Raw genomic sequence first — 450,499 nt, forward strand, 5'->3', positions numbered from 1 at the left:
GCGCGCCGCGGCCGTCGCGCTGATCGCCGCCCGCGCCGGACTGGTGTGAACCTCAATCCGACGGCAGCACCGCGTCGATGAGCGCCAGTTCCGACCGGCTCACCCACGACGGGTTCGCCTGCTGCGGTGCGCGGAAGACCTCCATCGACCGCAGGCCCGGCAGACGGGCCAGCTCGGCGGCCGTCACCGGTCGACGCAGCAGCGGGATGTCGACCGGCACGTGCCACCGACCGTGCTCCTCGACCGGGTCGCCGAGCAGCCGCCCGCAGCCCCAGATCCCGCGGTCGCGGTGCGTGGTCACCCACAGCAGCACCCGCTGATCGGCGTGCATCAGCCGCGACCGGTAGTTGGCGGCCACGCACCACTGCGAACGGGCGTGACCGGACTCCCGCATGGCATCGACCGGCGTCCGGCGCGGATTGCATTTGATGACCCACGCGCCCAGCGTCTCCGGGGTGACCACGGCTCAGACGTCGGAGCTCTCGCGCCACAGATCGATGCCGGAATCCACGGCGTAGCGGTCGATCTCATCGAGCTCGTCGGACGTGAAGTCCAGGTTCGTCAACGCGCCGAGGTTCTCGTCGAGCTGGGCCACGCTGGAGGCGCCGATCAGCGTGGAGGCGACCGTCGGGTCGCGCAGGACCCAGGCCAGGGCCAACTGGGCCAGAGACTGTCCGCGGCGCTCGGCGACGCCCGCGAGGCCGCGCAGACGCTCCACGACGTCGCCGGTCACCTGGTCGTCGTCGAACGTCGGCCGGGCCGTCGCGCGCTCGACGCCGCCGGCCGGCTGCTTCAGATAGCGATCGGTGAGCAGCCCCTGCGCCAGCGCGGTGAACGCGATCGCTCCCATCCCCGCGTCGGTGAGCTTTCCGGTCAACTCTTCCTCGATCCACCGGTTGAGCAACGAGTACGACGGCTGATGGATCACCAGCGGAGCGCCCAGCACCCGGGCGATCGCCGCGGCTTCGGCGGTCTTGGCTGCGGAGTAGGACGAGATCCCGACATAGCGGGCCTTACCCGTCCGCACCGCGGTGTCGAGCGCGCCGATCGTCTCCTCGAGCGGAGTGTTCGGGTCGATGCGGTGCGAGTAGAAGATGTCGACGTAGTCGAGCCCGAGCCGGTCGAGGGACTCGTCGAGGCTGGCCAGCACGTAGGCGCGACCGCCGAGTTGGCCGTACGGGCCGGGCCACATGTCCCAGCCGGCCTTGGTCGAGATGATGAGCTCGTTGCGGTACGGCTTGAAGTCGCGGCGCAGCATCCGGCCGAAGTTCTCCTCGGCCGAGCCGTACGGCGGACCGTAGTTGTTGGCGAGGTCGAAGTGGGTGATGCCACGGTCGAAGGCGTGCCGGAGCACCTCCCGCTGGGTGTCGAACGGGCGGTTGTCGCCGAAGTTGTACCAGAGGCCCAGCGAGATGGCCGGCAGCAGAAGCCCCGAGGAGCCGACTCTGCGGTACGGCATCTCCCCGTAGCGCTGCTGCGACGCGACCCAGGGGTCGTGGGTGAAAGGGACATCGGCGACTGCGAATTGCTCGGCCATCACCTCATCGTAGGCGTGCCTGGAACGGCGAGACCCCGGGCGTCATACGGGCTCGGTGGGGGCGAGAACCTCGATCACGCCGTTGTTCTCACGCACCTCGATGCGGGGCAGCGGTGGGGGAGCGACGGGCAATTGATGCGTCAGGGTCTGCCCGGTCAGCGAGAAAGACGTCGAGTGGCAGGGACAGCGAAGCCGGCCGTCCGGTGCGTCGAGCCAGAGCTTGCAACCCTGATGGGTGCACACCCCCGAGACCGCCTGCAGCCCGCCGTCGCGGCGATGCACGAATCCGGTCACCGAACCGAGGTCGAAGGCCAGCGCGCCGCCCGCGGGCAGATCGGCAGTCGAACCGACCGACCGCCAGGTGCCGCCGTTGGGTTTCAGGGTCGCCTGTGTGGCCGGCTCAGCCTGTGGCACGGGGGTTTTCGGGGCCAACAGGTTGCGGCCGACCACGATGCCGGCGACGGCCGAGGCGGCGGCGACACCGGTGCCGACGACCACCTGCCGACGGGTACCCGAAACCCGTCCGGCGGGCGGCTGTCCGTCGGCCATCTCCTCGGCCAGACGGCGATGCAGGCCGGCGACGAACTCCTCACTCGGGGCGTCGCTGCCGGTGCGGGCGGCCCGCAGTTCGATCGCGGCGGCCATCTGTGCGGCCTCGAACTCGTCGGGACGTGCCGGCCGGGTGCGCCGGCCCCGCAGCAGGTCCTCGACGAACTCCCGCACCGTCCGGTCACTCATGACACGTCCTCCGCGTCGTTCTGGGCGGCCAGGCGTAAAGCTCTGTGCTGCAACACCTTCGCGTTCGCCACGCTGATCCCCATCTGCCCCGCGGCGTCCCGGATGCTCATCGCCTGCAGGAACCGTAGCTCCAGGATGCGCCGGTAGTTGTCTGGCAGGGCGTCGAGCAGTCCGCGCACCCGACCGGGTGTGGCGGCGTCGGCCACCTCGTGTTCGGGCGCCTCGGGAACGTCGGCCACATCGTTGCTGATCGTCGTCACCTGCCGGCCCATCCGGTGCCGCCAGTACGACGCCAGCACCGTGCGAGCCGTCCGGCGCAGGTAGGTACGCACCTCGGGCACCGTGGCCGACACCCGCATCGGACGCAGCGCCGTCATGAACACCTCCGCGGTGAGGTCCTCGGCGTCGGGCCTGTTGCCCACCTTGGCGTACATCAGGCGATACACCCAGGTGACGTTGTCGCGGTACACCGCGTCCCAGTTCGGGTACGACGTTTCGGTCACCGGCCGGAGCCTCCCGCGCCAGGGTGGCGTCTGCGCGTCGCGAGACCTGGGCATCTCATTGTGGCCCGCGGTCATCGCCGCCGCCGCCGAATCATCCTGCTGAATCGCTGGGGGTGGGGCGCAGGCGCTGATCGAGGGAGGCGCCACCGGCGCCGACGACCAGCAGGAAGATGCTGCCGCACAGCATCGCGATCTCGAGACGTCCCTCGTGGAAGAAGTCCCAGAAGCCGCCTTCAGTCGGATACAGCGGCGCGCCGTGCCACAGCAGCGGCACCTTCGTGATGGTCAGGGCGCCGATCATGTCCACGATCATCGGAAGCACCGCGAGCCGGACCAGTAGGCCCGCGAGAATCATTGCTCCGCAGATTATCTCGGCGGTTCCGTCGGCATAGGCGAGCAACGTCGCCGACGGGATACCGGACTTCTCGAAGCGGCCGGGCCCCAGCGTGTCGGGACGGAGGAACTTCAACACCCCCTCACCGGCGAAGATCAGGCCGACGTACAGGCGGATCAGCACCACCGCCCCCGATGCCCGGGTGGCGGTCAACTGGTCGATCGGTAGGGCGCGGGCGGACAGGACGGACATGGGCGGGCTGCCTTTCTCGGCGAGTGGTCTCGTCAAGAAGTAGGCGGGCGGGTTACATCAGCGGCGCAGAGGCGCCGCCGCCTCGAACTCGGCCGCCTTCCCCGCCGACTGCCACCGCAGCCAGCGCTCCCAGCGTTCGAGGTTCGTCCGTTGCCAGCGCCGGTCGAGCCGCGGCGACACCCGGCGGGCGATCTCCAACCCGGCGACCACCGGAAAGCGCAACGCCAGCAACGAGATTCCTGGCAGCGCCGACGGCAACAGGTAGCGGCGGCGGTTCCATGGCAGCATGTACAGCCCGAGGTAGCCCGCCTGCACCCGATAGTGATACTCGGCCCGCAACCGGCCGAGCCCGCGGTGTGCCGGGGTTGGCGCGAAGGCGGGGACGAAGGACTCGACGAGTTCGGCTCCGTCGGACCCGCTGTCGTGGCTGCGGGCAGAGTCGGCCATCAGCAGGATGCGCCACGCGTCGGCGACCGTCTCGGGGAAGTAGCCGTCGCAGCGCACCCCGACGAGATGACCGCAGTAACGGTTGAAGTGCAGCACCGCGCGCGTCTCCGCCGGCGAGGTCAGGTGACCGAGCAGGAACAGGCCGAGGGCGGGCGCGACGCTGCCGCCGAGCAGGGTCAGCAGCATCGCCGACTGACTGATCGGCAGCCCCCAGCGCTGCGCATCCCATTCCGGGTGCAGCCTGACCCGCTCGCGGACGCTGACATGCATGATCCGCACGTGCAGGGAGATGCTGCGCCCCAGCGAGCCCGGGGTCAGGATGGCCCCGGGACGGCACACCTCGATCCACCAGCGCGACGTCTCGAGATAGCGGTGCATGGCACGCCTGCCGGCGTACCCGCCGGACAGCGACAGCGGGACCGCGAGCCAGCCCTCGGTGTAGGTGTCGGTGGTGCCGGCGTTTCCGAGTGCCCCCAGCGCGTAGGCCCAGCGCCGCCACACCGCCGCGCCCTGCTCCACCAGGTCGGGTTGCACCCAGCCGGGCAGCTGCTCGAACTCCTCGAACAGCGCCCGCATCGAGTCCGGCGCGTCGGGGACGCTGTCGATGCCCTCGCGCTGCGCCCGCTCGACGAGGTCGCGGGCCCGGCGGGCGCCCATCTCGCCGTGGTAGGTCTGCGCGACGAACCGCTCGGCCACCGGATCGCCCTCGGTCAGGCCGTCGATGAAGGCACGGGCGACGGCATCGGACGGGAACGGGTCGACCCCGGTCAGCCGCCGGATCGTCGCGCGGAGCCGGGCCCGCCGCGGGCCGACATCGGGATAGCGGAACGCGGTCGGGGCCCCGGGCGGGCGGAGGGCGTCGGGCATACCGCTGTCTTAGCGCATTCCTACGTGCCGGTCGTCTCGTCGGGCTCGGGAAAGTCGATGCTGTACGGGGCGCGTGGCGGCGCGATCTCGTCGAGTCGCTCGTTGATGGCGTGCGCCACGATGTCGTGCTGCAACGGCGGCAACGCCAGCGCGCCGTTGAGATAGGCCTCGAGTTCGAAGCGGCTCGCCACGCCGCCGAGAGCGAAGTACCGCAGCCACAAGTCCTCCACGGTCAGCGCAGCCGATTCGAACGCTTGGTGGAAACGCTGGTGAACCTCTCCAGGGGTGGCCATGGGACCGCTCACGCTTCCGTCGCCGACGCGACGATCCGGTCGGCGACGTCGGTCAGGACGCGACGACTTGTGTGGGACTCGACGACCAGACGGCGGAACGCCTCCTCAGGGCCGATGTGATTGCGCGCCATCACGATCCCGCGCGCCATCGCCAACACGTCGCGACGGCGCAAGGTTTCCTTCAGCGTGTCGCTCATCTGCCCGGCTGCCTGCATGGTCTGCACGTTGCTGACGAAGATCGCGGCCTGAATTGCGAAGCGGCGCAACAGGTCGGCGTCCCTGTCGGAGTAGGCGTCCGTTGCCGTCGAGTACACCTTGATCGCCCCGAGGGTCCGCTCGCCGGTGATGAGCGCGGCGCTGAGGAACGACCGCAGGCCCAGTGCCTGGGCGGCGCGCGTCCAGGACGGCCACCTGCGCTCGTCTTCTTCGGGATCGGACCGGACGACGGTCGACTCCTGCCATGCCGTCAGACAGGGCCCCTCGTCGTATCGGTACTGCAGATCGTCGAGCCGCTTGACCAGAGGGTCGGTGGCCCCGGAGCTGATCCGTGTGCCGGCCGGATCGAGCAGACTCACGCCGGCGCCGGTGCTGTCACCGATCGTGTCGGCCGCAAGCGACGTCACCGTACCCAGTGCCTCGGCGACGGTGTCCTCGGTCAGCAGCACGCCGGACAGGCCCGCGAAGATGCCGGCCAGTTCCTCGTCCGGCCGATACGCCGGCTCGTTTGATGACATGCGAAACGACGTACCCGCCGTTGCGAAGTCCATGCGAACAGACACCGATCGATCAGGAACCGCCGCGGGTCTCGATCACGCGCCGGGCGATGTCCACCAGCCGCGTGTTGCTCTCCTGCGACAGCCGTCGCATCATGTCGAACGCCTGCACGTCGTCGACGTCGAATCGCTCCATGATGATGCCTTTGGCCTGGCCGATCCGGTCGCGGGACAGCAGAGCCGATGTCAGCTGCCCGGCATGACGGTGCGCGCTGATCGCCGCGGCGGCGTGGGCGGCGAGCACCGTGCCGGTCAGTTGCCCGTCGTTGTCCCACACCGTCGGCGCGAACCCGAACAGGTTGAGTGCTCCCGTGGTGCGCTCGTGTGTGTAGAGGCGGAAGGACAGGCCGCTCAGCACGCCGAGCTCGACCACCTCCGCCGAGTAGGCGGGCCACCGCGATTCCACCCGGAAGTCGTCAGTCCGAACGACCGGGTCGTCCAGTGCGGCGTCCATGCACGGGCCCTCTTGCAGCGTGTGCTGCAGCTCGTCGAGTTCGTGCGGTAAGTCCGTGGTGCCGGCGTGCGACTCGAATCTGCCGCCCTTGGTGATCAGCAGGATGCCGGCAGTGTCCACGCCCGGGATCAGCTCCACCGCCGCGGACGTCACCTCGCTGAAGACCTCCTCGGCGTCACGCGGCATCGCGGCGGCGCGCGCCAACTCGGCCATCCTGGCCGCAAGATCTTCTGACATTGCGGGTGGCTGCCCGTTCCGTGCGCCGCCAAACGTCGTCGCCCTCGGTCCTTCGTCTGCGCGGCGACAGCAGCGGAGAGAGGATGGCCCGGTGGCCACCCTGGTATCCGTCAACGTCGGCATGCCCAGAGACATCGCGTGGAACGACCGCACCGTCTACACCGGGGCGTGGAAAGAGCCGGTCACCGGGCCGCGCATGGTGCGCCGCCTCAACGTCGACGGCGACGGCCAGGGAGACCTCGGCGGGCACGGCGGGGAGAACCGCGCGGTGCTGGTCTATCAGCTCGACTCCTACTGGCACTGGGCCCGCGAATTCGGCCGCGACGACCTCGAGCTGGGGTGTCTGGGCGAGAACCTCACCGTCGAGGGGCTGCCCGACGACGAGGTGTGCATCGGTGACCGCTACCGCGTGGGCGACGTGGTCCTCGAGGTGACCCAGCCGCGTGTCACGTGCTACCGCGCGGGGATGCGGATCGGGGAACCGCGGATGGCCGCCCTGCTCGTCGCGCACCGCAGACCCGGGTTCTACTGCCGTGTCATCACCGAGGGTGAGCTCGAAGCCGGCCAGGACATCGTCAAGGTCGCCGACGGCCCCGAACACATGACCGTCGCCGAGATCGATGCCCTGCTCTACCTTCCGGGTCATCCCCGCGACGCCCTCGACCGCGCGCTGCGCATCCCCGCTCTGAGCCCGGGCTGGCAGACGTCGCTGCGCGCGCTGGCCGAGGAGAACGAGACCACAGGCAACCCGGGGCTGGCCGTCACGGGTCCGCCGCCGGCGTGGGCCGGCTTCCGCGCGCTGTCGGTGCGCGAGGTGCACGACGAGAGCCGCTCGGTGCGGTCGGTGGTGCTCGGCGACCCGACCGGCGCACCGCTGCCCGATTGGATTGCCGGACAGGCGATCACGCTACGCATGCCGGCATCTAACGGGTCGGCGGGCGTGGTCCGCAGCTACTCCCTGTCCAACGCCCCCGGCGGGGGCGAATACCGCATCAGCGTCAAGCGCGAGTCCCACGGCGCGGCCAGCGGATACATTCATTCGCGGCTGCACCCGGGCGACCTTCTCGACGTCGCCGCGCCGCGGGGCACGTTCCGGCTCGTCGACGACGGGTCGCCCGTCGTCCTCGTCTCCGCCGGCGTCGGGGTGACGCCGGTTCTGTCGATGCTGCACGTGCTCGCCGCCGCGGGCTCCACCCGGCAGGTGTGGTGGCTGCACGGAGCTCGTGACGGCACGGAGCACCCGTTTGCCGCCGAAGCGCGGGAATTTTTGAAACGGTTGCCTCACAGCAGATTTCACGTCTTCTATAGCCGCCCCGCGCCAACCGATCGGTCCGGTGTGGACTACAGCGAGCGTGGCCGGATCGCGGGTTCGGCGCTGGACGCGCTCGACGTGCCGCGCGACGCCAGCGCCTACGTGTGCGGCCCGCACGCGTTCATGACCGAGATGGAGGCGGCGCTGATCGCGCACGGTCTGAACGCCGCCCGGGTGTACACCGAGATCTTCGGCGCCGGGCCGGCACTCACGCCCGGCATCGCCGCCCACGCGGTCGCCCCGCACCAGCCCGCCGGAGAACCGGGACCCGGACCGGACGTGCAGTTCTCTCGTAGCGGCCTCTCGGCGTCGTGGGGGCCGGCGCACATGAGCCTGCTCGAGTTCGCCGAGGCCTGCGACGTCCCCGTCCGCTGGTCGTGCCGCACCGGGGTGTGCCACAACTGTGAGACCGCGTTGCTGGCCGGGTCGGTCCGCTACGCGCCCGAGCCGCTGGAACCGCCCGCCGAGGGCAACGTGCTGATCTGCTGCGCGCAGCCCACCGAGGCCGTCGTGCTCGACCTGTGAATCCCTAAGCGGCGTGCAGGTATTCGCGCGGGCTGCGGTCGGTGAGCGCCCGCACCGGCTGCCATCGGAACATGCCCGCGCCCTGCGCATAGGACAGGTGCCCGCCCAGCGCACCGCCCACTCCCATCGCGGCCAGCCCGAGCAGGCAGTACCGGCGCGCGGCCGTCGAGCGCTCACGGCGGTAGGCGCGGTAGGACAGCGCGAACAGCAGCAGCGCCGTGCCGTTCGAGGCGGCGTGCACCAGGCCCACCCGCTGCTGCGGCCGGTTCAGGAGGGCATAGTCGGCCCAGCCGGCCAGCACCGTCGGCGGGGTCGCCGCCAGCCCGATGCCCACCAGTCGGCGCGCGGTGGCCGGATCCTTGAACACCACGTCGAACACCGCCGACGAGGTCCACGCCCCGATCGGCACCGTCACCAGCAGCGGGTGCACAGGGTGACCCAGCCACGAGCCGCGCAGAAGCCGACCGAGCCGGGCGCGGTCGACCACCGTGTCGGCGACGCCCGCCGCGGTCGCCGCGGCACCGTCGAGGAAGCGGAAGCGCTCGACAGCCGCGAGCGCGCGATGCAGGTTCATGCCAGGGGCTCTACCCGCTTCCGCCGTCGTCAATCCCCATGTCCAACGCCGCCCCGATCAGCGCGGTGATGTATAGAGGCACCGGCGCTGGGTAACCGCGCCGGCATGGCGAAGATCGGATACTTCCTGTCGTGCGAGCAGTGGACCCCACAAAGCCTGGTCGACCAGGCCAAACGCGCGGAGGACGCTGGCTTCGAGGCCCTGTGGATCTCCGATCACTTCCACCCGTGGAACGACGCGCAGGGCCAGAGCCCGTTCGTGTGGGGCGTGATCGGTGCGCTCTCCCAAGTGACGTCGCTCCCGGTGAGTACGGCCGTGACGTGTCCGACGATGCGGATCCACCCGGCGATCATCGCGCAGGCCGCGGCCACGGCCGCCGTCCAACTCGACGGCCGGTTCGTGCTCGGGGTCGGCAGCGGCGAACTGCTCAACGAGCACATCCTGGGCGATCAGTGGCCGTCGGTCGGCGTGCGGCTGGAGATGCTCGAGGAGGCGATCGACGTGATCCGACTGCTGCACAAAGGCGAGGAGATCAGCCACCACGGCGAGCACTACGAGGTGCAGGAGGCACGGATCTACACCTGCCCGCAGGAGCCCGTTCCGATCTACGTGTCCGGATTCGGCACGCAGGCAGCCGAATTGGCCGGCCGGATCGGCGACGGGTTCTGCACCACGATGCCCGACGCGGACCTGGTGAAGGCCTTCCGCGAGGGCGGGGGCGGCGACAAGCCGGTGCAGGCGGGCACGAAGGTGAGTTGGGACCGCGACGCCGCCGCCGGACTGGACGCCGCACACCGGCTGTGGGCCAACGAGTCCCTGCCCGGCCAACTCGCGCAGACGCTACCGCGGCCGCGCGACTTCGAGGCGGCCGCGACCCTGGTGACCCGGGACATGGTGGCGGAGTCGGTCACCTGTGGGCCTGATGTGGACGCCCATGTCGCCCAGATCCGGGAGTTCGTCGACGCCGATGTCGACGAGATCTACGTGCAGCAGATCGGCCCGGATCTGGACGGCTTCTTCGCCACCTTCGGCCGCGACGTGTTGCCGCAGCTGCGCTGACTAATCGGTGGTGCGGAACGCCGCGGTGATCGCCGCGACGCGTGGATCGGCACGCAGCTGCTCGAGCGTCTCGGGGAGCGGGAGCCGCCAGTTCGGATACTCGTCAACGGTGCCGGGCAGATTGGGCTGGCGCGTCTCGCCGATGACGTCGTAAGGCGAGATGAGCTTGAGCCGGGTCGGCGTCGCGGCCAGCATGCGGTGCATCGCGAGGATGACCGCCGACTCGTCGGACTGCTCGTCCGCGGCCAGTAGACCCTCGGAGGTCAACAGCGCCGACCATTCCGCGCGTTCCTTGTCGGCGTTGGCCTGTTCGGCCGGAACATCGTCGAGCAGGCCGAGGTCGGCCCGCGCCCGTACATGCTCACCGCCGAGGAAGCCGGCCGCGGTGGGCAGATCGTGGGTGGAGATACTCGCGGCGGCCCGTTCCGGCCACCGGGCCGGCGGCAACAACGGCTCGGCCGGGTCGTCCAGGTCGCGGGTGAACCACGACACCGCGCATCCCAGCATCCCGTTGTCCGCCAACGCCTGCGTGACCTCCGGCTCGACGGTGCCCAGATCCTCTCCGACCACCGTGGCGTGCGCCCGATGCGCCTCGAGGGCCAGCACCGCCAGCATCGCCTCCGCGTCGTAGTGCACGTAGGTGCCGCGATCCGGACCGTCGCCGGGCGGAATCCACCACAGCCGCCACAGCCCCGCGACATGGTCGATGCGCAGGCCGTCGGCATGCGACAGCACCGCGCGCAGCATGTCCCGCAGGGGACCGTAGCCGTTGGCGGCCAACCGGTCCGGGCGCCACGGCGGAAGCCCCCAGTCCTGCCCGCGCGGAGTGAAGTTGTCCGGCGGTGCACCGATGCTGACACCGGTGGCCAGCACATCGGCCAGCGCCCACGCGTCGGCACCGTCGGCGTCCACGCCGACCGCCAGGTCGTGCAGCACCCCCAGCGCCATCCCGGACCTGTTGCCGGCATCCCGCACCGCTGCCAACTGCTCGGCACACCGTTGCTGCACCCACGCGTGAAACGCCAACCGAGGAGCCAATTCCCGGCGGGCCGACGCCACGGCAGCCCCGGACACGTCACGCAGCGGCTCGGGCCAGCGGCTCCACCGGCCGCCGTGCCGTTCGGCGAGCGCGCAGTAGGTGGCCCAGTCGCGCAGACCGTCCGAGGCCGTGGCGTCACCCAGCGGATCCGGCCGGCCCGCCGAACGCCAGAGCAGTTCCAGCGCCGACCGTTTCGCCGCCCACACCAGGTCGTGGTCGATGCGCGGGGTGCTCGCCGACACCCGCAGGGCATCGATCTCCGCGCGGGTCGCGGGCTCGGCCTGCCGGTAGGCTTCGAGGTCCTCGATGCGCAGCGCGAGCGGATTGGCGAACCGCCGACTCGAGGGAGTGTAGGGCGACGGCTGCACCGGATGCGTGGGCCCCGGAGCATGCAGTGGATTGAGAAGCACTGCGCCGCAACCATGTTCGGTGACCGTCCAGTCCATGAACTCGCGCAGGTCGCCCAGGTCGCCGATGCCCCAGGACCGCGCGGAGCGCAGCGCGTAGAGCTGCAGCATCCAGCCCCAGGTGTCGGGCGCGGTGGGCACCTGAGGGGGCGCGGCCACCACGGTGACCTCCTGCCCGTCGCGGGTGTGCAGTCGGTACCAGCCGGGTGCCAGGTCGGCGGGGATCTCGTCGCGCACCTCGATCCGGGAGCCGTCCTCGGCGACCAGCATCGCCGCCTGCGGCACCGGCCGGGGTTGCCCGGTCAACCGGACCGCCAGCGTGGGCGGCAGCACCCCGGCGCGGCTGCGCTCCTCGAGCCGGATCAGCTCGGCGCGACGCTGCTCTTCGGTGCGGGCCTCGACCTCCAGCAGTCCGAGCACCCGGATGACGACGTCGGCGTCGACGTTCACCGGCTCCCGGCGCTCGTTGCGGTAAGACGTCGCGACCCCGTGGGCCGCCGCCAGCCGCCGGAGATCCTCGGGTACGGGCGTAGGGGAGTCGGTCACCGCGCTGCTATACCCCGGACGGGATTCCTTACACCGGGGGCCTAGGCGATGGCAGCGCCGACCAGGTAACCGATGCCGTAGGTGATCGCCAAGGCGAGACCGCCGCCGATCACGTTGCGCATCACCGCGCGTTGCTTGGGCGCCCCTCCGAGCCCGGCGGAGACCGCGCCGGTGAGGACCAGCGCGGCCAGTACGGCGACGACAGTGACCGGGATGCGCCATGCGGTGGGCGGCAGGATGATCGCGATGATCGGCAACAGGGCGCCGATGGTGAACGCCAGCGCCGAGGACAGCGCCGCGTGCCACGGGTTGGTCAGTTCGCCTGGCGTGATGCCCAATTCGATCTCGGCGTGCGCGGCGAACGCGTCGTGGTCGGTGAGCTCCTCGGCGACCGTGCGCGCGGTGGCCGTCGTCAGGCCTTTCTCCTCGTAGAGCGCGGCGAGTTCGTCGAGCTCGGCGGCCGGGTCGTCGCGCAGCTCTCGGCGTTCCTTGCTGAGCAGCGCCTTCTCGGTGTCGCGCTGCGTGCTGACCGACACATACTCGCCCAGGGCCATCGACACCGCGCCGGCGGCCAGGCCGGCGATACCGGCGGTGAGGATCGGGCCGCGCTCGGCCGCGGCCGCGGCGACACCGACGACGATGCCGGCGGTGGACACGATGCCGTCGTTCGCCCCCAGGACCCCGGCGCGTAACCAATTCAGCTTGGCGGCAACGGAACCGACATGGGGCTCGGCAGGATGGGAAGGAATGGCCACCGCGTCACCGTAACCACGTTCGCAGCACTCTGCCAGCAAACCAAGGCTTGCCATAGCGGCTCCGGCAACGGGGGTCTTAGGGCCCTGTCCGCCGTGGCCACCCGGTCCCACACTGAGGTGGTGGCACTGAGCCGGCGGCGCTTCCTGTCCGCCGCGTTGGCAGGAGCGGCGCTGACCGCGTGTGCGCGGCACGACGCTGCGCCCGCTGCCGTGCGTCCCGAAGCGGGCCTGGCCGAGGCGATCGCCCGGACCGAGGCGGCCCGCCCCCACACCGGCAGGACCGTCACCGCACACCTGCGTGCCGGGTCGAGCGACCTGGACCTGGGCGGCCCGGTGGTCCGCAGCCTCGCCTACGACGGCCGGGTGGCGGGCCCGCTGGTGCGGGCGAACGTCGGGGACGAGCTGGCGATCGGCGTCACCAACGGACTCGACCACCCGACGTCGGTCCACTGGCACGGCATCGCGCTGCGCAACGACATGGACGGTGCCGCCCCGGCCACCCCCGAGATCGCCCCCGGCGAGGAGTTCACCTACCGGTTCACCTCACCGGTACCCGGTAGCTACTGGGCGCACCCCCACGCCGGGCTGGACACCGACTACGGGCTGTATCTGCCGGTCATCATCGACGACCCGGCCGACCCCGGCGACTACGACGCGGAGTGGATCGTGGTGCTCGACGACTGGACCGCGGGCGTGGGCCCCGACCCGCACGACATTCTCGACGGACTGCGCTCCCGGCGGATGTCGATGCACGGCATGCCGGGCATGGGTGGCGCGGGGAACTCGCTGCTCGGCGGTGACGGCGGCGACGTGAGCTACCCCTACTACCTCGTCAATGGCCGGATACCTTCGGCGCCAACTGCTTTCACCACACAGCCCGGGCAGCGGGTGCGCATCCGGATCATCAACGCCGCCGCCGACACCGCGTTCCGGGTAGCGCTGGCGGGACACCGGATGACGGTCACGCACACCGACGGCTATCCGGTCGATCCCGTCGACGTGGATGCGGTGCTGCTGGGCATGGGGGAACGCTACGACGTGCTCGTCACCGCGGCCGACGGCGTCTTCCCGCTGCTGGCGTTTGCGGAAGGCAAGAACGGTGCGGCGCGCGCGCTGTTGCGTACCGGGGCCGGCAGCGATCCGGGCCCGGACTTCCGGCCCGCCGAGCTGGCGGGCCAGGTTGCCACGGCGGCCGCTCTGAGTGCCGCGTCGCCCGTCCGGCTCGCACCCAGGGCGCCCGACGCCGAACTGCAGGCCGTGCTCTCCGGCGGCATGATGGGCTACGACTGGCGGATCAACGGCCGGCCCTTCACCGACGCCGTCCCGCTGACCGTCGGTGAGAACCAGCGCGCCGTGCTGCGGTTCGTCAACCGGTCGATGATGTGGCATCCGATGCACCTGCACGGGCACACGTTCGAGGTGCTGCGATCCGACGGCGCCCCCGGGCCGCGTAAGGACACCGTGATCGTCGCGCCGATGCAGGCGGTTGCCGTCGCGTTCGACGCCGACAACCCAGGGGTGTGGATGCTGCACTGCCACAACGGCTATCACATGGACGCCGGAATGATGACCACCCTGGAGTACGTCTGAGGTCTGGGCAGGCATAGCCTCGTACAGATGAAGTTCGGCATCTCCACCTTCGTCAACGACGACACCATCGACACCGTGTCCCTGGCACGGGCGATCGAGGAGCGCGGCTTCACGTCCCTGGCCGTCGCCGAGCACACCCACATCCCGGCCAGCCGGCAGTCGCCCTATCCGCTCGGCGGTGATCTGCCGTCCATCTACTACCGCACGCTGGACCCGTTCGTCACGCTGGCGGCGGCGGCCGCGGTCACCTCGAAGATCGAATTGATCACCGGCATCGCGCTTCTGATCCAGCGCGACCCGATCATCACGGCCAAGGAGGCCGCCAGCATCGACCTGATCTCCGGCGGGCGGTTCGTCCTCGGTGTCGGCGCGGGCTGGAACATCGAGGAACTGCGCGACCACGGCACCGATCCGAAGACGCGCGGCGCGCTGCTCGACGAACGGATCGAGGCCATCAAGGCGCTGTGGACCACCGAACCCGCCGAGTACCACGGACGCTTCGTCGATTTCGACGCGTCCTACTGCCGGCCCAAGCCGGTGCGCACACCGCACCCGCCGGTGTTCATCGGCGGTGATTCCGACGCCACGGTCAAACGGGTGATCCGGCACAAGGCCGGCTGGATCTCCAATCCGCTGCCGGTCGAGCGGCTGCGCCTGCGGATCGACCAGATCACCGAGGGCGCCGGGCACGACGTCCCGCTGACGATGTTTGCCGCGCCGAACGACCCGCAGTACTGGAGTGCCGCAGCCGAACTGGGCTTCGGGGAACTGGGCCTGCTGCTGCCGACCAAACCGCTCGACAAGTCACTGCGCATCCTCGATCAGCTCGCGGAGGGAGTCGCGCAGTTCCGCTGAGCTAACGGGTCGCGGCGGCGCGAATGCGCGCGGCGACCGGCACGGGAACCGGCGCGGGCACCTGCGCGGTGCGCCGCGCGCGCTGCCCATCCCGGGTGATCCGCCGGGTCAGGATCCGCTCGTCGCGGGCACTCACGGACCGGTGGCGGGCCGCCAGGAGGTCGAGCTGCTGCCAGCTCAAGCCGTCGAGGTCACCGTCGGCGTCGTGGGTGGCGACGACCACCGCTCCGCGCAGCAGCGGGACCGTCTTCGCGGTGAAGTTCGTTGTGGCAAGCAGTAATTCGGTGGCGCGGCGGTTGACGCGGCGCTGACAGCCCGGCGTGGAGGAGCTGAACCAGAAGTCGAACTGCCGGTCGGCACTGCTCAGCGATTGCAGTCCGCGGTCGTGGATGAGTCGGTCGACGTCGGCCTTGGTGTAGGCGCGTGTCTCATAGACGGCGCCCTGGGCGCTGAAGTACAGGATGGTGTTCATGATGATGATCCATTCGTCACTTTCTTCGGGTGGGTGGCGCGTCGGATCGCGTCGTCCGCGTCGTTACTGGAGTTACCCATGTGACAAATGAGACAAACCTTGATAACGAATCGAAACCCTTCCTTGCCGAGCGGGGGCAACATACGGTCAGGCCATGGACTTCGAGGACTACCGGACCTATGACGCCACCGGCCTGGCCGAGCTGGTGGCCACCGACAAGGTGTCGGCGACCGAGTTGCTGACACTGGCCCGGGACCGCGCCGCGGCGGTGAACCCGCGGATCAACGCCATCGTGCGCGACATCCCGGCACCCGAGCCGGGCGACGGCCCCTTCGCTGGCGTGCCGTTCCTGATCAAGGACCTCGGCCAGGATTACGCCGGGACGCCCACCGGAGCCGGTTCGCGTGCGCTGGCGTCGCGGCCGGCCCCCGAGCACTCCACCGTCGTGCAGCGCTGGCTCGACGCAGGCCTGGTGATCTTCGGCAAGACCAACACCCCCGAGTTCGGCGCCAAGGGGGTCACCGAACCGGCGGCCCACGGGCCGGCCCGCAACCCGTGGAACCTCGCCCACAGCCCGGGCGGCTCGTCGGGCGGAGCGGCCGCCGCGGTCGCCGCGGGCATCGTGCCGTGCGCGGGAGCGAGCGACGGCGGAGGGTCGATCCGCATCCCTGCGGCGTGCTGCGGGCTCGTCGGTCTCAAACCCGGCCGCGGACTGGTGCCGTCGGGGCCGCGCGCAGCGGAGCCGATGCACGGCGCCGCCGTGCAGGGCGTCGTCTCACGCACCGTGCGCGACACCGCGGCCATGCTCGACGTGCTGCGCGGAGGCGAGCCCGGCGGACCGTACGTGCCCGGCATACCCGACGCGTCGTTCGCATCCTGCCTGGACACCGAACCTGGCCCGCTGCGCATCGGGGTGCGGGTGCCGTCGGCGATCACTCCTCACCCCCATCCGGAGGCCTACGCCGCGGTCGAGAACACCGTGCGGATCCTGACCGACCTCGGGCACCACGTCGACGAACTCCCGCAGGCCCCGTTCGACGATGCCGCACTGGCCCGGGACTTCCTGCTGACCTGGTTCGTCTCCATCGCCTTCGAAGTCGGGGAAGCCAAGAGACTGACCGGGGCGGGCGACGCCTCCTTCGAACGGGACACGCTGATCATGGCCGCGCTGGGCCGCGCGACCAGCGGTGTCGATTACGTCGACGCCGTGGCGCGCCGCCACGAACACACCCGCCGGCTCACCACGTTCTTCGAGTCCCACGACCTGCTGCTCACCCCGACACTGGCGACCCCGCCGCCCAGGATCGGGGCGTTCGACCTGCCCGCCGCCCTGGCCCGATCGGCCGACGTCCTGCTCAAGACCCGGACCGCAGGCATGCTGCGGTACACGAAGATCGTCGACGACATGGTCGACGACAACCTCGGCTGGGTGCCCTACACCCAGTTGGCGAATCTCACCGGGCGGCCGGCGATCTCGCTGCCGCTGCACTGGACCGCCGACGGGCTGCCGCTCGGGGTCCAGTTCGTCGCGCCGCTGGCCGGGGAGTCGCGACTGATCCAGCTGGCCGCGCAGCTGGAACGGGCGGTGCCCTGGTTCGACCGGGTGGCGGCGATCTAGCGGGGACGCCCCGTCGGTGAATCGGCTTCGCGCCGTTCCTGTTTGAGCCTGTCCTTGCTGCGGATCAGGCGCAGCAGCGTGACCAGGGCCAGACCGCCGACGATGTTGCACACCACCGTGTAGCCGAACCAGGAGAGCCAGTCGAGGTAACCGAACGAGGTGTTCCCGGCGATCAGTGCGCCGAAGATCAGCAGCGAGTCCAGGATCGAGTGGAACATCTGCAGACCGGCCAGCAGGAACGCCCCGGCGACGGCCGCCGCGATCTTCGCCGGCATCGAATCGGTGCCGTGCTGCATGCGCGTCATGAGCGTGATCGCCATCCCGCCCAGCAGCGCGAGCGTGATCGACTCGGCGTTCAGCGGCGCGTCGACGTAGTGCTGCGCGGACTCGACGGTCTGGCCGTGCAGCTTCGGAAACGCCGTCATCACCAGCCACATGATCAGCCAGCCGCCGACGAGGTTGGCCGCCAGCGTGCCGCTCCACAGCTTCACCAGCTGCGCCACGCTGGCGCGCTTGGCGGCCACCGTGGTGACGGGCACCAGGAATCCCTCGGTGAACAACTCGCTGCGGCCCAGCAGCAGCGCCAGGAAGCCGATCGAGAAGGCCAACCCCGCCAGGAGCGGGTTATCGGTCGCCACCAGCACCGACAGGTAGGCCAGGACCCCCATCGCCACCTCGGTGCCGCCGAAGAACCCGGTCACCAGCACCTCACGCCAGCTGCGGTGCAGCCGCTGCGTGCCCTCGTCGACCATGCGGTTGAAGGCCTGCTCGAGGGCATCCTCGATCGGGCTGTCGGAATCGCCGAGGTCACGCTGGTCTGTAGTGCTCATCGCGCGGGGGTACCCGTTCGGCGCGGTCTTGCGCACGGCCCGGCTGTGACCGTGCTTCCATGTCACGGATGACGATCGCCCAGTTCCGCGACTACCAGCGGTCCTGGCTACGCGGCGACGTCCTGGCCGGTCTCACGGTCGCGGCCTACCTCATCCCGCAGGTGATGGCGTACGCCACGGTGGCCGGACTCCCGCCGGTGGCCGGGCTGTGGGCAGCGCTGGTGCCGATGGCCGTGTACGCGGTGCTGGGCTCGTCGCGGCAACTCTCGGTCGGCCCCGAGTCCACCACCGCGCTGATCACCGGCACGGCGCTGGCACCGCTGGCCCACGGCGACCCGGTGCGCTATGCCGCGCTGGCGGCCGTGCTCGCGATACTCGTCGGCGCGGTGTGCCTGCTGGCCAGCCTCGTCCGGCTGGGCTTCCTCGCCGAGTTGCTCAGCCAGCCCGTGCTGGTCGGCTACCTGACCGGCGTCGCGATGCTGATGATCGCGGGCCAGCTCGGCAAGCTGACCGGCACCACGGTCGACGGTCAGGAGTTCACCGCCCAGGTGCGGTCGTTCCTGTCGGGCCTGGACGGTGCGCACTGGCCGACCGTGGTGCTGTCACTGTCGGCGCTGGCGCTGCTGCTGGTGCTGTGGTGGCTGATCCCGCGCTGGCCAGGACCGCTGATCACCATCGCGGTCACGACGCTGGTGGTCGCGGTGTTCGCCCTGGAAGGCGACGGCATCCGGCTGGTCGGGCCGATCCCCAGCGGCCTGCCACCGCTGGGCTTTCCCGGGGTCGGCCTCGCGGACGTCGCCGGGCTGGTGATTCCCGCCGTCGGCATCGCCCTGGTCGCGTTCTCCGACAACGTGCTCACCGCGCGGTCGTTCTCGTCGCGCCGGTCGGAGCGCATCGACGCCAACGCCGAACTGCGCGCGCTGGGGGCCTGCAACGTCGGCGCCGGGCTCACGCACGGCTTCCCGGTCAGCTCGAGCGCGAGCCGGACCGCGCTTGGCGAATCGGTGGGCAGCCGCACCCAGGCGTACTCGCTGGTGGCGCTCGCCGTCGTGCTCCTGGTGATGGTGGCCGGGCGGGGACTGCTCGCCCTGTTCCCGACCGCAGTGCTTGGCGCGCTGGTGGTCTACGCCGCCATCCGACTGGTCGACGTCGCACAGTTCCGGAGACTGCGGCGGTTCCGGCTCAGCGAGTGGTTGCTCGCGGTGGTGACGACGGTGGCGGTGCTGGGGCTCGGTGCGCTGTACGGCGTCCTGGCCGCGATCGCCGTGTCGGTCCTCGAGCTGCTGCGCCGCGTCGCCCGGCCCCACGACGCGATCCTGGGATTCGTGCCGGGGCTTGCCGGGATGCACGACATCGACGACTATCCGACGGCGAGCCCCCTGGCCGGGCTGCTGGTCTACCGCTACGACGCGCCGCTGTTCTTCGCCAACGCCGAGAACTTCCGGCAGCGCGCCCTGGCCGCGGTCGAGAACAGCGCCGATCCGGTGCGGTGGTTCCTGCTCAACGCGGAGGCCAACGTCGAGGTCGACCTGACGGCCCTCGACGCGCTGAGTCAGTTACGCACCGAATTGCAAAGTCAGGGAATCGAATTCGCGATGGCACGGGTCAAGCGGGAGCTCCACGACGATCTGGTGGCCGCCGGGCTGATCGACGCGATCGGCGAGGACAGGATCTTCCCGACGCTGCCCACCGCGGTCGACGCGTTCCGCCGCGCGCACCCGACCGGCTAGCCGCGCGGTGGCGGGAAGTACATCTCCTGGCGCACCGTGCACACCAGCCGCCCGTCGCGGTTGAACATCGTCCCGCTCGCCAGTGCCAGCGTGTCGGTGCTGCTCGGGGAGGACTGGTCGTAGAGGAGCCAGTCCGACAGATCCGCCGGTCCGTGGAACCACACCGAGTGGTCCCGCTGTGCCGACGCGCCGACCTTCCCGCGCGCCGCGTACGCCGGTTCGGTCAGCGTCACCGCCGACAGATAGGCGACCAGCGCCGCCGTCAACGTCGCGTCGCAGCGCACCGGCCCGTCCGGCCGCCACCAGATCCGCGACCGCGCCGGCGGCGACCGGTCGGCGTCGACGATGCGCCGTTCGAACCACCGCAGACTCGACCACTGCCCCGGCGTCACGTCGTCGGATTCGGCGAAGTGCGGCGCGACGACGGGCAGCGCCTCCGGTTGCGGCACCTCCGGAGCCGGCGGCTGGTACCCGCCGGCGGCGGAGCCCGCGGTCAGCGTGAACGACGACATCGCCTCGAGCAGGATCTGCTCGTCCTGGCGCGCGGTCACGCGGCGAACCGAGAAGGTGCGGCCCTCCTGCAGATCCACGACGTCGAACCGCACCGGACGGCGGGCATCGCCCGGCCGCAGGAAGTAGGTGTGCACGCTGTGCGGCGCGCGCCCCGGCGCAGTCAGACCCGCCGCCAGCAGCGCCTGCGCCGAGATGTGCCCGCCGAGGATGTGATGAGCCGGCGCAGGCAGCTGCTCGCCGAGGAAGGCACGCGCGTCGACACGGGTCAGGGCCATCGAGGCGAGCACGTCGCCGAGCGAGGAGGGCACGCCACGAGATTGTGCCGCAGCCGGGTTTGCTCTGATCGCCGGTGGTCAATATCACCTCAATGCCGGGTTTCAGCGACGTACTCGAATGGGTCAAGCACGAACTGTCGGCCCGGGTGCCCAAGGCCGATCTCGACCAGCGCGACGCCGACTACATCCGGGAGCAACTGCCAGGCCTGTGGTTGCTGGCATCGCTGTACTTCCGCGCGGACGTCCGCGGGCTCGACCGGATTCCGAAGGACGGGCCGGTGCTGCTGGTCGGCAACCACAGCGGCGGAAACCTGCCGCCCGACACCTTCGTGTTCACGTTGGCGTTCTGCTCGTATTTCGGCGTGGAGCGGCCGTTCTACCAGCTGGCGCACAACCTGGTGGTGTCCATGCCGGGCCTCGGCTCACTGCGCAAGTTCGGCACCGTCGCGGCCAACCACGACAACGCGGCGCTGGCCCTGAAATCCGGTGCGGCGCTGCTGGTCTACCCCGGCGGCGACTACGAGGTGTTCCGGCCGTCCTGGAAGCGCCACGACGTCGACTTCGGTGGACGGAAGGGCTACGTGACACTGGCCCGCGAGGCGGGAGTGCCGATCGTTCCCGTCGCCAGTGTCGGCGGGCAGGAGGCCGCGCTGTTCCTGGACCGCGGGCAGTGGCTGGCCCGGCTGCTGGCCGTGGACAAGATCGCCCGGCTCAAGAGCGTCCCGATCCTGCTCGCACCGCCGTGGGGACTGGCGATCAGCGACATGGTTCCCAGGTTGCCCCTGCCCACGAAGATCGTCATCGAGGTGCAGGACCCGATCGACGCCGAGGACATCGCCGCAGGCGACGACGACGTCATCAACGACAAGGTGCTGGCCAGCCTGCAGGGCGCGGTCGACCGGCTCGGCGCCGAGCGCCGTTTCCCGGTGCTCGGTTAGGAGAGACGATGCGGCTGTCGCGAAGCAGGATCTTCGGCGTCGATCCACACATCGTGTGGAAGCACGTCAGCGACCCGACCTGCTACCCCGAGTTCATGGCACACCTCGAGCGCTGGGAGACGGTCACCGACGGTCCGGTCGGCATCGGATCGCGGTTCACCGTGCACTGGCGCGTCGGCTCGGTGCCGATCGGGGGAGTGATCGAGGTGGTGGAGTTCGACGACGCCCGCGACCTGGCGTGGATCGGCATCACCGGGGTGACCCTGCGGGGACGCTTCCGCCTGCGCGAGTGCGGCGACGGGAAGACGAAGGTGACCTTCCGGCTGGCCTACGAGGCACCCGGCGGGGTGCTGGGGCTGATCGCGGACCGGGTGGCCGCGCGGCAGGTGGGCCGCATCATGAACCAGACCCTGGTGCGCCTGCAGGACCTCACCGAATCCTGAGACTGGCTTCCGAGGCAACCGTATTGCCTATACGGTCTAACTATGACGCGTGTGTCGGTGATCACCGGAGGAGCGGGCGGCATGGGGTGGGCCACCGCGGCCATCGTCGGCCGTGACCACACCGTCGTGCTGTTCGACATCCGGGAGGACCGGCTCGCCGCCGCGCACGCGGCGCTCGACGGGCAGGGCATCGCGGCGACGGCCGTCGCCGGCGACGTCACGGATCCTGCCGCCGTCGCAGCCCTGCTGCGGACCGCCACCGATCTCGGCACGCTGGCCTCGGTGATCCACACCGCGGGGGTCAGCCCCAGCATGGGCGACGCCGACTACATCCTCACGACCAACGCGATCGGCACACTCACCGTCGGCGAGCAGTTCTACCGCGTCGCACCCGAGGGTGCCGCCCTGGTCAACGTCGCGTCCATGTCGGCGTACATGCTCCCCGAGTCGATCGTGCCCACCGCCGCGTTTCCCTGTGCCCTGGAGGATCCGGACAGCTTCCTCGAGCAGATGCGCTCGGCCTGCGACATCGCGCCGGACGAGGCTCGCCCGGGCCTGGCCTACGCGCTGAGCAAGAGCTTCGTGCGGTGGTATTCGACGGCGCAGGCGGAGCGGTTCACCGGTCGCGGGCTGCGCATCCTGTCCGTCTCGCCGGGCTCGACGGACACCGAGATGGGCCGGCTCGAGGAGAAGGCCGGAGCCGGCGCGATGGTGGCCGACGCCGCGGTGCCCCGGTGGGGCACGGCGGAGGAGATGGCCGAACTGTTGGCCTTCTGCGCCGGTGGGCGAGCGGGTTACCTGACCGGGACCGACATCCTGAACGACGGCGGCGTGATCGCCTCGATGACCGAACGTGCCCGTAGGGCCGCCGCCGGTTAGCGGACCCCGGGCGGTTCGGATCCCGGGCTGGTCGGTACCGCTGTTCTTCGTCGTCGGCGCGGTATCCCAGTACGCCGGCGCCGCGGTCGGTGTGACGCTGTTCGAGACGACGGAGCCGTCGACGGTGGCGTGGCTGCGCGCGGCGGGCGCCGCGGCGGTGCTGCTCGTGTGGCGACGGCCGTGGCGGCGACGCTGGACCCGGCCCGCGCTGCGCGCGGCGGCGATGTTCGGGATCGTCACGCTGGCGATGAACGTGGCGTTCTACGAGGCGATCGCCCGGATTCCGCTGGGCACGGCCGTCGCCATCGAGTTCACCGGCCCGGTGGCCGTCGCGGTGCTCGGTTCCCGCCGGCCGCGCGACTACGCCGCCGCCGTGCTGGTCGGCGCCGGGGTCTACCTGCTCGCGGGCGCACAGACCGGGGTCGACGGTGCCGGTGTGGCGTTCGCCCTGCTCGCCGCCGCCCTGTGGGCGGGCTACATCCTGCTCGGCAAGCGCGTCGCCGACGCCGGGGCCGGCATCGACTCCCTGGCCGTCGGCATGGCCGTCGCGGCCCTGCTGTCGGCGCCGGTGCTGCTCGGCGCGCAGGGCGTGATCGACGCGTCGGTGTTGACGGAGCCCCGCACCTGGCTCTTGGGCGCCGGGGTGGGGGTGCTCTCCAGTGCGATCCCGTACGCGCTGGACCAACCGGTGCTGGCCCGCGTCGGGCGCGCCCGCTTCGCGCTGCTGCTCGCGATGCTTCCCGCCACCGCCGCGGTGGTCGGCGCGGTGGCCCTGGCCCAGCGGCCCGACGGGGCGGAGATCGCCGGCATCGCGCTGGTGATGGCCGCGCTCGCGCTCAGCGCCCGGGCGGCGCGCCGCGGCGGCGGCCTCGACGGCAGAATCGACCCATGAGCTGCTGCCACTGGAAGTTCGATACCGCGTTCACCGTCGACGCTTCCCGCATCACGTTCGGCCGGGGCTGTGTGCGCGAAGTCGGCGACCGCGCCACGGCGCTGGGCATGGGTCGGGTGGCGCTGTTCTCCGACGCCTCGGTCGCCCGGCTCGAGTTCTTCGACACGGCGCTGCGGTCGCTGCGCGACGCCGGACTCGACGTCGTCACCTACACCGAGGCAAGCGTCGAGCCGACCGACGAATCCTTCCGCGCCGCAGCGGCTTTCGTATCCGAGACCCGACCCGACGGGTACGTCTCGGTGGGCGGGGGATCGGTGATCGACACTGCCAAGGCCGCCAACCTGTACGCCACGTATCCGGCGGACTTCGCCGACTACGTCAACGCGCCCATCGGCGCCGCGCGGCCGGTACCGGGCCCGCTGGCGCCGCACATCGCGTGCCCGACGACGTCGGGCACCGGCAGCGAGGTCACCGGCATCGCGATCTTCGACCTGCTCTCCCTGCACGCCAAGACCGGCATCGCGAGCCCGGAGCTGCGGCCCAGTGAAGCGCTGGTCGACCCCGACAGCACCGACACGCTGCCCGGCGAGGTCGTCGCGTGCAGCGGTCTCGACGTGCTCTCCCACGCGTTGGAGTCCTACACGGCCCGGCCGTTCACCCGGCGTGCCGCGCCCGCGCAGCCCGGCCGGCGGCCGATGAGCCAGGGCGCCAACCCGTGGAGCGACCTGGGCAGCCGCGAGGCGCTCGGACTGCTGGGCCGCTACCTCGAACGCGCCGTCACCGACGCCGCCGACCGGGAGGCGCGCGAACAGACCATGTGGGCGGCGACGCTGGCAGGTATCGCGTTCGGCAATGCGGGCGTGCACATTCCGCACGCGATGGCCTACGCCGTGGCCGGTCAGGTGCGGGACTTCCACCCGTCGGGATATCCCGGCGACGGGCCCATCGTGCCGCACGGCATGTCGGTGATCCTCAACGCCCCGGCCGCCTTCCGCCTCACCGCCCCCGCGGATCCGGCCCGGCACCTGGCCGCCGCCGGCCATCTCGGCGCCGACGTGGCGGGTGCCGCCGACGCCGACGCGGGCCCGGTGCTGGCCGATCACCTGGTGCGCATCATGCGCGCGGTCGGCATGCCCGACGGACTCGCCGGCGTCGGCTACGCCGAATCGGATGCCACCGCGCTGGCGGCCGGCGCCTGGCCGCAGCAGCGGCTGCTCGGCAACGCGCCCATCGACGTCGATGAAGCATTGCTGGCCAACACCTTTCGGCACGCTCTGCGGTACTGGTGAGGACGGCCATGACCACCGAACGTGCCGACGACTACCGGTACTTCCTGCCGATCACCACGCGCTGGATGGACAACGACGTGTACGGCCACGTCAACAACGTCACCTACTACAGCTACTTCGACACCGTCGCCAACCACTTCCTGATCGCCGAGGGTGGCCTCGACATCCACACCTCACCGGTCATCGCGCTGGTGGTGGAGTCGACGTGTGCCTACCGCGCCCCGGCCGCCTACCCCGACGCGCTGCGCGCCGGGCTGCGCGTGGACGCGCTGTCGCGCCGATCGGTGACGTGGGGCGTGGCGATCTTCGGAGCCGACGGCGACGAGCCGCTGGCGCACGGCCGCTTCGTGCACGTCTTCGTCGACCGCGAGCACCGCAAGGCGGTACCGATCCCGGACGGGATCCGCACCGCGCTGGAATCTATTGTCGCGCAACCGCAATGAGGTCGGCCACCTCGGCTGCGGCCCGCGCTGCGGCGGGCTCCTCCGACGGGGCGTAGCGGTCCGCCGCCGCGTCGTAGCGCGCCCCGGCGATCGCGCCGTGATCGGTGTCGAGTTCGACGACGCGCACCGGCCAGCCGACCGCCTCCAACTCACCGGCGAAGGACCGGCTGACCTCGAGCGGCACCACGTCGTCGGCGCGGCCGTGCAGCAGGGTGAACGGCGCCCCCGGCCGCGCCCCCGGCAGCGCGGCGGTCGATGGTCGGCCGCTGATCGGGTCCGCCACCATGAAGGCCCCGGCCAGACAGACGGTGTGGCCGAGCACGATGCCGAGACGCTCCGCCGCGAGCGTCAGCCCCGCGGCGGCCGCGCCGCCCAAGGACCACCCGACGAGCGTCAGCCGGTCCGGCTCGGTGGACCAACCGCGGACATGCTCGACCGAGGCCAGCAGATCCGCGCGACCGCCGTCGGGCGCATGCGAATCCCAGTCGGGCGCCACCACTCCGAACCCGCGCTGCTCGAGTGCCTCGGCGAGCCGGCGCACGGTGGCGCGGGCGTCGGTCTGGGTGCCGTGCCACAGCAGCAGCGACGGGTCCGACGGTGCGCCGTACACGTCGGCGTGCCGGTGCGGGGCGTACTCCACGGTGTCCATCGGGCCGGGCTCAGACGATGCCGGATTCGCTCGGCTCTTCGCGGGCGGGCCTGCTGGTGAGGTGTTCGAGGACGCCGGTGACCTCGAGGATCCTCTGCAGCTGGGCGGGCCGGTGGTCCAGATGCAGGTGCACGCCGGCGGTGGAGGTGCTGCGGTGGATCAGCAGCAGGCCCGACAGCCCGGCCGAATCACAGAACGTCAGGTCGGCGAAGTCGAGGTGCAGGTCGGTCACCGCCGGTCCGGCGAGCGCCTCGGACACGGCCGCGATCAGCTCGCCGGTGCTCTGGTAGTCGAGGTCGCCGCCGACGCCCAGCGTCAGGGCCGTGCCGTCGGTGCTCAGCGTCAGGTTCATGCGCTCGCCGCCTCGTCGATCGGGGCCGGGCGCAGCGCGCTACGGGCTGCGGCCAGCAGGCGTTGGGCCCGCGGAAACTCCGACAGCTGCGTCGCCAGAGAATGCAGCGCCGGATGCAACGAGGCCGACGGGACACCGCGGGCGGTGAGGATGTCGGCCGTCCAGGTGACGAAGTCGACGAACAGCGCGTCGTCGTCGGTGTACAGGGCGGTGGCGAGGAAGTCGACGGTGTGCGCGATGTCTTCGGTCGTGTGCTGCCGCTGCGCGTCGGTGTAGTCGCGCATCGCGGGGAACTGCTGCTCCAGGTCGGCGATCGTCGCCTTGACCAGCTGGCCGGCCGTCGCGCTGACCATCGTGTACTCCTGGTCGGCCAGATGGGGGAGGTCGTCGATGGGCTGATGCGGCCGGCCCGCCGCGTGCCGCGGCATCCCCTGCTGCAGGTGAGCGGCGGCGGCACGGGCGTCGGGGGCCCAGCCGTCCGCGCCGAGCAGCCGCGCGAACCGCCCGTCGCGGCCGAACGCGGCGCCGCCCGCAAGCACCGGGACCCCGGCGGCCTGACATGCGGTGATCGCGGCGTGCGCGGTGGGCAGCCGGGTCGGGATCATGCAGGACAGCGCGACCGCGTCGGGACCCGACTGGTGCAGATGGGCGATCAGGTGCGGCGTCGGCACCTGCGCGCCGAGGAAGTCGACCAGCCAGCCCCGCAGCCGCAGCACCTCGGCCAGCAACCGGGCCGGCAGCGCGTGCCACTCGCCGTCCACGCACGCCACGGTGACCCGGCCCACCGGCGCCGACGGCCGGTAGGCGGGGTGCTGGGCCAACGCGGCGATCACCCGGTCGTTGATCGCGGTCGCCACGTGCTCCTGCGCGACGGTGATCCGGTTGGCGGCCCACTCCGCTCCGACCCGATGCTGCACCGGGGCGATGACGTCGAGGAGGATCTCCTCGCACGGGGTGCCGGCGTCCGCGGCGGCGAACACGGCGGCCACCGCGGCGTACTCGTCGCCGTCGATGATCGCGGCCCACAGTTGTTCGGTCGTGCTCATGCTGTTGCTGTGTACCTCCCGGCGGTGCGCCCGTCGACGGCGCTGAGGTGTGCGCGGCGCGGAGCGGTGATCGCCACCACCGCGATGTCGTCGTGCGCCTTGCCGTGTACCCACTGCGAGGCGAGCATCATGATCCGCTCGACCACCGCTTCGGCGGGCATGCCGACACACTGCCGCAGCGCCGCCTTGAGCCGCTCTTCGCCGAACATGTCGGCGCCCAGCGGGCCGCCGTGCGCCTCGGTCACCCCGTCGGTGTAGAGCAGGCACGTCTCGCCCGGGGCGAGTGCCGTGTCGAAGGTGCGCGACCGGATGTGCGGCAGCGCGCCGACCAGGGTGCCGCGGGTGTCGGCCTCCTCGACGCGCCCGTCGGCGCGCACGATCAGCGGCGGCAGATGGCCCGCGCTGGTCAGGCGCAGGTGGACCTGGCCCTCGCGACGCGACACCGAGGCCAGGACCAGCGTGGCGAATCGTGCGTGGTCGCCGGACAGCAGCGCACTGTTGAGTAGCCGAAGCACCCCCGCGTGGTCCTCGGCCAGCGGCGCGAGCGCCTGCAGGGTGTTGCGGATCTTGCCGGTCACCACGGCGGCTTCCAGGCCCTTGTCGCAGACGTCGCCGAGCACGACCAGCGTCTCGTCCTCCGGCGTCTCGGCCGGATGGACATCGTAGAAGTCCCCGCTGACCATGTGGTGGTCCTCCGAGGCGCGGTAACCGCCGGCCAGCTCGACGCCGTCGAAGCGGTGCAGCCGCGGCGGCAGAAGGTCGCGCATCAGCGTGTTGGTGATCGCGGCCTGCTCGCCGTAGAGACGGGCCGCGGACAGCGCGGCGCCTGCGCGTGCGGCGAAGAGCCGGGCGAACACCTCCTCGCCGTCGCTGAACGCCATGTGGGAGCTCTGCCGCAGCAGGACCAGCGCCCCCGCGGGCACCCCGTGTCCGGGAAGCGGGGTGATGACGATCGAGCCGACGGGACCGCGGAAACCGGACGGGATGATCCAGTCGGGGACCGTGGCGGGATCGATCCACCGCGACGGGACCGGCGGAAAGCCGCGCAGCGCCTCGCTGAGTCCGCCGACGACATCCGGTTCGCCGTCGACGACCCGGTGCTCGATGGTTCCGTCCGGCCCGCAGCACACCAGCGGGATCCGGCGGCGGTAGGCGGGGGCCACCACCACCGCTGCGTCCGCGAGGTGCCGGGCCGCCAGACGCGCGGTGGCCTCCATGCAGCGGTCGACGTTCAGCGACGCCATCAGCTCGGTCGACGCCTCGTCGAGGAACGCCGCCCGGTCGCGTTCCCGGGTGACCGCCTCCTGGGCCTGCAGCAGCGCCCGGGCGGTGTCGGTGAACAGCCACCACGCCACCTCGCCGTCCGGCAGCCGTGTCGGGCGCGCCTCGACGTCGAGGCCCTCGGCGGAACCGGTCACGCTGCGGGGTGCGCCGTCGGCTGCGAGATCCAGATGAGCCGTCGCGAGCCAGGACGGCAGCCCGTCGTGCAGTGCGGCGCCGGGCACGGCACCCGGGAACAATGCCCGGGCGGCAGCGCTCAACGCGCGCACCGTGCCGGTCGGACCCACGACCACGACCGGGTGAGGGACGGTGTCCCAGGCCGGGTCCACCGCACGATCGACGCCGACGGCGGTGCCGGACGGAGCCTGCTCGCGCATATCAGCCTTCCGATTGATCTCTTTGCCACTGTACGCAGAACCGGTGTGGCGGTGAACAATTGATTTGCCCCGACGGCGCCCGCCGGACCACCCTGGGGTAAGTGAGCCCCGCCCCCAGCACCGCGCCTCCATCGACGCTAACCCATCACCGGCCGCGTCCGGCCATCGTGACGGTCCTCACCGCCGTCGCGATCATGCTGGTCGCGGCCAATCTGCGTCCCGCCGTGGTGGCGGTGGCACCGCTGGTCGGCGACATCAAGGCGGCGACGGGGTGGAGCAGCGCCGCCACCGGTCTGCTGACCACGCTGCCGGTGTTCGTCTTCGGTCTGGTGGCCCCTCTGGCGCCGCGATGCGCCGCGCGCTTCGGGATCGAACGGACCGTGTTCGCGGCGCTGGCCGTGCTGATCGTGGCGACCGCGGTGCGTCTGATGCCGGCACCCAGTGCGCTGTTCGCCGGCTCGGCGCTGGCCGGCGCCGGGATCGGGATCTGCAACGTCGTGCTGCCGTCGCTGATCAAGCGCGACTTCCCGCACCGGTCCGGCCTGATGACCGGTCTGTACTCGATGACGCTGTCCGGCGGCGCCGCCGCGGCGGCGGCGTTGACGATCCCGATCAACGACGCGCTGGGCGGCGACTGGCGGATGGCGCTGGCGAGCTGGGGCCTGTTCGCGGTGCTCGCCCTCGTCATCTGGATGCCGCAACTGCGGCGCATGCACCGCGTCGAGGTCGGCCACGCCCCGGCATCGCTGTGGCGTAACCCGATCGCATGGGCCGTCACGGTGTTCATGGCGGCGCAGTCGCTGATCTTCTACACCTTCACGGCGTGGCTGCCCGAGCTGCTGATCGACCGCGGCATGTCGCCCGGTGGTGCCGGGGCGGTGCTGGCGCTGGGCCAGGTGGCCGGGTTGTCGATGTCGCTGCTCGCGCCGATCGTCGCGGGCCGGTTCGCCGACCAGCGGGCGATCACGCTGCTGGCGCTGGCGGTGACCGCGGCGGGGTTCGTCGGACTGCTGACCACCCGGTCGGCGCCCACGCTGTGGGCGATGCTGGTGATGGCCGGACCCGGAGCGTCGATCAGCCTCGCGCTGCTGTTCATGGTGTTGCGGAGCACGTCGACCGCCCAGACCAGCCAGGTGTCCGGGATGGCGCAGAGCGTCGGGTACGGGCTCGCCGCGATCGGTCCGGTCGCGATCGGCCTGCTGCACGATCTGACCGGGTCGTGGACGGTCGCGATGGCCGTGCTGGCGCTCGCGTTGATCCCGCAGGCGCTCTCGACGCTGCTCGCGGCGAAGAACGTGACGATGGACGCCCATCAAAAAAGCCGGTGACCTTCGAGGGTCACCGGCTTCGACGGGATGCTCGCGTCAGCCTTGAGCGGTCTCGTAGCGTTCGGCGACGGCCAGCAGCTCGTCACGGATCGACGAGTCGGGCAGCGACCGGATGCGCGCGTGGAGGCGCCGCCGGTCTCGGGCGAGCTTGAGGTTGGCGCGGAACTGCGCGACAGACATGGTGCGTGTACTCCTCGATCGTGTCCCCGGGTTTCGGGAACTGGTGTGTGGTGGCCTGCTGGGCGGGGATCGCCCTCCAGCAGGCACAACGGACCATGCTCCCTTGTTAATTCCAGGTAAATCAACTTCGCTGAGTGTGAGTTCGCCGACTGTGAGCGCGCTCACGCAGTTTGCTGAGCGATTCAGAGGGCGGTCTCGATCAACGCCGCCTCGGCCTCCTCGAGCAGGACCTCCTCGGCCCGCTGATAGATGCGGCGCGCATCGTCGGGACTGTCGCCCACCGCGGTCATGCCCAGCCGGCCCTGCTCGGTGAGACAGCTGATCATGTGGAAAACCACTCCCGTTCGACGGGCCTGATCGAAGTGCAGACCGTGCGTGACGACGATGTCGAAGAGGTCCTCACTGGTGAGCGCCTTGAGTCGCTCGTCTTCGAGATGGTCGGTGGCGACGAGATACTTGGGGCTTCCGTGCGGGGTGACGAACACCCCCCGCTCTCCGTCGTAGGTGCCGTCGGTCAGGAACTGCAGGGTCAGGAACGGATGGGTGGTGCCGCCCTTACGGAGGTTCAACTCGATCGCGTACGGCGTCCACGCGCCGTCCTCGTCTTGCACGACGACGAAGTCGACGGCGAACCTGCCGAGCACACCGAGGCTCGCGAGGTGACGCCCGATCGTCATCGCGGGTTCGGCGATGGCCGCGGCGTAGCGGGAGTCCGCCGGGAAGATGCAGCCCAGATAGCGCTGACCGCTGGCGCCGCCGAGCATCTGGTCGTGGGTCGACAAGAGCTCCACCGAGGCGTCGGGCAGCGCCCGCATCTGGACGCTCGGACTCGTCAGGGTGACGCCGCTGATCCGCTCCTCTACTATTCCGCCGAGCATGCGGAATCTCGTCAGGTAATCGTCGACGGACAGGCTCTCGGACTCGGGCTGCAGTGCGAGGATCCGATCGGCGATCGCGGCCGCCTCGTCGGGTGTGCCCGGAGAGGGCAGACCCCGGAGGTCGACCATCGCGTTGCCGGCTCCAGAGACGCCCTCGTTGAGTTTCACGATCGCCTCCGTCAACGTCGGCCGCCGCGTCCGCATGTGCTGGACACCGGCGACGATGTCGTCGACGCTGTGCAGGTCCTCGGCACCGACCGGGCATCGGACGCCCAGTTCCTCGAAGAGCCTCCGGCACCCTGTCTTGCTTCCGAGATCGGCGAGGCGCGGGTCCGCCCCGTACATCGGGATGCCCAGGGACAGCGCGATATCGCGCTCGAGCTCTGTCGTGTTGTACGGGATCAAGTGGCTACGCGCCCGATTGGGAAGCAGGGATCTGATCTGCCGCAACAGCCTGGGCCGTTTCAGCAGCTTCGCACTCAACGGCACCGGTGTCGCGTCGTTCACCGAGATCAACGTCAGCCGTCGGCGGGCATGGCTGGGGATGACGCCAGGCAGCAACCCCAGGTAGTACTCGACGATCGGTTCGGCGATCGGCTGCGAGGTCACGTAGATCATCCGCAGCCTGGACTGGCGCAGCAACAGGAGGAGGAACAGCGACCGCTCCTCCAGAGCTTGCATCACCGTGCCACTGCCCGACGTCGATGCGAGGCTGATCGACGGCACGACGACAACCGACTCGTCGGGCATGTCGAGCCGGATGGACTCCCACACCGATGGCATTGCCAACTGCAGTTCGTCGAAGCGCCGGTAGCGTTCGACCTCGTCGAGCTCAGACAGCGTGTGCTCGACGATGTTCGTTGCGGTCATGATTGTTCTCCCTGAGGTTGATCTCCGACTTGAAGGATGTTGTGCACCCGCACTATTCGGCTGAAGCCTTTGAGCCGCAGGTCCCCGACGGGTTCGTAGTCGCAGGAAAGATGCTCGACCCCCGCAAGCACCCGGTCGGTAACCAGCACCTGCCATGGGCCGGCCTCGCCGCACAGCCGGGCGGACAGGTTCGTGACACTGCCGATCGCCGAGTAGTCGAACCGGCCCTCGAAGCCGATCCGGCCGAGGGTGGCGTAGCCCTGCGCGATACCCAGACCGACGGCGAGATCGTGGCCGATCCGCTGCCATCGGGCCGCCAATTCACGTACGGAGTCCCGGATGTCGAGCGACATGCGGACCGCGCGTTCGGCGGCGTCGTCGCACGGAACGGGATCGTTGAAGAACACCATGATGCCGTCGCCGGTGAATCGCTCCAGTGTGCCTTCATAGCTGTGCACCAGTGCGCCCATCGCCCGGTGATACTCGCCGAGTACCTCCATGACCTCCTCGGGAGCGCTGGTCTCGGCGAACGGAGTGAAGTTTCGGAGGTCGGCGAAGACCACGACGATCTCCCGGCGGTGGCTCTGGAGCAGGCTCTCCTCGCCCAGCACGACATCGGCCAGCTGCGGAGACAGGAAGTACCGCAATCGATTCGCGCGCTCCAGCTCGGCGACTTGACCGGCGACCCTGGCCTCGAGCTCGGCGTTCCAGGCGGCCAGCTCCTGCGCCTGTCGCCTGATGGTGTCGTGGTAGCGCTTGATGCGCGCCAGCGAGCTCACTCGGGCGAGCAGTTCACTCTGGTCGAACGGCTTGGTGACGAAATCGTCGGCGCCCGATTCCAGGGCGGCCAGCCGTTGTTCCCTCCCACTCGCGGTGATCATGACGACAGGCAGGAACTCGGTGGCCGGGTTGGCGCGGATGCGCCGGCACACGGTGTGCCCGTCCATATCCGGCATCACGATGTCGAGTAGCACGATGTCGATGTCGACGTCGTCGCGGTCCAACAACGCAAGAGCTTCCGGACCCGACGATACGGTCAGCACCCGGTGACCGCGCGGGGTCAGGACAGCGTCGAGAAGCCGCAGATTCACGGGCTCGTCATCGACCGCGAGCACCGTCACCGGATTGTCCGTCACCGTTCTCTCCGTTCTCCGACGATCCGGTGCAGCGCTGCGAGGAGCTCATCTCTGCTAACCGGTTTGAGCAGATAGGCATCGGCCCCCAGGGCGAGCGCCCGTGGCCGGTCGTCGATCACCGAAGCGATGACGACGGGGATGCCGGCAGTCGCCGGGTCCGACTTCAGCTCAGCGAGAACATGCCAGCCGTCAAGCCTCGGCAGTTTGATGTCGAGAACCACCCCGGCCGGCCGGACCCGCCGGATCAACTCGAGCGCGTCGATTCCGTCGTGCGCCTTGAGAACCCGGACTCGGGACCCGCCGAGATAAGCCTCGATCAGGTCCAGCGATGCTCGGTCGTCGTCGACGAGCACGAGCACCGGTCCCCTCGACGGTATGGCGAAGGTGGTCTCATCGGGGATCATCGATGGAGTGGGCAGCACCGGAATGGCGAATCCGAACGTGCTCCCCACGCCGACGGTGCTGGTGAGCCACATGCGGCCGCCGAACAGCTCCACGATGCGGCGGGAGAGCGTGAGTCCGAGCCCGGTGCCCTCGCCTTTCGACGGGCCGCGCCGGCCCTGCTGGAACGATTCGAAGATCCGGTGCTGATCCTCAGGCGGGACACCGATTCCGGTGTCGGTGACCGTGATGATCAAGTCGGCGCCGTCGCCGCGCACGAAGACCGACACGCTGCCGCCGTCAGGGGTGAACTTCACGGCGTTGGTCACCAGATTCAGCAGCACCTGTTTGAAACGCAGCTCATCGGCTTCGACGACATCTACGCCGTCGGCGAGCTCGACCGACATGTCGATCCCGTGAGCAGCCGCCCTGTCGCGGACCATTGCGAGGGTCTCCTTCACCGCATCCGCGACCGGGAACGTGCTCGGCTCGAGGACCATGTGGCCGGCCTCCACCTTGGAGAGGTCCAAAATCTCGTTGAGCAGCTCGAGCAGGTGGCGGCCGGAGTTCCAGATGTCGCGCAGGTACTCTTCCTGCCGGGCGTTGATCTCCCCGAACATGCCGTCCAACAACACTTCTGAGAATCCGATGACCGCGTTGAGCGGAGTCCGGAGTTCGTGCGACATGCTGGCCAGGAACTCGGACTTGTGATCGCTGGCGATCTCGAGTTCGCGGCTCCTGGTCTCCAGTTCGCGGTACAGCCGGGCGTTGACGATGGCCAGTGCCGACTGGTTGGCGAACGTCTCGAGCAGCTCGATCACGTCGGACGGAAACTCCCCGGTACCCCGGCGTCGGATCACCAGCACACCGACGAGCGTGTCGCCGCGCAGCATCGGCACCGCCAGCACCGAGTGCCATCCGTCGCGGAAGACGACCTCGAGGAACTCGTCTCGCTCTGCGGCCGCGAGGTCCGGGATCGCGCACGGCCGTAGTGTTCTCGCGGTCGGGCCGATCAGCAGCGACGTGCGGTCGATCGAGAGGGCGCGCAGCTGTTCGAGCAAGCGCCGGCTCGTCCCGGTCGTGTCGCGCACCGTGAAAGTGCCCGTCGCGTCGTCGTAGTCGAGGATCGAGCCGCCGTCGGTGCGCAGCGTGATGTCACCGAAGCCGAGATTGGTCAGTCGCACCGCGTTGCTGACGATGCGCTCGAGCACTTCGTCCAGATCGAGGCTCGATCCGACGGCGTCGTCGACCTGCTGCAGCGCCTCGAGCTGGGCCACCTTGTCGGCGAGTTCGGAGCGCCGGGCTTCCAGTGCCCGCATGAGGTGAACCTGCCGCAGCGCGATCGCGCCCTGCACGGCGAACTCCTCGAGGCGTTCGCGTTCGCGGTCGTCGAACGGTGCGACATCGATGCGCCACATCGAGAGCACACCGACGACGTCGTCCTGGGACAGCAGCGGCGTGGACAGCAGCGTGCGGAACCCGGTGAGGCGCTGCAGGTCCAGCCGACCGTAGTCGGCGTCGCTGAGCACGTCGGCGACCTGGTGCGTACGCCGGTCCTCCGCGGCGCGCCCCACGGTGGAGGACCTGTTCCGGGCGATCGGATGATTGGCCAGGTACTCGCGATACTCCTCCGGGGTCTCGCCGGACACCCGCGACAGCCGGAAGCCGTCGCCGTCGACCACGAACAGCTGCGCCGCGGTGGCACCGCAGAGCCGGGCGGCATACTCGACGATGGTGTCGAGGACCGCGTCCGGATCGGCGACGTCCCGGCTGAGTGCGGCCAGGATCTCGCGGCTGGCCGCCGATTGCTCACGAGCAGAACGTAATTCGTCGTCGTATTCGGTCATGGCTCGTCCACCCGCCGCACAGTGATGGTGGTGCCGACGCCGACATGCATGCGGCAGCCGGCCGCGCCGCCGATCACAACCGTGTCCTCGGCCGGCTGGCATTCGCCTGTTCCACCAGACCGATGCGGAGCCAGAGGTCCTGGGTGTCACGGGCGAGCGTGCGGTAGCACTGTTCGATTCCGCGGCGCAGGTCGTGTTCGGTGAAATCGGTGCCCAGCAGCCGCGCGGCAGGGGCCGAGTTGCCTGCCTCTAGCCAGTTCAGTGCCGATTCCATCACCCGTAGACGCAGCGCCGCCCGGGCCGACCCCGACTCGATCGGCAGAACAGACGCGCGGTCACCGGCGTCGATCAAGATCTGCTCACCGACATCGGTGGAGGAATCGCCGTCGAGCAGGATCTCGACGGCCGCTGTGCCGGCCTGCACGTGATACGCCGATGCGGAGGGGACCCGGTCGAGTGCCGCGACGGCGCCCGTGCGGTCGCGCGCCCGTGCGCGCTGGCGGGCGAGGCCGAACGCCGCACTGATGTAGGTGTCGTCGGTTTGCCAGATCGTCTCGTAGTAGCGGGTCGCCGCGTCGACATCACCGCGAAGCTCGGCGGTGGCGGCCAGCGCCATCTTCGGTGCGAGCTCGCCCGGTAGCGCTGCGAGCACGGCATCGAAATCCGAATACGCTGCTGCATAGTCGCTTTCGAGAAGGTAGCACTGACCGCGATACCAAGGGACACGCCAGTCGGCGCTGAGGTCCGGCGTGAGCGCCTCCAGCTGAGACCGGGCGTCTGACGGACGACCCAACTCCAGTGCCGCCCGGATCAGGCGCAGCGCCACCTCGACGGAGAACAGGCTCGCCTGCCGCGCGCCCCCGCGCGCCAAGTCCAGCGCGTACTCCAGTTGGGCAGGCGGGGTTCCACTGGTCGTGGCCAGAACCGCGGCACCGGGATCGCTGGGGTCGACGACGGGCACCGGCAGCGCCGCGATCACCTCGGCGGGCACCACAGGCGCACGGTATCCGCCGCCGTACAGTCCGCGCTGCGGACTGAAATGCAGCGACCGCCGCGGCGGCACAGGGACGCCGTCGGCGGCCACCACCTCGTGCAGCACGCCGGTCAGCTGATCGGCCATCTCGGCCATCGAGCTGAATCTGCGCGCGGGATCTGTGTCGGTGGCCCGCAGGATGCATCGGTACAACGACTCGTGCGCTGCAAGGACGGGCACGGTGTCCGGTGGGGGGAGGCGATCGACGAACCGGCCGTTGTGCTGGGGCAGGTCCATGACCAGAACCGCCAGTGTGCGGCCGACGGTGTAGACGTCGGTCGCCACAGTCGGCCCGGTCCAGGCGATCTCGGGGGCCTGATAGCCGGCTGTTCCGTAGATCGGAGAGTCGGTGTCGTCCATCGCGATCACGGCGCCGAGGTCGATGAGCTTGAGCTGTTCGTCGCACTGCATGACGTTGTCCGGCTTGAAATCGCAGTACACCATCCCCATCGCGTGCAGATACTCGAGTGCCGGGGCGATTTCGACGATGTAGGCGACCGCTTGGTCCGGCGGCAGGGGTCCGTTGTGCGTCCGTCTGATCTGCTTGAGCGACGTCCCGCCGACGTACTCCATGACGATGTAGCCCACCGGCGCGCCGGTGTCGTGGCGGTGCTCGACGAAGTTGTGGATGCGGACGATGTTCGGGTGTTCCACCTCGGCCAGTGCGAACGCTTCGGCGGCGGCCGCTGCCATTGCATCGGCGTTTCCGGAGTTGACCAGACCCTTCAGTACCACCCACCGGTCGTGCACATTGCGGTCGATCGCGAGGTAGATCCAGCCCAGTCCGCCGTGTGCGATGCAGCCCTGCACTTCGTACTGACCACCCACCAGGTCGCCGCGAATGAGCCTGGGGACGAAGGAGTACCGGGTTCCGCACTGTCCGCAGCAGCCCTCGGTGCGTGCGGATTCGGCATGACGGCTCCGCCCGACGGGCGCACCGCACTCCGCGTTGCCGCAGAAGCGCTGCCTTTCGGGGACCTGGGGATCAGGAAGAATCGCTGCTGCCGGGTCGCCCCGGGGTATCCGGGGCATCGCGACAATGCCGGCTCCGAGCCGACCGCGTGACAGTGCCGGCCGGTTGGGGCCGGTGCCGGTCGTCTTGGCCTCCCCGTCCGTGGCGTCTCCTGCGGGCGCCGTGGCGGGGCCGCTGTCCGGCTCCGCGGCGGTGGCGGCGATTCCACAGACGGTGCAGTAACCGTCGCTGATCGTTCCGGCGCAACCCGGTTCCGGACACCTCATGTGCGCGTCGCCACCATCACGAGCCTCCGTACGTGGCGGCAGGCGGGCCCGGCGATGGCCCCAGTCGGGTCAGCCACCGGTCATAGAGCCGGTCCCAGGTGCCGTCGAGTCGCATGCGTTCGAGCACCCCGTTGACGAAGCGGACGAGATCTTCGTGGTACTTGCCCACACCCACGCCGTAGGGCTCGACTTCCAGACTGGGGCCGACGATCTCGACGGTGGGGTCCTGTTCGGCGAGTCCGGCGAGCACCGCGTCGTCGGTGCTGATCGCATCGACCTGGTTCTGCTGCAGCATGACCAGACAGTCGGTCCACGCGGTGACACCGATGACGAAGGGACGAGGGTTGATCGCGACCAGGTTCGACAGCGACGTGGTCCCGGTGACGGCGCAGACCCGCCTGCCCGAGAGATCGTCGGCAGTATCGATCCGGGTGCCGCGCGGCGCGAGAATTCTCTGGTTGGCCACGAAGTACACGGTCGAGAAGTCGACGCTGCGTCTGCGTTCGCAGGTGATCGAGTATGTCCTGACCACCACGTCGACCTGTCCGGACATGAGCGCCGTTTCGCGGTCGCGCGCATCGACCACCCGCAGGTCGATACGGTCCGGGTCACCGAAGACGGCACGCGCGATCTCGCGGGCGACGTCGATGTCGAAACCCTCGATGCGCCCGGTCGTGGGATCGCGGAAGCCGAAGCCGTAGGTGTTCTGGTCCACGCCGACGACGAGCCGGCCGCGCCGGGCGATGACGGCCATCGTCGACCCCGGCGGCATCTCACCGGCCGCGGGCAGCGGGCCCGGCGGCAGGCTCGCTTCGCGGTCGCACGGCTCGGCTGCGGCCGGTGGCGCGGCGGTGACATCGTGCGCCTCTTGCGGCCGGACCGTGACCGGGCCGACCGATACCGTCGGCGGCGGTGGCGATACCGAGGTGCACCCCGCTGCCAGGATGGCGATGATCACCGCGGCCCCGACGCGGGAGTTCACAGGAACTCCTTGAGCCGCGGCCACATTCCCCCGATCACGGCGGCCGCGGCCAGCGCCGCCGTCACCACGATCGCGGCCGGGGTCCACGCGAGTGCAGCACCCGCCGACGACACCGTCGCGCGCATGGCGGTCCGGGTCTCCTCGATCTCGGCGCGCAACGCTGTTTCCACGACCGTGAACTGAGCGGGCGAGGCGTCGGGGTCGGTGCCGATCGCCTGAGCCATCGCGGTCGCGAAGTCGCCGCCGCGGTAGGCGCGTACCTGCTTGTCGTGGCTTGCGGTCCACTTGTGAACGGCGTCGACCGCGGACTGCGGACCCGTCTCCAGTTCGGTCAGGAGCCCGCTCATGTGGCCCGCGTACGACTTCTCCAAGGCGGTGATGTCGCTGCGCGCGATCAACTCCAGGATCTCGTCGGTGCGTGCCTGTTGGGCGAGGATGCGGCCCGTCGCGAGGTGCTCGAAGCGCTCGGTTCCGACGGCGCGGCCGCGGTCGATCTCGTCGGCTGCCACACGCGTGCCGGCGACCAGGGCGATGATCGCCAGCACAACGAATCCCGCTGCGACGACGAGACCGATGTTGAACTGGCGATTCGTCCGGCGCAGCAGAAACCAGGACGCAACCGCGATCTCCGCGAGCACGAGGACGAGCAGCAGGAGCCCGATCACCGGGAGCGCACCGACCGACGCCTGCTCGACGTTCAGCGCGGCGAGGCCGCGATCCAGGATCTGTTTGGCGCCCGGGAGCAGTTCTGTCTGCATCAGCGAGGACGCCTCGCGCAGATACGCCGAGCCGACGGGATAGGTGCTCATGTTGTTGACCCGGGCGGCTTCGATCAGACCGGTGTACGTCGTCAGTTGAACCGCGATCTCGGCGACCTCAGTCCGCACCCCGATGTCGGTGGCACCAGCGGTCACGTCACCCATCGCCGAGGCAGCCGCGGCGAGCGACTGGTTGTAGCGTTCACGCATCGCCGGTGTCTGGATGCCCCCGGACAGGAACGCCGACGCGGCGGTGGCGTCGGCTTCCGACAGCGCCGCGTAGAGGTTCTGCGCCGCGAAAGCGAACGGCTCGGAATGTCCGAGGATCTTGTCCTGCAACGCGATTCGGTGATGGATTCCAGCCGCGCACACCGCTGCGGCGACGGCGCAGGACGCCACGAGCAGGAGCGTTACGGCGATGACCAGCCCCGGGGTCGTGCGCGCGAAGCGCCGTAGTGTCGGGATTCCGGTGGGCGGGAGACCGCGCGTGCGAACCGACGTGGTGCTCATCTCACCGGCCCCACACCAGAAGGACTGCCCGGCCGAATCTTTGCCCCCGCAAACAGCTTCGGCACCGGGATGGCGCAACGACGTCCTGGGTCGGTCATCGCAACCCCCCTTCGCCTGCGTCGGCAGCGGCGGACGGCTCAATCGTCTCGCCGTGCGGCAGGGTGCACACAAGTAGTGCACTACTGTTCTTGCCCCTAGACGGGCGTTTTCGAGTACTTGCATCAGCGAAACGCGTCCGCCGTCGGCATGGGCCGGCCGGGCCGGCTGTCCTACTCTGGGTCCATGCGGTTGACGTGGCCGTTGACGGGCCGCGCGGCCGAGATGAGGCTCGTCGAATCCGCACTGTCCGAACCGGACCTGGCCGGCATCGTGGTCAGCGCGCCGGCGGGTGTGGGCAAGAGCCGCCTCACGCGTGAGGCGCTCGATGCCGCGGTCACCCGTGGGTGCGAGGTGCGCAGGGTGATCGGGACCTCGTCGGGGCGGCGCATCCCCTTGGGCGCGCTCGCTCCGTGGGCCGGTGCCCACGACGCTGGGGGTGTGCAGCTGGTCTGCACAGTGATCGAATCGCTCGTCGCCGCCCCCGACGAGCGCGTCGTCATCGTGGGCGTCGACGACGTACATCTGCTCGACGACGTGTCGATCTTCGTCCTGCACCAGATCCTGCAGAGACGGGCGGCCCGACTGGTGCTGACGGTCCGGGCAGGTGAGCCCGTTCCCGAACCGGTGCAGGAGCTGTGGGACGTCGGCGACTTCGACTGGTTGAACCTCCATTCGCTGAGCGCCGATGACACCGCATCCCTGCTCGAGGCGGTGTTGGGTGCGACGCTCGACGCCGACGCCGTCGGTCGTCTCCACCGACTCACCCTGGGAAACCCGCTGTACCTGCGCCACATCGTGGAGCAGGAGGTCGGCCACGGAAGGCTCGTCGAGCACCATGGGTGCTGGCGGTGGACCGGCGAACCCGTTGTGCCGCAGAGCCTTGTCGAGCTGATCGACGCGCGCGTTGGCGCTCTGCCGGCTGAGGTCGGCACGGTCGTCGACGCGCTGGCGGTCGGCGAACCCATCGCCCTGTCGGCTTTGCGGCGGATCGCCGATCCGGGTGCCGTCGAGGAGGCGGACGAGCGTGGACTGATATCCGTCGAACGCCGCGGCAAGGCCATCGAGGTCCGCGTGGCACATCCGCTCTACGGCGAAGTACGTCGCAGCCGCGCCGCGCCCACCCGGCTCAGGCGCCTCCGGGGGCTGGTCGCCGGCGAGTTGGCTGCCGGTGACGATCGCGACGACGTCCAGGTGCTGGTGCGACGCGCGGCGTTGAGCCTCGACTCCGATCTGGAACCCGACGGTGCACTGTTGGCCTCAGCCGCGCATGCCGCGGTCCGCTTGGCGGACCTCTCGCTTGCGGATCGGATGGCCGCGGCGGCTATCGAGGCGGGCGCAGTGCCGGAAGCGCAATTCATCCGGGCCCATGCGCTGTCGTGGCTCGGTGACGGTAGCGGCGCCGAAGAGGTGCTCAACGCGGTCGACGTCACCGACCTGAGCGATGATGAATTCGCCCGGTTCACCTACTACCGCGCCAGCAACATGCTCTGGGCCCTTGCCGAACCGGAACGGGCCGAGGCGATCGTCGACCGTGCGGCGCAACTGACGACGGAGTCCGCTCGCCGCTGCGTCGCAGCCTTCCGGACCGTGTACTCCTTCGCCACCGACCGTCCGGAGGAGGCGCTCGCCGCCGCCCGGGACGTCGTTCCCGAGGAGCTGCCCGCGGTCATCGGCGCCGAAACGGCTTGGGTGCTGGCGAACATCTACGGTGACGCCGGCCGCACCGAGGATGCACTCGCCGCGGGCGAGGCGGGGCTGGCGATCGTGCGGAGCTCCGACGCTCCGCATCTGGGCTTCAACATCATCGATGGCCAGGTCGGTGCGCTGCTGATGGCGGGAAGGGTAGGTGACGCCGTCGATCTGGCCGAACGTGGACGCGTTCAGGCCGACGAGCTGCCCGGCGCGGCCCATCTGCTCGGCACCGCGATCGCGGGCCGCGCCGCCCTGGGTGCCGGACGCCTCGATGTCGCCCGCGACTCATTGGGACGTTCGTCGGCCGCGTTGTCGGCCACCGGCTATGCGCTCGGCTGGGGGTACCGCTACTGCCTGCCACACGCGGCCGCGCTTGCCATGAGCGGGGAGCACGCCGAGGCGGCCGATGTGCTCGCATCCCTGGACCGGCGCCGGCGGCCCTTCCGCTCGCTGGACGACGAGACCAGCCTGGTGCGGGCGTGGGTGGCGGCCGGTCAGGGCGCAGTGGGGGAAGCCGTCACCATCCTCCGAGATGCCGCTCGCGCTGCCTCGGCCAGCGGCCGTTTCGCCGTCGAGGTGGCCTGCCTCCAGACGGCAGCGCAGTTCGGCGATCACACGTGTGCGGCGCGGCTGGCCGAGCTGCCCGGCCTCGTCGAGGGCCCGAGGGCAGACGTTGCGGCGAGGTTCGCGGCGGCGCTGCGCGACGGAGACGGAGAAGCGCTCGGCGCGGTGTCCGAGGCGTTCGAGGAACTCGGTGATCAACTGGCTGCGCTGGACGCGGCGGCACACGCGGCAGCGGTGTTCTGGCGCGAGGATCGGCGCGGGTCGTCGATGACCTGGACAGCACGCGCGCAGGATCTTGCTGCGCGATGCGGTCACATCCGGACGCCCGCGCTGGCGCGCATGAGTTCCCCGTTGCCGTTGACCGACCGCGAGCGGGAGATCGTGGCACTGCTCGGCCTCGATCTGTCGAATCGCGACATCGCCGAACGGCTCGTGCTGTCCGTGCGCACCGTCGAGGGCCACATCTACAAGGCGATGATGAAGACGGGTACCGCGAGCCGAGAGGAGCTCGGGGATTTGCTGCGGCCCAGGAAGCCGCGCCCGCTTGACGACGAATGAGCAGGCGTAGCCACACGCCGAGCGGGGTACCACGCAGTCATGTCACCCGACGATGCTGATCTCGACGACGTGTTGGTCCCCACCGAGGAGGCCCACCCCGATCACCGCGAGCACGCCAAGGCGTCCAGTCACCCCGACGACGACGAGTTGGCGCGGCGGACCGAGCACGAGCGCGACGTGGTCGGTGCGGACCGGGAGACCGACCGGTGACCGCGCCCGACGAGATGCCCGACCAGACGTCCCCCGAACCGGACACCACCGACGTTCCGCCGGCCAACCCCGGCTACGCGACACCGCCTCCGGAGGGGATTCCCGACGCCGAGGGCTGATCCGGAAGCGCATTCCTGGTCGTGATCTGGCCTCGATCACAGCCCTCTCTTCTCACCTGCGGCCCTCAGCTGATCCGCTCGCGGTCGGCGGCCCGCGGGCGCACCGCGACAAGTGCCGTGCCTGCCAGAAACAGCGCGGCGGCGAGCATGGGTAGGCGGCCGCCAGGCGCGAAGCCGTTGGCGGAGAGCACGGCCAGCGCCAACGCGCAGGCCGCGGTGCCTGCGTAGAGCAAGCCCTCGGCGATCGCGCCCGGTATCGGCACCGCGACCGTCGGCATCGGCGCGGCGACGAACCGGCGCTGCCAGTAGAGCAGTGTCAGCAGGCCCGCCGCGACCACCGCCAGCACCAGCTCCCATTCGAGGCGCGCGAGCCACCACGCCCCCGAGCCCATGGGCGGCTGCGGCAGCAGCCCGGTGGGATAGCCGACGAGCGTCACGACGATCACCGGCAGCATGTGCCACAGGTACAGTGCCATCACGTTCTCGTTGGCGATCGCGAGAACGCGTGGCCAGACGCCGCGCGCGAGGAGCCGGTTGAGCACCGGCACGATCGCGAACAGCACGCCGATCTGGACCAGTGCCAACGCCAGCAGCGCCGCCGACGGCGGCGCGCTGTTCTCCACCCGGTCGCCCGGCACCCCGATCATCGCGATCGGATACGGCCCCCAGGTGACCAGCGCGGGCAGGGCCAGCGCGGCCACCACCGCCGTCGACACGAGGGTTCGGCGGCGCAGGTGTCCGTCGTGCCAGGCGATGCCGAGCTGGTAGATCGCCGCCCAGCAGAAGAAGTAGTTGGCCATCCGGATCTCGGGATGGTCGGTCGCGATGCCGACCGCGTCGACCAGGACCAGGCACGCCCCGAGCGTGACCGGCACCGCGAGACCCCAGCGCCGGTGCGCGGCGACCGCGAGCGGAGTCAGGGCCACCACCATCAGGTAGACGGCCAGGAACCACAGGTGCATGGCGACCGCCCAGCCGCCCATCTCCAGCACGGTCCCGCTGATTCCCAGCGCCTTCAGCACCGCGATCACGACGAGCATCAAGAACGCGTAGACGCCGCTCGGGCCCAGCACGCGGGCGACCCGGCGGCGGATCCACTCCTGCCGTGCCGCGGTGCCCGCGTCGGCGGGCAGCCGCCCCCACGACACCGCGCTCGCGTAGCCGGCGACCGCGAAGAACACCGGGACCACCTGGAAGAACCAGGTGATCCACTGCGTCCACGGCATCAGCACCAGCGGGTTGTCCCGGCCGAACGTCCCGTCGCGGTACGTCATCACCGACAGCAGCCAGTGCCCGATCACGACGAGCATCACCGCCGCCGACCGGTACAGGTCGAGGGCGTGCTCGCGCGGGGGTGACGCTGAGGTGGGCTCGGTCATCGGTCCCCTCCGAATGTGGTGTGCTCCCTTCGGCACGGTAGCCGAACATTCTCAGGCAACGATCAGCGCAAAGCCGAGACGAGCGCTGACAGCATCGTCAGAATCACTCGTGTGAAACGAGTGCTGAGCCACCCGGCGTTCCGTCGCGTCGGCGTGTTGACCGGCCTGTGCGCCACGTTGCTGAGCAGTGTGGTCGTCGCGCCCGCCGCCTCGGCGGACGTGTGCGGCAGCGTGGGCGGCCGGTTCGTCTCGGTCAGCGGCTGCGGCAACATCGCCGACGCCGTCGCGCCGTGGGTGCCACCTCCCGCGGCGTACGCGCCGCTGCCCGAGGACTACGCGGCCCCGCCCCCGCCCCCGCCGCCCCCACCGCTGCCGAACGTCGATGTCTGCGCCAGCGTCGGCCGCCGGATCAGCGTGAGCGGCTGTGTCTAGGCGGTGCGCGGCTGCGGTGCTGCTTGCGCCATCAGCCCTCATCGCCGGTGCGTTGGCCGTCTCACCGCCGGCAGGTGCAGAGTGCGTCAGCTCCAACGGCACCACGGTCTGCTCGCAGGGCAGCGTGCGTGGCACCGACAATGGCCAGGGGCCCGGCTCGCTCGACACAGGACCCGCGTGGCCGTATCCCTGCGAAAACGACTGGTATTGCAACGACGGCGGGCTCTCGATCATCTTCACGCCCGGCCGAAACTGACCCGACAGGAGCACCATGAGCACCTTCCTCACCCGTGCCGCGCTGGCCGCGATCGCACCGGCCGCGACGCTGCTGGCCGTCGCCGCCCCGGCGGCCGCCCAGCCGGCTCCACCGCCTCCGCCCGCCCAGCCGAACTGCACGGCCGCCGACCTGGCCGGCGTGATGGCCGGAGTCACCGCGTCCACCTCGGCCTATCTGTTCACCCACCCGGACGTGAACGACTTCTTCACCACCCTCAAGGGCAAGAGCCGCGACGACCAGAAAGCCGCGGTCGAGGACTACATCGCCGCCCGCCCGGATGTGGGCGACGCGCTGCGCGCGATCCGCCAGCCCTCGGTCGACTTCCGCAACCGCTGCGGCTAGCGATCAGTCGCGGGCCGGCTGTCGCGACGGCCGGCACAGCACCACCACGATGCCGCACAGCACGGCGGCGACGCCGAAGGCCGCGTAGACGCTGACCGCGTCGGCGGTGCCACCGAGCACCGCGGCGGCCAGCGGTCGCGACCCGAGGAAACCGACCAGCCACAGGGCCATGATCCGGCCGCGCAACTCCTCGGGCGCCTGCTCCTGCACGACCGTGCCGAGCCCGGTCATCGCCCAGCCGAAGCCGAGCCCGGCCAGCGCGAAACCGCCGATCGCGACGGGCGCGGCCGTGCCGACCGCCAGCACCGCGCAGCCCGCCGCCAGCCCCCACAGCCCCAGCCACGACACGAGATCGGCCCCGATGCGGCCGCGCAGCAGCGCCAGCACGGCCATCGCGATCGCGGCGCCCACGCCGAACACCGCCGAGAGCATGCCGACCAGCCCGGCGCCGCCTCCGAGCGCGTCGGCCACCGACGGGGTCAGGGTGATCGACGAGTCCGACGCGACGCCGACCACCGTGACCGCGATCAGCGCCAGCAGCAGCCGGCGGTCGCCCAGCACGTACCGGACCGCGACCCGCACCCGGTAGTCGGCGCCGGAGCGGCGCGGCGGCGGCGCGGGAAAGCGCACCAGGATCAGGAAGACGGCGAAGACCAGGTGCAGTCCGGCGCTCGCGGCGAACGCGGCGGCCGGCCCCAGGTGAGCGGCCAGATACGCGCCGGCCGCGGGACCGACGATGCGGCCGATCGTCATCGGGATGCTGTTGAGCGCCATTGCCGTGGACAGTTCGCCGTCCCGGATCAGGCTCGGCACGATGGACTGCATCGCCGGGCCTCCGACCGCGAACCCGAAGCCCACCAGCAGCGAGCCGAGCAGCACGGCGACCGCCGCCGCGGTGCCGTGCACCGACGGCGCGGCGAACAGCCACCCCGCCACCAGCCCTGAGCCCGCCACGCAGAACACGCGGCCGAGCAGGATCTGACGGACCGGGTTCCCGGTGTCGGCCCACTTGCCGCTCGTCGGGGTGAGCAGGAGCTGCGGCCCGAACTGGACGACTCCCACCATGCCGACCATCAGCGCCGAGCGAGTGGCGTCGTAGATGACGATCGCCGCGACGATGCCGTGCGTCCAGACCGCGACGACGGAGAACATCTTTCCCCAGAACAGCGCGCCGAACACGCGGTCGAACATCAGCCCGACCGCGCCGCGGGTCCGCGGCAGGTGGTCGAGTGCGTCGTCGCGCGCGGACCTCATCCGATCTGCATAGCACAGGGGTGCCGCAGTCCCCGACCGCCGGGCTGTCCGCTGAGCGAAATCGCCAGTGTGCCTTTTATTTTCGCGTAACGTGGCGGTTCCGCCCGTCGATACACTCAAACGGCGCCGCCCGGAGTGTGGCGTGCCCACCCGTGATCCTCATCGCATCACCGCCCCAGTCGAAGGATGCTCGCCGTTGATTCGCCCGACCGCTCAGGTCACCGCCATGCAGTCCGGTCGTGGCGTGGGCCGCCGCGCCGCGCTGAAGGTTCCGCTGCTGGCCGCGGCGGCCGTGTCGCTGTCCCCGGTGCCGCGCGCGGGCGCCGACGCCGCGCGCTGGTCGCCCGAGCGCGCGAACCGGTGGTACGAGGCGCAGGACTGGCTGGTCGGGGCGAACTACATCCCGTCGAACGCGGTGAACCAACTCGAGATGTTCCAGCCGGGCACCTTCGACCCGCTGCGCATCGACGCCGAACTGCGGCTGGCGCGCCTGGCCGGCCTGAACACCGTGCGGGTGTTCCTGCACGACCTGTTGTGGATCCAGGACCCGACCGGCTTCGCGCGCAGGCTCGGCCACTTCGTCGACATCGCGGCGCGGCACGGGATCAAACCCCTGTTCGTGCTCTTCGATTCGTGCTGGGATCCGCAGCCCAGGCTCGGTCGCCAACCCGCGCCGCGCCCCGGTGTGCACAACTCCCGCTGGGTGCAGAGCCCCGGCGCCGAGAACCTCGATGACCGGCGTTACCGGCGCGTGCTGCACGACTACGTCGTCGCGGTCCTCACCCAGTTCCGCCACGACAGCAGGGTGCTGGGCTGGGACCTGTGGAACGAGCCGGACAACCCCGCCCGGCAGTACCGCGACACCGAGCGCCGCGACAAGGTCGACGTCGTCGCCGACCTGCTGCCCCAGGTGTTCCGGTGGGCCCGGTCGGTCGATCCCGACCAGCCGCTGACCAGCGGGGTGTGGGACGGGCCGTGGGGCGATCCGCGCACCCGCAGTGTGGTCGCCGGGATCCAGTTGGACAACTCCGACGTGGTGTCGTTCCACAGCTACGCCAACCCGGCGGAGTTCGACGCCCGGATCACCGAACTGGCGCCGATGCGGCGGCCGCTGCTGTGCACCGAGTACATGGCCCGATCGCTGGACTGCACGATCGAGGGAACTCTGCCGATCACCAAGCGACGCAACGTCGGCGCCTACGCGTGGGGCCTGGTGGCCGGCAAGACGCAGACCTACTTTCCGTGGGACTCCTGGGACCGACCCTACGACGCGAAGCCCCAACCCTGGTTCCACGACCTGCTCGACTCCGACGGCCGGGCCTACCGGGCCGGCGAGATCGCCACGATCAGGAACCTCACCGGGCGTCCGCGGCCCAGCTGAGGGCCGGCGCTCAGCGAGTCAGCGTGCTTTCCACTGCGGTCGGCGCTTCTCCCGCCATGCCGCGATGCCCTCGGCCACGTCTTCCGTCGCCCCGGCGACCTTGCGCATCACCTCGCCGAAGCGAACCGACTCGATCCAGCCCATGTCGGCGGTACGCCACGCGACCTCCTTGGTGGCCCGCTGGGCCAGGGGTGCGGCGCGGGTCAGCGTCTGCGCCCACTCCCGGGCCGCGCCCGCCAGGTCGGCGGGTTCGACCAGCTTCCACACCAGGCCCACCTCCTTGGCGCGCTCGGCCGTCATCGGCCGGCCGGTCAGCAGCAGTTCCATCGCGTCGGCCCACCGGATCCGCTGCGGCAACCGGATCGCGCCGACGATCGTGGGCACACCGATCGAGACCTCCGGGAAGGCGAACGACGCCTCGGTGCTCGCAATCACGAAGTCGCAGAACAGGATTCCGGTAAGGCCGTAGCCGATACACGGACCCTGCACAGCCGCGATCGTCGGTTTGAACAGCTCCATCCCGCTCTCGAAGGAGTTGATGGTCGGCTTCTCCCAGAACGTTCCGCCGAAGGTTCCGACCGCGCCGTCGCCGTCCTTGAGGTCCGCGCCGGCGCAGAAGACGCGGCCGGTGGCGGCGAGGATGCCGACCCACGCGTCCTCGTCGTCACGGAACCGGTCCCACGCCGCGTTGAGCTCACGGCGCAGCGCACCGTTGATGGCGTTGCCGGCCTCGGGGCGATTCAGGGTGATGGTGGCGACATGATCGTCCAGTTCATAGGTGACCAGGCTCATGGCGCCACCTTAGGGTCATCCGCCGCGCTTCTCGGCCGACAGGAACGCCGCGGTGTCGTAGTAGGTGCGGAACGCGGTGATGGCCTCGTCGTCGCCCTGCAGGACGCTCACCCCGTCGTAGCGGAACGCCGTGCCGTCGCGCAGGGTGCCCTCGGAGCTCCACTCCAGGAACGCGATGCCGTCGTCGGTGACGGTGTGGGAGAACGACGATTCCAGGTCGTCGAACACGTCGCGGTACTGCTGCCAGAAGGTGCGCGCGCCGTCCTTGCCGTGCTGACCGTGCGGGATACCGGCCTTGTCGAGCGTCGCGTCATCGGCGAACAGCTCGACCAGTGGCTCGACATCGCGACTGTCGTGCAGTTCACCCAGGGCGGCCACGAAGCGTTTCGTCAGTTCATGCATGCTTGCCCGCCTACGCGCGCACGACCTCACTACGCGTGACGTCAGACCCCGGTCACAACTCGTCGCGCTTGGGCACCGGAATCCGCATCAGGTCCTCGGCGATGACGAGATCACCGGAGTACGCCTCGGCCGCCTCCGCGCGGTGGCGCTCGGTGTCGGGGTAACGCTGCGAGAAGTGGGTCAACACCAGCCGGCGGACCCCGCACTGGGCGGCGACGGTGGCGGCCTGCCGTGCCGTCAGATGCCCGTAGTCGGCGGCCAGCTGCGCGTCCTCGTCGAGGAAGGTCGCCTCGATCACCAAGAGGTCGGCGCCGTCGGCGAGCGCGTAGACGGCGTCGCAGAGCCCGGTGTCCATGACGAACGCGAACCGTTGCCCGGGCCGCGGCACCGTGACGTCGTCGAGCCGGACGGTCCGCCCCGCCACGTCGAGGACGCCGTCGCGCTGCAGATCGCCGACGGCGGGGCCGCCGATTCCGAAGCGCTTCAACGCCGCCGGATCGAAGCGGCGGCCGTCCGGTTCCACCAGTCGGTAGCCGAACGCCTCCACCGAGTGCTCGAGGCGGCGGGCGTGCAACTCGACGAACGGCCCGGCCGCGATCCGGCCGTCACCGCTGACCGGGTTCTCGCGGACGTCGGTGATGTCGCGGAACACGCTGGCGTGCCGTAACCGCCCGAAGAACTCCCGGCCCGACGCCGGGAAGTACGCCTCGACCGGCTGGTGGACGCCGTCGAGGGACAGCCGCGCGATGACGCCGGGCACGCCGAGGCAGTGGTCGCCGTGAAAGTGGCTGAGACACAGGCGGGTCAGGCCGCTCACGGATACCCCGGCGTAGAGCATCTGGCGCTGGGTGCCCTCACCCGGGTCGAACAGGATGCCCTCGTCGTCCCACCACAACAGGTACCCGTTGTGATTGCGCCGCCGGGTCGGCACCTGACTGGCGGTGCCGAGGACCACGAGCTCGCGAAGCACGCCTGCGAGATTACGCATGACTGGCCTGTGGTGGAGGCCCGGACCGTCCGGTGGCCCTGCCGGTCGCAGGAGATCAGAGCACGTCGGCGCGGGTTCCCCGGCGGGCCAGCAGCGGCAGTGCGAGCCACAGCAGGACCCAGGTGGTGAGAATCCCGGCACCGGCGGTGACGCCGGCCGCGAGCCCGGCGAGCACCTCGAAGATCATCGTGGCGACCCCGGAGACGGCCGCGCCGAGCAGCAGCAGCCCCAGCACGGTGAGCCGGTGTGAGGCCGTCACCAGCCACGACAGCATGTGCCGGCGAAACACCAAGCGGTGCAGGGCAACCGGCGCGGTCAGCAGCGCCGTGGCCGCGATCGAGCACGCCACCGTGGCGAGGTAGAGCCCACGCATGTTCCCGTCCAGCGAAGAGAAGCGCTGCTGGAAGGGCAGGGTGAGCAGGAAGCCGGTCAGCAGTTGCACGCCGGTGAGCACCACGCGCAGTTCCTGCAGCAGGCACAACCAGTTGCGGTCGAGCCGCTGGGTCGGGCTCTCCGCACGCTGCTCGCGATTCCAGCTCTCGCTGCAGGGGACGGTGACGGCGGTCATTGAGGCCGGTTAACCGCAGGAGATCGGCCCAAACCTGATCAGGCCTCTTCCAGTGCCTCGCCGATCTCCCGGGCGACGCGGCTGTGTTCGTCGTGAATCAGGACATGTCCGGCGGCCAGTACCAGCGCGACGGGCCATTCGATGATCTCGACCGCGGCGAGCACGCCGAGCGCGCCGTAGAACGCCAGCTGTTCCGGCCGCGGCAACCGCACCCGCCCCAGCACCGGAAGGTCGACGGCGAACGACTCGGCGTCGCGCACCCGGCGCACGGCTTCGCGATGGGTGGCCGTGCGCCGCGAGGATTCGGACATTCGTTGCCTTTCGGTCATGGCGAGTTCGCCGTCCCGACGCCGGACATCCGGACCGTGGAAGGCGTGTCCACCTCCGGTGCCTCCTCGGACCCCGTCTCCGTCGTGTCCCACGTCATCGCGATCCCGCTGCGGGAAATGTACGCCGCGCTCTGGCGGCTCGGCGTCCTCGTCATCGACGACTGAGCCCAGGCCAGCGCGCGCGGGGCGACGGCCGCCGCCGTCGTCGCCACGCCCGCTGTGCCCAGCGCCTGCGCCCAGCCGAGCGGCCCGAGCGGCGTGCAGCCCAGCATCTGGCTCACCCCTGGGGTGCTGATCAACGCACCGAGCGTCACCAGCGACCCGGCGGCCGTGGCGACCACGAGCGGGCTGTGCGAGTCGATCAGGGTCTGCCCCAGCTGGGTGGACACCAGCGAGACCAGCGCGACCGTGGAGGCGCGCCGCGGTTGCAGCGTGAACCCCGCCATCAGCCAGGCCGTCGTCGCGGCGGCGGCGGTGGTGGTGCCGCGAATGGCGACGGTGCGCCACAGTGCGGCCTGGTCGGGGCCGCGTCCGGTGCTGCCCGCTCCGCCGGTGGCCGGGCTCACGGCCAGCGCCGCGGCGGGCAGGGCGTCGGTCATCATGTTGACCAGCAGCAATTGGCGGGTGTTCAGCGGCGAGCGTCCCGTCAACGCGGATCCGACGATCGCGAAGGCCACCTCACCGGCGTTGCCGCCCAACAGCACCGCGACCGCGGCCTGCACGCGCCGCCACAGCTGCCGGCCCTCGTCGATGGCGTCGAGCAGGGCGCCGATCTGCCCGTCGAGCAGCATCATGTCGGCCGCGGTTCGCGCGGGATCGCTCCCCGCGGCGGCCACCCCGATGCCGACCGTGGCCGATCGGATCGCTGCGGCGTCGTTCGCGCCGTCGCCGACCATCGCGCACACCAGGCCCGTGCGTTCCAGGGTCTGCACCACCTGGACCTTGTGCTCCGGCGTCATCCGCGCGAACACCACCTTGTCGCGGACCGCGCGGTCCTGGGCCCGGCGGGACAGCGTCTCCCAGTCGGCGCCGCTGATCACCTGCTCGCCGGTGATCGGCACACCGAGTTCCGCGGCGATCGCCGCCGCGGTGACCGGATGGTCGCCGGTGACCAGCCGGACCCCGATGCCCTGCGCGCGCAGCGCCGCCAGCACGCCCGCCGAGGCCTCGCGCGGGGTGTCGGAGATGCCGAGCAGCCCTGCGACGTCGAGCTTCTCGGTGCAGAGCCCGGCCAGCGCGTCGTCGCCGTCGTGCGCCGCCGCGACCTGACCGGCCGTCAGCCTGCGCCGCGCCACCGCGATCACCCGCAGACCCGACTCGGCCATCCGGCCGACCGCCGCGTGCGTCGCGGTGTCGCGTGGTCCCGCGGCGGCGAGGAGCACCTCGGGCGCGCCCTTGACGACGAGGTCGGCGCCGTACAGGGACGCGGAGAACGGCCGCCCCGACCGGAACGGCAGGTGCGCGTCGGCCTCGGCGACGGCGCCGGGGGAGGCGGCGACGACGGCCGCGTCGGTCGCGTGTTCGTGGCGGGTGCCGTTCTTGGGCGGGGTCGCCCGCGCGGCGATGCCGACGACCTCGTCGTCGGTGAACCCGTCGGCGCTGTGCACCGCCGACACCCGCAGCCGGTTCTCGCTGAGCGTGCCGGTCTTGTCGAAGCACACCACGTCGACCCGGCCGAGCGCCTCGATCGACTTCGGCAGACGGACGAGGGCGCCCGCGCTGGACAGCCGGCGGGCCGAGGCCTGCTGGGCCAACGTCGCCACCAGCGGCAGGCCTTCGGGGACGGCGGCGACGGCGACGGCCACGCCGCTGGCGACGGCCTGGCGCAACGGCACCAGCCGCAGCAGGCTCAGACCGCTCACCAGCGCACCCCCGGCCAGGCTGACGGGCAGGGTCCGGTTGGTCAGTTCGCGGAGCTGGGTCTGCAGACCGACAGCCGGGCCGGTGGCCGGCGCCACCTCGGCGGCGCGCCGGGCCTGCGTCTGCGCGCCGACGGTCGTCACCACGGCGACACCGGTGCCCGCGACGACGGTCGTCGTCGCGTAGAGCATGCAGCGCCGCTCGGCGACGGTGGCGCCCGGCGTCATCGCCACCTGCTTCGCGGTGGGCAGGGATTCGCCGGTCAGCGCGGATTCGTCCACCTCGAGATCGGCGCAGGAGATCAGCCGGCAGTCGGCGGGGATGACCTCGCCGGAACGCACCTCGATCAGGTCGCCGGGCAGCAGCGCGGCGGCGTCGACGCTGTCGTAGCCGTCTCCGGCGACCCGCCGTGCGGGCGGCACCTCGCGGGCGAGCAACCGCCGCAGCAGCCGTTCCGCGCGCACCTGCTGGGACGCGGCGAGTACCGCGTTGCCCGTCAGGACGGAGCCCACCAGGATCGCGTCGATGGGGGAGCCCAGCAGCGCGCTGGCCGCCGAGCCGACCGCGAGCACCGGGGTCAGCGGGTCGGACAGTTCGTCGCGCACCGCGGTGGCGAATTCGGCCAGCAGCCGGATCGGCGGGGCGGCCACCCCGCCGACGACTGCCGCCGACGTGCCCGCGGTGGCGGCCAGCAGCGAGCGGCGTTGCACGGCAGCGCGTTCGGGCCGGGGGAGCAGTTCGCGGACCTGATCGGCCGTCATCGCATGCCACTCACGGACGGGCGCGGCGGTGGGCACCGGATCGCGCAGCGCGGCGCGTGCCAGCCACAGCCCGGTGAGCAGACCGGCGGCCGCCCCGGCGGTCACCGGGCCGGGTCCGAGCCCGCGCCCCCCCGGGATCATCAGCAGGGCGCCGAGAAGCGTTGCACTGGTGGCTAATTCGACGCCACGACGGCTGGCGTGCCGCGCGGCCGGTAGCGCGTGCACGATGCGCCAGGCCGCGGCGAGATCGCCGACGATCATGTCGGCATGCCAAGGCGGTGCACCGGCGTGAGGTGTCAGACCGATCGCCAGATCAGCGGCGAGCAGCGCCTCTTCGGCAGTGCTGGAGAGCACCGCCACCGTGCGGCCGTCGGTCTGCAGCTTCACCACCGCGTCGCGTAGCGCGGAATCGACCGCGCCGTCTGCGGGCAGCAGCTCGTCGAAAGACGGCCGCAGATCGCCTAATTCGTCGCCGGCCAGGGAGACCACCTCGATGTCGCCGCGGCGGATCTCCCCGATGACGGCGGCGGCCAACGGGTGGTGGGCATGGCCGACGTACACCTCGGTGTCGGAGTGCCCGTTGCCGTTCCCGTTGCCCAGTGGGGGAACCCGGTGCCAGCCGGCGCCGATCGCGCCCGCGAGCAGCTGTGCCTGCGCCCACTGCCACATCTCGTCGTGGTGGCGGACGGAGTCGGTGCGCAACCGGCTGACCTTGAGTTCGTCGGTGAGCAGCACCCGCGGGTCGATGACGACCGCGTCGATGCGGTCGAGCCGGCGCAGCGCCCTGGGGCGGAGGGCGAGCGCGTCGTGCCGGTGGGCCAGGCCGCGGCCCAGCGTGGCGGCGAAGGCCTCGCGGGCGTTACGGGCCGCCTTGGGTGCCATCACGAGCGCGGAGGTGGCGGCGGTGTTGAGGTTGCCGGTCAGCAGACCGACCGCCGGCGCGGCGATGCCCTGGGCGGTGCCGCTGCGCTGCGCGTGCCGCTCGACGGGCCCGGGAGGCATCGGGCACGGCCGCGTGGGGGCAGTGGCGACGACGCGTTGTTCGGCACGTTCGGCCAGCGTGGGCTCGTGCCGCTGCCAAGCCTGCGCCGCCGCGGTGAGCTCGCCGACCTGGGCCAGGTGGCGGGCAACCTCGACGGCCAGCGAGGCCGGCGCCTGGGTCAGGGTGTACACCGCGGCGGACGCGAGCGCGACGGCGGTGTCGGTGGCGTTCTCCCCGAGCCGGCGCGCGACGGCGTCGCGCAGCAGCGGCTGGTAGTCCACCGCGGTCACCACCGCGGTCACGCCAGTGGGAAGCTTGGGCCACAATAGGATTCGGCCGACACCGGCCACGCACATGCCGGCACCTGTGGCGGCGGTGGCGAGCAGCCGCCCGCCCAACTCCACCCCGTCGCCGGGCAGTTCGATCACCTGGTGCCCGGCGGCTCCCACGCGGTCTTCCACGTCGGTGACGACCGCACACAGCGCAGACAGCGACGGCCCGTTCGGGTCGACGGCCACCACCACGCGGGAGAGCGGGTAGTTGAGTTGCACCGATCGGACTCCCGGTTCGGCGCGCACCGCCGCGATCAGCGCCGTCCCCAGCGTCTGGTCGGTGTCGGCGGTGAGCCCGCGGACCTCGATCCACGACCGGTTGTCTCGGCGCCAACAGCGGCGGCTCGGCCGGCCACCCAGCATCTCCCTGGCTGCAGTGAGCATCCCGGCCGGTGCCGACGCGGCCCCGGCGGCCAGGCGACCGAGACGCGAGATCACCGAGAGCTGGTGCGCCGCGGTGCGGGCTTCTTGCGGGCGGCCTTGGCAGCCTTGCGCGGTGCGGAGCGAGTCGCCGGAGCGGTGGCGGGCGCGGGCAGCGCCTGATCGCCGTCGGCGGCGCGCCGGCCGAGCTGATGCACGACCAGCGCAGCACCGCCCACGGTGAGCAGCACGGGCCATTCGACCAGGCCCGCGGCGCCGATCGCACCGAGCGTGAGGGCGGCTGCGGTCGTGGACTGGCTGCCGCTGCCGAGCCCGCTGCGCACGCCGGATGCGGCGCCCTTGACCGCACCGGCGACTCCGTTGATCGCGGCGCCGCCGACGGCGCCCGCCGCGGCGGTGGTGGTGTCGGCCGCCTTCAGCACTGTCCGCCTGGCCAGAGACACGGTGTCGGTCAGAGCACTCATGGCCATCCTCCTCGATGGTGGCTACCCGGCGTTCATGTGCCGGACGATCCCCGATAACGCCTCGTTATACACAGCGAAAGTGAACGAACGTCGCGGCTTCGCCTGCGCTCAGGTGTGCGCGGGCGTCGCAGCGAACTGGTCGGTGATCGCCTGACAGAACGCGGGGAGGTCGTCGGGGGAGCGGCTGGTGATGAGGTTGCCGTCGATGCAGACCTCCTGGTCGACGACGGTCGCGCCCGCGTTGCGCAGGTCGGTGCGCAGACTCGGGTACGACGTCAGCGTCCGGTCCTTGACGACGCCCGCCTCGAGCAGCGCCCACGGCCCGTGGCAGATCGCGGCGACCGGCTTGCCGGAGCGGACGAAGTCACCGACGAAGGCCACGGCCGCCTCGTCGAGACGCAGCTTGTCGCCGTTGACGGTGCCACCCGGCACCACGAGCGCATCGAATTCGTCGACGCTGGCGTCGCCCACCACCCGGTCGACGGCGAACGTGCCCGCCGGTTCCAGATCGTGGTTGCGCGCGTCGATCTCCCCCGGTTTCAGCGAGAGCAACTCGACCCGGCCGCCGGCATCGGTGACCGCGGCGCGCGGCTGCTCGAGTTCGACCTTCTCGACGCCGTCGGCGGCCAGGAAGGCGATTCTGCGGCCCTGAAGTTGATTCGGCATGGCGTATCAGATCCTTTCGTCGCTGCGCGGGCGGTTACCCGCTGGCCGGCGATCAAACCGCGTGCCGGGTCAGGGTGAGGAGGTGCCGTCCGAGTGCGGCGTGGGGCTCTGGGCGGACTCCCATTTGGACTCCAGCGACCGGGTGACGCGGGTGCCCGCCGCCAGGTCGAGCTGGAACGTCTCGGCGTCGTCGTTCTCGAACGTCACCAGGAATCCGCTGTCGCTGGACGCCTTGTGCACCACCTTGTACGGCCGCTCACCGTCGCCGCGGTCGACCACGATGACGTCCCCGGGCGCGACGTCGTCGATGGGATCGGCAGAAGGGGGACTCGATGGTGCGTCAGACATTCCTCGACCGTATCCGACGTCTCGCCGACGGTGTTTCGACGTCCGGCTCGCGGGTAGGGGCCGCCGACATCCGACGATCGAGGAGGCATCATGCCCGCAGGACAGACCGGTTTCGACGACGTCAGCTTCGACCTGGTGTCCGTGCAGTACCACTCACTGAAGGCGGGGCACGACTACGGCCAGTACGTCCGTGACGCCGAGAACGCCGGCCGCGACGACATCGCGGCATTCTTCTCCGACGTGATGAAGCAGGACGCCGAGCGCGCACAAAGGTGCCACCAGTTCCTCAAGGAGCTCGGGCAGTCGCAGTGAGCCCGTCGGCCCCGCGGTGACGCTTCGTTTGGCCAGCAAACCGCGGGGTACTGCTCGACTGGCGTCGCGGACCGCACGCCCGGTCGAGAGAGGAAGTCAACATGACACGTGGGCAGTGGACGCGCGCCGCCGCAGCGTTGATCGCAGGAGCCGGAGCCGCCGTGGTCGGCGGTGCCGTCGCTCCGACGGCGAACGCCCAGGGATGTCCGGACGTCGAGGTGGTGTTCGCCCGCGGCACCAGCGAGCAGGCAGGTGTGGGCGGTGTCGGGCAGGCGTTCGTCGACGCGGTGCGTGCGCAGGCCGCACCCCGCTCCGTCGGCGTCTACGCGGTGAACTACGCCGCCGCCAACAACTTCGAGCAACGTGAAGACATCGCCCGCACGGTCATCGACGGTGTCCGCGACGAGGCCGATCATGTCCAGGCCATGGCCGCCAACTGCCCGAACACCCGCATGGTGCTCGGCGGCTACTCGCAGGGCGCCGTGGTGTCGGGCTTCACCACCTCCGACGTGGTGCCCAGCGCGGTGCCGGCCGCCATCGCGCCGCGGCCGATGCCCCCCGAGGTGGCCGACCACGTCGCCGCGGTCGTGCTGTTCGGCACGCCGTCGGGCGAATTCCTCGGCCGGTACGGCGCACCGGCGATCACCATCGGGCCGGCCTACGCGGACAAGACGCTGCAGCTGTGCGCGCAGGGCGACACGATCTGTTCCGGTGCCTCCGACGGCGGCCCGACCGTGGCGCACGCCCTGTACCCGGTGAACGGAATGGTCACCGAGGGAGCGACGTACGCCGTCGGCCGGCTGTAGTTCACGCCCCGGCGGGCACCGGGTAGCGGTCGTTGACGTCGGCGTTGGTGTCCTTGCGGGCGCAGTGCGCACAGCAGAACATGCCCTCGTCGGTCTCGATGCCGTGGCCGAGGATGCGGCACCCGCAGTGCCCGCACTCCGGCGCGAGTTGCATCGTGGCGCACTCGACGCTGTCGAACGTCGCCGACCGGCCGTCCGGCCAGGTCACCGTGAAGGCCTTGTCGTAGTCGTTTCCACAGGTGGCGCAGATGGTCATCGCGGTCCTCTCGAGTCGGTGTCGTGCGGGTCGGGCACCGGATTCCCGCAGCGTGTGGTCACAAACCCAGGGGTTTGGCCGGCGACGGAGAGGGCATGAAGGAGAAGCAGCGCCGACCCGGCGCCGCGATGTCTGCCGAGGAGCACATGTGACCACCGCATACACCGATTTCGACGCCACCGCCGCAGCGGAGGTCTATCCCCCGCAGGAGGATTCGCACCTGCTGATCGAGGTGCTGGTGGCCGCCGGACTGGCCCCCGGAGCACGGGTGGCCGACCTGTGTACCGGCAGCGGAGTGGTCGCGGTAGCGGCTGCCCAGGCGGGCGCGGCAGAGGTCGCCGCATTCGACATCTGCCCCACCGCGGTGGCACATGCCCGCCGCACCGCGTCGGCCGCGGGTGTCAACGTCGCGGTGCACCGGGGATCTTGGGCGCGGGCAATCGAATTCGCACCGTTCGACGTGGTGGTGGCGAATCCCCCCTACGTGCCGCAGGCGCCCGTCGACGACACCGACTCCATTCCGGTCGACGCGGGCCCGTCCCAGGCCTGGAACGCAGGCGCCGACGGCCGCCTGGTCCTGGACCCGATGTGCGCGGCCGCACCGCTTCTGCTGGACGACGGTGGCACGATGCTGATCGTGCACTCGGAATGCTCGGACGTCCAACGCACGCTCACCGCACTGCGCAGTCAGGGCATGCGCGCCGAAGTCGTTGCCCAGCAGTTGATTCCCTTCGGACCCGTGATGACCGCTCGCGCCGCGTGGCTGACCCGCGCCGGTCTGCTGGCGCCGGGCTGCCGGACGGAGCGCATCGTCGTGGTCCGCGCGGACGCCCCGTGACCGATCAGCCGCCGCGTGTCGTCCGCGTCGTTCCCGGCGGCCCGGTCATGGTGGAAGGCCCTGTGCGCGTGGAACTCCCGGACGGCAGCGTGGTGGAGTCAGACCGGTTCATGGTCGCCATCTGCGCCTGCCGGCGGTCGAAGACCTACCCGCTGTGCGACACCAGCCACCGGCGCCGCGAGCGGCCGGGTTCCGGGTCAGACCAGGGATCAGTCCAGAGCTCGGCGCAGTGAGCTGCGGCCGGAGCGCCAGCTGGTCATGAGGTGATCGGCCAGCCGTTCCTCGACCACGTCGAACGCGCGAATGCCGAACACGACGTCGACGTCCAGATCCGGTTCCCGGGCGACGAGGTCACCCACGACATCAGTGCGCACGACCTGCTCGTGCACGGCATCCGCCTCGACGTGTTCGCGGTAGAACGCCGCGCACTCCTCGGGGGCACCGAGCCGCTCCAACGCCTGCACCATCCGCTTGGATCCCGGCGGGGACGTCACCTCGGTCGCGGCGAAGTGACCGACGGCGGCACCGCGCAGGCGCCGGTGCAGACCGAACATCGACATCAGGTTGACCACGGCCAACGACTCGGCCGGCACGATCGACAGGTAGCCGAGGTACGTGGGGTCCAGCCCCGCCGCGGCCATCAGATCGGCGAACAGCTGCTGATGGAGCCGCGCGCCCTTGCCCGCGCCGAACTCGTCGAACTCGACCGCGACGAACGAGGCCTTGGCCTGCCCGGTCAGCCGGGGAATGGCCCAGGCGTGCGGGTCACCTTCTTTGAGGTGGTACAGCGACCGGTGCGCGAAGTACTCACGCATCTGGTCCCAGGTTCCCTCGTCCCGCAGGTGGTAGGACGGACCGTTGCCGCTCACCGGTTCGACGCACAGCGCGTCGAGCTCGGCCAGCGCGGTGGTGCCCGGATCGATCTCGCCCACCGCGCGGCGGATGTCCTCGAGGAACAGGTCCTCGAGGCGTCCCCGGAGATAGAGCAGGCCGGGGTTCCATTCCCACCCGGCATCCACACCGGCGAACCCGCGGTAGTGCAGCTCGTAGCAGAGGTAGAGGGCCAGCTGCAGATCGAGCCCGGCGGGATCGGCGTCGGCAAGCGACGTCTCCACCCGGGTCAGGTAGCGCAGCGGTGCCCGCTCGGCCAGCAGCTCCACCACCGACAAAGAGATCGGTCCTCGGGGTTCGGGCAGCACGGGTTGAACCATCGTGGGCATCACAGCTGCGACATACCCGCCGGACATCGTGCCAAACCGGCGTGGCGGCGTCGGCCCCGTACCCACAGAGGGGTCTTGATCACACCTGATGCAGTCTTTTTCACATTTCGCGTGGATGGCTATCGGTCACCGCACCGGTGGGTAGCCCAGGACCAGGCGCACTCACGTGCCACACGAAAGACCACAGACCATCGACTCCCGAAGGAGTGAGGAACCCTATGGCCACCACGGCTACCACCGAAAGCACCACCGCCACGCTGATCGCTCAGCTGCGGACCGTCCTCGACCTGACCAACACCGAGATCCAGGTCGCCGAGACGCGCATCACGCAGGCCCGCACCGACGCGGTCCGTCGCGAGCTCACCCAGAACGCCGAGAACGGGCGTGCCCGCGCGGAGGCCATCGAGACGGCGATCCGCGACCTCGGCGGGTTCCCGGACGTGATCGGCCCGTTCCTGGGCCGCGCCGCCGCCGCGGTCAAGGCCCTCACCGAGCAGGCCGCGCCGTTCGACGAGGCGCTGCTGGGCGACCTCGCGCTGGAGGACCAGCTGCTGGACCGGTCGCGTTACATCAAGGCACTGGCCGTCGCGGCCAAGCACAAGGACGTCGAGGTCCTCGCCGATCGCCTGATCACCGCGCATTCGGCGACGGTGAACTGGCTGACCACCGTGCTGGCCGAGGATGCCCTCGGTGGACCGGCGGCGCTGCGCCGCACGCCGGTGCAGGCCGCGGCCGGGTTGACCGTCAAGCTGTTGAACCTCCCGTTCACGTGGTCGGTGCGGCGCGCCGAGCGTGCCGCCGAGGCGGTGCGGTCCGTCCGCCCGGCCTTCGACGATCTCGTCGACCGCGGCGCACGCAGCAGCGAGATCGCGGCGAAGGCCCTGGCCGGGGCCCGCAACTCGGCGTTGGAGGCCGCAGAGCGCATCACCCGTGAGCAGGGCGCCGAAGACGCCGCCGACGCGATCCACGCGGCGCGCGGGGCCGCGGGCGTCCTCGACAGCCAGGAGCTGCCGATCGCCGACTACGACGAGCTGAACCAGACCGACGCCGTCGCCGCGGTGAAGGACCTCACCGACGCCTCGGACATCCGCGTGATCGTCGCCTACGAGGAGGCGCACAAGAATCGGCCGCGCGTGGTGTCCGCCGCGCAGACCCGGCTGGCCGCCATCGCTCAGGAGGTCGTCGGCATCAGCTGACCCACCTCGATTCCGCCGGCGTGGACCCTCTCCAGGGTCTGCGCCGGTGGTGTTTCACGGTGAGCCGACGGGGTCACCTTGACGGCACCTCATCGGCTCGTTAGAGAATTCTCATGAGGTGTCGACGGGCAAGGGGGATCGGACGCAATGACCAGGGGTGAGCGGCCCGGTGGCCGACCCGAAGTCGTGGTGACCGCGGTCGCCGCGACGACGGCACTGGCGGCTGATGCCGAGCAGACGTGGGAGGCGCTGCTCGACGGCACAAGCGGGATCACGTCGATCAAGGACCAGCTCGGTGAGGCCTTCGAGTTGCCCGTCACGATCGGCGGGCGTATTCGCGAGGATTTCGACACGCAGCTGAACCGGGTGGAGATCCGCCGGCTGTCGTACATGCAGAAAATGGCGTTGCTGCTCAACCGGCGGCTCTGGGCGGCCGCGGGCACCCCCGAGGTGGACACCCGCCGACTGCTGGTGTCGGTCAGCCACGCCTACGGCAGCACGCTGGACCTGTGGACCGGTTACGAGGAGTTCAAGTCGCGCGGCTTGCGTGCGATCTCTCCGTTGGCGGTGCAGATGCACATGCCCAACGCGCCGGCCGCTGCTGTGGGCCTCGATCGGCAGGCCAAGGCCGGGGTCATCGCGCCGACCAGTGGCGACGCCTCCGGCGCGTCGGCGATCGCCGAAGCCTGGCGCCTGATCACCCTCGGTGAAGCGGACATCGCGATCTGCGGTGGGGTGGAATCGAGGATCGAGCCCCTGCCCATCGTGGCGTTCGACAACCAGGGCCTGATGTCCCACCACAACGACGACCCGTCCAGGGCCTGCCGGCCGTTCGACCGCGAGCGCGACGGCATGGTGTTCGGGGAGGCGGGCGCGTTGTTGCTGCTGGAGACCGAGGAGCATGCCACTGCGCGCGGCGCGACGATCCTGGGTCGGCTGCTGGGGGTCGGCACCACCGCCGACACCTTCGACCTGATCGAGCCCGACCCCACCGGCGAGGAGGCCGCTGCCGCGGTGTCCCGTGCCCTGCAGCTGGCGGGGTTGGGGGCGAGCGACGTCGACGTGGTGACCGCACACGCCGCGGGCACCCGGGGCGGTGACCTCGCCGAAGCGCGCGCCCTCCACATCGCGCTGGGCGGCCATCGCCCCGCCGTGACGGCGCCCAAGGGTGCGCTCGGGCATTCGATGGGCGCCTCGGGCGCGGTCGGCGCCGTGCTCACGGTGCAGACGTTGCGCGACGGCGTGGTGGCGCCGACGCTGAACTACGAGAACGCGGACCCCGATATCGACCTCGACGTCGTGGCAGGCGCCGGCCGCTCCGGCGACTACCGGCACGCGGTGTCGAACACGCTGGGCTTCGGGGGCCACAATGTGTCCCTGGTGTTCGGAAAGGCTTGACGCTCAGCGGATCAGGTACTGCTGCCCGGGCATGAACGGGCCCAGCAACTCGCTGCGCGCTCCGCAGGACAGCACGGTCGGGGCGAACGGGTCGCCGGTGTGCATGGCGAGCAGGAGCCGGCGGGCACCGAACCAGTTCCGCGCCACGACATCGCGCTGCGCGGCCGGGGTGCTCTCGTTCAGCGCCCAGTTCGAGATGAACAGATCCGCGGACACGTGAAGATGCCCGGCCAGTCCGATCGGGACGATGTTGACCGCTCCCTCGATCGGCCGGACCGGGCCTTGCGCGTGCAGCACCACCCGGTCCGCGTCGAGCGTCGCACTCAGGTAGAGCCATTGCAGCGCCGAGAACACCGGCGTGTCGATCAGCACGACGGTCGCGTCCCCGGCGTGCAAGCGGACCAGCAGACGGGTCAGACTGCCGAATCCGCCGCCCCACTCGACCACCGTGCCGACGTCGCGCAGCGATTCTCCGGTCGCCTCCTGATAGCGGAGCAGGTGATACATCTGATGCACGGTGTTCGACGACGTCTGTATCGAGTGTCCGGGTACCGGCACCGTCGGCGGAGCCCCCACCGGGTCTTCGGCGAGCAGGCCGACGTCGTCGAGGTGGGCCAGGACGTAGGGCATCTCGTCGCCGAGTAAATGCTCGTCGACGAACATCTGGTAGCGAATGGCCGGGTGGCGCAGGAAATCCCACGGCGGGACGGGCAACAGATCCCGCTCCAGGTCGGCATTGCGCTGGGCCCAGTCGGCGCGGACGTACCGAGAGGCCGTGCAGCCCCGGACCAGGTCCAGCTTGGCCGCGAATGCCGTTGCGAGAGCGTGGAACCGACGCTCGAGGGCCACGGTCATCGGGTGGTCCGGGTGCTCGGGTGCTTGGCGAGGGACGTCATGGCGGGGCGACATACCCGCTGCGCACCAGCTCAACCCCCTCGGCGGCCGGCGATAGTCTCGCACGGTGACCCTTCCCTACGACGAGGCGCTGCGCGACCGGATTCGGACCCATCTGGGCGGCCATGTCCGGCGCACCGTCGAGGATCCGGAGAAACGCCGCGCGGCGGTCGCGGTGGTGCTGGTCGACTCGCTGGTCGGTGAGGATCGGGTGGACCCTGCACCCGTGGAGGAATGGATCGCCGGTCGTCCGATGCCCGAGGATCTGGACGGGCGCATGGTCGACGTCTCCGGTGGTGCGGCATTTCTGTTGTGCCGCAGGGCTTCCCGACTCTCGTCCCATGCCGCCCAGTGGGCGCTGCCGGGCGGGCGGCTCGACCCGGGGGAGACGGCCGTCGAGGCGGCGCTGCGTGAACTCGACGAGGAGGTGGGAGTGGCCCTGCACGACTCGGCGGTGCTGGGGCTGCTCGACGACTATCCGACGCGGTCGGGTTACGTCATCACACCGGTGGTGGTCTGGGGCGGTGGCCGGCTGGATCCGCGTCCGGCCCCCGACGAGGTGGTCGCGGTGTACCGGGTCGGTCTGCACCAACTCCAGCGGGCCGATTCGCCGCGGTTCATCACGATCTCCGAGAGCCCCCGCCCCGTCGTGCAGATTCCGCTGGGCAACGACCTGATCCACGCCCCGACCGGGGCGGTGCTGCTGCAGTTGCGGTGGCTGGGGCTGGAGGGGCGGCCGGATCCGGTCGACGGGCTGGAGCAGCCGGTCTTCGCCTGGAGATGACGATTCGGGTGCGTCGGTGAGTTTCCTGCGCCACCCGGCCGGGTAGCCGGTGCTTCGATGACCACGACCCAGCTCGCCGGCAGACACCGGCTCGCGCGCAGGCCGGACCATGCCGGCCCGCGGTGGGGCATGGCGTCCATGATCGCAGGGGCCGCCACCGCCGGATGGTTGCTGGCCGTGGTGGACGACGACGGCCTCCGCACGGCGACCGTGCAGACACCGCCGGCGGCCGCGAGCCTGCCCGCCCAGGACATCCAGCGTGCCGGCCAGGTGACGGCCGTGTCGGCGAACTCGTTGACCACCACCGCCGCCGACGGCCAGGTCACCACGTTCCGGATCACGCCGGACACCGCGGCGATCACGCAGCCCGGCACGTCGACCCCGTTTGCGGTGACGTCCTTCGCGCCGGCTCAGCACATCGTGGTCGTGGGCGTCATCCACGACGGCGTCCCGGTGGCCACTGCGATCGCGGACCCGGCCGCAGCCGGGCCCGCCGGCCCACCCATGGATTACCAGCTCCCGACCTGAGCTTCTCTCGGCCTGTTGCCAACATCACAGAAAAACTGTTACGTTTGTTATGTTCGTTGTGATGTTGGCAGCTCGAGTGAGGAGACCGGTTGTGACCACGCCGCCGCATCGCGCCTCGAGCAACGCATCTCGGCGCACCCAGATCGCCGAGTTCGTGAAGGCGAAGGGCGCCGCCCGCATCGACGAGCTCGCCGAACAGTTCGGCGTCAGCACCATGACCATCCACCGCGATCTCGACCATCTGCACGACAGGGGCATGCTGCGCAAGGTTCGGTCGGGCGCCGAGGCCCCGCCCAGTGAGGCGTTCGAACGCAACATCGATCTGCGCAGGGCGCTCAACCTCGCCGAGAAACAGGCGGTGGCCCGCGCCGGTTTCGCGTGGGCAGCCGGCCGGGTCGACATGGCCGCCGTGGCCCTCGACGACAGCACCACCGCGCTGCATGTGGTGCCGATGCTGCTGGCCGCGCTGCCGTTGACCGTTGTCACCAACTTCCTGCCCGCGATCAACGAGCTGTCGACCGATCCGCGGGTGCGGCTCAACGCCATCGGCGGCGACTTCGTGCCCGAGTACTCCTCGTTCCTCGGCCCACAGGCCACCCGCGCGCTGCGCGACATGCACTACGACGTGCTCTTCATGTCGGTGCCCGCGGTGTCGCGGGGCATGTGCTTCCATCCCTCCAGCGCTGCGGCCGAGCTCAAGCGGGCGTTCATGGAGAGCGCCGAGTTGTGCGTGCTGCTCATCGACCACACCAAGGTCGCGCGCCGCGCCATGCACCGGATCTGCGACCTGGTGGTCTTCGACGCCGTCGTCGTCGACGCAGGCATCGACCCGGAGGAGCGACAGCGCCTCGAGGACGGCGGCGCCAACGTCGTCATCGCCGAATTACCTTCGCAGACAGCAGAACTGGCGGCGGTGAGTCGATCGTGACGGCGCCCGCATCTCCGCTCGTGATCGCGGTCGACTGCTCGACCACCGCGGCCAAGGCGATCATCGTCGACGCCGCCGGCCGGGTCGTCGGCACCGGATCTCAGGCCCTGACCACCCACAGCCCCGCCCCGCACTGGTTCGAGCAGGACGGCAACCAGTGGTGGACGGCCACCAGTGACGCGATCACGGCCGCGCTCAAGGCAATTCCCGATCCCAGTGCCGTCGCCGCGGTCTGTGTCACCCACCAGCGGGAGAGCTTCGTCTGCCTCGACCGCAATGGCACGCCGATCCGGCCGGCGATCCTGTGGATGGACGGCCGCGCCGCGGCCGAGGCCCGCTCCTACGGCACCGAACGCGTGGAACTGCTGTCGGGCAAGCCTGCCGACATCACCCCGGGGCTCTACAAGCTGCTGTGGCTGCGCGACCACGAGCCCGAGACCATGGCGCGCTGTCACCGCGTCGCCGACGTGCACTCCCACCTCGTGAACACGATGACCGGTCGGTGGGTGTCGAGCACCGCGTCGGTCGATCCCTTGGCCGTGATCGACCAGGCCACCGGCGACTACAGCGACGAGTTGCTCGAACTCGCCGGGTTGCGCCGCGACCAGCTGCCGGACCTCGTCCCCAGCGGAACGTCGCTCGGACCGTTGCGCGCCGACATCGCCGACGCGTGGGGGCTGGGCCGCGACGTCGTCGTGATCGCGGGCACCGGCGACGGGCAGGCGGGCGGAATCGGATTGGCGGTGACCGACCCCGGCGCCGCGTATCTGGTGCTCGGCACCGCCGTGGTGATCGGCAGCGAGACCATGTCCTACGTTCCGGCACGCGCGTACCGGTCGATGATCTCGGCGATGCCGGGCCAGTCGACCGTGGAGACGTTCAGTTCGTCGGGCACCTATCTGTCGACGTGGTTCCGCCAGCAATTCGGCGACCCCGGTCTGGCCGGCGCGCCCGATCCGGAGCTCGAGCGCGAGGCGGCGGCGTTGCCGGTGGGCAGCGAGCGGCTCGTGACGCTGCCCTACTGGAACGGTGCCCAGACCCCGCACTGGGACGGGCGGGCTTCCGGAGTGACGTTGGGCTGGCAGGGATGTCACACCCGTGCCCACTTCTACCGGTCCCTGCTCGAGGGCATCGCGCTGGAACTGCGGCTGCAACTCGACGGCCTCGAAGCCGCGCGCGGGGAACGCGTCGAAGTGCTGCGCGCGACGGGCGGCGGCGCCCGCAGCCGGCTGTGGACACAGATCCTCGCCGACGTGTTCGACCGGCCGATCCAGGTGTGCGCAACGGCCGAGGTGAGTGCGCTCGGCGCGGCCGCCATCGCGCTGACCGCGCTCGGCGCCTACGACACGCTGCCCGACGCGGCCGCGGCGGTGAGCACCACCGACGCCGTCGTCGCGCCCCGCCCCGACGCCGCGGCCGCCTACCGGCAGCTGCGCGCGGTCTATGAACGGGTCTACTCCCAGACCCGCGATCTGCTGCACACCCTGCACGAGCTACCCGTCGCGTGACCGTCACGCGACGACGACCCTGCACGACGACCCGAGGAGAACCACAGTGAGAGCCGCCATGTTCTACGGCCCAGGTGAACTACGGCTGGAGGACATCGCCTCGACCGAGCCGGCGCCGGGTGAGCTGCTGGTCGAGGTCCGGGCGGCCGCGACGTGCGGAACGGATCTGAAGTCCTACCGCCGCGGCCACCCCAAGCTCTTCCCGACCCTGCCGTCGCGGTTCGGTCACGAGTTCGCCGGCGTGGTCACCGCCGTCGGTGACGGTGTGGACGGATTCGCCGTCGGCGACCGCGTCACGGCCGCCAACACCGTGCCGTGCGGCCACTGCTGGGCGTGCATCCGGCACCGCGAAAGCCTCTGCGAGAACCTGGAATTCCTCAACGGCGCCTTCGCCGAGGAGGTGGTGATCCCGGCGGCGATCGTCGCGCGCAACACCTACACGCTGCCCGACGACCTCGACTTCGCCGACGCCGCACCGCTCGAGCCGCTGGCCACGGTGGTGCACGGGATGGCCGAGACGGGCATCGAGCTCGGCGACACCGTCGTGGTGCACGGCGCAGGCCCCATCGGTCTGATGTTCGTCCGGCTCGCCACGCTGCGCGGCGCCAACGTCATCTCGGTCGACCAGTCGCCGTGGCGGCTGCAGCAGGCGGTCCGGGCCGGCGCGGTGGACACCGTCGACCTGTCCGAGGTCAGCGATTTCGAGGATCGGGTGGTCCTGATCAAGCAGCACACCCCGCACGGCCGCGGCGCCGACGTCGGCATCGAGGCGGTGGGCCTGCCGCAGGTGTGGGAGCAGACCGTGCGCACGCTGCGCCCCGGTGCGACGGCGGTGCTGTTCGGCGGAACGCCGAAAGGCGCCCCGTTCTCCGTCGACTCCAGCGCGATGCACTATGAGGAGTACACACTCAAGGGTGTCTTCCACCACACGCCCAACTACGTCCGCACCGCGGTCGAGTTGCTGGCCAGCAGGAAGGTCGACGGTTCGATGCTGGTGACCGAGCGCAGGCCACTCGAGGAGCTCGTGCCGAGCCTGGAGGACATGGCCGCCGGCCGCGGGTCGAAATACATCCTCGAGCCATGAGACTGGAAGCACAACGCCGCCAGGTCGTCGAGGCCTGCCAATTACTCAGTCGCTCAGGGCTTGTCGTCGGCACAGCGGGCAACGTGTCGATCCGGGTGGACGATCTGGTGGTCATCTCGCCCAGCGGTGTCGACTACGAGGCGATGTCGCCGCGCGACGTCGGGATCCACGATTTGGAGGGCAACGCCGTCGACGCGGTGCTGGCGCCGTCCAGCGAGCTGGCTCTGCACCTGGCGGTCTACCGGTCGTCGCAGCATTCCGCCGTGGTGCACACGCACGCACCGGCGTCCACCGCGCTGTCCACCGTCGTCGACGAAGTGCCTGCGTCGCACTACTATTCGGCACTGTTCGGCGGTGCGATCCGCGTCGCGCCGTACGCCACGTTCGGAACCCGGCAGCTGGCCGACAACGTGACCGCGGCCCTACGCGGCCGCGCCGCGGCGCTGATGGGCAACCACGGCGCTGTGCTCGCCGGCGCGGCGCTGCCGAAGGTGATGAACCTGGTGCCGTATCTCGAGTACGTGTGCGACGTGGCGCTGCGGGCGATGGCGACCGGCGCACGGGTGCGTGTCCTCGACGACGGCGAGATCGCCGAGGTGGCCCGACGGCTGTCGAGCTACGGGCAGCAGCCGACCGGAGACCGCTAGTTGGTCGAGGGTGGCCGCTGGGGGTCGAACGGCTCGTACCACCACCATTGGGCGCGTTCGCCGGTCGGGCCGGGACACGGGGCGACGTCGGGCGGGACTTGGGTGGGGGGCCGGGCCAGCGATGCCGACGTCAGCGGCCGCCCGGCCTGGTCGGTCACGACGAGCTGGTCGGCGGGCCCATTGATTGTGATGAGACCGCGGTGATGGGCCCTGTGGTGGTACGGACAGACCAGCGCGAGATTGATCAGCTCGGTGAGCCCGCCGTCCTCCCAATGCTTCAGGTGGTGGGCGTGCAGACCGCGGGTGGCTCCACAGCCCGGCACCACGCAAGTACGGTCACGGAATTCCAACGCGCGGCGCAGCCGCCGGTTCACCGTCCGAGTGCTCCGGCCCGCCCCGATCGTGTGGCCATCGCGCTCGAACCACACCTCGCAGGTGGCGTCACACGTCAGGTACTGCCGGTCGGCGTCGGACAGCAGCGGTCCCAGATGTAGCGTGCCGACGCGGTCTTTCACGTCGATGTGCACGACGACGGTGGTGCGTTGCCCGTGCGGGCGCGCCGCCGCGTCAGCGTCCCAGCCGGCCTGGATCAGCCGCAGGAACGCGTCGCCGGTGGTGGGCATCGGTGGGTGCTGCTCGCCGGAGGCGGTGGTGTCGCGGTCGTGGTTCCACTGCGCGATCAGGGCGTCTTTGTGGGATTGCAGCGCTGCGTCGAACATCGCCGATTCGACGTGTGGGAGCCGGATCTGCCAGTAGGCGTACTGCTCGTCGGAGATGTGGGTGATCGTGCACACCGGCTCGAGCTTGGGCGCCGCCTCGGCCTCGGGTTCCGGCTGGGCCTCGGGTTCGGGTTCTGGTGTGGGTTTGGGTTCGAGTTTGAGGGCGGTGCGCAGCTGGTTGACCGTGGCGGTGCGGGCCAGCTCGGCGTAGTGCTCGTCGGAGCCCTTCCCGGCGCGCGCGGCGATGGCGCCGACCTGATCGAGTGAGAGCCGGCCCTCCTGCAGACCTGCGACGCAGCGGGGGAACTCCTCGATCCGGTGGGCCACGGCCGCGACCGTTTTGGCGCGCGCCGTAGATACCCCGGTCTTCCAGGCCACCAGGTTCTGCACCGAGCGGGCGCCCGCGGCGGCCCACAGCCCGTCGCGGTCGATCTCGGCGACGATCGACACGATGCGCCCGTCGATCGCGTTACGCTGACCGGTCAGCTCGGCCAGCTCGTCGAACAATACGTCCAACCGCTCGTCGATGCGCCGCGAAGCGACCAAAGACGTTGCCGGCGAGGACATGCCACCATCATGGCAGAGGGGTCTGACATTGATCATGGAAAAGCGTTACCGCGCAGGTCGTAACCCTGGGTCTGCGCAAACTCGAAAGGGCCATCACCCGGGAGATCTTCACCGCAGCGGCTAGCCGCTTCGGCGTTTGGCCCAGCGTGATCTCCGAATCGAACGCGGACTGCAGCGCGACGACACCTTCGCCGAGAACTGCAGAAACTGGCTCCAAGCAGCTTGACATCAATAGGAGCATCACGAAGGCCGGCCGCGGGATGCGACCGGCCTTCGCGAATGTCGTTGTGTCAGGGCTGCTTCTGGCCCGGAATCCCCTCGTAGGCGATGTCGCCGGTCTTGAGGTTCTGGGTGGTCAGATCGGACAGCCCGTCGAGGAACTTCTGCCGGTCGGTCACCACGTGCTGCATCGCGACGTCGACGTTCTCCTTCGTGATGGCCGGCATCACGTACACCGGCTTGGTGTTCACCTGTTCCTTCTTGGCCAGTGCGTTCGCGACGGCCAGGCCGGCGGAGAGCTCCACGGTGCCGTTCTGCAGCGAGGTGCCGATGAACTCACCGCTCTTGACCGCGTTGAGGCCGTCCTCGATGCCGTCGATGCCCACGATCGGCACGTCGTTGCGGCCGGTTTCCTTGAGCGCCTGCAGCGCCCCGAGGCCCATGTCGTCGTTCTCGGCGACGACGGCGTTGATCTGCGGGCCGAAGCCGGAGATCCAGTTCTTCATCTTGTTGACGGCCTCGTCGCGCTTCCAGTTGGCCGTGTCCTTGGCCAGCACCTTGATGTCCGGGTACTTCGCCAGCACGTTGTTGATGCCCTTCGTGCGGTCCAGCTCACCGGACTGCCCCAGTGGCCCCTGAAGGATCACGATGTTGCCCTTGCCGCCGAGGCGGTCGGCCATCATCTGCATCTCCTGCTCACCGGCGGCCACGTCGTCGGGCTGCACGCTGGCCGCGACATCCGGGTTGTTCAGCGCCGCGTTGACCGCGACCAGCGGGATGCCCTTGGACTTCGCGGTGGCGACCTGCGGTCCGAGCGAATCCGCCTGGATGGGAACGACGATGATCGCGTCGACACCCTGGTTGACCATCGAGTCGACCTGGTCGGCCTGGGTGGACACATCGAGATTGGCGGAGTTCCACACCAGTTCGATGTTGTTGTCCTTCGCGTAGGCCTCCATGCCCTCCTTGCCTGCGGTGATGAACGAGCTCATGTCGTACACCGAGACACCGATGCGCTTGGTGTCGCTGTTGGTCGTCGTGTCGCCGGCGCCACAGGCAGTCAGCGCGGCACCGACCACACCCGCCGAGGCCATCGCCGCGATCTTGGTGAGCAATCTCATGGGTTCTCTCTTCTCTCGTTTTCGACAGTGAAAAGTGGTGCGAAGACTGTTGACTCGGCTTTCCTCAGGTGCGCCTCCTGGAGGACCACACGTCGACGGCGACCGCGGCGACGATCAGCACGCCCTTGATGACGTCCTGCCAGTACGCCGGCACGACGAGGATGTCCAGGCCGTTGTTCAGCGTCATGATCATGAACAGGCCCAGCGCCGTGCCCCAGATGCTGCCGCGTCCACCCATCAGGCTCGCGCCGCCGATCACGACGGCGGCGATGGCGTCCAGTTCGTAGCCCTGTCCGAGGTTCGGCGGACCCGAGATCACGCGGGAGGCCAGCATGACGCCCGAGAGCCCGGCGAGCAGACCGGAGATGGCGTAGACGCTGAACAACACGTTCTTGGCGTTGATCCCGGCGATCTCGGCGGCGTTGCGGTTGCCGCCCACCGCGTACACGCGCATGCCGTAGGTGGTGCGCTTCATGATGATGGCCAGCGCGATGATGCCGAAGATCATCAACAGCACCGGGATCTGCAGACCGAAGATCTTGGTGTTGGCGATCGAGCCGAACTCCGCGGGCAACCCGTTGATGGGTGCGCCGCCGCCGATCACGTAGGCCATGCCCGACCCCGCCGTGAGCGTGCCCAGTGTCGCGATGAACGGTGGAACGTTGATGCGCGACACCAGGAATCCGTTCAGGCAGCCCACCGCGAGCCCGACCAGCATCGCCACCAGCACGGTCAGCCAGACCTGACCGGGATTGGCCTTCGCGGTCGCCGCTGCCGACATCGCCGACACCGCGATCACGCTGCCCACCGACAGATCGATGCCCCCGGTCAGGATCACCAGCGTCTGGCCGAGCGCGATGAGCGCGAACGGAGCCGCGGCGACCAGGATGGTGACCAGGTTGTCGGGCGTGGAGAAGCGCGCGCTGCGGTAGCTGAAGTACGCGATCACCAGCAGCACCACGATGACCATCGAGTAACGCAGCAGGACACCCGAGAACCACTGTCGGGAGAACAGTTTCACGGGCTCGCCGGTGATCGGCGAGGCCACGGTCGGAGCCGCCGACGGACCGGGCGGCTGGGCGCTGCTGTCGACGTCGGTGCTCATGATGCCTCCTGCTGCGTGGTGGTCGTGGGTGTCGATGGCTTGGTGTCGAGTGCGGTGGCGAGGCGGAACACCGATTCCTGGACCTCGGGGTGGTCGAGGGCGTCGCGGTCGAGTTCGCCGACGAAGGTGCCGCCGCGCATGACGAAGGCGCGGTGCGAGAGCCCGACGATCTCGGGCATGTCCGACGACGCCATCAGCACCGCCATGCCGTTCGCCGCGAATTCGGTGACGATGCGGTAGATCTCGCTGCGCGCGCCGACGTCGACGCCGCGGGTCGGTTCGTCGAGCAGCAGCACGTTGACGTCGCCGGTGAGCCAGCGCGCCAGCACCACCTTCTGCTGGTTGCCGCCGGAGAGCGTGCCGACCTCCTGGCTCAGCCCGCGGGTCTTGAGCCGCACCGAGGACATCACGTCGGACACCGCCTTGTTGCGGGCTTTCGCGCGCAGCCAGCCGGCCAACGAGAACGACGACAGCCGCGGCAGCGTGCCGTTGTCGAGCACACTCATCGACAGCACGACTCCGGAGAGCTTGCGGTCCTCGGGCACCATCGCCATGCCCGCGGTGATCGCCGCGGCGGGGTGATTGCGTTTGACGGCCTTGCCGCGCACCGTGATCTGGCCGGCGGTGCTGCTGCGCGCGCCGAAGACGGCCTCGAGCAGCTCGGTGCGCCCGGCGCCGACGAGTCCGGCCAGCCCGACGATCTCGCCGGCGTTCACGGTGAACGACACCGGACCCGCGGCGCCGTCGACCTGCAGGTCGCGTACCTCGAGCACCGGTTCGGTGCCCGGGCTCGGGCGCTCGGGGAACAGTGCGTCGAGTTCCCGGCCGATCATCGCGGTGACGATGTCGTCGTCGGTGACGTCGGCGATCGGTTCGTCGAGGATCAGTCCGCCGTCGCGCAGCACCACCACCCGGTCGGCGATGGCGCGGATCTCGGCCATCTTGTGTGTCGTGTAGACCATCGCGACGCCGTGCTCGCGCAGCCGGCGCACCACCTTGTAGAGCCCCTCGACCTCACGCTCGGAGATCGCGGAGGTGGGTTCGTCGAGCATCACCACCTGCGCGCCGGTGCTTGCCGCCTTGACGATCTCGACGATCTGGCGCAGCCCCACGGGCAGGCTGCCCATCTTCGCCGACGGGTCGATCTGGACCCCGAACACCGCGAGCGCCTCGCGGGCCTGATCGACCATCGCGCGCCGGTTCAGGAACGGCCCGACCGTGACTTCCCGTCCCACGAACAGGTTCTCGTAGACGGTCATGTTCTCGATCGACGCCAGCTCCTGCGGCACGATAGCGACGCCGTGGCGCACCGCATCCCTGGTGTTGCCATGCGCCAGCGCGGTGTCGCCGACCGTGACGGTGCCGTGGTCGGCGCTGTACTGCCCGCTGATGATCTTCATCAACGTGGACTTGCCCGCGCCGTTCTCGCCGGCCAGCGCGGTCACGGTGCCCGGTTCCAGATCCAGCGTGATGCCCTCGAGCACCGGCACCCCGCCGAAGCTCTTGTGGATGTCGCTGCAGCGCAACAAAGGCGGGGTCATCGTGGCTCCACGATCGACTTGAGGCTGCCCGGGTCCGAATCGCTGTCGAGCGCCTCACCGACGTGCTCGAGGTCGTAGCGTCCGGTCACCATGCCGTCGAGATCGACGGCGCCGCTGGACACCAGATGGATCGCTGCGGGCCAGGTGTCCGTGTAGCGGAACACACCGGTCACGGTGATCTCCTGGTTGGCGATGTGGCTGACCGGCAGCGCGTACTCGTCGGCGCCCATGCCGACCAGCACGACGTGCCCGGCGGGGCCGACGGCCTTGATGCCGCTGACCACGGCCGCGGGCACCCCGGTGGCGTCGACGAACGCGTCGACCGGGTCGATCGCCGCGACGTCTACAGCAGTCGGGTCGAGTACCTCGGTGGCGCCGAACTGCAGGGCCTTCTCGCGCCTTGACGCGACGAGGTCGGTGACGACGATGCGGGCGGCCCCGAATGCGCGGGCGGTCTGCGCGCAGATCACGCCGATCGGGCCCGCGCCCGCGATGAGGATCGATGTCCCGGGCGCCACGTGCGCCTTGCGCATCGTGGCGATCGCCACCGACAGCGGCTCCAGCAGCGCGGCCGCGTCGTCGGACATCGAGTCGGGCACCGGGTGCGCCATGTCGTCGTCGGTGAGCACGTACCGGCAGAAGGCGCCGTCGATCGGCGGGGTGGCGTAGAACTCGATGTGCGGGCACAGGTTGTAGCGGCCCGCCCGGCACTGCGCGCAGCGCCGGCACGGGTGCTGCGGTTCCACCGCGACCCGCTGACCCACGCGCTCCGGGTCGACGCCCGCGCCGACGGCAGCGATGCGCCCGGACAGTTCGTGGCCGAGGATCATCGGCTGCTCGACGACGAAGTCCCCGATGCGCCCGTGCCGGTAGTAGTGCACGTCGGAGCCACAGACGCCGACGGCGGCGACCTCGACGAGGACCTGGTGCGCACCGGGGGCGGGCACCGGTCTGTCCTCGATCTGCAGGGCGCCGACGCCCGTCATGACGCTGGCCCGCATGGTGGCCGGGGTCGGTTCGACGGTTGCGGTCACTTCGCACTCCTTTCGACGGGGGCGAGCGGTGCGCGCCCGATGACTGTGGTGGGAGCGCACGCCAGGAGGCGCATCAGCGCAGGAAGTGCGGCAACCCGGGGCGCGAGGACGCTCGACTCGGCGGGGTCGGTGCCGAGCACACGTGCCGCGATGTCGCCGACCCGCGCGGCGTCGAGCGTGCTGACGCAACGGTGATACCCGCCCGTCAGATCGCCAACCTGCATCGGTCGCCTTCCGCTTCCGGTCCACACCGCGCTCATCTGTTACGCGGATTGCTCATCTGATCGCCTGTGATGTGGATCATTCTCTGAGCTATGCTCACATGTCAAGCGGCTCTGCTCATACGAGCAGAGCCAGGTAACGGCCGGCGCAGGGAGGTGACATGGGACCGGACGAGCTGTTCCAGCGCGCCGTGATCGCGCGCCGCTACTACCTCGAAGGACGCACTCGAGTCGAGATCGCCGAGGAGTTCGGCCTGTCCCGCTTCAAGGTGGCGAGGATGCTCGAGGAAGCGCTCGAGTCCGGAATGGTCGAGATCGTGATCCACGACCCCGGGTCGATCAACGTTGACCTGTCCAGCGCCCTGCAGAAGCGCTACTCCCTGCAGCACGCCTACGCCGTCGTCGCGGAATCGAAGAACACCGCCGACCGGGTGGAAGCGGTCGCCAAGGCGATGGCCGACCTGCTGCAGTCGATCCTTCGCGAGGGCGACGTCATCGGCATCGACTGCGGCCGCACCATGACCCGCATCGCGCCGTACCTGCAGGCCCTGCCTAGATGCGACGTCGTCCAACTGACCGGCCTGGCCGGCGGCCTCACCTCCAACGGCGCCGACCTGACCCGGCGGATCTCCGAGGTTACCGGCGGCAAGTCCTGGCCGCTGTACGCGCCCTACGTCGTCGGCGACGCCCGCACCGCAGAAAGCCTGGCCAGCACGCCCCCGATCAAGGACGCCTTCGCCAACCAGTCCCGCGTCACCTGCGCGCTGGTCTCCGTCGGCGGGTGGACAGCCGAGGCGTCGCAGGTCTACACGTCGATCTCCGAGGAGGAGGCGTCGGCGCTGTACGAGGCCGGGGTGCGCGCGGAGACCTGTGGGCTGCTGCTCGACGAGAACGGCACCCGGGTGGCCGGACTCGACGAGCGCCGCATGGGTATCACCGAGGAAGGGCTGCGCGCCATCCCCACGGTCATCGCGATCTGTGCGGGTGCCGAGAAGATCACCGCGACCCGGGCCGTCCTGCGCTCGGGTCTGGTGTCCGCACTGGTCACCGACACCGAGATCGCGGCCGCCGTCCTCGACTGACGCGGCCGCCGAACCGAGCGAAAGGACTACACCCATGACCGAGCCCGTCGTCGATCTCGACTTCCCCCTGACCGGGAAGACGGCCGTGGTCACCGGAGGCGGATCGGGGATCGGCGCAGCCATCGCGTCGGCGTTCGCCGCCAAGGGCGCGCGCATCGCCGTCGTCGACCTGAACGCCGACGCGGCGCAGGATCACGCGGCCACACTCGGCGGAGACAGCCGCGGATTCCGTTGCGACGTCTCCGATCCCGCGTCGGTCACCGCGACCGTCGAGGAGGTGGTCACGGCGTTCGGCCGCGTCGACGTGCTGGTCAACAGCGCGGGCGTCGTGCTGCTCGGCCCCGCCGAGGAGCTTGCCCTCGACGCCTGGGACAAGACCATCGACATCAACCTCAAGGGCACCTTCCTCATGTGCCAGATGGTCGGCCGGCACATGCTCGACGCCGGGGGCGGCGTCGTCATCAACATGGCATCCCAGGCCGCCACCGTGGCGCTGGATCAACACGTCGCATACTGCGCGTCGAAGTTCGGGGTCGTCGGGGTGACCAAGGTGCTGGCGATGGAGTGGGGTGGCCGAGGTGTGCGGGTCAACAGCATCTCCCCGACCGTGGTGCTGACCGAACTGGGCCACAAGGCCTGGGACGGGCCGCGCGGTGACGCGCTGAAGAAGCAGATCCCTGTCGGCCGGTTCGCGTATCCGAACGAGATCGCGGCTGCCGCAGTGTTTCTCGCCTCCGACGCGGCGGGCATGATCACCGGTGCCGATCTGCTGATCGACGGTGGCTACACGATCCGGTAGGCGGCCGCGGTGGTCTCCGCCGCGCCCAGTGAGAAGCGATGGCTGTGACCGGGCGCGTGGAGCAGCCAGGAATGGCGATCTGGGAGGCGTTATCCCCTGCAGTCTCTGGGCCGCAACCGTGTTCAACTGGTTGTGCACGGCGCGACCGTGATGATCCGGTTGTTCTGGGCGTCGGATGACGAGTCGATGGGATCCTCGAGCGAACCTCCGCAGCGTGCCGTGATCCTGTTCGAGTTCCCGCTGATGCTCAGGGTGCTACCGCCATCGGCGGTGACGTGATTGCCGTTGCCGATTGCCGCGGCGGTACTGCCGTTGGTCGCCCGGACTCGGTTGAGGTTTCCGAGAGCATCAGCGGTGCTGTGGTTGTCGGCCTTCACCCTGTTGAAGTTGCCAAAGCTACCGGCGACGCTGTTATTCGTCGCGATGACGACGTTACCCACACCGGACAACGCGCCGGCCTGACTGTTGTTGACGGCGATGGCTACGTTGAGCCCCAGGGTCGTTGCCACGCTGCTGCCGGTGTGTATCAGTGGAATGCCGGCCACCGAAATTGCAATTCCACCAGTTGTCTTTTGGTCGGTTGTTCTCGTCGTTGCCCTCGTGTCATGCGGTGCCCGGCCCGTATCCGCCGAGCCGGTTGCGGTTCCAATAATCAGCGACAGTGCCGGTGCGCCGACGCACACGACCACGGCCGCCCAAAGTGGCTTCATCGGAGTCTCCTCTTCACGGCTACACCCTGCGCGGACTCCGCCTCAGCGAGACGGAGCTCGCAGAAGGAATTCTGGTAGCCGATCGACGGACCGCATCAGTAGTCGACTACTGCACTTTGGCGATCGACAGCCGCGGTTCTTGCAGTGTGCCCCGTGGATTGTGCAACGCGCCAAGGGCTTATCCGGTCTTCTCGAAGGCCCGTCCGCGCCGCTCGGCGTCCGCACTGCCGCTGAACAGACCCGAATCCGCCTGCGGCGCATTGCGGTATCCGGTGTCGCGGCCATCAGTCCGGTCGGTGTCGGTCTGGTGCTCGATCCGCTGACGGGGCAGGGCATCGGGATTGGTGCGCTGCAGCCACGCCACCATGCCCTCGCGGACATCGCAGCGCAGGTCGAACAGCTGGCCGGCGTCCGGCGCGCTGACGAGCATCCGGACCCGGACCCGACCGTCGACCGCGTCAGTGACCTGGAGAACCCCGACGCGCCTGTCCCACTTCGGATTGGCGCGCAGCAGCCGGTCCAGCTCCGCGCGCATCGCGTCGAACGGCACGGTGAAGTCGACGTCGAGTTCAGCCGTTCCCAGCAGCTCTGTCGCGTTGCGGGTCCAGTTCTGGAACGGCGTCGTCGTGAAGTACGTGCACGGCAGCACCAGACGGCGCTCGTCCCACAGGTGCACCACGACGTAGGTGAGCGTGATCTCCTCGATCCGGCCCCACTCCTCTTCGAGCACCACGACGTCTCCGACGCGGATCGCGTCGGAGAACGCGATCTGGATCCCGGCGAACACCGACCCGAGCGAGGTCTGCGCGGCCAGGCCTGCGACCACCGTCAACACCCCGGCCGAGGCGAACATCGTCCTGCCGACGTCGGAGAACGACGGGAACGTCATCAGCGCGGCCGCCGCTCCCAGTACGACGACGATCGCGACCGCGAGCCGGCGCAGCGTGGTGACCTGGGTGCGGATCTTGCGGCGGTGCCGGTCGGCATCGGTGAGGCCGGTGTCGCCGCCGGCGAAGCGGTCGATCACCTGACGTTCGGCCACCAGCACGAGGCTGGCCACCATCCACGTGACGGTGCCGATCAACGCGATCACCAGCGTGTGGTCCAGCCAGCCGCGCCAGCCGGCGTGCCCGTCCGACGCGCGCCGCACCGCGGCCGACGCCGCGATGACCACCAGGGTCGCCCGCAGCGGCCTGCGCGTCAGGTCGGCGACGTCGTGCAGCACGCGGCTGCGCCGGCCGAGCCGTTGCAGCAGCCAGGACAGCGCCAGGCCAAGGACGTAGGCCAGCCCGACGGCGCCGGCCACCCACGCTGCGGTGGTGGCCAGGTGTGTCGCGGGCGCGAAAGTCGGATCATCCACACGAAATACAGCTCCTCGGGATCGGGGGTGCGGGGCGCCGGCGAGTACGTCGTCGTCGACTGGCATGTCGGCGCACGGTGGCGTTCCCGGCTGCCGCGCGGTGCAAAACCGCATCAGCCGATCTGCCCCGCGATTGGGACTCAGCTCACACCGGTGCGCTTGGCCACCTGTCGTTTGATCTTGTCGGGCAGGGCGTCGGCCACCAGGAGACCGGGCAGCAGGTCCGGTTCGCTCATCAGGGCACGGAACACGACTCCGACCGTGACGGTGTGTTCGGGCCGGGAGATCACGTCGACGGCGTCGCCGGCGCGCACCAGGCCGGGTTGGACGACGCGGAAGTACGCGCCCGGCAGGGCGGCCGCGGTGAACGTCTTCATCCAGCCCCGGATGCCCAGCCAGGTGGTGAACGTCCGGCACGGGGTCCGCGGACTGGTCACCTCGAGCACCAGACCGTCGGATCCGACCGACCATCGCTCGCCGATCAGGCTGCCGGTCACGTCGACTTCCGCGGTGGTCAGGTTCTCCCCGAACATCCCGTTGGTCAGCTCGCGGTCCAGATCCCGCTCCCAGCGGTCCAGGTCCTCGCGGGCGTAGGCGTAGACGGCCTGGTCGTCACCGCCGTGGTAGCGCCGGTTGCAGATCGAGTCCCCGGCGACGCCGCTGCCCGGCCCGTCCTTGCGCGGCCCGGGCGCGCTGATCGCGAGCGGTTCCGCGCTGGGCCTCTTGTCGATCCCGGTGCGCAGCTCGCCCAGATCGATGGGCGCGGTCGCCGTGTTCACCGTCAACACCGAAGCCATGACCGACGCTAACCCGCGGGGGCGCTCACAGCCCTGCCGGGTCGTCGGGCACGTCGACCGCGTAGCCGGCCAACACCTCCAGCGGAATGAGGTCGAGGGTGCGTTCGTGCGTGCCGGCCAGCACCACCGGGCACGCCTGCCCGTCGTGGTGCGCGCGCAGCCAGTTTCGGGCCGTCACACACCACCGGTCACCGGGGACCAGGCCGGGAAACCGGTATGCGGGCATCGGTGTGCCGAGGTCGTTGCCGATCGACCTCTGGTGGGCGAGGAACTCCGCGGTGACGACGGCGCAGATGGTGTGCAGGCCGAGGTCCTGGTCGCCGGTGCTGCAGCAGCCGTCGCGGTAGAAGCCGGTCAGCGGTTCGGTGCCGCAGGGGTCCAGCGGGTTGCCGAGAACGTTGCGTTCTGCCCCGCTCTCGTCCATGGGTTCTGCCATCGGCCCAGGATAGGGGTCAGATGCTGAGCCGGCGATAGCGTTGCAGGCGCCGGATGCCCTGTGCCGCTGCGGCGTCGGCGATCGGGCCGAGGGCGGTGCGCAGGGCGTCGCGCACGGCGTCGACGTCAAGGTGCATGCCGATGGCCACCAGCGAGTTCGCCATCGGATTGACTCCAGCGCCTGCCGGTGCGGCCGCGACGTGCACCGACGCCCCGACGACGTTGACGACGTAGCGGCGCACCGAACCGCGGTAGCGCACCGCCACCGTGCCCTTCATCCGGTACACGCCCGGCGGCGGCTCCTCGAGCAGGTCGACGAGCTTGCCGGGATCGACGCAGCCCTCACTGAGGACGGTGACCGCGTCGGCGTGCACGTGGTGGTGCTCCTCGTCGTCCTCGGCCGCGTTGAGCAGTTCCCGGAACGTGAGTTGTCCGACCTGCTCGTCGTCGGCGGCGACGTCGTAGAGCAGTGCGGGGTCGATCCGGCCGGCGGTGGCCCCGCAGACCTGGGCGTGCGGGTTGCGCTCACGCACCCGCTCGGTGACCCGGCGCAGCGTCGCCTCCTGCGCGTCGCGCCGGACCTGGTCGAGTTTGTTGACCACCACCAGCGTCGCGGCGCCGTAGCGCGCCGGCGGGCTCGCATCCCGGTCCACGGTGTCGAAGTGCCGTGCGGCGTCCAGCACGTCGACCACCCCGCCCGGCCGGATTCCGTCCACGCCGCTGAAGCGGATGATCCGCGAGATCGCGACGGGGTCGGCCAGCCCGCTGGCCTCCACAATGATCGCGTCGAGACGCAGCTTCGGGTCGGCCAGGCGGGCGAGCGCCACATCCAGGCCGCCGTCGTCGGGCAGGCAGCAGATGCAGCCGCCCGCGATCGACGCGGGCTCGTCCACCTGGCCGGTGACCAGTCCGGCGTCGACGTTCAGTTCCCCGAAGTCGTTGATCACCACACCGATTCGCGCGTCAGGGGTGCGCAGCACGTGGTTGAGCAGCGTCGTCTTGCCAGCCCCGAGGTAACCGGTCAACGCGATGACGGGAATCGGGTGCACAGTCCGCGAGGCTACAGGGGTCATGTTGCGGTAGTGGGGCCCATGGTGTGCAGTTTGCCGGTACCATGATCGTCCGCGCCCGCGGCGCGGAAAATGGGGGCGCGACGAGCATGCATGGCGAGATGGACAGCGGCGCCGCCGCCGCCGAGCGGTTGCCGCTCGCCGAGGCCGCCGCCGATCTGCCGGTGCTCAGGGCCCTGCTGCGCATCTCCGAAGCCGTCGTTCGCGCGGACTCTTTCGACGAGGTGCTCGAGGTGGTCGCCGAGCAGGCGCTGATTGCGCTCCGGGCGTCGTCACTGTCGATCAGCCGGTGGGAGCAGGATCGGGAGGCGCTGCGCACCCTGATCAACGTGGGTGACATCGCGCCGCACGAAGTGCGATGGCCGACCGACGAGTACTATCCCGTGGCGTCGTTTCCGCTGGTCGAGGACCTGCTGCGCCGCGGCAGGTCCTACATGAACGCCATCGACGATCCCGATTGTCCGCCCGATAGCCTGGCACTGCTCAAGGATGTCGGCAAGGAGTGCGAGATCGCGGTGCCGGTGATGTGCGGCGACGCCATGTGGGGCGAGATCTGGGTGACCGGCGCCGACGGCCGCCGCTTCGACCGCGGGGACGCGCAGCTGCTGCAGGCCATCGCCGCGCACATCGCGGTGGCGATCGGCCGGTCGGAGTTGCTCAGCACGGTGTGGGGTTACGCGCTGCAGGATCCGCTCACCGGCATCGCCAACCGGCGCGCCATCGATCAGCGGTTCGCTGAAACCGACTGGGAGACAGCATCTTCGGTGGTATTACTGTGCGACCTCGACGGGTTCAAGAGGATCAACGACCGCGACGGCCACCCCGCGGGGGACCAGCTGCTGCGCGATGTCGCCGCGGTACTCGGCCGGCTCGCCGGCGCGATCGACGGTGCCATCGCGGCGCGCCTGGGTGGCGACGAGTTCTGCGTGCTGCTGCCCGACGCCACGCTCGCGGCGGCCCAGGTCTTCGCCACCGACGCGACCCGCGTGCTGCACGAGGCGGTCGACGACTCGGTCAGCGTGTGCTGGGGCGCTGCGGCGGCGACGCCCGAGGTCCGTACCGGAAGCGATCTGCTGGCCGCCGCGGACGCGGCGCTCCTGCACGCCAAACGGCAGGGGCCCGCGCGGTACAGCGCCGGCGGGCCGACGCCGGTCACACCCCCCGGTATCGAGGACCTGGACCGGCGGTCCGACGACCGGCGCGCCGCCGACCGACTCGCCGCCACCGTGGTTCGCGCCCTCGAGGAACGCCGCGACATGGCGCTGCCCGCGGCCCTGGAGTTCCTGGCCAACGCCGTAGCGCAGGCCGTCGACGCGGCCGCATGGGCGATCTCCGAATGCGCCGAGGGAGGTGACGCCCTACGGCTGGTGAGCAATGTGGCCAGCGTGCGCAAACGGGACGCCGGGCTGACGGTGCTCGTCGAGTTCGGTCCGCCCCTCTACGACATGGAGGACTACCCGGCCTCGGCCGCCGCCGTCGCCGACGGTTCGACATTTCTGGCCGCTGTCGACCTGGAGGGCTCCGATCCCGACGAGGTGGCCCTGCTGGTCCAGCTGGGCTATCAGGCGGTGCTGGGTGTCGGCGTTCCCGCCGACGAGTGCAGTTATCTGCTGGAGTTCTATTCCCACGACGGACACCAGGCGCTCGCCGACATCACACCGCTGGCTCAGGTGCTCGCGGCGTACTGCGTGTCCCGGCTCAGCGGAAGCCGGCCGTCCCGCCGTCGGCCATGATCGTCTGACCGGTGACGAACGCGGCGTCGTCGCCGAGCAGGAAACACACCACGGGGGCGATGTCGGTGGCGACGTCCCGTCGGCCGTTCCCCACGCAGTGCCAAGCGATGGAATTGAGGCCGAATTGCAGTGGTGCAGTACTGATGTCGTCGCGCGGTGCGGGAGCGACGATCCCGCTTGGAACCGCGTGCCGCCCGCCCGCGGTCACCGAGAGGAGGATTCTCATGATCAAGAAAGTGTTCATCACCGCGGCCGCCGCGGTGGTGATGTCCGTTCCGCTGGCTGGAGTGGCATGGGCGGATCCGGCGCCTGACGGGGGCAACAACAATCCGGTTGGTGGTCCCGGTGGTATGCCAGACAAGATCGGTACCGCGGCCGGCCTGAGCGAGCCGAAAACTCCTGGCTCGGCATTCAGTGACGCGAAAGCCTATTACGAGAGCCAGCACGGCGGAGCGCACACCAACACTCCTACGGCCTATACGGAGTACATCAATACGTTCGTCGCACCTACGTTGGGTGCCCAACCCTGGGAAACCACACCCGGAGGCATAGGGATAAAAACCTTCACATCCGGCTGCAATAACGGGCGTCACCTCACTGACGGATCACCGGACCGGAACGCGATCTGTACTCAGAGGCCGTAGAACAGCAGGACGCGGCGCTCGGTTTTCGTCGATATCACGCCGACTTCCGCCCTTGTGTCGGGCGTGCGGTCGCGTGAGTTATCGCGATGCCGGCGCCGCGAGCCGGCCACGGGGAGAACAACGATCGGCTGACAATCGGCCGGCCAACGGCGTCACGCCGTCGGGCCCTTGACGATCACGCCGTCCTTGACGATCACGGACAGGTTCTTCGCCGGCTCGCCCAGCAGGGCCAGGTCCGTCGTCGGATCCCCGTCGACCAGCAGCACGTCGGCCCACGCGCCGACCGTGATCTCCCCGAGGCGGGCCGACCGGTACGGATCGCGCTCCCCGGCCATCCGGAACAGAGCGGCGTTGCCGGAGGTGACCAGCTTCAGCGCGTCGACGGCACTCATGTACTCCCCGAGCCGGACCAGCATCGCGCTCTGCAGATCGTCGCGGTCGGGCTCGAAGAGCAGATCGGTGCCCCAGGCCAGCTTCACACCGTGCTTGGTGGCCCAGCCGAAGATTTGGTCGGTGCCGGCGCAGATCTCGCGGTTCTTCTCGGCGCTGTCCGGGTTCAGGAACGAGTGGTCGTGTTCGGCGAAGGGTTGCGTCGAGAGCCACACGCCGCGCTCGGCCAGCATCGCGATGGTGGGTTCGTCGGCCAGGTGGCCGTGCTCGATCGAGCGCACCCCGGCATCGACCGCCCGGCGGATGCCGGTGACGTTGTAGACGTGGGTGGCGACGTAGGTGCCGTAGTCCTCGGCGGCCTGCACCGCGGCGCGCAGTTCGGGTTCGGTGAACTGCACGGTGTAGAGCGGGTCGTACAGCGAGGCCGCGCCGCCGCCGACCATCAGCTTGATCTGACTGGCACCGAGTTTGAGTTGCTCGCGCACCGCGGCCAGCACCCGGTCGGGGCCGTCGGCGACCCGCATGAACCCGATCTGCTCGGCGCGCGACTCGTCGCCGCCCAGCGCGGTGGGCCGTTCGTAGACGAAGCCGAAGTCGCCGTGGCCGCCGGTCTGCGAGATCGCGGCCTGGCTGGGGTAGATGCGGGGGCCGAGCGCCGGTGCGGAGTCGATCACCTTCTTGATGCCCGCGGTGTCGCCGGCCATGTCGCGCACCGTGGTGAACCCGCGAAGCAGCGTGTCCTTCGCCTTGGCCAGCGTCGAGGCCGCCAGCAGGGACTGCGATCCCATCGCCAGGTCGAGCAGAGTGTTCGCCATGCCGACGAGGTGGACGTGGGCGTCGCTCATCCCGGGCATCAGCGTGCGGCCGCCGCCGTCGATCACCGTGGTGGTGTCCGTCTCGGCGATCGGGGAGCGCTCCACCGCCGCGATCGTCGCGCCCTCGATCAGCACGTGCCCGTCGGACACCCGGTCGGACAAGCCGTCGAAGATCCGCACGTTCTTGATCAGCAGGCGTTCACTGTTCCCGGCCATCGGGGCCACCTCCCTCGTCGGGACCTCACGGTAGCCGCAGGGCGACGCGGAAAGCCGGACCCGACGGGCAGTCGGATCCGGCTCGTCCGGCGATCAGGTGATGGTCGGGTCAGGGAGCGGGGATGGAGGCACAGCCGATGCCCGGGATGCAGCCCGAGACACCGTCGGGGCCGGCCGATCCGCCGACGCCGCCGGGGTTGGTGCTGCCGCTGGCGCCGCCGGGTCCGGCGACACCGGAGGGGCCACCGGGAATCGCGCCGCTGGCGCCCTCAGGGCCGGCCGCTCCGGCCACGCCGCCGGGGTTGGTGCTGCCGCTGACGCCACCGGGGCCGGCGGTACCACCCGGGCCGCCGGGGATGGCGCCGCTGGCACCACCCGGGCCGGCCGTACCCGCGGTCACGCAGGGCGTGCCGTCGGGGTTGAAGCACGGCGGCGGCGCGGGCTGCGCGAAAGTCAGAGGCGCGGTTGCGATTGCGGTCGCCGCAGCGCCAGCGAAGAACAGGGAACTCAGATTCAATGTCTTGTGTCGCATGGCTAAGTAGTTGCCGGTCGCCTCGCCGTTGAAACCATCGTCGTGGTGGCATTCTGGCTTGATGGGTCTGATCTTCCGGCTGCTCGAGCTCCTGGTGGTGCTCGTGCCGCTGATCGGCGTGGGCTACGCCACGTACCGCGGCATCATGGCCGCGCGCGGGCAGCGAGACCCCGAACTCGCGCCCGCGCCCGCGCCGAACCCGCGGCCGGCGACCTCGGCGCAACGACGCGCGATCATCCGCACCATCGAGCAGCACGACCGCACCGACACGCGCTGGCTGGAGTACGAACTGGACGCGGCCAAGGTGCTGGATTTCCCGCTGATGACCGACATGCGCGACCCGCTGACCGAACGGTTCCACCGCGCGAAACTGCGTGCGGACTTCCTGCGCCCCGCCGACGTCGGCGATCTGCTGGAGGACCGCGACGCGATGCGCGCCTACGTGGAGGCGGTGGGCGAGTACGTCACGGCGTTCGACATCGCCGAGGCGGAAGCGCACCGCCGCAGGCGTGCGGCGTTCACCGCGGACGAGCAGGAGCGCCTGGCGCGGGCCCAGCGGCTGCTGCGCGTTGCGGCCGACGCGGGGGCCACGCCGCAGGAACGCGACCGCGCCTACCGGCTGGCGCAGCGCGAACTCGACGGGCTGCTCGTCCTGCCCGAGCGTGCCCGGGTGGCGCTCGAGCGCGGCATCAGTGGCGAGTTGGGGGATTAGCCCAGCGCGGCGTCGGCCACGTCGAGGGCACGGTCCAGGATCGCCACACCCTCGCGGGCCTGCTCCTCGGTGACGATGCACGGCGGCACCACATGGATGCGGTTGTAGTTGGCGAAGGGCAGCATGCCGAGCTTCTTGCACTCGGCGATCACCGAATTCATTGCCGCACTGGAACTTCCGTACGGCGCCAGCGGCTCACGGGTGTCCTGATCGGCGACCAGTTCGACGGCCCAGAACACCCCGGCGCCGCGGACCTCGCCGACACTGCGGTGCCGTGCCGCGACCTCGCGCAGCGCCGGCCCGAGCACCTCGGCTCCGATGCGGGCCGCGTTCTCGACGATGCCCTCCTCGGCCATCGCGGTGATCGTCGCGACCGCGGCGGCCGTGGCGAGCGGATGTCCCGAGTACGTCAGCCCGCCGGGGTAGGCGCGGTGGTCGAACGTCTCGGCGATGTGCGGGCTGATCGCCACGCCGCCGAGGGGCACGTAACCGGAGTTCACGCCCTTGGCGAAGGTCAGCAGATCGGGGGTGACATCGAAATGGTCGACGGCGAACCACTTTCCGCTTCTGCCGAAGCCCGACATCACCTCGTCGGCGATGTAGACGATGCCGTACTCGTCGCACAGGTCCCGCACGCCGGCGAGGTAACCGGGCGGGGGCACCATGATGCCCGCGGTGCCGGGGATCGACTCGAGGATGATCGCCGCGATCGTCGAGGGGCCCTCCATCCGGATGAGGTCGCGCAGGTGCGCGAGCGCGCGCTCGCTCTCCTCCTCCTCGGTGGTGGCGTGGAACTGCGAGCGGTACAGGAACGGTCCGAAGAAGTGCACGACACCGGCGTTGCCGTGATCGTTGGGCCAGCGCCGGGGATCACCGGTGAGGTTGATCGCGGTCTCGGTGCCCCCGTGGTAGGAGCGGTAGCGAGCCAGCACCTTGTAGCGCCCCGTGTGCAGGCGCGCCATCCGCACGGCGTGCTCGACGGCGTCCGCGCCGCCGTTGGTGAAGAAGATCTTGTTCAGGTCACCGGGGGTGCGCTCGGCGACCAGGCGGGCCGCCTCTGAGCGGGCGGCGTTGGCGTGCTGCGGCGCCACCGTGCACAGCTTGGCGGCCTGCTCGGCGATCGCGGCGACGACCTTCGGGTGTTGATGGCCGATGTTGGTGTTCACCAACATCGACGAGAAATCGAGCAACCGGTTGCCGTCACCGTCCCAGACGTGGCAGCCGTCGGACGCGGTGATCGTCATCGGCGCGATCTCGGCCTGCGCCGACCACGAGTGGAACACATGCGCCCGGTCCAGTTCGTAGGCGCGGGCGGCCTCGGCCCTGGCCTCGTCGCGGGTCAGGCCGTTGGGCAGTGTGGTGGTGTCGTCCATCAGGGTCATGGCAGTTCTTTCGCTGGTCGGGCGGGGCGCGCGCCGAGCGTACGGTTTGTGCGCCGGTTACCCGGGTTCTGGTGCAACAACCGTACATTCGGCGCCTCTCAACTCTCGGAGGCCTTCTCGAGCGCGGCGAGTGCCTCGCCGCTGTAGACGGCCAGCCGCTGCAGGTGCGGCAGCGTGTCGCGGCAGCCGACGAACCCGATGTTGATGGTGTCGGCGTAGCTCTGCAGCGTGATGTTCAGTGCCATGCCGTGGATCGGGATGGACACCGGATAGGTGGCTTCCAGTCGGGAACCGTTGAACCACAACGGTTCCCGTGGACCGGGCACATTCGACACGCACAGGTTGAAGGTGTAGGGCCACGGCGTCTGCACGCCGGTCAGCGCGCCGGCGATCTGACCGCCCGCAGGCGCCAGCAGCGCGGCGCTGTAGGCGATGATGGCCGCCGGCGACATCGTCTGCAGCTGCGCCTTCGCCGCCCGCGTCGCCGCGGTGATCACCTCGAGCCTCTCCACCGGATCGGCGATGTCGGTGCCCATCGGCGCGAGGATCGCGCCCACCGCGTTGCCGCCGCCCTCGTCGCCCTTGGGCCGGACGTTGACGGGCAGGAACGCGATCAGCGAGCGGTCCGGCAGCTCGTCGATCTCGGAGAGGAACGCCCGCAGCCCGCCGCCCAGGATCGCCAGCGCGACGTCGTTGATGGTCGCCCCGTGCTGGGAGCTCAGCTTCTTGAGCCGGTCGAACTCGTACTGCTGGGTGGCGAAGCGCCGGTTGCGGCTGATGCGCGCGTTGAGGATGCTGTGCGGCGCCGACGCCGAACCCGCGATCTGGGCGTAGTCACCGTCGCGCCGGATCTGCGTGTTCACCACGGCCGTGGCCAGGTCGACCGCCGAGCTCACCCCGCCGGTGACCGTCGACCCGATCCCGCCGAGTGCCCGCAGCGTCGAGGCGATCGGGTTCACCGTCTCGGTGCTGGCCAGCGGTCGCTTGCGTTCGGGCAGCGGCACATTGAAGAACAGCCGGGTGTCGCGCGACTCAGGGTCGGTGGACATGCTGCGGCTGAGCATCCGCATCGCGCTGTAGCCGTCGACGAGCGCGTGGTGGATCTTCAGGTACAGCGCGAAGCGGCCGTCCTCGAGCCCCTCGATCACGTGCAGTTCCCACGGTGGCCGGGTCAGGTCCAGGTGGTTGCTGTGCAACCGCGACACCAGGATGCCCAACTCGCGTTCGTCGCCCGGACTGGCCAGCGCCGACCGGCGCACGTGGTAGTCGAAGTCGAAGTCCTTGTCGACCACCCAGCTGTGCAGCGGGCTGAACTGCAGCCGGGGGTGGGCGAGCTTGAGGTTCCACGGCCGGGTCACCTCCCGGCGGCGCGCGTCGGCGATCATCTCCCGCAGATACTCGACGCTCGCGTCAGCGGGCGGGGTGAACGGCAGCAGGCCGGCCACGTGCATCTTCGAACTCGACGTCTCGCCGTAGATGAAGATCAGATCCTGCAGACCGAGCCTGACACTGTTGGCGCTCACGTCGCCACGGTACGCGGTGTCTTCAGGTCCCACAGAAGGTTCGGAACCCGGCGGAGAACTCCTCGCGGCCCGGTTCGGCGTAGCGCTGGAGCCCGGCCCGTTCCTCGAACGGAGACCGCACCGCGTCCAGCAGTGAGCCGACCGGGCCGAGGTCGCCGTCCGTCGCCGCTGCCAGTGCCTCCTCCACGAGGTGGTTGCGCGGAATGTAGATCGGGTTCACCGCGTCCATCGCGGCCGGATCGGGTCCGAGTTCGCGCCAGCGCGCCAGCCAGGCGTCGAACGCGGCGAGGTCGACGAACTCGCCGCGCGCGGGCTCGGCGTCACCGCGCGCCGCCGAGGCCAGCCGGCGGTAGAACGACGTGTGGTCGACGCGGCTGCCCTGCATCTGGACGAGCAGCTCGGCAATCAACGCGTCGGCCTGCTCCGGCGCGGCCGAGCCGATCCCCAGCTTGGCGCGCATCCCTTCGGCCCACCGCTGTTCGTAGCGGGTTCGGAACGTGCCCAGCGACTCCTCGGCCATCGCGACCGCCGTGTCGAGATCCTCCGGGTCCTCGGTGAACAGCGGCAGCAGCGCCTCGGCGAAACGCGCCAGGTTCCACAGCGCGATCGCCGGCTGGTTGCCGTAGGCGTAGCGGCCCATGCTGTCGATAGAGCTGAACACCGTCTGCGGATCGAAGGCCTCCATGAACGCGCACGGGCCGTAGTCGATCGTCTCGCCCGAGATCGTCATGTTGTCGGTGTTCATCACCCCGTGCACGAAGCCGACCAGCATCCACTGCGCGATCAGGTCGGCCTGCACGCCGGTGACGGCCTCCAGCAGCGCGCGGTACGGCTGCCCGCTCCCGGCGGCGTCCGGGTGGTGCCGGGCGATCGCATGGTCGGCCAGTCGGCGCAGCACGCCGAGGTCGCCGGTGTGGCCCGCGACCAGCGACGCGTACTGGAAGCTGCCGACCCGCAGGTGGCTCGACGCGACCCTGGCCAGCACCGCGCCGGGCAGTTCCGTCTCGCGGTACACCGGCCTGCCGGTGGCGACCACGGCCAGCGAGCGGGTGGTCGGGATGCCCAGCGCGTGCATCGACTCGCTGATCACGTACTCGCGCACCATCGGGCCGACCGCGGCCAGCCCGTCCCCGCCCCGGGCGAACGGGGTGCGGCCGGAGCCCTTCAGATGCAGATCGCGCACGCGGCCGTCGGCGTCGGCGAGTTCGCCGAGCAGCAGCGCCCGCCCGTCGCCCAGCCGCGGGACGAAGCCGCCGAACTGATGACCGGCGTACGCCTGCGCCACCGGCGTCGCGCCGGCCGGGACCTCGGTGCCGGCCAGCAGGCCCAGACCCTGCGGGCTGCGCAGCCACGCCGGATCCAGTCCCAGTTCGGCGGCCAGCGGCTCGTTCAGCACCAGCAGCTGCGGATTCGGCGCCGCCTCGGCCTGCCAGCGCACCGCGAGCTCCGGAAGGTCACGGACGAACGTGTCCTGCAGCGCGATGCTCATCCGTCCAGCCTACGGAGACGGTTCGATGACGGCGATCGCGTCGACGTCGTCCTTGATCGGGATGCGCCGCGAGCTCTCCTCGAACACCAGCGCGCCCGCCGGATCGGTGTAGCCGTCGCTGTGCGGCAGGATCAGCGCCCGTTGCCCGGGCGCGACCTCGGCCGTCTGCAGCGCCGAGGTGGGCGGCGATACCTGCGCGATCTGCTGCCCGGCGAGCTGCCACACGACCGGCGGATCGGGCTGCGGCTGCCCGCACCGCCACGTCGTGAGGCTCAGCTTCGGCGCGCCCTCGTTCGGCCACCACAGCTTGGTGATCCGGGATCCCGCGGCGGGGTCGGCGCCGGCGACGTCGAAGGTCTGCTGGTTGCCGTCGGCGTCGGACTGCACGACGGCCGCCGTGCCGCACGCATCGCCGGTGGCCCGGTACAGCGCGTAGGCCAGGGCGGCGCCGTCGGGGCTCAGCCGGGCCACCGCCACCGAGCTGTTTGCGTCGGCCTGTCCCAGCGACGTCGGCGCGCCCGGGCCTCGCACGGCGTACAGCGTGTCCGGCCCGCCGAACGGTGTGGGGGCCCCCTCGACCCGCGCGAGCACCGCGGTTCCGCCGCGGGCCACGATCAGCCGGGCATCACCTGCCTGCGGGACGGGCGGCAGGTCGACGGTCTGCATCACCTGCGGCGCCGCCGCGGCGTCGGCCAGGTCGAGCCGCATCAGCCGGTTGGGCTGTTCCCACCACACGATCGCGCTGCCGCCTCCGGTGCCCAGTGCGGGGCCCACCGGGATCTGGCGGGTGCTGCCGCGCCGGTTGCGCACGTCGATGGTCGCCAACTGGTTGTCGACCGTCCGGGCGAACACGAAGCGGCCGTCCTCGGTGCTGAGCAGATCGTTGGACGGGGTGAACGCGCCGGACGCGGTGGCGATCACGGTCGTGCCCTCCACGACGCCGATCTCGTCGGCGGCGCGGTAGGCCAGCAACGGACCGGCCACCCCGGGCGGCGGTGCGGTGGTGGTGGGGTCGAACGGCGACGACGGCCTGGTTCCCGAGGGCCCCGACGTGGAGGTCGACCCGGGCGGCGACTGCAGCCCGGTGCAGGCCGCAGCGAGGAGGGTGACGAGCCCGAGCAGGACGGCGGTGACGGCGACGGTGACGATACGGCGGGACGAATTTCTCATAGGGATCTGGGTTCCATGTAAGCGGAAGACGCGGCCACGGGGGGCCGCGGGGTGGGTGCGCGGCGCGCCCGCGCGGGGGCCGCTCGGTATGGTGATTGCTCGCCGGTGGTGGGGGAATCGCGGGCTGACGAGCTGCGTCGGCCGGCCGCCGGGACCTGTGAACCGTAGATGTGGAGCAACGCTGTGAGCCTGAACACCATCGCTCTCGAGTTGGTGCCGCCGAACGTCGACCGGGGCCGCGAGCAGGCCCTCGAGGACGCCGAGAAGGTGCTGCGGTGTTCAGCCGAGGCAGGGGTCGGCGGCCGGGTCCGGCACGTCATGATCCCCGGCATGATCGAGGAGGACGACGACCGTCCGCTCGAGATGAAGCCCAAGCTCGACGTCCTGGAGTTCTGGTCGATGATCAGGCCGGAACTGCCCGGGGTCCGGGGGCTGTGCACCCAGGTGACCGCGTTCATGGACGAACCGACGCTGCGCGCCCGGCTGACCGAACTCGGCGGCAGCGGTTTCGACGGGATCGCGTTCGTCGGCGTGCCCCGCACGCTGAACGACGGCGAGGGCTCCGGGGTGGCGCCCACCGACGCGTTGACGATGTTCGACGAGGTCGTGGCCAACCGCGGCGTCATCCTCATCCCGACCCGCGAGGGCGAGCAGGGCCGGTTCACCTTCAAGTGCGACCGTGGCGCCACCTACGGCATGACGCAGCTGCTGTACTCCGACACGATCGTCGACTTCCTGACCGAGTTCGCCGCGACCACCGAGCACCGGCCCGAGATCCTGCTGTCGTTCGGTTTCGTGCCTGCGGTGGAGACGAAGGTCGGACTAATCAACTGGCTGATCCAGGATCCCGGCAACGCCGCCGTCGCCGCCGAGCAGGACTTCGTCAAGAGGCTGGCCGGCGCGGAACCGGTGGAACGCCGCAAGCTGATGGTCGACCTGTACAAGCGGGTGGTCGACGGTGTCGGTGAGCTCGGCTTCCCGCTCAGCGTGCACTTCGAGGCGACCTACGGCGTCAACACGCCCGCATTTCAGACGTTCGCGGAGATGCTGGCCTACTGGGCTCCCGACCGCGGGTGAATTCGCGCTGAGTTTTTCGCCCCGGTGGGGTCTACTGGGGTATGAGCAGGCCGATCGTCGCCTGGGCCGCCGCGGTGCTGGCCGTGGGTTCGGCTGTACTGCACGGCGGTTCCCTTTCCGGTGCGATGAGCCCGTGGCTCTTCGCGCTGACCGTCGCGATGATCGCCGGATGTCTGTTCTGCGCCTACGAGCTGCTGAGCCGCGACACCGTGCGGGCGTGGGTGCTGGTCGCGATGATGAACCTGGCGATGATCGGCGCGCACCTGCCGATGCCCGCCGGTCACCACCACGGCGGCCTCGGAGCGGCCGGCGCCGCCTCGCTGCATCCGGCCACGGTCGTCGCGGTGCTCGAGGTGATGCTCGCCGCGGCGGTGCTGTTCGTCCGCAGCCGAGCGCTCGCGCCGACCGCCGGCCCAGCGTGCCAGAGTGGAGCTCATGACCTCGGCGCATCTCCCGGTCGGCAGGTTGGGCGCGACCTCGATCGACTGCCCGAATCCGGCTGAGCTGGCGGACTTCTATGCCGCGCTGCTCGGCATGCGGCGCTTGGTCGAGACGCCGGACGGCGGCGTCGTCGCGATCACCGACGGCGCGGCGATCCTGGCGATGATGCGCGTCGACCCCTATGTCGCGCCGACGTGGCCCGCGGGGGACCAACCGCAGCAGATGCACCTCGACGTATCGGTCGACGACCTCGACCGGGCCATCGCGGCCGCCGAGGGGCTGGGCGCGCGCCAGGCCGCTGGGCAGCCGCAGCCCGCGCTGTGGCGGGTGATGCTCGACCCGGCCGGCCACCCGTTCTGCCTGACGACGGTGGGCGCCGCCTGACATGCCCGATCCGACCTCGGCCGAGGTGCGTGCGCTGCGCGCGCGGCTGGACGGCCTGACGATCCGCGACGCGGCGCGGCTGGGCCGAAAGCTGCGCACGATGCGCTCGCCCGACCCCGCGCAGCTCGAGCGGCTGACCCGCCAGATCGCGACCGCCGAGGCGCTGGTCGCCACCCGCGAGGCCGCCGTGCCGGCCATCAGCTATCCGGATCTGCCGGTCAGCGAGCGGCGCGGCGACATCGCGGCCGCGATCGCCGCGAACCAGGTGGTGATCGTGGCCGGGGAGACGGGCTCGGGCAAGACCACGCAGCTGCCGAAGATCTGCCTGGAACTGGGCCGTGGCATCCGCGGCACGATCGGTCACACCCAGCCGCGTCGCCTCGCCGCGCGCACGGTCGCCCAGCGCATCGCCGACGAACTGGGCACCCCGCTGGGCGACGCGGTGGGCTACACCGTGCGCTTCACCGATCAGGCGAGCGACCGCACCCTGGTCCGGCTGATGACCGACGGCATCCTGCTCGCCGACATCCAGCGCGACCGGCGACTGCTGCGCTACGACACGCTGATCATCGACGAGGCCCACGAGCGCAGCCTGAACATCGACTTCCTGCTGGGCTATCTGCGGCAGCTCCTGCCGCGCAGGCCCGACCTGAAGGTGATCGTCACGTCGGCGACCATCGAGCCGCAGCGCTTCGCCGACCATTTCGGTGGGGCACCGATCCTCGAGGTGAGCGGCCGCACCTACCCGGTCGAAATCCGTTACCGGCCTCTGGAAGTGCCCGTGGTGGCCGACGGCGACGACCCGGACGATCCCGACCACGAGGTGGTCCGGACCGAGCTGCGCGACCCGACCGAGGCGATCGTCGACGGGGTGCGCGAACTCGCCGCCGAACCGCCCGGCGACGTGCTGGTGTTCCTGTCGGGGGAGCGCGAGATCCGCGACACCGCCGAAGCTCTCCGCGCCGACCTGGGCGAGCAGACCGAGGTGCTGCCGCTGTACGCGCGGCTGCCCACCGCCGAGCAGCAGAAGGTGTTCTCTCCCAGCCGTTCCCGGCGGCGCGTCGTGCTGGCTACCAACGTCGCCGAGACGTCGCTGACGGTGCCGGGCATCCGCTACGTCGTCGACCCGGGGACCGCGCGGATCTCGCGCTACAGCCGCCGCACCAAGGTGCAGCGGCTGCCGATCGAGCCGATCTCCCAGGCCTCGGCCGCGCAGCGCGCCGGCCGGTCCGGGCGCACCGCGCCGGGCGTCTGCATCCGGCTCTACTCCGAGGAGGACTTCGCCGCGCGGCCCCGCTACACCGACCCGGAGATCCTGCGCACCAACCTCGCCGCGGTGATCCTGCAGATGGCCGCGCTCGGATTCGGCGACATCGAGGGGTTCGGGTTCCTCGACCCGCCCGACGCGCGCAGCATCCGCGACGGCATCGCGCTGCTGACCGAACTCGGCGCGTTCACCGACGGCGAGCTCACCCCGCTGGGCCGCCGGCTCGCCCAGATCCCGGTCGACCCGCGGCTGGGCCGGATGATCCTGCAGGCCGAGACCGAGGGCTGTGTGCGCGAGATGCTGTTGCTGGCCGCCGCACTGTCGATCCCCGACCCGCGTGAGCGGCCCGCCGACCGGGAGGAGGCCGCCCGCCAGAAGCACGCGCGGTTCGCCGACGAGCACTCCGACTTCGTGTCGTTCCTGAACCTGTGGCGGTATCTGGGCGAGCAACGAAAAGAGCGCAGCGGCAGCTCGTTCCGACGGATGTGCCGCGAGGAGTTCCTGCACTACCTGCGGATCCGCGAATGGCAGGACCTGGTCGGCCAGCTGCGGTCCATCTGCCGCGATCTGGGCATCACCGAGTCCGACGATCCGGCCGACGCGGCCCGGGTGCATGCGGCGCTGACGGCCGGGCTGCTGTCGCACGTCGGGATGCGCGACGAGTCGAAAGGACGCGACTCCCGGGAGTTTCAGGGCGCGCGCAACGCCCGTTTCGTGCTGGCGCCCGGTTCGGTGCTGACCCGCAGGCCGCCGCGCTGGGTGGTGGTGGCCGACCTGGTCGAGACCAGCCGGCTCTACGGCAGGACTGCCGCGCGCATCGACCCGGAGACCGTCGAGCGGGTGGCCGGGCACCTGGTGCAGCGCAGTCACAGTGAACCGCACTGGGACGCCGAGCGCGGCGCGGTGATGGCTTACGAGCGGGTGACCCTCTACGCCCTTCCGCTGGTGGCGCGCCGGCGGGTTGGGTACGCCGAGATCGACCCGCCGGTGGCGCGGGAGCTGTTCATCCGGCACGCCCTGGTCGAGCAGGACTGGCGCACGCGGCACCACTTCTTCGCCGACAACGCCCGGCTGCGCAGCGAGCTGACCGAACTCGAGGAGCGGGCCCGCCGCCGCGATCTGCTGGTCGACGACGACGAGATCTTCGCGTTCTACGACGCCCGCATCCCGGCCGAGGTGGTGTCGGCCCGCCACTTCGACGGGTGGTGGCGCAAGCAGCGCCACCGCACACCGGATCTGCTGACGATGACGCGGGATGATCTGCTGCGCAACGACTCCGGCGCCGAGCAGCCCGACGCCTGGGAGGCCGGCGACCTCGCGCTGCCGCTCACCTACCGCTACGATCCGGGCGCGGCCGACGACGGCGTCACGGTGCACGTCCCCGTCGACGTGCTGGCACGGCTCGGCGGCGACGACTTCGCCTGGCAGGTCCCCGCGCTGCGGGAGGAACTGCTCACCGCGCTGATCCGGTCGCTGCCCAAGGATCTGCGCCGCAACTTCGTGCCCGCCCCCGACACCGCGCGGGCGCTGCTGGCCTCGATCACGCCCGAGCGCGGACCGCTGCTCGACGCGGTGCAGCGCGAATTACGCAGGCGCACCGGCATTCTGGTGCCGATCGATGCCTTCGATCTGGAGAAGATCCCGCCACACCTGCGGGTGACGTTCGCGGTCGAGGGTGGGGACGGCGCGGTCGTCGCGCGCGGCAAGGATCTCGGCGTATTGCAGCGCACACTCGCCGCACCGGCGCGGGACGCCGTCGCGGCCGCTGCCGGTGACCTGGAACGCAGCGGGTTGCGCACGTGGCCCGACATCGACGAACTGCCTCGGGTGGTCGAGCGGCAGGGCGCCTCCGGGCACACGGTGCGCGGATACCCGGCGCTGGTCGACGACCGGACGTCGGTGTCGGTGAAGGTCTTTCCCACCGAAGCCGAGCAGGCGGTCGCCGCACCGGCGGGGACGCGACGGCTGCTGCGCCTGGCCGGCCCGTCGGTGGCCAAAGCCGTGGAGAAGGCCCTGGACACCCGGACGCGGCTGACGCTGGGCACCAACCCGGACGGTTCGCTGACCGCACTCGTCGATGATTGCGCCGACGCCGCGATGCAGGTGCTGGTGGCTGAACCGGTCTGGCGCCGTGCGGAATTCGAGCAGGCCCGGGCGCGGGTGGCCGAGGCGCTGGTGCCCACCACGCTCGACGTGGTGCGGCGTGCCGGAAAGGTGATCGCCGCGCTGCACGACGTGCAGCTCGCCCTGCCCGACACCCCCACCGCGGCACAGGCCGACGCGATCGCCGACATCCGCGACCAGCTCGCGCGCCTGGTGCCTGCCGGTTTCGTGGCCGCGGCCGGCGCGTCGCGGCTGGCCGACCTGACCCGCTACCTGATCGCGGTGAACCGGCGGCTGGAACGATTGCCGCACGGGCTGGGCGCCGACCGGGAGCGGATGGACCGGGTGGCCGCCGTCCGCGACGCCTACGACGACGTCGTCTCCGCGCTGTCACCCGCGCGTGCCGCCGCCGACGACGTGCGCGACATCGCATGGATGATCGAGGAATTGCGGGTGAGCCTGTGGGCCCAGCAGCTCGGCACCCCGCGTCCGGTCAGCGAGCAACGGATCCACCGCGCCATCGATGCGCTCTCCCGCTGACCGGCACTCAGGGCGTCAGCCCAAGGCGGCGATCCGGGCGACCGTCAGCGCGGACGTGAGCTGCAGCAGGTCGGCAGGCCGGGACAGCGCAAGACCGGTCAGCTCCTCGAGCCGGCGCATCCGCTGGGCCACGGTGTTGGGGTGCAGGTGCAACCGGGCCGCGGCGGCGCGCCGGTCCAGCCCTGTGTCGAGCACCACCCGCGCGGTGTCGAGCAACTCGGTCGAGCGGTTGCGGTCGTACTCGGCGGCCCGGCCGAGCACCGACATCGCGAACTGCCGGAGCCGTTGCGGATCACCGAGTTCGAGCAGCAGGTGGTCGATCGTGATGTCGGTCAGGTCGATCACCGTTGGCCCACCGCGGTCGCCGGCCAGACCCAGTGCGCCGCGCAGCGTCCGGTAGGTCGCGGGCAACTCCTGAGCGCTCACCTGCGCCGACACCGCGGCGTGGGCGTGCTCGACGACGCCTGTGCCGGTGAGGTGATCGACCAGCCGCCGGGTGATCTCGACGGCGGGACCGGCGAAGCCCGCCGCCCGGGCGGCGGCGGGCCAGATCAGGATCAGGTCTCCCCGGTGCGCCGCGGACAGCGGCCGCGGCACGGCGCGGGCGAAGAACCTGTCCGCGGCGCCCGGCAGACGCTCACTGTCGGCGGCGCGCAGCGCGATCAGCGTCTGCCCGCCCGCCAGATCCCAGCCGAGCCTGCGGGCCCGCTCCAGGAATGCGGGCATGGCGGCCGCGTCGGAGCCGAGCAGGTCGGCCACCAGCGAACCACGAAGCCGCTGTTCGACTTCGGCGGCCGTCCGGGCGCGCAGCAGCTCCAGCGCGGTGACCACCGCCGCGTGCTCCATGGCCCGCACGTCGAGGCCGGAGAGCTCGGCGTCGGCGGTGAGCACCTGGATCCGCGCAACGGCGGCGCCGTCGAGGATCACGTCGGTCACGGTGGTGTCGCGCGCGTCGGGGGCTGCGTCCCCGGGCCAGCGCGCGGCGGCGAGCTGCTCGGAGTAGACGTCCTCGATGCGGACCGGCCGGTCGAGCAGCTCGGCCAGCGCCGACGCGACGCCGGCCACGCCCTCCCCGCGCAGCGCGGTCGCGGTCAGCAGTGTGTGCACCTCTTCGGCGCGTTGCAGTTCCCGGATGGTGGCCTGCTCGGCGGCGCGCAGTTGGGCCGTGCCGAGCGCGATGGCGACCTGCGTCGCCAGTGTGCTCACCAGCCCGATCTCGGCACGGTCGAAGCGGTGCGGACGCGCGCGGTAGCCGTTGAGCGCCCCGACCACGGCACCGGACCGCCGCAGCGGCACCGAGATCAGTGCCCGGTACCCCTGCTCGTGGGCGACGCCGCTCCACGTGAAATGGGGCATGCGGTCGATGTCCTCGACGGTCACCACCTCGCCGGTGCGGAACGCGATGCTCGTCGGCGCCTCCCGCTCACCGCGCATGTCGAGCAGGATGGGCCGGTCGGCGTTGACCTGGTCCACATAGTCGCCCGACAGCCCGTGTGAGCCGACGATCGTCAGCGCCGTGCGGGAGGCGTCGGGCAGGAAGACCGCGCAGAAGTCGTAGTCGAGGAGCGTGCACGCGGTCCGCGCCACCCGGTCGAGTACCGCCGCCACCGGTTCGTCCCCGCCGACGGCCTCCCCGATGTCGGCCAGCGCGCCGAGCCATAACTCGAGTGGCCGCGCCGGGTCCTGTGTGGCCGATGACATAGGAGTGAGCCTAAGTGTGTCTGTCAAGACATTGCCCCGCGTCGGCCACCACCCGCAGAGTGAGTGCCGTGACCGCGGTCACAGACCAAGGAGGTAGCCGGTGAGGCCAACGAATCGAATCTGGCGGCGGGTGACGCTCGCCGTCGTCGCGAGCGCGACACTCGTGCTGAGCACCGGGTGCTCCGCCGGGCTGGGCGGCCCGGCATCGTCCCGCACGGCACAGGACGGCGTCATCCGCTTCACGTTCGCGCCCGACCCGATCTGGGACTACATGAACGAGACCGGCGTCGTCGACGCCTGGCAGCAGGAGACCGGCTACCGCATCGAGACCAGCGCCACCTGGGACGAGTTCGGGCTGTTCGCCGGCGGCCACGCCGACATCATCTCCACCGCCTCGTTCGAGGTGCCCGGCCTCGAGGAGCAGACCCGACGCGAGACCCTGATCATCGGCCGGTACAACGCCGAACGCAGCCGCATCCTGGTGCGCGCCGACGACCCCGCCCGGTCCTTGGCCGATCTGCGGGGCAAGCGGCTCGGCGTGTTCACCACCGTCTCGGGCACGCTGGTGTGGAGCGCGCTGGTCAAACAGATGCACGACATGGACCTCGCCGGGGGCGACTTCGACGTGATCGTCGCCGACATCCAGAACCTGTCGAACCTGTTGGCGCGCGGTGAGATCGACGCCTGCATCTGCTACCCCGACCTGTCCGCCCGCGAACTGCGGGACGGCTCGGTGCGCCCGCTCTACGACGGGAAGTCCTCGGCGGACCTGTTCGCCGAACTCGACGCGCCCGGCCACGACGGCCCGATGGGCAACGTGTTCGTCGCCCGCAAGGACTGGGTGGACGCGCACCCGGCCGAGGTGTCGGCCTTCCTCGACCTGTGGGACCGCGGGCTCGCCGAATGGCAGGCGCACCGCGACGAGATGATCGAACGCTATCCCCAGCACTTCGCGGTCTCCACGCCCGAGGACATCGCGTTCATGAAAGCCTATGTCGCCGACCATGACTGGGTGGTCGACGAGGTCCGCTTCGACCCGCAGTGGGCAGAAGACGAGAGTTCGATCTTCGACCTGATGCGTGCCACGGGCGTCATCGGCGACGGCGTCACCGATCCGAAGTTCCTGCCCACCCAAGGAGTCCAGCCGTGACCCAGACCGTCGCCCTCCCGGACGCGCCGCCCGCGCCGCCGCCCGCCGGCCGTCGCACCCGCCGCGGCTCCGGCGCCACGCTGCGGTGGCTCGCCTCGGGCGCCGCGTTGCTGCTGGCCCTCGCGGCCTGGGCGGCCGTGGCCGCCTGGATCGACGATCCGATCGTCCCGCGGCCCGCCGGCGTGGCCGAACAGGTGGTCGCGATCGTCGGCTCCGGTGAGGCGCTGACCAACTTCACGGCCAGCATCGCCAAGATCGCCGCCGGGTTCGCGATCGCGATGGCGGGCGGTCTGGTGATCGGATTCGCCATGGGGCGTTCGACATTCATGACGTCGTACTTCTCGCTGCCGCTGTTCGTGCTCGGCAACATGCCGGGCCTGACCTACGCGGTGTTCGGGCTGCTGATCTTCGGCGTCGGCGCCGGCGGGCCCATCGTGGTCTCGGCGCTGGTGGCGCTGCCGTTCATCGCGATCAACGTCGCCGAGGGGGTGCGCTCGGTGGACGGCAAGCTGCTGTCGATGTGCCATGCCTTCGGGCGCAGCCGCACCGACGTGCTGCGGCACCTGTATCTGCCTGCGGTGACGACGTTCGTCTTCGCGGGGGTCCGGTACGGGTTCGCGATGGCCTGGAAGGTGGAGGCGCTGACCGAGGTGTTCGGCGCCAGCAGCGGGGTCGGCTTCATGATCCGCAAGGCCTACCAGGAGTTCCGCGTCGACGACATGCTCGCGTGGACAACGCTCTTCATCATCGCGATGGTGCTGATCGAACGCGGCCTGGCCGCGTTGGAGAACCGCTTCTTCGCCTGGCGGAAGGAACTCGTATGACCACCGTGACCGCTGCGCAGGCGTGGCGACACCAACTGAAGGGCCAGACCCGTTCGGCCACAGCCGTTGTGGCGGCCGTCGCGACCATTCTGGCCGCCTGGCAGCTGGCAGTGATCCTCGGCAACCGGGTGCCGTCGCTGTCGGAGTCGGTGGCCCGGCTGGGCTCCGAGGCCGCGATCGGGGAACTGTGGGGCAACCTGGCGATCAGCATGAACCGGTTCGTGCTCGGCCTGGCCGCCGCGCTGGTGGTGGGCGCGGCGCTGGGCGTGCTGATGGGCCTGTCCCGGCTGGCCGATCTGGCGTTCTCCGACCTGACGGCCGCCGGCCTGGCCATCCCGGCGGTGATCTGGGCGCTGTTGACCACGATGTGGTTCGGCTTCGGCTGGCTCACCCCGGTGGTCACCGTGTTCCTGTCGGGGCTGCCGTTCGTGGTGGTCAACATCGCCAAGGCCACCCGAGCGGTGCCCGCCGACCTGGTACTGATGGCGCGGGCGTTCGGGGTGTCGCGGCCGCGGGTGCTGCGCGAGATCGTCGCCCCCGCCGTCGCCGGTTCCACGGTGGCCGCCGTGCGCTTCGCGATCATGAGCGCCTGGAACGGGCTGCTGCTCGCCGAGTGGTTCGGCTCCACCTCGGGGGTGGGCTGGCGCGCCCGCTACTGGTACGACGCCAACCAGCTCGACGGCTTCCTGGCCTGGGTGCTGGTGTTCATCCTGCTGCTGGTCGTCGCCGACCTGCTGATCCTCGGTCCCATCGAGCGCTATGCCACCCGCTGGCGCACCGTCTAGAAAGCGAGAACAACCATGGCTTCCATCGAAATCCAGAGTCTGGTAAAGGAATTCACCGACCGCCGAGGTGCCGTCACACGGGTGATCGACGGGGTCGACCTGACGATCTCCGGGGAGACGTTCGTCTCCGTGGTGGGCCCGTCGGGCAGCGGCAAGACCACGCTGCTCAACATCGTGTCCGGCATCGAATCCCACACCTCCGGTACCGTCGCGCTGCGGGCCGGCGCGCGGGACGCCCGCGTGGGCTACGTGTTCCAGGATCCGCGGCTGCTGCCCTGGCGCACCGTGATGGCCAACCTGGGCTTCGTCCAGCACGAGCGCGACGGCTGGCAGGACCGGGCCCGGCACTACCTCGACCTCGTCGGGCTCAGCCACTGCGCGGACCGGTTCCCGGCGCAGCTCTCCGGTGGTCAGCAGCAGCGCATCGGCATCGCCCGCGCGTTCGCCGTCGAGCCCGACGTGCTGCTGATGGACGAACCCTTCAGCCACCTCGACGCGATGACGTCCCGCACGCTGCGCGAGCACCTGGAGCGGATCTGGCTCGAGTCGCGCCGCACGGTCATGTTCGTCACCCACGACGTCACCGAGGCGGTGCAGCTGTCAGACCGGATCGTGGTGCTCGCCCCCGGCGGCCGGGTGCACGAGATCATCGACGTCGACCTGCCCCGTCCCCGCCGCGCCTCCGACCCGGCGGTGGCCATCCTGCAGGCCGAGGTGCTGGCGCGGTTCGAGGCGCTCGAGGCGATGGGGTCGGCGGCATGATCCTGCGCCGCGGACCGATCGACGTCCACGCACACTGGTTGCCGCAGCACCTGTTCGGACTGGCGCCCGGCTCGCCGCTGCCCCCGCTGCGCGACCACCAGGGCGAACTACACCTCGGCGACCTGCCGCTGTCCATCCGGACCGACGCGATGAGCGACGTGGCCCGCGTGCTCGCCGACACCGACGCCGCCGGTCTGGGCGCCCGCGTCCTGTCCGCGCCGCCGTTCGCGTTCCCGGTCGCCGAGGCCGACGGTGTCGACGAGTTCGTCGGCACCTTCAACGACGACCTGGACAAGGTCTGCCGCGACAGCGGCGGCCGGCTGATCGGGCTCGGCCTGGTGTCCCTGCACGACCCGGCGGCCGCCCGCAAACAGTTGGAGGCACTGGCAGGCACCGAGGCGATCCGCGGCATCGCGGTGCCGCCGCTGCTGGGCGCCACGTCGTTCGACGTCGCACCGATGCGCGAGATCCTCGGCTCCGCAGCCGATCTCGGCCTCGCGGTGCTGGTGCACCCGATGCAGCTGCCGCGGCCCGAATGGTCGTCGCACTACCTGGCCAACCTGATCGGCAACCCCGTGGAATCCGCCACGGCCGCAGCCGCTCTGACCCTCGGGGGCGTCCTCGAGGAGCACCCGGCGCTGCGGATCTGCCTCGTGCACGGAGGCGGCTGCGCGCCTGCGCTGGTCGGGCGCTGGGAACACGGCTGGCAGCAGCGGGCCGACGTGCGCGGCAACGGAACCCGCCCGCCGCGAGAGATGTTCGCGGCGCTGTGGTTCGACACCCTCACCCACGACGTGCCCACACTGAACCTGCTGCGCGCGCAGGCGGATGAGGGCCGGCTCATGTGCGGCAGTGACTACCCGTTCGACATGGGCACCCTCGACCCTCTGCAGCTCCCGCACGCGGCGGGTATCGACGACGCCGCACTGGAAGCCAACGCCCGGGCGTTCCTCGGGCTCGACACAGGAGAAGACCATGAGTGAGAGCACCCGGCAGACCGACAAACGGACGTGGAGCGGCCACCGGGCCCTCGTGATCGGCGGATCGATCGGCGGGCTGACGGCCGCGCTGCTGCTGCGCCGGCTCGGCTTCGACGTCGACGTCTACGAACGCACCCCGACCGATCTCGACGGGCGCGGCGGCGGCATCGTGCTGCAGCCCGACACGCTGCGGTGGTTCACCGAGTGCAGTGACCAGCATCCCGAGACAGTCAGCACGGCAACCCATTTCGTGCAGTATCTCGGCCAGGACAACGCGCTGTTGCACCGAGAGAACGCGCCGTGGAGCTACACGTCGTGGGGCACCTTCTACCGTGCGCTGCTTGCGGATTTCGATTTGCTGGCTGGTGCCGAGCACTACCACCTGGGCGAGTACGCCGCCGGGTTCGACCAGGACGCAGACTCGGTGCAAGTGCGTTTCGCGTCCGGTCGGCGGGAGACCGCCGAACTGGTGGTCTTCGCCGACGGCATCGGTTCGCCCAGCCGGCGGCGCATCGCACCGGGAACTGAGCTGGAGTACTCGGGGTACGTCGGCTGGCGCGGCACCGTGCCCGAGCGCGAGGTGTCACCCGAGACGTTCGAGTTGCTGCACGACTCGATCACCTACAGCGTCGCGCCGCACACGCACATCAACGTCTACCCGATCCCGGCTCACGGTGGCGGACTGCGCGTCGGCGAGCGACTGCTCAACTACGTCTGGTACCGCAACGTGCCCGAGGGGCACCGGCTCGACGAGCTGATGACCGACAAGCGCGGGTTCGTGGCCGGGGTGTCGCTGCACCCGGGGCAGGTGCAGGACCGATTCGTCGACGAGATGCGCTCGGCGGCAACCGAACAGCTCGCGCCGGCGGCGGCCGAGGTGGTGCTTCGCACCGAAGCGCCCTACCTGCAGGCGGTCTACGACGTCGGCGCGTCCCAGATGGCGACGGGGCGGGTGGCGCTCGTCGGCGACGCCGCCAGCGCGGCCCGCCCGCACGCGGCGGCGGGCACCGCCAAGGCCGCGGCAAACGCGTGGGCGTTGTACGACGCGCTGTCCGACAGCGCCGACATCGCCGAGGCGCTGGCCAAATGGGAGCCCGGCCAGCTCGAGCTGGCGCAGCGGCTGCTGCGCCGCGTCAAGGAGATGGGCACCCGCTCGCAGGTCGACTGCACGTGGGTGCCCGGCGACCCCGACAACCGGTTCGGCCTGTACGGCCCGGGCCGATAACCCGTTTGCGAGGAGAGACGATGACAAGTACCCGAGACTTCCTGACCGATGCGCCGCTGGCCGGCGCGCTGGTGGGCAGCGACTTCGACGGCTGGAGCGACGACCTGCGGGCCGAGTTCGCCGCGCACTCTCACGACGGACACGTCGGATCGCGGCTGCTCAGCGAGAACGACCGGGTCCGGGTGTGGGAGATCCGGCTGGTGCCCGGTGAGCGGTGGCACGCCCACCGGCATGTGCTCGACTACTTCTGGACCGCGGTCAACGCCGGGCGCAGCAGGCAGCACACCGCCGACGGCACCACCCGCGAGGTGTCCTACGGCGCCGGCGAGACCCGGCACTTCCGTTTCGCGGCGGGCGAATACCTGCTCCACGACATCGAGAACGTCGGCGACACCGAGCTGGTGTTCACCACGGTCGAGCACCTGGACTCGGCCAACGGCGCACTCCCGCTCTGAGCTCCCCGCCGAAACTGTATTCCATGCGCGTCAAGTGCCGGCGGATTCATACGGTCAACGCAACATTCTGTGATTTGAGGAGTTGCGATGCCCTCTGGGGTAGCTGTTGGTCGTTCGGTCAAGCGAGAATTTTTCGACCTGGTCTGTCGTGGGATGACCACGACGGAAGCCTCGGTGAACGTCGGCGTGGCGCGACGGACCGGTTGGCTGTGGTGGCGCCACGCTGGCGGGGTGAAACTACGTAAAGGTGGCTGTGGCCTGGGCGGTGTGGCCGCTGTTGGCAATCCTGTGGGTATCGGCGGACGAGGGCATCGCCTCGATGCCGCCGAGCGGGTGGAAATCATGCGGGGCCTCGACGCAGGCCTCAGTTGCGCCGCGATTGGACGCCGGCTGGGCCGGGATCGCTCGGTCATATGGCGCGAGGTGCAACGAAACCGGCTGCCCGACGGGGATTATCACGCCTTGATGGCCGATACCCGTGCTGCCGAGCGGGCCCGCCGACCCAAAGCGTTCAAGCTCGACAATCGCCGGTTGTGTCACTCGGTGACGTCCTGGATGGATGACGGATGGAGTCCGCAGCTGATCTCGACGGTGTTGGCCCGCGACTTCGCCGATGACAAGCTGATGCAGGTGAGCCATGAAACGCTCTACCAAAGCCTCTACGTCCAGACTCGTGGCCAGTTGCGCGCAGATCTGTCCAAACGCCTGTCCACACACCGGGCAGTGCGCAAACCCCGCACGCAGACCGAACGACGGGGCAAGTTCACCGACGTGATCACCATCAGTCAACGACCCGCCGAGGCCGCTGACCGGGCCGTGCCCGGGCATTGGGAGGGCGACCTGATCATCGGCGCGCGCGGCGCCAGCGCGATCGGGACACTGGTCGAACGCAGCACCCGCTTCACAATCCTGCTGCACCTGCCGCTCGATCACCACGCCGAAACGGTGGCCACAGCCATGATCGAAGCCATGAGCGAATTGCCCCATCATCTGCGCCGATCCGTGGCCTGGGACAGGGGCAGCGAAATGGCTGGCTGGCAGGACATTTCGCTACAACTACAAGCGCCGGTGTACTTCTGCGACCCGCACTCGCCCTGGCAGCGCGGGACCAACGAGAACACCAACCGGCTGCTCCGCCACTGGTTTGAGAAGGGCGCAGATCTGAGCACCTACACCCCCGACGACCTCAAAATCATCGCCGCCAAACTCAACAGCAGACCCAGACCCACTCTGGACCTCGACACACCCGCCCAACGCATGGCCGCACTGATTAGCCAAGCGGCCTAACCGTTGTCATGACCACTTGACTTTGAGGCCAAAAACCCAGCGTGGAATACAGTTTCGGCATCAGGGGGTGACGGCCGCGCTGGCCGGGTCGATGAGGATCTTGGCGTGCGTCTCGGGATCGCCGAGGGCGTCGAACGCCGCCGCAACCCCGTCGAGTCCGACGGTTCCCGTCACCAGCGCCGAGGCGTCGAGCTTGCCGTCGGCCAGCATGTACAGCGTGTCGCGGAACTCCAGCGGCGTCTGGCCGAACACGAAGCGGATGTCGATCTCCTTGCCGATCGCCACCGCGGGCTGGATCCGGTCCTCGCCCATGCACACGCCGACCACGACGATCCGCGACGCCAGCGGGGCCGCTCTGATGATCCCGTCGATCATCCCGGGCACCCCCACGCACTCGAAGATCACCGGTCGCTTCGGTGCGGTGCAGCCGAGCCGGTCGGCCACCCGGTACACGTGGGACCAACCGGGCACCTTGCGCAACTTCTCCATCGACCCCACGCCGAGTTCGTACAGCGCGGGCAGCGCCGTCAACCCGCGCTGCTTGACGGGCACCGCCTCGTACGGGGAGTCGATCGCGGGGTCGACGACGACGTCGGCGCCGCAGCGGCCGGCCAGTGCGCGCCGGCCCGGAGAGAAGTCGCTGGCGACGATCATGCGCACACCGCGGGCCTTGAGGTGACAGATCACGGCGAGCCCGACGGGACCGCAGCCCAGCACGATCGCGACGTCCTTGCCGGAGATCTCGCTGCGCCGCACCGCGTGATAGGCCACCGACATCGGCTCGGTCAGCGCGGCCGTCGCCGGATCAAGACCGTTGGGAACGGCGAACGTCAACGACGCCTCGGCCAGCACCTGCTCGGCGTAGGCGCCGGGTGTCTTCGGTGAGAGGCCGATCAGGTGCACTCCGCCGGCTGCCCGCCTCAGCGGGAAGGACACCACCGTCGTGCCCGGCGTGAACTCCTTGCCCACCTTCGGGCCGCGCTCGGCGACCACGCCGCAGAACTCGTGGCCCATCACCGTCGGGGTGTCGCTGCGCATGAAGTCGGTGTAGCCGCCCTCGGCCATCACCTCGGTGAGCTCGTCGGCGTGATTCCTGGCGTGCAGGTCGGACCCGCAGATGCCGCAGCGCAGCACGTCGAGCACCAGCTGGCCCTCCGCGGGCACCAGTTCGGGCAGGTCGACCACGTCGAGGGACCCGTGTACACAACTGACCGCTTTCATCGGGCCATCTTGGCACGGTAGAACGTCGGTATGACCAGACGGCAGACATGGGCCGGGATCGCACTGGCCGTCCTGGCAGTCGTGACCGTCGTGCCCGGCGCGCAGGCCCAGCCCGACCCGGACCACGACCCCGCGGCCCCGACCACCGCCGTTCCGGTCGTCGAGCCCGTCGTGCTCGGCGAGATGCCGCATGATCCGATGGCGTTCACCGAAGGTTTCGAGATCGACGGTGGCGTGCTCTACGAGGGCACCGGCGAAGTGGGCACCTCGCAACTGCGCGCGCTCGACCCGGACACCGGCGCCGTGCGGCGCGCGGTCGACATGCCCGGCCCGTTCTTCGGCGAGGGCGTCACCGTGGTCGGGGACCGCATCTGGCAGCTCACCTACACCGACGGCGTGGCCGTCGAGTGGGACCGGGCGACGCTGACCCCGATCCGGCAGGTGCCGCTGAACCCGCAGGGCTGGGGGCTGTGCCGCGACGGCGACCGGCTGATCCGCAGCGACGGCACCGCCCGGCTGCGCTTCCAGAGCCCCGCCGACCTGACCGAGACCGGCGGGGTGGACGTGACCCGTGATGGCCGGCCGGTGACGGGCCTCAACGAACTGGAGTGCGTCGGAGACCGGGTGTGGGCCAACGTGTGGCCCACCGACACCATCGTGCGGATCGACCCCGCGACCGGGGCGGTGGATCTGGTCGTCGACGCCGGGGGACTGCGTGCCCGGGGGATTCCGCCGACGGCGCAGGTGCTCAACGGCATCGCGCACGTGTCCGGTGACGAGTTCCTGCTGACCGGCAAGTACTGGCCGACGACGTTCCGGGTCCGGCTAGGGTGACCCCGGTGAGCAAGACGCGCTCGTTGACGATCGTCGGCGTGGCCTATGTGCTGGCCGTCGCCGTCGGAGCGGCCTGGCTGGTGTGGGGCCCCGACACGGGCCTGCTGTGGCTGGACACGCTGATCGCCGACGTGCTGGCCACCCTCGTGGTGTTCGCGTTCAGCCGGGCCTACGGCAATTCCAGCTTCTACGACGCGTATTGGAGCGTGATCCCGCCGCTGCTGCTCGTCTACTGGTGGAGCCAGGGCGACGGGGATCCGCTGCGGAGCGGCCTGGTCGCGGTGCTGGTGATGGTCTGGGCGGTGCGGTTGACCGGCAACTGGGTGTACGCGTTTCCCGGTCTGCACCATGAGGATTGGCGCTACCCGATGTTCCGCGAGCGCGCCGGCCGCTGGGAGTTCGTCGCCGATCTGGTGGCAATCCACCTGATCCCGACGCTGCAGGTGTTCCTCGGCATGGTCCCGGTCTACGTCGCGGTGACGACGCCCGGCCGCGGCCTGGTGTGGTTGAGCATCGTCGCGTTCGTGCTCGGAATGGCCGCGGTGGCACTGGAATTCGCTGCCGACGCGCAGATGCACCGGTTCGTGCGCCAGCGCAAACCCGGCGAGGTGATGGACCGCGGGCTGTGGGCGTGGTCGCGGCATCCGAATTACTTCGGGGAGTTCAACTTCTGGTTCGCGCTGGCATTGTTTGGTCTGGCGGCTGCGCCGACGGCGTGGTGGCTGTTCGCGGGCGCGGCGGCGATGCTGGCGATGTTCCTCGGCGCGAGCATCCCGATGATGGAGGCCCGCAGCCTGGAACGCCGGCCCGGCTATCAGGCCGTGCTCGACCGGGTGTCCCGCTTCGTGCCCCGCCCGCCGGCGAAGGTGCGTGCGTGAAACGGGTGGTGGTCGCCGGCCTCGGCGACACCGGCGTGCTCACCGCGATCAAACTGGCCCGCCACACGCAGGTGACCGGGATCTCGAGCAAGCCGGGTCTGGTGAGCGGGCAGGAGCTGGGCTGGCGGCTGGCGCGGCCGCAGGAGTGGGCCCGGCACAACTGGATCCCGTTCGGCCGGTTCCGCGGTCTGGACCGCGTCAGCACCGTGCACGGCACCCTGACCGGGCTGGATCTCGAATCACGCTGCGTGCTGGTCGAACTCGCCGACGGGACGGCGCAGCAGGTGCCCTACGACGCCCTCGTCATCGCCACCGGGGTGCACAACGGCTTCTGGCGCACACCCGCGCTGCAGGGCGTCGACGAGATCGACGCCGACCTTCGCGACCCGCACGACCGGCTCGCCGCCGCCCGGTCGGTGATCGTCGTCGGGGGTGGCGCCGCGGCGGTCAGCAGCGCCGCGCAGATCGCCACCGCCTGGCCCGGGACCCGGGTGGACCTCTACTTCCCAGGGGACCGGGCGCTGGTCGGGCATCATCCGCGGACGTGGAAGACGGTGCAGCGCAGGCTGATCGATGCCAGCGTGGGCCTGAATCCCGGACACCGGGCCGAGCTGTCGCCCGGGTTCACCCCCGCCGCGTTGACCACCGAGCCGGTGCACTGGAGCACCGGCCAGCCCCCGGCCACCGCGGATGTGGTGCTGTGGGCGATCGGCCGGGTGGCTCCGAACACCGGATGGCTGCCCGCCGAACTCCTCGACGAGCACGGCTTCGTCCGGGTCACCCCGACGCTGCAGGTGCCCGGGCACCCGGAGGTGTTCGCGATCGGCGACGTGGCGGCCACCGATCCGCTGCGCAGTTCGGCGCGCAACCGTGCCGACGGCCTGCTGGCCCGCAACGTCCGGGCATTCTTCGACGGCGGCACGCTCAAGGCCTACCGGGCGCCGACGCGGCGCTGGGGATCGGTGCTGGGCATCCAGCCCGACGGACTCGAGGTGTTCGCCCCCAACGGCCGGGCGTTCCGGTTCCCGGCGTGGTCCTTCGAGCGGGTGCTGATGCCTTGGATAGTGCGGTGGGGGATTTACCGGGGGATCAGATCCGAGCCATCTCGGCGTTGATCCGGTCCAGCAGCTGCGGATAGCGCTTGGCCTCGCGGTGCCCGCCGGGCTTGCCGCTGCTGACCACCGCGACCGACAGCGCGCGGGTGGGGTCGGCCCACATCGCGATGTGGGTCAGCCCGGTGTGCCCGAACGCGCCTGCCGCGTCACGCCCGAACGGCCCGAACCGCTTGGAGCCCAACATGTATCCAGTGCCCCACCGCATCGGCGCCATCCCGGTCGCGAGGTCGGGGCGCAGCCGCCGCGCCTCGGCGGTCGCGGCGCGCAACGTCTCGGCCGACATCACCCGGACGCCGTCCAGTTCTCCGCCGCGGCAGAGGATCTCAGCGAACCGGGACAGCTCGTGGGCGTTGGACACCGTGTTCGACGACGGGATGACACCGGTGAGGAAGGCCGGCGTGTTGGAGAACGGGATGATCTGCTGCGGGGTGCCGCCGACGGCGGTCTTGAACGCCTTGGCAATCGGGGCGGGCAGCGGCTTGCCGGTGACGTGGCTCAGCGCAACCAGCGGAACATCCTGTGGCGCAACGCCGTAATTGGTCCAGCGGAAGCCCAGCGGGCCCAGGATCTCGTCGTGCAGGATGTCGCGGATGTTGCGGTCGGTGGCGGCGTTGATGATCTCGCGCATCAGCGGCCCCCACGTGACGCCGTGGTAGATGTGGACCAGCCCGGGCGGATACACGGGCTTCATCCGGCCGAGCATCTCGCGGGTGTACTCGCTGTCGTCCATGCGCTTGAGGTCGGGGCGCGGGCCGGTGGCGAACGGCACGCCGGCGCTGTGCGTCATCACGTGCCGGATGGTGGTGCGGTCCTTGCCGTGGCTGGTGTAGCTGGGGAGGTAGTCGCACACCCTGTCATCGAGGGAGAAGACGCCGCGTTCGACGAGCATGTGCGCGACGGTTGTGGTGATGGCCTTGGCGGTCGAGTACACGCAGAACGGGGTGTCAGTGCCGACCACCACCTTCTCCGCGTCCGGGGCGTCGGCCGGACCGTTGCCGCGGGCGTGGCCGATGGCCCGGTCGAGGACGATGCGGCCCTCGCGGCGCACACACACCTGGATCGCCGGGTGCATGCCCGCGGCGTACCAGTGCCGGGCCGCCTGCCAGATCCGCTCCACCGCGGCCGGGTCGACGCCGGTGTGGTCCTCGGCGGCGACCGACGTGACCGCGTCGAGGTCGTCGGCGACGGGGATCCGGCCTGCTGCCGCTGAAGTCAGCGAGGTCCTCCGTTGAACATGCCGCTGCCGATGGCCTGGGTCAGCGCTCCCAGCAGATCGCCGGGCCCCGGCTGGGGAGGCATCGGTGCGTTGGTCAGCTGCCAGGCCTGGCAGTCGCTGGTGGTGAAGGACGTGTCGGTCGCCTGGATCTCGACGAACGCCGGCTTCTTGGTCAGTGCGTTGTCCACGAGCTTGTCGCCCGCGGCGCGCTTCCAGTAGCAGGCTCCGCCGTCGACCGGTCCCGCGGACTGGTACACCCCGGGGGCGATGTCCTTGCCGACTGTGTAGGAGCCGTCGGCGTCGATCGTGGTCTTGAGCGCCGCCGGAGCGGGCCCCGGCGCGGGGGCGGGCGTCGGCGACGCCGGCTGGGCCTGCGCCACGGCCGGCACGACACAGGCGCACGCCAGTGCCACGGCGATGGTGGCGGCGGTGGGGGTCGGCCTCATAGGAAGCGAGTCTAAGTGCAGCGGCGGCGGGAGTGAACCCGCCGCCGCGTCACATAGGGGATGTGCTCGCTCAGCCGGCCATGAAGGTGTTGTAGGCCGACTGCAGATCGCCGGGCAGCACGTTGACGTTGCAGGCGCGCTGGGTGTCACCGATCGGCGACAGGATGCCCCGCAGGTCGTAGTACTCGCCCGGGTTGGCGGTGAAGTAGCCACGCAGGTTGGCCTCGGCCTCCGGACGCGGCTGGTTCATCGCCGCGGTGACCGCCTGGTTGGCGCCGGGATGGCTGTCGAGGTACTGACGCGCGGCGGTGGCCACCGAACCGGCGGTGCCCGCCACCTGGCTGGCGCTGCACTGCTCACCGGGAGCGGCCGACGCGACGGGCACTGCCACGGTCGCCGCGGCCAGGCCGCCGAAGACGCATGCCGCCCCGACGCGGGCCAGGTTCTTGCGCACGCTGATAGCACTGGAATTCATGTTGGTTTGGTTCCTCACGGATCTCGAAACGGTTGATGCTGTCCCCCACCCGAAATCCACGGTAACCGTGCTCGGGCAGAGGCAAACCCGGCGAGCCGCGCGCGCACGAACACCGCTGCGGGCGTTACTGTTTGCGGGCGTGACATCGGCCTCAATCCGGTGCGGAAACGGCGTTTTGAGGCGCCCGGAATTGGGGATCGACTGAGGTTTCTCACAGTCGGCGGGTTTTCCTTAAATGATCGTGATATCGGTTGTGTCCGAATCGTTATGCGCCGACGCCCGCTAAGTTCACGCTGTGCACGCTGAGACGACCGATGTGTGGACGGTGATGTCCACCGCCCGGACCCTGCGGCGGTTCACCGACGAACCCGTCGGCGATGCGACGCTGCAGCGCTGCCTGCAGGCGGCGACGTGGGCGCCCTCGGGCGCCAACGCCCAGGCGTGGCGGTTCGTCGTGCTGCGCAGCCCCGAACAGCGCGCGGTGGTGGCCCGGGCTGCCGCGCCTGCGCTGTCGGTCATCGAGCCGGTCTACGGCATGAGACGGCCCGCCCCGGACGACCGCAGTCCGCGGGCCCGTAACGACCGGGCCACCTACGAGCTGCACGACCGTGCCGGCGAGTTCACCTCGGTGCTGTTCACCCAGAAGCGCTTCGCCACCGCGTCAGAGCTGCTGCTCGGCGGGTCGATCTTCCCGGCCATGCAGAACTTCCTGCTCGCCGCCCGTGCGCAGGGCCTCGGGGCCTGCCCGACCAGCTGGGCCTCCTACGACGGCGAGCATCTGCTCCGGAAGGCCGTCGGGGTGCCGGCGGACTGGATGCTGGCGGGTCACGTCGTGGTCGGCTGGCCGAAGGGCAGGCACGGTCCGCTCCGGCGCCGTCCGCTGCGGGAAGCCGTCAACCTCGACCGTTGGGACCAGAGCTGGGACCAGAACAAATGACGCTGCCGTCGCCGACGGCTAACTTGGTGGCGTGAAGCTGGATCTGCTCATGCCCGGCATCGAGGTGGGCCTGGTGACCACGAACCTCGACGCGATGACGGCGTTCTACGAAGGATTCCTCGAACTCGAGCCGCAGGGCGAGATCGCGTTCTCCGATGCCGGGGGTGGCGGTTCGCAGCGCCGCTACACGCTGGGGAACAGCGTGCTGAAGCTTGTCACCTACACGACCGCGCCCGCACCGGCCGTGCCTGGCGGCGGCCGCGCACAGGCCGGGTTGCGGTACTTCACGATCGGGGTCAACGGGCTGCGCGCCGTCGCCGAAGCGTTCGAGGCGTCGCCCTACGAGATCGTCGAGCCGGTGACGGAGTTCGCGCCGGTCCCGGGCATGGGTTTCATGTTCGTCGCCGACCCCGACGGCAACCACCTCGAGCTGTTCGGGACCCTGTGAGCTACCCGCCGAGTTATCCGACGCCGCCGCAGCAGGCCCCGGCCTGCTACCGGCACCCCGACCGGCCGACCTACGTCCGCTGCACGCGGTGCAATCGCTACATCTGCGGTGAGTGCATGCACGACGCCGCTGTCGGGCATCAGTGCGCCGACTGCGTCAACGAAGGCGCCCGCTCCGTGCGCCAGGCCACCACCCCGTTCGGGGCGGTGCAGCGCCGGTCGAGGACGCCCGTCGTCACGTACACGCTGATCGGCCTCAACGTCGCGATGTTCGCGCTGCAGATGGCGGTCCCCGGCACTCAGCGGGCGCTGGCGCTGTTGCCGCTCGCGGTCGCCGAGGGTGAGTGGTATCGGCTGGTGACCTCGGCGTTCCTGCACTTCGGCATCACCCACATCGCGTTCAACATGCTGGCGCTGTACTTCGTTGGCCCGCAGCTGGAGGCGGCGCTGGGCCGGTTGCGATTCAGCGCGCTGTATCTGCTCAGCGCGCTGGGCGGCTCCGCGCTGGCCTACCTGCTGACGCTCAACGCGCTGACCGCCGGGGCGTCGGGAGCCGTGTTCGGGTTGTTCGGCGCGACCTTCGTGGTGGGCAAACGCCTCAACATGGACATCCGCGGCGTGATGGCCGTCATCGCGCTGAACCTCGCCTTCACGTTCGTCTTTCCGCTGATCAGTTCGGTGAACATCAGCTGGCAGGGCCACATCGGCGGGCTGGTCACCGGCGCCGCTGTCGCCGCGGCGTACGCCTACGCCCCGCGCGCCAGCCGGGTGGCCGTGCAGGCAGGCGCCAGCGCGGTGGTCCTGGTGTTGCTGCTCGCGATGATCGTGTACCGGACCGCCGATCTGCGGGCGATGTTCGGGCTCAGCTAGCGGTCAGGCCTGCCGCGTCGGCCACCGCCTCGAGCGCCGCCAGATGCTGTTCGACGGTGCGCAGTCCGGCGCCCATCAGGTCCACCGACAGGTGCGTCGCGCCGGTGCGTGCCCATGCGTCCGTCCCGGCGGCGATGGCGTCCGGGTCGTGCCGCCACTGCACGCGGCCCTCCATGCCGATGCCCGCCGGGTCGCGCCCGGCGTCGCGCGCTGCGGCGTCGACGAGGGATCGGGCCTCCTCCAGCGCCGGACCGGGCGGCACGATCGGGAACCACCCGTCGGCGAACCGGCCGGCCCGCGCGTATGCGCGCGGGGACGCCGCCCCCATCCACAGCGGGATGGGCCGCTGCACCGGGTGCGGCGCCAGTCCGGCGCCGATGACGCGGTGGTGCCTGCCCTCGAAGGTGACCGACCGCTGCGTCCACAGCAGCCGCAGCAGTTCCAGTTGCTCCTCCGAGCGCTTGCCGCGGTTGCCGAACTGCTCGCCGAGGGCCTCGTACTCGACGGCGTTCCACCCCAGCCCGACCCCGAGCCGCAGCCGCCCGCCGCTGAGCAGGTCGACCTCGGCGGCCTGCTTGGCCACCAGCGCGGTCTGCCGCTGCGGCAGGATGATCACCCCGGTGACCAGCTCCAACGTCGACGTCAGCGCGGCGAGGTAGCCGAGCAGCACCAGCGGCTCGTGGAACGTGGTGTCGATGTCGTAGGGCCCGGCCCACCCCTGGTGCACCGCGGGGTCGGCCCCTAGCACGTGGTCGTAGGCCAGCAGGTGGGCGAAGCCGAGCTCCTCGGCGCGCGCGCCGAAGGCGCGCACCGCCCCGGGATCTCCGCCGAGCTCGGTTTGCGGGAACACCACTCCGACGCGCATACAGACAGCCAACCATCGCCGCGTGGAAAATCGTCCCTCCGGGTAAGAAGAGAGGGTGTTCGGCTTACCCGATCGGATCCGCGCCTGCCTGTTCGATCTCGACGGAGTGCTCACCGACACCGCCAGTGTGCACCGCCGGGCATGGAAGGCGATGTTCGACGAGTACCTGCGGCAGCGCGACGGAGACGGTTTCACGCCGTTCGATGAGCACGCCGACTACCAGGACTACGTCGACGGCAAGCCGCGGGACGACGGGGTGCGGTCATTCCTGCAGAGCCGGCACATCGGCGTCGATGACGCGACGGTGCGCGAGCTCGGCGACCGGAAGAACACGGCGTTCCAGCACACCCTCGACAAGGACGGTGTGGAGGTGTTCGACGGGTCGCGGCGCTTCCTCGAGGCCGTCGCCGAGGCGGGGCTGCGGCGCGCAGTCGTTTCCTCGAGCGCCAACACCAAGCAGGTCCTGGAGATCACCGGGCTCGACGTCTACATCGAGGTCCGCGTCGACGGGGTCACGCTGAACGAGGAACACCTGTCGGGCAAGCCGGCCCCGGACACGTTCCTGCGCGCGGCGCAGCTGCTCGACGTGGACCCGGCCGAGGCCGCGGTGTTCGAGGATGCGCAGTCCGGCGTCGCCGCCGGGCACGCCGGCCACTTCGGCGCCGTGGTCGGCGTCGACCGCGTCGGGCAGGCCGACGCGCTGCGCGCGCAGGGGGCCGACATCGTGGTCACCGACCTCGCGGAGCTGTTGCCGTCATGATGATCACCGACGACGCGTTCCCCGTCGAACCGTGGCAGGTCCGCGAGACCGAGCTGCGCATCGACCTGTTGCCCCAGAGCGAGTCGCTGTTCGCATTGTCCAACGGACACATCGGCTTTCGCGGCAACCTCGACGAAGGGGAGCCCTACGGCCTGCCCGGCACCTACCTCAACGGGTTCTACGAGGTCCGGCCGCTGCCCTACGCCGAGGCCGGGTTCGGCTACCCCGAGGACGGCCAGTCCATCGTCGACGTCACCAACGGCAAGCTGATCCGGCTGCTCGTCGAGGACGAGCCATTCGACGTCCGGTACGGCGAATTACTCTCGCACGAACGCGTTCTCGACATGCGGGCGGGTACGCTGAGCCGTTCCGCGGAGTGGTGCTCACCGGCCGGCAAACAGATCCGGATCAACTCCACGCGGCTGGTGTCGCTGGCGCACCGCGGGCTGGCCGCCATCGAGTACGAGGTAGAGGCGTGCCACGACGTCCGCATCACGCTGCAGTCGGAACTGGTGGCCAACGAGGATCAGCCGCCGCCGTCGGACGATCCGCGGGTGGCCGCGGCGCTCAACCAACCGCTGGAGGCGGTGCAGCACGAGGTCGCCGAGCGCGGCGCGCTGTTGATCCACCGCACCCGGGGCAGCGGACTGATGGTCGCCGCGGCGATGGACCACGTCGTGGAGGGGCCGGGCCGGGTCGACATCAGCGGCGACGCCGGGCCGGACTGGGCCCGCACCACCGTGGTGTGCGGGCTGAAAACCGGTGAGCGGCTGCGGATCGTCAAGTATCTGGCCTACGGATGGTCGAGCCTGCGGTCCCGCCCCGCCCTGCGCGATCAGGCGGCCGCCGCGATCGCCAGCGCCCGCTACAGCGGGTGGGACGGGCTCCTCGACGCGCAACGCGCCTACCTCGACGACTACTGGGACACCGCCGACGTCGAGGTGGACGGCGACCCCGACTGCCAGCAGGCGGTGCGGTTCGGGCTCTTCCACGTGCTGCAGGCCAGTGCCCGGGCCGAACAGCGTGCGATCGCCGGAAAGGGGCTCACGGGAACGGGTTACGACGGCCACGCCTTCTGGGACACCGAGGGGTTCGTGCTGCCGGTGCTGACCTACACCGCGCCGCGGGCGGCGGCGGACGCGCTGCGCTGGCGAGCGTCGACTCTGGATCTGGCCCGCGACCGGGCGCGTGAGCTCGACCTCGCCGGTGCAAGCTTCCCGTGGCGCACCATCCGGGGCGAGGAGTGCTCGGCGTACTGGCCGGCGGGTACGGCCGCATTCCACATCAACGCCGACATCGCGATGGCCTTCGAACGCTACCGTGTGGTCACCGGCGACGACAGCATCGAAAAGGAATGCGGCCTTGCCGTTCTCGTGGAGACCGCGCGCATGTGGCGCTCTCTGGGTCACCACGACCGGTACGGCGCATGGCGCATCGACGGGGTGACCGGGCCCGACGAGTACACCGCGGTGGTGCGCGACAACGTGTTCACCAACCTGATGGCCGCGGCGAATCTGCGCGTCGCCGCCGACGCGTGTGCCCGGCATCCCGACGCCGCAGCCGAACTGGACGTGGACACCGAGGAGATCGCGGCGTGGCGCGACGCCGCCGACGCCGTGCACATCCCCTACGACGAGGACCTCGGCGTGCACCCGCAGTGCGAGGGCTTCACCACGTTGCGGGAGTGGGACTTCCGCGACAACACCGAGTATCCGCTGCTGCTGCACGAGCCGTACGTGCGGCTCTATCCCGCCCAGGTGGTCAAGCAGGCCGACCTGGTGCTGGCGATGCAGTGGCAGAGCCATGCGTTCACCGCCGAACAGAAGGCCCGCAACGTCGACTACTACGAGCGGCGCACCACCCGGGACTCGTCGCTGTCGGCGTGCACACAGGCTGTGATGTGCGCCGAGGTGGGCCATCTGGAGTTGGCGCACGACTACGCGTACGAGGCGGCGCTGATCGACCTGCGCAACCTGCACCACAACACCGGCGACGGCCTGCACCTGGCCTCGCTGGCCGGAACCTGGACCGCGCTGGTTGCCGGGTTCGGCGGACTGCGGGACGACGAGCGGGTTCTCGCGCTGGATCCGCAGCTGCCCTGTGGCATCAACCGGTTGCGATTCCGGTTGTGCTGGCGCAACTTTCGCGTGACCATCGACGCCGACCACCAGCACGTCACCTACACCCTGCGCGACGGCCCGCACTCGAAGCTGAAGATCCGGCACGCCGGCCGAATACTGGAGATCAGCACCGACGCGCCGACGAAGGTGGAGGTGTGCGAGCGTGAGCCGCTGCTGCCCACCCCGAAGCAGCCGCCGGGCCGCGAACCGTTCCGCCGCTCACGGGTGCGGTCAGACTCGCAGGCATGAGCCGACCCGTCGGCACCGGACGGCACGCAAGGTCTCTGACGACTGTGCAGTCGCGGCCGTTGGCCTTCGCGTCGTAGAGGGCGCGGTCGGCTGAGTCGAGGAGGTCGGGCAGAAAGAACGGTGCCTTCGCTGTCGCTACCCCGAAGCTTGCCGTCAACGACGCAGTGGCCCCGGCATAGGAGATGGTCATCGACGCCAGATCGGCACGTATCGACTGGGCGAGTGTCACCGCCTCGGCTGCTCCGAGGTCTGGCGCGAGTACGGCGAACTCCTCGCCGCCGATGCGACCGGTCAGACTTCGGGCGCCGTTCGCAGCACCGCGACGAAGGCTTTGAGCGCCTCGTCTCCACCGGCATGACCGAGTGCGTCATTGACCGTCTTGAAGAAGTCGAGGTCGGCCAGTATCAGCGCGCACGAGGAGGCGTTACGCAGGGTGAGTCCCGCCCCTTCCGTGAAGCCCGGCCGATTGAGCAAGCCCGTCAGTTCGTCGCGGTCGCGCTCGAATCGGAGGTCGGCGACCAGATCAGCGGCGCTGGCCGCGAGTAAGCCCACCATTGCCGCCGGAAGGACCAGTGCGCTCGCAACGGTGATTCCGACCACGGCGAGAGATCCGGCGAATACGTCGATCGCCGCATCGGAGGTGATCTCGTGCGGCAGCCTCGAGAACAAGGCCAGCACAACGTTCAGCAGCAGAGCGCCCGACAACACCAGCGTGGCGGCCACCGCGATCCGATCGGTGAGGCGATGACGGGCCCGTGCAAGCAAGCGTGTTGTGGTGAACATCAACAGGAGGCCGAAGACCAGGGCCACGTTCGCCGCGAAGCAGAACGCGATCGTCCCTGCGAAGCACAGGGTGTGGAGGCGGCTCCGGTCTATCCCCCAGAGCACCACGAAGCTCAGCCCGACACCGATCAGCAGGAATGCTCCGAGGTCGATCACCGCCAACAGACCCCGGCTCACCGCGCTCCCCCCGCGCGGACCCTCTCGCCGCTACTCCCACACGTCAGACCGGGAGAAGCCTCACCGCGGCGGGGGACGTCGAACACGCAACCAAGCCTGACAGAGAACACGCGGTAGGGAGTTGCGTCGACCATCCGCCGGGATGCGGACTCGTTGGCGATAGTGGTGATCGTGGCTGACGAGGAGCGGTTCGCCGTCGATGACGCATTGGACAGGCTGTACGCGACACGCCCGGAGGACTTCACCGCGCAGCGCACCCGCCTCGCGGCGGAGGCCAAGCGCGCCGGCGACGGGGCCGCCGTGAAACAGATCAGCGGCAGCCGCAAACCGACCGCGGCGGCCTGGGTGGTCAACCTGCTCGCACTTCGCGGTACCGCACGGGCGTCGCTGGCCGAGCTCGGCGCCCGGCTGCGGGAGGCGCACGCCGCGATGGACGGCGAGGCGATCCGCACGCTCACCGGTGAGCAGCGCCGGCTCGTCGACGAGCTGAGCCGGGCCGGTTTCCTCGCCGCCGGTGTCGCCGAACCCTCGGCCGCGCTGCGCGACGACGTCACCGCGACACTGCAGGCCGCCGTGGCCGATCCGGACGTCGCGTCGCGACTGGGCCGGCTCACCAAGGCCGAACAGTGGTCCGGCTTCGGCGAATTCGGCATGGCGACAGCGGTTTCGACGAAGCGCGCCGCGCCCGCACGCGTGGCGCCAGCTAAGGCGCCTGCGAAGAAGGCGGACGACGAGCAGGCCCGGCAGGCCCGCGAGGCCCTCGCGGCGGCCGAACGTCGCAGGTCCGAAGCCGACTCCGCAATGACCGAGCTGCAGTCCGACCTGGCCAGGGCGCGGTTGCGTGTCGAGGATGCCCGTCGCCGCCTCACCGACGCCGAGCAGGCGCTCTCGGCGGCGGAGGACGCGTACGCGGCCGGCAAGCGGGAGAGCCGCGATGCCGCGGCCGCGGTGAAGGCGGCCAAGCCCGCGCGATAGCTCTGGCGCGGGTACAGCAACCCCGGGCTAGTCTGGGCGCAGGCACAGGCATCGGAGAAGGGGAGACGCGCAGATGAAGCTTCAGGTGTTGCCCTACGTCAGCGTCGAGGTCGACGAGCGCCTCCGCCGCAGGTTGCGCATCGCAGGGGAGCGACTGCGGGTGAACATGCGGGCCTATCTGCTCAGCGCGGCCGACGACGTCGACACCGCGGTCGACACGGCCGGCGACCGGGTGCGCGGGCTGTGCGACCGCGCCGTGAACCGGTTCGACTCCGTCGCGGCCACCGTCACCGACAAGATGGGTCCCGCGCCGGACGCCCGCCCGCGGCTGAGGGTCGTGCGCGACCGCGAAGCCAGCTAGATGAAATCCACGTTCTGCAGGGAGTCACTCGCACTTCTGCTGCAAAACGTGGATCTCAACCGCGAAACCAGCTAGGCGCGTACCCGGCCCGCGCGACCGCCCACGAAGAACGAGCCGGCGAGAACCACCAGCCCCACGACCGCGACCGGGATCGACCACGACCGCCGTGACGACAGCGCCGAGTTGCACTCGGCGACGAAGTCCTTGTGCGGGATGATCTCGTTGAGAACGGGCAGGTTGGCCAGGTTCTGGCTGTCGACGTCACGGGCCTGGGACAGATCCGCGGCGATCGCGTTGCCGCAGCCGATATCGCCCTGAGGCCCGGGCACCGACACGGGCATCAGCAGCCCGATGACCCCGACCAGCAAAACCACCGCACCGGCGATCATGATCAACCTACGCAGATTCATGGCCCGGGTTATGCCCAGTTCCGCGCTGCCGAAACAAGATCGATCGTTTGCCGGCGTGGAGCCGGGTGGGCAGCCGCCCCTCCGATGTGCTGTCCTTGTCGGGTGATCGGCCATGGTGTGACCGTCCTGCTGTCGTTGTTGGCGGCGGTGTTTCTGGCCATCGGCATCGTGGTGCGTCAGCGGGCCACCCTGGACGTGCCCGCCGAACACGGCGTCAGCAGCGTCATGTTCCTGACGCTGATCCGCAGGCCACTGTGGTGGGGCGGCACCGCCGCGGCGATCGCCGGCTACGTGTTCCAGGCGCTCGCCCTGGCCAACGGGTCCCTGCTGCTGGTGCAGCCGATCCTGGTCTCGGCCCTGCTGTTCGCGCTACCGCTGTCGGCCCGGCTGGCGCACCGCCGGGTCACCCGGGCGGAGTGGGCGTGGGCGCTGCTGCTCACGGCGGCGCTGGCGGTGTTCGTGGTGCTGGCCAAACCCAGCCCGGGCGACTACGAGGCGACGCTGAGCACGTCGGCGGTCGTCGCGGTGGTGTGCACGGTGGCGGTGCTGGCCTGCGTGGTGGTCGCGTTGCGCAGCGTCGGCTGGCGCCGCGCGGTGCTGCTGGCCGTCGCGGTGGGCGTGCTCTTCGGTGTCGTCGCGGTGCTCACCAAACTCGTCATGCACGTGCTCACCCACGAGGGGCCGCTCGCGGTGCTCCTCACCCCGGTGCCGTACCTGCTGGCGGTGCTGGGCGTCGTCGCGGTGCTGTTGCAGCAGTCGGCCTTCCACGCCGGCTCGCTGCAGACCTCCGTGCCGACGATGCTGACGCTCGAACCGGTGATCGCGGTGCTGCTCGGGGCGATCGTGCTCGGGGAGCACCTCGACGTCGGCCGGTGGGACTCGGTGGCGCTGGCCGTGTCGACGCTGGCGATGGCCGCAGGCACGATCGCGCTGGGCCGTGACGAGGGCGCCTACGAGGAGCAACTCATCGCGCCGCCGCCGGCCACGCCCCCGGGGCCGGTCGATCACGCCGCTTCGGGCAGCGAATAGCCGACGGCCCTGGCGGTGTCGCGCAGCGTGCGGCGCAGCTGGGTGCGGCCGCGGTGCAGCCGCGACATCACCGTGCCGAGGGGGACGTCCATCCGTGCTGCGATCTCCCGCAACGTCAGCCCCTCGACGTCGGCGTAGTACACCGCGGTGCGATACACCTCGGGCAGCGCGCGCATCGCTGCCGCGATGGCGGGGTCGCCGAGGCGCACCAGCACGTCGTCCTCGGGCGACCGGGCCGACGTGGCCCGCTGGTGATGGGCCATCATCTGGGTGTCGGAGATCGCGTCTGTGAACTGCAGAGCCGGACGGCGCTGCACTTTGCGGTACTCGCCGATGTGGGTGTTGACCATGATCCGGTACAGCCAGCCCGCCAGGTTGGTGCCCTCGCGGAAGCTCGCGAACGCGGCGAACGCCTTGGCGGCCGTCTCCTGGAGCAGATCGTCGGCGAGGTCGGGGTCGCGGGTCAGCCGCACCGCGTGCCCGCGCAGCTGGGTCAACAGCGGAACCGCGTCGCGGGAGAAGCGGACGGCGAGCTGGTCGGTGTCGGTCATCGGGACTCCTCGGCGCGGCGGATGGTGCCTTCGACCTTTCCGCCCGGCGCCCCGGCCGTCTGCCCGGCTGACCCCCATCTGTGTTCAGGACAACCGCCGCACCGACTACCGGCTAGCCCCCACCCCAGGACGCCCAGCGCCGGATCCGGATGCTGACGACGGGCCCGTTGAGCGCAACCCGTTCGTACTGCGGATACTTCGCCCGCAACTGCGCGTAGCCCAGGGCCACCTCGTCACCGGACCGGTGGATCGTCGCGGTCCCGTCCGCGCGCACCCACCACAGCCGCGCCCAGTCGTCATCGTAGTGGTCGACCAGCAGACTGACCTCGGAGTTGTGCTCGATGTTGGCCAGCCGGCGCAGGCGCTGAGTGGACTTCGGCTTCGCGTCGACCGCGGTGTACACCAGATCGTCGCGGCCCGCGGCCAGCGCGAAGACGACCGGCACCACGTGCGGTGTGGCGTCGGGGCGCACCGTGGCCAGAGCCGCCACCGGCGCACCGGCGAACGCGGCGACCGTCTGCTCAGGTGTCACCCGCTCAACCCTAGGCGCGGGCAGCGCTGCCGGGATATGGTTCACCGCGATGACACGGCCAGGCAACCGCTGCGCCACCGCGCCGACTCCCGCTCACCGGAAGGTCTCATCCATGCCTACTTCCGCTTCACTGTTCTCCCGCGTCGTCGCGTGTGCCGCGTCCGCGCTCGTCGTGGCCGGGATCGCGGCGTGCGCGCCGCCGGAGAACAAGGATTCCGGCGCGCAGACCCAGTCCGGCGGCAAGGCCGCCGAGGCCACCTCGGCGCAGGACTTCGGCGGCATGGACGGCCTCGTCGAGGCGGCCAAGGGCGAGGGCACGCTCAATGTCATTGCGCTGCCGCCGGATTGGGCCAACTACGGCGCGATCATCAAGGCCTTCTCCGACAAGTACGGCATCAAGGTCACCTCGGCGCAGCCCGATGCGTCCAGCCAGGACGAGATCAACGCGGCCAACCAGCAGAAGGGCCGCAGCAGCGCACCCGACGTGTTCGACCTCGGCCAGTCGGTGGCGCTGGCGAACACGGCGATGTTCGCGCCGTACAAGGTCGCCACCTTCGACGACATCCCGGCCGCCTTCAAGGATCCCAATGGTGCCTGGGTCAACGACTACGGCGGCTACATGTCGATCGGCTTCGACTCCGCCAAGGTGCCGCCGGTGACGAACGTCAACGACCTGCTCAAGCCCGAGTACCGGGGCAAGGTCGCCCTCAACGGCGACCCCACGCAGGCCGGCGCCGCGTTCTCCGGTGTCCTGATGGTGGCGCTGTCCCAGGGCGGGTCGGCCGATGACATCGCCCCGGGTGTCGAGTTCTTCCGGAAACTCAAGCAGGCGGGCAACTTCCTGCCCGTCGACCCGACGCCTGCGACCATCGAGTCCGGGCAGACGCCGGTGGTGATCGACTGGAACTACACGAATTCATCTGAGACGAAGAAGCTTCCGTCCTGGACGGTGTTCGTGCCGCCGAACAACGCGGTGGCCGGCTACTACTACCAGGCGATCAACAAGGACGCCCCGCACCCCGCCGCCGCCCGACTCTGGCAGGAGTTCCTCTACAGCGACGAGGGGCAGAACCTGTTCGCCCAGGGCGGGGTCCGGCCGGTGCGGGCCGACAACATGACTGCCGCCGGAACCCTGGACAAGGCGGTCGCCGCGGCGCTGCCGGTGGTCGACGGACCCGTGACGGTGCCGACCCCGCAGCAGACCGAGGCCGCGTCGAAGTACCTTTCGGAGAACTGGGCCGCCGCGGTTGGCTGACATGCGCCGCGTGCGTGACGGCCTGCCGCTGCTGCCGTTCCTGGCGGTGGTCGTCGTCTTCCTGATCATCCCGACGGTCACCGTCGTGGTGAGCGCGGTGTATGTCGACGGGGCCATCTCGGGCGCCCGCGTCGCCGCGCTGTTCACCGGGACGGCACTGTCGGCACTGTGGAACAGCGTGCTGCTGTCGGGGGCCACCGCGATCCTCGGCGCGCTGCTCGGCGCGGTGATGGCGTGGCTGATCGTCAGCAGCCCGCCGACGTCGATGGTGCGTCGCGCGGTGCTGTCGCTGTGCAGCGTGCTGGCCCAGTTCGGCGGTGTGGCATTGGCTTTCGCGTTCCTCGCGACGGTCGGGCTGAACGGGGTGCTGACCCTGTGGGTGCAGCAGGCGACCGGCTGGAACCTCGCCGGGTCGGGTTGGCTGTACGGCCTGGGCGGGCTGATCCTGGTCTACACCTACTTCCAGATCCCGCTGATGGTGATCGTGTTCGTCCCGGCGCTGGAAGGTCTGCGCGACCAGTGGCGCGAAGCCGCCGTCAGCCTGGGCGCCTCGACGTGGGACTACTGGCGCGAGGTGGCGGTCCCGCTGCTGACGCCGGCGTTCCTCGGCTCGGCGTTGCTGTTGTTCGCCAACGCTTTTGCCGCGTACGCGACCGCGGCCGCACTGGTCAGTCAGGGCAGCCCGATCCTGCCGCTGCTGATCCGCGCCTCGCTGGTCAGCGAGGTGGTGCTGGGCCAGGCCGGGTTCGCCTACGCGCTGGCGCTGGAGATGATCGTCGTCGTGGCCGTCGTCATGGCGGCCTACAACCTGTTGGTGCGCCGCAGTTCCCGGTGGTTGTCGTGAGAACCGCGGTGCGCGGGGCACTGTGGGTGCTGTTCGGCATCTTCTTCTGCTTCCCCCTCTACGCGATGGCGGACTTCTCGACCCGCAACCTGCTCTCCGGCGGGCGCACGTGGCAGGCGTGGGCCAACCTGGTGAGCGACGAGGCGCTGTACCGGGCGATCGTCGTGTCGCTGTCGCTGGCGGCGCTGACCGTGGCCGCGATGCTGATCCTGTTGGTGCCGACCATGATCTGGGTGCGGCTGCGGGCGCCGTGGGCCAAGGGGCTGGTGGAGTTCCTGTGCCTGCTGCCGTTGACCATCCCGGCGCTGGTAATCGTCGTCGGGTTGCGCAACGTCTACCTGTGGGTGACCTACCTGCTGGGGGAGTCGCCGCTGACGCTGACGTTCGTCTACGTCGTGGTGGTGTTGCCGTTCTCCTACCGCGCCATCGACGCGGCGCTCTCGGCGATCGATCTGCAGACGCTGTCGGAGGCGGCGCGGTCGCTGGGTGCGGGCTGGGCGACCACGATCGCCCGCGTGGTGGTGCCGAACATCTGGTCGGGCATCCTGTCGGCGGCGTTCATCTCGATCGCCGTCGTGCTCGGCGAGTTCACGATCGCATCGTTGTCGGGCTACGAGACGCTGCAGGTGCAGATCGTGCTGATCGGCAAGAGCGACGGGCCGACCTCGGTGGCGGCGTCGCTGGCCACGCTGCTGTTCGGGTTCGCGCTGCTGCTGATCCTGTCGCTGGTCACCCGGGGACGCCGCCATCAGACGGGAGTGACGCTGTGACATCGGACGACGGGGTGGCCGTCGAGCTGACCGAGCTGACCCGCCTCTACGGGACCACCCGCGCGCTCGACGGGCTCACGCTGCACATCGAACCGGGGGAGCTGGTGGCCCTGCTCGGCCCGTCGGGCTGCGGCAAGACGACCGCGCTGCGCATCCTCGCCGGACTCGACGAGGCGACGTCGGGCACGGTGTCGGTGGGCGGCGTCGACGTCAGCGGCGTGCCTGCCAACAAACGCGACATGGGCATGGTGTTCCAGGCCTACAGCCTCTTCCCCCACCTGACCGTGCTCGACAACGTCGCCTTCGGCCTGAAGATGCGCGGAAAGGCTAAGCAGCACAGACTCTCTCGGGCTTCGGACATGCTCGATCTGGTCGGGCTGGGCGAGCTGGGCGGCCGGTACGCCAAGGAGCTGTCCGGCGGTCAGCAGCAGCGCGTGGCGCTGGCCCGGGCGCTGGCGATCCAGCCGCGGGTGTTGCTGCTCGACGAACCGCTCTCGGCGCTCGACGCCAAGGTGCGCGCCCAGCTGCGTGACGAGATCCGGCGCGTGCAACTCGACGTGGGGACGACGACGTTGTTCGTCACCCACGACCAGGAGGAGGCGCTGGCCGTCGCCGACCGGGTCGGGGTCATGAGTCAGGGCCGCCTCGAGCAGCTGGCCGCCCCGGCCGAGCTGTACGCCAACCCGGCCACCCCGTTCGTCGCCGACTTCGTGGGGCTGAACAACAAGGTGCCGGCGCAGGTGTCCGGCGGGCGGGCCACGCTGCTGGGGGTGTCGGTGCCCGCGTCGCCGGGGTCGGTGGACGGGCCCGGCCTGGCGATGGTGCGCCCGGAGGCGGTGACCGTCACCGCCGATGCGGACGGGTCGGCCACGGTCTCCGCGGTGTCGTTCCTGGGCGCGATCTCACGGGTCAGCGTGGCGGTGCCGGACGGTCGGGTCGTGATGGCTCAGATTGCGAGCTCGGCGGCGCGCGCGCTGCGGCCCGGCGACCGGGTCAGACTCGGCGTCGACAGCGACGGCGTGCTCGTCACCCCGGCCTGAGCTCGCCGAACCCGACGAAATGGTGCTCTTCTCTCGCCTTTTCCCGCCCAAACGTCGGTTTGGGCGAGAAAGGGTCGTCACACGTCTTTGACGGGGTCGATGCCCAGATCGCGGTAGGTCACCAGCGCGTGAAACGGGATGTCGCGCTTGGCGAATCGTGCGGCGGCGACATCGCCGCGGTCGACCATCGGGATCACGCCGGTCACCACCACCCCGAGCGGCAGGATGCGCTCGAGCGCCAGTTCGGTCGACCCGCCGGTGCTGATCACGTCGTCGACCAGCAACACCCTGTCGCCGGCCTGCAACCGGGTGCCCTCGACCCACTGCTCACGGCCGCGCTGCTTCTGCTCCTTGCGCACGGAGAACCACGCCTTGCCCGTCACCATCGCCACGCCGTGGGCCAACGGGTCGGCACCCATCGTCAGCCCGCCGACGGCGTCGAACTCGATGCCCTGCGCGGCGGCCAGATCCGCGACCGCCCGGCTGACCACGGCGAGGCGCTCCCCGGTGTCGATCGCGTACTTGCCGTCGATGTAATCGTGGCTGAGCTGCCCGCTGGCGAGCTTGAACGGCTCCTCGCGGCGTTCGTGGCCGCGAGTGCGGATCAGGTCGAACGCGGCCTGCCAGGTCTCGGGACGCTGCGCGGTGGTCATAGCGAGATCGTAATGCCCGCCGTGACTCAATGCCCGCGCGCGCGACGCGTCAACTCGACCGCAGCCGAACGCAATTCATCGATCGAATCGATCGGAGCGGCGAAACCGACACGGGTGTAAGCCATTCCGCGCTCCGTCTCCAGCCGAAGATCCAGGCCGTAGCGGTCCGCGCCGGTGCACGACGCCGCGGTGGTGTCGGGGTAGCCGCCCAGTGCGCGCGCCATCGCCGCCAGCGCGTCAGCGTGGTCTTCGTTGAGATGCGCGACGGCGCCGGCCGCGTGCGGGCCGACCGGGTCGGGCTGCGCGGCGGTGTAGTCGGTGCCGCTGGTGGACTCCATCCGGCCGTAGCCGCCCACCCAGCGCACCCGTTGCACCCGCAGCACCCACAGCGAGAAATCGCTGTAGTCGATGTAGTACTTGGCGGCGGCCACCGCCGACAGGTGGGCCTCACGGGCGGCGACGTGCTCGTCGCCGCGGGGTCGCTCGACCCGGCCCGCCAGCGTCACGCGGGCGTTGGCCAGCGGATCGGACTCGATGGCCGGCGCGACGATCGCCAGGCTGGCCCGGGGATCGCTTGCGAGGTTGCGGCCGTGCTCGGCGAGATTCGACACGCACAGCACCGGCGCGCCGTCGAGCAGGCCGTAGGTGACGAACGACGCCCACGGATCACCGTCGGCGGTCAGGCTCGCCAGCGTCGCGGAGTTCGTCGACGCCGCGATGGTGCGGGCCTCCTCCGCCGCCGACGGCCGAGCGGGATTGGCGGGCGCCGTCAAGGGCGGCGGGACGGTCGGCGCATCGCCGGGGTCTCCGTGATCACGGGGCAGGCTTGCGGACGTCACGTCGGCACGATAACCCAACTGACGCGGGCGTCGATTTGTTGCGATCCGCAGCAAATGCCGATCCGGCCTGGCACTTGTGCCGATGTGAGAGAATTGCGACAGTAGTCAATTCGTCGGCACGGTCTGGATGGGGGCATCATGGCGGAGCCCGCGCTGCGCGCCTTCGCGGCCGCCGGCGTCGTCTCGCTGGGCCTGCTGATCGGCGGGTTCACCGCGGCGCCCGTGTTCGCCCAGCCGTCCGACTCCGACGGGTCGACGCAGAGCGGTTCCACGGACACCGGCACGTCGTCCGGCACCACGGATTCCGGCGCGGATTCGACAGCCTCCAGCAAACCTGATGGCGCCGCCGAGAGCGGTGATGCGGACGCCTCCGCGCAGAGTGCCGACACCCCCGACGCGACTCCGTCGGTGTCCGTCGACACGGGCACCGACCAGGAAATCCGCAGCGGCGGTTCGGGCGGCTACACCGAGCCCGACGTCGCCCCGCCGACGAAAGATCCGCGAAGGACGGGCTACAGCAACTCCATCACCATCCCGATGCTGCGGTTGCCTGCCCCCGGCGAGATCCCGTTCGGCAGGCTGCCGTCGCCGTCGACGTTCTACACCACCGTCGAGGTCCCGGTGCCGACGCTCACGGAGTTCCTCTCCGCCCTGCAGATCCTGCCGCCTCCTCCACCGCCGGGGCCGTCGTTCCGCACACAGGAAGAGGCACCTGTCGTCGACGCCACCACCGGCACCGCGGGCGGGGGCGGCGGCGGATACGCCGGAGCCGACCCCACCGTGTTCCGCGCCCCGCTGGTCGTCACGGTCCCGCGCGCGATCACCGTGGCCGGGGCCGGACCCAAGCCGGCTGCGCGCGCACCGGGCGGCGTGCCGGCCGAGCCCGGGTTCACCGCGCCCGGCGTCGCCGGGGCCAACACCCCGGTGATCCGCGGCTCGGTCGCACCGACACCCGGCACCACCGCCAGGCCGATGGCCCGGGAAGGCGTGCCGCGCGTCGAGGGCATGCCGCGCGCGGTGATGAACCCCACGCTGGCGCAGATCGCGGCCGTGGCGCTGCCCGGAGTGGCGGGCCTGGCCCTCCTGACCTTCAGCGGCGGCGTGATCGGATACCGGCAGGCCAACAGCGTCCGATTCGTGCGGACGGCAGGCACTGAGCGTTTCCTGCCCTGACGGCGCGTGATTCGTCTCCCTCCCTGCCGGGTAGGTGAGGACGTGTCCCATCCCGACGCAGGAGAACTGTCATGACGCTGCCCTTCGGCGACTGGATCGTCCGCCAGCGCTGGTATGCCGGCCGCACCCGCGAACTGGCCGACGCCGCCCCGGCGGTGGTCACGGCGCTGCGGCCCGACCTCGACCACGTGCTGCTCGACGTCTCCTACACCGACGGCGCCGCTGAGCGCTACCAGGTGCTGGTTCGCTGGGCCGACGCCCCGATCGACGAGTTCGGCGACCTCGCGCGGATCGGAGCCGACGGGGATCGGGTGGCCTACGACGCGATGTACGACCCGCAGGCCGTCCGCCACCTGCTGTCGCTGATCGACCAGTCCGCGACCGTCGGCCCGCTGACGTTCGTCAAGGAGCCCGGCGTCGATCTGCCGCTCGACTCCGCGCCTCGCGTCTCGGGCGCAGAGCAGAGCAACACCAGCGTGATCTTCGGCCGGGACGCCATCCTCAAGGTGTTCCGCCGCGTCACCCCCGGTGTCAATCCCGACATCGAACTCAACCGGGAGCTGGCCCGCGCGCAGAACCCACACGTGGCCACGCTGTTCGGGTCCTTCGACACACAGTGGGGCGGCGCCGGATCGGAGCCGTGCGCGCTGGGGATGGTGACGGCGTTCGCGGCCGACAGCTCCGAGGGCTGGGACATGGCCACGGCCAGCGCCCGCGACGACTTCACCGACTTCACCGAGGAGTCGCGCCGGCTCGGGGAGGCGGTCGCCTCCGTGCACGCGGCGCTGGCCGCGACTCTCGGCACGTCGACCGTCAGCTTTCCGGTCGACACCGCGGTCGGGCGGCTGCAGACCGCGGTGGCCGCGGCGCCCGCCCTCGCACCGCACGCGCCGCTGATCGAGGAGCGCTACCGCAAGCTGTCCGAGGAGACGCTGACCGTCCAGCGGGTGCACGGCGACCTGCACCTCGGCCAGGTGCTGCGCACCCCGGCGGGATGGGTGCTCATCGACTTCGAGGGCGAGCCCGGGCAGCCGCTCGACGAACGGCGCCGACCCGACTCGCCGTGGCGTGACGTCGCCGGTGTGCTGCGCTCGTACGAGTACGCCGCCTATCAGCGGCTGGTCGACCACAGCGACGACACGCAGCTCGCGGAACGGGCTCGCCAGTGGGTGGACCGCAACAGCACCGCGTTCTGCGACGGGTACGCCGCCGTCGCCGGGGAGGATCCGCGGGCGTCGAGCCAGGTGCTCGCAGCCTACGAACTGGACAAGGCGGTGTACGAAGCGGCTTACGAGGCACGCTTCCGGCCGTCCTGGTTGCCCATCCCGATGCGTTCGATCGAGCGCATCCTCAGCGCCTGACGGGCGCCGAGAGACGGCACAAAGGCTGGCAACCGTGGCCACCCGGTAGGTCACCGCCGCTCTACGGCTCCTACTCCGGCCCGCCCGACCGGTGGCACCTCGTCACGACGGTGCCAGCGTGGCGGCCACGGCTGCAACAGCCTCTTCAAGCTAACACAACGATCCGTGAAAAGCGCTGAACCGCGACACTAAGCGTGGTGGCGCGCAACGCCTTTCAGGAGCTGCCCGTCAGGTGTTCGCGCGCAGGACGATCGTGGCCCGTGCCGGCACCGTCAGCGAGGCCCCGGCGGGCTGCACGTCGGCCTCCTGCCCGTCGGGGAGGAGCTCGGCGGTATTGACCACCGGGGTCCACGACGCCGCGAACTCCTGGGGCGGCAACGTGAAATCGATCGGCTCGTAGTGAGCGTTGAAGCACAGCAGGAACGAGTCATCGGTCACGCGCTGGCCGCGGGCGTCCATGTCGGGGATGCCGTGGCCGTTGAGGAAGACGGTCAGCGACTTCGCGAAGCCCGCTCCCCAGTCCTCGCCGGTCATCTCGGTGCCGTCCGGCCCGAACCACGCGATGTCGGGCAGGCCCGCCACGCCGCGCCGGCCGACCGGCTTGCCCGAGAAGAACCGCCGCCGCCTGAACACCGGATGGTTGGCCCGCAGCTCGGACACCGTGCGGGTGAACTCCAGTAGCCCGGGATCGACCTTCGACCAGTCGATCCACGTGATCTCGTTGTCCTGGCAGTAGCCGTTGTTGTTGCCGCCCTGGGTGCGGCCCAACTCGTCGCCGTGACAGATCATCGGCACGCCCTGGGACAACAGCAGCGTCGTCAGGAAGTTGCGCTCCTGCTGGGCGCGCAGTGCGTTGATCTCCGGATCGTCGGTCGGCCCCTCCACGCCGCAGTTCCACGACCTGTTGTGGCTCTCGCCGTCGTTGTTGTCCTCGCCGTTGGCCTCGTTGTGCTTCTCGTTGTAGGACACAAGGTCACGCAGCGTGAACCCGTCGTGGGCGATGACGAAGTTGATGGACGCGACGGGCCGGCGGGCGGTGTGTTCGTAGAGGTCCGAAGAACCGGTCAGCCGGTAGGCGAACTCGTCGAGGCTGGCGTCCTCGCCGCGCCAGAAGTCGCGCACCGTGTCGCGGTACTTGCCGTTCCACTCGGTCCACTGCGGTGGAAAGTTGCCGACCTGGTAGCCGCCGGGACCGACGTCCCACGGTTCGGCGATCAGCTTGACCTGGCTGACGGTCGGATCCTGCTGCACGAGTTCGAAGAACGTGGCCAGCCGGTCCACCTCGTAGAACTCGCGCGCCAGCGTGGAGGCCAGGTCGAAACGGAAGCCGTCGACGTGCATCTCGGTGACCCAGTACCGCAGCGAGTCCATCAGCAGCTGGAGCGTGTGCGGATGGCTGACGTTGAGGCTGTTCCCGGTGCCGGTGTAGTCCATGTAGAACCGCTTGTCGTCGTCGACGAGGTGGTAGTACGCGGCGTTGTCGATGCCGCGCATGGACAGCGTCGGCCCCATGTGGTTGCCCTCGGCGGTGTGGTTGTAGACCACGTCGAGGATCACCTCGATGTTGGCCTCGTGCAGCGCCCGCACCATCGCCTTGAACTCCTGCACCTGCCCGCCCGCGTTCGGGTTCGAGCTGTACTTGAAGTCGGGGGCGAAGAACCCGATGGTGTTGTAACCCCAGTAGTTCGACAGGCCCTTGTCGACCAGCGTGGAGTCGTTGGCGAAGTGGTGCACCGGCATCAGCTCGATCGCGGTGATGCCGAGCGACTTGAGGTGCTCGATGATCGCCGGGTGCGCGACGGCGGCGTAGGTGCCGCGGATCTGCTCCGGGATGTCGGGGTGCGTCTGGGTGAGTCCCTTGACGTGGGCCTCGTAGATCACCGAGTCGGCGTATTCGTGGTTGGGCGGGCGGTCCACGCCCCAGTCGAAGTACGGGTTGATCACGACGCACTTGGGCATGTTGGCCGCAGAGTCGTCGTCGTTGCGGCTGTCCGGATCGCCGAAGTTGTAGCTGAACAGCGACTGATCCCACTCGAAGCTGCCGTCGATGGCCTTGGCGTACGGGTCGAGCAGCAGCTTGTTCGGGTTGCAGCGCATCCCGTTGGCCGGGTCGTAGGGCCCGTGCACGCGGTAGCCGTAGCGCTGGCCGGGCTCGATGTTCGGGATGAATCCGTGCCAGACGAAGCCGTCCACCTCGGGCAGCGTGATGCAGGCGGTCTGCTCACCGTCGGCGTCGAAGAGGCACAGCTCGACCTTCTCGGCCGCTTCGCTGAACAGCGTGAAGTTCGTGCCGTAGCCGTCGTAGGTGGCCCCGAGGGGGTAGGCCTTGCCGGGCCACAGCTCGAGAGTCGTGGAGCTGTCGGGTGTGGTGGCGATCTGACTCAAGTAACTCTCCTGGCGTAGCGATCGGCTCTGGCGATAGGGGATGCCCAGATGACGGGCAGTGCAACCGTTCGATCCATCACAGCGTTTCCGCAGCGAGCCGATCGCGCAGCGCGGCGACGTCGACGCTCATCTCGGCCAGCACCCTGGCGGTCAGGTCGACCTCGGCGCAGGTCACGGCCAGCATGATGTGTTCGGCCCCGATGTGCCGGTCGCCCCGCTTGTCGGCGATCGTCATCGCATCGCCGAGCGCGGCCCGGCCGGCGTCGCTGAACGGGACGTGCCCTTCCGGCGGTGGCACCTCGGCGCCGCGGAAGTGGCGCAGTGTCTCGATGGCGCGGGGGTGGGAAAGACCCGCCTGCGCGAGGACCGCGGCCACCGGGCCGTCGGTGCGCAGTGCTCCGAGCAGCAGATGCTCCGGACCGAGCATGTTGTGTCCGAGATGACGCGCCTCCAGCTGCGCGCAACCGATCAGCTCCTTGGCCTCCTCGGTGTACCGCTCGAACATGACGCCGATCCCGGGTCAGCCGACCGTCACGCCGGCGGCGCGCAGCTCATCGATCGCCTCGTCGGTGGTCGCGGGCGCGACGCCTGCGGTGAGGCCGACCAGGACCCGCGTCGTCAGACCGGCAGCCGCCGCATCGGCCGCCGTCGCCTTGACGCAGTAGTCGGTGGCGATGCCCACCACGTCGACGGCGTCCACACCCCGCTCACCCAGCCAGTCCCCGAGGGTCGTGCCGTCGTCGTCGGTGCCTTCGAAGCCGCTGTAGGCCGCCGAGTACTGGCCCTTGCGGAAGACGGCCTCGATCGGCGTGACGTCGAGGTGCGGGTGGAACTGCACGCCGTCGGTTCCCACCACGCAGTGCGGTGGCCAGGAGTCGACGTAGTCGGGGCGGTCGGAGAAATGGTCGCCGGGATCGATGTGGAAATCCTTGGTGGCCACCACGTGGTCGTATCCGTGCGCGCCGGCGAGCAGGTCGTTGATACCGCGGGCCACGGCGCCGCCGCCGGTGACCGCCAGCGAGCCGCCCTCGCAGAAGTCGTTCTGCACGTCGACGATGATGAGCGCTCTCATCCCGTCACGGTATCGCCGCTGCGGTCGACACGCTGGTGAGCTGTGAGAAGCAGGTGGTCGAACGTCTCCCGTGACGGCAGCGACTCCTCGTAGACCAGCGCCGCATAGTCGGCGAGCACCCGCTCGGCCAGCATGCGCAGCTTGACGTTGGACTCCTGGGACCGCCAACGCAGCAACTCGAACGCGGCCTCGGCGTCTAGCCGGTAGATGAGCATCAACATGCCCTTGGCCTGTTCGATGACCGCCCGGTTCTCGGTGATCTCGGTCAGCGCGGCGGTGACCATCGCCTTGGTCATCGCCGGGGTCGGGGTGACGTCGACGTAGAAGCCGTGGGTGCCGATCAGCCTTCCCTCGTCGTCGGTGAGGCGGTCACCGATCACCACGACCTCGTGGACCTCGCCGCGGGTGTCGATGATGCGGTGCCGGGTGGAGAAGGTGCGGTGGGTGCGCCGCATCTCCTCCAGCGTGGCGGCGACCTGCTGACGATCGTCCGGATGCTTGTGGGAAAGCACCAGTTCGGTGGTCGGGGTCACCGTGCCCGGTTGGTAGCCGTGCAGGATCTGCACCTGCTCGGACCATTCCCAGCGTTCGTCGGCGAAGAAGAACTTGAACCAGCCGACGCGTTGCGGCGCGCCTCCTGCGAGCGCCTGCTCGAGTGACTCCTCGTCCGGCACATCGAGCACGATATCGTCAGTCGCCCCACGCTCACCCACCGAACAGCAAATACAGCCCGGTGAACGTGTAGCCGACCATGACCAGCATCATGGCCAGCTGCCCGGTCACCTGATCGGCCCGCGGCAGCAGGGCCAGCGCGCGGTCGTGCGCGGCGATCACACCGGCGATGTGGCCGGCGACGACGAAGCCGACCTTGAGCGTAGCCACCACTGCCGGATGCATCGACAGCACATAGCTGACGTCGTTGTCGGCCAGGCCCAGCACGTTCCACCCGCGGCCCAGCGGATCGGCCAGCCGGACGATCGTCTGCTGTCCGCGCTCGACCAGATAGGTGAGGTAGTGCGCGAACACGTATCCGATGACGATCGGGATCAGCGAGTGCGCCAGCAGTCCGGGCAGTTCCCGACGTCGCCGGGCGTCGACACCGCCGGTGCAGCGCGCGGCCAGGGTGAAGGACACCCCGACGACGGCGGCGAACAGCAGCAGCCCCGCGGTGCGCAGCAGGCTCGCCGTCAGCGCCGAATCGGTGATCGTGTCGGAGAACGAGCGCCACTGCGGGGTGGCCGAGAAGCTGTCGAACGCCGTCGAGCCGAGCAGCACCGACAGCACGGCCACGATGCCCGGGCGTACCGGCAGCGACACGAGATGGTCGAACGGGTTGCCGATGGCGACGCGGCCGTCGGCGTTGCGGCGCATCGGTGACAGCCGAGACGCGACGACGCTGTACACCTCGAACGGATCGGCCCGTGCGCACCAGCGGGTGCCGCAGCAGAGCGCGCCGGCCAGCGTGACGGCGAGATACCCGAGCAGCCAGATCCGGATCGCCGGCACCGAGCCGGGATCGGGGCTGGCCAGCTCCAGCCACACGAACGCGAACAGACCCGCGGCGGCCGGCCAGTAACCCAGCGCCTCGGGATACGGAACGCGCAATGACGGCCGCCCGATGACCCGGTGCAGTGCGCGTACCGGGGAGAGCGCCCGCCAGACGGGCCCGAACAGCAGCGACAGCGCGACGAGGCCGACCCACAGCAGCACGTAGAACACGCCGGGAACGGGGTTGTCCGCGGTCTGCGGCCCGAAGAACGCCGCCAACGCCACCCACCCCGTCAGCAGTAACGACACGACGGCCAGCACCCAGCGCGTCGAGGCCGCGTCGACCACTGCGGTCACCCAGCCCGGCAGGGCCCGGCCCGGCCGGTCCTGGTCGAACCGCGGAGTGCGCCAGGCCAGCGCGACGACGGCGAAGGTGAACGTCAACGCCCATGCCGCACCGATCAGTGCGTAGGTCACCGGGATCGGCAGATCCGTCGAGCCGCCCAGACCGTGCGCGAGGAGCTGCGAGGTCACCGGCCCGTCACTGAACGGCGATGGTCGCGACGGTCTTGTTCAGCGCGTGCAGCTCGACATCGACGCGCCCCGGGGTGTCCACCGCGAACTGGAAGGACTGTCCCTGGCCGGCGGCGATCGGGAACGAGTGCTCGGGTGTCGAGTGCACGTGCAACTCGTCGGCGGCGTCGCTGTCGACGCGGATCACGATCGGCTGCTCGAGGGACGCCGTCAGCTGTTCGTTGGTGGGGGTGACGGTGCCGCCTTTGATCGTCACGTCGACCACGAGGCGCTGAGGCGCAGCCTGGGCGTCGGTCATCGGAGGCGGGGCGGCGCCGGAGCTCTTCTCCTCGGCGCTCTTGTCGCCGCCGCAGCCGGCGAGCAGGAGCGCGATCGCGGCGGCCAGGGCGAGGACTCTGCTCACTGTTCTCCTGTCTCGTCGGACTTCTGCCGGTTCTTCCTGGCGATGTAGAACACGACGCCGGCCACCACGAAGGCGGGGGCGAAGGCGGGCAGCGCCAGCCAGATCGAGTGATCGGCGAGGATCACCACGTCGGGGGACGGGGTCATGACTGCCCCGAGGGCTCGAATTCCGCTTCGCTGCCGCTGGACTCGCTCTGGTTGATGCGACCGCCGCCCCAGCTGATCCCGGCGATCATCGCGAGCGTGCAGACCAGCACGATCAGGCAGCCGATGAGCCACAGCGAGGCGGGGATGTCGGGGCTGCGCTCGCGCTGCAGGATCGTGATCTCGGAGACGAACGGGCGGGTGAACTGGGCCTCGGCCGGCACTTCCTTCGCACCGATGCCCGGGTCGCCGGCCAGGTATATCGGCACCGCGGTCAGCGTGGTGCCGTCGTGCACGCGCAGCAGCGTCTTCCACTGGCCGGACACCGGCATCGGCTTCGTCGAGACGTAGTGTCCCGGGCCGACCCTGTCGAGGTGGTCGATGAACTGGCCTCGCTCGTTGGCCAGACCGCCCTGCCACGCCAGCACCGACACCCAATTGGGGTCGTCGCTGATGGCGTTCGGCGGGGTGAACCGCACGTCGGCGGTGACGAAGCGGCCCGGGCCGGGGCCCGGCACGTCGGTCAGCGCGAACGTCGCGGTCTCGTCCGTCGGCACCGAGTAGCGCAGCCCGTTGGCGGTCGCCCCGCCGACCGCGAGCACGGTCAGGACCACGAGCCCGACGGAGATCGCACGGCGCGGCAGCCGTCGGCCGGTCAGCACCATGCCGATCATCGCGCCGCAGCCGCCGGCGAGGATGGCGACGGGCACGGCCATCGACAGCGCCTCCGGCCAGATGCTGGTCGGCCATGGGTAGAAATACACGGCGTCGATCCAGAGCGACTCGAGCCACAGGCCGACGGTTGCGATGCCCAGCCCGCTGACCATTCCGAACAGCACCGGCCGCTTGAACAGCGGTGTCAGCGCGACGAGTTCGACCACCAGCGCCGGGCCGAGGTAGAGCGCGAACCAGTTCACCGGCGCGTCGAGCAGCGGAGCCACCAGGAACGCGATGATGCCGCGCAGGCCGATGGCCACGATCGCGGAGATGATCGCGGCGCCGCGGCCCAGGTAGATCCGCGCCGCGACCAGCGCCACCGAGGCCGCGGCGGCGATCAGCATCGGCTGGAACACCTGCCGGAACTGCGGGACGCCGAAGTCGAACTCGATCTGATAGACCGACAGCCCGATCAGGACCCCGGCGAACGCGAGGTACTGGATGAACTTCAGGCCGATGCCGTCCCTGGGCGCGTCGGGTCCGACGGCGCGTTTGCCCTCGAATTCCAGATACGCCGCGGCGATCGTGGAGAACCCGGCGCCGCCGATCATCATCAGGTGCGTCGGGCCCCACAGCGTGACGTCCTGGCCGAAGATGCGGTGCCAGACGTCGTCGAGCGGGAAGCCGATCAGCGCGTACATGCCGCAGCCCGCCATCACGATGCCGCCGACCGGGGCGTACCAGTGGTCGGTGATGCGCACGGCCGCCGGTCCTGGCTTGTTGAACGGCAGCACGATCGCGGTGCAGCCGGCGATGAAGACGAAGAACAGGCCCACGATGATGAAGTAGTGCGCCGGATTGGCCAGCGGCCCCGGGTCCCGCCCCTTGCCGATGTGCAGGCTGACGTCCCAGATGAATCCGAAGAGCGCGCAGATGATCGCGCTGACGAAGATCGCGATCGGCAGCGCCACCCACGGTGGCCGCTTGAACCGGCGGCCCATCCATTCGGCCAGGTTCTCCAGCCACGAGATCTTGCGCTGGCGGTGCAGGTAACCGATCCACAGCAGTACGGCCGTCACCGCCATCGCCACCGCGGACAGCCCGAGCACCTGGCTGATCTCCGCGCCACCGCCTTCGCTGCCCTGAGCGAGCACCGCAACGTCCTGTCGAGAATGCGTCATCGTCATTCCTCCACCCCGTGCCGAACTCTCTATCTGACTCGCCGGTAATGTTGCCAGAAGCGATCCAGGTGAAACCAGGGGTACCGGGTTTTTTCGCCGAGGGGCCCATTTCGGTGTCCAGGGCGTCACGATGGGGGGATGACCGGGGGCAAGACCGTCGTCGAACTGCGGGTGCACGGGGTGTCCGGCACCCCGCCCGAGGTGATGCTGAACTGTCCCGCCGAGTTCCTCGACCGGGTCAGCGGGGACCCGGACGCCGCCTTCTTCCGCCGTGCGACCTGGATCGATGACGCGATCAGCCCCCCTTCCGCCGACGGCTGGCGCCGGCGGATGGAGGCCTATTCGTGGGGCGGGCTGACGTCACGCCGCGCGAGCCGGGCGCTGTGGCTGCTGTTCCTGCCCTTCTCCCTGATCAACCTCGCGCACTGGATGCTGCCGCCCGCGCGGCGCCGCGGGCCGGCCGTGGTGGTGGTGGCGCTGCTGCGTCTGCTCGCCCTGTCGTTCACACTGACGTTGTTGCTGGCAATGGCCGTCGCCGTGCTGGACATCGCGCTGTGGCAGTGCGCGAGCGTCGACTACTGCCGTTCCGGCTGGCTGCCGCTGGAGTGGCTGGGCGGCCTGTCGCCCGGAAGGCGGCTTGCGCTCGGCGCGCTGCCGCTGGCAGCGGTGATCGTGGCGCTGTGGCTGCTGGGCCGGCAGGAAGCGGGACGGGCGACGCCCTACGACGGCCCGGACTGCGACGACGCGTTCACCGGCGCGTGCCCGCCGCCGAGCGCGGTGGTGTCGGTCGGTGAGGGCTCGCCCCTGGTCGACACCACGTTCTGGAATCACGACGACTCCGTTGCGCGGATGCGCGCGTGCCATGTGACCGCATGGACGGCCGCGCTGGCGGCGCTGGTGCTGGCGGCTCCGGTCGCGGACGGGGATCCGGGTCGGACCCGCGACGTCAGCGCGGTGCTGCTGGGTGTCAACCTCGGGGTGCTGGGCATGGCCGTCGGCGCGACCGCGTGGAACCGGGCCACCGGTCGCGGCGGCGACGGCGTCGGCGGCCGGCTGCACGCCGTGCTGATGCGGCTGCGCTGGGTGGCACTGATCCTGCTCGGCCTGTCGCTGGCCTGGCTCGCTCTCGGCAGTGAGGTGCCGGTGCCGAGGCTGCCCGACTTCCTGCCCGGGCTGCGCGGTTCGATCTACGCGTTGCTCGCCGTCCAGGTGATCCTGCTGGCCGGGGTGTTCGTCGGGTCCGCGCTGTCGATGCGCGGGGGCGGAAGGTCCGTGCCCGCACCGGGTTACGGCATGACGCTGCGCGGATTCACCGCTGCGTTCGTGGCGCTGCTCGGCTGGCTGATCGGCGGCGGGATCAGCGTCGGCGTAGGGCTGTCGACGGCGCTGGTACTCGGCACGGTGCGGATCTCGACCGCGGACGCGGCGAAGGTGATGGTGGAACGCACGGCGACGCTGGCCAACGCCGCCGACGATTTCGCGAAGAAGGTGCACGCGGTGACGATGCGGACACCGCTGATCGTGCCGCCGCCCTATGTGTGGGCGTCGGTGGCCACGCTGTTGGTGCTGTTCGCGGCGGTTGCCACCGTGGTACGGGTGTGGCGCGCCGCGACGGGCACGCCACCGCAGACCGAAGTCGAGGCGGCCGCGCCGCGCGGGGTCCTCGAGGCCGTCAGACGGGCCCGGGCAGCGGCATCGCTGACCGATGCCGGGCCCGCGGTGATCGCCGGGCTGGCGACGCTGGCCTTCGGGATCCTCGTCGTGATGGCGGTCCTGTTCTTCCCCGATCTGCACCACTTCACCGGGACCAGGTTCCTCTCGGGCGGGGTCTCGGTGATCGCGATGTTCGTGCCGATCGCCTTGGTGGTCGGGCTGGTGGTGCTGGTGGCGCAGGCCTCGCGGAATCGGCAGATGCGCCGCGCGGTGTCCATCCTCTGGGACGTCATCACGTTCTGGCCGCGGGCGACGCATCCGCTGACGCCGCCGTCCTACGGCGGTCGCACGGTGTGGGATCTGCGCACCCGGATGGACGCGCTGGTGCACGATCCGCAGCCCACCCGGGTGGTGCTCGTCGCGCACAGTCAGGGCACCGTGATCGCCGCGGCGACGTTGATGCAGTGCACGCGCGACGACGAGCACTACCCGCTGCTGACGTTCGGCGCCCCGCTGCGCCGCCTCTACGCGCGCAACTTCCCGGCGTATTTCGGCGCCCCGTCGATGGATGACCTGCGGCGCCAGCTCGCCCGCCCGGAGCCGCGATGGATCAACCTGTGGGCGCTCACCGACCCGATCGGCAGCTGGGTGTTCGACCCCGGTCCGGTGTTCGTGCAGGGGCCGTCCTCGCGCGACCTGAGCGCGGCGTTGGCGACGGTCGACACCCGCATCCTCGACGTGAGGCAGCGCGACCCGGAGCACGGCGACTTCGCCGTCGACCCGGACGGCGCGGTGTGCGGGCATTCGGGGTTCTGGGACCGCGTCGAGTACCGGATGGCCGTGGAGGTGCTGCAGTCGCTCGTCGTCGACGAGGACGTGGACGGTGGCGCCGTCGCGCCGCCGGTGAACCAGGCGATGTGAGCGCTACTTCTTCGGCGGGCGGAGCACCTTCATCGCCATCTGCATCACCGGTGCGGGCACCCGGTCCTTCATCGACAGCGCGGAGTTGGCGACCTGGGTGCGTGCCGGGGTGCCGCGGCCGAACATCCGGTTCAGCGGTCCACCGGTCGGTTCGAGGTCGACGTGCAGCGGCGGCCTGCCGTCGGCGGCGCCCAGCGCGTTGGAGATCACGATCCGCTGGATCTCGCTGGTGCCCTCGAAGATGGTGTACAGCTTGGCATCCCGGTACCACTTCTCGACCGGGTGGTCTTTGACGTAGCCCCAGCCGCCCATGGTCTGGATGGCACGCTCGGTGGTGCGGACTGCGAGTTCGCTGGCGGCGAGTTTGCACATCGACCCTTCGCCGCGCTCGAACGGCACACCGGTCGCGGCCATCCACGACGCTCGCCACGTCAGCAGCCGGGCGGCGTCGAGCCCGGTGGCCAGGTCGGCCAGCGGGAACGCGATGCCCTGGTTGTCGATGATCGGCGCACCGAACGCTTCCCGCCGGTTGGCATACTCGGTGACGTATTCCAATGCGGCCCTTGCGATTCCGAGAGCCTGGGCGGCGACCATCGGCCGCGTCTGCTCGAAGGTGCCCAGCGTGGCCGAGCCGGAGTGCCGGGCGCCCTCGACGGCTTCTCGGGCGCGGGCCAGCTTGTGATCGAGCTTCTCCTGTCCGCCGAGCAGGTTCTCCGCCGGAACGCGGACGCCGGTCAGCTTCAGCTCGGCGGTGTGGGAGGCGCGGCAGCCCAGCTTGTCGAGCTTGCGCACCATGTCGAGCCCGGGAGTGCCGCCCGGCACGATGAACAGCGCCTGCCCCTTGTGGCCGAGTTCCTGGTCGACGACGGCGTTGACGACGTGCACATTGGCGATGCCGCCGTTGCCGATCCACATCTTGTGGCCGTCGATGATCCAGTCGGCATCCGGACCCGTGCCGTCCCGCCGCGCGGTGGTGCGCAGGTTGCGGACATCGCTGCCGCCTTCGGGTTCGGAGATCGCGAGGGCGGCGAGCTTGAGGTCGCCGGGCGTCCCGAAGCATTCCGGCGCCCACTGCAACATCTGTTCGGGGGAGGCGGCCTGCCCGATCGCCGAGAGCGCCAGCGCCGGCATCACCACCGCCAGCCCGATGCCTGCACATCCCCAGAACAGTTCTTCCATGAACATCGGCAGCGACAGCCCGGTGGGATCGCCGATCAGGTCGCGGTAGAACAGCGGGCTGTAGAAGCCGCGCTCGGCGGCCTCCTCGAGCACCGGCCAGGGAAACTCCTGGCGCTGGTCGTAGTCGGCGGCCACGGGGCGGACCACCTGCTCGGCGAACTCGTGTGTGCGCCTTGCCAGATCGTGCTGCGCAGCGGTCGGCGTGATGTCGAAGCTCATGTCGGGTCCTCCGCGGTGACGTTCGGCGCCTAGAGTGCCGGGTACCCACCGTCGCACCGAAATCCACCGAGGAGGCGGCGAGCCCGAATGAGGATCGCGGCGCTTGCGCTGACCCAACGGGACGGCACGACGTGCGGGCCGTCCGTCGCGGTGATGGCGGGTGCGCTGCTGGACCGCGAGTACGGGGCGTCGCTGGCGCGTCCGCAGGGGCGGGCCTGGTTCGCCGCCGAGCAGGCCCGGGTGCACGACGTGGCTAACCGCATCTGGCCGCGAGCGCTCGGCACCACCCCCGCCGGCATGGCCGCAGCGATCAGCGTGCACTCCGCGCCGCGGGGAAGGCGCTACCGCTGGCGGCCGTGGCGAGGCCGGCGCGACCGACTCGCCGATGTGCTGGCCGCGGTGCCGGCGGGGTGGCCGGTGGCCATGCTCGTCGGCGGCGTCATCCCGCGGCACTGGGTGCTGATCGTCGAGGCGACCGGCGACGCCTCGATGTTCGATTCCCTGGCATGCTACGAACCGTCCTCCGGCGAGGTGCGAACGGTAGGCGTCGACGCGGTGCGGCGGGCTCGGCTGACCGGACTGGGGTACCCGCGTCCGTTCGCGTTCGTGGTGCCGGGACCCCTGCTGTGAGGCCGCGACGACGGAGTCCGTCAGATCGTCATGCCGACTTGGCCTCCTCACAGCCGCCGGCCTCGGCGATGCGCCGCTGGGCTTCACCGACCGAGATGCGAAGCCTTCGGGCCAGCACCTGCGCCCACGGTGCACCGGCGAACTCGACCGGTGGCGGCCCGGCCACGACGCTGCCGAGCAGGCGGCGCTGCAGGGCGCCCAGTTGTTTGTCCATCGTGTCGAGCCGGACCAGCAGCGCTCGCTGGTCCACGGGCCGGAGGCGGTGGACGGGAAGGTCGGCGAGCGCACGGTAGGCCTCGTCGGCGGCGTCGAGCGCCGCGAACACATCATTCGAACTCATGTTCGATAGCGTACGCAGTGGCACCGACACGTCGATACGCTGGCGAGATGGCCCCGAATTACGCGACCGCAGAGGTGGTCGCCGCACCGGCACTGCTGAACTTCATCCGCCCGCGGCACCGCATGGTGCTGACCACGTTCCGGTCGGACGGATCGCTGCAGAGTTCACCGGTGACCGGCGGTCTGGACACCGAGGGCCGCATCGTGGTGGCCAGCTATCCGCAGCGCGCCAAGGCGGCCAACATCCGGCGGCGTCCCCGGGCCAGCGTCGTGGTGCTCAGCGATGAGTTCAACGGTCCCTATGTGCAGGTCGACGGCGCGGCCGAGGTCGTCGATCTGCCCGAGGCGGTCGAGCCGCTGGTGGAGTACTTCCGGGCAGTGGCCGGCGAGCACCCGAACTGGGACGAGTACCGGCAGGCGATGGTCGACCAGGGGAAGTGCCTGATCAGGGTCACTCCGCAGCGCTGGGGTCCGGTCGCCACCGGCGGTTTCCCGCCCCCGTGATCACGAGGTCGGACAGGACGGCCGACGCCGTTTGTGGTAGTCAGAGCTAGCGGACGCAGCGAGGTCCGATTGCATCAGCTAGCACGTCAAACTATAGTCTGGACACATGTCCAGGAGGGGTTCGGATTCCTTGCGTCACTCGATTCGACCAGCTCAGGACAGGTGAGTTGACCATGCGCATCGCCTTGCTGTCCTATCGGAGCAAGACCCACTGCGGAGGGCAGGGCGTATACGTCCGGCATCTGAGCCGCGGCCTGGTCGAATTGGGCCACGACGTCGAGGTCTTCTCCGGTCAGCCCTATCCCTGCGGCCTCGATCCCCGGGTGCGCCTGACGAAGGTGCCCAGCCTCGACCTGTACCGCGAGCCGGATCCCTTCCGGATTCCGCGGCCCAGCGAGATCAAGACCAGCATCGACCTCCAGGAATTGTTGACCACTTGGACGGCCGGCTTCCCCGAGCCCAAGACGTTCAGCCTGCGCGTCGCGCGCCTGCTGGCCGAGCGGCGCGACGACTTCGACGTCGTCCACGACAACCAGTGCCTGGGCACCGGTCTGCTGACGATCGCCGCGTCGGGTCTGCCGGTGGTCGCCACCGTGCACCATCCGATCACCCGCGACCGGGTGCTCGACGTGGCCGCCGCCGCGTGGTGGCGCAAGCCTCTGGTGCGCCGTTGGTACGCGTTCGCCGAGATGCAGAAGGCCGTGGCCCGGCAGATCCCCGAATTGGTGACGGTGTCGTCCACTTCCGCCGCCGACATCGCCGAGGACTTCGCCGTCGACCCGCGTCAGCTCCACGTCGTACCGCTCGGTGTCGACACCCAGCTGTTCGGGCCGTCCGAGCACCGGGTGCGCAATCGCATCATCGCGATCGCGAGCGCCGACGTGCCCCTCAAGGGAGTCAGTCACCTCCTCCACGCGGTGGCGCGCCTGCGCGTGGAGCGGGATCTCGAACTGCAACTCGTCGCCAAGCTCGAGCCCAACGGCCCCACCGAGAAACTCATCGCCGAACTCGGTATCTCCGACATCGTGCACAGCTCCAGCGGGCTGTCGGACACCGAGCTCGCCGAACTCCTCGCCTCCGCCGATGTCGCCTGCATTCCCTCGCTCTACGAGGGTTTCTCGCTGCCTGCGGTCGAGGCCATGGCCAGTGGCACGCCGATCGTGGCCAGCCGGGCGGGTGCGCTGCCCGAGGTCGTCGGCGCCGACGGCGAATGCGCGCGGCTGGTGACCCCGGCCGACGTCGAGGAGCTCACCGCGGTGCTGGGCGAGCTGCTCGACTCGCCGCGTGAGCTGCGCAGGCTGGGGGAGGCCGGGCGGCGACGCGCGCTCGAGGTCTTCAGCTGGGAATCTGTTGCCGCACAGACGGTTGCGGTGTACGAACGAGCTCGGGAGAGGGTCGCCACATGCTGACCGTGGACTTCGACCGCCTCGGTGTGGGAGCGGGCACGAAGGTCATCGACGTCGGTTGTGGGGCCGGCCGGCACACCTTCGAAGCGTTCCGCCGCGGCGCCGACGTTGTCGGATTCGACCAGAACGCAGCGGATCTCAACGATGTGGACGCGATCCTGCAGGCGATGGCAGAGCAGGGCGAGGCACCGCCCTCGGCGAAGGGCGAGGCCGTCAAGGGCGACGCGCTCGATCTGCCCTACCCCGACGCCACGTTCGACTGCGTGATCGCCTCGGAGATCCTCGAGCACGTGCCCGAGGACGATCGGGCGATCGCCGAGCTGGTCCGGGTGCTCAAACCAGGTGGTGCGCTGGCGATCACGGTGCCGCGCTGGCTGCCAGAACGCATCTGCTGGGCGCTGTCGGACTCCTACCACGCCAACGAGGGCGGCCACATCCGGATCTACCGGGCCGATGAGCTCCGGGACAAGGTGCTCGCGCAGGGTCTTTCGTTGACCGACACCCATCACGCCCATGCGCTGCATTCGCCGTACTGGTGGCTCAAGTGCGCGGTGGGGACCGAGAAGGACGGCCATCCCGCCGTGAGTGCGTACCACAAGCTGCTGGTGTGGGACATGATGAGCCGGCCCTGGCTGACCCGCGCCACCGAGTACGCGCTCAACCCGCTGATCGGCAAGAGCGTGGCGCTGTACTTCAGGAAGCCCACCGTAACTGATGCCTGAGGTACCCCACGTTCCCGGTGTCTTCACGCCGGAGCAATGCCTGCAGACCGCGGAATCGATCGCCGCGACGCAGGAATCCTCGGGTGCGATCCCGTGGTCGGTGGGCGGGCACACGGATCCGTGGGATCACGTCGAGAACGCGATGGCGTTGACGGCAGCCGGCCTGCTCGAGCCTGCGAGGGCGGCGTTCGAGTGGTCGCGCGCCACACAGCGCGCGGACGGCACCTGGCCGATTCAGCTGCGCGACGGCGTCGTCGAGGACGCCAACAGTGACAGCAACTTCTGCGCCTACATCGCCACCGGCGTCTGGCATCACGTGCTGGTCACCGGGGACCGGGCGTTCGCGGCCACGATGTGGCCCGTCGTCGCCCGCGCCATCGACTTCGTGCTGGGCCTACAGTCCAGCACCGGCGAGATCGCTTGGGGCGCAAGCCCACACGGCAGTACCGAGGAAGCGCTGCTGACCGGGTGCGCGAGCATCCATCACAGCATCCGGTGTGCGTTGGCGCTGGCCGATCACGTCGGGGACCCGCAGCCCGAATGGGAGGTCGCGGTCGGCCGGCTCGGCCATGCGATCACCGACCACCCCGAGGCCTTCGTGGCCAAGGACCGCTGGTCGATGGAGTGGTACTACCCGGTGCTGGGCGGCGCGCTGCGCGGGGTGCGCGCGCACGCCCGGATCAACGAGCGCTGGGACGATTTCGTGGTGCCCGGCCTGGGGATCCGGTGCGTCGACGACCGGCCCTGGGTGACCGGAGCCGAAACGTGCGAGCTGGTTCTGGCATTGGACGCGATCGGTGACCGGACCCGCGCCCGAGAGCAGTTCGCCGCGATGCATCACCTGCGTGAGAACGACGGCTCCTACTGGACGGGCCTGGTCTACGCCGACGACAAGCGCTGGCCGGTGGAACGCACCACATGGACGGGCGCGGCGGTGATCCTGGCTGCGGACGCGCTGTCGGCGACGACGGCGGCCAGCGGGATCTTCCGAGGCGCAGACCTGCCGCGGGGGCTGGAGGCCGAGTACGACTGCGAGTGTGCGACGAGCGAACGTTAGGCCGCGCGAAGCGTTCCCGGCTGCCCGCTCACCCGCTCGAGCACCCGCATCGAACCGGTCGACAGCACCTCGCGGAAGTCACCACAGTCGAGTGCGCGCCGGTAGATGTGGAACGGCGCCTGCCCGCCGTCGGCCGGGTCGGGGAACACGTCGTGGATCACCAGCGCGCCGCCGACCTCGACCCACGGTGCCCATCCGGCGAAGTCGCGCTGGGCCGCCTCCTCGGTGTGGCCGCCGTCGATGAACAACAACCGCAACGGGGTTCGCCAGCCGCGCGCCACGATCGGGGATCGCCCGACGATCGCGACGACGTGCTCGTCCAGGCCTGCGGCGTCCAGCGTATGGCGCAACGTGGGAAGCGTGTCGAAGAGTCCGGTGCTGGGATCGACCAGCGACGTGTCGTGGTACTCCCAGCCTGGTTGGTGTTCCTCCGAGCCGTGGTGGTGGTCGACGGTGAAGAGGAGTCCGCCGGTCTGCTGGGCGGCGGCGCCCAACATGACCGTGGATTTGCCGCAGTAGGTGCCGATTTCGACGGCGACTCCGTCGCCCAGGTAGCGCACCGCGGTGTCGTAGAGGGTGCGGCCCTCGTCCGCGGGCATGAAGCCGGTGACGCCATCCGCGAGCTCGAACAGGGCTGCGGCGGCTGACGGAAGGTTCATGGCCTCCAACTTACCGTTGCTGGTGGCATCGGGTTGTAGTAGCGTCCGGACATGTGTCCGATCCGGCCTTGGAGTCGACGCGGCGGAGGCTGACGGCCAAACAGGCCGACACCGTGGACCGCCTGGGACGCGCCGCCGTGGACGTGTTGTGCCGTGAGGGATTCGCGGGTTTGACCGTGCGCCGGGTGGCCGCGGAAGCCGGTGTGGGCGCGGCGACGGCGTACACGTACTTCTCATCCAAGGAGCACCTGGTCGCCGAGGTGTTCTGGCGTCGTCTTGCCGGATCACCCTGTGCGGCGCACCATTCCGAGGACGCGGCGGCGCGCGTGATCGAAGTGCTCGGGCACATCTCGCTGCTCGTCGCCGACGAACCCGAGTTCGCCGGTGCGGTCACCACGGCGCTGTTGGGCAAGGATCCCGACGTCGAGGTGCTGCGTCTGCGCATCGGCCGCGACATCCGGGAGCGCCTGTCGGCGGCCGTGGGTCTCGACCCCGATCCCGCCGTGGTCGACTCGCTGGAGATGCTGTATTCGGGGGCGCTGGTACGCGCCGGCATGGGGTACGCCACGTACGAGGAGATCGCCGAGAAGCTGGAGAAGGCCGCGCGCCTGATGCTCGGCTAGCGTTGATCGCTGCGCTGGACGAGCGCGGCACACATGTCCCGCAGGGTGGCCGCCTCGTTCTGCTTGACCCTGATCAGCCGCCGGATGTTGCGGCCCCGCTCCGACTTTCGTGCTGCCGGCGCGAGTCTGCGCAATTCGTTGCAGCGTTCGACGATCTCGGTCTCGAGTGCCTGCCAGCGCGACGCGAGCATCGTGAGGTAGTACTCGGCCTGGGCGTGGTCCGCGCCGTCGTGAGTGGTCAGCACTACTCGGCAGTCGGGACGTGCGACGCGATGCGATCGGCGATCTCGCTCGCCTGTCTGACATCGGCGGTGCGGGGCGCGCACGCCAGGACGTCGATGACGACGTTGGCGCGTATCGAGACCACATGCTCGCACGACGACGTCGCCGTCCCGTTCGCGCGGCTGATCGGCATTCTCAGGCGGTCAGTCGCAGCATCGAGTTGGCCGCTGCGCCAACGGGGCAGCCGCTGGTCGTTGAGCGTGATGTTGACCGTGTGGTCGGTGCACTTGGCCCACCGGTCCGCGGACTGGGCGAGGAAGTCGCGTGCGGCGCCCGGTGCGGGATAAGACGTCACGGACTGCACGACCGACGAGCGCCACTGATCGTTACCGGGGGCGCGGAGCAGTTGCCGACGCACCGAACTCCAGGCCCCCGGTGTGTCCGGTGCGCCGTAGATGGCCGTTTCGCCGGGATGCCATACGCCCAGACAGTTCAGGTTGGGCAGCAGAGTGCGGTTGTCGTCCATCGCCGAGTTCACCGGTTCGGCGATCAGCGGTGCGCCGTCCATCACCGACCTGATGTCGGGAGCAGCCAACAGAAGTCCGCTCAGTGCCGAGTCCGGGACCAGGTTCGACGCGATCGGCTGCGGGGTCGGAGTTCCGCCGCAGCCGGCGGCGAGGAGCGTCAGCGACATGGCCCCGGCGCACAGCGCGGCGATGTGCCGGCGACGGGTGTGCGTCACGCGTGGGTACCTGCGTCCGCGCAGGCTTGCTGCGTGGCGACCGCGTCGTTGTTGAGCTCGTCCGCTGTGGCGTTGAGAGTGTCCCGCCCGCCGCGCAGACCCATCTTGATCAGGAGTTTGGTGGCGTCGACCGACCACTGGCGCATCGGGTCGGCCACTGCAGGCGGAACGCCCGGGCCGCTGGCCGCGGCCATCGCGACTCCGGCTCCCTGCCGTAAGGCGGTGCGCCCCATGACGTTGCTGCTCTCGACAGCGGGGTCGGAGTAGTTCTCCGCGGCGAAGCCGTCGAGGGAGTCGGCGAAGTCCCCGTAGTACAGCGCGGTCGAATCGAGCACCTCGGCGAATTGGCTGCACGCCGCCACGGCCGCGGGGTCCGCGTTGTCGTTGCCGGGGGTGGCCACCTGCACGGGGGGCGCCGACGGGTCGGCGAGCGCATCGGCGGGTTGTGCCGCAGCGTGCGGAATCAGCAAAAGAGATGTGACGGTCGACACACACCCTGCCACGAGTGCTCGGCCCGCTCGATGTCCGGTGCTCATGTCCGTTCTCCTCTCGCTTCCGCGGCGTGATGGTCGCCAGCGAAACGTAATGATGGCACTGCATTTCACGCCATCGATCGGTGGACTCAATGCGTCGAAGATGAACGGCTCGCCACACGCGGGTGGACTGCGATGGTCTATTCCTAGGTTATCGGCCATCTCACAGCCGACCTCACAGCATGCTTTCAGCAAAGGTGCGTACCCGATAGGAAGCAGGTCGAACTGCGTCACCGTGCGTTCACCGTGCCGACACCCGGTCAGTGGACGCTCTGCGGGTCAAGGCGATAAGAACCTGTTCCACACACCACGAGAGGCGTCGTCAGACCAATGTTGAACCGCTATGTCACGCTCGCCGCTGCATGCCTGGCGGCGCCGGTATGGGCCGCGCCGATCGTTGCGGCGCAACCGGCACCCGCCAACCCAGGTGTGGCGCCCGTCGCGGATGCGGCGCCGGCACCGCCACCCCCGCCCGACGGTGCGGTGCCGTCCGGCCCTCCCGGAGTTCTCGACACACCCGACGGATGGCACCTGGAAGTGGTGGGCAGCAACGAGACGCAGTTGCCTGTCGCGCCGCTGACCACAGCGATCTCGTCACGCGAATACCTGGTGAGCGGCACCTTCACCGGCAAGATCTCAGGTGAGGGCAAGACGACGCTGGCCGGCGGATCGATGGAAGCGGGCGAGCAGATCGGTTGCGGCATCATCTCCGACGAGACGGAGATCAACCCGAGCGCGGGCATCACGCCCGGCATCGGCATCCCCTTCACGGGCAACCCGACGTTCGGCGCGGCCCTCGGCCTGGAGGGCAAGGTGTATCTCAAGCCCGGCACGGTGACCACAGTCGCGCTCGACAAGAAGTCCTTCAAGGGCACGTCGACCCGCATCACTCTGACCGGCGTCAGGGTCAAGACCGATCAGTGCGCGGGCCAGTCGTTCATCCGGTCGTACGCGATGCTGACCAGCTCGACCGACAACACCGACGACGTCATCACCTACCTCGGCGTGACCAAGGCGGTGTAGGCCGGTCACGACTGCCGTTCCTTCTCGACAGCCCAGACTTCGGACATCGAAAGACCCTGAGAGGCCCCTCCACTCATGAAGAACAAGCTCCTCGCGCTGGTTGCCGCCGGCCTCGCCGTGCCGGCCATCACTGCACCCACCGCAATCGCGCAGCCGGCTCCGCCTGCCCCTCCACTGCCGCCGCCCGCTGATGCCGGCCCGCCGCCGGACAACGGCATCGTGGCCTCCGGGCCTCCTGGAACCGTCCAATCGCCCGACGGCTGGGTTCTGACCGTCGCCGCCACCGGTGAGACGCAGTTGCCCATCGCTCCGCTGACCACGGCCGTGTCGTCGCGCGAGTACCTGGTGGGCGGCACCTTCGTAGGAACCGTGACGGGATCCGGCAAGACCAAGCTCAACGGTGGCGTGCTGGAAGCCGGCTACCAGATCGGCTGCGGCATCGAACTCGGCCAGGTCCGTCTGATCGGGTCGGTCGGTGTTGGTACGTCGGGTTCGTCGCTGACCGGCGGTCTGGTGCCGACGGGCGTGAACTTCCCGATCGCAGGCAAGCTCGAGATCCATCTCAAGCCCGGTACGGTGAATCAGGTTGCGGTGGACAAGAAGTCCTTCAAGGCCGCACCGGCCCGCGTGACCCTCAAGGACATCCACATCAAGGTTGATGGTTGTGCGGGACAGTCGTTCCTCCGGTCCTATGCGACGCTGACGAGCTCGACGACGGATACCGACGACATCGTCGCCTACTACGGCGTCACGAAGTCCGTATGACCCATGTGATCAGGCAGGCACCGGCGGCGCTTCTCGCCGCCGGTGCCGCCGTCGTCCTCGCGTCCACCGCGCAGGCTCAGCCGCCCCTTCCGCCGGAACCCCCGGCGCCACCACCGTCACCGGGTCCCACCATCCCGGTGATCGGTGCACCACTCGGTTCGAACGGCTGGAACGTGTTGGCGCAGAGCAACCCTCAGGGACCGACCGGTCCGCTCGGCGTGCCCGAGATCCCCGGTATCCAGCGGGACACGGTGCTCGGTCAGAATCCGGTGCCGTCTGCACCCGGTGCGGGGCCGGGTGTTGTGCCGAGTCTGCGAGCGTTCAACAACGCCTACGGCGTTCCGCAGAACGAGGTCCCGGCGGCGCCGGGGCAGGGTCAGCAGTTCGACGTGGCACCCGGCGACGAGAACGCCGACGTGAATGGCCGGACGTGGCTGGGCCGCTACATCGACCTGTACCGCGACGGACGGCTCCGCGGCTCCCTGCTGGGCCAGTCGCCCCAGCAGCAACTGGGAGAGCCGTTGCCGGGCACCGCTCCGCCGCGGGGGACGAACATCCCTCCGGGACTCGTACAGTTCCTGCCCGATCCTGCGGGCCCTGCACCGGAGGGTCCGCAGGCAATGCCGGTGGTACCGCCGGCCTGACGGTCTCCGCCTACGGCCTGACACCACGGAGATCGGCCCCTGCCCACGCGGCGGGGGCCGATTGACGTTGCAGCCCAAAATTTTCTCGGCTACGGGACCTGCGTGACAAAGAAATCGGTCCCCGCTGATGCAGCGGGGACCGATTCCGGTGGTGAGGTCAGGCGGCGTCGGCCTCAGGCTTGCGGTGCTTGCCGCCGGTCGACGCGCCGGACGTCTCAGCCGACGCGCCGGATGTGGCGGTGTCCGACGACGGCTTCTCGGTCGCGCTCGTCTCTGCCTTGGTCCCAGCCTTATCGTCAGCCTTGCTGTCCGACTTCGTATCAGACTTGTCGGACTCGGCGTCTGCCGGTGCGTCGGTCGTGCTGTCGGACTGGTCCTCATCTTCGGGCGCTCTGTGCTTGGGGCCCTCGCTCTTCGGCGCGTCCGTGGTGTCAGAGCCAGCAACGTCCTCCGTGGGGGACGCCTCCGGCTGCTGCTCCACAGCGCTGTGATCCCGGGTGGCCTCGGCGAGGAGCGGATGCACGCCGCTGTCGAACACGCCGGCCGCGGTGGCGTCACCGGCGAGCAGATTCGGTGCCTGGCGCGACTGCAGTGCCGTCGCCCCGGAGGTGCCGCCGAAGATCTGCGAGACGATGTTCTTGTCGTACGCGATCTCGGACTTGATCGAGTTGCTGATGCCGGGGAGGGCGCCCTGCAGATTGGTGCGGACGGTGTTGACGTAGGCGGGGATCTCCGCGGTGCGGTTGGTCAGCACGTACGTCGCGACCGAGAACGGCAGGCCGGCCAATTGCACCACCGCGTTGACGGCTTTACCCACCGCGATCGAGACACCGTAGATGTTGTGGTACGGAATGGTCAGCAGCTGCAAGAACAGCGTGCCCGGATCAGCCTGCGCCGTAACGGTGTCGGCCGCGGACTTGACGGTGGCGGTGTCCTGGTTTCCGCCGAACAGTTGCGCGAGGAGGTCGAGGTCGTAGCCGATCTCCGACTGCACCGAGTCGACCACACCGGGGATGGCGTTGCCCAGGTTGTTGCGGACGGTCTGAAGGTAGGCCGGGAGCTCGGCGGTGCGGTTGGTCAGCACGTACGTCGCGACCGAGAAGGGCAGAGAGACGAGCTGGACGACGGCGTTGACGGCCTTGCCCAGGGCGATCGAGACTGCGTAGACGTTGTGGTACGGCGCGGTCAGCAGCTGCAGCAGCAGCGTGCCGGTGTCGACTCCGGACAGCTCGGCCATCGTGTCGACCGCCTCGACGAGCTTGGCGTCCTCGATCGGGGCGACCGAGCCGCCGAGCGTCCGCGCCGACGGCGGGACGGGATCGAAAGAGGTGACGGCGGCCGACAATTCGACGGGGATCGTCGCGATGGCCAGGGGGGATTCGTGGATGGTCGGGGTCATCGCCGGGGCCGCCAGGCAGGCAGCCGAGACGAATGCCACGAGAGGTTTGCCAATGGACGAGTGCATACCGTCGCCTTCGTAAAGGGGTGTCAGGACGGACGGAAATGTACGGGCTGCACGCATGGGCTGCCGGAACGCACAGCGGCACAGAGGTTCTCACCGGTTGAACGGACGGTGACCTTCCTGGCAGGCGCGGTTGAGCGGCTCAGACGGGCCGCGGCGCGACCAGGGCCGTGGCCGCGGCGACCGCCGGTTCGGTGATGCCCACGACGTCGCGGTCTTCTTCGACGAAGAACGCCGTGAGTTCCCGTAGCCCGCCGAGCAGGATCAGCGCCATCGGCGGCGACACCGGTCTCAGGCCGGCGCGCTCGAAGCCGGGGTTGTTCGTCAACGTCACGAGCAACTCGGTGAGATCGCCCATCACCTGCCGGTTGAGTGGCCGTGCCACCACGCCCAGCGCCGGGGCCTCGCGGATCCAGCACAGCGTGATCGCCGGCCGGGCCCGGATGTGCGCGACATAGGCGTCGACGGCCGAGCGGATCTGCGCCCGCCAGTCGTCGGCGGGGACGACCGCGCTGCGGATTCCGGCGATGAGGTCGCTGTTGTTGCGGCGCAGCAGTTCGATCAGGCACTGCTCCTTGCCGGCGAACTGCTCGTAGAACGTGCGCTTCGAGGTGCGCGCATGCCGGACGATGTCGGCCACCGTGGTGTCGCGGTAGCCGCGCTCGACGATCGAGGTGGTCAACCCGTCGAGCAGGCGATCCACCATCGGCGCCAGCACCGGCGTCTCGCTCATGTTCTCACCCTTGCGTTCCCGTGGTACCAACCGGTACCGTACCGGACATGACTGTGGTACACCGCAGTACCACGCCGCTGACCGCGGCGCGGCTGCCACCGAGTCCTGCCATTCCCAGGGCCCTGCAGGGCCTCGCGTTCTCGGTCTCCCGGAAATGGACGGTGCGCCAGATCGCGCGCCGCTTCGGCGACGTGTTCACCATGACGATCCCCGTGTTCGGCCGCACCGTGATCGTCGCCGACCCTGTGCTGGCCAAACAGGTGTTCATGGCCAACCCCGACGAGGTCGGCAACATCCTGCCGAACCTGTCGCGCGTCCTCGGTCCCGGCTCGGTGTTCGCCCTCGACGGCACCGACCACCGGCTGCGCCGCAAACTGCTGACACCTCCGCTGCACGGCAAGAGCATCAAGAACTACGAACGCATCTTCGAAGAGGAGACGCTGCGCGAAGCCGAGAGTTGGCCGGAGGGCGAGTCTTTCGAGACGCTCGAGCCGATGATGAGGATCACGCTGAACGTGATCCTGCGCGCCGTCTTCGGTGCCGACGGCGCGCATCTGGACGAACTGCGCCGCAACATCCCGCCGTGGGTCACGCTCGGGTCGCGGCTGGCGGTGCTGCCGATGCCGTCGCGCACGTACGGCCGCTTCACCCCGTGGGGCCGGCTCGCGCAGTACCGCAAGCGCTACGACGAGGTCATCGGCCGGCTCATCGACGCCGTGCTGGCCGACCCGAACCTGGACACGCGCGACGACGTGCTCTCGCTGCTGTTGCGCAGCACCTACGAGGACGGTTCGACGATGTCTCGTCAGGACGTCGGCGACGAACTGCTCACGCTGCTGGCCGCCGGCCACGAGACCACCGCGGCCACGCTGGGATGGGCCTTCGAACGCATCACGCGGCACCCCGAGGTGCTGTCGCGGCTGGCCGCCGAGGCCGACACCGACGACAACGAATACCGGCAGGCGACCCTTCTCGAGATCCAGCGCACCCGCACGATCATCGACTTCGCCGGCCGGCACGTGCACGCGCCGGCCTTCGAGCTCGGCGAATGGGTGATCCCGCAAGGCTATTCGATCCTGGTGGCGATCGCGCAGATGCACCGGCGCGCCGACGACTTCCCGGACCCGCAGCGGTTCGACCCGCAGCGCTTCGTCGGGCAACGGCCGCCGACCTTCGCCCACATCCCGTTCGGCGGCGGCACCCGCCGGTGCGTCGGCGCCACCTTCGCCAATGTCGAGATGGATGTCGTGCTGCGGACGGTATTGCGGCACTTCGAGATCGAGCCGACCACCGCGCCCCCGGAGAAGTCGCACTTCCGCGGTGTCGCGCACACGCCGAAGGACGGCGGACGCATCGTGGTGCGCCGCCGCCCCTAGACGGTCGCGCGAATCAGACCTGCGTCCGCTTCGGCAGCTTCCAGCCCGCCCGCGGGAAGTGGCAGGTGTAGCCGTTCGGGTAGTGCAGCAGGTAGTCCTGGTGCTCCGGCTCGGCCTCCCAGAAGTCGGGGGCCGGGCTCACCTCGGTGACCACCTTGCCGGGCCACAGCCCCGAGGCGTCGACGTCGGCGATCGTGTCGAGCGCGACCTCGCGCTGCTCGTCGTCGACGTAGAAGATCTCGGACCGGTAGCTCGTCCCGACGTCGTTGCCCTGACGGTTCTTCGTCGTCGGATCGTGGATCTGGAAGAAGAACTCCAGCAGCGCGCGGTAGTCGGTCTGCGCCGGGTCGTAGACGATCTCGACGGCCTCGGCATGGCCCGGGTGGTTGCGGTAGGTGGGGTGGTCGTTCTGCCCGCCGGTGTAGCCGACCCGGGTGGACACCACGCCGGGCTGCCTGCGGATCAGATCCTGCATGCCCCAGAAGCAGCCACCGGCCAGCACGGCCCGCTTGTGTTCGCTCACGCTTGCTCCTCATCGGCGGTCGAGTTGTCTGTGTCGGTGAACAATCCACGGTACTGCCCGTATCCCTGCTCCTCGAGTTCGTCGAGGTGGACGAAGCGCAGCGCCGCGGAATTGATGCAGTAGCGCAGTCCGCCGTCGGCGCGGGGGCCGTCGGTGAACAGGTGCCCGAGATGGCTGTCGCCGTGTGCGGAGCGCACCTCGGTCCTGATCATCAGGTGCGAGAAGTCACGCTTCTCGTGGACGTTGGCGCTCTCGATCGGCCGGGTGAAACTCGGCCAGCCGGTGCCGCTGTCGAACTTGTCGACCGAGGCGAACAGCGGTTCGCCGGACACCACGTCGACGTAGATGCCGGGTTCGTGGTTGTCCCAGTACTCGCCGGTGAACGGTCGCTCGGTGCCATTGCGCTGGGTGACGTGGTACTGCTCGGGCGACAAGGCGTCGACCGCTTTCGGGTTCTTGTTGTAAACCTTCGACATAGTGTTTCCATAACGGCCTGTGCTGCGCATTTGTTCCGTGCGCCCCTCGACAACGCCGGGTAGAACGTGTTCTAGTTCTTGTCGTGACAGCCAGTGCTTTCTCGCGGGAGGAACTCGCGGACGCGTTCGCCGTGTTCGAGCGGACCGTCGACCGCGCGGCGGGGACGCGCGACTGGGATCCCTGGGTCGAGCAGTACACCGACGACGTGCTCTACATCGAGCACGCGGCGGGCACCATGCGCGGACGCGAGGAGGTGCGGCCCTGGATCTGGAACACCATGGAGAGCTTCCCCGGTAATCACATGACGGCGTTCCCGGCGCTGTGGAAGGTTTTCGACCCCGACACCGGCCGCGTCATCTGCGAACTCGACAACCCGATGCGCGACCCTGGCGACGGCACGATCATCAGCGCCACCAACATCTCGATCGTCACCTACGCCGGCGACGGCAAGTGGCGCCGCCAGGAGGACATCTACAACCCGCTGCGCTTCGTCAAGGCCACCCTGAAGTGGTGCGCGAAGGCCCAGGAACTCGGCACCCTGCCCGACGAGGCGGCCGAGTGGATGGCCCGGGTGAGTCGATGAGGGTGCTGGTGATCGGCGCCAACGGCTATCTGGGCAGCCACGTCACCCGTCAGCTCGTCGAGGCGGGGCAGGACGTGCGGGTGATGGTGCGCGAGGACGCCGTGACGTCCGGCAAGACCGTCGGCATCGATGACCTCATCGATGACCGGGCGGTCACCCGGTTCACCGGGGACATCTGGAACGACGCGGTGCTGCGCGAGGCGATGACCGGATGCGACGTCGTCTACTACTGCGTCGTCGACACCCGCGGCTGGCTGCGCGACCCGGCGCCGCTGTTCCGCACCAACGTCGACGGCACCCGCCACGTGCTCGACATCGCCACCGAGCCGGCCATCGCCGCAGGACTGAGGAAGTTCGTCTTCACCAGCAGCTATGTGACCGTGGGACGCCGGCGCGGCCGCACCGCCACCGAGAACGACGAGATCGCCGACGAGCGCGGGCTCACGCCGTATGTGCGGTCTCGTCTGCAGGCCGAGAGGCTGGTGCTGGACTACGCCAGGAGCCGTGGCCTGCCCGCCGTGGCGATGTGCGTGTCCACCACCTACGGCGCGGGGGACTGGGGCCGCACGCCGCATGGTGCGATCATCGCCGGCGCCGCGTTCGGCAAGCTGCCGTTCGTGATGGGCGGCATCGAGCTCGAGGCGGTGGGCATCGACGACGCCGCTCAGGCGCTGCTGCTGGCCGCCGAGAAGGGCCGCGTCGGTGAGCGGTATCTGATCTCGGAGAAGATGATCTCCAATGCCGAGGTGGTGCGGATCGCGGCCGAGGCGGCGGGCGTGCCCGCGCCGACGAGGACGATTCCGCTCGCGGTGTCCTACGCCATAGCCGCGATGGGCAGCCTCAAGGGCCGGCTGACCGGAACCGACCAGCGGCTGTCGCTGGGCTCGCTGCGCCTGATGCGCGCCGAAGCGCCCGTCGACTGCACCAAGGCGAAGCGGGAGTTGGGCTGGCAGCCGCGACCGGTCGAGGAGTCGATCCGCGAAGCGGCGACGTTCTGGGTGGACCTGCGCGCCGCCAGGCGTTAGCGCTCAGGCGGCCCGCAGTCCGAGCACCGGCTGTCGTTGTCGCCCGTCGCAGAACGTCGCCGACCACGGCCACCGTCCCCTGCCATCGGCCCAGACGGCCTGCAGCACCCGGATGGGACCCTCCGCATGGGTGACGGCCCAGCCGCAGTGCACATCCGGATGATCCACGTCGACGAACTCGACGGCAGGGCCGTCCGGAACCACGAACCGATCTCCGGACCCCCACCGCGCACCCCGCAGCGCCTCCCCTGCCAGCGCCCGCAGAAGGCGCAGCGCCCGCGGCGGAGACACGCTGGTCACCAGCACCTCGGGCAGGTTCCGATCGGAGAGTCCCACGGTATAGGCGAACGGCATGGTGTCCTCGACGTACTGGACCATCCACCCGTTCCTGAGCACCTTGCCCCGCACGACCTCCAGGTAGTCCTGCCGGGTCGCGGTGGGGTGATCGCAGAGCCAACACATGCGCACAGCGTGCACCCGCACACCGACATGGCGGTGCTGCCACAATCTGTCGGTGCGCAACGGTGACATCTCCCACTGGTTCGACCGACTGCCGACGCCCAGGGCGTTCCTGCCCGGTGGTCGCGACGCAGACGTCTGCATCGTCGGCGCCGGCTACACCGGACTGTGGACGGCGTACTACCTGAAGAAGGCGGACCCGAGCCTGCGCATCGTGGTGCTCGAGGCGCGCTTCGCCGGGTTCGGGGCGTCCGGGCGCAACGGCGGCTGGCTGTCGGGGCTGGTGCCCGGGGACCGTGAGCGCATGGCGCGTCAGTACGGCCGGGACGGAGTGGTGGGCTGGCAGCGCGCCCTCAACGAGTCCGTCGACGAGGTCATCGACGTGGCCGCCCGGGAAGGCATCGAGGCGGGCATCGTCAAGGGCGGGACACTGGAGGTGGCCCGCAACCGCGCCCAAGCCGGCCGGCTTGCCGCCGCGGCGGCAGCCGAGCGTCGCTGGCAGGTCGACGGCATCGAAGAGCTGTCGAAAGACGAAGCCTCGCAACGTATTCGGCTCAGCGATGTGGTGGCGGCCTATCACAACCCGCACTGCGCCAGGGTCCAGCCGGCTGCGCTGGTGCGCGGTCTGGCCGACACGGTCGTCGCGCTGGGAGTGGACATCTACGAAGGCTCACCGGTCACCGAGATCGCGGCGGGCCGGGCCGTCACCCCGCGCGGTACCGTCACCGCGCCGGTGGTGCTGCGGGCCACCGAGGGGTTCACCGCCGGGCTGCCCGGACTCAAACGCCGCTGGCTGCCGATGAACAGCTCGATGATCGCGACCGACCCGATCCCCGCCGAGGTGTGGGACGCGATCGGCTGGGAGGGCCGCGAAACCCTCGGCGACACCGCGCACGGCTTCTTCTACGCGCAACGCACGGTCGACGACCGCATCGCGATCGGCGGGCGCAGCGTCCCGTACCGCTTCGGTTCCCGCACCGACCGCGACGGCCGGGTGCCCGCGCGCACCATCGACGCGTTGACCGCCACGCTGCGCACAGTCCTCCCGCAGGTGGCAGGCGTCGGGATCGCCCACGGCTGGTGCGGGGTGCTGGCCGTGCCACGCGACTGGGAGGCGACGGTCGACTTCGACCGGGCCAGCGGCCTCGGCTGGGCGGGCGGCTACGTCGGCCACGGCGTGACCGCCACCAATCTCGCCGGCCGGACGCTCGCCGATCTGGTGCTCGGGCACGCAACGCCGCTGACGGAACTGCCGTGGGTGGGGCACCGGTCGAAGAACTGGGAACCCGAACCGCTGCGCTGGCTCGGTGTGCGCGGCATGTATCTGGCCTACAAGGCCGCCGATTGGCACGAGGGCAGGGGCCGCGCCCGGACCTCGCCCATCGCGGTGGTCGCCGACAAGATCGCCGGGCGCCCGCACTGAGCGTTCAATGGTGGGTATGACCGACCGACCTGTGCTCGAGCCGTCCAGCACCCATCCGATCACCGTCGAACCCACGGGCCGACACGTCGTCGTCCTGATCGAGGGCGACGTCGTCGCCGAGACCGACGCCGCGCTCACGCTGCAGGAGGCGAGCTACCCTGCGGTGCAGTACATCCCGATCGCCGACGTGGCGCAGGACCTGCTGGTCCGCAGTGACACCGCGACCTACTGCCCGTTCAAGGGCGACGCCGCCTACTACCATCTGCGCACCTCCGGCGGCGCCACGGTCACCGACGCGGTGTGGACCTACGAGCAGCCCTATCCCGCGGTGGCCGCCATCGCCGGGCACGTGGCGTTCTATCCGGACAAGGCCGATGTCCGGGTGCAGCCCTAGGCTGTGCGCGTGCACAGTACGGCCAGCGTGGTGTTCGCCGGCCCGGCGAGTCCGGGGCTGACGCTCGCGCCGCTGCGCCGGGGCCGGGCCGACCCGTGCCATCACGACGCCCCCGACGGCGCGATCTGGCGCACCAGCCTGCTCGCGAGCGGACCGGTGACCGCCAGACTCAGCCGGGACGCCGTCGACACCGTCGGCTGCGAAGCCTGGGGACCCGGCGCCGGCGAGTTCACCGACGCCCTGCCCGCCCTGCTCGGCGCCGACGACGACAAGACCGGGTTCGATCCGCGGGATCCGACGATCGCGCGTGCCCACCAGCGGGTGCCGCACCTGCGGCTGGGCCGCACCGGGCGCGTGCTCGAGGCGCTGGTGCCCGCCATCCTCGAACAGCGGGTGTACGGCAAGGACGCCCGGCGCGCCTGGCGCAGACTCGTCGGCAAGTACGGCACCCCCGCGCCCGGGCCGGCTCCGGCGCACATGCGGGTGCCCCCGACGGCCGAGGCGTGGCGACGCGTGCCCTCCTGGGAGTTCCACCTCGCCAACGTCGACCCCGGCCGCGCCCGGACCATCGTCGGCTGCGCCCAGCGGGCCGACGCGCTCGAACGCCTGGTGCACCGGTCCTCCGAGGCGGCGCGTGCCGCGCTGATGTCGCTGCCCGGGGTCGGGGTGTGGACGGCGGCCGAGACCGCGCAGCGTGCCTTCGGTGACGCCGACGCACTGTCGGTGGGGGATTACCACCTGTCCACCATGGTGGGCTGGAGCCTGCTCGGTCACCCCATCGACGACGACGCGATGGTGGCGCTGCTCGCGCCGCTGGCGCCGCACCGGCACCGCGCGGTCCGGTTGCTGGAAGCCAGTGGCCTCGCGGTGAATCCGCGCTTCGGGCCACGCGCTGCGATACCGAACCTTGCCGAAATGTGACGTCTGCCAGAGGGGATTATCGCGCCGACGGCCCGGGTACACCTCGCGGGAACAACGCGAAGGAGCCAACATGAGTGCATTCACCGTGCCCGGACTGTCCGACAAGCAGGGCGCCGAGGTGGCCGAACTTCTGCAGAAGGCGCTGAGCCGCTACAACGATCTGCACCTCACCCTCAAGCATGTGCATTGGAATGTGGTGGGGCCCAACTTCATCGGCGTCCACGAGATGATCGATCCGCAGGTCGAGCTGGTGCGTGGGTACGCCGACGAGGTCGCGGAACGCATCGCCGCACTCGGCGCGTCGCCGCAGGGCACGCCGGGCGCGATCCAGAACGACCGCACGTGGGACGACTACTCCGTCGGCCGCGACACGGTCCAGGCGCACCTGGCGGCGCTGGATCTCGTCTACACCGGGGTCATCGAGGACACCCGCAAGAGCATCGAGAGGGTCGGGGAGCTCGACCCGGTCACCGAAGACATGCTCATCGGGCACGCAGGCGAGCTGGAGAAGTTCCAGTGGTTCGTGCGCGCGCATCTGGAGAACTCGGGCGGTCAGCTCGCCAACGAGGGCGCCGACACCGAGAAGAGCGCCGCCGGCCAGGCCAAGAAGAACTCCTGACCGACTGTCAGTGCTCCGGGGTTCCGCCCGGGAGCGCTTCATCGCGGACCGGCCGGTCGGCGAGTTTGTCGGCGGTACCGAAAAGATACGGATAGGCGACACCGGCGACGGCGGCGCCCACCAGCGGAGCGACCCAGAACACCCACAGCTGCGCGGGGGCGCCGTCGCCGTTGAAGAACGCGACGCCGGTGGACCGCGCCGGGTTCACCGAGGTGTTGGAGATCGGTATCGAGATCAGGTGGATCAGCGTCAGCGTCAGGCCGATCGACAGCCCGGCGAAACCCTTCGGCGCGCGGTCGTCGGTCGACCCGAGGATGACCAGCAGGAACACGAATGTCAGCAGCACCTCGGCGATGAGCACCGCGACCAGCGAGTAGCCGCCGGGGGAGTGGCTGCCGTATCCGTTGGCAGCCATGTTGCCTGTGGCGGTGAAGCCGTCGCGGCCCCGGGCGATCGCATAGATCGCCGCTCCGGCGACCAGTCCGGCGACCACCTGCGTGACCCAGTATCCGGGCAGCGCCTTCCACTCGACCCGCTTGGCCAGCGCCGCACCCAGCGTGACCGCCGGGTTGAAGTGCCCGCCCGAAATGGTGCCGAACGCATAGACGCCGGTGAGCACGGTCAGCCCGAACGCCAGCGCGACGCCGGCGAAACCGATCCCCAGCGAGACGCCGTCGTCGGAGAGAAACTTCGCGGCGAAGACGGCGCTGCCGCAGCCGCCGAACACCAGCCAGAACGTTCCGATGAACTCCGCTGCGAGGCGGTGCAGCATCGTGGGTGGACGCATGGGGAGCCCTTCCGCTCGGTGGGGCTCAACTGTGACAGCTTGCGGCGGTGCGCGGTCCCGGTGTGTCCGAACTGATGCGTTAGCGCAACGACGGCTCCACCGCAGGTCAGCGGTAACCGGTGAGCCGGGCCAGCAGCGCGGTCCGGCCGTCGGCGCCCACCGCTGTCGCCTCGGCCACGCCGCTGCCGCGGCCGGCATGCAGTGCCCGGGCGGCGTAGTGAGCCTCCCCGCCGCCATGGAAGGGACGCAGGAAGTTCACGCGCAGCGACGCCGGGTGAAAGGCGGCCCCTGCGGCGCGGTGCAATGCGGCCGACCCGACGAGTTCGAGGCCCATCGACGACACCCCGCCGTGCACGGCGCCCACCAAGTTGTTCAGCACCGGATCGTCGTTCTGCATCAAAGCGCTTCCCGCACTCCCGGTTTCAGCGACCTCGACGGACATCAGGTCCGCCAGCCGATGCCCCGGCAGTGACGCGGACCCGGCCTCGGGCCATGCGACCAGATCCGCGGGGGAGGCGATGTAGAACGAGCGGACGGTCGCGGTTGCCACGATGACGTCCTGCACGCTCAGCTCGCAGAGCGCGAGAGCGGTGGCGCCCTTCGGTCCGAAGGGACGCGCGACGCCGACCACCGGGACGTCGGGTGCGGCCGCGATGGCCTCGGCGGCCCCAGGAGCGATCTCCACGGCCAGCTCGCTGGACACCGTCCACTCGCCGGTCCCGCGCCGCAGATGATTGACCACGCCGCCGATGTGGTCGACCAGCATGGCCAGCGGGGCAACGGTGGCCTCATCGGTACAGGGATTGGTCAGACCGGCCACCGGGATCGACGCCACAGAGCGATCCGCGCCTTCGCGGGTGGTGTCGATGCCGAAGCGGCCCAGCGGAGTGTTCAACGGGTGGGGCACTCCTGCAGCCTGACGGCTCCGTGCCACACCCGGTACCCCTTGGGGGTATTCCTGACAGTGTGTTCGATCGAGGCAGGCGAATCAGCGAATCGCGAAAAGGGCTGTGGGGCAACGGCATCCGGGATGGGAGCCGGGGGTGCTCTGCCGGCGTCACCGTCGCCCGGGTTTGCTCGCCGCCTCGAGGGGCGCTCTCAGCAGGTGGCAGGGGAATTCTAAGAATCCGACGAGGCTTTGTGCAAATGTTGGACGGTCCTTTCTCGCACTACACGGCCATTTCTTCCTCTACCAGCAAATCAAGGGCGGAGGTGAGGCGGGTGTGTGATGTGTCTCTCATCCGGCCATCCGAGTAGTTGCCGGGGCGAAACACCGCCCACGGCAACGTTATTCGACTGTGATCTGACGGCCCGGGTCGCCGACGGCCGAATTGGCGGGCGAACTGGCTTAGGGTCAACTAAGTTGGCATGTCAGGGGCCCTTTGTCATATCGTTTTGAGCACTTGTGGCGCGTGGAAAAAGGGCCGTCGTTCAGTGCTGCACGAAGGTCCCTCCGCCGCCGCCCCGGCTAACGCTCTCGTCAACGGTTGCCGTTCGCGAACGCTCCGCCGAGGTCTGTGAAGAAATAAGGTAGGTGGGAATGGCGCCCAGTCCACAGGGCCTGTACAACCCCGCGTTCGAGCACGACGCGTGCGGCGTGGCGATGGTGGCCGACATGCACGGACGCCGCAGCCGCGACATCGTCGAGAAGGCCATCACCGCGCTGCTGAATCTGGAGCACCGAGGGGCCCAGGGCGCCGAGCCGAACACCGGCGACGGCGCGGGCATCCTGCTCCAGGTGCCGGACGAGTACTTCCGTGCGGTCGTGGACTTCGACCTTCCCGAACCGGGCAGCTACGCCACCGGCATCGCCTTCCTGCCGCAGTCGTCGAAGGACGCCGCGACGGCGTGCGAGTCGGTCGGCAAGATCGCCGAAGCCGAAGGTCTGCGCGTGCTCGGGTGGCGTGAGGTGCCCACCGACGAATCCTCGCTCGGCGCCCTCGCCCGCGACGCGATGCCCACCTTCCGGCAGGTCTTCCTCGCCGGCGCCTCCGGAATGGACCTCGAGCGGCGCGCCTACGTGGTCCGCAAGCGTGCCGAACACGAACTCGGCACCAAGGGCCCCGGTCAGGACGGCCCCGGCCGAGAGACGGTGTACTTCCCCAGCCTGTCCGGTCAGACGTTCGTCTACAAGGGCATGCTGACCACCCCGCAGCTCAAGGCGTTCTACCTCGATCTGCAGGACGAACGGCTCACCAGTGCGCTCGGTATCGTGCACTCCCGGTTCTCCACCAACACCTTCCCGTCGTGGCCGCTGGCCCACCCCTTCCGCCGGGTGGCCCACAACGGTGAGATCAACACCGTCACCGGCAACGAGAACTGGATGCGCGCCCGCGAGGCTCTGATCAACACCGACGTATTCGGGTCGGGTCAGGATCTCGACAAGATCGTGCCGGTGTGCACCCCCGGGGCCTCCGACACCGCCCGCTTCGACGAGGTGCTCGAGCTGCTCCACCTCGGCGGCCGCAGCCTGCCGCACGCGGTGCTGATGATGATCCCGGAGGCCTGGGAGCGCCACGAGTCGATGGACCCGGCGCGCCGGGCGTTCTACCGGTACCACGCTTCCCTGATGGAGCCCTGGGACGGGCCGGCGTCGGTGTGCTTCACCGACGGCACCGTGATCGGCGCGGTCCTGGACCGCAACGGGCTGCGCCCGTCGCGCATCTGGGTGACCAGCGACGGACTGGTCGTGATGGCCTCGGAGGCCGGCGTCCTCGACGTCGATCCGGGCAAGGTCGTGCAGAAGATGCGGCTGCAGCCCGGCCGGATGTTCCTCGTGGACACCGCGCAGGGCCGCATCGTCGACGACGAGGAGATCAAGGCCGAACTCGCCGCCGAGCATCCCTACCAGGAATGGCTCGACGCCGGGCTGTTCCAGCTCGAGGAGCTGCCGCCGGGCGACTACGTGCGGATGCCCCACCACCGCGTCGTCCTGCGGCAGCAGATCTTCGGCTACACCTACGAGGAGCTCAACCTGCTGGTCGCGCCTATGGCGCGCACCGGCGCCGAGGCGCTGGGCTCGATGGGCACCGACACCCCGATCGCCGTGCTCTCGTCGCGGCCCCGCGTGCTCTACGACTACTTCCAGCAGCTGTTCGCGCAGGTCACGAACCCGCCGCTGGACGCAATCCGCGAAGAGGTGGTCACCAGCCTGGCCGGCACCGTCGGCCCGGAGGGCGACCTGCTCAACCCCGACGCCGAGTCCTGCCGGCAGATCGCGCTGTCGCAGCCGATCCTGCGCAACGCGGAGCTGTCGAAGCTGATCTGCGTCGACCCCGACCACGAGATCCGCGGCCACAAGCACGGCATGCGCGCCGCGGTGATCCGCTGCCTGTACCCGGTCAACCGCGGCGGTCAGGGCCTCAAGGAAGCCCTGGACAACGTGCGCGCCAAGGTCTCGGCCGCCATCCGCGACGGCGCCCGGATCATCGTTCTCTCCGACCGCGAATCCAACGAGCAGATGGCGCCGATCCCGTCGCTTCTGTCCGTCGCCGCGGTGCACCACCACCTGGTCCGGGACCGGACCCGCACCAAGGTCGGCCTCGTCGTGGAGGCCGGCGACGCCCGCGAGGTGCACCACATGGCGTGCCTGGTCGGCTTCGGCGCCGCCGCGATCAACCCGTACATGGCCTTCGAGTCGATCGAGGACATGGTCGATCGCGGCGTCATCACCGGCATCAGCAGTGATCAGGCCAAGGCCAACTACGTCAAGGCCGCAGGCAAGGGCGTGCTCAAGGTGATGTCGAAGATGGGCATCTCCACGCTGGCGTCCTACACCGGCGCGCAGCTGTTCCAGGCCATCGGCATCAGCCAGAAGCTGCTCGACGAGTACTTCACCGGGCTGTCCTGTCCGGTCGGCGGCATCGACCTCGACGACATCGCCGCCGACGTCTCGGCCCGCCACACGCTGGCGTACCTCGACCGTCCCGACGAGTGGGCGCACCGCGAGCTCGAGGTCGGCGGTGAATACCAGTGGCGCCGGGAGGGCGAATACCACCTGTTCAACCCCGACACGGTGTTCAAGCTGCAGCACTCCACCCGCACCGGGCAGTACGAGGTGTTCAAGGAGTACACCAAGCTTGTCGACGACCAGAGCGAGCGGATGGCCTCGCTGCGCGGGCTGCTGAAGTTCCGCGCGGGTGAACGCCCGCCGGTGCCGATCGAGGAGGTCGAGCCGGCCACCGAGATCGTCAAGCGGTTCTCCACGGGCGCGATGAGCTATGGCTCCATCTCCGCCGAGGCGCACGAGACGCTGGCGATCGCGATGAACCGCCTTGGTGGGCGGTCGAACTCCGGTGAGGGCGGTGAGGCCGTCGCCCGCTTCGACCGTGACGAGAACGGCGACTGGCGCCGCAGCGCGATCAAGCAGGTCGCCTCCGGCCGGTTCGGCGTGACCAGCCACTACCTGACCAACTGCACCGACATCCAGATCAAGATGGCCCAGGGTGCGAAACCCGGTGAGGGCGGCCAACTTCCGGGACACAAGGTGTACCCCTGGGTGGCCGAGGTGCGGCACTCCACGCCCGGCGTCGGCCTGATCTCGCCGCCGCCGCACCACGACATCTACTCGATCGAGGATCTCGCGCAGCTGATCCACGACCTGAAGAACGCGAACCCGTCGGCACGGGTGCACGTGAAGCTGGTGTCCGAGAACGGCGTGGGAACGGTGGCGGCCGGTGTGTCCAAGGCGCACGCCGATGTCGTGCTGATCTCCGGGCACGACGGCGGCACCGGCGCCACGCCGCTGACGTCGATGAAGCACGCGGGCGCGCCGTGGGAGCTCGGTCTGGCCGAGACGCAGCAGACGTTGCTGCTCAACGGACTTCGCGACCGCATCGTGGTCCAGGTCGACGGACAGCTCAAGACGGGCCGCGACGTCGTGGTCGCCGCGCTGCTCGGCGCCGAGGAGTTCGGCTTCGCGACCGCACCGCTGGTGGTGTCCGGCTGCATCATGATGCGCGTCTGCCACCTCGACACCTGCCCCGTCGGCGTGGCCACCCAGAACCCGGTGCTGCGGCAGCGCTTCAACGGCAAGCCGGAGTTCGTGGAGAACTTCTTCCTGTTCATCGCCGAGGAAGTCCGCGAACTGATGGCGCAGTTGGGCTTCCGCACCGTCAACGAGATGGTGGGCCAGGTGGGCGCGCTGGACACCGCGCAGGCCGCCGAGCACTGGAAGGCCCACAAGCTGGATCTCACGCCCGTCCTGCACGAGCCCGAGTCGGCGTTCATGAACCAGGACCTGTACTGCAGTTCCCGCCAGGACCACGGTCTGGACAAGGCGCTCGACCAGCAGTTGATCGTGCAGTGCCGCGAGGCGCTCGATTCCGGTTCGCCGGTGCGATTCTCGACGACGATCGCCAACGTCAACCGCACCGTGGGCACGATGCTCGGCCACGAGGTGACCAAAGCCTATGGCGGGCAGGGTCTGCCGGACGGAACGATCGACATCACGTTCGAGGGTTCGGCCGGTAACAGCTTCGGCGCCTTCGTGCCCAAGGGCGTCACGCTGCGCGTCTACGGCGACGCGAACGACTATGTCGGCAAGGGCCTGTCGGGTGGACGCATCGTGGTGCGCCCGCCGGACGGTGCGCCGGCCGACTACGTCGCCGAGGACAACATCATCGCCGGCAACGTCGTGCTCTTCGGCGCGACCAGCGGCGAGATGTTCCTGCGCGGTCAGGTCGGTGAGCGGTTCGCGGTGCGTAACTCCGGTGCCCACGCCGTCGTGGAGGGCGTCGGTGACCACGGGTGCGAGTACATGACCGGCGGCCGCGTCGTCATCCTCGGGCCCACCGGGCGCAACTTCGCCGCGGGCATGTCCGGCGGCATCGGCTACGTGTACGACCCCGACGGTGTGCTCGCCGACAACCTCAACGCCGAGATGGTGGCACTCGAGAGCCTCGACGACGAGGACGTCGACTACCTGCGCGGCATGATCACCGCGCACGTCGACGCCACCGAATCCGCGGTGGCACAACAGATCCTGGCCGACTGGGAGAACCAGCTCGGTCTCTTCACCAAGGTGATGCCGCGCGACTACAAGCGTGTGTTGCAGGCCATCGCCGATGCGCAACGCAACGGAGACGATGTGAACGAGGCGATCATGGCGGCCGCAAGTGGCTGATCCGCGCGGTTTCATGAAGTACACGCACCGCGAGACCCCGCCGCGGCGCCCCGTCGATCTTCGGCTGAGGGACTGGAAAGAGGTCTACGAAGAGTTCCCCGAGGACCACCTCCAGGTTCAGGCATCGCGATGCATGGACTGCGGAATCCCCTTCTGCCACAACGGCTGTCCGCTGGGGAACCTGATCCCGGAGTGGAACGACCTGGTGCGCACCGCGCGCTGGCGCGACGCCATCGAGCGGCTGCACGCGACCAACAACTTCCCGGAATTCACCGGGCGGCTGTGTCCGGCGCCGTGCGAGGGGTCGTGTGTGCTGGGCATCAACCAGGATCCCGTGACCATCAAGCAGGTCGAGGTCGAGATCATCGACAGGGCCTTCGCCGAAGGCTGGGTCGTGCCGTTGCCTCCGGACCGGTTGACGGGCAAGAAGGTGGCCGTCGTCGGGTCGGGGCCCGCGGGATTGGCTGCCGCGCAACAGCTCACCCGGGCCGGCCATGACGTGACGGTGTTCGAGCGCGACGACCGCATCGGCGGGCTGCTGCGCTACGGCATCCCCGAGTTCAAGATGGAGAAGCGCCACATCGACCGGCGCCTTGAGCAGATGCGGGCCGAGGGCACACAGTTCCGCACCGGCGTCAACGTCGGGGTCGACATCACCGCCGCGCAGCTGCGCTCCGAGTTCGATGCCGTCGTGCTGGCCGGGGGCGCCACCGCCCGTCGTGACCTGCCGATCCCCGGTCGCGACCTGACGGGCATCCACCAGGCCATGGAGTACCTGCCGTGGGCCAACCGCGTCCAGCTCGGCGACCCGGTCGTCGACGACGACGGCCAGCCGCCGATCACGGCGAAGGGCAAGAAGGTCATCATCATCGGCGGCGGCGACACCGGCGCCGACTGCCTGGGCACCGCGCACCGGCAGGGCGCCGAGCATGTGCACCAGTTCGAGATCATGCCCCGCCCGCCGGAGACCCGCGCCGATTCCACCCCGTGGCCGACGTACCCGCTGATGTACCGCGTCACCTCCGCGCACGAGGAGGGCGGCGACCGCGTCTACTCGGTCAACACCGAGGAGTTCTACGGCGAGGACGGCCGGGTGACCGGGCTGCGTGGCTATGAGGTCGAGATGAAGGCGGGCAAGTTCGAGAAGGTCGAGGGCACCGACTTCGAGATGGACGCCGACCTGGTGCTGCTCGCCATGGGTTTCACCGGCCCCGAACGGGAGGGCCTGCTGACCGACCTCGGCGTCGAGATCAACGAGCGCGGCAACGTCGGGCGTGACTCGGTGTTCGCCACCTCGGTGCCCGGCGTGTACGTCGCCGGCGACATGGGCCGCGGGCAGTCGCTGATCGTCTGGGCGATCGCCGAGGGCCGCGCCGCGGCGTCGGCGGTCGATCGGTGCCTGATGGGCCACACGGCGCTGCCGGCGCCGATCAAGCCGACGGCCGTCCCCCAGCGCTAGGCCATTCATCGCTCGGTCACCGAGCGTGCACGAACGGTTGTGATCGCATCGAATTCACAACCGTGGCGGCACGCTCGGTGCACGAGACGGTCGCAGCACGGTTTCGGCGCGTTAACACCCGTCACTTCAGTCACACCAGAAACAGCATATTTTTATTCGGCGTGCCTCCAACTGTTTGCCAGCAGTCGGGTATCTAATGACTCGTTAAGGGCGCTGCGGTAAGGTGGCTCCCCGGTTCAGCTATTGGCATACCGCAGGAGTTTCACCGTGTACATCACCCCGATTACCCGGACGCGGATGGGTCGAATTGCCTGGTCATTGTTCCGCCACCCCGTCAAGAGCCGCACTTTTCCCGCCAAAGCGGAACGGCTGATCACCGCCGACGAACTCGTTCGTTACGGCTACTAGCGAATTATGCCGCTCCCGTGGGTGCCGCTGAGACCTTGCTGGGGCCCGCTTTTGCCGAACGTTATCGTTTCGTGACCGTCAGCGGTCTTTGCTGAGCAGACCGGAGTCGCGGATCGTCTCGGCGAGCGGCTCGAGCACCGCGGGATCGTACGGCGGCGGCAGGTAGATGATCGCGAGGTCGAGCCCCTCGGCGCCCAGCGCGATGCAGTCTTCGATGACGCGGCGGTAGTCGCGGTCCTCGCCGAGCCGGACGTGCGCCGAGAGCAGGATCTCCTTCGGGTCGCGGCCCACGTCGGCGCAGTGCCGGGCCAGGACGTCGCGCTTGCGGGCGAATTCCTCGGGGGTTCCGCCGACGAAGTTCCAGTGATCGGCGTACTGGGCGGTGATCCGCAGCGTGCGCTTCTCGCCGTTCCCGCCGATGCAGATGGGCGGGTGCGGCTGCTGCGGGCCCTTCGGCTCGTTCCGGGCGTCCTTGAGTTGGTAGTAGGTGCCGTCGAAGGTGGTGGTCTCCTGCGAGAGCAGGCCTTTGAGTACCTGGCAGGCCTCCTCGAAGCGGTCGAAGCGCTCCTTGATGCTGCCGAGCTCGATGCCGTAGGCGCCGGACTCCTCTTCGTTCCAGCCGGCGCCGATGCCCAGTTCCAGGCGACCATCGGACACGATGTCCAGGGCCGAGGCCATGTTGGCCAGGACGGCGGGGTGCCGGTAGTGGATGCCGGTCACGAGCACCCCGACCCGCAGCCGGGTGGTCGCCTGCGCCAGCGCCGTGAGCGTCACCCACCCCTCCAGGCAGGGGCCGGTCGAGTCGGAGAAGATCGGATAGAAGTGGTCGAAGGTCCAGCCGGACTCGAAGACGTCGATGTCGTCGGCGGCCTTCCAGACCGCCAGCATGTCGGACCAGGTGGTGTTCTGCGGCGAAGTCTTGAATGCGAATCTCACTTCTTCGACTCTAGGTCCGTCGCGATGACTTCTCGACCGCCGGCAGGTCGGTACGGACATGATCGACATGACCTCGGCGTGTGCACGCACCGCCGACCTTCTGCACAACATCGGCGACGAGCACCTGGCGGGCCCCACACCCTGCGCGGATATGACGGTGGCGGCGTTGGTGTCCCACCTCGGCGGCCTGGCGGCGGCGTTCACCGCGGCGGCGGCCAAGCAGTTCGGCGAGCTCACCGACACCCCGCCGGAGGTCAGTGAGGAACTCGACGACGATTGGCACGCCGCGTATCCGAAGCGGCTCGCCGAGCTGGCCGCCGCCTGGCGCGAACCGTCGGCGTGGCAGGGAATGTCCCGGGCAGGCGGCGTCGACTTCCCCGCAGACGTCGGCGGGCTGATCGCACTGACCGAGGTCGTCGTGCACGGGTGGGATCTCGCGCGCGCGACGGGGCAGCCCTACGCGGTCGAGGACGCGGTTCTGGAGGCGGTGCTGCCGCATGTCACGGAAATCGCCGAACAGGGTCCGGTGGAGGGGCTGTTCGCTGCGCCGGTGCCCGTCGGCGAGAATGCTCCGCTGCCGGACCGGGTGATCGCGCTCACCGGCCGGGATCCGGGCTGGACTCCCTAGCCGCTCAGTGCGGCCGGCCGCTCACATGGGTGCGGGCGTGCTCGATCGCCTCGTCGAGGGTGCCCACGAGATGGCGTTCGTGGCGCAGTGATTCGAAGACGCCGACGTTCTCCAGCAATGCCGTGTGCTCCTCGCGCACCCCCTTGATGATGACCGTGATGCCGCGGGATTCCAGCTCGGCGCAGATCTGCGCGAGCGTGTTCGCACCGGTGGCGTCGAGCATGCCCAGTTGCGACATCCGGATGATGACCACAGAGGTGTGCGGATGGTCGGCGTCGACGATCGCCGTCCAGATGCGGTCGGCCACCCCGAAGAACATCGCTCCGTCCAGACGCAGCAGTGCGATCTCGTCGTCACCGGGCGCGGCCGGGCCTGGCAGGTTCTCCCGCACCACGGCGCTGCGCCGTGCCACGCTGCGGAGGGCGAAGAAGGCGGCGACGACGATGCCGATCTCGACCGCGTCGATGAGATCGAAGCAGACGGTGACGGCCGCGGTCAGAACGAATGTCAGGGCATCAGACCGGGTGGAGCACAGAATCTTTCGCATCGTCGATGCGGAGATCATCCGAAACGAGGTCACCATCAGCACACCGGCCAGCGCCGAGAGCGGAATCGCCGACACCGGCCCGGTGGCCAGGTAGACGACGCCCAGCAGGACCAGGGAGTGCACGATCGCCGACACTCGGGTCCGGGCGCCGGATCTGACGTTGACCGCGGTGCGGGCGATCGCTCCGGTCGCGGGCATCCCGCCGAAGACGCCCGAGGCCACCGACGCCAGACCCTGCCCGACCAGTTCGCGGTCGGGGTCGTACGGACCGGTCGGCGACATCGTGGCGGCGACGCGCGCGGACAGCAGTGATTCGATGGCCGCCAGCGCGGCGATGGCCAGCGCCGCGCCGACGAGGTCGCGCAAGGCGCCGACGTCGGCGTGGGGGAGCACCGGGGCGGGCAGCTGCGAAGGGAGTTCCCCGATCGTGGCCACCGGCAGTCCCAGGGCGATGACGAGGACCGTCGCGGCGACGACCGCCGCGAGCGACGCGGGAACACCGCGGTGCAGTCGCGGCAGGGCCGTCATGAGGACGGCGACGAACGCCACCACACCGAGGGTTCGTGCCGCCTGACCCCAGTCGGCGTGGGCGACGACGTGCCACGCCGTCGCCAGCGTGCGTTCGCCGGCCGCGCCGCTGGCGCCGAACGCCGCGGGCACCTGCTGCAGGAAGATGATGGCGGCGATGCCGAGGGTGAATCCCTCGATGACCGGCCACGGGATGAACGTCACCGCGCGTCCCAGTCCCGTGACTCCGGCGGCCACGACGAGCAAGCCGGCCAGCACGGTGACCAGAGCGACGCTGCCGAGGCCGTGCGCGACGACGATCGGCGCCAGCACCACGGCCATCGCGCCGGTCGGACCGGACACCTGGACGTTGGATCCGCCGAACACGGCGGCGACCAGTCCGGCGACGACGGCGGTGATGAGTCCGGCTGCCGCGCCGACCCCGGAGCTGATCCCGAACGCCAGCGCCAGCGGGAGGGCGACGACGCCCACGGTGACGCCGGCCAGGATGTCACGGCGCCACGACTGCGGCAGGTCCGCGTAGTCGCGGCGGCCCGGCAGCAGGCGGGCGATCATCGGGGTTCGCCGAGCGGCGGGAGCGAGTCGAGGGCGTCGAGCCGAGTCCTCTGTGCGCCGAGGGTGTCGGCGAGGAAGGTGCGGGCGATCACCAGCAGTTCGGCGATCTTGGGGTGGGCCAACTCGTAGATCACCGCGTTGCCGACACGTTGGCCTGTGACGACGTGGTGGCGTTTGAGCACCGCGAGGTGCTGGGAGAGCACCGTGGGCTCGATGTCGGCTTGGGCGAGGATCTCGCTCACCGGCGTGGGTCGACCGCTGGCCGAGAGGATCTCGAGCACACGGATGCGTGCGGGATGGGCCAGCGCCTTGAACAGATTGGCCTTGGTCTCGTAGAGCGGGCGCTGCTCGCCGGTGGGGAAGCGATCGGACACGGTGCACCTAGTGGATTGATGGTTTGAGTGAAGTCTCAAGTGAAAGGCTACAGGATGCGATGTCCGGGCACACTGGTGGCATGGATCCGGTCACCGCTCTGCGCCAGATCGCCTATTACAAGGACCGTGCGCGCGAGGATCCGCGGCGGGTGATGGCCTACCGCAACGCCGCTGACGTCGTCGAAGCACTCACCGATGCCCAGCGCGAGAAGCACGGCGCCGCCAACAGCTGGCAGTCGCTGCCCAGGATCGGGCCCAAGACCGCCAAGGTGATCGCGCAGGCCTGGGCCGGTCAGGAACCCGACGTGCTGGTCGAGTTGCGCGAGTCAGCGCAGGATCTCGGCGGCGGTGACATCCGTGCCGCCCTGCGCGGGGACCTGCATGTGCATTCGAATTGGTCGGATGGCTCGGCGCCCATCGAGGAGATGATGCTGGCCGCCCGCGACCTCGGCCACGAGTACTGCGCGCTGACCGATCACTCGCCGCGGCTGAAGATCGCCAACGGACTGTCGCCCGACCGGCTGCGCGAGCAGCTCGACGTCATCGACGAGATCCGCGAAATCGTCGCTCCCATGCGGATTCTCACCGGAATCGAAGTCGACATCCTCGAGGACGGCTCGCTCGACCAGGAGCCAGAGCTGCTCGACCGCCTCGACGTCGTGGTCGCCAGCGTGCACTCCAAGCTCGCGATGGATGCCCCGGCGATGACGCGGCGCATGATCAAGGCCGTCGAGAACCCGCACACCGACGTCCTCGGCCACTGCACCGGCCGCCTCGTCACCGGCGGGCGCGGCATGCGTCCCGAGTCGAAGTTCGACGCCGAAGCCGTCTTCACCGCATGCCGCGACGCCGGCACCGCCGTGGAGATCAACTCCCGGCCCGAACGCCGGGACCCGCCGACCCGTCTGCTCACGCTCGCGATGGACATCGGCTGTGTGTTCTCGATCGACACCGACTCGCACGCACCGGGGCAGCTGGACTTCCTGGGCTATGGCGCTCAGCGCGCGCTCGATGCCGGGCTCGCGCCCGAGCGCATCGTCAACACGTGGGATGCCGAGACGCTGCTCGAGTGGACCCGGTCCTGAATCAGTCAGGCAGCATCGGCATCTCCCATCCCGGGTCCCGGCCGACCAGCACGCCCCGCATGACCGCCGCGTTGCCGTAGCGGCCGCGCACCCGGTCGACTGCCGAGTCGATGCGCGTGTTGTCGGCCGTCAGCGCGGAATGGGTGAACGGCAGCTCCATCTGCTGGGCACCGTCGCGGTCGATGTTGCAGACCGCGAACCCGATCAGCGTCAGGCCGCGTTCGGCGATCAACGGCCCCGCCGCCGCGACCAGCGCCCGGGCCGCCCCGAGGATCACATCGGTCGACGCGGTGGCCCTCGGCAACGTGTGCGACCGGGTCACGCGGGCGAAGTCGTCGAATCGCAGGCGCAACACCACGGTGCGCCCGGTGCGCTCGGCCGACCGCATCCGCCGCGTGATGCGGTCGACCAGGTTGACCACGACCGCGTCGACCTCCGGCGCCGACATCGTGTTGCCGGCCCGGCCCAGTGCACGCTGGGCGCCGACCGAGCGGCGGCGCTGCCCGGTGACGACGCGCCGACGATCGATGTTGTGAGCCAACGCGAACAGCTGCCGACCCATCGCGCCGCCCACCATCGAGCTCAGAGTCGCCTCGTTGAGGTCGGCCACGTCGGCGACCGTCTCGATGCCGTGCTCGCGCAGCCTGCCCGCGGTCTTCGCGCCGACACCCCACAACCGCCGCACCGGCAGCGGGTGCAGAAACGCCAGTTCGCGGTCCGGCGGCACCAGCAGGAGTCCGTCGGGCTTGGCCTCCTGACTGGCCACCTTGGCCAGGAACTTTGTGCGGGCGATCCCCACGGTGATCGGCAACCCGACCTCGTCGCGGACCCGTTCGCGCAGCCGCGCGCCGATCTGCACGGGGGTGCCCGACACCCGGCGCAGCCCCGAGACGTCGAGGAACGCCTCGTCGACCGACAGCGGCTCCACGAGCGGCGTCGTGTCCCGGAACACTTCGAACACGGCGTCGCTGGCCTTCGAGTACGCCGACATGCGGGGAGGCACGACCACGGCCTGCGGGCACAGCGCACGTGCCTGCCGTCCACCCATCGCGGTGCGCACGCCGTAGGCCTTGGCCTCGTAGCTGGCCGCCAGCACCACTCCGGCGCCGACGATCACCGGTTGGCGGCGCAGCGCCGGGTTGTCCCGCTGTTCCACCGACGCGTAGAACGAATCGAGATCAGCGTGGAGGATGCTCGCTTCCCCGGACACGAACATATGTTCGCATCAGTGGCCGACATCTCCCGCCGGATCGCCGTAGATGGCCGATGTCCAGATGTGCACGAGGTTGTCCAGCACCCGATGGTCGGGGATCGAGGGCTGGTGCCCGACGAAGGCCGCCGCCATCACCGACTCGTTCATCAGGTTCAGGGCGGTCGACAACTCGAGGGCGGGCACCGTCACCGGCGCCGCACCGTCGGCGCGCTCGGCCTCGATGACCGCGGCGATGTGCTCGATCCAGCGCTGCATCGACTGGGCCCACAGTTCCCGGGCCTCGGAATGAGTGTCCCTGACCCCCACCGTCGCCGCGCACACCGCGCGGTGGGCGCCGAAAGTGCTGACGAAGACGTCGATGCCCCGGCGCCAGATCGCCCGCCGATCAGCGGGCCGGTTGGCGATCAGATCGTCGAGCGCGACGTCCGCCTCGGCGATGACGCGCTCCAGCAGCGTCAATAGCACGGCGTCCTTGGACGGGAAATAGAAGTAGAACGTGGGGCGGGAGATCCCGGCGCCCTTGGCCAGATCATCGACCGAGATCTCGGCGAGCGGACGGTCTTCCAGCAGCCGTTCGGCGGTCTCGAGGATCGCGATCTCCCGGTCGTCACCGGACGGGCGCGTCGCGCGCCTGCTCCGGGTCGATCGGGGGTGGCCGGTGGTCGTCACTTCCCCGACTTTACATCATGTCGACATTATCGACGCACTGTTGACTACGTCGACGCGCCGTTGATAGCGTGGCGCGATGAGCGAGTTCGTCGACGTCGTCATCGTGGGGGCCGGCATCTCCGGCATCAGCGCCGCCTGGCACCTGCAAGACCGCTGCCCGGGTAAGAGCTACGTCATCCTGGAACGCCGCGCCAACCTCGGCGGCACCTGGGACCTGTTCCAATACCCCGGTATCCGCTCGGACTCCGACATGTTCACGCTCGGGTTCCGCTTCAAGCCGTGGACATCGAATAAGGCCATCGCCGACGGGCCCGCGATCATGGCCTATCTCGAGGAGACCGTCGCCGAGTACGGCATCGACAAGCACATCCGATACGGGCAGAACGTCACTCATGCCGACTGGTCGGATGCGGACAACCGCTGGACGGTGACCGTCGAGCGCGGGGGCGAGCAGGTCGAGATCTCGGCGCGCTACCTGATGGCGTGCAGCGGCTACTACAACTACGACCAGGGCTACTCTCCCGAGTTCCCCGGCGAGCAGGACTTCGCCGGCCCGATCGTGCACCCCCAGCACTGGCCCGCGGACCTCGACTACGCCGGCAAGCGGATCGTCGTCATCGGCAGTGGCGCCACCGCCGTCACTCTCATTCCGGCCCTTGCCGATTCGGGAGCAGGGCACCTGACCATGCTGCAGCGCTCACCGACGTTCATCGCCGCGCTTCCCGACGTCGACCCGTTCAGCGTCGCGACCAACAAGCGCCTGCCCGCCAAGGCTGCCTACGTGCTCAACCGGTGGAAGAGCATCCTCGTCCAATCCGCCCAGTATCAGATCGCGCGCAGATTCCCGGACTTCTTCCGCAAGCAACTGCTGACCATGGCCAAGCACCGGCTGCCCGAAGGCTACGACGTCGAGAAGCACTTCAACCCGCGCTACAACCCGTGGGACGAGCGAGTCTGCCTGGCCCCCAACGGCGACCTGTTCAAGACAATCCGCGCGGGCAAGGCCGACGTCGTCACCGACACGATCGAGCGGTTCACCGCAACCGGCATCGCGCTGGCCTCCGGTAACCACCTGGACGCCGACATCATCGTCACCGCAACGGGTTTGAATCTGCAGCTGTTCGGCGGTGCGTCGATCTCCCGCAACGGCGAGCCGCTGGTGCTCAACGACTCGATGGCCTACAAGGGCATGATGCTGACCAACATGCCGAACATGGCGTTCACGATCGGCTACACCAACGCCAGCTGGACGCTGAAGGCCGATCTGGTCTCCGAGTTCTTCTGCCGCGTCATCAATCACATGGACGCCGGCGGCTTCGACGCCGTCGAGCCGCAGCACCCCGGTAGCAGCGTGGACGAACGGCCGGTGATGGACTTCACCCCGGGCTACGTGCTGCGCGCACTGGACTACCTGCCCAAGGCGGGCTCGCGGGCACCCTGGCGGCTCAAGCAGAACTACCTGCTCGACCTCCAGCTGATCCGGCGGGGCAAGGTCGACGACGCGGCACTGCGGTTCACCAGACACGCAGCGCCGGTGCGGACTTCCGCCTAGATGGCCTGGTCGACGACCACGATCCCGTCGTCGTCGCTGTAGGCGATGTGGCCGGGGGTGAACACCACACCCCCGAACTCGACGGCGGCGTCGCGCAGCCCCTCACCGGTCTTCGTGCTCTTGCGCGGATTGGTGCCCAGCGCCTTGATGCCGATGTCGAGGGTCCGCAACGTCGAGGCGTCCCGCACCGCCCCGTTGACGATCAGACCCGACCAGCCGTTGGACCGGCCCAGCTCGGCGATGACGTCACCCACCAGGGCGGTGTGCACCGAACCGTCGCCGTCGATCACCAGCACGCCGCCATCACCCGGCTCGGACAGCACCGACTTCAGCAGCGCGTTGTCTTCGAAGCAGCGCACCGTGGTGATCGGGCCGGCGAACTCGGCGCGTCCGCCGAACTGGCGCATCTGCAGATCGCAACTGCGGACGTCGGGTCCGATCTCGTCGACCAGGTCAGCGGTGGGGCGAGGGGTGATGGTCACCGCGCCATTATGCCGTGATGATGCCGTGCATCAGTTCCTCCAGGAGGGCGACGGTCAGTCGTCGTGGTTGCGCCGCGCAGCCAACAGCACCACGATGAGCGCCAGCACACCGGTGATCACCGCGGCGGCGACGGGCAGCCGTGACGACGCAGGGGCTTCACGCGGTACCGGCGGCGGGCCGGTGACAGCGGTGCTCGCGGTGGCGACGGTCGACTTCGCCTGTGCCGCAGCCTCTTTGGCGGCGGTCGCCAGTGCATCGGCGTCCTGCGGCGGTGCCACCTGCGCGACCGGGCCCTTCTTCGGCGGCGCCTTCTTGACCGGGGCCTTCTTCGCCGGAGCGGCAGCCTTTTTCGCGGGCGCGTTCTTGGCGGGGACCTTCTTGGCCGGAGCCTTCTTCGCCGGGGCCTTCTTGGCGGGTGCTTTCTTCGCGGCGGGCGCCTTCTTCACCGGATCGGGCTCCGGGCGTGCGGGATCGTGCCCGTCCTCGGGCCGGTCCGACTGCTCCGCCATGTCGCTGCTCCTTTGACGTCTCTGCACCGGCAGGGTGCCTCAATCATGCCAGGTCACTCGTGACGGCCGTCCCGGTGTCAGCCCGTCACCGCGAGCGTCGCGGCGGCGGCCAGGGTCGCGGCCATCAGCGCCAGTTCGGTGTAGGCCCGCGCGCGGGACACCTCGGCGCTGGAGCGGTGCGCCCTGGCCGCGGGCAGCCAGTGCGCGCGGTTGCGCCAGGCGAGCACCGTCAGCGCGATCGTGAGCGCGATCTTGGCACTCAGTACCCGGCCCCAACCGGTCCCGATCAGCTGCCCTGGCGTGTCCAGCAGGGCCAGTCCGGCCACCACGCCGCCGACGAGCAGCACCGCGACGCACCCGAGGGACAGCTGGGAGAACCGCGGCAACACCCGCGCCCACTGGCCGCGGTGGTCGACGGTCAGGACGAGCGCCGCCAGGACACCGCACCACACGGCGGCCGCCAGCGCATGCAGCGCGACGGCCACCCCGGCCATCGGCTGATCGGCCAGATGCCCGGTGAGCGGGTGGCCCGCGACGCCGATGGCCGCGGCACCCGCTGTCGCGGCCGCCGTGGCCGTGGTCCGCGGGGCGAAGCAGGCCGCCGCGCACACCACGGCCGCCGCCGCGATGGTCACCAGGCCGGCCCTGCCGGGCGCGGTGTGCAGGGTGAAGTCCCACACCGTGCGCGCCCCGACGCGGACGGCGCTGCTGCCCGCGGCCTCGGCGGCAGCGAGCACCAGACGCACCAGCTCGGCCGCAAGCCACACTGCCGACGCGGCCGCCAGCGGCGCGGCGGCCCGTCGCAGCAACTCGCCGCGATATCGGGGACCGTCGAGCGCGGACACGGCGGCCAGCCCCACGGCGACCACGGCGGCACAGTCGGCCAACCCCCTGATCAGCGCCACCGCCAGCGGCGCCCCGGGAAAGGCCAGCGCCCAGGCCAGCACGCCCGCCGCCGCGGCGACGAACCCCCCGCCCGCCACCGCCCGGCGGTGCGTCACGACCTGCGCCGGACCGCCCACACCGCGCCCGCCGCCACCACGGCGACCGCCGCCACTGCGAACGGCCATGCCGGCAGTCCGCCGGACGACGGTTGCGCTGCCGCCGGCCCCGGGGTGGCGGCAGCGGGCGACGCCGGTGTCGCGGTGGCAGCCGTCGTCACGCGGTACGACCAGGAACCGGTGACCACGTGACCGTCGGCCGACGTCGCGCGGTAGTTGACGGTGTAAGTCCCGGCAGGTGCGCCGCTGCGCACGCCGACGCTGATGACCGCTCCATCCACGGTGGGGGTGCCGTCGCCCCACTGCGCGCCGTCGGGACCGACCACCGTCATCGCGGCGAACTCGGACTGCATGTCCTCGTTGAACGTCGCGCTGACCTTCGGCGGGGACTGGGTCAGTTCGGCGTTGTCGGCGGGGTCGCCGGCAATGCGCGCGGCGTGGGCCCACGCGGGCCCGGCGGAGGTCAGTGCCCCCAGGAACAGACCGCTCGCCAGGGCGGCGGCGGCGAGAACGTGGGCGAGCATGGCCGACCCACGATGAAGTGCCTTCATCGGTGTTGTCTTTCTGTGTGGTGTCCGTCTGTGGTCGCGGGGTCAGCCCGCGACAGGCGGACCCCGGTGCGACAACGACGAGGCGAGCATCAGCGACGAGAACAGCGGTTGGTCGGCGCCGCCCACGGCGGCAGCCGGCCCGATGGACACCGGTGGCGGGATGCGCACCAGGGTGCGCCGCACGACACGGCTGAGCGCCCGGCACAATCGGTCGCCTGCGCTGATCAGGGCGGCGCCCGCGAGCACCGCGGCCAGGTGCGCGGCGGCCATCGCCCACGGCGGCGCGGGAGCGGCATGCGCGTGATGGGCGGCGGCGCTGAGGATTCCGTGGCCGGCGAGCTGACCCGCCGTCAGCAGGAGCGCCATCAGCCGGACGTCGCCGGTCCGCGGTAGCGCCGTTGCGGTGGCGCCGACCGTCGCGGCGACCAGCAGCAGCTGCACCGCGGCGGGGCCCGACGGGAGACCGCCGCCGCCGAGAGCGTGCGCGGCCAGCGTGAGCGCCGCCGTCAGCAGGGCCGCGGCGCCACCGCGCAGCAGCGCCCCCTGCCGGACCGACGGGCTGGACAACGGGTCAGGCCACGCCCAGGCGCGCCAGCAGGTCGGCGTCGATGCCGTCGAGCTGCTGCGCGATGGCCGCGTGGGCGGGCCGCCGGCGGGCCGGTGGCATGTTCTCCGCGGCGGTGACCGCGGCTGCCAGGTCGGTGAGGCGTTCGCTGATCGCGGCGGCGAACTGCTTGGTCTCGGCGTCCTTGGGCTTCTTCTCGGTCAGCTGCCGCAGGGACTGCTCGGCGCCCGCGATGCGCGCCGACAGCTCGCCTCCATGCCCGGAGAACTGGCCCAGCTGACTGACCGGGACACCCAGCCTGTCGGCCCGGCGCTCGTCGATCAGGCCCCGTGCAGAGATCGAGGCACGGTAGACCAGCGGCACGACCACCGGTGCCAGCAAACGAGATACGGTCAGCGCCCTGCGAACCCGGGTGGGGGAGAACAACTTGCCTTCGCGCGCGGCCTTCAATTGCGTTTCAGCAACTTTGAGCGCGGCCCGGTCGCTGTCGCGCTGAGCGCGTAGCTGCGCGCGCAGGGCACGCTCGGTGGCCTTCTGTTCGGCCTTGAAGCGACGCACCTCGTTCTTGGCCGAGAGCTTGGCTTCCAGCTTGGCTTTGGCTTTGATCGCCCGCGCCTCGGCCCTGCGGGTTGCACGGGACTTCCGTCGTTTGAACAGACTCATCCCTGCGGCCTCTCCACTCTTCTCACCGGCATGTCCCGCCGGAGATGCGGCGGTGACGCTGACCCACACTATCGTTCGGGGTACGGGGTGGCTCGGGTGTGCCCCGGTCAGCGGCGGAGTTACCTCGGTCAGCAAACTCGCTCCTGTGCGAGAATCGACGCAACCTCTGAGCGTTCTCGACGCCAGACCCCTGGAGAGGTGGTGACGACGTGGGTTCGCGCGCGCGCACCGCTGCAGCAGCCTGCCTCGTCGCCGGTGGGGTGTGGGCCGGGTGCGCCGGGACGCCGACGGCGTACGCCGACCCGGCAGATGTCGCCGGCGCCACGGATGCCGGCGTCGACGATGGCGTCGACGACAAGGCCGATGCGTCTGAGCGCGACGCCGGCGGGGAGTCACGATCCGAGGCCGAACCCGCGCCTCCCGCCGACGAGGCCTCCGACGACGAAGCCTCCGTCGGCGAGAACGTCGACGGTGACACGAAGGTCGCCGCCGCCGAGGATCCGTCGCGGCCGTGCTGCAAGGACGGCTCGAAGGACTGCGGGCACGGCTGGCCGTGGCCGTGGCCGGACGACGACCCGGATCCGCCCGGCGCGCCGAACCCGTCCGGAGCGGGCGGCGGCAGCGACCGCCCTGTGGGCGTCCCCCGCCCGGCCGGCCCACCCCGCATCGGCACGGGGCCCGCCGGCACCCGACCACCGACCGATGTTCCGTTCGATCCCGACGTGATCGACACGATCCCCGGCGCCGGGCTGCCGGCTGCCGGCACAGCGGCTCCGATCAGCGTGCCGATACTCGCCGTTCCCGTTCCCGTTCCCGTTCCCGTTCCGGCAGGCACCGGTGGCGCCGCGACGCCGGCAGGCACCGGTGGCGGGATGCCGGCCGGACCGCGCGGGGCCGTCGCCGAACCACCGCCGGCGCGGCAGCCACCCCCGGCACCCGAGGCGCCCGCCGGATCGCCGGCGACACCGCCGGGCCGGGTCGGGTACGGCGAGGCATTGCGCAGCGCGGGCACGTCGCGACTCGCGGCGCTCGCGCTGCCCGGCGTCGCCGGAATTCTGGTGCTCACCGCACTGGGCGGGTTATTAGGCTATCGCCAGGCAAAGGCCGGCCAGGCGGTGCGAGCCCGCGGCACAGCACGATTCATGAACTGAGGGGTTTCGTTCACTCCGCCGGGGTGAGCAGCGCATAGTGGAGATATCGGACCGGGTCCGATTGGGTGGAACGGGATGGAAGGGGAGCCATGCCTGCGAGCCGGCGCGTCACCCGCGCGGTCAGTGAGGTGCTCGATCTGGCCCCGCGCCGGGGCGAAGTCTCGGTGCCCCGGCTGGTCGAGGCGGTCAGCGTCCACCGCCACCGGCCCATCGAGCTCACCTCCGGCGACCTGCCGCCCGGCGTGTGCGGGCAGTGGCGCCAGTACGCCGACCGCGACGTGTTCCTCATCCAGCAGGGCCTGCCCGCGTGGGACCGCACGCTGGCTCACGAACTGGGCCACCTCGTGCTCGGGCACGAGGGCATCCCCGTCACGCAGGCGGCCCGGGACAGCACCGAGGTGGCCAGCTCGGAACTGATCGGTTACATGCTCAACCAGCGCACCGGGTGCATGGGACCCAACGGGGAGGACGCCGAGCAGGAGGCCGAGGACTTCGCCGCCCTGCTCATCTACCGGCTGGGCCGGCTGCCGTCCGACCGGTCCTCGATCGTGCAGGTACGTCTCGGAGAGGCGTTTGGTTGATCGTCTGGGTGATCGCCGGTCTTCTGGGCCTGGCGACCGGACTTCGTATCGGATGGGCGCTGGTCAACAAGCAGTCCCTGGTCAGCACCGCGATGATCCTGGCCCTGGGCAGCCTCGGCGTGGTGGCGGCGCTGAACTGGCAGCCGCTGACCCTGCTGATCGACACACTGCTGCACTGGCCGAACATCTCGATGGGGCTCAGCCAGGTGGCGTTGATCGCCTGCGCGGCGGGCAGCTGCGTGATGATCACGACGGTGTCGTCGCTGCGTTCCCCGGCGGCCGCCCGGAAACTCGCGATGGTGCAGTACGGCGTCGCGGCGCTGATCGCAGCGGTGAGCCTGGCAGTGTTCTTCGCCGCAGGCCGGGAGCCGGAGATGGCGCCCCAGGAGTACCTGCGGCGCAGCCTCGGCTCCGACGGCACCTCGATCCCGTGGCTGCTGCCGCTGCTGTACGTCATGCTCGCGCTGAGCCTGGTGGCCTGGGCCGGCCTGCGGCACAGTAACCGGACGCGACGGGGACGGGCGCTGTTCGTGTTCACCGTCGGCATCGTGCTGATCGTCGCGGCGCTGGCTTTCTTCCTGCTGCGCGCGGTTGGCACGAGCGGGCTGGTGGGCGTGGGCGCCGCGGCGACGCTGCTGGGCTGCGCGATGCTGATCGTGGCCGCGGGCTCGCTGCTGCCCAGCCTCGAAGACTGGTTCGGCGCGCGCCGCGAGCTGCGCACGATCCAGCCGCTGCTGACCGAACTGGGCCGTCGGCACCCGGACGTCGGCATCGGGGTGCGCCCGCGCGGGCCGCTGGTCTTTCGGGTGGCCGAGCGCATGTCGCTGATCTCCGATGCGCTGTTCCTGGAGGCCACGGCGGCGGCGGGGGCGTGGCAGCGGGTCGACGGGAGAGGTGGCGGGGCAGACGTGTCCGAGGCCGAGACCGACGACGAGGACCACGTCACCGAGGACGCGGCACCCGATGTGTCACCGGTGGAGCAGGCCCGCGCCATCGCCGCGTGGATCGCCAACGGAGAGGAATTCCCGGGCCTGCCCTGGTTGCGGCAGCCGGCGACCTACTCCGACCGGGAGTGGATCCTCGAAATCGCCGAACAGTATCGCGCCGTGGACTCCGGCAGGTCGAGGGGCGGCCTTCGCCGTTCTGACCCGCCGGAGTGACGGAGGCTAATCCTGCAGGTTCTCCTTGCGGCGCAGCTCGTCGACCTTCTGCACGATGTCCTGCTTCGCCTCGGCGGACAAGCCCACCGTGCGTGCCGCGATGCGGCGAACGCCCTCGTCACGCATCCCGGCGAGCAGCGTCAGCTCCTTGTCGAGCTTCTCGTAGTACTCGTCGTCGGTGAAGTAGGCGGGCTTGATTCGGAAGAAGTTGGCAAGCGCGGCCATGGTCGCCACGGACGGGTTGGTGCGGTTGCCGGAACGCAACTGGGACAGATAGGGCGCCGACATGGTCACCCCCTCGGCCTTGAGTGCCGCGATCACCTCGGCCGAAGTGTGTGGGCCACGTCCTGGCGGGTAAACGGTGTCGAACAAGCGGTTCAGTCGAGCGGCAAACGTGTTGCTCATGGGATTGACCTCCACATACAGGCGAGCGGGGTTTTGGGGCGGCGTATTTGCTGATCATCGTAGCGACAGATGTGTCCACAACCAAGTGCAAACCACGGAAAAGTCTATCCGGGCTCGCGTCGCGTTGCGCCGCTGCTTGTGTGAACGGCGCCGACGTGGACACCTCCCACCCCCATGGCAAGGTGCAGCTAGGCAAATAATAACGCCCCCGTAGTTAGCATACGCGCGGCTTTTCCAGGAGTGGTGGCTTTGGGGAAGCGCGATCCGTCGCCGGCAACCGCCCGCGAAAGCGGGGACCCCCGACGCGAGGTTTGCTGGACGTGAGGCGCATCACCGCGGACCCGCCCCGGTCCGATGGGCTCCGGTCCTCGTCGCGCGCAAACCCCCGCCGCCGCGGGACTCGGCTCAGCCGCGAATGGTGTCAGTAGCCAGTGGCAGACGACGGAATGGGTGGCTCAGGCGGCCAGAAGCATCGCGAGAATGGCCGTGTCGGGATGGCTGATCGGGTCGACACCGACGCGGCTGACCATCGACGTCACGGTGCCGTCCGATTCCGCCTCGACCCACGCAGCGCGATGCTCGAGCCCCAGATGAGGCAGCCCCGGCAGCAGCACGCACCCTGAGGCGGCGCCGCTGCACTCCGGCAGTGACGGTGTGGTCTCCGACGGGGGATGCAGCATCAGCAGAGCAGGGGGCTGGCGCTCGGCGAAGTGCCCGGGAGCGACCGCGGATTCGCCGACCACGGTCCCCTCGGCCAGGACGAGGCCGACCGTGCCCGGTTCGGGTTCGTCGGGCAACTCCTCACGCGCACCGAAGATCGTGGTGGTGGACAGCAGTCCGGGCAGCGAGGCCACCCGCACCGCCACCATCAGCAGCTGCGCCCACTCCTTGGTCGAATCCGGCCACCGGCCGGACACCACGAAACCCTTCAGCGAACCGTGCGAATGAAACGGTGCGATCTCGATCGCCCGACCGGACCCGAAATCCATCTCGCCTCCCGGCATCGGTGAGCAAAAGCAGACACGTCTGTGGGTCGATTTGCTCAGGATGCGGCAGGTTCCCGGTGACGCGCAAGTGGACACGAGGAGTCCGCCGGGAAGCTCAGACGAAAACCGGCCCGGTCGACGGGCGACCGGGCCGGGTGACGTGGATGTGCGGAGCGTGTCAGGCGGGCGGGTAGACGCCCATCTGCTTGCCCTTGTCGGTCTGCCAGAAGATGTCGGCGATCTCGTCGATCGTCTTGAGCAGCTTCTCGGCCACCGCCGCGTCCAGCGACTTCTTCACGTCGCCGGCGCCGTGCACGCCGTCCCAGAACAGCTGGTGCAGGTTCGGGAACTGCTCGAAGTGGTCCTTGGTGAAGAAGTCGGCCCACAGCACCATCAGGTGGTGCTTGACCTCTTCGGCCTGCCGCTCCTTGATGATGATCGCGCGGGTCTTGAAGTGCTCATCGTCCGAATCGTGGTACTTCTGAATCGTTTTCAGGCAGGACAGCGCCTCGATCTTGGCCTGCGCGGGATCGTAGACGCCGCAGTACAGATCGCAGTGGGCATGGGCAGGGGTTGCGTTGGCGAAAAGTCGATGCAGCATGGTCCTAACTTACCCTCAAGGTCATGAGGCGTAACCCGGGGCGGCGGCTCTTTCCGCATGGCCCGCCGCTGCGGCGCTTCGTGGTTGTGGAGGACTCCATGCGTCCGACTCTGCAGCCCGGCGACGGACTGCTCGCGGTGCGGTGCGGCGCCCCGAAGACGGGGCAGTTGCGGGTTTTCCCCGACCCGCTGAAGTCGTCTCGCTATCTCATCAAGCGCGTCGGGAACGTACGTCCCTTGCAGGACGGCACGATCTTCGAAGCCGTGTCCGACAACGCGGGCGCGCCCGGGGTGACCGATTCGCGACAGTTCGGCTGGGTGCCGGCGGCGCGGTCCTACCGGGTGTTGTGGACGGTGCGGACCGGCCCTCGAGGCGAGGGTTAGGTCGGGTCAGAACAGGACGAGCACGGCGAGCACGGCGAGCAGGACCAAGGCGATCAGCCCCGCCCTCAGGAACGCCATCAGCTGGCTGCGGGTGTAGACGCGCGAGGACGGCTGCCACTCCGACGGCGGGTAGGCGGATCCCGAACCCATCGACGATTGCGCCATCAGACGCTCCTCACCTGCACGCTTGATACCTCCCCCAAGTCTTCACCCCAGTGAGATCGGTCACATGTCCAACCCTGTGATCGCGATCATAACCTCATTTGTTCGCCGCGGAAAAATCGGCGCTGCCGGTCACGCCGTGCACACCGAATCGTTAGCACTACGAGCCATTTCGCTCGGTTCGTTTCCTGTCCTGCCAAGGGGCTGTGAATCGCTGCGGCGTTTCGCGGCGCGGTTATCCACAAGCGGGGGCGGTTCTCGCGGCGATCAGGCGGCTCACCGCCGCGTCACCGGTGTTCCAGCCTGTGGATGAACCTGTGGAATCTGTGGATAGCGTGCGTGTGCGAGTCGATATTGCTGCCGGACCGGCACGCTGGTGCCATCCGTCCGGCACGTGTCAGCATGGCCACATGGACGACACCGGTGTGCCACAGGCGGCGATCGAACAGGTGCCGTCGGCGTTCGACGACGCCGACGACGCCCGGGTGCTTCTCGACGTGCGAGAGGACGACGAGTGGCGTGCCGGGCACGCGCCCGGCGCACGCCACATCCCGATGAGCGACGTCCCCGCCCGGATGGCGGAGATCCCGGCGGACGCCGAGCTGTTCGTCGTCTGTCACGCCGGGGGCCGCTCGCAGCGGGTCGCCCAGTATCTGGCCCGCAACGGCTACCGCCCTGTCAACGTCAGCGGCGGCATGCTCGCCTGGGCCGGTGCCGGCCGGCCGGTGGTGACCGACGACGGCGGGACGGGTGCGGTCTGAGCCGGCTCCGAGGCGACGACATTAAGCTGGCCGGATGATCCAGGTGTGCTCCCAGTGCGGGACGCGGTGGAACGTGCGCGACCGGCAGCGGGTGTGGTGTCCGCGATGCCGGGGCACGCTGCTCGCGCCCGGGAGCCCAGCCTCGTCACCCGAGTGGAGCCGTCGCCGGACCGGACCTGCACAGCGCGCGCCGGGACCGGCACTGCCGTCGGGCTTCCGCTGGGTCGCGGTCCGGCCGGGCACCCCGCCCCCGCCGCGGCGTCCCCGTCGCGCGCTCGGCCCGACACCGCGCTACGCCACGATTCCGCGCTGGGGTCTGGTCGAACACTTCGAGACGCCCACCGAGGAGCGGCCGGTCCGCACCGGCCCGTCGCTGAACGCGGTCCGGATGACGCTCGTGACGACGGCCGCGGTGCTCGCGGCGGCCGCTTTCGTCCACCTCATCCGGTACGTGCTGCTCATCATCAACCGCACCGTGCTGCTCAATCCGTGGGTGGCCGGCCTCGCCACGTGGGGAGGAGTCGCGGCCAGCGTCGTGGCGATCTTCATGGTCGTGGCCAGTGCGCTGCTGTTGACGAACTGGCTGGTCGCCCGGCGGGCCGCTGCGTACGCACATCATCGCCACGAGGACCCGAGGCCGTCGTGGGCGCTGCGCGCCGGCTGCCTGGTGCCGCTGGTCAACCTGGCGTGGGCGCCGGTGTTCGTTCTCGAGCTCGCCCATGTCGAGGACCGGCAGCGGTGGATGGGCCGGCCGATCGTGGTGTGGTGGGTGGTGTGGATCGCCAGCACCGCGGTGTCGCTGTTCTCCATCGCCACCAGCTTCACCACGGATCCGCAGGGCATCGCCGACAACACGGTGACCACGATCGTGGCCTATCTGTTCGCCGCGGCCGCAGTGCTGCTGGTCCTGCAGGTGTTCCTGGGCTTCGAGCGCCAGCCCGTGGAGCGGCCGTCCAAGCGCTGGGTCATGGTCGCCGCAACCGGTCCCGGGGAGACGAAAGCCGACGATCCTGCGCGTGCGGTTGAGCCCGAAGGGCAGAACCCGGCAGCATAACGGTATGAGTTCCGGCGGGACGTCCGACGGCCACCCCTTCGTGGTGGCCCACCGCGGCGCCTCCGCCGACCGGCCGGAGCACACCCGGGCGGCCTACGAGCGGGCCCTCGACGAGGGCGCCGACGCGGTGGAATGTGATGTCCGGCTGACCCGCGACGGCCATCTGGTGTGCGTGCACGACCGTCGACTGGACCGGACGTCGACCGGTTCGGGCCTGGTCAGCGAGATGACGCTGGGGCAGCTTCGCGAGCTCGACTACGGCGCGTGGCATCCCAGCTGGCGTCCGGACGGCAGCCACGGCGACACGGGTCTGCTGACCCTCGACGACCTGGTGTCGCTGGTCATGGACTGGAACCGGCCGGTGAAGATGTTCATCGAGACCAAGCACCCGGTGCGCTACGGCGCCCTCGTGGAGAGCAAGGTGCTGGCGCTGCTGCACCGGTACGGGATCGCGTCGCCGGCATCGGCGGATCTGTCCCGCGCCGTGGTGATGTCGTTCTCCGCGGCCGCGGTATGGCGGATCCGACGCGCCGCCCCGCTGCTGCCGACGGTGTTGCTCGGGGAGACCTCCCGCTACCTCGGCGGCGGCGCGGCCACCACGGTGGGCGCGACGGCGGTCGGCCCGTCGATCGCCACGCTGCGCGCGCATCCGGAGCTGGTGGACCGGGCGGCGGCCCAGGGCCGCGCCTTGTACTGCTGGACCGTCGACCACTACGAGGACGTGCAGTACTGCCGCGACCTCGGCGTGGCATGGATCGCGACGAATCATCCTGGGCGCACCAAGGATTGGCTGCAGAACGGACTGACGGGGGCGGGTCGCGACTAGCGGCCGCTACGGGTTGGCCGCGTCGAGCACGTCCTGGGGAATCGGGGCGTCGGAGGCCAGGGCCGAGAACAGCTGCTGGGCGGCGTCGCTGTCCCACACGACGATCGAGCCCGAACCGTTCTCGCCGAACTCCCCGATCGGCACGGTGATGTTCTGCATGTCACCGCGCAGCGCCCAGCCCAGCCGCGCCAGATCCCAGATATGGTCGCCGTCGTCGACGGTGACCGTGTCCGCCGCGGCGCTCGCCATCGGGTACCACCGCAACGGGTTCAGCAGCACCGACGGGCTGACGGCCCGTTGCACGAGCGTCGACATGAACGCGCGCTGGTTGGCCATCCGGTCGAGGTCCGCGCGTGGGGTGGCCCGGCTGCGGACGAAGCCGAGGGCCTGCCGGCCGTCGACGTGCTGACAGCCCGCGGGCAGGTCGATGCCAGCCAGCGGGTCGCTGATCGGCTCGGTGGGGCAGACGGTGACGCCGCCGACCGCGTCGACGAGGCCCGCGAAGCCGCCGAAGCCGATCTCGGCGTAGTGGTCGATCCGCAGGCCGGTGGCCTCCTCGACCGTCTGGGTGAGTAGCGGGGGACCGCCGAGGGAGAACGCGGCGTTGATCTTGTCGCTGTCGTAGCCGGGGATCGGGACGTAGGAGTCGCGCGGGATCGAGACCATCGTGGCCGGGGTGCCCGACCCCAGACCAGGCAGGTGCACCAGCAGGATCGTGTCGGTGCGGCTGTTGCCGAGGTCTCCGCCGGTGGCCAGGTCGGCCTGTTGTTCGGGGGTCAGGTCCGAGCGGCTGTCGGAGCCGACCAGCAGCCACGTCGTCCCGGCACCCTGCGCAGGCCGCTCGGCGTAGTCGGCGAGTGCGGGGATGCGCCGCAGCGACGTGTCGATCCAGGCGCCGACGCCCACCGCGGCCAGGCACATCACCAGCAGGATCACCGGCACCAGACGCAGCCACCGCCGCACGCGGCGTGCGCGGCGCGGCGCGGGTGGGGGAGGTGGCGGCGCAGGCCGACGGGCGCGCGGGGGCGGTGGGGGCGGCGGCGTGGACGGCCGGGGCGGTCGGGCCGGCGGAGGAGGTTGCACCCCGCGGCGCGGCGGTGTCGGCGGATTCGGCGGCCACACCGGTCCTGGGGGCCGGTAGTGCGGATCGCGCCGGAGCGACTGCGGCGGCTCGCGTCGGGGCGGATGTCCCCGCGGCGGCGGTGGTGGAACCGGCCCCGGGACAGGCGGCCGCTTGTCGGTCACAGCAAGAACCTACTGCAACCAGCCCAGTCGGCCCGCGAGCAACGAGTATCCGACGAAAGCGACCGCGTCGATCAGTGTGTGCGCGATGATCAGCGGCCACAGCCGGCCGGTGCGTTGCCACGCGTAGCCGAACACCAGTCCCATCGCGACATTGCCCAGTCCCGCGCCGAAACCCTGGTACAGGTGGTAGGTCCCGCGCAGCAGGCTCGAGATCACCAGCGCCAGCCAGGGATTGACCCGCAGCTGGCGCAACCGGGTCAGCAGGAAACCCACCACGACCACCTCCTCGGCCCACCCGTTGCCGAACGACAGCAGCAGCAGCACCGGGATGCGCCACCAGGTGTCGTTGAGCTCGGCAGGTTCGACGGAGGCGTTCATCCCCAGCAGGCGAGCGATCTGATAGAGGGCCAGACCGGGTACGCCGATCAGCAGCGCCAGCCCCACACCGCCGAGAACATCGGAGCGCCAACGGATTCGGCCCAGGCCGATGCGTGCGGGGCCGTCGCCACCGCGCCACAGCAGGTAGAGCGCGAGCCCGCCCCAGGCCAGCAGCTGGAACAGCCCGGCCAGGTTGAGGCCCAGGTCGATGAGGCTGAACGGCGAGCGGCGGGGGTTGAGCGCCACCGTCCGCCCGGACAGTCCGAGCAGCACGGCCTCGATCAGTCGCAGCAGTGCGGTGTATGCGCTGAGCGCGAAGGTCACCGCCAGCACGACGGCGATCTCGATGCGCAGGGCGCGCCGCTGCGCATCGGTCAGCCGGTCGGCGGGCGAGCTCACCGCAGCTACGGTAGCGGTGCGCCCGCTCAGACGCGTCGGGCGCGCAGACCGTTGAGGAACGGGCAGCCCATCAGCACCCGGATCGCCCGGCTGAGCCCGGTCACGTCGTTCACCGGCGCGGCGAACGGCAATCGCACGTCGTGGTCGCCGGCGTCGGATTCCACCCGCAGCGCGACCCCGTACCGGTCGAGGCCGAGCGGACGCACCCGGCCGCGCCGCAGGCTACCGGGCAGCCGGCTGGCGAGCCGGTCGACGACGTCGCGATGTTCGGACTCCAGATGCCGCAGCCAGCAGGACTCCATCGCGCAGAACGGGTCCGGGCGCGCGGCCAGCAGGTCGCCGACCGCGACGGACTCTGCGCCGGTGGAGTCGGCGGCGACCACCGACTCGATCTCCAGCCGCAGCAACGCATACCGGCTCTCCTCGGAATGGACCTGCAGCAGAGCGGGATTCGGGTCCGAGGCGGCGATGAGGTCGAGCAGCCCGCTGATGTCGCGGTCGGCGACGTCGCGCAACCGCCCCCGGACCCACACCAGCGAGCGCACCGGTTCGCGCAGCGCGATCGGCGCGTAGTCGGTCATCTCCAGCACCGCCTGCACGCCGGCCGCGCCGGCGGAGACGACCCGCCCGGCGAGCATGCCCGCGGACGGCACGGTGACGGCGAACGACCCGTCGCAGAGCAGGTGGTGCACGGGGGTGGTCGCGGGGTCGATGCCGTCGACGGCGATCATGGCGCCGCCGGCCCGTGCGCACGCGCTGCGGATCCGCTCGGCCGTCGAGGGGGCCGTCGGTGCAAGTGCAGTCATCGCGTCGCCCTTCTGTTGGTAAGGTAACCCTAACTTAGGGGTGATGACGGGCAGGCGCAAGGCCTTCCCACAGCGGAACGGGATTACCACGCTGACCCGATAGGCTGTCGCCGTGTCCGGCATCGCCTATCTCGGTCCCGAAGGGACGTTCACCGAGGCGGCCCTGCGCGCGATCGAGTCGAACGGTCTGATCCCCGGCCTCGCAGGGCCGGTCATCCCGATCGCCACCGACAGCACGGCCGCGGCGCTGGCCGCGGTCCGATCCGGTGACGCGGAGTTCGCGTGCGTGCCGATCGAGAACTCGATCGAGGGGTCGGTGCTGCCGACTCTGGACAGCCTCGCCGCAGGGTCGCCACTGCAGATCTACGCCGAACTCACCCTCGACGTGGCCTTCACCATCGCGGTGCGCCCGGGCACCACCGCCGACGAGATCCGCACCGTCGCCGCGTTCCCGGTGGCGGCGGCGCAGGTCAGACACTGGCTGGCCGAGAACCTACCGAAAGCCGTTCTGGTGCCGGCACATTCGAATGCCGCGGCCGCCACCGAGGTGGCCGACGGCAGGGCAGACGCCGGAGTCAGCACCGCGCTGGCCACCCAGCGCTACGGACTGGAGGCGCTGGCGGCCGACGTCGTCGACGAGGCCAACGCCCGGACACGATTCGTCCTCGTCGGCACCCCGGCGGCACCGCCGAAGCGCACCGGCGCCGACCGCACGTCGGTCGTGCTGCGCCTGGAGAACGTGCCGGGCGCGCTCGTCGCGGCGATGACGGAGTTCTCGATCCGCGACATCGACCTGACCCGCATCGAGTCCCGGCCCACCCGCGTCGAACTGGGCACGTACATGTTCTTCCTCGACGTCGTCGGCCACATCGACGACGAACCGGTCGCCGAGGCGTTGCGCGCGCTGCACCGCCGCTGCGCCGACGTGCGCTACCTGGGGTCGTGGCCCACCGGCGAGGCCGCGGGCACGCCGCCGCCCGCCCTCGACGAGGCGTCGGCGTGGCTCGAGCGGCTGCGGGAGGGCACGCCGTGAGCGGGCGGCTCGTGCTCGTCCGGCACGGACAGTCGCACGGCAACGTCGCGCGCCGGCTGGACACCCGGCCACCCGGTGCCGAACTGACCGACCTCGGCCGCGAACAGGCCCGCGGGTTCGCAGGCACGCTCGCCGAGCCGCCAGGGCTGATCGCCCACTCGGTCGCCACCCGAGCGGTGCAGACCGCCACCGAGATTCATGGGGCGATCCGTGGGGCGATCCCCACCGCCCCGGATGGTCCGCACGCATTCGAGGGCCTGCACGAGGTGCAGGTCGGCGAGCTCGAGGACCGCGCCGACGAGGCCGCCCACGACGAGTTCAACGCGATCTACCGGCGCTGGCACGACGGCGAGCTGAGCGTGGCGCTGCCCGGCGGGGAGACCGGGCACCAGGTGCTGGAGCGCTACGTGCCGGTCCTCGACCAGCTTCGGATGCGCTATCTCGACGACGACGCGTGGAGCCGCGACATCGTGGTGGTCAGCCACGGCGCGGCGATCCGGCTGGTCTCGGCCGTGCTGGCCGGCGTCGAGCCCGGCTTCGCGATCGACCACCACCTCACGAACGCCGAGGCGGTCATCCTCGCGCCGGTCACCGACGGGCGGTGGAGCTGTGTGCAGTGGGGCCGGCTGACCCCGCCGTTCGGATCCGGGGCCTCGGTGACGACGGCAGGCGACTCGGCGTCAGCCGACCCGATGGGCTGACACCGCACCGACTTCGTCGCAGACGCAGCCGACCGCGCTGCAGTCCAGGTGCATGTCGTGCGCAGCGGGCGGGGTGATGCACCCGTCCTCCGTGCACTCGTCCCGACGGTGGGCGTGGTGGATCAGCGCACCGTGGCAGTGCTCGAGACCCGCCGCGCAGGCACGGCACTGATGACTCATGCCCCGTTCATAGCACCCATGGCCGACGAGATCGTGGTGCCGCGCGAGGACGGCGGGGGCTCAACCCCAGCCGAGTTCGTGCAGCCGGTCGTCATCGATGCCGAAGTGGTGGGCGATCTCGTGGATCACCGTGATCGCCACCTCGTTGACCACCTCGTCGTCGCTGTGACAGATGTCCAGCAGGGCGTCGCGATAGATCGTGATCGTGTCCGGGAGAGCGCCGGCGTACCAGGAGTCGCGTTCGGTCAGCGCGACGCCCTCGTAGAGGCCGAGGAGCTCCGGTTCGTCGGCGTTGCGGTCGGCCACCAGGATCACCACGTTGTCGATGGCCGCCGCCAGATCGGCGGGAATGAGATCCAGCGCATCGCCGACCAACTCGTCGAACCGTTGCGGACTCATCCGCACGGCCATGGGGTCAGGTCCCTGGCGGCGGTGGCAGCAGCGGCGCGGGCGGCAGCGGTTCGGCCGGCGCGGGCGCGGGTGGCGGAGGTACGTCCGCCGGGGGAGGCGGCCCGTCCAAGGGTGCGCCCGGCGGGGGCGGCGGAGGCCCGTTGAGGAACGTGTTGCCCTGCCCGGGCGCCTGGTCGGTGGGCGGGGCCTGTTCGGTGGGCGCCGGCGCGGCCGTCGTCGCCAGCTGCGGCATGTGCTGGGTCTGCTGCCCGCTGCCGGTGCTCTGGTCCGAGGTCGACGACGACGAACCGCTGCCGGAGCTGCTGGAGGACGATGACGAGTCGGGCACCTGCGGCACGTCGATGGCAGGCAGGTTGAGGCGTTCCTCCGGGATGTCGGGCGGCGGCACCGGCGGCTGACCGTTGATCATCAGTGGGCCCTTGGCGCTGTTGAGCAGCGTCGACCAGCCGCCGTTGCCGAGTGTGGCGCCGATGCTGCACGACACCTGGCGGCTGCCCGCCGACCAGCTGGGCAGCGAGATCGTGCTGTAGATCAGTGTCAGCGTGGTGTTGCGCAGCTGGATCGGCGCCAGGTAGGCGTCGGTCATCTTGGTGCAGGTGTCCTTGATGAAGGAGTCCTGCTCGGCTTCGGCAGGCAGGCCGCCGGGGAACCGCTCGGCGAGGTTCACCGCGCCGGTGACCTCCATCGCGTGCGGCGCCGCGCAGTCGACGGGGATGTCGGTCGGCTGATTGGTCGAGGGGTCGATGCCCAGACAGGTGCCCGCCGTCCACACCTTGGACTGGTCGATGTCGGCGACCTTGCCGGTGAAGGCCAGCTGCTGGTTGTTGGGGCCCGGCAGCTGCAGCCCGCACAGCATGCGGCGCTCGCCGGACTGCTTCCAGGCCTTGTCGCCCGACCACAGCATGCTGATCGTGAACCGGCTGTTCGGATCGAACTTCGCGCCCAGGTAGCGCCGGACCGCCGCGGAGCACTGCTCCTGGCTGATCTGCTGGATGCGGGCCGCCGACGGCGGCGCGGCGTCGGGCCCGTACTCGCTGCCCGGGAACGTGCGCATGTCCACGGACTCGGCGACCTCGAACCGGTGCTCGGCGGTGCAGTCGACGATCTCGGCGGCGTCGGGGGTGCGTTCCGGCCAGTTCAGGCAGTCCCCGCTCTTGGCATGGTCGAACGTGTCGTTGCCGCGGGGGCCGAGCGAGATCGAGTTCGCCGTCAGGCCGCCGGCCGGATCGGCCTGCGGCAGTGCGGTGATGATGCCGGCGATCAGCAGCCCGCCCAGTGCCGTCAGCAGCAGCGCCCGGCGGGTCGACTCAGCCTGCAGGCTGTGCCACCAACGCGTCGGGCGGGCGGGCGCGGTCTCGGGTGCTTCGGACATCGGGATCCATTGTGACAGGCGTGTCAGGCGCTGTGACAAGTGATGCAGCTGTAACGTTATGCGGCTGACGCCGCGGCCCGTAGGGTGGCGCGATGTGATCGACCTGAAGGTGCTTCGAGAGGACCCCGACGCGGTGCGCGCGTCGCAGCGAGCCCGGGGCGAGGATCCCGCGCTCGTCGACACGTTGCTGCAGGCCGACGCGGCGCGCCGGGCCGCGATTTCCGAGGGCGACACCCTGCGCGGCGAGCAGAAAGCGGCCAGCAAGGCCGTCGGCAAGGCCTCGCCCGAGGAGCGCCCCGCGCTGCTGGACGCGGCCAAGGGACTCGCCGAACGGGTCCGGGCCGCCGAGGTGGCCCAGGCCGACGCCGAGCGGGCCTTCACGGCGGCGCACATGGCGATCTCGAACGTGATCATCCACGGCGTTCCCGCCGGCGGCGAGGACGCGTTCGTCGTGCTCGACACCGTCGGCGAACCACCGGTCATCGAGAACCCGAAGGACCACCTCGAGCTCGGCGAGTCGCTCGGGCTGATCGACATGAACCGGGGCGCCAAGGTCTCGGGGTCGCGGTTCTACTTCCTGACCGGGTACGGCGCGCTGCTGCAGCTGGCGCTGTTCCAGCTCGCCGTCCGCACCGCCACCGAGAACGGCTTCACGCTGGTGATTCCGCCGGTGCTGGTGCGGCCGGAGATCATGGCGGGCACCGGTTTCCTGGGCGCCCATGCCGACGAGGTCTATCACCTGGAAGAGGACGACCTGTATCTGGTCGGCACGTCGGAGGTGCCGCTGGCCGGTTTCCACGCCGACGAGATCCTCGACCTGTCCGGCGGCCCGCGCCGCTACGCCGGGTGGTCGTCGTGTTTCCGCCGGGAAGCCGGCAGCTACGGCAAGGACACCCGGGGCATCATCCGGGTGCACCAGTTCGACAAGGTCGAGGGCTTCGTCTACTGCCGGCCCGAGGAGGCCGAGGCCGAGCACCAGCGGCTGCTGGGGTGGCAGCGCCAGATGCTCGCCCACATCGAGGTGCCCTACCGGGTGATCGACATCGCCGCCGGCGACCTGGGCTCCTCGGCGGCGCGCAAATTCGACTGCGAGGCGTGGGTGCCGACCCAGCGGACCTACCGCGAGCTGACCTCGACGTCGAACTGCACCACGTTCCAGGCCCGCCGGCTTGCGGTCCGCTACCGCGACGACAACGGCAAGCCGCAGACCGCCGCGACGCTCAACGGGACGCTGGCCACCACGCGCTGGCTGGTCGCGATCCTGGAGAACCATCAGCAGCCCGACGGCAGCGTGCGGGTGCCGCAGGCGCTGGTGCCCTACGTCGGGGCCGAGGTGCTGACGCCGAATTAGCGGCGGTCCAGCAGCTTCTCGAGGACGTCGACGAACTCGCGGGGATGCACCGGGGTGCAGGCCGGATCGGGGAAGGCGCCGCGGACGTCGAGGGTGACCAGGGTGGACTTGAGCGGCCGGTTCACGTCCAGGGGTAACCAGCGCCGGAAATCGGTGCCCCACAACCGGAATCGCGACATGAACAAGCCCAGCGGGGCGACCTGGTAGCCGCGGATGTCCCGCAGCGGGATGATCTTCGACGTGCCCGAGGGGAAGTGGTAGCGGCGCAGCGTCAGCGCTTCCCGGTCGAGCTGGATGAGCCCGTCGTCGTAGTACAGGTTGGAGACACCCGCCGTCGGTTCCGTTTCGGCCATCACAGCTTCGCCGACCGCAGCTCGTGGCCCCTGGTGGTCAGGCACCGGCCGTTGGTCAGGTTCCACTGCCAGCCGTGCAGGTTGCACGTCAGCGTCGAGCCCTCGATCACCCCGAACTTGGACAGGTCGGCCTTGAGGTGCGGGCAGCGACGCTGAATCTCCCAGCCGTCCAGCGTGATCGAGGCGGTGTCGTCGTGCGCCTCGGCGAACCAGCCGTCGGCGTAGGCGATGCGCTCGTCGGTCAGGCACTTGAAGAAGGTGTAGAGGTACTCGTTGTAGCCGCCGACCCGCCAGGCCCGGAACCGGGTGGACAGGAAGATCGTGTTGACCCAGTCCGGTTCCCGGTCGCGCACAACCGTGCGGACGAGCTCGGGCGCGATCGCGAAGCCGTAGCGGAATTTCTCTTCCGAGATCGGTTCGCGCACAGCACGCTTCGGGAAGTCCAACACGACCGTCTCGGGGCCCAGGCGTAACTCCACCGGATACCCGATGCCGTCGCAGATCTGGTCGGAAGCCAGCATGACCGGCTCGAACAACTCGCGCAGCGGCTCGAGCAGCGGCTCCCCGATCGCCGGCGCCCATGACGCCTTCTCGGCGGCCAGCACCGGCGCCATCCGCTCGGCGTAGGCGGCGATGTAGTCGGCCTTGCCGGTGGTGAAGATCGCCCGCACCTCGTCGTCGGGCACCGGGTGGGTCAGCGAATCCAGTTGCGCCCCGGTGAAATCGGCGGTCGACCCCGGGATCATCAGCAGTCCGCCGTCGTGGCCGTGCGCGGCCATCTGGTCGAGGAACACCACCTGGTCGGGGAAGATGTTCGCCGGGTCGCCGTGGTCGTCGTTGAGGTCGCGCAGCTCCGGGTCCAGGAAGCAGGGTGGACCCGCGGACGGGATCACCCAGGTGGCGCCGACCTGTGCGATGTACTGCCGGCACCGGTCCATCTGGCGTTGACGCTTCTGGACGCCGAAGGCCTCCTTGGCGCGGGCGGGCATGTCGTAGACCATCGGGTACCAGATCGCGCCGGAGTACTGCAGCATGTGCACGTCGATCTGGCCGAAGTCGGCGGCGAGCATGTCGAGGTCGACCGGCCGCGCGTCGTTCATATTGAAAAGGGTGGTCAGGCGATCCGATACCACCAGGCCCGAGTCCCCGATGGGACCGTCGGCCGGCGCCCGCAACGCGATGATCATCACGTCGAGATCGCCCTTGGGGCCGCTGACGCGGTGCTTGACCGAATCGGTGGTCTCGAAGAAGCGGTGGAAGCCCAGCTTCTCCAGTTCCCGGCGCAGGTCGGGCACCGGGAAGTCGGGCAGCAGCACCACGGCGTCCTTGTTGACGTGGGCGCGCAGGTTCTCCGGGTCGAAGTGGTCCTTGTGCAGGTGCGAAACGTAGAGATAGTCGACGTCGCCGAGCGCCGCCCAGTCCAGCCCGCTGTTGTCCGGGAACGGGAACCACGACGCGAAATAGGCCGGGTTGACCCATGGATCGCACAGGATGCTCCCGGCGGCGGTGTCGATGCGAAAGCCGGCGTGCCCGACACTGGTGACCTGCACGTATACCCCTCCACTGACTGCTTGCTCGCCTGTCAGCTTAGCCCGCAGAACGGGGCGCACTACGCTTGCGGCTGTGGAACCGGTATACGGCACAGTCATCCAGCTCGCCCGGGCGGTCTGGCGGGCGCAGGGCCTGAAATTCACCGTCACCGGCGTCGAGAACCTGCCGCGCACCGGCGGCGCCGTGATCGCGATCAACCACACCAGCTACTTCGACTTCACGTTCGCCGGGCTGCCCGCCTACCGACAGCACCTGGGCCGCAAGGTGCGCTTCATGGCCAAGAAAGAGGTCTTCGACCACAAGGTCACCGGCCCGATCATGCGCAGCCTGCGGCACATCGAGGTGGACCGCGACAGCGGCGCCGCGTCGTTCGCCGAGGCCGTCCGCATGCTCGCCGAAGGCGAGTTCGTCGGCGTCTATCCCGAGGCCACGATCAGCCGCAGCTTCGAGATCAAGGACTTCAAGTCCGGCGCGGCGCGGATGGCGATCGCCGCCGACGTGCCGATCGTCCCGCACATCGTGTGGGGCGCTCAGCGGATCTGGACCAAGGGCCACCCGAAGAAGATGTGGCGACCCAAGGTGCCGATCACGGTCGCCGTCGGAGCGCCGATCCAGCCCACCCTGCCCGCCGCCGAGCTGACCGCGCTGCTGCACTCGCGCATGCAGCACCTGCTCGCCGAGGTCCAGGACGCCTACGGGCCGTATCCGCTGGGGGAGTTCTGGGTACCGCATCGTCTCGGCGGTGGCGCGCCGACGCTGGGCGAGGCCAACCGGATGGATGCCGAGGAGGCGGCCGCCAAAGCCGCCCGTCGCGCCGGACCGACCACCGAGGCGCCGGGGTAAGCCGTGGAACCGGTCTTCCGCTCGCTCGAGATCGTGGCGATGCTGGCGGTACGGGCCACCGGAACGACGATCACCTTTCACGGGCTCGAGCACCTGCCCATCTCCGGAGGCGCTGTCATCGCGATCAACCACACCGGCTACGTCGACTGGCTGCCGGCGGCGCTGGCCGCCATGCACCGCAAGCGGCGGATGCGCTTCATGATCAAGGCCGAGATGAACGAGGTGAAGCCCGTCGCCTTCTTGATCGAGCACACCAAGACCATTCCGGTGGACCGCACGGCCGGCGCAGGCGCCTACGCCCGCGCCGTCGAGGCGCTGCGCACCGGCGAGATCGTGGGCGTCTACCCGGAGGCCACCATCAGTCGCAGCTTCGAGCTCAAGGAGTTCAAGTCCGGTGCGGCGCGGATGGCGCTGGAAGCCGACGTGCCCATCGTGCCGCTGATCGTCTGGGGCGCTCAGCGGATCTGGACCAAGGATCAGCCGAAGGCGCTGGGCCGCAGAAAGATTCCGGTCACCGTCTCGGTCGGGGCGCCGATCCCGCCGCGCGGCACCGTCGACGAGCTGAACACCGCGATGCGGGAGGCGATGACCAGCGTGCTGTACGAGGCCCAGCAGGATTACCCTCAACCGCCGGGAGCACCGTGGCTGCCGCGGCGGCTGGGTGGCACCGCGCCCACGCCGGCGGAGGCCAGGCTGCTCGACGAGGCCGAGCTCGCCGAGCGGGCGCGCAGAAGGGGCGAGGCATGACACCGGAACTCGTCGCCACCGACGTCGACGGAACGCTGCTCGACGACGACGAGACCGTCAGCCCGCGCACGCGCGCGGCGGTCCGGGCCGTCGTCGACTCGGGCGCCCACTTCATCCTCGCCACCGGCCGGCCGCCGCGCTGGGTGACCCCGATCGTCGACCAGCTGGGCTTCGCCCCGATGGCGGTCTGCGCCAACGGCGCGGTCATCTACGACCCGGCGGTCGACCGCATCGTCAGCGCCCGCACGTTGTCGACCGACGCGCTCGGCGAACTCGCCGAGATCGCCGCGCGGGTCATCCCGGGCGCCGGTCTCGCGGTGGAGCGGGTCGGTTCCAGCGCTCACGACGCGGCCACCCCGCAGTTCGTCAGTTCGCCGGGTTATGAGCACGCCTGGCTGAATCCGGACAACACGGAGGTGTCGGTCGAGGACCTGCTCAGCGCGCCCGCGGTCAAGCTGCTGATCCGCAAGGCCGGCGCGCGCAGCGCCGATATGGCCGCGGCCCTTGCCGCCCACGTCGGCCTCGAGGGGGACATCACCTACTCGACGAACAACGGCCTGATCGAGATCGTGCCGCTGGGGGTGAGCAAGGCGACCGGCATCGAGGAGCTGAGCCGGCCGCTGGAGATCGACGTGGCCCAGGTGGTGACGTTCGGTGACATGCCCAACGACGTGCCGATGCTCGCGTGGGCGGGGTTGGGCGTGGCGATGGGCAACGCGCATCCCGAAGCGGTGGCCGCCGCCGACGAGGTGACGGCGACGAACGCCGAGGACGGGGTGGCCCGGGTGCTGGAGCGGTGGTGGCGCTAGCCGGACGACGATCAAGCGGCGAGGCACGAGCCGCGTTGAGGAATCCGGCGATTGGCGCTAGCCCGGCTGGTCCCGGCTCAGGCCGGGTTGATCGGCGGAGTGAACCGTTCGAGCTGAACAGGTGCCGGGCCGTCGGTCTGGCGCGGCAGGTCCACCGGGACGCCGTCGACCACCCGGGTGACGGTGCCCTTCTCGCGATCGAAGTTCAGTGTGCCGTGCTGGAAGTTCTGCACGATCCACAGCGGCTCGGCGATTTCGGCGCTGGTCGGCAGGCCCAGCGCACCGCGCTCGAATCCCAGTGCGCCCCAGGCCTTGTAGAGCTCACCGGTGACCGGCTCGGCGCCGCTTTCCGGAGACCAGTAGACCGCGCCGCGTTCGAAGGTGACGTACCGCGCCGAGCCCGCGCCCGATGCCTCGGGCGAGGTGGGCTTGCCCAGGTAGCTGTTCATCCCGCCCAGCGAGTCCCATTTCGCGAAGATCGCTCCGCCCCGCAACTGTTCGGCCAGTTGTTCGGGTCCGGGCGGATCGTTGAATCTCGCTGCGATGTCGCGGATCTGGTTCATCACCGCGTAGGCGGCGTTGCCGGGGCACTCGGTGTTGCCGACGTCGCGGTGGGTGAAGATCGTCGGCAGCGTCGGCGACGAACCGAACGGGAACTTCGTGAACGAACCGCCTTCGGACGGCAGCACCACCGTGCCGCGGGGGTCGACACCGGCCTGGCCCAGTACCCAGCCGAGAAGCCTTGCCGTGGTGCGTAATTGGATCGGTGTGGGGGGCACGTCGGTGAAGTTGCCGAGCATCGCCACCCCCCACGTGTTGTGGTTGAAGCCGCCGGTGTGTGAGCCCTCGACCGGCCGGGTCATCCCGCCTGCGCGGCCCTCGAAGACCTGACCGTACTTGTCCACCAGGGCGTTGTAGGCGATGTCGCACCAGCCCAGCGTGCGGGTGTGGTACTCGTAGATCGACCGGACGATCCCTGCCGAATCCTGCGGGGTGTAGTCGTTGCTGCCCGCGGAGTGGTGCACGACAGCGGCCTGGATCCTGGTGTCATAGCGGGGTTCGCCGCACCGCATCCCCTCGTCGGCGCCCCACTCGGCACGGTTGACGATGTGGGGTGGCTGGCCGGGGGGCGTGGCCGCGTTGGGTAGCGGCACGAGGTCGGCCGGCGTCTCCGGCGGACTGATCAGCACGGCGTTGATGTTCTCGCCGAAGGGCTGTTCGACGGTGGCGGGCATGTATCCCAGCGCGGGGCGCGTCCCGGGGTCGGCGGGCGCGGTGGTCGGGGCGTCGGGAGGGCGGGTGACGGCGATCTGCACGGTGGTGGTGCGTCCCACGAACAGTGGTTCGGTGCCGCGCGGGCCGCTGTGGCCGGTGGGGCCGACACCCTCGAGAGTCTCGGCGTCGTACCACGGCCCCCAGGAGCCGTCGGGCTTCTTCGCCCGCACCCGCGCGGTCGTGCCGGTCAGATCTCCTGAGGTCAGCGCGACCATCGAGAACGGGGTGTCCTGGTGGATCTCCCGGATGGTCTCGCCGCCGCTGAGCGCGGCGAGTGGCTGTTGGGCGACCTGCGGCGCCGCGATGGCAGGCGCGGGATCGGGGCCGGAAGCGACGGTGATACCGCGCACGAGCAGCGCCATCAGCAACACCGTCCCCGCGAGCGCGGCGATCAGCGTCGACCTCCGGCGACGACTCAGCACGGCCTGATGTTACGTATGCGTCAGGTGTTACTGGTGTTCCGACACGCGCGGAACGCGCGCCGACGGCACCGCACAGCGCGAGGCGTCTGCGGTGCCGTCGTCGTGGGTGGAACCAGGGTCAGGCGCCGGATCCCACCGCCGCCTCGGCTGCGCCCAGGCCGGCTTGGACCGGGGCTGCAGCGGCGCCCGCGGCATCGGCCGCCGCGGCGGGTGCGGCGGCGGCTGCCGCGGCGGGCGGCTTGACCGCCGACATGATCGCGGGCATCAGCACGCCCTTGAGCAGGTCGATCGCCTCGCCGGCGCCGAGTGAGTTGGCCGCGCTGCTCAGATCGCCGAGCAGTCCGCCGCTGCTGGTCGCCACCGGCTGGGTGGCGGCGAGCGACGGGTCGCCGAGAATCGGATAGGCGCCCAGGGCGGGATCCAGCCCGACCGGTGCCGAGATCGGCACCTCGCCGGCGGCTGGCAACCCGGCCGTCGAGATCGGGGCGGCACCCAGCACCGGGTCGGTCAGCGCGGGCGGCGTGCTCAAGCCCGGCGTGGTCAGGCCCGGTGTGGTCAGGCTGGGTGTCGTCAGGCCCGGCGTGGTCAGGCTCGGTGTCGTGAGGCCGGGGGTGGTGAGGCTCGGCGTGGTCAGACCGGGGGTGGTCAGGCTCGGCGTGGTCAGGCCGGGGGCCGTCAGCGCCGGGTCGGTGAGCGACGGCGTCGCGCCGACGGGGCTGGTCAGGGCGGGATTGGCGAGACCGGGGTCGGTCAGCGACGGCGCACCCAGGCCGGCGGTGCCAAGGCCGGGGGCGCCCAGGCCGGGGGACAGGGTCGTCGGCGATGACGCCCCGGTCCCGGTGAGCAGACCGGTGGGCAACGGCGGCAGATTGATCCCGAACTGCGAAAGGCCCTGCGACAGAGCATTGATCAATTCGCCGGGGAGGTCGGTGATGGTGGCGGCCTGGCGGAACTCGCGGTGCTGCGGCTCCTGGGTCGGGCCGGTCAGCTGGGAGGCGGCGACAACTGCAACGGGACCCGCGACGGCCAGAGCGGCGACTGTGCTCAGGGCTGTCGAGAGCCGGCGGCGACGTCGGTTCGGCACGGAAGTCTCCTCAATACATGGACTACAGGCGGTAGAGCGCGGAAATTCGTTGTACGCGTTTGATGGTACTGATGTGACTGGTGAGACCAGAGTGACGATATGGAATCGTGAGCTAATCGCGACCTGCGCCGCTGCGCCAACTCGGGCTCGGCACCTGACGTCGGATACCCTTGCTGCCGATGTTCTCCTCTGATTCCCGCCCGTCGACGGGTCCTTACGACCTGTACGTCGTCGGCTCCGGGTTCTTCGGTCTGACGATCGCCGAACGAGTGGCCACCCAGCTGAACAAGCGGGTGCTGGTCCTCGAGCGGCGATCACACCTGGGCGGCAACGCCTACTCCGAACCCGAACCGCAGACCGGCATCGAGGTGCACCGCTACGGCGCGCACCTGTTCCACACCAGTAATCAGCGGGTGTGGGACTACGTGCGGCAGTTCACCGAATTCACCGGCTACCAGCACCGCGTCTTCGCGCTGCACAACGGTCAGGCCTACCAGTTCCCGATGGGGCTGGGCCTGGTCAGCCAGTTCTTCGGGCGCTACTTCACCCCCGATGAAGCGCGCGCGCTGATCGCCGGCCAGGCGGCCGAGATCGACACCGCCGAGGCGCAGAACCTCGAGGAGAAGGCGATCTCGCTGATCGGCCGCCCCCTCTACGAGGCGTTCGTCAAGGACTACACGGCCAAGCAGTGGCAGACCGATCCCAAGGAGCTGCCCGCCTCGACCATCAGCCGGCTGCCCGTCCGCTACACCTTCGACAACCGCTACTTCAACGACACCTACGAGGGCCTGCCCGTCGACGGGTACACCGCGTGGCTGCAGAACATGGCCGCCGACGAGCGCATCGAGGTGCGTCTGGACACCGACTGGTTCGACGTCGGCGACCAATTGCGGGCAGCCAACCCCGATGCGCCGGTGGTCTACACGGGTCCGCTGGACCGCTACTTCGACTACGCCGAGGGCCGGCTGGGCTGGCGCACGCTGGACTTCGAGCTCGAGGTGCTGGCATGCGGCGATTTTCAAGGCACGCCCGTGATGAACTACAACGACGCCGACGTGCCGTTCACCCGTATCCACGAGTTCCGGCACTTCCATCCGGAGCGGCCGTACCCGGAGGACAAGACGGTGATCATGCGGGAGTACTCCCGCTTCGCCGCCGATGACGACGAGCCCTACTACCCGATCAACACCGAGTCCGACCGCGCCCTGCTGTCGGCCTACCGGACGCGCGCCAAGGCCGAGACGGCCGCGGCGAAGGTGCTCTTCGGTGGCCGGCTGGGCACCTATCAGTACCTCGACATGCACATGGCGATCGCCAGCGCGCTGAACATGTACGACAACACGCTGGCTCCGCACCTGCGCGACGGTGCGCCGCTGGTCGACCCCGACACAGAAAGCAACTGACTATGAGTGACATCCCGTCCGGCGCGCTCGAGGCCGGACAGTCACAGGCGGTGAGCCCCCTGGCCCGCGTGATCCTGCCGCGGCCGGGTGAGCCGCTCGACGTCCGCAAGCTCTACATCTCCGAATCCGAGACCAACGCCCGGCGCGCGCACGCCCCCACCCGCACCACGCTGGAGATCGGCGCGGAGTCGGAGGTGTCGTTCGCGACCTATTTCAACGCTTTCCCGGCCAGCTACTGGCGGCGCTGGTCTGTCCTGGACGCCGTGGTGCTGCGGGTCGAGCTGACCGGCAGCGCGCGCGTCGACGTCTACCGCTCGAAGGCCACCGGTGCCCGGATCACGGTCGGCGGGGCGCCGGTGGTCAGCGACTCCGAAGACGAGCCGGCCGTGCTCGAGTTCGAAGTCGACCTGACCCCGTTCGAGGACGGCGGCTGGATCTGGTTCGACATCACCACCGACGCGCGCTCGACGCTGCACCACGCCGGCTGGTACGCACCGATCCCCGCTCCGGGACGCGCCAACGTCGCCGTGGGCATCCCGACGTTCAACCGGCCGTCGGACTGCGTCAACGCGCTGGCGGCACTGACCTCCGACCCGTTGGTCGACGAGGTGATCAGCGCGGTGATCGTCTCCGACCAGGGCACCAAGAAGGCGAAGGACCATCCGGGCTTCGAGGCTGCGGCCGCCGCGCTCGGCAACCGGCTCTCGGTGCACGATCAGCCCAACCTCGGCGGCTCCGGCGGCTACAGCCGGGTGATGTACGAGGCGCTGAAGAACACCGACTGCGAACAGATCCTGTTCATGGACGACGACATCCGCATCGAGCCGGACTCGATTCTGCGGGCGCTGGCGATGAACCGTTTCGCGAAGGTGCCCACGCTCGTCGGCGGCCAGATGCTCAACCTGCAGGAGCCCAGCCATCTGCACGTGATGGGCGAGATGGTCGACTCCGAGAACTTCATGTGGACCGGTGCGGTCAACACCGAGTACGACCACAACTTCGCCAAGTACCCGCTCAACGACGAGGACGAGTACCGCAGCCAGCTGCTGCACCGGCGCATCGACGTCGACTACAACGGCTGGTGGATGTGCATGATCCCGCGGCAGGTGGCCGAGGAGCTCGGTCAGCCGCTGCCGCTGTTCATCAAGTGGGACGACGCCGACTACGGCCTGCGGGCCGGGGAGCACGGCTACCCGACGGTGACGCTGCCGGGCGCGGCGATCTGGCACATGGCCTGGAGCGACAAGGATGACGCGATCGACTGGCAGGCGTACTTCCACCTGCGCAACCGGCTGATCGTGGCGGCGCTGCACTGGGACGGCAACGTGCGCGGGCTGCTCCGCAGCCACCTCAAGGCCACCCTGAAACACCTTCTCTGCCTTGAGTATTCGACGGTAGCGATCCAGAACAAGGCGATGGACGACTTCCTCGCCGGGCCGGAGAACCTGTTCTCGATCCTCGAGTCGGCGCTGCCCGACGTGCGCGCGATGCGCGCGCAGTACCCCGACGCCGTGGTACTGCCCAGCGCGACCGCGCTGCCGACGCCGTCGGACAAGCGCTGGCGCAAGAAGGTGGAGATCCCCACCAACCCGGTGTCGATCTCGCTTCGCCTGGGCCGCGGCGTCGTGCACCAGCTCAAGGCGCACGATCCCGAGCACCACCGCCGCCCGCAGGTCAACGTGGCCACCCAGGACGCCCGCTGGTTCTCGCTGTGCAACGTCGACGGTGTCACGGTGACCACCGCCGACGGCCGCGGTGTGGTCTACCGCCAGCGTGACCGCGAGCAGATGTTCCAGCTGCTGCGCGAATCGCTGAAGCGTCAGGCACTGCTGGCGCGCAAGTTCAACCGGATGCGCAAGGTGTACCGCGCCGCGCTGCCGATGCTGACCAGCACGCAGAAGTGGGAGACCGTCCTGCTCGAGAGTTCCCATGCCTGACAGCCCGCGCGGCGAGGACGCCGTGCTGGTGGCCGTCCAGTCGGCGGTGGCCGACCGGCCGGGCGTGCTGCCGCTGGCGCGCGCGATGTCGCACTTCGGCGAGCACAGCATCGGCTGGCTCGCCGTCGCCGCGCTGGGAGCGCTGCTGGCGCCCGCCCGGCGCCGCGAGTACCTGACCGCCGGCGTTGGCGCTTTCGCCGCCCACGCCGCCGCGGTGATCATCAAACGGGTGGTGCGCCGCGAGCGCCCGCACCATCCGGCCATCGCGGTCAACGTCGGCACCCCGAGCCGGCTGAGCTTCCCCTCGGCGCACGCGACGTCCACCACCGCCGCGGCCGTGCTGCTGGCCCGGCCCACCGGGCTGCCGCTGCCCGCGCTGCTGGTGCCCCCGATGGCGTTGTCGCGCATGGTGCTCGGCGTGCACTATCCGAGCGACGTGCTCACCGGGGTGGCTGTCGGGGCGATCGTTGCCAACGTGGTCGGCAGGGTGGCCGACGGGGTCGAAGGAGCGACACGATGAGCGCATCCCAGGTGGGCCAGCAGACGGGCTCGTCGTCGGCCGGGCCGCCCAAGAGTCTTCCCGCCGGCATCGTCAAGGCGTTGCGTCCGCGGCAGTGGGTCAAGAACGTCCTGGTGTTCGCCGCGCCGCTGGCCGCCCTCGGTGACGACCGCTACGCCTACGACTACCGCGACGTCCTCATCCGGGTGTCGATCGCGTTCGTGGTCTTCAGCCTGGCGGCGTCGTCGGTGTACCTGGTCAACGACGCCCGCGACGTCGAGGCCGACCGGGCACATCCCACCAAGCGCTACCGGCCGATCGCCGCGGGTGTGGTCCCCGAGTGGCTGGCCTACACCCTGGCCGTGGTGCTCGGCGTTGCGTCCCTGGCGATCTCGTGGCTCGTCACTCCCAACCTGGCGCTGGTGATGGCGGTGTACATCGGGATCCAGCTGGCCTACTGCTTCGGTCTCAAACACCAGGCCGTCATCGACATCTGCATCGTGTCGTCGGGGTTCCTGATCCGCGCGATCGCCGGTGGTGTGGCCGCCGACGTGCCGCTGTCGCAATGGTTCCTGCTGATGATGGCGTTCGGCTCGCTGTTCATGGCGGCCGGCAAACGCTACGCCGAACTGCAGCTGGCCGAACGGACCGGCGCCAAGATCCGCAAGTCCCTGGAGAGCTACACCAGCTCGTACCTGCGCTTCGTGTGGACGCTGTCGGCGACCGCGCTGGTGCTCTGCTACGGGCTCTGGGCCTTCGAGCGCGACGCGATGGGCGACACCTCCTGGTTCGTGGTGTCGATGGTGCCGTTCGTGATCGCGATCCTGCGCTACGCGGTCGACGTCGACGGCGGGCTGGCCGGCGAGCCCGAGGAGATCGCGTTGAAGGACCGGGTGCTGCAACTGCTCGCGGTGGCGTGGATCGGAACCGTCGGTGCCGCAATCTTCCTCAGCTGACCGGCTGAGCCGCCCGTTCACGGAGGCGGCGGCCACCCGGCTGAACCGGTGGCCCGCCTTCCCTTACCACGTGTGGGTGCGGGTCAGCCTGTGGGTGAGCGTGGTGTCGGTGGCCGTGCTGTTCGGCTGGGGCGCCTGGCAGCGCCGGTGGATCGCCGACGACGGCCTGATCGTGCTCCGTACGGTGCGAAACCTGTTGGCGGGCAACGGTCCGGTGTTCAACGCCGGCGAGCGGGTGGAGGCGAACACCTCGACCGTGTGGTCCTATCTGGTCACCCTCGGCGGGTTCGTCTCTGGCTCGGCCCGGCTCGAGTACGTCGCGCTGGTGCTCGCCCTGGTGCTCAGCGTGCTCGGCGTGGTGCTGGTGATGTTCGGCACCGCCCGGCTGTACGCCCCCGGCCTGACCGGCAGGCGCGCGGTCTTCCTGCCTGCGGGTGCACTGGTCTACATCGCGATCCCGCCGGCACGCGACTTCGCCACCTCCGGACTCGAAAACGGTTTGGTGCTGGCCTATCTGGGCTTGCTGTGGTGGATGATGGTGTGCTGGTCGCAAGGTTTGCGCCGGCCCGACGGTGAACGCACGTCGCGCGGATTCGACGCGACGCTGGCGGTGGTCGCGGGCCTGTCGGTGCTGGTGCGTCCCGAGCTCGCGCTGATCGGCGGCCTCGCGCTGGTGATGATGCTCGTCGCGGCACCCACCTGGCGCCGGCGGCTGACGCTCGTCGTCGCGGGCGGCCTCATCCCGGTGGCGTACCAGATCTTCCGGATGGGCTACTACGGCTTGCTGGTACCCGGCACCGCGCTGGCCAAGGACGCGTCGGGCGCCAAGTGGAATCAGGGGCTGGTCTATCTCGCCAACTTCAATCAGCCGTACCTGCTGTGGGCGCCCGCGGTCCTGCTGATCGGGCTCGGTCTGATGGTGCTGTTGCTGCGTGGGCGCCCGTCCTGGGGCGACCGCCGCGCCCGCAAGCAGTCCGGCCGGCTCGCACGCACAGTGCAGAGCCCGCCGGCGGCCGTGGCGTTCATCCTGATCTCGGGGCTGCTGCAGGCGGTGTACTGGATCCGGCAGGGCGGCGACTTCATGCACGGCCGGGTGTTGCTGACCCCGCTGTTCTGCCTTCTGGCGCCGGTCGCGGTGATCCCGCTGATGCTGCCGGACCGGTCCCGGATGGCGCGCGGCGCCGGTTACCTCTATGCCGGGGCCACCGCGGTGCTGTGGCTGGCCGTGGCGGGCTGGGCGCTGTGGGCGGCCAACTCGCCCGGGATGGGCGCCGACGCCACCCGCGTCACCTACACCGGCATCGTCGACGAGCGCCGGTTCTACTCTCAGGCGACGGGGCACGCGCACCCGCTGACCGCGGCCGACTACCTCGACTATCCGCGGATGCGGGCCGTGCTCACCGCGATCGAGAACACGCCTGACGGGGCGCTGCTGCTGCCGGCGGGCGACTACGACCGGTGGGACGTGATTCCGGCGCTCCCGCCGCCGCCGGACGTGCGCGCCGCCATGAAGAGGGAAGCCGGCGGGTACGTCGGCCCGCACACCGTGTTCTTCACCAACCTCGGCATGCTCGGCATGAACGTCGGGCTGGATGTGCGGGTGATCGACCAGATCGGTCTGGCCAACCCGCTGGCCGCTCACACCGCGCGGCTCACCGACGGCCGCATCGGCCACGACAAGAACCTGTTCCCGGACTGGGCGGTGGCCGAGGGGCCGTTCCTCAAGGAGCGCCCGTGGATTCCGCAGTATCTGGACGAGGAATGGATCCGGCAGGCCGAGGCCGCGCTGAAGTGCCCGGAGACCGACGAGGTGCTCGAGGCGATCCGCGCGCCGATGGGATTCCGGCGCTTCCTGTCCAATGTGGTGCACGCCGCGGAGTACACCCGCTACCGCATCGACCGGGTGCCGCTGTATGAGCTTGCGCGGTGCGGTCTTCCGGTCCCCGAGCCGGTCGATCCGCCGTACACGGGACTGCCCCCGACCGGGCCGTGAGTAATTCGAATTCGCACCGGATTTGTTCAGGATTTGTTCCCCAGGAGGGTTTTCTGCTTTCGTAACGTAGTGGACACGTCCGTCGGATAAGGCATGTGACGGGGACCGCGGGCGAGGCTCGCGGCGAGAAGAGATGACCACAAAGGTGTGGTTGACTACACGGGCACGATGCCGGGTCGGGGATCGGCGGCTCGTTGCTGCTGTACGAACAGATGGGACAGAAATAAGCATGAAGCTTGTCGGAAGGCTGCGCGCCAACGCGCGTCGGCTCACGATCGCGGCCCTGGTGGCCGCCGTGTTGCCAGCCGTGATCGGGGCCGTCGGCGGCTCCGCGACCGCGGGAGCGTTCTCCCGTCCGGGTCTGCCGGTGGAATACCTGATGGTGCCGTCGGCCGGAATGGGCCGCGACATCAAGGTGCAGTTCCAGAGCGGCGGGCCCAACGCCCCCGGTGTCTACCTGCTCGACGGCCTGCGCGCCCAGGAGGACTTCAACGGCTGGGACATCAACACCCCGGCGTTCGAGTGGTACGTCGACTCCGGCCTGGCAGTCGTCATGCCGGTCGGTGGCCAGTCCAGCTTCTACAGCGACTGGTACAAGCCGGCGTGCGGCAAGGCCGGCTGCAGCACCTACAAGTGGGAGACGTTCATCTCCCAGGAGCTGCCTGCCTACCTGGCCGCCAACAAGGGTGTGAACCCGAACCGCAACGCGGCGGTGGGCCTGTCCATGGCCGGCTCGGCCGCGATGACCATGGCGATCTACCACCCGAATCAGTTCCAGTACGCCGGTTCGCTGTCGGGATTCCTGAACCTCTCCGAGGGCTGGTGGCCGATGCTGGTCAACATCTCCATGGGTGACGCCGGCGGCTACAAGGCCGACGACATGTGGGGCAAGACCGAAGACGCCAACAGCGCCTGGAAGCGCAACGACCCGATGGTCAACATCGACAAGCTGGTCGCCAACAACACCCGCATCTGGGTGTTCTGCGGCAACGGCAAGCCCGCCGAGCTCGACGCGGGCATGACCTCGGGCAACCTGTTCAACGCGAAGTTCCTCGAGGGCTTCACGCTGCGCACCAACAAGACCTTCCAGGAGAAGTACCTGGCCGCCGGTGGCACCAACGGGGTGTTCAACTTCCCGTCCAATGGAACCCACCAGTGGAACTACTGGGGCCAGCAGCTTCAGCAGATGAAGCCCGACATCCAGCGGGCACTCGGCGCGGTGCCGCAGCCGTCGGCTCCGGCTGTGCCGGTCGACGCCGCGGCGCCGGCCCAGGGCGGCTAGCAGCAAACGACGCCAGACGGCGCGTTATTGACGGCGGTGATCCCCTACCCCGGGGGTCACCGCCGTCAGTCGCTTCACGCCCGGGCGGTCGTGGTGATGTGATTCACTACCTTGCGGTAGGGGCTGAACTGGAGAAGAGGTGGGGTCGATGCGTGCGGTGAATCGAACGGTGATGCGGACGGTCGCGGCGGCGGTGCTCGCGGTCGCGGCGATGTTCGCGGGGGTGGCTCCCCAGGCGCCCTGGTCGCCGTCGGCGCACGCGCAGGGCGTCGAGATGCTGATGGTGCCCTCGGCGGCGATGGGCCGCGCGATCCCGGTGGCCTTCCAGGGCGGCGGCCCGCACGCGGTCGTGCTCCTCGACGCGTTCAACGGCGCGCCCGACGTCAGCAACTGGGTGACGGCCGGCAACGCGATGAACACCCTTGCCGGTAAGGGCATCTCGGTGGCCGCGCCGGCGGGTGGCGCGTGGAGCATGTACACCAACTGGGAGCAGGACGGCTCCAAGCAGTGGGAGACGTTCCTCGCCGACGAGCTGCCGAACTGGCTGGCCGCCAACAAGGGGCTGGCGCCCGGCGGGCACGGCATCGTCGGCGCCGCGATGGGCGGCACCGGCGCACTGACGATGGCGACGTTCCATCCCGACCGCTACCGGTTCGCCGGCTCGCTGTCGGGCTTCCTGACCCCGTCCAACACCTACATGAACGGCGCGATCACCGCCGGGCTGGCGCAGTTCGGTGGCGTCGACACCAGGAACATGTGGGGTCTGCCACAGTTGGGCCGCTGGAAGTGGCACGATCCGGACGTGCACGCACAGTTGTTGGTGGACAACAACACCCGGCTGTGGGTCTTCAGCCCGTCGACCACGACCTGCACCGACGTACCGGCGATGATCGGCTACTGCGACCAGGCGCAGGGCAGCAACCGCACGTTCTACCAGCACTACCGCTCGATCGGCGGAGGTAACGGCCACTTCGACTTCCCGACCTCGGGCAATCACGACTGGGGCTCGTGGAGCGGGCAGTTGGCCGCCATGTCCGGGGAGCTGGTCACGACCATCCGGTAGTCCGGTACCCGGCGAAGCCACCGGTACCTTGGAGGACGTGCAACACGGGTCACGTTCCGCGCGGGCGGGAGCAGCAGGGCTGTGCCTGCTCGTCGCCTCGTCGGCGTGGCTCACCGGGTGCACGGCCGGCGACGATGTGATCTCGGGCCTGAGCTCCGAGATCGAGCCGGCGCCGACGCACGGTCAGGCAGGGGCGCAGCCGCCCGGGCCTGCTCAGCTGGGCGGGCAGTCCAACGCGCTGATGGTGACGCCCCGGCAGCGTGCCTACCTCGACGCGCTGCGCTCGGAGGGGGTGCGGCCCGCCAGCGACCTGTCGGCGCTGAGCATCGGCTCCTACGTCTGCCAGGCGCGTGCGGCCAAACAGCCCGATCAGGCGGTCTGGGATTTCGTCGCGCCGCTGGTGCGCAACGACGCCAGCGATCCGCGCTCCGACGGCGGTGCGGCTGAGCCATCGGCCTCGGAACTCCACGACGAGACCGCCGACTACATTCGCATCGCGACAGACCGACTCTGCTAGGAGCCTCCACATCCATGGCCAAGACCAATCGGCGGAAACGCCACCGCTTGCTGGCGCTGTTCGCCGCCGGGGCGGTGGGCCTCGTCGTCGTGCTGATCGTGGCGGTCGTCATCGTCGTGCTGCGCAGGCCCGAGAGCCCGCCGACGGCCGTTCCCCCCACGGCCGTGCCGCCGACGGGGGTGCCGTCGACCCCGAGTAAGCCGCGCCCGGAGTTCCAGGACGCCAGCTGCCCGGACGTGCAGTTGATCTCGATACCCGGTACCTGGGAGTCCTCGGTTGCGCTGGATCCGTTCAACCCGGTGCAGTTCCCGGCGGCGCTGCTGCTCAATGTCACCAACCCGATCCGGGCCCAGTTCGGCACCGACCGGGTGGAGGTGTTCACGGTTCCCTACACCGCGCAGTTCCACAATCCGCTGTCGGCCGACACACAGATGTCCTACAACGACAGCCGCGCCGAGGGCACCCGGGCCGCGGTGCAGGCGATGACGGACATGAACAACCGCTGCCCGCTGACCAGTTATGTGCTGATCGGCTTCTCCCAGGGCGCGGTGATCGCGGGCGACCTCGCCAGCGACATCGGCAACGGGCGCGGTCCCGTCGATCAGGACCTGGTGCTCGGGGTGACCCTGGTGGCCGACGGTCGCCGGCAGGACGGCGTCGGCCAGGACGTCGGACCGAACCCGGACGGCCAGGGTGCGGAGATCACGCTGCACGAGGTGCCGACGCTGTCGGCGCTGGGCCTGACGATGAGTGGGCCGCGGCCGGGCGGGTTCGGGGCGCTCAACGACCGCACCAACGAGATCTGCGCGCGCGGTGACCTGATCTGCGCGGCGCCGTCGTCGGCGTTCAACATCACCCAGCTGCCCAAGACGATCGAGGTGCTGAGCGGGGGCGCGGGACAGCCGGTGCACGCGTTGTATGCCACCCCGCAGTTCTGGAACATCGACGGCCAGCCGGCCACCGCGTGGACGCTGAATTGGGCGCAGGGTCTGATCGATAACGCACCGCGTCCGAAACATGGCTGACACGTGACCCGAAGGATTTGGCCCGCGTGTGGCCGTCCCCTAACATTAAGGGAAATCTAAGAGCGTTCGACGCGGCTGAAGGGCGGGGAGCCGTGGCCCCGGTACGATCTTCGGGGCTTGGGATCTATCCCATGTGATTGGAGTTGAGATGGCCTTCCATAACCCGTTCATCAAGGACGGACTGATCAAGTTCCCCGACAACGGGAACCTGGTCAAGCACGTCGAACGATGGGCGAAGGTTCGTGGGGACAAACTCGCCTACCGATTCATCGACTTCTCGACCGAGCGCGACGGTGTCGAGCGCGACCTGCACTGGGCCGACTTCGGTGCCCGCAACAAGGCCGTCGGCGCCCGCCTGCAGCAGGTCACCCAGCCCGGTGACCGGGTCGCGATCCTGTGCCCGCAGAACCTCGACTATCTCGTCGCCTTCTTCGGAACGCTCTACGCGGGCCGCATCGCGGTGCCCCTGTTCGATCCGAACGAGCCCGGTCACGTCGGCCGTCTGCACGCCGTTCTCGACGACTGCCACCCCTCGGCGATCCTGACCACGACGGCGGCCGCCGAGGGCGTCCGCAAGTTCTTCCGCACCCGGCCCGCCAACCAGCGTCCGCGCGTGATCGCCGTCGACGCCGTGCCCAACGAGGTCGGCGCGACGTGGGAGCCGGTCGAGGTCACGCACGACACGATCGCCTACCTGCAGTACACCTCGGGTTCGACCCGGATCCCGACCGGCGTGCAGATCACCCACCTCAACCTCGCCACCAATGTCGTGCAGGTGATCGAGGCGCTCGACGGCCAGGAGGGCGACCGCGGCGTCTCGTGGCTGCCGTTCTTCCACGACATGGGTTTGATCACGGTGCTGTTGTCCCCGATGCTCGGGCACTACATCACCTTCATGACGCCCGCCGCGTTCGTCCGCCGTCCCGGCCGGTGGATCCGCGAGATGGCGCGCAAAGAGGGGGACACCGGCGGCACCATCTCGGTGGCGCCGAACTTCGCGTTCGACCACGCGGCGGCGCGCGGCGTCCCCAAAGAAGGTGAGCCGGCGATCGATCTGTCGAACATCAAGTGCATCCTCAACGGCAGCGAGCCGATCTCGGCGGCCACCGTGAATCGGTTCAACGAGGCGTTCGGCCCGTTCGGGTTCAAGCCGCAGGCGATCAAGCCGTCCTACGGTCTCGCGGAGGCCACGCTGTTCGTGTCGACCACCCCGATGAACGCCGAGCCGCGGATCATCCACGTCGATCGCGACGAGCTCAACAACCACCGCTTCGTCGAGGTGCCTGCGGACTCACCCAAGGCGGTCGCGCAGGCCGGCGCCGGCAAGATCGGTGTCGCGGAGTGGGCGGTCATCGTCGACGCCGACAGTGCGACCGAGCTGCCCGACGGCCAGATCGGTGAGGTGTGGATCAGTGGCCAGAACATGGGCACCGGCTACTGGGGCAAGCCCGACGAGACATTCGCCACCTTCCACAACATCCTCAAGTCGCGCACCGAACCGTCGCACGCCGACGGCGCCGCCGACGACGCGACCTGGGTCCGGACCGGCGACCTCGGCGCCTACCACGACGGCGAGCTGTACATCACCGGCCGCACCAAGGACCTGGTGATCATCGACGGCCGCAACCACTACCCGCAGGACCTGGAGTACTCCGCGCAGGAGGCCACCAAGGCGCTGCGCACCGGCTTCGTGGCGGCGTTCTCCGTGCCGGCCAACCAGCTGGCCGACGAGGTGTTCGCCGATACCCACTCCGGGCTCAAGCGTGACCCCAGCGATTCATCCGAACAGCTGGTGATCGTCGGCGAGCGGGCGCCCGGCGCACACAAGCTCGAGATGGGACCGATCGTCGACGACATCCGCGCGGCGATCGCGGTGCGGCACGGGGTGACCGTGCGGGACGTGTTGCTCACTCCCGCCGGGGCCATCCCGCGGACGTCGAGCGGCAAGATCGGCCGCCGGGCCTGTCGGTCGGCATATCTCGACGGCAGCCTGCGCAGCGGCAAGGTCGCAAACGCCTTCCCGGACGAGACGGACTGACGCTCAACTACAGCAACGGCAACGGCGGCCCGTGCGGGCCGCCTGTCGATCGTGAGGTTATGGAACATGACTGAGTCGCAAGACAATCCGCGCGGTCAGGACATGACCGTCAACGAGATGCGGGAATGGCTGCGCAACTGGATCGGCAACGCGACCGGCCAGTCGCCCGACTCGATCAGCGAGTCCACGCCGATGGTGGAGCTGGGGTTGTCCTCCCGCGACGCGGTCGCGATGGCCAGCGACATCGAGGATCTGACCGGTGTGACGCTGACCGCGACGGTCGCGTTCCGGCACCCCACGATCGAATCCCTGGCCACGGTGATCGTCGAGGGCGAGCCCGAAGACGATCTGTCCGACATCGACGCCGAGGACTGGTCGCGCGACGGCGACGAAGGCCGGCTGAACATCGCGATCGTCGGGGTGGGCACCCGCTTCCCCGGCGACATGAACACTCCGGACGAGATGTGGACGGCGCTGCTCGACGGCCGCGACGCGATCACCGACCTGCCCGAGGGGCGGTGGTCGGAGTTCCTGTCCGAGCCGCGCATCGCTGAGCGCGTCGCCAAGGCCCGGACCCGGGGCGGCTACCTCTCCGACATCAAGGGATTCGACGCCGAGTTCTTCGCGCTGTCGAAGATGGAAGCCGACAACATCGACCCGCAGCAGCGCATGGCGCTGGAGCTGACGTGGGAAGCGTTGGAGCACGCCAGGATCCCGGCGTCGAGCCTGCGCGGTGAGAACGTCGGCGTCTTCATCGGCAGCTCGGTCAACGACTACATGTTCATGTCGGTCGCCGACCCCACCGTCGCGCACCCGTACGCGATCACCGGTAACTCGAGTGCGGTCATCGCCAACCGGGTGTCCTACTTCTATGACTTCCGCGGCCCGTCGATGGCCATCGACACCGCGTGCTCGTCGGCTCTGGTCGCCGTGCACGAGGGCCTGAAGGCGCTGCGTGCCGGCGATGCCGACGTGGTGATCGCCGGTGGCGTCAACGCGTTGATCACCCCGCTGGTCACGCTGGGCTTCGACGAGGTCGGGGGCGTGCTGGCGCCCGACGGCCGGATCAAGTCCTTCTCCCAGGACGCCGACGGCTACGCCCGCTCCGAGGGCGGCGGCATGGTGGTGCTCAAGCGGCTGGCCGACGCGCGTCGCGACGGCGACGACATCCTTGCCGTGATCGCCGGCGGCGCGGTCAACCACGACGGCCGCTCCAACGGCATGCTGGCGCCGAACCCGGACGCTCAGGAAGCGGTGCTGCGCAGGGCGTACAAGGACGCCGGGATCGATCCGCGCTCCGTCGATTACGTCGAGGCGCACGGCACCGGCACGATCCTCGGCGACCCGATCGAGGCCGACGCGCTGGGCCGGGTGATCGGCCGCGGTCGTGCCGCCGACAAGCCCGCCCTGCTGGGCGCGGTCAAATCCAATGTGGGACATCTGGAGTCGGCCGCCGGGGCGGCCAGCCTGGCGAAGGTCGCGCTGTCGCTGCGCAACGACAAGATCCCGCCGTCGATCAACTACACGGGCCCCAACCCCTACATCGACTTCGACAAGGAACACCTCAAGGTCGCCGATACGGTGACCGACTGGCCCCGCTACAGCGGCCGGGCCATCGCCGGGGTGTCCGGGTTCGGCTTCGGCGGCGCCAATGCGCACCTGGTGGTGCGCGAGGTGCTGGCCAGCGATCTGGTCGAGCCGGCCACCGAGCCCGACGTCGCGGTGGTGACGCCCGCCAACGACGACGCGAAGGCCGTGTACGTCGGTGGCGTGCGGATGGACGAGTACGGCGAGTTTCTCGACGACGAGCCGCTTGCGCGAAGAGAATCAGGCTTCGGTGATGACGATGACGGTGACGACGACGCGCTCGACACGCCGGCCGCAGCAGCGGGCGACGACTACGAGCTGCCGGGCCTGACGGACGAGGCTCTGCGCCTGCTCGAGGTCGCCCGCGAGGAGCTGGCGGCGGCCGAGGCCGAGAATCCGACAGTTCCCGTTGTGCCGCTGGCTGTTTCAGGATTCCTCACCTCACGCAAGAAGGCTGCCGCCGCCGAACTCGCGGACTGGATCGACAGTACGGAGGGGCGCGCGTCGTCGCTGGAGTCGATCGGCCGCTCGCTGTCGCGGCGCAACCACGGCCGTTCCCGCGCGGTGGTTCTGGCCCACGACCACGACGAGGCGATCAAGGGCCTGCGCGCGCTGGCCGAGGGCAAGCCCAACCCGATCGTCCTGAGCGCCGACGGACCCGTCACCAACGGGCCGGTGTGGGTGCTCGCCGGTTTCGGTGCCCAGCACCGCAAGATGGCCAAGAGCCTGTACCTGCGCGACGAGATCTTCGCCGAGTGGATCAACACGGTCGACAGCCTGATCCAGGACGAGCGCGGACACTCGATCCTCGAGCTCATCCTCGACGACGCGATCGACTACACCGACGAGACCACCGAGCTCCCGATCGAGAAGGTGCAGCTGGTGATCTTCGCGATCCAGGTCGCACTCGGCGAGCTGCTCAAGGCGCACGGTGCGAAACCCGGTGCGCTGATCGGACAGTCACTGGGCGAGGCCGCCGCGGCCTACTTCGCCGGCGGCCTGTCGCTCGAGGACGCCACCCGCGCCATCTGCTCGCGCAGCCACCTGATGGGTGAGGGCGAGGCGATGCTGTTCGGCGAGTACATCCGGCTGATGGCGCTCGTGGAGTACTCCGCCGAGGAGATCGAGACCGTGTTTGCGGACTTCAAGGATCTCGAGGTGTGCGTCTACGCCGCCCCGACGCAGACGGTCATCGGTGGCCCGCCCGATCAGGTGGACGCGATCATCGCCCGCGCGGAGTCGGAGGGCAAGTTCGCGCGCAAGTTCCAGACCAAGGGCGCCAGCCACACCTCGCAGATGGATCCGCTGCTCGGTGAGCTGGCCGCGGAACTGCAAGGTATCGAGGCACATCCGGTGCAGGTCGCGTACTACTCGACCGTGCACGAGGGCAGTCTGATCCGGGCCGGCGCGGAGCCCATCCACGACGTGGACTACTGGAAGAAGGGGTTGCGGCACAGCGTGTACTTCACGCACGGTATCCGCAACGCCGTCGACAACGGCCACACCACCTTCCTCGAATTGGCGCCGAACCCGGTGGCCCTGATGCAGGTCGGGTTGACCACCGCGGACGCGGGTCTGCATGACGCGCAGCTGATTCCGACGCTGGCCCGCAAGCAGGACGAGGTCGACTCGATGACCACGGCCATGGCGCACCTGTTCGTGCACGGCCACGACCTCGACTTCCGCACGCTGTTCCCGCGCAAGTCGCGGGGCCTGGGCGGGGCGCTGGACTTCGCGGACATCCCGCCGACCCGGTTCAAGCGCAAGCCGCACTGGCTGGACGCGCACTTCACCGGCGACAGCTCGGGGGTGATGCCCGGTAGCCACGTGGCCACCCCGGACGGCCGCCATGTGTGGGAGTACAGCCCGCGCGGTGAGACCGATCTGGCTGCGCTGGTGAAATCGGCTGCGGCAGCGGTGCTTCCGGATGCCAAGCTGGTCGCGTCGGAGCAGCGTGCGGTGCCCGGCGAGGGTTCGCGACTGGTCACCACGCTGACCCGTCATCCCGGCGGGGCGGCGGTGCAGGTGCATGCCCGCATCGACCAATCCTTCACGCTCGTCTACGACGCGATCGTGAGTCGCGGGGGTGCGCAGACCGTGCTGCCAACGGCCGTCGGCGCCGGCACCGTCGCCGACGGATCACTGGTCACCCAGGCACCTGCGGAAGACGATGCAGGGCCTGATGTCGCCGCTGACGCGGCTCCGGCGATCCTGCAGGACAACCTCGCCGCGGGCGCGGGTCTGGCTGCCGGCTTCGCGAAGTGGTCGCCTGAATCGGGCGAGACCATCGGCGACCGGCTGGGCACGATCGTCGGCGCCGCGATGGGCTACGAGCCAGAGGACCTGCCGTGGGAGGTGCCGCTGATCGAGCTCGGTCTCGACTCGCTGATGGCGGTGCGCATCAAGAACCGCGTCGAGTACGACTTCGATCTGCCGCCGATCCAGCTGACCGCGGTGCGGGACGCGAACCTCTACGCCGTGGAGAAGCTCATCGCCTACGCGATCGAGCACCGCGACGAGGTGGACCAGCTCGCCGAGTCGCAGAAGGGGCAGACCCCCGAGGAGATCGCGGCCGCGCAGGCCGAGCTGATGGGTGGCGCCAGCACAGTGGCCGAGCTCGAGGCCAAGCTCGCCGAGGCCGGCCACCCGATCGCGGCCGAGCAGATCGCCACCGACGCCGTGGAGGCCCAGACGGACCTGACGGTCCCCGCTCCGCCCACCGATCCGTCGGGACCGTCCGATGTCGCGGTCCCCGCTCCGCCGTCCGATGTCGCGGTCCCCGCTCCGCCGACCAACCCGGCAGGCCCTGGAGCCGACAAGCCCAGTGCCGCAAGCCTGGCCGCGAAGGTGCTGACCCAGGAAGCGGTCACCGAGGCGCTCGGCGCCGACGTGCCGCCCCGCGACGCCGCCGAACGTGTCACGTTCGCCACCTGGGCGATCGTCACCGGGAAGTCGCCGGGCGGCATCTTCAACGAGCTGCCCTCGATCGACGATGCCACGGCGCACAAGATGGCCGAGCGGCTCTCCGAGCGCGCCGACGGCGTCGTCACCGCCGAGCAGGTCAAGGCGGCGGGCACCATCCAGGATCTGTCCAGTGTGGTGCGCGACCTGATGGACGCCGGTGAGGTGGACGGCTTCGTGCGCACCATCCGGGCCCGCCCCGCTGGGTCGACACGGATCCCGGTGTTCGTCTTCCACCCGGCCGGCGGCTCCACCGTCGTCTACGAGCCGCTGCTGAAGCGACTGCCGCCGGACACCCCGATGTACGGGTTCGAGCGGGTCGAGGGCTCGGTCGAGGAGCGCGCCGCCGAGTATCTGCCGAAGCTGCGGGAGATCCAGGGCGACGGCCCCTACATCCTGGTCGGCTGGTCGCTGGGCGGGGCGCTGGCCTACGCGTGCGCGATCGGATTGAAGCGGGAAGGCGCCGACGTGCGCTTCGTCGGGCTCATCGACATGGTGCGCCCCGGCGAGGAGATCCCGCAGACCAAGGAGGAGACGCGGGCCCGGTGGGATCGCTACGCCCTGTTCGCGCAGCGCACCTTCAATGTCGAGATCCCCGAGATCCCGTATGAGGAACTCGAGGCGCTCGACGACGAGGGTCAGGTCCGCTACGTCCTCGACGCCGTGCAGCAGGCCGGGGTGGCGATCCCGGGCGGCATCATCGAGCATCAGCGCACGTCGTATCTGGACAACCGGCTGCTCGAGACCGCGGAGATCCAGCCCTACGACGGCCACGTCACGCTGTACATGGCCGACCGCTACCACGACGACGCGATCTTCTTCGAACCGCGCTACGCCGTCCGTCAGCCCGACGGCGGCTGGGGCGAGTTCGTCGAGGATCTCGAGGTGGTGCCGGTCGGGGGCGAGCACATCCAGGTCATCGACGAGCCGTACATTGCGAAGGTCGGTGCGCACCTGAGCGAGGCGATCAACGTCATCGAAGCGAACGCAGTGAGCAATGCAGCAGAGGCTGAGAGCGAGGGCAAGTGACCACGGAGGCGACTCCCACCCACCACCCGAAGACGAGCGCGGAACTGCTGGCCGAACTCCGCGAGAAGCTGGAGCTCGCCAAGGAGCCCGGCGGTGAGAAGGCCGTCGCCAAGCGCGCGAAGAAGGGCATCCCGAGCGCGCGAGCCAGGATCCACGCGCTGCTCGACCCGGGCAGCTTCCTGGAGATCGGCGCGCTGGCCAAGACTCCCGGGGATCCCGACGCGCTCTACGGCGACGGCGTGGTCACCGGGCACGGCACCATCAACGGCCGGCCGGTCGGCGTGTTCAGCCACGACCAGACGGTGTTCCAGGGCTCGGTCGGCGAGATGTTCGGCCGCAAGGTCGCCCGGCTGATGGAGTGGGTGGCGATGGTCGGCTGCCCGATCATCGGCATCAACGACTCGGCGGGCGCCCGCATCCAGGACACCGCCACGTCGCTGGCCTGGTACGCCGAACTGGGGCGTCGGCACGAGCTGCTGCGCGGCCTGGTGCCCGAGATCTCGCTGATCTTCGGCAAGTGCGCGGGCGGCGCGGTGTACTCCCCGATCCAGACCGACCTCGTCGTCGCCGTGCGCGACCAGGGCTACATGTTCGTCACCGGCCCCGACGTGATCAAGGACGTCACCGGCGAGGACGTCACGCTCGACGAACTGGGCGGCGCCGACGCGCAGGCCCGCTACGGCAACATCCACCAGGTCGTGGAGTCCGAGGCGGCCGCGTTCCAGTACGTGCGCGACTATCTGAGCTTCCTGCCCGGCAACACCTTCGACGACCCGCCGACCGTCAACCCGGGTCTCGAGCCGGAGGTCACGCCGCACGATCTGGAGCTGGACGCGATCGTGCCGGACGCCGACAACCAGGCCTACGACATGATGGAGATCCTGCTGCGGATCTTCGACGACGGCGACGTGTTCCAGGTCGGCGAGCAGTCCGGCCCCGCGATCATCACCGCGTTCGCCCGCGTCGACGGCCGGCCCGTCGGCATCATCGCCAACCAGCCGATGTACATGTCCGGCGCGATCGACAACGAGGCCTCCGACAAGGCTGCCCGGTTCGTCCGGTTCTGCGACTCGTTCAACACCCCGCTGGTGTTCGTCGTCGACACCCCGGGCTTCATGCCGGGCGTGGAGCAGGAGAAGGGCGGCATCATCAAGCGCGGTGGGCGCTTCCTCAACGCCGTCGTCGAGGCCGACGTCCCGAAGGTCACGATCACGATCCGCAAGTCCTATGGCGGTGCCTACGCGGTGATGGGCAGCAAGCAGCTGACGTCGGACTTCAACTTCGCGTGGCCGACCGCCCGCATCGCCGTGATCGGCGCCGAGGGCGCGGCCCAGCTGCTGGTCAAGCGCTTCCCTGACCCGACCGCCCCCGAGGTGCAGAAGATCAGGGCCGATTTCATCGAGGGCTACAACACGAGCCTGGCCACGCCGTGGATCGCGGCCGAACGCGGCTTCATCGACGGTGTCATCGAGCCGCACCAGACCAGGCTGTTGCTGCGCAACTGCATGCGTCTGTTGAGGGACAAGCAGATCAACCGGGTCCAGCGCAAGCATGGCCTGACGCCCATCTAGATCGCCGGTGGGGTTGGATGGTGGTTGTGTCGACTGACTTCACCGGGCTGCGACGCGGCGCGCCGCTGGGCGATCCGCGCCTCGACCTGTGCGATCTGTACGTGTTCCCGTCCCCTAGGGACCCCGCGCGCACCGCGCTGATCCTCACGGCGAACCCGAACGCGGACGCCATGCACCCCGATGCGGTGTACCGCATCGCGATCGACAACGACGGCGATCTGCGTAACGACATCGCGTTCAACTTCGTGTTCACCGAGTCGTACAACGGGCGGCAGAAGGTGGACGTCCGTCTCGGCCTGCAGGCCGAGGCCCGGGTCGACGCCGCGGCCGGGTCGGAGATCTTCGGTGGGCTGGACGTGTCGTTCGACGACGAACCGCACCTGTGGCGGTCGCGGTCGGGCTCGTTCTCGTTCTTCGCCGGGGCGCGCGCCGACGCGTCGTTCGCCAACGCCAACGTCATCGCGATGGCGATCGAACTGCCCACCAGCTATCTGGGCGCCGCCCCCGACGTGCGGATCTGGGGACGCGCCAGCGTGGTGCGCGACGGCAAGTGGGTGCACGCCGACCGCGCCGGACACCCGTGGGTCAGCGGGTTCTTCCCCGACGACGAGCAACTCGCCGAGTTCAACGCCGGCGAACCCAACCGCGACCAGGCGCACTGGATGGGTCACCTGATCGAGTTGATGGTCGAGACCGGTGGCTACACCCGCACCGAGGCGATCGAGGCGATCAACGCCGAAGGCACCCTGCCGGACGTGCTGACCTACAACCCGCGCAAGCCTGCGGCGTACCCGAACGGGCGCACGCTCACCGACGACGTCGCCGACTACCGCTCGCGGTTCCTCACCAACGGCCGCACGCCGCTCACCGACGTCGCTCCGCGCCAGGACTTCCTCCCGGACTTCCCCTACCTCTGCGCCCCGCACTAGAGCCATGTTGTGACATCGTCCGACCCGGCACCGACGCCGGCTCCCGCGCACTCCGTCCTGGTGGACGCCTACCGGGTGTGCGAGACACTGCCGGTGGTCGGGGGCCTGTTCTCCCGGGGCAGGCGCGAGGCGCAGGCGGTGCTCTCGCTGCTGGTGACGGCGGTGGTCGACGAGATCGACCTGACCGCGATCGTGCGCGACCGGTTGCCCAAGGAGGCGATCGACGCGGTGATCGCACGCATCGACCTGGTGGCGCTGGCCGAGCAGGTGATCGACGGCGTGAATCTGCCTGCCATCATCCGCGAGTCGACCAGCACCGTGACCGCCGACGTCATGACCGACGTCCGCACGCAGTCCGAACGTGCCGACGACGCGGTGTCCGGTTTCGTGGACCGGATGCTGGGCCGCAGGCAGGGGTTCCGTGACCGGCCACGATGATCGCGCCGCCGGGGTGGTCAGCCGGGGCGTGGCGGCCGTGGTCGATCTCGTGGTCGTCGGCGTCCTGCTGGCACTGTTGTACCTCGGCCTGATCCTGACCTTGCTGGCGCTGCACCCGGGCGCGTTCCGTTTCCCGGCGCTGAACCTGGTGTTCTCGGGGACCGTGGCGTTCGGTGCCGCGGTGCTCTATCTGGCCGGCTGCTGGTCGGTGTCGGGCTGCACCGCCGGCGCGGTCGTGATGGGGGTGCGCGTCGTGGGGCGACGGGGGCGACGGCTGCCGCTGATGGTCTCGCTGCTGCGGGCCGCCGCCTGCGTCGTGTTCCCGCTGGGGCTGGCCTGGGTGGCGTTGGACGCGCGCCGAAGGTCGCTGCAGGACATCGCGTTCGGCAGCCGGGTCGTCTACGCGCGCCCGTGACGACGCACACCGATAGGATCCGCGCATGCCGCTGACCGAGGGGGACGTGATCGCGGGCTACACGATCGTGCGGCTGCTGGGCTCGGGCGGCATGGGCGAGGTGTACCTCGGGCAGCACCCACGGCTGCCGCGGTACGACGCCCTGAAGGTGCTCTCGCCCACGGTGTGTGCCGACAGCGAGTACCGGGAGCGGTTCAGCCGCGAAGCGGACATCGCGGCCACCCTGTGGCATCCGCACATCGTCGCGGTGCACGACCGCGGCGAGTTCGACGGCCGGCTGTGGATCTCCATGGACCACGTCGAGGGCACCGACGCCGCGAAGCTGCTCGCCGAGCGGTACCCCGGCGGCATGCCGCCCGATCTGGTGGTGCGCATCGTGACCGCGGTCGGCGAAGCCCTCGACTACGCCCACGCCCGCGGGTTGCTGCACCGCGATGTCAAGCCCGCCAACATCCTGATCGCCGACCCGGAGACCGCCGACGAGCGGATCATGCTCGCCGACTTCGGGATCGCCCGCCGCGTCGGCGAGATCAGCAGTCTCACCGGCACCGACATGACGGTCGGTACGGTCGCGTATTCGGCGCCCGAGCAGCTCACCGCTGACAAGCACATCGACGGCCGGGCCGATCAGTACGCGCTGGCGGCCACCGCCTATCAGCTGCTGACCGGCTCGCCGCCGTTCCAGCACTCCAATCCGGCGATCGTGATCAGCTCGCACCTGTCGGCGCGGCCGCCGTCGATCGCCGAGGCCAGGCCCGATCTGTCCGGCCTCGGCGGGGCGTTGGAGAAGGCGCTCGCCAAGTCGCCGGCCGACCGGTTCGAGCGCTGCGTCGATTTCGCCCGCGCGCTGGCGAATCGCGCCGGCGCCGCGGCGCTTCCGCGCACCCCGGACCCGGAGGCGACGATGCCGGCGCAGGCGGCCGGAGGCCCGCGCCACGCCCGGCCGGGCCGGCGCGCACCGCGATCGCGCGGCCGGATGCTCGCCGTGCTGGCCCTGCTGCTCTCGCTGCTGGCGGTCGCGGCCGCGCTGTTCGTGGTGCTGCACGACGAACCGGCGCGCGGCCCGGAGACGGTCGCGGTGCCGGTCGTGGTGGTCGGGGCGGACTGCGCGACGCTGGGTGCGGCCGGGGTGACCGAGTCCGGCGCGCAGGCCTACTGCGCGCGGGTGAGCGGCTCCGATCAGTCGCTGTGGTCGCTGTATTCGGCGGACATCGCGAAACCGACCGGCACCGGGGACATTCCGGTACAGGTGTGTGTGCAGCAGACCAACCAGTCGCAGGACGACTGCCGCGGTGACATCGCGCGGGAGAACGCCGACCCGGGCGCCAACGACGGTTAGATCGCGGGCAGGTCGAGCCAGTCGTCGACGGCGAACGCATCGCCGAACCCGGTGTCGCGGGCGACGATCCTCGCCCCGCCGTGGCCTGGATAGTGCGCGGGGATGACGGCGGCGCGCCTGCGGGCGGCCTCGGTCAGCACGCGGTGGCGGGTGCGTGCCGCTGCTGCGGGGTCCTCGTCGAAGGCGCACGGATCGTCGGGACGCGGCAGCTGGATCGGGCAGTGAGTCAGATCGCCGACGAACACGGCGGGCACCCCGGCGTCCAGCCACACCACCGAGGAGCCCGGTGTGTGGCCACCGGCGGGCCGCAGCCACAGCGACTCGCTGATCCGGTGGTCCCCGGAGTAGAGCTCGGTCTGGCCGGCCACCGGTAACACGCTGTCGGAGAACACGATCCGCATGTCCTCGTTGGCGCTGTCGCCGTCGGGGGAGAAATGCCGGTAGTCCGGTTCGGGTATCAGGTAGCGCGCGTTGGGGAACGTCGGCACCCACGAGCCCTGGACCAGCCGGGTGTTCCACCCGACGTGGTCGGTGTGCAGATGGGTGTTGATCACCACGTCGACCGCCTCGGGTGCCACGCCCGCGTCGGCCAGCGCGTCGAGGTAGCCGGTGTGCAGCTGGTGCAGCGGCGGGAAGTGGGGCCGGTGACGGTCGTTGCCGACGCCGGTGTCCACCAGCACGGTCAGCCCGTCCACCCGCACCACCCAGGTCTGCATGGCGATCATCCACTGGTCGGCGGCGCGGTCCCAGAACAGCGGCTCGAGCAGGTCGGCGTTGTCCGGCCAGGCCTGCGCCGGCGTCTGGGCGAACAGCGACGTCGTCATCTGCACCCGCAGTTCGACCACCCGCGTGAGCGAGGCCCTGCCCAGCGCGGTCGTTCCGGTCACGGCTCGATGCGCATCTTCCCGGGCGAGTACAGCCCCGAGTGGGTGGTCTCCCCGAGGTCGATCTGCGCGGGTTGCGCGTCGACGATGGTGTCGAAGCGGCGCAGCGACCCCCAGTCCTGACCCCAGTCGTGCGACAGGTAGGTCGACATCACCGAGGCGCGCAGCAGCAGATCGGTGATGCCCAGCAGGCCGCCGTTCTTGCCGTCCTGCCACGTGTCGGTGCTCTGCAGCTTGGCGTAGTAGTCCGGGGAGATGCGGAACTTCGGGATGTCGGTGACGCCGTTGGCGTGCAGCATCGGCTGCTGGCACGGGAACGCCAGCCCGACCGCCCAGTCCATCAGCACCGGCTCGCTGGAGCCGATGTACTCCTGCACCGAACGCACCTCGGGCACCCGGGGCGGCGTGACCGCGACCCAGTCACCCTGGCCCAGTGACAGGTCATCGGCGATGACCCGGACCGCGACCGCGTCGGCGGGGATCTGTTCGCGCGGGTAGCGCAGGTTGCGCCACGACGGCGTGGGGCCGATGTCGTAGGGCTGGACCCGGCCGGCCGGGACCGGTGCACCGTCGGGACCACGGGTGGCGTATTCGAGTTCCACCGTCTGGCCCGACGACAGGCCTTCGCTCACGCTGGTGCCGGCGATGGTGCCTGCCGCGGTGATGACGACAAGGGGGTGCGCGTCGTCGGCGGCGGGCAGCGCGTACCACGCCGAGGCGAGCTTGCTCTCCTGTTGCGCCGCAGTCGAATACGATCCCGCCACCGGAACCTTGGCGGGGTCAAGGCCATAGGGCAGTGGCACCGTGGACCCGTTCACGCCGGGCCGGGACAGCTTGACGGGCCGGTTCCAGTCGTAGTCGGTGCCCGGCTGGGGATTGGTGATCCGAATCGCCTCGGCGATGATCTTCTCCGGCACCCCGTTGGGGGAGAAGCCCGTCGGCGTGGCGCCGCCCAGCGGGCCCAGCGGACCGTAGTCACCGGGCATCGGCTGCAGGAACCCGGCGTTCGAATCCGGTTCCACCAGAACGTCGTCGGCGAGGCCGCAGCCGCCGGCGAATGCGCGCACGTTGGCCCAGCCGTTGGAGTAGGTCGGGTACTGGCGCACCACGCCGATCGCCATCGACGCGATGAACACGAACACCATGAAACCGGCGGCGATCGGGATCGGCGCGGTGGTCAGCAGCCGCACCAGCCGGGGTTCGCGGCGAGGGGAGACGTGCAGCCAGAACGCCCACAGCGCGGTAAGCACGAACAGCGCGAAGAACACCGTGCTGACGCTCACCCCGCCCAGCTGCGGGACCGAATTGTTGAACGGCGCGCCGAAATTGGACACGTACCACCAGCCGTTGGTGGACGCGAAACACATCGCCAGCACGAAGAACACGAACGCCAGAAACGTCATCCGGTTGCGGGCCGAGCGCAGGACCACCGGCGACACCATGACCGTCGCCAGCGCCGCCATCGCGCCGCCCACCGCGGCGAACAACCCGAAGTGGTGGATCCACTTGGTCGGGGTGAACATCAGGAAGAAGATCGTCGCGAAGATCACGCCCATCAGCCGCCAGGCCGGTCCGCGGGCAACGCCCGGAACGCGCTTGCGCCGCAACATCATGAACAGCGACGGGAACAGGCACATCACGGTGAACAGGAACGCCACCCGCCGCGAGATCGCGGCGTCGGTGGTCGGCAGGATCAGGTAGTAGTAGCGCAGGATCTCGGTGTACCACTCCTGGCTCGGCCCGATCGCGGTGCGAATCCTGGTGGCTTCCAACACCGTTGCCAGCGTCTGGTCGGCGAACACGACGGTGAGCACCACGGTGCCGGCCGCCAGCAGCGGCGCCACCAGCGGCCAGGTGCCGACCAGCGCGCGGCGCCGCATCAGGATGCGCAGGATCGGCCGGCCGCCGGCGACCAGCGCGGCGACCGCGATCAGCCCGGTCGGCTGGATCCCGAGGGTGAACGCGGCGGTGGTGATGGCGAGCGCGGCCGGGGTGAGCCGGCCGGAGGTGATGGCCCGCTCGATCAGCACGTAGGTCACCAGGGCGCCGGTGGCGATCTGGCCCTCGGGGCGCAGGCCGTTGTTGAACGGCATCCACGCGGCCAGCAGGACGAAGCCGGCGGCCCACATCGCCGCCCGGCTGCCCGACACGGCCGGGCCGAGGCGGGGCAGCACCTCACGGGACAGCAGAAGCCAGCACAGCAGCGCGCAGAGCAGGTCGGGCAGCCGGATCCAGATACTGGCGTCGCTGACGTGGGTCATCAGCGCCAGCACGTTGTAGTACCAGCCGAACGGATCCTCGGGACTGCCGAACCAGCGGAAGTAGTTCGACATGTAGCCGGCGTGGTCGGCCACCCGCGCCATGGCCAGGATGTAGCCGTCGTCGCTGCTGTTGGCGCCGATCACGTACCAGAGTGCGAAGCCGCCGACCACGACGCCGTCGACGGCGCTGACGGTGCGCCACCGCTCGGGGATCAGCCGGTGCATCCGGTGGCCGTCGAGGCGGTCCAGCCGCCACAGCGCGAGCAGGGCGATCACCGTCGAGACGATGGCCAGCAGCATCGCCGCGAGCTTGAGCGCACTGGGATGGCTGGTGAAGCGGGTGTCGATGGTCGCGGAGAACGTCAGCCCGGGTGGCGCAGGCCCGACCAGGTCGGTGAACACGCCGACGATCGCGGGCCGCAGGTTCGGGTCGGCGTATCCGGTGCGCTGCGGTGAGCCGTCGGCCTTCCTGAGGCCGACGAAGTCGGCGAAGGTGCCGTCGTGCGAGGACGTGATGTCGAGGCGCTGGCAGCCGGGCCCGGCGACGCGGGCGCGGTTGACCGAGGCCACCACCACATTGCGCACGATCACGTCGACGCGCGACGAGGTGACGTTGACCAGCATCGCGTTCAGCGCGGCGTCGCGTCCCTGGGGCGGCGCGGTGCCCAGCAGCAGGCCGCCCTTGGCGGGCATGCCGCGCACGGCCGCACACGGAATCGACGCGGTCAACGTGACCGGGGCCTGCGAGATCAGCGGCGCGGTGACGTTCTCGAACCGGCCCTGCTGGGGCCAGTTCAGCGTCGCCGTCGTCTGTGTGACGGGCAGCAGCGGAGTGGCCACCGCCAGCACGAAGCCGAGCAGACCGGCGATCGTCGCGACCCAGCGCGCCACCAACACGTCGTCCACGTCGTTCACGGGAGGGCCCTGATCGGTCCGCCGCGATTCCAGCCGAACACGCGTGTCGATCCTTCCTCGACGACGGCGTCGGGCGCCTGGTCACGCGGCACCACGCGGATGTAGCGCTCCAGCGATCCCCAATCGCGGTACCAGTCGCCGTTCAGGTACGTCGGGATCGTCGCGGTGCGCAGCAGCGCCTGGATGAACAGGAACGGCCCGCCGTCCGCGGCCGACTGCCACTGGTTCGACGACGCGACCATCTGCTTGAAGTTCGGGATGATCCGGTACTGCGGAAGCTCGGCGATGCCGAGGTGCACCGCGAACGGCCGCTGGCACGGGAAGTTCGAGGCGGTCGCGATGTCCATCAGCACCGGGGTGTCGGAGCCGAGGAACTGCTCGGCGGTCTGCAGCACCGGCACCCGCGGCGGGGTGAACCCGAACCACTGGTCCTCCGACAGGTTCGGGTCGTCGGCGACGATGCGCGCGACGTTGGCCTCGGGCGGCGCCGTCGCCAGCGGGAAGCGCAGGTTGCGCCACGCCTTCTGCTGGAAGATGTCGATCGGCTGGACCTCGTCGAGCGCCTGATACGAGCCGTCGGGCCGGTGCACGCCCCACTGCAGCTTGAGTGACTGGCCGTAGTTGAAGGAGCCGTCCTCCTCGTAGTACCAGATGGCGCCGGCGGCGGCGACGGTCACCAGCGGCCGATCCGGGGAGCGGGGCGGCAGCTGATACCAGGCCGAGGTGGCCTTGGCGGCCTGCTGGTTCTCGTCGTAACTGCCCATCACCGGGGTGCGCTTGGGGTCCAGCCCGAACGGCAGGAACACCCGGGACCCGTTGACGCCCTCGGGCCCGTAGCCGCCGCCGGTGCCCGCGGCGAAGCCGACGCCGATGTTCGGCTTGTCGACCGGACCGTCGGAGTTCACGGTGCCCGGGTTCGCGGCGACCGGCTCGGCCGGTTCGAGGGTGTCGCTGACGCCGTTGGGGGTGAACCCGACCGGGTTCTCGCCGCCCAGCGGGCCGTAGCGGCCCCAGCGCTGACCCGGAACCGGCTCGAGCATCCCGGCGTTGGTGTCGGCTTCGACGAGGACGTCGTCGGCCATCGCGCAGCTCTTGTCGGAGAGCCCGGAGCGCAGCGCCGAGATGTTGGCGGCGCCGGTGGTGTAGACGGGGTAGCGGCTGGCTGTCGCCTTGAGCATGGATCCGAGTTCGAGCACCACCATGATCGTCGCGACGACGAGCAGCGGGGTGGAGGCGATCGCGCGGTTGCGTCCGGTGTCGGCGACCTGGGTGTGGCCGGCGTAGTCCATCCGGAAGTGCAGCCAGCCGGCCAGCAGGCCGCCGGCGATGGCCAGGACAAGGAAGATCGTCGTGACGGGGAAGTGCAGGATGACCGGCTGCTTGTCGAACCAGGGCACGCCGTAGTTGCCGACGTAGAACCAGCCGTTGATGCCTGCGTTCGCCCACGCCAGCACGAACAGCAGCGCGGTCACGTACAGCGCCAGGTTGCGCCGGCTGTGCAGACCGACCCGGGCGAACGCGAACGCGGTGACCCCGCCCAGCGCGCCCGCCAGTCCGGCGAACACCCCGAACTGCACCGCCCACTTCGTCGGGGTCAGCGTCAGCAGCAGCAGGCCGACCGCGGTGGTGCCCGCCAGCCGCCACACCGGGCCGCTGATCGCGCCCGGCACGCGGCCGCGCCGCAGCAGCACCATGATCAGGCCGAACAGGCACAGCAGCAGCACCAGGACCGCGAAGCGGCGGGTCAGCGAGCCGTCCACGCTGTCCTCGACGGTCAGGAAGTAGTAGCGCAGGAACTCCTGATACCACGGGATGGTCGGTCCGACGACGTACTTGATGCGCACCGATTCGGCGACGGTGGCCAGCGTCTGGTCGCGGAACACGATGACCGTCACCAGGGACAGCGCGGCGGCCAGCGGCAGCAGCGATGCCGCCAGCCCGTCGACGCGGCGGCGAGCGGAGACGATGCGCGTGATCCCGCGGGCGCCGACCAGCAGCGGCGCCAGGGCGACGAGGCCCTGCGGCGCCAGCGTCACCGAGAACATCGCGATCACGATCGCGACGGCGGTGGGCCAGAGCCGCCGCGTGCCCAGCGTCGATTCCACCAGCATCCACACCGCGACCACCGCGAAAGCGATCAGCGGTTCAGGGCGAAGCCCGTTGTTGAACGGCAGCCACGCGGCCAGGAACACCACGCCGGCGGTCCACACGGCGACCTTGTTGGCGGCCACCCGCCGGCCCAGCCGCGGCAGCACGCACCGGGACAGGATCAGCCACGTCGCGATGCCGGCCGCGGTCGCGGGCAGCCGCATCCACACCCCGGCGGTGCTGATCGAGGCGAGGTGCGCGAGCACGCTCTGGTACCAGTCGAACGGTGCCTCGGAGGCGCCGAAGTAGCGGAAGTAGTTGACGCTGTAGCCGGCCTCGCCCGACACCCGCGCGATGGTCAGGTTGTAGCCGTCGTCGGAAGACTGCGCGCCGACGATGTGCCACACCAGCAGGCCACCGACGACGCCGGCGTCGGCCAGCCAGGTCGCCCACCCGGCTCGGCGGCGCGAGCGGGGCGGCCGGCGCCCCGACACCCGGTCGAGCAGGGCCAGCGCGACGATCGACCCGAGAACGCACAGCACGCCGAGCGCCATGACCAGGGTCTTCAGAGCCGTCGGTGTGGTGATGAACCGGGTGTCGACGTCGATGCGCGCGTTCAGGCCCTCAGAGATCGGCACCCGCAGGTCCGTGAACACCCCGGCCACCTGGGGCCGCTTGTCCAGGCTCAGGGTGCCAGCGGCGCCGGGGATCCCGACGAAGTCGGCGCCCACCGCGCCGACGTTGGCCCACAGCCTCAGCGCACTGCAGGCGCCGGAGTTCACCGCGGGCCGGGGTGCGACCGCGGCCACGGTGTCACGGAACGCGACGTAGACGACGTCGGCGTTGGCCCGCACGAACAGTCCGTTGCGGCCGGCGTCGATGCCGTTCGGCGGGATCGTCGAGAACACCAGCCCGCCGTCGGCGGGCAGGCTCGCCACCGCGGTGCAGGGGATCGTGACGTCGAGCGCCTTGGGTGCGCCGGACACCAGCGGCGCGGTGATGCTGCTGACGTTGCCGTCGGCGGCGGCCGACTGCGGCCACAGGATGGTGGCGGTGCTCTGCCGGACGGGCAGCAGCGGCGCCAGCGCGCACAGGATGATGCCCAGGATCCCGAGAGTGCCCGCGGCGATCGCGACGAGACGGGAACTGCGGGCTGGCACGAGGCTCGATGGTAGACGGGTCTAGCTCAGCCGCAGCGGCGCCGGGCTCCACAGGCCGCTGCGCGTCGCCGAACCGAGATCGAGCCGGGCGGCGTCGGCGCCCGGGTAGTACGGCGTGAGCTGCTGCAGCGCGCCCCAGTCGCGGAACCAGTCGTACTTCAGGTAGGTCGGCACGGTGGTGGCGCGCACCAGGAGTTCGGTGATTCCGAGCGGTCCGCCGCCGAGGTAGTCCATCACCGGCGAGTTGGCCTCGGCGCCGAAGCGGTCGGGCATGATCCGCCACTTGGGCACCTCGATGACGCCGTTGCGGTGCCCGAACGGACGCTGGCACGGGAACGCCAGTCCGACCAGCCAGTCCAGCAGCACCGGGTCCGAGGAGCCGACGACGTCCTGCAGGGTGCGCAGCATCGGGATGCGGGGCGGGGTCAACGCGATCCAGTGGGTCGGGCTGAGGTCGTCGTCGGTGGCGACCAGGCGGACGCGGGTGGCGTCGGCCGGGATCGCCGACAGCGGCGCCCGCAGGTTGCGCCACGCCGGTGCGGCGCCGACGTCGGCGAACCCGACGCTGCCGCCCGGGTCGTCGCCGGTGCTGGCCCACTGCACCACGACGTCACCCGGGTCGAACCGGCCGGCCGCGGAGACCACCAGCAGTGAGTCGGAGCGGTCACCTTCGCTCCAGCCGGCGGGCAGCTGGTACCAGGCCGACCGCAGGAACGACGGCTGCTGGATGCCGCTGCGCCAGCTGCCGAGCACCGGGGTGCGGGCGGAGTCGAGGCCGTAGGGCAGCCGCGCGCGCGAGCCGTTGATGCCGGCCGCGGCGATGGTGCCGCCCTCCGTTCCGGCCTCGCTGCCGGTGACCACACCGCTGTCGCTGTCGGCGAAGTTGGTCGAGCCGGGTTGCTCCATCACCGGGTCGGCGGAGACGTCCGACGGAATTGCGTTGGCGCTGAACCCTTCCGAGCGGCCGGCGCCCAGTCCGTCGCCCACCGGCACGCCGACGGGGACGAGCAGGCCGGCGTTGGGATCCTGTTCGACCATGACGTCTTCGGCCATGCCGCACGTCTTGCCGGTCAATGCCTCGAGGTTGGACCGGCCGACCGTCCACGCCGGGTACTGGCCGGTCATCGCCAACGTCAGCGACCCGACTTCGAAGACCACCAGCGCCCACGTCGCGATCGCCAGGGGTGCCCGCCCGATGCCGCGCCAGCGCCGCGGCGGGTCCTGCGGGGCGCCGGCACGGCCGGAGAAGTGCAGCCATGCGGCGACCAGCAGGGCGAGCACGGAGAAGCCGAGCAGGATCGTGGTGAAGCCGAAGTGCCACTCCGGGAACGAATTCGACCACGGCACACCGAAGTTCGAGACGTACCACCAGCCGTTGACGGTCGCGAACGAGAGTGCCGCGATGAACAGCACGGCCGCGGCGAACACGGTGCGGTTGCGGCGTGAACGCATCGCCGCGGCAGAGACCGCGACCGCGGCCAGCGCTCCGAGTGATCCGGCCAGCCCGGCGAACACCCCGAAGTGGTGCGTCCACTTGGTGGGGGTGAACATCATCGCGAGGAACGAGATGATCGTGATGCCGACGATGCGCCGGCTCGGACCCAGCGCGGTACCGGGAATGCGGCCCTTGCGCAACGACATCGCCACCGACACGGCGAGCGCCAGCAGCAGCATGAGGACCGCGAACCGGCGTGCCACGGAGCCGTCGGGACTGGTGGTGAACAGCCGCGAGTAGCGGATGTGCTCGTCGAACCAGGCCAGGCTGGGGCCGACGGCGGACTTGAAGCTGCTGGCCTGAAGTTCGGCGGCCAGCGTCTGGTCGCGGAAGATCAGGAAGACCGTGACGGTGCCCGCCGCGGCGATGGGGGCGAGCAGCGCCCAGTATCCGAATCGCGAGACATGAGCGGCGACAATCGTTTTCAACGGCCCGATGGCGACCAGCAGCGCTCCGACCGCGGCGATGCCGGTCGGGCCGGAGAACAGCGTCAGCGCTCCGATGATGACGGCGATCGCGACGGGCAGCAGCCGGCTGGTGGCCACCCCGCGTTCCACCGAGCACCAGGTCAGCAGGATGCCGAGCGCGATGATCGGCTCGGGGCGCAGGCCGTTGTTGAGCGGCAGCCAGAAGGCCAGGAACAGACCGGCGGCGGTCCAGGCCGCGGCGCGACTGTGCTTGACCGAGGTGCCCAGCCGGGGCAGCACCTCGCGGCTGATCACCCACCAGCAGGCCAGCCCCATCAGCAGGGTGGGCAGTCGCATCCACACGCTGGTGGTGCTGACGTGCGCCCACAGCGCGAGCAGGTCGTAGTACCAGCCGAACGGCGACTCCGGCGTGCCGAACCAGCGGTAGTAGTTGGCCATGTAGCCGGCGTTCTCCGACACCCGGGCCATGGTGAGGATGTAGCCGTCGTCGGCGGTGTTGGCGCCGACGAAGTGCCACCACACCATCACCGCGGTGACCAGCCCGTCCAGCGGGGACAGCGACCACCAGCGCGGCGGCAGGAACCGCTTGTGCCTGCGGCCGTCGGCGCTGTCGAGCACGTGCAGGGCGCCCAGCGAGATGATCGTCATCGCGACCCCGACGATCATCGCGACGAGCTTGAGCAGCGTCGGCGAGGTGCTGTAGCGGGAATCGACCGTCGCGGAGAACTGCAGGCCCGGCGGGGCGGGGCCGGACAGGTCGGTGAACACGCCGACGATCTGGGGGCGGAAGTCGTAGCCGCCGCGCTCGCCGCGCAACGGCTCGCCGGCGTCGGAGGAGTCGGGCGGCTGGGTCAGGCCGACGAACCCGCCGGTCACCTTGTCGGCGTGGGCGGTGAACGTCAGTTCCCGGCAGGCGGGGCTGAGCACCTGGTCCAGCGGCGCGCTGACCACCGGGGTGTTGCGGACGATGACGAGCAGGTCGTTGTTGACGCGCTCGATGAGCAGTCCGCGGTCGACGGCCTTGGGCGCCTGCTTGGGCACGGTGGACAGCAGCACCGTGCGCCCGGGCCGGTCCAGGCCGGCGGCGGCGCGGCACGGGATGGTGATCTGCAGGTCGGTGGCCACGTAACCGATCAGCGGGGCGTCGACGCTGGCGAGCACACCGTTCTGTGGCCAGTTCAGCTGCGCCGTGGTCTGTTCGACCGGCAGCAGCGGGGTGGCGATCGCGAGCAGGGTGCCCAGCAGGCCCGCCACGATCGCGATCAGTCGCGCGGTGCGGTGGTTGCTACCTGTTCCTGGCTGCTGCACCACGGGGCTAGATGGTAGATGGCTTGCGGATGGCCAGCACGAACGGCCCGATGGTGGACACGTCGAAGCGCGGATCGTCGAACAGCGCGTCGTCGAGTGCGACGTGGTAGCGGCGCACGTTGGGCTGATTCGGATACACGTCCTCGGCCAGCCGCAGCGTGTAGGTGTCGTTGGCGCCGCGGCGCATAAGGAAGACCGTGGGCGGTGGCCAGGGCAGGGCGTCGAGCGCGGCGACGAACTGGTCGGCGTCGGTCAGCATGGACCAGCCCTCGATGGCGCCGGCCCGCTCCTCGAACTGGGCGAGCGGGTTGGCGTAGTGCGACGTCAGGCCCTGGAAGCCGTAGTAGGGGTAATACGACAGGAAGCTGTAGTCGGCGGTCAGCACGACGGTCTGGTTGCGCGGGCGGCCCGTCACCTGCTGGATCTTCGCGTCGACCTCGCGGTAGTACTGCTCGGCGCCCGGGGGGCGGCGGTCGGCCCGCTGACCGGAGCCGTCGGTGTCGGTGTAGGCGACCACGATGTCGGAGCGCAGCACGTCGGGGATGTCCTGGCTGAACGTGACGGCGCCCAGGGCGCCGACCGCGGTGGCGACGGCGATGACCCGGTGTGCGTTCGGTGCGGCGACGCGGCCGGCCAGCGCCCGGGCCGCCTCGAGGAACCCGAACGCGCCTGCGGCGGTCAGCAGCACGGTCAGCGTCGGCTGCAACCGGAAGGACAGCAGCGTGGTGCCCACCAGCGTGGTGACCATCGACAGCAGCGCCCAGGCGTAGACGGCCAACACGGCGACGGCGAGCGCGCCCGCTCGCGTCGAGCTGCGCGCTCGCACGACGAGCCACAGGGTGCCCAGCATGCACAGCGCGCCGAGCAGCGTGAACTGCAGCATCGGGAAGGACAGCTGGGCGCCGTCGACGGGCAGGTAGTGCTGGGCGGTGCCGCTGTCGGCGGGAGTGCCCTTGGCCGCGGCGATCAGGTAGGGCCCCCACCCGATCAGCGCGATCGCGCCGGAGATCGCCGCGATGACGAGCAGCCGCAGCAGCGGGTCGAGCGCTCGCCGGGCGACGGCCAGCAGCACGGCCATGATGGTCAGCGTGAACGCGGCGTAGCCCAGCAGCAGGGTGTAGAACAGCGCGGCGCCGCCGAGGAAGATGCCGACCGCGACGACGGCCGCCCAGCCCCCGCCGTGCCCATTCCCCGGGTCGCTCCGCTCCTGCCCGCCGTGCCCATTCCCCGGGTCGCTCCGCTCCTGCCCGCCGGTCCGGCCTCGCGCGCCCAGCCCCGACCAGGCCAGCACGAAGACGGGCGGCAGCAGCACGGTGATGATGGCGGCGTAGGGCTCGGCGGGGGAGTAGGCGAGCGCGGCGGCGGCGGTGGCGGTCGAGACGACGAGTGCGTACTCGAAGCGGACCATCGCGGTCCACAGCACCAGCGCGAGCACGATCGCCACGGTGATCGAGATGATCGACCACGGCTTGAACATCTCCCAGGCCGGAGTGCCGGTCAGCGCGGCCAGTCGGCCGCCGATCCAGAACCAGCCCGGTGGGTAGAACGGCGGCAGGCCGATGTAGGTCATGTCGTGCAGGCTCGCCGAGTCCGTCAGGCGGGTCAGGTATTCGGTGCGGAACTGCTGGTCGACGGAGATGCCGAACAGGTACAACTTGGTGGCTCCCAGCGGCATGGCCAGCGTCACCACCGAAAAGGCGGCGAGGAAGAACACCGCGCCGAGACGGGCCAGGGTGCGTCGGCCGCGCCGCCACACCAGCCCGGCGGCGAGAAGCCCTGCCAGGCAGACGACTTGACCGACGGTGGTCAGCGCGTGCAGCTGGTTGGACGAGTTGTAGGCGGGCCACTCGACGCGCGCGATCGCGGCCAGGCTGATCACCGCGACCACGGCGGCCAGGACGGTCGCAACGACCATCTGGCCGAGCACGGCCAGGGCGCTGCGCATCAGATGGGCAGCTTGCGGAAGATCGGACGGGGGATGTGGCGCAGTACCATCATCACGTAGCGGAAGGCGCCGGGCGCCCAGACCAGATCCTTGCCCTTGGCCGAGGCGGTGACCGCGAGTTCGGCGACGTACTCCTTGTCGACGGTCAACGGGGCTTCCTTGACGTGGGCGCTCATTCGGGTGCGCACCTGGCCGGGCCGGATGACGAGAACGCGAACGCCGTACTCGCGCAGTGCTTCTCCCAGGCCGAGGTAGAAGCCGTCGAGCCCGGCCTTGGTGGAGCCGTAGACGAAGTTGGACCGCCGGACGCGTTCGCCTGCCGCGGAGCTCATCGCGATGATCTGCCCGGAGCCCTGGGCGCGCATCTTGTCGCCGAGCAGCACGCCGACCGACACCGCGGCGGTGTAGTTGATGTCGGCGATCTGGACGGCTTTGCGCTGATTCTGCCAGAGTTCCTCGGCGTCGCCGAGCAGCCCGAACGCGACAATCGCGACGTCGACATCACCGTGCGCCCAGGCCTTCTCGATGACAGCGGGGTGGCTGTCGGTGTCGACGGCGTCGAAGTCGATGACCTCCACGGCCTTCGCGCCTGCCTCCTGCATCTGGGTCTGCGCGGCGGCGCGCAGGGGGTCGCCGGGCATGCAGGCGAGGATCACCCGGGCTTTGGCGTTGCGCAGGTAGCGCGCGCAGATCGCCAGCCCGATCTCGGAAGTGCCTCCGAGGAGCAGGATGGTCTGGGGGTTACCCGTTGCGTCGAACACCATTAGAGGAGCTCCAGTCGTCGGGCCATGTCGGAGGCGAAGACCCCGTCGGGATCGACCTTGCGGCGCAACGTGATCCATTCGTCGATGCGGGGGTACATGGCGTGGAAGGTCTCGGCGGTGGTGCGGGAATCCTTGGCAGTGTAGAGCCGGCCGCCGAATTCGAGCACCCGCTGGTCGAGGCCGTTGAGGAACTCGTTGAGCCCCGGCTTGATCGGGAAGTCGACGCAGACGTTCCAGCCGGGGATCGGGAAGCTCAGCGGCGCTTGGTTTCCCGGTCCGAACAGCTTGAACACGTTGAGGAACGAGTAGAACCCTGAGCGCTGGATGTCGACGAGGATCGCCTTGAACTCCTCGACGGCGTCGGTGGGGACGACGAACTGGTACTGGCTGAATCCGTCGGAGCCGTAGGCCCGGTTCCACTCCCCGAACATGTCGAGCGGATGGTAGAACTGCGTCAGATTCTGGACCTTGCCGCGGTAGGTGCCCGACTTGCGGTACCAGAGCTCGCCGATCGGCATGAACGTGTATTTGTTGGCCAACCCGTTGGGGAAGATGTCGGGCAACGTGAGCAGTTGCGGCGCATCGAATTCCAGCGGATTCTTCTGCAGCTTGGCCGGCAGCTGGTCGAGGGTGGCCAGCGAGCCGCGGGAGATCGCTGCCCGGCCCAGCTTCGGTGGGGCGCTGATCGCGTCGAACCAGGCGCTGGAGTAGGTGTAGTTGTCCTCGGTGCCGTCGCTGTGGAAGGAGATGGTCTCGTCGAGGCTGTGGGTGACATCGCCATCGGCGATGAAGTAGGCGGTCTCGGTGGGCGTCATCGCGATGGTGGCGCGCAGAATGATGCCGGTCAGCCCGTTGCCGCCGACGGTGGCCCAGAACAGGTCGCTGTCGGAGCCGGTCGGGGTGATCGTGCGGACGCGGCCGTCGGCGGTCAGGAGGTCCATCGAGCGGACGTGGTTGCCGAAGCTGCCGGCGCTGTGGTGATTCTTGCCGTGGATGTCGCAGGCGATGGCGCCGCCGATGGTGACCTGGCGGGTGCCGGGGAGGACGGGCACCCACAGCCCCAGCGGTAGTGCGGCGCGCATCAGTTGGTCGAGGTTGACGCCGGCGTCGACGTCGACGAGGGCGTCGTCGGTGTTGATCGAGTGGATGCGGTTGAGCGCGTTCATGTCGATGACGAGCCCGCCGCCGTTCTGGGCGTTGTCGCCGTAGGAGCGGCCGAGGCCGCGGGCGAGAACGCCGCGGTCGGGTTGCTCGGCGGCGCGTGCGACGGCGTTGACGATCACCTCGGGATCCGGCGTCGACAGCACCTGCGCGACGGTCGGAGCGGTGCGGCCCCAGCCGGTCAGGCGCTTGGCGGTGGTCGGAAACTCGGTGCGAAACATCGTCACAGAGGGTACCGCCTGCGGCGGGCTGCCTAGCGCAGCCGGAAGATGACCGCGCGCTGGACGATGAAGTTGATCACCGTCGCAGTGCCCTGCGCGATGACGAAGGCGACCGGCACGCGCCAGGGCTGATCCTCGAACTGCATGTAGAACACGTAGTTGATGCCGACCTGGACGGCGTAGGTCACGGCGTAGAGCGCGACCACCGCGATGAAGCGGGCCCGGCTCGGCGGCGCCTGGAACGTCCAGCGCCTATTGATCAGGTAGGCGGTCGTCGTGCCGGCGATGAAGCTGAGGGTCTTGGCGACGTTGACGTGCAGCCCGGCGGCCAGCAGCGCGACGTACAGGCCGAAGTCGACGATCGCGGAGAGCCCACCGGTCACGACGAAGCGCCAGATCTGCGTCGTCAGGCTCAGCTGCGGTGACATCGGGGGCTCGGCCACCGGGGCAGCTTACGGGCTTGGGGACGTCACCTGCGGCGTGGCAGGCGCGAGGCGGGCGACTCCGCGCAACAGCCACGGTGTGCGACGGGCCACCACGGCTACGGCACGGTCGGTGCGACGCATCGCGGCGCGGGGGCCGGGAGTGGCCGTGGACATCAATCTCGCTTCGGAGGACCCTGCGCGGGGACCGCGGCGATCGACCACGAGGAGTTGCCAGACGCCCGGCACGCCGCGCAGCTCGACGCTGCCCCAGTCTTCGAAGCCGGTGCCCGAGCCGACGACGAGGTCCCGCACCGTGCGCGAGACGAGGATCTCGTCGGCGCCCGCCCGGTCGACGATGCGCGCGGCGATGTGGACGGCGATTCCGCCGACGCTGTCGCCACCCAGTTCGCACTCGCCGGTGTGGATGCCGGCGCGGATCTGCAGACCGACGCTGCGCGCTCCGTCCTGCAGCGCCTCGGCGCAGCGGATCGCCTGGGTCGGCCCCTCGAACGTGATGAGGTGGCCGTCTCCGGTCTTTTCCACGACCGTGCCGCCGAAGCGTTGGGTGAGCTCGGCGGTGATCTCGTCGAACCGGTGCAGCAGCGCACGCCATCGCTCGTCGCCGATCGCGGCGGCCTGACTGGTGGAGGCGACGATGTCGGTGAACAGCACGCTGCGCAGGGCGCGGCGGGTCAGGGACGGCGCGGCATGGCTGCCGGTGAGGAACTCCTCGACCGTCGTCAGGATCGTGTCGGGGTCGCTCAGCCATGGGACGTGGTCCCGGCCGTCGACTTCGAGCAGCTGGGCGCCGGGAATGTGGTCGGCCAGGTAGCGGCCCTCCTGTACCGGGATGACTTCGTCCCGGGCGTGGATGACCAGAGTGGGAACGCTGATGGTGGGCAGGATGGCGCGGACGTCGAGACGAAACGCCGCTTCGAGCGCGACGCGCGCCATTCCGGGGCTGGCGCTCATGCGTTCCACCATGCCGAGTTGGCGTGTCAGTCGGACGGACGGCAGCAGGGCTTTGGTCGCCTCGCCGGTGCCCCACGAAGAGCCGGCGGCGCGCGCCCACGCCTGCCAGCGGGCGAGCCGCTGGACCGACGGCGCGTAGTCCTCACCCAGTTCCTGCACCAGGCGCGCCCGCAGCTCGGCCGGATCGCACGCAAGGTCGTCCCACCCGGTGAACCCGAAATACGCGAATGTCCCGGTGAGCACCAGCGCCTGTGTGCGCTCCGGGCGGGTCGCCGCGAAGAAGATCGATGACGGTCCGCTCTCGCTCGCCCCGAACAGCACCGCCCTGCCGAAGCCGGCAGCGTCCATGACGGCCTCGATTTCGGCCGCCCGGTCGTCGAGCGTGCGGACCCGGGGAACCGGATCGGACACCCCGACGCCGGCCTTGTCGAACAGCAGAACGCGACAGAATGTGGCGAGCCGCTCGAAGAATGCGACGGCTTCGGGCACGGTCCACACCAATTCGACGTGGCTGACGAACGACCCGACGAACACGAGGTCGATCGGCCCGTCCCCGAACACCTGATATCCCAGGCTCAGCCCGCCGCATGATGCGTACGACGTTTCCGGCACAGTGCTGACCATACGGTTTTCGGAACGCTGCACACCGGGTTTCGAGCAGCCACTCAGAAGGGTGGTGTGTCCACCGCTGTCGTTGTGTCAGCCGCTGAACAGGAACTGTTCGCGTAACCGTGCCATAGCCTCGCGTCGTCCGCCGTCGGCGAGTTGCAGAGCTTCGTCATATTGCGGGGCGCTGCCCTGATCGTCGGTGGGATCGGTCGTGCCGTTGTCAGAGATCTCGGGTTGGTTCATGGTGATCCCTGTATGAGGATGTCACCTGGGTTGGTCGGCCCGAAGCTACTACTTCTGGAGGCAGCGGCTACGAGCGGCTGCCCTCATTCCGACCTGGGCTGCATTGTCAGCTGTTGTCGATACTAGGCCTCCGCGTCCCTCGTAAGAAGACCGTTTCAGCAACGCGGTTACACGATGCAATTGTCGTTTCGCCAGCGCACCGGTGGGCCAGTTCGAAGCATCGTGCCGTGGGCAGTTGCCGGGTCGGCCAGCCGTCGGGTCCGACCCGCAACGTTCTGTGCGCATGATGAAAACGGCACCGCACCTTATGGTTTGACGCGCGCTTGGTCCCAGCGGGTAGGGCATGGTGTGGCGGCGGCAGCGCGGCCAGTATCAGTAGTCCGCTAAAACGGCGGCGGGTCGTCGCCGTAGTCGGGTTCGGGGATGTCGACGGTGTTGGGTTGTCCGGCTTGGTGTTTGGCTTCGCGTTTGGTGGCGCGTTGGGCGGTGGCTTGTGCGGCGGCGGCCTGGTCGTGTTGGCGTTGGAGGGCGTTGAGTTCGCGTTCGCGGGCGATGTAGGCGGCGCGGTTGTGGGCGCGGGTGCGCCGTCGGGTGGGCATCATCAGGGCCCGCCCCGGACTGCGCGGCGGTGTGGGTCCGGTTGTCGGCGGTGGGGGTGGGGTGGTGGTGTTCCAGGACGGGAACAGCAGCGCCGACAACGGCGCGGTGGTGTAGGTGTGCCCGGTCGGTGTGGTGACCCGCACCGTCCCGTCGGGGGCCTGAGTATCGGTCCAGCCTTCCCAGAAGGTTTTCACCAAATGATGTTGACGGCAATAACATTTGATGTTGGCCGGATGGGTCGCGCCGTGCGGGTAAGGCTCGGTGTGGTCGATATCGGCGAACACCGCGGCCCGGTCGCAGCCGGGGAAACGGCAGGTCAGATCCCGGGCGCGCACGAAACGCTCCAGCGCGGCCGAGGGGCGGTAGCCGTCGGTGGCGGTGAGGGCGTCGAGCGGGTTGAGCACCCGCACGCGCGCGCCGTGAGCGATCAACTCGGCCAACAGCGGCGCGGGCACGATCGCGCCCCGAAACCCGGGGATCAACGCCGCGGTCCGCGGCGTCGGCACGGGCTGAGGCGCGGAGTCGGGCCGAGGCGCTGGCTCTGGCCCGGGTTCTGGCTCTGAAGCTGGCTCTGGCTCGGATGTGGGCTCTGAAGCTGGTTCCGGCTCGGGTGTGGGCTTTGAAGCTGGTTCTGGCTCTGAGGCTTCCGGTCCGGGGGCCGGCGTCTGCTGTTCGGCGGGGTCGCCGTGCAGGTGGGGGTCGGCGGTGGCGTCGAGGGCGGTGTGGTCGGCGATGACGCCGATGGTGAAACTCGACGCGCGGCCGTCGTCGACCTGGGCGGCCGGGCAGTCCGGGTGCCCGCAGCGGCAGGTCAGCACGAACGATCCGGCACCCAGAGCCCCGAGCGCGTCGGCGCGGCGCTGATCCAGGGTGCGGGGATCGTCCTCGCACACCGAGTGCACCATCAGCGCCAACCGGTGCGCCAACACCGCGGCATCGGGGGTGGCCAGCTTGCCGAACGCACTCGTCAGACCGGTCTTGTCGTCGCGGTCGCCGATGGTGAACGAGCGGCCCTGCATGCCGATGCGCAGCCGGCGCACCGCATCCGGGTCGTACCGCTCGATCCACGCGTCGATGGCCGTCTCGAGTTTTTTCTGCGACAGCAGCCCCCACTCGCGTACGGCATCGACGAACACGTCGTCCAACCGGGCCCAGGTGGCCGGGTCGACCACCAGGGCGGCGCGGAACACGATCGTCGTCACCAAGGTCACTGGCACCTGCCCGGCCGCCAACAGCCGCCCCAGCCTCGGGAAGCGGTCGCGTAACGCCAACCCCAGATCCATCTGCCCCGAGGCGCGGCCGGAGCTGATGTTCAACGCACACCCGATCTCGGCGGCTGTGGCGTCCCAGTCATCACAGGCCCAGCGGGCCCGCTCCGGCGCGCGGCGGCGCTCCCACAACTCGACGATCGCGGCCAGCTTGACCGCCTCGGCCCGCGCCGCTGCCGCACCACAGCCGCGCACGATGTCGACCAGATCCGCATCCCCGGCACCAGCCAGCGACGCCATCGGCGGCACCACGGAGTCGTACATACGTTCGATCCTAGAGAGCCAACCGCGCTCGGTCAGCACGAGATTTCGCCCCTGTGGACAACTTCGGCTACCGCAAGAAGCTTGGGGATAGACTCCGCGCCGCCGCTCCGACCGTGCTATGCGACGCCACAGCCTGCGCATACGCAGAGGCGCGTGACGCCGACGACTCCTCGAGGCTTCGAATGACGCAGCACACGCCCAAAGACGAGTTGCAGGCATGTCTTTCTGCCACCCGCCGTTCAATTTCTGCCACCTGAAATGGAATGCGCTCATCTGCCCGTTTGTGAGATCAGATCACCAAGATCGAAAACCAGAAGAGGGCAAGACCATGAAGAAGTTCACCATCACCACCGTCGCCGCAGCCGCCCTGACCGCCGGAGCTCTCGGCCTGGCCGCCCCCGCGCTGGCCGCCCCGACCGGTGGCAACGCCGCCGACACGATCAGCGCGCTGGAGGCCCAGGGCAACCGCGTCATCGTGAACCGCCAGGGCAGCGCGCCGCTGGACGAGGCCTCGGTCGTCTCCGTGACCCGCGGCCCGATCATGCGCACGGCCGTGCCGTTCGGGACGTCCAATGGCGACTCCACCCGCTCGGCAACCAGCCAGACGATCTACGTCACCGTGAAGTAATCGTCACCGACCCAGAAGGGCGCCCCCACAAGGGGCGCCCTTCTTCATGCGCGGTGCAAGCGCACCAGCGGGATCGTCCTCCGCCCGGCGCGCACCTCGTAATCGCCGTAACCGGCGTAGACGTCGAGCGCCTTCTCCCAGGCGTCGGCACGCTCGGCCGGATCGGTGATCTCCTGAGCCATGTACGGCCCGCTCAGCCGGCCTGCGAGCACCTCCACCCGCGAGTCGGCCTTGAGGTTGCGGTACCACGACGGGTTGCCCGGCCTGCCGTAATTCGACGCGATCAGGATCAGAGAGTTTCCGTCGACCACGTAGAGCAGCGGCAGCGTCCGTCGCAGGCCGGTCTTGGCCCCGATCGTGGTCAGCAGCATCACCGGCACCGGATAGACACTGCTGAAGCGGCCGCCGCTGAGCCGCAGCAGCGGCGGATCGATACGCGGCGCGAGCCGCGTGACGTACCAGTAGCCCAGCGGAGTTCGGGCGAAGCGTTCCAGCGTGCGTTCGTACACGCTCATATGACGCCGACCGGCCATGACTGGACGCTACAGTCCGCAGGCCTCGAGAACCCCGCACAACGCCGAAACCGCGGCGTCGAAGGCATGCTCGGGCGGTGCGGCGAAGCCGACGACGATCCCGTCGCGTTCGGCGACCTCGGGCCGCGCGTCGGGGTGGCGCATGATCGAGAGACCGGTGAGCGCGATGCCGGCCTCGCCGGCGCGCCGCATCACCTCGGGCTCGGCCCCGTCGGGCAGGCTCACCAGGAGGTTCAGCCCCGCGGCCAGGCCCCTGATCTCGACGTGGAACGGTTCCAGCGCACTGACGAGGGTGTCCCGGCGGCGCCCGTACCGGGCCCGCATCCGCCGGATGTGCCGGTCGTAGTAACCGCGCGCGACGAACTCGGCCAGCGTCAGCTGACCGATGACATTGACGGAGAACTGTTGTCCCCCAGCGGCTTCCACCACGGAGTCGACGAGTCGCTCAGGTAGCGCCATCCAGCCAAGCCGCAACGCCGGCGAAAGGCTCTTGCTGGTCGAACCGAGGTACGCCACGCGATCCGGATCCAGCGCCTGCAGCGCGCCGATGGGCTGACGATCGAATCGGAACTCGCCGTCGTAGTCGTCGTCGAGGACGAATCCTCCTGTGCGCTGTGCCCATTCGACGACGGCCATCCGCCGGGACGGGTGCATCGGCATCCCGAGCGGATTGTGGTGGGCCGGCGTCAGCAGCACCGCGGTCGCGTCCAAGCCGTCGAGGTCCTGCGCCACCGCACCCTTGTCGTCGACACCGATCGGCACCGTCGTCACCCCTGATGCGGCAAGCGCGTCGCGGAACAGGAACAACCCGTACGCCTCGACGGCGATCGGCCCGCCCAGGGATCGCGCCAGCAACACGACCGCCTGTCGCACTCCGGCGCACACGACGATCGACTCCTCTGACGTGCGGACCCCACGGGTTCGGGCAAGGTATTCCGCCAGGGCTGACCGCAATTCGATGCTGCCGCGCGGGTCGCCCATCCGCAGCGCCTCGTTCGGTGCGGCGGCCAGTGCGCGGCGCGCGCACGTCAGCCACTGTCCGCGGGGGAACTCCGAGACGTCCGGCGTGCCCGGCATCAGGTTGTGCACCGGAGCAGCCCGTCCCCCGCGCGGGCGAATGCGGGCCACCGGCCTGGTGGTGTTGAGCACCCAGGTGCCGGCGCCCTGGCGGGAGCCGAGCCATCCTTCGGCGACGAGTTCGGCGTAGGCGTCGGCGACGGTGTTGCGGGCCAGGCCGAGATCGGACGCCAGCGTGCGCGACGGCGGCAGCATCGTGCCGGGGGCGAGTCGGCCGGAGCGTACGGCGTCGCGCAATGCGGTGATCAGCTGTTCCTTGCTGCCGCGGGCACCGGGCGTGACGGACCCGCGCAGCTCCAGATGCAGATCGCGAGTCCCCGAATTGGCCCAGGAAACCATGATGGAATTGAACCACCGTGGTGGGTCTTTCGCGGTTAGCGTCGACGTCATGACACGGCTGAGGATCTACAAGAGTTCCCCGGAGCTCTACGACGCGATGATGACGTTGTCCACGGCGGCCGCCAAGGACGTCGAACCGGAGCTGGGCGAGCTGATCAAGATCCGCGCCTCCCAGATCAACCACTGCGCGTTCTGCCTCGACATGCACACCCGCGATGCCCGGAAGCTCGGGGTAGGCGACCAGAAGCTCGACGTCCTCGCGGCATGGGCGGAGGCGGGCGACATCTTCACCCCGCGGGAACGCGCCGCCCTGGCGCTGACCGAAGCGATCACGGTGCTCGGCGATCACGGGGTCTCCGACGACGTCTACGCCCTTGCCGCAGACGCCTTCACGGATCGAGAACTGGGACAGGTCATCGCGATGGCCGTGACCATCAACGCCTGGAACCGGATCAACGCCGCCGTGCACACCCCGCCCCCGCGGCGCTGAGCGAAGGGCCGAAGGTAGTGCCGTTGGACCCTACGACCAGCGGCGGAGGCCGACGACCATGAGTTCATGGACGCGACAACCACACCGGTGACCGAGCTCACCGATGCGCAGAGCTGGGACCTGCTGTCCGGGGTATCGCTGGGCAGGCTGGTCACGACCGTCGGCGGGTGGACCGAGATCTTCCCCGTCAACTACGTCGTCCAGCACAAGACGGTGCTGTTCCGTACCGCGGAAGGCACCAAGCTGCTCACCTCGGTGCTCAACGAGCACGTGGTGTTCGAGGCCGACGACCACACTGTCAGCGAGGGCTGGAGCGTCGTGCTGCGCGGCACCGCCAAGCTGCTGTCCACCTCCGAGGAGATCGCCGAAGCCGAACGCGCGGGCCTGTACCCGTGGGTCGCGACCCGCAAGCTCCGCTTCGTGCGCATCCGCCCCGAGACGCTGACCGGTCGTCGCTTCGTGTTCGGCCCCGAACCCGACCACACCGCGCTCGTCAGCTGACGGTCACACCCAGTACGGCACGCGGGCCCGGTACTGGCGCATCGCCAGCGCGGCGAACACCCAGCCGAACGCTGTCAGGACCAGAACCACGACCCAGTGCCGCAGTTCCTGATCCGCACCCAGCAAGGGCGCCCGCACGATGTCGAGGTAGTGCAACAGCGGATTGAGTTCGACGATCTTGGCCCACTGGCCGGCGCCCTGGGACTGCAGCGTCGCCTCGTTCCAGATGATCGGCGTCATGAAGAACAACAGCTGCACCAGGCTGTTCAGCAGCGGGCTGATGTCGCGGTAGCGGGTCGCGAGGATCCCGAAACACAAAGCCACCCAGACACAGTTGAGGGAGATCAGCGCCAGCGCGGGAATGACGGACAGGTCCGTCCACGTCCACGGTTTGGGGAAGATGATCGCGATGATCACGAAGATGATGATGTTGTGCGCGAACAGGATCATCTGCCGCCAGACCAGCCGGTAGACGTGTACCGACAGCGGGGTCGGAAGTTGTTTGATCAGACCCTCGTTGGCGATGAACACCTCGGCGCCCTCGAGAATCGACGCGTTGATCAGATTCCAGACGATCAGCCCGAGCGTCACGTAGGGAAGGTGTTCGGAGAGTTCGAGTTTGAACAGCTTCGAGTACAGCGCACCCATCGCCACCGCGGTGGTGCCGGTGGCGATCGTGATCCAGAAGGGGCCCAGCACCGAACGCCGGTACCGCTGCTTGATGTCCTGCCAACCCAGGTGCAGCCACAACTCGCGCTTGCCGAAACCGCCCACCAGGTCGGCCCAGGCCCGGGTGAACGTCTTCGATTGCGCCGCGGCATCCGTGAACGTCATCGTCGCGCGAACCTCTCCCGTCGTCCCAACCGCCGCAGGCGGATCCACTCGGCGAAACCGCGGGGATCATGCGTCGACACCAGGAAGTACCAGCCGAATCGCAGCCATTCCTGCGCGACGAGTTTGCGCATGCCCGGTTGCGCCTGCAGATAGCCCCGGTTGCGGTAGGTGTAGAACCGTTTGGCCTCGTTGTCCGGATACTGGGTGTGCATCCGGCCGCCCAGAATCGGCTTGAACTCGTCGGTGCCGCAGGGATGCAGGTACACCGCGTCGAGGCAGGTGCCGAACGGCAACCCGGTGCGCACCAGTCGCCGGTGCACTTCCGTCTCGTCGCCGCGGATGAACAGGCGCAGATCGGGCACGCCGACCGCCTCGATCGTCGTGGCCCGGAACAGCGCACCGTTGAACAGCGACGCGATGCCCGGCAGCAGGTCCCCGGTTCCGTCCGTGCGCAATTCGGTCACCAGCCGCCGCCACTTCAGGCCGCGGCGCAGCGGAAAGGCCAGCCGCTCGGGCTCGTCGAGATTGCACACCATCGGCGACACCTCGGCAAGGCCGTGCCGGCGGGCGCAGGCCATCAGCGTCGCGAGTACCTCCGCGTCCTGGGGCCGGCCATCGTCGTCGGCGAGCCACACCCAGTCCGCGCCGAGAGCGAGCGCATGCAGCATCCCGAGCGCGAAACCGCCTGCGCCCCCGAGGTTCCGGCGGGAGCCGAGGTAGGTCGTCGGAACGGGCTGGCCCGCGACGAGATCACGAACCCGCTCGTCGTGATCGTTGTCGACGACGATCAGGTGGTCCGGGCGACGGCTCTGAGAAGCCAACGCGTCCAACGACTTCGCGAGGTCGTCGGGACGACGGTGGGTGACGACGACCGCTGCGATCTGCTCTTCGCGCAAGCGCTCATCGCCGACAACGGTGTCACCGCTCATGGGTGTGTGCCGTCTCCTCGAGGACCTCGCGCACGTGCCGTGCGGCGTCCTCGCCCTCGTAGGCGCGGACCACCTCTTCGATCCCGCCCTCCAACTTCACGGTGCCGTGGTCGATCCACATCGCGGTGTTGCACAGCCGCGCCAGGAACTCGTTGGAGTGGCTGGCGAACACCAGGATGCCGGACCGCTCCACCAGCTGGGCCAGCCGGGTCTGCGCCTTCTTCAGGAAGTCGGCGTCCACGGCGCCGATACCCTCGTCGAGCAACAGGATCTCGGGGTCGATGCTGGTCACCACGCCCATCGCGAGCCGCACCCGCATGCCGGTGGAGTACGTGCGCAGCGGCATCGACAGGTAGTCGCCGAGTTCGGTGAAGTCGGCGATCTCGTCGACCTTGGCCAGCATCTGCTTGCGGGTCTGCCCGAGGAACAGCCCCCGGATGATGATGTTCTCGAACCCGGAGATCTCGGGGTCCATGCCCACCCCGAGGTCGAACACCGGGGCCACCCGGCCCTGCACGGTGGCCACGCCGCGGGTGGGTTCGTAGATGCCCGAGAGCAGCCGCAGCAGGGTCGACTTGCCCGCGCCGTTGTGCCCGACCAGGCCGACGCGGTCGCCCATCTTGAGCGACAGCGTGATGTCGCGCAGCGCCTCGATGACGACGACGTTGGACTCGTTGCGCCCGATCGCGCCGCCTGCCTTGCCGAGGAACGCCTTCTTCAGCGAGCGCGTCTTGGCGTCGAAGATCGGGAACTCCACCCACGCGTTGCGCGTGTGGATGTAGGGCTCAGGACTGACCACGAACGCTCACAGGTACTGGCCGGTGCTGTGCCCGCCGCGCTGGCCGGGCACCACCACGCCGGGCGGCAGCGCGCCCTGACGCATCTGCTCGAGTTGCTGACGGGCCGCCATCTGCTGGGCGAAGAGCGCGGTCTGGATGCCGTGGAACAGGCCTTCGAGCCACCCCACCAGCTGGGCCTGCGCGATGCGCAGTTCGGAGTCCGACGGCACCTCCTCTTCGGTGAACGGCAGCGTGAGCCGCTCGAGTTCGGCGCGCAACTCCGGGGCCAGCCCGTCCTCCAGTTCGCGGATGCTGGTGCGGTGGATGTCGCGCAGCCGGCCGCGGCTCGCCTCGTCCAGCGGCGCGGCGCGCACCTCCTCGAGCAGCTGTTTGATCATCGTGCCGATGCGCATCACCTTTGCCGGCTGCTCGACGAGATCGGTCAGCGACTTGCTGTCCGAGTCCTGCTCCATATCGGTGGAGCTGTCGCCGATGATCTCGACGTTGTCGTCGTCGGTGGTGTCAGAAGTCATGGTCCTAGAGTGCCCCAGCGTCGCGTCGTCATTCCGGTCGGGCTCCGCGCCACTGGTAGATGCGCGCCTCGCCGTTGTCGTAGATCTTCTCCCAGGAACGGGATTTGTCCAGCGACGCCAGACCGTCGGGCATCACGAAGCCCCGCACCACCGGCGTGCTCACGAGAAGGTAGCGGATGTTCAGCGCCGAGACGGCCTCGGCCACCCGTGGATCGGTGTCGGCGTCGTCGGCATAGGCCCAGATGATGAACCGGTGATACCCCGGCCCCTGCTGCACCGGATAGTCGTAGTGGGTCCACAGCGGATGCAGGCCGGCGACCGCGTACATCCATGCGGTGCCGTCGGTGTTGGCGTTGGCGACCAGGGTGTCCCGCGCCCCGGGCAGCGCGGCCAGGTGGGCGAACGCCTCCAGGTCCTTCCCGTCGATGATCACCGAGTCGTACTTCTCGCCGAACAGGAACTCGTGGCGGGGAAGGTAGAGCACGGCCGAGACGACGCACGTCAGCACCAGAACCGCGCCGCCGGTGGCGTACCGGAGCCGCGGATCGAGCCGGCCCATCCGTCCGACGACGGCCGCGACGATCGTGTAGGCGGCGATGCCGGCCGGCGCGCTCAGCAGCATGCTCACCACCGCCGACAGGCGGCGGGGATCGCTGTAGAAGAGGTCACTGAACGTCCCGGTGAGCGCCCCGGCCGGACCCCCGAACGGCGCTGAGGAGTGCACGATCGCCACCACGAGCAGCAGCCACACAGGCAGCGGCCACCACACCCGCCGGACGAGCAGGATCACCCCTCCGACGGCGGCCAACGCGATCAGTACCCACTGGATCGGGAAGTCGTTGAGATGGCGGGTGTGCTGCACGACGGCATCGAACAGCGCCCTCTTCTTGCCCTGATGGGTGACGAACGAGTGGCCCTCGATGATCTCGGCCTGCTGCAGGACCCCGAGGAACTGGGGCAGCAGCACGGCGACCGCCGGCGCGCCGACGAGTAGCAGCGTGCCGGTGTCGGTCAGCCGGCCGCGCACGGGATGGCGCAACGCCTCGACGAGCCACCACGCGGCCACCAGCAGGACGGTGACCACGCCGCCGGTGATGTGCACCGAGAACACCCCCACGACAGCCAGCACGGCCATCGGGATGCGGTCGCGGTGGGCCAGGGTCGTGGTGGTGAGCACGAAGACGGGCACCGCGATGCCGTACGCGGCGAGGTTCGGCATGGATGCGGTGTCGAACTCCACGTAGGGCACCGCGGTGAACGACGCCGACAGCGCGGCGGCCGTGGCGGCCGCGCCCGCGGTGGGCCACGGGCCGGTCCGGGAGCGCAGCAGCTGCCAGGTCAGCACCGCGGCGCTGACGGGGAACAGCCAGCTCGACACCGCGACCGAGCTGACGGTGTACGCCGTCGTCGGTGCGGCGCCGGACAGCTGGGCGAAGACAGCGGCGACCGCGTGGAACGTGGACGGGTAGTAGAGCGCTTCGTGGGTCTCGATGTTGCGCAGTTCGCCCATGTGGGTGGGGGAGGCCTGCCCGGTGTCGAGGATGAACCGGATGGTGTTGGCGTGCCACACGGCATCCCAGGTGCTGGGAATCGACTGCCAGTTCTCGAGCCCGCGGGTAGCGGCCAGCCAGATCAGCACCGCGCCGAGCAACACGCCGCCGGCCACCAGCAGTCCCGCCCCCCGCGGCGGCACGGCGCGGTCGTCGGGCCGGGGCGCGGTGAATCGGCGCAGCAGCACCCGCAAACACGTCACGGCGACCGCCACCACGACGACGGCCAGCAGCGCCGACGCCGCGTTCCACGGCAGGCCCAGCGCGCCGAACGGGACGATGGCCATGGCTGCGGCGCCGTAGGTCAGGGCCGGTCCGACCGCGACGGCCGCGGGCCAGTGCAGTCCGCCGCACCGCGCGATGATTGCCCCGGGCCCCACCAGCAACAACAGCGCAAGGAGAACGCCGAACCCGAAGCCCACTCGACTAGTATGGCTGCCCAGATGACCCGTACCGGCCACGGCATGGGCAGCAAGAGCGAGGTCGGGCAACCGCTCGACCGTCCGTATCGGGCGGTGCGGCGAGGTTCCCTTGACGCACTAAGGTGGGCTGGCATGGCATACGACGTCGCCCGGGTGCGTGGATTGCACCCGTCGTTGGGCGATGGCTGGGTGCATCTGGACGCACAGCACGGGATGCTGCTGCCGGACACCGTGAGCCGGGCCGTCTCCACCGCGTTTCGCGGTTCGATGCCGACGGTGTCGAGTCCGCACCCGTCGTCGCGGCGCAGCGCTGCGGTACTGGCCGCCGCGCGCCAGGCAGTGGCCGATCTGGTCAACGCGGACCCTGGCGGGGTGGTTCTGGGCGCCGATCGTGCGGTGTTGCTGACCTCGCTCGCCGACGCCGCGTCCGCCCGGGTGGGCCTCGGCTACGAGGTGGTGGTGTCGCGACTCGACGACGAGGCGAACATCGCCCCGTGGCTGCGCGCGGCCAACCGCTACGGCGCGAAGGTCAAGTGGGCCGAGGTCGACATCGAGACCGGTGAACTGCCGACCTGGCAGTGGGAGGGGCTGGTCACCCGGCCCACCCGCATGGTCGCGTTGGCCTCTGCCTCAGCGACTTTGGGGACGGTGACGGAACTCCGCGAAGTGACCAAGCTGGTTCACGAGGTCGGCGGTCTTGTGGTGGTGGACCACTCCGCCGCGGCGCCGTACCGGCTCATCGACATCCAGGAGGTCGAGGCCGACGTGGTGGCGCTCAACGCGCTCGCCTGGGGTGGCCCGCCGATCGGTGCGCTGGTCTTCCGCGATCCCTCGATGATCGACGCGTTCGGCTCGGTGTCGCTGAACCCGTACGCCACCGGGCCGGACCGCCTCGAGCTCGGCACCCATCAGTTCGGCCTGCTGGCGGGTGTGGTGGCGAGCATCGAATACCTTGCCGGCCTGGAGGATTCAGCACAGGGCAGTCGCCGGGAGCGGCTCGAGGTGTCGATGCGGTCGGTGTCGGGGTACCTGAACGGACTTTTCGACTACCTGTTGTCCTCGTTGCGCCTGCTGCCGGCGGTGATGGTGATCGGCAGCCCGGAGGTGCGGATCCCGGTGCTCAGTTTCGCGGTCGAGAACGTGCCGGCCGAGCGCGTCGTGCAGCGGCTGGCCGACAACGGCATCCTCGCGATCGCGAACGCGAACTCCCGCGTACTCGACGTGATCGGTGTCAACGACATCGGCGGCGCGGTGACGATCGGGCTGGCCCATTACAGCACCGCCGCCGAGGTGGACCAGCTGGTGCGGGCGCTCGCGTCGCTGGGCTGACGGCTCAATCGCGAACGCGCAGAATCACTTTCCCGGAGACGTCACCCGACTCGAGCAGTTCGTGGGCGGCCTGCGCCTCGGCGACGGGGAACTCGGCGCCGATCACCGGCCGGACCTGACCGTCGGCGATCAGCGGCCACACCTCGTCGCGCACCCGGGCCACGATCTCGCTCTTGCCTGCGGGGCCGTCGACCGGGCGGGCGCGCAGTGCGGTGGCGAACACGCCGCCGCGCTTGGCCAGCAATTTGCCGATGTTCAGCTCGGCCTTGACGCCGCCCTGCATGCCGATGATCACCAGCCGGCCGTCGGCGGCGAGCGCGTCGATGTTGCGGTCCAGATAGGCCGCTCCCATGATGTCGAGGATGACGTCCGCCCCGCCCGCATCTCGCACGGCTTCGACGAAATCTTCGCTGTGGTAGTCGATGGTGATCTCGGCACCGAGTTCGGCGCACAGCTCGAGTTTGTTGCGTGAACCGGCGGTCACCGCGACGCGACACCCCAGCGCGCGCGCCACCTGGATGGCATGGGTGCCGATGCCGCTGGCACCGCCGTGGACGAGCAGCAGTTGGGACGGGCGCAGGCCGGCGGTCATCACCACGTTCGACCAGACGGTGCAGGCCACCTCGGGCAGGCCGGCGGCGTGTTCGAGGGGGACGCCGTCGGGCGCGGGCAATACCTGGCCGGCCGGAACCGCCACGTACTCGGCGTACCCACCTCCCGCCAGCAAAGCGCAGACGCGTTGCCCCTTAGTCCAATTCGTGACGCCGTCACCGACGCGCTCTAGGAATCCCGACACTTCGAGTCCTATGATGTCGCTGGCACCAGGAGGTGGCGGATAGTTCCCGGCCGCTTGAAGGAGATCGGCCCGGTTCACGCCCGCAGCGGTGACCCGGATGAGAACCTCGCCGGGCGCAGGCGCGACGTCAGGGATGGTTTGCCAGGTGAGCCGGCCTGAATCGGACACGATCGCGCGCATCCACGCAAGGCTACTACGCAGGGAAAAGTCCCCTGCTCATAACCTGTCAGCAATACGGGCGTGCATCTACTATGTGCGCATGGAGGGGATCATCGGGGGGCGTACCGCCAGCGATACGCCTGGGCTTGACATTGCAGAACAACGGGCGTGGCAGAACTTTCTGGACGCCGCACTTCGCTTGTACGCCACCATGAATCGTTCGTTGGTGGACCGTCACAAGCTCACACTCAACGACGTTCGGCTGCTCGACCTTCTGGCCAGGTCGCCTTCGGGTGCCGCGCGGATGGGTGATCTGGCGGAGTCGTTGATGTCGCTGCCGAGCCGGGTGACGCGCCAGATCCATCGTTTGGAGAAGCAGGGTCTGGTCGGTCGGGGGGCGAGCCCGGACGACGGACGGGGTGTGCTGGCGCGGATCACGCCGGAAGGGCGCGAGGCGCTGGCGACGGCCCTGAACACCTACGGCGCCGCGGTGCGCGCTCACTTCCTCGACCGTTTGACTCGCCCGCAGGTCGCGGCGATGGGGGAGAACTGCCGTCGGATCAGCGTCGGGCTGAAGTCGGGCACGCAGTCGGTCAAGGTGGGCCGCGTCTAGACTGACCCGCGGTGGCGTGGCAGAGCGGCCTAATGCACTCGCCTTGAAAGCGAGAGACGGCTAACACCGTCCGGGGGTTCAAATCCCTCCGCCACCGCGGCGGTTCACTGCACGCGGGCGGCGACGAACGAACCCGCCTGGTCGACCATGCCGTTCTGCAGGTGGGCGTAGTGCGCCATGGGGTCCGTGCCTCCGCTGCAGTACTTGTCACCGGTGGCGCACTGGTCGATGGTGCGGCTGCCGTAGACGGGACTCTTGTCCACCAGCGACCCCCCATTGTTCATCGTGCGTAAGGGGTTGCCGAACACCGCGATTGCCGCGATTCGGGGTTCGTCTCCTGCGGGTATGGGCATCGGCGTGAACACTCCGACGGGTTGCCCGATCGCGAGCTGGTCGATGACGCCTGCACCCTGGGAGTACCCGCCCAGGACGATGCGGGTGTCGGGGCAGTTCGCCGCCGTGGTGTGGATGCGGGCCAACGCGTCGGAACCGCCTGCCCGCACCGACGAGTACAGATTCCAGTCGGCGGGGTAGTTGACCGCATACGCCGAAACGGTTCTCGCGCCGACCTTGCCGCGCACGGTGTTGATGAACGCGGTTCCGAGCCACCCGACCCCGGCCGGCTCTCCGGTCCCCCGGGCGAAGATCACCTCGACGTCGCTGCACCCCTGGGCGCCTGCCGCGGGCACGCCCGGGCCGAACAGTGCGGATGCGCACGCGACGGCGGAAACAGCCGCGGCACTGAATGTCGATCTTTTCCCCATGCCGATGTCTTTCCACGATCAACCAATGGCTAAACCCATTCAGCAAACCCGTTTACCACCGTCCGCGGGTAGCTGCCAGAGAAGCGTGCCGTCGGCGCATGCCCCGAGGCTGGAAATCGTCCTGCGCCCGGACGTTTCGCTCAATAGCGGACGTAAAAGATTGGCAAACCCGTCAATATCGACGTATGACGACAGGAACGTCCACTGCCACCCAACCGCAGTGGCGGATCTCGATGTCGAGCTACGTCGGGCCGGACTTTGGTGTGAGAGGCAGTGGCCTGAGCGTCACTCCCCTTTGAACTCGGGTGCCCGCTTCTCGAACATCGCGGTGATGCCCTCGGTGAGGTCTTTCGACGGAAGGAACGCCGAGTTCCACGCCGCGACGTAACGCAGGCTGGCCGACACGGCAGCGGTGCGCTGCTCGTCGAGGACGTCCTTGATGCCGGCGACGACCAGCGGCGGGTTCGCGGCGATCTCGGCCGCGGTGGCCCGCGCGGCGGCCAGGGCGGCTTCTGCATCGGGATACACGTCATTGACCAGGCCGATCTTCTCGGCGCGGTCGGCGTCGATGTCCTTGCCCGTCAACGCCAGCTCCCGCAGATGCCCGTCGGACAGGATCAGCGGCAGCCGCGCCAGCGAGCCGACGTCGGCGACGATGGCGAGCTTGACCTCGCGGACGGAGAATTTCGCGTCGGCGCTGGCGTAGCGGATGTCGACGGCCGAGATCAGGTCGACGCCGCCGCCGATGCACCAGCCCTGGATCGCCGCGATGGTCGGGGTGCGGCAGTCCGCGACGGCGGTGATCGACTGCTGCATGGTCTTGAGCCGGGCGTGGAAGTCGGCGCGGGATTTGGCCAGCGCGCCCTCGGCCATCATCGGCGACAGCGTGCCGCCCATCGCCGCCAGGTCCAGGCCGTAGCTGAAGTTGCGGCCCGACCCGGTCAGCACGATCGCCCGCACGTCGGGGTCGGCGTCCAGTTCGGCGAAGGCCTGGGGGAGTTCGGCCCAGAACGCCGGGCCCATCGCGTTGCCCTTGCCGGGTCCGATGAGCGTGACCTGCGCGATGTGGTCGGCGATGTCGACGGTCAATGACTCATAGCTGCTGCCCATGGACCAAGAGGCTAGCCGCCTCGCGACTGCGTGGGCTACGAGCCCATCAGGACGTCGCTCACCTTGGCGCTGGGCAGGAACTGGCACGCCGCATCCGCCAGCAGTTGGCCCACCGTCTCGCCGTTGGGGCCCAGCGGGTTGCTGCCCTGCTCGAGGATCGCCCGGACCACCGCGACGCGGGTGGGCTCGTCGAGGCCGCTGTACTCCTCGCAGGTCATGCTTGTCGCATTCGGCGGCGGGGGAACCACGGGGACGTCGGTGCCGCGGGTGGGCAGCGGCAGGTTCGGGATCGTGATCTCGGGCAGACCGGGGATCGACGGGAGCCGACCCGGCGCACTGGGCTCGGTGGTCAACGGAGGTCCCGGCTGGGTGGTCTGCGCGACGGCGCCCTCGGTGGTGCGCTGGCACGCCGTGGTCGCGCCGAGCGCGATCGCCAGCCCGGCGAGCGTCGCCGCCGTCACCCGCACGCGCGTGTTCATCTGCGCAACGATAGGCGGCTACACCCGTTCCAGATAGAAGTACAGGTGGCGCGGCGTGCCGGAGCTTGTGTCGAGAGCCCCCTTGCCGTTCATGCCGATCACCGCGTTGTCGTCGACGACCTTGAAGTGGTCGTGCACCGGCTTCCCGTCGTAGACCATCGAGGCCACCGTCTCCCCGCGGAACTCCTCCATCCAGAGGCTGGCCTCGCCGTTCATCGCCTCGGTGTTGGAGAACCTGTTGCCCTCGGCGTCCAGGCAGACCAGGGGCTTGGCGTCGGCGGCCGAGACGAACGTCTTGCCGAACCAGTTGAGTCGCTTCATGAAACCGTTGGCCTTGTGGCCGGTGTCGAACTCGCCGCCCTTCCACTCGCCGATCATGAACTCGACGGTCGCGGGCACGAGGGTGGCCCAGAACGCGTCGAGTTCGGCGTCGTCGATCCGGTCGGTGCGCCGGGTCAGCTCGGTGAAGGTGGTGCGGGCGTCGGTCATGCGCGTCCTGTCCATGTGCGGGCGAAGGCGAGGAAGGCGTCGTTCTCGTCGGGGGCGGCGACGGTGACCCGGACGCCGTCCTCACCGTAGGGCCGGACGATGATGCGGCTGTTGGCGGCGTCGGCGGCGAACGCGGACGCCCTGCCGGGCAGCGGCAGCCAGACGAAGTTGGCCTGTGACGGCGGCACCTCGTAACCGGCCTCGCGCAGCGCCGCCGACACCCGCACCCGTTCGGCCACGACGGCGTCGGTGCGCTCGAGCAGTTCGTCGGCGGCGTCCAGGGATGCGATCGCGGCGGCCTGCGAGACGGTGGTCGCGGTGAAGGGCACGTACACCTTCGACAGCGCGGTGATGATCTCCGGATCGGCGACGGCGTACCCGACGCGCAGGCCTGCCAGCCCGTAGGCCTTCGAAAAGGTGCGCAGCACAACGACATTGCTGTGGGCCCGCACCAGGCCGAAACTGTCGGGGACGAGGCCGTCGCGGATGTACTCGATGTAGGCCTCGTCGAGCACCACCATGACGTCCGGCGGTACGGCTTCGACGAACCGGGCCAGTGCCTCCGGGTCGACGACGGTGCTGGTCGGGTTGTTCGGGTTGCAGACGAAGATCAGCCGCGTGCGGTCGGTGATCGCGGCGAGCATCGCGTCCAGGTCGAAGGTGTGGTCGGTCAGCGGTACCTGCACGGGGGTGGCGCCGGCGGTGCGGACCTGCAGCGGGTAGATCTCGAAGCTGCGCCAGCCGAACAGGACCTCGTCACCGACGGTGCAGGTGATCTGGATCAGCTGTTGGCACAGGCTGACCGATCCGCAGCCCACCGAGATGTGTTCGGGCGCGAAGTCGACATGTTTGGCCAACCGCTGCTTGAGCTCGACGTACCCGTTGTCGGGGTAGCGGTTGATGCCGTCGAGGGCCTTCTCGACCGCGGCGCGCACGCTGGGCAGCGGTCCGTCGACGGTCTCGTTGCTGGCGATCTTGATGGCGCCCGGCACGGTCTTGCCCGGCGCGTAGGCGGGAAGATCGGCGAGTTCGGGGCGCAGACGGGCGGGCACCTGGAACAGTTTAGGGCCGCCTCCGATCTGCTTTGCTTCCCGCCGTGGGGGCTGTGTACTCTCATCGGCGCGGCGGTAAACGTCGGGAGGCGTGCCAGAGCGGCCGAATGGGACTCACTGCTAATGAGTTGTCCGCCTTAAAGCGGACCGGAGGTTCAAATCCTCTCGCCTCCGCGCACAACTGAACATGTACGACCCAAGCGCCCGTAGCTCAACGGATAGAGCATCTGACTACGGATCAGAAGGTTAGGGGTTCGAATCCCTTCGGGCGCGCTTTCTACCAGCGAAGACGACTCCCGAGGCATAAGCAACACGCCCGGGAGTTGCTACTTTCCCGCCACTTTCATTTTCGGACGCTGGTGTATTCGTCCAGCACAGCACGGACGTCGGGGCCGTGGGTGTGCCTCTGCAGGTAGTGCTTTTCGGTCGTTGCCAGCTTGGCGTGGCTCAACTGCTGCTGCGCCTTCTCGGAGCCCAGTGCGTCACGGACGACCGTGGCGACCGCACGCCGGAACGTGTGCGGCGTGATCCTGGTCCGCATCTCCTCGGGGAGCGCGGCCCGCAGCGAGCGGCGCATGTTCGCCAGCGATATCCACCCGCCGTCGCGGTTGGCGAACACGGGGCCATCACCGATGGACTCGGCCTTCAATGCTTCCAGCGCCTCGACACCGAGACGGGGCAGAACGACCGTGTGCTCGGGCGCATCGCCCTTCCGGCGGTCCTGCCGATGCAGCGGCTTTCCGGCGATGCGGCCATGGTCGATCAACGTCCCGCGAATCGTGACCGTCGGCGGTTCTCCGCCGGGATCGCAGTCCGACCACCGCAATGCCAACACCTCGTTTGGCCTGGCTCCCGTCGCCACCAACAGATCGACAAACGCCGGCAACAAGCGGCCCGGTCGCGGACCCGGCCCCTCACGGTCGGCATAGGCGCGAACTGCAGTACGAACGCGCACAAGATCGTCGGGCAGGATCTCTCGCACGACCGTCTTGGCTGTCGCCCTCGAGGGCTTTGCCTCGCGAATCGGATTCACGGTGATGACTCCGAACCTGACCGCCATCGAGAACATACCGACCAGAATCATACGAAGCCGCTTCGCCTGGGTCGTCGCACCCATGTCCTGCAGATGACGCTGGGCCCGCTTCGTATCGACCTCGCCGATGCGCAGCGCGCCCAATTGGAGTGCGCCATGTTTAGCCCATACCTGGCGGTACTGGTCGGCCGTCTGTTCACTAACGCCGTCCTCGGCAGCCTTCGCCAGAATCCAGACGTCGAACAGTTCCGCCAGCGATGACCTGTCGGTGATCTCCTGCCCGGCGATTGGCGGGCGTCGGCCTTTCAGGTGCCGCTGCAACAGCCGGCGGGCGTCCTCGGCAGATCTATCGCTGGACCGCTCGACCCTCCGACGCTTTCCGTCGGAGTCGCGGACATAAGTTGTCGCGTAGAACTTTCCGCCGCGTGAGCGTTCGGTGATACGGCCATGGTCGCCGGGGATCATCCGCTGTCTAGGCATCGCCGGAGTCCAGCTTCTTCAGGTCTTCTTCATATCGATCGCGCGTCACCTCAAGCGACTTGATCAGGTCTCTGTAACGCTGGGCGTCCTCCAACAGGCGCTCGCGGTAGCGATCGGGAATGTTGAGCTGCTGAGGGCCTTGCTCAGCTTGAAACAAGTTATGCCGCTGGGTATCCAACTGCTCGTTGACCTCATCAATGAGCATCCGCAGCACTGCACGGTCACTGCGGGTGCCAGCCACCTCTAGTCCGTCAGTAGCTCTCGACAGCCACTGCGCCCAATCGGTATCGAGGGCCACAGCCAGGGCGACCAGTTCGACTGCGGTCACGTCCTGTTCCCCCTTCTCGATCCGAGTGATCGCCACCCGGTGCAGAGGCACTCCTATGGCGGCTGTTACTTCAGAAAGCTTCACCGCCGACATATCGCGTTGTTTGCGCGTGGCCTGAATCTCGACACCGAGGCGTTTTGCGAACCGGTCGCGCCACGGCGTTCCATCGCTGCTGTCGTTCACCACGACATTCTCGCACGTGTTCTGTCGCGTTCGTTAACACTCATGCTAGTGTCACAAGAGTCGACAGATCGCTGTCGACTAAGGCGACACAAAGGATAGCGATGACACAGGGAGTGAAAGAACAAATTGACCGGCTCGACAGCCGACTTTGGCCAGTCGAGGCCGTGATGGACCGGCTCAGTGTTGGCCGATCTACAGTGTTCGCGCTGATCGCCAGCCGCGAACTCCGGAGCGTGAAGGTCGGCCGCCGCCGGTTGATATCCGAGGCTGCAGTTCGCGAATACATAAGTCGCATCGATGGCGATGGCGCCGCCTAATGCGCCGGCCGCAGGAGGAACACGCCGACCTTGGCCTCGTCGAAGACGACCGGACCGAGGACATGCGAGACATGCGAAGGGCCCCGGCGGCAACCGAGGCCCTTCGGAGAACGACCACCCAACACCGAACTGAGAAAGGCGTCATGACCACGATAAACCCAAAGACCAACCCGCCGGTACCCGACGGCGCCGAAGCCGACGTCTGGACCGATCACAACACTCGAGATGTCTACATCAAGGTCGGCTGCGTGTCCGTAGCAACCTTGCTGCAGTGCCCCACGGTCACGGTGCTTGCCGAGCAGCGCCGCGACGGTTCCCTCGGCTGCATCGATGTGCTGCTCGACGTCGCAATGGGCCGCTCCGACGCTGGGCTGTCGAGCGGCCAGGCCCGCGAACTCGCCGGCCTACTGATCGCCGGGGCCGACCGCGCCGACCGGCTGGCGGGCCAGTGACGCGATCGGCAGGAGAGGAGGCCCGCCCCGCTGGGGCGGGTTCTCCCGCATCAAGGGAAGTCCAGTGGTGGCCAGTGCACCTCTTCTTAGAAGCCGTTGTTGCTCAGGCTAATTGCGGACGTCTGCCGATTGCCGGGACGCCCGCGTGGGCCGAGCTCGCCGACGGCGATCCACGCAAGCTGCTGGCGGTCGCCATCGCTGGCGAGCATTGGGTATTGCGGTACCAAGTTGGCCAGGAGCAGCGCGCCGAGGCCGCCGAAGACGTCTGGGATGGCGCGGACTGGTCAGAGGTCGCGCGCCAGGTGCAGCGCCGCCACGAAATCGACGAACTACGGAGAAGCGCCTGATGCACGTCGACGAATTCTTCGACAGCACCGAACAACTCAACAACGTCCGGCAGTGGGCCCACGCTCGCTTCGCCGCTAAATGGGCGGTATTCCTCGCGGTCCTGCTCCGCGTGTCGGCGAGCACTAGCCCCGGCGTACAGCTGCCGGGCGTCATCGGCGGCCCTGCGTCGCTCAATCTCATCGGAGCGTTTGTCTCGCCTTCTGGCGGCGGAAAAGGCATATCCGACAAGGTCGCCAAGCTCGCCTGGCCGACGCCGATCATTGAGCGCCCCATCGGATCGGGCGAAGGCATCGCGGCCCTGTTCGCGCCACCGAAGAAAGAGGGCGCCGAGCACATTACCCGGGCCATCGTCAACGTTTCCGAGATTGACTCGCTCGCTGGGATCGCCGGGCGTCAGGGCTCCATCCTGCTCGCTCAGCTCAAGTCGGCGGTGATGGGTGAGTTGATCGGGCAATCCAACGCCTCGGAGGCCACCACCAGGATCGTGCTTCCGCACACCTACCGCATGTGCATGAGCATCGGCGCCCAACCCGGTCACTGCGACGTCATCTTCAACGACACGACCGGCGGCACCCCCCAACGAGTGCTGTGGGCACCCACGATCGATCCCACCATGCCAGCAGACGTACGGCCGGACCCCGAGCCGCTCAACACCCGGCTGCCGTCCTGGGCGCACCAAGACACCGAGATCACCTACGGATTCCCGGAGATCCGCGAACAGATCATCAGCGCGCACATAGCCCGCCAGCGCGGCGAGCCCGATGCCCTCGACGGACATCGCATGTTGACCAAGTGCAAAGTGGCCGCGGTCCTGGCGATCATGCACCACAGATCAGTGGTCGGCGAACTGGACTGGGAGCTTGCCGAGACCGTCCTGTCGGTGTCCGACAGCACCCGCGACTGGATCGTGCACGCGGCGAGGACGGCTGAGCAAGCAAAGATCCACAGCAGGGCAATGGCCAGGGCGAGCGGTGACGAGTTCGTCTCCGACCAAAAGCTGGGGCGTGCCAAGGCGGCCGTGTTGCGGTGGCTCGATCGCGACGGTGAATCGGCCGCAAACGACATCCGCCGGAAGCTCAAGGCCGACCTACGCGAACACTTCGGAGCAGCAGTCGCCGAGTTAGCTGCAGACGGGTTAATCGCTGAAATCCACCGCGACCGCGGCATGCGCTATCGGCTAAGCGAAAAGGTACAAGGTGTACCACTGGTACACCCCCAAAACCCGCAGTTCAGAGACGGTGTCCTAGCGGTACAGCGTGTACCCGCACCTCTCGCAGTAGAACCAGATATTCCCAGTTCGACTGTTCAGGTCGATCAATCAGCACCCGTCCAGCCAGAGAAAGGCAAGCACCCTCGAAGACAGACATTCGCCAGGTGCGAGAGTTGCTACATCTGTTTGCCGTCGGCGGCCACCAGTCTCTTGTGCGATGACTGCCGAGATCTTGACCCACGGCGCGAGCTTCGTCCCAAGACACTGCATCCTGCGCTCGCCGTGGTTCACAACGGTTCCACCACGCGCAACGGAATGGCCCAACCCTTCCTACCTGCCAGCAAACGCCAGAGGACGGCGACATGACCGGCGACGGCCACCTGCTCGATCTTGAGCGCACGGCGCGCCTCTGTGATGTGGGCGCCCCCGACTACGTCGCGGCGGTCGCCATCGAGCCGGACGGCCGCGAGCACTCGGTGCTCGCTAAGCAGAGTTCGATCGACGACATGGATGTCCGGTACGACTCCAGTGTTGCCGAAGCGACACACGAGCAGCTTGGGTCGCTCCCGGGCTTCTGGAACTTGCGGGTGCGGCTCGCGCCAATGCGCTGCGCTCGAATGACCTTGCGCGGGTCGCCCTGTCACGTCATCGTGCTCACTCCCGGAGCGCCGTGTCGCGGCACGCCACCGCTGAGAGGCACCGATGATCGCGGCGTATCGGCGCGACGCCTCCGGACGGCCGCCCGAGTTCTCACGGTTAGAGGTGCGCATCACCCAGCGCCTCACCAGCGACGGGTCGGTCATCATCCCCCCGCGGATGGCGAGGTGGCTCGAGAAGCGGGCAAACATGACCGCTGATCGGCGAATCAGATTGCGCGACAACGATCCCGAGGCGTACGTAGTACTTACAGCACTTCACCTCGCTGCGCTTCGTTCCGATTGCGGAACGAAAGATGAGGTATCGCAGGGTCTTCGCGCAGACTCACAAGTGTGGTTAAGCACGGGCGAGGCAGCCGAGGCCCTCGGCGTAACAGACCGCTGCGTCCGCAAGCGATGCGAGACCGGCCGACTCAACGCGGTCCGGTTGGGTGGCCGCTGGCTCGTCGACCGCAACACACTCGCCCTGAAAGACATTGCATGAAAGGACAAACATCATGAGTAGTCTCCCAGCCCTGCAGGCCGAGGTCGAGGGATACCGCAACGAGGCAGCAGAAGTCGCCGAAGAGTTCTCGCGCGTGCACGCCGAGATTGAATCGGACCCGAGCCTCACAGTCGTAGGCAAGCGGGAACGCTTGGAACCGCTCCACGCCGAAGTGGTCGAACAGATCGACACCCTCCGCGCCCGCGAAAAGGCCGCAGTCCGCGGCGTGAAGGAGGAACTGGAGAGGCGACTCTTCGGCTTGTCGGCCACTGCCAGCAACGATCCGGCGAGGGTCGTCAGCTTCCGGGACGCCCAGTCTCGTGCCCGTCAACTGGAGGACGCTGACGACGCCGCAGAGCTCTATGAGTCGGCGAAACGCTCCGGCGACAATATCCTCGCCACAGCCGTACTGGAGAGAGCCCTCGTCCGCGGCTGGTCCACGATCAAACAGGACTTCCTGGAAAGCAACACGGCAGCACGCGGCGACCTCGACGACCTGGCCGCACTAGCCATGTACGGGGACAACGGCTTCGCCAACCTCGTGCACTACGTGCCGCCCTCATTGAATCTCCCCCACAGCGCGGGCATGCCCACCATCCCGAACTTGCACTCCCGAAGCCAACCGCAAGGTGCCCAACCGCTTCGCAGCGGATTCGGCACTCGGTCGTGACCCGCGCATGACCAACGGCGGCGGCGTCAAACCCGCCCTTCACAGCGATTCGTTTCAGGCAAGGGCTTCCATGACGCCACTGCTGCAGCAGTTCCGAGAAGCGCCTGCGCCGCCGCGGAACACCAACCCTCTGACCTGCACGTATGCCCAGGGGGACTGAGGCCGGCGCTGGCCAGCGCCGGCCCCTCACGGCGACAGGCGAACGTGTGTGCCACCCCCTACCCCCCTACGTCCGAAAGGTGGCCCGAATGGCCGAATACACAACCCTGAACGAGGCGATGGTCGCCGATGACGAGCTTGCAGAGGCTGAGATTCGGTACCGGCTCCTCGCAGAGGCATTCGAGGAATTGCCGCAACTCCGATCAAACCTGAACTCTCAGCTCGAGCGTGCGAAGGCTGAGATAGTTCGGCTGCGCGCGTCCGTACCCAAGTCGGATGAGGTTGGCAAGGTGGTTGCGTTCGATGCCGCGCGCTTCAGCAAGTCCACGGGCTGAGGCATCTGTGTGTTCACCCAGGGAAAGGGGGTCTGGGCGTTCCTGAGGTCAGCCCGTATCTACGAGAAGGTCACGCACGCAACGCACGCACCCAACGGACTGTTGTGTGCGGAATGCGGCAACGGTGGCACAGCGTAGGGCTTCGGGGGTCACCCCACCGCGCGCCCTCGGCGTGGACCCTTTGGCGGGGCATCCCAGGTCCAATGCGGCAGCGTCATGAGCTTCCTCGCGCGGTCGGCTTTGAGAGTTCCTTTGCGGTAGTTGTCCCGCTGGTCCCGGACCCAAGAGCCGAGAGGTAACCCGCCCGTCGTTTTGTAGGGGGCCGGCACACGTGCATCGCCGTGTTCCGCGACATAGTGCTTGAGTAGGTCGAAACGTCGATCCCACTCGTCGCCGTATGGGTCCCAACTCCAGGTCGGCAGTTGCTCCAGTGTGCGTTGCCGGTCGGGGTCCAGCGTGCCCTTGGCGTACTCCCTGCGTTGGCGCACAACCCAGTTACCGAGCGGTATTCCATCGAACGTGAAACCTTGGGGAACGCTGGTGGTGCCATGGGCATCAACGTAATGCTTTAGCGCGGCTAGGGCATCGTCCCACTGTCCTTGTGCATAATCCCAAATCCATCCGGGAAGCGAACTCAACCGTTGTTGCCGCTTGGCGGGAAGCGTGCCCTTCTTTCGCTGCATCCGCTGCGTTACCACCCACGCGCCCAGGGCGATACCCTTGACACGATGGCTATGTGGGACACGAGCGTTCCCGTGCTCCCTGACATAGTCCTCGACGAGTCCGAAGGCTCTCTCCCAATTTTCAGCCCGAGCGTCCCAAGACCATCCGGATACGTTCTCAAGTCGCTCGCGACGTGAGGGGGTCATGGTGCCCTCGAAGTGCGCCAGGCGCTGGGTATTCACCCAGCCGCCTAGTCTGAAGCCATCTACAACGTAGGCCGCAGGGACAAGCGCATCACCATGCTCAGCCACGTAATCGAGCAAGGCGGCGAATCCACGATCCCATTGCTCTTCCTTGGGACTCCACCTCCAGCCACTCACCGCCTCAAGTCGGTGCACGCGATCAGCATCGAGCTTTGCCTTGCTGTAGGCAGAACGTTGCCGCTCTACCCAGTCTCCAAGTTTGAACCCTTCGTAGATCAAGCCTCTTGGAACCGCTGGCGTCCCGTGCTCACGCTGATAGGTACATAGGCGCGCGAACGCAGCTTCCCAGTAATCCACCTTGGGATCCCAGGACCACCCGGGTAGCTCTTCGAGTCGTCCCTGACGCTCTGCTCTCAACTCACCCTTCGCACGTTGACTCCTCTGCTGGGTCACCCAGCCGCCGAGAGAAAATCCGTCCTCCCGGTGCGACTGCGGAACCAGCGATGTGCCCTCACGCTCCACGAAGGCGAGTAGTGATTCAAAAGCACTCTCCCACTGAGCATCAAAGGCGTCCCACACCCACCCCGGAAGCTCATCCAGCCGGCGGCGGCGAGACTCGCTGAGGCTTCCTCTGGCGCAGGCCGCGCGTTGGCTTCTGCACCACATGTCCAGCCGGACACCTTGGAAGTCGCAATCCGGCGGCACCCGCGAGTCACCGTGTTTCGCAACGTACTGCGCCAAGACATCGAACTTCAGGTCCCAGGCGTCTGACTTCGGGTCCCAAGACCAATCCGGAACTGACTCAAGGCGTTTTCGGCGAGCGGGATCGAGTTTGCCCCTCTTGAAGAATTGACGTTGGACGGCTACCCAGTTCCCGAGACCATAACCGTCGGTGGCGTCCAAATAGTTCCGCGGCAGCTTCGCACTACTGCCGGTGCTCTCCACCCACTTGAGAAGGTGGATAAACCCGGCCTCCCACTGCTCGTCTATGGCGTCCCACACCCACCCGGGTAGCCGTAGCAGCCGTTCCTGTCTCTCTTTCGAAAGCTTGCCTGCGGTATAGGCGCGCCGCTGCGTAGTCACCCACTTCCCAAGCGTGAAGCCCTCGAAGACGCCGTCGTAGGGCACCGATGCCGACCCCGTCTGCTGGACGTAGCGACACAGTGCTGCGTACCCGTCTTCCCACAATTGGAGTCGTGCGTTCCAGGTCCACCCGGTGAGGTGCTCCAGCCGTTCGCGCCGGTCATCAGCCAAGGTGCCTGCGGCATAGGCGTTTCGTTGCATGTTGATCCACTGACCGAGACGCATTCCATCAGGACTTCGGTAGCCGAAGGGCACTCGCGAGGTTCCACGTTCGGCCACGTAGGCAAGGAGATGATTGAACCCTTCCTCCCAACGCGCCGCGATTTCGTTCCAGGCCCAACCGGACAGGCTTTCCAGCCGCGCGATGCGATCGGTACTCAGCTCGCCCTTACTCTGCGCGGCACGTTGTCTGCTCACCCATTGGCCGAGCTCGAATCCTTGAAAACTTCCGCCGCTTGGAACTCGTGCGTTCCCGTGGACGCGGACGTAGTCAGCCAGATGGGCGAATCCCCCCTCCCATTGCTCCAGGAAAGGATCCCAACTCCAGCCGGCGATGGCCTCCAGCCGCCGTCGTCTGTCGTCGGCAAGGGATCCCTTGTCGAACTTCTGACGCTGCGTCGAAACCCACGCGCCCAAATTGAAACCAGCAACACTGAAGGAGCGCGGTACTCGGGAATTCCCATGGACCCGGACGTAATCCACGAGGAGTGCAAACCCCGACTCCCACTTAAAGTCATGGGGATCCCACGTCCAGCCGGCGAGGGATTCCAGTCGCCGCTGTCGATCGCTTTCAAGCGTTCCCTTGGCGAACTTCTGCCGCTGGGCTTGGACCCACGCGCCAAGTTGATCGTTCGACCGCGGCACTCGGGCATGCCCATTGGATGCTAAGAACTCTTGCAGGCTTATGAATTTCTTTTCCCACTGTCCGTCGTGAGGATCCCACACCCACCCCGGAAGCTGCTCCAGCCGCCGCTGACGTTCCTCGGAGAGAACTCCTCGGCGTCTGAACGCGCGCTGATTGGTGACCCAGTTATCGAGTTTGTAACTGGCGGAGGAATATCCCCGCGGTACACGCGCATGCCCGTGCTCTTTGGTGAACTGCTCCAACAGCCCGCACCAGAACTCCCAGGGGTTGGTGGTTTGTTCGACCAGGCGGGCCTCTAAGGCGTTGGCGAAGCTCTTGTCCACCGTGGCCGGCACATCGATATAGATCTTATTGGGCAGGCGCGGCTTGCCGCCCTTGCGGCCCATCTCCCGGCGCAGGACGTCCAGCTCCTCGCCGAGCTCGGTGTCGTGCGCCCGCAGCGCCTTGATGACATCCCAGACCGGCTTGAACACCGAGGAGTCGAGTGCGACCTCGGGGTCCGCGTCTGCGTCGATGAACACCGGAATGACGACGGTACCGACTTTCTTGTTGTCTGACTTGCGGATCGCGCGCCCGACAGCTTGCACGATGTCCACCTCGGAGCGGCGTGGGTCGATGAACGCGACACCGTCGAGCGCGGGCACATCGACCCCTTCGGCCAGGCAGCGGGCATTGGCGAGCAGACCGCGTTCCCCATCATCGAGCCTCTTGAGGTGCTGGATGAGCACGGCGCGTTCGCCCGCCGACATCTCGCCGGAGGCGTACGCCGACCACAGCCAGCCCTTGGGTCGTTGCCGGGGAGGCATCCAGGCCAACACCGTTGGCATCGACGACGCGAAGTCCCTGGCGGTCTTGACTCGGCCGTGGAAGCTGATCGTTCGGCGAAGGTTGAACTTCCTCATCGCCTTCCCAAGTCCGATTTGCCCGGCCAGTGATCGGGCGTCAGTAATTCTCTTGCCGTCCAGGGTTACTAGCGTGCCGCGCTCCGCCCAGTCGAGGTAGGTGGCGTCGTCTACGCCAATGACCGCGACCTGATAGTCAGTCAACAGATTGCGTCGGATGGCCTCGGCGAAGCTGAGCCGATGGAAAACCTCCCCGAAGCGGATGGGGTCGTCCATCGATGCGATCTCGTAGTCGGCGCCCGTGGCCGCGCTTAGTATCCGCCCGGTGAAGTAGCGCGGCGTGGCGGTCATGAACAGCCGCCGCTTGCCCCTAATCGCCGACGCATCCAGCACCGTGCCGAAGTCGGAGGACACCTTCCCAGCCACCCGGTGTGCCTCGTCGGCGATCACTAGGTCGAACTGCGGCACCCGCCCGACGTTGAACGCTGCGGCGATCTGCGGGGAAGACTGATATGTGGAGAACACCACTCGCGGGCCCGACCGCTTCCGCAGGAACTCGGCGATCATTTCTGGATCAGTGGTGACCGGCACGCCCAGATCGCTGGTGTGCGACACCGCCGCATCCTCCCCGAGGCTGCCGACGGTCTCGTCGCTGCACACCGGCAAGGTGGCAAACGGCTTCTTTGGGTTGGCAGTCTGCCACTCCCGCATCGTCTGCTTGAGCAGCGACAGCGACGGAACCAGCACGAGGGTGCGTTCGGCGGCGAGCTTCTCCGTGATGAACCAGGCTGTCAGCGTCTTGCCGGTACCGCAGGCCATGATCATCTGCCCACGGTCGGCAGTCGTGAAGCCTTTCACCACATCGTTGATGGCGGTCTTTTGGTATTCCCGAGGGGTTTTCGGGTTCGGCGGCTTCGAAGGCCGCAGTGCAGCCGGGGTGCTGGGCCAGTCGAGATAGTCGTCAGCATCGAGCAGCTGAGTTAGACCGATGAAGGGGATTCCGAGGTCATCCATCAGGCGTGTGGCAATGTGATGGCGCTTGTCGGTTGTGGCGATAAGCAACCGGTGCGTGAACTTCGACCGGCTGGACTCGGCGATGAACTTGTCCACGTCACGCTTGCTGATGCTGTGCGACGGCGCGTACGCCTTGGCCTGGATCGCCCATAACTTTCCGTCGATGTCCTCAGCGACAAGGTCGATGCCGGCGTCTATGCCCTTTCGGCCCGGCCAGTCGTCCCACAGCCACACCCGCCGCAGCAGCGGCTGATAGGTCGGGTCGTTCTCTAGGAACCACTTGCAGACGTACTCGAACTGCTTTCCCCGCCGTCGATCATCGTCGGGGTCGAACTTCCCCCTGAGATCACTGAACGTCCCCACGACATCGAGACTAAGGGCCACGGATTTGCCGTCTGGCTTGAATCGGTTAAGCCAATTGCGCAGAGGAGCAAAATCGGCACTCGCCGCAAAAGACAGCCGCCGCTATCTCGCACATCCACAAGTTCACGAGCGCGAGCGATCGGCGAGCGTAGCCGTTGCGGTCGCTGAGTGGGACCGCCGCGACGCGCCGACTAGACGACGCGGAGATGGCCACGGCCACGGCGGCGGCCGCCATCGCGCAGGCCACGATCCACCGCGACCGCCGCTGCGGCTCATCCCGAGTATCGTCGAGCGACCACGCGGTATGCGCCTCGGTCTCGTCGATCGCTTCACCGAGCTCGGTCGGAGCTATCCCTGTCGGGGCATCATCGGCCCCCGCGTCCCCCATGGACGCGAAGCGTATCGATATGCGCTTGGGCTCGCGAGAGAATCAGCGTGCGGACGTTGGACGGCCGGCCGCTGCTCTAGTCTCGCCGAGACTTGCCAGCAGCATTGAGGTACTCGCCCCGATGGGTACGGCCGCAACCGAAAGAGTCCACGGAAGCGCAGCGTGAGCAGTCGTAGATCACCTCGAACCCTGCCAACACACTCGGCGCATGCGGCGAAGAGCCCGAAACGATCCGCTGCGGACTGTCGCGCCGGACGACCATCTTCTCGCTGCACTCAGTGCACCGCCATGTGGCGTTGAAAATCTGTCGGTGATCGCATTCAGTGGTCATGCCCGTAGTTCTACACACCGAGGGTGCAGGGAACCTGCCGCTCCGCGGCTGCATCGTGGGACCTGGAGGGCCGGCCCGCCCAAGACCGCCCGAGTGATACCTGCGCCGGGCCAGTCACGCCCTACCGACGCACTAATGTACGAAAGTGATCTAGATCACTGTCATGCTGTCGATTTAGCCATGTTTTTTATCATGTTTTCGAGGTATCGAAAGTTTCTTTTCATCAGGAATCCGCTCCAGTCAGCGGTTCCTGTCGAACGAGAAGCTGGAGAAATTCTCGGTTGATGTACAACCGATCTCGCCCAATCTTCACAGATTCGAGTAGCCCGTTTTCGGCGAGAGAGTTCAGCCACGACGTCGCCGTGGGTCGCGATACGCCGCACCGCTTCATCACGGTGGTAATGCGACAGTACGGTTGCTCGAAAAGCACTGACTGAAATTCAGCGTCAGCGCCGCCCCTGGAGGCCGCTCTTGCACGCTGATAGAAGTCGTCCTGGAGCTGGCGAATCGCGGCGACCTTGCGCAGGGTGTACCTCGAGGTGACCTCGATGCCCGTGAGGATGTAGATCACCCACTCTTCCCAGGACTGGTCAGCGGTGACCGCGAGCAGGAGGCGGTAGTAGTCGTTCTTCGTGTCGATGATGTAGCGAGACAAGTACAGCACCGGGAGGCGGAGCAACCCGGCTTCGACAAGCATCAGCACGTTGACGATTCGGCCTGTGCGCCCATTCCCATCTGTGAATGGGTGGATTGCCTCAAATTGGTAGTGCGCGACGGCCATCCTGATCAGTGGGTCCAGTCCATCCTGCTCGTGTATGAAGCGTTCCCAGTCGCTCAGCTTCTTCTCGATTGCATCGCGCCCTTCGGGCGGGCTGTAGATGACTTCGCCGCTACCAGGGCGCGCGATTCGAGTGCCGGGCAGTGCGCGTACTTTCATCTCGCGGCCCTTGATGATGCTGCAGACGGCTGCCGCGGTGGTGGTAGTGAGGCCCCGCTCCAGCGTGTGTTCGAAACCAGCGCGAAGGGCTGTGCGGTATCGAAGCGTTTCTCTCGTTGCGGGGTCGGCATGTGTTTCATCGTCAAGGTGGCGAAAGAGGTCATCTGTGGTGGTGACGATGTTCTCGATCTCCGAGCTGGCCTGCGCCTCGAGGATCGGGATGGAATTGATCAGCACCGTTGGGTTCGGGATGGAGACGACTGCTTGGTCAAGCTGGGCAAGCGCGGTGTTGGCGCCAATGGCAGCCTTCAGTACAGCGCGTGTCTCGAGAGTATCGACGCCGGGAGGGCGCGGCAGATCGTTGAACGGCTTATCCGGTTTCCAGGCGCTCACCGCTTCCAAGATGCCAGAAGCAAGGCAACATGTAAAGAATCAGATCGCTTTTTTACATGTTTTGAGGTTATGCGAATCGGCTTTGCATGTGAATCTCACTGGCGCGTCGCCTAGGTTCGTGACGGAATCACTTCGGTTGCCGAACGCGGAGTATCGCTGCGGTCCTCACGCTGGTGCCAGGTGATGACCACTTCGTCGTCGGGATGCATGACGCGCAGAACGCCGAGCTCGACGCGCTTGCCGGGCCCGATCACTTGCCACTTCTGTGACGAGTTGTGCACTTTGAAGCCGGCCGCTGTCACTCCGTATTTTGGCGACCGAGACCTGTTGAATAGGTAGACGTCGGGATCGCCCGGTATGGGCTGGAAGATCCAAGGGTCTGCCTCTGCAGCGTCCTCCTGCTCGGCGGCACGACGCTCCTGGGCCTCCACGGCCGCGGCCGATCGCTCAGCCGCATCGGCCGATCGCTTCTCCGCGCTGGCCGCGGATTCCGCTGCTTCAACAGCGCGGCGCTCATGTTCGGCCGCGGCGTCTTTCTCCTTGCGGGCAAGGAGCCAGCCCGCGCCGGCGCCGACCATCGACAGGAACGCTATGACGGCGCTGGCAACAGCGGCACCGTCCGCGGCGGCCATCAGAGCCCCTTAACCCAGTCGAATGGTGATGTGCGGGGCGTACACGCTCGACCCGTCGGACAGCTCTGCTCGGTAGTCGATGATCTGGATCTCGCGTGGGTTCTGGTTGACCGTCTTAATCCGGACGTTTGAGGCATTCGGCGAGAAGAGCTCGAGAATCCGCTGGACCTCAAGGGCGGCTTGGGCGGCCTCGGCCGCCGCCTGCTTCGAATCAGTCATGTCGCCATCCTTGGTCTTGCGCCTCAGACTTCGGCGCTCTGCGCGCGAACGTACAGACCCACTCCGACAGTCTCCACTTTCCTGTCATAAACGCACATGAACCGTAGTGAATTCTAGCGGACGCAAGGGCACATCACCCGAACGTCACCGCAGGTCACACGGACGGCGGGACACCTTGACGGACGGCCTCACTCAGAAGTATGCGTCAGAAGGTTAGGGGTTCGAATCCCTTCGGGCGCGCTTCGTCTTTCTCCCGTCGAGCACGATGTCCACCGCGGCCTCGATGACGTCATCGTCCGGCACGGCGCCGAACATCAGCGACGGGCACGCCACCACCCCGGCCAGCATCGAGATCGCCGCCTCCAGGCGGGCGCCGTCGAACGCCGTCTCCAGCATGCCGCGGATCGGGCGCTGCGCCTCGGTGTTCAGGGCGTCACGGATCTCGGCCATCGTCTCCACAGACGCCCACTGCGCCATCGCCGAGAGCACGCGGTCGAGGTGCCGATCGACCACCGCCTGACGGAACATCGTCAGTTCCCCGATCAGGTCGGCGCGCAGATCGTCGGTGGGCTCCTGGTGGGGGAGCTCACCGATGGCGTCCAGTGCCGCCTTGAGCAGGTCGAACCGGGACGGCCAGTGGCTGTAGAGCGTCGTCTTCGAGTAGCCGGCCACTTCCGCGACCCGGGCATGGGTCAGCGCGTCGGACCCCTCGGTGACCAGGACGTCGAGCGCGGTCCGCGCGACGTCGGCGCGGGTGCGGATGACGCGGGAGTCTTCACCTGCCGCGGACTTCCTGCCGGTGCCGGCTGCCATGCGAGCAGTTCACCTCCACCTGTCGCTCGACTTCGCGCTGTGCTGTCAACAAAGTTAACTTACGGACAGACTGTCCAAAAACGTCATAAATAAACACTAGTGGACTAATCGTCCAATACCGTACCTTCAGATCTGCCCCATCCGCTTCATCCACTCAAAGGTGAGAGATGATTCCTGAAGAACTGACCCAGGCCCAATTCGACACGGTCTACAACCTGCTGTCCCTGGTGATCGCGGCTCAACTGTTCGGCGCGATCTTCCTGTTCGCCGTCCAGCCGCGTGTGCTCCCGCGCTACCGTCAGGCGCTGGTGATGTCCGGAATCGTCTGCGGCATCGCGGCCTATCACTACTTCCGCATCTTCGAATCGTTCAAGGGCGCCTTCGTGACCGACGCGCAGGGCGGACGAGGAACCTACGTCCAGGCCGCCGGCGAATCGTTCAACGAGGGGTACCGATACGTCGACTGGCTGCTGACGGTGCCGCTTCTGCTCGCCGAGCTCATCGTGGTGCTGGCGCTGGCCCGCAAGTTGCGTAACTCGCTGCTCTACCGCCTGATCCCGGCGTCGGCTCTGATGATCGCGCTCGGCTACCCCGGCGAGATCAGCGGGGACAACCTGACCCGCAACGTCTTCGGGCTGCTCTCCACGCTGCCGTTCCTGTACATCCTCTACGTGCTGTTCGTCGAGCTCACCCGCTCGCTGGACCGTCAGCCGGCCGCGGTGCGCGCCACCGTCAGCCGGATGCGCATCCTGCTGCTGGCCACCTGGGGTGTGTACCCGATCGCCTACATCATCCCGCTGCTCGGCATCGACGGTGCGGCGGCGTGGGTGGCCAAACAGGGCGGTTACTCGATCGCCGACATCCTGGCCAAGGTGCTCTACGGCCTGTTGATCTACAAGATCGCGCGGCTCAAGTCCTTCGCCGACGACGCCGAGTTCGCCGGGCGGGAGAACGAGGGCCACGACGGAGTCGTGGTGGCGGGCAACGGTTCGGCTCCCGTGACGGTCGGGGTCGGCCGGAAGGACACCACGGCGACCACGGCCTAGGCCGATGTCACGCAGCGCGCTGTCGACGTCCGCGGTCTGGTCGCGGTGGCTGACGGTCGGCACCGTGCTGGCGACGGGCGGGCACCTGTTCGGGGTGCCCGCCCTGTCGCCGTCGCTCGCGCTGGTGATCGTCGGCCTCGGGTTGATCGCGGGAGTGCCCCATGGAGCGGTCGACCATCTGATGGCGACCCGCCTGGCGCGAGGGCGCTCGATGACCGCCGTGGTCGCGGTGTATGCGGCGGTGGCCGCGGTGGCGTGGGTGCTGCTGCGGTGGGCCGGCCCGGCGGCGCTCGTCGCGGTGGTCACGCTCAGCGCGGTGCACTTCGGGCTCGGCGAACTCGAGGTGAGCCGCCGGCTGACGGGCTGGCGGCCCGGTCGGCTGACCGCTGCCGCGACTGTCGTGGCCGGCTGCGGGGCTCTGGCACTGCCACTGGCCCGTTCCGGCGAGCAGTTCTCGGCGGTCGCGTCCGCCGTCTCACCGGGTCTGGCGCGCCTGCTCGCGGCGGCGCCGCTGCAGATCGGCGTGACGGTGGGGTGGCTGGTCTGCGCCGGGCTCGCGATCGTCGCAGCGTTGCGGGACGGTCGTGGTGTGGTCGCGCTCGACATCGCGCTGATCGGCGCGCTTGGCTTCCTCGCGCCTCCGCTGGTCGCCTTCGCGGTGTGGTTCGGGGGCTGGCACGCGCTGCGTCACTCCGCGCGGCTGCTGACCGTCGAACCCGGGTGCGCGGCGATGCTCGTGGCCGGTCACCGCCGCGCGGCGGTGCACCGGCTGGCCCGACTGGCCGCGTTGCCGTCGCTGGCGGTGCTCACCGCAATCGGCGCTCTGGGCTGGATCACCCTCGCGTCGCCGGAGCCGACAGCGGCCGTGGGCGAGGCGCTGCGCGTACTGCTCGCCCTCACCGTCCCGCACATGGTGGTCGTGCTGTGGCTGGACCGATCCTCCGAGGTCGAGCGCGAACCGGTCCCGAGCGGCTCGCCGGCCTAGAACTGCTGACTTTCGGCCCTACTTGGCCGTGCCCGCGGCGTTGTTGACTGCGCACGTGGCGATCGTCGAGAAGCCGGAAGCACTGGTCCCGCGCAGGCCGTTCCCTCCCCGGCTGGGGCCCAAGGGCAACCTGATCTACAAGCTGGTCACGACCACCGATCACAAGCTGATCGGGATCATGTACTGCGTCGCGTGCTTCTTTTTCTTCATGGTCGGCGGACTGATGGCGCTGTTCATCCGCACCGAGCTCGCGATCCCGGGGCTGCAGTTCCTGTCCAACGAGCAGTACAACCAGCTGTTCACGATGCACGGCACCGCGATGCTGCTGTTCTACGCGACGCCGATCGTGTTCGGCTTCGCGAACCTGGTGCTGCCGCTGCAGATCGGTGCGCCCGACGTGGCGTTCCCGCGGCTGAACGCCCTGTCGTTCTGGCTGTTCCTGTTCGGGGCCCTGATCGCGCTGGCCGGATTCATCACCCCCGGCGGTGCCGCGGACTTCGGGTGGACGGCATACTCGCCGCTCACCGACGCGATCCACTCGCCCGGTGTCGGCGGCGATCTGTGGATCTTCGGGCTCGGGGTGGGTGGTCTGGGCACCATTCTCGGCGCGGTCAACATGGTGACGACGGTGGTGTGCATGCGCGCGCCGGGTATGACGATGTTCCGCATGCCGATCTTCACCTGGAACATCCTGGTGACCTCGATCCTGGTGCTGATGGTGTTCCCGCTGCTGACCGCGGCGCTGTTCGGCCTGGCGGCCGACCGGCACCTCGGCGCGCACGTGTACGACCCGGCCAACGGTGGCGCAATCCTGTGGCAGCACCTGTTCTGGTTCTTCGGGCATCCGGAGGTGTACATCATCGCGCTGCCGTTCTTCGGCATCGTCAGCGAGATCTTCCCGGTCTTCAGCCGCAAGCCGATCTTCGGCTACACCACGCTGATCTACGCGACGCTGGCCATCGCGGCGCTGTCGATGGGTGTGTGGGCGCACCATATGTTCGCGACGGGAGCTGTTCTCCTCCCCTTCTTCTCGTTCATGACGTTCCTGATCGCCGTCCCGACGGGCATCAAGTTCTTCAACTGGATCGGCACGATGTGGAAGGGGCAGTTGACCTTCGAGACCCCGATGCTGTTCGCCGTCGGGTTCATCGTGACGTTCCTGCTCGGCGGGCTTTCGGGGGTCATCCTGGCCAGCCCGCCGCTGGACTTCCACGTCACGGACTCGTACTTCGTGGTGGCCCACTTCCACTACGTGCTGTTCGGCACGATCGTGTTCGCGACCTATGCGGGCATCTACTTCTGGTTCCCGAAGATGACGGGCCGGCTGCTCGATGAGCGGCTGGGCAAGGTGCACTTCTGGCTGACGCTCATCGGGTTCCACACCACGTTCCTGGTGCAGCACTGGCTCGGCAATGAGGGCATGCCGCGTCGCTACGCCGACTACCTGCCGACCGACGGGTTCACCACGCTGAACATCGTGTCGACGATCGGCTCGTTCATCCTCGGTCTGTCGATGCTGCCGTTCGTCTGGAACATCTTCAAGAGCTGGCGTTACGGCGAGCCGGTGATGGTCGACGATCCGTGGGGTTACGGCAACTCCCTGGAGTGGGCGACGTCCTGCCCGCCGCCGCGGCACAACTTCACCGAGCTGCCCCGGATCCGTTCGGAGCGGCCGGCATTCGAGCTGCACTACCCGCACATGGTGGAGCGGATGCGTGCTGAGGCGCACGCCGGACGCGCCCACGGCCCGGACGACGACGGGGACGTGACCCGCCTCGACGTGGCGGACGTTCGCACCTGAAACTGGTGCATCGTGCCGGGCTGAGGCCCGGATAGCATTTCCGGTGATGTCCGACACCGGGGGAGCCAGCGACGTCGCGGCGGCATGCCTGCATCGCGAGGACTATCCGCAAGCGGCGCATGTGTTGCGCGCTGCGCTGGCCGAAGATCCGTACAACACCGTCCTGCTGGTGCAATTCGCGCAGGCGAGCCTCGGCCTGAAAGATCATGCGGGCGCCGCGTCGGCCGCGTGGGCGGCGCTGGGCGTGGAGCCGTCGAACGAACACGCGATGCGGCTCTACACGCTCGCGCTGAACGGGCAGGGCCGGGCCGCCGATGCACTGTCGATGGCATGGCGGACCGTCAGCGAGCACCCGCAGTCAGCGTTGGCGCAGTACACCTACGCCGGCCTGTTACGCGAGTCCGGCCAGGAGGCCAAGGCGCTGGCGGTGGTCAACGAGGCGCTGCGGCTGGATCCGGCGAATGCGGACGCTCTGGTGCTGCGTGGCGACATCTACCGGTCGACGTGGGGTGCGGCGGCTGCGGAGGCACAGTACGCCGAGGCGCTGCGACTCTCGCCGAATCATGCTCTGGCGACGCACAATCTGGCGGTCAGCAGGCTGCGCTTGGGAACGTTGACGCAGGCGGTGCGCGGACTGCTGGCGGCGGCCCGTCTCGAAACGGCGTTGGGGCAATTGGTGATCGACAACATCGGCGTTGCGGTGACCAAGGTCCTGCGGATGGCGACGGCGTCGGTGGTATTCCTGGCGGTCGCGCTGATCGTGGTGATGGCTGCGCACGATGACGCGCTGCCGACGGTCATCCCGAGGGTCGCGGCAGGGGTGTTGAGTGCTGCACTGATGGTCCCGCTGGTCTGGGTGGTCCGTACGGTGCCGGAGCCGACGCTGTCTTCGGTTCTGCGCCAACGGCTTCTGTCGGCGGTGCGGATGGCTTTCGTCGCGGTCGCTGTGGTGCTGGGGGCGGTGACGGCGGTAGCGGGTTCCAACCCGGTGTCCGATGTGGCGGGCACGCTGCTGCTGTTCGGGGTGTTCGGGCTGACGGTGCTCGGTTGGGTGACGGGGGCCTAGGGCTCAGTCGGCTGAGGCCCACCTCCGGCGGCCTTCACACTCGGAAAAGGTGGTCGTAGGACAGCCGCGGTTCTCGACGGCCTTGCCCGACGGAGGACTGCGGCCGACTATTCGGAAGCGTTCAGCTGCCGAATTCCCGCCAATGCGGATTCGTAGAAGCGGTCTATCCTCATCGCAATCCACGCTAACCATTTGGTCTCGCTATCGAAATTCGAACGCTCAGCCCGAAGCTGCTTGACCAGCTCCTCGAGTGGGATGTCCGGGACAGGCACGAAATCGTTCAGGTAGTGCCAGCTCCTCGACGTGTCGTAAAGGCCATGCTCGTTGGGGGCATCGAGTGGGGCCATCATGCAGTTGATTTCGCGTTCGCGTGCCGACCAGTACACCTGTAGCTTGCACGCCGGGTTGCGGTAGAACACTGCCACGCCCGTGCGTCCGCCCTCGTCTGTCGCCTTGATTTCGTCCAAGGTGAAGCCATGGCGGGCGAGTGCAGGACCAACGATGGTCTGCACGTTCGCTTCGAAATCCGTCTTCTCCTGCGCCTCGTCCACCATGCCTCAGCCCTTCACCCAGGTGTTTCCCGACCGGCGGTAGCCGTACTGTGGTGCGTTCTCGGTCAAGAACTCGATTTCCATAGCCGAGAAAGATCCTTGACGCTTGATCATCACTTCCTCAAGTGATGCGTACTGACTGTCGAGGATGTATTCGATGCGTGACACGCCGTTCTCCATCTGCGTGCGAAGGAATTCCTCATTGACCTGCCAGCCGAGATCTGACACTTGCTCGTGACTCAAACCGACGGTCAAACTGTCCCACGGTTCCTGTCCGGTGTCGTAGTAGATGCCGCCGTTGGCGCGTGCCTCGCCGATGTACCCGCCGTCCTGACCGTCCCACTTTCCCAGCACGACGCGGTCTACGTTGCCCGGAAGATGTCCTTCGTCGTGAACATGGTGAGTCGAGAAATCGGACAGCTGCCGCGCCAGATCATGAGTGGATGAACCATGCAGGTAAGCCTCGTTGAGCTGGTGGGCGATGTGAGAGGCACGCTCTGAATCCACTTCCAGTGGCGGCGAGTCGTGAGCAGCGGGCGGAATTTCGTCGTGTCGGTCAGCGGACTCACCATGGGTGTGAGCGATGCGATCTTGTGTTCGCTCGGAGCCATGGCCGCCACTGGGGTGTGCAGACGAGTTCTCGCCCGACTCGGGTGCCGGGCTCGGCGAAGCCGCAGTCGCCCCCGATCGAGGAGCCGCTTCCGCGCCTGATCCGCCCCGTCCCGCCTGCTCGACAGGCGCCCGCGGGCCGGCCCCGCCTTCCGCGCCGGAACCGGGCGGTCGCCCAGCGGCGGCGGGTGGCTCGCCCGTACGTGCCGGGCCGGTACCAGACGGCCCACCTGCACCCGTCGACTGTCCCGGCCCCACAGGTGGCACACCCTCCGGCCTGACCGGTGGCACACCGCCCGGCGCGGCCGGCGTGAACTCTGGAACCCGCGGCGTCTCAATCGGATTGGGCGTGCCGCGGGTCCAGCTGCCGAGCTCACGGACACCGGGGAGCCGGCCCTCCTCCAGCACCCGCCGGCTGAGGTTCAAGCCCTTGGCGACGCTGCCGGTCTTCGACAGCGCGCCGCCGGGCACGAACAGTGACCCGATGTTGAACGCGGCCTCTCCGGCGGCGCGGCCGGGATGGTCGCCTGACCACTTGTCCCACGCCACGAACTCCTTGCCCATGTTCTCCAGCACCCCGGGCAGCGTCGACGGGTCCTTGGCCACCGACAGGGCCATCTCGGCCATGCCCTTCCAGGTGTCCGGGTCGGCCATCGCCACCACCCCGGACACGGTGCCGATCAGCCCGGTGACGGCACCCACCTGGACGTCGGTGTAGAGCGTGACCGCATTGGCCAGCGCGTTGCCCGCCCCGTCGCCGAACTGCTCCACCAGGATCGGGCGGATCCACTTCTGGAACGCCGTCGCCGCGTCACCGATCAGCCCGGTCAGTTCGTCGAGCAGTCCGACGATGCCCTTCACCTGCTGCTGAAAGTTGTGCAGCACGGTGCCGACATCGCGGGCCACCTCGCGCAGGATGTCGTCGCCCTCGCCGGTGAGGAAGCCGGTCACCGTGTCCCACAGACCGTCCAGCGACAGCCGGTCCAACAGCCGCCGGATGGCGTCCTGGGTCCCCTGCACACCGGACGCGAAATCCGAGATCGACTGCGCCACCGAGGAACTCACATCCGCCAGTGAGGAGATCGCCGTGCCCAGGCTGTCCAGTGCGGTCGTCATGGCCGCGCCCTCGGGGATCTGCTGGGCGGCGACGGCGGCCTTGATGCCGGTCAGTTGCGGCTCGATCAACGCGAATCCGGTGGCGAAGTTGCGCCACTGGGTCGCGGTCACCCCCATCATCGCGGCGTTGCCCGACGGCCACGTCATCGCGATTCCCGCGACCTGGCCGAGCCCCGGCACCACCTGCAACAGCGGCTGGATCATGTACCACTTCGACGGCGGGGGAACGGTGACGCCGTTGGGTCCGGGCGGCACGTGCGCGGGTAGCGCCTTACCGGGGTCAGCGCCGAGACCTCCCGCCGGACCGGGCCCCCCGATCGTCGACGCGGCGTCGGCGTTGCGGTAGTTGAAGCCGCTGGCCTCCAACAGCGTTCCCACCGACGTGAAGGCGTTCGCCGCATCTGCGACCGCGGAGGTGAAAGCGCCGGCCTGATGGCCGTACTTCATGCCGAAGTTCAGCCCGGCCGGATCCATACCCGAGGAGATGCCGCCGCCCAGCGCCGCGCCCAACGCATCCGACAGCCGCGCCAGCTGGCCGCCCAGTGCGCCGGTCTGCCGTCCCGCGGCGATCAGCGCGTCCGGATCAACCTCGATGCGCACCAGCAGCACCCCCAGCGGTCACGTCTGCCACATCTGCCCGTTCTTGGCGACCGCGTCGGTGTAGTTCTTGTGCGCCGCATCGGCGACCTTCTGCAGCGCCGACAGCGCCTCCTTCATCTGCTCGGCGCCGTCGTCCCACTGCTGCTGGGCCTGTGCCTGCGCATCCGATCCGTCGCCCTGCCAGGACCCGCGCAGGGCCGCCATCGTGTGCTCGATGTCGGCGAGGATCTCGGTGACCTCGCGGCCGAAGTCCTCCATGTGGGTGATCGCCGCACGCAACTGAGCGAAATCCACCACGAATGCCGTCATCGGTCCCTGGCTTCCGGTTCACGATCGGCCGGCTCCGGAGCGGGTGGTTCCTGACCGCTCTGGATCGCGCCTTCGACCATCTGGGTCACCTGCCCGGCCACTTCGCCGGCCATCTGGGTGGCCTGCTGGACAAAGCCGCCGAACTGACCGGGCACCGAACCCGCCGACTGGCCCGCCGACGACAGCCGGTCGAGGTTCATCTGCTGCGCGAGGTCGGCGACGGGCGCCGGTACCCCGGCACTCCCGGTGCTCACACTGCCTGCGCCCTGCGCACTTCCACCGCTCGGGCCGCCCCCGCCCTGCATCGTCGCGTTCAGCGCCTCGCCGGACCGCTCATCGGTCTTGGCGTACTCCTTGCCCGCGAGGTTCAGCAGGTCGGCCATCGTCTGCAGGCCGCGGATCACCTGACCCGCACCGGTGTGCCACTGATCCCACGCCGGGCCGTACGCCGACGCTGCATCGCCCTTCCAGCCGGAGCCCAGCAGCTGGCGCGTCTCGAGGTCCACCCCGGAAAGCCCGTCCTGCAGCCGCTGTCCGGCATCACGCAGGCGATCCGCCGCCGCCTGCAATTCCGACACCACCACCTCGACCGAACGCCCCACGCGAAGCAGCCTATGGGCCCGCGGAGGGGGGTCGGTGCGGCAATTTCCCGCAGCCGGGACGTCCTAGTCTGGTGACGTGCGCCTTCTGCTGATCGCCGACACGCACGTCCCGAAGCGGGCCCGCGACCTGCCGCCCGATGTGTGGGACGCGGTGGACGCCGCTGACGTGGTGATCCACGCCGGGGACTGGGTGGAGCCCGGACTGCTCGATGCGCTCGAGGCACGCGCCCGGCGCCTCGTGGCCTGCTGGGGCAACAACGACGGCGACGAGCTCCGCCGCCGGCTTCCCGAGCGGGCCGACATCGAACTCGGCGGGCTCCGCTTCACGGTGACCCACGAGACCGGTGGCGCCGCCGGCCGCGAGGCCCGGATGGCCACGGCCTGTCCCGACACCGACGTGCTGGTCTTCGGGCACAGCCACATTCCCTGGGACACCACCGCCGAAACCGGTCTGCGGCTGCTCAATCCGGGCTCGCCGACCGACCGGCGCCGCCAGCCGTACTGCACCTACATGACCGCGACGGTCGCCGACGGTGCGCTGACCGACGTGGAGCTGCACCGGGTGCCCCGCCGTGAGTGACCGGCCCGCGACCGTCGACGACGTCCACGCGGCCGCGTCGGGGATGCCGCACGTCACCAGGATCGTCGGCCCGCGGGCGGGCAACCCGATCTACCAGGTGGGCGGGAAGTCGTTCGTGTTCTTCCGGACCCCGCGGCCGGACGCCGTCGATCCCGACACCGGGGAGAAGTACCCCGACGTGATCGTGATCTGGGTCGAATCCGAGGCCGACAAGCTGGCGCTGACCCAGGATCCGGAGTCGCCGTTCTTCACCACGTCGCACTTCGACGGGCACCCGTCGGTGCTGGTGCGCGCGAGCCGGCTCGGCGAGATCGGGGTGACCGAACTGAGGGAGCTGATTCAGGACGCCTGGTTGTCCCGGGCGTCGAAACGGCGTGCCGCGCAGTGGCTCAGCCGGGACGGGTGACGGTGTCGTGCTCGGCTCCGCACACGAACAACGCGAGCCGGGCCGGGACGTCCCCGGGATTGCGCCACCGGTGCCGGGTGCCGTTCTGCACCACGGTGTCCCCGGGATGCAGCGTCACCTCCGCGCCGTCGTCGAGTTCCAGGATGACGGTGCCCTCGAGCACCACCTCGAAGTCGATGGTGTCGGTGGTGTGCATGCCGGGATCGTCGAGTTCCATGTAGCCGAGCAGCCCGGGCAGCTTCGCCTCGCCGTCGGCGATCGCCTCCTCGGTGGTGAGGTCGTCGGTCCTGGCCTCCGCGGTGCCGGGCGGCAGCGTGAACATCGAGAATCGGAACCCGCCGACCGGCGGAAAGTAGGTGTGCCAGTTCGGCATCGATCCGTCGTCGGGGAAGTGGGGCGTCTCGTCGCCGCCCCACAGCATCGTGAACTCGGATCCGGGCAGCAGGACCGGCTTGCGCGGCGCGACCGTCTCGTCGCTGACGAACACCGACTTCCCGGACGCATCGTGGCCTGTGACGACTCGGCGGACATCCATCGGTCCAGTCAACCACCGGATGTGGTGCCGCCGTGGCAGTCTCTGCGGAATGGAGCACAAGCCACCCACCGCGACGATCGAAGCCGCTCACCGCGCCCAGCTGGGCAGCCTGCCGTTCGACGACACCCGAGACTTCGCCGACGCCGACCGCGGCTTCATCGCCGCGCAGCAGCCCTGCGTCATCACGGCCGCCGACGGGCGCGTCGTCTGGGACAACGACGTCTACGACTTCCTGCGCGGGGACGCGCCCACCACCGTGCACCCCAGCCTGTGGCGCCAGTCCCAACTGGTCGCCAAGCAGGGCCTCTACGAAGTGGTCGAAGGCATCTACCAGGTTCGCGGGTTCGACCTGTCCAACATCACGTTCGTCGAGGGTGACACCGGCATCATCGTGATCGACCCGCTGGTGTCCACCGAGGTCGCGGCGGCGGCTTTGGCGCTCTACCGCCGGCATCGGGGGGACCGCGCCGTCGTCGCGGTCATCTACACCCACAGCCACGTCGACCACTTCGGCGGCGTCCTCGGGGTGACCTCCCAGGCCGACGTCGACGCGGGCAAGGTCGCGGTGCTGGCGCCCGAGGGCTTCACCGAACACGCCGTGCAGGAGAACGTCTACGCCGGAACGGCGATGGCGCGTCGCGCCGGGTACATGTACGGCGCCGTGCTCGAGCGCGGACCGCAGGGGCAGGTGGGCTGCGGGCTGGGCCAGACGCCGTCGACGGGCGAGGTCGCGATCATCGTGCCGACGGTCGACATCCGCGAGACGGGGGAGACCCACACGATCGACGGCGTGGAGATCGAGTTCCAGATGGCGCCCGGCACCGAGGCGCCGGCCGAGATGCACTTCTACTTCCCGCGGTACCGCGCGCTGTGCATGGCCGAGAACGCGACGCACAACCTGCACAACCTGCTGACGTTGCGGGGAGCGCTGGTGCGTGACCCGCACGGCTGGGCCGGCTACCTCACCGAGGCGATCGACACCTTCGCCGACCGCGCCGACGTCGTGTTCGCCTCGCACCACTGGCCGACATGGGGCGCCGACCGCATCGTCGAATTCCTCTCGCTGCAACGGGATCTGTACGCGTACCTGCACGACCAGACGCTGCGCCAGCTCAACCAGGGCTACACCGGCATCGAGATCGCCGAGACGTTCGCGATGCCGCCCGCGCTCGAGCGGGCCTGGCACGCGCACGGCTACTACGGCTCGGTCAGCCACAACGTCAAGGCGGTGTACCAGCGCTACATGGGCTGGTTCGACGGCAACCCCGGGCGGTTGTGGCCGCACCCGCCCGAAGCCATCGGCCCCCGCTACGTCGCGGCGATGGGCGGCCTCGACCGCGTCGTCGAGCTGGCGCAGCAGGCCTTTGACGAGGGCGATTTCCGCTGGGCGGCAACACTTCTCGATCATGCGATCTTCACCGACGAGAATCACGGCGGTGCGCGGCAGCTCTATGCCGACACCCTCGAGCAGCTGGCCTACGGGTCGGAGACCGCGACCTGGCGCAACTTCTTCCTGGCCGGGGCCACCGAACTGCGGGAGGGCAACTTCGGCACCCCGACAGCCACGTCGACCACCATGGCCGCACAGCTGTCGCCCGAGCAGATGTTCGACGTGCTGGCGATCAGCGTGAACGGCCCGCGGGCATGGGATCTCGATCTCGCGATCGACGTCACGTTCGGTGACACCGACACCAATTACCGGTTGACGCTGCGTAACGGCGTGCTGGTCTACCGCAAGGTCGACGCCGACGGCCAGACGGCGCAGGCGACGATCCGGCTGGCGACCAAGGTGCGGCTGCTGAGCCTGGCGGCCGGTGACGCGACGTCGCCGGGCGTCGAGATCACCGGCGACGGCGGTGTTCTGGAGCAGCTCGTGGCGGTACTGGACAAACCCGACCCAGGGTTCGACATCGTCACGCCGTAGTGCGAGTGCCGGGTTATGACGACTGTTCCGAACGCTTGCCGACATTGCGGAGTCGAGCAGCGGGAGAACGCCCGTTTCTGTGACTCCTGCGGCGCCCCGATCACTCGGCTGTCCGGCGCGGAATACAAGCAGGTCACGGTCCTGTTCGCTGATGTGGTCAGGTCCATGGAGATCGCGCGGGCGTTGGGTCCGGAAGCGCTCAGAGAGCTGATGACCGAGCTGGTCAACACGTGTGGCGCAGTGGTTCGCCGCTATGGCGGTGATCTGAATCAGTTCACCGGTGACGGGATCATGGCCCTGTTCGGCGTACCGAATGCTCTCGAGGACCATGCGCGCCGCGCATGTCTGGCCGCCCTGGATATCCAAGCCAGGTCCGCACATGTGGACTCGACGGCTCTGCGCCGCGCGGGGATGGTGCTGCGCTTGCGGATCGGACTCAACTCCGGTCTCGTCATCGCCGGCGATGTCGGTTCGGCGCCCATCGCGTACACGGCTATGGGAGGCCATGTGGGGATGGCGCAGCGTATGGAATCTGTCGCCGGACCGGGCGGCATCATGCTCAGCGAGTCGACTGCTCGACTCGTGGAGAACGATTTCCTGCTCGGAGCTCGACAATTCGTCCACATCAAAGGCGCCGATGAACCCGTTGCATCCCGCCGGCTCGTATCGGCGGTGTCTCGACGGAGTATGGATGCCCGCCGGTCTCCCCTGATCGGCAGGGAATCGGAGACGGAGACCCTCGCGGGGATCCTGCACGACGCGCTCAATCGAACCGGGTCCGTCGTCACAGTGCAGGGACCGCCGGGCGTCGGCAAGACGCGACTGGTCCAAGAATCGGTGGCTGCCGCGGTCGGGCGCGAATTCGAGGTGTTCTTCACATACTGCGAATCGCATACCCGCGAGATCTCATTCACTGTGATTTCACGACTGTTGCGGGCGGTCTTCGCCATCGTCGGTGTCGAACCGACCGCCGCGCGATCGATGGTTCGCACCGCCACCGGCGATGTCGACGACCAGGATCTGCTTCTGCTCGACGATCTGCTCGGCATCCGCGATCCGGACGTCCCGCTCCCCGAGGTGAGTCCCGATGCGCGGCGGCGGCGGCTCGTCGATCTGATGACCCAGGTGTCGCTGACCAGGGCCCGTCCCACCGTGTACGTCATCGAAGACGTCCATTGGATCGACGGCGTCAGCGAGTCGATGCTCAGCGAGTTCGCCCAGGCCATCGTCGGTGCATGGGCGACGGTCCTGATCACCTTCCGGCCCGAGTACCGAGGAACGATGTCCCGGATAGCCGGTGCCAAGGCGATTGCGTTGGCCCCGCTCGGAGACGTGGAAGTACGTCAGCTGGTCAGAGGTCTCCTCGGGACGGATCCGTCAGTCGACGGGCTCGTGGAGGTGATCGTCGGGCGTGCGGCCGGGATCGCCTTCTGTGCCGAGGAGATCGTCCGCGATCTGGCGGAACGAGGCGAGATTCGAGGGACGGTCGGCGATTACCGCTGTGTCCAGAAGGTCGACGACATCCACGTGCCCGCCACGGTGCAAGCCGCTATCGGTGCTCGAATCGACCGACTCGACCCCCTCGCCAAGCGCACGCTCAACGCGGCGGCGGTCGTCGGTCTGAGGTTCCGTGCCGGCGTAGTAGAGAGCCTCCTCGGCACTGCGGAATTCGATCCGCTGGTCGACGCCCAGCTCGTCGACATCGTTGGTGACGGAGGCGATGCCGAGTATGCCTTTCACCATCCACTCACCCAGAAGGTGGCGTACGAATCGCAGCTGAAATCCGCGCGCTCGGAGTTGCACCGCCGTAGCGCCGTGATCCTGCAGCAGACCGTCTCGGCGGCCACCGGTGAAGGCGCCGCCCTGATCGCGGCCCAGTACGAGGCTGCCGGCGACTTGAAGGACGCCTTCGGATGGTCGATGCGGGCGGCGGAATGGTTCGGGCCACGCGACATCCGGGCGGCGCGTCAGAGCTGGCAGCAGGCTGCACGCATCGCCGATGACCTCCATGATGTCGAACAGGACTCGTTGGCGATGAGGATCCAGACCCGAGCGTTGTTGTGTGGAACGGCATTTCGCGTCGGCGGTGACCCCGAATCGACGGGGTTCGAGGAGCTGCGCAGCCTGACGTCGCGGGCGAACGACAAGCGATCGCTGGCCATCGGAATGGCGGGCTATCTCAACACTCTCACCTTCAACTCGCGACACCACGAGTCTGCAGAGACGGCGTCCGAACTCGCCACACTGCTCGAGTCGATCGGCGACCCGACGATGACCGTCGGACTTCTCTACGGCGCAGCGCAGGCCAAGTGGGAAGCCGGTCAAGCGATCGAGAGCCGACGGCTGGCGCAGCGCATCATCGACCTGGCTGACGGCGATCTCGTGATGGGCAACCTGGTGATCGGCTCTCCGCTTGCGTGGGCCATGTCGCTACGGGGAGCGTCATCGATGTTGTTGGGTCAGCCGGGATGGCGCACCGACATGGAGCGCGGCATCGACATGGCCCGGACATTCGACGCGGCCACGCGGATGGTGGCGCAACTGTACAAACTCTCGGTGGCGATCCCGAACGGTGCGGTACTGCCCGATTCGAGGGATATGTCGATGACAGCGGAGTCGCTGGAGATCGCGGAGCGGTCCGGTGACAATGCCGCACTCGCCTTCTCGTACATGAATCGGGCGGTGTGTCTGCTGTACGCGCCCGAGGACCATGGTCCGAGGGGTTTCGAGGCGCTGTGGACGGCGCGCGAATTGATCGTGCGCGACAAGCTGACTTTCACCTTGCGGCGGCTCTCCGATATCGAATTGGCGCGGCAGCGGCTGAAGTCGGGCGATCCCGATGGGGCGCTTGCTCTTGCTGGGCCCGTGCTCGATGAACAGTTCACCAGCGGCGAGATGACTTTCCGTGGTCCCGCCACGTCGGTGGTCGTCGAAGCGTTGTTGCGTCGCGGCACACCGCACGATCTCGAGACGGCTCGAGCTGCGATCGACAGATTGTCCAGGGTGCCGACGGATGTCGGATTCGTTCTGCATCGCCTTCCCGTTCTTCGGCTGCGGGCGCTGTTGGCCAGACAGACAGGAGCAGAGGTCGAATATCGAGAGCATCTGACCCGGTATCGGCAGTTATCCGCGGAGTGTGGTTTCGACGGCCATATCGCCGAAGCCGCCGCGATGACCGAGTACGACTAGGGCATCCCGCCGTCGGCGCGCACGATGGAACCGGTCGTGTAACTCGACGCATCCGACATCAGAAACAGTGCGGCGCCGATGATCTCACGCGGCTGGCCGGCACGTTGCAACGCGAAGTGCCGGAAGGGGTTGTCGCCGGACAGGTTCCACGCCGTGCTGATGTCGGTGAGGAAGGGGCCGGGCATCAGTGTGTTCACCCGCACCGTCGGACCGAACGCCTTCGCGAGCCCCTCGGTCATCGCGTTCAGCCCCGCCTTCGACGCGGCGTAGGGCAGAAACGACGGGTCGGGCCGCAGCGAGCCGTGCGTGCTGACGTTGATGATCGACCCGCCGCCCGCGGCCACCATGCGCTCCCCGACCAGAGCCGACAACCGGAACGGGCCCTTGAGGTTCAGATTCATCACCGCGTCGAACAGCTTCTCGGTGACGTCGGTCAGCGTGTCGTAGAGCGGGGACATGCCGGCGTTGTTGACCAGCACGTCGACCCGGCCGAACCGGTCGTAGGCGGCGTCGACCAGACCGTCGAGCTCGTCCCACCGGCCGACGTGCACCGCGTACGGGAACGTGGCCCGGCCGGTCTCGGCGGCGATCTCCTCGGCGGTGGCCACGCACGCGTCGTACTTGCGGCTGGCGATGACGACGTCGGCACCGCACCGCGCTGCCGCCAACGCCATCTCCCGCCCCAGACCGCGGCTGCCGCCGGTGACGAGCACCACCCGGTCGGTCAGATCGAACAGTGAATCGGCATACCCTGACACGCGCCCTATGGTGGCACGGTGCAACTGCTTCTGGTCCGACATGCGCTACCGCTGCGCAGCGAGCCCGGGGAGGGCTCGGATCCCCGCCTGTCCGACGAGGGGGTCGCGCAGGCGGCACGGCTGCCCGATGCGCTGGCCCGCTTCCCGATCACCCGCCTGGTGAGCAGCCCGCAGGTACGGGCGGTCGAGACGGGCCGACCGCTGGCCGACACGCTCGGGTTGCCGATCGAGGTGGACGACCGGCTCGCCGAGTACGACCGCGACCTGCCGCACTACATCCCGATCGAGCAGATCGCGCAGGAGAATCCGCAGGAGCTGCAACGGCTGATCGACGGCCATCTGCCGAGCGGTGTCGACGAGGACGCCTTCCGCGCCCGCATCACCGCCGGCATCGAGGACCTCGTCGCGGCGGCCGACCACGACGACACGGTCGCGGTGTTCAGCCACGGCGGTGTGATCAACGTGCTGCTGCACGCCATCCTGGGCACCGAACGCCTGCTGTCGTTCCACGTCGACTACGCGTCGGTGACGCGGCTGCTGTCCTCGCGCAGCGGACGGCTCTCGGTCGCGAGCGTCAACGGCACCGAACACGTATGGGACTTATTGCCCCGGAACCAGCGATGAGCGCTTGCGCGAAGAGCAGATGGCCGCAGGTGGTAGACAAGTTCCCGTGACTGACCTCGAGGGCTTGGATCTGGCCGCACTGGACCGGCATCTGCGCGAGGCCGGCGTGCCGCGTGACGGCGAACTCCGCGCCGAACTGGTGTCGGGCGGCCGGTCGAACCTGACGTTCCTGGTCTCCGACGACGCGTCGAGGTGGGTGCTGCGCAGGCCGCCGCTGCACGGACTGACCCCGTCGGCGCACGACATGGCCCGTGAGTACCGGGTGGTCGCGGCACTCGCCGACACCGCGGTGCCGGTCGCCCGCGCGGTGACGATGCGCAACGACGACTCCGTGCTCGGCGCGCCGTTCCAGATGGTGGAGTACGTGCCGGGCCGAGTGGTGCGCCACACCGGCCAGCTCGAGGAGCTCGGCGACAGGGACACCATCGAGGCGTGCGTCGACGCGCTGATCGGGGTGCTGGCCGAGCTGCACGCGGTCGACCCCGACGCCGTCGGACTCGGCGACTTCGGCAAGCCGGCCGGATACCTGGAGCGCCAGGTGCGGCGCTGGGGTTCGCAGTGGGAGCTGGTCAAGCGCCCCGACGATCCCTGCGACGCGGACGTCAAGCGGCTGCACGCCCGACTCGCCGAGGCGGTCCCCGCGCACAGCCGGGCCGCCATCGTGCACGGTGACTACCGCATCGACAACACGATCCTCGACGCCGACGATCCGACCCGGGTGGTGGCGGTGCTCGACTGGGAGATGTCCACGCTCGGCGACCCGCTCAGCGACGCGGCGCTGATGTGCGTGTACCGGCATCCCACGTTCCACTACGTGCACGCCGACGCGGCCTGGGCCTCGGAGCTGATCCCGAACCCGGATGCGCTGGCCGAGAAGTATGCCCGCGCCGCCGGTCAGGACCTGCACGACTGGGACTTCTACATGGCGCTGGCCTACTTCAAGCTCGCGATCATCGGGGCCGGCATCGCTTACCGTTCCCGCGAGGCCGGCCTGACCGACGACACGGACAAGGTCGGCGAGGCCGTCGCTCCGTTGATCGCTGCGGGGCTGGCCGAGCTGGCCTAGGCTGGGGTTTCGTCGCAGCTCACCGTGGGTAGAGAAGCGCGTGCCTCAAACGATCGCCCCGCCCGCTCTCCGTTCAGAACCGACAAGAAGGCCCACCGCCATGAAACGTGATGTCGGCGCGGAACTGGACGTGGAGATCACTGCGCCCACGACGCTCGAGTTCCAGATCGCCGTGGCGCCGCAGTCGGGCGTCGAGGTCACCGAATCCCTGTCATTCGTGTTGGACGGCAAGGAGATTCCGTCGGGTGACATCAAGGAGATCGCCGGCGAGCACGGCAACCGGATCCACACACTCGAGGTCGCGCAGGGGAACCTGAAGGTCAGTTACTCGGCCAGCGTCGTGGGGCAGGCCGACCCGCCGCCGCTGCGCGACATCGACCTGTCGACGTATCTGCGGCCCAGCCGGTACGCCGAGGCGGACAAGTTCTTCGGCTTCGCCGCGACCGAATTCGGTGATCTTGCCGACACCGCCACGATCCTGGAGAAGGTGTCCTCCTGGGTCGGCTCCCGGCTCAACTACGTCCCCGGCTCCAGCGATCCGATCGACGGCGCGGCCGACACTCTGCTCGCCGGTGAAGGTGTCTGCCGCGATTACGCGCATCTGGTGGTCGCCCTGCTGCGTGCGGTCAACGTCCCCGCGCGGCTTGTGTCGGTGTACGCGCCGGGCTGCCAGCCGATGGACTTCCATGCCGTCGCCGAGGCGTTCGTCGACGGTCAGTGGCGAGTGGTCGACGCGACACTGCTGGCGCCGCGCCAGTCCCTGGTGCGCATCGCCACCGGACGCGATGCCGCCGACACCGCATGGCTCGACAACCACAAGGGGGCGATCACGGTGAACAACATGACCGTCACCGCGACGGTCGACGGCGACCTGCCCCGTGACTCGATCGACCAGTTGGTGTCGATCCAGTGAGCCGGCTAGATGCCGCCCTTGAGGTTCTTCTTCGCCGCGCGGCGTAACTGGAAGATGCGTACCGCGCCGACGGCGACCGCCAGCAGTCCGCCGGCCACCGCCGCGAACAGGATGGCCACCCCCAGCGGCAGGCTCCACTGCCAGCCGAGGAACTGGAACTCGGTGGACTCGGTGTTCTGTGCGATGAAGATCAGCAGGACGATGAGCACGAGGAAGCCCAGCGTCAGCGCCGACCACAGCGCTGCCGCGCGGGTGCGGTGGACGGCCGATTGCCCAGGGGTGATGGTGCCCGTCGCTGCAGTGGCGGGCGCGTCGAACGGCGGCGGCGGTGGTGGCGGGTCGGCCGACGCGAAGGGATCGCTGGACATGGCTCCATCTTTGCCCTTTGCGGCTTCGAATGAAACATGCACGGTGATCGCGTTAGGGTCACGAAAGTTTCCGCGACCTGGAAAGGACGTTCGGCGTGACTAGCTTCCGAAAGCCGGCCCGAAAGCCAGTCCGAAAGCCAAGGTGGTCCCGATGGCGCGCGGTGCTGGTGCTCGTCATGGCGGTGACGGTGGCGGCCTGTGGCAGCTCCAATCCGCTCGGCGGCGGCGAGATCTCCGGAGATCTGAAGTCGATCAAGGTGGGGTCCGCGGACTTCACCGAGTCGAAGATCATCGCCGAGATCTACGCCCAGGCGCTGGAGGCGAACGGCTTCACGGTGTCGCGTCAGTTCGGAATCGGCAGTCGCGAGACCTATATCCCCGCGGTGCAGGACCACTCGATCGACCTGATCCCCGAATACACGGGCAACCTGCTGCAGTACTTCGACGCCAAGAGCGCCGCGACCACTCCCGACGCCGTGCTGCTGGCGCTGTTCCAGGCCCTGCCCGGTGATCTGTCGATCCTCACTCCGGCCCCCGCGGAGGACAAGGACACCCTCGCGGTGTCCGAGGCGACCGCGCAGCGCTGGAATCTGAAATCGATCGCCGATCTCGCGCAGCGCTCCGCAGAGGTCAAAGTCGGTGCGCCGTCGGAGTTCCAGACGCGCCAGACCGGGCTGGTGGGGCTCAAGGAGAAGTACGGTCTGGACATCGCGCCGGCCAACTTCGTCGCCATCAGCGACGGCGGCGGTCCGGCGACAGTGCAGGCGCTCACCGGCGGCACGGTCACCGCGGCGAACATCTTCTCCACGTCGCCGGCGATCGAGCAGAGCAAGTTGGTGGTTCTCGAAGACCCGAAGAACGTGTTCCTGGCGGCCAACGTGGTCCCGTTGGTGGCCTCGCAGAAGATGTCGACCGACCTCAAGACCGTGCTCGACGCGGTCAGCGCCAAGCTCACCACCGAGGCGCTGATCCAGATGAACACCGCGGTGGAGGGAAACAAGGGCATCGACCCCGACGAGGCGGCGGGAAAGTGGATCGCCGACAACGGCTTCGACAAGCCCGTCCAGAAGTAGGAATCACGTGATCACCTTCACCAACGTCACGAAGAAGTACCCGGACGGCACCGTCGCGGTCGACGACCTGACGCTGGAGGTCCCCGAGGGCACGCTGACCGTGTTCGTCGGACCCTCCGGCTGCGGCAAGACCACCTCGATGCGGATGATCAACCGGATGATCGAGCCGACCTCGGGCACACTCACGGTCAACGGGGAGGACGTCACCGAGGTCGATCCCGTCAAGCTGCGGCTGGGGATGGGCTACGTGATCCAGAGTGCGGGCCTCATGCCGCATCTGCGGGTGGTCGACAACGTCGCCACCGTCCCGGTGCTGCGGGGCGAATCCCGGCGAAGCGCACGCAAATCCGCGCTCACGGTGCTCGAACGGGTGGGGCTGGACCCGGCGCTGGCCAACCGGTATCCGGCGCAGCTGTCCGGCGGCCAGCAGCAACGCGTCGGAGTGGCGCGGGCGCTGGCGGCGGACCCGCCGATCCTGTTGATGGACGAGCCTTTCAGCGCCGTCGATCCGGTGGTCCGTGACGACCTGCAGGCCGAAATCCTGCGTCTGCAAAGCGAATTGCGCAAGACGATCGTGTTCGTCACCCACGACATCGACGAGGCGATCAAACTCGGCGACCGGGTCGCGGTGTTCGGCCGCGGGGGCGTCCTGCAGCAGTACGACGCCCCCGCCCGGCTGCTGTCGAACCCCGCCAACGACGACGTCGCCGGCTTCGTCGGCGCCGACCGGGGTTACCGGGGGTTGCAGTTCTTCCATGCCACCGGCCTTCCGCTGCACGACATCCGCCATGTCGGTGAGCCCGAGATCGATGCCCTGTCGCTGGCGCCCAGCGACTGGGTGCTGGTCACCCGGCCGGACGGCACCCCGTATGCGTGGATCAACGCCGAGGGCGTCGAGCTGCACCGGGCGGGACGTTCGCTCTATGACAGCACGATCGCCGGCGGCTCGCTGTTCCGCCCCGACGGCACCCTGCGGCTGGCGCTCGACGCGGCACTGTCCTCGCCGGCCGGACTCGGTGTCGCCGTCGACGGCGGCGGCCAGGTGGTCGGCGGTGTGCGGGCCGACGACGTGCTCGAGGCGCTGGACACCCAACGCACCGCCCAGCAGGCGGTTCCGGCGGGGCAGGAGCGCAGCGACTCGGGGGAGAAGAGTTAGCGTAATGCGGTATCTGTTCACCCACCTCGACGATCTGTGGGCGCTGACGGTGATCCACCTGAGGCTCTCGCTGATCCCGATCGTGCTGGGGTTGGTGATCGCGGTGCCGCTGGGCGCGCTCGTGCAGCGCACCACGGCGCTGCGCCGCCTCACCACCGTGACGGCGAGCATCATCTTCACCATTCCGTCGCTGGCCCTGTTCGTGGTTCTGCCGCTGATCATCCCCACCCGGATCCTCGACGAGGCCAACGTCATCGTCGCGCTCACGCTCTACACGGTGGCGCTGCTCGTGCGCGCTGTCCCCGAGGCGCTCGACGCGGTGTCGCCCGCGGTGCTCGACGCCGCCACCGCCGTCGGCTACAAACCGCTCACCCGGATGCTCAAAGTCGAGCTGCCACTTGCTGTTCCGGTGCTCATCGCCAGCCTGCGGGTGGTGGCCGTCACCAACATCTCGATGGTGTCGGTGGGCTCGGTGATCGGCATCGGCGGTCTGGGCACCTGGTTCACCGAGGGTTACCAGTCCAACAAGAGCGACCAGATCGTGGCAGGCATCATCGCGATCTTCGTGCTGGCCATCGTCATCGACACGCTGATCATGCTGGCGGGCAAGGCCCTCACGCCATGGACCAGGGCCCAACGCGGGCCCGCGTCGACCAAGGCGGCGTCGAAGGGGGTGCCCGCGTGAACTTTCTGCAGCAGGCGCTGTCCTTCATCTTCACCGCGGCCAACTGGGGCGGCCCGGCCGGGCTGGGCACCCGCATTCTCGAACACCTGCAGTACACCGCCGTCGCGACCCTGTTCTCCGCGCTGATCGCGATCCCGATCGGGATGCTGATCGGGCACACCGGCCGCGGCACCTTCCTCGTCGTCACCGGCGTCAACGCGCTGCGGGCGCTTCCGACGCTGGGTGTGCTGCTGCTCGGCGTGCTGCTGTGGGGACTCGGACTGGTGCCGCCGACCGTGGCGCTGATGCTGCTCGGCATCCCGCCGCTGCTGGCAGGCACGTATGCCGGTATCGCCAACGTCGACCGGTCGGTGGTCGACGCGGCCCGCTCGATGGGCATGACCGAATCGCGGATTCTGCTGCGGGTGGAGACACCCAACGCGATGCCGCTGATCCTGGGCGGATTGCGCACCGCGACGCTGCAGATCGTCGCGACGGCGACCGTGGCGGCCTATGCCAGCCTGGGCGGGCTGGGCCGCTATCTGATCGACGGCATCAAGGTGCGCGAGTTTCACATCGCCCTGGTCGGCGCGCTGATGGTGACCGCGCTGGCGCTGATCCTCGACGCGGCACTGGCCTTCGCGGTGTGGGCGTCGGTGCCCGGCAGCGGGCGGCTGCGGGGCAGCCGGTCGATGCCGCAGCCGTTCCTCTCCGATGAAGTGGCGCTCGAATCGCGGCCCAGTTCGGGAGCCCGCCACGAACGGGGCAACGCGTCGCCTACGGTAGAGCCATGAGTGAAGACGATCGCTCTGACACGAGTGCCTTTCCCGCTGTGCTGACGTGGCGGGCCCCCGACTCGACGCAGATGGAGTCGGTACGCGTGCAGCTCTCGGGCAACCGCATCAAGGCCTACGGCTGCGTGGTGGCCGCCGCCACCGACGCCCATCCCGCCTTCAGTGCCTCCTATGACCTCGTCACCGACGAGGCCGGCGCGACCAAGCGGTTGTCGATGACCGTCACGCTGGCCGAGCGCGAGCGGCAGCTCTCGATCGCCCGTGACGAGGAGAACATGTGGCTGGTGCAGGAACACTCCGGGCAGACCAGCCGCTCGGGTTACGAGGGTGCACTGGACGTCGACGTGATCTTCAGCCCGTTCTTCAACGCGCTGCCCATCCGTCGCACCGGGGTGATGCCCGGCAGCGGCGAGTCTGTGACGGTGCCCGTGGTCTACCTGCGGGTGCCCGACCTGTCAGTCGACGTGGCACACATCAGCTATGTCGCCACCGAGGCCGGCGTCAAGCTGCACTCACCGGTCGCGCAGACCACCGTGACGGTCGACGCGAACGGCTTCATCCGCGACTATCCCGGCTTGGCAGAGCGGATCTGATCACCCCGCCGGCCCGGCCGGCGGCGGCCAGTTCGTCGCGCCAGCCCTGCGCGCCGACGACGATCCCGACGATCTCGGGCCGGCTGAAGTTGTCGTAGCGCACCCGGGCGGCGTGCCCCGCCTCGACGAGTTCGGCGACCGACCGGTGCTGGGCGAGCTGATCGCGGGCGTGGGTGAGCAGGCGCAGGCTCTCGTCGAGGACGGGCAGCAGTTCGTCGGCGTTGGCCTCGCACATCGCGCGCACCAGGTTCGGCGCCGTTCCCGCGACCCGGGTGCCGTCGCGGAAGGATCCCGCCGCCAGCGGGAACGCGAGCGGGACCTGGCCGGCGGTGGCGGCCAGGGCCTCGGCGAGCAGGTGGGGTAGGTGCGAGATCGTCGCCGCGGCCCGGTCGTGTTCGTCCGAGCGTGCCGGGACGACGACGGCGTGGCAGTCCAGCGCCAGCGCGGTCACCTCGGTCCAGACCTCCGGGTCGACATGGTCGTCGACGCTGACCACCCACGGGGCGTCGACGAACAGGTGCGCGTCCCCTGCGGTCCAGCCGGAGTGCGCGGTGCCCGTCATCGGGTGGCCCCCGACGAACCTGTCGAGCAGTCCGGCCCGGGTGATCTCATCGAGCACGGCGCCCTTGACACTGGTCACGTCGGTCAGCGAACAGTGCGGGGCGGTGGCGCGGACATGCGCCAACATCAACGGCAGGGCAGGCACGGGCACTGCCAGAACGATCAGGGCGCCGGTCTCGGCGGCCCTCGTCAGCGCCTCGTCGAGACGGGTGGTCGCGTCGTAGCCGTCGAAGCGGGCGGCCTCGACGCCCTCGACCGAACGGTTGTAGCCGAACACGTCGCGGCCGGCAGCCTGCGCCGCCCGCATCAGCGAGCCGCCGATCAACCCGAGACCGACGACGCAGACCGGTGTCTTCCTCACCCGTTCAGGTTGGCATACGACATGGTCAACGCCCTGACAGGGGACTACGGTTACCTGTCATGGCAGCGCAGCGTGCACAGGCTCAGGAGCGGTCGGCCGACGTCCCGGACGGCTTCGCGGTGGCGGTGGTGCGCGAGGACGGCGCGTGGCGGTGCACCTCTTTGCGGTCCGACGCCCTGACGAGTCTGTCCGCTGCCGAAACGGAACTGCGTGAACTGCGCAGTGCCGGAGCGGTTTTCGGGCTGCTGGATATCGACGACGAGTTCTTCGTGATCGTCCGGCCTGCCCCGTCGGGCACGCGCCTGCTGCTCTCGGACGCGACCGCCGCGCTGGACTACGACATCGCGGCCGAGGTGCTCGAGAAGCTCGACGCCGACATCGACGAGGAGGAGCTGGAGCGCGCCGACCCGTTCGAGGAAGGCGATCTGGCCGTGCTGTCCGACATCGGGCTGCCCGAGGCGGTGCTGGGCGTGATCCTCGACGAGAGCGACGACCTCTACGCCGACGAGCAGGTCGGCCGGATCGCGCGGGAGATGGGCTTCGCCGACGAGTTGGCCGCGGTGCTCGATCGATTGGGCCGGTGACCGACGAGGACCTGATCCGCGCCGCACTGGAGGCGGCCGCCACCGCGGGCCCCCGTGACGTTCCGATCGGTGCGGTGGTCGTCGCCGCCGACGGGACCGTGCTGGCGCGGGCGGCCAACGCCCGCGAGGCACTGGGTGACCCGACCGCACACGCGGAGATGTTGGCTCTGCGTGCGGCCGCCTCGGTGCTGGGCGACGGCTGGCGGCTGGAGGGCGCGACGCTGGCGGTGACGATGGAGCCGTGCACGATGTGCGCAGGCGCGCTGGTGATGGCCCGGGTGGCACGGGTGGTGTTCGGCGCGTGGGAACCCAAGACCGGCGCGGTCGGCTCGCTGTGGGACGTGGTCCGCGATCGGCGTTTGACGCACCGCCCGCAGGTGCGCGGGGGAGTGCTGGCCGAACTGTGCGCGGCGCCGCTGGAGGAGTTCTTCGCGCGCCAGCGCTGAGCGGACAGCCCTCGGGCCGCCCTGGGGTGCGCTCAGATCGCGATCCGGCGCTTGAATTCAGGCGGTCGCTGCAGCGAATGTGGACGGGTCTGAGAGTAGTCGGTCGAGTTCTTCGGCGGGGGTCCGCCAGCCGAGGCGTTTGCGGGGTCGCGCGTTGAGTTCGGCGGCGACCTGGTCAAGCCATCCGGGCCCGTAAAACGACAGGTCAGTGCCTTTGGGGAAGTACTGGCGCAGCAGTCCGTTGGTGTTCTCATTGGTGCCGCGCTGCCAGGGGCTGTGCGGGTCACAGAAGTAGATCGGTAGTCCGGTGGCTTCGGTGATCTTGGTGTGTAGCGCCATTTCGCTGCCTTGATCCCAGGTCAACGAGCGGCGCAGGATCTCGGGAATGTCGGGAATCTTGACCGCCATCGCCTCGGCCAGGGTGGCCGCGGTGCGGTCATCGGGCAGGTGCAGCAGCACCACGAAGCCGGTGGTGCGCTCGACCAGGGTGCCGATCGCCGAGCCTGAGGCGGTACTGCCCAGGATCAGGTCCCCCTCCCAGTGGCCCGGGATCGCGCGGTCGGCGGCCTCAGCGGGCCGCTCGCTGATGTTGATCATGTCGCGGATCTTGCCTCGGCCGTCAGCGGTGTTGCGGCCGTGTGGTTTCGTCGCACCCGACCGGTGCGCAGCGCGGTCTTGACCAGCCGGGCCAACTCGCCGCGGGGTTGGACGTAGAGGGCTTGGTAGATCGTTTCGTGTGACACCCACATCTCCGGATCGTCGGGGAAGTCCTGGCGCAGCCGGCCCGCGATCTGCTCGGGGCTGTGCTTGTGCTCCAAGCCTTGCAGAACCTCTGCCAATAACGCAGGCCGCGACTCCAGCCGCCGTGGTTTGGGTCGTGTGCGTTTCTGCTCGGCGACGTCCTGGCCGACCCGGGCCCGATACCCCGAGCCGGTCGCCCCGCGGACGAGCTCGCGACCGATCGTGTCGCGATGACGCTGCAGCAGCCCGGCCGCCCGTTCGGGGGTGTAACCGGTCTCGAGCAACTCCTCGAGCCGGCAGCGTTCGGTGAACGCCAACGGCGCGCGCGGGCGCTGCGATCGGTCGGGTTCGACCACGGCAAGCACGGGGGTTCTGGGCACGTACCCAGCCTGTTTGACCCAGCGCAGCGCGGCGTTCTCCGACACGCCGGCCAGCAGGGCCGCCTCAGTTGTCGATCCCCCGGAATGCATCGCCGCCCAGAACACCGCGCGCGCCGCCGCCGAATACCGCAGCCCGTGATGCCGGTTATCGGCAGCGATCCCGGCGGCACCGGCCCACTGACAGCCCGTCTGATGGGACACCCCGGCCACCGTCGCCGCCGCCGACTGCGACAACCCCGACCTCAACGCCTCCAGAAACACCTCGCGTGCCGGCCCGGGCACCTCTTTGCTGCCCTGCTTGCGAAACCCCATCGAACAACACCCCTTACGAATCAGGTGCTGCAACGACCGATTGAGTCTGAGGCGCGACATCTCGCCCTGAGCGCACACCAGAGCCGGTTTGGGACCTGAGCCGTCGCTCGGTAAGCTGCCACACGGTGGCGTGTCCGAGCGGCCTAAGGAGCACGCCTCGAAAGCGTGTGACGGGTAACCCCCGTCCGAGGGTTCAAATCCCTCCGCCACCGCCAAGACCGCCCTCCTGTCACAGCAGGTAAGGGCGGTTTTCGCTTCACCATGAAGCCATGCGCTGATGCTCTCTGCCCACAATCTGCCCACATCTCGTCACACTCCGACGCTAGTTTGGCCATGTGGCGTACGAAGCGTGGCGCGCCGAACTCTGTCGGCAGTGGCCGGCAGCGCTTCCTGCCATCGGCCGGCAGGCCGCGACAGAATGTCATGCCGGGCGCGGGACGACCATTACGGGGATCTCGGCCAGTTCGAGAACCTTGCGTGTGACCGTGCCGACGAAGGGGTGGTGACCGGGTCCCCTTAGGTCTGGTCGGCCCATGACGATGAGGTCGGCATCCCAATTAGTTGCTTCCGCTAGCACCAATGCGGCCGGGTCACCTTCGAGGACGGTTGTCTCGGCTATGACGTCGGCGCGTTCGGCCTCGGCTCCGACATGGGCCATTAACGCTGCCGCCGCCTTGCTGCGTCTGGTCGACAGCTCGCTGTCGCGTCCCATCCTTCTCAGAGCGCGGACGAGTTCGCCGTCACCCGTGACGTGTACGAAGCGAAGGCGTGCGCCGGTGCGGGCTGCGAGGTGGACTGCGGCGTGTCCCGCCGCCAATGCGGCCGGTGAGTCGTCGACCGCGACCAGGATCTTGTCGAACACAGGCGCTGTCATGGTCTTCCTTCTCTACGACCGTCCCGCTGTGCGCCGGTCGGATTGCCCGCAGCCCAGCGCAATCGCACTCCGTCGGTGTGTTCTTCTTCTTCGAGCTTGAACTGCAGTTCCGCGAGGGCCTCCTGCAGGCGGGGTATCCACCGGTCCTCGATGGCCCGGAGCCGACGTCGAGTGGCCGTCTCCTGCGCCTCGAGGACACGGACGGCAGTCTCGTTAGCTGCTTGCTCGACTGCGAGCTGCAACGCTCGCCGATAGCAGTCGCGCGCGGCGACCAGGGCGGCGTTGCCGGCGGGCGGCGCGTCCAACGAGGGCTCCGGCATGGTGCAGGTCGCCTCGGCCGGATAGCGCACGCCCATCGACTGCTCCCAGATGATGCGGACCTCAGCGGGCAACGGCGCGGCGGCGAGCCGGAGCGACTGTTCGCCACCGAGAAGAACGCCGCGCAACAGCCAGGCATCGGCTTCGCGGCTTGCCGCTTCCCACGCGGTGGCCGTCCGGTCTCGTTGCAACGTCAGACGTTCCCGCTCGGCACGGAGAATACGCAGCTTCTGGTCGAGCAGATCTGCGCCACGTTGCGCGGTGGAGAGCCGATGTTGGAGCCACAGTCGACCGGCGCGTCCAGGCGGTGCGTGCAAGATACCGGCCATGGCGTCTATCGCCCCGCGGAAGGATCGGCGTACCGGGCGTCGAGCACAGCGTTGGGAAGCATCGTGAGCTCTTGACGTGGCAGCACACGCAGCGCCTGCCAGGCGCGGTCAAGTGTGTCGTCGAGTGTCCGTGCCTCGTCGCGGCGCTGGTTGAGCAGCCGCTGCTTCACCGCTTGCTCGAAGGCGAGATACGCGCCGTCGGTGGCGCTGAGTGCGTCCTCGCCCACCAACTCGGCGAGCTCACGTGCTTGCCGGGCCCGGGCCAGCGAGGCCAGGACCTGGGCGGCCACATCGAGGTGGTCCTCGCGCGTCCGTCCCGGTCCGGCACCCTTTCGCATGAGTCTGGACAGGGAGTTCAGTGGCTCGACGGGCGGGTAGATGCCGGCGTCCTGCATGGTGGCCGAGAGCACGATCTGGCCTTCGGTGATGTATCCGGTGAGGTCTGGAACCGGATGGGTGATGTCCCCGGCGGGCATGGTCAACACGGGAAGCACGGTGACCGACCCGGGCACGCCGCGGATACGGCCGCACCGCTCGTAGAGCGAGGCGAGGTCGCTGAACAGGTAGCCCGGATACGCCCGGCGGCCGGGTATCTCACCTCTTGCCGCGGACACCTCCCGCAGCGCCTCCGCGTAGGAGGTCATGTCGGCCATCACGACGAGCACGTGCCGGCCCAGGTCGAATGCGAGGTACTCGGCGACCGTGAGCGCGAGCCGGGGGGTCAGAATCCGTTCGACCACCGGGTCGTCAGCCGTGTTGAGCAGCAGCACCAACTCCTCTGCGGCTGAGCGCGCCTCAAGGGCGTCCCGCACAGCGGCCGTGTCGAGGTGGGTCAGGCCCATGCCCGCGAAGACGACCGAGAACGGCGCATCACCCGCGGTGGCCTGCGCGGCCACCTGAGTCGCGAGCTCGAGATGCGGTAGCCCGGCAATGGAGAACACCGGGAGCTTCTGTCCCCGCACCACGGTGGTCAGCGCGTCGATGGCCGAGACCCCGGTGATGACCGGCTCAGCGGGCGGTTCGCGGTGCATGGGGTTGAGCGGGAAACCCGAGACAGCAGCCCGCCGCACACCGAAGATCGGTGGCCCCGCGTCGACGGGTTCTCCCCTTCCGTTGCAGACCCGTCCGAGCCAGCCGGGTCCCACCGGGATGTGTAGGGACTCCCCGGCGAAGCGGACACGGGTGTCGCCTGGGCGGATACCCTCGGTTCCCTCGAGCATCTGGACGACCGCCAGGTCGCGGTCGACCTCGAGGACGAGACCGTTGCGCACCTCACCCGAACCCAGTTCGATGCGCGCGGACTCGTCCCAGCCCACGCCCGACACGCCCCGGACAACGAGCAGCGGCCCTCGCAACTCGGCCACATCGGTGTACTCGAGCGCGCCAAACGTCGCGACCGGCCCGATGGGACTCGTGCTCATGACAGCGTCCCGAGTCGAGTCAGCATGGCCTCCAGATGCTTCTGGACCCCCTGGAAGTCCTCGGGCCCGGTTTCCTGCGCAGCGCGCAACAGGCTGCCGAAGTCTGTCTCCTCGATCGTCGCGGCGGGCACTCCAGAGTCGATGAGCGCGTCACATCGGTCGATGACCGCGAGGACGGCCTCGAGCAGCGCCGCGCCCTTGGCCGCGGAACAGAAGACGTCATTGGGGCTGAGCGCACTCTGCTGCAGCACCGCCTCACGCAACAGCCGTCCGGCCAGCATGACCACGCGCTCGGCACCGGGCATCGCTCCGATGCCGACCAGATCGGCGAGGGCGCCGAGCCGATCGGCGTCTGAGAGCAACGCGCTGACCCGCTCTCGGCGGTGAGTCCATGCCGGATCTCCCTGCCGCGTGTGCCACGCGCCCAGCGCGTCGGCGTCGCGGGAGAACGATCCCGACCACGCAACGGCCGGATAATGCCGCGCGTAGGCCAGGTCCCGGTCGAGCATCCACACCGATCGGACGAACCGCTGCGTGTGCGCGGTCACCGGTTCGGTCATGTCCCCGCCCGGGGGCGAGACCGCACCGATGATGGTGACCGACCCTCGTCGCCCACCGAGAGTGACCACATGCCCGGCCCGTTCGTAGAAGGCCGCCATCTCCGACGCAAGACTCGCGGGATAGCCCTCCTCCGCCGGCAAGGCCCCAGTCCGGGACGCGAACTCCCGCAGCGCCTCCGCCCAGCGCGAGGTCGAGTCCGCAATGAGCACGACGTGATATCCCATGTCCCGGAAGTACTCTGCAACGGTGACACCGGTATAGATGCTGGCCTCACGCGCCATCATGGGCATGTTCGAGGTGTTTGCGATGATCACCGTGCGGCGACTGAGCGGTTCGCCGGTGCGAGGATCCTCAAGCGCGCTGAGCTCATCCACCACATCGGCCATCTCGTTGCCGCGCTCGCCGCACCCGACGTAGACGATCACATCGGCGTCGCACCACTTGGCGATCTGCTGCAACAGCATTGTTTTCCCGTTACCGAAGCCGCCCGGCACCGCCGCGCTGCTGCCACGGGCCACCGGGTACAGCAGGTCGAGGACCCGCTGCCCGGTGTGCAGGCCCTCCGCAGCGTTGAGGCGTTCCCGGTAGGGCCGCGGACGCCGCACCGGCCACACGCTGGTGAGCCGGACGTCGACCCCGGCAACCGTGGCGGCCACCGCGTCCGCGGCACAGCTGCCTGCCGACGCGATGTGCTCCACCACACCGGCCGTGCCGGCGGGGACCAGGATCCGCAGTGGCAACGACGTCTCGCCGCCGACCGATCCCAGCTCATCACCCTCGGACACGACGGCGCCTTCGGCGACAAAGGGGGTGAAGTGCCAGCGTCGGTCGTTGCCACCCTGTCGTGCCGCGCCTGGAACCAGCCAGGTTCCGGCATCGGACAGCGGGCGCAGCAGGCCGTCGAACACCGCGCCCAAAAGCCCCGGGCCCAGTTCCGCCGAAAGTGGTGCGCCGCGGGAAACGACCCGGGCACCCGGGGCCAGGCCGCCGGTGTCCTCATACGCCTGGACGGTGATCCGTCGATCGGTGATGGCCACGACTTCTCCCGGCAGCTGCTGCTCACCCAGCAGCACCACGTCATACATCGCCACGCCGGGCAGACCCTCGAGCTCGACCAATGAGCCCGATACCCGGGACACCTGTGCGCTCACGACGACCACAGTCCTTCGACGTCCGCGCCCATCGTGTCGATCACGTGGTCGGCGAGTAACGCCAGGGTGTATCGCGCTCGCCGGCCGTTCGCCTCGCCGAGCACACCACCTTCGGGGGGTTCGCTCAGCACGGCATCGGCTCCGAGTACCGTTCGGGCGTGGGCGGCGAGGCGATCCCGCCACGGTCGGTAGGCGGGGTCGTCCCGAAGGGCGGGCAGGGCCTGCACCACCCGGGACCGCAGCTCGTCGTAGGCCTTCCGTTGTGCGGCCAGTACGACCGCTCGGGCCTGGCGTCGAGCCCGGGAACGCTCCACCGCGAGCACTGCCGCGGCGTTGGACTCGCCCTCTGCGCGGGCCGCGTCGCGGATGGCGTCGGCTTCGCTCTGTGCCGCCGCCAGGGTCGCCTCGGCGTCGGCATCGGTCTGCGCGAGAAGGCGCTGGGCCTCCGCTCGCGCCCGTGCCAACAACTCCTCTCGGACCGGGGCGAGCGGATCGGCTAGTTCAGGCATCTGACCAGCGATTACGACGGGATGACCACGGTGAATGGGAGCAGCTTCGCGGTGCGGGCATCGCCCAGTTGACGAGCCGCCTGCGCTGTGACGATGACAACCTGAATGTCGTCGGGCAGGTTGCTCCAGGCGCGGTGAACCGCATCCTCACCCTCGGCGGGCAGGACGAGGGCGCCGGCGAGCGCGAACCCGGATACCGCGGTTTCCTCGCCGATGACCGCGACACTTCCCACATCGCTCATCCTTTGCCGATCAGGATGATGGCGACGATGAGGCCGTAGATCGCAATTCCCTCGGCCAGCCCGACGATGACCATTGCGCGGCCGAACAACTCCGGCCGCTCACTCATCGCCGCCAGCGCCGCGGCACCGGTGTAGGCCACCGCGAATGCAGCCCCAAGGGAGGAGCCCGCCACGGCGATGGCCGCGCCGAGCAGCGCGGCCGACGACGAGGACCCGGACCCGCCGCCTTGCGCCACGGTCGTGGTCACGTCGGCCACTCCGGTGCCGGCGGTAGCGATAAGAGCGAGCGCCGCGAGCGCGACGACGAACACGCCGGCATTGAGGCCGACGAGGATTCGCACGGCACTCCGCCCGCGACGCCTCAGCAGCTGCCGGGTCGCGGCGAACGCGGCGATCAGCACGGGCAGTGCAAGAATCCAGATCATCATGGTTTTCTCCCGAGGTTGGCGCCGATTGGTGTCGAGCTGACGGTGGACTGGAGTTCACCGGTGCCGGTGCGCTCAGTGGGGACGTACCAGGGCCTAAACGGTCTGCCCTGTCCGGCGAAGATCCGGGAGAACAGCTCGTAGTACTCCAGGCGAAGTGCCTGCACCCCGGCAACGAGGGCCTCGAGGGCGAAGGCGAGTACGTTCCCGACGACGAAGACGATGACAGCGGCGGCCATCAGGATGCCACCCGAGCGCCACAGCTCGGTGGTTCCGTCCCACACGATCTTGCCGAGTGCGGCGTGGGTGAGGCCGAATGCGGCCAGGCGCGTGAAGGACACCAGGTTGGCGCCGACCCGTATCACGGCGTCGAAGACTTCGACGGAGGCTTGGGTGACACCGGCGGCGCCTCGGCCGGCGGCAGCCAGGAAACCGATGTACGCCAGGCCTACACCGCCCGCCATGACGAGGGCGCCGACCACAATGAGCCATCCAAGTCCGCCGTTCGCGCCCAGCACGATGAGGCCCAGTCCGGCGAGCAGGGCCCCGCCGGCGACGCCGGAGGGGGCACTCAGTGCCAGCGGCCACCCTCCCTCGCGCCAGCGGTTGACTGTGCCGACGATCTGGGCACCGGCGAGAAACACCGCGCCCACACCCAACGCGACGGCCATCAACGTGACTGGTTGGTCCAGTGGGGCCAGCCAAAGCACCGGAACGACTCCGGTGGGGCCGAAGAACTCTCCATAGAGCAGCCCGAACACGATCGCGGCCAGGCCGGACCCAGCGACAAACGGCCAGGCCTTGTGGAACCGGGCCAGCACACGTGGTCTGCCGGCTCGCATCAGGAATCCGAGAATGACGAGCAGGGCACCGTGGCCGGCATCCCCGAACATCATTCCGAACATCAGCACGTAGGCGATACCGGCCAGCGCGCTGGGGTCGACGTCGGCGTACGGCACGGTCCCGTACGTCTCGACCAGCGCCGTGAACGAGCGCCGCAAGTCCTTTCCACGGTGCAACAACGTCGGGGGGTCCACTCCGCGCGGTGCCGTGATCGGCACAACGCCGGCCCCGACATCGCTGAGGCGGCTGGTCAGTGCAGTTAACTCCGTCGTCGGAACCCAGCCGGCGAGAGCGGCGACCTCGTCACGGACGACGGCGCTGTCAGCGTACGACCTGAGTTCAACCTCGCCCGCGAGCAGATCACCTCGGCCGTCGCGCTCAAGGTCACCGAGGTCAGGTGCGGCTGCTCGCAAACATGAATCCGGTGACTCATCCGGGCTTGCGTCCGAGGTGGCGCGGTCGATCTCGACGACGCCGGCGTCCGCCACGTGCACGAGCATGTCGCGCAGCACCACCTTCGGGCAGACCACAGCCACTCGCTGCATCCGCACCGGCGCGGCGACCTCACGCCACCCCATCGAATGCCTCCAGCGTCGGTCCGGTGCCGCCACGCGCGGCTGTCTCCAGCGCGGCACGAACCCGCCAGGCGTCCACAGCCAACACGGCTAGCGCGCCGATCACCGGTCCCCGGTCGTAGGCAGAGCCGCGCAGCAACGCGAAACCGTCCCGCTCGACCCGATGCCACCACGCGGCTTCCCCGCGCCAGAGGTCCTCGATCTGATCGATGCCGTCGAGCACCCACCTGGCACCGGAGGGAAGATTGGCCCGCACTGCGGCCAGGTCAACCGGGCGCCCGGACAACGCACCGGCGAAGGTCGGTCCCAGCACGTAGGACGCGCGCAGCGCGAGCGGCCCGACAAGTGGTCGTCCCTCGAGGACCACCTCCTTGAGCACGAGCAGCGCCGCGCCGGCCCTGGCCCACCCCGCTGCTTCGGGCACTCCCGCCGCGACCACGGCATCGGCCCAGGCGAGCCGAAGTCCGAGATGGATCTCGCGCGGTGTCGTAAAGCCACGCAACCGCCATCGCGAGGTTTCGAGCACCTCCACGATCCCGGTTAGTGTGGTCGTCGACGACAGCCGCGACCATGAGGTGTCGAGCGTCCCGAGCGTGTACGGCGAAGCTGCGGGTTCGCCGGACGGTGTCGACGAGTGGTGCAGCGCCGCAAGGTGTTCGTCGATATTGGCCACCTCGAAACCCGCCGCGAAGAGGCGCACGACGTCCGCATGCCCGCGGGGCAGCCACCCTGCCAGCACCCTCATGTTCCACAGCAATGACGCGCCCACCGCGTGCTGAGCGGCACCCAAACTCTGACCGGGGCGCACATCGTGGCCGTAGGCCGACGATGCCAGCGCGGTCAGGGCCTGGGTGAGCCCAGGCGACGTCGCCACCGCACGCGCCCCGGCTGGGCCCAAACGTCGCCTGGCCAGTGCCTTGGCGCGGACCACGCCCGCAACCCAGGGTGAGCTCACGAAGCGTGCTCCTCTGCGGTGTCCAACGCGGCCCTTGTCGCCGACACCACGCGTTCGAGGTAGGACGGCATCATCTCGGTGGCACGGCGGCTCACCGCCGCGGCTTCGAGCTCGGCAGCCGCCAGAGTCGCCGCGGTCTCCTCCTCGGCATGCCGGGTGAGGCGAATGGCGGCGTCTGCGCGCTCCGCCGCCGCCTGCCGGTGGGCGGCAGCGACAAGAGCCGCCGCCTGCTCCGCCGCCGCCTGGCGCCGTCGCTCGGCTTCATGTCGCGCCTCGGTCCGGATCCGCGAGGCTTCTTCGCGCACCGCGACGAGCCGTGCGAGCACCGGCTCGAGCTCGGCCGCCAGTTCGGCCACCCGGTCGGCCGGGACACCGGTCGCCGTGGCCGCCCCGGGCGTACCGGCAGTCCGGAAGCGCTGAAGTATGTCTCGCGACCTCGGCACAGACCCTCCCCCCGGGGGCGCTCGCCCTGGGCCCATCCTAAACCGCCGGGTGCCAGAAGACCGGCGTGCACGGGACGATCAAGGAAGTCCGGGATCAGGCAATTCCGAGCACAGTTGATGGCTGTGTGCCTAACCATTCGGCCGGGTTCGGGGCCCGGCGACCTGATCGGCGTTGCTTGTTTGCTCGAGTGCTCGATTGTGGGGAAAAAGTTCATCGACAGCGGCACGGGCTGTGCGCCCGACCCCGATGAGGGTCGCCGAGCCCGGACCGGTCCAGTCGCCGTAGCCGAGCAGGTGCAGGGCTGGTTCCTTGACGGCTCGGGTGCCGTCGACGGCGATGGTGCCGTCGGGCTCGCGCAGGTGCATCGGGCGCAGGTGGGCCAGGGCCGGGCGGAAGCCGGTCGCCCACACGATGACGTCGGCGTGTTGTTCGCGGTCTGTCCAGTAGACGCCGTCGGTGGCCAATCCCTCGAACATCGCCAGGGCATGCAGCACGCCGCGTTCCTGGGCAGCCAGCACGGGGGGAACCATCACGATGTCGCCGAGGCTGGCGATGCCGCCGGTGTCGGGGCGCCCTGCGGCGAGGTCGGCGGCACGGCGGGTGGCGATATCGAAGAGCGCCCGGCCGTCGACATCGTCGGGCAGGAACCGCGGCGGGGTATGGGTGACCCAGGTGGTGGTGGTGGTTTCGGAGATCTCGGCGAGCAGTTGCGCTGCGGAGTTGCCGCCGCCGACCACCACGACGTGCTTGCCCGCGAAGGGGGCGGCGTCGCGGTAGTGCACGGTGTGTAATTGCTGTCCGCGGAAGGTGCGTGCGCCGGGGTAGATCGGCCAGAAGGGTTGATGCCAGGTGCCGGTCGCGCTGATCACGGCCCGTGCCCGCCACTGGCCGGCCGAGGTCGACACCTGGAGGTGGTCGCCGGCGCGGATGACCTCGCGGACATGGACGGGCCGGCGTACCGGGAGTTCATAGCGCTGCTCGTAGGCGCTCAGGTAATCGACTACGTGCCGGGCGGGGGGAAATCCGTTGGGCCAGTTGGGCATGGGCCATCCCGGCAGGGAGGAGTACTGCGCCGGGGAGAACAGGGTCAGCGATGCCCAGGTGTGCGGCCAGGCGCCTCCCGCCACGGGCTGGTCGTCGAGGATGACGAAGCGGTGCCCCGCCCGGCGCAGGTAGTAGCCCGCGGCAAGGCCTGCCTGGCCGCCGCCGATGACTACGACGTCGACGACGTCAATGTTCACCTATTGACGGCGGTGTCGCGGGCGTCGGCGAGTGCCTGGAGCGCGGGGATGCCGACGGGTTCGACAGCGAGTAGTGGGACGACTGCGATCCGGTCGGCGAAATCGTTGCGTACTGTGGCGATTTGGGCAATTTCAGCGGCTGCGCGGCGCCGCAGCAGCGGTGAGGTGGGCTCGGCGGCGGCCAGAGAGTTGTTGATCACCCAGGCCCAGGGGTGGATCTGTGCTCTTTCGAGCTCGCTGCTGAGGCCGGCGGCCTCTAGGACCGGCGTGGTTTCGGCGAGGGTGACGATGATGACCTTGGTGAGTTCGGGGTCCTGCAGCCGCATCAGCGGTGTGGTGAAGTGGCGGTCACCGAGTTGGCGGGCGACTTCACGGTGATACGAGCCGGTGGCGTCCAGCAGCAGCAAGGTGTGTCCGGTCGGTGCGGTGTCCACCACGACGAAATGGCGCCGCGACTCGGCGATGACCTTCGAGAAGGCTTGGAAGACAGCGACTTCCTCAGTGCACGGTGAGCGCAGATCCTCGGCCAGCAGCAGCCGGCCCTGCTCGTCAAGGTCCGCGCCTTTGGTGGCCAGCACATGCTCGCGGTAGACGCGGGTGGCCTCGACGGGGTCGATACTCGACACGGTCAGGTTGTCCAGGGTCCCGTGCAGCGTGTCGGTGAGATGTCCGGCCGGGTCGGTGGTCGTTAGGTGCACCGGGTGGCCGCGTTCGGCCAGCGCCACGGCGACAGCAGCGGCGATGGTGGTCTTGCCCACCCCACCCTTGCCCATGCACATGATCAATCCCTTGTCGCCGGCGGCGATCTGGTCGACCAGCGCGGCCAGCGGCGCGTCGGGCACCTCGACCGGGGGCTCCTCTGGCTGGCCGGTGGTGGGGTCGGGGGTGAACAGTGTTGCCAGGGCGTCGATGCCGACAATATTGGTGGCCTTGAGGTCCACCTGATCCAGCGGCAGTGCCCGTAATTCCTCGGGCAAGGCAGCGATCGCCTGCTGCTCACGCCGATAGATCGCCGAAGCGAGCGGATCGTCGGTGTCGGCGGGGGCGGACAGCACTCCGTTGATCACGACGTACTGGTGGTTGAGGCCGATCGCGGCGAGTTCGCGTTGGGTGCGGGTGATCTCGGCCAGCGTCGAGGTCTGGGCGCGGGCCACCAGGACCAGGCGGGTGCGCGCCGGGTCGCCCAGCGCCTCCACCGCGGCGGCGTAGACGGCGCGCTGCTTCTCGAGGCCCGCCAACGGCCCCAGACAGGAGGCGTCGCCCTTTCCGGCGTTGAGGAAGTCCGTCCATGAGCCGGGCAGTTGCAACAGCCGGATGGTGTGTCCGGTCGGGGCGGTGTCGAACAGGACGTGGTCGAACCGCCCGATCTGGCCCTCGGAGTCGGTGAGCAGTTCGGTGAACTCGTTGAACGAGGCGATCTCGGTGGTGCAGGACCCGGAGAGCTGCTCGGTGATCGAAGCCACCTCCGCCTTGGGCAGCAGCCCGCGCACGGGCCCGACGATGCGTTCCCGATAGGCCTCGGCGGCCTGGTCGGGGTCGATCTCCAACGCCGACAGCCCGGCCACCGCGGGGATCGCGGTGATGGCGTTACCGATCGTCAGCCCGAAAACCTGGCCGACGTTGGAGGCCGGGTCGGTGCTGACCAACAGCACCGACCTGCCCTGGCCCGCCAGCGTGATCGCGGTGGCACACGCGATGGAGGTCTTGCCCACCCCGCCCTTGCCGGTGAAGAACAGAAAGCGCGGCGGATGGTCAAGGAACTTCATCGGGGTGCGGGTCCTCTGGTTAGTGGTGGCAGCGCGGCAACGGCGCGCCGCGGTCTGCGGTGAAACGTCCTGTGTCTTAGATGACGTCGGCAATCTCGTTGAGCAGGGCGGCTTTGCCCTTGGCGCCGACGATCCGGGTGAGCGGCTTGCCGTCCTTGAACAGGATCAGCGTGGGGATGGAGACAACCTGGAAATCGCGGGCGGTCGACGAGTTGGCGTCGACTTCGATCTTGGCCACCGTCAGCACCCCGGCCTTCTCTGTGGCGATCTCCTCCAGCACCGGGGCCACCATCTTGCACGGACCGCACCAGGCGGCCCAGAAGTCCACCAGGACAGGTGTTTCGCTGGCCAGGACATCCGCGGCGAACGAATCGTCGGTGACCGCCAGCGGGGGGGGGGCTCATTTGTGTGCTCCGATCATCTCGGTCGTGGAGGTGTCGTAGGTATCGGCCAGCCACCGTTCGGCGTCGATGGCCGCCGCGCAGCCGCTGCCCGCGGCGGTGATGGCTTGGCGGTAGGAGTGGTCGACGAGGTCCCCGGCGGCGAAGACACCCTCGACTGAGGTGGCGGTGGTGCGGCCGCGGACCACTACGTAGCCCTCGGCGTCGAGGTCGACGGCCCCGCGGACCAACGCCGAGCGGGGGTCGTGGCCGACCGCGATGAACACCCCGGTGACCGCCAGGGTGGATTCCTCCGCGGTGAGGGCGTTGCGGACCCGCAGGCCGGTCACGGTGCTCTCGCCTTCCACCGCCACGACGGTGGTGTTGGTCAGGAAGCGGATCTTGTCGTTGGCGCGGGCCCGTTCCAGCATGATCTTGGAGGCCCGGAACTCCTCGCGCCGATGCACGATGGTGACGCTGCGGGCGAACTTGGTGAGGAAGGTGGCTTCCTCCATGGCCGAGTCCCCGCCGCCGATCACTGCGATGTCCTGTTCCTTGAAGAAGAACCCGTCGCAGGTCGCGCACGCGCTGACTCCACGCCCGAGCAATTCCTGCTCCCCGGGGACACCCAGGTAGCGGGCGGCAGCGCCCATGGCCAGGATCACCGCCCGGGCCCGATGTGTCTCGCCGCCGGCGGTGACCACTTCCTTGATCGGGCCGGCCAGCGACACCGACTCGACGTCCTCCATCTGCAGGTCGGCGCCGAAACGTAAAGCCTGCTCACGCATTTCCTCCATCAACTCCGGGCCCAGGATGCCGGAGCGGAAGCCGGGATAGTTCTCCACCTCGGTGGTCGTCATCAGCGCACCCCCGAACGAGGTGCCCTCGAAAATCAGCGGCCGCAGCTCGGCACGGGCGGTGTAGATCGCCGCGGTGTAGCCGGCCGGGCCGGATCCGATGACGATGACGTCGTGCACAGGTTGGGGGTCCATAACGGTCTTTCTGCGTGTGTGAACGGGTCGGGGTTAGCAGCAGCTTGAGGCCGCGCCACCGCAGCAGCCGCCCTCGGATGCCGTGGCGGCGGTGAGGCCCAACTCAATGTCGGTCGGGGCCTGCTGCAGTCCGGCCCAGGTGCTCAGTTGGGTGCGGTCGGGATAGCGGCCGGTCATCGCGGTGACCCCATCCACGAGGACCAGGGGCAGGCCGGCGGATCCGGACAGATGCAGGTAGGCCTTAGCGGCGTCGTTGTCGGCGAAAGCCTGCGGTTCGCTGGCAAGGTTGTAGCGGGTGATGTCACCGCCTTGGCTGCGGATGAAGTCCATGTCGGCGGAGAAGGTCACCAACTGCTGGTCGACGTCCTCCCCGCACACACCGGTGGCACAGCACAGGGCGGGCTCGAATACCTCGATCTTGTTCATCGGATCTCCTTATCAGGTTGGGGCACAGGTAGATTGAGTTGTTCAGCGAGATACTGGACGCGGGCGGCGATGTCGTCGCGGACCAGCCGCATTCGTTCGATTCCCTCGATCCCACGGTCGGAGGGCTCATCGGTGTCCCAGTTCTCAAAACGCGTCCCTGGGACGGGCTCGAGGTGAGCCTCCCTGCCTAAGGTCACGACGACGTCGACGTCACGCACGAGGTCCGGGTCGATCGGCTTTGGGTGCTCGGCGGTGATGTCGACACCGACTTCGAGCAGCGACTGCGCCGACAGCGCGTTGATTGCCGAACCAGGCGACGTGCCTGCCGAATACACGTCGATGCGGTCACCAGCCAGCTTGCGCATCAGTCCGGCGGCCATCTGGGACTTGCCGCCGTTCTTCACGCAGACGAAGAGCACCGAGGGTTTAGTCACGAGCTGGGTTGGGCGGGCAGGAGTTCGGCGACGAGGGATTGCACACGCGTCTTGATCTCGTCGCGAATCGGGCGCACAGCGTTGATGCCCTTGCCGGCGGGGTCCTCCAGTGCCCAGTCGCGGTAGCTGATGCCGGGGAATACCGGGCAGGCGTCCCCGCAGCCCATCGTGATGACCACATCGGAAGACTCGACCGCTTCGTGCGTCAGCAGTTTCGGTGACTGGTCGGAGATGTCAATGCCGACCTCGGCCATCGCCTCGACGGCAGCCGGATTGATGTGGGTGGCCGGATCGCTGCCCGCCGAGCGGACCTCGACGGTACTACCGGCCAGGTCGCGCAGGAAGCCGGCCGCCATCTGGGAACGGCCGGCATTGTGGATACAGACGAACAACACGCTGGGGCGAGAAGCCATGAGCTGTAGAGCCTTTCGATCGTTACGTTTAGCCAGCGTGGTGGACGCAGATGAGAAGAATCTCTGAGACGGTCCTTTGGGGCCGCATCAGGACTCCTTGGTCGAGGGTGCAGATGAAGCGGGAGCAGCAGCTGTCGGTGGCGTGAAGCGCCTGCGCAGAGCCAACGACACATACACCAGAGCGACGAGGACGGGCACCTCGATGAGCGGGCCGACCACCCCGGCGAGTGCCTGCCCGGACGCGGCGCCGTAGGTGGCGATGGCCACGGCGATGGCGAGTTCGAAGTTGTTGCCGGCAGCGGTGAACGCCAGCGTGGTGGTCCGGGCGTAGCCGAGCCCGAGCACGGCGCCCAGGATGTAGCCGCCGCTCCACATGAGCGCGAAATACGCCAGCAGCGGGAGAGCGATCCGCACGACGTCCAGTGGACGGGAAGTGACCTGGTGGCCCTGCAGCGCGAACAAGATGACGATGGTGAACAACAACCCGTACAACGCCCACGGACCGATCTTCGGCAGGAAGGTCGACTCGTACCAGGTTCGCCCCTTTGCTTTTTCGCCGTAGCGCCGCGTCAGGAAACCAGCCAGCAGCGGAATACCCAGGAAGATCAGTACCGACTTCGCGATCTGCCACGGCGAAGTGTCAATCGTGGTCTGCGCCAGGCCGAGCCAGCCCGGCAGCACCGACAGGTAAAACCAGCCCAGCACCGCGAACATGACAACCTGGAACACGGAGTTGAGCGCGACCAGCACGGCGGCGGCCTCCCGGTCACCGCAGGCCAGGTCGTTCCAGATGATGACCATGGCGATGCAGCGCGCTAGCCCAACGATGATCAGCCCGGTGCGGTACTCGGGCAGATCCGGGAGCAGTAGCCAGGCGAGGGTGAACATCAGGGCGGGCCCGATGAGCCAGTTCAGCACGAGAGAACTCACCAGCATCTTGCGGTCGCCCGACACCGAGTCCAGGCGGTCGTAGCGGACCTTGGCCAGTACCGGGTACATCATGATCAACAGGCCCAGTGCGATAGGCAAAGAAATGCCGTCGACCTCAACGGCCGAAAGCGCACTCCCCAGGCCAGGGATTAGGCGACCCAAGAGCAGCCCGGCCGCCATGGCGATGCCGATCCAAACCGGTAGAAACCGGTCGAGCGTGGACAGCTTTCCGACTACCGCCGGCATATCATTGTGCGCCACCGTGTCGGTCATGCCGGCGCCCCCGCCGGTGCTGCGGTTTCAGCACCCGTATGCAACAGCGACGACAACGTCGTGAGCACTTGCGGTACCACCGCGTAGTACACCCACGACGCCCGCCGCTCCGATGTCAACAATCCCGCGTCGCGCAGCACTCTCAGGTGATGGGAAACCGTCGGTTGCGACACACCCACGCCAGCCGAGATGTCGCACACGCACGCCTCACCACCGGCGTGGCTGGCCACCGAACTCAGCAGGCGCAACCGAACCGGATCCGACAAGGCCTTGAACTTCGCCGCCATCTCCACGGCCGCCTGCATGCTCAACGGTTCGCTCACCAACGGTTCCACCTGACAACGGGCAGCCTCGCTACCGAAGCCTTGATTCGACATAAATCGATATTGGCATGGATCGAATCTGGACGCAACAATCACTGGGCGAACACCTCAGACTGCCGGCCGCCGAAGACCTGGACATAGAGACCGGCGGACCACCCGCGACGGGCGGCCCGCCGATCTCATCAGTGAGCCTTCAGCAGCAGGATGTGGCCGCCGTGGCCTTGTCCTGTCGGTCTTCACTGCCTGCTCCTGCAGCGTCGGGTCCGCAGCAGGTCCCGCCTGTGGACTCAATGTCGAGATGTTGAGGGCTGGAGCCGAAACTCTCGGAGTCGGCCAACACGGTGTAGACCTCCCACTTCTCGCCGGCCGGTCCGGTCACCCACACCTTGTCTTGTGTCGCGAAGCAACACGTCGTGCCGATTTCCTCCTCAGTGAACAAGCCCTCGCCGGCGAGGCGGGCGATCTCGGCGTGCACTTTTTCGCTCGATTCCACCTCGACGCCGAGGTGGTTGATGGTGCCGCCATTGCCCGGGTTTTCCAGCAGCACGAGCTTCAGCGGAGGCTCGGCGATCGCAAAGTTGGCGTAGCCCGGTTTCACTTTGGCCGGCTCGGTGTTGAACAGCTTGGAGTAGAACGTGACCGCCCCGTCGAGGTTGTCGACGTTGAGGGCGAGTTGAGCTCGAGACATGGTGTGATCCTCTCTTTGTGTGAGACATATATCGAATTGGCGCGCTGTGCCCAGCATGCCGACCTCTTTGATATATGTCAATATTACTGGCATCCTGTATGCATGCCGAAGGCGCTGCCCGTGATCGACATGTCCGCGCCGGTGTGCTGCGCTCCGGTCGCGGCAGGTCCGATGAGTGATGACGACGCTTTGCAGGTCGCGCTGCGCCTGAAGGCGCTGGCCGATCCTGCCCGGGTGAAGATCATGTCGTTTCTCTTCAGCTCTCCGGTGGGCGAGGAGAACAGTGGGGAACTGGCAGCCACGCTCGGACTAACCGAGTCGACGGTTAGCCACCATCTGAGTCAATTGCGCAAAGCCGGCCTAGTCGAATCCGACCGGCGCGGCATGAACGTCTACCACCGACCCCACCGCGATGCGGTAGCTGCTCTCTGCGCCGTCCTGGACCCAAACTGCTGCAGCTCGTCTCGCGGCCCATCGCGTCGGCGTGGCGCTCGTAGCCCGCGGCAGGCCCGCTGAGACGGCAGGCGTTTTCAGAACGGTGTGCGGCTGCTCAGGGTTGTCCCGGCCTTCAAAGCCGAGGGCGAGGAGACTTCACGAAAAGTGTGCGGAGCCGTGTTCCAGGCGCCGGGCGCTGCAGCCTGTACATAGCCAGTGCGAACTCGGTGCGGGGATGCAGGATAACCGTGGGTTGGGTAACGCTGTACGGCCTTCTATCGGTTCGACATGCGTTGCAGCCCAATGGTTCTGGCGACTGCAAGGGCCGGCAAGGCAGGTGTACTTCTCGCGGATCGACGCGGCACCCGATTAGACGGTCGCGTCCCGTCAGTCTGCTCCCGTCGACCAAGTCGCCCGCTGACCGCTATCGCGGGCAACCGGGTTGTCCGACCTGACCGTGAGCTCGAGATCGACGTGGTTGACCGAAGCTACCTGTGGTTGAACTAGCGCAACCGCCTCGCTGACCACTAGATCGGTCACCGCCATCTCGCCTTCCGGCATCGCTTCGGCAATGAGCCTCACGGTGAGGCTATGACCGTCCGGCCCATATTTGACATACCCAGTGCGCCATCTGCCACCGATATGCTCGATATGACCCAGTCGGCCCTGTTCTAACAAGTCGTCGTGGTCTCCTAACTCGTCTGCCTCGTACTGCGGCACTTCATCTGTCATGTATTCGGGCGTGTCATCCGTCATGCGGCGCACCGTACCAGCGGTGGAGGCGTGCGGGCGTAGGCCTCAAGACGCGGGTTGCCTACTCGCTCGATATCAGGTTGCCTGGTGTCTGATAGGCCGGTCACCGTTATGTCGGTGGGTATGGCTCTTCACCTGGCATCGCGCGTGGCAACGGCTGCTGGCAGTACGCCGACTAATTGCCAGGCAGGTTCGCCACCGTCGAACGCAACTTTGGTGGTGAGTTCTACACACCCTGTCCAAATGTTGCCGCCTCTGGGTACGCGGTGCCTCCATATCTCACCGCCGACGGTGGGTTGGGCTGACTGGCTCGCGAGCGCATTATCGTCCTTCCTCGGGCGGTCCTTTCGGGCGTGTGTGTGTATCAGCCGTATTCGGCGGCACGCATGTTCTTGCCGACTTAGTGTCTCCCTATGACCCACTACGACCTCGTCATTCTCGGGGCGGGCCCCGGTGGATACGTCGCCGCAGTGCGCGCCGCTCAGCTCGGCCTAACGACTGCGATAGTAGAGCGCAAGTACTGGGGCGGGGTATGCCTCAATGTCGGGTGCATCCCTTCGAAAGCGTTGCTGCGCAACGCTGAACTGGCTCACATCGTCACACGGCAACCCGACAAGTTCGGCATCCGCGGCGAGCCGACTATGGATTACGGAGTGGCGTTCGACCGCAGCCGTGAGGTCACCGACGGTCGGGTTGCCGGCGTGCACTACCTAATGAAGAAGAACAACGTCTCCGAGATCCACGGCAGTGGCACCTTCACCGACCCGCATACCCTTTCGGTTGCACTCAACGACGGTGGCACCGACACTCTGACCTTCGACAACGCAATCATCGCCACCGGCGCCAACACCCAATTGGTACCCGGCACATCGTTGTCCGACAACATGGTGACCTACGAGGCGCTCATCCTGTCGCGGGATCTGCCGAGCTCGATCGTCATCGCAGGTGCCGGTGCAATCGGCATGGAGTTCGGCTATGTGCTGGCCAATTACGGCGTAGATGTGACGATCGTGGAGTTCCTGCCGCGGGCCCTTCCGAACGAGGACGCTGAGGTCTCCAAGGAGATTGAAAGGCAGTTCAGAAAGCTCGGCGTCACGGTCCTTACCGGTACCAAAGTGGAAGCGATCAGTGACTCGGGCGCGCAAGTGGTCGTCACGGTAACCAATGACCACGAGACCAGAGAGTTGATGGCCGACAAGGTATTGCAGGCCATCGGGTTTCAGCCAGCCGTCGCCGGCTACGGGCTCGAAACGACGGGCGTAACGCTGACCGACCGCAAGGCCATCGGCATCGACGCCCGCATGCGGACCAACGTGGAGCACATCTATGCGATCGGCGACGTGACCGGCAAAGCGATGCTGGCCCACGTCGCGATGGCGATGGGCGTAGCGGCCGCCGAAGCGATCGTTGGCGTTGAGGCGCTGGACTTCGGTGACTACCGGATGATGCCGCGCGCGACCTTCTGCCAGCCGCAAGTAGCCAGCTTCGGTCTTACCGAACAGCAAGCCCGCGACGAGGGCCACGACATCACGGTGGCCAAGTTCCCCTTCATCGCCAACGGTAAGGCTCATGGGCTGGGCGATGCATCCGGCTTCATCAAGCTAATCGCTGACGCCAAGTACGGTGAGCTCCTCGGTGGCCATCTAATCGGACCCGACGTCGCCGAACTCCTGCCCGAATTGACCCTGGCGCAGAAATGGGACCTCACCGTCAACGAGCTGGTCCAAAACGTGCACACCCACCCGACGTTGTCGGAGGCCCTGCAGGAATGTTTCCACGGGCTGGCCGGTCACATGATCCACTTGTAGGTAGGTGAGACGCCACTTGTGGCCCAATTGAAGTTTTCTTATCGGGGGTTGCGCTGACGGTTCTTCAATCCCGCCAGGCGCCGGATGCTGTCAATATGGGCTGGCGTCGGCAGACGCCTGGTTGCGTTCACGATAGCCACCTGGATGTCGAGGGCATCCTAGTCGTCGTTTAGGTGCCTCAGAACGTCGCGCTGAAGATCGGGGGGGATACAGGGCCGTTGTGGCGGCTGGTGCAAAGCCGCGGGCGTGGCGACCTGGCACCGCAAACCCGCATCGGCTGCCGGGGTGAGCCCGGGCGGGGAACACCCGAGCAGGAGCTTGCGCGGCGGCGGGCCGAGATCAAGGGACTACGTGCCGATCAGACCAAGTCGGCCACCGAGCGCTACATCCTGACTGGCTGGGCACATTTTGGGCACACTTGGGCACAAACGAGGGCAATTCCAGCGAACCACACGCAACGTCAATCAGCAGGTCAGAGCCGTTTTCGGCCCTCTGGCCAGCACCCCGTCCGAGGGTTCAAATCCCTCCGCCACCGCCAAGACCGCCCTCCTGTCACAGCAGGTAAGGGCGGTTTGTCATCAGGCCCGCTCGGGACCGCCCAGCGCGGCCTCGCGGTCCTCGGACGAGAACGCCGCGTCCTCGCCGCCGCGCGTCCGTCGCACCATCTCCCTGGCCGAGGCCATCACGGCGACGGTGGACTCGTAGTGGGAGTCGTCGTAGGTGATCGAGTTGTCCGCGCTGAACCCCATCCGGGCGCCCACCTCGACCGCGTCGATGTTGGCGCCGATGAAGAGGAACTTCCACTGCCATTGGTCCCGTTGCGCAGTGATCAGCTCCTTCACCGCCTGCCAGCTCCACTCGTGGCTGGCGTTCTCCATGCCGTCGGTCATGATCACGCAGATGACGTGGCCTGGCCGCTGAACCTCGGGGAGTGCGGCGAGGCGACGGCCGACCTCGGTGACGAATCTGCCCACGGCGTCGAGCAGGGCCGTCATGCCGCGCGGTTCCACCACCAGATCGGGAACGTCGGCGATCGGGGTCGGGGGATAGAGCACCTCGTACTCGGTGTCGAACTGCGCGAGCGTCATCTGACACTGTCCGGGCAGCAGACGTTGTTCGTTGATCAGTTCCCGCCAACCGTCCTCGGTGGCCTTCTTGGAGGTCTCCATGGAGCCGGAGCGGTCGAGCAGTGCAGCGATCAGGGTCTTGTCGGGGTCGGTCATCGAACGCCTCTCATGCAACAGTGATGAATGTCCGGCGTTCGTGTGCGTACCGACCGCGCGCGGGCCGTGTATCGCCACCGGCAACGAGGGCACAGTGCCGTCTCGATGTGGAGTGGCCGGGCAGTTCTCCGTGAGCCCGAACCACCCGCCATTATAGCCCGTGATCAGCGGTTATGCATGCAGAACAGCCCGTCACCCCACCGGGGTGACGGGCTGACTGCGGGGGTCTTTACTTCTTGAAGGCGTCCTTCACCTTCTCGCCTGCGTCCTTGAGGCTGGACTTGGCCTGATCCGTCTTGCCTTCGTTCTCGGTGCTCTTGTCACCGGTCACCTTGCCGAGACCCTCTTTGGCCTTGCCGCCGAGATCCTCGATCTTGTTGCTGGCCTTGTCGTCGGCGCCCATGCTGTGGTCCCTTCACTTCTCGAAACCGGCCCGGGTAGTCGAACCGTCGATGAGTGAGTACCTGAACGTTCGGGATCTGAAACACGGCGTCAGTTCCTCGGTCGAATGCAGTACCGCAGTACTGCAGTCAGTGACGCACACCACCGCCAGAGTGATGATCACTTGTTGCGCAGCCGCTGAGGGGACGGCTGCGCAACAGGTTCATCGGGACTTCCGGGCGGCGTCGCGGGTCGCCCGGTCGGGCAGGAGCGCCCCGGCCTGCTCCACCGTCAGCGCCGAGTTCAGCACCGCAGCGTCCAGCACGGCCCGGAGTTGATCGGCCGTGATCCCGCGAAGGTCTTCGCGACGCCGCGCACCGAGAAGGTCCAGCGACCACAACTCATCGAGCATCCCGGCCATGAACGAGTCACCCGCGCCCACGGTGTCGGCCACCCGGACCGGCCGGGCGGGAACCCGAACCGAGCCTGCCGCGGACACGGCGAAGGCCCCTTCTCCGCCCGTCGTGACCGCCACGACCGCCGGACCGCGCTGCACCCACCGTTGCGCGACCTCCTCGGGCGTGCTGTCCGGAGCCAGCCATCGAAGGTCCTCGTCGCTGGCCTTGACGACGTCGCTGAGTGACACCAGGCGCTCGATCCGTTCCGTCGTCACCGCAACGTCGGTCACCAGCGACGCACGCACGTTGGGATCGAACGCGATCGTGGCCGACTCACGAAGGGATTCGACGAGAGCGGCGACGGCGAGGCACCCCGGCTCGAGGACCGTCGCTATCGACCCGGTGTGCACCACTGTGGGTGGAGCGACGTCGACCACGCCATCGAGCCGCCAGTCGAGGTCGAACGTGTAGGTCGCCGCGCCGTGAGCGTCGAGCAGCGCGCGCGCCACCGGTGTACGGCGCGCGGCGACGCTGCCTTCGAGCAGGTGTACTCCGGCAGCGGCCACATAGTCGCCGATCCGGCGGCCGCGAGGGTCGTCGCCGATGGAGGTCAGGAAATCGACGCCTCGCCCCAGCCGGGATAATCCCACCGCGACGTTCAACGGGCTTCCGCCCACGTGCTCGGACGCCGGCTTTCCCGCGCGCTCGACGACATCGATCAGCGCCTCACCGATGACGAGCGCGCGGCTCATCAGCGGTCTTCCCTGAGCCTCGCGAGAGTCGCTCGCGCACCGTCGGCGTGCAGCGAGTCCAAGGCCCACCGATAGGCCTCGACGAATCGGGGTTGCTGTGCGAGATCGCCGAACACCGCCGCATTCTCGATGAATGCCAGTGGGTTCTCCCGCTGCGACCGGGCGATCGGGATCAGGGAGTCCGCGAGTTGGTCGACGACCTCGATCGCTTCGCCCTGCTCGTCAACCGCCTCGGCATAGCGCGCCCAGCTCGCCACGATGGCCGCCGAGAGGCGCACCGGCCGATTGCTCTCGAGGTTGGCGCGGATCACCGGCAGCAGCCACTTCGGGATGCGGTCGGAGGAGTCGGCGCACAGCCGCGCGATGGTGTCCCGCACCCCCGGATTGGCGAAGCGTTCGATCAGCGTGCGCTTGTAGTCGGCGAGATCGATGCCAGGCACGGGTTTGAGGGTTGGGGTCGCCTCCGAATCCATGTAAGCGACAAGAAAATCAGCGAAGAGTGGATCGCCTGCGGCGTCGTGGACGAGCCGATAGCCGGCAAGGTAGGCGAAGTAGCACAGGCCCTGGTGGCTGGCGTTGAGCAGACGCAACTTCATCAACTCGTAGGGCGTGACATCGTCGACCATCAGGACGCCGACGTCCTCGAGCGGCGGCCGGCCATCGGCGAAGTCGTCTTCGAGCACCCACGCGGTGAACGGTTCGGCGACCACCGGCCATTGGTCTTCCAGGTCGTAATCCTGCGCCAGTGCGGAGACGACCTCAGGCGTCGTGACGGGCGTGATGCGATCCACCATCGAGTTCGGGAACTTCGTGTGCTCTGCCATCCACTCCGACAGACCCGGATGAACCTTGTCGGCGTAGCCGGTGAACGCCCGGCGGGCGATGTCACCGTTGCCCTCGATGTTGTCGCACGACACGATCGTCGGCGACGCGATACCGCGGGCCCGGCGCCGCTCCAGCGATTCGGTGACGAGGGCGAAAACCGAGAGCTCACCGGCATTCTCGATCTGGTAGCCGCCCTCGGTGATCGTCATCGACACCATTCGGGTGGTGGGAGCGGCCAGTAGTTCGATCACTGCCTCGGGGTCATCGGGGGCATAGCGGAAGTCGACGATGGAGCCGATGACCCGCACGTCCCGGGAACCATCGGGATTCTTCAGGATCAGCGTGTAGAGGCCGTCCTGTGCTTCCAGCGCCTCCTTCATCCGCTGGTCGGCGGGCATCACCCCGACGCCGCAGATCCCCCACTCGCGGGCCAGGCCGCGTTCCAGTAGCTGGTCGACATACATCGCCTGGTGCGCGCGATGGAATCCGCCGACTCCGAAATGCACTATGCCGACGCTGATCTCATGGCGGTCATATGTCGGGCCTGCGACGGGAAGGTGGACTAGTGCCGAGCGGTTGAGCTTCATCAGATCGCCACCACGGCCTTGACGCTACCGGGGATACGGTCGGAGTCGAGCGCATCGGCGGTCTTCTCGAGCGGGAACCTGCCGGTGACCATCGCGTCGAGATCCACGAGTCCACGCTCGACGAGCGCGATCGCCGAAGGCCATGTGTTGGCATAGCGGAACACTCCGGTCACCACGAGCTCGCGGTTCTGAATCAGCTGGGTGGGGAGTGTCATCGTCTCCGCACCCGAGCCGACCAGGACGACGGATCCGGCCGGACGCACCGTAGACATCCCTCCCATGACCGCTGCCGGAGCCCCCGACGCGTCGATGAAGGCGTCCACTCGCAGACCGGCGAGATCATCGGTTGCGGGATCGACGACCGCTGTCGCCCCGAAGTCGCGAGCACGCTTGCGGCGTGACACGTCCAGATCTGTCACGACGATGTCGGTCGCGCCGTACGCGCGGGCGACCTGCGCCACGACGATGCCGATCGGTCCCGCGCCCGCGATCAGGACGCGCGAACCACCGGTCACCCCGGCCTTGCGCACAGCGGCGATCCCCACCGACAGCGGCTCGCACAGTGCGGCGGCTTCGTCGGTGATCGTGTCCGGCACAGGGTGGGCGAAGGCGGCTCCGATCGTCACGTAGTCGCAGAGCGCTCCGTCGACCGGAGGTGTCGCGTAGAACCGCATATGCGGGCAGAGGTTGTATCGGCCGCTGCGGGTCTCGGCGCTGTCCGGGTCGGGCTTCTGCGGCTCGACGGACACTCGTTGACCGAGTCGCGAGAAGGGAACGCCGTCGCCGACGGCAACGATGGTGCCTGCGGCTTCGTGGCCGAGAACGAGGGGTCCGTCGACGACGAAACTGCCCACCCTGCCGTGCCGGTAATAGTGTGCATCGGACCCACACACCCCCACCGCTGAGACCTGGACCAGCACTTCTCCGCCCGCCGGTGCCGGGATCGGTCGATCTTGAATTTCGATCACTCCGGGTTCGACGAGTACCGCGGCTCGCATCTGCCCATCCGGAGCGAGTGTTGTGTGCGTCACATTCACCATGCTAACGTGATGAGCAGAATAACGCACCCCTGAGCATTTGCTCAGGGGTGATGCCTCCCGAAAGCGACTCCATGGCCCGAGCGATGACCGACGGCAGCGGTACCGGCCCGCGCCTGCAGCCGGGTCGGTCGCGGGAGCGCTCGCCCGACGAAGTGCGGTTGGCCCTGCGGGCGGCAACGCTCTATTACCTGGACGGACTGACGCAGGCCGAGATCGCCGCCCGTCTGGGCGTCTCACGACCGACCACGGGTCGGCTCATCGCCAGGGCGAAGGCAGACGGATTGGTGCGTATCGAGGTCGTCGTGCCACCGGACGTCGGCGACGACCTCCACGCCGCAGAAGAGCGCGATCTGGAACGCAAGTTCGGCCTGACCGAGGCCGTCATCGCCGGCCGCGGCGTCGATGTCGGAGCGTTGTCGGACGCGGTGGGTTTCGCCAGCGTCGGCCGGGCCGCCGCCGCGCTGCTGACGAGGCGGTTGTCGCCCACGGACACCATGGGATTCACCTGGGGGCCCGAACAGGTGGCGGTCGCCACGGCCTTGACGCCCGGCTTGGCAACCTGCCGCGCGGTGGTTCAGCTCGACGGCGCCATATCGACGATCACCTGTCAGACGGGTGCTGACTACATTCTGAGTCACTGCGCTGACGCATTGCGCGCAGAAGCAATTCGCCTGCCTGCGCCGCTGTACGCCGATCCGTCGACGGTGGCTTCCCTGCATCAGGATTCGGTGATCTCTCGCACTCTGATCACCGGTCGTCGAGCTGAGTTGATGCTGTTCGGCGTCGGCGCCGTCTCGACATCGACCACATTGTTTCAGGGCAGTTTCCTGGACACCGGAATGCTGGACGAGTTGGTGGCTCTGGGTGCGGTGGGAGAGATCGGCGGACGATTCTTCGACTTCGAGGGTGTGCCGGTGGAGACCGAACTGCTGCAGAGGGTGATCTCAGTGCCCTTGGAAGACATTCGCAACTGCCCCAAGACGATTCTGATCGCCAGCGGCGCCACCAAGCACGCCGCAGCCCTGGGGGCCCTGCGGGGCGGGCTGGCCCATTTTTTGGTGTGTGATATCGACTGTGCCCGTTGGCTACTCAGCCATGACAAGTGAGGTGAAGGTGAAGAAGCTACGAAGAGCTGTACGCCGACTGGCCGCCTGTGTGGCGGTGTCCGGCCTGGCGTTGACCGCGGGATGTGCGGGCGCAGGAAGTCTCGGCGCGTCGGACAACGAGGTCACGATCGCGCTGGTGTCGAATTCGCAGATGACCGACGCCCAGAAGTTGTCGTCGGAGTTCGAGAAGGAGAACCCCGGCACGACGCTGAAGTTCATCTCATTGTCGGAGAACCAGGCGCGCGCCAAGATCACGATGTCGACCGCCATGGGCGGCAGCGAGTTCGACGTGGTGATGATCAGCAACTTCGAGACCCCGCAGTGGGCCAAAGACGGCTGGCTGGTCAACCTCTCGGATTTCGCCAAAAAGACGCCGGGGTACGACGAAAACGACTTCATCCCGTCCCTGCGGGAGTCGCTGTCCTACGAGGGCAACATGTACTCGGTGCCCTTCTACGGCGAATCCTCGTTCCTGATGTACCGCAAGGACCTCTTCGAGCAGGCGGGGATCCAGATCGATCAGAGCCCGGGCTACCAACCGACGTGGCAGGAGGTCGCGGGGTGGGCCGACCAGCTCAAGACCGACGATCGAGCGGGCATCTGCCTGCGCGGCAAACCGGGCTGGGGTGAGGTACTGGCTCCCCTCGACACGGTGATCAACACCTTCGGCGGGCGCTGGTTCGACGAGAACTGGAACGCACAACTCAACAGCCCCGAGGTGAAGAAGGCGGTCAACTTCTATGTCGACACCATCAAGCAGTCCGGTGAGTTAGGCGCCGCGTCAACCGGTTTCCAGGAGTGCGCCAATCTGTTCGGCCAGGGACAGACGGCGATGTGGTACGACGCCACATCGGCGGTCTCGGTACTGGAGGATCCGCAGACCTACCCCGACCTGGTCGGCAAGATCGGCTATTTGCCGGCCCCCATCGTCGAGAAGCCGAACTCCGGCTGGCTCTACACGTGGGCGCTGGGCATTCCGAAGGCCGCCAAGAATCCCGAGGGTGCCTGGAAGTTCATATCGTGGATGACCAGCAAGGACTACATCAAGCTGGTCGGCGAGAAACTCGGCTGGGCGCGCGTCCCGCCGGGCAGTCGGATCTCGACCTACAAGGACCTCCCCGAGTACGAGGCGATCTCCAAGTCCTACGGTCCGTTGACCCTGGAGTCGATCCAGAACGCGACGCCGAACAAGCCGACGGTGCAACCGGTTCCGTACACAGGTATCCAGTTCGTCGGGATCCCGGAGTTCCAGGACCTGGGCACGCGGGTCAGTCAGCAGATCAGTGCGGCGATCGCCGGTCAGAAGTCGGTCGATGACGCGTTGGACCAAGCTCAGGAATACGCCGAAGTCGTCGGCAAGACCTACCAGGAGAAGTGATGACCGTTACTGCCGATACCGAACGCGAGGCCGGTCAAGAGGCGGCCGCCGAGCGGGTCCGCAAGATCCGCGCAGCGCAGAACACCGGGGTGAGCCGCGCGGAAGGCTGGCGCCGGCGCGGACCCCTGCTACCCGCCCTGATCTTCATGATCGTGGTCACGCAGGTCCCGTTCCTGGTCACGCTGTACTACTCCACCCTGTCCTGGAACCTGGTCCGGCCGGGTTCCCGGCAGTTCGTCGGGTTCAACAACTACGTCGCGGTGGTCAAGGACAGTCAGTTCTGGTCGGTGGCGATCAACACCGTCGTGCTGATCGTCGTGGTCGTCCTCGTCTCGGCACTCTTCGGGTTGCTGATCGCGCTCCTGCTGGATCGGGCGTTCCTCGGCCGCGGCGTGGTGCGAACGCTGTTGATCACGCCGTTCCTGATCACACCCGTTGCGGGGGCGCTGATCTGGAAGACCACGATCCTCGATCCGAACAACGGAATCCTGAACTGGCTGCTGTCTCTGGTGGGCATCGGGCCGGTCGACTGGATCGGCCAGTTCCCGCTGACGATGGTCATGGTGGAACTGATCTGGCAGTGGACGCCGTTCATGATGCTGCTGATCCTCGCCGGCCTCACGTCGATGCCCCGTGACCAACTCGAGGCCGGGCGGGTCGACGGGGCGGGCGCCTTCCAGTTGTTCCGCGAGTTGACCCTGCCCCACCTTCGGCGATTCATCGAATTGGGTGTCGTGCTCGGTGCGATCTACCTCGTGAACACCTTCGACGCCATCTACATGATGACCCAGGGCGGTCCGGGTATCGCCAGCGCAAATCTGCCCTTCTACATCTTCCAGCGCGCGTTCCTCGGCTTCGACATGGGCCAGGCTGCGGCGATGGGCGTGGTGGTGGTGATCTTCACGATCATCATCGCGAACTTCGCACTTCGATTGATCTTCAAATCGTTCTCCGGAAAGGAAGAGGCGGCCTGATGACCACTCCGCGAGTAGTCGATACCACTGACCAGCCCACTACCACCTCGGACCGGGCCGCACGCCCGAAGAAGAAGAGCCGCAAGTTCAGTCCCTGGGGGGTGGTGGCGTGGCTCGTCGGCCTCGGCTTCTTCTTCCCGGTGTTCTGGATGGTCCTGACGGCGTTCAAGCAGGAAAGCGATGCGGCGACCAATCCGCCCAAGCTGTTCTTCGCCCCGACGCTCGATCAGTTCCAAGCGGTCTTCGATCAAGCCATCGGTCCCGCGATGCTGAACTCCATTTTTGCGACCGGGCTTTCGACGCTGTTCGTGCTACTGCTGGGCACCCCGGCGGCATTCGCCCTGTCCCTGCGGCCGGTGCGCAAGACGCAGGACGCGTTGTTCTTCTTCATGAGCACCAAGATGCTGCCGGTGGTGGCCGTGATCCTGCCGCTGTACGTCATCGTGTCGAATATCGGTCTGCTGGACAACATCTGGGCCCTGGTGATCCTGTACACGGCGATGAACCTGCCCATTGCGGTGTGGATGATGCGCTCGTTCTTCCTCGAGGTGCCCGGGGAGCTCCTGGAGGCGGCCAGCCTGGACGGTGCCAGTCTGTGGCGTTCGGTGCGTGAGGTGATCCTCCCGCTGGTGTCGCCGGGAATCGCGGCAACGGCGCTGATCTGCGTGATCTTTGCCTGGAACGAGTTCTTCTTCGCGGTCAACCTCACCGCGGTGAACGCCCAGACCATGCCCGTGTATCTCGTCGGTTTCATCGCCGGTGAGGGCCAGTACTGGGCCGTGTTGTCGGCAGCCGCGACGATGGCCGCCCTTCCCGTGATCCTGTGCGGATGGTTCGCACAGAACAAGCTGGTGCGCGGACTCTCGTTCGGCGCGATCAAGTAGACCACCATCCCAGACCCCTGAAACTCCCGAAGATAGAGAGCGAAAGACATGGCATCGATCACCTACAGAAACGCGACCTGCATCTACGAGGGCTCCGACAAGCTCGCGGTCGACAACTTGAATCTCGACATCCAGGACGGCGAATTCGTCGTCCTGGTCGGCCCGTCCGGTTCCGGCAAGAGCACGGCGCTGCGCATGCTGGCCGGCCTCGAGGACATCGACGAGGGCGCCATCGAGATCGGCGGCAAGGACATGACGGGTGTGCCGTCCAAGGACCGCGACATCGCGATGGTGTTCCAGAACTATGCGCTGTATCCGAACAAGACGGTCGCCGAGAACATGGGCTTCGCGCTCAAACTGCGCGGAGTGCCGGCCGACGAGCGGCGCCGGAAGGTCGAGGAGGCGGCCAAGGTGCTCGACCTGACCGAGCACCTGGATCGCAAACCCGCCAAGCTGTCCGGCGGCCAGCGTCAGCGCGTCGCGATGGGCCGCGCCATCGTCCGCGAGCCGCAGGTGTTCTGCATGGACGAGCCACTGTCGAACCTCGATGCCAAACTGCGCGTGCAGACTCGCACCCAGATCGCGGCGCTGCAGCGGCGGTTGGGGACCACGACGGTCTACGTCACCCACGACCAGGTCGAGGCGATGACGATGGGTGACCGGGTCGCAGTCCTCAAAGGCGGCAAACTGCAGCAGTTCGCCGCGCCGAACGAGCTGTACGATCGGCCGGCGAACGCCTTCGTCGCGGGCTTCATCGGATCGCCGGCTATGAATCTGTTCACCGCGTCGATCGCCGACAACGGTGTTCGGGTCGGCGAATCGGTGTTCGAACTCGAGCGCGACCAGATCTCGCTGCTCTCGTCCAGTGGGCTGCAGGAGGTCAGCGTCGGGATCCGGCCCGAGCAACTAGAAATCGTCGAGACCGGTGGCGTCGAGGTCGTCGTCGACTTGGTCGAGGACCTCGGCAGCGAGGCCTACGTCTACACCCATGCCGGTTCGGGTTCGAGCGGTGTCGAGTTGGTGGCACGCTGCAACCCGCGTACTGCGCCCAGGTTGGCCGATACCGTGCGCTTGCGCAGGCATCCCGACGGGGCAGTGCACCTCTTCGACCCGAAGTCGGGCGAACGCCTCAACTGACCTTGTCCGGCATGGCAGTTCACTCGTCGTCATCGAGGACGGTGTAGAAGGACTCGCCGTCCTCGGGCGTCCCGTCGATCTGCCCGAAAGTGCGGCGGTCGGGACGTGCCTCTTCGGGTGCGCCGGGCGGCAGCACGTCGGGCACCTCGGCGGCCAGCTTCTCGTCGAGGGTCTCGTCCTCCTCGGCGTCGATCCACTCGTCGGGCGGGTCGACGACGGAGTCGCCGTCGTCGTTGCGCACCTCGTCGGAGTCGAGTGACTCGCTCGGTCCGAGGGTGTCGTCGGGGCCTGCGTCGTCGTAGTCACCGTTACGGTCCATGTCCGTGAGTCTGCCCTATCGACGCCTCGGGGGCCCGCAGATCCTGCTACCGTCCGCGGGGTGTATCGGGTGATCCAATGGGGCACAGGCGCAGTCGGGACCGAGATGCTGACCGCGATCCTCGATCGCCGCCGAGTCGACCTGCAGGTCGTCGCAGCCCGGGTGTACGCCGAGGACAAGAACGGCGTCGACATCGGCATCCTGGCCGGACGGGACCCGGTCGGTGTCGCGGCCACCACCGACGTCGAGCAGATCCTCGCGACCGACGCCGACTGCGTGCTCTACACGCCGCGCACCGCGCGGGTCGACGACGTGTGCGCGCTGCTGGCCAGCGGCAAGAACGTCGCCACGACGGCGTTCATGTTCCATCCGCGCCGCATGGCCCCGGCCGACCGGGAGAGGGTGCGCGCCGCGTGTGAACAGGGCGGCACCTCCGTGCACGGCAGCGGGCTGAACCCGGGCAACCTGTCCGGGGTGCTCCCACTCGCGTTGTCCGGCATGAGCAGGCGCATCGAGAAGATCACCCTGTGCGAGCGGGCCGACTGGTCGGTCTACGAGAGCACCGGAATCACGTTCGACAACATGGCTTTCGGGCAGCCGGTGGAGTCGATCAGCCCGACGGCCACGGAGTTCCTGGCGTTCAACAGCTCGATCTTCGTCGAGCAGGTCTGGCTGATCGGTGACGCGCTCGGTGCGGACCTCGACGAGGTCACCGCGACCGTGGAAGCCGTTGCCGCACAGAAGGATCATCAGATCTTCGAGCACCGGCTGGACGCCGGGACCACCGCCGGGCAGCGCTGGAACTGGGTCGGCCGCCGCGCCGGCGTGCCGCGCGTCGAGATCGAGACACTGTGGACGGTCGGCGGCGAGTACCCCGGCCACTGGCCCAGCCCCAGACACGGCTGGACGCTGACGATCGAGGGCGACCCGTCGATGCAGGCGCACTTCGTGTCGCTCGCCAGCTTCAGCCGCCCGGCGAGCATGGCCGAGCACGTGCGGTCGGCGAATGTGGCCACCGCGATGCAGGTGCTCAACGCCGTGCCCGAGATCTGTCAGGCGCCGGTCGGTTTCGCGACGATGGCCACGCTGCCGCTCATCCGCAACACACGGGCCTTCGGCCCTCAGCCGTAGAACATCACCCAGTAGTCGGCGGTCCACGCCCCGCCTGAGCACTTGAGCGGGACGCCATCGGGCGACTGGGCCACGCCCGTGGCATCGCCGCACGGGGAGCGCAGCAGGCGCACCCCGGCCAGGGGCGGCGACGACACCCACGAGCCCTTCGAGTTGCACGCCAGGGTGTTGCCGCCGGCGTCAAGGCCGAAGTTGTTCCGGGTGCCCTGCACGCACTCACCGCCCGCGTGGACGCCGCGGTCGACGTACGGAACACAACTCGCGTCATCGCAGGCGCCGGGGGACGCCGCGGCGGATCCGGCGCCGAGTCCCAGCAACGGAGCGACGAGCAGACCACCGGCGAACGCGACCACACCACTGCGCTTCATGGCCACGAGCCTAGATCGTCGCGCCGGGATCGTGAGCGGAGTTTGCCGGCATTGCCCCGACATCGGAGCGCAGCGCGTAGGGTGACCGACCATGAAGGCGCTGGTGAGTGCGGTGGCGGGTGTGCTGCTTGCGGTGAGTGCGCTGATCGGCGCGGCCCCGGCCGGCGCCGACGTGGTGGCCTATCTGGTCAACGTCACGGTGCGGCCCGGCTACAACTTCCCCAACGCCGACGCCGCGCTCGGGTACGGGCACAGCATCTGCGACCGGGTGGCGGCGAAGATGAGCTACGCCGATCTGGTCAACCAGGTGAAGGCCGACTTCCGCACCGCCGATTACTACCAGGGCGCCTACCTGATCAACCAGGCCGTCAACGAACTGTGCCCCGCGCAGATCTGGCAACTGCGGCAGTCGGCCGCCGGCTACATCCCCAACTAGGGGCAGCTCACCTCGATCTCGAACGGCTTGGTGACCGGCTGCATGGGGTTGGCCATGTCGACGCCCGTGGCGTTGCCCGAGATCTTGTAGGTCTTGTCGTCCTTCTCGACCTTGGCGTCGCCCTGGCCCGCGCCGCTCTGGTAGCCCAGCGTGACGCCGTTGACGTTGCCCAGCCCGACCGACACCACCGAGGGGCTGTCGCCGGAGCTCACGACGGCGCCGATTCCGGTGCTGGCGTTGCCGATCGCGATGTTCGTGTTGCCGCCCATGTCCGAGCAGACGACGTTGCCCTGGATCTCCTGATCTTTGCCGTCGATGGTGACGGTGGTCTTGCCTTCGGCCGCGGCGGCCGACGAGGTCTCCCCGGAGGTCTCGGACTTCTTCTCCGAGGAACAGCCCGACAGGCCGGCGATGAGGATCGCTGCGCCGCCGACGGCGACCAGGATTTCACGCTTCACCACGGTTCTCCTTCTTGTCGTGTGATCCGTCGACACCGGCGGATCATCTCCAGCAGTATGGGTGGCGCCCTTGCCCGGGTTAGCCAAATTACGAAAATGTGACAAGCGTGGAAGGTCGCTGAGATGAAGACGTTGCGAACACCGGAGGACCGCTTCGCCGATCTGCCCGGTTTCGACTACCCGCCGCGGTACGCAGACATCCCCGACGACGACGGCGCGACGGTGCGCATCGCGTGGGTCGAGAGCGGGCCTGCCGACGGCGCCCCGGTGCTGATGCTGCACGGCGAACCGACATGGTCCTACCTGTACCGGCGGATGATCCCGATCCTCGCGGCGGCCGGGCACCGCGTCATCTGCCCCGACCTCATCGGCTTCGGCCGGTCCGACAAGCCCACCCGAGTCGAAGACCACAGCTACGCCCGCCACGTCGGATGGATCCGCGCGCTCGTCGTCGACGTGCTCGGGCTGCGCGGCGCGACCCTGGTCGGCCAGGACTGGGGTGGGCTGATCGGGCTGCGGGTGGCCGCCGAGAACCCGGAGGTGTTCACGCGCCTCGTCGTCGCCAACACCGGACTGCCCACCGGTGACCACCCGATGCCCGAGGTCTGGTGGCAGTTCCGCCGGTCGGTGGAGGCCGACCCGCAGCTGAGGGTCAGCGACTACATCCGGGCGGGCTGTGTGCGCCCGGTCGACGACGCCGTGCGTGCGGCCTACGACGCACCGTTTCCGGACCCCACCTATCTGGCCGGTCCGCGGGCCATGCCCCTGCTGGTCCCCACCACCCCCGACGACCCGGCATCGGAGGCCAACCGTGCCGCGTGGAAGGCGCTGACCGGCAGGTCGGCGCCGGCGTTGGTGGCGTTCAGCGACGGCGACCCGATCACCGGCGCGATGGCGCCCATCTTCTCCGCTGTGCTTCCCGGCGCGGCCGGTGTGGAGCATCCGGTGATCGGCGAGGCCGGTCACTTCCTCCAGGAGGATGCCGGCGAGGAGCTCGCCGCGGCGATCGCCGCGTTCCTCAGCAGGACACCCTGATCCCGAAGGTGCCCGACGTGCGGAAGCTCGGGTTGTCGGTGGCGAAGCCGTCCGCGGTGCCTGCTATCTCGTAGGTGCGGCCGCTCATCGTCACCTTCGCCTCCCCGCCGAGCCCCGCGTTGTAGCTGCCGGTGAACCCGCCCAGGTCCCTGATGCCGACCGCTTCCACGGTCAGCTCGTCGGCGCTCGACACCACGGCCGAGACCCCGCTGCCTGCGTCGCCGGTGCTGATCGTCATCATCGTGCCGGCCGGAGTGCACTGCACCGCTTCGGTGGTGCCGGTGTCCTGACCGTTGACGGTCACCTGCGCGGTGCCCGCCACGAGTTGCCCGGGCGGAGGCTGATAGTCGGGCGGCGACGACGAACAGCCGGCCACCGCCGCGGCGGCGGCCACAACGGCCAGAGTTCGTCGCATCATCACAATGGGAGAATCTACGACGTGGCGGCCCCCGATATCAGCGATCCGTTCTTTCGTGTGGAGGCAGAGCTGCCTGGGGGGCTGGGCCGTGCAGGCGTGATCCACACGCCGCACGGTGACATCGCCACCCCGGCGTTCATCGCGGTGGGCACTCAGGCGACTGTCAAGGCGGTACTGCCGGAGACCATGAAAGCGCTTGGTGCGCAAGCCATCCTGGCAAACGCCTATCACCTCTACCTGCAGCCCGGGCCGGACATCGTCGACGAGGCCGGGGGGCTGGGCGCGTTCATGAACTGGCCGGGACCCACGTTCACCGACAGCGGCGGGTTCCAGGTGATGTCGCTGGGCGTCGGGTTCAAGAAGGTGCTGGCGATGGACACCGCCCGGGTGCAGGCCGACGACGTCATCGCCGACGGCAAGGAGCGGCTCGCCCACGTCGACGACGACGGCGTGACGTTCCGGTCGCACCTGAACGGGTCGACGCACCGGTTCACCCCGGAAGTGTCGATCGGTATCCAGCACCAGCTCGGCGCCGACATCATCTTCGCGTTCGACGAGCTCACCACGTTGGTAAACACCCGCGGCTATCAGGAGAGTTCGGTGCAGCGCACCCACGAGTGGGCGGTGCGCTGCCTGGCCGAGCACCGCCGGCTGACGGCGCTGCGGCCGGACAAGCCGGCACAGGCGCTGTTCGGGGTGGTGCAGGGCGCCCAGTACGAGGACCTGCGGCGACAGGCCGCCCGCGGCCTGACCGAGATCATCGACGCCGACGGGAACGGGTTCGACGGATACGGCATCGGCGGCGCGCTGGAGAAGCAGAACCTGGCCACCATCGTCGGCTGGGTCAGCAGTGAGCTGCCCGCCGACAAGCCGCGCCATCTGCTGGGCATCAGCGAGCCCGACGATCTGTTCGCGGCGGTCGCTGCGGGCGCGGACACCTTCGACTGCGTGTCGCCGTCGCGGGTGGCCCGCAACGCCGCGGTGTACACCCACACCGGCCGGTTCAACATCACCGGCTCGCGCTACCGCCGCGACTTCACCCCGATCGACGCCGAATGCGACTGCTACACGTGCGCCCACTACACCCGCGCCTATCTGCACCACCTGTTCAAGGCCAAGGAGATGCTGGCCTCGACGCTGGCCACGATCCACAACGAGCGCTTCGTCGTCCGACTCGTCGACGACATCCGCGCGGCGATCCTCGCGGGCCGGTTCGACGACCTGCGCGACCACGTTCTGGGCCGGTACTACGCGACGCGGTGAGCCGGCTCAGCTGAGCGCTTCGACCACTTCCCGGGCGGCGCGCTCGCCGGCCTCGACCGCACCTTCCATGTAGGCGCTCCACTGCGTCGCGGTGTCGGTCGACGCCCAGTGGATGACGCCGATCGGTTCGGCGAGCGCGGGGCCGTAGGTCGTCCACACCAACGGTCCGCAGTTGGCGTTGTAGCAGCCCCGGGTCCACTGACGGCTGCCCCACTCGCCGTCGACGTAGGCCACCGGACGGGCCGCCTTGTCGCCGTAGTGGCGCACCAGTTCCTCGGTGAGCGCCGCACGCCGCTCCTCCTGCGACCAGTGGCCGTGCGTGCGCGCCTGTTCGCCCTCGAGGAACATCAGGATCACCCCGCGGTCGTCGCCGGGAAGGCAGGTGTCGTTGGACATCCGGGCGGGCCCGATGTCGGAGATCAGCTGGCCGTTGAATCCGTCTGCACGCCAGAAGGGTTCGTCGTAGACGAAGAAGGCCTTCATCGCCGCGGAGTTCGGCATCCGCTGGGTGAGTTGGTCACGGTAGCCGGAAAGCGGTGGGTCGTACATGATGCGCCCGGCCAGCATCGGGGAGATCGCGACGATGACGCGCCGCCCGCGGGCGATCCGTCCGCCGCGGCAGTGCACGGTGACGCGTTCGGCGCCGTGCTCGATCTCCCGCACGGGCGCGTCGAGCACCAGATGGCTTTCGACCAGCGCGGCCAACCTGTTCGGGATCTCGGCGGTGCCGCCGACGAAGCGGGTGGTCTGCGCGCCGCCCTCGGACTCGGCGAACAGTTCTGCGGTGACACCACAGGTCTGGATGGTGAACAGCAGGTGCAGGAACGACACCTCCACGGTCGGCACCGCGAGGATCCCGACGGTGCAGATCTCGAGCAGCGTCCGGGCGACCGGGGACAGGGCCTGCCCGTCGTACCAGGCGCCCGCGGTGATCGCGTCCCACTCCTCGGCGCGCGGCGCACGCCACGGTGCTTCGGGCGGGACCTCGGCCGCCAGTTCGTCGAGCAGCCGGAGCACCTTCGCGAGCTCGGCCAGTTCGTCGCCGAACCGGCGGTGAAAATCGTTCTGTCGCAGCACCGGCGAACCGGCCAACTCGTAGGACGTCTCGCCCTCGTCGAACTGCGGGTAGGTCTCGACGCCGAGTTCCTCTGCCAGCGCGAACATCCGGTGATGGGTGTCGCCGATCCACTGGGCGCCGATCTCGACGGGCAGCCCGGGCAGCACCTCCTCGGTGAGGATCCGGCCGCCCACCCGTTCGTCGGCCTCGAGGATCAGCGGCGTCAGACCCGCCGCGAGGACCGTGCGCGCCGCGATCAGCCCGGAGATACCGGCCCCGACGATGATGACGTCCGCCTCGTGTGCTGCCATGCAGCACACTGTCTCACGGTGCCGCTACAGCGGGTTGAGAATCCTCTGCAGGAACTGCCGGGTGCGCTCGTGCTGCGGATCGCCGATCACCGCCGCGGGCGGGCCCTGCTCGAGGATCACGCCCTGGTCGGTGAACAGCACCTGGTCGGAAACGCCTCGGGCGAACTGGATCTCGTGGGTGACGATGACCAGGGTCCAGCCCTCGACGGCCAGGTCCCGGATGACTGCGAGCACCTCGCCGACGAGCTCGGGGTCCAGCGCGGAGGTCGGTTCGTCGAACAGGACCACCTTCGGTCTCATCGCCAGCGCACGGGCGATGCCGACGCGCTGCTGCTGGCCGCCGGAGAGCTGGAACGGGTACTGGTCCCGTTTGTCGGCCAGTCCGACCTGCTCGAGCAGTTGCACCGCCTCGGCCTCGGCCTCCTCGCGGGGCCGCTTCTGCGCGACGACCGGTCCCTCGGTGACGTTCTGCAGAACGGTCTTGTGCGGAAACAGGTTGTGCGACTGGAACACGAAGCCGCTCTGGGCCCGGTAGCGCCGCAGCTGATCCTTGGTGACGGGTCCGGAGAAGTCGATCTCGACGTCACCCACTCTGATGACGCCCGTATCGGGGCTGTCGAGCGCGTTGAGTGCCCTCAGCAGGGTGGTCTTCCCCGACCCGGACGGGCCGATGATCGTTGTTGCCGAACCGCTGGGCACGGTGAACGAGACGCCCTTGAGCACCTCGAGCGGCCCGAAGGATTTGTGCACGTCCTCGGCGACGATCCGATTCTGGCGCTGGTTCTCGGTGGGCTGCTCGGTCACTTCGCCACGTACCTCTCCAGTCGGTGTTCGATTCGGGCCTGACCGAACGACAGCACCAGGCAGATCACCCAGTAGTACACGGCCGCCGTGCCGTACAGGGCGAAGAACTCGAACGTGGGCGCGGCGATGATCTGCGCCTGCCGCAGCAGCTCGGTGACCAATATGGTTGAGGCGAGGGAAGTGTCTTTGACCAGGGAGATCAACGTGTTGGACAGCGGCGGGACGGCCACCCGGGCGGCCTGGGGCAGGACGATCCGGCGCAGCGTGCCCGTGTAGTCCAGTCCGATGGTCTGCGCGGCCTCCCACTGACCCTTCGGGATGCTCTGGATCGCCGAGCGGATGATCTCGGCGGCGTAGCCACCGACGTTGAGGGAGAACGCGATCACCGCGGCCGGGAACGGGTCGATCTTCACGCCGAACTGCGGCAGCGCGAAGAACACGATGAACAGCTGCACCAGCAGCGGCGTCCCCCGGATCACCGAGATGTAAAACCGGGCGACGTTGCTCGCGACGATGTTCGACGACAGCCGGGCCAGCGCCACCGCCAGGGCGATCACCAGGCCGAGGGCGAAGCTGATCACGGTCAGCGGGATCGTCATCGTGAGCGCGGCCCTGGCCAGCGGCCAGAGGTTCTCGCCGATCAGCTGCCAGGTGGAACGAGGGGGCGCGGCGCCGGCCGCCTCCGGGGCGCCGGAGGCGTTGGCGTTGAGGTACTTCTGCGAGATCTGGGCCAAGGTGCCATCGGCGCGCAGTTCGTCGAGTGCGGCGTTCAGCTCGGGCAGCAGCCCGCTGTCCTTGCGGGCGGCGAATCCCTGCTCGCTCTTCTCGCCCACGGTGCCGGCGATCTTGACCGAGGAGTCCTTGGTCTCGGCGAAATAGGCGTACACCGCGATGCTGTCGTTGATCACGACGTCGACGCGGCCCTGGCTGAGCAGCGTGATCGCCTGCGTGAACCCCTCCACCGATTCCACCCGGGCGCCGGCCTTGCGGGCGACCTCCGACCAGTTGCTGGTGGCGTTCTCCGCGGCGACCTTGCCTTTCAGGTCGTCCAGCGAGGTGATGGAGTTGTCGTCGGCGCGGGTGACGATGACGCCCTCGCCGATCGAATACGGCTGCGACAGGTCGTATTTCGCCTTGCGCTCGGGGTTGATGGTCACCTCGTTGGCGACCACGTCGAACCGGTTGGCCTCCAGCGCGGCGAACATCGAGTCCCACGGCGTCTCGACGAACTCGACGGTGACGCCGATCTTGTCGGCGACGGCCCGGGCGACGTCGACGTCGTAACCGACCAGCCGGCCGGTCGCGGCGTCGTGGTAGGAGAACGGGGAGTAGACGCCCTCGGTGCCCACCCGCAGCACGCCGGCGGACTTGATGGGGGTGTCGCCGCCGCCGGAGGAGCCGGCGCAGCCGGCGAGGATCAGCGCCGCGAGGAGGAGGACCGCCGGCAGCGTGCGGCGTAGTCGATGCACCGGCCGCACGCTAGCAACACCGGCCGTCGATCTGAAGGGTTCTGCTCACCCGGGCAGGTATACCCACGGTGTGCGGGGCAGACGCGCCGGATCGAACTCCGGCAGCATCCGCGCCACCGTGTGCGCGGAGAACCCCAGCGAGTCCGCGATCTGGGCCAGCGCCCGGTCTACTCCGATCTCGGCCAGGGTCACCGCCCCGTCCCGCTTGGCCAGCCGTGCGCCGTCGGCGTTGAGAACCAGCGGAACGTGCGCGTACACCGGTTGCCGGTGCCCGAGCAGCTGCGCGAGGTACGCCTGACGCGGCGACGAGGACAGCAGGTCGTCGCCGCGCACCACCTGGTCGATGCCCGAGGCGGCGTCGTCGACGACCACCGCGAGGTTGTAGGCCGGTACCCCGTCCCCGCGGCGCACCACGAAGTCGTCGACCAGGCCGGTGTAGTCGCCGTGCAGCACGTCGTGCACGGTGTGGGTCGGCGTGTCGGTGCGCAGCCGCAGTGCCGGCGGGCGGCCCGTCTCGGCGCGCCGTCGTGCGCGCTCGGTCTCGGTGAGGTCGCGGCACGTTCCCGGATAGGCCCCTTCGGGAGCATGGGGAGCGCGAGGTGCCTGGGCGATATCTCTTCTCGTGCAATAGCATTCGTAGAGCAACCCGCGGCTGTTCAACGTCTCGACCACGGCGTCGTAGCGCTGCGGGTGCTCCGTCTGGCGGGTGGCGGGCCCGTCCCAGGTGACGCCCAGCGCGGCCAGGTCGGCGAGTTGGCGATCACCGATGTCGGTGTCGGTACGGTCGTCGAGGTCCTCCACGCGCATCAGGAAGCGCCGGCCGGTGGAGCGGGCGAACAGCCAGGCCAGCACCGCGGTGCGCAGGTTGCCGATGTGCAGATCCGCCGACGGGCTCGGCGCGAACCTGCCTGCGCCGCCTGCGATCGTCACGGACCCACTCTGTCAGACCGCCCGCCGCCCCTGACTCTGCAGCGCGACCGAGGCCTCCGCCACCGACGCGGCCACCCCGATGCCGCGGCCCTGGGCGGTGACGGCCAACCGGGTGCGGTCGCCGCGGAAAAGGTCGCGGGAGAATTCGCACGGGGTGTCGTGCTGGTCATAGGTGATCCGGGTGATCAGCAGCAGCGCCGACTTCGGTTTGATGCCCAGCAGGGTCGCTTCCTCGGGCGTGGCGTTGACCGCCTCGATGCGTTCGTCGGCGCGGGCGGTGACCAGTCCGTACTGCGACTCCAAGATCTCGTACAGCGAGCCGCCGAGTTGCTGTTCGAGCAGGCCGGGGAAGGCGTCGGCGGGAAACTGCGCCAGTTCCAACGAGATCGGCGACCCGTCGGCGAGCCGGACCCGCTGGATCTCGATGACGAAGTCGTCGGCGGTGATCCCGAGCGCCTTCTGGGTGGTGGCGTCGGGCGCGCCGATCTTGGTCGACAGCACCCGGGTGCCCGCGACATAACCCTGGCTGGCCAGGAACGCGGGCACCCCGACGACGTCGGTCAGACTGCGCTGCACCTGGGCGTGGCTGATGAAGATGCCGCCGGCCCGGCCGATCACCCGATCGACCAGGCCCGCCTCCTCCAGAGCGGCGAGCACCTGGCGCAGGCTGGAGCGGCTGGTGCGGTACCGCTCCGCCAGTTCCCGCTCGCTGCCGAGCTTGGCGCCCGGAACGCCCGCATTGATGTCGGCCACGATCCGGCGCCGCAGGTCCTCGGTCTGGGTGGGCACCGGACCTCCTCGGCTCATGGCAATTGGTACGACCAAATGTAGGGTACCTGCGCTCAGAGGTCGGCGAGCGCCTCGGGCGATTCGGGCAGGATCTGGCCGCCGTCGACGACCAGCGACTGTCCGGTGATGTAGGCGGCCTCGTCGGTGGCGAAGAACAGCGCGGCGTTGCCGATGTCGGCGACGGTGCCGAGTGTGCCCGTCGGGATCGCGGCCTTCATCGAATCCATGTACTCCTCGCCCATCTCGACGAGACCCTCGGTCAGGATGTTGCCGGGCAGCACCGCGTTGACGGTGATCTTCTTGCGCGCCAGTTCGATCGCCGCAGTGCGCAGGAAGCCGAGTTGAGCGGCCTTGCTGGCACCGTAGTGCGACCAGCCGGGGAAGCCGGTGATGGGCCCGGTGATCGAGGAGGTGATGATCACGCGGCCGTGACCGCTGGCGGTCAGCGGCTCGAGCGCGGCCTGCACGATGTAGACGGTTCCCTTGACGTTGGTTCCGAGCACCTGCTCGAGGTCTTCGGGGGTCATGTCGGCCAGCGACGCCGACGGGAAGATGCCGGCGTTGGCGCACACGATGTCGAGTCCGCCGTTGCGCTCGACGGCGGTGGCCACCGCGCGGCGGCAGTCCTCGGGGCTGGTCACGTCGGCGGCCACCCCGGTGACGGTGCCCGTCAGGTCGGCCAGATCCGTGACGGTGCGCTCGACGTCGGACTCGGTGCGCCCGGTGATGACGACCTTGACGCCGGCGCGGGCGAACGTCTCGGCGATCCCGCGTCCGATGCCCTTGCTGCCGCCGGTGACGATGGCCGAGCGGCCCTGCAACGAGGTGAACATGACGAACCTTTCGGTGGACGGTTCAGGCGGTCAGCAGGTGACCGTCTGAGGACAGGTACCGCTCGGCCAGCGTGCAGCTGCCCGCGGCGTAGGTGACGGAGATGGCCTGCGATTCCCGGGAATGGCTGTGCGTGCCCATCCAGGCCAGCAGCAGCAGCCGGCGCAGCAGCACGAACGAGGCCAGCATGTCCTCGTCGGCCGCGGCCAGCTCCCGGCGGGTGCGGTATCCGGTGACCCAGGCGTCCTGCCATTCCGGCACCGACGGGTGGTCTTCGAAGAACGACACCGCGGTGCCGAAATCGTAGAAATACCAGCCGAATCCGCAGTCGTCGAAGTCGATCACCGTGATGGTGTCACCGTCGACCAGCAGGTTGGCCAGCCGCAGGTCGGCATGAATCAGACCGAACGTGTCGCTGCCCGTGCCGTATTCGGCCAGCCGGCGCCGCAGCAACTGCTCGGCGCGGCCGAGCACCTGGGCCTCGTGCTCGCCGACACCGACCGCGTCGCGCCAGCGGCCCCAGCGCGGCGACCCTCCCAGGCTGTGTTCCCAGTCCCAGGAGAACCGGCTGAAGGCAGGCGGACGCTGCCAGCTGCGGGCATGGTCGTGCAGCGCGGCGGTGATGCATCCCAGCGTGTGGAAATCCGTGCTCGTCACCGTGTTTTCGTCGGGTTCGGCGCCGGGCACCATCTCGAAGTGCACCACGTGACGCTCGGTTCCGTCGTGGTCGACGGTGACCACCCGGCGGCCGTCGTGCGCCGGGATCACGGTCGGCACGGTGATGTCGCTGTCACGCCGCAGCGCGTCCAGCCACGTCAGCTCCGATTCGATCTGGTCGACGCGGTGGTAGTCCTTGCGATGGACCCGCAGGATGGACCGGTGCCCGCAGCCGGGCTCCTCGACGGCGTAGGTGGCGTTCTCGGACAGGTTGAGCAGCCGCAGCGCCGAGCCCTGCGGCAGGTCGAACGCCCCGAGCGCCTTCTCGGCGACCGCCCGGTCGTCGCCGAAGTCGACACCGCTCAATGGTCACGCCCCTCGATCGCCTCCAGCACCGTGGTGATCGCATCGCGCGCGGTCACCACATCGGCGGTGCTGCCGCTGATGTAGAGGCGGCCCGCGGCACCGATCATCTGCACGTCGACCAGCGTCAGTCCCGGCGCGGCGCGCTCGGCTTCGTTGGCCGCCACGGCCGCGAACAGCGCCGGCGTCATCTCGTAGACCAGCAGCGACTGGCCGGGCAGCACCATCGATGCCTGCCGGTTGCGGTTGAGGATCACCGCGTGCTGGTCGGTGATGTCGGTGATGACGTCGTGGTAGAGCACCCGCGGCCGCAGTTGATCGGCCGCCGCGTTCTTCGTGCCGTTCAGGATCGCCTCGCCCGCCCGTCGCACGTCCTCGAGATCGCTGGAGTGGATCTCGAGCACGCCGAACTGGCGCTCCACGTAGAGGATTCCGGGCGAGATGCCGGGTACCTCCCGCAGCGCCAGGTCGATGACCCGCTCGATGGCCAGCGCCGGGGACACCTCGACGATGAGCGCGTGCTCGCCCGCGTACGGCGGGTAGCCGCGCGCCCGGGTGGGCGTGCCGAGGTAGGCGGCGAACTGTTGCTGCAGGTCCTCGACGAGCAGGTAGACGCGGATGTCGGTCCGCGTCGGTGCATCCGTGACGGCCATCTGGCGAGCCTACTGGCCGGAGACGGAGAAGTGCGCGCCGAGCTCGCTGTGCGGGCGCGGGATCACGTGCACGCTGATGAGTTCACCGACCTGCGAGGCGGATTCGGCGCCGGCTTCGGTCGCGGCCTTGACGGCGCCCACCTCGCCGGTGACGATGACGGCCACCAGACCGTCACCGACCTGCTGACGATCGGTGATCGTCACGTTGGCGGCCTTGACCATCGCGTCGGCAGCGGCGAGCGCCGCGACATACCCTTTGGTCTCGATCATTCCGATCGCGTTGCTGGCCATGATTTCTCCTTTGTGTCGGTTGACTACAGGTTGTCGGGCCGGGTGCCGGGGCGGCTAACCGGTGGGGTCGATGGAGCCGATGATCAGCGCGTCCACCGGGGGTGGGGTGCCGGTGAACCAGCCGGCGGCCACCGACCCCTGGGTGACCAGCACGTGCTCGCCGACGCCGCTGCCCAGCACGTCGAACGCCACGAGCCGGGAACCGGAGCCGTCGACCTCCACTTCCAGGAAGGCGCCGGCCGGGATGCCGTCGATGCGGCGGGTCGACCAGACCTGGCCGACCACCGTGCCACGAATCATGTTCGCTCCTTGTGGATCGTCACGCCCAGTGCGCGGGCGCGCTCGCGGGCCAGGGGGGTGAGCACGGCCCGTGGGCCGAGCACCAGGGCAGCGCCGGATGCGGCGATGTCGGCGATCTGGCGTTCGGTGACCGCGCCGCGCTCGATGCGCCGGCTGCTGCCGGCTCCCGGCCGTCCCGTGCCGGCGAGGCGGAACGACAGGCGACCTTGCCGCAGGTCGGCGCGCGTCTTGGGATTCTCGAACAATCGCAACAGGTTTCGCACGAACACGTCGAGGTCCCGGTCGGACGTGATGCGCACCGTGTCGACCCGCGACCTCTCGTCGGCGGTGAGCGGCCCGGTCGCGACAGGCCCCTGGGAAGGCGGCGAAGCCGGTGCAGGGGCGGGCGGCACCGGTGCCGGCGGGGCAGCGCTCGAGAGATCGCCCACGGCCTCGCGGATGACCTCGCGGACCATCTGCCGCAGCGCGTCGCGGTCGATGCTCACGGCACACTCCGTGCCAGGGCCTCCTCGGCGGCGGAGGCGGCCTGGCGGATGTCGGATTCGCTGCCGGACAGATACACCCGGCCGGTCGCCCCGATCATCCGGAAGTCGACGACCTTGATGTCGGCGGCCTTCTCGGCTTCGTTGGTCGCCAGGATCGCATAGGACGCCGGGGACACCTCGAGGACATAGAGGGTCTCACCGGCGAGCACCATCGAGCCGATCTTGTTGCGGTTGATCAGGAATGCGTGCTGGGCGTCGATGCTGGAGATGATGCGCGAGGCCAGGATCTGCGGCGGGGTCGCCGAGCCGGAGTCCCGGTCGAGTTCGGCGAGCGCGGCGCCGGCCGCGGCCTGCACGGCGTCGGTGTCGCCGTGGAACTCCAGATAACCGAACTGGCGCTCCACCACCAGCACGCCTGCCTGGACCTCGGCGTGCTTGACCGCGACATCGGTGACGCCCTCGATGTCCAGACCCGGGGCCACCTCGATGATCTGGGCGGCCACCCCGGCGCGCGGCAGCGCACCCTTGATCCAGGAGCCCAGATACGACATTGTCTGCGGCTGCAGCCGATCGATGAAGATGAACGAACGCAGTTCAGCCACGGGTCACCGCCTGATCAGTTGAGCGAGTTCTTCGGCCACCAGCGCACGCAGCTCGGCGCGCAGCGCTTCGATGCCGGGCTCGGCGGGGCGGCGGGCGGCGGGTCTGCCTGCGGGCGCCGCCGGCACCGCCCCGGAATCGTTGGACGCCCGCGGATAGGCCGGTACCGGGCCGTCGGGGGAGCGCCACGGCGACAGGCCGGCGAAGTTGGGCATCGGCACGCCGGCGTCGGCGTTGTAGGCGATCCGCGTCCAGTTCATCAGGTTCTCGGGCTGCAGGTTCTCCCCGATGGAACTGCGTCCGACGAAGCCGGTGCCGACCGTCATCGACGGAGCCAGGTGGGTCTCCAGGCCCGAGCTGCCGGTGCTGTTGCCGACGTTGACCGACACGCGCAGCACCGGCACGCTGGCCGCGAATTCGGTGATGACCGAGGCGTTCTCGCTGTGAATGGCCGCCGAGTGACCGGCTCCGGCGATGCGCACCACCGCGCGGGCGGCGCGGATGCCGCGCTGCGCATCGGCGACGGTGGTCATGCCCAGCACCGGGCTGAGCTTCTCGTGTGTGAGCACCTCCTCGCCGACCACGTCGGTGAACGGGGCGATGAGTACCCGGGTCTTGGGGGTGACGCGCACACCGATGCGCTCGGCGATCCATGCCGCGTCACGGCCGACCACGTCGGTGTTGAGCTGCCCGTCGGGAAACATGAACTCGCGCAGGCGCTGTGTCGCGTCGGCGTCGAGGATGTGCGCGCCGTGGCGGGTGAGCGCCGTCGTGAGCTTCGAGGCGATGGCGTCCTCGGCGATCAGCACCGACTCGTTGGTGCACAGCACCGAGTTGTCGAATGCCTTGCTGCCGACGATGCGCCGGGCAGCGGCGTCGACGTCGGCGGTCGCGTCGACGAACACGGGCACGTTGCCGGGTCCGACTCCCAGCGCCGGGGTGCCCGAGGAGTAGGCCGCCCGGACCATCGCGGTGCCGCCGGTGGCGACGATGACGTCGGTGCGCTCGTCGGACATCATCGCCTCGATCAGCGGCAGCGTGGGTTCGTCGACGACCGACACGATGCCGTCGGGGGCGCCGGCGGCGACAGCGGCCTCGGCCAGCACCCGGGCCGCGTCGGCCGAGCACTGCCGCGCCCTGGGGTGCGGGGCGACGACGACGGCGTTGCGGGTCATCAGCGCGAGGATCACCTTGAAGTACACCGTGGCAACGGGATTGGTGGTGGGGCACAGCGCCAGCACCACACCTGCGGGCCGGGGGATCTCGACGATCTTGCGGGCGGTGTCGATCCGTGGCGTCACGTAGTCCTGGTCGCGGTAGAACTCGACGATGCCGCGTGAGCAGGCGCGGTTCTTGACCACCTTGTCCTCGACCACACCCATCTGCGTCTCCGCGACGGCCGCCGCGGCGAAGCGTTCGGCGTTGCGGTGGCCGGCGTCGGCGACCGCCTCCACGATGCGGGTAACGGCTGCCTGGTCGTACTCCCCGTAGGCGGCCGCGGCGAAGCGCGCCCGCTCGAGCAGCTGGCGGGCGCGGGGTACTCCATTGTCGCCGGTCATCGCTTACTCCGTCCGGTCGCGGCCAGCTTCGCCCGTCCCACGGCGACCTCGACGCGGTCGAGCACGTCCTCGCAGAGGTCGCGGTTGAGCAGCAGGCCCGGTTTGAATTGCAGGACACGGGGATCCAGCGTCGAGAAGATCGCCCACACACCATTCTGGTAGAGCTCGCGCATCACGAACTTCGCGCCCTCCGGGTGGTCGAACTCCAGCCCGATCACCACGCCGTTCTGCCGGATGCCGACGAACCACTCCGGGTGGTCGGCCTGGATGCGGGACAGGCCGCGGGCGAAGATATCGGCGATGTAGTGCACCGACGAGCGGACCTCGGGCCTGCTGGTGATCTCGAGGGTCTTGATGGCGGCGACGCAGCCCAGCTCGGCGCCGCCGAAGGTCGAGATGTGGCCGAACCCGTCCTGGTCGAGCCACTGTGCGGCGCGGTCACTGAGCAGGGCAGCGGTGATCGGATACATCCCGCCCGAGAGTCCCTTGCCGGTGACCATGATGTCGGGTTCGATCCCGTGCTTGGTGATCGCCCACATCTCACCGGTGCGCATCAGGCCGGTCTGCACCTCGTCGGCGATGTACAGCGCGTCGTAGCGCACGCAGAGATCCTTGACCGCCTCGAGGTAACCCACGGGGGGAAGGGGGAATCCGTAGGTGGCCGGGATCGTCTCCATGATCACCGCCGCGACGTCGCGGCCGCGCAGCGCCTGCTCCATCGCGTCGGTGTCGCCGAACGGCACCTGGACGAACTCGTCGGGCCGGTCGGCCAGGAACAGTTTGGCGAAGCGGTCGTCGCCGGTGGCGACGGCCAGGCCGGTGTGCCCGTGGTAGGCCTTGACGATCGAGACGATCTTGCGTCGCTGCATGGCGTGGCGGGCACTCTTGAGCGCGATGTCGATGGCCTCGCCGCCGCCGGATCCGAAGGCGACCTTGGTCAGCGAGGCGGGGGCGGACTCGATCAGCTTCTGCGCCAACGCCGTCCGCGCAACCGACGGGAAGTGGTGGTTGCCGACGTCGAAGTACTGCATGCCTTCGGTGATCGCCGCCACCAGTTCCGGATTGCGATGGCCGAGGTTGTAGGTGCCGCCGTTGAGGTGCATGTCGATCAGCCGGCGCCCGCTCATGTCCCACAGGAAGTAGTCCTGCCTGCGGTCGATCACCAGGTCGACGCCGGAGTCGGTCCAGAATTGCGTCTTGTCCGGGTTCCAGTACTCCTTGGCACGTTCGAGCACCTGTGCCTTGGAATCGAACGAGAACGTGCCGTAGTCGTACACGGGACTCCCTGTCGTGAGGTCGGCCGGACGTGACCAAAAGCTAAACGGTAGGACCATTTATGTCAACCATGACCAATTGGGTCTTGCGCAGACCTTTTGGTAGTGCCAATATGGCTGAGGTTTCGCCATTGTGGTCTATACCACAGTGACCGGCCTCCGTGAGCTGGTCCTCCTTCATCCGGAAGGTATTCGTCAATGACAGAAGAATCCGCAACCGTGGCCCCGCGCCCGACCGCCCCCGACTCCGTCCAACGACTCAAGCGCAACGCCGTCGGCACCTTCGGGGTGATCTTCATGGCCGTTGCGACCGCCGCGCCGATCACCGCGATGGTCGGCAACGTGCCGATCGCGGTCGGCTTCGGCAACGGCGCACACGCACCGGCGGGCTACCTGGTCGCCACGATCGTGCTGGGCCTGTTCGCGATCGGCTACGCGACGATGGCCAAGCACATCACCTCGACCGGCGCGTTCTACGGCTACATCTCCCATGGCCTCGGCCGCGTCATCGGGATGGCCAGCGGTCTGATCATCACGATGGCCTACATCGTGTTCGAGGGCTCGCTGATCGGCATCTTCGCGTTCTTCTTCCAGAACCTGTTCGACAGTCAGTTCGGCATCCAGGTCCACTGGCTGATCCCGGCCCTGCTGATGCTCACGCTGAACTGCATCCTGACCTACTTCGACGTGAACCTGACGGCCAAGGTCCTCGGCGTGTTCCTGATCACCGAGATCTTCATGCTGTCCCTCGGTGCGCTCGCCGTCGCCGTCAAGGGCGGCGGCCCTCAGGGTTTCGCGGTCGGGGAGATCCTCAACCCGATCGGTGCCTTCCAGCCCGCGGCGATCGCCGGCGCCAGCGCCGGGCTCGGCCTGTTCTTCGCCTTCTGGTCTTGGGTCGGCTTCGAGTCGACCGCGATGTACGGCGAGGAGTCCAAGGACCCCAAGCGGATCATCCCGCGCGCCACCATGATCGCGGTGCTCGGTGTCGGCATCTTCTACATCTTCGTGTCCTGGATGGCGATCGCGGGCACCGGCCCGCAGAAGTCCATCGAGCTCGCGCAGAGCGCCGACACCAGCTCGGAGATCTTCTTCGGCCCGGTGCGCAGCACGTACGGCGAGTGGGCCATCACGCTGTTCAACATCCTGCTGGTGACGGGATCGTTCGCCTGCGGCATGGCGTTCCACAACTGCGCGTCGCGCTACCTGTACGCGATGGGCCGCGAAGGCCTGTCCGCCGGGCTGCAGAAGACCATCGGCGCCACGCACAAACACCATGGATCGCCGCACATCGCGTCGTTCGTGCAGACCGGCATCACGGCGGTACTGATCCTGGCGTTCTTCTTCGCAGGCATGGACCCCTACATCCACATGTACACACTGCTCGCGATCCTCGGCACCATGGCGATCCTGATCGTGCAGGCGCTGTGCGCCTTCTCGGTGGTGGCGTACTTCCACTTCCACAAGAACCATCCGTCCAGCGCGCACTGGTTCAAGACGTTCCTCGCTCCGCTGCTCGGCGGCATCGGGATGCTCTACGTGGTGTACCTGCTGTGGGAGCACAAGGACGCGGCCGCCGGTGCCGCGTCGGGCACGTTGCTGTTCAAGCTGACACCATGGATCGTGGTCGGACTGTTCGCGCTCGGTGCCGTGGTTGCGCTGTACTTCAAGTTCAACGACAAGGACCGGTACGAGCTGATCGGCCGGATCGTCTACGAGGACAACGAAGTCCGGGATCAGCAGCCCGCCAAGTAGGAGGCCTTCGTGGCAGACGAGCTGGGCCGGTTCAGGGTACTGAACTCGAAGCCGGTCAACCTCGACGGGTTCAGCGTCCCGGACGCCCGGCTCGGTCTGGTCGCGATGCGCAGCCCCCATGACCCCTCCCCGTCACTGGTCATCAGTGGCGGGGAGGTGACCGAACTCGACGGTAAAGGCGCCGGCGAGTTCGACGTCATCGACGAGTTCATCGCGCGCTACGGCATCGATCTCGCGGTCGCCGAGGAGGCGATGGCCCTCGACGACGTGACGCTGGCGCGGATGGCGGTGGACATCAACGTCCCGCGGGCGGAGGTGGTGCGGCTGATCGGCGGCACCACCCCCGCCAAGCTGGCCCGCGTGATCGCGCTGATGTCCCCGGTCGAGATGCAGATGGCGATGGCGAAGATGCGCGCGCGCCGGACGCCCAGCAACCAGGCGCACGTCACCAACCAGCTCGACGACCCGCTGCTGATCGCCGCCGACGCGGCCAGCGCCGTCGCGTACGGTTTCCGTGAGGTCGAGACGACGGTGCCGGTGCTCGGCGATGCGCCGTCAAATGCGGTCGCACTGCTGATCGGGTCGCAGGTCGGCACCCCCGGTGCGATGGCCCAGTGCTCGATCGAGGAGGCCCTCGAGTTGCGCCTGGGCCTGCGCGGGCTGACCAGTTACGCCGAGACCATCTCGATCTACGGCACGGAGCAGGTGTTCGTCGACGGCGACGACACCCCGTTCAGCAAGGCGATTCTCACCTCGGCCTATGCCTCACGGGGCCTCAAGATGCGGGTCACCAGCGGCGGCGGGGCCGAAGTTCTGATGGGCGCCGCGGAACAGTGCTCGATTCTCTATCTGGAGTCGCGGTGCGTGTCGCTGGCCCGGGCGCTCGGATCGCAGGGCGTGCAGAACGGCGGCATCGACGGGGTCGGCGTGGTGGCCTCGGTGCCCGAGGGCATGAAGGAGCTGCTCGCGGAGAACCTGATGGTGATGATGCGTGACCTGGAGTCGTGCGCGGGCAACGACAACCTGATCTCCGAATCGGACATCCGCCGCAGTGCTCACACGCTGCCCGTGCTGCTGGCCGGCGCCGACTTCATCTTCTCGGGCTTCGGGTCGATCCCGCGCTACGACAACGCTTTCGCGCTGTCGAACTTCAACTCCGACGACATGGACGACTTCCTGGTCCTGCAGCGCGACTGGGGCGCCGACGGCGGCCTGCGCACCGTCTCTCCCGAACATCTCGAGGCGGTGCGCCGACGCGCCGCCCAGGCTGTTCAGGCGGTCTACCGCGACCTCGGTCTGGCCGACTACGACGACGGGCGGGTGGAGGAGGTGGTGGCGGCCAACGGTTCCCGCGACCTGCCGCCGGGTCATCCCAAGATCGTGGCCGAGGCCGCGGCGTCCATCGAGGCCAAGCAGCTGACGGTGTTCGACGTGATCGCCTCGCTGCACCGCACCGGCTACACCGACGAGGCGGAAGCGATCACGACCCTGACCCGCGAACGGCTCAAGGGTGACCAGTTGCAGACGTCGGCCATCTTCGACGAGCAGTTCCGGGTGCTGTCCAAGCTCACCGATCCCAACGACTACACCGGCCCGGCAACGGGTTACGCGCTGAGCGACGCGCGGCGCACCGAGATCGACGCGATCCGGCAGGCACGCAGCAGCGCCGAGCTGACCGCGGACCAGGAGGAGCATCGCGGTCATCTCATCGTGACCGACGTCGAGCCGGCCCGGCAGGGCAGCGACCCCCGCGAGGTGTGCATCGGGCTGTCACCGGCCTGGGGCGCCACCGTGTGGCTGAGCCTGTGCGGACTGACCATCGGCGAGGTGCTGCGGCAGATCTCGGCAGGCCTGGAAGAGGAGGGCTGCGTCGCGCGCACGGTGCGGGTGCGCTCCACCATCGACGTCGGCCTGATCGGCCTGACCGCCGCGCGCCTGTCCGGGTCGGGCATCGGAATCGGGTTGCAGGGCAAGGGCACCGCGTTGATCCACCGCCGCGACCTCGCCCCGCTGGCGAACCTCGAGTTGTTCAGCGTGGCACCGCTGCTCACCGCCGCGCAGTACCGCGAGCTGGGCAAGAACGCGGCCCGGCACGCCAAGGGGATGGCCCCGGTGCCGATCTTCACCGGCGGCACCGACGAGTCGATCTCCGCCCGATACCACGCCCGGGCCGTGGCCCTGGTGGCACTCGAACGCGCAGCGTGCGAACCCGGGGAAGCCCCGGTCACGGTGAAGGTGGAACACCCGTGAACGAGATCACCGTGGGCAACGCCGTCGACGGCAAGCTCGGGCTGACCGATCTGCGGATGGATCCGGCCGCGCTGGGCCGGCAGGCAGACGTCGCCGAGGAGGGCGGCAACCCGCAGCTCGCCGAAAATTTCCGGCGGGCAGCCGAACTCGCGACGATCGACGACGAACAGGTGATGGCGCTCTACGAGGCGCTGCGTCCCCACCGGTCGACCGCAGCCGAGCTCGAAGAGCTGCGCACCTCGCTGATCGACCGCGGTGCACCGCGCTGCGCGGCCCTGGTGGAGCAGGCCGCCGCCGCCTACGCCCGCCGCGGCCTGCTGCGTTGATCCGCACGGTCGCCGGCATCGACGTCGGCAACCACACCACCGAGATCCTGTTGGCCCAGGTGGACGGCGGCCTCGTCAGCGCCGTCGCGCACGGGCAGGCGCCCACCCGCGGCCGCAAGGGCAGCCTGGAATCGCTGCACGGCGCGGCGGCGCTGCTGCACAGAATCGAAGTCGATGCCGGCCTGCGCACCGACGAGCTGCTGTTGTCGGCGCTGCGCCCCGTGGACACCGCGACCGCGCCGATTCCGCCGGCCTACTCACCGTCGTCCCCGGTGCGCAGCCTGCGGCGCCCGGATGCGAGCACCCCGGCGGGTGCGGGTCACGGGGTCGGGCGCCACGTGCGGCTGACCGATCTCGCGGCCTCACCGACGGCGGGGTCCGTCGTCGTGTCCGTCGACGCGGCCACCGACTTCGAGGTGGCGGCGCGGGAGATCGGCACGGCGGTCGACCGCGGATGGCAGATCGTCGGCGTGGTCGCGGCCCAGGACGATGCGGTGTTGATCCGCAACAGGATTCCGATCGACGTGCCCGTGGTCGACGAGGTCGACGTCGAGGGGCTGGCGCCGGGAGCGCTGGTCGCGGTGGAGGTGGTGGAGGCGGGCCGCGCGTACCGTGCGATGGCCGATCCGATCGCGCTGTCAGCGGCGCTGTGCCTGCCCGTCGAGAGTCTGCGTGAGGTCGCCGACTTCTGTCGTGAGCTGGCCGATTCGGCGGCGATCGCGGTGACGCCACGCACCGATGCGCCAGGCCCACCCGATCCCGACGGCGATCACGTCGACATCCGCGCCGACGGCCGCACGGTCCGGTACACGCCCGCGCAGGCGCACGCGGTGCTGCGCCGCTCAGCACCGGGCATCGTCGAACATGTTCGGCTGCAAGCTGTTCCGACCGCGGCGCAGGGCTTGGCGGTCCACGACGCGTTCTTCACGAACCTGGCGGCGATCGACAGCGGCGCGTGGCTGCGGCGCGGCGTCGCCGATGCGCAGGGCACCGTCGTCGCGTTGCTGGCCGCCGAGGAGGCCGCCGACGCGGCGGCCACGCTGAGCGAGTTGACGGGCCGGCCGGCCCGCACGCTGACTTCGGAACCTCTGGCCGCGGCGTGGGGCGCCCGCACCACACCGGGCTTCCCGCCCGGCTCGATGGTGTGTGACATCGGCGGCGGCACCGTGGATCTGATCGGCGACTTGCAGACCGTGGTCGCGGCGGGGGCGGGGGAGTCGATCACCGTCGCGATCGCCCGCGTGCTCGGTATCCCCCGGGCGCTGGCCGAAACGGTGAAACGCACACCGGCGGTGCGGGTGGAGGGTCCGCACGTCGCGCACGAGGAGGACGGGCGACGTGTGTTCCTGGACGCGCCGGCGTCCTCGGATGCGATCGGCCGGCTGTGCACGCGCGGCAGCGCAGGGCTGGTGCCGTTCTCCAATCGGCTTGCGGCCGAGGAATGGCGCAGCCTGCGGCTGGCGATCAAGCAGGAGACCGTCGCGGCGAACATCGCGCGGTGCCTGAGCGCGTTCGACGATCCGCCGACGGCGCTGGTGCTGGCCGGCGGTGGTGCACTCGACGACGAGTTGATGCGCACGGTCTCCGAGGCGCTGCGCCCGCTGCGGGTCGTGGTCGGACGCGCAGACATCGACGGTGTGCACGGCCCACGGTTCGCGGTGGCGCGCGGGCTGGTCGCTATGTACGCGCAGCAGTAGGAAGGCCCGCGATCGCGTGCGCGATGTGACCCCGCCAGTGGGCGGGATCGATCCGGTGCACCGCTGAATCGCCCTGAAAAGCACTGGAGATCACCACATCCGGGGAGAGCTCGGCGAGCGTACGCAGGCTCTCGGCGATGTTCTCCGCATCGCCGGACGTGTGGAAGCTGTCGATGTAGCCGGCCCACCACCCGCCCTCGGCGGTGCGCACCAGCGTGTCGCCGGTGAACAGATACCGCCCCTCGGCGCCGTGCACCAGGTAGCAGACGCTGCCCGGGGAATGGCCCGGAGTCGGGATGATCTCGATGCCGTTCGCGTCGGTGTAGCGTCCCGTCACCGGTACGTCGACATGGGCGTGTCTGCTGATGTCGGCGAGGTCCCCTGCGGGTGCGTGCAGGGTGGACCCGAATCGCTCGGCGACTCGCGCGAGCATGGGCCCGGCCTCGTCGCGATGGCTGAGGTAGTGATGGGTGACGCCGCCGAGGCCGGCGAGGTGGTCGAAGTCGGCGTCGGTGGCGGGGGAGTAGAACAGGATGTTCGCCGGTGTCCAGAGGTAGGCGTGGGTGGTCAGCCCGGGAAATGGTGAGTCGGTGCGGGTTTCATGGAGATCGCTGAGTACCTGTTTCATGATCTCAGGCTGCAACCTCAACGATACTTCAGGTCAATAGTGCTCCCGCGAGCAGACGCAAAGTCGTGCGAATCTCGCCGATATCGTCTGAGTTCGCGTCTGCTCGCCGGGTCGTCCCCCTCAGAGTTCGGCGAGTTGCTTGATCGCCGGCGCGATCCCGTCGATCCACGCCGCCGGCTTCCCGCCGGGCGGCATCACGATGGCCATGTCGACGCCCAGGCGGGCGTATTCGGCCATGGCCCGGACGAATTCGTCGCGGGCGTCCGGTGCGGGCGACGGGTCGTGGACCGTGATGGTCTTGCGGATCGACCCGTAGTCGCGGCCCGCGTCGTCGCAGTGCCTGCGCAGCACGTCCAGCTTGTGCGCGACCTCGTCGGTGGACGTCGCGAACAGGTTGCACGCGTCGCCGTACCGGGCGACCAGACGCAGCGTCTTGCGCTCCCCGCCGCCGCCGATCAGCATCTTCGGACGGTTGATCGGCTGCGGCGAGCACAGCGTCTCGCCGAGCTGGTAGTGCCTTCCCTGATACGCCCCGTTGTTCTCGGGGTCCCACATCTGGTCGCAGATCTGCAGAGCCTCCTCGAGACGCTCGAACCGCTCGGCGATCGGCGGGAGCGGTACCCCGAGGCCCTGGTGTTCGCGCTCGAACCAGGCGGCACCGATCCCGAGGACCGCGCGCCCGCCCGACAGCACGTCGACCGTCGTCACGATCTTGGCGAGCAGGCCGGGGTGGCGGTAGGTCACGCCGGTGACGAGCAGCCCGAGGCTGACCGTCGAGGTGTGCGCGGCGAGGAAGCCCAGCGTCGTGTAGCCCTCGAGCATGTGCGCCTCGGCGGGCAGGCCGGTGGGTTCGATCTGGAAGAAATGGTCCATGAGAGACAGCCAGGTCGCCCCGGACTCCTCCGCGGCGGCGACGACGCCGGGAACTGCCACCCGCGAGCAGACATGAACTAGGGCGAATCTGCCGCGATGTGCGCGAGTTCGCGTCTGCTCGCCGGGATCGGTCACGCGGGCCCTAGACCCGGAACGATGTCACCGAGGCGGAAGGTGACGGGCCGGTCGAGCTGGTCGTAGGTGCAGGAGCGCGGGTCGCGGTCGGGCCGCCACCGGTTGAACTGCGCGGTGTGGCGAAACCGCGAACCCTCCATGTGGTCGTAGCGCACCTCGACGACGCGTTCGGGGCGCAGCGGCACGAACGACAGGTCCTTGCCGGCGTTCCACCGCGACCCGCCGCCGTAGCGGCGCTCCACCTCCGGATCCACGTGCGCCGCCCAGTTCCACGGGTGCTCGTCGAAGCTCGTCACCAGCGGCTGCAACTCGGTGAACAGCGCACGCCTGCGCGCCATCGGGAACGCGCCGATGACGCCGACCGACGCCAGCGATCCGTCGGCGCCGTAGAGCCCGAGCAGCAGCGACCCGATCGCGTCGGGCCCGGATTTGTGCAGCCGGTAGCCGGCGACGACGCAGTCGGCGGTGCGTTGATGCTTGATCTTGAACATCGCCCGCTTGTCGGGTTGGTAGGGCAGGGTCGGCGGCTTCGCGACGACGCCGTCCAGACCCGCACCCTCGAACTCGTCGAACCAGCGGTGAGCGGTGGCCAGGTCGGTGGTCGCCGGGGTGACGTGGAACGTCGGCCCGCACCCGGCCAGGGCGTCGACGAGCGCGGCGCGCCGTTCGTCGAACGGGAGCGCGGTCAGGTCCTGGTCGCCGAGCGCGAGCAGATCGAAGGCGATGAACGCCGCCGGGGTCTGCTCGGCCAGCATCCGCACCCGCGACGCGGCCGGGTGCAGGCGCAGTTGCAGCGCCTCGAAGTCCAGTCCCGCGCCGGCAGCGATCACGATCTCGCCGTCGATGACGCAGCGCTGCGGCAGTTCGGCCAGTGCCGCGTCGGCGATCTCCGGGAAGTAACGCGTCATCGGCCGTTCGTTGCGGCTGCCGAGTTCCACGTCATCTCCGTCGCGGAACAGGATCGACCGGAACCCGTCCCACTTCGGCTCGTACCAGGCGTCCGGCGGGATCTCGGCGACCGACTTCGCCAGCATCGGCGACACCGGCGGCATCACAGGCAGCATCATCTCCGCCATTGTCGCGCTGCCGGCACCGCGCAGGCTCAGCCCTTGCGGCCGACGAGCGCGTCGACGGGGTCCGGTGCGCCGTCGCGGTCCTTGACCACCCGGTAGGCGACGTAGCCGACGACGAGCGTGAGCGCGACGAAGATGACCGCGAAGTACTGCAGGAACAGCGAGTCGCCGGCCGGGTTGTAGACCTCCTGGCGCGGCCACCCGATGTTGACCACCAGCAGGCCGCCCATCACCACGGCGATCAGGTTGACCGGGATCCCCCACCTGCCCAGGTCCATGATCGGCTTGCCGTGGGACAGGCTGGTCCCGCGCAGCCGGTGCACCAGCGCCGGCACGGTCACCATCAGATAGGCCAGGTAGACGATCACCACCGACACCGACGCGATCGCGGCGAACACACTCGACTGCCCGAGATTGACCAGCAGCACCGCGATCGCCAGGGTGCTGACCGCGATACCGGTGATGACGGGCGTTCCGGTGCGCTTGTTGACCCGCGCCAGGAACGAACCGAACGGGAGCCGGTTGTCGCGCGCCATCGAGAACATCACGCGCGATGCCGACGCCTGGATGGCCAGCGTGGCCGAGAAGATGGCGACCGCGACGAGGCCGAGCAGGGTCTTGCCCAGCCATGTGTCGAGCTGGCTCTCGATCACCCACGCCATGCCGCCGTGCGCCAGATCGTCACCGAGTTCGGGGGCCGACATCAGGGCCGCCAGGATCATCAGGCCGCCTCCGAGGAACGACACGAGCAGCGCGTTGACGATCGCCTTCGGCGCGGTCTTGCGGGGGTTGCGGGTCTCCTCGCTGAGCTCGGCGGCACTGTCGAAGCCGTACATCACGTAGGCGGCCATCAGCATCGAGGCCAGGAACGCGGGCAGGTAGCTCACCCCGGTGCCGTGGCCGCCGGTGTCGAGCACGGCCTGGGCCGGGCCGCGTTCGGCGGTCAGGAACATCGCGCCGATGATCAGCACGACGCCGATGATCTCCAGCGTCACGCCGGTGACGGTGATCCGTGCCATGAAGCGCACGCCCGCGGCGCTGATGATCGTGCAGAGCACGATCGTGACGGCGCCGAGCATGATGCCGTTGGTGGCGCCGTCGACCGAGAGCGGGTCCATGTCCTCGCCGACGAGCTGAAAGCCCGACCAGATCGGTGGCAGCACGGTCTGCATGGCGATCGCGAGTGCGGCGATCGACACGATGTAGCCGACCAGCATGAACCACCCGGCGAACCAGCCGACAGCGTTGCCCGCGAGCCGCCGGGACCACTGGTAGATGGCGCCGGCCACCGGGAACTTGCCGGACAGCTCGGCGAACACCAGGCAGACGCAGAACTGGCAGGCGAACACGATCGGCCACGTGAAGAAGAACGCGGGGCCGCCGAGCGCGAAGCCGAGCGGGAAGAACGCGAACACCGTGGTCAGGATCGACACGAAGGAGAATCCCGACGCGAACGCCGCGTACCCGCCGATGCCGCGGTGCAGCTCCTGGGTGTAGCCGAGTTCCTCCAGCGTGGAGGCGTCCTCCTGGGAGGAGATGGCGGGATCGATGGCGGTCATACAGCGCTCCTGGTGTCGGACATTCCTGTCGTGCGACAGAAAAGTACAAAGCGTTCGTGTGCTGGCCGTTTCCTCGATGTCACGACTGTGTGACCAGGCGCAGGTTGGGTGACAATCTCGGTCATGTCGTTGGTACTGCCGTCCGGGCGCGATCTCGCCGAGACCGTCGCGGCCCTGGACGCCGCCACCGACGAGGCGGGCCTGCGCGCCGCGATGGAGCGGGCGGCCGCGACGGTCACCGGGGAGTCCCGCGCTCACGCATCGGCGCTGGCCGCGGCGTGGTCGACGGTTCTGCGGCACGGACTGGCCGCCGGGGTCCGGCTGGCGGGACCGGCGGACTGGACATGGTTCGTCTCGGGCAGCGCGGGCCGAGGGGAGGCGGTCCCCGGATCGGACGTGGAGACGATGATCGTGCTCGACGACGGGGTCGACGACGACGAGAAGGCGGCGCTGCTGGTGCGCGCCGCACAGGTACACGCCCTGGTGGAGGGGTGCGGCATCCACGGCGACGGGAACGGCGTGCTGGCCGGCCGCGCGCGCTTCTGCCGTCGGCGGGGCAGCTGGACCGAGGGCATCGAGCGCTGGGCCGCCGAGCCCCAGAGGGACCGCGGCGTCGTGATGACCGGGCTGATGGCCGACGCCAGCGGCCTGCCGGGCGCCTGCGCCGACGACTTCCTGCGCGCGCAGGCGGTGTCGGCGGTGGGGCGGCACTATCCGGTACGGCAGGCGATGGTGCAGGACGCCACCGCGGTGCGGGCAACGGTTCCTTCTCGGTTGAAACTGTTCGTCAGCGGCGGCGACTCTGTCGACGTCAAGCGCGCCGTGATCGACCCGATCGTGAAGATCGCCCGTTGGGCGGCACTGTCGGGAGGATCGGCTGCGCTGTCCACCCGGGAGCGGCTCGCGGCCGGCGAGGCCGGCGGCGTACTGGACACCGACGACGCGGCGACGCTGGGTGACTGTCACCATTGGCTGATGCGTTTCCGTTGGCGGACAAACGTTTCCGCCTTCGTGGCCGGGCGGGCCGCCGGGGACGTGATCTCTCTCGGCGAGTTGTCGCCGCAGGACCGCGCCGCGCTGCGCAGCGTCGCGCGCGAGGTGTCCGGCGTGATGCGCAAACTGTCGTACCTGTCCTCGATCTCGGCGTTCGCGCAGCGGTAGCGCACGTGACCGGCGATCCCGTATCCCACGCCGTGGCGACCACGGTCGCGGTGCACCGCATCGAGGGCTGGCACCCCACCGACGATCACGTCGATGCGCTGGGCGCTCTGGCCCGCGGCGACCTTCCGTTCGCCGACTTCCTCGCGACCCATCGCGCCCGCCATCCGCCGCCCTCGCCGCATCGCCGCAAGATCCGGCTGCGCCGCCCGGCGCCGTATCTCATCCCCGGAACCACGCTGCTGCGCAACGAATTCGGTGTGACGACCGCCGATGCGCTGGCCGACCTGGAGTACACGGCGTCGGCGGGTCGGATGGTCGGCTGGCTCTGCGCGCCGACGATCGAGGCGCTCGACGCGAGAGTGATGCACCGGCACCTGTTCTCCGATGCGTACGGGTGGGCCGGCCAGTACAGGGCCGTCGAATTGCGGCGTGGCCGAGACGTATTCGGCTCGGTGTCGTCGATCGAGGACAGGATGGCCGACGTGCACGGCACCGCGCACCGGCTGGTCGACGAGGGTGCCGGCCGGGACGCCCCGCGGCTGGCCTACGAGCTGGCCCGTTGGTACGCGGACTACAACCAGATCCACCCCTTCCGGGAGGGGAACGGCAGAACCGGTGCGCTGATGCTGCTGGCGATCGCGTCGATGTGCGGTCACCGGCTCGACCTGACCGGGATCACCCGGCACGAGTGGTACGCGGCGGCGGCCGACAGCATGCCGGCGCGTCGCGACGGTCGTGTGAGTTACCGGCCCTTTCTGTATCTGCTCAAAGGCGCCGTGAGCTGACTTAAAGATGATGTTTGATTAACGAAATAGTATTCAGTTATACTGGCCGCGGGTGTGATCGATCCGCGTCACGAAAGCGAGGCGCCATGCCCACTCTGCCGAAGTATCACGGCCCGTTCGTCGGGCCCGCGGTGTTCGTCACCGTCATGGTCGTCACCGGGGTCGTGAGCCTCAATGTCACCGCGGTCGCCGCCACCCTGAATCCCGCGCTGGGGGTGGCGACGTTGCTCGCCACGCTGCTGGTGCTGCTGGCCGTCGGCGACCGACTCGGCGAGCGGTACGTACCGGCGGCAATGCGCGCATTCCGGTCCTGGTGCCGGGGGACGGTGAGGCACCTGCGCGCCGACCGGTGATTCGGGCCGGGTCGAGGAAAACGCCCAGCGTGCGCACGACACCTTGGCACACTGTCCAGACGCGGGCGCCCATGGGGCCGGCGGTCGACGACTCGAAGGAGACCACATGGCAGACGTGATCGCCGGCATCCGCCAACGGTTGGCCCTCACCGCGGAGAAGGTTCACGCACTGAAGCGGCTGCACGACACCGGAATCCTCGAGTTCAACGGTGTCACGCTGGAAACCGCGAGGAATGCCGCGGTGTACGGGCCGCAGGCCACGATGGTGATCCAGGGCGGCCGCAAGTATCCGTCGCTGCCTGCGATCGTCGACGAGCGCGGAACGCTGACCTACAAGCAGGTCGACGACCAGTCCACCGCGCTGGGCCGCGGGCTCGGGCAGATGGGGGTCGGCCAAGGGTCGGTCGTGGGTCTGCTGTGCCGCGATCACCGCGGCCTCATCATCGCGATGGCGGCCTGCGGCAAGCTGGGCGCCCGGCTGGTGCTGATGAACACCGGCTTCGCCAAACCGCAGTTCGCGCAGGTCTGCGAGCGCGAGAACGTGAAGGTGGTGCTGCACGACAGCGAGTTCCTCGGCCTGCTCGATGCGTTGCCTGCGGATCTGCCGCGTGTGCTGACCTGGGTGGACGAGGGCGCCGACCGGCCCGCCGGCGTGCCGACCCTCGACGACATCGTCGCCGCGAACCCCACCGAACCACTGCCCGCGCCCGGCAAGCCGGGCGGATTCGTGATCCTCACCAGCGGCACCACCGGACTGCCGAAGGGCGCCCCGAGGGCCAAGGTGTCGCCGTTCGCGACCGCGCAGGTGGTCGACCGCATCCCGTTTCCCCGGCAGGGCACCATGGTGATCGTCTCGCCGATCTTCCACAGCACGGGGCTGGCCATGTACCTGGTGGGGGCGGCGCTGGGCAACAAGATCGTCACCACCCGGCGGTTCACCGCCGAGGGCACGCTGGCGCTGATCGCCGACCACCGGGCCGACATGCTGATCGCCGTTCCGACCATGCTGCACCGCATGGTCGGACTGCCGCCGGAGACGATCTCGAAGTACGACACATCCTCGCTGAAGGCCATCGTCGTCGCCGGGTCGGCGCTCACGCCCGAACTGACCCACCGCGTGCAGGACACGTTCGGCGACGTGCTCTACAACCTCTACGGCTCCACCGAGTGCGCCGTGGCGACCGTGGCCACCCCGCAGGAGTTGCGCAGCGCGCCCGGCACCGCGGGCCGCTCGCCGGTGACCTGCGAGGTGGTGCTGTTCGACGAGAACGATCAGCGGGTGTACGGCGCCGGGAAGCGGGGCCGGATCTTCATCCGCAGCGGATCGCCGTTCGAGGGCTACACCGACGGCAGGCACAAGCAGATCGTCGACGGCTACATGTCCAGTGGCGACATGGGCCATTTCGACGAGAACGGGTTGCTGTTCGTCGACGGGCGCGACGACGACATGATCGTCTCCGGAGGCGAGAACGTCTTCCCTCAGGAAGTCGAGAACCTGCTCGTCGAGCACGAGCATGTCTCCGATGTCGCGGTGGTCGGGGTCGACGACGTGGAGTTCGGAAAACGCTTGCGCGCCTTCATTGTTCCGGCACCCGGCGCGTCGCCCGAGGCCGAGGCCATCAAGCAGTACGTGAAGGACAACCTCGCGCGTTACAAGGTGCCGCGCGACGTGGTGTTCGTCGAGGAGTTGCCGCGCAACGCCACCGGCAAGGTACTGCGACGGATCCTGGTCGAGATGGACGTGACGGCGCAGTAGCCGGGACTGGAAGGGCGCATCATTAAGCCATGCCCGCCCGATGTGTCCTGCTCGTAGCCGCGGCTTTCGTCGCGCTGGCGCTTGCGCCGCCGGGTGCCGCTGAACCGGGATCAGGCTCTGCCGCCGCGGTGATCGACGATCTGGAGGGTCAGGGCTACGACGTCCAGATCAACTGGGTGAGCGGCGTGAGCAGCCGCCCGCTAGGCGAGTGCCAGGTGCTCGGCGTGCACAACCCCGATCTGACCGGGCCGCCGCCGGAGACGTTCACGACCGTCTACGTCGACGTCTCCTGTCCCAACCACGACGACGACGTCTCCGTCAACGGCGGCATCGGGATCGGTATCGGATTCTGAGGCCGCTCGATCGACTGGTCGCCGCGACACCCGACTCCCGCGACCGGGTGGTCGACGCCGCTCGTGCCGTGTGCATCGTGGTGGTGGTGCTGTGGCACTGGACGCTCTCGGTGACGCACCGAACCGCCGACGGCGCACTGGTGATGCCCAACCCGGTGCACACGGTGCCCGGCGCCTGGGTCGCCACGTGGGTGCTGCAGGTCATGCCGCTGTTCTTCGTGGTCGGTGGATACGCCAACCTGGCGGCCTGGGAACGCGCCCAGGCCACCGGCACGTCGGCCGCCCGGTTCGTCGGCGGCCGGCTGCGCCGTCTGCTCTGGCCCACCGCCGCGTGGGCTGCGGTCTGGCTCGCCGGTGAGGTGATCGCCGCCGCGTTGCCGGGCCCGCATCGCTGGGTATGGCAGTGGTTTCCCGGCTATCTGGTGCCGCTGTGGTTTGTCGTTGTCTACGGCGTGATGATCGCCCTGGTGCCGCTCACCGCGGCGCTGCACGTCCGCGCCGGCCCGACTGTGCTGGCGGTGCTGGTCGCACTCATCGCCGGCGGCACCGTCTTGGTGCGCGGTGCCGGCCTGGAGGCTGCTGCCTGGCCGACCGCCGCGCTGGTGTGGGTGTTCTGCCACCAGCTCGGGTACTGGTGGCGCAGCGCTGATCTCGGCCACCGGCCGCTTCAGGTGCGGTCGGCGATCGCCGCGGCGGGTCTGGCCGGACTGCTGGTCCTGACCCTGTGCGCCGGCTTTCCGCCCTCGATGGTGGCCACCGTGGGCGCCGCCGAGTCGAACCTGTTCCCGACGAACGCCACGATCGCGGCCCTGGCGGTGTTCCAACTCGGGCTGCTGGTCCTCGTGACTCCGGTGGCGAGAAGGCTGCTGCGCCGGCCCGCAGTGTGGAAGCCGGTGGTGGCGGTCAACGCGGTCGCGATGACCGTGTTCGTCTGGCACATGACCGCCTACCTGCTCGTGGTGTGGGTGTACGAACGGTCGGGCGGCACGCTGCCCGCCGAGCCCACCGCGCAGTGGTGGGCGCAGCGCTGGTTGTGGCTGGTGGGCCCACTCGTCGTCCTGGTGGCTCTCGTCGCCGTGTCCGCCCGGGTGGAGGTCGCCGCCCGACATGCCGGCCGCCCGCGTGGGCGATGAGATTGTCTGGGTACTCGGGTCTGCGTGAGTATGGACACCATGGACCTTCCCGTGCTGCCTCCGCTGGAGCCGATGCTGGCCAAGGCGCAGGCCGCCGTTCCCGCGGATGCCGGGGCGTGGTCCTATGAGCCCAAGTGGGACGGGTTCCGGGCGTTGGTCTTCCGCGACGGCGACGACGTGGTGCTGCTCTCGCGCAGCGGTAAGGACCTGGCCCGCTACTTCCCCGAGGTCCTCGATGCCGTCCGCGACGAACTCGCGCCGCGCTGCGTGCTCGACGGCGAGATCGTCGTGCCCCGCGAGATCGGCGGCCGGGTGCGGCTGGACTGGGAGTCGCTCAGCCAACGCATCCACCCCGCCGAATCGCGGATCAGGATGCTGTCCGAACAGACCCCCGCGCACTTCATCGGCTTCGACGCGCTGGCCGTCGGCGACACCTCGCTGCTCAAGGATCCGTTTCGGACACGACGAAACGCATTGTCCGAGGCGGTCTTCGAGAAGCAGTGGTGTCACGTCACCCGCACCACCGAGGACGCCGACCTGGCCACCCGGTGGTTGCAGGAGTTCGAGGGCGCGGGCCTCGACGGCGTGATCGCCAAGCGACTCGACGGCGCCTACCTGCCCGGCAAGCGGGACATGGTGAAGGTCAAGCACGCCCGCGACGCCGACTGCGTAGCGATCGGGTACCGAATCCACAAGAGCGGCGAGGGAATCGGCTCGATCCTGCTCGGGCTGTACCGCGACGACGGGGAGCTGCAGATGGTGGGCGGTGCCGCGTCCTTCACCGCCAAGGCGCGACTGAGCCTGCTCGCCGACCTGGAGCCGCTGCGCATCGGCGACGACGTGCGCGACGGCGAACCGAGCCGCTGGAACTCGGCGGCGGACAAACGCTGGATCCCGGTCCGGCCGGAGCGGGTGTGCGAGGTCGCCTACGACCAGATGGAGGGCGACCGGTTCCGCCACGCGGTGAAGTTCCTCCGGTGGCGGCCCGACCGCGAGCCGGCCAGCTGCACCTTCGATCAACTCGACGTACCGATCACCTACGACCTCTACGACGTGCTGGAGAGCTCCTGACATGGCAATGGCGGCAACCGAACTCGACGTCGACGGGGTGAAGGTCCGGTTGACCAACCCCGACAAGCCGTATTTCCCGCAGCTGGGCAAGGACGGAACCAAGGGCAAACTGGTCGAGTACTACCTGTCCGTGGCCGACCCGATGGTGGCCCTGCTGCGCGATCGGCCGGTGCATCTTCAGCGCTTCCCCGACGGCATTGAGGGGGAAGAGATCTACCAGAAGCGGGTGCCGCAGAAGCATCCCGACTACCTCGAGACCTGCACCGTGACCTTCCCGTCCGGACGCACGGCCGACGCGCTGAAGATCACCCATCCCTCGGCGATCGCGTGGGCGGCGCAGATGGGCACCGTGACGCTGCACCCGTGGCAGGTGCGCTGCCCGGACACCGAACATCCGGACGAGTTGCGCATCGACCTCGATCCGCAGCCCGGCACCGGCTTCGCCGAAGCCCGCACGGTCGCGGTCGACGTGCTCAAGCCGCTGCTCGACGAACTCGGTCTGGTCGGCTACCCGAAGACGTCCGGAGGGCGCGGGGTGCATGTGTTCCTGCGGATCGCCACCGACTGGGATTTCATCGCGGTGCGGCGGGCCGGGATCGCCCTGGCACGTGAGATCGAGCGGCGCGCGCCGGAGGCGGTGACGACGTCGTGGTGGAAGGAGGAACGGGGGCAGCGGTTGTTCATCGACTACAACCAGAACGCGCGCGACCGCACATTCGCCTCGCCCTACTCGGTGCGCAAGACCCCGATCGCGACGGTATCGACACCGCTGACGTGGGAGGAACTGCGCACCGCGGACCCCGACGACTACACGATCCGCACCGTGCCCGCGTTCGTGGCCGGCCGACCCGATCCGTGGGCCGGCATCGACGCCACGGCCCAGTCGATCGACGGGCTGCTGGAGATGGTGGCCGCGGACGAGGAGCGGGGTCTCGGTGACCTGCCGTACCCGCCGAGTTACCCGAAGATGCCGGGCGAACCGCCCCGGGTGCAGCCTTCGAAGAAGGTCGCCGCGCACTGGGACGATGAGGGCAACAGGGTCGGGGACTGACCGCAAGGGGGACGTTCGGGGGCGTCTGCGTCTGTGTACACAGTTGGTGCGACGGCGGCCAGTCTGATGCTGACTGCTTAACACCACAGTTGCACCAACGGCCATCTGACGTTGGAGTAAATGAACGCAACCGGTTCTCGGCTCCACCGCTTCTATCCGGCTACCCATCCCGCCGCCGGTCAATCGCGACGAGCGGTATCAATTCGACGCACGACGAGGGCGATGGCGCCGGCGGCTGCAGTCAGTCGTTACCCTGCCCAGGTGACCTTCCGCAAGCTGCTCGCCGCGCTGGCGATCGTCGGGGTGCTGGCCAGCGGCGTGGGCATCGCGTCGCTGGTCCTGGTCACCCGGTCCGACCAGCAGCAGGCCAGCGCGCCGCGGCGCAACCCGCCGGCTCCGCCACCGCCGTCGGTGCCCACGGTCAAGGAGTTCCTCATCGGGGTGACCGTCACGGCCCAGACCTGCGACCCGGCCGGCATGTGCGTCTACACCTACACGATCGAACCCAAATACGTTGGGCTGCATCCCTTCCCGGAAACACCCTTCACCGTCGAGTACGAGGTCGTCGGAGGCAACCAGCCCCAGCCCGGCAAGTTCACCGTCCAGGGCGAGAAGGCGGAGATCTACAAGGACGTCCAGATCGAGGGGCCGCCGGGCGCGCGGTTGTCGGCGAATGTGCTGCGCGTCGTGGAGGAGCCGCCGCCCCCACCGCCACCACCGGGCGCACCGCCACCGCCACCGCCACCCGCCGAGCCGCCGCAACCATGACCGATCCCCAGCGCAGCCCCTGGATCCGTAATTTCAACCCGGCACCGGCCGCGCGCCTGCGGCTGGTGTGCTTCCCGCACGCCGGTGGGTCGGCGAGCTACTACTTCCCACTGTCGCGGGCGCTGTCGCCCGAATTCGACGTCTACGCGGTGCAGTACCCCGGACGGCAGGACCGCTACAAGGAGCCGTTCGTCGAGACCATCGACGACCTGGCCGATCAGGTGCACGCCGAACTCCGCGCCCTCCCGGCCGGACCGGTGGCCTTCTTCGGGCACAGCATGGGGGCGGTGCTGGCCTTCGAGGTGGCGCGCCGGATGGAGACCCGGACCGGCCGGGCGCCGGCCACCGTCTTCGCCTCCGGGGCGCGCGCGCCGAGTCGCTACGGCGACGAGCGGGAGCACAAGGACGATCGCGAGCTGGTCGAGGTGATGCGGCAACTCGGCGGCACCGACCCCCGGGTGCTGGAGAACCGCGAGATGCTCGAGACGTTCCTGCCCGCGTTCCGCAACGACTACCGGGCGCTGCAGGCCTACCACCGCGGCACCGACGTCGGCATCACCGCGCCGATCGTCGTGATGACCGCGACCGACGATCCCAAGACCAGCGTGGCCGACGCGTCGGCGTGGCACGAGCACACGACCGGCGGGGGCACGGTGCACACGTTCACCGGGGGCCACTTCTACCTGGAGAAGCAGCCGCAGGGCGTCATCGAGGTGATTGGGCGGACGCTGCGGGCGCTACCGGACTGACGGCCGGGCTGCGCCGCGTCGCCAGCACCGACCCCGTCAGGATCAGCGCCAACCCGGCGACGTTCCACGCTGTCAACGGCTCTGCCAGCACCAGCACGCCGGCCGCCAGCGCCACCGCCGGGTTGACGTAGGTGAACACCAGCGCTCGGGCGGCGCCCACCTCGCGGATCAACGCGAAGAACACCAGGAACGCCGTCGCGGTGCAGATCACCGCGAGGGCAGCCATCGCGATCAGCACGCGCGTCTCCGGGACGGCGTCGGGCCATGTCGCCGCCGCCGGAGCGGCGTAGACGAGAGCGGCGAGCGTCAGGCATGCCGCCGTCATCGGAAGCGTAGGGACGTCGGCCAGGTAGCGGGCGGCGACCAGCGGCGCGATCGCGTAGCAGACCGACACCATCAGCACCTCGGTCACCGACCACGCACTACCGCCGGTGAGTTCGGGGCCGGCCAGTGCGGCCACCCCGGCCAGTCCGACACCGAGGCCCGCCAGCCGGACAGGGGTCAACCGGTGCTCGCCGCCGGTGAGCCGGTCCAGCAGCGCCGCCACGATCGGCGACGCCGCGATCAGCAGGCCGGTCAACGAGCTGGACAGGTGCCGCTCGGCATCGGAGAGCAGCAGCCACGCCGCGATGATCTCGAAGAAGGCGAACACGACGACCGGCTTCCAGTGCGCCAGCACCGGTGCCCACGCCTGCCGGCGCAGGGTCAGCGGAATCAGCACCAGCGCGCCGATCGCGGTCCGCGCGAGCACCAGCACCGGCACCGAAACCCCCTCCACCGCAACCTTGATGAGGAGGTAGGGGATGCCCCAGATGAGACTCATCGCGGCGAACAGCACCCAGCCGCGCACGCTCATGCCCACCATGCCACCGCATCAGCGGCCGCGGACGCAACCGAATTGCGTCGGTCGGCCGGGCGCTCAGCCGGTGGGCACCACGCCGCGCGGCATCGGCAGCGGCAGGTCGGTGTAGGTTGCGATGCCCGGCGCCGCGGCCACGACGGCGGGGATCGCGTGGATCGGCGGCATCGCGGTCATGATGTGGCCGAGCACGAAGAAGTCCTCGATCGACGTGGCATTTTCGATCATGTCCTGCGGCGGCAGGAAGCCGACGTTCATGGTGACCGTCGGACGGCCGTCGATGGTGATCTTCCAGCCGTCACCGTCGAGCTTCCAGTCCGGTTCGAGGGTCTGCCCCTTCTTCCACCGGACGTTGATGTCGATGACCGTCTTGCCGTTGACCCTCCCTTGCCAGCTGGCGAAGACCCCCGCGACGTGGCCGGCGGGAATCGTCCACGACGCCATCGGCAGGTCTTCGGTGGTCTGTGCGTACTCGGAAACGCAGCTGATGTCGTCGAGTTCGATGCCGAGGGCGTCGGCCACGAGCGCGACGGCCTCGGCGAACACGGCCGTACCGTTCGCCGCCATCGGCGCCAGCGCGGGATCGTCGATCGCAGCGCCGAAACCGACGGGACGTTCGGTGTCCGGCGAGTCGTAGAGCGTGGTGTCGGCGGACTCGGCGATCGTGATCTTGTCGATGCGGTCACACGCCGTGCCCGCCACGATCGCGAGCATCTCGGCGAACCCGGGGCTGACGCCGGACCCGAACAGCGTCGAGCCGCCGCGCAGGCACGCCTCGGCCAGCCGGGCTCGTCGTTCATCACCGAGGTTGTGCCCGGTGATGAACGACGCGGACGCGACCACGTTGACCCCCGCTTCCAGGATCCGCACGAGGTCGTCGACGTCGATCCACATCGGGTTGTAGACGACGACGTCGGGTTTCAGCGCGAGCAGCGCCTCGACGTCGTCGGTGGCGGTGACACCGAGCGGGGAGATCCCGGCGAGCTCACCGACGTCGCGGCCCACCTTGTCGGCCGACCATGCGTAGCAGCCGACGAGTTCCAGATGCGGATTCGCGGCGATCGCGGCGACGGCGCTCTTGCCGATGTTGCCCGTCGTCCACTGGACGACGCGGTGGGGAGCGGTGTTGTGCACTCGCTCAGCATAGGTCTAGGGGCCGGGCGTCAGCACCGCTTTGCCGGTCCGGGTGCCGCCGTTGCGGTCGATCCACGTCAGCTCGACGACGTCCCCGGCGTAGTGCCGATCCAGCAGCGCAGGCAACGACTTCGACGAATCCAGCCGCACCCCGTCCACCGCGACCAGCAGATCACCGTTGGCCAATCCGGCCTGTTCGGCCGGGCCGCCGCGCAGCACCTCCTGGATGACCACGCCGGGTTCGTCCTGCGGCGCCGTCCGGATGCCGACCCCCAGCAGGACCGGCGGGCCGATGTGGACATTGTCGGACGGAATGCCCGAGCGGATCTGGTTGGCGATCGCCGTCGCATCGTTGATCGGGATCGCGAAGCCCTTCCCGCCGGGACCCATCTTGAAGTTCACCGACGCGGCCGTGGTGATGCCGACGACCTGGCCGGCGCCGTTGACGACAGGCCCGCCGGAGTCGCCGGCGCGCACGGGCGCCGCGAACTCGATCAGTCCGGTGATCTCGTCGCTGGCACCGGTGAGCGAGTCTTCTGCGGTGACGGTCTGATTGAACGCAGTGAAGGTCCCCACCTCGCGCGTCAGCGGACTCTGGGTCCCCGAGGCGTTCCCGAGCGCGATTACGGGCTCGCCGGGGACCAGGACGTTGGAGTCTCCGATGGCCGCCGGCGGGAGCCCGCCCGCGCCCTGCAACTGGATCACCGCGACGTCGCGTTTGCGGTCGTAGCCGAGGAGGACGGCGGGGTAGGGGCGGCCGTTGACCGTCCCGGTGATGCGGTCGGCTCCCTGCACGACGTGGAAGTTCGTCAGGACCTGGCCGGCCGGGTCGATGACGAACCCCGTTCCGGCCCCGATGACGCCTTGATAGTCGACCTGGGTGTCGATGCGCACGACGGACGGTTCCACCTGCCCGGAGACGGCCAGCAGATCAACGGGGGCCGCGTCTGCAGGTGCCACGGGCGCGACCAGAGCGAGCATCGCGGCCAGTGCGACCAGGAGAAGCCGAAGCGGGAGTAACGGACCCATAACCTCAATAGTGGCCGTGAGAAGGGCTGCTGTCGAACGAGATGGCGGTAGCTCAGTCCTCGACCGCCACGCCGCCGCGGGTGCGTCTGCGGCGGCTGAGCAGCGTTCCCTTGCCGGTCGGACGCCTGTTCTGCAGCTTGCCACCGGCGTCGGACTCATGCTCGGAATCAGCGGATCCGTCCTCGGACTCGAGGTCGGAGTCCGCCTCGGCCGTCGGCGTCACGTCGGCGTCCTCGTCCCCATCTGCCTCGGCGGTCTCATCGACCTCGTCGACCTCGTCGACCTCATCGGTCTCGGCCGACTCGGCGGGGGTCCCCTCGCCGTCGCCGGCTTTCCGGCGGCGCCGGCGCGACGTGCGCTCCTTGACCTTGAGCGGTTTCGGCGGCGGAGGCGGCAGCTCGGCGACGAATGCCAGGTAGAACGCCAGGATCGCGAGCAGCGCGATAGCCGCGGCGGCGCCGTAGATGCCGAACAGCCACTGTCCGACGGTGTCCAGCGACAGCCAGATCTCGGCGATCGCGGCGCCGATGATCAACACACCGGCCAGCACGTGCAATGCGATCGACGCGGTGCGCAGACGCAGGGCCAGCCGGGGCACGCCGAACTCGGGACGGCGGGTCCGCAGCAGCGTGAACACCACCGGCAACGCGGCGAGGCCGATGAGCGCGCCGGTGACGATGCGCAGCACCGTGCCCAGCGTGTGCGAGCTGTCGCCCAGCAGCTCGGAGGTGCGGGGCAGGACGAAGAAGAAGTAGAGAACACCGGCGGCGACTGAGAACGACGCGTGCCAAACCACCGCGACGGTGCGGCCCATACTCCTCCTCGATTCTGTGCCCGGGGTGCGACCGTGCGAGTCGTCAGCCGATCGCACCCCGGGCCGAGTGCGGAGGATAGGGGATTTGAACCCCTGAGGGCTGTTAACCCAACCCGCGTTCCAGGCGAGCGCCATAGGCCACTAGGCGAATCCTCCGCGGGCCATGGTAGCGGACCGGCATGGTGACTCCCCACATCTCCCACCGGCTAGACTCTCCGTGGACCCCGCGCGGCGTCCATCCTGTGAACTCCCCCAGGGCCGGAAGGCAGCAAGGGTCAACGGGCTCTGGCGGGTGCGCGGGGTCCCCTTTCTTTTTCCGGGACATCCACCCCACGACGGCGGAAGGCGAGCGGTGTCGTTTCAGTCGCTGGGCCGCGACGAACTCGTCGGCCGGCACGAGCAGCAGCAGCGCAATTACGCCGAGCTGCAAGCCAAGAACCTGCACCTCGACCTGACCCGCGGAAAGCCGTCGCCAGCACAGCTCGATCTGTCCAACGGCCTGCTCGACCTGCCGGGAAGCGGCCCCGACGCCTACCGCGACGGCGAGGGCACCGACACCCGCAACTACGGCGGCCTGCACGGGCTGCCGGAGTTGCGCGCGATCTTCGGTGAGCTGCTCGGCATCGGGGTGCCCAACCTCATCGCGGGCAACAACGCCAGCCTGGAGTTCATGCACGACGTCGTCGTGTACTCGCTGCTGCACGGAGGCGTCGACTCGCCGCGGCCGTGGATCGACGACCTGCGCGACGGCACGGGTGTGAAGTTCCTGTGTCCCTCGCCGGGGTACGACCGCCACTTCGCGATCACCGAGACACTCGGCATCGAGATGATCACCGTGCCGATGCGCGAGGACGGCCCCGACGTCGACACGATCGAAGAGCTCGTCGCGGCGGACCCGGCGATCAAAGGCATGTGGTGCGTGCCGGTGTACTCGAACCCGACCGGCACCACCTACTCCTGGGAGACGGTCCGGCGACTCGTCCAGATGCCCACGGCGGCAACCGATTTCCGGCTGATGTGGGACAACGCGTATGCGGTGCACACGCTGACCCACGACTTCGTCAAACAGGTCGACGTGCTGGGCCTGGCCGCGGCGGCCAACCACCCCAACCGGCCGCTGGTGTTCGCGTCCACGTCGAAGATCACCTTCGCCGGGGGTGGTGTCAGCTTCTTCGGCGGATCGCTGGGCAACATCGCGTGGTACCTGCAGCACGCGGGCAAGAAATCCATCGGGCCGGACAAGATCAACCAACTCCGGCACCTGCGCTTCTTCGGCGACGCCGACGGTGTGCGGGTGCACATGCGCCGGCACCAGGAACTGCTCGCGCCGAAGTTCGCGCTGGTGCTCGAGATCCTCGACGAGCGGTTGGGCGAGTCCAAGATCGCGTCGTGGACCGAGCCCAAGGGCGGCTACTTCATCAGCCTGGACGTGCTGCCCGGAACGGCCAAGCGCACCGTGGCCCTGGCCAAGGACGCCGGCATCGCGGTGACCGAGGCGGGCGCGTCGTTCCCCTACCGAAAAGACCCGGACGACAAGAACATCCGGATTGCGCCCACGTTCCCCGGGATGTCCGATCTGCGGGAGGCCATCGACGGGCTCGCGACCTGCGCGCTGCTCTCGGCCACCGAGTCGTTGCTGGCCGACAAGTAGTCGGTCGGGGTCGGTAGCCTTCTCGGCGTGGCTCTCTACCGCAAGTACCGACCGGCGACGTTCGCAGAGGTCGTCGGCCAGGAACACGTCACCGAGCCGCTGTCCACGGCGCTGAACTCCGGGCGCATCAACCACGCGTACCTGTTCTCCGGTCCGCGGGGGTGCGGCAAGACGTCGTCGGCCCGGATCCTGGTTCGGTCGCTGAACTGCGCGCAGGGGCCCACCGCGACGCCGTGCGGGGTCTGCGATTCGTGCGTCGCGCTGGCCCCCAACGGTCCCGGCAACGTCGACGTCGTCGAACTCGACGCCGCCAGCCACGGCGGCGTGGACGACACCCGCGAACTGCGCGACCGCGCCTTCTACGCCCCGGCCCAGTCGCGGTACCGCATCTTCATCGTCGACGAAGCGCACATGGTGACCACCGCGGGCTTCAACGCGCTGCTCAAGATCGTCGAGGAGCCGCCCGAGCACCTGATCTTCGTGTTCGCGACGACCGAGCCCGAGAAGGTGCTGCCGACCATCCGGTCGCGCACCCACCACTACCCGTTCCGTCTGCTGGCCCCGCGCACGATGCGCACGCTGATCGAGAAGATCGTCGCGTCGGAGAGCGTCGACGTCGACGACGCGGTCTACCCGCTCGTCATCCGCGCCGGCGGCGGCTCGCCGCGCGACACGCTTTCAGTGCTCGATCAGCTGCTCGCGGGCGCTCACACCAATGCGGCGGGCTCGAGCCACGTCGCCTACCAGCGCGCGCTGGCGCTGCTGGGCGCCACGGACGTGGCGCTGATCGACGACGCGATCGACGCGCTGGCGGCCGGCGACGCCGCGGCGCTGTTCGGCGCGGTCGAGGGCGTCGTGGATGCCGGGCACGATCCGCGCCGCTTCGCCACCGACCTGCTGGAACGGTTCCGGGATCTGATCGTGCTGCAGGCCGTGCCCGACGCGGTCGCGCGCGGCGTGGTCGACGGCGCGCAGGACGAGCTGGAGAGGATGCGCGAGCAGGCCGCCCGGATCGGCACCGCGACGCTGACGCGCTATGCCGAGGTGGTGCACGCCGGGCTGGGGGAGATGCGTGGCGCGACGGCGCCGCGGCTGCTGCTCGAGGTGGTGTGCGCGCGCCTGCTGCTGCCCTCGGCCAGCGACACCGAGTCCGCGCTGCTGCAGCGCGTCGAGCGCATCGAGACGCGGCTGGACATGTCGATCCCCGCCGACGAGAACGGCGCCGCGCGGCCCGCCGCCCCGGCCAAGCAGTACGTCCGCAAGACGAAGGCGCCCGAGCCGGCAGCCGAACCCGGGCCCGCACCCCCGGCCGCCCCACCCGTTCCTGTTCCTGTTCCTGCTCCGGCTCCGGCTCCGGCTCCGGCACCCGAACCTGTTGCGGCAGAACCGGTGCCGTCCCCGCCCCCGGTGCGGCCACCCGCCGCCCCCGCCGTCGAGGCGCCGCCGGTGACACCCGCGGCCGCGGTCGCCGCCGGCGAGCCGAACGCCGCAGCCGTGCGCAGCATGTGGACCACCGTGCGGGAAAAGGTCCGCGAGCGCAGCCGCACCACCGAGGTGATGCTCGCCGGTGCGATCGTGCGGGCCGTCGAGGGCAACACCCTGGTGCTCAGCCACGAATCGGCGCCGCTGGCCAAACGGCTCACCGAGGCGCGCAACGCCGACGTCATCCGCGAGGCGCTCAAGGATGCGCTCGGGGTGAACTGGAACATCCGCTGCGAGACCGGCACCGCGCCCGCGGCAGCGGCGCCCACGGCCGCCGAACCGCGGCGCCTCCCCGACGAACCGCCCCCGCCCCCCGACGGCGACGACGAGGAGAGCATGCTCGCCGAGGCGGGCAACGTCGACCCCGCCGCGCCCCGGCGCGACCCGGAGGAGGCCGCGCTGGAACTGCTGCAGAGCGAGCTCGGAGCGCGCCGCATCGACGGCTGAGCTCAAGCGGCTGGAATCAGGCAGTCCACCAGGGCCGCAACGGCAGGCCACCGTCGCGGCCGCGCTCGTCGAGCTTGACCGCCAGCACCTGGTGCAGCTGGATCGCGTTCTGCTCGAATCCCACCCGCGAACCGGCCATGTACAGCCCCCACACCTTCGCGGTCGCCAGCCCGACCTCGGCCACCGCCTCGTCCCAGTGCTCGACGAGGTTGCGGTTCCAGTCGCGCAGCGTCATCGCGTAGTGGTTGCGCAGATTCTCCTCGTGCACCACCTCCAGGCCGACGTCCTGGACCTCGGTGATGATCCGTCCGGAACCGGTCAGCTCGCCGTCGGGGAACACGTACCGATCGATGAAGCCGCCTGCGGCCGCGCCGTGCCGGTTGTCGTGGCGGGTGATGCAGTGGTTGAGCAGCAGCCCGCCCGTGCGCAGCTTCGACTTGAGGAAGCGGAAGTAGGCGGGGTAGTTGGCCACTCCGATGTGCTCGGTCAGGCCGATGGACGACACCGCGTCGAACTGCGACTCCCGCACGTCGCGGTAATCGCTGTGACGCACCTCGGCGAGGTCACCCAACCCCTCCTCGGCGATCGCCTTCTGCGCCCACTCGGCCTGCTGCCTGGACAGCGTCACGCCGATCGCCTTCACACCGTGGCGGGCGGCGTAGCGCACCATGCCACCCCAGCCGCACCCGACGTCGAGCAGTCGATCGCCCGGCTTCAGACGCAACTTCTCGAACACCAGGCGGTACTTGTTGTCCTGGGCTTCCTCCAGCGTCGCCTCGGGATGCTGGTAGCACGCGCAGGTGTAGGTCATCGACGAGCCGAGCACCCACTCGTAGAAGGTGTTCGAGACGTCGTAGTGGTGATGGATCGCCTCTGCATCACGAATCTTGCTGTGCCGCAAACCTTCTGCGAATCGGCGCCACCGCGGCAGCGCCTCCTGCGGCGGCGGCGAGATCGGCTTGAGATGTTCGATGCCGATCGAGCGGATGACCTGGGCCAGCACCCGAGCCGGCGGACGTTTGAAGTCGAGCTTCTCGGTCAGCGCGTTGAGCAATTCGTACGGATCTCCGGGGTGCACACCGTGCGCCTCGAGATTGCCCGAGATGTAGGCGCGGGCAAGCCCGAGATCGCCGGGTGCGGTCGCCAGATACGTCGTGCCGCGGGGCGTCAGCAGATCCAGGCCCAGTTCGGCGTCCTCGGGTCCGGCGCTGCTGCCGTCATAGGCGGTGAACTTCAGCGGCTGGGTGCCGGAGGCGAAGATCTCCAGGATCTCCGCCAGGCTCAGCCGGCCGTCGGCGTTGTTGGCCGCGTCCGTGGGCCGCTCTCGAAAAGTCGTCATTGTCGCCGTACCGCCTTCGCATACAGGTCGAGGAACCGGGAATCCGGGTCGTAGATCTTCTTCACCGTTGTGTACACCTCGCCGCCGTAGAGTTCGTCGAACTCCTCCGGCGCATAGAAGGCGTCGGAGTACAGCGATTTGTGTCCGTCGAGGTCGCTGACCTTTCGCTCGATCATCCGGTTCGTATACCCCTCCTCGGGACCGACAGGCACCGAGGACCAGAATCCGACGTTGACATAGCTGTGATGCGGCCGGATCGGGTACAGCGGCCAACCGCCCGTGGAATTCGCCGCGTCGCGAAGCCGCAACGGACACAGCCAGATCGGCTCGATCGGAACGGTCGCCAGGAACCACTCGACGAACTCGGCGGTGCGCTCGATCGGCACCTCGACGTCCTGCACCACCCGTTCCCGCGGCGGGCGGCCGTTCCGCTTCTCGATGCGGTCGGCGATGTCGAAGCGCTGGTCGTAACCGATCAGCTTCCAGTAGAAGCTGGACCGTCGGAGGCCCCGCGGCCAGAACCGGCGGATCCGCGGGTCCTGCGCGCCGAAAGCCCGTGAACACCAGAACCAGTCGGTGTCCCAGCGCCACAGGTAGTCGTGGATCGTCAACCGGTCGTGCTTCTCCCCGGACGGATGCTGGATCGACCGGTAGTAGATCTGCTGACCGGTGTAATCGCTGACCGGGCCCGGCGTCGCCGACTGGACGCCCAGACAGAGGTAGCTCTCGTCGGCGCTGAACACGACGCCGTCGAGATAGTCGACCCGCTCGCCGTTGAAGCCGCCGGTCTCGATGATCCGGTCCATCGCCTCGATCAGCGCGTCGATCGCGTGGAATCGCACGTGCCGCAACGCGACGAACGGTTTCACCGGTTCCAGCTCGATCGTCAACCGCACCGAATAGCCGAGCGTGCCATAGGAATTCGGGAACGCATGGAAGAGGTCCGGGTTCTCGGTCGGCGATGCGCGCACGACGTCGCCGGTGCCGGTGAGGATGTCCATCTCGAGCACCGACTCGTGAGGCAGGCCGTTGCGGAACGAGGCCGACTCGATGCCGAGGCCGGTGACAGCGCCACCGAGGGTGATCGTCTTCAGCTGCGGGACCACCAACGGTGCGAGACCGTGCGGCAGCGTCGCAGCGACGAGATCTTCGTAGGTGCACATGCCTGCGACCTCGGCGGTACGCGCCACCGGATCGACGGAGATGACATCGGTCAGGCCGGAGACGTCGAGGCCGGGCGCGGTGCTCTTCGCGCGGACGCGAAAGAGATTGGACGTGGGTTTGGCCAGACGCACGGTGGCACCGGGCGGAATCGCCCGGTAGCTGGCCAGCAGCCGCTCCACACCGTCGGCGTGAGCTGCACGTGCGTCGGTTGCGGGAACAGACACACATATACGCTAGTCCGCGGTGGCAACCGATGCGACCGCACCCGAGCCAGATGAGGAGTTCGCACCGATGGGACAGGTCAGCGCGTCCAGCACGGTATTGATCGACGCCGACCCGGCGACAGTGCTCGGCGCCGTCGCCGACTACGAAGCGATGCGGCCGAAGATCCTCTCGGAGCACTACAGCGGCTACCGCGTGCTCGAAGGCGGCCAGGGCGCGGGCACCGTCGCCACGTGGAAGCTGCAGGCCACCAAGTCGCGCTCCCGCGACGTCAAGGCCAGCGTCGACGTCGCCGGCCACACCGTCATCGAGAAGGACGCGAACTCCTCGATGGTGACCAACTGGACCGTGGCACCCGCCGGCCCGGCGGGGTCGTCGGTGACCCTCAAGACGTCGTGGCAGGGTGCCGGCGGCATCGGCGGCTTCTTCGAGAAGACGTTCGCGCCGATCGGGCTGCGCAAGATCCAGGCCCAGGTGCTGGGCAACCTCAAGCGCGAGGTGGAGGGCACCGAGGCCGTCGAGGACGTGTAGCGGGCGTCAGGTCCGCTGGGTGCTCAGGAAGGCCACGATCCCGCGGACCACGGCGTCGGCGTACTTCTGCCTGCCCTCCGCTGTGGTCATCAGCCCCGAGTCGATCGGGTTCTTCATGTTGCCGCATTCGACGAGGATCGACGGATACTGCGCCAAGTTGAGGCCGGCGATGTCCGCCCGCGGGTTCAGCCCCGACGAACCGATATAGGTCGCCGGGGGAATGCCCGAGCCGGCCAGCTGGTCGCGCATCACCTGCGCGAACTGCACCGCCGGGCCCGCCTGCGCCGCGTTGAGCGGCGGCGAGGAGTACAGCACGTGGAAGCCGCGGCCGGTGGGGGGACCGCCGTCGGCGTGGATCGACACGACCGCGTTGGGCCGGATGGCGTTGGCCATCGCGGCGCGTTCGTCGACGCACGGCCCGGGTCCGCTGTCGTCGCCGCGCGACATCGCCGTCCGCACGCCCAGCGCGGTCAGGGCCTGACGGATCCGCAGCGTGGTGTCCCAGGTGAACGAGTGCTCGGGGAAGCCGTCCGCGGTGGAGGTGCCGCTGGCCTGGCAGTCCTTGGTGCCGCCGCGGCCGGTGGGCACCTGGCGGCCCATGTCGGCCATCGACGCCTGATGGCCGGGGTCGAGGAACACGATCATGCCCGCGATGTTGGTCGGGGCGGCCTGGGCCGGGACGGCCAGCGTGGAGGCCGCGACGAGCAGCCCGGCGGCGATGGTGGCGCCGACACGCACGGCAGCTCGGAATGGCACGGCGCCACGGTAGCCCGCCCGCCGACTAGGCTGAAACCCCGAAGCGTCGCTTTCGACGTGAGCGCAACCAAGTCGAGACCGACACGCAATCAACACCCCAGAGGAACAGCTATGCAGCCCGGTGGCCAACCCGACATGTCAGCACTCCTCGCGCAGGCCCAGCAGGTGCAGCAGCAGCTGATGGAGGCGCAGGAGGCGCTGGCGAACTCCGAGGTGCACGGCCAGGCCGGCGGCGGGCTGGTGCAGGTGACGATGCGCGGCAGCGGCGAGGTCGTGGGGCTGTCGATCGACCCGAAGGTCGTCGACCCGTCCGACGTGGAGACGCTGCAGGACCTGATCGTCGGCGCGATCGCCGACGCCGCGAAGCAGGTCACCATTCTGGCTCACGACCGGCTGGGTCCGCTGGCGGGCGGCATGGGCGGCCTCGGCTTGCCGGGGATGTGACTCTTTGTTCGAAGGACCCGTCCAGGATCTGATCGACGAGCTCGGCAAGCTGCCCGGGATCGGGCCCAAGAGCGCCCAGCGCATCGCGTTCCACCTGCTGTCGGTCGAGCCGCCGGACATCGACCGGCTGACCGCCGTGCTGAACAAGGTCCGCGACGGGGTGACGTTCTGCGCGGTGTGCGGCAACGTCAGCGACGAAGAACGCTGCCGCATCTGCTCCGACCCGCGTCGCGACGCGTCGCTGGTGTGCGTGGTGGAGGAACCCAAGGACGTGCAGGCGGTGGAACGGACCCGCGAGTTCCGGGGGCGCTATCACGTGCTGGGTGGCGCGCTGGATCCGCTGTCGGGTATCGGGCCCGACCAGCTGCGTATCCGGGAGCTGCTGAACAGGATCGGAGAACGCGTCGACGGTGTCGAGGTGGCCGAGGTGATCATCGCGACGGACCCGAACACCGAGGGCGAGGCCACCGCCACGTACCTGGTGCGGATGCTGCGCGACATCCCGGGGCTCTCCGTGACCCGGATCGCGTCGGGACTGCCGATGGGCGGGGACCTGGAATTCGCCGACGAGCTGACACTGGGCCGGGCGCTGGTGGGCCGCCGCGCAATGGCCTGAGGGGTCTGGGGTACGCCACTGGGTCTGGCGTCTGGCGCCACTTTTGCCTTACCTCCGCACGTTCTGCATCCGTCTACTCGCACTTCGTGTGCAAAACGTTTAGGGGTGAGACTTCTGGGGCCTTGTGACCGTGGCTGCTGTGTGCGCGTCCCGCTGGCCTCAGCTCTGCACGTTCTGCATGCGTCTACTCGCACTTCGTGTGCGAAACGTGTACGGCTGAGGTTTTGTCGGTGGCGGTGGGCAGCATGCCGTGCATGAACAGAGTGATTCTCGGGGGAGAGGCCGTCCGAGCCGGTGTGGTCACCCGGCATGAGTTGCGGCGCGACTACACGACGCTGTATCGCGGGGTGTTCGTGCGGAAGGCCATCGAGGTCACGTTGCGGGACCGGGCGATCGGTGCGTGGCTGGCGACCGGTCGTAAGGGAGTCATCGCGGGTGCAGCCGCCTCAGCATTGCACGGAGCGCCGTGGATCGACGTCGACCTCCCGATCGAGGTCGCCGGGGTCCGGGCCCGCCCGCAACACGGACTGATCATCCGCGGCTTCGCGCTGTCGGGCGACGAGATCACCAGACGCTGCGGACTTCCCGTCACCACACGGGCACGGACGGCCCTCGACGTCGGTCGCCTATCGAGCCGGGCGGAGGCTCTGGCTCGCCTTGATGCCTTGATGTGGAATCAGCCCTATTCCCTCGAGGGGGTGGCCGCGATTGCGGATCGGCGGCCGAAGTTGCAGGGCCTCGGCCAACTGCGCGATCTGCTGCCCCTTGTCGATGGCGGCGCGGCATCGCCCCGGGAAAGCCGGATGCGACTGTGGTTGTTGGACTGCGGGTTTCCGCGACCTGAGACACAGATCCCGATTGTGACCGGCTCACGGCCCGTTGCTTTTCTCGACATGGGTTGGCCAAAGTTCAAGGTCGCTGTCGAATACGACGGTGATCACCACCGGAAGGACCGCAAGCAGTATGTCAAGGACATCGGACGGCTGCGGATGCTGGAGCAGATGGGGTGGATAGTGATTCGCGTGATCGCCGAGGAACGAACTGCCGAGTGGTTGGACCGCGTAGAGGCCGCATTGCGTGGTCGTGGGTGTGTGCTCGATCCGAGTGACACCCAACAGTTCGTGAGGAAGCTGGCGGCCTAGACCCGTCGCGGCGCGGCCAGCCGCTCCCGCCGCAGCTGGTCGACCTCCGGAAGATCCAGTGGCGCAAGGGGTCCCACCACCTTGGCGAGCAGGTAGTCGGCGAGTTCCGGGTTGCGCGCCAGGCAGCAGCCGTGCAGATAGGTGGCGACGACGCTGCCCTGCACCGCGCCGTCGACGCCGCCGCCGGCCCGGTTGCCCGCGCCCTTGGTCACGGCGGCCAGTGGCCGCGCGTCGGCGCCCAGATCGGTTCCGCCGCGGTGGTTCTCGAACCCGGTGAGTCGCTGGGTGAGACCGTCGATCAACGGCGTCGACGCCACCTCCCCGATGGTCCGCTCGACCTGCGGGGACGTGGTCACGTCCAGCAGCCCGACGCCGGCGACGCGCTCGCCCGCCGACGTCTCGTACCAGTGGCCGAGCACCTGGATCGCTGCGCAGATCGCCAGCACCGGCGCGCCCCGCGACACCGCCTGCTGCAAACCGGGATAGCGGATCAGATGCTTGGTCGCGAGCCGCTGCGCGTAGTCCTCCGCGCCGCCGAGCGTGTACAGATCGAGCTCGCCGGGCACCGGATCGTCCAGCGTGATCTCGACGATCTCCGCGTCGATTCCCCGCAGCCGCAACCGCTGTCGCAGCACCACGGAGTTGCCGCCGTCGCCGTAGGTGCCCATCACGTCGGGCAACACCAGCCCGATCCGCACCGCCGATTCAGCCATGTTCCCCCCGGTCGCTCCGCTCCTGCCCCTCCGGGATCATCCCAGGGCCCGATTCAGGTGCAGGAAGGCCGTGTAGTTGGCCAGCACCTCGACGTGTCCCGGTGGGCATGACCGGATCGCGGCCATCGTGTCGTGCACCAGGGTGTGGCCGACGCCGGCGTACCCGAGGCGCACGGCCAGATCGGTGCCGCGTTCCCCGGCGGCCACCACCGGAACCGTCTCGAAGTGTTCGAACTTGACGTCCCACAACCACGAGAGGTCTTCACCGTCTGGCACCTGGCCGTTGACCGAGATCACCACCCCCGCGGCGTCCCGGTCCACCATGGACAGCGCCTCCTGCCATCCGGCCGGGTTCTTGGCCAGCAGGATCCGCGCGGTGTGCGCCGACCCGACCGGGACGGTCCGGTAGCGGCCGGCGACCTCGTCGACGGCTGACACGGCCGCCACCGCGACGGCCGGGTCGGCGCCCAGCGTCACCGCCGCGGCCACCGCCTGCGTCGCGTTGCCCCGGTTGACCGTGCCGGGCAGGGTGAGCGCCATCGGCAGCGACAGCCCGTCGGGACCGTGGACGTGGGTGTCGTCGAACCACCAGTCGGGTTCCGGGCGCGCGAAATCGGTGCCGGTCGAGTGCCAGTGGGCGCCGTCGCGCACGATCACCTCGCCCGAGCGCGGGCAGCTCACCGAGTCGCTGGCCCAGCCGCCGCCGGCTGCTACCCAGACCACGTGTGGGCTGTCATACGCCGCCGATGTCATCAGCACGTCGTCGCAGTTGGCGACCACCACCGCGGCGGGATGACGGGCCAACCCGGCGCGCAGGGTCCGCTCGATGTGGTTGATCTCACCCACCCGGTCCAGCTGGTCACGCGAGAGGTTCAGCAGCACGATCACCGACGGGCAGACCGCATCGCTGACATGCGGCACGTGCATCTCGTCGACCTCGAGGGCGGCCAGCGTCGCATCCGGCGCGGCGGCCAGCGCGGCCACCAGACCGGCGTCCATGTTGGCGCCCTCGGCATTCGTGGCGACGGGGCCCAGGGTGGCCAGCGCGGCCGCGGTCATCCGCGTGGTGGTGGACTTGCCGTTGGTGCCGGTGACGACGACGGTGCGACGGCCCTGACCGAGCTGGCCGAGGATCGTGCGGTCCAGCGTCATCGCCACCAGCCCGCCGATCATCGCGCCCGCGCCCCGGCCCGTGACCCGGGACGCCCACCGCGCGCCGGCGCCTGCGGCAAGCGCGACTCGTCCGCGGACCGAGACTCCCCGGTCGCTTCGCTCCTGCCCTCCGCGGGTGACCATTCCCGGCAGTTTAGAGAAGCGCCCGACACGCGGCGTGGGGAGCGGGGCTTGTCGGGGCTGCGTGCCATCCTCGGTGTGTGAGCTCAACCGACGCCAGAACCTGGGGCAGGCCCGCCGATCAGGCGGGCGCCGGGTGGGCGGTCGTCGACGTGGAGACCTCGGGGTTCCGGCCGGGGCAGGCCCGGATCGTGAGCGTCGCGGCGCTGGCTCTCAGCGACGACGGCAACGTGGAGAAGAGCCTGTACAGCCTGCTCAACCCGGGTGTGGACCCCGGCCCGACGCATGTGCACGGACTCACCGCCGAGATGCTGGACGGCCAGCCCACGTTCGGCGATGTGGTCGGGGATCTGATCGAAGTGCTGCGCGGCCGCACGCTGGTCGCCCACAACGTGGGCTTCGACTACGCGTTCCTGACGGCCGAAGCGGAGCTGGTGCAGGCCGAGCTGCCGGTGGAGACCGTGATGTGCACCGTCGAGCTCGCCCGTCGACTGGCGCTCGGTCTGGAGAATCTGCGGCTCGAGACGCTGGCCGCGCACTGGGGCGTCACGCAGATGCGGCCCCACGATGCGCTCGACGACGCGATGGTGCTCGCGCAGATCCTCAAACCCGTCCTCGTCCGGGCGCAGGAGCATCGCAAATGGCTGCCGGTGCACCCGGTGTCGCGGCGCACGTGGCCCAACGGCCGGGTCACGCACGAGGAGTTGCGCCCGCTCAAGGTGGTGGCCGCGCGGCTGCCCTGCCGCTACGCCAACCCGGGCCGGTTCGTCGCTGGCCGGCCACTGGTGCAGGGGATGCGTGTGGCACTGGCGACCGAGGTGGACCACACCCACGAGGAACTCATCGAGCGCATCCTGCGCGCCGGGCTGGCCTACACCGAGTCGGTGGACGCCCACACGTCGCTGGTCGTGTGCGATGCCGGTGCCCCGGAGCAGGGTAAAGGTTTCCAGGCCGGGGACTTCGGGGTGCCGTTGATGGGCTCGGCTGACTTCCTGCGCTCGCTGGACATCGTGGTCGGAGGGACCGCCGTCGAGGACTTCACCGACCCCGACGACGCCGAGGATCAACTGGCGCTGTTCTGACTCAGTCGCAGACCCGGCCCGGGTAACACCCGGCGACGTCCGGCATGCCGTCCTGGCCGGGAGGGATCTCGCCGGCGATGGGCGGAGTCCCTTCCTCGCTGGGCTGGCACGGTGTGCCCTCGGCCGCGCTGCCGGGATCGTCACAGGGAACAGGCTGTGCAGAAGCGACCGGAGCCAGCGAGATCAAGGTCGCCGCTGCCCCGGTCAGCACCGCCGATCCGATGGTGATGAGTTTCATAGTGCTGGCATTGCCAGCGCATTCACGTTCGAAACAGGCCTCGGATAAGACTTTTCAAGATCACTGCTCAGTGCAGAGCCTTCACCTTCAGCGCATCGAACTCCCCCTGGCTGATGGCCCCGCCGTCGAGAAGTGCCTTCGCGTCGGCGATCTCCTGCGCCGGGCTGCGGCCGGCCGCGGTCCGGATGTAGTCCTCGGTCTCCTTCTTGGCCTGCAGAGCCTGCTCGCGGGCCCGTTCAGCCATGCCGGTGCCGCGCACGATGAGGTACACCAGCGCGGTGATGTAGGGCACCAGGATCAGGAAGATCACCCAGACGGCCTTGATCCAGCCCGACGTCTTGTGGTCGCGCCAGAACAGGTCGACCAGGATGTTGAACAGGATCATCAGGTACGCGATGAACGCGAAGATGACGATCGTCGACCACAGGAAGCTCCAGAACGAATCCAACATGAGGCCAGTTCAGCACCCGCGCGGTCGCGCGTTGAGGGCCGAAAGACCTCATGGGGCAGGCCTGGTGTCAGTTCCGGGCGGCGCGGTTCACCGCGGAGACCACGGCGCGCAGCGACGCCGTGGTGATCGACGTCGCGATCCCGACGCCCCACACGGTTTTGCCGCCGATCGACGCTTCCACGTAGGCGGCGGCCTGGGCCTCCTCGCCCGAGGACATCGCGTGCTCGGAGTAGTCCAGCACGTTGACGTCGTAACCGATCGCACCCAGCGCATCGCAGAACGCGGCCAGCGGTCCGTTTCCGGCGCCGACGATCTCGCGTTCCTCACCGTCGACCTTGACCACCGCGGTGATGGTGTCGGTGCCCCCGTCGACCTCCGCGGCGTCGACCCGTTGCCGCATCCGCTCCAGCGGGCTGACCGGCGCCAGGTACTCCTCGTAGAACGCGTCCCACATCTCCTTGGGCGACACCTCGCCGCCCTCACCGTCGGTGATGGCCTGAATGGCCTGGGAGAACTCGATCTGCAGCCGCCGCGGCAGGGCCAGCCCGTGGTCGGCCTTCATGATGTAGGCGACGCCGCCCTTGCCCGACTGTGAATTGACCCGGATCACGGCCTCGTACGTGCGTCCGACGTCCTTCGGGTCGATCGGCAGGTAGGGGACCTGCCACAGGATGTCGTCGACATCCTTGTCGGCAGCATCAGCGTCGAATTTCATGGCGTCCAGGCCCTTGTTGATGGCGTCCTGGTGGCTGCCGGAGAACGCCGTGTAGACCAGATCGCCACCGTAGGGGTGACGTTCGTGCACCGGCAGCTGGTTGCAGTACTCGACGGTGCGGCGGATCTCGTCGATGTTGGAGAAGTCGATCTGCGGGTCCACGCCGCGGCTGAACAGGTTCAGCCCCAGCGTCACCAGGCACACGTTGCCGGTGCGCTCGCCGTTGCCGAACAGGCAGCCCTCGATGCGGTCCGCACCGGCGGCGTAGCCCAATTCGGCTGCGGCGACGGCGGTTCCGCGGTCGTTGTGCGGATGCAGGCTCAGGATGATCGACTCGCGGCGGGCCAGGTTGCGGCTCATCCACTCGATGGAGTCGGCGTAGACGTTGGGGGTGGCCATCTCGACGGTGGCAGGCAGATTGACGATCAGCGGGACGTCCGGCGTGGGCTCGACGATGTCAGCGACGGCATTGCAGACCTCGACGGCGTACTCCAGTTCGGTGCCGGTGTAGGACTCCGGCGAGTACTCGAACCGCCACTGTGTGCCGGGATACTTGCGGGCCTCGTCGACGCACATCCGCGCACCGTCGGTGGCGATCTTCTTGACGGCATCGCGGTCGGCGCGGAACACCACGCGGCGCTGCAGGATCGACGTCGAGTTGTAGAAGTGCACGATCGCCCGGGGCGCACCCTGGCAGGCCAGGAACGTGCGCTCGATCAGCTCGGGGCGGCACTGCGTCAGCACCTGGATGGTGACGTCGTCGGGGATGGCGCCCTGTTCGATGATCTCCCGGACGAAGTCGAAGTCGGTCTGGCTGGCCGACGGGAAACCGACCTCGATCTCCTTGTAGCCCATCCGCACCAGCAGATCGAACATGCGGCGCTTGCGGGCCGGGCTCATCGGGTCGATCAGCGCCTGGTTGCCGTCGCGCAGGTCCACCGCGCACCACATCGGTGCGGTGGTGATGGCTTTGTCCGGCCACGTGCGGTCGAAAGGAATCGGCACTGAGCCCGACGCCGGGCTCCCGCCCGGTACCTCGTCCGCGAAACTGCGATACCGATTCACCGGCATCGACGAGCCGCGCTGGGTGTTCCATGCGGGCTGGCCGGGATGAGGTGCGCCGGCGGGCGTGGTGATGGTGCGTACCGAGCTGAAGGCGTCGGCGCCAGGGGTGTAGTTCGTGGGAAAAGAATCGGTCATCTCGGTGCTCCGGATAGGTCTAGGGGGAATTCAGACCGGCGCATCGCGAACACCCGCGACGGGAGGCCGGTCTGGATCAGACCCCGTCGCGGCGTCCGAGAAGGAGCACACGCTGCACGGGTGACACCCTACTCCTGGGCCCCCAGGGAGCAAAACCCCGCGGCGGCCTCAGACCTGGGAGTCGGGGAACGCGATCACCGACAGGAACCGGATGGGCACCTCCACCAGATCGACCGGCCCGTGGGCGCCCTCGCCGTCGAACTGCAGCGAGTCGCCGGGGTGCAGCCGGTACACCGAGCGGCTGTGGCTGTAGTCCATGACGCCTTCGAGCATGTAGATGAACTCGGTGCCCGGATGCTGGAACAGCGGATAGGTCTGGCTCTTCTCCGACAGCGTGACCTGCAGGCATTCCAGCCGCTTGTGCTCGCCGCGCAGCGAGCCGAGCAGTTCGTACTCGTGGCCCTCGCGGGTGCCCTCCCGCACGATCCGCGCCCCGGTGCCCGACCTCACGAACGCTGCAGGCCGCTCCACGTCCGCGCCGCGGAACAGGCTGGTCACCGGCACGTCGAAGCCCTTGGCCAGCAGCGCCAGCGTGGACAGGCTGCACGAGGTCTGGGCGTTCTCGATCTTGCTCATCATCGCTTTGGAGATGCCGACGCGGGCCGCCGTCTCGGCGACCGTGAGGCCCTGCTGCAGTCGCAGCAACCGCACGTTGCGCCCGATGGCGGACTCGATCTCCAGTTCGTCGACGGGCTCCGCGGGGTCGCGTTCCCGGGCCGTGCCCGACTTGTTGCGCAGCAGCGGCACGTGATCGTCAGCGGAGGCCACAGTTCACCTGTCTAGCGCATCTCGCCCGCGCCGACGTACGGGTGGGGCGTGGTCAGCGGATCGCCCTCGGCGAAGCGCGAGAGCCGGAAGTCCGACGCGGGGATGCGCGGGTCGCGGCTGTGACCGTCGACGACGATGTCGGCGACCAGCCTGCCGACCGCCGGTGCGATCTTGAAACCGTGACCGCTGAAGCCGGCCGCGACCACCAGCCCGTCGAGCGGTGTCCGCGAGATCACCGGGTTCCAGTCCGGCGTCACGTCGTAGCACCCCGCGTAGCTGCCGGTGATGGCCGCGTCGGGGAAGCCGGGGAACCGGGTCCCGACCTTGTCGACGGTGATGTCGACGAACTCCTCGGTGGCCCGGTTGAGGTAGTCGTCCGGGTCGGCGGTGCGCGCATCGGCGAGATCGCTGTTGCCGAACAGGATGTCACCGCCCACCTCGGGCCGGACGTACTGCAGCGACACCAGATCGGAGAACACGGGCACCGGGCCGGTGGGAACGCCGGGGTCGATCATCACGATCTGCTCGCGCACCACCCTGATCGGCACGTCGACGCCGTGCGGCGCGAGCAATGCGGGCGTCCACACCCCCGTCGCGGCGACGACGGTGCCCGCCGAGATCTCGGTGCCGTCGGCCAGCGCCACGCCGGTCACCCGGTCGCCGCGAACCGTGAATCCCGTTGCCGCGCAACCTTGTCGGATCGAGACACCGGCACCGCGCGCGGAGATCGCCAACGCCTGCGCGGTCTGGTAGGCGTCCCCGTACCCGCCGCGGGCCTCCCACCCGAACGCCGCGAACGGGGTCAGGTCGGCGAACGGCCACATCTTCGCGACCTCGGTGTGGTCGATCTCCTCGGTGTCCACCCCGACGGCGCGCTGGGCGGCGAGGCTCTTGCGCAGCGCGTACACGTTCGGTTCGCCGACACCGACGACGTAGCCGGTCTGCCGGAACCCGATGTCGGTGCCGAAGAGGTCGGCGGCGTGCTCGAAGACCTCCAGCCCGACGGTGGCCATCGCGGCCAGCGAGGTGACCCCGTAATGGCAGCGCACGATGCCGCTGCTCTTGCCGGTCATGCCGGAGCCGACCGTGTGGCGTTCCACCACGACGACGTCGGTCACCCCGCGCTCGGCCAGCGCCCAGGCGGCGGCGCATCCCTCGATGCCGCCGCCGACGATGACGACGTCGGCGGTGCTCATAGTCCCGGAATCCAGCGGGTACCGGCCAGCGGCACCCGCGCCATCGCGGCGGCCTCGATGCTGACCGCGACGAGATCGTCGGGTTCGAGGTGGCACACGTGGGATTTGCCGCATGCGCGGGCGATGGTCTGCGCCTCCATCGTGAGCACCCGCAGGTAGTTGGCCAGTCGCCGGCCGGCGGCGACCGGGTCGAGCCGGGCGGCGAGCTCGGGGTCCTGCGTGCTGATTCCGGCCGGGTCGTTGCCGTCCTGGTAGTCGTCGTAGAAACCCGCGGCGCTGCCGAGCTTCTCGTAGTCGGCGGCATACCGGGGATGGTTGTCGCCCAGCGCGATCAGCGCGGCCGTGCCGATCGCGACCGCGTCGGCGCCGAGCGCCAGCGCCTTGGCGACATCGGCGCCGTTGCGGATGCCGCCCGACACGATCAACTGGACTCCGGTCTTTCCTGGCGTCCCGCTCGCCCCGGCCCTGTGAACCCCCAACTCCTGCAGCGCCCGCACCGCCTCGGGAATCGCGGCGAGCGTCGGGATGCCGACGTGTTCGATGAAGACCTCCTGCGTGGCGGCGGTGCCGCCCTGCATGCCGTCGACCACGACGACGTCCGCGCCGGCGTGCACGGCGAGCTTCACGTCGTAGTAGGTGCGGGTGGCGCCGACCTTGACGTAGATCGGCTTCTCCCAGTCGGTGATCTCCCTGAGCTCATTGATCTTGATGGTCAGATCGTCGGGTCCGGTCCAGTCGGGATGGCGACAGGCCGAACGCTGGTCGATGCCCTGGGGCAGTGTGCGCATCGCGGCGACGCGTTCGGAGATCTTCTGCCCCAACAGCATTCCACCGCCGCCGGGTTTGGCGCCCTGGCCGAGCACCACCTCGATCGCGTCGGCCTTGCGCAGGTCGTCGGGGTTCATCCCGTAGCGCGACGGCAGGTACTGATACACCAGGTGCTTGCTCTGGCCCCGCTCCTCGGGCGTCATGCCCCCGTCACCGGTGGTCGTCGACGTGCCGACCTCGCTGGCGCCGCGGCCCAGCGCCTCCTTGGCCGGACCGGACAGCGCGCCGAAGCTCATGCCGGCGATGGTGACCGGAATGGCCAGGTGCAGAGGGTGCTTGGCGTTCCGGTCACCGAGCACCACGTCGGTGGCGCACCGCTCGCGGTACCCCTCCAGCGGATACCGCGACATCGAGGTTCCGAGGAACAACAGATCGTCGAAGTGGGGGAGCCGGCGCTTGGCGCCCCAGCCGCGGATGTCGTAGACGCCGGTGTCGGCGGCGCGCTGGATCGCGGCGATGGTGGCGCGGTCGAAGGTGGCGGACTCGCGCAGGCCGAGGCGGGCGCGGTCGTCGGTGGAATGGCCCATCAGTAGCTCGCAGCGTTGTCGACGTGGAAGTGGTAGAGCGAACGGGCCGACCCGTAGCGGGTGTAAGCGCCGGGGTCGTCACCTTCGAATCCCGCCGCCTTGAGGAGTTCCACGAGTTCGCGTAGGTGTTCGGGGCGCATCGGTTTGGCGACACAGTCCGCCCCCAGCGAGGCGACGTCACCACGCACGTAGATGCGGGCCTCGTAGAGGGAGTCGCCGAGCGCCTCACCTGCGTCACCGCGCACGACGAGTCGGCCCGCCTGCGCCATGAACGCGCTCATGTGGCCGACGTCGCCGCCCACGACGATGTCCACTCCCTTCATCGAGATGCCGCACCGGGCAGCGGCGTTGCCCTCGATCACCAGCAGACCGCCGTGTGCCGTCGCTCCCGCGGACTGCGACGCGTTGCCCTTCACCCACACCGAGCCGCTCATCATGTTCTCGGCCACCCCGGTGCCGGCGTTGCCGTTGATCACGACGTCGGCGTGCTGGTTCATGCCCGCGGCGTAGTAGCCGACATGGCCGTCGATCGTGACGGTGAGCGGGGCGTCGAGACCGACGGCGACGTTGTGCGCGCCGGCGGGATGCTCGATGACGAACTCGCCGTGCACATCCGGTGCGTGCAGTGCCGCGTTGACCTCGCGCAGCGCCGTGGTGCCCAGGTCGTAGCGCGTGGCTACCTGCTCCATGCGTAGACGACCTCCGGTTCGGGTTCCCAGATGCGCGCGTTGTCGACGCCGGGCAGGCCGGCCAGTGCGCGATACTCGCTGCCCATCGCCACCCAGTCGTCGGTCTCGGCGATGACGGCCGGTTTGCACGCGACCGCGTCGCGCACGACGGCGAACGAGTCGCGGTCGGAGACCAGCAGCGTGTAGAAACCGTCGAACGTGCGGCAGAGCTCCTTGAGGGAGCTCTCGACGTCGCGGCCCTCGGCCAGCAGCGCGGCGATGAAGCGGGCGCCGACCTCGGTGTCGTTCTCGCTGTCGAACTCCACACCGCCGGCGAGCAACTCGCGGCGGATCGTGGCGTGGTTGGCGAACGATCCGTTGTGCACCATGCACTGTCCCGGACCGACCGCGTAGGGATGGCACCCCGACGGTGTCACCGCGGACTCGGTCGCCATCCGGGTGTGGCCGACGCCCTGCCAGCCCTGCGCCCCGGCCAGCCCCCAGCTCTCGGTGAGCACGCGCGGATGGCCGACACCCTTGAGAACCGCGATGTCGGAACCGAATCCGGCGATGATCGCCTCGGGGTAGGACGCTCGGACCGCGGCGAGCAGCGCCTCCGAGGACGCGTCGGACGACAACAGGTGGCTGTCGGCGACCGCGACGCCGTCGACGTCGTCGTCGAGTGCGGTGGCGACCGTCCGCGTCACCAGATCGATGTCCTCGCGCCGGCCCGTGCCCAGGTCGGCCACCGACACGCAGCCCTGCCCGGGCGGCGACCACGCCGCGTCACCGTAGACCGCGACGCCGGCCGAATCGCTTCCCCTGTCGCCCATTTCGCAGAGCATGCCGGCCAGGAGGGTGCCCAGCCGCGGGTAGAGTTCGGGGGTGCGCAGGTGCAACCCGACGATGCCACACATGGATTCCTCCGTTGTCGGTGTCAGAAGGCGGTGAGGTACTGCTCGATCTCCCACGGGCTGACAGCGCTGTGGTAGTCGAAGAACTCCTCGCGTTTGACGCCGGCGAAGTAGGCGGCGACGCCTTCGCCGGCCACGTCGAGCACGCCGGTGATGACGGGGTCGCCCTCGAACTCCTCGACGGCGTGCAGCAGCGTCGGGGGGAGCGGCCGCGTGCTGACCCCCGCGCCGACGGCGCCCGGGTCGGTGCTGCGTTTGATGCCGTCGATCCCCGCGCCCAGCGCGGCCGCGATCGCGAGATACGGGTTGGCCGAACCGTCGCCGCCGCGCAGCTCGATGCGGTCGGCATCGGGCACCCGGATGTAGTGGGTGCGGTCGTTGCCGCCGTAGGTGGGCAGCCGCGGCGCCCAGGAGGCGCCCGAGGCCGTCGCGACCGCGCCGGTTCGCTTGTAGGAGTTGACCGTCGGGGCGATGACGGCCTGCAGCGCGCAGGCGTGCTCGAGGAGTCCCCCGATGAACCCGTAGGCCGTGTCGGACAGGCCGAGTCCGCGGACGTCGTCGGTCTGGGCCGGGAACACCGCGTTGCCGGCGCTGGTCAGCGACAGGTGCAGGTGCAGTCCGCTGCCCGTCTTGTCGGCGAACGGCTTGGGCATGAAGGTCGCGATCATGCCGCGTTCGGCGGCGATCATCGACAGCAGATAGCGCAGCGTGACCACCCGGTCGGCGGTGGTCAGCGCGTCGGCGAAGGTGAAGTTCTGCTCGAACTGACCGTTGCCGTCCTCGTGGTCGTTGGCGTAGTTGGACCAGCCGAGCCCGTTCATCGCGGCCGACACGGCGGTGAGGTGGTCATACATCCGGGTGACGCCGCGCGCGTCGTAGCAGGGCTGGGCGGCGGTGTCCGCGGCGTCGGCCACCACGACGGCACCGTCATCGGTGCGCCGCAGCAGGAAGTACTCGACCTCCGCGCCCACCCACGGCTCGAATCCTGCGTCACCGCACCGCTGGACGAGGTTCTTGAGGATCACCCGTGGCGCGTACGGCCACGGCTTCCCCTCGACGTGGGGGTCGCAGTGCACGATCGCGAGACCCTCTTTGAGGAACGGGACCGGGGTGAATGACTCCGGGTCCGGCATCGCCATCAGGTCCGGGTCCTTGGGCTCCTGACCCATGGCGCCCACGGCGTAGCCCGCGAAGCCGACGCCCTCGGTGGCCAGCATGTCCACCGCCTCGACGGGAACCAGTTTGGCGCAGGGCTTTCCGCGCAGATCGACGAACAGCGCGAGGATGAACTTCGTGCCGGAACGCTCCGCCGCGACCGCGAGGTCCTGTGTCATATCGCCACCTTGAGTCTCTTGTTGGGAATCACCGTATCAGTGGGTGAAACACCCCGCACGGCGAACGGCCAGTGCGGAAACGTGGGAGTCCGCACCGGCCGGTCGAGTAGTGCGCTAGGCGGAGGCGAGTTCGTAGGACGCCTCGCGGTGGAACGCCGCGTCGATGCCCTTCTCCTCGTCGTCGGGCGAAATGCGAATGCCCACAGTCTTCTTCAGCGCGAACGCGATGATGAACGCGACCGTGAAGGAGAACGCCATCACCGCGCCCGCGGCGACAGCCTGACGCCACAGCTGGTCGAACCCGCCGCCGTAGAACAGGCCGTTGGTGGCGTTGGGCATCGTGTCGCTGGCCAGGAAGCCGATCAGCAGGGTGCCGATGACGCCACCGACGAGGTGCACGCCCACCACGTCGAGCGAGTCGTCATAGCCGAAGCGTGCCTTGAGGCCCACCGCGTACACGCACACCGCACCGGCGATCGCGCCGAGGATGATCGCGCCCACCGGCGTCACCGCACCACAGGCCGGGGTGATCGCCACCAGGCCGGTGATGGCACCCGACGCCGCGCCGACGCCCGTCACGTGACCGTCCTTGATCTTCTCCACGGCGATCCAGGCCAGCGTCGCCGCGCAGGTGGCGACGAACGTGGTGACCATGACGATCGCGGCCGAATTGCCGGCTGCCAGAGCCGAACCGCCGTTGAACGCATACCAGCCGGCCCACAGCAGCCCGGCGCCGAGCAACGTCAGCGGCACGTTGTGCGGCTTGCGCAGCGTGCCCCAGCTCGCCGACTTGCCGAGCACGATCGCCACGGCGAGCGCAGCCGCGCCGGCGTTGATGTGCACCGCGGTGCCACCGGCGAAGTCGATGGCCTTGAGCTTGTTCGCGATCCAGCCGCCGGTCGAATCCTCGGTGACCACGCCGTCGAAGGCGAACACCCAGTGCGCGACCGGGAAGTACACCAGCACCGCCCACAGCGTCGCGAAACCCATCCACGCACCGAACTTCATCCGGTCGGCGACCGCGCCCGAGATCAGCGCCACCGTGATGGCCGCGAAGAGTGCCTGGAACAACGAGAACAGACTGATCGGCAGCCCGTCGATGGTCGTCATCGGCTCCGTCAGGTTCTTCATGCCGGCGAACTCGGTGAAGCTGCCGACGAACCCGCCGTAGGAGGTGCCGAACGTCATCGAGAAGCCGAACAAAACCCACAGCACGCCGACGATCGCCACGGCGCCGAACGTCATCATCATCATGTTGGTCGAGCTCTTGACGGACACCATGCCGCCGTAGAACAACGCGAGGCCGGGGATCATCAGCGTGAGGCCGATGATGCAACACAGCATGAACGCGGTCGTCCCTGTATCCATAGAATCTCCTGCGATGGGCGGCTCCGCTGCGGAGCCGTTCACCGACAGTTACCGACGTCCCTGTTACGAAGACGGTTTCGGGAGGTTTCGTGTGTGTAACGAGATCAGTCGCCCAACCGCGCCGCGAGAATCGGCCGCCCCGGTCCGATGAGCTCGCCGAGCGCGGCGGGGCGTCCGGCCATCGCCATCATCAGAGCCTCGCCGGGTCCGGTGATCTCGGCGCCGCGCCCGGTCGTCCAGTCGATGTCGACGGCGCGCAGCCGAAGCCCCCTGATTCGTTGCGGCACACCGAGCCGCGGGTTCCCGCGCAGCAGCTGTAGCACCCGGCGCAGCCGCTCGGCGGGGATTCGGCGCGGCCGCCCGAGCGCACGCCGGACGTCCTGATGATGAACGGTGCCGTCGACCAGGGCGATCATCCCGCCGAATGCGGCGGTCAGCCCGCGCGGCTGGAGGTGGTCGCGCAGGAAGGTCACGAGCTGATCGGGGCTCAGCTCCGCGTATTCATCGACGCCGACCTGATTCGCGTGGATCACGCGCCCTTTCGCGAATCGTCCGAGAAGGGCACCCACTCCCAACTCCTCATAACTGATGACATGGGCGACAACGTCTTTGACCGTCCAGCCGGCACACAGGCTGGCAGCCCCCCACTGCTGCGGGCTCAGCGTGTCGAGGAAGTCGGCGAGGTCGGCGCGCTCGGCGCGGGCAAGCTCCATCACGGTGCTCATCGGTCCATCAGCCCCTGATAGCGCGCCAGGTACAGGGGCCATCCGGCGTCGCCACCGACCCCGTCGGCCACCGACTGCCACCCGTCGCCGTGCCGGTTCAGGTGCCGGTGTTCGAGTTCGACCCGGGTCCGGTCCGGCGCCTCGGCGAGGAAGCGCACCTCCACCTCGCTGGTCTTCGACAGGTCGGTCTCGACCTGCCAGGTGGGCCCGATGTCCCAGCTGAACACGACCCGGTTCGGCGGCTCGTAGGCCAGCACCCGCGCCCACTCGCAGCGGCTCCCATCGGAGCCGACATCGTAGATGCGGCCACCGACCCGCGGCTCGAACACCGTGTCGGTGATCGGGACGGGCAGCAGATTGTGGTCGCGGGGTTTGAAATCTCCGAACTGTGCGGTGAACACCCTGAAGGCCCGTTCGACGGGGGCGTTCACCACGATTGCACGACGAATGGCCTCGGTCATGTGTCCTCCCCGGTGGAGTGCTCGACGACGCGCTTGAAGCCGGCCAGCGCCCCGGTCCAGAACCGGTCGAGATCGTCGCGCAGCGCCTGGATACCGGCAGGTTCCAACTGATAGACCCTCCGGGTCCCGTCAGGGCGGTCGGTGACGAGGCCCGCCGATTTGAGCACCTTGAGGTGCTGCGACACCGCGGGCCGGCTGACCGGCAGCTCACGCGCCAGCTCGCCCACCGCACACGGTGCGACGGCAAGGCGTTCGACGATCGCCCGCCGGGTTCCGTCGGCGATGGCGTGCCAGGGGTCCGCTTCTACGTAAGTGCTCACTAACCGTAAGTCTAGACTTACGCTCAGCTCCAGTTCAAGACGATCTCGTTCAGCGGGAGCCGTTCGCGCGGCAGCCGGTCACGCTCGGCGATCGCCGGATCGACGTCGGCGTAGTCGCCGAGCCGGCCGACCGCGATCATCACCAGCGGGCGCAGCGTGGCGGGCAGTCCGAACGCCTCGACGGCTCCGTCGGGGGAGAAGCCGGCCATCGGATGGCTGATCAGACCCCGTGACACCGCCTCGATACCGATCAGGGCCATCGCTGCACCGGCGTCGACGCCGGAGTACAGCGCGGTCTTCTCGTCGTCGCCCTCGTCGGCGCAGAGCAGGATCAGCGCGCTGGCGGCGCGGGCGTAGCTGTTCCCGCGCCGGAGCAGATCCGCGAGCCTGGCGAAGGTGTCTTCGCCCCGGCGGGCCACCACGAACCGGACCGGCTGTCGTCGTCCCCACGTCGGCGCCCAGCGGGCGGCCTCGATCAACGCGACCAGGTCGTCGTCGGCCAGTTCGGCCGCGGGGTCGAACGCGCGCGGACTCCAGCGCGCCGCGATGGGCGGATGCAGCGGTACGGAGGTCTCGGCCAACCGATCGGTCGGGCCGGGATCGAGGGACGGGGCCACCCCGCCGACGCTACCGGCGGGAAAAAACAGGTGCGCACAGCCATTATCCTTATCGGGATCCCCCGTTCGAAAGGTTCCTGCAGTGGCGCTCGTCGTACAGAAGTACGGCGGATCCTCGGTGTCCGACGCCGAGCGGATCCGCCGTGTGGCCGAGCGCATCGTCGAGACCAAAAAGGCGGGCAACGACGTCGTCGTCGTCGTCTCGGCGATGGGCGACACCACCGACGAACTGCTCGACCTGGCCAAACAGGTGTCCCCGGCCCCGCCGCCGCGCGAGCTGGACATGCTGCTGACCGCGGGCGAGCGGATCTCCAACGCGCTGGTCGCGATGGCGATCGAGTCGCTCGGCGCGCAGGCACGCTCGTTCACCGGTTCACAGGCCGGCGTCGTCACCACCGGCACACACGGCAACGCCAAGATCATCGACGTCACCCCGACCCGGCTGCGCTCGGCTCTCGACGACGGCCAGATCGTGCTCGTCGCGGGGTTCCAGGGCGTCAGCCAGGACACCAAGGACGTCACCACGCTGGGCCGCGGCGGGTCGGACACCACCGCCGTGGCCGTCGCCGCCGCGCTGAAGGCCGACGTGTGCGAGATCTACACCGACGTCGACGGCATCTTCACCGCCGATCCGCGCATCGTGCCCAACGCGCGACGCCTCGACGCCGTCTCCTTCGAGGAGATGCTGGAGATGGCCGCCGCGGGAGCCAAGGTGCTGATGCTGCGCTGCGTCGAGTACGCACGCCGCTTCGACCTGCCCATCCACGTCCGCTCGTCGTACTCCGACAGGCCGGGCACCATCGTCAAAGGATCGATCGAGGACATCCCCATGGAAGACGCCATCCTGACCGGAGTAGCCCACGACCGCGGCGAGGCGAAGGTCACCGTCGTCGGGGTGCCCGACGTCCCCGGCTACGCCGCCCAGGTGTTCCGCGCGGTCGCCGACGCCGACGTCAACATCGACATGGTGCTGCAGAACATCTCCAAGGTCGAGGACGGCAAGACCGACATCACGTTCACCTGCTCGCGCGACAGCGGCCCGGGCGCCGTCGAGAAGCTGACGTCGCTGCAGGACGAGATCGGTTTCACCCGGGTGCTCTACGACGACCACATCGGCAAGGTGTCGCTGATCGGCGCCGGGATGCGGTCGCATCCCGGCGTGACGGCGACGTTCTGCGAGGCACTGGCCAACGCGGGCATCAACATCGACCTGATCTCCACCTCCGAGATCCGGATCTCGGTGCTCATCAAGGACACCGAGCTCGACCGTGCCGTCGAGGCGCTGCACGAGGCCTTCGGGCTCGGCGGCGACGAGGAAGCCGTGGTCTACGCGGGGACGGGGAGATAGCGATGGCCGGGCGAGCGACGCGACGGGATCTGAAATGGTGAGCATCGGAGTGGTCGGGGCGACCGGCCAGGTCGGTCAGGTGATGCGGACCCTGTTGGCGGAGAGGGACTTTCCCGCCACCGAGGTGCGGTTCTTCGCGTCGGCCCGCTCCGCGGGCAAGAAGCTCGAGTTCCGCGGGCAGGAGATCGAGGTCGAGGACTCGGAGACCGCCGACCCGTCCGGGCTGGACATCGCGCTGTTCTCCGCCGGGGCGACGATGTCGCGGGTGCAGGCGCCGCGGTTCGCCGCCGCCGGCGCGGTGGTGATCGACAACTCCTCGGCCTGGCGCAAGGACCCCGACGTGCCGCTGGTGGTGTCCGAGGTCAACTTCGAGCGTGACGCAGGCAATCGGCCGAAAGGCATCATCGCCAACCCGAACTGCACCACCATGGCCGCGATGCCGGTGCTGAAGCCGCTGCACGACGAGGCCGGGCTGGTGCGGATGATCGCGTCGACCTACCAGGCGGTGTCGGGCAGCGGGCTGGCCGGGGTCGAGGAGCTGTTCGGCCAGGCCAGCGCCGTGGTCGCCGGGAGTCGCGAACTGGTGCACAACGGTGGCGCGCTGGACTTCCCGGCGCCCGAGAAGTACGTCGCGCCTATTGCGTTCAACGTCGTTCCGCTGGCCGGCGCGCTGGTCGACGACGGTTCGGGGGAGACCGACGAGGACCAGAAGCTGCGCAACGAGAGCCGCAAGATCCTGGGCATCCCCGACCTCGCGGTGTCCGGCACCTGCGTGCGCGTGCCGGTGTACACCGGGCACTCGCTGTCGCTGAATGTCGAGTTCGCGCAGCCGTTGTCGGTCGAGCGTGCCACCGAGCTGCTGTCCGGGGCGCCCGGCGTGACGCTGGTCGACGTGCCCACGCCGCTGGCTGCCGCGGGTGTCGACGAGTCGCTGGTGGGCCGTATCCGGCAGGATCCCGGTGTGCAGGACGGTCGCGGACTCGCGCTGTTCGTCTCCGGGGACAACCTCCGAAAAGGTGCTGCGCTCAATACCATTCAGATCGCCGAGCTGCTGGCCGCCCGGCTCTGATCCGCCGAAACCGACGTTTGGGCGCGGAAGTGCGAAAGATCGGCGCCATTTCGTCGATCTCGGCGGCGTTGGTCTCGCTTCTGGTCGCTCCTACAGCGCAAGCGACGCCGATCGAGCTGCCACCGCTGCAGCCCGGGCAGGTGATCCGGGTCGGGCCGGTCGCCGGAACCGGAACGCCGACAGTGGATTACGGCATCGGGGCGACGGACCTCTGCGAGTTCATGGAGTTCCCCAGCGGCATCCTGCAGGTCTGCGGTGACAGCTTCGCGGGCCAGGGCGTGGGGTTCGGCGGGTGGTACTCACCGATCGCACTGCACGTGGTCGACGGTTCGCTCGACGACCCGGCCGGGGTGCGCTACGACGGTGTGTACGGGGTCGACACCCCGCTGCTCGCCGACCCGACGCCGCAGGGAACCTCGCAGCTGCCGGCGGGCATCGTCGAGATCAACCGGCAGAACTATCTGCTGGTCACCACCACCAAGGATCTGCGTCCGCAATCCTCTCGGCTGGTGAAAGCCGAAGCGGGCAAAGGGAATTGGTCGACGGTGCCCGGGTCACGGCGGGACGCCGCCTACGCCGGCGGCGGTCAATCCCAGATCAGCGGCTACTACGATCCGATCCCGACGCCCGAGTCGCCGAGAGGCTGGGTCTACATCGTCGCCAACAACTTCGACCGCACCGGGCCGGTGCACCTCTACCGCGCGACACCGCAGAGCTTCACCGACCGGTCGACCTGGCAGGGCTGGGCGCCCGCGGGGTGGGGTGGCGAGCCCGCACCGCTGTGGAACGACCGGGTGGGTGAGATGAGCGTGCGCCAGATCGACGGCCGCACCGTGCTGTCCTACTTCAACGCCAGCACCGGAAACATGGAGATCCGGGTCGCCGACGACCCGACCGGGCTCGGCGCCGCACCGGTCACGACGGTCGTCGTCGCGGCGCCATGGCCGGACCGCGCCGAGGATCTCCCGCCGCCCCAGGACAACCGGCTCGCGCAGCCCTACGGCGGCTACCTCTCGCCGGGCTCCACGCCGGACGCGGTGCGTGTCTTCGTCAGCCAGTGGAACACCACCCCGCGCGGCGGCAGCCCGTACCGGGTGATCCAGTTCGCGGTGAACCCGTTCAAGCCGTGAGGTTGTCACGGCACCCCGAGCGCGGGCACTGTGTCGTTCGGTGTCGCGTCGCGGTAACGAGGGCAGCTGGTCTCGATGCTGAAGGTGTGCCCGTCCACTTCGCCCTCGTTCGGCGGCATCCAGCCGCTCACGGAGAACGTGTCGTCCACCTTCGTGCCGACGACCTGCCGGGGATCGGCGACGAAACCTCTGAGATCGTCATGGCGCAGGCCGACTTTCAGCACCGAGATGCGGCGGTGCTGGCCGACGTGCAGGCGGACCATCCGTCGTGGTCCGTCGGAGACCAGGATGACCACGCTCTCGTCGGGTTGCCGCGTACAGGAGACATCGCTGGTGGTGATGGTGCGGCTTTCGCCATCGAACTCGATCGACGTCTTCACTTCGGGTCCGCGTTCACAGCCGCTGAGGGCGCCGGCGATCAGCACCGCCGTCCAGAGCATGCACCGGCGATGTCGAACCGGCGCCTCACTGCCGTCCACCACCGCTGAACCAGCCCCCCGCGTGTTGTCTGAAGACAGTGCAGCACAGCGGCCGTTCGCGGTGAACCCGTTCAAGCCGTGAGGGCAGGGCTCTGCCCGCACCAAAAGGTGCGGGCAGAGTTCCCCTCACGACCTCCTAGTCGTCGCCGCCGTCGTCACCGCCGTTGCCGTCGGCGGGAGGTGTGTCGACCCGCAGCTGCTTGAGCCCGGCGCGCATGATCAAACACACAAAGAAACTCGGTGTCGGCTGGCGGCCGGGTTTGCGGAAACGACAGGCCGGACATGATGACAATCGAGTCGTGAGCACCACAGCAAGCGAAGGGAGCGACCGATGACCGTGCTGTTCATCGCGGACAGGTCCACGAGGGCGAGTGCGGGACTGTCCGGTCTGTCGATGGTCGCCGGCGAAGGCGTCGAGTACTCCGACGATCCGCCCTTCCTCTTCAACACCAGACCGGCGCAGCGCCGGCGGGTGGCGCTGGTCAGCGGTGGCGGCGCCGGCCACGAACCCATGCACGGCGGATTCGTCGGCCGCGGCGGACTCGATGCGGCGTGCCCGGGCGAGATCTTCACCTCGCCGCACAACCGTCAGATCTACGAGGCGTGCCGCAAGGTTGCGCTTGCCGACGGCGTGCTGCAGATCGTCAAGAACTACACCGGCGACGTGCTGAACTTCTCGATCGCCGCCGAGAGGTTGCGGGCCGACGGCGTCCCGGTGGAGCAGGTGCTCGTCGACGACGACTGGGGCTCGCGCGACGCGGGGAAGGTCGGCCGCCGCGGCACCGCGGCGACGGTGATCGTCGAGAAGATCCTCGGCGCTGCCGCCGACGACGGATCGTCGTTGGCCGAACTCGCAGCGCTGGGCCGCGACATCGTCGCCAGGTCGCGGACCGTCGCGATCGCCTCAGAAGCGCATCGCAGCCCTGCCGACGGGGACCGCGCCTTCGAAGTGTCGCCGGGCTCGCTCGAGTTCGGGGTCGGCATCCACGGCGAGCCGGCGCGCGAGAGCATCGAGATCTCGGATCTGCACGGGCTCGTCGGCCGGATGGTCGACGCCCTGACGGTCGACCTGTCCGCCCCCGACGGGGTCGTCGTGCTGGTCAACGGTCTCGGCGGAACCGGCCAGCTCGAGCTCCTGCATTTCGGCGACGCCACTGCGCGGGCGCTCGCGGACCGGAACCTCCAGGTGCGCAGCCTCGTCGCCGGCGCCTACTGCACCGCGTTGGACATGCGCGGCGTGAGCCTGACGGTGGTCGAGGCAGACCCCCAGTGGTTGCCGCACTGGTTCGCCGAGCACGGCACCCCGGCCCTGCCGAGCCCCAAGGCGTTCCCGGGAATCAAGGCCATCCGCGACGTCCGCCCCGACCGTGACGCTGCGGCAGGCGCGTCACGGTGGCTGCAGGACTTCGCCGAACGGACAGAGGGCTTACGCGACCGCTTCAACGCGCTCGACCAGGCGGCAGGCGACGGGGATTTCGGTGACAACCTCGCACTCGGGGTGTCGCACGCCGTGCGGCGCGGGAACGTCGACGACGATCTCGTGGCCGACCTCGGACATCTGGCGTCGGCGTTTCTCGACGACGTCGGCGGGTCCAGCGGCCCGCTCTTCGGCCTCGTGTTCGGGGCGATCGCCTCCCGCGCCGACGACGCCACTGGTGACGCCCTGGGCGACGTCGTGCTCGCCGGCCTGGGTGAAGCGCTGACGGCGGTGCAGCGGGCCGGCGGCGCGCAACCCGGCGACCGGACCCTGGTCGACGCCTTGGCCGCCGTCGTCGACGACGCCGGCGGGCGCGGGGTCGACGTGCTCGACGAGGCGTCGGTGCTGGCGGGGATCGGCGCGGCCGCGTCGACCGCGGACATGGTCGCAGGCCGGGGCCGGGCCGCATATGTCGGCGAACGTGCGATCGGTCACCCCGACGCGGGTGCCGTCGCGATGGCATGGCTGTGCGCGACCCTCTGGCAGGCCGTCGGCGGCGGATCCGCATCGGTGGACACGGCGCTGGGCGACCTCCTGCCCGCCGAGTCGAGCTCATAGCCAATTCACAGCCGGCACCTAACCGGCTCAGTGAATTACCGGAGGAGGATCGACTCCATGAGCGAGACAACACCGCCGCAGGATCAGCACGAGCCCGCGACCGGCCCCGTACTGACGCCACCTCCCACCTATCAGGAACCGCCACCGGTCCCGCCGCAGCCCGTCTACGTCGAGCAGTCCAGCAGACTCAACAAGGCGGCCGCATGGGTCGGCATCGTCGCCGGCTCGCTGTTCGTCGTCGTCGTCATCTTCGGCGCCGGATTCCTCACCGGCAAGGCGGTCAGCAACGGCCACCGCGGGGACTACGACCGCGGCCACGAGATGATGATGCGCCCCGGACCGGCCATGTTCCCGATGGGTCCCCCCGGAGGCATGCAACGCGGCCCGGCCTTCCCCGGGCCGTTCGGCCCCGGCGGGCAGATCATCGAGATCCCGCGCCCGCCCGGCGGTGCGCCGACCGCTCCCGACACGCCTGCGCCGTCGCGTCCGTAGAGCCCGGCGCATGGATGGTTTCGGCGGCTTCCGGGTACCCGCTGCCTCGGACGGCGGCGCAGCCCGGCAGCCGCCCGGCCCCCGAGGAGAGTAGATGTCTGACAAGTACGCGACGACCGATGCGGGGGCGCCGATCCCCAGCGTCGAGCATTCGCTGACCGTCGGCCCCGACGGCCCGATCCTGCTGCAGGACCATTACCTGCTCGAGCAGATGGCCAACTTCAACCGGGAACGGATTCCCGAGCGACAGCCCCACGCCAAGGGCGGCGGCGCCTTCGGTCAGTTCGAGGTCACCCACGACGTGAGCGCATTCACCAAGGCGGCGTTCCTGCAGCCCGGCGTGAAAACCGAGATGGTCGCCCGGTTCTCGACGGTGGCCGGCGAGCGGGGCAGCCCGGACACGTGGCGGGATCCGCGCGGGTTCGCGCTGAAGTTCTACACGTCGGAGGGCAACTTCGACATGGTCGGAAACAACACGCCCGTGTTCTTCATCCGCGACCCCATGAAGTTCCAGAACTTCATCCGCAGCCAGAAACGCATGCAGGCCAACAATCTTCGCGACCACCACATGCAGTGGGACTTCTGGACGCTGTCGCCGGAGTCGGCGCACCAGGTCACCTGGCTGATGGGAGACCGCGGCATCCCGAAGACGTGGCGGCACATGAACGGCTACTCCAGCCACACCTACAGCTGGCTCAACGCCGACGACGAGATGTTCTGGGTGAAGTACCACTTCAAGACCGATCAGGGCATCGAGTTCCTGACTCAGGAGGACGGCGACCGGCTCGCCGGCGAAGACGGCGACTACCACCAGCGCGACCTGTTCACCGCGATCGAGGACGGCAACTTCCCGTCCTGGACGCTGCACGTGCAGATCATGCCGTTCGAGGACGCCAAGACCTACCGCATCAATCCGTTCGACCTGACCAAGGTGTGGCCGCACAGCGACTACCCGCTGCAGCAGGTGGGCACGATGACGCTGAACCGCAACGTCGTCGACTATCACGCACAGATCGAGCAGGCCGCGTTCGAACCGAACAACATCGTGCCCGGTACCGGTCTGTCGCCGGACAAGATGCTGCTCGCCCGCGGCTTCTCCTACGCCGACGCACATCGGCACCGGCTCGGCGTGAACTACAAGCAGATCCCGGTCAACGAGCCGAAGGTGGAGGTGCGGGCCTACTCCAAGGACGGGCCGATGCGGATCCACAACGTCACCGACCCGGTCTACGCGCCCAACTCGATGGGCGGCCCGGAGGCCGACCCGCGTCGCGCGTCGGAGGTGCACTGGGCGTCCGACGGTGACATGGTGCGCTCGGCGTACGCGCTGCGCGCCGAGGACGACGACTGGAGCCAGGCCGGCACGCTGGTGCGCGAGGTGCTCGACGACCAAGCGCGCGAACGACTGGTCAGCAACATCGTCGGCCACGTCTCCGACGGTGTGCGCGAGCCGGTGCTGTCGCGGGTGTTCGAGTACTGGCGCAACGTCGATCCCGACCTCGGCAAGAACATCGAGGAGGGCGTGCGGGGAGCAGGCGCCTAGCCGCGAATGCACGGTTTCTGACGGAACCCGTGGGATGACCCGTCAGAACGCGTGCAATCGGCGCGCGGCCGACGGCTGGCATGATCGGTCAGGTGAAAGTCGTCGCCCTGGTTTGTGTGGCCGCCGCAGGTCTGGCTCTCGCCGCGCCCGCGGCCGCCCGGCCCTCGGATCCCGGCGTGGTGAACTACGCCGTACTGAACAAGGGCTCCGTCGGCAACATCGTCGGGACGCGCCTTGGGTTCGAGTCGACGTTCAGCGACCCGTTTCAGGCCTATTACGTGGACAACCCGGCCTGCAACAACTGGGCCGACATCGGGCTTCCGGAGGTCTACCTCGACCCCGACCTCGCCGCGTTCAACGGCGCCACCGCCCAGGAGTCGCCGACCGACGTGACGCATCTGGTCAAGCAGGCCGTCGGGGTGTTCGCGACGCCGGAGGCGGCCGGCCGCGCCTACCGCCGCGTGGTCGACCGGACCGTCGGCTGCAGCGGCCAGACGACCGCGATGCACCTGGACGACTTCACCACACAGGTGTGGACGTTCACCGGCGGCCCCGCCGGTGCCGCGGACGCGGACTGGGTCAAGCAGGAGGCAGGCACCGACCGGCGCTGCTTCGTCACCACCCGGCTGCGCGAGAACGTGCTCCTTCAGGCCAAGGTGTGTCAGTCCGGCAACGGCGGTCCCGCAGTCAATGTGCTGGCCGGAGCGATGCAGAACACCCTCGGCCAGTAACGCGGCGGGTATTGGCGGACACGTCACCCATGTGTCACCCGCCGACGGCCGGAAATTGTCGGTGCGCTCTGGAAGATAAAGGGGAAGACTCGTCAGGCAGCGAGCGTCAACGATCGAAAGAGGACGGCTGATATGGGCCGCACGATGCCGTGTGACGGGGTCACCGGCTGCGCCGAGAACGCGCTGACCAGTGCCGAAGCCGCCGGCGAACACCTTGTCGACCGATGTCTCACCGACGGACCGGTCGGCGGGCTGGGGCTGGAGATCGAGGCGCACTGCTTCGCACTGGCCGACCCGGGCCGCCGGCCCGGATGGGACGAGCTGACCTCGGTGATCGCCGCGCTGCCGCCTCTGCCGGGCGGAAGCATGGTCACGGTCGAACCGGGCGGCGCGGTGGAACTCTCGGGCCCTCCGGCGGCCGGCCCGGCCGCCGCGATCGCGGCGATGGCCTCCGATCGGGTGGCGCTGCGCACGGCCTTCCGTCAGGCCGGTTACGGCCTGGTCCTGCTCGGCGCCGACCCGTTGCGTCCGGCCCGACGGGTGAACCCCGGCGGCCGCTATCTCGCGATGGAGCGGTTCTTCCAGGCCGACGGCACCGGCGACGCCGGTGCGGCGATGATGACGTCCACGGCCTCGATCCAGGTCAACGTCGAGGCCGGGCCGCGCACGCAGTGGGCCGACCGGGTGCGGCTGACCCACGCGCTGGGGCCCACGATGATCGCCGTCGCCGCGAACTCACCGATGCTCGGCGGCGGCTTCACGGGCTGGCAGTCCACCCGCCAGCGCGTCTGGGGCCAGCTCGACTCGGCGCGGTGCGGACCCGTCCTGGGCGCCAGCGGCGACGATCCGGCCAGCGACTGGGCGCGTTATGCGCTGCGGGCGCCCGTCATGCTCGTCCACAACCCCGACCCGGAGCCGGTCACCGAGTGGGTGCCGTTCGCGGACTGGGCCGACGGACGCGTGCTGCTCGGCGGCCGCCGGCCCACCACCGCGGATCTGGACTATCACCTGACCACGCTGTTCCCCCCTGTGCGGCCGCGGGGGTTCCTCGAGATCCGCTACCTGGACAGTGTCTCGGACGCGCTGTGGCCCGCCGTGGCGTGGACGCTCACCACGCTGCTCGACGATCCCGCCGCGGCGGACATCGCCGCGGAGGCCACCGAGCAGGTCGCCACGGCCTGGGACCGGGCGGCGCGCGAGGGGCTGGCCGACCGGCATCTGCACACCGCCGCGGTGACGTGTGTGACCGCCGCGGCCGAGCGCGCCCCCGCGGCATTGACGGAATCGATCGAACTACTGGCGCGTTCGGTCGAACGAGGACGCTGCCCGGCCGACGACTTCGCCGATCGCGTGGTGTCCTACGGGATCGCGGACGCGGTCACGCAACTGGCAGAAGGGGAACTGTGACGTCGCGCGAGGTGCTGGCCGAGGAACTGACCAAGGCCAGGTACCGCACTCTGCGCCTGGTCGATTTCGATGACGCCGAGGTGCGTCGGCAGTACGACCCGCTGATGAGCCCACTGGTCTGGGACCTCGCCCACATCGGTCAGCAGGAGGAGCTGTGGCTGCTGCGGGGCGGCAATCCGGACCGTCCCGGCCTGCTCTCCCGGCAGGTCGATCAGCTCTACGACGCGTTCGTCCACTCCCGGGCCAGCAGGGTCGACCTGCCGCTGCTGCCGCCCGCCGACGCCCGCGCCTACTGTGCGACGGTGCGCGGCAAGGTGCTCGACGCGCTCGACGCGCTGCCCGAAGGACACCCCGACGCGTTCACGTTCGGCATGGTCGTCAGCCACGAGAACCAGCACGACGAGACGATGCTGCAGGCGCTGAACCTGCGCTCGGGCGCACCGTTGCTCGACCGGGGCGCGGCGCTTCCTGCGGGTCGGACGGGACTGGCCGGCACATCGGTCGAGGTGCCTGCGGGCACGTTCGTGCTCGGCGTCGACGCCGTCACCGAGCCCTTCTCCCTCGACAACGAACGTCCCGCCCATGTCGTCGACGTGCCCGCCTTCCGCATCGGCAAGGTGCCGGTAACCAACGGCGAATGGCGTCAATTCATCGATGACGACGGCTACGACCAGCCGCGATGGTGGTCCGAGGCCGGCTGGGCGCACCGGCAGCAGGCCGGCCTGACCGCGCCGCTGTTCTGGAACTCCGGCGCGCCGGCGGGCACCCGCACCCGATTCGGGCACGTCGAGGACATCCCGGCCGACGAACCCGTTCAGCACGTCGGTTTCTTCGAAGCCGAGGCGTACGCGGCGTGGGCCGGTGCGCGGCTGCCCACCGAGATCGAGTGGGAGAAGGCGTGCGCGTGGGACCCGGCCGCCGGGGCCCGCCGCCGCTACCCGTGGGGTGGGGCCGACCCGACATCCGACCGGGCGAACCTCGGCGGCGGCGCACTGCGCCCGGCCCCGGTCGGCGCCTATCCGGGTGGGGCATCGGCGTACGGCGCCGAACAGATGCTCGGCGATGTGTGGGAGTGGACCACCTCGACGCTGCGGCCCTGGCCGGGCTTCACCCCGATGGTCTACGAGCAGTACTCCGCGCCGTTCTTCGACGGGGTGGCCTCTGGCGACTACCGGGTGCTGCGCGGTGGGTCGTGGGCGGTGGCGGCCGGCATCCTGCGGCCGAGTTTCCGCAACTGGGACCACCCCATCCGCAGGCAGATCTTCTCGGGCGTGCGGCTGGCCTGGGATGTGTAGGCATCTGGCCTGGCTGGGCGCGCCGGTCTCGCTGGCGTCGCTGATGCTCGAGCCGCCGTCGGGTCTGCTGGTGCAGTCCTATGCCCCGCGCAGGCAGAAGCACGGCCTGATGAACGCCGACGGTTGGGGCGCAGGGTTTTTCGACGGACCCCAGCCGCGCCGCTGGCGGAGCGCGGCACCGCTGTGGGGCGACGCGTCGTTCGCGTCGGTTGCGCCGGCTCTGGTGAGCGGGTGCGTGGTCGCGGCGGTGCGCTCGGCCAGCGTCGGCATGCCGATCGAGGCGTCGGCGTCGGCGCCGTTCACCGACGGGACGTGGCTGCTGTCGCACAACGGGCTCGTCGACCGTGCGGTGCTGCCAATGTCGGCGCATGCGGAGTCGACCAACGACAGCGCGCTGCTGGCGGCGCTGATCTTCGAGCGCGGTCTGGACGCGCTGGGCGACACGATCGCAAGCGTCTCCGCGGCCGATCCGAACGCCCGGCTGAACATCTTGGCCGCCAACGGATCCCGGCTGGTCGCCACCACCTGCGGGGACACGCTGTCTGTTCTGCGCCGTGCCGACGGCGTCGTGCTGGCCAGCGAACCCTACGACGACGACCCGTCCTGGCAGGAGATCCCCGATCGCCACCTCGTCACTGTCGACGCCGTCGGCACGCAGGTCGAGCTGACACCGTTGAAAGGACCGTGATGACGTTCTCGTTGGAGAACTACCTGGCCGCCGACGCCGCCGAGGCCGCGCTGCGCCGCGACGTCCGGGACGGGCTGGGTGGCACGCCGAAGTCGTTGCCCCCCAAGTGGTTCTACGATGCCGTCGGCAGCGATCTGTTCGACCAGATCACCCGGCTGCCGGAGTACTACCCCACGCGGGCCGAGGCGCAGATCCTCGCGGCGCACGCCGCGGAGATCGCGGAGGCCTCCGGCGCCGACACGCTGGTCGAGTTGGGCAGCGGCACGTCGGAGAAGACCCGCAGGCTGCTCGACGCGATGGCCGGGCGCGGCGCGTTGCGCCGCTTCATCCCGTTCGACGTCGACGCCTCGGTGCTCGAGGCGGCGGGCGCGGCGATCGAGACCGAATATCCCGGCACCGACGTCGCGGCGGTCTGTGGGGATTTCGAGGAGCATCTGGGCAAGATTCCGGCGACCGGGCGGCGCTTGGTCGCTTTCCTGGGCTCCACCATCGGCAACCTGACGCCCGGCCCGCGGGCGGAGTTCCTGTCCTCGGTGGCGGCGATGATGCAGCCCGGTGACACGCTGCTGCTGGGCACCGACCTGGTCAAGGACACCGGACGGCTGATCCGCGCGTACGACGACAGCGCCGGGGTCACGGCGCGCTTCAACCTCAACGTGTTGGCGGTGGTGAATCGCGAACTGGGCGCGGACTTCGACCTCGACGCGTTCGCCCATGTCGCCCGCTGGAATCCCGACGAGGAGCGCATCGAGATGTGGCTGCGCTCCACCCGCGCGCAGACGGTACACATCGCGGCGCTGGAGCTGGATGTCGACTTCGCCGAGGGGGAGGAGATGCTGACCGAGGTGTCGTGCAAGTTCCGCCGGTCCCGGGTGGACGGTGAACTCGAGGCGGCCGGCCTGCGGCGCACCCACTGGTGGACCGACGAGGCGGGCGACTTCGGGCTGTCGTTGGCGGTGCGATGACCCTCGCTGACACATGGCGCGCCGCGCGGCCGCCGACGGCGTGCGTGCACCTCGACAGCGCCGCGTGCTCGCGGCAGAGTTTCGCGGCGATCGAGGCCGCGGCCCAGCACGCCCGCCACGAAGCGGAGGTCGGCGGCTACGTGGCCGCGGAGGCGGCGGTGCCCGCGCTCGACGCCGGCCGTGCGGCGGTGCGGGCGCTCACCGGGATGGCCGACGCCGAGGTGGTGTTCACCACCGGCTCCAACCACGCGCTCGACGTACTGCTGGCCGATTGGCAGGGTCCGCGTGTGATCGCCTGTCTGGCAAGTGAATACGGACCGAATCTGGCGATCATGGCGCGCCGCGGGTTCGAGATCCGGGAGCTGCCGGTCGACGGATTCGGCCGGTTGGACCTCGACGCCGTCGGGGCGGCGCTGACCAACGATCCGCCCGCGCTGGTGCACTTCACCATGCTGGGCAGTCACAGCGGGGTGGTGCAGCCGGTCCGCGACATCGCCGGAGCGTGCCACGCGCAGGGTCTGCCGTTGATCGTCGACGCCGCGCAGGGCTTCGCGCACCTGGACTGCGCCGGCATCGGCGCAGACGCGCTCTACTCGTCGTCGCGCAAATGGGCGGCCGGTCCCCGCGGAGTCGGGGTGCTGGCCACCCGGCCGGGATTCCTCTCCGAGGACACCCGGCTGCGGCTGGACCACGCCGAGTCGAATGTCGGCCTGCACGTGAGTCTCTCGGTGGCCCTCGGCGAGCACGTCGCGGCCGGCCCCGAGGCGGTCCAGGCACGGCTGCGCGATGTCGGCGCCGCGACCCGGCAGGCGCTGGCCCAGGTCCCGGGCTGGCAGGTGCTCGAGGACGTCGATGAACCCAGCGCGATCACCACGGTGTTGCCCCCCGACGGCGTCGACCCGCTGCGGGTGCGGTCCGCGTTGATCGACGAGCACGCCATCGTCACCACGTTCGTCGATCTGTGGCGGGCGCCGAACGTGCTGACCCGCCCGGCCCTGCGGATCTCCCCGCACGTCGACGTGGCCGATGACGACCTCGAAGCACTCACCGCCGCGCTGGCGGCCGTGTCGGGGGTGTGACCGGGCGCACTTCTGGTTATCCCTGCCCCACCACCAGTGGAGGGACGCCGCCCATGACAGCCACCGAGGCCGAACAGGCCAAGCCGGAGAAGAAGAAGAAGCGGGACCGGACGCACTGGCTCTACATCATGGTGATCGTCGCGGTGATCGCCGGGATCGTGGTGGGGTTGGTGGCGCCCGACATAGCCGCCTCGCTCGGTGTGCTGGGCGAGTTGTTCGTCAAGCTGATCAAGATGATGATCGTCCCGGTCATCTTCTGCACGGTGGTGCTCGGCATCGGCAAGGTGCGCGCGGCCACCGCGGTCGGGAAGGTCGGCGGCCTGGCGATCGGGTACTTCCTGGTGATGTCGACGGTGGCCCTGGCCATCGGCCTGGTCGTCGGCAACCTGATCAGCCCCGGCACCGGCCTGAACGTCACCAGCGATCCCGGTAAGGGCGCCGAACTCGCCGGTGAGGCCGAATCTGCCGGAGGCGCAATGGACTTCGTCTCCGACATCATCCCGACGACGCTGTTCAGCTCGATCACCGAGGGCAACGTGCTGCAGGCGCTGTTCGTCGCGCTGCTGGTCGGATTCGGTATCCAGTCGCTGGGGCGGACCGGGGAGCCGCTGCTGCGCGGGATCGAAGGCGTGCAGAAGTTGGTCTTCAAGATCCTGATCGGCGTGCTGTGGCTGGCGCCGATCGGCGCGTTCGGCGCGATCGCGGAGGTGGTCGGCGACACCGGGTTCGAGGCGGTGATCCAGCTCGGGGTGCTGATGCTGGCTTTCTACCTGACCTGCGTGATCTTCGTGTTCGGCATCCTCGGTGCGCTGCTGTGGATGGTGGCCCGGGTGTCGGTGTTCAAGTTGGCCCGCTACCTGGCCCGGGAGTACCTGCTGATCGTCGCCACATCGTCCTCGGAGTCTGCGCTGCCGCGGTTGATCGCGAAGATGGAGCACGCCGGCGTGGAACCGGCGACGGTCGGCATCGTCGTGCCGACCGGGTATTCGTTCAACCTCGACGGCACGGCGATCTACCTGACCATGGCGTCGCTGTTCATCGCCGACGCGCTGGGTGACCCGCTGTCGATACCCGAACAGCTGGGGCTGCTCGCCTTCATGATCATCGCGTCGAAGGGTGCGGCGGGAGTCAGCGGCGCCGGCCTGGCCACGCTGGCCGCCGGGCTGCAGAGCCACCGGCCTGAACTGCTCGACGGCGTCGGCATCATCGTCGGGATCGACCGGTTCATGTCCGAGGCCCGTGCACTGACCAACTTCTCCGGCAACGCCGTCGCCACGGTGCTCGTCGCCTGCTGGACGCACACCCTCGACAGTGGTCGGCTCAACGACGTCCTCGACGGCAACCGGCCGTTCGACGAGTCCACGATGGTCGACGACGACGACTCGACCGAGGAGACCCGCGAGGACCGCGACGTCCGCGAGACCCGCGGGACGCTGGAGACCAAGGAGTCCTCTCCGACCGGGTAGGTCGGGTCCCCTCCGGTCGTCCGCACTTGCGCTGCCCGACGATTCGGTTGTGGGCCCAAGGTGTTCTCTCCGTCACATCTGCCGTGCCATGTTGGTGCTCGACACCGCCACCGCACCGCAGATCGGCTCTGGAAAGGAACCCGTCGCCATGAAGGTCGAAGATCTCCTCAAACCGTTCCCCATCAAAGAGTTTCACCCGTTTCCCCGCGCGATGATGGGCCCCGGCGCGCACGAGATGGTCGGCCCGGAAGCGCTGAAGATGGGCTTCAAGCGGACGCTGCTGATGAGCTCGGGCCTGCGCGGCACCGACATCGTGCACAACATGGCCGAGTCGCTGAAGTGGCACGGACTCGAGGTCGTGGTCTACGACCAGGTGGAGTCCAACCCCAAGGACTACAACGTCATGGACGCGGTCAAGCTCTACCAGGAGAACGAGTGCGACAGCTTCGTCTCTATCGGCGGCGGCTCCACGCACGACGCGTGTAAGGGCGCCCGGATCTCGATCGCCCACGACGGCCGCAACGTCAACGACTTCGAGGGCTTCAACAAGAGCGAGAACCCGAAGAACCCGCCGCACATCGCGATCTCCACGACCGCGGGCACCGGCTCGGAGACCTCGTGGGCCTACGTCATCACCGACACCACCACCGATCCCGACAACCCGCACAAGTACGTCGCGTTCGACGACGCGTCGGTGGCGACGCTGGCCGTCGACGACCCGGTGCTGTACTTCGAATGCCCCGTGGACTACACCGCGCAGTGCGGTTTCGACGTGCTCGCCCATGCGTCGGAGCCCTACGTCTCACGGCTGAACTTCGAGCCGTCGCTGGGCAACGCGATCCGCGCGATCAAGCTGACCGCCGAGAACCTGCGCGAAGCCACCTGGAACGGAACCGATCTCAAGGGCCGCGAAGGCATGATGTACGCGCAGTACATCGCCGCGCAGGCGTTCAACTCGGGCGGGCTGGGCATCATCCACTCGATCTCGCATGCGATCTCCGCGTTCTACGACACGCACCACGGCCTGAACAACGCGATCGCGCTGCCCCGGGTGTGGGCGTTCAACATGCCGGTGGCCTACAAGCGTTTCGCCGACATCGCGCAGGCGATGGGCGTGGACACCTACGGCATGACCGACGTGCAGGCCGCCGACGCCGCGCTGGCGGCCGCGATCCGGCTGCTGCGCGACGTCGACATCATTGAGCGCTTCGTCGACGTCAAGCAGGACAGCTACTCGAAGAACCGGCTGGGCCAGGGGCCCACCAAGTTCTACGAGAACGCTCCGGTGATCAAGGGCGACAAGGCCGACGTCGACCGCATCACCAACCACGTCCTCGGCGACGCCTGCACGCCGGGCAACGCCAAGGAGTGCACGTTCGAGACCGTGCGCCCCGTGGTCGAGCACTGCATGAACGGCAGCCTCGACGAGCTGCTGCCGTAGCGATGTTCGCATCCGTGGACGAGGTGCGCGAGGCGCTCGCCGGCGAGGGATACATCGCCGACGAGCGCCTGGCCACCACGGTGTTCCTGCAGACCCGCCTCGACAAGCCGCTGCTCATCGAGGGTCCGGCCGGCGTCGGCAAGACCGAGCTGGCGAAGGCGCTGGCCGCCGCCTCCGGGCGCCGGCTGCTGCGGCTGCAGTGCTATGAGGGCCAGGACGAGACCAAGGCGCTCTACGAGTGGGACTACGGCAAGCAGCTGCTCTACACCCAGATCCTGCGCGAGAAGATCGGCCAGATCGTTTCCGACGCAGCCGATCTCGAGGAGGCCGTGGACCGGATCGGTGCACAGGAGAGCGTGTTCTTCTCCGACCGGTTCCTGGCGCCCCGGCCCCTGCTGGAGGCGGTGCGCTCGCCGGAGCCGGTGGTCCTGCTGATCGACGAGATCGACCGGGCAGACGAGGCGCTCGAGGCCGTGCTGCTCGAACTGCTCGGCGAGTACCAGGTGTCGGTACCCGAGATCGGTACGTTCGTCGCCGAGCACGCCCCCTATGTGATCCTGACGTCGAACAACACCCGCGACCTCGCGGCGGCGCTCAAGCGACGCTGCCTGCACCTGTTCCTGGACTACCCGGCCGCCGAGCGCGAACTGGAGATCGTGCGGTCCAAGAACACCGGGCTGACCGACGCGCTGGCCGCCCAGCTCGTCGACATCGTCCGCGGGCTGCGGGAGCTGGAACTGCGCAAGGCGCCCAGCATCTCGGAGACCATCGACTGGGCCCGCACCCTGGCGGTGCTCGGCGTCGACGAGCTGTCGGCCCGAGTGCTGTCGGACACCGTGTCCGTGGTGGTCAAGTACGACAAGGACGTCCGCAAGTCCCTTGACGCGTTGCCGCGGCTGGTCGACCCCAACGCGAACGTGCCCGAACGGCATCCCCACCCGCACGGCCACGGGCATGACCACGGGCACGACCATGGCCACGATCACGATCACGACCATGACCACGGGGACGACGGGCCGGCGGCCCGGCTGGCCAAGGACCAGCCCGGCCGCTTCACCGACGGCTACTACGGCACCCCGAAGAAGACCGAGCAGAAGTCGGCGACGGCGACGCTGGGCCGGCGCCGGGCGCTGTAGGTCATGGAGGCCACCCTGCACCGGTTCGTCCGGCTCCTGCGCCTTGCCGGGCTACGGGTCTCGATCCCCGAGGCGCTGGACGCGATGCGGTGCGCCGGGCAGCCCGGTGTGTTGTCGTCCCGGGCTGTCCTGCGGACCGCATTGCGCGTCGCGCTCGTCAAGGACGAGCGCGACGCGCCGGTCTTCGACGAGATCTTCGACGCGTTCTTCGCATTGGTGCGGGTCGGCGGTGAGCGCGGCGGGCACGGGCACTCCCACGCCCACGACGACCTCGTCGACGGCGGAGAGCTCGAATCCTTCACGCTCTCCGAGGAACCGAGCGACACCCCCGAACAGGGGCATGAGCACGGCAAGCCGTCGAGCATCCGCGACTACTTCAAACAGGAGGACCTCGCGCAGCGCTACAACCTGCATCAGGAGGCCAACAAGATCGACCTCGCGGCGCTGACCGACGAGATCGCGTTCTCCAAGGACACCCGCAGCAGCGCCGACGACGCGGTGCGGATCCAGCTGTCCACCGACCGCCTGCGCGGCGCCGCGACTGCGGGCGCCCTGTCCACCTCTGCAGGCACGCCGGTCGACGCGGAGCTGACCATCGCCGAGCAAGAGGTGCTGCTCGGTTGGCTCGAGTCCGAAACCGGTTGTGAGGGGGATGAATCCGACGCCGCCGCGCTGCGCACCCGGCTGGCCGGGGTGCTGGAGAACCTGCCGCTGGCGCTGAAGCGTCACCTCGAGGCGCTGCTGGCGCTCGAGACCGCGATCGTGGAGACCCGCGAGCGGCGCGAGGCGCTGGTGGACCGGATCGCCGAGCCCGAGCGCGCCGACCTGGAGGACTCGCTGCGCCGGCTGGCCCGCACCCTGCACGGCGCCCTCACTCATCGCCGCCGGGTCGCCGCCGCCGGACGCGTCGACTCCGGTCAGACCATGCGCCGCAACATGCGTTTCGACGGGGTGCCGTTCAAGCCCGTCACCGTGCGCCGTGCCGAGGACCGGCCGCGGCTGGTGGTGCTCGCCGACGTCAGCCTGTCGGTACGGGCGACCTCGCGGTTCACGCTGAACCTGGTCCACGGACTGCAGGACCTGTTCACCCAGGTGCGGTCGTTCGTGTTCGTCGCCGACGTCGCCGAGACCACCGAACTGTTCCGCGACCATCCGAGCGAACAGGCGCTCGGACTGATCTTCGGCGGCGACGTGATCGACACAGCAGCCAACTCCGACTACGGCAGCGTCTTCGGCGAGTTCCTGGCCGAACACTCCTCGGCGGTGACCCGCCGGACCACCGTGCTGGTGCTCGGCGACGGCCGCACCAACGCCAGGGATCCCAACCTCGCGGCGTTCGAGGAGATCACCCGGCGCGCGCGGGAAACCGTGTGGCTCACCCCGGAGCCGCGCTACTCCTGGGGACTGGGCAGTTGCGACCTGCCGGCCTACGCCGAGTTCTGCGACCGGATCCGCGTGGTGGCCGACCTGTCCGGGCTGGAGAGCGCCGCGCACGAGTTCGCCGCGGACGCGGTGGGGAGATGACGTGAGCCGTACGCTGGAGCGCAGGATGTTGTCCGGGTCACATTCCGTGCGCCCGGCCTGGGGCGGGCGAGGCGAGGCAGTGGCGAGACCGGAGACCAGCGTGACGGCGGTCGCGGCGCGGGACGAGCCGCGTCGCGCCGACTGCGGCGCCCGGCTGCTGAAGTTCCACGCTCCCGAGATCGTGTTCGGCATCGACTCCATGGCCGAGGCCGCGCACGCCGCGCTGCGGCTCGGCGCGCTGCGGCCGATGCTCGTCACCGACCCCGGCCTCATCGAAGCGGGATGGGCCGACGAGATGGTCGCCCACCTCGCCGAGCAGGGCATCCAGGCCCGGATGTGGCACGACCTCACGCCCAACCCCAAGGACCACGAGATCGCGGCCGGCTTCGACACCTACGCCGAACACGGCTGCGACGTGCTGCTGGCCGTCGGCGGCGGGTCGGTGATCGACGCCGCCAAGGGGGTGGCGATCCTGGCGGCCAACGGCGGCGACATCCTCGACTACGAGGGGGTCGACAAGGCCGAGATGCCGATCCCGCCGCTGGTAGTCGTGCCGTCCACGTCCGGCACGGGTGCCGACGTCTCGCAGTTCTGCATCGTCACCGACACCACCCGCAACACCAAGATCACCATCCTGGGCCGGGCGCTGGTCCCGGACATCACGGTCATCGACCCGCGACTTCTCACCACGATGCCCGACTGGCTCAACGCCGCCACCGGGCTGGACGCGCTCACCCACGGCATCGAGGCGTTCGTGTCGCTGGGCCACAACCAGCTCACCGACCATCACGCGCTGCGCGCCGTGCAGATGGTCACCGACAACCTCGCGGACACCCTCGAGCGGCCCGCGGACATGCCCGCGCGGGTGCTGATGGCCCAGGCCGCGCTCGAGGCGGGTCTGGCGTTCACCAATGCGATCCTCGGCGCCGCCCACGCGATGAGCCACCAGGTCGGTGGCCTGCTGGATCTGCCGCACGGTGTGGTCAACGGCGTGCTGCTGCCGCACGTCATCCGCTTCAACGCCGAGGCCGACCCCGAGCCGTACAAGACCATCGCGACGTTCCTCGGGGTCGCTGATCCGGGCACGCCCGCCGCCGAGGCGGCGCTGGCGCTGGCCGACCGCATCGACCGGCTGGCCCGTGATGTGGGCGTGCCGCGCGGGCTGGCGCAACTGGGGGTGTCCGAGGACGACTTGCCCCGGCTGGCCAAGACGGCGCTGGCCGACGCCTGCATGAGCACCAACCCGCGCAGTGCCGACGAGGTCCAGATGCAGGCGCTCTTCCAGGCGGCGATGTGAGGCCCGGCCCGTGACCGCCGCCGACACCGGCCCGCCCGACCTGGCCAGGTTGACGGGTCTGCGGTCGGGCAAGGGCCGCTTCTACCCCGAATTGCGGCTCACCGCACAGCGATTGGACCGGGTGATCGCGGCGCTCGACACCATCTCGCGGGCGCTGGTGCAGACGATCGAGGGTCCGGAGAATCTTGTGCGCGCGGTGGCCGAGGCGGCGCGGGCCACCCTCGACGCCGAGTGGGTGCTGCTGGCGCTCGCCGACGGCGCGCTGCCCGAGGCCAGTGTGCGACATCTCATCCTGGATTCCGAGGGTGTCGCGTACGCGTTCGAAGGGCTCTGCAGCGCAGCCGATCCCGGTGCCGCGCTGCCCGACGTCGTGCTCAACCGGCTCAACGACATCCTGCGCGGGCAACTCGCCCAGTTCCGGTTACCGGTGATCGAGAAACAGCACGCGCATGTGCCGATCGAACTGGACGGCACCGTGATCGGGGCATTCGCGGCGTGGACGCCGCCGCACCGCACGCTCGACGGCACCGACGCGATGGTGATGCGCATCCTAGCCGGCCAGACCGCGGTGGCGCTGCAGAACTCGGCGCTGTTCACCAAGTCGGTGACGCTGCTGGCCCAGTCCGAGGCGCGCAACGCCGAACTGCTGGCCACTCAGCGCGAACTCGGTGCGGCACAACGCCATCAGGTACTCAACTCCGAGCGGCACCGCATCGCGCGCGAACTCCACGACAGCGTCGCACAGACCGTTCTCTCGGCCGGAATGCAGATCGAGGTGTGCCGCAGCGAGATCGGCCACGGCGCAGGTGAACTGGCCGGCCGGCTGGATCTGGCCAAGGAACTCACCCGGTCGGCGACCGAGCAGCTGCGCTCGGCGATCTACGCGCTCAACCAGCCCGCCGACGCCGAGCGCTCCAGCCTGGCCGCCATGCTCGGACAGCTGGCGACCGTGCACATGCCCGAGGATCTGCGGGTGACGCTGCGGGTGGACGGCCCCGCCGTCGAGTTGCCCGGCGATGTCGAGCACGCCCTGCTGCGCATCGCCGGTGAGGCGCTGTTCAACACCGCGGTGCACGGCAACGCGACCCGCGCCCTGGTGCGGTTGTCCTACAGCCATGACGCGGTGGCGCTGTCGATCGCCGACGACGGCACCGGAGACCCGGACATGCTGCGGTTGATCCTGCGGATGGCCGAGGCTGCCGACGTCGACGGCCGGCACCGCGGCCTGGCCAACATGCGGGCCCGTGCCGCCGAACACGGCGGGACCTTGGACGTGTACCGGTCCCGCATCGGCGGGGTGCGCGTCGTGGCGCGCATCCCGTATCACGCAGGAACCCTTGCAGAAAGCCGACACTCATGACACCCATCCGGCTCGTCCTCGTCGACGATCACGCGATCCTGCGGCAGGGCCTGAGGTCGGTGCTCGAACGCGCCGACGATCTCGTCGTCGTCGGGGAGGCCGCCTCGGAGGCCGAGGCCGAGGCGGTGGTGCGGGCCACCCGACCCGACGTGGTGCTGCTGGACCTCAAGCTCTCCGCGGGCTCGGAGTTCGAGGGACTCACGTTGTGCGCCAAACTCTCCGCCGAGTATCCGGCGCTCGGCCTGCTGGTGCTCACGACGTTCCTCGACGAGGACCTCGTGGTGCGCGCGGTGCATGCAGGCGCGCGAGGGTATGTGGTGAAGGACGTCGACACCACCGAGCTGGTCCGGGCGATCCGGGCCATCTCGGCGGGCGAGAGCGCGTTCGATTCGCGCAGCGCCGCGGCGGTGGTGCGGTCCATGTCGGGCCGCGGAGAGACCCGCGCGCAGCTGACCGACCGCGAGGTGGAGGTGCTGCGGTTGCTCGCCGCGGGGTTGTCCAACAACAAGATCGGCGAGAAGCTCTACATCTCGGCGACGACCGCGAAGTTCCACGTCAGCAACATCATGCGCAAGCTCGAGGTGAGCAGACGCGCCGAGGCGGTGTACGCCGCGAGCAAGCGGGGCCTGATCTAACGGTCCAGCACCAGCCAGCCGCCGTGAAAGGCGTAGGTGTGTGCGGTGATTCCCGGATGCCGGGCCGTCAGCCCGTCGGCCAGCCGATGCAACCGGGGCAGGTCGAAGCGCTGCAGGTGCCCGTAGCAGTCCCGGGGCTCCTCCTCGAACGGCACCGCGACGATCACGCGCCTGCGCGCCAGCCGCAGCGCCTCGTCGAGGACCGCATTCAGCACGCCGGTCGGGAGGTGCTCGATCAGGTGCAGTGCGGTCACGGTGTCGGCGCTGCCGTCGGGCAGCCCGACATCGGCGGCATCGGACGCCAGCGTCGTCAGCGGCCGGCGCAGCCGCGCGCTCACCCGGTCCAGGAGCCGCATCGCCGAGTGGCTGAGATCGGTTGCCAGCACGTCGTGTCCGAGCGCGGCCATCCGCAGCGGGAAGAACCCGAAACACGAACCCAGATCGATCAACCGGTGCCCGCGCACCTGCGCGGCCGCTTCGGCGTGGATCGGGGCGAAGGCGGCGTCGCCGCGCTCGAGCGCGGCCAGTGAGTTGCGGTAGAAGCGCAGCCAGGACGACAGCCCGCCGTCGACGGTCGAGCGGACGACGCCGGTGAACACCAGCTCGAACTCGGACTGCCCGTGCAGCACGCCGGTGTCGACCAGCTGCTCGGTGAGCAGCCCGGTCAGCTCGTCGGACAGCTCACCGGCAGTGAGATCGTGCTCGACGGCGAGCCACTGTTCGCGCCGGTGCACGCAGAATCGGGTGGTGCAGACGGTAGCGCCGGCCGGGTGCGGGCGGTGCGGACCACGGCGCCGGGTGACCTGGACACCGTGACCGCTCCACCGGCCCCGCGGCGACGGAGCGAGCGGATCGAGCAGGGCTGCTTGCATATTCGTTGACGCTAGGCGCCGTGCTGCGGTGTGCGCGCGCCCCGAACGGGTGCGATGGGGGAGCCGTCCGGATGGGTGGTGACTGCCCGATCGGTGAGTTCTGCCCGGGCCGCGGGCTGTTCTAACGTTGACTACACCGCCGAAGAGGGAGACACCGATGGCCACCTGGTTCGAGACCGTCGCCGAAGCACAACGACGTGCGCGAAAGCGACTGCCGCCCAGCGTCTACAGCGCGCTGGTCGCCGGGTCGGAGAAGGGCCTCACCGCCGCCGACAACACCTCGGCCTTCGCCGAGCTCGGCTTCGCCCCGCACGTCGCAGGGTTGTCCGGCAAACGGGACATGGCCACGACCGTGATGGGACAGGCGATCTCGCTGCCGGTGCTGATCTCGCCGACCGGTGTCCAGGCCGTCCACCCCGACGGCGAGGTCGCCGTGGCGCGCGCCGCCGCGGCCCGCGGCACCGCGATCGGCCTGTCGTCGTTCGCCAGCAAGCCCATCGAGGAGGTGGCGTCGGCCAATTCCGCGACGTTCTTCCAGATGTACTGGACCGGCGGCCGGGACAAGCTGCTGGCCCGGATGGAGCGGGCGCGCCGCGCCGGAGCGGTCGGCCTGATCATCACCACCGACTGGTCGTTCTCCAACGGCCGCGACTGGGGCAGCCCGGCCATCCCCGAACGGATGGACCTCAAGGCCATGCTGCGCTTCGCGCCCGAGGGGATCCGCAGGCCGCGTTGGCTTCTCGAGTTCGCCAAGACCGGCCGGGTGCCGGACCTGACCGCACCCAACCTCGCCGACGGAGGCGACCCGCCGACGTTCTTCGGCGCCTACGGCGAGTGGATGCAGACCCCGCTACCGACGTGGGAGGACATCGCCTGGCTGCGCGAGCAGTGGGGCGGCCCCTTCATGCTCAAGGGGGTGATGCGCGTCGACGACGCCAAGCGGGCCGTCGATGCCGGTGTCACCACCATCTCGGTGTCCAACCACGGCGGCAACAACCTCGACGGCACCCCCGCGCCCATCCGGGCGCTGCCCGCCATCGCCGACGCCGTCGGTGATCAGGTCGAGATCGTGCTCGACGGCGGGATCCGGCGCGGCTCCGACGTCGTCAAGGCCGTCGCGCTGGGCGCCCGCGCGGTCATGATCGGCCGCGCCTACCTGTGGGGGCTCGCCGCAGGCGGCCAGGCCGGCGTCGAGAACGTGCTCGACATTCTGCGCGGCGGCATCGATTCCGCGCTGCTGGGGCTCGGTCTGTCGTCGGTCCAGGAGCTCAGGCGGGTTGATCTGGTGATACCAGAAGGTTTCCGGCGCGACCTGGGGGTTTAAGCCGGCTTGTGCGCCGTGAGCAGGTACGCCGGCATCTTCGGCCTGCCCTTCTCGTCGGTGTCGAAGGCCGGCATCGGCACCGGCGCGTCGACGAAGTTCGGCGGCAGGGTGTGGATGAACGCCGGGCGGATGTCGTCGATGGTCCAGTACCGCGCCACGGCGTCGCGCAACTCGTCCTCGGTCACCTCGTTCGGCTTCTGCTCCAGCTCCGCCGGGAACGCCCCCTTGGCGAACACCAGCACGAAGTACGACGCGCCCGGGGCCGCGGCGCGGTACACCGACCGCAGGTACCCGTCGCGGCCCTGCACGGGAAGGGAATGGAACAGCGTCGAATCCAGGACGGTCGCGAACCGGCCGTCGTATCCGGTGAACGTGGTGATGTCGTCGGCGACGAACGTCGCGGTGGTCAGGCCGCGGTCCCGGGCGGCCGCCGTCGCCGCCGCGATGGCCGTCGGCGACAGGTCGATGCCGACGACGGTGTACCCGTCGGCCGCCAGCGCGAGTGACAGCTCGGCATGGCCGCAGCCGGCGTCGAGGACGTCGCTGCGCACCCTGCCGGCCCCGATCAGCGCCGCGAGCTCGGGCTGCGGTTCCCCGATGTTCCACGGCGGCGGACCCTCGAACGCGCCCTCCCCGCGATAGGCGTCGTCCCAGTCGAGGTCTCCCAGATTGTCCGCCATGCGCACCAAACTACGCGGGGTCCCAGGTGTGCACCGGCTCGTTGGTGTGCATGCGTTCGCAGTACAGCCGCAACATCTCGGCCAGCGCCGTCGGCCGGCTCATGCCCCGGTCCTGCAGCGCCGCCACCGCCGACGCCTGCCACACCGCGCCGTTGCGGCCCGACTTCGCGCGGCCCTCGATCACCCCGAGGTAGCGGTCCCGCACCTCGGCCGACACCTCCCACCGGCGCAGACCCTCGTCGGCCATCGGCAGCAGCTCGCGCAGCACCAGCTCGTCGGGTGTCACCTCGCCCACCCCCGGCCAGTACAGCCGGGCGTCCATGCCCTGCTGGGCGGCCGACTCGAAATTCGACCGCGCCGCAGCGAAACTCAGCTTGGTCCACAGCGGCCTGTCCTCCTCGGACAGTGTGCGCAACGCCCCGTAGTAGAACGCCGCATTGGCCATCATGTCGACCACGGTCGGTCCGGCGGGCAGCACCCTGTTCTCGACGCGCAGGTGCGGCCGACCCCCGACGACGTCGTACACCGGCCGGTTCCACCGGTAGATGGTGCCGTTGTGCAGCCGCAGTTCGGACAGCGTCGGTGTGCGGCCGGCGGCGAGTTCGGCCACCGGGTCCTCGTCGGACAGCTCGGGAAGCAGCGACGGGAAGTACCGGACGTTCTCCTCGAACAGGTCGAAGATCGACGTGATCCACCGCTCCCCGAACCACACCCGCGGCCGCACCCCCTGCGTCTTCAGCTCGTCGGGACGCGTGTCGGTGGCCTGGGCGAACAACTCGACGCGGGTCTCGGCCCACAGGTGGTGGCCGAAGAAGAACGGCGAATTGGCGCCGAGCGCCAACTGCGGCCCAGCCAGCACCTGGGCGGCGTTCCAGTTGTTCGCGAAGTCGCCCGGAGAGACCTGCAGATGCAATTGCATGCTGGTGCAAGCCGATTCGGGCGCGATCGAGGCGGTCTGCAGGCTCAGCCGCTCCGGACCCGCGATGTCGATGTCGATGTCCTCGCCGCGCGCGGTGAAGATCGAGTCGTTGAGTGCCTGGTAGCGAACCGACTCGCTCATCCAGTGCCCGGACAGGTGCTGGGGCATCAGGGTCGGCAGGATCCCGATCATCACGATGTGCGAGCCGTCGGTGTTGGCCTTGGCCTCCGCGGCGTTGAGGCTGGTGCGGACCTCGGCCTCGAGGTCGAGCGCCGCGCGTCCGGGCAGCCGGCGCGGCGGCACGTTGAACTCGATGTTGTAGGCGCCCAACTCGGTCTGGTACGCCGGGTCCGCGATCGCGGTGAGCACCTCGGAGTTGTTCATCGCCGGCTGATAGTCGCTGTCGACGAGGTTGCACTCGATCTCCATGCCCGTCAGCGGCTTCTCGAAGTCGAAGCTCGACTGCGCGAGCATCGTCTCGAAGACGTCGAGACACAACTGGACCTTGCGCCGGTACTCGCGCCGCTGCGCGCGAGTGAACTCGGTCTGCTTCAGCTCCTCGCCCACGACAGCCATTAGACGCCATCACCGGGCCTCGGGCGGGCAGTTGCTCAATCAAGGACTTCGGCGTCACGCCGGGCGAGCAGCACCTGCGGGCTGGTCAGTCCGCCGCGCAACTCGACGGTGATCGCCGGGTCGGCGTGCGCTGCCAGGGCCCGCAGCGCCGACGGGCTGTACGCCCGCAGCGAGCTGATCACCCCGTCGTGCACGAACGGCACGAACGGCGCCAGCGGCAGCATGGCCGCCAGCCGGATCAGGTGCAGCGGTGCCGGCGGACGGGGCAGGTCGATGATCAGTAGGGTGGCCGCGGCGCGGGTGCCCTCGGCGAGCACGCGCGCGGCCGCGGCCGGCGGCAGGTGATGAAACGACAGCGCGAACACCGCGAGATCGAACTCGCCGTCGGCGGCGTCGAGCGCCGTGGCGTCCATGAGCCGGACGGTGGCGCGGGGGTGCGAGCCCAGGTCGCCCGCAGCGATCGCCGCGACCGACGTCGGTTCGATGTCGGTGACCGTCACCCGCGCACTCGGGTGCCACTCCAGCAGCGTGCGGGACAGGGCGCCGTGTCCCGCGCCGAGCTCGAGGATCTTCGGGTCGGCGACCTCGGCCACTTCGTCGAGCGCGATCTTCGCGAACTTCTCGTGATTGCCGAACACCTCGCCCGCCCAGTTCAGGGCGCGGATCACGCTGCGCTTGCGAGCCACGTCGGCGGGGGCGTCGGAGTCGCGGTCGAGGTACTCCTGGCGGTCGGTCTGCAGCAGCCGGTCCAGGCACGACGCATTCGGTCCGCCGCGGGGCATCCGGTCGATGTCGTCGTCGGTGATGGCTGACAGACCCATGTGGTCCATCATGGACCTCTACCGAGAAGGAGCGCGCGTGGCCGATTTCGTCGCAGCCATCGACCAGGGCACCACCAGCACCCGGTGCATGATCTTCGACCACGACGGCGCCGAGGTGGGCCGCCATCAGCTCGAACACGAACAGATCCTGCCGAAGGCCGGCTGGGTGGAACACAACCCCGTCGAGATCTGGGAGCGCACCGGCTCGGTGCTGGCCACGGCGCTCAACTCGACCAACCTGTCGACCACCGACCTCGCGGCGCTGGGCATCACCAACCAGCGGGAGACGTCGCTGGTGTGGAACCGGCGAACGGGACGCCCGTACCACAACGCGATCGTCTGGCAGGACACCCGCACCGATCGCATCGCCTCCGCGCTGGACCGCGACGGCCGCGGCGACGTGATCCGCCGCAAGGCCGGTCTGCCGCCGGCCACGTACTTCGCCGGCGGCAAGGTCCAGTGGATCCTCGACAACGTCGACGGGGTGCGCGCCGACGCGGAGAAGGGCGACGCGATCTTCGGCACCACGGACACCTGGGTGCTGTGGAACCTGACCGGCGGCCATCGCGGGGGCGTGCACGTCACCGACGTCACCAACGCCAGCCGCACCATGCTGATGAACCTGGAGACCCTCGACTGGGACGACGAACTGCTGTCGTTCTTCGGCATTCCGCGCCAGATGCTGCCCGAGATCCGCCCGTCGTCGGTGACCGACCCCTTCGGGACGACGCTGGACACCGGGCCCGCCGACGGCGAGGTCCCGATCACCGGAATCCTCGGTGACCAGCAGGCCGCGATGGTCGGCCAGGTGTGCCTGGAGGTCGGCGAGGCGAAGAACACCTACGGCACCGGCAACTTCCTGCTGCTCAACACCGGCGAGAAGATCGTCCGCTCCGACAACGGTCTGCTGACCACCGTCTGCTACCAGTTCGCCGACGCCAAGCCGGTCTACGCGCTCGAGGGGTCGATCGCGGTGACCGGTTCGGCGGTGCAGTGGCTGCGCGACCAGCTGGGCATCATCAGCGGCGCGTCGCAGAGCGAGGCGCTGGCCCGTCAGGTGGAGGACAACGGCGGGGTCTACTTCGTGCCGGCGTTCTCCGGGCTGTTCGCGCCGTACTGGCGCTCGGACGCGCGCGGCGCGATCGTCGGGCTGTCCCGCTACAACACCAACGCCCACGTGGCCCGCGCGACGCTCGAGGCGATCTGCTACCAGAGCCGCGACGTCGTCGACGCGATGGAGGCGGACTCCGGGGTGCACCTGGAGGTGCTCAAGGTCGACGGCGGCATCACCGCCAACGATCTGTGCATGCAGATCCAGGCCGACGTCCTCGGGGTCGACGTGGTGCGGCCGGAGGTCGCCGAGACCACCGCTCTGGGTGCGGCCTACGCCGCGGGACTCGGAGTCGGCTTCTGGGACGGCCCCGACGATCTGCGGGCCAACTGGCAGGAAGGCAGGCGCTGGTCACCGAACTGGTCCGACGAGCAGCGCGCCGAGGGCTACGCCGGCTGGCAGAAGGCCGTGCACCGCACCCTGGACTGGGTGGACGTCGACTAATCGCCTGCGGCGACCAGCGACCGCAGCGACACGTCCGGGTTCTCCCGTGCCACGTTCTCCAGGCGCCACTTGGTGGAGAACACCGCCAGCAGCACGCCGTCGGTGCGGGTGAACACCTCCACCGACGCCAGCTTCTGCAGCGTCTCGGCGCCCTCGGGCTCGCAGATGCGGGCCACCGTGTACGGCAGCGGCTCGAGCGCGATCGGGGCCCCGAACTCGGCCGCCATCCGGTGGCTGGCCACCTCGAACTGCATCGGGCCCACCGCCGCAAGCACCGGGGCCTGATCGCCGCGGCGGTCCGAGCGCAGCACCTGGACCACGCCCTCCTGGTCGAGTTGCTCGATGCCCTTGCGGAACTGCTTGTGCTTGCTGGGGTCCGTGCCCCGCGCGACCGCGAAGTGTTCCGGCGAGAAACTCGGGATCGGCGGGTACTGCACGGCGACGTCGGCGTAGAGCGTGTCACCCGGGCGCAACGACGCGGCGTTGGCCAGCCCGATCACGTCGCCTGGCCAGGCGGTGTCGAGCGTGGACCGCTGCTGACCGAACACCGACTGCGCGTACTTGGTGACGAACGGCTTGCCGGTGGAGGCGTGGGTCAGCACGTCGCCGCGCTCGAACGTGCCCGAGCACACCCGGGCGTAGGCGATGCGGTCGCGGTGGGCCGAATCCATGCCGGCCTGCACCTTGAACACGAACGCGCTGAACGGCGCGGTCGCGTCGCGGCGGTTGCCGTCGACGTCGAGCGCCCCGTTGGGCGGGGGAGCGAGTTCGGCCAGCACGTCGAGCAGCTGATTGACGCCGAAGTTCAGGGCGGCCGAGGTGAACAGGACCGGGGTGGAGCTGCAGTCGCGGAACGTCTCCGGGTCGAAGTCCGCCTCGTCGGCACTGAGCAGTTCGGATTCCTCGACCGCGGTGTCCCAGTCGATACCGGCGGCCTCGTGGGCCGCGTCGGGCGCGATGTGTTCCTCCGGTGCGGCGGTGGCGCCACCGGCGGTGCGGGTGTAGCGGATGAACATGCCGGTGCGCCGGTCGAGCACGCCCTTGAAGTCGCCGGCGATGCCGACGGGCCACGTCAGCGGCGTCGGCTTGAGCCCGATGCGCTCGGTGATCTCGTCCATCAGCTCGAGTGCGTGCCGGCCCGGGCGGTCCCACTTGTTGATCACCGTGATGATCGGGATCCGCCGGTGCCGACACACTTGGAACAGCTTCAGCGTCTGCGGTTCCAGGCCCTTGGCCGCGTCGATCAGCATCACCGCGGAGTCGACCGCGGTGAGCACCCGGTAGGTGTCCTCGGAGAAATCGGCGTGGCCGGGGGTGTCGAGCAGATTGATCACACAGGTGTTGCCCGCCTGCGTCGTGTAAGGGAACTGCAGCGCGGTGGACGTGATCGAGATGCCGCGGGCCTTCTCCATCTCCATCCAGTCCGACACCGTCGAGCGACGGCCCGCCTTGCCGTGGATGGCGCCGGCCTCGGTGATCGCCTTGGCGTGCAGCACCAGAGCCTCGGTCAGCGTGGATTTTCCGGCGTCGGGATGGCTGATGACGGCGAAGGTGCGCCGGCGGCCCGCCTCGGTCGACAACAGGTCGGGTTTCGCAGCCGAGGTGGAGATCGTCATGATGCTGTCGATTTTATTGCCGGGCCTGCCGAAACGAAGAATCGCTCACTTCTCGGTTGCGGCGTCGAGGGCCTGCTTGGTCTCCTCGTCCAGCTCGATCTCGGCGACGGCCGTGTTCTCCTCGAGGTGCGCCACCGACGACGTGCCCGGGATCAGCAGCACGTTGGGCGCCACGCTCAGCGTCCACGCCAGCGCGATCTGGGCCGGGGTGCGGCCGAGTTTCTCGGCCTCGGCCCGAACGGCCGGGTGCCCGAGCACCGGATTCTCCGCGTTGAACGCCGAGCCCAGCGGGAAGAACGGGACGAACGCGATACCGCGCTCGGTGCACAGGTCCAGCACCGGCTGCGAGGTCCGGTCGACCAGGTTGTAGGCGTTCTGGACCGTCGCGATTTCGGTGCGCTCGAGCGCGATCTGCAGGTGCTCGACGGAGATGCTGCTGAGTCCGATCCCGTCGATCAGCCCTTCGTCGCGGGCGGCGATCATCGCGTCGAGTTGGCGGTCGAACAGCTCGCGGTCCACGGGGCCGACCGCGTTCGGATCACCGGAGTGGATGCGCAGGTTGACCGCGGCCAGCCGGTCGACGCCGAGGGTGGCGAGGTTCTGCTCGATGTCGGCGCGCAGCTCGTCGGGTTCCTGGGCAGGCGTCCAGTTGCCGTCGGCGTCACGGCGGGCCCCGACCTTGCTCACCAGCGCCAGATCGGCGGGGTAGGGGTGCAGCGCCTCGCGGATCAGTTCATTGGCCACGTCGGGTCCGTAGAACTGCGCGGTGTCGATGTGATTGATACCGAGCTGCGGAACGCGCTGCAGCACCGCGATAGCCTGGTCGTGATCGCGGGGCGGACCGAACACCCCGGGTCCGGGAAGCTGCATCGCGCCGAACCCGACGCGGCCGACGGTGTGGGTGCCGAGCGCAAATGTCTCCATGACTTCTATGTACACGGATCCGGCGCGGTTTCATCCCCGTGCGGGGGAGAAACCGCGCCGGATCCGCTCGAGGGTCAGTCCTCGCCGAGGATCTGGTAGATCTCGCGACGGGCGGTGTTGACGATCTCGACGATGCGCTGCTGCTGCTCACTGCTCGCGGCGTGCGAGGACTGCGCGACCGCGCCCATGAGCTGGCCCACGGCGCTGCGCAGACCCATCGCGGTGGGGTCGGCGCCCTCGGTGATCTCGTCCCACGGGGCGGTCTCGATCTTGGCGGCGGCGGTGCGGCCGTCGTCGGTCAGCTCGAAGAGCTTCTTGCTGCCTTCGGATTCGGTGGCGACCAGCAGGCCTTCGTCGACGAGGAGCTGCAGGGTGGGGTACACCGAACCGGGGCTCGGCTTCCACAGTTGCTGGCTGCGCTCGTCGATCTCCTGGATCATCTCGTAGCCGTGCATCGGCCGTTCGGTGAGCAGGGTCAGGATCGCGGCGCGCACGTCGCCGCGTCGGCCGCGGCCTCCGCCGCGCCGCGCGCCGCCGCGTCCGCCGGGGCCGAACCCGAATCCTGGGCCGAAGCCCAGACCGGGACCGAAGCCGGGGCCGAAACCGCCGAAGCCGGCCTGGCCGCGGTGCTCGCGAAGGTGATCACGGAACTCGCGCCGGGCGGCCCGACGGTGTTCGTGCAGGGCGCGACGCTCCTGGGGGCCGAAGCCGAAACCGAAGCCACGCGCCTCGAAGGGGTGTTCCGGGGGTGTGAAAGGGGGGTTCATTGCTTGTCGTTCCTTACGTTGGGGAGGAAACGCCGATCGCGCTTCCGATACGTTGACGATATATCGGAAACTATCGGTATGCAACGCTTATTTCCGGCGGCCCTCCATCCGGGCGAGGACGTCGTGTGCCCACTCGGCCTGCATGGCATTCAGCCTCAGGCCGTAGTCGAGCGCGGCCAGGGCGAAGAACGCGTCGTCGTCGGCCTGGGCCGAGTCGGTCAGTCCGACCTTGTCGCGCAGCTCCGAAAGCCGCGCGATCTCCGCGTGTGACTGCTCGACGGTCTCCTTCAGGTGCTGCCGCGCCTGCCGCGCCGGGATCTGGCCGAGCAGGAACACCCGCAGCAGTGACGCGCTGCGGAAGGGGGGATCCTCGTCCGGATCGGCCATCCAGCGGCGCAGTTCGGCGCGCCCGGCCGTGGTGATCCGGTACACCTTGCGACCCCGCGGCCCGATGTCGCAGACCTCGATCAGCCCGCCGTCGGCGAGCTTGTTCAGTTCCGAGTACAGCTGGCTCTGGGTGGCGGGCCACACGTTGGCCATCGAGTTCTCGAACAACTTGAGCAGGTCGTAGCCGCTGCCCGGGCGCTGGGCCAGCAGGCCCAGCGCTGCCATTCGAAGACTCATGGCGGCATCGTAAGCGCTGACCTTCCAAGACTGGACTATCCACGACAATCCACCATTGACATGTCACTAGTGGAATGTCAGGCTGTCCCCATGACCGAGATCGAGGCCGAGCAGCGCAACCTGCCCGGCGAAGGCGACTTCTTCCGCACCGGAAACTACGCACCCGTCCCTGCCGAACTCACCGAGTTCGATCTGCCCGTCGACGGCGCGATTCCGCCCGACCTCGACGGGTGGTACCTGCGCAACGGCCCCAACCCCCGCTCCGGGACCGGGCACTGGTTCACCGGCGACGGCATGATCCACGGCCTGCGCATCGAGGGCGGCCGCGCGGCCTGGTACCGCAACCGCTGGGTGCGCACCGACAGCTTCGACGACCCGTTCCCCCTCTACAACGGGGACGGCACGCGCAACCTGCGCTCCAGCGTCGCCAACACCCACGTCGTCAACCACGCCGGTAAGACACTCGCGCTCGTCGAATCCTCACTGCCCTACGAGATCACCAACGATCTCGAGACGGTCGGCGCGTACGACTTCGACGGCAAACTCGTCGACGCGATGACCGCGCACCCCAAGATCTGCCCCACCACAGGCGAATTGCATTTCTTCGGCTACGGCAACCTGTTCGAACCGTACGTCACCTACCACCGGGCCGACGCGTCCGGAGCCCTGGTGGTGGACCGGCCCCTCGACGTGCCCGCCCTGACGATGATGCACGACTTCGCGCTGACGACGAATCACGTTGTGTTCATGGATCTCCCGATCGTGTTCAACGCCGAGGCCGCCATGAGCGGCGGGATGCCCTTCCGCTGGGATGACGACTACGGGGCACGATTCGGGGTGATGCGCCGCGACGATCCGTTCGGCGAGGTGCGGTGGTTCGACATCGAGCCGTGCTACATCTTCCACGTGGTCAACGCCCACGAGGCGGGTGACGTCCTCACTGTGCAGGCCGTTCGCTATCCCGAATTGTGGCGCGGGGAAGCGGATTTCGGTCCGCAGGCAGCGATGTGGACCTATTCGATCGACCTGCGGCATGGCACGGTCACCGAGTCGCAGCTCGACGATCGCGCCGTGGAGTTCCCGCGCATCGACGACCGGCTCGCCACGATGCCGGCCCGGTACTCGGTATCGGTCGGCGAGGCCAGCCTGGTGCGCCACGACCTGGTCACCGGCGAAGCCGCCGTGCACACGTTCGGAACGGCGGCCTCACCCGGCGGTCCGGGAGAGGCGGTGTTCGTGCCGTCGGCGTCGGGTCCGGCCGACGAGACCAGCGGATGGTATCTCGGGTACGTCTACGATTCCGCGCGCGACGGCAGCGATCTGGTGATCATCGACGCGTCGGACTTCACCGGCCCGCCGGTCGCCAGAATTGCTCTGCCGCAACGGGTTCCCTACGGCTTCCACGGGAACTGGATTCCCGCCTGATCAGGCGTTGGTGCGCGTGCGGGCTGACGCCGTGGACGCGCTTGAACGCGGTACTCAGCGCGAACGGGCTGCCGTAGCCGACCTGGCGCGCCACCGCGGCCACCGTCGCCCCTGACCGCAGCAGGTCGGCTGCCAGCGCCAGCCGCCAGCCGGTGAGAAAGGCGATCGGAGGTTCGCCGACCAGATCGGCGAACCGGCGCGCGAACGCCGCCCGCGAACAGCCGACGGCAGCGGCCAGGCTCGCGACCGTCCAGGGGTGAGCCGGGTTGTGGTACATCAACTTCAGTGTGGGCCCGACGAGGGCGTCCTGTTCGGCGTGCCACCACGTCGGGGCGGCGTCCGCCCGGTCGAACCAGGCCCGCACCGCCGCGATGAGCAGCAGGTCCAGCAGCCGGTCCAGGTAGGCCTCCTGGCCCGGCCCATCGCGCCCGGCCTCGTCGGACAGCAGGTCGACCAGGGGGGTGTCCCACTCGTCGGCACGCAGCACCGCCACCGCAGGCAGCGCGTCCAGCAGGCGGGCGCCGACCGCGCTGTGCCCCTCGTAGGCGCCGATCACCGACCGGCAGGATCCCGCGTCGCTGGTACCCCAGGTGCGCACTCCCAGCGACATCTCGAAGCGCAGATCGTCCCCCGCCACCGTCGTGCAGCGCTGGCCCGGATGGATGACGATCATCGGCGGCGTGCGGGGATCGTCGGCGTAGACGTAGGGCTCGGTGCCGCGCGTCAACGCGAGGTCGCCGGCGTCCAGCCATACCGTGCGCCCGTCAGCGGTGACGAGGGCCGCCCGGCCGTGGGTCTGGCAGATGACGGTCAACGGCGCCTCGTCACGCACACTCATCGACCACGGCGGATCCAGCCGCATCCGCAGCACGAACGCGCCGCGCGCACGGACACCGTCGAGCAGTCCGGCCACCGCATCCACACTCCGCAGCGTAGACGCTGAATGATGTTCTGGGCACGCTCAGCGATGGATCGTCTCGTGCCGCTGTTCTTGACTCGAGACATGAGTCCCCTCACCGCCCTCGCCTCCGCGTCGGCGCTCGCCGGCGCCGCGGCGGGCGGCATGATGTTCGTCTTCTCCACCTTCGTGATGCAGGGGCTCGACCGCGCCGGCCCCGTCGGGGCGATCGGCGCGATGCGGGGCATCAACGCCGAGGCGCAAACCAGTGCGGTGTTCCTGCTCGTCTACTTCGGCGCCGCACTGCTGGCGGTGGTGGTCGGTGTGCTGGCAGCGCTGCAGTGGGAGGCGCCCGGCAGCATCTGGCTGGTGGCCGGAGCGGTGCTCGGCGTCGCCGGGGCGCTGGTCACCGTGGCCGCCAACGTGCCGCTCAACGACGGGCTCGACGCCGCCGACGCCTCCCCTGAAGTGTGGCGGGCCTACCTGCACAGCTGGGTGGCGTGGAACCACGTCCGCACCGTGACGGGCCTGGGGGCCGCGGTGCTGACCATGATCGGTGTGGCGCAGCGCTGACTCAGTACCGCGGCTGAAGCCGCTGCACCGCGCGGCGGTGCCGCTCCGCCAGCACGGCGGCCAGCACCAGAGGAGCGGGTGCGCCCGGCGGGGGCGGCGGGGAGATCTGCGCGACCACCTCACCGGTGATGCGGCCGGCCATCTCGTCGCGGATGCGCGGATCCAGCTGGTGCGCGCGGGTGAGGAATTGCCGTGCCAGCTCGGCACTCTCGGGGCGCAATGCGGACAGCTCGAGGGCGCCCGCCCACGCCGCGAGCTGCGGCGGCATCGGCGGGGGCGGCGCCATCCGCGGGCCGCGTTCGCTGATCACCAGCGTTCCGGCGAAGATGTCGCCGATGCGCTTGCCCTTCGGCGAGAGCAGACTGCAGATCACCGCGGGGCCGCCGGTGAGCATCCAGATCTCCAGCACCCCGGACAACGCGCGGAACAGTGCCTGCCGGAACCGCTCAGGGCTGCCGTCGTCGGAGACCACCCGCAGGCCCATCGCCATCTTGCCGAGCGTCCTGCCCCGGGTGGCGGTCTCGAAGATCAGCGGATAACCCACCAGCGCCAGCACCGTGAACACGACCAGTACCGCGTCGGAGAACGCGGAGTTCCACTCCGACAGCGTCATCGCCCACAGGACCACACCAAGGACGTAGGCGACCAACACCACGAGGACGTCGATCAACGACGACAGTGCGCGCACCGGCAACTGGGCGATCTGGATGTCGAGGACGACCGCGTCACCGGTCACCACCGGTTGCTGCGGACGGACCATGCCCGCCACGGTACTAAAATCGCGCCGATGGATGTCGACGCGTTCGTGCTGGCGCACCGGCCGGCCTGGGATCGCCTCGACCACCTGGTGAAGAAGCGCAGGCGGCTGTCCGGCGCCGAGGCCGACGAGTTGGTCGACCTCTACCAGCGGGTGTCGACGCACCTGTCGATGGTGCGCTCGTCGTCGACGGACGCGGTGCTCGTCGGCAAGCTGTCGAGTCTGGTGGCGCGGGCGCGCTCGGTGGTCACCGGTGCCCATGCGCCGCTGTGGCGGGAGTTCGTCCGGTTCTGGACGGTGTCGTTCCCCGTGGTGGCGTACCGGTCGTGGCGATGGTGGCTGGGAACGGCCGTGGCGTTCTTCGTCGTCTCGGTGGCGCTCGCGGTGTGGGTCGCCGCGACCCCCGAGGTGCAGGCGACCATCGGCACGCCGAGCGAGCTGGAGCAGTTGGTCAACACCGAATTCGCTTCGTACTACAGCGAACACCCGGCGGCGTCGTTCGCGTTCAGCGTCTGGACGAACAACGCGTGGATCGCCGCGCAGTGCGTGGTGTCGGCGATCCTGCTGGGCCTCCCGATCCCTTACATCCTGTTCCAGAACGCGTTGAACTTCGGGATGCTCGCCGGGGTGATGTTCGGGGCGGGCCGCGGCGATGTGTTCCTGGGGCTGATCACCCCGCACGGGCTGATCGAGCTGACGGCGGTGTTCCTGGCCGCGGCCGCGGGCATGCGGCTGGGCTGGTCGGTGGTCTCGCCGGGTGACCGGCCGCGCGGGCAGGTGCTGGCCGAGCAGGGCCGGGCGGTGATCTCGGTGGCGATCGGTCTGATCGCGGTGCTCGCGGTCGCGGGTCTGATCGAGGCGTTCGTGACGCCTTCCGCACTGCCGACGTTCGTGCGGATCGCCATCGGGGTGGCTGCCGAGCTCGCGTTCCTGGGGTACGTGGTGTACTTCGGCCGCCGGGCCGCCCGCCGCGGGGAGACCGGCGACATCGACAACGCCCCGGACTACGCGCCGACGGGCTGAGGTTTCTTGCGCGAGCAGACGCAAACTCGGGCTCTTCAGGCGCCAATCACGCGAGTTCGCGTCTGCTCGCCGAGGTGGGGCGGGACAGGTGCTCGTCGATGCGGTCGACGAGGCGTCGGGGATGGACGCGGACGTCGGACGCCACGATCGGGATGACGGTCCACCCCAGCTGCTGAATGGCGGCGAAGCGGACTTTATCCCGCACCATCTGCAATGGTCCCGCATGCCACTCGACGCTCTCGTACTCGGCGACCACCCCGTGGTGGGGCCAGGCGAAGTCGACACGCCAACTCTGGTCCGAGCCGGTGATCACGAATTGCAGTTCGGCACGGGGAAGCCCGCCATCGATCATCACAAGGCGGGCTTCGCTCTCCATCGCCGACTCGGCTCGACCGTCGGCGAGCGGCGCGAGCGCGCGGACCGCGACGATGCCGCGCCTGCCCTTCTGCTCGTCGATCGCCGTGTCGAGGTCGGCGCGCGTGCACCATCCTGACCGCAGGGCGGCATCGAGCGTCGCAAGTGCTCGCGGCCGCGTCAGCGTGCGGGCCACTTCGACGGCCGTCCACGCGGGAGCAGTGGCGAGCCGGCCCTGCACGCGCTGCAACGGCGCGCCGAGTCGTTGATGCACCATCAGGCCGACGGTCGGGCGCACCCGCACACCCGGATCGAGAATGTGCACCGCCGTTCTGCCCTCGGTGTCGAATCCGTAGAGTGCCGCCGCCGTACCCATGCACGCGACCGCCGGCTGGCCGATATGGGCGTCGAGCGCCGCGAGGCGGCCCCACCGGTCCGGTGCTGCGGTGCCGTACACCCCGTGCCAGACGCGAATCAGCTCGCCCGTCTTCACCAGATGGTCGAGCTGCGCACGTGTGATGAGCGTCAGCAAGTCGGCGGTGGTGGCGTGACCCGAACGGCCGGCGATGAACTCAGCGATACATCGGTACACCGGTTGATCGTCAACCGATCGGGCAGACCCCTCGTGCGCCAAGTTCCTCGACTGGGGATGGATCGGGCATTGGGGATGGCTGCCCTCCGCGAGCAGACGCAAACTCGGCCGGATTTGCCGAAAACTGACCGAGTTTGTGTCTGCTCGCGGGAAGGCGGCGACCCCTACAGGCGGCCGGTGGCCTTCATCGCCAGGTAGTGGTCGGCCAGCGCGGGCGCCAGGTCCTCGGGCGGCGCGTCGACGACGTCGACGCCGTGGCCGCGCAGCCGCGACGCGACATCGAGTCGGTCACCGCGGGCCCGCTCGGCCGCGGCGGCGTCGTACACCTCGACCGCATCCGCCCGGCCGGCGGCGAGCGCATCGACCCGCGGGTCCGACACCGCCGCCAACAGCACCTGATGCCTGGCCGTCAACTGTGGCAGCACCGCCATCAGCCCCTCGTCGATCGCCGAGCTGTTCAGATCGGTCAGCAGCACCACCAGGGCCCGGCGCCGGACCCGCCGCAGCACCGCCGCGACCATCGCGCGCGCATCCGACTCCACGAGCGCGGGCTCCAGCGGCGCCATCGCGTCCACCAGCAGCGCGAGAAGTTCCGTGCGGGAGGCGTTGAACACCCCCGCCCGTGTCACGCGGTCGTGGGCGAGGAAGTCGACGTGATCGCCTGCGCGGGCGGCCAGCGCCGCGAGCAGCAGCGCGGCGTCCATCGACCAGTCCAGCCGCGGCCAGCCCGCCGGCCCCGCGGCCGTCGGATCCACCCCCACCCGGCCCGCCGACGTTCGGCCGGTGTCCAGCACGATGACCACCCGGCGGTCCCGCTCGGGCCGCCACGTGCGCACCACCACGTCGGCGCGCCGGGCGGTGGCCCTCCAGTCGATCGAGCGGATGTCGTCACCGATGACGTACTCCCGCAACGAGTCGAACTCGGTGCCCTGCCCCCGGATCAGTGCGGGCGTCGCACCCTCGAGCTCACGCAGCCGCGCCAGCCGCGACGGCAGGTGCTTGCGCGACAGGAACGGGGGCAGCATGCGCAGCGACCCGGTGACCGCGTGTGAGCCCTGCCGGCCCGCCAGGCCCAGCGGGCCGATCGAGCGGGCGGTCACCGGCCCCGCCACCTGATCGCCGCGCCGCACCGGCGTCAGCTGCGTGCGTAACGTAACCCGTTGCCCCGCAGCCAGATCCACCGGATGCAGCCGGGGCGCGGCGTTCGCACTCGGTGCCCACGCGTCGCGGACCACGCCGCGGAAGCGGGACCGGCCACCGTTCGTGACGGTCAGCACCGCGTCGACGGGCTGCCCCAGCCGCGCCGAGGTGGGACCGCTGCGGACCAACCCCAGGGCGCGGGGGTTGCCCGCCAGCGCCGCGTCGACCAGCACCGCGGCGGCCAGCAGTCCCAGCAGTATGACGAAAGTGATAGCGGGACCGGGGGAGAGCGCGATCGGCAGCGCGCAGACGAGCGCGATGACACCGGTGCGCCCGGTCAGGATCACCAGCGGGGCACCGGTACGGCCGCGAGGATCCCGTCGAGGACGCCGTCGGCCGACGCGCCCTCGAGCTCGGCCTCGGGGCGCAACGCCACCCGGTGGCGCAGCGTCGGCCGGGCCATCGCCTTGACGTCGTCGGGGGTGACGTAGGTACGCCCGGACAACCACGCCCACGTGCGAGCCGTCGACAGCAGGGCGGTCGCGCCGCGGGGCGACACCCCCAGTTGCAGCGACGGGGAACGCCGTGTCGCGCCGACGATGTCGACGATGTAGCCGAGGATCTCCTCGCCGGCGAGGACCTGACCGACGGCGTCGCGGCCCGCCGCGAGCTCCGCAGGCCCGGCCACCGGCTGCACCGCGGACAGGTTGCGCGGATCGAAACCGCGGGCATGCCGGTCGAGGATCGCGATCTCCTGATCGCGTGGGGGCAGCGGCACATCGAGCTTCAGCAGGAACCGGTCCAGCTGCGCCTCCGGCAGCTGATAGGTGCCCTCGTACTCGATCGGATTCTGGGTGGCCGCCACGATGAACGGGTCGGGCAGCGGCCGCGGTTCGCCTTCGACGCTGACCTGCCGCTCCTCCATGGCCTCCAGCAGTGCCGCCTGTGTCTTGGGTGGCGTGCGGTTGATCTCGTCGGCGAGAAGCAGATTCGTGAACACCGGCCCGGCGCGGAACGTGAACTCCGCGGTGCGCGCGTCGTACACCAGCGAACCCGTCACGTCGCCCGGCATCAGGTCGGGGGTGAACTGCACCCGTTTGAACTCCAGCTGCAGCGCCGCGGCCAGCGTGCGCACCAGCAGCGTCTTCGCGACGCCGGGGACGCCCTCGAGCAGCACGTGCCCGCGGCACAGCAGCGCGACCACCAGACCGCTGACCACCGCGTCCTGGCCGACGACGACCTTGGCGATCTCGGCGCGCAGGGCCATCAGCGCGGTGCGGGCACCTTCGTGGGTGACGGGCTGTGTCACGACTGTGCGACCTGCCTTTCGATGTCGTCGAGCGCCCGGGCGAGGTCCACCAGTTCGGTGTCGCTCGCCGGTGGCTGCCCGTAGAGGATAGGTCCGACCGTCCGCGGATCGAGGCCGCACCGCTGGGCGACGGCCGCGACGACGGCCGGCGGGGCGGCGTCACCCCGCAACCCCAGCCGGGGCGCCAGGCGCTGCCGCGCCGACGAGCGGAGCGCGTCGGCGGCGCGGTCCCGCGCGCGCCGGGACCGGTACAGCCGACCGCGGCCCTCCACGGTCTCCGATGCGCGGACCACCACCGGCAGCGGCTCGACGACCAGCGGGCCGACCCGCCGACCCCGCCAGAGCGCCAGCAGTGCCACCGCCACGCCGAGCTGCACGACCAGCCACGTCATCTGGTCGGGGATCAGGTCGGTGAGGGCGGCGTCGCCGACAGATCCGGTGCCCTCGCTGTGCTGCGGGGCATACCAGATCACCGTGGGACGGCTGCCCGCGAGGTTCATCGCCAACGCGGCGTTGCCTTCCTCGGGCAGGCCCGAGTTAGTCAGAAATCCCGAGCCGCCGACCACGGTGACGGTGCGGCCGGCGTCGTCGTAACGGGCCAGCACGCCGCGGTAGCACCGGGTCACCGGCGTCGCGCCGGCGGCCTCATAGGTGTCGGCCGCGTCGAACTGCACGGTCCCGGCCCGTTCCGCCGCGCGCAGGTCGCATTCTGGCGCCAGACCGCCGAATTCGGTCGAGCCGCTGCTGCGCAGCGCCGGCGCAAGCGCTTCGCGGGTCTTGCCGACCGGCTCGACGAGAAGCCGGTCCCCGGGAAGCGCGGCGAGCCGGGCCAGTTGCTCGTCGTCGTACAGCCAGAACGTCTGCGCCGCGACCAGCAGCGTGTCGGGCCGTGCGGCGCGCGCGACGTCGCCCACGGTGTCGGCCACGACGACGTCGATCCCGTTGTCGCGCAACAGGGTGACCAGCGCGCGGGCGCCGTCGGGGGACGTCGAGCCCGCATCGAGGTGGCCACCGGGGCGCGCCGCCGTCAGCCAGGTGCTCACGGCGGCGACCGCGACGACGGCGGCCAGGCCCAGCAGCACCCAGCGCCAGGTGCGCCACCGCTGGCCGACGGTGGGGCCGAGCGCGGTGCTCATCGGAGCGCGGCCCAATCCTGTTGTGCCGGGCTGCCATCCGAACCGGTGGTGGCGGCAGACGGGCGAGCGGCCACGTCGTCGTCGAGCGCGGCGATCATTCGGTACTGCTCCTCATGGCCGGGCAACTCGCCGTAGGTCACGTCGTTGAACGCCTCGGCCGCGGAGGCGAATCGGTCGGCCAGCACGGGCAGCGCCCGGCCGGCGTCGCGGGCGAGTTCGGTGGCCGTGCGCCCCGGCGCCGCGGCCAGCGTCCCGTTGTCCTCGAGGTGGCGGGCGACCGCACGCAACCGGTGACGGATCGCGGCTGCCCAGTCGGCGGCCGCGGCGTGGTGCTCGGCGGCCGCACGGTGTTCGGCGGCACTGAGATCGTGATCGTCGAACAGCGGATCGCCCTCGGATCGACTGCTGCGCATGGCCCGTCGCGCGATGCGGACCGCGACCAGGACGGCGACGGCCAGCAGCACAAGCAGGATAGCGACGGTGAACCAGCCGCCGGGCACCGACGCGGCGCCTGCGGTGATCCGGTACAGGAGTCGTTCGATCCAGGTGAGGATCTGGTCGGTCAGCGACTCCCTCGGGTAGATCGCCTTGGAGAGTTCTCGGCGAGCCGCGTCCCGCGCGGCGTCTCGGTCGATGTCGATCGGCACCACGTCAGCGCTGGCCGGTCAGCCACAGGTCGTCGGTGGTCTGCGGCACCACCGCCGTCTGCGCTGCGCCGGTCTGCAGCACCAGGTCGAACGCCTCGGCACGGATGCGCCGATCGGTGTACTGCAGCACCACGATTCCGGCGCTGAACGGCCCGGTGATGATCTGGCCGATCGCACCGCCGACCGCGATGATCACCAACGCGATCATCGCGGCGGTCACGGTGGTTCCGGTGGTGAGCAGGATCTGGCCGCCGAAGCTGAAGGGGATAGCAACGGCGCTCGCGACGAGCTGGGCCACCAGCACCGCGAGCAGCCGGATGCCGAGCACCCGCCAGAAGTCGTTGCGCACCAGGGCGAAGGAGCGCCGGATCGAGGAGATGATGTCGCGGCGCTCCAGCACGATCGCCACCGGAGTGAACGACAGCATCGTCAAGAGATAGGCCAGCGCCGCGATCAGGGCGAGCGCAAGCGGAGCGCCGATCGCGAACGCCACCCAGCCGTTGGCGGCCACCGCCACGACCGCGATGATCGCCGCGACGACGATGATCAACAGGACCGCGCCGAGGGCTTCGAGGACGGTGAACCCGAGCAGTGCCCACAACCGCGGCTTCAACCGCTGCCACGCCTCGCCGATGGAGATTCCCGCGCCGAAGATGGAGCGCCCGATGACGACGGTCAGCAGTCCGCTGAGCAGGATCGTGGACAACGCGGTGGCGATGCCGGCCGCGACACTCGACACCAGCGACGCGATGCCCGCGCCGGTTTCGAACATCGTGGCGCCGGGGGCCGCGCCGTCGATGGCCTGGTTGACGTCGCCGCTGAACGCCAACGGCCACAACGACAGGATCAGCGCGAGCAGTTGCGCGGCGACCACCACGATGGTGGTCAGGCCGAGCGTGGCCTTGGGATTGCTCCGCATGTAGGCGAACGCGCCGTTGAACATGTCCGAGAGGGTGAGCGGCCGCAGCGGGACGATGCCGGGCCGCAGCACCGGGGGCTGATAGCCGGGCGGCGGCCCATAGCCCGGGGGCGGGCCGTATCCCGGCGGGGGACCGTACCCCGGGGGCGGACCGTAGGCGTAGCCGGGCGGCGGATACCCGGGATAGCCGGGCGGCGGCATGCCTGGGGGTGGTGTGCCCGCCGGGCCGTATCCGCCGGCGCTGTAGGTCATGATCACCATCTTGTCGATCGCTGTCCCGATCGGCAACGTCACCTGCGGGCGCGCCCCGTTTCGGAGACGCCGTCCCGGGTACCCCCGCCGCATGACCCGTTTCGGCTACACCCTGATGACCGAACAGAGCGGCCCGAAAGACCTTGTCCGCTATGCGGTTTCGGCAGAGCAGGCGGGCTTCGACTTCGAAGTCTCCAGCGACCACTACTTCCCGTGGCTGGCCTCTCAGGGCCACGCCCCGTACGCGTGGTCGGTGCTCGGAGCCGTCGCGCACGCCACCGAACGTGTCGAGTTGATGACGTATGTCACGTGCCCGACGATCCGGTATCACCCGGCCGTCGTCGCGCAGAAGGCGGCGACACTGCAGATCCTGGCCGACGGCCGGTTCACCCTCGGGGTGGGCACCGGCGAGAACCTCAACGAGCACGTCGTCGGCAAGGGCTGGCCCACCATCGCGCGGCGCCAGGAGATGTTGCGCGAAGCGATCCAGATCATCCGCGAACTGCACACCGGCGAGCTCGTCGACTGGAAGGGCGAGCACTTCGAGGTCGACTCCGCGCGGATCTGGGACGTGCCGGAGGTGCCGGTCCCGATCGCCGCGGCCGTGTCCGGTGACCGCTCGGTGGAGGCGTTCGCCCCGCTGGCCGATCACCTGATCGCCGTCGAGCCGAACAAGGATCTGGTCGACGCCTGGCACGACGCGCGGCGCGCCACCGGGCTGCCGGGCGACGTGCGGGTCATCGGGCAGATCCCGATCAGTTGGGACCCCGACCGCGACGCGGCGATCGAGCGGGCCCACGACCAGTTCCGGTGGTTCGCCGGC

447 protein-coding genes, 5 tRNA genes, 1 other RNA gene and 4 pseudogenes (2 of these 457 running past the window's edge) are annotated in these 450,499 nt (G+C 69.2%); 212 read left to right on the forward strand and 245 right to left on the reverse strand.

Annotated features, from left to right (window positions below; all coding sequences use genetic code 11):
- On the forward strand, window positions 1-49 hold the 3' portion of the coding sequence (locus tag G6N45_RS05030; RefSeq protein WP_163727811.1) for a TetR/AcrR family transcriptional regulator. 554 nt of this gene lie to the left of the window's left edge; the window shows 49 of its 603 coding nt (coding positions 555-603); its start codon lies off the left edge, out of view; its stop codon occupies window positions 47-49.
- 3 nt (window positions 50-52) lie between these two features.
- Here the strand turns inward: G6N45_RS05030 and G6N45_RS05035 are convergent, their stop codons facing one another.
- Genes G6N45_RS05035 through G6N45_RS05075 form a run of 9 tightly spaced genes read right to left on the reverse strand, consistent with a single transcriptional unit; the run spans window position 53 to window position 6,435 of the window.
- Window positions 53-463, reverse strand: coding sequence for a hypothetical protein (locus tag G6N45_RS05035; protein WP_163720665.1), 411 nt, complete (start codon window positions 461-463; stop codon window positions 53-55).
- Between the two features lie 3 nt (window positions 464-466).
- A complete protein-coding gene (locus tag G6N45_RS05040) occupies window positions 467-1,537 on the reverse strand; it encodes an aldo/keto reductase (RefSeq protein ID WP_163720666.1) in 1,071 nt (356 codons plus the stop codon).
- Window positions 1,538-1,579: 42 nt separating this feature from the next.
- Window positions 1,580-2,275: a Rieske (2Fe-2S) protein gene (locus G6N45_RS05045; RefSeq protein WP_163720667.1), complete on the reverse strand. Its 696-nt coding sequence runs from the start codon at window positions 2,273-2,275 to the stop codon at window positions 1,580-1,582.
- The gene (locus tag G6N45_RS05050; RefSeq protein ID WP_163720668.1) at window positions 2,272-2,832 is read right to left on the reverse strand and encodes an RNA polymerase sigma factor; all 561 of its coding nucleotides are present in this window, start codon (window positions 2,830-2,832) and stop codon (window positions 2,272-2,274) included. The genes G6N45_RS05045 and G6N45_RS05050 overlap by 4 nt, the downstream gene beginning before the upstream one ends.
- Before the next feature lie 37 nt (window positions 2,833-2,869).
- Window positions 2,870-3,364, reverse strand: coding sequence for a DoxX family protein (locus G6N45_RS05055; RefSeq protein ID WP_163720669.1), 495 nt, complete (start codon window positions 3,362-3,364; stop codon window positions 2,870-2,872).
- A gap of 57 nt (window positions 3,365-3,421) precedes the next feature.
- Window positions 3,422-4,678 carry an oxygenase MpaB family protein gene (locus G6N45_RS05060; RefSeq protein ID WP_163720670.1) on the reverse strand — a complete coding sequence of 419 codons (1,257 nt, stop codon included), beginning with the start codon at window positions 4,676-4,678 and terminating at the stop codon, window positions 3,422-3,424.
- Window positions 4,679-4,698: 20 nt separating this feature from the next.
- A complete protein-coding gene (locus G6N45_RS05065) occupies window positions 4,699-4,971 on the reverse strand; it encodes a hypothetical protein (protein WP_163720671.1) in 273 nt (90 codons plus the stop codon).
- 8 nt (window positions 4,972-4,979) lie between these two features.
- Window positions 4,980-5,705: a GAF and ANTAR domain-containing protein gene (locus tag G6N45_RS05070; protein WP_163720672.1), complete on the reverse strand. Its 726-nt coding sequence runs from the start codon at window positions 5,703-5,705 to the stop codon at window positions 4,980-4,982.
- 52 nt (window positions 5,706-5,757) lie between these two features.
- Window positions 5,758-6,435, reverse strand: coding sequence for a GAF and ANTAR domain-containing protein (locus tag G6N45_RS05075; protein ID WP_163720673.1), 678 nt, complete (start codon window positions 6,433-6,435; stop codon window positions 5,758-5,760).
- Between the two features lie 91 nt (window positions 6,436-6,526).
- Between G6N45_RS05075 and G6N45_RS05080 the strand changes: the two genes are divergently transcribed.
- Complete coding sequence (locus G6N45_RS05080; protein ID WP_163720674.1) at window positions 6,527-8,272, forward strand: MOSC and FAD-binding oxidoreductase domain-containing protein; 1,746 nt, start codon at window positions 6,527-6,529, stop codon at window positions 8,270-8,272.
- 4 nt (window positions 8,273-8,276) lie between these two features.
- Here the strand turns inward: G6N45_RS05080 and G6N45_RS05085 are convergent, their stop codons facing one another.
- The gene (locus tag G6N45_RS05085) at window positions 8,277-8,846 is read right to left on the reverse strand and encodes a DUF2231 domain-containing protein (RefSeq protein ID WP_163720675.1); all 570 of its coding nucleotides are present in this window, start codon (window positions 8,844-8,846) and stop codon (window positions 8,277-8,279) included.
- A 105-nt stretch (window positions 8,847-8,951) separates the two neighbouring features.
- Between G6N45_RS05085 and G6N45_RS05090 the strand changes: the two genes are divergently transcribed.
- Window positions 8,952-9,905, forward strand: a complete 954-nt coding sequence (locus tag G6N45_RS05090) for an LLM class F420-dependent oxidoreductase (RefSeq protein WP_163720676.1) — start codon at window positions 8,952-8,954, stop codon at window positions 9,903-9,905.
- On the opposite strand, the gene malQ is transcribed toward G6N45_RS05090, so the two are convergent.
- Window positions 9,906-11,897, reverse strand: a complete 1,992-nt coding sequence (gene malQ / locus G6N45_RS05095; RefSeq protein ID WP_246228892.1) for a 4-alpha-glucanotransferase — start codon at window positions 11,895-11,897, stop codon at window positions 9,906-9,908. It lies immediately after the preceding gene.
- A gap of 41 nt (window positions 11,898-11,938) precedes the next feature.
- Window positions 11,939-12,652 (reverse strand): VIT1/CCC1 transporter family protein, encoded by a 714-nt coding sequence (locus tag G6N45_RS05100; RefSeq protein WP_163720677.1) that lies wholly within the window; start codon window positions 12,650-12,652, stop codon window positions 11,939-11,941.
- A 120-nt stretch (window positions 12,653-12,772) separates the two neighbouring features.
- Here G6N45_RS05100 and G6N45_RS05105 point away from each other — a divergent pair, with 120 nt between their 5' ends.
- Together G6N45_RS05105 and G6N45_RS05110 are read left to right on the forward strand one after the other, a co-directional pair.
- Complete coding sequence (locus tag G6N45_RS05105) at window positions 12,773-14,242, forward strand: multicopper oxidase family protein (RefSeq protein ID WP_246228893.1); 1,470 nt, start codon at window positions 12,773-12,775, stop codon at window positions 14,240-14,242.
- Window positions 14,243-14,269: 27 nt separating this feature from the next.
- Window positions 14,270-15,097 (forward strand): LLM class F420-dependent oxidoreductase, encoded by an 828-nt coding sequence (locus tag G6N45_RS05110; protein WP_163720678.1) that lies wholly within the window; start codon window positions 14,270-14,272, stop codon window positions 15,095-15,097.
- 1 nt (window position 15,098) lies between these two features.
- On the opposite strand, the gene G6N45_RS05115 is transcribed toward G6N45_RS05110, so the two are convergent.
- A complete protein-coding gene (locus tag G6N45_RS05115) occupies window positions 15,099-15,569 on the reverse strand; it encodes a hypothetical protein (protein WP_163720679.1) in 471 nt (156 codons plus the stop codon).
- Window positions 15,570-15,723: 154 nt separating this feature from the next.
- Between G6N45_RS05115 and G6N45_RS05120 the strand changes: the two genes are divergently transcribed.
- Entirely contained in the window at window positions 15,724-17,187 is a 1,464-nt protein-coding gene (locus G6N45_RS05120; RefSeq protein WP_163720680.1) for an amidase, read from the forward strand.
- Here the strand turns inward: G6N45_RS05120 and G6N45_RS05125 are convergent.
- Complete coding sequence (locus G6N45_RS05125) at window positions 17,184-18,017, reverse strand: formate/nitrite transporter family protein (protein WP_163720681.1); 834 nt, start codon at window positions 18,015-18,017, stop codon at window positions 17,184-17,186. The two genes, G6N45_RS05120 and G6N45_RS05125, sit on opposite strands and share 4 nt — an antisense overlap.
- 68 nt (window positions 18,018-18,085) lie before the next feature.
- On the opposite strand from G6N45_RS05125, the gene G6N45_RS05130 reads away from it, so the two are divergent.
- Complete coding sequence (locus G6N45_RS05130) at window positions 18,086-19,747, forward strand: SulP family inorganic anion transporter (protein WP_246228894.1); 1,662 nt, start codon at window positions 18,086-18,088, stop codon at window positions 19,745-19,747.
- On the opposite strand, the gene G6N45_RS05135 is transcribed toward G6N45_RS05130, so the two are convergent.
- Window positions 19,744-20,568 (reverse strand): acyl-CoA thioesterase, encoded by an 825-nt coding sequence (locus G6N45_RS05135; protein ID WP_163720683.1) that lies wholly within the window; start codon window positions 20,566-20,568, stop codon window positions 19,744-19,746. The two genes, G6N45_RS05130 and G6N45_RS05135, sit on opposite strands and share 4 nt — an antisense overlap.
- 59 nt (window positions 20,569-20,627) lie before the next feature.
- On the opposite strand from G6N45_RS05135, the gene G6N45_RS05140 reads away from it, so the two are divergent.
- From G6N45_RS05140 to G6N45_RS05165, 6 genes are read left to right on the forward strand one after another with little or no spacing between them, the layout of a single operon-like run.
- Entirely contained in the window at window positions 20,628-21,473 is an 846-nt protein-coding gene (locus G6N45_RS05140; RefSeq protein ID WP_163720684.1) for a lysophospholipid acyltransferase family protein, read from the forward strand.
- Window positions 21,474-21,481: 8 nt separating this feature from the next.
- The gene (locus tag G6N45_RS05145) at window positions 21,482-21,916 is read left to right on the forward strand and encodes an SRPBCC family protein (RefSeq protein WP_057149759.1); all 435 of its coding nucleotides are present in this window, start codon (window positions 21,482-21,484) and stop codon (window positions 21,914-21,916) included.
- 42 nt (window positions 21,917-21,958) lie between these two features.
- A complete protein-coding gene (locus tag G6N45_RS05150; RefSeq protein ID WP_163720685.1) occupies window positions 21,959-22,795 on the forward strand; it encodes an SDR family oxidoreductase in 837 nt (278 codons plus the stop codon).
- Window positions 22,770-23,687 (forward strand): EamA family transporter, encoded by a 918-nt coding sequence (locus G6N45_RS05155; RefSeq protein WP_163720686.1) that lies wholly within the window; start codon window positions 22,770-22,772, stop codon window positions 23,685-23,687. Before G6N45_RS05150 ends, G6N45_RS05155 begins: the two co-directional genes overlap by 26 nt.
- On the forward strand, window positions 23,684-24,976 hold the full coding sequence (locus G6N45_RS05160) for a hydroxyacid-oxoacid transhydrogenase (RefSeq protein ID WP_163720687.1): 1,293 nt from the start codon (window positions 23,684-23,686) through the stop codon (window positions 24,974-24,976). Before G6N45_RS05155 ends, G6N45_RS05160 begins: the two co-directional genes overlap by 4 nt.
- An 8-nt stretch (window positions 24,977-24,984) precedes the next feature.
- Window positions 24,985-25,419, forward strand: a complete 435-nt coding sequence (locus G6N45_RS05165; protein ID WP_163720688.1) for an acyl-CoA thioesterase — start codon at window positions 24,985-24,987, stop codon at window positions 25,417-25,419.
- Here G6N45_RS05165 and G6N45_RS05170 read toward each other — a convergent pair.
- Genes G6N45_RS05170 through G6N45_RS05185 form a run of 4 tightly spaced genes read right to left on the reverse strand, consistent with a single transcriptional unit; the run spans window position 25,397 to window position 29,124 of the window.
- On the reverse strand, window positions 25,397-26,068 hold the full coding sequence (locus G6N45_RS05170) for an alpha/beta fold hydrolase (protein WP_163720689.1): 672 nt from the start codon (window positions 26,066-26,068) through the stop codon (window positions 25,397-25,399). The two genes, G6N45_RS05165 and G6N45_RS05170, sit on opposite strands and share 23 nt — an antisense overlap.
- 10 nt (window positions 26,069-26,078) lie before the next feature.
- Window positions 26,079-26,420, reverse strand: coding sequence for an STAS domain-containing protein (locus G6N45_RS05175; RefSeq protein ID WP_163720690.1), 342 nt, complete (start codon window positions 26,418-26,420; stop codon window positions 26,079-26,081).
- Entirely contained in the window at window positions 26,417-27,466 is a 1,050-nt protein-coding gene (locus tag G6N45_RS05180; protein WP_163720691.1) for a cobalamin B12-binding domain-containing protein, read from the reverse strand. The genes G6N45_RS05175 and G6N45_RS05180 overlap by 4 nt, the downstream gene beginning before the upstream one ends.
- The gene (locus G6N45_RS05185) at window positions 27,463-29,124 is read right to left on the reverse strand and encodes a PP2C family protein-serine/threonine phosphatase (RefSeq protein ID WP_163720692.1); all 1,662 of its coding nucleotides are present in this window, start codon (window positions 29,122-29,124) and stop codon (window positions 27,463-27,465) included. The genes G6N45_RS05180 and G6N45_RS05185 overlap by 4 nt, the downstream gene beginning before the upstream one ends.
- A gap of 194 nt (window positions 29,125-29,318) precedes the next feature.
- On the opposite strand from G6N45_RS05185, the gene G6N45_RS05190 reads away from it, so the two are divergent.
- Entirely contained in the window at window positions 29,319-30,452 is a 1,134-nt protein-coding gene (locus G6N45_RS05190) for a CynX/NimT family MFS transporter (protein ID WP_163727821.1), read from the forward strand.
- 36 nt (window positions 30,453-30,488) lie between these two features.
- On the opposite strand, the gene G6N45_RS27635 is transcribed toward G6N45_RS05190, so the two are convergent.
- The 7 genes from G6N45_RS27635 to G6N45_RS05220 form a co-directional block, all read right to left on the reverse strand.
- Window positions 30,489-30,632: a hypothetical protein gene (locus G6N45_RS27635; RefSeq protein ID WP_170312424.1), complete on the reverse strand. Its 144-nt coding sequence runs from the start codon at window positions 30,630-30,632 to the stop codon at window positions 30,489-30,491.
- A 182-nt stretch (window positions 30,633-30,814) separates the two neighbouring features.
- Window positions 30,815-32,380 (reverse strand): peptide ligase PGM1-related protein, encoded by a 1,566-nt coding sequence (locus G6N45_RS05195; RefSeq protein WP_163720693.1) that lies wholly within the window; start codon window positions 32,378-32,380, stop codon window positions 30,815-30,817.
- On the reverse strand, window positions 32,377-33,516 hold the full coding sequence (locus G6N45_RS05200; protein ID WP_163720694.1) for an adenylate/guanylate cyclase domain-containing protein: 1,140 nt from the start codon (window positions 33,514-33,516) through the stop codon (window positions 32,377-32,379). The genes G6N45_RS05195 and G6N45_RS05200 overlap by 4 nt, the downstream gene beginning before the upstream one ends.
- A complete protein-coding gene (locus tag G6N45_RS05205) occupies window positions 33,513-35,744 on the reverse strand; it encodes an ATP-binding protein (RefSeq protein WP_163720695.1) in 2,232 nt (743 codons plus the stop codon). Before G6N45_RS05205 ends, G6N45_RS05200 begins: the two co-directional genes overlap by 4 nt.
- 73 nt (window positions 35,745-35,817) lie before the next feature.
- Window positions 35,818-38,016, reverse strand: coding sequence for a serine/threonine-protein kinase (locus G6N45_RS05210; protein WP_163720696.1), 2,199 nt, complete (start codon window positions 38,014-38,016; stop codon window positions 35,818-35,820).
- A 16-nt stretch (window positions 38,017-38,032) separates the two neighbouring features.
- Window positions 38,033-38,998 carry a glutamate ABC transporter substrate-binding protein gene (locus G6N45_RS05215; protein ID WP_163720697.1) on the reverse strand — a complete coding sequence of 322 codons (966 nt, stop codon included), beginning with the start codon at window positions 38,996-38,998 and terminating at the stop codon, window positions 38,033-38,035.
- Window positions 38,995-40,266 carry a GlnX family signal transduction membrane protein gene (locus G6N45_RS05220; RefSeq protein ID WP_163720698.1) on the reverse strand — a complete coding sequence of 424 codons (1,272 nt, stop codon included), beginning with the start codon at window positions 40,264-40,266 and terminating at the stop codon, window positions 38,995-38,997. Before G6N45_RS05220 ends, G6N45_RS05215 begins: the two co-directional genes overlap by 4 nt.
- A 282-nt stretch (window positions 40,267-40,548) precedes the next feature.
- Here G6N45_RS05220 and G6N45_RS05225 point away from each other — a divergent pair, with 282 nt between their 5' ends.
- Genes G6N45_RS05225 through G6N45_RS28235 form a run of 3 tightly spaced genes read left to right on the forward strand, consistent with a single transcriptional unit; the run spans window position 40,549 to window position 43,508 of the window.
- A complete protein-coding gene (locus tag G6N45_RS05225; protein ID WP_163720699.1) occupies window positions 40,549-43,179 on the forward strand; it encodes a helix-turn-helix transcriptional regulator in 2,631 nt (876 codons plus the stop codon).
- Window positions 43,180-43,218: 39 nt separating this feature from the next.
- On the forward strand, window positions 43,219-43,389 hold the full coding sequence (locus G6N45_RS27640) for a hypothetical protein (RefSeq protein WP_170312425.1): 171 nt from the start codon (window positions 43,219-43,221) through the stop codon (window positions 43,387-43,389).
- The gene (locus tag G6N45_RS28235; protein WP_264061085.1) at window positions 43,386-43,508 is read left to right on the forward strand and encodes a hypothetical protein; all 123 of its coding nucleotides are present in this window, start codon (window positions 43,386-43,388) and stop codon (window positions 43,506-43,508) included. Before G6N45_RS27640 ends, G6N45_RS28235 begins: the two co-directional genes overlap by 4 nt.
- 65 nt (window positions 43,509-43,573) lie before the next feature.
- Here G6N45_RS28235 and G6N45_RS05230 read toward each other — a convergent pair whose 3' ends face one another.
- Window positions 43,574-44,887: an acyltransferase family protein gene (locus G6N45_RS05230; protein WP_163720700.1), complete on the reverse strand. Its 1,314-nt coding sequence runs from the start codon at window positions 44,885-44,887 to the stop codon at window positions 43,574-43,576.
- Between the two features lie 153 nt (window positions 44,888-45,040).
- On the opposite strand from G6N45_RS05230, the gene G6N45_RS05235 reads away from it, so the two are divergent.
- Together G6N45_RS05235 and G6N45_RS05240 are read left to right on the forward strand one after the other, a co-directional pair.
- Entirely contained in the window at window positions 45,041-45,319 is a 279-nt protein-coding gene (locus G6N45_RS05235) for a hypothetical protein (protein ID WP_082597886.1), read from the forward strand.
- Window positions 45,320-45,590: 271 nt separating this feature from the next.
- On the forward strand, window positions 45,591-45,938 hold the full coding sequence (locus G6N45_RS05240; protein ID WP_163720701.1) for a heme-binding protein: 348 nt from the start codon (window positions 45,591-45,593) through the stop codon (window positions 45,936-45,938).
- 3 nt (window positions 45,939-45,941) lie between these two features.
- Here G6N45_RS05240 and G6N45_RS05245 read toward each other — a convergent pair whose 3' ends face one another.
- Window positions 45,942-47,192 carry an MFS transporter gene (locus G6N45_RS05245; protein ID WP_163720702.1) on the reverse strand — a complete coding sequence of 417 codons (1,251 nt, stop codon included), beginning with the start codon at window positions 47,190-47,192 and terminating at the stop codon, window positions 45,942-45,944.
- 244 nt (window positions 47,193-47,436) lie between these two features.
- Between G6N45_RS05245 and G6N45_RS05250 the strand changes: the two genes are divergently transcribed.
- Window positions 47,437-48,573, forward strand: coding sequence for a glycoside hydrolase 5 family protein (locus tag G6N45_RS05250; protein ID WP_197746880.1), 1,137 nt, complete (start codon window positions 47,437-47,439; stop codon window positions 48,571-48,573).
- 18 nt (window positions 48,574-48,591) lie between these two features.
- On the opposite strand, the gene G6N45_RS05255 is transcribed toward G6N45_RS05250, so the two are convergent.
- From G6N45_RS05255 to G6N45_RS05275, 5 genes are all read right to left on the reverse strand, one after another.
- Complete coding sequence (locus G6N45_RS05255; protein ID WP_163720704.1) at window positions 48,592-49,365, reverse strand: enoyl-CoA hydratase/isomerase family protein; 774 nt, start codon at window positions 49,363-49,365, stop codon at window positions 48,592-48,594.
- 15 nt (window positions 49,366-49,380) lie between these two features.
- A complete protein-coding gene (locus G6N45_RS05260; RefSeq protein WP_163720705.1) occupies window positions 49,381-49,767 on the reverse strand; it encodes a nuclear transport factor 2 family protein in 387 nt (128 codons plus the stop codon).
- A gap of 52 nt (window positions 49,768-49,819) precedes the next feature.
- Complete coding sequence (locus G6N45_RS05265) at window positions 49,820-50,737, reverse strand: ribonuclease Z (RefSeq protein ID WP_407664289.1); 918 nt, start codon at window positions 50,735-50,737, stop codon at window positions 49,820-49,822.
- Between the two features lie 73 nt (window positions 50,738-50,810).
- A complete protein-coding gene (locus G6N45_RS05270) occupies window positions 50,811-51,323 on the reverse strand; it encodes a DUF6328 family protein (protein ID WP_163720707.1) in 513 nt (170 codons plus the stop codon).
- A gap of 38 nt (window positions 51,324-51,361) precedes the next feature.
- Complete coding sequence (locus G6N45_RS05275) at window positions 51,362-51,592, reverse strand: hypothetical protein (protein ID WP_456093956.1); 231 nt, start codon at window positions 51,590-51,592, stop codon at window positions 51,362-51,364.
- On the opposite strand from G6N45_RS05275, the pseudogene G6N45_RS28370 reads away from it, so the two are divergent.
- A pseudogene (locus G6N45_RS28370) lies at window positions 51,512-51,772 on the forward strand (hypothetical protein); the annotation flags it as partial. The gene G6N45_RS05275 and the pseudogene G6N45_RS28370 overlap by 81 nt on opposite strands.
- On the opposite strand, the pseudogene G6N45_RS05280 reads toward G6N45_RS28370, so the two are convergent.
- The 4 genes and pseudogenes from G6N45_RS05280 to G6N45_RS05295 form a co-directional block, all read right to left on the reverse strand.
- A pseudogene (locus G6N45_RS05280) lies at window positions 51,655-55,971 on the reverse strand (HAD-IC family P-type ATPase); the annotation flags it as partial. The pseudogenes G6N45_RS28370 and G6N45_RS05280 overlap by 118 nt on opposite strands.
- 50 nt (window positions 55,972-56,021) lie before the next feature.
- Window positions 56,022-56,432 (reverse strand): hypothetical protein, encoded by a 411-nt coding sequence (locus G6N45_RS05285; RefSeq protein WP_163720708.1) that lies wholly within the window; start codon window positions 56,430-56,432, stop codon window positions 56,022-56,024.
- Window positions 56,433-56,540: 108 nt separating this feature from the next.
- The gene (locus G6N45_RS05290; protein ID WP_163720709.1) at window positions 56,541-57,098 is read right to left on the reverse strand and encodes a type 1 glutamine amidotransferase domain-containing protein; all 558 of its coding nucleotides are present in this window, start codon (window positions 57,096-57,098) and stop codon (window positions 56,541-56,543) included.
- Window positions 57,099-57,167: 69 nt separating this feature from the next.
- Window positions 57,168-57,446, reverse strand: coding sequence for a hypothetical protein (locus G6N45_RS05295; protein ID WP_057149743.1), 279 nt, complete (start codon window positions 57,444-57,446; stop codon window positions 57,168-57,170).
- A gap of 90 nt (window positions 57,447-57,536) precedes the next feature.
- Between G6N45_RS05295 and G6N45_RS05300 the strand changes: the two genes are divergently transcribed.
- Both G6N45_RS05300 and G6N45_RS05305 read left to right on the forward strand, forming a co-directional pair.
- The gene (locus G6N45_RS05300) at window positions 57,537-57,758 is read left to right on the forward strand and encodes an acyl carrier protein (protein ID WP_163720710.1); all 222 of its coding nucleotides are present in this window, start codon (window positions 57,537-57,539) and stop codon (window positions 57,756-57,758) included.
- A gap of 101 nt (window positions 57,759-57,859) precedes the next feature.
- Window positions 57,860-58,564 carry a cutinase family protein gene (locus G6N45_RS05305; protein WP_163720711.1) on the forward strand — a complete coding sequence of 235 codons (705 nt, stop codon included), beginning with the start codon at window positions 57,860-57,862 and terminating at the stop codon, window positions 58,562-58,564.
- Between the two features lies 1 nt (window position 58,565).
- Here G6N45_RS05305 and G6N45_RS05310 read toward each other — a convergent pair whose 3' ends face one another.
- The gene (locus G6N45_RS05310; protein ID WP_057149741.1) at window positions 58,566-58,820 is read right to left on the reverse strand and encodes a metallothionein; all 255 of its coding nucleotides are present in this window, start codon (window positions 58,818-58,820) and stop codon (window positions 58,566-58,568) included.
- 148 nt (window positions 58,821-58,968) lie between these two features.
- On the opposite strand from G6N45_RS05310, the gene G6N45_RS05315 reads away from it, so the two are divergent.
- Together G6N45_RS05315 and G6N45_RS05320 are read left to right on the forward strand one after the other, a co-directional pair.
- Window positions 58,969-59,658, forward strand: a complete 690-nt coding sequence (locus G6N45_RS05315) for a HemK2/MTQ2 family protein methyltransferase (protein ID WP_163720712.1) — start codon at window positions 58,969-58,971, stop codon at window positions 59,656-59,658.
- The gene (locus G6N45_RS05320) at window positions 59,655-59,891 is read left to right on the forward strand and encodes a CDGSH iron-sulfur domain-containing protein (protein ID WP_163720713.1); all 237 of its coding nucleotides are present in this window, start codon (window positions 59,655-59,657) and stop codon (window positions 59,889-59,891) included. The genes G6N45_RS05315 and G6N45_RS05320 overlap by 4 nt, the downstream gene beginning before the upstream one ends.
- Here G6N45_RS05320 and G6N45_RS05325 read toward each other — a convergent pair.
- The gene (locus G6N45_RS05325) at window positions 59,868-60,878 is read right to left on the reverse strand and encodes an iron-containing redox enzyme family protein (RefSeq protein WP_163720714.1); all 1,011 of its coding nucleotides are present in this window, start codon (window positions 60,876-60,878) and stop codon (window positions 59,868-59,870) included. The two genes, G6N45_RS05320 and G6N45_RS05325, sit on opposite strands and share 24 nt — an antisense overlap.
- 218 nt (window positions 60,879-61,096) lie before the next feature.
- On the opposite strand from G6N45_RS05325, the gene G6N45_RS05330 reads away from it, so the two are divergent.
- Complete coding sequence (locus tag G6N45_RS05330; protein WP_163720715.1) at window positions 61,097-62,074, forward strand: ferritin-like domain-containing protein; 978 nt, start codon at window positions 61,097-61,099, stop codon at window positions 62,072-62,074.
- 147 nt (window positions 62,075-62,221) lie between these two features.
- A complete protein-coding gene (locus G6N45_RS05335) occupies window positions 62,222-63,472 on the forward strand; it encodes a KasA/KasB family beta-ketoacyl-ACP synthase (RefSeq protein ID WP_163720716.1) in 1,251 nt (416 codons plus the stop codon).
- Between the two features lie 3 nt (window positions 63,473-63,475).
- On the opposite strand, the gene G6N45_RS05340 is transcribed toward G6N45_RS05335, so the two are convergent.
- Window positions 63,476-64,327: a class I SAM-dependent methyltransferase gene (locus G6N45_RS05340; RefSeq protein WP_163720717.1), complete on the reverse strand. Its 852-nt coding sequence runs from the start codon at window positions 64,325-64,327 to the stop codon at window positions 63,476-63,478.
- 106 nt (window positions 64,328-64,433) lie between these two features.
- Between G6N45_RS05340 and G6N45_RS05345 the strand changes: the two genes are divergently transcribed.
- The 6 genes from G6N45_RS05345 (at window position 64,434) to G6N45_RS05370 (ending at window position 69,845) form a co-directional block, all read left to right on the forward strand.
- Window positions 64,434-65,150, forward strand: coding sequence for an NUDIX hydrolase (locus tag G6N45_RS05345; RefSeq protein WP_163720718.1), 717 nt, complete (start codon window positions 64,434-64,436; stop codon window positions 65,148-65,150).
- Window positions 65,151-65,207: 57 nt separating this feature from the next.
- Window positions 65,208-65,678, forward strand: a complete 471-nt coding sequence (locus tag G6N45_RS05350; RefSeq protein ID WP_163720719.1) for a hypothetical protein — start codon at window positions 65,208-65,210, stop codon at window positions 65,676-65,678.
- A 91-nt stretch (window positions 65,679-65,769) separates the two neighbouring features.
- Window positions 65,770-66,606 carry a DeoR/GlpR family DNA-binding transcription regulator gene (locus G6N45_RS05355; RefSeq protein ID WP_163720720.1) on the forward strand — a complete coding sequence of 279 codons (837 nt, stop codon included), beginning with the start codon at window positions 65,770-65,772 and terminating at the stop codon, window positions 66,604-66,606.
- On the forward strand, window positions 66,603-68,114 hold the full coding sequence (locus G6N45_RS05360; protein WP_163720721.1) for a xylulokinase: 1,512 nt from the start codon (window positions 66,603-66,605) through the stop codon (window positions 68,112-68,114). Before G6N45_RS05355 ends, G6N45_RS05360 begins: the two co-directional genes overlap by 4 nt.
- 46 nt (window positions 68,115-68,160) lie before the next feature.
- A complete protein-coding gene (locus tag G6N45_RS05365; protein ID WP_163720722.1) occupies window positions 68,161-69,198 on the forward strand; it encodes a zinc-dependent alcohol dehydrogenase in 1,038 nt (345 codons plus the stop codon).
- Complete coding sequence (locus G6N45_RS05370) at window positions 69,195-69,845, forward strand: class II aldolase/adducin family protein (protein ID WP_163720723.1); 651 nt, start codon at window positions 69,195-69,197, stop codon at window positions 69,843-69,845. The genes G6N45_RS05365 and G6N45_RS05370 overlap by 4 nt, the downstream gene beginning before the upstream one ends.
- Here the strand turns inward: G6N45_RS05370 and G6N45_RS05375 are convergent.
- From G6N45_RS05375 to G6N45_RS05400, 6 genes are all read right to left on the reverse strand, one after another.
- On the reverse strand, window positions 69,842-71,131 hold the full coding sequence (locus G6N45_RS05375) for an HNH endonuclease signature motif containing protein (RefSeq protein WP_163720724.1): 1,290 nt from the start codon (window positions 71,129-71,131) through the stop codon (window positions 69,842-69,844). The two genes, G6N45_RS05370 and G6N45_RS05375, sit on opposite strands and share 4 nt — an antisense overlap.
- 290 nt (window positions 71,132-71,421) lie before the next feature.
- Window positions 71,422-72,471, reverse strand: a complete 1,050-nt coding sequence (locus G6N45_RS05380) for a substrate-binding domain-containing protein (RefSeq protein WP_163720725.1) — start codon at window positions 72,469-72,471, stop codon at window positions 71,422-71,424.
- A 64-nt stretch (window positions 72,472-72,535) separates the two neighbouring features.
- Window positions 72,536-73,576: an ABC transporter permease gene (locus G6N45_RS05385; RefSeq protein ID WP_163720726.1), complete on the reverse strand. Its 1,041-nt coding sequence runs from the start codon at window positions 73,574-73,576 to the stop codon at window positions 72,536-72,538.
- Window positions 73,573-75,117 (reverse strand): sugar ABC transporter ATP-binding protein, encoded by a 1,545-nt coding sequence (locus G6N45_RS05390; protein ID WP_163720727.1) that lies wholly within the window; start codon window positions 75,115-75,117, stop codon window positions 73,573-73,575. The genes G6N45_RS05385 and G6N45_RS05390 overlap by 4 nt, the downstream gene beginning before the upstream one ends.
- On the reverse strand, window positions 75,114-76,103 hold the full coding sequence (locus tag G6N45_RS05395; protein ID WP_246229024.1) for an NAD(P)-dependent alcohol dehydrogenase: 990 nt from the start codon (window positions 76,101-76,103) through the stop codon (window positions 75,114-75,116). Before G6N45_RS05395 ends, G6N45_RS05390 begins: the two co-directional genes overlap by 4 nt.
- Window positions 76,104-76,147: 44 nt before the next feature.
- Entirely contained in the window at window positions 76,148-76,375 is a 228-nt protein-coding gene (locus G6N45_RS05400) for a hypothetical protein (RefSeq protein WP_163719578.1), read from the reverse strand.
- Window positions 76,376-76,533: 158 nt separating this feature from the next.
- Between G6N45_RS05400 and G6N45_RS05405 the strand changes: the two genes are divergently transcribed.
- Both G6N45_RS05405 and G6N45_RS05410 read left to right on the forward strand, forming a co-directional pair.
- Complete coding sequence (locus tag G6N45_RS05405; protein WP_057149722.1) at window positions 76,534-77,454, forward strand: sugar-binding transcriptional regulator; 921 nt, start codon at window positions 76,534-76,536, stop codon at window positions 77,452-77,454.
- Between the two features lie 34 nt (window positions 77,455-77,488).
- Window positions 77,489-78,253: an SDR family oxidoreductase gene (locus tag G6N45_RS05410; RefSeq protein ID WP_163720729.1), complete on the forward strand. Its 765-nt coding sequence runs from the start codon at window positions 77,489-77,491 to the stop codon at window positions 78,251-78,253.
- Between the two features lie 122 nt (window positions 78,254-78,375).
- Here the strand turns inward: G6N45_RS05410 and G6N45_RS05415 are convergent, their stop codons facing one another.
- The 5 genes from G6N45_RS05415 to G6N45_RS05435 all read right to left on the reverse strand — a co-directional run bounded on the left by G6N45_RS05415 (window position 78,376) and on the right by G6N45_RS05435 (window position 82,604).
- Window positions 78,376-78,963, reverse strand: a complete 588-nt coding sequence (locus G6N45_RS05415) for a DUF3060 domain-containing protein (RefSeq protein ID WP_163720730.1) — start codon at window positions 78,961-78,963, stop codon at window positions 78,376-78,378.
- 178 nt (window positions 78,964-79,141) lie between these two features.
- Window positions 79,142-80,323 (reverse strand): mechanosensitive ion channel family protein, encoded by a 1,182-nt coding sequence (locus G6N45_RS05420; RefSeq protein ID WP_246228896.1) that lies wholly within the window; start codon window positions 80,321-80,323, stop codon window positions 79,142-79,144.
- Between the two features lie 140 nt (window positions 80,324-80,463).
- The gene (locus tag G6N45_RS05425) at window positions 80,464-81,120 is read right to left on the reverse strand and encodes an MOSC domain-containing protein (RefSeq protein ID WP_163720732.1); all 657 of its coding nucleotides are present in this window, start codon (window positions 81,118-81,120) and stop codon (window positions 80,464-80,466) included.
- A 25-nt stretch (window positions 81,121-81,145) separates the two neighbouring features.
- A complete protein-coding gene (locus tag G6N45_RS05430) occupies window positions 81,146-81,556 on the reverse strand; it encodes a DUF2237 family protein (RefSeq protein WP_246228897.1) in 411 nt (136 codons plus the stop codon).
- 16 nt (window positions 81,557-81,572) lie between these two features.
- Window positions 81,573-82,604, reverse strand: coding sequence for a CobW family GTP-binding protein (locus tag G6N45_RS05435; protein ID WP_163727833.1), 1,032 nt, complete (start codon window positions 82,602-82,604; stop codon window positions 81,573-81,575).
- Window positions 82,605-82,714: 110 nt separating this feature from the next.
- Here G6N45_RS05435 and G6N45_RS05440 point away from each other — a divergent pair, with 110 nt between their 5' ends.
- Complete coding sequence (locus G6N45_RS05440) at window positions 82,715-84,358, forward strand: diguanylate cyclase domain-containing protein (protein WP_246228898.1); 1,644 nt, start codon at window positions 82,715-82,717, stop codon at window positions 84,356-84,358.
- Here G6N45_RS05440 and G6N45_RS28375 read toward each other — a convergent pair.
- Entirely contained in the window at window positions 84,324-84,584 is a 261-nt protein-coding gene (locus tag G6N45_RS28375) for an SDR family oxidoreductase (RefSeq protein WP_407664293.1), read from the reverse strand. The genes G6N45_RS05440 and G6N45_RS28375 overlap by 35 nt on opposite strands.
- Between G6N45_RS28375 and G6N45_RS05450 the strand changes: the two genes are divergently transcribed.
- Window positions 84,583-85,002 carry a hypothetical protein gene (locus tag G6N45_RS05450; protein WP_163720733.1) on the forward strand — a complete coding sequence of 140 codons (420 nt, stop codon included), beginning with the start codon at window positions 84,583-84,585 and terminating at the stop codon, window positions 85,000-85,002. The two genes, G6N45_RS28375 and G6N45_RS05450, sit on opposite strands and share 2 nt — an antisense overlap.
- A 152-nt stretch (window positions 85,003-85,154) precedes the next feature.
- On the opposite strand, the gene G6N45_RS05455 is transcribed toward G6N45_RS05450, so the two are convergent.
- Both G6N45_RS05455 and G6N45_RS05460 read right to left on the reverse strand, forming a co-directional pair.
- Window positions 85,155-86,423, reverse strand: coding sequence for a metal-dependent hydrolase family protein (locus tag G6N45_RS05455; RefSeq protein ID WP_163720734.1), 1,269 nt, complete (start codon window positions 86,421-86,423; stop codon window positions 85,155-85,157).
- Between the two features lie 109 nt (window positions 86,424-86,532).
- Window positions 86,533-86,955, reverse strand: coding sequence for a hypothetical protein (locus G6N45_RS05460; RefSeq protein WP_179965275.1), 423 nt, complete (start codon window positions 86,953-86,955; stop codon window positions 86,533-86,535).
- A 61-nt stretch (window positions 86,956-87,016) separates the two neighbouring features.
- Here G6N45_RS05460 and G6N45_RS05465 point away from each other — a divergent pair, with 61 nt between their 5' ends.
- Entirely contained in the window at window positions 87,017-87,667 is a 651-nt protein-coding gene (locus tag G6N45_RS05465; RefSeq protein ID WP_163720735.1) for a hypothetical protein, read from the forward strand.
- Here the strand turns inward: G6N45_RS05465 and G6N45_RS05470 are convergent.
- From G6N45_RS05470 to G6N45_RS05485, 4 genes are all read right to left on the reverse strand, one after another.
- Window positions 87,664-89,049 (reverse strand): aspartate aminotransferase family protein, encoded by a 1,386-nt coding sequence (locus G6N45_RS05470; RefSeq protein WP_163720736.1) that lies wholly within the window; start codon window positions 89,047-89,049, stop codon window positions 87,664-87,666. The two genes, G6N45_RS05465 and G6N45_RS05470, sit on opposite strands and share 4 nt — an antisense overlap.
- 98 nt (window positions 89,050-89,147) lie before the next feature.
- Entirely contained in the window at window positions 89,148-90,572 is a 1,425-nt protein-coding gene (locus G6N45_RS05475; RefSeq protein ID WP_163720737.1) for a WS/DGAT/MGAT family O-acyltransferase, read from the reverse strand.
- Between the two features lie 22 nt (window positions 90,573-90,594).
- Window positions 90,595-92,061, reverse strand: coding sequence for a protein adenylyltransferase SelO (locus G6N45_RS05480; RefSeq protein ID WP_163720738.1), 1,467 nt, complete (start codon window positions 92,059-92,061; stop codon window positions 90,595-90,597).
- 9 nt (window positions 92,062-92,070) lie between these two features.
- Window positions 92,071-93,231 (reverse strand): hypothetical protein, encoded by a 1,161-nt coding sequence (locus tag G6N45_RS05485; RefSeq protein WP_163720739.1) that lies wholly within the window; start codon window positions 93,229-93,231, stop codon window positions 92,071-92,073.
- A 183-nt stretch (window positions 93,232-93,414) separates the two neighbouring features.
- Here G6N45_RS05485 and G6N45_RS05490 point away from each other — a divergent pair, with 183 nt between their 5' ends.
- The 4 genes from G6N45_RS05490 to hrpA are packed head-to-tail and all read left to right on the forward strand — an operon-like array spanning window position 93,415 to window position 99,043.
- On the forward strand, window positions 93,415-94,308 hold the full coding sequence (locus tag G6N45_RS05490) for a mycobacterial-type methylenetetrahydrofolate reductase (protein ID WP_163720740.1): 894 nt from the start codon (window positions 93,415-93,417) through the stop codon (window positions 94,306-94,308).
- Between the two features lie 41 nt (window positions 94,309-94,349).
- Window positions 94,350-94,811 (forward strand): hypothetical protein, encoded by a 462-nt coding sequence (locus G6N45_RS05495; protein ID WP_246228899.1) that lies wholly within the window; start codon window positions 94,350-94,352, stop codon window positions 94,809-94,811.
- Window positions 94,744-95,133, forward strand: a complete 390-nt coding sequence (locus G6N45_RS05500; protein ID WP_163720741.1) for a VOC family protein — start codon at window positions 94,744-94,746, stop codon at window positions 95,131-95,133. The genes G6N45_RS05495 and G6N45_RS05500 overlap by 68 nt, the downstream gene beginning before the upstream one ends.
- A gap of 1 nt (window position 95,134) precedes the next feature.
- On the forward strand, window positions 95,135-99,043 hold the full coding sequence (hrpA, locus tag G6N45_RS05505) for an ATP-dependent RNA helicase HrpA (protein WP_163720742.1): 3,909 nt from the start codon (window positions 95,135-95,137) through the stop codon (window positions 99,041-99,043).
- A gap of 15 nt (window positions 99,044-99,058) precedes the next feature.
- Here hrpA and G6N45_RS05510 read toward each other — a convergent pair whose 3' ends face one another.
- Complete coding sequence (locus G6N45_RS05510; RefSeq protein WP_163720743.1) at window positions 99,059-100,744, reverse strand: helix-turn-helix domain-containing protein; 1,686 nt, start codon at window positions 100,742-100,744, stop codon at window positions 99,059-99,061.
- 100 nt (window positions 100,745-100,844) lie between these two features.
- Here G6N45_RS05510 and G6N45_RS05515 point away from each other — a divergent pair, with 100 nt between their 5' ends.
- From G6N45_RS05515 to G6N45_RS05550, 8 genes are all read left to right on the forward strand, one after another.
- A complete protein-coding gene (locus G6N45_RS05515) occupies window positions 100,845-101,894 on the forward strand; it encodes an ABC transporter substrate-binding protein (protein ID WP_163720744.1) in 1,050 nt (349 codons plus the stop codon).
- Entirely contained in the window at window positions 101,891-102,718 is an 828-nt protein-coding gene (locus G6N45_RS05520; RefSeq protein ID WP_163720745.1) for an ABC transporter permease, read from the forward strand. Before G6N45_RS05515 ends, G6N45_RS05520 begins: the two co-directional genes overlap by 4 nt.
- Window positions 102,715-103,503 (forward strand): ABC transporter permease, encoded by a 789-nt coding sequence (locus G6N45_RS05525; protein ID WP_163720746.1) that lies wholly within the window; start codon window positions 102,715-102,717, stop codon window positions 103,501-103,503. Before G6N45_RS05520 ends, G6N45_RS05525 begins: the two co-directional genes overlap by 4 nt.
- A gap of 15 nt (window positions 103,504-103,518) precedes the next feature.
- Window positions 103,519-104,265, forward strand: a complete 747-nt coding sequence (locus tag G6N45_RS05530) for an ABC transporter ATP-binding protein (RefSeq protein ID WP_163720747.1) — start codon at window positions 103,519-103,521, stop codon at window positions 104,263-104,265.
- Window positions 104,262-105,248, forward strand: coding sequence for an amidohydrolase family protein (locus G6N45_RS05535; protein ID WP_163720748.1), 987 nt, complete (start codon window positions 104,262-104,264; stop codon window positions 105,246-105,248). The genes G6N45_RS05530 and G6N45_RS05535 overlap by 4 nt, the downstream gene beginning before the upstream one ends.
- Window positions 105,241-106,470 carry an FAD binding domain-containing protein gene (locus G6N45_RS05540; protein ID WP_163720749.1) on the forward strand — a complete coding sequence of 410 codons (1,230 nt, stop codon included), beginning with the start codon at window positions 105,241-105,243 and terminating at the stop codon, window positions 106,468-106,470. Before G6N45_RS05535 ends, G6N45_RS05540 begins: the two co-directional genes overlap by 8 nt.
- A gap of 20 nt (window positions 106,471-106,490) precedes the next feature.
- Window positions 106,491-106,925, forward strand: a complete 435-nt coding sequence (locus G6N45_RS05545) for a cupin domain-containing protein (protein ID WP_163720750.1) — start codon at window positions 106,491-106,493, stop codon at window positions 106,923-106,925.
- 87 nt (window positions 106,926-107,012) lie between these two features.
- Complete coding sequence (locus G6N45_RS05550) at window positions 107,013-108,212, forward strand: IS30 family transposase (RefSeq protein ID WP_163720751.1); 1,200 nt, start codon at window positions 107,013-107,015, stop codon at window positions 108,210-108,212.
- Between the two features lie 60 nt (window positions 108,213-108,272).
- On the opposite strand, the gene G6N45_RS05555 is transcribed toward G6N45_RS05550, so the two are convergent.
- The gene (locus G6N45_RS05555; RefSeq protein WP_163720752.1) at window positions 108,273-109,433 is read right to left on the reverse strand and encodes a zinc-binding dehydrogenase; all 1,161 of its coding nucleotides are present in this window, start codon (window positions 109,431-109,433) and stop codon (window positions 108,273-108,275) included.
- A 30-nt stretch (window positions 109,434-109,463) separates the two neighbouring features.
- Here G6N45_RS05555 and G6N45_RS05560 point away from each other — a divergent pair, with 30 nt between their 5' ends.
- Genes G6N45_RS05560 through G6N45_RS05570 form a run of 3 tightly spaced genes read left to right on the forward strand, consistent with a single transcriptional unit; the run spans window position 109,464 to window position 112,260 of the window.
- Window positions 109,464-110,267, forward strand: a complete 804-nt coding sequence (locus G6N45_RS05560; protein WP_163720753.1) for a glutaminyl-peptide cyclotransferase — start codon at window positions 109,464-109,466, stop codon at window positions 110,265-110,267.
- A 5-nt stretch (window positions 110,268-110,272) separates the two neighbouring features.
- The gene (locus G6N45_RS05565; RefSeq protein WP_246228900.1) at window positions 110,273-111,145 is read left to right on the forward strand and encodes a DUF1295 domain-containing protein; all 873 of its coding nucleotides are present in this window, start codon (window positions 110,273-110,275) and stop codon (window positions 111,143-111,145) included.
- On the forward strand, window positions 111,142-112,260 hold the full coding sequence (locus G6N45_RS05570; protein ID WP_163720755.1) for an FAD-dependent oxidoreductase: 1,119 nt from the start codon (window positions 111,142-111,144) through the stop codon (window positions 112,258-112,260). The genes G6N45_RS05565 and G6N45_RS05570 overlap by 4 nt, the downstream gene beginning before the upstream one ends.
- Here G6N45_RS05570 and lipE read toward each other — a convergent pair.
- The 3 genes from lipE to G6N45_RS05585 form a co-directional block, all read right to left on the reverse strand.
- Window positions 112,235-113,476: a lipase LipE gene (lipE, locus tag G6N45_RS05575; protein WP_163727860.1), complete on the reverse strand. Its 1,242-nt coding sequence runs from the start codon at window positions 113,474-113,476 to the stop codon at window positions 112,235-112,237. The genes G6N45_RS05570 and lipE overlap by 26 nt on opposite strands.
- Entirely contained in the window at window positions 113,473-113,922 is a 450-nt protein-coding gene (locus tag G6N45_RS05580; protein WP_163720756.1) for an Rv1352/Rv1906c domain-containing protein, read from the reverse strand. Before G6N45_RS05580 ends, lipE begins: the two co-directional genes overlap by 4 nt.
- 70 nt (window positions 113,923-113,992) lie before the next feature.
- Window positions 113,993-114,397, reverse strand: a complete 405-nt coding sequence (locus G6N45_RS05585; RefSeq protein WP_163720757.1) for a heme-binding protein — start codon at window positions 114,395-114,397, stop codon at window positions 113,993-113,995.
- Window positions 114,398-114,722: 325 nt separating this feature from the next.
- Here G6N45_RS05585 and G6N45_RS05590 point away from each other — a divergent pair, with 325 nt between their 5' ends.
- From G6N45_RS05590 to G6N45_RS05600, 3 genes are read left to right on the forward strand one after another with little or no spacing between them, the layout of a single operon-like run.
- The gene (locus G6N45_RS05590; protein WP_246229026.1) at window positions 114,723-115,334 is read left to right on the forward strand and encodes a nitroreductase family protein; all 612 of its coding nucleotides are present in this window, start codon (window positions 114,723-114,725) and stop codon (window positions 115,332-115,334) included.
- A 49-nt stretch (window positions 115,335-115,383) separates the two neighbouring features.
- The gene (locus G6N45_RS05595; protein ID WP_163727867.1) at window positions 115,384-115,782 is read left to right on the forward strand and encodes a VOC family protein; all 399 of its coding nucleotides are present in this window, start codon (window positions 115,384-115,386) and stop codon (window positions 115,780-115,782) included.
- Window positions 115,779-116,651, forward strand: a complete 873-nt coding sequence (locus G6N45_RS05600; RefSeq protein WP_163720758.1) for a rhomboid family intramembrane serine protease — start codon at window positions 115,779-115,781, stop codon at window positions 116,649-116,651. Before G6N45_RS05595 ends, G6N45_RS05600 begins: the two co-directional genes overlap by 4 nt.
- On the opposite strand, the gene G6N45_RS05605 is transcribed toward G6N45_RS05600, so the two are convergent.
- Window positions 116,644-117,516 (reverse strand): LLM class F420-dependent oxidoreductase, encoded by an 873-nt coding sequence (locus G6N45_RS05605; RefSeq protein WP_163720759.1) that lies wholly within the window; start codon window positions 117,514-117,516, stop codon window positions 116,644-116,646. The genes G6N45_RS05600 and G6N45_RS05605 overlap by 8 nt on opposite strands.
- 55 nt (window positions 117,517-117,571) lie before the next feature.
- Here G6N45_RS05605 and G6N45_RS05610 point away from each other — a divergent pair, with 55 nt between their 5' ends.
- On the forward strand, window positions 117,572-118,276 hold the full coding sequence (locus tag G6N45_RS05610) for a beta-phosphoglucomutase family hydrolase (protein ID WP_163720760.1): 705 nt from the start codon (window positions 117,572-117,574) through the stop codon (window positions 118,274-118,276).
- Window positions 118,276-120,645 (forward strand): glycoside hydrolase family 65 protein, encoded by a 2,370-nt coding sequence (locus tag G6N45_RS05615; RefSeq protein WP_163727871.1) that lies wholly within the window; start codon window positions 118,276-118,278, stop codon window positions 120,643-120,645. Before G6N45_RS05610 ends, G6N45_RS05615 begins: the two co-directional genes overlap by 1 nt.
- Here the strand turns inward: G6N45_RS05615 and G6N45_RS28380 are convergent.
- Window positions 120,631-121,428 (reverse strand): annotated as a pseudogene (locus tag G6N45_RS28380) (GGDEF domain-containing protein); the annotation flags it as partial. The gene G6N45_RS05615 and the pseudogene G6N45_RS28380 overlap by 15 nt on opposite strands.
- A 348-nt stretch (window positions 121,429-121,776) precedes the next feature.
- Here G6N45_RS28380 and G6N45_RS05630 point away from each other — a divergent pair.
- Window positions 121,777-122,580, forward strand: a complete 804-nt coding sequence (locus tag G6N45_RS05630) for a hypothetical protein (protein ID WP_163720762.1) — start codon at window positions 121,777-121,779, stop codon at window positions 122,578-122,580.
- 73 nt (window positions 122,581-122,653) lie between these two features.
- Window positions 122,654-122,941, forward strand: a complete 288-nt coding sequence (locus tag G6N45_RS05635; protein WP_057149690.1) for a hypothetical protein — start codon at window positions 122,654-122,656, stop codon at window positions 122,939-122,941.
- A gap of 71 nt (window positions 122,942-123,012) precedes the next feature.
- Here G6N45_RS05635 and G6N45_RS05640 read toward each other — a convergent pair whose 3' ends face one another.
- Window positions 123,013-123,351 (reverse strand): aminopeptidase, encoded by a 339-nt coding sequence (locus G6N45_RS05640; protein ID WP_163720763.1) that lies wholly within the window; start codon window positions 123,349-123,351, stop codon window positions 123,013-123,015.
- Window positions 123,352-123,453: 102 nt separating this feature from the next.
- Here G6N45_RS05640 and G6N45_RS05645 point away from each other — a divergent pair, with 102 nt between their 5' ends.
- The gene (locus G6N45_RS05645) at window positions 123,454-124,380 is read left to right on the forward strand and encodes a DMT family transporter (RefSeq protein WP_197746869.1); all 927 of its coding nucleotides are present in this window, start codon (window positions 123,454-123,456) and stop codon (window positions 124,378-124,380) included.
- On the opposite strand, the gene G6N45_RS05650 is transcribed toward G6N45_RS05645, so the two are convergent.
- Together G6N45_RS05650 and G6N45_RS05655 are read right to left on the reverse strand one after the other, a co-directional pair.
- Window positions 124,356-124,931, reverse strand: a complete 576-nt coding sequence (locus G6N45_RS05650; RefSeq protein WP_163720764.1) for a sigma-70 family RNA polymerase sigma factor — start codon at window positions 124,929-124,931, stop codon at window positions 124,356-124,358. The genes G6N45_RS05645 and G6N45_RS05650 overlap by 25 nt on opposite strands.
- Window positions 124,932-125,043: 112 nt before the next feature.
- Window positions 125,044-125,463 (reverse strand): TIGR03668 family PPOX class F420-dependent oxidoreductase, encoded by a 420-nt coding sequence (locus tag G6N45_RS05655; protein WP_057149687.1) that lies wholly within the window; start codon window positions 125,461-125,463, stop codon window positions 125,044-125,046.
- Between the two features lie 112 nt (window positions 125,464-125,575).
- On the opposite strand from G6N45_RS05655, the gene G6N45_RS05660 reads away from it, so the two are divergent.
- The 4 genes from G6N45_RS05660 to G6N45_RS05675 all read left to right on the forward strand — a co-directional run bounded on the left by G6N45_RS05660 (window position 125,576) and on the right by G6N45_RS05675 (window position 129,372).
- Complete coding sequence (locus tag G6N45_RS05660) at window positions 125,576-126,718, forward strand: ABC transporter substrate-binding protein (protein WP_163720765.1); 1,143 nt, start codon at window positions 125,576-125,578, stop codon at window positions 126,716-126,718.
- Between the two features lies 1 nt (window position 126,719).
- Window positions 126,720-127,562 (forward strand): ABC transporter permease, encoded by an 843-nt coding sequence (locus tag G6N45_RS05665; protein WP_407664296.1) that lies wholly within the window; start codon window positions 126,720-126,722, stop codon window positions 127,560-127,562.
- Between the two features lie 65 nt (window positions 127,563-127,627).
- Window positions 127,628-128,332 (forward strand): ABC transporter permease, encoded by a 705-nt coding sequence (locus G6N45_RS05670; protein WP_246229027.1) that lies wholly within the window; start codon window positions 127,628-127,630, stop codon window positions 128,330-128,332.
- Window positions 128,329-129,372, forward strand: coding sequence for an ABC transporter ATP-binding protein (locus G6N45_RS05675; protein WP_163720768.1), 1,044 nt, complete (start codon window positions 128,329-128,331; stop codon window positions 129,370-129,372). Before G6N45_RS05670 ends, G6N45_RS05675 begins: the two co-directional genes overlap by 4 nt.
- Before the next feature lie 77 nt (window positions 129,373-129,449).
- On the opposite strand, the gene G6N45_RS05680 is transcribed toward G6N45_RS05675, so the two are convergent.
- The gene (locus tag G6N45_RS05680; RefSeq protein ID WP_163720769.1) at window positions 129,450-130,025 is read right to left on the reverse strand and encodes an orotate phosphoribosyltransferase; all 576 of its coding nucleotides are present in this window, start codon (window positions 130,023-130,025) and stop codon (window positions 129,450-129,452) included.
- A gap of 26 nt (window positions 130,026-130,051) precedes the next feature.
- Window positions 130,052-130,864 (reverse strand): HugZ family pyridoxamine 5'-phosphate oxidase, encoded by an 813-nt coding sequence (locus G6N45_RS05685; protein WP_163720770.1) that lies wholly within the window; start codon window positions 130,862-130,864, stop codon window positions 130,052-130,054.
- A gap of 138 nt (window positions 130,865-131,002) precedes the next feature.
- Here G6N45_RS05685 and G6N45_RS05690 point away from each other — a divergent pair, with 138 nt between their 5' ends.
- Both G6N45_RS05690 and G6N45_RS05695 read left to right on the forward strand, forming a co-directional pair.
- Window positions 131,003-132,037: a hypothetical protein gene (locus G6N45_RS05690; protein ID WP_163720771.1), complete on the forward strand. Its 1,035-nt coding sequence runs from the start codon at window positions 131,003-131,005 to the stop codon at window positions 132,035-132,037.
- Between the two features lie 71 nt (window positions 132,038-132,108).
- Window positions 132,109-133,398 carry a maltokinase N-terminal cap-like domain-containing protein gene (locus G6N45_RS05695; RefSeq protein WP_163720772.1) on the forward strand — a complete coding sequence of 430 codons (1,290 nt, stop codon included), beginning with the start codon at window positions 132,109-132,111 and terminating at the stop codon, window positions 133,396-133,398.
- A 228-nt stretch (window positions 133,399-133,626) separates the two neighbouring features.
- Here G6N45_RS05695 and glgX read toward each other — a convergent pair whose 3' ends face one another.
- From glgX to G6N45_RS05730, 8 genes are all read right to left on the reverse strand, one after another.
- The gene (glgX, locus tag G6N45_RS05700) at window positions 133,627-135,783 is read right to left on the reverse strand and encodes a glycogen debranching protein GlgX (RefSeq protein WP_179965276.1); all 2,157 of its coding nucleotides are present in this window, start codon (window positions 135,781-135,783) and stop codon (window positions 133,627-133,629) included.
- Between the two features lie 76 nt (window positions 135,784-135,859).
- Entirely contained in the window at window positions 135,860-136,288 is a 429-nt protein-coding gene (locus G6N45_RS05705) for a Clp protease N-terminal domain-containing protein (protein ID WP_163720773.1), read from the reverse strand.
- A 15-nt stretch (window positions 136,289-136,303) separates the two neighbouring features.
- Window positions 136,304-136,855, reverse strand: coding sequence for a pyrazinamidase PncA (gene pncA, locus G6N45_RS05710; protein WP_163720774.1), 552 nt, complete (start codon window positions 136,853-136,855; stop codon window positions 136,304-136,306).
- Entirely contained in the window at window positions 136,852-137,529 is a 678-nt protein-coding gene (locus tag G6N45_RS05715) for a PAS and ANTAR domain-containing protein (protein ID WP_163720775.1), read from the reverse strand. Before G6N45_RS05715 ends, pncA begins: the two co-directional genes overlap by 4 nt.
- Window positions 137,530-137,560: 31 nt before the next feature.
- Window positions 137,561-138,877, reverse strand: coding sequence for a hypothetical protein (locus G6N45_RS05720; protein WP_163720776.1), 1,317 nt, complete (start codon window positions 138,875-138,877; stop codon window positions 137,561-137,563).
- Window positions 138,878-138,884: 7 nt separating this feature from the next.
- Window positions 138,885-139,280 (reverse strand): hypothetical protein, encoded by a 396-nt coding sequence (locus G6N45_RS05725; protein ID WP_163720777.1) that lies wholly within the window; start codon window positions 139,278-139,280, stop codon window positions 138,885-138,887.
- Complete coding sequence (locus G6N45_RS27645; RefSeq protein WP_170312427.1) at window positions 139,277-139,426, reverse strand: hypothetical protein; 150 nt, start codon at window positions 139,424-139,426, stop codon at window positions 139,277-139,279. The genes G6N45_RS05725 and G6N45_RS27645 overlap by 4 nt, the downstream gene beginning before the upstream one ends.
- Window positions 139,423-141,267 (reverse strand): hypothetical protein, encoded by a 1,845-nt coding sequence (locus tag G6N45_RS05730; RefSeq protein ID WP_163720778.1) that lies wholly within the window; start codon window positions 141,265-141,267, stop codon window positions 139,423-139,425. Before G6N45_RS05730 ends, G6N45_RS27645 begins: the two co-directional genes overlap by 4 nt.
- Before the next feature lie 132 nt (window positions 141,268-141,399).
- Here G6N45_RS05730 and G6N45_RS05735 point away from each other — a divergent pair, with 132 nt between their 5' ends.
- Window positions 141,400-143,835, forward strand: a complete 2,436-nt coding sequence (locus G6N45_RS05735) for a hypothetical protein (protein WP_163720779.1) — start codon at window positions 141,400-141,402, stop codon at window positions 143,833-143,835.
- Window positions 143,836-143,838: 3 nt separating this feature from the next.
- Here G6N45_RS05735 and G6N45_RS05740 read toward each other — a convergent pair whose 3' ends face one another.
- Window positions 143,839-145,233 (reverse strand): acyl-CoA dehydrogenase family protein, encoded by a 1,395-nt coding sequence (locus G6N45_RS05740; RefSeq protein WP_057149666.1) that lies wholly within the window; start codon window positions 145,231-145,233, stop codon window positions 143,839-143,841.
- 87 nt (window positions 145,234-145,320) lie between these two features.
- On the opposite strand from G6N45_RS05740, the gene G6N45_RS05745 reads away from it, so the two are divergent.
- A complete protein-coding gene (locus tag G6N45_RS05745) occupies window positions 145,321-145,863 on the forward strand; it encodes a hypothetical protein (RefSeq protein WP_163720780.1) in 543 nt (180 codons plus the stop codon).
- 28 nt (window positions 145,864-145,891) lie between these two features.
- Here the strand turns inward: G6N45_RS05745 and G6N45_RS05750 are convergent, their stop codons facing one another.
- Window positions 145,892-146,203, reverse strand: coding sequence for a DUF222 domain-containing protein (locus G6N45_RS05750; RefSeq protein ID WP_057150735.1), 312 nt, complete (start codon window positions 146,201-146,203; stop codon window positions 145,892-145,894).
- A 47-nt stretch (window positions 146,204-146,250) separates the two neighbouring features.
- Between G6N45_RS05750 and G6N45_RS05755 the strand changes: the two genes are divergently transcribed.
- The 4 genes from G6N45_RS05755 (at window position 146,251) to G6N45_RS05770 (ending at window position 149,891) form a co-directional block, all read left to right on the forward strand.
- Entirely contained in the window at window positions 146,251-146,706 is a 456-nt protein-coding gene (locus G6N45_RS05755) for a PPOX class F420-dependent oxidoreductase (RefSeq protein ID WP_163720781.1), read from the forward strand.
- A gap of 173 nt (window positions 146,707-146,879) precedes the next feature.
- Window positions 146,880-148,115, forward strand: a complete 1,236-nt coding sequence (locus G6N45_RS05760; RefSeq protein WP_163720782.1) for an MMP alpha-(1->4)-mannosyltransferase — start codon at window positions 146,880-146,882, stop codon at window positions 148,113-148,115.
- Complete coding sequence (locus G6N45_RS05765; protein WP_163720783.1) at window positions 148,109-148,834, forward strand: class I SAM-dependent methyltransferase; 726 nt, start codon at window positions 148,109-148,111, stop codon at window positions 148,832-148,834. Before G6N45_RS05760 ends, G6N45_RS05765 begins: the two co-directional genes overlap by 7 nt.
- On the forward strand, window positions 148,827-149,891 hold the full coding sequence (locus G6N45_RS05770; protein ID WP_163720784.1) for an MMP endo-(1,4)-3-O-methyl-alpha-D-mannosidase: 1,065 nt from the start codon (window positions 148,827-148,829) through the stop codon (window positions 149,889-149,891). The genes G6N45_RS05765 and G6N45_RS05770 overlap by 8 nt, the downstream gene beginning before the upstream one ends.
- Here G6N45_RS05770 and G6N45_RS05775 read toward each other — a convergent pair.
- Window positions 149,888-150,550, reverse strand: a complete 663-nt coding sequence (locus G6N45_RS05775; RefSeq protein ID WP_163720785.1) for a class I SAM-dependent methyltransferase — start codon at window positions 150,548-150,550, stop codon at window positions 149,888-149,890. The two genes, G6N45_RS05770 and G6N45_RS05775, sit on opposite strands and share 4 nt — an antisense overlap.
- Before the next feature lie 53 nt (window positions 150,551-150,603).
- Between G6N45_RS05775 and G6N45_RS05780 the strand changes: the two genes are divergently transcribed.
- Window positions 150,604-151,173, forward strand: a complete 570-nt coding sequence (locus tag G6N45_RS05780; RefSeq protein WP_163720786.1) for a TetR/AcrR family transcriptional regulator — start codon at window positions 150,604-150,606, stop codon at window positions 151,171-151,173.
- On the opposite strand, the gene G6N45_RS05785 is transcribed toward G6N45_RS05780, so the two are convergent.
- The 3 genes from G6N45_RS05785 to G6N45_RS05795 are packed head-to-tail and all read right to left on the reverse strand — an operon-like array spanning window position 151,170 to window position 152,673.
- Window positions 151,170-151,418 (reverse strand): hypothetical protein, encoded by a 249-nt coding sequence (locus G6N45_RS05785; protein ID WP_163720787.1) that lies wholly within the window; start codon window positions 151,416-151,418, stop codon window positions 151,170-151,172. The two genes, G6N45_RS05780 and G6N45_RS05785, sit on opposite strands and share 4 nt — an antisense overlap.
- Window positions 151,418-152,137, reverse strand: a complete 720-nt coding sequence (locus G6N45_RS05790) for a sensor domain-containing protein (protein ID WP_246228901.1) — start codon at window positions 152,135-152,137, stop codon at window positions 151,418-151,420. The genes G6N45_RS05785 and G6N45_RS05790 overlap by 1 nt, the downstream gene beginning before the upstream one ends.
- Entirely contained in the window at window positions 152,134-152,673 is a 540-nt protein-coding gene (locus tag G6N45_RS05795) for an Rv2240c family protein (protein ID WP_163720788.1), read from the reverse strand. The genes G6N45_RS05790 and G6N45_RS05795 overlap by 4 nt, the downstream gene beginning before the upstream one ends.
- Window positions 152,674-153,000: 327 nt before the next feature.
- Between G6N45_RS05795 and G6N45_RS05800 the strand changes: the two genes are divergently transcribed.
- The 3 genes from G6N45_RS05800 to G6N45_RS05810 all read left to right on the forward strand — a co-directional run bounded on the left by G6N45_RS05800 (window position 153,001) and on the right by G6N45_RS05810 (window position 155,102).
- Window positions 153,001-153,693 carry an MspA family porin gene (locus tag G6N45_RS05800; protein ID WP_163720789.1) on the forward strand — a complete coding sequence of 231 codons (693 nt, stop codon included), beginning with the start codon at window positions 153,001-153,003 and terminating at the stop codon, window positions 153,691-153,693.
- 75 nt (window positions 153,694-153,768) lie between these two features.
- Complete coding sequence (locus tag G6N45_RS05805) at window positions 153,769-154,458, forward strand: MspA family porin (RefSeq protein ID WP_163720790.1); 690 nt, start codon at window positions 153,769-153,771, stop codon at window positions 154,456-154,458.
- Entirely contained in the window at window positions 154,455-155,102 is a 648-nt protein-coding gene (locus G6N45_RS05810; protein WP_163720791.1) for a hypothetical protein, read from the forward strand. Before G6N45_RS05805 ends, G6N45_RS05810 begins: the two co-directional genes overlap by 4 nt.
- A gap of 157 nt (window positions 155,103-155,259) precedes the next feature.
- Here the strand turns inward: G6N45_RS05810 and G6N45_RS05815 are convergent, their stop codons facing one another.
- A complete protein-coding gene (locus G6N45_RS05815; protein WP_163720792.1) occupies window positions 155,260-156,567 on the reverse strand; it encodes a hypothetical protein in 1,308 nt (435 codons plus the stop codon).
- A 139-nt stretch (window positions 156,568-156,706) separates the two neighbouring features.
- Complete coding sequence (locus tag G6N45_RS05820; RefSeq protein ID WP_163720793.1) at window positions 156,707-157,297, reverse strand: TetR/AcrR family transcriptional regulator; 591 nt, start codon at window positions 157,295-157,297, stop codon at window positions 156,707-156,709.
- Window positions 157,298-157,344: 47 nt separating this feature from the next.
- Between G6N45_RS05820 and G6N45_RS05825 the strand changes: the two genes are divergently transcribed.
- Window positions 157,345-158,673, forward strand: coding sequence for a cytochrome P450 (locus G6N45_RS05825; protein WP_163720794.1), 1,329 nt, complete (start codon window positions 157,345-157,347; stop codon window positions 158,671-158,673).
- Window positions 158,674-158,686: 13 nt separating this feature from the next.
- On the opposite strand, the gene msrA is transcribed toward G6N45_RS05825, so the two are convergent.
- Both msrA and msrB read right to left on the reverse strand, forming a co-directional pair.
- Window positions 158,687-159,196 (reverse strand): peptide-methionine (S)-S-oxide reductase MsrA, encoded by a 510-nt coding sequence (gene msrA, locus G6N45_RS05830; protein ID WP_163720795.1) that lies wholly within the window; start codon window positions 159,194-159,196, stop codon window positions 158,687-158,689.
- On the reverse strand, window positions 159,193-159,672 hold the full coding sequence (msrB, locus tag G6N45_RS05835) for a peptide-methionine (R)-S-oxide reductase MsrB (protein ID WP_163720796.1): 480 nt from the start codon (window positions 159,670-159,672) through the stop codon (window positions 159,193-159,195). Before msrB ends, msrA begins: the two co-directional genes overlap by 4 nt.
- An 83-nt stretch (window positions 159,673-159,755) precedes the next feature.
- Here msrB and G6N45_RS05840 point away from each other — a divergent pair, with 83 nt between their 5' ends.
- Window positions 159,756-160,256, forward strand: a complete 501-nt coding sequence (locus tag G6N45_RS05840; RefSeq protein ID WP_163720797.1) for a nuclear transport factor 2 family protein — start codon at window positions 159,756-159,758, stop codon at window positions 160,254-160,256.
- On the forward strand, window positions 160,253-161,281 hold the full coding sequence (locus G6N45_RS05845) for an NAD-dependent epimerase/dehydratase family protein (RefSeq protein WP_163720798.1): 1,029 nt from the start codon (window positions 160,253-160,255) through the stop codon (window positions 161,279-161,281). The genes G6N45_RS05840 and G6N45_RS05845 overlap by 4 nt, the downstream gene beginning before the upstream one ends.
- A 3-nt stretch (window positions 161,282-161,284) precedes the next feature.
- On the opposite strand, the gene G6N45_RS05850 is transcribed toward G6N45_RS05845, so the two are convergent.
- On the reverse strand, window positions 161,285-161,743 hold the full coding sequence (locus G6N45_RS05850) for a DUF4262 domain-containing protein (RefSeq protein WP_163720799.1): 459 nt from the start codon (window positions 161,741-161,743) through the stop codon (window positions 161,285-161,287).
- Between G6N45_RS05850 and G6N45_RS05855 the strand changes: the two genes are divergently transcribed.
- The 4 genes from G6N45_RS05855 to G6N45_RS05870 all read left to right on the forward strand — a co-directional run bounded on the left by G6N45_RS05855 (window position 161,742) and on the right by G6N45_RS05870 (window position 165,097).
- A complete protein-coding gene (locus tag G6N45_RS05855) occupies window positions 161,742-163,163 on the forward strand; it encodes an NAD(P)/FAD-dependent oxidoreductase (protein ID WP_163720800.1) in 1,422 nt (473 codons plus the stop codon). The genes G6N45_RS05850 and G6N45_RS05855 overlap by 2 nt on opposite strands.
- A 16-nt stretch (window positions 163,164-163,179) precedes the next feature.
- Window positions 163,180-163,557 carry a DUF427 domain-containing protein gene (locus G6N45_RS05860; RefSeq protein WP_163720801.1) on the forward strand — a complete coding sequence of 126 codons (378 nt, stop codon included), beginning with the start codon at window positions 163,180-163,182 and terminating at the stop codon, window positions 163,555-163,557.
- Window positions 163,558-163,566: 9 nt separating this feature from the next.
- Complete coding sequence (locus G6N45_RS05865) at window positions 163,567-164,478, forward strand: DNA-3-methyladenine glycosylase family protein (RefSeq protein ID WP_163720802.1); 912 nt, start codon at window positions 163,567-163,569, stop codon at window positions 164,476-164,478.
- 70 nt (window positions 164,479-164,548) lie between these two features.
- Entirely contained in the window at window positions 164,549-165,097 is a 549-nt protein-coding gene (locus G6N45_RS05870; RefSeq protein ID WP_163720803.1) for a Dps family protein, read from the forward strand.
- Between the two features lie 7 nt (window positions 165,098-165,104).
- Here G6N45_RS05870 and aqpZ read toward each other — a convergent pair whose 3' ends face one another.
- The gene (aqpZ, locus tag G6N45_RS05875; RefSeq protein ID WP_163720804.1) at window positions 165,105-165,884 is read right to left on the reverse strand and encodes an aquaporin Z; all 780 of its coding nucleotides are present in this window, start codon (window positions 165,882-165,884) and stop codon (window positions 165,105-165,107) included.
- 106 nt (window positions 165,885-165,990) lie between these two features.
- Window positions 165,991-166,791 (reverse strand): PaaI family thioesterase, encoded by an 801-nt coding sequence (locus tag G6N45_RS05880; RefSeq protein WP_163720805.1) that lies wholly within the window; start codon window positions 166,789-166,791, stop codon window positions 165,991-165,993.
- Between the two features lie 633 nt (window positions 166,792-167,424).
- Here G6N45_RS05880 and gltB point away from each other — a divergent pair.
- The 3 genes from gltB to G6N45_RS27650 all read left to right on the forward strand — a co-directional run bounded on the left by gltB (window position 167,425) and on the right by G6N45_RS27650 (window position 173,875).
- The gene (gene gltB, locus G6N45_RS05885) at window positions 167,425-172,008 is read left to right on the forward strand and encodes a glutamate synthase large subunit (RefSeq protein ID WP_163720806.1); all 4,584 of its coding nucleotides are present in this window, start codon (window positions 167,425-167,427) and stop codon (window positions 172,006-172,008) included.
- On the forward strand, window positions 172,001-173,467 hold the full coding sequence (locus G6N45_RS05890) for a glutamate synthase subunit beta (protein WP_163720807.1): 1,467 nt from the start codon (window positions 172,001-172,003) through the stop codon (window positions 173,465-173,467). The genes gltB and G6N45_RS05890 overlap by 8 nt, the downstream gene beginning before the upstream one ends.
- Window positions 173,468-173,734: 267 nt before the next feature.
- Window positions 173,735-173,875, forward strand: coding sequence for a hypothetical protein (locus G6N45_RS27650; RefSeq protein WP_170312428.1), 141 nt, complete (start codon window positions 173,735-173,737; stop codon window positions 173,873-173,875).
- A gap of 78 nt (window positions 173,876-173,953) precedes the next feature.
- On the opposite strand, the gene G6N45_RS05895 is transcribed toward G6N45_RS27650, so the two are convergent.
- Entirely contained in the window at window positions 173,954-174,811 is an 858-nt protein-coding gene (locus G6N45_RS05895; RefSeq protein WP_163720808.1) for an LLM class F420-dependent oxidoreductase, read from the reverse strand.
- A 58-nt stretch (window positions 174,812-174,869) separates the two neighbouring features.
- Between G6N45_RS05895 and G6N45_RS05900 the strand changes: the two genes are divergently transcribed.
- Window positions 174,870-175,439, forward strand: a complete 570-nt coding sequence (locus G6N45_RS05900) for a TIGR03086 family metal-binding protein (RefSeq protein WP_163720809.1) — start codon at window positions 174,870-174,872, stop codon at window positions 175,437-175,439.
- Window positions 175,440-175,443: 4 nt separating this feature from the next.
- On the opposite strand, the gene G6N45_RS05905 is transcribed toward G6N45_RS05900, so the two are convergent.
- On the reverse strand, window positions 175,444-177,069 hold the full coding sequence (locus tag G6N45_RS05905) for a SulP family inorganic anion transporter (RefSeq protein ID WP_163720810.1): 1,626 nt from the start codon (window positions 177,067-177,069) through the stop codon (window positions 175,444-175,446).
- The gene (locus G6N45_RS05910; protein WP_163720811.1) at window positions 177,066-177,443 is read right to left on the reverse strand and encodes an ArsR/SmtB family transcription factor; all 378 of its coding nucleotides are present in this window, start codon (window positions 177,441-177,443) and stop codon (window positions 177,066-177,068) included. The genes G6N45_RS05905 and G6N45_RS05910 overlap by 4 nt, the downstream gene beginning before the upstream one ends.
- An 80-nt stretch (window positions 177,444-177,523) precedes the next feature.
- Here G6N45_RS05910 and G6N45_RS05915 point away from each other — a divergent pair, with 80 nt between their 5' ends.
- Complete coding sequence (locus G6N45_RS05915; protein ID WP_163720812.1) at window positions 177,524-178,528, forward strand: PHP domain-containing protein; 1,005 nt, start codon at window positions 177,524-177,526, stop codon at window positions 178,526-178,528.
- 1 nt (window position 178,529) lies between these two features.
- Here G6N45_RS05915 and dinB read toward each other — a convergent pair whose 3' ends face one another.
- Complete coding sequence (gene dinB / locus G6N45_RS05920) at window positions 178,530-179,744, reverse strand: DNA polymerase IV (protein ID WP_163720813.1); 1,215 nt, start codon at window positions 179,742-179,744, stop codon at window positions 178,530-178,532.
- A gap of 9 nt (window positions 179,745-179,753) precedes the next feature.
- Window positions 179,754-180,410, reverse strand: a complete 657-nt coding sequence (locus tag G6N45_RS05925; protein WP_163720814.1) for a TetR/AcrR family transcriptional regulator — start codon at window positions 180,408-180,410, stop codon at window positions 179,754-179,756.
- 76 nt (window positions 180,411-180,486) lie between these two features.
- Here G6N45_RS05925 and G6N45_RS05930 point away from each other — a divergent pair, with 76 nt between their 5' ends.
- A complete protein-coding gene (locus G6N45_RS05930) occupies window positions 180,487-181,962 on the forward strand; it encodes a flavin-containing monooxygenase (RefSeq protein ID WP_163720815.1) in 1,476 nt (491 codons plus the stop codon).
- Here the strand turns inward: G6N45_RS05930 and rraA are convergent.
- From rraA to G6N45_RS05960, 6 genes are all read right to left on the reverse strand, one after another.
- Entirely contained in the window at window positions 181,959-182,444 is a 486-nt protein-coding gene (rraA, locus tag G6N45_RS05935) for a ribonuclease E activity regulator RraA (protein ID WP_163720816.1), read from the reverse strand. The two genes, G6N45_RS05930 and rraA, sit on opposite strands and share 4 nt — an antisense overlap.
- Window positions 182,445-182,498: 54 nt before the next feature.
- Window positions 182,499-182,954 carry a hypothetical protein gene (locus G6N45_RS05940; RefSeq protein WP_163720817.1) on the reverse strand — a complete coding sequence of 152 codons (456 nt, stop codon included), beginning with the start codon at window positions 182,952-182,954 and terminating at the stop codon, window positions 182,499-182,501.
- Between the two features lie 77 nt (window positions 182,955-183,031).
- Window positions 183,032-184,024 carry a CopD family protein gene (locus tag G6N45_RS05945; RefSeq protein ID WP_163720818.1) on the reverse strand — a complete coding sequence of 331 codons (993 nt, stop codon included), beginning with the start codon at window positions 184,022-184,024 and terminating at the stop codon, window positions 183,032-183,034.
- On the reverse strand, window positions 183,952-184,506 hold the full coding sequence (locus G6N45_RS05950; protein ID WP_163720819.1) for a copper resistance CopC family protein: 555 nt from the start codon (window positions 184,504-184,506) through the stop codon (window positions 183,952-183,954). Before G6N45_RS05950 ends, G6N45_RS05945 begins: the two co-directional genes overlap by 73 nt.
- Before the next feature lie 42 nt (window positions 184,507-184,548).
- On the reverse strand, window positions 184,549-185,073 hold the full coding sequence (locus G6N45_RS05955) for a hypothetical protein (protein WP_246228902.1): 525 nt from the start codon (window positions 185,071-185,073) through the stop codon (window positions 184,549-184,551).
- A 4-nt stretch (window positions 185,074-185,077) separates the two neighbouring features.
- Window positions 185,078-185,734 (reverse strand): DUF6474 family protein, encoded by a 657-nt coding sequence (locus tag G6N45_RS05960; RefSeq protein ID WP_057149620.1) that lies wholly within the window; start codon window positions 185,732-185,734, stop codon window positions 185,078-185,080.
- Window positions 185,735-185,943: 209 nt separating this feature from the next.
- Here G6N45_RS05960 and G6N45_RS05965 point away from each other — a divergent pair, with 209 nt between their 5' ends.
- The 3 genes from G6N45_RS05965 to G6N45_RS05975 all read left to right on the forward strand — a co-directional run bounded on the left by G6N45_RS05965 (window position 185,944) and on the right by G6N45_RS05975 (window position 188,626).
- The gene (locus G6N45_RS05965) at window positions 185,944-186,885 is read left to right on the forward strand and encodes a hypothetical protein (RefSeq protein WP_163720820.1); all 942 of its coding nucleotides are present in this window, start codon (window positions 185,944-185,946) and stop codon (window positions 186,883-186,885) included.
- 89 nt (window positions 186,886-186,974) lie between these two features.
- Window positions 186,975-187,466 (forward strand): ImmA/IrrE family metallo-endopeptidase, encoded by a 492-nt coding sequence (locus G6N45_RS05970; protein ID WP_163720821.1) that lies wholly within the window; start codon window positions 186,975-186,977, stop codon window positions 187,464-187,466.
- Window positions 187,463-188,626 (forward strand): hypothetical protein, encoded by a 1,164-nt coding sequence (locus G6N45_RS05975; protein WP_163720822.1) that lies wholly within the window; start codon window positions 187,463-187,465, stop codon window positions 188,624-188,626. The genes G6N45_RS05970 and G6N45_RS05975 overlap by 4 nt, the downstream gene beginning before the upstream one ends.
- A gap of 6 nt (window positions 188,627-188,632) precedes the next feature.
- Here G6N45_RS05975 and G6N45_RS05980 read toward each other — a convergent pair whose 3' ends face one another.
- The 3 genes from G6N45_RS05980 to sodN all read right to left on the reverse strand — a co-directional run bounded on the left by G6N45_RS05980 (window position 188,633) and on the right by sodN (window position 190,618).
- A complete protein-coding gene (locus G6N45_RS05980) occupies window positions 188,633-189,031 on the reverse strand; it encodes a helix-turn-helix domain-containing protein (RefSeq protein ID WP_163720823.1) in 399 nt (132 codons plus the stop codon).
- A 455-nt stretch (window positions 189,032-189,486) separates the two neighbouring features.
- A complete protein-coding gene (locus G6N45_RS05985) occupies window positions 189,487-190,020 on the reverse strand; it encodes a hypothetical protein (protein ID WP_057150726.1) in 534 nt (177 codons plus the stop codon).
- Between the two features lie 175 nt (window positions 190,021-190,195).
- Window positions 190,196-190,618 carry a superoxide dismutase, Ni gene (gene sodN, locus G6N45_RS05990; protein WP_048420979.1) on the reverse strand — a complete coding sequence of 141 codons (423 nt, stop codon included), beginning with the start codon at window positions 190,616-190,618 and terminating at the stop codon, window positions 190,196-190,198.
- A gap of 98 nt (window positions 190,619-190,716) precedes the next feature.
- Here sodN and G6N45_RS05995 point away from each other — a divergent pair, with 98 nt between their 5' ends.
- Window positions 190,717-191,001: a S24/S26 family peptidase gene (locus G6N45_RS05995; RefSeq protein WP_179965341.1), complete on the forward strand. Its 285-nt coding sequence runs from the start codon at window positions 190,717-190,719 to the stop codon at window positions 190,999-191,001.
- A 6-nt stretch (window positions 191,002-191,007) separates the two neighbouring features.
- Here G6N45_RS05995 and G6N45_RS27655 read toward each other — a convergent pair whose 3' ends face one another.
- Complete coding sequence (locus G6N45_RS27655) at window positions 191,008-191,166, reverse strand: hypothetical protein (RefSeq protein ID WP_170312429.1); 159 nt, start codon at window positions 191,164-191,166, stop codon at window positions 191,008-191,010.
- Window positions 191,167-191,573: 407 nt separating this feature from the next.
- On the opposite strand from G6N45_RS27655, the gene G6N45_RS06000 reads away from it, so the two are divergent.
- The 3 genes from G6N45_RS06000 to G6N45_RS06010 are packed head-to-tail and all read left to right on the forward strand — an operon-like array spanning window position 191,574 to window position 193,804.
- Window positions 191,574-191,924 (forward strand): rhodanese-like domain-containing protein, encoded by a 351-nt coding sequence (locus G6N45_RS06000; protein WP_163720824.1) that lies wholly within the window; start codon window positions 191,574-191,576, stop codon window positions 191,922-191,924.
- A gap of 34 nt (window positions 191,925-191,958) precedes the next feature.
- A complete protein-coding gene (locus tag G6N45_RS06005) occupies window positions 191,959-192,978 on the forward strand; it encodes a DUF4328 domain-containing protein (protein ID WP_163720825.1) in 1,020 nt (339 codons plus the stop codon).
- A 4-nt stretch (window positions 192,979-192,982) separates the two neighbouring features.
- On the forward strand, window positions 192,983-193,804 hold the full coding sequence (locus G6N45_RS06010; RefSeq protein WP_163720826.1) for a glycerophosphodiester phosphodiesterase: 822 nt from the start codon (window positions 192,983-192,985) through the stop codon (window positions 193,802-193,804).
- A gap of 6 nt (window positions 193,805-193,810) precedes the next feature.
- On the opposite strand, the gene G6N45_RS06015 is transcribed toward G6N45_RS06010, so the two are convergent.
- Genes G6N45_RS06015 through G6N45_RS06025 form a run of 3 tightly spaced genes read right to left on the reverse strand, consistent with a single transcriptional unit; the run spans window position 193,811 to window position 196,632 of the window.
- Window positions 193,811-195,049: an LCP family protein gene (locus G6N45_RS06015; RefSeq protein ID WP_407664300.1), complete on the reverse strand. Its 1,239-nt coding sequence runs from the start codon at window positions 195,047-195,049 to the stop codon at window positions 193,811-193,813.
- 9 nt (window positions 195,050-195,058) lie between these two features.
- A complete protein-coding gene (locus G6N45_RS06020) occupies window positions 195,059-195,826 on the reverse strand; it encodes a CPBP family intramembrane glutamic endopeptidase (protein ID WP_057149612.1) in 768 nt (255 codons plus the stop codon).
- Window positions 195,827-195,852: 26 nt separating this feature from the next.
- On the reverse strand, window positions 195,853-196,632 hold the full coding sequence (locus G6N45_RS06025; protein ID WP_163720827.1) for a DUF2470 domain-containing protein: 780 nt from the start codon (window positions 196,630-196,632) through the stop codon (window positions 195,853-195,855).
- A 112-nt stretch (window positions 196,633-196,744) separates the two neighbouring features.
- On the opposite strand from G6N45_RS06025, the gene pheA reads away from it, so the two are divergent.
- On the forward strand, window positions 196,745-197,665 hold the full coding sequence (gene pheA / locus G6N45_RS06030; protein WP_163720828.1) for a prephenate dehydratase: 921 nt from the start codon (window positions 196,745-196,747) through the stop codon (window positions 197,663-197,665).
- Entirely contained in the window at window positions 197,662-198,366 is a 705-nt protein-coding gene (locus G6N45_RS06035) for a histidine phosphatase family protein (protein ID WP_163720829.1), read from the forward strand. Before pheA ends, G6N45_RS06035 begins: the two co-directional genes overlap by 4 nt.
- On the opposite strand, the gene G6N45_RS06040 is transcribed toward G6N45_RS06035, so the two are convergent.
- Genes G6N45_RS06040 through G6N45_RS06050 form a run of 3 tightly spaced genes read right to left on the reverse strand, consistent with a single transcriptional unit; the run spans window position 198,346 to window position 200,329 of the window.
- Entirely contained in the window at window positions 198,346-198,546 is a 201-nt protein-coding gene (locus G6N45_RS06040) for a hypothetical protein (protein WP_163720830.1), read from the reverse strand. The genes G6N45_RS06035 and G6N45_RS06040 overlap by 21 nt on opposite strands.
- Before the next feature lie 60 nt (window positions 198,547-198,606).
- Window positions 198,607-198,957, reverse strand: coding sequence for a metallopeptidase family protein (locus tag G6N45_RS06045; RefSeq protein WP_163720831.1), 351 nt, complete (start codon window positions 198,955-198,957; stop codon window positions 198,607-198,609).
- A gap of 4 nt (window positions 198,958-198,961) precedes the next feature.
- Entirely contained in the window at window positions 198,962-200,329 is a 1,368-nt protein-coding gene (locus tag G6N45_RS06050) for a septum formation family protein (RefSeq protein WP_163720832.1), read from the reverse strand.
- 94 nt (window positions 200,330-200,423) lie between these two features.
- On the opposite strand from G6N45_RS06050, the gene serS reads away from it, so the two are divergent.
- Window positions 200,424-201,680, forward strand: a complete 1,257-nt coding sequence (serS, locus tag G6N45_RS06055; RefSeq protein WP_163720833.1) for a serine--tRNA ligase — start codon at window positions 200,424-200,426, stop codon at window positions 201,678-201,680.
- Here the strand turns inward: serS and G6N45_RS06060 are convergent.
- Both G6N45_RS06060 and G6N45_RS06065 read right to left on the reverse strand, forming a co-directional pair.
- The gene (locus G6N45_RS06060) at window positions 201,677-202,033 is read right to left on the reverse strand and encodes a hypothetical protein (protein ID WP_163720834.1); all 357 of its coding nucleotides are present in this window, start codon (window positions 202,031-202,033) and stop codon (window positions 201,677-201,679) included. The two genes, serS and G6N45_RS06060, sit on opposite strands and share 4 nt — an antisense overlap.
- On the reverse strand, window positions 202,033-203,583 hold the full coding sequence (locus G6N45_RS06065; protein WP_163720835.1) for a Rieske 2Fe-2S domain-containing protein: 1,551 nt from the start codon (window positions 203,581-203,583) through the stop codon (window positions 202,033-202,035). The genes G6N45_RS06060 and G6N45_RS06065 overlap by 1 nt, the downstream gene beginning before the upstream one ends.
- A gap of 73 nt (window positions 203,584-203,656) precedes the next feature.
- Between G6N45_RS06065 and G6N45_RS06070 the strand changes: the two genes are divergently transcribed.
- From G6N45_RS06070 to G6N45_RS06080, 3 genes are read left to right on the forward strand one after another with little or no spacing between them, the layout of a single operon-like run.
- Window positions 203,657-204,427 carry a lysophospholipid acyltransferase family protein gene (locus tag G6N45_RS06070; protein ID WP_163720836.1) on the forward strand — a complete coding sequence of 257 codons (771 nt, stop codon included), beginning with the start codon at window positions 203,657-203,659 and terminating at the stop codon, window positions 204,425-204,427.
- 3 nt (window positions 204,428-204,430) lie between these two features.
- Window positions 204,431-205,174, forward strand: coding sequence for a lysophospholipid acyltransferase family protein (locus G6N45_RS06075; protein WP_163720837.1), 744 nt, complete (start codon window positions 204,431-204,433; stop codon window positions 205,172-205,174).
- Window positions 205,171-205,983: an HAD family hydrolase gene (locus tag G6N45_RS06080; protein ID WP_163720838.1), complete on the forward strand. Its 813-nt coding sequence runs from the start codon at window positions 205,171-205,173 to the stop codon at window positions 205,981-205,983. The genes G6N45_RS06075 and G6N45_RS06080 overlap by 4 nt, the downstream gene beginning before the upstream one ends.
- Window positions 205,984-206,060: 77 nt before the next feature.
- Here G6N45_RS06080 and G6N45_RS06085 read toward each other — a convergent pair whose 3' ends face one another.
- Both G6N45_RS06085 and G6N45_RS06090 read right to left on the reverse strand, forming a co-directional pair.
- On the reverse strand, window positions 206,061-207,680 hold the full coding sequence (locus tag G6N45_RS06085; protein ID WP_163720839.1) for an N-acetylmuramoyl-L-alanine amidase: 1,620 nt from the start codon (window positions 207,678-207,680) through the stop codon (window positions 206,061-206,063).
- A 118-nt stretch (window positions 207,681-207,798) separates the two neighbouring features.
- Window positions 207,799-208,764 carry a hypothetical protein gene (locus G6N45_RS06090; RefSeq protein ID WP_163720840.1) on the reverse strand — a complete coding sequence of 322 codons (966 nt, stop codon included), beginning with the start codon at window positions 208,762-208,764 and terminating at the stop codon, window positions 207,799-207,801.
- A gap of 179 nt (window positions 208,765-208,943) precedes the next feature.
- Here G6N45_RS06090 and glf point away from each other — a divergent pair, with 179 nt between their 5' ends.
- From glf to G6N45_RS06170, 16 genes are all read left to right on the forward strand, one after another.
- Window positions 208,944-210,167, forward strand: a complete 1,224-nt coding sequence (gene glf, locus G6N45_RS06095) for a UDP-galactopyranose mutase (RefSeq protein ID WP_163720841.1) — start codon at window positions 208,944-208,946, stop codon at window positions 210,165-210,167.
- 2 nt (window positions 210,168-210,169) lie between these two features.
- Window positions 210,170-212,104: a glycosyltransferase gene (locus G6N45_RS06100; protein WP_163720842.1), complete on the forward strand. Its 1,935-nt coding sequence runs from the start codon at window positions 210,170-210,172 to the stop codon at window positions 212,102-212,104.
- Entirely contained in the window at window positions 212,097-212,624 is a 528-nt protein-coding gene (locus tag G6N45_RS06105; RefSeq protein WP_163720843.1) for a phosphatase PAP2 family protein, read from the forward strand. Before G6N45_RS06100 ends, G6N45_RS06105 begins: the two co-directional genes overlap by 8 nt.
- Window positions 212,621-213,559, forward strand: coding sequence for a decaprenyl-phosphate phosphoribosyltransferase (locus tag G6N45_RS06110; RefSeq protein WP_163720844.1), 939 nt, complete (start codon window positions 212,621-212,623; stop codon window positions 213,557-213,559). The genes G6N45_RS06105 and G6N45_RS06110 overlap by 4 nt, the downstream gene beginning before the upstream one ends.
- On the forward strand, window positions 213,537-215,552 hold the full coding sequence (gene zomB, locus G6N45_RS06115; RefSeq protein ID WP_281353854.1) for a terminal beta-(1->2)-arabinofuranosyltransferase: 2,016 nt from the start codon (window positions 213,537-213,539) through the stop codon (window positions 215,550-215,552). The genes G6N45_RS06110 and zomB overlap by 23 nt, the downstream gene beginning before the upstream one ends.
- A 229-nt stretch (window positions 215,553-215,781) precedes the next feature.
- Window positions 215,782-216,834, forward strand: coding sequence for an esterase family protein (locus G6N45_RS06120; protein WP_057149594.1), 1,053 nt, complete (start codon window positions 215,782-215,784; stop codon window positions 216,832-216,834).
- A gap of 148 nt (window positions 216,835-216,982) precedes the next feature.
- A complete protein-coding gene (locus G6N45_RS06125) occupies window positions 216,983-217,897 on the forward strand; it encodes an esterase family protein (RefSeq protein ID WP_179965278.1) in 915 nt (304 codons plus the stop codon).
- 37 nt (window positions 217,898-217,934) lie between these two features.
- Window positions 217,935-218,414 (forward strand): DUF732 domain-containing protein, encoded by a 480-nt coding sequence (locus tag G6N45_RS06130; protein WP_246228903.1) that lies wholly within the window; start codon window positions 217,935-217,937, stop codon window positions 218,412-218,414.
- A gap of 14 nt (window positions 218,415-218,428) precedes the next feature.
- Complete coding sequence (culp6, locus tag G6N45_RS06135) at window positions 218,429-219,439, forward strand: carboxylesterase Culp6 (RefSeq protein WP_163720845.1); 1,011 nt, start codon at window positions 218,429-218,431, stop codon at window positions 219,437-219,439.
- 148 nt (window positions 219,440-219,587) lie between these two features.
- Complete coding sequence (gene fadD32, locus G6N45_RS06140) at window positions 219,588-221,477, forward strand: long-chain-fatty-acid--AMP ligase FadD32 (RefSeq protein WP_163720846.1); 1,890 nt, start codon at window positions 219,588-219,590, stop codon at window positions 221,475-221,477.
- Between the two features lie 66 nt (window positions 221,478-221,543).
- On the forward strand, window positions 221,544-227,054 hold the full coding sequence (pks13, locus tag G6N45_RS06145) for a polyketide synthase Pks13 (RefSeq protein ID WP_163720847.1): 5,511 nt from the start codon (window positions 221,544-221,546) through the stop codon (window positions 227,052-227,054).
- A complete protein-coding gene (locus tag G6N45_RS06150) occupies window positions 227,051-228,625 on the forward strand; it encodes an acyl-CoA carboxylase subunit beta (RefSeq protein WP_163720848.1) in 1,575 nt (524 codons plus the stop codon). Before pks13 ends, G6N45_RS06150 begins: the two co-directional genes overlap by 4 nt.
- Window positions 228,626-228,651: 26 nt before the next feature.
- A complete protein-coding gene (locus tag G6N45_RS06155) occupies window positions 228,652-229,554 on the forward strand; it encodes a DUF4331 family protein (protein WP_163720849.1) in 903 nt (300 codons plus the stop codon).
- A 9-nt stretch (window positions 229,555-229,563) separates the two neighbouring features.
- Window positions 229,564-229,992, forward strand: coding sequence for a hypothetical protein (locus G6N45_RS06160; RefSeq protein WP_163720850.1), 429 nt, complete (start codon window positions 229,564-229,566; stop codon window positions 229,990-229,992).
- Window positions 229,976-230,407 (forward strand): RDD family protein, encoded by a 432-nt coding sequence (locus G6N45_RS06165; RefSeq protein ID WP_163720851.1) that lies wholly within the window; start codon window positions 229,976-229,978, stop codon window positions 230,405-230,407. The genes G6N45_RS06160 and G6N45_RS06165 overlap by 17 nt, the downstream gene beginning before the upstream one ends.
- Window positions 230,408-230,432: 25 nt before the next feature.
- Entirely contained in the window at window positions 230,433-231,746 is a 1,314-nt protein-coding gene (locus tag G6N45_RS06170) for a serine/threonine-protein kinase (protein ID WP_163720852.1), read from the forward strand.
- Here the strand turns inward: G6N45_RS06170 and G6N45_RS06175 are convergent.
- The 11 genes from G6N45_RS06175 to G6N45_RS06225 form a co-directional block, all read right to left on the reverse strand.
- Window positions 231,743-232,633, reverse strand: coding sequence for an MBL fold metallo-hydrolase (locus tag G6N45_RS06175; protein WP_407664301.1), 891 nt, complete (start codon window positions 232,631-232,633; stop codon window positions 231,743-231,745). The genes G6N45_RS06170 and G6N45_RS06175 overlap by 4 nt on opposite strands.
- Complete coding sequence (locus G6N45_RS06180; protein WP_163720853.1) at window positions 232,630-235,806, reverse strand: arabinosyltransferase domain-containing protein; 3,177 nt, start codon at window positions 235,804-235,806, stop codon at window positions 232,630-232,632. The genes G6N45_RS06175 and G6N45_RS06180 overlap by 4 nt, the downstream gene beginning before the upstream one ends.
- Window positions 235,803-239,054 (reverse strand): arabinosyltransferase domain-containing protein, encoded by a 3,252-nt coding sequence (locus tag G6N45_RS06185; RefSeq protein ID WP_163720854.1) that lies wholly within the window; start codon window positions 239,052-239,054, stop codon window positions 235,803-235,805. The genes G6N45_RS06180 and G6N45_RS06185 overlap by 4 nt, the downstream gene beginning before the upstream one ends.
- 21 nt (window positions 239,055-239,075) lie before the next feature.
- On the reverse strand, window positions 239,076-242,288 hold the full coding sequence (locus G6N45_RS06190) for an arabinosyltransferase domain-containing protein (protein WP_163720855.1): 3,213 nt from the start codon (window positions 242,286-242,288) through the stop codon (window positions 239,076-239,078).
- Between the two features lie 4 nt (window positions 242,289-242,292).
- A complete protein-coding gene (locus tag G6N45_RS06195) occupies window positions 242,293-244,230 on the reverse strand; it encodes a galactan 5-O-arabinofuranosyltransferase (RefSeq protein WP_163720856.1) in 1,938 nt (645 codons plus the stop codon).
- Complete coding sequence (locus G6N45_RS06200; RefSeq protein ID WP_163720857.1) at window positions 244,230-244,994, reverse strand: decaprenylphospho-beta-D-erythro-pentofuranosid-2-ulose 2-reductase; 765 nt, start codon at window positions 244,992-244,994, stop codon at window positions 244,230-244,232. The genes G6N45_RS06195 and G6N45_RS06200 overlap by 1 nt, the downstream gene beginning before the upstream one ends.
- Complete coding sequence (locus tag G6N45_RS06205) at window positions 244,994-246,376, reverse strand: decaprenylphosphoryl-beta-D-ribose oxidase (RefSeq protein ID WP_163720865.1); 1,383 nt, start codon at window positions 246,374-246,376, stop codon at window positions 244,994-244,996. Before G6N45_RS06205 ends, G6N45_RS06200 begins: the two co-directional genes overlap by 1 nt.
- Before the next feature lie 32 nt (window positions 246,377-246,408).
- Window positions 246,409-246,804, reverse strand: a complete 396-nt coding sequence (locus tag G6N45_RS06210) for a GtrA family protein (protein WP_163727912.1) — start codon at window positions 246,802-246,804, stop codon at window positions 246,409-246,411.
- Between the two features lie 24 nt (window positions 246,805-246,828).
- Window positions 246,829-248,385 carry an adenylate/guanylate cyclase domain-containing protein gene (locus tag G6N45_RS06215; RefSeq protein WP_163720866.1) on the reverse strand — a complete coding sequence of 519 codons (1,557 nt, stop codon included), beginning with the start codon at window positions 248,383-248,385 and terminating at the stop codon, window positions 246,829-246,831.
- Between the two features lie 87 nt (window positions 248,386-248,472).
- Window positions 248,473-248,625, reverse strand: coding sequence for a hypothetical protein (locus G6N45_RS06220; protein WP_163720868.1), 153 nt, complete (start codon window positions 248,623-248,625; stop codon window positions 248,473-248,475).
- Between the two features lie 383 nt (window positions 248,626-249,008).
- Window positions 249,009-250,757: a DUF222 domain-containing protein gene (locus tag G6N45_RS06225; protein ID WP_163720870.1), complete on the reverse strand. Its 1,749-nt coding sequence runs from the start codon at window positions 250,755-250,757 to the stop codon at window positions 249,009-249,011.
- Between the two features lie 328 nt (window positions 250,758-251,085).
- Between G6N45_RS06225 and G6N45_RS06230 the strand changes: the two genes are divergently transcribed.
- Window positions 251,086-251,385: a hypothetical protein gene (locus tag G6N45_RS06230; protein WP_163720872.1), complete on the forward strand. Its 300-nt coding sequence runs from the start codon at window positions 251,086-251,088 to the stop codon at window positions 251,383-251,385.
- 44 nt (window positions 251,386-251,429) lie between these two features.
- Here G6N45_RS06230 and G6N45_RS06235 read toward each other — a convergent pair whose 3' ends face one another.
- Window positions 251,430-251,918: a nitroreductase/quinone reductase family protein gene (locus G6N45_RS06235; protein ID WP_163720874.1), complete on the reverse strand. Its 489-nt coding sequence runs from the start codon at window positions 251,916-251,918 to the stop codon at window positions 251,430-251,432.
- A gap of 9 nt (window positions 251,919-251,927) precedes the next feature.
- The gene (pdxR, locus tag G6N45_RS06240) at window positions 251,928-253,334 is read right to left on the reverse strand and encodes a MocR-like pyridoxine biosynthesis transcription factor PdxR (protein WP_163720876.1); all 1,407 of its coding nucleotides are present in this window, start codon (window positions 253,332-253,334) and stop codon (window positions 251,928-251,930) included.
- Window positions 253,335-253,383: 49 nt separating this feature from the next.
- On the opposite strand from pdxR, the gene G6N45_RS06245 reads away from it, so the two are divergent.
- Together G6N45_RS06245 and G6N45_RS06250 are read left to right on the forward strand one after the other, a co-directional pair.
- Entirely contained in the window at window positions 253,384-253,824 is a 441-nt protein-coding gene (locus tag G6N45_RS06245) for a carboxymuconolactone decarboxylase family protein (RefSeq protein ID WP_163720878.1), read from the forward strand.
- A 66-nt stretch (window positions 253,825-253,890) separates the two neighbouring features.
- Complete coding sequence (locus G6N45_RS06250; protein ID WP_163720880.1) at window positions 253,891-254,325, forward strand: pyridoxamine 5'-phosphate oxidase family protein; 435 nt, start codon at window positions 253,891-253,893, stop codon at window positions 254,323-254,325.
- 3 nt (window positions 254,326-254,328) lie between these two features.
- On the opposite strand, the gene wzm is transcribed toward G6N45_RS06250, so the two are convergent.
- The 5 genes from wzm to G6N45_RS06275 are packed head-to-tail and all read right to left on the reverse strand — an operon-like array spanning window position 254,329 to window position 259,372.
- Window positions 254,329-255,159 (reverse strand): galactan export ABC transporter permease subunit Wzm/RfbD, encoded by an 831-nt coding sequence (wzm, locus tag G6N45_RS06255; protein ID WP_163720883.1) that lies wholly within the window; start codon window positions 255,157-255,159, stop codon window positions 254,329-254,331.
- A complete protein-coding gene (gene glfT1, locus G6N45_RS06260) occupies window positions 255,156-256,088 on the reverse strand; it encodes a galactofuranosyltransferase GlfT1 (protein ID WP_163720885.1) in 933 nt (310 codons plus the stop codon). Before glfT1 ends, wzm begins: the two co-directional genes overlap by 4 nt.
- Window positions 256,078-256,887 carry a galactan export ABC transporter ATP-binding subunit Wzt/RfbE gene (gene wzt / locus G6N45_RS06265; RefSeq protein ID WP_163720887.1) on the reverse strand — a complete coding sequence of 270 codons (810 nt, stop codon included), beginning with the start codon at window positions 256,885-256,887 and terminating at the stop codon, window positions 256,078-256,080. Before wzt ends, glfT1 begins: the two co-directional genes overlap by 11 nt.
- A 6-nt stretch (window positions 256,888-256,893) precedes the next feature.
- Window positions 256,894-257,400 (reverse strand): bacterial proteasome activator family protein, encoded by a 507-nt coding sequence (locus tag G6N45_RS06270; protein ID WP_163720889.1) that lies wholly within the window; start codon window positions 257,398-257,400, stop codon window positions 256,894-256,896.
- A gap of 28 nt (window positions 257,401-257,428) precedes the next feature.
- A complete protein-coding gene (locus G6N45_RS06275; protein WP_163720891.1) occupies window positions 257,429-259,372 on the reverse strand; it encodes a DUF6541 family protein in 1,944 nt (647 codons plus the stop codon).
- A gap of 132 nt (window positions 259,373-259,504) precedes the next feature.
- Between G6N45_RS06275 and G6N45_RS06280 the strand changes: the two genes are divergently transcribed.
- Complete coding sequence (locus G6N45_RS06280; RefSeq protein WP_163720893.1) at window positions 259,505-260,701, forward strand: cysteine desulfurase-like protein; 1,197 nt, start codon at window positions 259,505-259,507, stop codon at window positions 260,699-260,701.
- Between the two features lie 4 nt (window positions 260,702-260,705).
- On the opposite strand, the gene G6N45_RS06285 is transcribed toward G6N45_RS06280, so the two are convergent.
- On the reverse strand, window positions 260,706-261,677 hold the full coding sequence (locus tag G6N45_RS06285) for an NAD(P)H-quinone oxidoreductase (RefSeq protein WP_163720895.1): 972 nt from the start codon (window positions 261,675-261,677) through the stop codon (window positions 260,706-260,708).
- Window positions 261,678-261,756: 79 nt separating this feature from the next.
- On the opposite strand from G6N45_RS06285, the gene G6N45_RS06290 reads away from it, so the two are divergent.
- Both G6N45_RS06290 and G6N45_RS06295 read left to right on the forward strand, forming a co-directional pair.
- A complete protein-coding gene (locus G6N45_RS06290; RefSeq protein ID WP_163720897.1) occupies window positions 261,757-262,269 on the forward strand; it encodes a MarR family winged helix-turn-helix transcriptional regulator in 513 nt (170 codons plus the stop codon).
- Window positions 262,270-262,279: 10 nt separating this feature from the next.
- Window positions 262,280-262,366 (forward strand) — tRNA-Ser (locus G6N45_RS06295).
- A gap of 7 nt (window positions 262,367-262,373) precedes the next feature.
- Here G6N45_RS06295 and G6N45_RS06300 read toward each other — a convergent pair.
- The 5 genes from G6N45_RS06300 to hisC all read right to left on the reverse strand — a co-directional run bounded on the left by G6N45_RS06300 (window position 262,374) and on the right by hisC (window position 266,163).
- Entirely contained in the window at window positions 262,374-263,033 is a 660-nt protein-coding gene (locus G6N45_RS06300) for a cutinase family protein (RefSeq protein ID WP_163720899.1), read from the reverse strand.
- Between the two features lie 285 nt (window positions 263,034-263,318).
- Window positions 263,319-264,143, reverse strand: coding sequence for a crotonase/enoyl-CoA hydratase family protein (locus tag G6N45_RS06305; protein WP_163720901.1), 825 nt, complete (start codon window positions 264,141-264,143; stop codon window positions 263,319-263,321).
- Window positions 264,144-264,178: 35 nt separating this feature from the next.
- Window positions 264,179-264,622 carry a hypothetical protein gene (locus G6N45_RS06310; protein WP_163720903.1) on the reverse strand — a complete coding sequence of 148 codons (444 nt, stop codon included), beginning with the start codon at window positions 264,620-264,622 and terminating at the stop codon, window positions 264,179-264,181.
- An 18-nt stretch (window positions 264,623-264,640) separates the two neighbouring features.
- A complete protein-coding gene (locus G6N45_RS06315; RefSeq protein ID WP_163720905.1) occupies window positions 264,641-265,111 on the reverse strand; it encodes a DUF4334 domain-containing protein in 471 nt (156 codons plus the stop codon).
- Window positions 265,108-266,163 (reverse strand): histidinol-phosphate transaminase, encoded by a 1,056-nt coding sequence (gene hisC, locus G6N45_RS06320; RefSeq protein ID WP_163720907.1) that lies wholly within the window; start codon window positions 266,161-266,163, stop codon window positions 265,108-265,110. The genes G6N45_RS06315 and hisC overlap by 4 nt, the downstream gene beginning before the upstream one ends.
- A gap of 85 nt (window positions 266,164-266,248) precedes the next feature.
- On the opposite strand from hisC, the gene G6N45_RS06325 reads away from it, so the two are divergent.
- Window positions 266,249-266,337 (forward strand) — tRNA-Ser (locus G6N45_RS06325).
- A 26-nt stretch (window positions 266,338-266,363) separates the two neighbouring features.
- Window positions 266,364-266,436: transfer RNA gene (locus G6N45_RS06330), tRNA-Arg, on the forward strand.
- A 70-nt stretch (window positions 266,437-266,506) separates the two neighbouring features.
- Here the strand turns inward: G6N45_RS06330 and G6N45_RS06335 are convergent.
- Both G6N45_RS06335 and G6N45_RS06340 read right to left on the reverse strand, forming a co-directional pair.
- Window positions 266,507-267,676 carry a tyrosine-type recombinase/integrase gene (locus G6N45_RS06335; RefSeq protein ID WP_163720909.1) on the reverse strand — a complete coding sequence of 390 codons (1,170 nt, stop codon included), beginning with the start codon at window positions 267,674-267,676 and terminating at the stop codon, window positions 266,507-266,509.
- Window positions 267,669-268,187 carry a helix-turn-helix domain-containing protein gene (locus tag G6N45_RS06340; RefSeq protein WP_163720912.1) on the reverse strand — a complete coding sequence of 173 codons (519 nt, stop codon included), beginning with the start codon at window positions 268,185-268,187 and terminating at the stop codon, window positions 267,669-267,671. The genes G6N45_RS06335 and G6N45_RS06340 overlap by 8 nt, the downstream gene beginning before the upstream one ends.
- Before the next feature lie 101 nt (window positions 268,188-268,288).
- Here G6N45_RS06340 and G6N45_RS06345 point away from each other — a divergent pair, with 101 nt between their 5' ends.
- The 8 genes from G6N45_RS06345 (at window position 268,289) to G6N45_RS06380 (ending at window position 272,818) form a co-directional block, all read left to right on the forward strand.
- Window positions 268,289-268,504 (forward strand): excisionase family DNA-binding protein, encoded by a 216-nt coding sequence (locus tag G6N45_RS06345; RefSeq protein ID WP_246228904.1) that lies wholly within the window; start codon window positions 268,289-268,291, stop codon window positions 268,502-268,504.
- Window positions 268,505-268,647: 143 nt separating this feature from the next.
- Complete coding sequence (locus G6N45_RS06350; RefSeq protein ID WP_163720913.1) at window positions 268,648-268,956, forward strand: hypothetical protein; 309 nt, start codon at window positions 268,648-268,650, stop codon at window positions 268,954-268,956.
- On the forward strand, window positions 268,953-269,303 hold the full coding sequence (locus G6N45_RS06355) for a DUF2742 domain-containing protein (RefSeq protein WP_163720915.1): 351 nt from the start codon (window positions 268,953-268,955) through the stop codon (window positions 269,301-269,303). Before G6N45_RS06350 ends, G6N45_RS06355 begins: the two co-directional genes overlap by 4 nt.
- Window positions 269,303-270,880 carry a hypothetical protein gene (locus G6N45_RS06360; protein WP_163720918.1) on the forward strand — a complete coding sequence of 526 codons (1,578 nt, stop codon included), beginning with the start codon at window positions 269,303-269,305 and terminating at the stop codon, window positions 270,878-270,880. The genes G6N45_RS06355 and G6N45_RS06360 overlap by 1 nt, the downstream gene beginning before the upstream one ends.
- Window positions 270,877-271,371: a hypothetical protein gene (locus G6N45_RS27795; protein ID WP_179965178.1), complete on the forward strand. Its 495-nt coding sequence runs from the start codon at window positions 270,877-270,879 to the stop codon at window positions 271,369-271,371. Before G6N45_RS06360 ends, G6N45_RS27795 begins: the two co-directional genes overlap by 4 nt.
- Window positions 271,361-271,654, forward strand: coding sequence for a helix-turn-helix domain-containing protein (locus G6N45_RS06370; RefSeq protein WP_163720920.1), 294 nt, complete (start codon window positions 271,361-271,363; stop codon window positions 271,652-271,654). The genes G6N45_RS27795 and G6N45_RS06370 overlap by 11 nt, the downstream gene beginning before the upstream one ends.
- A 13-nt stretch (window positions 271,655-271,667) precedes the next feature.
- On the forward strand, window positions 271,668-272,324 hold the full coding sequence (locus G6N45_RS06375; protein ID WP_163720922.1) for a hypothetical protein: 657 nt from the start codon (window positions 271,668-271,670) through the stop codon (window positions 272,322-272,324).
- Window positions 272,325-272,572: 248 nt separating this feature from the next.
- Window positions 272,573-272,818 (forward strand): hypothetical protein, encoded by a 246-nt coding sequence (locus G6N45_RS06380; RefSeq protein ID WP_163720924.1) that lies wholly within the window; start codon window positions 272,573-272,575, stop codon window positions 272,816-272,818.
- 149 nt (window positions 272,819-272,967) lie between these two features.
- On the opposite strand, the gene G6N45_RS06385 is transcribed toward G6N45_RS06380, so the two are convergent.
- The 5 genes from G6N45_RS06385 to G6N45_RS06405 form a co-directional block, all read right to left on the reverse strand.
- Window positions 272,968-277,851 (reverse strand): DEAD/DEAH box helicase, encoded by a 4,884-nt coding sequence (locus G6N45_RS06385; RefSeq protein ID WP_163720926.1) that lies wholly within the window; start codon window positions 277,849-277,851, stop codon window positions 272,968-272,970.
- Window positions 277,852-278,793: 942 nt separating this feature from the next.
- On the reverse strand, window positions 278,794-279,900 hold the full coding sequence (locus tag G6N45_RS06390; RefSeq protein WP_163720928.1) for a Fic family protein: 1,107 nt from the start codon (window positions 279,898-279,900) through the stop codon (window positions 278,794-278,796).
- 110 nt (window positions 279,901-280,010) lie between these two features.
- Complete coding sequence (locus tag G6N45_RS06395) at window positions 280,011-280,532, reverse strand: hypothetical protein (RefSeq protein WP_163720930.1); 522 nt, start codon at window positions 280,530-280,532, stop codon at window positions 280,011-280,013.
- Window positions 280,533-280,541: 9 nt separating this feature from the next.
- The gene (locus tag G6N45_RS06400; protein WP_163720932.1) at window positions 280,542-280,751 is read right to left on the reverse strand and encodes a hypothetical protein; all 210 of its coding nucleotides are present in this window, start codon (window positions 280,749-280,751) and stop codon (window positions 280,542-280,544) included.
- A 213-nt stretch (window positions 280,752-280,964) separates the two neighbouring features.
- On the reverse strand, window positions 280,965-281,564 hold the full coding sequence (locus G6N45_RS06405) for a TetR/AcrR family transcriptional regulator (protein ID WP_163720934.1): 600 nt from the start codon (window positions 281,562-281,564) through the stop codon (window positions 280,965-280,967).
- Between the two features lie 167 nt (window positions 281,565-281,731).
- On the opposite strand from G6N45_RS06405, the gene G6N45_RS06410 reads away from it, so the two are divergent.
- From G6N45_RS06410 to G6N45_RS06425, 4 genes are read left to right on the forward strand one after another with little or no spacing between them, the layout of a single operon-like run.
- Complete coding sequence (locus G6N45_RS06410; RefSeq protein ID WP_163720936.1) at window positions 281,732-282,610, forward strand: bacteriorhodopsin-like; 879 nt, start codon at window positions 281,732-281,734, stop codon at window positions 282,608-282,610.
- 4 nt (window positions 282,611-282,614) lie between these two features.
- Entirely contained in the window at window positions 282,615-283,595 is a 981-nt protein-coding gene (locus tag G6N45_RS06415) for a Brp/Blh family beta-carotene 15,15'-dioxygenase (RefSeq protein WP_163720938.1), read from the forward strand.
- A 55-nt stretch (window positions 283,596-283,650) separates the two neighbouring features.
- A complete protein-coding gene (ctaD, locus tag G6N45_RS06420; RefSeq protein ID WP_163720940.1) occupies window positions 283,651-285,396 on the forward strand; it encodes an aa3-type cytochrome oxidase subunit I in 1,746 nt (581 codons plus the stop codon).
- A 46-nt stretch (window positions 285,397-285,442) separates the two neighbouring features.
- On the forward strand, window positions 285,443-286,462 hold the full coding sequence (locus G6N45_RS06425) for a tetratricopeptide repeat protein (RefSeq protein ID WP_163720942.1): 1,020 nt from the start codon (window positions 285,443-285,445) through the stop codon (window positions 286,460-286,462).
- A 107-nt stretch (window positions 286,463-286,569) separates the two neighbouring features.
- On the opposite strand, the gene G6N45_RS06430 is transcribed toward G6N45_RS06425, so the two are convergent.
- The 4 genes from G6N45_RS06430 to G6N45_RS06445 are packed head-to-tail and all read right to left on the reverse strand — an operon-like array spanning window position 286,570 to window position 290,249.
- Entirely contained in the window at window positions 286,570-287,016 is a 447-nt protein-coding gene (locus G6N45_RS06430) for a hypothetical protein (RefSeq protein WP_163720944.1), read from the reverse strand.
- A 3-nt stretch (window positions 287,017-287,019) separates the two neighbouring features.
- On the reverse strand, window positions 287,020-289,338 hold the full coding sequence (locus G6N45_RS06435; RefSeq protein ID WP_163720946.1) for a WXG100-like domain-containing protein: 2,319 nt from the start codon (window positions 289,336-289,338) through the stop codon (window positions 287,020-287,022).
- Window positions 289,339-289,356: 18 nt separating this feature from the next.
- The gene (locus tag G6N45_RS06440) at window positions 289,357-289,647 is read right to left on the reverse strand and encodes a WXG100 family type VII secretion target (RefSeq protein WP_163720947.1); all 291 of its coding nucleotides are present in this window, start codon (window positions 289,645-289,647) and stop codon (window positions 289,357-289,359) included.
- Entirely contained in the window at window positions 289,644-290,249 is a 606-nt protein-coding gene (locus G6N45_RS06445) for a WXG100 family type VII secretion target (RefSeq protein ID WP_163720949.1), read from the reverse strand. The genes G6N45_RS06440 and G6N45_RS06445 overlap by 4 nt, the downstream gene beginning before the upstream one ends.
- Before the next feature lie 76 nt (window positions 290,250-290,325).
- Here G6N45_RS06445 and G6N45_RS06450 point away from each other — a divergent pair, with 76 nt between their 5' ends.
- Entirely contained in the window at window positions 290,326-290,829 is a 504-nt protein-coding gene (locus tag G6N45_RS06450; protein WP_163720951.1) for a metallophosphoesterase family protein, read from the forward strand.
- Window positions 290,822-291,235: an MmcQ/YjbR family DNA-binding protein gene (locus tag G6N45_RS06455; protein ID WP_163720953.1), complete on the forward strand. Its 414-nt coding sequence runs from the start codon at window positions 290,822-290,824 to the stop codon at window positions 291,233-291,235. Before G6N45_RS06450 ends, G6N45_RS06455 begins: the two co-directional genes overlap by 8 nt.
- On the opposite strand, the gene G6N45_RS06460 is transcribed toward G6N45_RS06455, so the two are convergent.
- Window positions 291,219-291,770, reverse strand: a complete 552-nt coding sequence (locus G6N45_RS06460; protein ID WP_057149548.1) for a cupin domain-containing protein — start codon at window positions 291,768-291,770, stop codon at window positions 291,219-291,221. The two genes, G6N45_RS06455 and G6N45_RS06460, sit on opposite strands and share 17 nt — an antisense overlap.
- 49 nt (window positions 291,771-291,819) lie before the next feature.
- On the opposite strand from G6N45_RS06460, the gene G6N45_RS06465 reads away from it, so the two are divergent.
- Both G6N45_RS06465 and G6N45_RS06470 read left to right on the forward strand, forming a co-directional pair.
- A complete protein-coding gene (locus G6N45_RS06465) occupies window positions 291,820-293,694 on the forward strand; it encodes an alkyl/aryl-sulfatase (RefSeq protein WP_163720955.1) in 1,875 nt (624 codons plus the stop codon).
- A gap of 15 nt (window positions 293,695-293,709) precedes the next feature.
- Window positions 293,710-296,883 carry an ATP-binding protein gene (locus G6N45_RS06470; protein WP_163720957.1) on the forward strand — a complete coding sequence of 1,058 codons (3,174 nt, stop codon included), beginning with the start codon at window positions 293,710-293,712 and terminating at the stop codon, window positions 296,881-296,883.
- Here G6N45_RS06470 and G6N45_RS06475 read toward each other — a convergent pair.
- Entirely contained in the window at window positions 296,880-297,683 is an 804-nt protein-coding gene (locus tag G6N45_RS06475; RefSeq protein WP_179965279.1) for an SDR family NAD(P)-dependent oxidoreductase, read from the reverse strand. The genes G6N45_RS06470 and G6N45_RS06475 overlap by 4 nt on opposite strands.
- Here G6N45_RS06475 and G6N45_RS06480 point away from each other — a divergent pair.
- The 3 genes from G6N45_RS06480 to G6N45_RS06490 all read left to right on the forward strand — a co-directional run bounded on the left by G6N45_RS06480 (window position 297,660) and on the right by G6N45_RS06490 (window position 300,244).
- Window positions 297,660-298,265: a histidine phosphatase family protein gene (locus G6N45_RS06480; RefSeq protein WP_163720961.1), complete on the forward strand. Its 606-nt coding sequence runs from the start codon at window positions 297,660-297,662 to the stop codon at window positions 298,263-298,265. The genes G6N45_RS06475 and G6N45_RS06480 overlap by 24 nt on opposite strands.
- Before the next feature lie 46 nt (window positions 298,266-298,311).
- Window positions 298,312-299,331 carry a phosphotransferase family protein gene (locus tag G6N45_RS06485; RefSeq protein WP_170312430.1) on the forward strand — a complete coding sequence of 340 codons (1,020 nt, stop codon included), beginning with the start codon at window positions 298,312-298,314 and terminating at the stop codon, window positions 299,329-299,331.
- Between the two features lie 100 nt (window positions 299,332-299,431).
- Window positions 299,432-300,244, forward strand: a complete 813-nt coding sequence (locus G6N45_RS06490) for a transglutaminase-like domain-containing protein (protein ID WP_057149543.1) — start codon at window positions 299,432-299,434, stop codon at window positions 300,242-300,244.
- A gap of 5 nt (window positions 300,245-300,249) precedes the next feature.
- On the opposite strand, the gene G6N45_RS06495 is transcribed toward G6N45_RS06490, so the two are convergent.
- Window positions 300,250-300,612 (reverse strand): LapA family protein, encoded by a 363-nt coding sequence (locus G6N45_RS06495; RefSeq protein ID WP_163720965.1) that lies wholly within the window; start codon window positions 300,610-300,612, stop codon window positions 300,250-300,252.
- A 176-nt stretch (window positions 300,613-300,788) separates the two neighbouring features.
- On the opposite strand from G6N45_RS06495, the gene G6N45_RS06500 reads away from it, so the two are divergent.
- From G6N45_RS06500 to G6N45_RS06520, 5 genes are read left to right on the forward strand one after another with little or no spacing between them, the layout of a single operon-like run.
- Window positions 300,789-301,685 carry an ABC transporter substrate-binding protein gene (locus G6N45_RS06500; RefSeq protein ID WP_163727919.1) on the forward strand — a complete coding sequence of 299 codons (897 nt, stop codon included), beginning with the start codon at window positions 300,789-300,791 and terminating at the stop codon, window positions 301,683-301,685.
- Window positions 301,686-301,692: 7 nt separating this feature from the next.
- Window positions 301,693-302,841 (forward strand): ABC transporter ATP-binding protein, encoded by a 1,149-nt coding sequence (locus tag G6N45_RS06505; RefSeq protein WP_163720967.1) that lies wholly within the window; start codon window positions 301,693-301,695, stop codon window positions 302,839-302,841.
- Between the two features lie 4 nt (window positions 302,842-302,845).
- Window positions 302,846-303,526 carry an ABC transporter permease gene (locus tag G6N45_RS06510; protein WP_057149539.1) on the forward strand — a complete coding sequence of 227 codons (681 nt, stop codon included), beginning with the start codon at window positions 302,846-302,848 and terminating at the stop codon, window positions 303,524-303,526.
- Entirely contained in the window at window positions 303,523-304,299 is a 777-nt protein-coding gene (locus G6N45_RS06515; RefSeq protein ID WP_163720969.1) for an ABC transporter permease, read from the forward strand. Before G6N45_RS06510 ends, G6N45_RS06515 begins: the two co-directional genes overlap by 4 nt.
- Entirely contained in the window at window positions 304,296-304,892 is a 597-nt protein-coding gene (locus tag G6N45_RS06520) for a putative glycolipid-binding domain-containing protein (RefSeq protein ID WP_163720971.1), read from the forward strand. Before G6N45_RS06515 ends, G6N45_RS06520 begins: the two co-directional genes overlap by 4 nt.
- On the opposite strand, the gene G6N45_RS06525 is transcribed toward G6N45_RS06520, so the two are convergent.
- A complete protein-coding gene (locus tag G6N45_RS06525) occupies window positions 304,855-305,814 on the reverse strand; it encodes a prephenate dehydrogenase (RefSeq protein ID WP_163720973.1) in 960 nt (319 codons plus the stop codon). The two genes, G6N45_RS06520 and G6N45_RS06525, sit on opposite strands and share 38 nt — an antisense overlap.
- A 59-nt stretch (window positions 305,815-305,873) precedes the next feature.
- Here G6N45_RS06525 and G6N45_RS06530 point away from each other — a divergent pair, with 59 nt between their 5' ends.
- A complete protein-coding gene (locus G6N45_RS06530) occupies window positions 305,874-306,398 on the forward strand; it encodes a tRNA adenosine deaminase-associated protein (RefSeq protein ID WP_163720975.1) in 525 nt (174 codons plus the stop codon).
- Window positions 306,395-306,844: a nucleoside deaminase gene (locus G6N45_RS06535; RefSeq protein ID WP_163720977.1), complete on the forward strand. Its 450-nt coding sequence runs from the start codon at window positions 306,395-306,397 to the stop codon at window positions 306,842-306,844. Before G6N45_RS06530 ends, G6N45_RS06535 begins: the two co-directional genes overlap by 4 nt.
- A gap of 57 nt (window positions 306,845-306,901) precedes the next feature.
- Here G6N45_RS06535 and G6N45_RS06540 read toward each other — a convergent pair.
- Window positions 306,902-308,055: pseudogene (locus tag G6N45_RS06540) on the reverse strand (IS30 family transposase).
- Window positions 308,056-308,401: 346 nt separating this feature from the next.
- On the opposite strand from G6N45_RS06540, the gene G6N45_RS06545 reads away from it, so the two are divergent.
- Window positions 308,402-308,492, forward strand: a tRNA-Ser gene (locus tag G6N45_RS06545).
- A 206-nt stretch (window positions 308,493-308,698) separates the two neighbouring features.
- On the opposite strand, the gene G6N45_RS06550 is transcribed toward G6N45_RS06545, so the two are convergent.
- The 20 genes from G6N45_RS06550 to G6N45_RS06645 all read right to left on the reverse strand — a co-directional run bounded on the left by G6N45_RS06550 (window position 308,699) and on the right by G6N45_RS06645 (window position 324,790).
- Window positions 308,699-309,139: a universal stress protein gene (locus G6N45_RS06550; RefSeq protein ID WP_163720978.1), complete on the reverse strand. Its 441-nt coding sequence runs from the start codon at window positions 309,137-309,139 to the stop codon at window positions 308,699-308,701.
- Window positions 309,140-309,147: 8 nt separating this feature from the next.
- Window positions 309,148-309,798: a V-type ATP synthase subunit D gene (locus G6N45_RS06555; protein ID WP_163720980.1), complete on the reverse strand. Its 651-nt coding sequence runs from the start codon at window positions 309,796-309,798 to the stop codon at window positions 309,148-309,150.
- 5 nt (window positions 309,799-309,803) lie between these two features.
- Window positions 309,804-311,219 carry a V-type ATP synthase subunit B gene (locus G6N45_RS06560; protein WP_163720982.1) on the reverse strand — a complete coding sequence of 472 codons (1,416 nt, stop codon included), beginning with the start codon at window positions 311,217-311,219 and terminating at the stop codon, window positions 309,804-309,806.
- Window positions 311,216-312,931, reverse strand: a complete 1,716-nt coding sequence (locus G6N45_RS06565; RefSeq protein WP_246228907.1) for a V-type ATP synthase subunit A — start codon at window positions 312,929-312,931, stop codon at window positions 311,216-311,218. Before G6N45_RS06565 ends, G6N45_RS06560 begins: the two co-directional genes overlap by 4 nt.
- Complete coding sequence (locus tag G6N45_RS06570) at window positions 312,928-313,440, reverse strand: V-type ATP synthase subunit E family protein (RefSeq protein ID WP_163720984.1); 513 nt, start codon at window positions 313,438-313,440, stop codon at window positions 312,928-312,930. The genes G6N45_RS06565 and G6N45_RS06570 overlap by 4 nt, the downstream gene beginning before the upstream one ends.
- A gap of 11 nt (window positions 313,441-313,451) precedes the next feature.
- Complete coding sequence (locus G6N45_RS06575; protein WP_197746870.1) at window positions 313,452-313,673, reverse strand: V-type ATP synthase subunit F; 222 nt, start codon at window positions 313,671-313,673, stop codon at window positions 313,452-313,454.
- Between the two features lie 5 nt (window positions 313,674-313,678).
- On the reverse strand, window positions 313,679-314,110 hold the full coding sequence (locus G6N45_RS06580; protein ID WP_163720988.1) for an ATP synthase subunit C: 432 nt from the start codon (window positions 314,108-314,110) through the stop codon (window positions 313,679-313,681).
- Window positions 314,107-315,528 (reverse strand): V-type ATPase 116kDa subunit family protein, encoded by a 1,422-nt coding sequence (locus G6N45_RS06585; RefSeq protein ID WP_246228908.1) that lies wholly within the window; start codon window positions 315,526-315,528, stop codon window positions 314,107-314,109. The genes G6N45_RS06580 and G6N45_RS06585 overlap by 4 nt, the downstream gene beginning before the upstream one ends.
- Window positions 315,515-316,480, reverse strand: a complete 966-nt coding sequence (locus G6N45_RS06590; RefSeq protein ID WP_163720990.1) for a hypothetical protein — start codon at window positions 316,478-316,480, stop codon at window positions 315,515-315,517. Before G6N45_RS06590 ends, G6N45_RS06585 begins: the two co-directional genes overlap by 14 nt.
- Complete coding sequence (locus G6N45_RS06595; protein WP_163720992.1) at window positions 316,477-316,923, reverse strand: hypothetical protein; 447 nt, start codon at window positions 316,921-316,923, stop codon at window positions 316,477-316,479. The genes G6N45_RS06590 and G6N45_RS06595 overlap by 4 nt, the downstream gene beginning before the upstream one ends.
- A gap of 129 nt (window positions 316,924-317,052) precedes the next feature.
- On the reverse strand, window positions 317,053-318,165 hold the full coding sequence (locus G6N45_RS06600; RefSeq protein ID WP_163720994.1) for an ArsO family NAD(P)H-dependent flavin-containing monooxygenase: 1,113 nt from the start codon (window positions 318,163-318,165) through the stop codon (window positions 317,053-317,055).
- Window positions 318,162-319,931 carry an arsenical pump-driving ATPase gene (gene arsA, locus G6N45_RS06605; protein WP_163720996.1) on the reverse strand — a complete coding sequence of 590 codons (1,770 nt, stop codon included), beginning with the start codon at window positions 319,929-319,931 and terminating at the stop codon, window positions 318,162-318,164. Before arsA ends, G6N45_RS06600 begins: the two co-directional genes overlap by 4 nt.
- A gap of 76 nt (window positions 319,932-320,007) precedes the next feature.
- The gene (gene trxA / locus G6N45_RS06610) at window positions 320,008-320,319 is read right to left on the reverse strand and encodes a thioredoxin (RefSeq protein WP_163727929.1); all 312 of its coding nucleotides are present in this window, start codon (window positions 320,317-320,319) and stop codon (window positions 320,008-320,010) included.
- Between the two features lie 12 nt (window positions 320,320-320,331).
- Window positions 320,332-321,303: a thioredoxin-disulfide reductase gene (trxB, locus tag G6N45_RS06615; RefSeq protein WP_163720997.1), complete on the reverse strand. Its 972-nt coding sequence runs from the start codon at window positions 321,301-321,303 to the stop codon at window positions 320,332-320,334.
- Window positions 321,304-321,336: 33 nt separating this feature from the next.
- Window positions 321,337-321,729 carry an arsenite efflux transporter metallochaperone ArsD gene (gene arsD, locus G6N45_RS06620; RefSeq protein ID WP_163721000.1) on the reverse strand — a complete coding sequence of 131 codons (393 nt, stop codon included), beginning with the start codon at window positions 321,727-321,729 and terminating at the stop codon, window positions 321,337-321,339.
- Entirely contained in the window at window positions 321,726-322,163 is a 438-nt protein-coding gene (locus G6N45_RS06625) for an arsenate-mycothiol transferase ArsC (protein ID WP_179965281.1), read from the reverse strand. Before G6N45_RS06625 ends, arsD begins: the two co-directional genes overlap by 4 nt.
- Window positions 322,160-322,576: an arsenate reductase ArsC gene (locus G6N45_RS06630; RefSeq protein ID WP_163721002.1), complete on the reverse strand. Its 417-nt coding sequence runs from the start codon at window positions 322,574-322,576 to the stop codon at window positions 322,160-322,162. The genes G6N45_RS06625 and G6N45_RS06630 overlap by 4 nt, the downstream gene beginning before the upstream one ends.
- An 87-nt stretch (window positions 322,577-322,663) precedes the next feature.
- On the reverse strand, window positions 322,664-323,779 hold the full coding sequence (gene arsB, locus G6N45_RS06635; RefSeq protein WP_163721003.1) for an ACR3 family arsenite efflux transporter: 1,116 nt from the start codon (window positions 323,777-323,779) through the stop codon (window positions 322,664-322,666).
- Complete coding sequence (locus G6N45_RS06640) at window positions 323,776-324,156, reverse strand: ArsR/SmtB family transcription factor (RefSeq protein WP_163727935.1); 381 nt, start codon at window positions 324,154-324,156, stop codon at window positions 323,776-323,778. Before G6N45_RS06640 ends, arsB begins: the two co-directional genes overlap by 4 nt.
- Before the next feature lie 139 nt (window positions 324,157-324,295).
- Window positions 324,296-324,790 carry an ArsI/CadI family heavy metal resistance metalloenzyme gene (locus G6N45_RS06645; RefSeq protein ID WP_163727939.1) on the reverse strand — a complete coding sequence of 165 codons (495 nt, stop codon included), beginning with the start codon at window positions 324,788-324,790 and terminating at the stop codon, window positions 324,296-324,298.
- Window positions 324,791-324,892: 102 nt separating this feature from the next.
- Here G6N45_RS06645 and G6N45_RS06650 point away from each other — a divergent pair, with 102 nt between their 5' ends.
- Complete coding sequence (locus tag G6N45_RS06650; RefSeq protein WP_163721005.1) at window positions 324,893-325,306, forward strand: Rv2640c family ArsR-like transcriptional regulator; 414 nt, start codon at window positions 324,893-324,895, stop codon at window positions 325,304-325,306.
- 306 nt (window positions 325,307-325,612) lie between these two features.
- Here G6N45_RS06650 and G6N45_RS06655 read toward each other — a convergent pair whose 3' ends face one another.
- Complete coding sequence (locus G6N45_RS06655; protein ID WP_163721007.1) at window positions 325,613-325,981, reverse strand: hypothetical protein; 369 nt, start codon at window positions 325,979-325,981, stop codon at window positions 325,613-325,615.
- Window positions 325,982-326,391: 410 nt separating this feature from the next.
- On the opposite strand from G6N45_RS06655, the gene lpdA reads away from it, so the two are divergent.
- A complete protein-coding gene (gene lpdA / locus G6N45_RS06660; protein ID WP_163721009.1) occupies window positions 326,392-327,786 on the forward strand; it encodes a dihydrolipoyl dehydrogenase in 1,395 nt (464 codons plus the stop codon).
- 578 nt (window positions 327,787-328,364) lie between these two features.
- Here lpdA and G6N45_RS06665 read toward each other — a convergent pair.
- The 5 genes from G6N45_RS06665 to G6N45_RS06685 form a co-directional block, all read right to left on the reverse strand.
- Window positions 328,365-329,009: a vWA domain-containing protein gene (locus G6N45_RS06665; protein WP_163721012.1), complete on the reverse strand. Its 645-nt coding sequence runs from the start codon at window positions 329,007-329,009 to the stop codon at window positions 328,365-328,367.
- A gap of 229 nt (window positions 329,010-329,238) precedes the next feature.
- Window positions 329,239-329,412, reverse strand: a complete 174-nt coding sequence (locus G6N45_RS06670; RefSeq protein ID WP_057149533.1) for a CsbD family protein — start codon at window positions 329,410-329,412, stop codon at window positions 329,239-329,241.
- Window positions 329,413-329,613: 201 nt separating this feature from the next.
- Window positions 329,614-330,540, reverse strand: coding sequence for a carbohydrate kinase family protein (locus tag G6N45_RS06675; RefSeq protein ID WP_163721014.1), 927 nt, complete (start codon window positions 330,538-330,540; stop codon window positions 329,614-329,616).
- Window positions 330,540-331,952: a mannitol dehydrogenase family protein gene (locus G6N45_RS06680; protein ID WP_163721016.1), complete on the reverse strand. Its 1,413-nt coding sequence runs from the start codon at window positions 331,950-331,952 to the stop codon at window positions 330,540-330,542. The genes G6N45_RS06675 and G6N45_RS06680 overlap by 1 nt, the downstream gene beginning before the upstream one ends.
- Window positions 331,952-332,950 (reverse strand): NAD(P)-dependent alcohol dehydrogenase, encoded by a 999-nt coding sequence (locus G6N45_RS06685; protein WP_163727943.1) that lies wholly within the window; start codon window positions 332,948-332,950, stop codon window positions 331,952-331,954. The genes G6N45_RS06680 and G6N45_RS06685 overlap by 1 nt, the downstream gene beginning before the upstream one ends.
- A 125-nt stretch (window positions 332,951-333,075) precedes the next feature.
- Between G6N45_RS06685 and G6N45_RS06690 the strand changes: the two genes are divergently transcribed.
- The 5 genes from G6N45_RS06690 to G6N45_RS06710 are packed head-to-tail and all read left to right on the forward strand — an operon-like array spanning window position 333,076 to window position 338,471.
- Window positions 333,076-334,098 carry a sugar-binding transcriptional regulator gene (locus G6N45_RS06690; RefSeq protein WP_163721019.1) on the forward strand — a complete coding sequence of 341 codons (1,023 nt, stop codon included), beginning with the start codon at window positions 333,076-333,078 and terminating at the stop codon, window positions 334,096-334,098.
- Window positions 334,088-335,476, forward strand: coding sequence for an ABC transporter substrate-binding protein (locus tag G6N45_RS06695; RefSeq protein ID WP_163721021.1), 1,389 nt, complete (start codon window positions 334,088-334,090; stop codon window positions 335,474-335,476). Before G6N45_RS06690 ends, G6N45_RS06695 begins: the two co-directional genes overlap by 11 nt.
- Window positions 335,476-336,450, forward strand: a complete 975-nt coding sequence (locus tag G6N45_RS06700) for a carbohydrate ABC transporter permease (RefSeq protein WP_163721023.1) — start codon at window positions 335,476-335,478, stop codon at window positions 336,448-336,450. Before G6N45_RS06695 ends, G6N45_RS06700 begins: the two co-directional genes overlap by 1 nt.
- On the forward strand, window positions 336,450-337,334 hold the full coding sequence (locus tag G6N45_RS06705; RefSeq protein ID WP_163721025.1) for a carbohydrate ABC transporter permease: 885 nt from the start codon (window positions 336,450-336,452) through the stop codon (window positions 337,332-337,334). The genes G6N45_RS06700 and G6N45_RS06705 overlap by 1 nt, the downstream gene beginning before the upstream one ends.
- Before the next feature lie 48 nt (window positions 337,335-337,382).
- Window positions 337,383-338,471, forward strand: a complete 1,089-nt coding sequence (locus G6N45_RS06710) for an ABC transporter ATP-binding protein (protein WP_163721028.1) — start codon at window positions 337,383-337,385, stop codon at window positions 338,469-338,471.
- 19 nt (window positions 338,472-338,490) lie between these two features.
- On the opposite strand, the gene G6N45_RS06715 is transcribed toward G6N45_RS06710, so the two are convergent.
- The gene (locus tag G6N45_RS06715) at window positions 338,491-338,790 is read right to left on the reverse strand and encodes a hypothetical protein (protein ID WP_057149522.1); all 300 of its coding nucleotides are present in this window, start codon (window positions 338,788-338,790) and stop codon (window positions 338,491-338,493) included.
- 105 nt (window positions 338,791-338,895) lie between these two features.
- Here G6N45_RS06715 and G6N45_RS06720 point away from each other — a divergent pair, with 105 nt between their 5' ends.
- Complete coding sequence (locus G6N45_RS06720; RefSeq protein WP_163727948.1) at window positions 338,896-339,921, forward strand: NAD(P)H-dependent amine dehydrogenase family protein; 1,026 nt, start codon at window positions 338,896-338,898, stop codon at window positions 339,919-339,921.
- On the opposite strand, the gene G6N45_RS06725 is transcribed toward G6N45_RS06720, so the two are convergent.
- Window positions 339,912-340,289 carry a hypothetical protein gene (locus G6N45_RS06725; protein WP_163721030.1) on the reverse strand — a complete coding sequence of 126 codons (378 nt, stop codon included), beginning with the start codon at window positions 340,287-340,289 and terminating at the stop codon, window positions 339,912-339,914. The genes G6N45_RS06720 and G6N45_RS06725 overlap by 10 nt on opposite strands.
- Before the next feature lie 91 nt (window positions 340,290-340,380).
- Between G6N45_RS06725 and G6N45_RS06730 the strand changes: the two genes are divergently transcribed.
- Entirely contained in the window at window positions 340,381-340,725 is a 345-nt protein-coding gene (locus G6N45_RS06730; RefSeq protein ID WP_163721031.1) for a DUF732 domain-containing protein, read from the forward strand.
- On the opposite strand, the gene G6N45_RS06735 is transcribed toward G6N45_RS06730, so the two are convergent.
- Complete coding sequence (locus tag G6N45_RS06735) at window positions 340,722-341,183, reverse strand: lipoprotein LpqH (protein WP_057149519.1); 462 nt, start codon at window positions 341,181-341,183, stop codon at window positions 340,722-340,724. The two genes, G6N45_RS06730 and G6N45_RS06735, sit on opposite strands and share 4 nt — an antisense overlap.
- Window positions 341,184-341,306: 123 nt before the next feature.
- Here G6N45_RS06735 and G6N45_RS06740 point away from each other — a divergent pair, with 123 nt between their 5' ends.
- Complete coding sequence (locus tag G6N45_RS06740; protein ID WP_163721033.1) at window positions 341,307-342,218, forward strand: haloalkane dehalogenase; 912 nt, start codon at window positions 341,307-341,309, stop codon at window positions 342,216-342,218.
- Here the strand turns inward: G6N45_RS06740 and G6N45_RS06745 are convergent.
- Entirely contained in the window at window positions 342,202-342,636 is a 435-nt protein-coding gene (locus G6N45_RS06745; RefSeq protein WP_163721035.1) for a lipoprotein LpqH, read from the reverse strand. The two genes, G6N45_RS06740 and G6N45_RS06745, sit on opposite strands and share 17 nt — an antisense overlap.
- 57 nt (window positions 342,637-342,693) lie before the next feature.
- Between G6N45_RS06745 and tgt the strand changes: the two genes are divergently transcribed.
- Window positions 342,694-343,899 (forward strand): tRNA guanosine(34) transglycosylase Tgt, encoded by a 1,206-nt coding sequence (gene tgt, locus G6N45_RS06750; protein ID WP_407664332.1) that lies wholly within the window; start codon window positions 342,694-342,696, stop codon window positions 343,897-343,899.
- 6 nt (window positions 343,900-343,905) lie between these two features.
- Here the strand turns inward: tgt and G6N45_RS06755 are convergent, their stop codons facing one another.
- From G6N45_RS06755 to G6N45_RS06820, 14 genes are read right to left on the reverse strand one after another with little or no spacing between them, the layout of a single operon-like run.
- Entirely contained in the window at window positions 343,906-345,267 is a 1,362-nt protein-coding gene (locus G6N45_RS06755; protein ID WP_163721038.1) for a flavin monoamine oxidase family protein, read from the reverse strand.
- Window positions 345,268-345,291: 24 nt separating this feature from the next.
- The gene (locus G6N45_RS06760; protein ID WP_163721040.1) at window positions 345,292-346,071 is read right to left on the reverse strand and encodes an amino acid ABC transporter ATP-binding protein; all 780 of its coding nucleotides are present in this window, start codon (window positions 346,069-346,071) and stop codon (window positions 345,292-345,294) included.
- Entirely contained in the window at window positions 346,068-347,540 is a 1,473-nt protein-coding gene (locus tag G6N45_RS06765; protein ID WP_163721042.1) for an ABC transporter permease subunit, read from the reverse strand. The genes G6N45_RS06760 and G6N45_RS06765 overlap by 4 nt, the downstream gene beginning before the upstream one ends.
- Before the next feature lie 45 nt (window positions 347,541-347,585).
- Window positions 347,586-348,464 (reverse strand): tRNA glutamyl-Q(34) synthetase GluQRS, encoded by an 879-nt coding sequence (gene gluQRS / locus G6N45_RS06770; protein WP_163727955.1) that lies wholly within the window; start codon window positions 348,462-348,464, stop codon window positions 347,586-347,588.
- Between the two features lie 18 nt (window positions 348,465-348,482).
- Complete coding sequence (locus G6N45_RS06775) at window positions 348,483-349,259, reverse strand: GntR family transcriptional regulator (RefSeq protein ID WP_163721044.1); 777 nt, start codon at window positions 349,257-349,259, stop codon at window positions 348,483-348,485.
- A gap of 53 nt (window positions 349,260-349,312) precedes the next feature.
- Entirely contained in the window at window positions 349,313-350,092 is a 780-nt protein-coding gene (fabG, locus tag G6N45_RS06780) for a 3-oxoacyl-ACP reductase FabG (RefSeq protein ID WP_163721046.1), read from the reverse strand.
- Between the two features lie 22 nt (window positions 350,093-350,114).
- The gene (locus tag G6N45_RS06785) at window positions 350,115-351,113 is read right to left on the reverse strand and encodes a phosphotransferase enzyme family protein (RefSeq protein ID WP_163721048.1); all 999 of its coding nucleotides are present in this window, start codon (window positions 351,111-351,113) and stop codon (window positions 350,115-350,117) included.
- Complete coding sequence (locus G6N45_RS06790) at window positions 351,110-351,763, reverse strand: microcompartment protein (RefSeq protein WP_163721050.1); 654 nt, start codon at window positions 351,761-351,763, stop codon at window positions 351,110-351,112. The genes G6N45_RS06785 and G6N45_RS06790 overlap by 4 nt, the downstream gene beginning before the upstream one ends.
- Window positions 351,764-351,772: 9 nt before the next feature.
- A complete protein-coding gene (locus G6N45_RS06795) occupies window positions 351,773-352,054 on the reverse strand; it encodes a BMC domain-containing protein (protein ID WP_057149510.1) in 282 nt (93 codons plus the stop codon).
- Window positions 352,055-352,108: 54 nt separating this feature from the next.
- A complete protein-coding gene (locus G6N45_RS06800) occupies window positions 352,109-352,354 on the reverse strand; it encodes a EutN/CcmL family microcompartment protein (protein ID WP_057149509.1) in 246 nt (81 codons plus the stop codon).
- The gene (locus G6N45_RS06805) at window positions 352,351-352,839 is read right to left on the reverse strand and encodes a hypothetical protein (RefSeq protein ID WP_057149508.1); all 489 of its coding nucleotides are present in this window, start codon (window positions 352,837-352,839) and stop codon (window positions 352,351-352,353) included. The genes G6N45_RS06800 and G6N45_RS06805 overlap by 4 nt, the downstream gene beginning before the upstream one ends.
- Window positions 352,836-353,441 carry a BMC domain-containing protein gene (locus G6N45_RS06810; RefSeq protein WP_057149507.1) on the reverse strand — a complete coding sequence of 202 codons (606 nt, stop codon included), beginning with the start codon at window positions 353,439-353,441 and terminating at the stop codon, window positions 352,836-352,838. Before G6N45_RS06810 ends, G6N45_RS06805 begins: the two co-directional genes overlap by 4 nt.
- Before the next feature lie 3 nt (window positions 353,442-353,444).
- A complete protein-coding gene (locus G6N45_RS06815) occupies window positions 353,445-354,998 on the reverse strand; it encodes an aldehyde dehydrogenase family protein (protein ID WP_163721052.1) in 1,554 nt (517 codons plus the stop codon).
- Complete coding sequence (locus G6N45_RS06820; protein ID WP_163721053.1) at window positions 354,995-356,275, reverse strand: class-III pyridoxal-phosphate-dependent aminotransferase; 1,281 nt, start codon at window positions 356,273-356,275, stop codon at window positions 354,995-354,997. Before G6N45_RS06820 ends, G6N45_RS06815 begins: the two co-directional genes overlap by 4 nt.
- A 195-nt stretch (window positions 356,276-356,470) precedes the next feature.
- On the opposite strand from G6N45_RS06820, the gene G6N45_RS06825 reads away from it, so the two are divergent.
- The 4 genes from G6N45_RS06825 to G6N45_RS06840 are packed head-to-tail and all read left to right on the forward strand — an operon-like array spanning window position 356,471 to window position 362,297.
- Window positions 356,471-358,024: an APC family permease gene (locus tag G6N45_RS06825; RefSeq protein ID WP_163721056.1), complete on the forward strand. Its 1,554-nt coding sequence runs from the start codon at window positions 356,471-356,473 to the stop codon at window positions 358,022-358,024.
- Between the two features lie 9 nt (window positions 358,025-358,033).
- Complete coding sequence (locus tag G6N45_RS06830) at window positions 358,034-360,274, forward strand: propanediol/glycerol family dehydratase large subunit (protein ID WP_163721058.1); 2,241 nt, start codon at window positions 358,034-358,036, stop codon at window positions 360,272-360,274.
- The gene (locus G6N45_RS06835) at window positions 360,271-360,600 is read left to right on the forward strand and encodes a diol dehydratase small subunit (RefSeq protein WP_163721060.1); all 330 of its coding nucleotides are present in this window, start codon (window positions 360,271-360,273) and stop codon (window positions 360,598-360,600) included. The genes G6N45_RS06830 and G6N45_RS06835 overlap by 4 nt, the downstream gene beginning before the upstream one ends.
- Entirely contained in the window at window positions 360,597-362,297 is a 1,701-nt protein-coding gene (locus G6N45_RS06840; RefSeq protein ID WP_163721063.1) for a diol dehydratase reactivase ATPase-like domain-containing protein, read from the forward strand. Before G6N45_RS06835 ends, G6N45_RS06840 begins: the two co-directional genes overlap by 4 nt.
- Here G6N45_RS06840 and G6N45_RS06845 read toward each other — a convergent pair.
- From G6N45_RS06845 to G6N45_RS06860, 4 genes are all read right to left on the reverse strand, one after another.
- Complete coding sequence (locus tag G6N45_RS06845) at window positions 362,278-362,925, reverse strand: MBL fold metallo-hydrolase (RefSeq protein ID WP_163721065.1); 648 nt, start codon at window positions 362,923-362,925, stop codon at window positions 362,278-362,280. The two genes, G6N45_RS06840 and G6N45_RS06845, sit on opposite strands and share 20 nt — an antisense overlap.
- A gap of 120 nt (window positions 362,926-363,045) precedes the next feature.
- Window positions 363,046-363,858 carry an LLM class F420-dependent oxidoreductase gene (locus G6N45_RS06850; RefSeq protein WP_264060770.1) on the reverse strand — a complete coding sequence of 271 codons (813 nt, stop codon included), beginning with the start codon at window positions 363,856-363,858 and terminating at the stop codon, window positions 363,046-363,048.
- A gap of 71 nt (window positions 363,859-363,929) precedes the next feature.
- Window positions 363,930-365,000 (reverse strand): ATP-dependent DNA ligase, encoded by a 1,071-nt coding sequence (locus G6N45_RS06855; protein WP_179965282.1) that lies wholly within the window; start codon window positions 364,998-365,000, stop codon window positions 363,930-363,932.
- Between the two features lie 35 nt (window positions 365,001-365,035).
- Window positions 365,036-366,565: an amino acid permease gene (locus G6N45_RS06860; RefSeq protein ID WP_163721069.1), complete on the reverse strand. Its 1,530-nt coding sequence runs from the start codon at window positions 366,563-366,565 to the stop codon at window positions 365,036-365,038.
- A gap of 123 nt (window positions 366,566-366,688) precedes the next feature.
- Between G6N45_RS06860 and G6N45_RS06865 the strand changes: the two genes are divergently transcribed.
- The 10 genes from G6N45_RS06865 (at window position 366,689) to G6N45_RS06910 (ending at window position 375,745) form a co-directional block, all read left to right on the forward strand.
- The gene (locus G6N45_RS06865) at window positions 366,689-367,726 is read left to right on the forward strand and encodes a putative nucleotidyltransferase substrate binding domain-containing protein (protein ID WP_163721071.1); all 1,038 of its coding nucleotides are present in this window, start codon (window positions 366,689-366,691) and stop codon (window positions 367,724-367,726) included.
- Window positions 367,727-367,731: 5 nt separating this feature from the next.
- The gene (locus tag G6N45_RS06870; protein ID WP_163721074.1) at window positions 367,732-368,511 is read left to right on the forward strand and encodes a Fic family protein; all 780 of its coding nucleotides are present in this window, start codon (window positions 367,732-367,734) and stop codon (window positions 368,509-368,511) included.
- An 86-nt stretch (window positions 368,512-368,597) separates the two neighbouring features.
- Window positions 368,598-368,864 (forward strand): hypothetical protein, encoded by a 267-nt coding sequence (locus G6N45_RS06875; protein ID WP_163721076.1) that lies wholly within the window; start codon window positions 368,598-368,600, stop codon window positions 368,862-368,864.
- Between the two features lie 106 nt (window positions 368,865-368,970).
- Window positions 368,971-370,620 carry an acyl-CoA synthetase gene (locus G6N45_RS06880; protein ID WP_163721078.1) on the forward strand — a complete coding sequence of 550 codons (1,650 nt, stop codon included), beginning with the start codon at window positions 368,971-368,973 and terminating at the stop codon, window positions 370,618-370,620.
- A 29-nt stretch (window positions 370,621-370,649) separates the two neighbouring features.
- A complete protein-coding gene (locus tag G6N45_RS06885; RefSeq protein WP_163721080.1) occupies window positions 370,650-370,973 on the forward strand; it encodes a hypothetical protein in 324 nt (107 codons plus the stop codon).
- A gap of 47 nt (window positions 370,974-371,020) precedes the next feature.
- Window positions 371,021-372,106 carry an acyltransferase family protein gene (locus G6N45_RS06890; protein WP_163721081.1) on the forward strand — a complete coding sequence of 362 codons (1,086 nt, stop codon included), beginning with the start codon at window positions 371,021-371,023 and terminating at the stop codon, window positions 372,104-372,106.
- A gap of 30 nt (window positions 372,107-372,136) precedes the next feature.
- Window positions 372,137-373,177, forward strand: a complete 1,041-nt coding sequence (locus G6N45_RS06895) for an ATP-dependent DNA ligase (RefSeq protein ID WP_163727963.1) — start codon at window positions 372,137-372,139, stop codon at window positions 373,175-373,177.
- A gap of 1 nt (window position 373,178) precedes the next feature.
- On the forward strand, window positions 373,179-374,228 hold the full coding sequence (gene ligD, locus G6N45_RS06900; RefSeq protein ID WP_163721083.1) for a non-homologous end-joining DNA ligase: 1,050 nt from the start codon (window positions 373,179-373,181) through the stop codon (window positions 374,226-374,228).
- 222 nt (window positions 374,229-374,450) lie between these two features.
- Window positions 374,451-374,996 carry a hypothetical protein gene (locus G6N45_RS06905; protein ID WP_163721085.1) on the forward strand — a complete coding sequence of 182 codons (546 nt, stop codon included), beginning with the start codon at window positions 374,451-374,453 and terminating at the stop codon, window positions 374,994-374,996.
- Window positions 374,993-375,745, forward strand: a complete 753-nt coding sequence (locus tag G6N45_RS06910) for a thioesterase II family protein (RefSeq protein WP_163721088.1) — start codon at window positions 374,993-374,995, stop codon at window positions 375,743-375,745. Before G6N45_RS06905 ends, G6N45_RS06910 begins: the two co-directional genes overlap by 4 nt.
- Here the strand turns inward: G6N45_RS06910 and G6N45_RS06915 are convergent.
- The 5 genes from G6N45_RS06915 to G6N45_RS06935 form a co-directional block, all read right to left on the reverse strand.
- The gene (locus G6N45_RS06915) at window positions 375,702-376,601 is read right to left on the reverse strand and encodes a DMT family transporter (RefSeq protein ID WP_163721089.1); all 900 of its coding nucleotides are present in this window, start codon (window positions 376,599-376,601) and stop codon (window positions 375,702-375,704) included. The two genes, G6N45_RS06910 and G6N45_RS06915, sit on opposite strands and share 44 nt — an antisense overlap.
- 63 nt (window positions 376,602-376,664) lie before the next feature.
- Window positions 376,665-377,738 carry an NAD(P)H-dependent amine dehydrogenase family protein gene (locus G6N45_RS06920; protein ID WP_163721091.1) on the reverse strand — a complete coding sequence of 358 codons (1,074 nt, stop codon included), beginning with the start codon at window positions 377,736-377,738 and terminating at the stop codon, window positions 376,665-376,667.
- A 15-nt stretch (window positions 377,739-377,753) separates the two neighbouring features.
- Window positions 377,754-378,767 (reverse strand): S1C family serine protease, encoded by a 1,014-nt coding sequence (locus G6N45_RS06925; RefSeq protein ID WP_163721094.1) that lies wholly within the window; start codon window positions 378,765-378,767, stop codon window positions 377,754-377,756.
- Window positions 378,768-378,819: 52 nt separating this feature from the next.
- The gene (locus G6N45_RS06930) at window positions 378,820-379,581 is read right to left on the reverse strand and encodes a lipid uptake coordinator LucA (protein ID WP_163721096.1); all 762 of its coding nucleotides are present in this window, start codon (window positions 379,579-379,581) and stop codon (window positions 378,820-378,822) included.
- A gap of 70 nt (window positions 379,582-379,651) precedes the next feature.
- Window positions 379,652-379,737, reverse strand: a tRNA-Ser gene (locus G6N45_RS06935).
- A gap of 60 nt (window positions 379,738-379,797) precedes the next feature.
- On the opposite strand from G6N45_RS06935, the gene ffs reads away from it, so the two are divergent.
- The 3 genes from ffs to G6N45_RS06950 all read left to right on the forward strand — a co-directional run bounded on the left by ffs (window position 379,798) and on the right by G6N45_RS06950 (window position 383,161).
- Window positions 379,798-379,892, forward strand: an RNA gene (gene ffs, locus G6N45_RS06940) — signal recognition particle sRNA small type.
- Between the two features lie 41 nt (window positions 379,893-379,933).
- On the forward strand, window positions 379,934-381,232 hold the full coding sequence (locus tag G6N45_RS06945) for an aspartate aminotransferase type Ic (protein WP_163721098.1): 1,299 nt from the start codon (window positions 379,934-379,936) through the stop codon (window positions 381,230-381,232).
- Window positions 381,233-381,259: 27 nt separating this feature from the next.
- Window positions 381,260-383,161, forward strand: coding sequence for a DNA polymerase III subunits gamma/tau (locus tag G6N45_RS06950; RefSeq protein WP_163721100.1), 1,902 nt, complete (start codon window positions 381,260-381,262; stop codon window positions 383,159-383,161).
- Window positions 383,162-383,177: 16 nt separating this feature from the next.
- On the opposite strand, the gene G6N45_RS06955 is transcribed toward G6N45_RS06950, so the two are convergent.
- Both G6N45_RS06955 and G6N45_RS06960 read right to left on the reverse strand, forming a co-directional pair.
- Entirely contained in the window at window positions 383,178-384,500 is a 1,323-nt protein-coding gene (locus tag G6N45_RS06955; protein WP_163721102.1) for a class I SAM-dependent methyltransferase, read from the reverse strand.
- Window positions 384,497-385,888: an FAD-binding oxidoreductase gene (locus G6N45_RS06960; protein WP_163721104.1), complete on the reverse strand. Its 1,392-nt coding sequence runs from the start codon at window positions 385,886-385,888 to the stop codon at window positions 384,497-384,499. Before G6N45_RS06960 ends, G6N45_RS06955 begins: the two co-directional genes overlap by 4 nt.
- A gap of 67 nt (window positions 385,889-385,955) precedes the next feature.
- Here G6N45_RS06960 and G6N45_RS06965 point away from each other — a divergent pair, with 67 nt between their 5' ends.
- Window positions 385,956-386,417: an SRPBCC family protein gene (locus tag G6N45_RS06965; protein ID WP_163727966.1), complete on the forward strand. Its 462-nt coding sequence runs from the start codon at window positions 385,956-385,958 to the stop codon at window positions 386,415-386,417.
- Window positions 386,418-386,423: 6 nt separating this feature from the next.
- Here G6N45_RS06965 and G6N45_RS06970 read toward each other — a convergent pair whose 3' ends face one another.
- Complete coding sequence (locus G6N45_RS06970; protein ID WP_163721106.1) at window positions 386,424-387,173, reverse strand: Rv3717 family N-acetylmuramoyl-L-alanine amidase; 750 nt, start codon at window positions 387,171-387,173, stop codon at window positions 386,424-386,426.
- Between the two features lie 111 nt (window positions 387,174-387,284).
- Here G6N45_RS06970 and G6N45_RS06975 point away from each other — a divergent pair, with 111 nt between their 5' ends.
- The 3 genes from G6N45_RS06975 to G6N45_RS06985 all read left to right on the forward strand — a co-directional run bounded on the left by G6N45_RS06975 (window position 387,285) and on the right by G6N45_RS06985 (window position 389,375).
- Entirely contained in the window at window positions 387,285-387,617 is a 333-nt protein-coding gene (locus G6N45_RS06975; RefSeq protein WP_048421075.1) for a YbaB/EbfC family nucleoid-associated protein, read from the forward strand.
- 4 nt (window positions 387,618-387,621) lie between these two features.
- A complete protein-coding gene (gene recR / locus G6N45_RS06980; RefSeq protein ID WP_057149471.1) occupies window positions 387,622-388,233 on the forward strand; it encodes a recombination mediator RecR in 612 nt (203 codons plus the stop codon).
- A gap of 254 nt (window positions 388,234-388,487) precedes the next feature.
- Window positions 388,488-389,375, forward strand: coding sequence for a DUF559 domain-containing protein (locus G6N45_RS06985; protein ID WP_163727968.1), 888 nt, complete (start codon window positions 388,488-388,490; stop codon window positions 389,373-389,375).
- Here the strand turns inward: G6N45_RS06985 and G6N45_RS06990 are convergent.
- The gene (locus G6N45_RS06990) at window positions 389,372-390,088 is read right to left on the reverse strand and encodes a type 1 glutamine amidotransferase (RefSeq protein WP_163721108.1); all 717 of its coding nucleotides are present in this window, start codon (window positions 390,086-390,088) and stop codon (window positions 389,372-389,374) included. The two genes, G6N45_RS06985 and G6N45_RS06990, sit on opposite strands and share 4 nt — an antisense overlap.
- Before the next feature lie 36 nt (window positions 390,089-390,124).
- Complete coding sequence (locus G6N45_RS06995) at window positions 390,125-391,384, reverse strand: Mur ligase family protein (RefSeq protein ID WP_163721110.1); 1,260 nt, start codon at window positions 391,382-391,384, stop codon at window positions 390,125-390,127.
- Between the two features lie 77 nt (window positions 391,385-391,461).
- On the opposite strand from G6N45_RS06995, the gene G6N45_RS07000 reads away from it, so the two are divergent.
- Window positions 391,462-392,463, forward strand: a complete 1,002-nt coding sequence (locus G6N45_RS07000) for a DEDDh family exonuclease (protein ID WP_163721113.1) — start codon at window positions 391,462-391,464, stop codon at window positions 392,461-392,463.
- Between the two features lies 1 nt (window position 392,464).
- On the opposite strand, the gene G6N45_RS07005 is transcribed toward G6N45_RS07000, so the two are convergent.
- The 14 genes from G6N45_RS07005 to G6N45_RS07070 all read right to left on the reverse strand — a co-directional run bounded on the left by G6N45_RS07005 (window position 392,465) and on the right by G6N45_RS07070 (window position 404,853).
- Window positions 392,465-392,701, reverse strand: coding sequence for a hypothetical protein (locus G6N45_RS07005; RefSeq protein ID WP_163721115.1), 237 nt, complete (start codon window positions 392,699-392,701; stop codon window positions 392,465-392,467).
- A gap of 67 nt (window positions 392,702-392,768) precedes the next feature.
- Window positions 392,769-393,152 carry a PLDc N-terminal domain-containing protein gene (locus tag G6N45_RS07010; RefSeq protein WP_163721117.1) on the reverse strand — a complete coding sequence of 128 codons (384 nt, stop codon included), beginning with the start codon at window positions 393,150-393,152 and terminating at the stop codon, window positions 392,769-392,771.
- Between the two features lie 67 nt (window positions 393,153-393,219).
- A complete protein-coding gene (gene leuA / locus G6N45_RS07015) occupies window positions 393,220-395,067 on the reverse strand; it encodes a 2-isopropylmalate synthase (protein ID WP_163721119.1) in 1,848 nt (615 codons plus the stop codon).
- A gap of 168 nt (window positions 395,068-395,235) precedes the next feature.
- Window positions 395,236-395,895 carry a helix-turn-helix domain-containing protein gene (locus G6N45_RS07020; protein ID WP_163721121.1) on the reverse strand — a complete coding sequence of 220 codons (660 nt, stop codon included), beginning with the start codon at window positions 395,893-395,895 and terminating at the stop codon, window positions 395,236-395,238.
- Window positions 395,896-395,906: 11 nt separating this feature from the next.
- A complete protein-coding gene (locus G6N45_RS07025; RefSeq protein WP_163721123.1) occupies window positions 395,907-397,091 on the reverse strand; it encodes an NAD(P)/FAD-dependent oxidoreductase in 1,185 nt (394 codons plus the stop codon).
- Window positions 397,088-398,446: an FMN-binding glutamate synthase family protein gene (locus tag G6N45_RS07030; protein ID WP_163721124.1), complete on the reverse strand. Its 1,359-nt coding sequence runs from the start codon at window positions 398,444-398,446 to the stop codon at window positions 397,088-397,090. The genes G6N45_RS07025 and G6N45_RS07030 overlap by 4 nt, the downstream gene beginning before the upstream one ends.
- Entirely contained in the window at window positions 398,446-399,135 is a 690-nt protein-coding gene (locus G6N45_RS07035) for a GltB/FmdC/FwdC-like GXGXG domain-containing protein (RefSeq protein ID WP_163721127.1), read from the reverse strand. The genes G6N45_RS07030 and G6N45_RS07035 overlap by 1 nt, the downstream gene beginning before the upstream one ends.
- Window positions 399,123-400,031: a class II glutamine amidotransferase domain-containing protein gene (locus G6N45_RS07040; protein ID WP_163721129.1), complete on the reverse strand. Its 909-nt coding sequence runs from the start codon at window positions 400,029-400,031 to the stop codon at window positions 399,123-399,125. Before G6N45_RS07040 ends, G6N45_RS07035 begins: the two co-directional genes overlap by 13 nt.
- A gap of 20 nt (window positions 400,032-400,051) precedes the next feature.
- Window positions 400,052-401,362, reverse strand: a complete 1,311-nt coding sequence (gene glnT, locus G6N45_RS07045) for a type III glutamate--ammonia ligase (RefSeq protein WP_163721131.1) — start codon at window positions 401,360-401,362, stop codon at window positions 400,052-400,054.
- Window positions 401,363-401,476: 114 nt separating this feature from the next.
- Window positions 401,477-402,730, reverse strand: a complete 1,254-nt coding sequence (locus G6N45_RS07050; RefSeq protein ID WP_057149458.1) for an ammonium transporter — start codon at window positions 402,728-402,730, stop codon at window positions 401,477-401,479.
- Window positions 402,731-402,834: 104 nt separating this feature from the next.
- Window positions 402,835-403,455: a maleylpyruvate isomerase family mycothiol-dependent enzyme gene (locus G6N45_RS07055; protein WP_163721133.1), complete on the reverse strand. Its 621-nt coding sequence runs from the start codon at window positions 403,453-403,455 to the stop codon at window positions 402,835-402,837.
- On the reverse strand, window positions 403,452-403,916 hold the full coding sequence (locus G6N45_RS07060) for an SRPBCC family protein (RefSeq protein ID WP_163721135.1): 465 nt from the start codon (window positions 403,914-403,916) through the stop codon (window positions 403,452-403,454). The genes G6N45_RS07055 and G6N45_RS07060 overlap by 4 nt, the downstream gene beginning before the upstream one ends.
- Window positions 403,913-404,236 carry an ArsR/SmtB family transcription factor gene (locus G6N45_RS07065; protein ID WP_163721137.1) on the reverse strand — a complete coding sequence of 108 codons (324 nt, stop codon included), beginning with the start codon at window positions 404,234-404,236 and terminating at the stop codon, window positions 403,913-403,915. Before G6N45_RS07065 ends, G6N45_RS07060 begins: the two co-directional genes overlap by 4 nt.
- A 23-nt stretch (window positions 404,237-404,259) precedes the next feature.
- Entirely contained in the window at window positions 404,260-404,853 is a 594-nt protein-coding gene (locus G6N45_RS07070; RefSeq protein ID WP_163721139.1) for a nitroreductase family protein, read from the reverse strand.
- Between the two features lie 82 nt (window positions 404,854-404,935).
- Here G6N45_RS07070 and G6N45_RS07075 point away from each other — a divergent pair, with 82 nt between their 5' ends.
- From G6N45_RS07075 to G6N45_RS07085, 3 genes are read left to right on the forward strand one after another with little or no spacing between them, the layout of a single operon-like run.
- Window positions 404,936-406,201 carry an aspartate kinase gene (locus tag G6N45_RS07075; protein ID WP_048421060.1) on the forward strand — a complete coding sequence of 422 codons (1,266 nt, stop codon included), beginning with the start codon at window positions 404,936-404,938 and terminating at the stop codon, window positions 406,199-406,201.
- A 34-nt stretch (window positions 406,202-406,235) separates the two neighbouring features.
- On the forward strand, window positions 406,236-407,270 hold the full coding sequence (locus tag G6N45_RS07080; RefSeq protein ID WP_163721148.1) for an aspartate-semialdehyde dehydrogenase: 1,035 nt from the start codon (window positions 406,236-406,238) through the stop codon (window positions 407,268-407,270).
- 38 nt (window positions 407,271-407,308) lie between these two features.
- Window positions 407,309-408,400, forward strand: coding sequence for a DUF4185 domain-containing protein (locus tag G6N45_RS07085; protein ID WP_163727971.1), 1,092 nt, complete (start codon window positions 407,309-407,311; stop codon window positions 408,398-408,400).
- A gap of 5 nt (window positions 408,401-408,405) precedes the next feature.
- Here G6N45_RS07085 and G6N45_RS07090 read toward each other — a convergent pair whose 3' ends face one another.
- Window positions 408,406-408,954 (reverse strand): hypothetical protein, encoded by a 549-nt coding sequence (locus G6N45_RS07090; RefSeq protein ID WP_163721150.1) that lies wholly within the window; start codon window positions 408,952-408,954, stop codon window positions 408,406-408,408.
- A 256-nt stretch (window positions 408,955-409,210) separates the two neighbouring features.
- Between G6N45_RS07090 and G6N45_RS07095 the strand changes: the two genes are divergently transcribed.
- The 16 genes from G6N45_RS07095 (at window position 409,211) to G6N45_RS07170 (ending at window position 427,973) form a co-directional block, all read left to right on the forward strand.
- A complete protein-coding gene (locus tag G6N45_RS07095; protein WP_163721152.1) occupies window positions 409,211-410,914 on the forward strand; it encodes a dihydroxyacetone kinase subunit DhaK in 1,704 nt (567 codons plus the stop codon).
- A 57-nt stretch (window positions 410,915-410,971) separates the two neighbouring features.
- A complete protein-coding gene (locus tag G6N45_RS07100) occupies window positions 410,972-411,406 on the forward strand; it encodes a hypothetical protein (RefSeq protein ID WP_163721154.1) in 435 nt (144 codons plus the stop codon).
- Between the two features lie 94 nt (window positions 411,407-411,500).
- Complete coding sequence (locus G6N45_RS07105) at window positions 411,501-412,949, forward strand: catalase (RefSeq protein WP_163721156.1); 1,449 nt, start codon at window positions 411,501-411,503, stop codon at window positions 412,947-412,949.
- A gap of 80 nt (window positions 412,950-413,029) precedes the next feature.
- Window positions 413,030-413,680, forward strand: a complete 651-nt coding sequence (locus G6N45_RS07110) for a sensor domain-containing protein (RefSeq protein WP_163721157.1) — start codon at window positions 413,030-413,032, stop codon at window positions 413,678-413,680.
- Between the two features lie 132 nt (window positions 413,681-413,812).
- A complete protein-coding gene (gene egtA, locus G6N45_RS07115; protein ID WP_179965284.1) occupies window positions 413,813-415,087 on the forward strand; it encodes an ergothioneine biosynthesis glutamate--cysteine ligase EgtA in 1,275 nt (424 codons plus the stop codon).
- Complete coding sequence (egtB, locus tag G6N45_RS07120) at window positions 415,084-416,382, forward strand: ergothioneine biosynthesis protein EgtB (RefSeq protein ID WP_163721159.1); 1,299 nt, start codon at window positions 415,084-415,086, stop codon at window positions 416,380-416,382. The genes egtA and egtB overlap by 4 nt, the downstream gene beginning before the upstream one ends.
- Window positions 416,375-417,070, forward strand: coding sequence for an ergothioneine biosynthesis protein EgtC (gene egtC, locus G6N45_RS07125; protein WP_163721161.1), 696 nt, complete (start codon window positions 416,375-416,377; stop codon window positions 417,068-417,070). Before egtB ends, egtC begins: the two co-directional genes overlap by 8 nt.
- Window positions 417,070-418,035, forward strand: coding sequence for an L-histidine N(alpha)-methyltransferase (gene egtD / locus G6N45_RS07130; protein WP_163721163.1), 966 nt, complete (start codon window positions 417,070-417,072; stop codon window positions 418,033-418,035). Before egtC ends, egtD begins: the two co-directional genes overlap by 1 nt.
- A complete protein-coding gene (gene egtE / locus G6N45_RS07135; protein ID WP_163721164.1) occupies window positions 418,032-419,114 on the forward strand; it encodes an ergothioneine biosynthesis PLP-dependent enzyme EgtE in 1,083 nt (360 codons plus the stop codon). The genes egtD and egtE overlap by 4 nt, the downstream gene beginning before the upstream one ends.
- 53 nt (window positions 419,115-419,167) lie before the next feature.
- Entirely contained in the window at window positions 419,168-420,580 is a 1,413-nt protein-coding gene (locus G6N45_RS07140; RefSeq protein WP_163721166.1) for a cation:dicarboxylate symporter family transporter, read from the forward strand.
- A gap of 148 nt (window positions 420,581-420,728) precedes the next feature.
- The gene (mdo, locus tag G6N45_RS07145; protein WP_163727989.1) at window positions 420,729-422,021 is read left to right on the forward strand and encodes an NDMA-dependent methanol dehydrogenase; all 1,293 of its coding nucleotides are present in this window, start codon (window positions 420,729-420,731) and stop codon (window positions 422,019-422,021) included.
- Between the two features lie 2 nt (window positions 422,022-422,023).
- On the forward strand, window positions 422,024-423,157 hold the full coding sequence (locus tag G6N45_RS07150) for an AAA family ATPase (RefSeq protein ID WP_163721168.1): 1,134 nt from the start codon (window positions 422,024-422,026) through the stop codon (window positions 423,155-423,157).
- 3 nt (window positions 423,158-423,160) lie between these two features.
- Window positions 423,161-424,681, forward strand: a complete 1,521-nt coding sequence (locus tag G6N45_RS07155) for a VWA domain-containing protein (protein WP_163721170.1) — start codon at window positions 423,161-423,163, stop codon at window positions 424,679-424,681.
- Between the two features lie 79 nt (window positions 424,682-424,760).
- The gene (locus tag G6N45_RS07160; protein WP_407664307.1) at window positions 424,761-425,978 is read left to right on the forward strand and encodes an iron-containing alcohol dehydrogenase; all 1,218 of its coding nucleotides are present in this window, start codon (window positions 424,761-424,763) and stop codon (window positions 425,976-425,978) included.
- 10 nt (window positions 425,979-425,988) lie between these two features.
- Complete coding sequence (locus G6N45_RS07165) at window positions 425,989-427,338, forward strand: MadS family sensor histidine kinase (protein ID WP_163721172.1); 1,350 nt, start codon at window positions 425,989-425,991, stop codon at window positions 427,336-427,338.
- A complete protein-coding gene (locus tag G6N45_RS07170; protein ID WP_057149440.1) occupies window positions 427,335-427,973 on the forward strand; it encodes a MadR family response regulator transcription factor in 639 nt (212 codons plus the stop codon). Before G6N45_RS07165 ends, G6N45_RS07170 begins: the two co-directional genes overlap by 4 nt.
- On the opposite strand, the gene mftM is transcribed toward G6N45_RS07170, so the two are convergent.
- Window positions 427,970-428,845, reverse strand: coding sequence for a mycofactocin oligosaccharide methyltransferase MftM (gene mftM / locus G6N45_RS07175; protein ID WP_163721174.1), 876 nt, complete (start codon window positions 428,843-428,845; stop codon window positions 427,970-427,972). The two genes, G6N45_RS07170 and mftM, sit on opposite strands and share 4 nt — an antisense overlap.
- A 157-nt stretch (window positions 428,846-429,002) precedes the next feature.
- Here mftM and mftD point away from each other — a divergent pair, with 157 nt between their 5' ends.
- Window positions 429,003-430,169 carry a pre-mycofactocin synthase MftD gene (mftD, locus tag G6N45_RS07180; protein WP_163721176.1) on the forward strand — a complete coding sequence of 389 codons (1,167 nt, stop codon included), beginning with the start codon at window positions 429,003-429,005 and terminating at the stop codon, window positions 430,167-430,169.
- On the opposite strand, the gene G6N45_RS07185 is transcribed toward mftD, so the two are convergent.
- Genes G6N45_RS07185 through G6N45_RS07195 form a run of 3 tightly spaced genes read right to left on the reverse strand, consistent with a single transcriptional unit; the run spans window position 430,166 to window position 433,174 of the window.
- The gene (locus G6N45_RS07185; protein WP_163721178.1) at window positions 430,166-430,849 is read right to left on the reverse strand and encodes a class I SAM-dependent methyltransferase; all 684 of its coding nucleotides are present in this window, start codon (window positions 430,847-430,849) and stop codon (window positions 430,166-430,168) included. The genes mftD and G6N45_RS07185 overlap by 4 nt on opposite strands.
- A 10-nt stretch (window positions 430,850-430,859) precedes the next feature.
- Window positions 430,860-432,344, reverse strand: coding sequence for a glutamate-cysteine ligase family protein (locus G6N45_RS07190; protein ID WP_163721180.1), 1,485 nt, complete (start codon window positions 432,342-432,344; stop codon window positions 430,860-430,862).
- 35 nt (window positions 432,345-432,379) lie between these two features.
- A complete protein-coding gene (locus G6N45_RS07195) occupies window positions 432,380-433,174 on the reverse strand; it encodes a class I SAM-dependent methyltransferase (protein WP_246228909.1) in 795 nt (264 codons plus the stop codon).
- Window positions 433,175-433,202: 28 nt separating this feature from the next.
- Here G6N45_RS07195 and glpK point away from each other — a divergent pair, with 28 nt between their 5' ends.
- Window positions 433,203-434,720, forward strand: a complete 1,518-nt coding sequence (gene glpK / locus G6N45_RS07200) for a glycerol kinase GlpK (protein WP_163721183.1) — start codon at window positions 433,203-433,205, stop codon at window positions 434,718-434,720.
- Here glpK and G6N45_RS07205 read toward each other — a convergent pair.
- The 4 genes from G6N45_RS07205 to G6N45_RS07220 form a co-directional block, all read right to left on the reverse strand.
- Window positions 434,717-436,336 carry a peptide chain release factor 3 gene (locus tag G6N45_RS07205; protein WP_163721185.1) on the reverse strand — a complete coding sequence of 540 codons (1,620 nt, stop codon included), beginning with the start codon at window positions 436,334-436,336 and terminating at the stop codon, window positions 434,717-434,719. The genes glpK and G6N45_RS07205 overlap by 4 nt on opposite strands.
- 45 nt (window positions 436,337-436,381) lie before the next feature.
- Window positions 436,382-437,260 (reverse strand): oxidoreductase, encoded by an 879-nt coding sequence (locus tag G6N45_RS07210; RefSeq protein WP_163721187.1) that lies wholly within the window; start codon window positions 437,258-437,260, stop codon window positions 436,382-436,384.
- A gap of 74 nt (window positions 437,261-437,334) precedes the next feature.
- Window positions 437,335-438,027, reverse strand: coding sequence for a PadR family transcriptional regulator (locus G6N45_RS07215; RefSeq protein ID WP_163721189.1), 693 nt, complete (start codon window positions 438,025-438,027; stop codon window positions 437,335-437,337).
- An 87-nt stretch (window positions 438,028-438,114) separates the two neighbouring features.
- Window positions 438,115-438,651, reverse strand: coding sequence for a PadR family transcriptional regulator (locus G6N45_RS07220; protein WP_163721191.1), 537 nt, complete (start codon window positions 438,649-438,651; stop codon window positions 438,115-438,117).
- A 90-nt stretch (window positions 438,652-438,741) separates the two neighbouring features.
- On the opposite strand from G6N45_RS07220, the gene G6N45_RS07225 reads away from it, so the two are divergent.
- Window positions 438,742-440,076: a carotenoid oxygenase family protein gene (locus tag G6N45_RS07225; protein WP_163721193.1), complete on the forward strand. Its 1,335-nt coding sequence runs from the start codon at window positions 438,742-438,744 to the stop codon at window positions 440,074-440,076.
- On the opposite strand, the gene G6N45_RS07230 is transcribed toward G6N45_RS07225, so the two are convergent.
- Entirely contained in the window at window positions 439,997-440,998 is a 1,002-nt protein-coding gene (locus G6N45_RS07230; RefSeq protein WP_163721195.1) for an AraC family transcriptional regulator, read from the reverse strand. The two genes, G6N45_RS07225 and G6N45_RS07230, sit on opposite strands and share 80 nt — an antisense overlap.
- A gap of 81 nt (window positions 440,999-441,079) precedes the next feature.
- Between G6N45_RS07230 and G6N45_RS07235 the strand changes: the two genes are divergently transcribed.
- Window positions 441,080-441,547: an anthrone oxygenase family protein gene (locus G6N45_RS07235; protein WP_246228910.1), complete on the forward strand. Its 468-nt coding sequence runs from the start codon at window positions 441,080-441,082 to the stop codon at window positions 441,545-441,547.
- 1 nt (window position 441,548) lies between these two features.
- Here G6N45_RS07235 and G6N45_RS07240 read toward each other — a convergent pair whose 3' ends face one another.
- On the reverse strand, window positions 441,549-442,307 hold the full coding sequence (locus G6N45_RS07240) for an RDD family protein (RefSeq protein WP_163721200.1): 759 nt from the start codon (window positions 442,305-442,307) through the stop codon (window positions 441,549-441,551).
- Window positions 442,308-442,334: 27 nt separating this feature from the next.
- On the opposite strand from G6N45_RS07240, the gene G6N45_RS07245 reads away from it, so the two are divergent.
- Window positions 442,335-443,327 carry a stage II sporulation protein M gene (locus tag G6N45_RS07245; protein WP_163721203.1) on the forward strand — a complete coding sequence of 331 codons (993 nt, stop codon included), beginning with the start codon at window positions 442,335-442,337 and terminating at the stop codon, window positions 443,325-443,327.
- A gap of 46 nt (window positions 443,328-443,373) precedes the next feature.
- Here the strand turns inward: G6N45_RS07245 and G6N45_RS07250 are convergent, their stop codons facing one another.
- The 6 genes from G6N45_RS07250 to G6N45_RS07275 form a co-directional block, all read right to left on the reverse strand.
- Entirely contained in the window at window positions 443,374-444,273 is a 900-nt protein-coding gene (locus G6N45_RS07250; RefSeq protein ID WP_163721205.1) for a type IV toxin-antitoxin system AbiEi family antitoxin domain-containing protein, read from the reverse strand.
- A gap of 164 nt (window positions 444,274-444,437) precedes the next feature.
- A complete protein-coding gene (locus G6N45_RS07255) occupies window positions 444,438-445,760 on the reverse strand; it encodes a DUF58 domain-containing protein (protein WP_163721207.1) in 1,323 nt (440 codons plus the stop codon).
- Complete coding sequence (locus tag G6N45_RS07260) at window positions 445,757-446,680, reverse strand: AAA family ATPase (protein WP_235570491.1); 924 nt, start codon at window positions 446,678-446,680, stop codon at window positions 445,757-445,759. The genes G6N45_RS07255 and G6N45_RS07260 overlap by 4 nt, the downstream gene beginning before the upstream one ends.
- Window positions 446,681-446,718: 38 nt before the next feature.
- Entirely contained in the window at window positions 446,719-447,858 is a 1,140-nt protein-coding gene (locus G6N45_RS07265) for a DUF4350 domain-containing protein (protein WP_163721211.1), read from the reverse strand.
- Window positions 447,855-448,508, reverse strand: a complete 654-nt coding sequence (locus tag G6N45_RS07270; RefSeq protein WP_163721213.1) for a DUF4129 domain-containing protein — start codon at window positions 448,506-448,508, stop codon at window positions 447,855-447,857. The genes G6N45_RS07265 and G6N45_RS07270 overlap by 4 nt, the downstream gene beginning before the upstream one ends.
- Window position 448,509: 1 nt before the next feature.
- Window positions 448,510-449,676 carry a DUF7847 domain-containing protein gene (locus G6N45_RS07275; RefSeq protein ID WP_246229038.1) on the reverse strand — a complete coding sequence of 389 codons (1,167 nt, stop codon included), beginning with the start codon at window positions 449,674-449,676 and terminating at the stop codon, window positions 448,510-448,512.
- Between the two features lie 91 nt (window positions 449,677-449,767).
- On the opposite strand from G6N45_RS07275, the gene G6N45_RS07280 reads away from it, so the two are divergent.
- Window positions 449,768-450,499, forward strand: the 5' portion of a protein-coding gene (locus tag G6N45_RS07280) for an LLM class F420-dependent oxidoreductase (protein ID WP_163721216.1). 255 nt of this gene lie beyond the right edge of the window; the window shows 732 of its 987 coding nt (coding positions 1-732); its start codon is at window positions 449,768-449,770; its stop codon lies beyond the right edge, outside the window.

The sequence above is a fragment of the Mycolicibacterium psychrotolerans genome (assembly GCF_010729305.1).
Taxonomy (GTDB): Bacteria; Actinomycetota; Actinomycetes; order Mycobacteriales; family Mycobacteriaceae; genus Mycobacterium; species Mycobacterium psychrotolerans.

Bases quoted from the DNA above. Each gene is read 5' to 3' on its own strand.
- G6N45_RS07215 (WP_163721189.1), bottom strand. From the start codon at position 438,027: ATGAACCCCCCTTTCACACCCCCGGAACACCCCTTCGAGGCGCGTGGC.
- G6N45_RS06655 (WP_163721007.1), bottom strand. From the start codon at position 325,981: ATGACGGATGACACGCCCGAATACATGACAGATGAAGTGCCGCAGTAC.
- G6N45_RS05670 (WP_246229027.1), top strand. From the start codon at position 127,628: ATGGCGGACTTCTCGACCCGCAACCTGCTCTCCGGCGGGCGCACGTGG.
- G6N45_RS05845 (WP_163720798.1), top strand. From the start codon at position 160,253: ATGAGGGTGCTGGTGATCGGCGCCAACGGCTATCTGGGCAGCCACGTC.
- G6N45_RS05285 (WP_163720708.1), bottom strand. From the start codon at position 56,432: ATGAGTGCTCTGACCGACACCGTGTCTCTGGCCAGGCGGACAGTGCTG.
- G6N45_RS06740 (WP_163721033.1), top strand. From the start codon at position 341,307: ATGAAGACGTTGCGAACACCGGAGGACCGCTTCGCCGATCTGCCCGGT.
- G6N45_RS06440 (WP_163720947.1), bottom strand. From the start codon at position 289,647: ATGACGGCATTCGTGGTGGATTTCGCTCAGTTGCGTGCGGCGATCACC.
- culp6 (WP_163720845.1), top strand. From the start codon at position 218,429: ATGGCCAAGACCAATCGGCGGAAACGCCACCGCTTGCTGGCGCTGTTC.
- G6N45_RS05340 (WP_163720717.1), bottom strand. From the start codon at position 64,327: ATGACCGTGGCCCTCGAGCGTCGGTTCCACGCTCTCGCAACGGCATTC.
- G6N45_RS05390 (WP_163720727.1), bottom strand. From the start codon at position 75,117: ATGACCCCGCCTTTGTTGCGCTGCAGCGACATCCACAAGAGCTTCGGC.
- G6N45_RS05485 (WP_163720739.1), bottom strand. From the start codon at position 93,231: ATGAGAAATTCGTCCCGCCGTATCGTCACCGTCGCCGTCACCGCCGTC.
- G6N45_RS05860 (WP_163720801.1), top strand. From the start codon at position 163,180: ATGACCGACCGACCTGTGCTCGAGCCGTCCAGCACCCATCCGATCACC.
- G6N45_RS05755 (WP_163720781.1), top strand. From the start codon at position 146,251: ATGGCCCCGAATTACGCGACCGCAGAGGTGGTCGCCGCACCGGCACTG.
- G6N45_RS05740 (WP_057149666.1), bottom strand. From the start codon at position 145,233: ATGAGCTTCGACATCACGCCGACCGCTGCGCAGCACGATCTGGCAAGG.
- G6N45_RS06305 (WP_163720901.1), bottom strand. From the start codon at position 264,143: ATGGGCAGCAGCTATGAGTCATTGACCGTCGACATCGCCGACCACATC.
- G6N45_RS05615 (WP_163727871.1), top strand. From the start codon at position 118,276: ATGATCACCGACGACGCGTTCCCCGTCGAACCGTGGCAGGTCCGCGAG.
- G6N45_RS06755 (WP_163721038.1), bottom strand. From the start codon at position 345,267: ATGGCAGCACACGAGGCGGACGTCATCATCGTCGGGGCCGGTATCTCC.
- G6N45_RS05695 (WP_163720772.1), top strand. From the start codon at position 132,109: ATGACGCTGCCCTTCGGCGACTGGATCGTCCGCCAGCGCTGGTATGCC.
- G6N45_RS27645 (WP_170312427.1), bottom strand. From the start codon at position 139,426: ATGACCCCGTCCCCCGACGTGGTGATCCTCGCCGATCACTCGATCTGG.
- G6N45_RS05400 (WP_163719578.1), bottom strand. From the start codon at position 76,375: ATGCAGGTTGGCGATCTGACGGGCGGGTATCACCGTTGCGTCAGCACG.
- G6N45_RS06045 (WP_163720831.1), bottom strand. From the start codon at position 198,957: ATGGCCGTGCGGATGAGTCCGCAACGGTTCGACGAGTTGGTCGGCGAT.
- G6N45_RS06885 (WP_163721080.1), top strand. From the start codon at position 370,650: ATGCCCGCCCGATGTGTCCTGCTCGTAGCCGCGGCTTTCGTCGCGCTG.
- G6N45_RS06555 (WP_163720980.1), bottom strand. From the start codon at position 309,798: ATGGCCGGTATCTTGCACGCACCGCCTGGACGCGCCGGTCGACTGTGG.
- glf (WP_163720841.1), top strand. From the start codon at position 208,944: ATGTTCTCCTCTGATTCCCGCCCGTCGACGGGTCCTTACGACCTGTAC.
- G6N45_RS06360 (WP_163720918.1), top strand. From the start codon at position 269,303: ATGCACGTCGACGAATTCTTCGACAGCACCGAACAACTCAACAACGTC.
- G6N45_RS06250 (WP_163720880.1), top strand. From the start codon at position 253,891: ATGGACGCGACAACCACACCGGTGACCGAGCTCACCGATGCGCAGAGC.
- G6N45_RS05985 (WP_057150726.1), bottom strand. From the start codon at position 190,020: ATGGATTTCGGGTCCGGTCGGGCGATCGAGATCGCACCGTTTCATTCG.
- G6N45_RS05820 (WP_163720793.1), bottom strand. From the start codon at position 157,297: ATGAGCGAGACGCCGGTGCTGGCGCCGATGGTGGATCGCCTGCTCGAC.
- G6N45_RS27635 (WP_170312424.1), bottom strand. From the start codon at position 30,632: ATGTCTGTCGCGCAGTTCCGCGCCAACCTCAAGCTCGCCCGAGACCGG.
- G6N45_RS07030 (WP_163721124.1), bottom strand. From the start codon at position 398,446: ATGGGCCATTCCACCGACGACCGCGCCCGCCTCGGCCTGCGCGAGTCC.
- G6N45_RS06080 (WP_163720838.1), top strand. From the start codon at position 205,171: ATGACACCGGAACTCGTCGCCACCGACGTCGACGGAACGCTGCTCGAC.
- G6N45_RS05380 (WP_163720725.1), bottom strand. From the start codon at position 72,471: ATGAGATTGCTCACCAAGATCGCGGCGATGGCCTCGGCGGGTGTGGTC.
- G6N45_RS06170 (WP_163720852.1), top strand. From the start codon at position 230,433: ATGCCGCTGACCGAGGGGGACGTGATCGCGGGCTACACGATCGTGCGG.
- G6N45_RS06640 (WP_163727935.1), bottom strand. From the start codon at position 324,156: ATGTCGAATCAAGGCTTCGGTAGCGAGGCTGCCCGTTGTCAGGTGGAA.
- G6N45_RS05535 (WP_163720748.1), top strand. From the start codon at position 104,262: ATGATCCTGCGCCGCGGACCGATCGACGTCCACGCACACTGGTTGCCG.
- G6N45_RS05375 (WP_163720724.1), bottom strand. From the start codon at position 71,131: ATGTCCTCGCCGGCAACGTCTTTGGTCGCTTCGCGGCGCATCGACGAG.
- G6N45_RS06000 (WP_163720824.1), top strand. From the start codon at position 191,574: ATGGACGACACCGGTGTGCCACAGGCGGCGATCGAACAGGTGCCGTCG.
- G6N45_RS06570 (WP_163720984.1), bottom strand. From the start codon at position 313,440: ATGCCTGAACTAGCCGATCCGCTCGCCCCGGTCCGAGAGGAGTTGTTG.
- G6N45_RS06815 (WP_163721052.1), bottom strand. From the start codon at position 354,998: ATGACCGGCGACAATGGAGTACCCCGCGCCCGCCAGCTGCTCGAGCGG.
- G6N45_RS07205 (WP_163721185.1), bottom strand. From the start codon at position 436,336: ATGACGATCTCCACCTCGGCTGCGAAACCCGACCTGTTGTCGACCGAG.
- G6N45_RS06700 (WP_163721023.1), top strand. From the start codon at position 335,476: ATGACCGTTACTGCCGATACCGAACGCGAGGCCGGTCAAGAGGCGGCC.
- G6N45_RS05550 (WP_163720751.1), top strand. From the start codon at position 107,013: ATGCCCTCTGGGGTAGCTGTTGGTCGTTCGGTCAAGCGAGAATTTTTC.
- G6N45_RS05795 (WP_163720788.1), bottom strand. From the start codon at position 152,673: ATGAGCACCGGACATCGAGCGGGCCGAGCACTCGTGGCAGGGTGTGTG.
- G6N45_RS06310 (WP_163720903.1), bottom strand. From the start codon at position 264,622: ATGAACACGCGCGTGCGGGTGACGGCGGCGACGCTCGCCGGGCTGGCG.
- G6N45_RS06380 (WP_163720924.1), top strand. From the start codon at position 272,573: ATGGCCGAATACACAACCCTGAACGAGGCGATGGTCGCCGATGACGAG.
- G6N45_RS06670 (WP_057149533.1), bottom strand. From the start codon at position 329,412: ATGGGCGCCGACGACAAGGCCAGCAACAAGATCGAGGATCTCGGCGGC.
- G6N45_RS05760 (WP_163720782.1), top strand. From the start codon at position 146,880: ATGCGCATCGCCTTGCTGTCCTATCGGAGCAAGACCCACTGCGGAGGG.
- G6N45_RS06025 (WP_163720827.1), bottom strand. From the start codon at position 196,632: ATGACTGCACTTGCACCGACGGCCCCCTCGACGGCCGAGCGGATCCGC.
- G6N45_RS05335 (WP_163720716.1), top strand. From the start codon at position 62,222: ATGACCAGGGGTGAGCGGCCCGGTGGCCGACCCGAAGTCGTGGTGACC.
- trxB (WP_163720997.1), bottom strand. From the start codon at position 321,303: ATGGACCCCCAACCTGTGCACGACGTCATCGTCATCGGATCCGGCCCG.
- G6N45_RS05260 (WP_163720705.1), bottom strand. From the start codon at position 49,767: ATGCATGAACTGACGAAACGCTTCGTGGCCGCCCTGGGTGAACTGCAC.
- G6N45_RS05850 (WP_163720799.1), bottom strand. From the start codon at position 161,743: ATGTGTTGGCTCTGCGATCACCCCACCGCGACCCGGCAGGACTACCTG.
- G6N45_RS06955 (WP_163721102.1), bottom strand. From the start codon at position 384,500: ATGACGACTTTTCGAGAGCGGCCCACGGACGCGGCCAACAACGCCGAC.
- G6N45_RS05545 (WP_163720750.1), top strand. From the start codon at position 106,491: ATGACAAGTACCCGAGACTTCCTGACCGATGCGCCGCTGGCCGGCGCG.
- G6N45_RS05540 (WP_163720749.1), top strand. From the start codon at position 105,241: ATGAGTGAGAGCACCCGGCAGACCGACAAACGGACGTGGAGCGGCCAC.
- G6N45_RS05900 (WP_163720809.1), top strand. From the start codon at position 174,870: ATGATCGACATGACCTCGGCGTGTGCACGCACCGCCGACCTTCTGCAC.
- G6N45_RS05810 (WP_163720791.1), top strand. From the start codon at position 154,455: ATGACCCATGTGATCAGGCAGGCACCGGCGGCGCTTCTCGCCGCCGGT.
- sodN (WP_048420979.1), bottom strand. From the start codon at position 190,618: ATGCTGCATCGACTTTTCGCCAACGCAACCCCTGCCCATGCCCACTGC.
- G6N45_RS06495 (WP_163720965.1), bottom strand. From the start codon at position 300,612: ATGTCCAGCGATCCCTTCGCGTCGGCCGACCCGCCACCACCGCCGCCG.
- G6N45_RS06880 (WP_163721078.1), top strand. From the start codon at position 368,971: ATGGCAGACGTGATCGCCGGCATCCGCCAACGGTTGGCCCTCACCGCG.
- G6N45_RS06645 (WP_163727939.1), bottom strand. From the start codon at position 324,790: ATGTCTCGAGCTCAACTCGCCCTCAACGTCGACAACCTCGACGGGGCG.
- G6N45_RS05665 (WP_407664296.1), top strand. From the start codon at position 126,720: ATGCGCCGCGTGCGTGACGGCCTGCCGCTGCTGCCGTTCCTGGCGGTG.
- G6N45_RS06715 (WP_057149522.1), bottom strand. From the start codon at position 338,790: ATGGACCGTAACGGTGACTACGACGACGCAGGCCCCGACGACACCCTC.
- G6N45_RS06405 (WP_163720934.1), bottom strand. From the start codon at position 281,564: ATGGCAGCCGGCACCGGCAGGAAGTCCGCGGCAGGTGAAGACTCCCGC.
- pdxR (WP_163720876.1), bottom strand. From the start codon at position 253,334: ATGGTTTCCTGGGCCAATTCGGGGACTCGCGATCTGCATCTGGAGCTG.
- G6N45_RS05980 (WP_163720823.1), bottom strand. From the start codon at position 189,031: ATGAGCAACACGTTTGCCGCTCGACTGAACCGCTTGTTCGACACCGTT.
- G6N45_RS05305 (WP_163720711.1), top strand. From the start codon at position 57,860: ATGACACGTGGGCAGTGGACGCGCGCCGCCGCAGCGTTGATCGCAGGA.
- G6N45_RS05160 (WP_163720687.1), top strand. From the start codon at position 23,684: ATGAGCTGCTGCCACTGGAAGTTCGATACCGCGTTCACCGTCGACGCT.
- G6N45_RS05240 (WP_163720701.1), top strand. From the start codon at position 45,591: ATGAGCACCTTCCTCACCCGTGCCGCGCTGGCCGCGATCGCACCGGCC.
- G6N45_RS06675 (WP_163721014.1), bottom strand. From the start codon at position 330,540: ATGAGCCGCGCGCTCGTCATCGGTGAGGCGCTGATCGATGTCGTCGAG.
- G6N45_RS05605 (WP_163720759.1), bottom strand. From the start codon at position 117,516: ATGCGCGTCGGAGTGGTGTTCCCGCAAACCGAGCTCGGCGGAGATCCC.
- G6N45_RS06125 (WP_179965278.1), top strand. From the start codon at position 216,983: ATGCGTGCGGTGAATCGAACGGTGATGCGGACGGTCGCGGCGGCGGTG.
- egtC (WP_163721161.1), top strand. From the start codon at position 416,375: ATGTGTAGGCATCTGGCCTGGCTGGGCGCGCCGGTCTCGCTGGCGTCG.
- G6N45_RS05060 (WP_163720670.1), bottom strand. From the start codon at position 4,678: ATGCCCGACGCCCTCCGCCCGCCCGGGGCCCCGACCGCGTTCCGCTAT.
- egtA (WP_179965284.1), top strand. From the start codon at position 413,813: ATGGGCCGCACGATGCCGTGTGACGGGGTCACCGGCTGCGCCGAGAAC.
- G6N45_RS05765 (WP_163720783.1), top strand. From the start codon at position 148,109: ATGCTGACCGTGGACTTCGACCGCCTCGGTGTGGGAGCGGGCACGAAG.
- G6N45_RS06855 (WP_179965282.1), bottom strand. From the start codon at position 365,000: ATGATGCTGCCTGTGATGCCGCCGGTGTCGCCGATGCTGGCGAAGTCG.
- G6N45_RS06225 (WP_163720870.1), bottom strand. From the start codon at position 250,757: ATGTACGACTCCGTGGTGCCGCCGATGGCGTCGCTGGCTGGTGCCGGG.
- G6N45_RS06705 (WP_163721025.1), top strand. From the start codon at position 336,450: ATGACCACTCCGCGAGTAGTCGATACCACTGACCAGCCCACTACCACC.
- G6N45_RS05705 (WP_163720773.1), bottom strand. From the start codon at position 136,288: ATGTTCGAGCGGTACACCGAGGAGGCCAAGGAGCTGATCGGTTGCGCG.
- G6N45_RS05470 (WP_163720736.1), bottom strand. From the start codon at position 89,049: ATGACCCTGATGGACGACACCACCACACTGCCCAACGGCCTGACCCGC.
- G6N45_RS07235 (WP_246228910.1), top strand. From the start codon at position 441,080: ATGAGTCCCCTCACCGCCCTCGCCTCCGCGTCGGCGCTCGCCGGCGCC.
- G6N45_RS06205 (WP_163720865.1), bottom strand. From the start codon at position 246,376: ATGTTTCGCACCGAGTTTCCGACCACCGCCAAGCGCCTGACCGGCTGG.
- dinB (WP_163720813.1), bottom strand. From the start codon at position 179,744: ATGTTCGTGTCCGGGGAAGCGAGCATCCTCCACGCTGATCTCGATTCG.
- G6N45_RS05660 (WP_163720765.1), top strand. From the start codon at position 125,576: ATGCCTACTTCCGCTTCACTGTTCTCCCGCGTCGTCGCGTGTGCCGCG.
- G6N45_RS05085 (WP_163720675.1), bottom strand. From the start codon at position 8,846: ATGAACCTGCATCGCGCGCTCGCGGCTGTCGAGCGCTTCCGCTTCCTC.
- G6N45_RS05140 (WP_163720684.1), top strand. From the start codon at position 20,628: ATGCCGGGTTTCAGCGACGTACTCGAATGGGTCAAGCACGAACTGTCG.
- G6N45_RS07080 (WP_163721148.1), top strand. From the start codon at position 406,236: ATGGTGAGCATCGGAGTGGTCGGGGCGACCGGCCAGGTCGGTCAGGTG.
- G6N45_RS05225 (WP_163720699.1), top strand. From the start codon at position 40,549: ATGCGGTTGACGTGGCCGTTGACGGGCCGCGCGGCCGAGATGAGGCTC.
- G6N45_RS05370 (WP_163720723.1), top strand. From the start codon at position 69,195: ATGAGACTGGAAGCACAACGCCGCCAGGTCGTCGAGGCCTGCCAATTA.
- G6N45_RS06665 (WP_163721012.1), bottom strand. From the start codon at position 329,009: ATGACCGACCCCGACAAGACCCTGATCGCTGCACTGCTCGACCGCTCC.
- fabG (WP_163721046.1), bottom strand. From the start codon at position 350,092: ATGTTCACCTCGTTGCAGGGCCGCTCGGCCATCGTCACCGGCGGCAGC.
- G6N45_RS06400 (WP_163720932.1), bottom strand. From the start codon at position 280,751: ATGACTGATTCGAAGCAGGCGGCGGCCGAGGCCGCCCAAGCCGCCCTT.
- G6N45_RS06680 (WP_163721016.1), bottom strand. From the start codon at position 331,952: ATGAAGCTCAACCGCTCGGCACTAGTCCACCTTCCCGTCGCAGGCCCG.
- G6N45_RS05330 (WP_163720715.1), top strand. From the start codon at position 61,097: ATGGCCACCACGGCTACCACCGAAAGCACCACCGCCACGCTGATCGCT.
- G6N45_RS07060 (WP_163721135.1), bottom strand. From the start codon at position 403,916: ATGACCGAGGCCATTCGTCGTGCAATCGTGGTGAACGCCCCCGTCGAA.
- G6N45_RS07010 (WP_163721117.1), bottom strand. From the start codon at position 393,152: ATGTTGGATTCGTTCTGGAGCTTCCTGTGGTCGACGATCGTCATCTTC.
- G6N45_RS06285 (WP_163720895.1), bottom strand. From the start codon at position 261,677: ATGCGCGCGATCGTGTCCGATTCAGGCCGGCTCACCTGGCAAACCATC.
- G6N45_RS06415 (WP_163720938.1), top strand. From the start codon at position 282,615: ATGTCACGCAGCGCGCTGTCGACGTCCGCGGTCTGGTCGCGGTGGCTG.
- G6N45_RS05450 (WP_163720733.1), top strand. From the start codon at position 84,583: ATGATCAAGAAAGTGTTCATCACCGCGGCCGCCGCGGTGGTGATGTCC.
- glnT (WP_163721131.1), bottom strand. From the start codon at position 401,362: ATGACACAGGACCTCGCGGTCGCGGCGGAGCGTTCCGGCACGAAGTTC.
- G6N45_RS05905 (WP_163720810.1), bottom strand. From the start codon at position 177,069: ATGATCGCCCGCCTGCTGCCGGGCCGCCGCGACTACGCGGACCTGCCG.
- G6N45_RS07110 (WP_163721157.1), top strand. From the start codon at position 413,030: ATGATCGGTCAGGTGAAAGTCGTCGCCCTGGTTTGTGTGGCCGCCGCA.
- fadD32 (WP_163720846.1), top strand. From the start codon at position 219,588: ATGGCCTTCCATAACCCGTTCATCAAGGACGGACTGATCAAGTTCCCC.
- G6N45_RS05090 (WP_163720676.1), top strand. From the start codon at position 8,952: ATGGCGAAGATCGGATACTTCCTGTCGTGCGAGCAGTGGACCCCACAA.
- G6N45_RS07150 (WP_163721168.1), top strand. From the start codon at position 422,024: ATGTTCGCATCCGTGGACGAGGTGCGCGAGGCGCTCGCCGGCGAGGGA.
- G6N45_RS05185 (WP_163720692.1), bottom strand. From the start codon at position 29,124: ATGCGCGAGCAGGCTCCGTCCGGCACCGCCGTCGGCGTCGATCGTGCG.
- G6N45_RS05500 (WP_163720741.1), top strand. From the start codon at position 94,744: ATGACCTCGGCGCATCTCCCGGTCGGCAGGTTGGGCGCGACCTCGATC.
- G6N45_RS05310 (WP_057149741.1), bottom strand. From the start codon at position 58,820: ATGACCATCTGCGCCACCTGTGGAAACGACTACGACAAGGCCTTCACG.
- arsD (WP_163721000.1), bottom strand. From the start codon at position 321,729: ATGAACAAGATCGAGGTATTCGAGCCCGCCCTGTGCTGTGCCACCGGT.
- G6N45_RS06290 (WP_163720897.1), top strand. From the start codon at position 261,757: ATGGAGGGGATCATCGGGGGGCGTACCGCCAGCGATACGCCTGGGCTT.
- mftM (WP_163721174.1), bottom strand. From the start codon at position 428,845: ATGCAAGCAGCCCTGCTCGATCCGCTCGCTCCGTCGCCGCGGGGCCGG.
- G6N45_RS06990 (WP_163721108.1), bottom strand. From the start codon at position 390,088: ATGGCTGAATCGGCGGTGCGGATCGGGCTGGTGTTGCCCGACGTGATG.
- G6N45_RS27655 (WP_170312429.1), bottom strand. From the start codon at position 191,166: ATGGCGCAATCGTCGATGGGTTCGGGATCCGCCTACCCGCCGTCGGAG.
- G6N45_RS07105 (WP_163721156.1), top strand. From the start codon at position 411,501: ATGTCTGACAAGTACGCGACGACCGATGCGGGGGCGCCGATCCCCAGC.
- G6N45_RS07170 (WP_057149440.1), top strand. From the start codon at position 427,335: ATGACACCCATCCGGCTCGTCCTCGTCGACGATCACGCGATCCTGCGG.
- G6N45_RS05075 (WP_163720673.1), bottom strand. From the start codon at position 6,435: ATGTCAGAAGATCTTGCGGCCAGGATGGCCGAGTTGGCGCGCGCCGCC.
- G6N45_RS06510 (WP_057149539.1), top strand. From the start codon at position 302,846: ATGCGGTATCTGTTCACCCACCTCGACGATCTGTGGGCGCTGACGGTG.
- G6N45_RS06230 (WP_163720872.1), top strand. From the start codon at position 251,086: ATGAAGAAGTTCACCATCACCACCGTCGCCGCAGCCGCCCTGACCGCC.
- G6N45_RS05190 (WP_163727821.1), top strand. From the start codon at position 29,319: ATGCTGGTCGCGGCCAATCTGCGTCCCGCCGTGGTGGCGGTGGCACCG.
- G6N45_RS05415 (WP_163720730.1), bottom strand. From the start codon at position 78,963: ATGAAGCCACTTTGGGCGGCCGTGGTCGTGTGCGTCGGCGCACCGGCA.
- G6N45_RS06560 (WP_163720982.1), bottom strand. From the start codon at position 311,219: ATGAGCACGAGTCCCATCGGGCCGGTCGCGACGTTTGGCGCGCTCGAG.
- G6N45_RS06040 (WP_163720830.1), bottom strand. From the start codon at position 198,546: ATGAGTCATCAGTGCCGTGCCTGCGCGGCGGGTCTCGAGCACTGCCAC.
- G6N45_RS06005 (WP_163720825.1), top strand. From the start codon at position 191,959: ATGATCCAGGTGTGCTCCCAGTGCGGGACGCGGTGGAACGTGCGCGAC.
- G6N45_RS06050 (WP_163720832.1), bottom strand. From the start codon at position 200,329: ATGTCCGAAGCACCCGAGACCGCGCCCGCCCGCCCGACGCGTTGGTGG.
- mftD (WP_163721176.1), top strand. From the start codon at position 429,003: ATGGCCACCTGGTTCGAGACCGTCGCCGAAGCACAACGACGTGCGCGA.
- G6N45_RS07240 (WP_163721200.1), bottom strand. From the start codon at position 442,307: ATGGTCCGTCCGCAGCAACCGGTGGTGACCGGTGACGCGGTCGTCCTC.
- G6N45_RS07155 (WP_163721170.1), top strand. From the start codon at position 423,161: ATGGAGGCCACCCTGCACCGGTTCGTCCGGCTCCTGCGCCTTGCCGGG.
- G6N45_RS06795 (WP_057149510.1), bottom strand. From the start codon at position 352,054: ATGGCCAGCAACGCGATCGGAATGATCGAGACCAAAGGGTATGTCGCG.
- G6N45_RS05110 (WP_163720678.1), top strand. From the start codon at position 14,270: ATGAAGTTCGGCATCTCCACCTTCGTCAACGACGACACCATCGACACC.
- G6N45_RS05815 (WP_163720792.1), bottom strand. From the start codon at position 156,567: ATGCACTCGTCCATTGGCAAACCTCTCGTGGCATTCGTCTCGGCTGCC.
- G6N45_RS05120 (WP_163720680.1), top strand. From the start codon at position 15,724: ATGGACTTCGAGGACTACCGGACCTATGACGCCACCGGCCTGGCCGAG.
- G6N45_RS05270 (WP_163720707.1), bottom strand. From the start codon at position 51,323: ATGACCGCCGTCACCGTCCCCTGCAGCGAGAGCTGGAATCGCGAGCAG.
- G6N45_RS07040 (WP_163721129.1), bottom strand. From the start codon at position 400,031: ATGTGTGGCATCGTCGGGTTGCACCTGCGCACCCCCGAACTCTACCCG.
- G6N45_RS07025 (WP_163721123.1), bottom strand. From the start codon at position 397,091: ATGAGCACCGCCGACGTCGTCATCGTCGGCGGCGGCATCGAGGGATGC.
- G6N45_RS06425 (WP_163720942.1), top strand. From the start codon at position 285,443: ATGTCCGACACCGGGGGAGCCAGCGACGTCGCGGCGGCATGCCTGCAT.
- glfT1 (WP_163720885.1), bottom strand. From the start codon at position 256,088: ATGAGCGGTGACACCGTTGTCGGCGATGAGCGCTTGCGCGAAGAGCAG.
- G6N45_RS05750 (WP_057150735.1), bottom strand. From the start codon at position 146,203: ATGAGTTCGAATGATGTGTTCGCGGCGCTCGACGCCGCCGACGAGGCC.
- G6N45_RS06280 (WP_163720893.1), top strand. From the start codon at position 259,505: ATGGCATACGACGTCGCCCGGGTGCGTGGATTGCACCCGTCGTTGGGC.
- G6N45_RS06470 (WP_163720957.1), top strand. From the start codon at position 293,710: ATGACGACTGTTCCGAACGCTTGCCGACATTGCGGAGTCGAGCAGCGG.
- G6N45_RS05555 (WP_163720752.1), bottom strand. From the start codon at position 109,433: ATGAAAGCGGTCAGTTGTGTACACGGGTCCCTCGACGTGGTCGACCTG.
- G6N45_RS05735 (WP_163720779.1), top strand. From the start codon at position 141,400: ATGACCGGGGGCAAGACCGTCGTCGAACTGCGGGTGCACGGGGTGTCC.
- G6N45_RS05170 (WP_163720689.1), bottom strand. From the start codon at position 26,068: ATGGACACCGTGGAGTACGCCCCGCACCGGCACGCCGACGTGTACGGC.
- G6N45_RS06975 (WP_048421075.1), top strand. From the start codon at position 387,285: ATGCAGCCCGGTGGCCAACCCGACATGTCAGCACTCCTCGCGCAGGCC.
- G6N45_RS06475 (WP_179965279.1), bottom strand. From the start codon at position 297,683: ATGTCGGACCAGAAGCAGTTGCACCGTGCCACCATAGGGCGCGTGTCA.
- G6N45_RS07100 (WP_163721154.1), top strand. From the start codon at position 410,972: ATGAGCGAGACAACACCGCCGCAGGATCAGCACGAGCCCGCGACCGGC.
- arsA (WP_163720996.1), bottom strand. From the start codon at position 319,931: ATGAAGTTCCTTGACCATCCGCCGCGCTTTCTGTTCTTCACCGGCAAG.
- G6N45_RS06895 (WP_163727963.1), top strand. From the start codon at position 372,137: ATGGACACCATGGACCTTCCCGTGCTGCCTCCGCTGGAGCCGATGCTG.
- G6N45_RS05040 (WP_163720666.1), bottom strand. From the start codon at position 1,537: ATGGCCGAGCAATTCGCAGTCGCCGATGTCCCTTTCACCCACGACCCC.
- G6N45_RS06315 (WP_163720905.1), bottom strand. From the start codon at position 265,111: ATGACCGACGCCCGCACCACCTTCACCGAGCTGACCCGGCGCACCGAC.
- G6N45_RS06375 (WP_163720922.1), top strand. From the start codon at position 271,668: ATGAGTAGTCTCCCAGCCCTGCAGGCCGAGGTCGAGGGATACCGCAAC.
- G6N45_RS06725 (WP_163721030.1), bottom strand. From the start codon at position 340,289: ATGAAGCGCAGTGGTGTGGTCGCGTTCGCCGGTGGTCTGCTCGTCGCT.
- G6N45_RS07220 (WP_163721191.1), bottom strand. From the start codon at position 438,651: ATGAGTCTTCGAATGGCAGCGCTGGGCCTGCTGGCCCAGCGCCCGGGC.
- G6N45_RS05585 (WP_163720757.1), bottom strand. From the start codon at position 114,397: ATGAATTCCAGTGCTATCAGCGTGCGCAAGAACCTGGCCCGCGTCGGG.
- G6N45_RS06580 (WP_163720988.1), bottom strand. From the start codon at position 314,110: ATGATGATCTGGATTCTTGCACTGCCCGTGCTGATCGCCGCGTTCGCC.
- G6N45_RS05680 (WP_163720769.1), bottom strand. From the start codon at position 130,025: ATGACCACCGCGCAGCGTCCCGAGACCTGGCAGGCCGCGTTCGACCTG.
- G6N45_RS05255 (WP_163720704.1), bottom strand. From the start codon at position 49,365: ATGAGCCTGGTCACCTATGAACTGGACGATCATGTCGCCACCATCACC.
- ligD (WP_163721083.1), top strand. From the start codon at position 373,179: ATGGCAATGGCGGCAACCGAACTCGACGTCGACGGGGTGAAGGTCCGG.
- G6N45_RS05175 (WP_163720690.1), bottom strand. From the start codon at position 26,420: ATGAACCTGACGCTGAGCACCGACGGCACGGCCCTGACGCTGGGCGTC.
- G6N45_RS05150 (WP_163720685.1), top strand. From the start codon at position 21,959: ATGACGCGTGTGTCGGTGATCACCGGAGGAGCGGGCGGCATGGGGTGG.
- G6N45_RS05220 (WP_163720698.1), bottom strand. From the start codon at position 40,266: ATGAGCACCACGTCGGTTCGCACGCGCGGTCTCCCGCCCACCGGAATC.
- G6N45_RS06465 (WP_163720955.1), top strand. From the start codon at position 291,820: ATGGAGCACAAGCCACCCACCGCGACGATCGAAGCCGCTCACCGCGCC.
- G6N45_RS05065 (WP_163720671.1), bottom strand. From the start codon at position 4,971: ATGGCCACCCCTGGAGAGGTTCACCAGCGTTTCCACCAAGCGTTCGAA.
- G6N45_RS07185 (WP_163721178.1), bottom strand. From the start codon at position 430,849: ATGGCGGACAATCTGGGAGACCTCGACTGGGACGACGCCTATCGCGGG.
- G6N45_RS05945 (WP_163720818.1), bottom strand. From the start codon at position 184,024: ATGGCCGTTCGCAGTGGCGGCGGTCGCCGTGGTGGCGGCGGGCGCGGT.
- G6N45_RS06650 (WP_163721005.1), top strand. From the start codon at position 324,893: ATGCCGAAGGCGCTGCCCGTGATCGACATGTCCGCGCCGGTGTGCTGC.
- G6N45_RS07225 (WP_163721193.1), top strand. From the start codon at position 438,742: ATGACCGAGATCGAGGCCGAGCAGCGCAACCTGCCCGGCGAAGGCGAC.
- G6N45_RS05455 (WP_163720734.1), bottom strand. From the start codon at position 86,423: ATGGCCGGGAACAGTGAACGCCTGCTGATCAAGAACGTGCGGATCTTC.
- G6N45_RS05125 (WP_163720681.1), bottom strand. From the start codon at position 18,017: ATGAGCACTACAGACCAGCGTGACCTCGGCGATTCCGACAGCCCGATC.
- G6N45_RS05130 (WP_246228894.1), top strand. From the start codon at position 18,086: ATGACGATCGCCCAGTTCCGCGACTACCAGCGGTCCTGGCTACGCGGC.
- G6N45_RS06350 (WP_163720913.1), top strand. From the start codon at position 268,648: ATGACCACGATAAACCCAAAGACCAACCCGCCGGTACCCGACGGCGCC.
- G6N45_RS07005 (WP_163721115.1), bottom strand. From the start codon at position 392,701: ATGAAACTCATCACCATCGGATCGGCGGTGCTGACCGGGGCAGCGGCG.
- G6N45_RS06300 (WP_163720899.1), bottom strand. From the start codon at position 263,033: ATGGGGAAAAGATCGACATTCAGTGCCGCGGCTGTTTCCGCCGTCGCG.
- G6N45_RS07260 (WP_235570491.1), bottom strand. From the start codon at position 446,680: ATGGCCCTGCGCGCCGAGATCGCCAAGGTCGTCGTCGGCCAGGACGCG.
- G6N45_RS06865 (WP_163721071.1), top strand. From the start codon at position 366,689: ATGTCGTTGGTACTGCCGTCCGGGCGCGATCTCGCCGAGACCGTCGCG.
- G6N45_RS05745 (WP_163720780.1), top strand. From the start codon at position 145,321: ATGAGGATCGCGGCGCTTGCGCTGACCCAACGGGACGGCACGACGTGC.
- G6N45_RS07190 (WP_163721180.1), bottom strand. From the start codon at position 432,344: ATGGCTGTCGTGGGCGAGGAGCTGAAGCAGACCGAGTTCACTCGCGCG.
- G6N45_RS06710 (WP_163721028.1), top strand. From the start codon at position 337,383: ATGGCATCGATCACCTACAGAAACGCGACCTGCATCTACGAGGGCTCC.
- G6N45_RS05940 (WP_163720817.1), bottom strand. From the start codon at position 182,954: ATGGCGGAGCAGTCGGACCGGCCCGAGGACGGGCACGATCCCGCACGC.
- G6N45_RS05805 (WP_163720790.1), top strand. From the start codon at position 153,769: ATGAAGAACAAGCTCCTCGCGCTGGTTGCCGCCGGCCTCGCCGTGCCG.
- G6N45_RS07265 (WP_163721211.1), bottom strand. From the start codon at position 447,858: ATGAGCACCGCGCTCGGCCCCACCGTCGGCCAGCGGTGGCGCACCTGG.
- G6N45_RS05825 (WP_163720794.1), top strand. From the start codon at position 157,345: ATGACTGTGGTACACCGCAGTACCACGCCGCTGACCGCGGCGCGGCTG.
- mdo (WP_163727989.1), top strand. From the start codon at position 420,729: ATGAAGGTCGAAGATCTCCTCAAACCGTTCCCCATCAAAGAGTTTCAC.
- G6N45_RS05855 (WP_163720800.1), top strand. From the start codon at position 161,742: ATGCGCACAGCGTGCACCCGCACACCGACATGGCGGTGCTGCCACAAT.
- G6N45_RS05635 (WP_057149690.1), top strand. From the start codon at position 122,654: ATGAAGCTTCAGGTGTTGCCCTACGTCAGCGTCGAGGTCGACGAGCGC.
- leuA (WP_163721119.1), bottom strand. From the start codon at position 395,067: ATGACCGATTCTTTTCCCACGAACTACACCCCTGGCGCCGACGCCTTC.
- G6N45_RS05055 (WP_163720669.1), bottom strand. From the start codon at position 3,364: ATGTCCGTCCTGTCCGCCCGCGCCCTACCGATCGACCAGTTGACCGCC.
- egtD (WP_163721163.1), top strand. From the start codon at position 417,070: ATGACGTTCTCGTTGGAGAACTACCTGGCCGCCGACGCCGCCGAGGCC.
- G6N45_RS06235 (WP_163720874.1), bottom strand. From the start codon at position 251,918: ATGGCCGGTCGGCGTCATATGAGCGTGTACGAACGCACGCTGGAACGC.
- G6N45_RS06220 (WP_163720868.1), bottom strand. From the start codon at position 248,625: ATGAACCAACCCGAGATCTCTGACAACGGCACGACCGATCCCACCGAC.
- G6N45_RS05870 (WP_163720803.1), top strand. From the start codon at position 164,549: ATGAGTGCATTCACCGTGCCCGGACTGTCCGACAAGCAGGGCGCCGAG.
- G6N45_RS06345 (WP_246228904.1), top strand. From the start codon at position 268,289: ATGACACAGGGAGTGAAAGAACAAATTGACCGGCTCGACAGCCGACTT.
- G6N45_RS06745 (WP_163721035.1), bottom strand. From the start codon at position 342,636: ATGATGCGACGAACTCTGGCCGTTGTGGCCGCCGCCGCGGCGGTGGCC.
- G6N45_RS06790 (WP_163721050.1), bottom strand. From the start codon at position 351,763: ATGGCCGTCACGGATGCACCGACGCGGACCGACATCCGCGTCTACCTG.
- G6N45_RS05070 (WP_163720672.1), bottom strand. From the start codon at position 5,705: ATGTCATCAAACGAGCCGGCGTATCGGCCGGACGAGGAACTGGCCGGC.
- G6N45_RS05970 (WP_163720821.1), top strand. From the start codon at position 186,975: ATGCCTGCGAGCCGGCGCGTCACCCGCGCGGTCAGTGAGGTGCTCGAT.
- G6N45_RS06825 (WP_163721056.1), top strand. From the start codon at position 356,471: ATGACAGAAGAATCCGCAACCGTGGCCCCGCGCCCGACCGCCCCCGAC.
- G6N45_RS05210 (WP_163720696.1), bottom strand. From the start codon at position 38,016: ATGAGGTGTCCGGAACCGGGTTGCGCCGGAACGATCAGCGACGGTTAC.
- G6N45_RS06120 (WP_057149594.1), top strand. From the start codon at position 215,782: ATGAAGCTTGTCGGAAGGCTGCGCGCCAACGCGCGTCGGCTCACGATC.
- G6N45_RS05195 (WP_163720693.1), bottom strand. From the start codon at position 32,380: ATGACCGCAACGAACATCGTCGAGCACACGCTGTCTGAGCTCGACGAG.
- lpdA (WP_163721009.1), top strand. From the start codon at position 326,392: ATGACCCACTACGACCTCGTCATTCTCGGGGCGGGCCCCGGTGGATAC.
- G6N45_RS05650 (WP_163720764.1), bottom strand. From the start codon at position 124,931: ATGACCGACACCGACCAGCTCGCCGTCCGCTTCTCCCGCGACGCGGTT.
- G6N45_RS05995 (WP_179965341.1), top strand. From the start codon at position 190,717: ATGCGTCCGACTCTGCAGCCCGGCGACGGACTGCTCGCGGTGCGGTGC.
- G6N45_RS06800 (WP_057149509.1), bottom strand. From the start codon at position 352,354: ATGATTCGTGGCACGGTGGTCGGCCAGGTCTGGTCGACCCGCCGCATC.
- G6N45_RS05480 (WP_163720738.1), bottom strand. From the start codon at position 92,061: ATGAGCATCGCGCTGCAGGACACGTTCGTCCGTGACCTTCCGGAGCTC.
- G6N45_RS06925 (WP_163721094.1), bottom strand. From the start codon at position 378,767: ATGGGTCCGTTACTCCCGCTTCGGCTTCTCCTGGTCGCACTGGCCGCG.
- G6N45_RS07195 (WP_246228909.1), bottom strand. From the start codon at position 433,174: ATGGACCACATGGGTCTGTCAGCCATCACCGACGACGACATCGACCGG.
- G6N45_RS05775 (WP_163720785.1), bottom strand. From the start codon at position 150,550: ATGAACCTTCCGTCAGCCGCCGCAGCCCTGTTCGAGCTCGCGGATGGC.
- G6N45_RS06270 (WP_163720889.1), bottom strand. From the start codon at position 257,400: ATGACTTCTGACACCACCGACGACGACAACGTCGAGATCATCGGCGAC.
- G6N45_RS06395 (WP_163720930.1), bottom strand. From the start codon at position 280,532: ATGGCCGCCGCGGACGGTGCCGCTGTTGCCAGCGCCGTCATAGCGTTC.
- G6N45_RS06010 (WP_163720826.1), top strand. From the start codon at position 192,983: ATGAGTTCCGGCGGGACGTCCGACGGCCACCCCTTCGTGGTGGCCCAC.
- G6N45_RS07055 (WP_163721133.1), bottom strand. From the start codon at position 403,455: ATGAGCACCGTGATGGAGCTTGCCCGCGCCGAGCGCGCCGACCTCGCC.
- G6N45_RS06100 (WP_163720842.1), top strand. From the start codon at position 210,170: ATGAGTGACATCCCGTCCGGCGCGCTCGAGGCCGGACAGTCACAGGCG.
- G6N45_RS06720 (WP_163727948.1), top strand. From the start codon at position 338,896: ATGCTGACCGCGATCCTCGATCGCCGCCGAGTCGACCTGCAGGTCGTC.
- G6N45_RS05205 (WP_163720695.1), bottom strand. From the start codon at position 35,744: ATGACCGAATACGACGACGAATTACGTTCTGCTCGTGAGCAATCGGCG.
- G6N45_RS05930 (WP_163720815.1), top strand. From the start codon at position 180,487: ATGAGCGAGTTCGTCGACGTCGTCATCGTGGGGGCCGGCATCTCCGGC.
- G6N45_RS05395 (WP_246229024.1), bottom strand. From the start codon at position 76,103: ATGACGGGCGTCGGCGCCCTGCAGATCGAGGACAGACCGGTGCCCGCC.
- G6N45_RS07035 (WP_163721127.1), bottom strand. From the start codon at position 399,135: ATGGAGCAGGTAGCCACGCGCTACGACCTGGGCACCACGGCGCTGCGC.
- G6N45_RS05295 (WP_057149743.1), bottom strand. From the start codon at position 57,446: ATGTCTGACGCACCATCGAGTCCCCCTTCTGCCGATCCCATCGACGAC.
- G6N45_RS06965 (WP_163727966.1), top strand. From the start codon at position 385,956: ATGGGACAGGTCAGCGCGTCCAGCACGGTATTGATCGACGCCGACCCG.
- G6N45_RS06630 (WP_163721002.1), bottom strand. From the start codon at position 322,576: ATGGCTTCTCGCCCCAGCGTGTTGTTCGTCTGTATCCACAATGCCGGC.
- G6N45_RS05300 (WP_163720710.1), top strand. From the start codon at position 57,537: ATGCCCGCAGGACAGACCGGTTTCGACGACGTCAGCTTCGACCTGGTG.
- G6N45_RS05050 (WP_163720668.1), bottom strand. From the start codon at position 2,832: ATGCCCAGGTCTCGCGACGCGCAGACGCCACCCTGGCGCGGGAGGCTC.
- G6N45_RS06370 (WP_163720920.1), top strand. From the start codon at position 271,361: ATGACCGCTGATCGGCGAATCAGATTGCGCGACAACGATCCCGAGGCG.
- G6N45_RS05425 (WP_163720732.1), bottom strand. From the start codon at position 81,120: ATGGCTTCGGTGTTGACGGTGAACACGGCGACCGCGCCCATCGATCTG.
- G6N45_RS06200 (WP_163720857.1), bottom strand. From the start codon at position 244,994: ATGGTGTTCGACGCAACGGGTAACCCCCAGACCATCCTGCTCCTCGGA.
- G6N45_RS28375 (WP_407664293.1), bottom strand. From the start codon at position 84,584: ATGAGAATCCTCCTCTCGGTGACCGCGGGCGGGCGGCACGCGGTTCCA.
- G6N45_RS06335 (WP_163720909.1), bottom strand. From the start codon at position 267,676: ATGCCTAGACAGCGGATGATCCCCGGCGACCATGGCCGTATCACCGAA.
- G6N45_RS06860 (WP_163721069.1), bottom strand. From the start codon at position 366,565: ATGACCGCCATCGATCCCGCCATCTCCTCCCAGGAGGACGCCTCCACG.
- G6N45_RS06585 (WP_246228908.1), bottom strand. From the start codon at position 315,528: ATGGGGTGGCGTGAGGTCGCCGCGCCGGTGCGGATGCAGCGAGTGGCT.
- G6N45_RS05245 (WP_163720702.1), bottom strand. From the start codon at position 47,192: ATGAGGTCCGCGCGCGACGACGCACTCGACCACCTGCCGCGGACCCGC.
- G6N45_RS06915 (WP_163721089.1), bottom strand. From the start codon at position 376,601: ATGAGCGTGCGCGGCTGGGTGCTGTTCGCCGCGATGAGTCTCATCTGG.
- wzm (WP_163720883.1), bottom strand. From the start codon at position 255,159: ATGACGTTCACGGATGCCGCGGCGCAATCGAAGACGTTCACCCGGGCC.
- G6N45_RS05950 (WP_163720819.1), bottom strand. From the start codon at position 184,506: ATGAAGGCACTTCATCGTGGGTCGGCCATGCTCGCCCACGTTCTCGCC.
- aqpZ (WP_163720804.1), bottom strand. From the start codon at position 165,884: ATGCGTCCACCCACGATGCTGCACCGCCTCGCAGCGGAGTTCATCGGA.
- G6N45_RS05730 (WP_163720778.1), bottom strand. From the start codon at position 141,267: ATGACGATGACGCATTCTCGACAGGACGTTGCGGTGCTCGCTCAGGGC.
- G6N45_RS05045 (WP_163720667.1), bottom strand. From the start codon at position 2,275: ATGAGTGACCGGACGGTGCGGGAGTTCGTCGAGGACCTGCTGCGGGGC.
- G6N45_RS05525 (WP_163720746.1), top strand. From the start codon at position 102,715: ATGACCACCGTGACCGCTGCGCAGGCGTGGCGACACCAACTGAAGGGC.
- G6N45_RS05115 (WP_163720679.1), bottom strand. From the start codon at position 15,569: ATGAACACCATCCTGTACTTCAGCGCCCAGGGCGCCGTCTATGAGACA.
- G6N45_RS05430 (WP_246228897.1), bottom strand. From the start codon at position 81,556: ATGGCAGAACCCATGGACGAGAGCGGGGCAGAACGCAACGTTCTCGGC.
- G6N45_RS05180 (WP_163720691.1), bottom strand. From the start codon at position 27,466: ATGAGCACGACCGAACAACTGTGGGCCGCGATCATCGACGGCGACGAG.
- G6N45_RS05460 (WP_179965275.1), bottom strand. From the start codon at position 86,955: ATGCGACACAAGACATTGAATCTGAGTTCCCTGTTCTTCGCTGGCGCT.
- G6N45_RS27795 (WP_179965178.1), top strand. From the start codon at position 270,877: ATGACCGGCGACGGCCACCTGCTCGATCTTGAGCGCACGGCGCGCCTC.
- egtE (WP_163721164.1), top strand. From the start codon at position 418,032: ATGACCCTCGCTGACACATGGCGCGCCGCGCGGCCGCCGACGGCGTGC.
- G6N45_RS06910 (WP_163721088.1), top strand. From the start codon at position 374,993: ATGACCGATCCCCAGCGCAGCCCCTGGATCCGTAATTTCAACCCGGCA.
- G6N45_RS07245 (WP_163721203.1), top strand. From the start codon at position 442,335: ATGGATGTCGACGCGTTCGTGCTGGCGCACCGGCCGGCCTGGGATCGC.
- G6N45_RS06690 (WP_163721019.1), top strand. From the start codon at position 333,076: ATGACCGACGGCAGCGGTACCGGCCCGCGCCTGCAGCCGGGTCGGTCG.
- G6N45_RS27640 (WP_170312425.1), top strand. From the start codon at position 43,219: ATGTCACCCGACGATGCTGATCTCGACGACGTGTTGGTCCCCACCGAG.
- G6N45_RS06905 (WP_163721085.1), top strand. From the start codon at position 374,451: ATGGCGCCGGCGGCTGCAGTCAGTCGTTACCCTGCCCAGGTGACCTTC.
- G6N45_RS05640 (WP_163720763.1), bottom strand. From the start codon at position 123,351: ATGAATCTGCGTAGGTTGATCATGATCGCCGGTGCGGTGGTTTTGCTG.
- G6N45_RS05510 (WP_163720743.1), bottom strand. From the start codon at position 100,744: ATGTCATCGGCCACACAGGACCCGGCGCGGCCACTCGAGTTATGGCTC.
- G6N45_RS05325 (WP_163720714.1), bottom strand. From the start codon at position 60,878: ATGCCCACGATGGTTCAACCCGTGCTGCCCGAACCCCGAGGACCGATC.
- G6N45_RS06695 (WP_163721021.1), top strand. From the start codon at position 334,088: ATGACAAGTGAGGTGAAGGTGAAGAAGCTACGAAGAGCTGTACGCCGA.
- G6N45_RS06520 (WP_163720971.1), top strand. From the start codon at position 304,296: ATGAGTGAAGACGATCGCTCTGACACGAGTGCCTTTCCCGCTGTGCTG.
- G6N45_RS05405 (WP_057149722.1), top strand. From the start codon at position 76,534: ATGGGACCGGACGAGCTGTTCCAGCGCGCCGTGATCGCGCGCCGCTAC.
- G6N45_RS05800 (WP_163720789.1), top strand. From the start codon at position 153,001: ATGTTGAACCGCTATGTCACGCTCGCCGCTGCATGCCTGGCGGCGCCG.
- G6N45_RS06430 (WP_163720944.1), bottom strand. From the start codon at position 287,016: ATGGTGGACGAGGCGCAGGAGAAGACGGATTTCGAAGCGAACGTGCAG.
- G6N45_RS05145 (WP_057149759.1), top strand. From the start codon at position 21,482: ATGCGGCTGTCGCGAAGCAGGATCTTCGGCGTCGATCCACACATCGTG.
- G6N45_RS06685 (WP_163727943.1), bottom strand. From the start codon at position 332,950: ATGCGAGCCGCGGTACTCGTCGAACCCGGAGTGATCGAAATTCAAGAT.
- G6N45_RS06985 (WP_163727968.1), top strand. From the start codon at position 388,488: ATGAACAGAGTGATTCTCGGGGGAGAGGCCGTCCGAGCCGGTGTGGTC.
- G6N45_RS07275 (WP_246229038.1), bottom strand. From the start codon at position 449,676: ATGACCTACAGCGCCGGCGGATACGGCCCGGCGGGCACACCACCCCCA.
- G6N45_RS05530 (WP_163720747.1), top strand. From the start codon at position 103,519: ATGGCTTCCATCGAAATCCAGAGTCTGGTAAAGGAATTCACCGACCGC.
- G6N45_RS05560 (WP_163720753.1), top strand. From the start codon at position 109,464: ATGACCAGACGGCAGACATGGGCCGGGATCGCACTGGCCGTCCTGGCA.
- G6N45_RS05495 (WP_246228899.1), top strand. From the start codon at position 94,350: ATGAGCAGGCCGATCGTCGCCTGGGCCGCCGCGGTGCTGGCCGTGGGT.
- arsB (WP_163721003.1), bottom strand. From the start codon at position 323,779: ATGACCGACACGGTGGCGCACAATGATATGCCGGCGGTAGTCGGAAAG.
- G6N45_RS06460 (WP_057149548.1), bottom strand. From the start codon at position 291,770: ATGGATGTCCGCCGAGTCGTCACAGGCCACGATGCGTCCGGGAAGTCG.
- G6N45_RS07050 (WP_057149458.1), bottom strand. From the start codon at position 402,730: ATGGATACAGGGACGACCGCGTTCATGCTGTGTTGCATCATCGGCCTC.
- G6N45_RS06110 (WP_163720844.1), top strand. From the start codon at position 212,621: ATGAGCGCATCCCAGGTGGGCCAGCAGACGGGCTCGTCGTCGGCCGGG.
- G6N45_RS06105 (WP_163720843.1), top strand. From the start codon at position 212,097: ATGCCTGACAGCCCGCGCGGCGAGGACGCCGTGCTGGTGGCCGTCCAG.
- G6N45_RS05960 (WP_057149620.1), bottom strand. From the start codon at position 185,734: ATGAGTCTGTTCAAACGACGGAAGTCCCGTGCAACCCGCAGGGCCGAG.
- G6N45_RS05770 (WP_163720784.1), top strand. From the start codon at position 148,827: ATGCCTGAGGTACCCCACGTTCCCGGTGTCTTCACGCCGGAGCAATGC.
- pks13 (WP_163720847.1), top strand. From the start codon at position 221,544: ATGACTGAGTCGCAAGACAATCCGCGCGGTCAGGACATGACCGTCAAC.
- G6N45_RS05350 (WP_163720719.1), top strand. From the start codon at position 65,208: ATGACCACGACCCAGCTCGCCGGCAGACACCGGCTCGCGCGCAGGCCG.
- G6N45_RS05580 (WP_163720756.1), bottom strand. From the start codon at position 113,922: ATGAGGCCGACCCCCACCGCCGCCACCATCGCCGTGGCACTGGCGTGC.
- G6N45_RS05595 (WP_163727867.1), top strand. From the start codon at position 115,384: ATGCCCGGCATCGAGGTGGGCCTGGTGACCACGAACCTCGACGCGATG.
- G6N45_RS05690 (WP_163720771.1), top strand. From the start codon at position 131,003: ATGGCGGAGCCCGCGCTGCGCGCCTTCGCGGCCGCCGGCGTCGTCTCG.
- G6N45_RS05230 (WP_163720700.1), bottom strand. From the start codon at position 44,887: ATGACCGAGCCCACCTCAGCGTCACCCCCGCGCGAGCACGCCCTCGAC.
- G6N45_RS07140 (WP_163721166.1), top strand. From the start codon at position 419,168: ATGACAGCCACCGAGGCCGAACAGGCCAAGCCGGAGAAGAAGAAGAAG.
- G6N45_RS05465 (WP_163720735.1), top strand. From the start codon at position 87,017: ATGGGTCTGATCTTCCGGCTGCTCGAGCTCCTGGTGGTGCTCGTGCCG.
- G6N45_RS05290 (WP_163720709.1), bottom strand. From the start codon at position 57,098: ATGCCGAATCAACTTCAGGGCCGCAGAATCGCCTTCCTGGCCGCCGAC.
- pncA (WP_163720774.1), bottom strand. From the start codon at position 136,855: ATGAGAGCGCTCATCATCGTCGACGTGCAGAACGACTTCTGCGAGGGC.
- G6N45_RS06490 (WP_057149543.1), top strand. From the start codon at position 299,432: ATGAAACGTGATGTCGGCGCGGAACTGGACGTGGAGATCACTGCGCCC.
- hrpA (WP_163720742.1), top strand. From the start codon at position 95,135: ATGCCCGATCCGACCTCGGCCGAGGTGCGTGCGCTGCGCGCGCGGCTG.
- G6N45_RS06875 (WP_163721076.1), top strand. From the start codon at position 368,598: ATGCCCACTCTGCCGAAGTATCACGGCCCGTTCGTCGGGCCCGCGGTG.
- G6N45_RS06210 (WP_163727912.1), bottom strand. From the start codon at position 246,804: ATGTCACCGCAGCTGAGCCTGACGACGCAGATCTGGCGCTTCGTCGTG.
- G6N45_RS06930 (WP_163721096.1), bottom strand. From the start codon at position 379,581: ATGGGCCGCACCGTCGCGGTGGTTTGGCACGCGTCGTTCTCAGTCGCC.
- G6N45_RS05385 (WP_163720726.1), bottom strand. From the start codon at position 73,576: ATGAGCACCGACGTCGACAGCAGCGCCCAGCCGCCCGGTCCGTCGGCG.
- G6N45_RS07095 (WP_163721152.1), top strand. From the start codon at position 409,211: ATGACCGTGCTGTTCATCGCGGACAGGTCCACGAGGGCGAGTGCGGGA.
- G6N45_RS06530 (WP_163720975.1), top strand. From the start codon at position 305,874: ATGGCAGCGCAGCGTGCACAGGCTCAGGAGCGGTCGGCCGACGTCCCG.
- G6N45_RS06845 (WP_163721065.1), bottom strand. From the start codon at position 362,925: ATGAAACAGGTACTCAGCGATCTCCATGAAACCCGCACCGACTCACCA.
- G6N45_RS05410 (WP_163720729.1), top strand. From the start codon at position 77,489: ATGACCGAGCCCGTCGTCGATCTCGACTTCCCCCTGACCGGGAAGACG.
- G6N45_RS05915 (WP_163720812.1), top strand. From the start codon at position 177,524: ATGGATCCGGTCACCGCTCTGCGCCAGATCGCCTATTACAAGGACCGT.
- G6N45_RS06995 (WP_163721110.1), bottom strand. From the start codon at position 391,384: ATGGTCACCCGCGGAGGGCAGGAGCGAAGCGACCGGGGAGTCTCGGTC.
- msrB (WP_163720796.1), bottom strand. From the start codon at position 159,672: ATGTCGAAGGTTTACAACAAGAACCCGAAAGCGGTCGACGCCTTGTCG.
- G6N45_RS06410 (WP_163720936.1), top strand. From the start codon at position 281,732: ATGATTCCTGAAGAACTGACCCAGGCCCAATTCGACACGGTCTACAAC.
- G6N45_RS06245 (WP_163720878.1), top strand. From the start codon at position 253,384: ATGACACGGCTGAGGATCTACAAGAGTTCCCCGGAGCTCTACGACGCG.
- G6N45_RS06195 (WP_163720856.1), bottom strand. From the start codon at position 244,230: ATGCGCAGCGCCCTGGCCGTGCTCGGCCAGATGGTCGTTGCGACCGTC.
- G6N45_RS06060 (WP_163720834.1), bottom strand. From the start codon at position 202,033: ATGGCCGAAACGGAACCGACGGCGGGTGTCTCCAACCTGTACTACGAC.
- G6N45_RS07210 (WP_163721187.1), bottom strand. From the start codon at position 437,260: ATGGAGACATTTGCGCTCGGCACCCACACCGTCGGCCGCGTCGGGTTC.
- G6N45_RS05165 (WP_163720688.1), top strand. From the start codon at position 24,985: ATGACCACCGAACGTGCCGACGACTACCGGTACTTCCTGCCGATCACC.
- gltB (WP_163720806.1), top strand. From the start codon at position 167,425: ATGGCGCCCAGTCCACAGGGCCTGTACAACCCCGCGTTCGAGCACGAC.
- G6N45_RS05440 (WP_246228898.1), top strand. From the start codon at position 82,715: ATGCATGGCGAGATGGACAGCGGCGCCGCCGCCGCCGAGCGGTTGCCG.
- G6N45_RS06730 (WP_163721031.1), top strand. From the start codon at position 340,381: ATGAAGGCGCTGGTGAGTGCGGTGGCGGGTGTGCTGCTTGCGGTGAGT.
- G6N45_RS06500 (WP_163727919.1), top strand. From the start codon at position 300,789: ATGGCGGTGACGGTGGCGGCCTGTGGCAGCTCCAATCCGCTCGGCGGC.